The organism is Enterobacter cloacae complex sp. 677-3DZ2D5B (assembly GCF_004136695.1).
Lineage (GTDB): Bacteria > Pseudomonadota > Gammaproteobacteria > Enterobacterales > Enterobacteriaceae > Enterobacter > Enterobacter hormaechei_C.
Genome location: NZ_QFLS01000009.1, coordinates 1 through 457,022, shown reverse-complemented (window position 1 = coordinate 457,022; position 457,022 = coordinate 1). Strand labels below are relative to the sequence as shown.

Here is a 457,022-nt window from a genome sequence, read left to right as displayed (position 1 = left end):
CGCGGACGACGCGTTTATCATTGGCTACCGTTTCTCTCCGGAAGAGCTGGAAGTCCCGGGCATTCGCTTCGAAGATACCCTGTATCTGCTGGAAAAACTGGCCGCGCGCGGGGTGGATTATCTCCACTTTTCCCTTGGCGACGCCCTGCGTCCTTCTATCGTCGATACTCAGGACCCGACGCCACTTATCGAAAAATACTGCGCCATGCGCTCAGACACGCTAGCTCAGGTACCGGTGATGGGCGTTGGCGGCGTGGTGAATGCCACGGATGTGAATGAAGCGCTGGATCACGGTTACGACCTGATTGCCGTTGGTCGTGCCACCATCGCCTATCCGGACTGGACCGATCGCATCGCGGCGGGCGAAAGCCTGGAGCTGTTTATGGACAGTACCCGACGCGAAGAACTGAACATCCCGGAACCGCTGTGGCGCTTCTCGCTGGTGGAAGCGATGATCCGCGACATGAGCATGGGCGAATCTAAATTCAAACCGGGCACCTTTATTGAAAAAGTGCAGGACGATGCTAACGAACTGGTGATTAACGTCAGCCTCGAAACCGATCGTATTGCCGATATCGAACTGGCCTCCGGCCCGAGTGAAGACGTCGAGTTTGTCACCAGCTTCGAAGAGATCCGCTCCCGTATTCTTGATGCCAACACTCCGCACGTGGATGCTATCACCGGCGCGACCAGCCAAAGCGAGGCGGTGAAAAAAGCGGTCTCGAAGGCGATGCTGAAATCCAGCAAAGCGCTGGCAGCGGAAGAGGGCGCTGACCCGAATGAGACTAAAAGCGTGGATGTTGTAGTGGTCGGCAGCGGCGGCGCCGGTCTTGCGGCGGCGATTCAGGCGCATGACGAAGGCGCGAGCGTGCTGATCGTCGAGAAAATGCCAACCATCGGCGGGAACACCATTAAAGCCTCGGCCGGGATGAACGCGGCGGAGACCCGCTTCCAGCGCGTGAAAGGTATTCAGGACAGCAAAGAGCTGTTCTACCAGGAAAGCCTGAAAGGCGGTGGCAACAAGAACAACCCTGAACTGCTGCGTCGCTTTGTCGAGAACGCGCCGCAGGCCATCGAATGGCTGGCAACGCGCGGCATTATGCTGAACGACATCACCACCACCGGCGGGATGAGCATCGACCGTACGCACCGTCCTAAAGACGGTTCCGCAGTGGGCGGGTATCTGATCAGCGGCCTGGTGCGTAACGTCAACAAGCGCAACATCGAGGTGATGCTGGATACCTCCGTGAGCGACATCATCTTCGAAAACGGCGAAGTGACCGGCGTGCGTCTGACCACCGAAGAGAACGAAACCCTCACCGTGGCAACCAAAAGCGTGATTGTCGCAACGGGCGGCTTCAGCGCCAACAGCGAGATGGTGGTGAAATACCGTCCGGATCTGGCAGGGTTCGTTACCACTAACCACAAAGGGGCGACCGGGGGCGGTATCGCGCTGCTGGAGCGTATCGGTGCGGGCACAGTGGATATGGGCGAAATTCAGATCCACCCAACCGTTGAGCAGAAAACGTCGTATCTGATTTCCGAATCCATCCGCGGCGGCGGGGCGATTCTGGTAAACCAGCAGGGCAACCGATTCTTTAACGAAATGGAGACCCGCGATAAAGTCTCGGCGTCAATCATCGCGCTGCCGGAGAAATACGCTTACATCGTCTTTGACGAGCATGTTCGCGTCAAAAATAAAGCCGCGGATGAGTACATCGCGAAAGGGTTTGTTACCAGCGCCAGTTCGCCAAAAGCCCTGGCGGAAGCGCTGGGGATGGATCACCACCAGTTCCTGGCAACGCTGGAACGCTACAACGGCTTTGTGGAGAAACAGCACGATGATGATTTCGGCCGCACCACCGCGCTGCGTGCGCCAATCAACGAAGGGCCGTTCTACGCCATTCAGATTGCCCCAGGGGTTCACCACACCATGGGCGGCGTGACCATCAATACCGATACCTGCGTGCTGGACAGCAACCACAACGTATTGCAGGGAGCGTTTGCTGCGGGTGAGGTGGTCGGGGGCATCCACGGCGGTAACCGCATCGGCGGTAATGCGGTGGCAGATATCATTATTTTTGGTACGCTTGCAGGACATCAGGCGGCTATGCGTTCGAAAACACGGTAAGGCTCCTGTTTCCCCGGCGGCGCGGTGCCTGCCGGGGCTACACCTGAGGACTCATGCAATGCCTGATAGCCATCGCGTTTACAGCTACTCCGCCGTTCTGATGGGCTCGCCCATACTCCTGAAACTCTTTTCCCATGACGAAGCGCTTGCCTCCCGCGTGTTTCGCCTGATCAAACAGTACGAGGATCTGCTCACCGTTAACCGTGCGCACTCCCAGGTAATGGACATCAACCATGCGGCTGGTCAGCATCCGGTTGCCGTCAGTCGTCCGGTGTTTGAGCTGATCCGCTGCGCGAAAGCGGCAAGCCTGCTTAAAGACAGCGCCTTTAACCTGGCGATCGGCCCGCTGGTGAAATGCTGGAAAATTGGCTTTAAGGGGGACGCGGTACCGCCCGCGGACGAGATCGCCGCCTTGTTGGGCATCACGGATCCTGCGGACGTGGTGCTGGATGAAGCCAATAGCAGCGTGTTTCTTACTCGCCAGGGAATGGAGATCGATCTGGGTGCTATTGCTAAAGGCTATATCGCCGACAGGGTGCGGGATCACCTGCATAAAGAGGGCGTTGAACTTGGGCTGATCAACCTTGGCGGCAACGTCCAGACGTTAGGTTCGCCGGAGGGCGGCTGGCGCGTCGGCCTGAAAAAACCGTTCGCCGGTGACGCGCTGATTGGCGCTATGACGGTAGAGAACCGGTCGGTGGTGACGTCAGGCACCTATGAGCGCTATTTCGAGCAGAACGGCAAACGTTATCACCACATACTTGACCCGCGCACTGGCTACCCGCTGGATAACGAACTGGACAGCGTGACGATTATTTCGCCAGACTCTCTCGACGGCGATATCTGGACCACGCTGATCTACGGCATGGGTGTGGAAAAGGGCTGCGCCGCGCTGCGTTCGCGCCCCGATATTGAAGCCATTTTTGTCACCAAAACAAAAGAAGTGGTGATCTCCTCGATGCACCACTTCCGTTTTACCCTTCTGAACGACAGCTACCGAATTACTGGCAGTACTGCTTGAGCAGTCCGACCTGTTCCGGCTGCAAACGGTAGCGATATACCGGTCGGCCGGTAGCGCCGTAATGAATGCTGGTGAACAGGATATTAATTTGCGCCAGCCAGATCAGGTATTTGCGGCAGGAGACGCGGGAAATGTTGACCGCATTCGCCAGATCGTCGGTGGAAAATTCTATCTCCGGATGGCTGTCGATCCACTGGCAAATGGTGCGCAGCGTCTGCGGCGTTAGGCCTTTAGGTAATTTTTTGCTGTCAGCCAGCTCCGGCGCGCCGCCGTGGATCAGCCTGTCGACGTCGGCCTGTTCATAATACTGATGCGATCCCATCAGGCTGCGCTTTGCCTTCCAGCCGTTCAGCGCCTCTTCAAAACGCGGGAACTGGAACGGTTTAATCAGGTAATCCACCACGCCATAGTGCATGGACGTCTGGATTGTTGCGGCGTCGGAGGCCGACGAGATCATGATGACGTCAATCGGGCGACCCGACGCGCGAATGATGGGGAGCAGATCCAGCCCGTTATCCTGCTGCATATAGACATCCAGCAGCACCAGATCGATCGGCTGGCCTGGGTTGGCGATCAACGCCTCGGCCTGGTTGAGCGTGGAAGCGACGCCGCAGCAGCTAAAACCCTCAACGCGGTTAACATACAGACGGTTGAGGTCGGCTACCATGGCGTCATCATCGACAATTAACACATTTATCACGCGATATTCCTCTCGCTATCCCAGGGGATCTGAACAAAAAATTGGGTAAATACGCCAGGTTCAGACTCGACGGTAATATCTCCGCCCAGATTCTGGATCTGCTGACGCGCAAGGAACAGCCCAACGCCGCGGTTTTCACCTTTTGTTGAGTAGCCCTTTGTAAAAATAGCCTCCAGCCGCTCGGGATCAATACCGGGACCGTCATCGCTGACCTCACCGCTCAGCCAGCCGTTCTGATAATGCAGCAGCAGGCCGATCTCGCCTTCCGGCTGGCCTTCCAGCGCATCAAGGGCATTTTCGATTAAATTGCCCAGCACGGTGATCAGCACCGCAACCTGCTCTTCATTGGCGGTGTCAGGAAGCTGACTCTCCTCCGCCAGCGTCAGGGTCACTCCGGCCTCTTTGGCGCGGTTAATTTTACCCAGCAGGAAACCCGCAATGACCGGCGATTTAACTTTGCGCTGTATCGCGCCGATATCCGTCTGATAATTCTGCGCGGTCTGGATGATGTACTCCTCCAGCTTATCGTAGCGCTTCATGTGCAGCAGGCCGAGGATCACGTGCAGCTTGTTCATAAACTCATGCGTATGGGAGCGCAGGGCATCAACATAGTTGACCATGCCATCGATACGCTGCATTAACTGGCTGATTTCGGTCTTATCGCGGAAGGTGCTGATTGCCCCGATCACCTGATTCTGGCTTTTCACGGGGACCATGTTGCACAGCAGTAGCCGTCCGTTACAGCCGATCTCCTGATCCTGGCGAGCAATGCCGGTTTTCGCCACTTCCCGCAGGCTGGCCAGCAGTGGTTCGCCGCTGCTCTCGGAGTGCTCACCCGAGCTCAGGAGCAAAATCTCTCTGGCGGTGTGGTTAATCATCGTCACGCGCCCGTGCATATCCACGGCCATCACGCCTTCGCGCAGGGACTGCAACATGGCCTGGCGCTGCTCAAAGAGGGCTGAGATCTCGTAAGGCTCCAGCCCAAAGAGGATACGTTTCAGAACCCGGACCAGACCCCAGATCGCCACTGAGCTCATCAGAACGCTGAATAAGATGGTCCACACGGCGTTGAGCCGCCCGCGGGCAATCTGATCTTCAACTTTATTCAGCGAAATGCCCACCACCACCACGCCGATCTGGTCGTGCTGGTCGTCATACACGGGGGTAAAGACGCGCAGCGCTTCCGCGAGCGCGCCGCGGTTAACGGAGACATTCTCTTTCCCTTCCAGGGCGGGCGTCAGATCGTCGCCAATAAAATGCAAACCTAACAGCGCTTCGTTTGGATGGGAATAGCGGATCCCACGCAGGTCGGTGACCACGGTAAACAACAGGTCGTTGCGCTTCGTCACCGCCTCGGCTATCGGCTGGATGATGCCAGCCTGCGGCGATTCCATCAGGCCACGCTTGATCTCCGGGCTGTCGGCCAGCGTCCGGGCGATACCCAGCGCGGTATCTTTCACGTCATCGCGCGTGGCGCGGGTGATCTGCACAGAGTAGAGCGCGAAGACCACCAGCAGCACCGAGCCGATAATCGCGCACACCATCAGCGTAACCAGCGTATTCAGCTTCATAGGGCGCTTGCGCGTCGGGGGGAAAGGCTGCAAATCGCTCATTAACACTCCGCGATGAAAAAGAAAGGGCTAATTATCGCTGATGACGGGCGTTTCATAAAGCCATGTAAAGAGAGGCGTTTCGTGAGCCTCCTCTCAGGTGACCTATATAAAACACTTTATAGTGTGTGGGTACTCATAATAAGGAGGCAGTTTATGAGCATTATGCTTACCGGTACGGCCAGGGAAAGACGGCACGCCAGCACGATGAACATCGACAGATTATCGACGCTGGATATGCTTAACGTCATACACCAGGATGACGCGCAAATCTCTTCTGCACTTACCCCACACTTAAGTATGCTGGCCCGCGTGGTGGATAACGCGGCGGCGACGCTTAGCCACGGCGGACGTCTGGTGCTGACCGGCGCGGGCGCGTCCGGACGCGTGGCTGAGCAGGCGGCAGAAGCGTTTGCGCCGGGCAAACACCCCGTCATTGCGATGACAGCAGGCGATAACGCCGGAAGCTACGCGAGCGGCGTTGCCGACCTTCAGACGATAGAATTTGGCGAGCATGACATGATGCTGGCGCTGTCCGTCAGCGGCAAAACCCCATGGGTATGGGGCGCGATGCGTCATGCGTGGTCTCTGGGCTCAACGGTTGCGCTCATTACGGAGGATGCGCAAAGTGAAGCGGCGCAGCTGGCGAGTATGGTCATTGCTCCCGATCTGGGCGCGGATGTGGTGGCCGGGTATACCAACGCTAAAGCAGGCATTGCGCAAAGCATGATCCTGCATATGATCACCACCGGTCTGGCGGTACGGACAGGACGGGTGTACAGCAACCTGCGCGTTGATCTGGAGGCAAGCAACACCAGATGGGCCGAACGACAAATTGCCATTGTGATGGAAGCGGGGGGATGTAGCCGGGCGCAGGCGAAGGCCGCGCTGGAAAGCTGTAACCACCAGTGCAAAACGGCGGTACTGATGGTGCTGACGGGTCTGAATGCCTGGAAAGCGCATGAATTGCTGGCGCAGAATAACGGGTTTGTTCGCCTGGCCTTGCAGGAAGCGCCATAACATTTCAGCGTCAAATAAAAAAGCCCGCGTTGCGGGCTTTGCTATTTATGGGGATCAGAACTGGTAGATCATACCGATGCCAACGATGTCATCGGTAGCAATACCGTTGTCATTGTAGAAGGCATCATCTTCGTCCAGCAGGTTGATTTTATAATCAACGTAGGTGGAGAAGTTCTTGTTGAAGCTGTAGGTCATGCCCACGTCGATATAGTTAACCAGATCCTGGTCAACATAGTCATAACCATTGCCTGGATGATAATCGTTACCACCCAAATCGATGCCTTTAGAATAGACCCACGCCAGGGATGGACGCAGACCGAAGTCAAACTGGTACTGTGCTACGGCTTCAAAGTTCTGGGTTTTGTTGGCGATGCCATCGTTGCCGTACGGAGTCATGTTACGGGTTTCCGCATACATCATGGCCAGATAGACATCATTAGCATCGTATTTAGCGCCGATTGTCCACGCTTCCGCACGTTCACCGCCAGCATATTTGCTGAAGCGGTTATAGGTGCCAGCGCCGTAAGCGACCTGGTCGTTAGTACGGTCAGAGGAAGAATAAGCCGCACCCAGCGTCAGGCCGAAATCGAAGTCATAGGTGGTAGACATACCGAAGCCGTCGCCGTTCTGGAAACGAACATCATCATGACCGTTTTTGGTGCCTTCCTGATTTTCGTTTGCGTTAGCACCTTCGTTAGCACCCTGATATTGCAGCGCAAAGTTCAGGCCGTCGACCAGACCGAAGAAGTCATTATTACGGTAGGTCGCCACACCGTTAGTACGGCCAACCATATAGTTGTCGGTCCAGGTATAGGAGTCGCCACCAAATACCGGCAGCATATCTGTCCAGGCTTCAACGTCATACACGACGCCGTAATTGCGGCCATAATCGAATGAGCCATATTCGCCGTATTTCAGGCCAGCAAAGGCCAGACGGTTAAAAGAGGTGTCGCCTGCGCCTTCGGTATCGTTAGCGTAGGTTTTATATTCCCACTGGCCGTAACCTGTCAGGTCGTTCGTGATCTGCGTTTCGCCTTTGAAACCCACCTGTACATAGGTTTCATCGCCGTCGTCGCCTGGGTTGTCGGAGAAGGTATGACGCGCATCAACCTTACCGTACAGGTCAACTTTGTTGCCGTTTTTGTTATACATTTCCGCTGCATTTGCTGCGCCAGCCATTAATAACGCGGGTACGAGAATTGCCAGAACTTTTCTTTTCATTATATATTCCCTTTAAATATAAATTGTCTGAATATATGTAATTACCCTCCGTAACTACATGGCTGATACTATTCTATGGATTATTATTTAGGTTCAAAAATAAATGTAATTAAACCGGTAAAAATATTACAAGATATTTCTTTTTATCTCTTTATTTTTCATGTGAATTAATTAATTGAAAATATAGCGGGTAATTAGTATTAAGTATTTCGTAATTCTATTTATTAAAGATTTTGATTCGGATGTATTATAATTCACTCTCTTTTGAGCAACAGGATGGGATGATGGAACTTGCGCAGTGGCAGCACCGTTATGAGCGCTGGCTCGACGAAAATCATTTTACTGATGATGCGGCGCACGATATCGCCCATTTTCGCCGCGTCTGGATGACGGCGCAGGGTATTATGGCTGACGAGAATAGCGATCCGCTGGTTGTGTTGACCGCATGCTACTTCCATGACATTGTCAGCCTGCCGAAAAATCACCCGGAACGTAGCCACTCCTCGCGGCTGGCAGCGCGAAAAACGCGCGAGATCCTCAGTCGCGACTTTCCTGATTTTCCGCCGGATCGTTATGCAGCCGTTGTGCATGCTATTGAAGCGCACAGCTTCAGTGCCGGTATCGCGCCGCAAAGCCTGGAGGCCAAAATTGTGCAGGATGCCGACCGGCTGGAGGCGTTAGGCGCTATCGGCCTGGCGCGCGTCTTTGCCGTCTCCGGTGCGCTGGGCGCCGCGCTGTTTGATGCCGACGACCCGTTCGCCGGAACACGAGCGCTGGATGATAAAGCCTTCGCGCTCGACCACTTTCAGACCAAACTCCTGCGCCTGCCGGACACTATGCAAACCGCGCGGGGGCGCAAACTTGCGCGTCACAATGCCGATTTTCTGATCCAGTTTATGGCGAAGCTGAGTGCCGAATTACAGGGCGATTACCTCGGAACCGACAGCCAGATATTGACCCATTTCCGTCGCAGTGTGCGATCCTGAACTGTGGTACTCTGTTTTCTGTCTTTATTGTCCGGTTAAGAGAATGCAGGAAAATCGATCAGTGACTGTGCCCGCGCCTGAGCGGGTTGAGAAATCAACGGCAGCCGTGCAGGCACTCCTGCGTCAGCTGCTGGAAATGTATGATGCTAAAACGCTGGCAAACCAGCTGGTGGCCCATGGCGAGAGTCACTGGAGCCCGGCGATACTCAAGCGGTTGCTGATAAGCGACAGGGCAGGGCACCGCCTGAGCGACGGCGAGTTCCGTTATCTGCGCAACCTGCTGCCGCGTCCTCCTGCTGCGCATCCGAATTATGCCTTTCGCTTTATCGATCTCTTTGCCGGTATCGGCGGCATTCGCCATGGCTTTGAAGCTATTGGCGGGCAGTGTGTGTTCACCAGTGAATGGAATAAACATGCCGTCCGTACCTATAAAGCCAACTGGTATTGCGACCCCGACGCGCACCAGTTCAACGCGGATATTCGTGATGTCACGCTGAGCCACAAAAATGGCGTCAGCGATGAAGAGGCCGCCGAACACATTCGCAATACCATTCCGGCGCACGATGTGCTGCTGGCAGGCTTTCCGTGTCAGCCGTTCTCGCTGGCTGGCGTGTCGAAAAAGAACGCGCTGGGACGCGCACACGGCTTTGCCTGTGATACGCAGGGCACACTGTTTTTTGACGTTGCCCGGATTATTGATGCCCGCCGCCCGGCAATTTTTGTGCTGGAGAACGTCAAGAATTTAAAGAGTCATGACGGCGGCAAAACCTTCCGCATTATCATGCAAACGCTGGATGAACTGGGTTACGACGTGGCGGATGCAGAGGATATGGGGCCGGACGATCCGAAAATTATCGACGGCAAACACTTCCTGCCACAGCACCGCGAACGCATCGTGCTGGTGGGCTTCCGCCGCGATCTCAATCTAAAAGGCGATTTTACGCTGCGTGATTTGCCTTCGCTGTATCCGGCGCGCCGCCCGACGGTGGCCGATCTGCTGGAGCCCGCCGTCGATGCGAAATTCATTCTGACCCCGGTGCTGTGGAAATACCTCTATCGCTATGCCAAAAAGCATCAGGCCAAAGGCAATGGCTTTGGGTTTGGCATGGTCAATCCGCTTAATCCTGACAGCGTGACGCGTACGCTGTCGGCGCGCTATTACAAAGATGGCGCGGAAATTCTTATCGATCGGGGCTGGGATAAGGCGCTGGGCGAAAAAGATTTCGACGATCCACAAAACCAACAGCACCGACCGCGGCGCTTAACGCCGCGCGAGTGCGCTCGCTTAATGGGCTTTGAGACGCCGCAGGGCTACAGTTTTCGCATCCCCGTGTCGGACACCCAGGCCTATCGTCAGTTTGGCAACTCGGTGGTAGTGCCTGCCTTTGCCGCCGTAGCTAAACTGCTGGCCTCACGTATCAGCAAGGCCGTTAAGCTTCGTCAGAGTGAGGCCGTCAATGACGGACGTTCACAATAAGGCCACGCGCAGTAAAAACATGCGTGCCATCGGCACGCGTGATACCGCGATCGAAAAACGGATCGCGGGCCTCCTGACCGCCGTCGGGTTTGAATTCAGGGTTCAGGATGCCACGCTTGCCGGGCGTCCTGATTTCGTCATCGACGCGTACCAGTGCATCATCTTTACCCACGGCTGTTTCTGGCATCATCATGACTGCTATCTGTTTAAAGTCCCGGCGACACGCACCGACTTCTGGCTGGACAAAATTGGCAGGAACGTCGAGCGTGATAAACGCGATGTTTCGCAGCTTTACGCTCAGGGCTGGCGGGTGCTGATTGTCTGGGAGTGCGCGCTGCGCGGAAGAATGAAGCTGAATGACGTGGAACTGACGGAGCGGCTGGAAGAGTGGATCTGCGGCGGCGGTCAGGCCGCGCAGATCGATACCCAGGGCATTCACCCGATCACGGTTTCTCCACCTCACACCTCGTAACAATCGGTTTCGCGGGCAGCAAATATTTACCCAGCGTGACCAGCACCACGGCAAAGACAATCACGCCCAGCGCCAGCCATTCAATCGTCGACAGCACTTCGCCCGCAAAACCGGTACCCAGCAGCACGGCCACCACCGGGTTAACGTAGGCGTAGCTGGTGGCAACCGCCGGTGAGACGTTGCGAATCAGGTACATATAGGCATTGATGGCGATAATGGAGCCAAACAGCGCCAGATACCCGACGGCCAGGAAACCTGAAAGGTCTGGCATCGCCGTCAGTTTTTCACCCGTCAACGCGGAGGCCATCAGCAGCACAATGCCTGCCGCGAGCATCTCAATGGCACCCGCCATCATCCCGGAAGGCAGCTCGATGCGGGAACCGTAGACCGAGCCGAAGGCCCAGCTCATGGAGCCGATCATGATCAGAACGGCAGCCCAGGGGTTCCCGCTCAGGTTACCGCCGCTGTTCAGCAGGATGATACCCACAAGCCCAATCGCGATGCCCAGCCATTCGAGCTTACGGGTGCGGATCCCGAAGAGACGACTAAAGCAGAGCGTAAACAGCGGCACGGTCGCGACGACCACGGCGGCGATGCCCGACGGTACGTTCTGGTGCTCGGCGACGGTTACCGCGCCATTGCCCACCGCCAGCAGCAGCAGGCCAATCAGGGCGGCGTTAAGCAAGGGACGCAGCGGCGGTAGCCTGTGGCCGCGCAGCAATAAAAACGCCATCAGCAGCACGCCGGCCGTAAGGAAACGAATACCGGCCATCATCAGCGGGGGCCAGCTTTCCACGCCTATACGAATGACAAAATAGGTGGATCCCCAGATGATATACAGAGAAAAGAGTGCTCCAATGAGCGGTAATAAATGCCGAAAACGCATAGTCCCTCACGACGAAATAAAAAGTTCGCTCATAGTTAACGCCAAAACTATCGGGCTGGCGAGTGCTTTAATTGTGTAGTTAATGTGAAATTTTTGTTGACGTGAGGTGCCTGTTTCCGGGCGGTGAGTTTTGTTCCATACTATTCACTTAATTAGCAAAAAAAGAAGGATAGAGATTTTGGCAGGAAGTAGCTTATTAACATTGCTGGATGATATCGCCACCTTGCTGGATGACATTTCGGTTATGGGAAAACTGGCGGCGAAAAAAACCGCCGGGGTACTGGGAGATGATTTGTCGTTGAACGCGCAGCAGGTCAGCGGCGTGCGGGCGAACCGTGAGTTGCCGGTGGTGTGGGGCGTAGCGAAAGGATCCTTTATTAACAAGGTGATCCTCGTTCCGCTGGCGTTGCTGATTAGCGCCTTTATACCCTGGGCCATTACGCCCCTGCTGATGATTGGCGGGGCGTTCCTGTGCTTCGAGGGTGCCGAAAAAGTGTTGCATATGTTCGCTGCACGCAAAGAGAAAGACACCCCGGAAATGCGCCAGCAGCGTCTGGAAGCGCTGGCCGCGCAGGATCCAAAAACGTTCGAGCGCGATAAGGTCAAAGGCGCGATCCGTACTGACTTCATCCTCTCGGCCGAAATTGTGGCGATTACGCTGGGGATCGTCTCAGAGGCCCCTCTGATGAACCAGGTGCTGATCCTGTCCGGCATTGCGATCCTCGTGACGATAGGGGTTTATGGTCTGGTCGGGCTGATCGTCAAGCTGGACGATATCGGCTTCTGGCTGGAAAAAAAATCCAGCGCAATTGCGCGCGGCATCGGGAAAAGCCTGCTGGTGGTAGCGCCGTGGCTGATGAAAACCTTATCGGTGGTGGGAACCCTGGCAATGTTCCTGGTCGGCGGTGGAATTATCGTGCACGGTGTTGCTTCGCTGCATCACATGATTGAACATTTTGCGTCAGGCCAGGGAGCGGTAGTCGCTGCGATCCTGCCCACACTGCTTAACCTCGTGCTGGGCTTTATCGTCGGTCTGATTGTGGTAGCCGTTGTTAAGCTGGTTGAAAAAGTACGCGGGAAATCGCATTAATTATTGCTGACCCCGGGTGCAAAAAGACTATTCCTCGTCTAAATTGAAAACGTTTCACCCTGATACAGGAGGCAGGTATGGTCTTTTTGATCAGTGATGAAGTTAAGCCTAAAAATGGTGGTCCAGGCATGATCGTCACCGGGTATTCCAGCGGAATGGTGGAGTGTCGGTGGCATGATGGATACGGCATTAAGCGGGAGGCTTTTCGTGAAGACGAGCTTCAGCCTGCTAATAAAAGGCAAAAACGCGACAAGGCTTAATCACACAACGCCCGGCCTTGCCGGGCGTTTTTACTGGCAGAAGACTTATCATATCGGATGGTGAGCGACAATCAGGGAGTGTGTGTGCAGCACGATACCTTTGTTGTAAAACAATCTTTTTTGCAGTGGCTGCATAAGCGTAGCAATCCCAGTTTGATTGTTAACCTCTGTTTTATCGTTGTCCTGATTTTTTCCACTCTCCTGACCTGGCGCGAAGTTGTGGTACTGGAAGATGCTTATATCTCCAGCCAGCGTAACCATCTGGAAACGGTTGCCAGTGCGCTGGACAGACAGCTTCAGTTCAGCGTCGATAAAATGCTGTTTTTTCGCCACAGCATGCATGATGCGCTGGAAACGCCGCTGGCGTTTGGCGCGCTGCATGATGCGGTAAAGCGTTTTGCGCATTTGCGCACGTCTCCCACCTGGCAAATTGCGGTTGATAAACGGCGCACATTACCGATCAACGGTGTTTCGGATGCCTTCGTTGAAAAGACCACTCTTCTGAACCGTGATGATGAGTACCTTGATAATGAATTGTCCGCGGCGCTTGAAGTGGGGTATTTACTGCGTCTGGCATCCAGCCCTTCCCGCAACGAAGAGCGCGTGATTTATGTCTCTCGCGCCGGATTCTTTCTGGAAACGGATACGCCGGGAAATTCCAGCGATATCGTGCAGCGCTATTATCATCTGGTCACTCAGCCCTGGTTTACCCAACAGTCCGAGCGTGAAAACCGTGCGCGTGCCGTGCGCTGGTTTATCTCGCCGCCTTCCTCTTTTGTGGGCAAAAAGCCGCTGATTACCGCCAGCGTGCCGGTTTATTACCATCACGTCTGGTATGGCGTGGTGGCGATGGATTTCACCTTTGCCACCCTGCGTCGCCTGCTGGTGGAAGCCGTGGGCGATAACCCGGAAGGGGAATACCAGCTGTATGACAGCCGGCTTACCCTGCTTGCGACATCTGAGTCACCTGCTGTGGACGTTAATCATTTTGACGCGCGCGAATTAGCCCAGTTAGCGCACGCGATAGAATCGGATTCCGAAGGCGGCATTCGTCTGGGGAGTCGTTTTGTCAGCTGGGAGCGTCTTGACCATTTTGATGGCGTCATCCTGCGCGTGCACACCCTGGATGAAGGGGTGCGCGGCGATTTCGGTAGCATCAGCATTGTGCTGGCATTGCTTTGGGCGCTGTTCACCGCGATGCTGCTCATCTCATGGCTGGTGATCCGGCGCATGGTCAGTAATATGTATTCGATGCAGAACTCGCTGCAATGGCAGGCCTGGCATGACCCTCTGACCCGGCTGAATAATCGTGGATCGCTGTTTGATCAGGCGAAAATACTGGCGAAGCAGTGTGAACAGCAGTCGCTTCCTTTCTCGGTCATTCAGATCGATCTTGACTGCTTCAAGAGTATCAATGATCGGTTCGGGCATCAGGCGGGTGATAAGGTGTTGTCCCATGCCGCGGGGCTGATTGCCAGCACCCTCCGTGATAAAGATATTGCCGGACGTGTCGGGGGGGAAGAGTTCTGTGTGGTGCTGCCCGGCATGACGCTTGAAGAGGCGGCGGAAGTCGCAGAGCAGATCCGCGAGCGTATCGACAGCAAAGAGATCCTGATTAAGAAAAGTACCACCCTGCGCGTGAGTGCGTCGTTTGGCGTCTCTGGTGCGCAGGAGAAGGGCAATTATCACTTCGAAAATCTGCAATCCACCGCCGATGCGCGTCTGTATGAGGCGAAACAGCGCGGGCGTAACCGGGTCATCTGGCAAGATCACCTCAAAAAGTAATCAAGTCCCTCGCACCAGCCGGTCGGCCCGGTGTGCTGAGTGTGATAAACCCGGGCTGGATCGTTGTTTATAAGGCTGATACCCTCCCGGTTGAAGCCTTTCACCACCACGGCGAAGCCTACGCTGTCCAGCAGCGGGGCATCATTGGGGCCGTCGCCCAGGCCCAGCGTCGTCGGTTCGTAGCCCTCGTGCAGGCGATACTGGTCCACAAGCCAGTGAACCGCCACGTCTTTGCCGCAGCAGGTGTCCAGAATATGCCAGAAGCGTGCACCCTGGACGATCTTCAGCCGCTGCCGGGCGAGTTCGGCGGCAAAGTATCTCATTTGTTCATCACTGTCACGCCAGATCAGCGTCACGGAAGCCTCGTGCTTGCGCGCAAGCACCGAACGGGGACGGCTCAGCCCGGTCCATTCGGCGACTACGTGCTCGTCCACATCATCGAAGGTGGTGAATTTCAGTTGCATCTCCTGGCGTACCCGGGCAATACACTGCCGGATATCGTCATGCTTCTTTTCTGAGATGAACCGTGCGGCGTTTTCCCACCGTACGTCAGGCTGGATCACCGCGCCGTTTTCCGCAATGTAGGGCAGCCCGCCAAGCCCCAGTTCCTGCTGGATGTCATCCATCTCGGACGCGGTTTTGCTGCTGCACAGAATGACCGGTATCTGTTCATCCATTAATTTTTCCAGCCACGGGGCCGCAGGCTGCCAGTCAAGGGTGTGAAAATCCAACAGCGTGCCGTCGAGGTCGGTAAAGACAAGAAGAGTCTCCTCAAGCGAAGGCATAATGTCTCCCGGATGATGATTTTTCCTAAGAAAAATCTTAAAAAAAATAGGCATTGAAGCGCCGTTTAAGTGGAAACGATCCCGACAAACCCACACGCGGCGCAGGTTTATACTCATAACCAAAATTCACATGTATAAAATATAATATTCGCTAAGAGAATATATGCTTGTAAGACAATTCTGTTGGGGATAATGTCTTACCTGCATCAGATTTCCTGGTGTAACGAATTTACAAGTGCTTCTTGCATAAGCAAGTTTGATCCCGGTCATCCCCATGACCGGGATTTTTTTCGTCTTAGCGGTTCGTCTCCGAGACGCTAAAGTCATGGATATCCAGCTCGAATGCTTCAGCCAGTTCACGGTAGGTATGGTAATCCCGACCATTGACCACGACACGGTCTGAATTATCCTCCGCGCGATGAACTTCGGACTCACTAATTTCATTGATGGCGGCAAGCAGGGCATCGACATCCACTTCAACCTCACGCTTAATGGTGTCGCTGTACTCTTTGTCAGTCTTCATGGCGGGCTCCTCATTTAACCGTCTCAACAGCTAAGTATAGACCGCACACAAAAACGCCATTCGCGCCAGGCGGCGATGCCAGGCAATGTAATTTGTTCTACACTGGCTCAAAACCACAGGAGGAATGTATGAAGGTCAACGATCGGGTAACCGTCAAAACGGACGGTGGGCCGCGCCGCCCGGGCGTGGTTCTGGCAATAGAAGAGTTTAATGAAGGCACAATGTATCTGGTGTCGCTGGAAGATTACCCGCTCGGCATCTGGTTCTTCAACGAACTGGGGCACCCGGATGGGATCTTTGTGGAAACGGCGGAATAGGGTGGCGTCGGGGGCGTCTTCTCCCCGGCTCCGGCTGCTTAAAAGCAAAATCTCTGGCCAGGCCAGAGATCAAGGTAGGGTACAACATGGCCGTGCAAATTAGCGCATATTAACGAAAATCCCATTCGTCACATTATCTGTCAGGCGTACTACATGGTATATCACTTGCTTATTATGCGTTTTAATTTTCCTTTTAATATTTCCTTTGTGTGACGATACTGTTTTTGCCTTGATATTCATCTGGTCTGAGATCTGAATTGTCCCTTGTCCAGCCATCCACATTCTTAGCATACTTGATTCAGTTCTGCTTAATGATAGGGTGGGTAAGTTAACCGCCCCTACATTCTTAACTTCTTTATTCAAATAATCGCCCAGAATGTCATCAAGTGACTCTGGTTTAATCGATTTCGAGCTGATTAATAAGTTTTTACGCACCAACAAATACTCATCGAAATGAATATTGGCGATCGCCATAAAAACAATAAACAGGGTCTTAGGATGCTGATTAATGATCTGCTTAATGTGCTGACTGTTAGCGGGGTCGTGAATGAAACAGTCCTCATTAATAAACACCACGCCGGGCTTGTGGGCGTCACAAGCGGCTGCGAGTTCTTCAACGGTGTGTGCATCGTTGATGTCTCTCTTTCTAACCCCTCTGCTTGCTAAGTACCCGGTTAACCCTAGCCGGGTGTAGCTGCATAAATCCATAATGATCGTTGACATGGCATACCCTCACTCAATGCGTAACGATAATTCACCACCTGCCTGAGAGCTCATAAACAGCCATACGGGATGGAAAAAATCTAATAAAACCTGTGAGCATGACAAAGACTTTCAGGCGAACTCACTATCCCGTAAAGTTACGTATAATTTGCCAGGAATCATCTTAAAGTAAAGTAAATATTAAGTATTGTGAGGTGGTTAGAAACATTTAAACCGCGTCAGATATATCCTGGTAGATGTTTTTCGAGATTATTTTTAGGAATATCCTCAGAAAGACATTGCAAACACTGCGGGTTATTATTTGCGTGGAAGTTCGCTAACAATATCCGCTAACAGATTGAATATCTCACTGAATAAATGTTCGCAGAAGGGGGCGATAAGTGGCATCAATAATGACATTAATAAAAGGCCAACCGTCAACGTCACCGGAAAGCCAATGACGAATACCGACAGCTGCGGAGCCATTCGGTTGAGTAAACCTAATGCGAGGTTAACGGTGAGCAGCAGGGTAATGATCGGCAGCGCCAGCATCAGCCCGTTGAGGAAGATCAGCCCGGCAGCCCTCACCAGCGCCAGAAACGCGTTGCTGTTTACCGGGTTGTCGCCAATCGGCAGCGTGTGGAAGGTGTCCACCAGCATCGAGATGAGCCACAGGTGGCCGTTGAACGAGAGAAACAACAGCATCGCCAGCAGGTCGATAATACGCGCCAGCACGGGCATATTCAGGTGGCTGCCCGGGTCAACGAACGTCGCGAAAGACAGGCCCATTTGCAAACCGATAAGTTCACCCGCCGTTCGAACCGCGGCGAAGGCGAGCTGCATCGTGAACCCCACCGCCACGCCAATCATCACCTGTTGCAGGGCAATCCAGATCGCATTCGGGGAAAAGATCGGGATATCCACCGCCGGCAGGGAAGGGGCAACGATAATCGTGATAACCATGCCCAGCCCAATTTTGACGCGTTTAGGCACCGACTTTTCACTGAGTATGGGGGCGGTGGAGATCAGCGCCATGATGCGCAGCATCGGCCAGAAATAGATCCCGAGCCACTGAACAAACTGATCGCTGGTGAAATGCAGCATCGTCCGTCAGCCGATGATGTAAGGCAGATTGGTGAACAGATTGCGCATATAGTCCAGCAGCAAATTGAGCATCCATGGCCCGGCAACGATAATCGCCACGAAGACGGCAATGATCTTCGGGATGAACGACAGGGTCATTTCGTTAATCTGCGTGGCGGCCTGGAGAATACTGATAATCAGACCGGTGACTAGCGCAACTAGCAGCAGGGGCGCGGCGACAGCAATCGCGACTTTCATCGCCTCCGTGCCCATCATCATGACCGACTCAGGCGTCATTGCGCGCTCCTCAACTGTAGAAACTCTGCGCCAGCGAGCTGACCAGCAGCTGCCAGCCGTCGACCAGCACGAACAGCATGATCTTAAAGGGCAGGGCAATGGTCGCGGGCGGAACCATCATCATCCCGAGCGCCATCAGGACGCTGGCGATCACCAGGTCGATAATCAGGAACGGAATGAAAATGGTGAAGCCAATCTGGAACGCGGTTTTCAGCTCGCTGGTGACATACGCTGGCAGCAGGATGCGCATCGGCACCGCTTCCGGTCCCTGTAACTCGCCCGTGTTAGCGAGACGGGCAAACAGGGCCAAATCCGCTTCACGCGTCTGGCGAAGCATAAATTCACGTAATGGCTGAGCCCCCTTTTCCAGGGCAACCTGCATGGAAATTTTATCTTCGCTGAACGGCTGGTACGCCTCGGTGTAAATCTTGTCGATAACCGGCGACATAATGAAAAAGGTCAGGAACAGGGCTAAACCCAGCAGCACCTGATTGGGCGGTGCGGACGGTGTGCCGAGCGCATTTCGCAGCAGACCAAACACAATGATGATGCGGGTGAAGCTGGTCATCATCAGCAGGATCGCCGGGATAAAGGTCAGCGAGGTGATGAACACCAGCGTCTGCACGGACAGGGACCAGCTTTGTCCCCCGTTCGCCAGCGGCGTGGAAACCAGCCCCGGCAGTTGCGCATACACAGAGGGCGCGAACAGGCCCAGGCCTGCCAGCGTAAGGAATAACAAACGGCGCATCAGGATCTCCCGGGACGCTTGAGCAAACTCTTCATAACGGACTGGAAATCCGCAGGGGCCTGGGCGTTAGCCTCCACCGTGGCAGGCGCAGGGGGCAGCGTGTGAAGAACGTTAATGCTGGAGGCGGTCACGCCCAGCACCAGTCGCGCATCTTCCACCTCCACAATGACCACGCGTTCGCGCGGTCCTAGCGGGGTGCTGGCGCTGACCTTCAACCCGCGGGTACCGGCCGTTTTCCCCGCCAGACCGAAACGCTTTGCCAGCCAGGCGGCGATAAGGATAAAGGCAATAATACCGAACAGCGCGCCGCTCACCTGGAGCAGCGGTGAGCCGGGTACGGCGGAGGGCGCGGACAGTGTTGCCTGGGTTTTCATACTTAACGGCTCAGACGACGCATACGTTCGGAAGGGGTAATGATGTCGGTGATACGTACGCCGTATTTATCGGCCACCACCACCACTTCGCCTTGTGCAATCAGGTAGCCGTTGATCAGAATATCCAGCGGCTCACCCGCTAAACCGTCAAGCGCCACCACGGAACCCTGCGTCAGGCGCAGCAGCTCTTTAATGGTCATGCGGGTGCGACCCAGCTCAACGGTGAGCTTGACCGGAATGTCCATAATCAGGTCGATGTCCTGCAACGTGCCGCTGACGTCGCCGCCGCCTAACTGCTGAAAGACCGCGTCTGCCGCGCTTTTCGTCGGCGTCGTTTTCTGCTCGTTTAACGCGTCAGCCCACAGATCGTCCAGTGCTCCGCTGTTTTCATCGGACGGATTGTTCATGTCACTCATTTGGGCTGTTCCTCATTCAGCGAATTCAAAATCGGGTTGATCAAGTGCTCAACGCGTAACGCATACTGGCCGTTAATCGTGCCGTACTGGCTTGTCAGCACGGGTACGCCATCCACATGGGCAATAATGCGGTCGGGTTTATCTATCGGCAAAACGTCGCCGGGTTGTAATTTCAGGATCTGCGATAACCGCATGGAGATGTCGGCAAAGTTGGCTACCAGCTCCAGCTGCGAGTGCTGCACCTGACGCACCAGGTTCTCACGCCAGTTCTGATCTTCGTGACGTGAGTTCTCCAGCGGCGGGTTCACTAGCAGTTCGCGCAGCGGTTCAATCATGCTGAACGGCAGGCAGATGTTGAACTCACCCGTCAGGTTGCCGATCTCGACGTGGAACGGGGTATTCACGACGATGTCATTCGGGGAGGTGGTGATGTTGGTAAATTTCACCTGCATCTCGGAACGCACGTACTCCACTTCCAGCGGGTTAATCGCTTTCCACGCGTCGCTGTAGGATTCCAGCGCCAGCTTCAGCATGCGGTTAATCACGCGCTGTTCGGTATGGGTAAACTCCCGGCCTTCCACTTTGGTCGGGAAACGGCCATCGCCACCGAACAGGTTGTCCACTGCGATGAACACCAGGCTTGGCGAGAACACCACCAGGCCGGTACCGCGCAGCGGTTTCAGATGGATCAGGTTAAGGTTGGTTGGCACCGGCAGGTTGCGGGCAAACTCATGATACGGCTGAATGCGGATGGCACCGACGGTGATATCCGGGCTACGACGCAGCAGGTTAAACAGCCCCATACGGAACTGACGTGCGAAACGTTCGTTGATGATCTCCAGCGCCTGTAAACGCTCGCGCACCACGCGACGCTGGGTATTGGGATCGTAGGGACGAATATTATCGTCGCCGGTCAGACCCGGTTTCGGTTCGTCACTCTTATCGCTGTCGCCGTTGAGCAGCGCATCGATTTCTGCCTGAGAAAGAATACTGTCGCCCATGTCGTTACCGCAGAATGAAGGCTGTATACAGAACGTCAGTGACTTCCTGCTTAGGTTGGCCGTTTACCAGCGGGGTCGCCAGCGTCTGTTTGATGGCATCGACCAGCTTTTGCTTGCCCACATCGGTGGCGAGCGCGGAGGCATCCTGACGAGAAAACAGCAGCAGCAGACGGCTACGCACTTCTGGCAGGTAGTCGTTCAGACGTGCACGGGTCGCTTCATCTTTCAGACGCAGCGTAATACCCACGTAAAGCACGCGATCCGCATCGCCCAGGTTCACGGTGAACGTATCCAGCGGGTAGAAGACCGGCGCCGGTGGAGGCGGCGCTTCAGCTTTGGCGGCCGCGCTGGAGGGTTCCTGCTGCATACGCCAGTAACTGTAGCCTGCGGTGGCGCAGGCCGCGAGGGTAATCAACACCAGCAGCGGGATCCAGATGGAACGCTTGCTTTTTTTGGTGATAGCGGAGTCTGTCATCTGATACGAGCTTCCTGTTTCGGTACAGCTTAATACGGTGATTATCCCGTGTCCGGCTTAGGTCAAAGCGTGGAAAAGACGGGGATAATCACGTTACCTCTGGCGTTTAGGCAAAGATGTCTACGGCACGGCTGCCGCGCGCGGCGGATTGCAGGGCGGCAGGGGCAGGCAATAACTCTTCACTCTCATCGTTAAACCCGCCATGCTTGCCGGAACGCGAAGCGTGCTGTTGCTGCCCGGATGAGGACTGCTGCTGCCCGGCAAAGCCCTCGCTGCTGACGCTGCTTTGGGAAAGCTGAATGCCGTTTTCCGCAAGCTGCGTGCGCAGGATCGGCAGGGCCGCTTCCAGCGCCGCGCGAACGTGGCTGTGGGGCGAAACCATCTGCAACTGTGCCTGGTTGTCATCCAGCTTAAGCGAAATTTGCACCTGACCCAGATCTTCCGGGTGCAGACGCAGCTCTGCGGTCTGCTGTCCCTGTCTGGTGAACAGGGTGATGTGCTGGCTCAGATTCTGCTGCCATTCGTGCGTGCCCAGCGGCTGGCTTAACATCGGCGCTGTCGCAACGGTAGCGGCAGGCTGTGAAGGCGCCAGGTGACTGACGATCGGGGCCAGCGTCGCGGTTGGGCTGGCGGCAGGCGACGCCGCGCTCGCTACGTCCTGCTTCTCCGCGACGGCGGCGACGGCTGGCGTAACGGCTGCCGTGGCGGGCAGCGAGGTGTCGCTGTCCTGAACCGGCATTTTTTCCTGACCCGTTAACGCATGGCTAAGCGGCTGATGCTGGCCGTTATCCGTCTGGGCTAGCGCAGAGGGGAGGGCGGCACGGGGGGCGATCTCCCCGGTGCTCGCAGGCTGCGTCGCTACCGGGGTGGTGGTCTGCTGGTGCGGTAACATCGCCATCAGCGCGCTTAACCCGGCCAGCTCCTCTTCTTCAGTCGTGGTCTCGCTGTTTGTTTTCGCCTCCGGCTGGGTTAGCGCCTTCAGCGCATCCGTATTCGCGGCGGGTTTCAGGCCGGAGACGAGGCTTTGCAGGGAGACGGCGGTATCTTCACCGGTCAGCGTCTCCTGGCGGGAGAGCAGCTCGGCGATTTTGGCCTGGAGCGTGGTATCACCGTTTTTTTCCTGTGCCGCTGTCGACAGCTTGCTTCCCGCCGCTTTTAGATCGGCCAGCGTCAGCGGAGCATCTTTGCCTTTGCCAGTGGTCTCGGTCAGCGCGCCCGCCAGCAGAGAGAGAAAATCTTGCGCGCCCTCAGCGCCTTTCCCGGCAAGCGTGCTGCCGGACGGGTCGCTGTCGGTCATCAGCAGTTGTTGCAGTGTGATCATTCAGGTTTCCTCATTGATGCGCGCTGGGCAAACTCATCCATTTTTTTCTGATCCAGACGGTTTTCCGCCAAGGTCGAGGCTGCAATCTGCCGGTCCTGTAGGGTTTGCCAGGCCTGCAACCGCTGTTTTTTCTCGCGCCAGAAATTCAGCGCGGTATCGACTTTTTGCGTCCACTGGTTAAGCTGCTGGCGATGCTGCTCAATCGCCTTTTCCAGCGTCTGGATAAACTGCTGATAGTTAATCCAGCGCTGGCTACCAATGCCCTGCGTCATGTCGGTGTTAAGGTTGGTGCGATATTCATGCTGATAGTCGATTAACATCTTCAACTGTTCTTCAGCCTGCTGGCACCCGCGTCGCATTGCGCCAAGCTGCAATGCGGCATCATCAACTTCTTTTTCAGCCAGATCTTTCAGCGTTGATAACGCGCTGTTCTGCGCCATGACCTTCGCCCTCCACCTGTGTTACACCTGCGGGAAAATCAGCTCCAGTGCCTGGAGGGAATCTTCCCAGTCGGCGCGTTCAAAAATACCCTGTTGCAGAAATGCCTCCAGCTGCGGCCAGAGGGCAATCGCTTTATCGAGCATCGGGTCGCTGCCTTTGGCGTACGCCCCGACGCTTACCAGATCGCGGTTGCGCTGGAAGCTGGAGAGCAGTTGTTTGAAGTTACGCACGCGGGCGTAGTGTTGCTCGGTGATCAAGGCCGTCATCGCACGGCTGATCGACGCTTCAATATCAATCGCCGGGTAGTGCCCGGCTTCGGCCAGACGGCGCGACAGCACGATATGGCCGTCGAGGATCGCGCGCGCGGAGTCGGCAATCGGGTCCTGCTGGTCATCACCTTCGGTCAGTACCGTATAGAACGCGGTGATGGAGCCGCCGCCGCTGATGCCGTTCCCCGCGCGCTCAACCAACGCCGGGAGCTTGGCGAAGACCGACGGCGGGTAGCCTTTGGTCGCGGGCGGCTCGCCGATGGCCAGCGCAATCTCACGCTGCGCCATCGCGTAGCGGGTCAGGGAGTCCATAATCAGCAGCACGTGCTGGCCCCGGTCGCGGAAATCTTCCGCAATACGCGTGGCGTAGGCGGCACCCTGCATACGCAGCAGCGGCGACACGTCCGCAGGCGCGGCGATCACCACCGAGCGGGCGCGGCCCTCCGTACCCAGAATGTTTTCGATGAAATCTTTGACTTCGCGACCACGCTCACCAATCAGGCCAACGACGATCACGTCAGCCTGGGTATAACGCGCCATCATGCCGAGCAGGACCGATTTACCCACGCCGGAACCGGCAAACAGCCCCATACGCTGGCCGCGTCCCACGGTGAGCAGGGCGTTAATCGGCCGCACGCCGGTATCCAGTACGTGCTCGATTGGCGTGCGTTGCAGCGGGTTGAAGGGTTGGGTGATCAGCGCGCCGGTTTCGGTGGTATCAGGGGAGGGCAGGCCATCGAGCGGTTTGCCGCTTCCGTCCAGGACGCGGCCCAGCAGCGCCGGACCGAGCGGGAGCTGTTTGCCGCTTTGCAGGCCGTCACCGCTAATGTTTTTCGCGTAGACGCGGGCGCCGGGCAAAATCCCTTCCACTTCTTCAAGGGGCATCAGAAACAGGCGCTGACCGTTGAACCCGACCACTTCGCTTTCCACTTCACGCGTCTCCCCCCCGTCCTGCCGCTCAATCACGCAGGTGGCGCCGAGCGGAAGTTGCAGCCCCGTGGCTTCCAGAACCAGACCGGTGGCGCGCGTCAGGCGTCCATAACGACGAACGGATGGCAGCTGCGCCATCTTCGTTTCAAAATTATCAAGCGTGTTAAGCCAGCGCGTAAGGCGAGCGGTCATCAGACGACTCCCGGTGCCGCCAGGCGGCACAGTTCCTGCCAGCGGGTCGCGACGCTGGCATCCAGATCGCCCTCATCCGCAGAGACCTTACAGCCTCCGTGATGAAGTGACGGATCGCCGCGCAGCCGCCAGCCGTGCAGGCTCAGCGTCGCGCCGAGGCTCTCTTCCACGCGCTGCAAATCATCAGGATGAACGCGCAGCTGCGGTTTGCCGCTGAACAGCGGCTCCTGCTGGAGTAGCCCCTGGATCTGCTTAATCAGCGCGGCGTTATCCACTATCGGCGTCTGGCCGATCACCTGACGGGCCGCCTCCAGCGCCATCTGCATCAGGCGCGAAGCAATCACGCTGTCGAGCGCATCCAGCGTATGCTGAAACTCGCTCACCAGCTGCTGCATGCGGGCATGTAGCGGCGCCTGCTGCTGGCGCGCCTGCTCGATGCCCTGCTCTAAACCTTTCGCCAGCCCTTCCTGATAACCCTGTGCGTGCCCGGTCTGACGACCTTCGTTCATCCCTGCATTGAAGCCCTGTTCGTGCGCCTGCATTTGCATCTGGGCCAGCAACTGGGCGCGCTGTTCCTCTTCACTCAGCTCGGGTTCGCCCGCCCCGGCGTCGCCCTCGTCGGACGACACAACGGCAGGGGTGAACTCTGCGCTGGGAGGGGAGAGGTCGTCAGGCGTCCAGCGCTTCCACGACAGTTCATCAGACATAGGTGTCGTCTCCGCTGCCAATCACCATCTCGCCGGTTTCGGCCAGTCGACGAACAATAAGCAGGATCGCTTTCTGTTCGTTTTCCACCTGAGACAGACGTACCGGGCCACGGTTGGCCAGGTCGTCGCGCAGGATATCGGCCGCACGCTGGGACATGTTGCGCAGGAACTTCTCGCGCAGCGGCTGCTCGGCGCCTTTGAGGGCGATAAGCAGCGATTCGGAGTCCACCTCCTGGAGCAGGCGCTGGATGCTGCGGTCGTCCACTTCGACCAGGTTTTCGAACAGGAACATCTCGTCGATAATTTTCTGCGCCAGCTCGCCGTCGAACTCGCGTACTGCCGTAATAACCGCCTCTTCCTGCTGCGTTTTCATCAGGTTGATGATTTCCGCTGCCGTTCTCACGCCGCCCATTTTGCTGCGCTTGAGGTTCTGGCCGTCGAGCAGGTTGTTCAGCACTTCGGTCAGCTCCGCCAGCGCGGCTGGCTGGACGCCGCCGAAGGTGGCGATACGCAGCATCACGTCGTGGCGCAGGCGCTCGTCGAACAGCGCAAGAATATCGGCCGCCTGGCCCCGTTTGAGGTGGACCAGAATGGTGGCGATAATCTGCGGGTGCTCGTCGCGAATAAGATCGGCGGCGCTTTGCGGCTCCATAAAGTTGAGCGTTTCGATCCCACTGGCGGTGTCGCGCGTTTCGAGAATATCTTCCAGCAGGCTGGCGGCGCGCTCTTCGCCCAGCGCCTTAACCAGCACGGAGCGCAGGTATTCGTTGGCGTTGACGTTGAGGGCGGCAAACTGCTCGGCTTCCTGCTCAAACTCCGCCAGCACCTCGGTCAGCTGCTTGTTAGAGATCTGGCGCACGTTGGCCATCGCCGCGCTGAGGATCTGCACTTCTCGCTGGGAGAGGTGTTTAAACACCTCCGCCGCGCGATCTTCCCCAATGGTCATCAGCAGGATGACGCTCTTATCGGTGCCTGTAAGCGTATTACTCATGTTCGTTACCCATCCAACCGCGGATGACCAGCGCGACGACGCGCGGATCGTTATCTGACATTTCGCGAATGCGCTGGCTCATCACCTCTGCGCCCATGCGCTGGTTAGCACGACGCTGCTGCATCTGTTCATCTTTGCTGAGACGAACTTCAACCGCTTCTTCCTCGTCCGGACGCGCGTTCTTCTGTTCCAGCGCGGCTTTCTCGGCTTCAGCACGACGCTGTAGCTGAGGACGAACGCCCTTACGCCACAGCAGCCACGCGACAATCAGCACCAGCAGCCAGCGGCCTGCGGACATCAGCTGATCGAAGAACGCCTGCTGTTGCCAGAACGGCAGTTCGCCACCGGTCTCATCCACCGGGTTGAACGGTGAGTTCACAACGTTGAGGGTATCGCCACGTTTTTCAGAGAAGCCCATCGCTTCGCGGGTCAAATCTTCGATCTGCTTCATCTGCTCCGCCGTGAGCGGCAGCGGTTTACCGTCCGGCAGCGTTTTGTAGTTCACCACCACGGCAACAGAGAGACGCTGAATATCGCCCGTGTTCAGTTTGGTATGGCGGATGGTCCGGTCGACTTCGTAGTTGGTCGTTTCGTTACGGCTGCTGTTACGCGGGCCGGTACTGTTCGCGGTCGAGGTCGTCTGCTGATTCGTTTGCTGACCGTTCTGCGGGTTTGCCGGCGGGGTGGAGATTGGCGCGGCGTTGGCAGGTGCAGGCTGGTTAGAGAGCGCGCCCGGCACACCGCCAGGATACTGGCCGCCGACCTGTTCCGACTCATTGATCTGACGCGAGCGTAACACGGCGCGGGAGGCATCCCCGTTCGGAGCGTACTGCTCTTCGGTTTGTTCTTTATTCGAGAAATCAATCTGCGCGGTGACTTGCGCGTGTACGTTGCTGCTGCCGACCACCGGGCCCAGAATCGCTTCGATGCGACGCTGGAGACGGCCTTCCACATCCGCGGCGTATTTCAGCTGAGCGTCATTGAGATCGCGCCCGGCGGTGTTGGACTGCGTCAGCAGATGACCACTCTGATCCACCAGCGTGACGTTACCTGGCGGCAGACCGGCCACCGCGCTGGAAACCAGGTGCGTAACGGCGCTGATCTGCCCTTCATCCAGCGCACGGCCAGGTTCGAGGTTAACGGTCACAGAGGCAGAAGGGGACTTTTGTTCGCGGACAAACAGGGACGGCTTAGGCATCGCCAGGTGCACACGGGCACTTTTCACCGGGCCTAAGGTTTCAATCGTACGGGCCAGCTCACCTTCCAGCGCGCGTTGGTAGTTAACCTGCTCGCTGAACTGACTGATGCCGAATTTTTCCTGATCCAGCAGCTCAAACCCAACCGCGCCGCCTTTCGGCAGCCCCTGCTGGGCGAGACGCAGGCGAAGCTCGTGCACTTTATCTGCCGGTACTTCAAGTGCACCGCCGTTATCGGCAAAGCGATACGGGATGTTCATCTGGGTCAACTGGGTGACGATGGCACCGCCATCCTGGTCGGAAAGGTTGCTGTAGAGCGTGCGGTAATCGGGGCTTTTTGCCCATAAGACCATCGCGACAACGATCGCAATGGCGGCAGCGCCTGCCACAATCAACGGGATCTTAGGGTTGGCGCGAAGGCGGTTCATCCACTCGAGTGATTTATTCTGTGGCGCTGTCGATGCTGCTGTCGCACTCATTGCGCACCTCTTAAATCCTGGTGGTTTACGTTATTCGTGTAGAGAAACAAAACTGACTCCCGGGTCGGCAAACACGACAAAAGTTCCATACTGATGGCCCTGCCATTATTTGATGATTCGGGATTTTCTATGCGTCAAATAACCTGGTTTTTTAACGCTATTTACCGCCATTATCTTATTGACAAGCTGTTAGTCTTGACCTCGTAAAAAACCATCCAGGGGAGAGTCATGGCTATACAGGGCATTGAAGGGGTACTCAGTCAGTTACAGGCAACGGCGATGACCGCCCGTAATCAGAGCGTGGCTGACCAGCCGCCGGGCGTCAGTTTCGCCGGTCAACTGCATGCGGCGCTGGACCGGATCAGCGACAAGCAAAACGCGGCCCGTACCCAGGCTGAGAGATTTACCCTTGGCGAACCCGGCGTGGCGCTCAACGATGTGATGGCCGATCTGCAAAAAGCGTCGGTGTCATTGCAGATGGGGTTGCAGGTGCGTAACAAGCTGGTGTCGGCATACCAGGAAGTGATGGGGATGCAGGTTTAATCAATACCTATCTTACGCTGGCAGCCTGATGGCTTTAATGCCACAATATTTTTTTCTTCGCATGCAGGAAAGATGATGAAAAAAGTAGCAATTGTGGCTGCGATGCTGACGTTAGCGGGATGTGTTCAGGTTGATAACTATCAGGAAGTGATTAAGCACCCGGTACCTTCGCAACTGGCAGGTTACTGGCAGTCGAAAGGTCCGCAGAGCGCGATGGTGAGCCCGGAAGCGATCGCCACGCTGGTGGTGACGCCAGAAGGGGATACGCTGGATTGCCGTCAGTGGCAGCGCGTTATCGCGGTGCCGGGTAAGATCATGCTGCGTTCAGATGATTATTATAACGTGACGCGTAAGCTGGATGTCTATCCGCTGGAGCGTGATGGGGCGGCGCTGGAGTATGACGGTATGGAACTGTACAAGGTTGACCGTCCAACGGTGGAATGCGCAGATTACCTGAGTAAGAATCCGCTGGAGAGTAAGCTTCCGTAACTTTTAACCCGAAGCAAAAAACTTGTTTGAGAACGACTGAAGGCTTTCAGCGATGCTCTGGTCCGGCTGTAAATCGCTGAGGCGTTTCCTGTAGGCCGGGGCGAGGCGCAGGGATGCGCCGAGAGGGCGGGCTTTACAGGGATGTTACCTCCGCCCGTCCCCGATAAGCCGGAAGGAATAAGCCGAAGGCACCGCGAAGCGGCGATTTTCCGCCGGAAGCCCGGGTCGCCAGGGTGGTGGCGACTGAGCCACCCTGGCACGTTCACCGGCCATGTCGTGACAGAGTAGCAAGGAACATAACGTGAACGGAATGACCACCAGAGCCGTATGTTCCCCCTCACCCCAGCCCTCTCCCTCAAGGGAGAGGGGGCCGTCTGTGCAGACATTATTTTGTGAGGATGGCGTACGCTTCGGGAGCGGGTCCGCAGACCGCACTGTTCCAGCACTACAGCGCGTCCTCAATCACCCAGACGCTGACGCTTCCCCCGTTACAGAAGAACGTCCCTTCGCCATCCGCCGCCGTGGTCACGGTTTCCTCGCGGTTGCCTAAAAAATCACGCCAGGTCTTGTTGCCGTAATTCTCCCCGAGGCAGATCGTCTTCTCGCCGTCATCGCCATTCGACAGCACCACAACACAGCCCGGGTGTTCCTCAGTCCCGCTGCGGCTGAACGCAATACAGTTTGGATGATCGAAAAACAACGTCTGCACGCCGTGGGCAAAACGCTGCCGGGCGAGGATAAGCTCGTGGAGCTGTTCAATCACCGGCATATCGATGTGATACGTCTCGCCATCCCCGCCGGTGTCGTCATAGCTGGCGCCAAAAAGATCCGGGTAGAACACGCTCGGCACGCCGTTTTCACGCAGCAGGATGAGCGCGTAGGCCAGCGGTTTGAACCAGGCTTCAACCGGGGCTTCCAGCGCCTGCAAGGGTTGGGTGTCGTGGTTGGCAACCAGCGTCACGGCATGGAACGGATCGGCTTCCACCAGCGTACCGGTGAAAATCTGGCTCATATCGTAGTCGCGTCCCTGGCGTGAGGCTTCGTGAAATTTCATTTGCAGTGGCGCATCAAACAGCATGGTTTTGCCGTCCACCTGATTGATGTAGTGCTGCAATTTATCCACTTCGTGTGACCAGTATTCCGCCACGATAAACAGCGGCTGCGGGGCCACCTCCTGGACGTGCTCAATCCACTCTTTATAGAACCAGGCCGGGATGTGTTTTACCGCGTCAAGGCGGAAGCCGTCGCAGTGAGTTTGCTCCATCACCCAGCGCGCCCAGTATTTGATCTCCTCCGTTACCGCATGGTTGCGAAAATCAATATTTTCACCCATCAGGTAATCGAAATTGCCCATCTCATCGTCGACCTGATCGTTCCAGCCTTCGCCGGTGTAGTCGTTGACGATTTTGAAGATACCGTCCTCATTGGGGTTTTCAATGTGGTCGATACCGCTAAAGCATTTGTAATCCCAAATGAACTGCGAATACTGGCCGGCCCGAGCGGGGAAGGTGTAGCGCGTCCAGGCTTCGCATTCGATGATCTCATCGCTGATTTGGGTGCGATCCTGCGCATCCACGCGCTGCACGCGGACGGGTTCCTTCTCATCGGCCCCCATTTTGTGGTTGACCACCACGTCCAGAAGCACCGCAATCTGGTTACTTTTTAAGGCGTTGATGGCCTCCAGCAACTGGGCTTTATCGCCGTATTTGGTGGCGACGCTGCCTTTCTGGTCAAACTCACCGAGGTCGAAAAGGTCATAAGAGTCATACCCGACGGAATAGCCGCCGGATGCCCCTTTGTAGGCCGGCGGTAACCAGACCATATTGATGCCGATTTCGTTCAGGTTGGGGGCTAATGCCGTGACTTCTCGCCACAGTTCACCGCCGGTGGGGTAGTACCAGTGAAAACATTGTAAAAGTGTTGGGTTGCGCATGCACCATCTCCATGAGGTCGCGAAACTCAAGTATGGAGCAGGTTTGGCAGAAATGCCTGGCGAACGAAACGGTTAACGTTTGCCCGCCAGTTAAATGGCTAATTGATATCGCTATTACTTTGCGGAACCAGGACATGACCGCCCTGGTTACCGTAGGTGGAGAGAACGGTTTTCTGGATGGAGGATTGACCAACCAGCTTCGCCAGCTCATCCATTCTGGCTTGCAGCAACGTTTTTACCTGGCCTTCGTTGTCCAGGATCACCCGCAGCGTCGGGCGAAGCTGCTCCTGAATCTGCGTCGAAGGTTCACTTTCCTGAGTGAGACGAGCCAGTGAGTGCACCGCATTAACATAGTCGGTTTCACAGATGATCAGATCATCCCATAGTCCCTGCCGGGCCAGTCGCAACATCAACTGGCTCTGCTCAAGGAGTTGCTGATAAAGGGCATAAAGTTGCGGTGCGTTACTCATTAGACGGCGTCCTGCATCAGTTGTGGCGTACCGGCAACCTCCTTCCACCCGTCAGCGATATTGCGCAGCAGGTTTTCCACCTCTTCGATGGCGCTGGCGTCGTTATTCACGTTGGCGTGCAGGAGGCGACGTACCATATAGGCATAAAGGGCAATCAGGTTTTGCGTAAGCTCATCCCCGTTATTTTCCACCAGGCCAACCTTCAGCCCGTTTTCGATAATGTTGATGGCTTTTGAAAGCGCCAGCCCTTTTGCCGGGATATTACCGTCTGCCAGGAACAGACGCGCGCGTACCAGCGCGCTGAGGGCTCCATCAAATAGCATGATAACCAGCTGCTGCTGGCTGGCGCTCATCACCGCGCTTTCAACTTCTATCTTTGCGTAGGCTTGCGTGCCTTTTGCGCCGTACATGTTATCCCCCTCGGGTCTGATTAGCGTTTACTACTTGTTGCTGGACGTATTTTCGAACTGCTGCGTCAGGTAGCTGCTGGTGTTGTTCAGCGAGGTCATCAGTACGTCCAGCTGGGTAAACTGGGCTTTGTACTGCGCCACTCTCGCGTCAATACGTTCGCTCACGGCGTTATATTGATCCGTTAACTTGTTCAGCGTTTTGCTGACGCCATCTTTGGCCGCCTGGATAATACCTTTGCTGGAAAGCCAGTCAGTCAGATGGGTGGCCATGGTGGTGGTGATCCCGGTGGTTTTACCGTCACCCACAACCAAATCTTTCACGGCTGCCGGGTTCTCCGTCAGCGCTTTTTTTAGCTTGTCGCTGTCCAGTTCCAGCTTGCCCGTGCTTGGATCTGAAGTAATGCCGACCTGAGACAGCGTTTTATAGGCGGTTCCGCCGACGGTGTTGCTCAGCATGGTTTTCAGCTGCGTCTGGATAGTACGCAGCGTAGTGTCTCCGAGCAGGGCACCGTTGCTGGTATCTTGTTCATCCTTACCCGGATCTACCGCCGTGTATTTTGTCAGTGAGGCGAAGCTATCTTGCAGGGTGTTGTAGGCATCCACCCAGGCTTTCATCGCCGTTTCCGCTTTCGACGTATCTTTAGTTATCGTCAGCGTCTGGTTACCGGTGGTGACGTCGTTCAGGTTCAGAGTGATATCTTCCAGCGCATCGCTGATGGTGTTGCTGCTGTTTTCGATATCGACGTTATTCACCTTCAGCTTCGCGTTCTGCGCGGTGACGCTTTCCGTCATGCCGTTGCTGGCGTCGGTGCTGGTGCCGTTGTAACCCATAAAGGATTGCAGGGCGCTGTCGCCGCTCACGCTGATGCTGACCGCGTTGTCCGCCCCGGTTTCGGTGGAGGTGATGGACAGACGATACTGACCATTACCGACGTTAATAATACTGGCGGTCACGCCGGCGTCAGCTTTGTTAATCGCATCGCGAATGCCGGTCAGCGAGGAGTTTGCCGCGCTGATATCGACGGTCACCGGATCTTTACCGTTACCGGCGGTAAAGGTGATCTTGCTGTCAGCCGTGGCAATGGCCGTTTTGCTGTCCGGCTGCGCATTTTTGGTCGTCAGGGTTTGCGCCTGCGCCAGCTGCGACACGCTGATGGTGTATTTACCGGCAATCGCGCTGCCGGTGGTGGTGGCGCTGAATGCCGTGGTGCTGCTCGACGTGCTGGTCGCCGTAAACAGATCGGCTTTATTCAGCGCGGTGTTGGCAGTCTGAAAGGCTTCCAGTGAACTCTTCAACGTGCCGTAAGCGCTCAGCTTGGCGGTATAAGATGACTGTTGTTTGGAAATCGGCGTCAGCTGCGCTTTTTCGGCCGTGGTCAGACTATCCAGAATGTCTGCTAACTTAAGACCCGAACCAATCCCCAATGATGAAATACTTGCCATATTTATTCCTTAATCTATCGACACGTAGAACGAATAGTGGGGTTATCGGCCTTTATGGGGGAAAGTTTACGGTTAATTTCTTTTTTTTAATGGCGGGAATAACGCTAATAGAGAAGAGCTTTTCCGTGGCTAAAAAAATTAACGCGATCCTGAAAAAAATTTAAAGGTTGTTTTGGACCAGACGATAACACCTTTGACGGCGATGAAGCCGAAGGGTGGAAACCCAAATCTAACCAAACAGATTTGATGAACAACAGGAATCGAAATCATGGCACAGTACATTAATACCAACAGCCTCTCGCTGATCACTCAGAATAACATCAACAAGAACCAGTCCGCTCTGTCTTCTTCTATCGAGCGTCTGTCTTCTGGTCTGCGTATCAACAGCGCGAAAGATGACGCTGCGGGCCAGGCGATTGCTAACCGCTTCACCTCTAACATCAAAGGCCTGACTCAGGCTGCACGTAACGCTAACGACGGTATCTCTGTTGCTCAGACCACTGAAGGCGCGCTGTCTGAAATCAACAACAACTTGCAGCGTATCCGTGAACTGACCGTTCAGTCTCAGACTGGTACCAACTCTGATTCTGACCTGTCTTCAATCCAGGACGAAATCAAATCCCGTCTGTCTGAAATCGACCGCGTATCCGGTCAGACTCAGTTCAACGGCGTGAACGTACTGGCTAAAGACGGCAAAATGAATATCCAGGTCGGGGCGAATGATGGCGAAACCATCACCATCGATCTGAAGAAAATTGATTCAAAAACTCTTGGCCTGGATAGCTTCAACGTAAATGGTCCTAAAGATGCAAAAGGAACCTTGGGTACAGTCGCTAACGCAGACTTTACCTCTTATTACGGTTCTACCACTAGCGTCACTAAAGCGACTGTAGAAGAAAAAAGCGCAAACGACTTAGCGACCCGTCTTGGTGTAGGTAATGGCAGCGTTGCGTTAACAGCTGACGAAGTTTACAAAGATGACAATGGTAATCTGTTTGCAAAAGTAACGATTACTCCTGCAAATGCTGCGGAAGTTAACAACCTGAAAGCAAACGGTTTTGAAAGCGAATCAGGAAAGCCTAAAGAGTATTTCATCGCTCTGGATCCACAGTCAGCAGATACTAAGACTGCCGCTGACACAGCAGCGTTCACTATCGATACTTCTAGCCTGAGCCTGAAAAATCTGACTACTGGTTCTTCTTCTAACCCACTGGCTAAATTGGACGAAGCTATCGCGTCTGTTGACCAGTTCCGTTCTTCACTGGGTGCGGTTCAGAACCGTCTGAGCTCTGCCGTAACCAACCTGAACAACACCACCACCAACCTGTCTGAAGCGCAGTCCCGTATTCAGGACGCCGACTATGCGACCGAAGTGTCCAACATGTCTAAAGCGCAGATCGTTCAGCAGGCCGGTAACTCCGTGCTGTCCAAAGCTAACCAGGTTCCTCAGCAGGTTCTGTCTCTGCTGCAAGGCTAATCGCCTGATTAAGCTCAAACCCCGCTTCGGCGGGGTTTTTTCTGTCCGTATTTACGCGTAACCCCCCAAATAACCCCTCATTTCACCCACTATTCACCCGATTAAAACCCCTCCAGAATCGGATAATCATGCCGATAACTCAACTAACGCAGGGCTGTTTATCGTGAATTCACTCTATACCGCTGAAGGTGTAATGGATAAACACTCGCTGTGGCAGCGTTATGTTCCGCTGGTGCGTCACGAAGCATTGCGCCTCCAGGTGCGTTTGCCGGCGAGCGTGGAACTGGACGATCTGCTACAGGCGGGCGGTATCGGGTTATTGAATGCAGTTGACCGGTACGACGCTCTGCAAGGAACGGCATTTACGACTTACGCAGTGCAGCGTATTCGTGGTGCGATGCTGGACGAGCTGCGCAGCCGCGACTGGGTGCCGCGCAGCGTTCGCCGCAACGCGCGCGAAGTGGCGCACGCGATGGGGCAGCTGGAACAGGAGCTGGGGCGCAACGCGACGGAAACCGAAGTAGCGGAGCGTCTGGGCATTCCTGTTGAAGAGTATCGCCAGATGTTGCTCGATACCAATAACAGCCAACTCTTCTCTTATGATGAGTGGCGCGAAGAGCATGGCGATAGCATCGAGCTGGTGACGGATGAACATCAGCAAGAAAACCCGTTACACCATTTACTGGAAGGGAATTTACGCCAGCGCGTGATGGAAGCGATTGAAGCTTTACCGGAACGTGAGCAACTGGTGTTAACCCTCTATTACCAGGAAGAGCTCAATCTCAAAGAGATTGGCGCCGTGCTGGAGGTGGGCGAGTCACGGGTGAGCCAGCTGCACAGTCAGGCCATTAAACGCCTGCGCACAAAACTGGGTAAGTTATAGGTGAGTCATTCGCCTTGGAAATGCCGCACAACGTATTGACAACCAGGAGTTATCATGACGGTGCAGCAATCTAAAAGACGGCCTTTAAGCCGCTACCTGAAAGACTTTAAACACAGCCAGACGCATTGCGCCCACTGTAAAAAATTACTCGACCGCATCACGCTGGTTCGTCGCGGTGAAATCGTGAATAAGATTGCGATTTCCCGCCTCGATACGCTGATGGATGAAGCCGCCTGGCTTGAAGAGCAAAAAGAGTGGGTAGCGCTTTGCCGTTTCTGTGGCGATCTCCATTGCAAAGAGCAAAGCGACTTCTTCGATATTATCGGCTTCAAGCAGTTCCTGTTTGAACAAACCGAGATGAGTCACGGCACCGTGCGTGAATACGTGGTTCGCCTGCGCCGCCTGGGTCAGCATTTGACCATGCAAAATATCTCCCGCGATCTGCTGACGACCGGATACCTGGATGAAAATCTGGAGCCCTGGCTGCCCGCCACCAGTACCAACAATTACCGCATCGCGCTGCGAAAGTATGCACAATATAAAGTCCAGATGCCGGGCGTCATAAAGCAGAAAGTCCGCGCCGGAACAACTTCTGATATATATTAAAAAAGAATAAGATGTAGCGCAGCCGCCTTTGACGTTGCAGGCGATTTCTCTACACTACTCAAAAATTCCACTGTATCGGAGTACTTATGAAATTAGCACTTCTGGGTCGTCAGGCGCTGATGGGGATGATGGCCGTTGCGCTGGTCGCGGGGATGAGCGTGAAAACGTTCGCGGCAGAGAATCTGCTCAACAAAGTTAAAGAGCGCGGCACGCTGCTGGTTGGGCTGGAAGGAACCTATCCTCCGTTCAGCTTCCAGGGCGACGACGGTAAACTGACCGGTTTTGAAGTGGAGTTTGCGCAGGAGCTGGCAAAACACCTCGGCGTTAAAGCCTCCCTGAAACCCACCAAATGGGATGGGATGCTGGCGTCACTGGATTCCAAACGTATTGACGTGGTGATTAACCAGGTAACCATTTCTGACGAACGTAAGAAGAAGTATGACTTCTCCACGCCGTACACCGTGTCCGGTATTCAGGCGCTGGTGAAGAAAGGTAACGAAGGCAGCATCAAGTCCGCAGCGGATCTGAAAGGTAAGAAAGTCGGCGTCGGTCTGGGCACCAACTACGAAGAGTGGCTGCGCCAGAACGTGCAGGGCGTGGACATCCGTACCTACGATGATGACCCGACGAAATACCAGGATCTGCGCGTAGGCCGTATCGACGCCATTCTGGTTGACCGCCTGGCAGCGCTGGATCTGGTGAAGAAAACCAACAATACCCTGGCTGTCGCGGGTGATGCGTTCTCCCGTCAGGAGTCCGGCGTGGCGGTGCGTAAGGGTAACGAGGATCTGCTGAAAGCCATCGATGGCGCCATTGCTGAGATGCAGAAAGACGGTAGCCTGAAGGCGCTTTCTGAGAAGTGGTTCGGCGCAGACGTGACGAAATAAGTCTCTGACTGACAAAAAAAGGCGCTTTTAAAAGCGCCTTTTTTATTTCTCGCGCGTCTGCGTGCATAATGAAATAACAATTGTTTGCGTGACCGGAGGAACCATGTCACTACAGAATTTAACGCGCTTTCCCCGTCTGGAATTTATCGGCGCACCCACGCCGCTGGAGTATCTGCCGCGATTTTCTGACTATCTGGGGCGCGATATATTCATTAAGCGTGACGATGTGACGCCCATGGCGATGGGCGGAAATAAGCTGCGCAAGCTGGAATTTCTCGCCGCCGATGCCCTGCGCGAGGGGGCGGATACGCTGATCACCGCCGGGGCAATTCAGTCTAACCACGTTCGCCAGACGGCGGCAGTGGCGGCGAAGCTGGGGCTCCACTGCGTAGCCCTGCTGGAGAACCCGATCGGGACGCAGGCAGAGAATTACCTGACTAACGGTAACCGTCTGCTGCTGGATCTGTTCAACGTGCAGGTTGAAATGGTCGACGCGTTGACCGACCCGGCAGCACAGCTCGACGAGCTGGCGACGCGTCTGGAAGCGCAGGGTTTTCGTCCGTACGTGATCCCGGTTGGCGGCTCGAATGCGCTGGGTGCCCTCGGCTATGTTGAGAGCGCGCTGGAAATCGCTCAGCAGTGCGAAGGCGCGGTAAGTTTATCCTCGGTGGTGGTGGCGTCCGGCAGTGCGGGGACCCATGCCGGTTTAGCGGTCGGGCTTGAGCAGCTGATGCCGGAGGTCGAGCTGATTGGCGTGACGGTTTCCAGAAGCGTTGCGGACCAAAAGCCGAAAGTCGTCACCCTGCAACAGGCGGTGGCTGAACAGCTTGCGCTTCAGGCGAAGGCGGAAATATTGCTGTGGGATGACTATTTCGCGCCGGGCTATGGCACCCCCAATGATGAAGGGATGGAGGCCGTTAAGCTGCTGGCCCGTCTCGAAGGTATTCTGCTTGACCCGGTCTATACCGGTAAGGCAATGGCGGGCCTGATCGACGGCATCGCCCGGAAGCGCTTTAAGGATGAAGGACCTATTTTGTTTGTTCATACTGGCGGAGCGCCTGCGCTGTTTGCCTATCATCCTCATGTCTAAAAATCAGGTAGAAAAATAATAATGCAAGAAAGTATTCAACTGGTCATTGATTCGCTGCCGTTCTTGCTTAAAGGCGCGGTGTTTACTTTACAGCTCAGTATCGGCGGGATGTTCTTCGGGCTGGTGCTCGGGTTTGTGCTGGCACTGATGCGCATGTCCAACATCTGGCCGGTGCGATGGCTGGCGCGGTTTTACATCTCCGTGTTCCGCGGAACGCCGCTTATCGCCCAGCTGTTTATGATTTACTACGGGCTGCCACAGTTCGGTATCGAGCTGGATCCGATCCCGGCGGCGATGATTGGCCTGTCGCTGAATACAGCGGCGTACACCTCTGAAACGCTGCGTGCGGCGATCTCCTCCATCGATAAAGGGCAGTGGGAAGCGGCGGCCAGTATCGGGATGACCCCGTGGCAGACGCTGCGCCGGGCGATCCTGCCCCAGGCGGCGCGCGTGGCGCTGCCGCCGCTGAGCAACAGCTTTATCAGCCTGGTGAAAGACACCTCCCTTGCGGCGACCATTCAGGTGCCGGAGCTGTTCCGTCAGGCGCAGCTGATCACCTCGCGTACGCTGGAAGTGTTTACTATGTATCTGGCGGCCTCGCTGATTTACTGGGTGATGGCGACGGTGCTGTCCGCTCTGCAAAACTATTTTGAAAACCAGCTTAACCGCCAGGAGCGTGATCCAAAATGAGTGCAATTGACGTCAAAAACCTGGTGAAAAAATTCCACGGGCAAACGGTGCTGCATGGCATTGATCTTGAGGTTGAGGAGGGCGAAGTGGTGGCAATTATCGGCCCGAGCGGGTCAGGCAAAACCACGCTGCTGCGCAGCATCAATTTACTGGAGCAGCCCGAAGGCGGGACGATCCGCGTGGGTGATATCACCATTGATACCGGGAAACCTATCAGCCAGCAAAAAGGGCTGATTCGCCGCCTGCGCCAGCATGTCGGCTTCGTGTTCCAGAGCTTTAATCTCTTCCCGCACCGCACGGTGCTGGAAAACATTATTGAAGGGCCGGTCATCGTCAAGGGGGAACCTAAGGAAGACGCCACGGTCCGCGCCCGCGAGCTGCTGGCGAAGGTTGGCCTGGCAGGGAAGGAGACGAGCTATCCGCGTCGCTTATCTGGCGGGCAGCAGCAGCGTGTCGCTATTGCACGCGCGCTGGCGATGCGCCCTGATGTGATCCTGTTTGACGAACCCACATCCGCGCTCGATCCTGAGCTGGTCGGGGAAGTGCTGAACACCATCCGACAGCTGGCGCAGGAGAAACGCACGATGGTGATTGTGACGCATGAAATGAGCTTCGCCCGCGACGTTGCCGATCGGGCTATTTTCATGGATCAGGGGAGAATAGTTGAGCAGGGGCCAGCTAAAGCGCTGTTTGCCAATCCGCAGCAGCCCCGTACCCGTCAGTTCCTTGAAAAATTCTTAATGCAGTAGCATTTTAGCGTTCAATTTGCTCCAGATGCCGCTTCTGGAGCAAATTATCCTCCCTTAAACTCCGTTCTGTTGCTTTTTTATTCCGCCTGAAGTGGATAAGCCATCGCCAAATTAAAGATAATCTGCCTGTGGCCGATATTTTATATAAATAATCATGCTAAATGTGTTAGGTTATATTCACCATAATAATGATTATCTTTATCAGAGGCTTCATTCGGCAAGTATGAGGGATATAGACTTTTTCACCTGGCGACGGGAATGCGTCCTCCGGTTTCAGCAAATGACCTGTGCTGACGAGGTATATCAGGAACTTCAGCGACAAACGCAGGCGCTTGAATTCGACTATTATGCGCTTTGTGTTCGACACCCTGTGCCATTTACCCGCCCGCGAACATCCGTCCATTCCAGTTATCCGCAACAATGGATGGCGCAATATCAGTCCGAGAATTATTTCGCCATTGACCCGGTACTGAAGCCGGAGAATTTCATTCAGGGACATTTGCCCTGGACGGATGAATTATTCACGGATGCCCAGCAATTATGGGACGGCGCGCGGGACCACGGTTTACGCAAGGGAATAACGCAGTGTCTGATGATGCCAAATCATGCGCTCGGTTTCCTTTCCGTGTCATGTACCAGCTTACAGGCACACTCGATATCCAGTGAAGAAGTTGAGCTGCGTTTACAAATGCTGGTCCAGATGGCGCTCACTACGCTGTTGCGCTTTGAACATGAGACGGTGATGCCGCCTGAAATGAAATTCAGCAAGCGTGAACGGGAAATTCTGAAGTGGACCGCAGAAGGGAAGACGTCGGCAGAAATCGCCATCATTCTTTCCATCTCGGAAAATACCGTCAATTTCCACCAGAAGAATATGCAGAAGAAATTCAACGCACCGAATAAGATCCAGATAGCGTGTTATGCCGCGGCGACGGGACTTATCTGACTGATATCACGTTCTGCGTGTCAGACGAGAAAACGGCTGAATGCTTTGCATCCAGCCGTTTTTGTTACTGGCGGTAGGCTTGTTTAATTTGCTTAACCGTATTGGCAAAAACAGCGGATTCCGCCTGGTCTTCCATCTGCGCGATCTGTTTTTCCATTTTAATGATCACACGACCAGCATCAGCCTGGCCCATCGCCTGTAGCATAAGCGTCAGCAGCGACTTCAGGCAGTTTACTTCCTGTGCCAGTTCCTGGTTATTCTCGGCAGTGGCAAATTCAGGTGTGCTCATTTATTTTCCTCATTATAAAACAGCGCATGAGCGCGACGATGAAAGTTAAGGCGGCGGAGTATACCACAAGCTATGGCAAAAAATGCAGTGGTTGTTTTTTATACTTGTCGCGCCGCGATTATTGGTCGACGCGGATTATGAAGGTACTCTGTCCAATATGTTAGCGGCAATTAAATGTTTATCCCCGGTTCGTCATTCGTTAATTGTTGTTACAAAAAATCGCGCGCACTTTTTCGTTTGAGTTAACAACTGTTTTAGTAACTTTTTGAATATCGATGCTAGAAAATAGCGGTAAAAGCCCAGCGGACAAGGGTTTTCTTTCCACTTGCTGTACAGCCTAATTTCCAAAAACGAGACCAGAATCGTATAGCCGATTTTTTAGCGTTTTAATCTTGCATGGAAAACCGTTAATATAAACCCAATTAGCAGTCAGTAGCGTTATCCCTATTCTGGAGACATTTCCTTTGATCAACGTCCTTCTTGTTGATGACCACGAACTGGTGCGCGCAGGGATACGACGCATTCTTGAAGATATAAAGGGTATTAAAGTTGCCGGCGAGGCGTGCTGTGGCGAAGATGCCGTCAAATGGTGTCGCGCTAACTCCGCAGACGTGGTGCTGATGGATATGAACATGCCCGGTATTGGCGGGCTTGAAGCCACGCGCAAAATCGCGCGCATGTTCGTTGATACCAAAGTTATCATGCTGACCGTCCATACCGAAAATCCGCTGCCTGCCAGGGTTATGCAGGCGGGTGCTGCCGGGTATCTCAGTAAAGGCGCCGCGCCGCAGGAAGTTGTCAATGCGATCCGCACCGTATACGCCGGGCAGCGTTACATCGCTTCTGATATTGCTCAACAGATGGCTCTGAGTCAGATTGAACCGGAAAAAACGGAATCTCCGTTTGCCAGTTTGTCTGAGCGCGAATTGCAGATTATGCTGATGATCACTAAAGGTCAGAAGGTGAATGAGATCTCAGAGCAGTTGAATCTCAGCCCGAAAACGGTCAACAGCTATCGCTATCGGATGTTCAGTAAATTGAACATTCACGGTGATGTCGAACTGACTCACCTGGCCATTCGCCATGGTTTGTGCAATGCGGAGTCGTTAATAAGTCAGTGAGTGAAGCGTTCGATTCAAAAGCATTTCTGAAAACCGTCACCAGCCAGCCGGGCGTCTACCGAATGTACGACGCTGGCGGTACGGTTATCTATGTCGGTAAGGCAAAAGATCTGAAAAAACGCCTTTCCAGCTATTTCCGCAGCAACCTTGCCTCCCGTAAAACCGAAGCGCTGGTCGCACTTATACACAACATTGATGTCACCGTAACGCATACGGAAACGGAAGCGCTGCTGCTTGAGCACAACTATATCAAGCTGTATCAGCCGCGCTACAACGTCCTGCTGCGCGATGATAAGTCCTACCCGTTTATCTTCCTGAGCGGTGATACCCATCCTCGCCTGGCGATGCATCGTGGCGCTAAGCATGCGAAGGGTGAATACTTTGGCCCTTTCCCGAACGGTTATGCCGTACGCGAAACGCTGGCGCTGTTGCAAAAAATCTTCCCCGTTCGCCAGTGTGAAAACAGCGTCTACCGCAACCGTTCCCGGCCGTGCCTGCAATATCAGATTGGCCGCTGCCTGGGGCCGTGCGTTGAAGGGCTGGTAAGCGAAGAAGAGTACGCGCAGCAGGTGGAATATGTCCGCCTGTTTTTAGCCGGGAAAGACGATCAGGTGCTGACGCAACTGATTACTCGTATGGAAAAAGCCAGCGCGGCGCTGGAATTTGAAGAGGCCGCACGCATCCGCGACCAGATCCAGGCGGTGCGCAGGGTGACCGAGAAGCAGTTTGTTTCTAATACGGGCGACGACCTCGATGTTATCGGCGTAGCCTTTGACGCCGGTCTGGCCTGTGTTCACGTGCTGTTTATTCGTCAGGGCAAAGTGCTCGGCAGCCGCAGCTACTTCCCGAAGGTGCCGGGCGGCACTGAGCTGGGTGAAGTGGTGGAGACTTTTGTCGGCCAGTTTTATTTGCAGGGCAGCCAGATGCGTACGCTGCCCTCGGAGATCCTTCTGGACTTCACGCTCGACGATAAAACCCTGCTGGCGGAATCGCTTTCAGAGCTGGCAGGCCGCCGGGTGAATGTCCAGACGAAACCGCGGGGCGATCGCGCGCGTTATCTGAAGCTGGCACGAACAAATGCCGCCACGGCGCTGACCACCAAACTGTCCCAGCAGTCGACCGTCAGCCAGCGTTTAACCGCCCTTGCTACGCTGCTCAAGCTGCCGGAAGTGAAACGCATGGAATGCTTCGACATCAGCCATACGATGGGTGAGCAGACCGTGGCGTCGTGTGTGGTCTTTGATGCGAATGGCCCCCTGCGGGCAGAGTATCGTCGCTATAACATCACCGGCATTACGCCCGGTGACGATTATGCCGCCATGAACCAGGTGCTGCGCCGTCGCTATGGTAAAGCGATTGAAGAGAGCAAAATCCCGGACGTTATCCTTATCGACGGCGGGAAAGGGCAGTTGGGGCAGGCGAAGGCGGTATTCGAATCGCTCGACGTAGAGTGGGACAAGAACCATCCGCTGCTGCTAGGGGTAGCGAAGGGGGCAGATCGTAAGGCTGGCCTGGAAACGCTGTTCTTTGAGCCGGAAGGCGAGGGCTTTAGACTGCCGCCGGATTCCCCTGCGCTGCACGTGATCCAGCATATTCGCGATGAGTCGCACGATCATGCCATCAGCGGGCACCGTAAAAAACGGGCGAAAGTGAAAAATACCAGTACCCTTGAGACGATTGAAGGCGTCGGGCCAAAACGTCGCCAGATGCTGTTGAAGTATATGGGCGGATTGCAAGGATTACTCAACGCCAGTATGGAAGAAATTGCAAAAGTGCCGGGTATTTCGCAAGGGCTGGCAGAAAAGATCTACTACTCGTTGAAACATTGAGGGCTCTGTAGCAACATAGAGCTAAATTTTACTGACAACAGACAGTTACCGTCATCATGCGATTTAATATCCCTACGTTGCTCACTCTCTTTCGCGTTGTGCTCATTCCGTTCTTCGTCCTGGCATTTTACCTGCCGGTCGTCTGGGCGCCTTTTGCCTGTGCGCTTATTTTCCTGATCGCTGCCGTGACGGACTGGTTTGACGGTTATCTGGCGCGTCGCTGGAACCAGAGCACCCGCTTTGGCGCCTTCCTCGATCCGGTTGCGGATAAGGTGATGGTAGCAATCGCGATGGTGCTGGTGGCGGAACATTATCATACCTGGTGGGTGACGCTGCCTGCCGCGACCATGATTGGACGTGAGATTATTATCTCTGCCCTGCGCGAGTGGATGGCGGAGCTGGGTAAACGCAGCAGCGTGGCGGTGTCCTGGATTGGGAAAGTTAAAACCACTGCGCAGATGGCGGCGCTGGTGTGGATGCTGTGGCGTCCGAATGCCTGGGTAGAGTGGGCCGGCATTGGTCTGCTGTGGGTTGCGGCGGTGCTGACATTATGGTCAATGCTGCAATATTTGAACGCTGCGCGCGGTGATTTGCTTGAACAGTGATCGTTTCGGCTTAATTTTCAGCAAACGATCCTGAGATGCAAAAAATAACGTTGACTCATAACGTCATATCAGTAGAATGCAACGCATCGAACGGCGGCACAGTTAGCCGGACGATAATGAAATCAAGTGGTTAGGAAGTCGTTAAATAGTTACTTGATGACATGCGGGAATAGCTCAGTTGGTAGAGCACGACCTTGCCAAGGTCGGGGTCGCGAGTTCGAGTCTCGTTTCCCGCTCCAGATTAAAGCATCGGCAGTTTGCGGGTGCAGGTCGAAAGACAACAGATTTAAGGCGCGTTAGCAAAGCGGTTATGTAGCGGATTGCAAATCCGTCTAGTCCGGTTCGACTCCGGAACGCGCCTCCACTTTCTTCCCTGGCCGGATGGTGGAATCGGTAGACACAAGGGATTTAAAATCCCTCGGCGTTCGCGCTGTGTGGGTTCAAGTCCCACTCCGGCTACCATGGGAAAACTAGAATAAAATCAATGATAAGCAGTGTCGTATAAACCACCGAAAGGTGGTTTTTTATTGCCCAATTTTCGCCATTCACCATTCTTTCGCCATTACGTTTCGCCATTCGAGAATTTTTTACGGTGAAGTACCTAAGTACAAGTTAAATTTTACTTCAGGTTATTCGTTCTTGCTCTATGATGGTACTCGTGCAATTTAACGAGAAGCCGAACTCGATATTCATACAAGTAAAATATCTCTCTAAGCATAAAATTTAAGGAGAATTTTAAATGCGTGCCTTTACTTCAGTAGTTTTGTTCCTTTGTTGTATTCTCAATCCAGTCCATGCTGAAGGCTGGTACATCAATAAACGTGGTGAACCAACAGTCATGTCAGATGATGGCTATTGGTATATGCTTCTTTCAAAGTCTATGAAAGGTGATGTGAATGCCTACCTGTTGCCTCGTAACGGTATCGAATGTAAAGCTTCTGGCAGTTCGTCAAGCATGTATGTTAATGGAACTAAATTGCGTTGGTGGCAGAACTGCGACCCATCTATGGGAATGTATTGGTACGCCTATACACAAGCAGGAATAAATCACCTAATTGGTGAATTCATGCGCCGTCAAACAGTCACCATCCGTGACGGTAGCTTAACAATTGTTTTTTCTGCGGTAGGCTTTAATGACAAAGCTCGACAGTTCATCGACGATGTAGCTGATCCTGGTTTATAAGATGTTTCGCATCTTCAAGTTTGAAAAATTCAAGTAAGAGCACCCTTCTTCGATTTTGAAGATGATAACTGAATCTGATTATTCGAATGAGAATGATTATCTGAAGAGTCTTGGTTTTTATGGGTATTTGAGGAGGGCATTACTGCCCCCCGACCACCGGTACTACAGAAATTTTTCGGTTATATCTCGCCGTTTGTGATGCATTTTTATGCCCTGAAATTTCCTGCTTCTCGTGAAGTGTTCCTTTCAGATCGGATATCCCTTTAGCTTTCAGATCATGGAACGTGAAGTTAAACACAAGCTCAGGAAATTTTTCAGCGGCTAACTTTTTAGCTTTCATCCACTGCGCATTAAATGCATCTCGTGTGTAACGAGACCCTGACTGCTGGTGGATAACGTACAGACTCACCATGCCACTATTTAACGGAAGGGAATCGGCCAAGGTAATCGCTTTCGATAGGCGAGCTGTCCAGGCCTTAATCTGACTCACTGCCGTCTTGCTTTGCTGAATTAAAATGCCTTCATCAAGTATCTGACTCTTTTTAAGATCAAGAATGTCACCCTGACGTGCGCAGCATAAATATGCCAACTCCATGGCAATCTTCACTGGTACTGACGAAACGCTGAATAGAGCATCATATTCTTTGTCCGTGACGTACCGTGTGCGCGCCTGCTCCTTAAATTGCTTCACACCATGGCATGGATTCATCTTCACCTTGCCACGCTCATATGCCCACCTGAACACCCTCGACATAAACGCTTTCTCTCGGTTCGCCTGAACCCTGCTTTTAACACCTCTCTTATCCATATACTTCCTGATATGCACAGGCTTAATGTTGTCTGGCTTCATCTTCCCGAAAACAACATTTACTTTTGAACCATATTTTCTGTAGTCCTTTCTGGTTTCGGTGGCCAGTTCATGAAAGTCGCCCGAGTTAAAGAACTCTTCACAAAGTGCGTGGAAGTTGGAACCTGCCCTGATATCGTTGATGAAGTTTTCATAGGCAGCCCAGACCTGAGACTTAGTAAGATCGCGATTGCACAATCTCACAGTTCTGCCGTCTGGCGTTCTGAACTCATAGGCTGATTTGCCCCGGCGAACGCGGGGCGGCATCCAGTTATCTTCCTGGTTTTTGCGGATTCTAGGCATTACATGTCCTTAAAGTTTGGTTCTTCTTCCTCTGGATTGCTCACTACCAGCTTCAAGCCAGCAGGATTAGTCACATGATCCCATGTAGTTCCCGGCCTGCCGTCTTTTCGTGGTACAAAAAATACACCGCTTTCTTTCAGCGCTCTGCACTGAAGGGAGGGGCGGCGATAACCAGTAAGCTGATAGAGGTCATCAGGGGTAAGAAAACGTTGGCTTTGTCCGCTCATCGTATAGTTCTCCACTTAACCGGCTGCACCCGGAAAATTCAATCAGTATTCAAAACGCTGAATGCCATAAATACTTCTAAGGTGTATCTTCTGTAGAATTTTACGAAGCCACAATAAAAAACATATGTCATCAGTAGCATAGTTAAAGTTGATAAAAAATTAAACCAGAGCCCTTCGTTTGTTAGAATATTAATTGATAGTGTGATGAAAGCGACCCAGGAAAATAATAAAAACACCAAGCACACGTTCCTGCAAAATCCATACAGTGCTACATAATTTTGTATTTTAGGTTGATGATTAGAGGAATGTTCATATGAGTAATGGTAAGCTAATCTAAAAAGATCGCCTTGTAAGGCATATTTATTTTTAAGTTTAGATAAATCTACTGAAAATATTTTTTTATAAGACTGTTCTAGCTTGCTCCATAGCGTTGAGGCTAAATCCTTTGGAAGCGCTTTAGAATAAGGGTAATCAAAAAAGATTCTATCAAGAATGAAAAGTGGTAGTAATATTATCTTGGTTATTATACATATAATTGTACTGCGGTGAACTCTATTAGCTTGTTCTTTGAAATCATTATTTAATTTCCCAAAAAGATAGATAGAAGGGTACTGTAATGTATCATTCATGTACTTTTCAACTAGAAAAGCAGAGCATATAGCTATTGCGTGGCCTATTATATATGCAAGTATAATAATTGAAGAATATCCCAATAAACTAAGAGAAGATTTCTGTGCAATTGCAGTTTTCTGAAGTTGGATGATTACGTCCCAATCCAGAGTAATCCCGCAAAAATATAAAAGATATAAAAATAATCCTCCCGGTATCATGTAGCCAAGGAAATCATATATTGAAAATGGATTTTGGTTCATATCTTCTCACTCATAAAATTGTTATATGTAGAAGGCTATATTATATACGCTCTCCCTCACGAAGTTTAACTACTATTTTTCGTTTGGATTGCGTTGCAAGCATTCGATTGATTTATTCATAACCTATTAATGTTCAAGATTCAGGGCTTATCCGTGTTCAAGCGGCTTATTATCCTTAGCTAACGTCGTCACGTTAGTACGGAAATTACGCAGTTCAAAAACCGCTACCTGCACTGCATAAGCGAACATAGCAGCAGGGCGGTCACTCACCTTTTCACTTTCTCGTTGCATGTTGACAGCAATAGTTATCAGTTCTTCCAGCTGTTCGCTGGTCATTGGTTTATTGGCTGTCATGATTTTGCTCCTGCTGCAATTTGTGTTGCTTAACGAAGTGGGCCACAGCCTTTGACTGGCTGGCGACAATGGTTTTGTCATCCATGTCCAGCCAAACGGTTTTACCGCGATACAGTGAGGCCCGACCAATTTCCTTACCATCGAGCATCACATACAGAGATCGTCCGCGAATTTCTGTTGTCGGTACTGGTTGTGACAAGCGATAGAGTTCACGTGCTTCAGCAATGGCTTTATGTTCGTCAATAATCGACAGCGCCTCGGCCAGGGCAGTGCCTTCAAGAGTGAAGACACCTTCATCACTGATCGTGGCCTGCGCCATCAGCTCAACGAAACGGCGTGCGTTCTTTACGCTCAGTTCCGGCGCGATAGAGCTACGGGTTACTTTCGATTTACCTTGGGCAGCCGCTACAGCTTTATCATGTTGGAGAACTTTCCCGGCCTGTTCGCCATACTCCATAACGCGATCAACCGCGACATCGACTGACACAGCGCCGGATTTAACCTCCTGCTGAACGTCATGGTTCGCCGTGCTGAGGAGCAGCAGCTTCTCGACGGTGGCCACAGACTTATTCACCAGCTTTGCTATCTCGCTGGTGGTCTGGTTAAAGGCGTTATGTAGCTCCTGAATAACAGCTGCCTGTTCCATATCGGATAGCGGGAGCTGGTTGTTACTGGTCATGATGCGCGCCAGTCGCTGAACATCGTTACCGTTGAACGGCATGATATGGATGCGGTCTACTGGCTTACCAGCTTCTGCACAGCGCGCATAGCAGCGACGCCGACGATGGCCTTCAACAACCCACACTCCACCTTCATCACGGGCGATAACCTCCAGCGGGGGAACGGAGCCACCGTTCATCAGGTAGTTGAAGAGGTCATCATCTGCCTGGCGGGTTCGTTCATCATCTTCGCGTTTGTTGAAACCTTCCCGCACATGGATTTGGTCAAGGCTGATAAACATCCCGGTATCGGTGCGCTTGATGGTCCCGTCACGGGTCATTTGCTTGAATGAGTTAGCCATCAGAGAGCCACCTCGCTATTTTGGGAAATGACGACGGTAGACAACTCACGTAGCTCTCGCTGGGCTTCCAGTAAATGCATATTGGTTCTGATCTTCGTGTGGCGTTCAACAATGCGGTCACACTCTTTGGCCCAGCTTGCGACATCTTCACGCAGAGTAGCGTTCTGAACAGCCAGTTCTTTACGCTGCGCCATCGCTTCGCAAAGCGCGACGCTTGTATAGTCCAGGCGGTTAGCCAGTTCGGTCATAATTCCGCGATAAGCTGGCGGAAGGAGAGGGGCGGCCTTACGCGCTGCGTCGATCAGCTGCTCCCGGGTCATGCGTGGTTGTAACTCGGTGACGTTCTGTGTGTTCGTCATGGATAGTTTCTCCGTGTTATACGCGCTCTGCACAGCGCTGAATTTTGGTTGCACGAATCCCTCGCCGACTGGCGACAAAAAATAATGGGGTTTCGTTTTAATAAGCACCCAACCAGGGCACTTAGTGAAACGGGCGGCTGCCACCGCCAGTTAGCTTCTCCACAATTGAGAGCGCGTTCTCCTGAGTTGATTTAACGACTACGGCCTCTCAAGTTGAACGCAGAACGCGCTTTCAGTTGTGAAAAGGGGCGGTCGACATTAAGGACATTCAAACTGCCGACCGCCAAGACTACACACAGCAATCAAAACTTTGCCTGTCTTTTCACCACTTCAGGCTCGGTGGTATTCTTGGAGCTCTCACACAACCAAGAATCTGAAAACATGAACAATCCTTTAGCTAAGCTTGCCCTTGATGCGTGGTACAAGGTGCTAATCGCTGTTGGTGCTTTTGTCATCCTGCTCAATGGCGCTGGTCTTCTTGGCAATTATCCGGTTAGGGAAACGTTTATAATTAGCCTTGGTTGCATCGTTTTCGGCGTTGCTGAATGGATGAACCATCCTATGCATGAGGAAGAAATACCAGCTCGCTATGGGATGCCACCACTTAAACGCATCCATACCGGCTGGACTCCTTGCCCCGTCGGCGTGCTTCTTGATATCGCCGGAATCGCTCTTATCTTTTACGGTTTGATTAAACTCATCTAACCGACAACCACAGGCAGGGCATTTGTCATACAGAGGCTTGATCACTACTTCCGACTGGAAGCGGAACATCTTTCTGTTTGCATCAGTTCTCATCCTGCCTACCCACCATTTTTATTGTTGATGTAATAACCACACCGGGAAGGTAACTGTCAGTACCAGTTGTGTGATCTAAATGTACCTTTAGTTACCTAAATGGTCAAGTGGGTAATGTACTTTTTGTTACCTGCGGGGAGGAAAAAATGCCAGAAGGAAATCTGGCATGAGAAATGAGTAACTTAAATGTTTTGGGTTATCTGAACCACCTTCCCAACAATCCGGCAATTACCGTCTATCGGGATGGGTTTAAAGGCAGGATTGAGTGGCATCAGGTATGCAAAAGGGCTATCCCATACCAGTTTTTTAACTGTCGCCTCGGCAGATCCGTCAAGTATTGCCACTACAATTTTTCCGTAGAGGTCATCCAGTTGGCCATAGTGCGGTTCAACAATAACGATTGACCCTTCGGGGATGGATGGGAGCCCATGTGGGTTAGTCATAGATTCCCCACGAACTACCAAGCCGAATACTTCATCAGAAACGTTAGCAGTGGTTTGCGTCCATGAAATCACATCAGAAAGCCTTGAGCATGCATAAGTATCAGTCCACAACCCAGCCTGAACAGCGGAGATAATAGGGACTGCCGTTGGTGGCTTAAGGAACGGAACAACTTTCGTATCGTCCTTTGTTTCCTCACCTCGACCGTAAAGAATCCATTCTGGAGTTGTCTGCAAAGCCATCGCCAACTGATGAAGGTTCTCACCATCAGGTTTAGTAGTGCCGCTCTCCCATTTTGTTACGGAAACACGGCTAACTCCTAAGCGTTTAGCCAGGCTCTGCTGTGTTATGTCGAGCTGGACTCGACGGGATCTTATTCGGTCTTTCATCTCTGTTTTCATGTAACCAATGTTACATAGAATCCTTGTAACTGTTATTTGCTATTTAATGTACCTTTTGTTACCTTTAAGGCGTGAGTTAACTAGGAGGAGCCATGCGTAAATCAGAAGTCATTGAACACTTTGGCGGCGTGTCAAAAACCGCAAGTGTTCTTGGAATTTCCCACCCGGCTGTTTGCCGATGGGGTGAAGTCATCCCTCAAAAGCAAGCCTTCGTCATCGAGCGTATTACGAAAGGCAAGCTTAAGTACGATGCCAGCCTTTACCAAAAGGCTACAGATTCAGCGGCTTGAAAGTAACTACAAAAGGAAAAGCAACATGGTAGAACCAAGCCTGAAAGAAGTAATTAAAGCGATGTGCAAAGCATACCCAGGAGGTCGTGAGGCCATGGCCGGTGCTCTTGGTATGTCAGTAACTCAGTTCAATAACAACCTGTATGAGAAGAATGGTTGCCGGTTCTTCGAAGTGAACGAGCTGGAGGCCATGGAAGACATCTCAAATACGTCCCTCCTGGCAGATTACTTTGCCCGTCGTCGTGGTGCGCTGCTGGTGGACGTTCCTCAACTTGAAGACCTTGACCGTGTCGACCTGTTTGATCGTGCCATGAGAACGTCAGCAGCACGTGGACGTGTTGATACCGTGATCCAGAGAGCTCTCGAAGATGGAGTAATCGAACGTCATGAAGCTGAAGAAATCAATGAATATCACCGCCGTCATCTGGCAGCGCGTGAAGAAGAGATCCGCGCGATTGTCGCGCTGTTTAGCCGTAAGAAAAGCCAAAAAAAGTGACGCCCGCGAGTGTGCAGCTCCGGGCGTCGTGGCGTGTCGTATTCAGTGGAGAAACTAACGCATGAACAGTTTAAACCGATTGAGACCAGCGAAGCAATTCAGATGCCTTCCTCTGGTGGGAAAAGATTCCCCGTTCGGCTATGTGGAGAGATTAAACAACCAGGCGGATCAGAACAACTACCAGCCTGAGAACGCGATGGTAGAGGCATTTGCACTGATGAACGAGAAGGGGCGTGAGGAATGGCTGAAGTTGACCGGCGATTCAGAGACCACAGAGGCATCACCGTCCACGTCATCAGATGGGAGCCCGAGACTCGACGCGTTATATACCTTCGCGAAGGGTACGATCATGAGTGCTTCAGCCCTCTTGAGCAATTCCAGCGTAAATTTACAGAGTTAAAGGACGACCATGAGCACTAAATTAACCGGTTACGTTTGGGACGCTTGCGCTTCTTCAGGCATGAAGCTGTCCAGCGTTGCCATCATGGCGCGTCTGGCAGACTTCAGCAGTGATGAAGGGGTTAGTTGGCCTTCCATTGCTACCATTGCGCGCCAGATTGGTGCTGGTGAGAGCACGGTTCGCACAGCTATATCTCAGCTGGAAAAAGACGGTTGGTTAACCCGCCAGCAGCGTCGTAAAGGCAACCGCAATGCATCGAATGTTTACCAGCTCAATGTTTCGAAATTACAGGCAGCCGCCTTTTCTCACCTGTCAGAATCTGACGCGTCAAAATCTGACGCATCAAAATCCGACCCGTCAAAATTTGATGCGTCGAAAAACAGTAATAATGGCAGTTTTCACCCGTCAGAATCTGGTGGGGATCCGTCAGTAAAATCAACTACTGATCCATCAGATAAAAAACCTAATTGTCAGGTTGCGTCGCAACCCGACACTGCATGTGTCAATCAGGTTGATTTGATAACTGGTCAGGCAGTCTTAATCCTCAACCATCTCAATGACGTTACTGGTAAGACATTCCGCAAGGGGAAAAGCTCCCTGGATAATATTCGCGCCAGACTTCGTGAGAACTTCACACACGATGAGTTGCTGTTGGTTATTGATTACAAGCACGAGCAGTGGAAAGACACGAAATACTACGAACACATGCAGCCTACAACTTTGTTCAGGCCAACGAAGTTCGAAGGATATTTGCAGAACGCGTTGCGCTGGAATAGCAAAGGCCGACCTAAGCGCGAGGACTGGGACGCTGTCCGCAAACAAGATCCATTGAAATTCGGTCAGCCAGACAAAGTCATCCCGGCAGGTTTCAGAGGAGCGAACTCATGAGCCTTCTGAAAGATATTCAAATTTTCATCGCTGAAAACCCTGGGTTAACTAACAAACAGATTGCAGCTTCAATGCCTCAATACCCCCTTCATGCTGTTCAGCGCGGTGTATGCCATCTGGTCAAATTGAATCGCGCAACACGGCAGCATAACGGTAAGTGCTACCAGTATTTTGCCAAAGCGCCGGGTGGTGACGTTAGCGAGGGGCGTTCTGCACTGAAAATTAACCGGGCAGATACACCAGCTGTATCGGAACAGGAAGAAGCGCCGAATCCAGCTGTAACCAGGATGATGGATAAGGCTCAAGGCCTGTTTGAAAAAGGGCTCTACCAGCGTGCGGCCACAGTTCTGATGGATGCCTTCAATCGCTCTAAGAACGAAGAGCAGCGGTTGAAGATACTGATTGAGCGTCAGCGTTGCCTGAGCATGGCGCCGAAAGTTAAAGCACCCTCTGATGCATGGTGTCTTGCTGGCCGAGCGAGGAATGTCTGATGAAATACTCACTGATTTACGCTGACCCAGCTTGGCTCTATGACAACAAAGCCAGTAACGGTGCAGCAGAAGATCACTACGACACGATGAAACTGATCGACATGAAGCGCTTGCCGGTTTGGGACCTGGCTGCCGATGATGCAGTTCTGGCTATGTGGTTTACCGGAACCCATACCCGTGAAGCTATCGAACTGGCTGAAGCGTGGGGCTTTAAGGTCCGCACGATGAAGGGCTTTACCTGGGTAAAGTTCAACCCACTGGCAGAGCAGCATATCAACAAAGCACTTCAGGCAGGCCGTGTGGAGAATTTTTACGACTTCCTCGACCTGCTGAACGCACAGACACGCATGAACGGCGGGAACTACACCCGAGCCAATATCGAAGACCTGTTGATCGCCACCAGGGGAAAAGGACTTGAACGCAAGTGCGCCAGCATCAAGCAGGTTATTTACAGCCCACTCGGTGAGCACAGCCAGAAGCCAGCAGAGGCGCGTTTCCGTCTGGGGAAGCTTTACGGTGACGTCCCACGCATCGAACTATTCAGCCGTTGTGGTGCGCCTGGCTGGGACCACTGGGGAAATCAATCTGAATCACCAGCTGTTGAGCTTATACCGGCAGTTGCCGTTCCCATGAAAAAACAACAGGAGCGCGCCGCATGAAACCTGAATTAACGCCGCGTCAGAATGAAGTGTTTGAAGCTATCAAGGTTCACATCGAAAAGGCTGGCTTTCCACCTACGATGCTGGAGCTTGCAGGATTAATTGGCTGCGCTTCACCGAACGCTGCTGTAGAGCACGTGAAGTCGCTTAAGAAAAAAGGTTACATCACTGTTGCTCCTGGCGCTGCCAGGGGCATTACCGTCGCCAAAACGGAATGGGATGCAGATCCAGTGACGATCATCAAAGACCTGCTATCCGATGGAGATAAGGCCAGAGATAACGCTGTTGAATGGCTGAAAAAACAGGGAGTGACGTTATGAAACTAGTGCTCCCATTCCCACCGAGCGTAAACACATACTGGCGAGCCCCTAACAAGGGGCCATTAAAAGGCCGCCATCTTATCAGCGAGAAGGGCAGGGCATACCAGAGCGCGGCATGTGCAGCGATCATTGAGCAACTGCGTTGCCTTCCAAAACCATCATCATCACCAGCTGCGGTGGAGATCCTTCTCTTTCCGCCAGATGCCCGCCGCCGCGACATCGACAACTACAACAAGGCTCTGTTTGATGCGCTTACGCATGCTGGCATTTGGGAGGATGACAGCCAGGTGCACAGAATGCTGGTGGAGTGGGGGCCTAAAGTGCATGGCGGAAGGGTAGAAATATCGATAACTAGGCATCAACCAACAATAGGGGGAATTGGGTGAGAGCCATACTGACGCCTGAAATTGCGCCGATGTCCGGGGTGGTTCTGTTCCGCCCTGGTACCGAACTGCTCTGGCTATTCCGTCAGGGAAGGGTAGTTATTGAGCCACCATCCGAAGCCATACAGCATCTGCCATCTGGATTAATCCCTGAAGCCCACCAGCCCCTGACTGACGATGCCAACATGCAGGCTATTTTCGTTAACGATAGGGTCATTCAGCGAGCTGGTGGATTGAGTAGCCTTGATGCCTGGCTGGAGAGAAAATTTGAATGTCAGTGGCCTCACACTGACTGGCATGCCAGTGACTTTACGGTTATGCGCCACGCTCCGGGGAGCATTCGTCTTTGTTGGTCATGTGATAACCATTTACGTGAGCAAACCACTGAAAGACTGGCAGGAATTGCCATGCAGAACCTGGTAAAATGGCTTCTGGAAAGGGTGAATATTGATTTAGGTTTCAGCGCTGACCACACTCTTTCCCTTCCTGAGTTCTGCTGGTGGATGGTACGTAATGATCTGGCTGACCTTGTTCCTGAATCAGTGGCGAGTAAAGCACTCAGAATCAAGCCAGAACAGCACAGTTCAGTGATGAGGGAAAGCGACATTATCCCGTCATTACCGGCTACGCAAATCTTTCAGGAGAAGGCAAAAAAGATAGTGGTGGTGAAGGTCGATCCTGAAACGCCGGAATCTTTCATGCTGAGGCCAAAGCGCCGACGCTGGGAAAACGAGAAATACACCCGCTGGGTGAAGTCGCAGCAGTGCAGTTGCTGCAATAAGCCGGCAGACGACCCCCACCACCTGATAGGACACGGGCAGGGTGGAATGGGTACTAAGGCGCATGACCTGTTTGTGATACCGCTGTGCAGAGCGCATCACGACGAGTTACACGCTGATCCCGTGGCATTTGAAGCGAAATACGGCGACCAGTTAACGCTGCTGTTTCGGTTTTTAGATCGTGCGCTGGCAATCGGCGTACTGGCGTAAGTGGAGACGCAAATGATCAATCCTTCAGAAGTAGGTAAATCCGGCGAGTTGGTTCGCCTTCGCACTCTAGAAAGTATCTGGGTACAGGGAAAGCTCCGCATGTGGGGTCGCTGGTCTTATATCGGTGCTGGCTCGGGCGGAAACATGTTCAACCAGTTGCTGGCTTCCGGGAAAATAACCAAATCCGCTATCAACGATGCGCTGCGCCGCATGAAGAAATCCGGCATCACTAAACCCGAGCTGGAAGCATACCTGCGTGAAATCCTCGACAGTAAAAACAAAACGGGCCTAGCGTTCTGCTCAGACGAGGAGGGGCTAAAGATTGACGGCGTTATTGCTGCGGTATTGATGAACGAAGAATACCGTGGGCTGTATAGTGTGATTGTGGATCGTCATCGTCTGCGTAAGAGCAAACTCCAGATGGCAAAAGAGCTTAATTCAAAACACCCCGACTGGACCCTTATTACATGCCGTCGTCGCATTGATACATGGGTAAGTCTTGCAGAATCGATCCTTTACGCACCACTTTGTGAGGCGTTCGACACAAATAGCGATAGATTTAAGTTGCAGAGTGAGCAGGAAAGTGCTTAAATTGTGGTAGGCTCGGGACGTTAAAGCGAACTGAGCAGCAGAACACTAAAAAACCCGCGATTAGCGGGTTTTTTCATTTCTGATTAAAAAAACATTTTTGACATAATCGTTTTGGAAATATGCTGAATCCACTTATCAACGAACAGGTGGATACATGCAGCAGATTAAAAACCATAAAATACCTCTTGATGGCACAAACCCCACAGATTTGAATGCCTTAAAAGATATTATCGAATCTAATTCGTATATGTTCGAAGAGTATCTTCTTACTGATTTTGGTGGAGATGCGAGATACTCGGTCGTTGATGGTTCTTTTGAAATCACGGCGATAGCCGAAGGATTTTTCGAATACACAGCCGAGATAAATTTCTACGCGGGATGCGCAGACATGAACGACACCAGTTCTGTTAACGGGACTATGGAGTTCGAAATCGAAGATGGAAATATCATCATCGAGTTGGATGAAACTGTTTGGGATGTCAGATAAAAAACAATTACCTATCTAAAGAATAAGGCCTCTTCATTAGAGGCCTTTTTTATTTCCCCTCATTACTGAGAGGACCCACGGCAATAAGAGGGGGCTAAATGTCCGCAGAACCGATATCTGCTACGGCAACTGCTGGTGTTGCTGCCGGAACTACCGGAATCACCTTCGCCACGATGTTTCCAGAGGCTACTCCTGCCGTAATGCTTTGTTCTCTTGCAGGGGCCGCTTTATACGTCCTGAGCAGCGAAGACCATAAGCTCTGGAAGCAGATACTGTTTGCGCTTATCTCATTTATCGGTGGGGTTTACTGCGCCGGAACAGCATCTGAAATCATCGCAGCGCTTATCAATGCGGCATTAAGTCACCTTTCTCCGCCAGTTGCCGTGAAAGTATCTCCAGCCATTGGCGCGCTGGCGGCCTCAACGGTTTCTGTCACCGTCCTGCTTCGTGTTCTTAAGCGCTCGAAGACAGGAGACTTACCCGGATTGAAGGGGGAAGAATGACGTGGCAAACACTGATCCTGAACATTAACGCTATTGCATGCATCCTGATAACCATACGCCTGATGTTCTTCAGAAAGCGGAGCCTACGCCGACGCCGTCTGATGGAATTTTTGGCGTATGGGCTGATTCTCGCACCAGCGTTTACTGCTTTCCGAATCTGGCATGGTGATTACGTGCAGGTTGATTACGGAGAGTTGGTCGTCAATCTCGTTGTCTGCATAGCCGTATGGCGAGCGCGCGGCAACATCGCAAGAATCGCAGGGGAAAGCACAACGTGAACCAATCACAATTTCAAAAGGCGGCTGGGCTAAGCGCCGAGTTAGCTGCGCGCTGGTTTCAGCCAATCAGTGATGCGATGGAAGAGTTCGGCATCACCAAGCCGGTAGACCAGGCCATGTTCATTGCTCAGGCTGGGCACGAATCAGCAGGTTTCACTCTGCTGGTGGAGAGCTTCAACTATCGCATTGCAGGACTGGTTAACTTCATCCGTGCGGGACGCCTCACGGCAGACCAGGCTAACGCGCTTGGGCGTCGTCCTGAAGAGCGAACATTACCGATTGAGCGACAACGCGCCATCGCGAACCTGGTATACAGCAAGCGCATGGGTAACAACGATCCCGGCGACGGCTGGTTATACCGTGGACGTGGGCTTATCCAGATTACTGGCCTCAACAACTACCGTGATTGCGGAAACGGCCTGAAGGTTGATTTGGTCAAGCAGCCTGAGCTATTGGCCGATGATGTTTATGCAGCCAGAAGCGCTGCTTGGTTCTTCGCTACTAAGGGATGCCTGAAATACTCCGGAGACCTTATGCAGGTGACGAAGATTATCAACGGCGGCACTAACGGGCTGGAAGATCGTCGCGCTCGCTTCGATCATGCCAAAACGGCTCTGGTGTGAGGTTGATATGGGATTCGAAATGCTTATCGCTATTGCTGCACTTGTTATGGCTGCTATCGCTGGTGCCTTTGGGATTGGTCATTCACGCGGCACAAGCAAAGCCGAAGCCAAAGCCGACCAGCAGCGCACCGAAGATAACGCAGCTGCAACGGTCGCAGCAGCGGAACGCCGGGTAGAGGCAACTAAAGAGGCCAGCAATGTACAGCAGACTGTTAACCATATGCCTGATGACGATGTTGATCGCGAGCTGCGTGACACGTGGAAGCGTCCCGGTGGTGGTTGATACAGCCTGTGACTGGGTAAAGCCAATCTACCTTACTGATCACGACATTGATGTTCTTGACCGCCAGACGAAGCGCGACATCCTGGCGCATAACAAAGCGTGGCAGGCGAACTGCCAGAAAACAAAAGAATCGGGTGCAAAGCGATGAAAGCCAACCAGTGCAGTGAAGGTTTCGACAATCCATCCAGGTTCCGTGAGGAATGGGATAAGCAGACATAAGGGAAATAGCTCAATGGGTACTTTTATCAAGGGCTGGAAAGTAATGCTCCTGACCAAGGAAGGGCATGATTCTGGAAAGGCACCAGAGCAGGTAGGCTGGTAGAGCAGCAATGAGCCAGACATTCGCGATGGGGTGCTGATTATTAAAAATGGCCTGGATACCCATGGCGTACCCCTCAGCATCATTCACGGCTTCAGCATCGAAGCAGTAAAGGCGGAATGACATTACAGAAGCTCTTCACTGAGGGGCTTCGATAATGTGGATGCATGGTATTCCCCCATGATAGATTTTGCGCTATAAAGGAACTAGAAATAGGCGGCGGCTGTCTTTTGAGGTTGGTATTAACCTTCGTTATTGTTGGTGCAAGTGGTGGCGTACTTGTCTTCTTGTCAAACTTCGTTATAGCTGAATTAATTAGTTTTACCTCAACTTACCTCTACGCAAAAGGAGCCTCTATGACTAAAAAATCTATGGATAAATTGTTGAACTGGAAAAAGAACTCATTAGTCAGCCGCCGCTTCAGGGTTACCCTGCTGAAGAGCTTGTGAAATTCAAGCGAAAGCAAATTTCTACTAACCGCCTCCGGGCGGTTTTTTATTGCCATCACCATGGGTAGGCTCATCGTAATGGCAATATTCCCTACAGCGGATAAAGAGGATCTCAATGCCCGACATCTACCAAATCACGCTAACCACCCAAACAGGCGAAACCTTCACGGGCAAGATGTCACGACGTCAGCCTGAGCTGGTGAACGATTTTGTTTAGTTGGCGACCAAAACAGGCCAGTGGTTGTATTTCGCTCCGGCCGAAGTAAAGCGAGTGGAATTCACGCCAGTACCAGCAGAACAGACCGAACAGCCAGCAGAACAAACAACGGAGTAACGAATGAGCAAGCCGGACTTGGAGGCCATCGAGACGGCATTACGCGTTGGAGATGAATCTTGTGAAGCGAATAAAATGCCCAATCCCTACCTAAAAAGGTAGGGTTAAACAGAGCTTGTTATGCTAAGACACTGCGTTCATTTATAGTGTAGTGAGAAAAAATCTGTGACCTCATAAACTTAGGGTTAGTTTAATGAATACTATAACAGGCTTCATCGTTTTTTTAATTATTGCTCTGGTATTCGGATACTTATGCCATATCACGGCGGAGAGAAAGCTCTCAAAGGCAAGAGCTAAGATCAAAGCGGCAGAAGAAAGAGGAAAACCATACCCAGAAGAAGTCGTCAGCTATATGATGGGGAAACCGGGAGTAATTGCAATCTTCTTTGCATTCATCAGCTTCCTTTCTTTGATTGCATCACTTTATAATCTGGTGTATTGGTTTTTTCCTTAAAGATTCTTTTGAGAATTAATACATTCTACGCAGCCACATACGGGTGGCTTTTTAAATGCTGTTATGTTGGAGCGCCTCATGGCTAACGATGAAGCGCGCAGGCCTTATCCGCCAATTAACTTCTTCGACTCCGACAACTGGCAGCCATAGACCAAACTGATCACCGTCAATGAAGTCGATGAGTAGGTATGCAGACGAACAGCAGAAAGGATAAAGGGTACGAACAGGCACATCGTTGATGAAATAGCCATTACAAAGCTCACCCGCTCGTGGGCTTGATAATAGTTATCCCCACAAGTTGATAATATGTGGGGAATTTAATATAGAGGTTAAGTTTGAGGCACTGCGTAGTAGCTAATTAATGACTACTTAAAAGTATTCATTAAAAAATCTGCGATGACAGTTAAGTTTGCACCTTTTTCTATCCAATCGGACAATCCTATTTTGGAAAAAATGGTAGCTTCATCTTGGCTTCCTGTTGCTTCGTTTGCCTTTAGCTCCTCTCGAGCTTGGAGGAGCAACTCTTTGGGTGTCTCTGGATTCAGACCATGGGGAAATAAAAATTCTGTATCATTTTCGGAAACATGGACACCAGAGCGACCGGTGTTACGAATCTCCGTATTTTCAATTTCAACTTTTACCCCTTTTCCACCTATGTAGATGCCATCTTTTGCTGCGTCAGAGATAAAACCGCCAAGGATTCTTACACTAGTCATAAGCTCTCCAATGAGTGCGTTGTTGAGTTTTAATTTGTTTTTGACACATGTTGCCAGCTTGATAACTGAGACATGTATTTAGACGATAATCTAAAATCAGTAACAAACCTAGATCAATAGATGAAAATGGCTCATATAAATAAAGATGATGAAGGTGTTTTTTTATCATAATTTATTATATGAATCTTCACTGATTCTAATTGTCTGTGATGACTTAACAGAGGCATTGGTCAGTAATAATCCGAATATTTGTATGGAGAATCTATGCAGGTCACTATTGATGGTGTCCCGTTTATTCCTGCCTGCGCATCGCCGTCAAGAATCGGAATTGCAATAACCACCCATCAACGCGCAGACATTCTGAAGCGAGCACTCGAACAGCATTTGAAGCACCTGCCAGGCGGTGCGCTGGTGGTGGTAGTAGATGATGGTTCGAAACCTGCCGCCGTAGTACCTGACGGCATGCAGCTGTGTCGCCATGAAAAATCACTTGGCATTGTTGCTTCGAAGAACGCCAGTTTAACAGAGCTGATGGACGCCGGGTGTGAACATCTTTTCCTTTGGGACGATGATGCTTATCCGATTGCTGATAACTGGTACTTGCCATACATCGAATCACCAGAACCTCACCTGGCTTACCAGTTTCTCGATCTGGCAGGAACGAATAAGCTGAAGGATATGGCGGTACTGTACCGGGATGATAAGCACATCGCTTACACCGGGCAGCGCGGCGTGATGCTGTATTACCACCGTAGCGCTATCGAGAAGGTTGGCGGTTTCGATCCGGTTTACGGTCGCGGCATGTACGAACACAGCGACCTCGCCCTGCGGATTCATAACGCTGGCCTCACGACGTGGGCTTACGCTGATGTCGTCGGTTCAGAAAAGCTGATGTACTCTCTCGATGAGCATGAAGCCGTAGAGCGTTCGGTACCGCGTCCCGACCGACAGGCGCTGGTGGAACGTAACGTGAAGATCCACAACGAACGGCGTGATGCTGGGTTTACTGGTTACGTTGAATATCGCCAGCAGCGCGACGCGGTTATCACAACGCTACTCACCAGTCAGCCTGACCCGCAGCGCGGCACGAAAATGATGGCTTCGCCTGACATGCTGAGCAAATGGGCGGCCTCGCTTCGCCAGTGTGGGCGTATAGCGCTGGTGGATGAATTGCTGACGGCCCCGGCAGATGTTGAGCTGTATCTCGTACCTGACGTGAAGATGAATGTCTACTTCCGTCGCTGGCTGCACATCTGGCAGCACCTGCGAGAACACCCTGAATATCGGTTCGTCTGGTGTACAGATGGTACCGATGTCGAAATGCTTCGCGCGCCGTGGGAAGAAATGGAACCCGGGAAGGTGTACGTCGGTTCAGAACCAAAGACCTACGCCGACACATGGGCAAAGCATAATCATCCGGAGCGCATCTATCAGGAGTTTATCGAAGCGCACCGCAACGATGTGATGCTTAACGCTGGGCTGCTGGGTGGTACCCGCGCTGATGTGATGGCGTTCGCTCACGGCATCATCCGTCTTTACTACCGGATCGAAAGTTATCGTTTCTGGAAGAAAGAACAGGCTGGCGCCGCGGTGGGGGATATGTTGGCGTTCGGCATTGTCGCGCAGTCATTCGCTGACAGACTGATCACCGGCCCTCTGGTTCATACAGTATTCAAAACTGATGGTATCGGTAAGGAGGCCGCGTGGTTTCGTCATAAGTAGTTAATAAGTTACTTAGGGCTTTTGAACAGAAGCTGGCAAGTTCTATGTCTTAATCCATCCCTTGCCAGACCTTGTTGCTTTTTTATTTATGCCTAATCAGCGATGCGGAATGTTTTATCAAGATAAGCCATCGCTAGGTCTTTGTACTCTTTCTGATCTTCCGTAGCTTGGCCAACTACGTGCTTAACGATTTTAAGGATTGAATCCTGCTCTGTTTTCGGAAGTTTCGCCAGCAGCATTTTAATCAATAGCGCATGGACAAAATTCTCAATCTCTAACTGAGTACTGCGCTGTTTTTGTATAGCGGAAAATTCAGGACTTTCATCAGTCATTTTAGTTCCTTATATTCATTTTTCATGAGTTGGCGCTTTCTTAGAAGCCCTTTTCCAAGAAGGCTAATCACTTTAGCTGTTGTACTAAACGATTAACATCCTGATATGCAGACAGTAGCCGCCATCGTGCGGCTTTTTTCTTGGAGATTTGCTGGTGGATGAAGAGATTAAGTTTATGGTGGTCGGCCATCATACCCGCTTAGGGCCTGCACAACGTCTTGCTGCGCTGCTGCATGCTCATCTGCTGGTTGATGACGATAACCACGGCGCGAACTGGAATCATCGCCGCGCGCTTGAGTGGGCAGCAGAACAAACCTGCCGGGTAGTGGTGCTCGAAGACGACGCGATACCGGTACCCGGATTCATCGAAAAGGTAACCGACTGGTTAGCGCGCTGCCCAGATGACCTTCTGAGTTTTTACCTCGGAACTGGTCGGCCTCCTCAGTACCAGATGCAAATAGCCGAACGGCTAATCATTGCTGATAAAGCTCGATATGAATTCATTTCGTTTCCTCGTCTGATTCATGGTGTGTGCTACAGCGTACCGCCTCATCGCATCAGCCGTGTGCTATCCCGATGGGACAGTGATAAGCCTGCCGATTACGCTGTGGGTGATGCATGGGGTGGCTCAGTGATTTATCCGTGTTACTCGCTAGTGGACCATGCTGACGGTGAACCGGTTGAGCGGCACCCTGACTCAGCGCCACGAACCGAACGCCGCCGGGCGTGGAGGTTAGCCTGATGCCTGCGTTAATACCGAGAGCATGCCGCAAGCGTGGCTGTCCTGGCACAACCACAGACCGCTCAGGCTATTGTCCCAAGCACCTTAACGAAGGCTGGCAGCAGCATCAGCGAGGACAGAGCAGGCATCAGCGAGGTTATGGCAGCAAGTGGGACAGGCTGCGCCCAATCGTTCTCGACAGAGATAAACACCTTTGTCAGGAATGCCTGCGAAATGGAAGGTATACCCCCGGTGAGACGGTGGACCACATCACCGCCAAAGCAAATGGGGGGACCGATGGCCTGTCCAACCTCGAAAGCCTCTGCAAGCCCTGCCACAGGGCGAAGACAGCGGTCGAGAGACTCAAATGACATCAGTTCTCATTTGAATTTAGCAAGGGGGAGGGCGGGTTGAAAGTTCAGGAACGACGCGCCAAAGGACCGCCGCCTAACCTCTTTTCACATCGCCGCAGGTTAGAAAACTTTTTTATGGGGTCCCCCATTCGATGATTAATAGGAGTTTTCGATTATGTCTGGACCACCGAAAACCCCGACCCATCTACGTTTGGTGAGGGGTAACCCATCAAAACGCCCGATCAATGAGAACGAACCAAAACCCCCTTCAGGGGTACCCCCAACGCCGAAGCATTTCGATAAGCAGGGGAAATACTGGTTTAAACGGATGGCCGACGAGCTTGATGCTATCGGTGTGATGTCTCAGCTGGACGCCAGAGCCCTTGAGCTGCTGGTTGAGGCTTATACCGAATACCGGCATCACTGCGACACGCTTGAAGTTGAGGGCTATACCTACCGGACCGAAACGCAGAGCGGGGATGTACTGATCAAGGCTCACCCGGCCGCCATTATGAAAGCTGATGCCTGGAAACGTCTGCGCGCCATGCTCGGTGAGTTCGGCATGACGCCAGCCAGCCGCTCTAAAGTCAATGCAAAAGGTCCTGAAGCGGTTGACCCGCTGGCCGAGTTTATGAAAGCGAGGGATTAATGGCTAAGGTTGCAGAAGGCATCCGCTACGCCGAGAGGGTAGTGGCGGGGGAAATTATTGCCTGTGAGTATGTGCGCCTTGCCTGTCAGCGTTTTCTTGACGATCTGGCACACGGCGAAGAGCGCGGTATTTTCTTCAGTGAACCGCGCGCGCAGCACATTCTGAATTTCTATAATTTTGTACCTCACGTCAAAGGCGCACTGGCAGGGCAGCCTATTGAGCTGATGGACTGGCACGTTTTCATCCTGATTAATATTTTTGGTTTTGTTATCCCGCTGGTTAACGAAGAAACGGGAGAAACCGTACTGCGTAACGACGGCAGCGGTCGTCCAGTAATGGTTCGGCGCTTCCGTACAGCAGATGTTGAGGTGGCCCGTAAAAATGCCAAATCAACGCTTTGCTCCGGCGTGGGGCTTTATATGGCTGGTGCCGACGGCGAGGGCGGTGCGGAGGTTTATTCCGCTGCAACCACCCGTGACCAGGCACGAATTGTTTTTGAAGACGCGAAGAATATGGTCAAGAAGGCGAAAGCCACTCTTGGGCGGATCTTCGAATTCAATAAGCTCGCTATCTACCAGGAGCAAACGGCCTCCAAATTCGAGCCTTTATCATCAGATGCGAACAACCTCGACGGCCTGAACATACACTGTGCCATAGTCGACGAGCTGCATGCTCACAAAACCCGTGACGTCTGGGACGTTCTGGAGACGGCAACCGGCGCACGTCTGCAATCGCTGCTTTTCGGTATCACCACCGCCGGTTTCAACAAAGAAGGCATCTGCTACGAATTGCGTGATTACGCCATCAAGGTGCTGCGTGGGCTGGTAAAAGACGATACGTTTTTTGCCATCATCTACACCTTAGATGAAGGTGACGATCCCTTTGATGAAAAAGTGTGGCAGAAGGCGAATCCGGGGCTGGGTATCTGTAAGCGCTGGGATGATCTGCGCCGCCTGGCTAAAAAGGCGAAAGAGCAGGTTTCGGCCAGAATTAACTTTTTCACCAAGCACATGAATATCTGGGTTACCGCTGAGTCAGCCTGGATGGACATGATGAAATGGGAGAGATGCGAGTTTATCGCCCCGCAGCACGAACTTAAAACCTATCCCTCCTGGGTGGGCGTTGACCTGTCAAACAAAATTGATATCTGTGCGGCCGCTAAAGTCTGGCGCGCGCCAGATGGCCACGTTCATGCGGATTTCAAATTCTGGCTACCGGAAGGACGCCTTGAGAAATGTTCACGCCAGATGGCAGAGCTCTATCGTAAGTGGGCCGGGATGGACAAGCTGATCCTTACCGACGGGGATGTAATCGACCATGCTCAGATTAAGGAAGAGCTACAGCTGTGGGTTGCTGGCGAGAGCCTGAAAGAAATCGGCTTTGACCCGTGGAGTGCGACGCAGTTCAGCCTTGCGCTGGCAGAAGAAGGGTTGCCGCTGGTGGAAGTGCCGCAGACGGTTCGCAATTTCTCTGAGGCGATGAAAGAGGTCGAAGCGCTGGTATACGGTGGCCGCTTTCATCACAGCGATCACCCAGTGATGAACTGGATGATGTCCAACGTAACCGTCAAACCGGACCGGAACGAGAACATATTCCCGAATAAGTCCACACCTGAGGCCAAGATTGATGGCCCTGCGGCCTTGTTCACAGCAATGAGCCGCGTTCTGGTTAACGGTGGCAACGACCAGCAGGATCTCTCCGGATTCTTCAATAATCCCATCATGGTAGGTTTCTGATGAAAAAAAACAAACGGCCAGGCAGGGTTAAAAGTGCTCTGCTTAACTGGCTTGGTGTGCCTATCAGCCTGACTACCGGCACGTTCTGGGAGGAATGGTTTGGTACCAGCAGCAGCGGAAAAGTGGTAACGGCCGATAAAGCCATCCAGCTATCGGCTGTGTGGGCATGCGTAAGACTGTTAAGCGAGTCTATTTCAACCCTTCCGCTGAAAATATACATTCGACAGCCTGACGGTTCGCGTAAAGCGGCAACCGATCATCCGGCATATTCGATACTGTGCCGCCGACCCAATTCAGAAATGACACCATCACGCTTTATGTTGATGGTGGTCGCCAGTATTTGCCTCCGCGGGAACGCCTTCATTGAGAAGAAATTTATCGCAAACCGCCTGGTTTCGCTGGTGCCTTTGCTGCCGCAGAACATGGTGGTTAAACGTCTCACGACCGGGGTGCTGGAATACAAATACACTGAAAACGGTAATGAGCGCGTCATTCCCGTCAAAAACATCATGCACATTCGCGGGTTCGGTCTTGACGGTGTTTGCGGCATGATGCCGATGAAAACAGGCCGGGATGTGATCGGTTCTGCAATGGCGGTTGAGGAGTCTGCTGCGAAGATATTTGAACAGGGGCTTCAGAGTTCAGGTTTTCTCTCCGCTGAGAATGCGCTATCTGACGAACAACGTGAAAGACTTCGCAGCTACATGGCTGCATTTACGGGTTCAAAAAACGCCGGGAAAATCATGGTGCTTGAAGGCGGATTGAAGTACCAGGGCGTCACCATGAATCCCGAAGACGCCCAGATGCTGGAAAGCCGCTCTTTCAGTATTGAGGAAATCTGTCGCTGGTTTCGCGTTCCGCCTTTCATGGTCGGCCACACAACGAAGCAAAGCAGCTGGGCATCCAGTCTGGAGGGCATGAACCTCCAGTTCCTGACACATACCCTGCGACCCCTGTTGGTGAACATAGAACAGGAAATAGGACGGTGCCTGCTGGACAGCGATGATGAGGTTTTCGCGGAGTTCTCTGTAGAAGGACTGCTGCGCGCCGACAGCGCGGGCCGTGCTGCGTACTATACCAGCGCGCTCCAGAATGGGTGGATGTCCCGCAATGACGTGCGCCGTCTTGAGAATATGCCACCGATTGAAGGGGGGGACATTTACACCGTTCAGCTCAACCTGACGCAACTGAAAAATCTCGAAAGCAGCAATCCTGCTGTTCAGGCTCTGGCCCTGAGAGAACTGCATAACCACATATTCCCTGACATTTCCTTTGAACAATCTCCGCTGAAACAGGCCGCTTAGGAGCACTTTCCTGATGAGCAAAAAACAACTTCCGGTAGCACCGGCGGGTCGCCCCTGCGCGCGGGTCACCTGTGAAACTTTACCCTCCGCCCTGGAACGCTGGGATGGCGGGATCAAAGCTGCGGCTACCGACGACAACAGTATTTCTGTTTTTGATGTGATCGGGCAGGACTACTGGGGTGAAGGCGTAACAGCCAAACGTATCGCCGGTGCGCTACGGGCGATGAATGGTGCCGACGTCACGGTCAATATCAACTCCCCTGGCGGTGACATGTTCGAAGGTCTGGCAATCTACAACCTTCTGCGTGAATACGAAGGCCGTGTGACGGTGAAGGTGCTCGGTATTGCCGCCAGCGCCGCCTCAGTCATTGCGATGGCCGGGGATGATATTCAGATCGGTCGTGGTGCCTTCCTGATGATCCACAACTGCTGGGTCTACGCGATGGGTAACCGCCATGACTTTGCGGAACTGGCACAGTCTCTGGAGCCCTTTGATAATGCTATGGCAGATATCTACGCGGCGCGTTCCGGCCTTGATATGGCAGCTGTTCAGAAACTGATGGATGCCGAGAGTTATATCGGTGGCAGTGACGCTGTGGCGAAGGGACTGGCAGACAGCCTGCTTTCTGCTGATGCGGTCAGTGATGGCGATGAATCACCTGCGGCCGCGCTTCGCAAACTTGATGCGCTGCTGGCTAAAACCAACACCCCGCGCTCTGAGCGCAGAAAACTCATTAAAGCCTTATCCGGTGGCATGCCTGGCGCTGTCACCACCAACGACGGTACGCCGGGCGCTGCCGAAGATATCAAACCTGAAACCCTCAATTCACTTGAAAACGCTCTTGCGGCGTTAGTCAAATAAGGACCATTTATGCCTGAAGTAAACGAAATTCTGAAAAAAGTCACTGCCAGCATTGAAGATGCAACCAGCAAATTCAACGCGAAAGCAGAAGAGGCACTGACCGAAGCGAAAAAGAATGGTCAGCTCTCAGCTCAGACCAAAGATGTTGTAGATAAAATGGCGACAGAGCTCAACGCTCTTAAGGAAGCTGAAAAAACCCTTAAGGCCAGCCTTGGTGAGCTGGAACAGCATGTTGCCCAAATGCCATTAAACAACGCTGCTAAAGTTACCGAAACTGTTGGACAGGTGGTGATTAATAGCGAGGCGCTGAAGGCCTTTGCCGCGAGCGTTGAAGGCAATAAGCGCGTAAGCGTCCCAGTTCACGCGGCCTTGCTTTCTACAGATGTTGCAGATGGCGTGGTTGAACCACAGCGACTGCCTGGCATCGACACTGCACCAAAACAGCGTCTCTTCATTCGTGATCTGATTGCGCCTGGCCGCACATCTTCACCGGCTATTTTCTGGGTGCAGCAAACGGGCTTTACCAATGCAGCGAAAGTCGTTGCAGAGGGGACTGCCAAACCTTACAGCGATATTGAATTCGCAACTAAAATCACGCCGGTGACAACCATCGCGCACATGTTTAAGGCATCCAAGCAGATCCTTGACGATTTCGCTCAACTCCAGTCTACGGTTGACGCTGAGATGCGTTACGGCCTGAAATATGTTGAGGAACAGGAAATCTTGTTCGGCGACGGAACTGGTGTGCACTTGCACGGCATCGTTCCTCAGGCCTCAGCATTCGACCCGGCATTTTCTGTTGAGAGCCAGAACGGGATTGATGATCTGCGCCTGGCAATGCTTCAGGCTCAACTGGCTCGTTTCCCTGCATCTGGCCACGTCCTGCACTTCATCGACTGGGCGAAAATCGAGCTCACGAAAGACAGTCTGGGCCGCTATATCCTGGCTAACCCGGCATCCCTGACTGGCCCTACGCTTTGGGGGCTTCCGGTGGTAGCAACTGAGGCAGCAGCTTTCCAGGGCAAATTTCTGACAGGCGCATTCAATGCCGCAGCTCAACTGTTCGATCGTGAAGATGCCAACGTGGTTATCTCCACCGAAAACGCCGACGACTTCGAGAAAAACATGATCTCCATTCGCTGCGAAGAACGTCTGGCGCTGGCTGTGAAACGCCCTGAGGCGTTTGTGTACGGTTCATTCAGCACCGGCGCGGGTAGCTGATAACTATTGCGGCCTTCGGGCCGCTTTTTTGGGGCAAACAAATGCTTGATCAGAATGTGGTGAAACAGCATTGCCGCATTGATACCGACTTTACAGGTGATGATGCTCTGCTGAAGATTTACACAGGTGCAGCGGCCCGGTACGTCCAGACATGGACACGCCGAACGCTCTATGAAAAGGAAAGCAGCCCTGGGTACGCTGACGACCCGGATCCGATACTGCTCAATGATGATGTCAAGGCAGCCATGCTACTGCTTATCGGTCACTGGTATGCAAACAGGGAAGCGGTAAACATCGGGAACATAACTTCAGCCGTACCTTTTGCTGTGGAAGCGCTATTGCAGCCATACCGCATTTATGGATTGTAGGGGGGGGTATGCAGGCCGGAAGACTGAGAGACATGGTGGTTATTCAGAACATAACAACATCCAGAGATCCTTCTGGTCAGCCTGTCGAAACGTGGCATGACGGCGCCACTACATGGGCAGAAGTTAAAGGTATCAGCGGGCGTGAGCTCGTAGCGGCAGGTGTAGAAACGGCCGTAGCCACTATCAGGGTATGGACTCGATTTCGTAACGATATAACTGCTGCGTCAAGACTCAGGGTTGTGACTGGCCCGTTCAAGGGTGTCATTTTAAATATCATTGGTCCGCCGATACCTGATTCTCGCGGCATTCAGCTCGAAATTCTTTGTAAGCAGGGGATCGAAAAATGATTGAGACGAGCCTCGATTTTTCCGGCCTGAATGACATCGCAAAGGATCTGGAGGCGCTTAGCCGCGCTGAAAACAATAAGGTTCTTCGTGATGCCACGCGCGCCGGCGCGGAAGTGCTTAAGGAAGAAGTGATCGCACGTGCACCGGTACGCACCGGAAAACTGAAAAAAAACGTGGTGGTGGTGACCCAAAAAAGCCGCCGTCGCTGGGAGATTTCTTCCGGCGTCCATATTCGTGGCGTTAATCCGCGCACCGGCAACAGCGATAACACGATGAAGGCGAATAACCCGAGAAACGCCTTTTACTGGCGATTCGTTGAAATGGGAACTGTTAACATGCCGCCACATCCTTTCATTCGTCCCGCGTTTGACGTCCGACAGGAGCAGGCGACAGAGGTCGCGATCAGGCGCATGAACCAGGCCATTGATGAGGCATTAAGCAAATGACGGAAGACGATCTCTATCCTCTGCTGGCAACGCTGGCCGGAGGGCAGGTTTATCCCTACGTTGCGCCGCTCGGCAGTGACGGGAAGCCTTCAGTCTCACCGCCCTGGGTAATTTTCTCGATTATTACCGACGCGGCCGCTGACGTTCTCTGCGGCCAGGCGGAATCCGCCGTTTCGGTGCAAGTCGATGTTTACTCCAGCACTATCACTGAAGCGCGTACGATCCGAAATATGGCACTGGAAGCCCTGCAAACATTGAAACCTGAGAACATTGTCAAAACGCCAGGCTATGAACCTGATCTGCATTATCACCGGGCCACGCTTGAATTTCAGGTGATCGTTTAAGTTCATTCACCATCACAGACCGCTCCGGCGGTCTTTTTTTTTATCTGGAGAAATCATGACCAGTAAATATGAAGTTACAAAGGGGATGACCTTTGCCGTCTCCGACGCACCCGTAACCGCCGAGGATTTTAATGCCTCAGGTTTCCCGGGGGCTGGTGTTACCTGGCTGGAAGCGGCCTGTGCAACAAAGGAGATCACCTTCACGGGCGGTCAAAAAGGGGATATTGACGTAACCACGCTTTGCTCAACTGAACAGGAGCAAACCAACGGCCTCGCCGCGCCTGCTGAAATGAGCATTACCCGTAACTGGGTTGGCGATGAAGCAGCACAGGAGGCACTCCAGACCGCTTACGAAAATGATGAACTGCGTGCGCTGCGCGTGGTATTCCCGTCTGGTAATGGTTTCTACGTGCTGGTGGAGGTTCGTCAGAGCTCATGGTCTGCTGCAACCTCTTCGGTTGTTGGCGCGACTTATTCTCTGCGTGTACGAGGCAAACCTAAACGTATCTATGCGTCTGGTTCCTGAGCGGCTTCGGCCGCTTTTTTAATCCCTTCGACCAAGTAACAAGAGAAAAATGAAATGGCGCAAAAAACATCACAGAATTCACTACGCGACGTGGCGCTTACTGCATCGAAAGCCTATCGCACAAAAGACGGTATCACGGTCCCTGAGTGGGATGGCGCAAAGGTAACGCTGCGTGAACCGTCCGGCGATGCCTGGGTGAAATTCCGGGAAATCGTAAATCCGCAGCTCGCCGAAGGCGAAGAGGCTCCGACGCTGACGGAGGCGGAGAAGTTCCTGCGTAACAAAGAGGCGGATGTGGTTCTGTTTATTGACGTACTGCTGGATGAAAACGGCGAGCGCGTATTCAGTGACGAGGATCAGGAGCTGGTATCCAAAATTTATGGTCCTGTGCATGCGCGCCTGCTGGCTCAGGCTCTTGGCCTCGGAATGAGTCAGGAAGAAGCGGGAAAGCCGTAAAGCAGCCGCTGACCTTCTTCCTGATGTCACTGGCGCTCCGGATGGGGCGCACTCTGCACGAGCTGCGCCAGACCATAACCGCCAGCGAGCTCAAAATGTGGATCGAGTTTGACCGCATAAGTCCTGTTGGGGACTGGCGTTCCGATGCACAGGCGGCGCAGATCTCCGTTGCAATGCTGAACTCTCAGGGCGGGAAATTCACCATACCTGACGTGATGCTGAAATGGGGTGAGCAGGAAGAAGGCTCTGAAGTCTCTGAACTTGAAGAATGGATGTCCAGTCTTTGACGCCCGCGGCTGCGGGCTTTTTTTATGGGTGAAATATGGCAACGCTGCGCGAGCTAATCATCAAAATTTCTGCGAACTCGTCTTCTTTTCAGTCTGAGATCGCCAGAGCGTCCCGTATGGGGACGGATTACTACCGCACTATGGAGCAGGGCGGGAAAAAAGCAGCAGCGGCCACGCGAGAAACTCAGCGGTCTTTGGCTGACCTGAATTCTCAGCTCGCAACAGTACGTTCATCAGCGGCTGGGCTTGCCGGGGCATGGGCTGGCGCATTTGCCACGCATCAACTTGTTCAGTTTGCTGATACCTGGAACCAGCTGAATGGCCGTCTTCGCCTTGCGTCCTCTTCCAGTGAGGATTACGTGCAATCCCAGCGCGTGCTGATGGAGATTAGCCAGCGCACCGGAACATCCCTCGAGGCAAACAGCAACTTATACAGCCGAATTGCGCAGTCCCTGCGTGATGCCGGTTACGCTTCTGCTGACGTCGCAAAAGTTACGGAAACCGTAGCAACCTCGCTGAAGCTGTCTGGCGCCAGTACCGAAGAGGCGAGCTCTGTTATCACCCAGCTTAGCCAGGCGCTTGGCTCAGGTGTTTTGCGAGGCGAAGAATTTAACTCCATCATGGAGAACGGTGGCCGTCTGGCGAAACTGCTGGCTGATGGTCTGGGTACCACTGTTGGTGGCCTGCGAAATATGGCCAACAACGGCGAGCTGACGACCAACAAGATCGTCCCGCTGCTGACAAACGTAGAGATCCTGCGTAAAGAATTCGACACCTTGCCAGCATCCATCAGCGGATCTGCACAGAAAGTGCAAAATGCTTTTCTCGCCTGGGTTGGCGGGGCGAACGATGCCGTCGGCGCATCCTCCACGCTATCCGGCGTGCTGGATGGTCTGGCGAATAACATTGATGATGTGGCAAACACGGCAGGCATTCTGGTTGGCGTGGGTCTGGCTCGCTATTTTGGCAATATGGTCGGCAGCGTCGGCCAGTCAACCCGTGCAGTGCTCGCTAATACGGCCGCCGAGGTTGCGCTGGCTCAGGCTCAGGTCCGTGGCGCTCAGGTTAGCGTTGCTGCTGGCCGCCAGGCGGTTTACCGCGCTCAACAGGCGCGCGCAGCGGCGACAAGTATTGAGGCTCAGATTGTTGCCGAACGTAATCTTGCCGCAGCTCAGGCATCCCTGAACACAGCGCTTGCTGGCAGGGCTTCTGCCGTTAACAACCTCACCAATACAGCCTCGGTGATGTCACGGCTGGGTAGCGGAGTGTTGGGCATTCTCGGTGGCTGGCCTGGCGTTATTATCGGTGCCGGTGCTGCGATGTATGGCCTGTATCAGCATACCCAGCAGGTACACCGTGAGGCTGTGGGCTTTGCCAACAACCTTGACGAGATCAACACCAAACTCCAGCAGATGTCTGTGCTCGGCCTTCGCTCGACCGCCGCAGATGCGCGGACCTCTTTACAGGCGCAAAAGCAAGACCTGGCCGACCTCGACTCTCAGATCGCGAAGGTGAAAGACAGCCTCAAGGCGGTTGACCAAATCCAGCAGGATTATAACCGCCATCCTACGCTGACCTTGATCAATACTTTCATGGACCAGGCCGACATCACGGCCAAAAACATCGAACTTACCGATAAGCTGAACCAGCTGGAGTATCAGCGCGAACAGGCCGCTTCAAAAGTCGAACAAACGCAGAAGCTGGTAAACGATGCCAGCGACCTGGCAACGCAAAAGGCTATCGAACAGGCTGGCGCCGTCTCAATCCTGAAAGGTGCCTATGACCTGCTAAACCGCTCAATGTCAGCAACCGCAGGCGCTAAACCCCCGCAGTATGCCGGGCCAGTGGTCTCAGTGGCTAATGCAACGCCTCAGCAGCAAACAGCACTGGAACGATCACGCCGCGAAAATGAGCTGGCCAGCTTAAGTGGATTAGAGAAACTTCATCAGCAGCACGTTTATGAAGCGGAAGATCTGAAGCTGACTGGAGCACTTTATACCCAGTACATCTACAACAAGGATCAGGCCGCCAAAAAGGATGCAGCAGCAGCCGAGGCAAAAAAAACCTCTACTGCCGCCTCAAGTGCTCAGAGTAAAGCCGAGCGCGCAGCAGCCAGCACCGCTGAGCAATATGCCCGCAAAATGGCCGATCTGAGCGTGGCTATCGATGTGCAACGCGTCAGGGCAACGGAAGGAGAAAAAGCGTCTGAGCTATACGCAGCATCGCATCAGGCAGGCACTAAATGGACAGACGAGCAACGCAAGGCTATCCAGGCATCATCAGCAGAGCTGGCAAAATGGACGCAAAAAGCCGATGAAAACGTACGTAAGCAGCGCGAACAAGCCGATGCTCTGAAGGATTTAACTGAAGCGGCCCGAAAGTTCAGGGATGAGGCGACACTGACAACCGAAACCGCAGGCATGAGTGATCGCCAGCGCAGCCGGTTCGACGAGACGCAACAGATCGAGCGTGTTTTTGCTAAAACGGACGGCGGCACCGAGGCCATCGCACAACGCGCGGCTGCCCTCGATGACCTGGACAAGAAATACAAGGCTATAGCAGCAGCTGAAGCGGACTGGATGGCTGGAGTATCGCGAGGCTATGCCAACTGGTTCGATGAAATCAGCAATGTTTCTGGCACGGTTTCTGACGGGGTGAAAACCACACTCGACAGCGCGTTTAGTAATGTCACCTCAATGCTGGAAGGCAATAAGGTCAGCTGGAAATCCTGGGGTATCTCTGTTTTACAGATTATCGAAAAAGTCGCTCTGCAAATGGCAGTGGTCAGCGCGATGGGGGGTGGGTCTTCCGGTTCTGGCATTTTTGGCTCACTCATCGGCAGCGTAGGCAGCTTCTTCGGGGGCGGTGCGGGAGCATCAGCCAGCACCGGTACTGCGGTTTCCAGTTACGGTTCGAGTTTTCAGTTTAACGCAAAAGGCGGCGTTTATGACTCTCCATCTCTGAGCGCTTTCAGTAATGGGATCGTCAGAAACCCCACCATGTTCGCTTTCGCGAAAGGTGGGGCCGGAATCATGGGCGAGGCTGGGCCGGAGGCAATCATGCCGCTGACCCGCGCACCAGATGGTTCACTCGGTGTTCGTGCGGTCGGCGCTGGTGGTGGTCAGTCTGTATCTTCGGCGCCACAGGTTTATATCACCATCGATGGCAACGGAAATACCTCCACGCAGACTTCACCCGGCCTTGAGCAATTTGGTGCTGATGTCGGTAAATATGTTGATCAGCGATATAAGCAGAACATCATGCGAGATATTCGCCCTGGCGGTGACATCTGGAACGCAATGAAAGGAACCCGATAAAAATGGCTATCGAAACTTTCACCTGGTGCCCACGAATTAACGCTGAGGCAGATATAAATTTCCGCGTCAGGAAAGCACAGTTTGGTGATGGATATGAGCAGGTTTCAGGGGATGGATTGAATACCAGAACCCAGCAGTGGACGCTCAACTTTACTGGCAACGAAACCTACATTTCCGCCATTAAATCTTTTCTCGTCAGGCATGAAGGGACGAAAGCCTTTCAGTGGAAGCCACCGCTCGAACCTTTGGGTTTGTACCGTTGCGAAACATATAAACCCACCGGGCTCGGCGCGGGGAAATTTAATCTTGAAGCAACATTCATCCAGGCATTTAAACCATGAGCTTAAACGCAGACTATCAGAAGCTGGAATCAGGAAACGACGTTCGTCTGATTGAGGTGGACGGTTCTTCTTTTGGACTGATGGATGTTCTCCGGTTTCACAATTACAACATTCCCCACACCGAAGCGGAAATAGTCGCCGCCGGCGGGGATGAGGCCAAGCTCCCGGCGAAACCAATCTGGTGGCAGGGTAATGAATATTCTGCCTGGCCTTATCAGCTGGAAGGGCTGGAGAAATCGACCAGTGGCAGTAATGCGACGCCATCACTGACGGTCGCGAACATCGAAAGCTCTATTTCTGCCCTGTGTCTTGCGTATGACGATTTGCTACAGGCTAAGGTCACTATTCACGACACAAAGGCAAAATATCTCGATGCGAAAAACTTCGCAGGTGGTAACCCTACAGCAGATCCGACTCAGGAGAAACTTCAGGTCTGGTATATCGACGGGAAAACGACCGAGCTTGCTGGCGAAACCATCGAGTTTGTACTGTCCAGCCCTATGGATCTTCAGGGACAAATGATCCCCACGCGGCAGCTTCATTCCCTGTGCACATGGTGCATCCGGAACAAGTACCGAACCGGCGATGGCTGCGACTATGCCGGTACGCGCTATTTCGACAAAAACAACAACCCGGTAAGCGATCCGTCACTGGATGAATGCAACGGAACGCTGACGGCCTGCAAACTTCGGTTCGGTGAAAACAACGAACTCTCGTTTGGTGGGTTCCCGGGTACGTCGCTGATCAGGAGCTGATATGCGTCAGAAAACCATTGATGCGATTATGGCGCATGCCGCCGCTGAATATCCTCGTGAGTGCTGTGGTGTGGTGGCGCAGAAAAGCCGCGTTGAACGTTATTTTCCTTGCCGGAATCTTGCCGCGTCGCCGGAGGACAATTTTGTCCTTTGCCCCGAAGATTACGCAGCCGCTGAGGACTGGGGTACGGTGATCGCCATCGTTCACAGCCACCCTGACGCCACTACGCAGCCGAGCGAACTGGATAAAGCGCAATGCGACGCAACGCTTTTACCCTGGCATATCGTGAGCTGGCCCGAGGGGGATTTACGCACCATTCAGCCGCGTGGAGAGTTGCCACTGCTGGAGCGTCCGTTTGTGCTGGGGCACTTCGACTGCTGGGGGCTGGTAATGAGCTATTTCCGGCATACGCATGGTATCGAACTTCACGATTACCGGGTTGATTATCCCTGGTGGGAAAACGACTACCCGGACAACTTCTATCAGGATTGCTGGTACGAGTGCGGGTTCCGTGAATTCGACGGGCCGCCGAAACCTGGCGATATGGTGATCATGCAGGTACAGGCTGGTAAGTGGAACCACGCGGGTATCCTGCTGGAGGGCAATATGCTGCTGCACCACCTGTACGGTCACCTGAGTCAGCGCGTGCCGTATGGTGGATACTGGCAGGAACGAACGATGAAGATTCTCCGTTACAAATCTCTGTGCTAACCTTTTGCAAAACGAAAAAAGGGGTTAGGGATATGAGGAAATTTCTTTCGATATTAGCATGTAGCCTGATTATTGTTGGTTGCACACCTTCTGAAAAGGATTTTATTGACATGGGGGAGACCTTGGTCAAAGACACCCTTAAAGATCCGGACAGTGCCAAGTTTGAATCATTTTTCCGTGATTTTGGTGAAAATTCTGGATATGTTTGCGGTTATGTGAATGCTAAAAATTCATACGGCGCATATACGGGTAAAAAACCATATTATGTGCGGATTGAGGTCAAAGATGGAAAGGTCAATAATCATGGACCAATCATCATTATTAATGATCAAGACCAGAAGAAAATTGATTCCTATGAGTCAATCTGTCAAAGGGACTGATGTGCCATGAAAAAGATTATCCTCCCAATTTTTATCTTCCTGCTGATGGGATGTTCTGTTTCATCACTAGAAGAACAAAAACCTATCCTATCAGAGCATTCAACAAAAACTGTTGATGAGGTTAATCGTTGCCTTGCTCCTAAATGGGTGGAGCTACGATCTTCAAGCTCAAGCATACCCACTGAATCAGGATACAAAATCACAGCATCAGACGATATATTCGGTGCTCTTTCACTGGTGAATATCGATAAATCAGCGACAGGCGGAAGCGATATAAAGGTTTATGCCGTCGCGAAAGGATGGAACGACCACTGGGCTACGGCCGCCAGATCATGTCTTTGAAAACCCTAAAATAATCTAAGCCACCTTCGGGTGGCTTTTTTTATGGAGAATGAAAATGTCAGAGGTTATGACCAGAATTGAGCTCGGCGGTGTTTTGGGTAAAACCTACGGGAAGGTTCACCATCGTCTAATAAGAACAACCGCAGAAGCGATCAACTCACTTACAAAAACAATAGACGGGCTGGAGAAATTTTTGATAACCAGCAAAGCAAGGGGCCTGACCTACGCCGTCTTTAAAGATAAAAAAAATATCGGTAAAGATGATTTTGGTTTTCCGGTAACAGGTGAAGTTATTCGAATTGTCCCTGTAGTGATCGGAAGTAAAAAAGCTGGAGTTTTACAGACAATTCTTGGAGCTGTTCTTGTCGTTGCGGGGATTGCAGTTGGAATGCTTTCTGGTGGAACACTATCTGCTGTTGGTTACGGAGCCGCGAAGTTTGGTGCAGCTATGATCGCTGGTGGAGTTGTTCAGATGCTTTCGCCTCAACCCGGGGGCCTGGCCAGCAAACAAAGCGCAGATAACCGTGCATCGTATGCGTTCGGCGGGGTGACAAACACCGCCGCGCAGGGTTACCCGGTTCCGCTCCTGTACGGCCGCCGGAGAATCGGCGGGGCAATTATTTCTGCCGGAATTTATGTCGAAGATCAGCAGTAGTTAACAAACCTTTTTACAAGCCACCTTCGGGTGGCTTTTTTTATGGGCGCGATATGGTGAATAAAATTACCGGACGAAAAGGGGGAAGCTCCAGTTCCCGAACTCCTACCGAACAGCCTGATGATCTGCAATCTGTAGCGAAGGCAAAGATCCTCGTTGCGCTTGGGGAAGGGGAGTTTGCTGGACAGCTCACCGGGAAGGATATCTACCTGGACGGAACGGCGCTGGAGAACGCCGACGGCTCCCAAAACTTCAGCGGCGTTACATGGGAATTTCGCTCGGGTACTCAGGCCCAGAAGTACATTCAGGGCATCCCCGGTACCGAAAACGAAATCAGCGTGGGAACCGAGGTAACGAGCGCTACAGCGTGGACACGAACCTTCACCAATACACAGCTTTCGGCGGTTCGTTTACGCCTGAAATGGCCTTCGCTTTTCAAGCAGGAGGACGATGGCGATCTGGTTGGTTACTCGGTTAATTATGCGATTGACTTGCAGATGGACGGCGGGACATGGCAGACAGTCCTTAATACCAGCGTGACCGGGAAAACGACCTCAGGTTACGAGCGTAGCCACCGTATTGATTTACCTCAGGCTGGCAGTACCTGGACAATCAGACTGCGCAAAATTACCGCTGACGCCAACAGTGCGAAGATCGGCGACACGATGACGCTACAGAGCTTCACTGAGGTGATTGATGCGAAATTGCGATACCCGAACACCGCGCTGCTGTACATCGAATTCGACTCCAGCCAGTTTAATGGCTCTATCCCTCAGATCTCCTGTGAACCACGTGGCCGCGTTATTCGCGTTCCTGATACTTACGACCCTGAAACCCGATCATACAGTGGTACATGGACCGGGGCTTTTAAGTGGGCATGGACGGATAACCCTGCGTGGATTTTTTACGATCTGGTTGTTTCTGAACGGTTCGGCCTCGGTCACCGTTTGACTGCCGCAAACATCGATAAGTGGATACTTTATCAGGTCGCCCAGTATTGCGATCAAATGGTACCAGACGGTAAAGGAGGTAATGGAACCGAACCACGGTATATCTGCAATGTGTACATTCAGGACCGGAATGATGCTTACACAGTCCTGCGTGATTTTGCTGCTATTTTCCGTGGCATGACCTACTGGGGCGGCGATCAGATTGTTGCCCTGGCAGACATGCCGCGCGATGTGGATTACAGCTACACGCGCGCTAACGTTGTTGGCGGTCGCTTCACCTATTCAAGCAGCACCACGAAAACCCGCTACACTACAGCGCTGGTTTCATGGTCCGATCCCGGTAACGCCTACGCTGACGCGATGGAACCTGTATTCGAGCAGGCGCTGGTGGCGCGGTACGGCTTCAATCAGCTGGAAATGACAGCCATCGGTTGTACCAGGCAGTCAGAAGCGAACCGAAAGGGGCGCTGGGGTATTCTCACCAACAACAAGGATCGCGTTGTTTCGTTTGATGTCGGGCTGGACGGAAACATACCGCAGCCAGGCTATATCATCGCTGTGGCAGACGAGCTGCTTTCCGGAAAGGTTATGGGCGGTCGCATCAGCGCTGTTAACGGTCGAGTTATCAAACTTGACCGTGTAGCTGATGCAGCAGCAGGTGATCGTCTTATCCTCAACCTTCCCTCCGGAGCGTCACAGAGCAGGACCATTCAGGCGGTTAACGGTGAATCGGTCACAGTCACCACCGCGTACAGTGAGACGCCTCAGGCCGAAGCTGTCTGGGTGGTTGAGTCAAACGAACTCTACGCGCAGCAGTATCGTGTTGTGAGTGTCGCTGATAACGATGATGGCACTTTCACCATTACCGGTGCATGGCACGATCCGGATAAATATGCCCGAATCGATACCGGAGCCATCATTGACCAGCGGCCGGTGAGCGTGATCCCGCCGGGCAACCAGTCGCCGCCTGCGAACATCGTGATCAGCTCGTTTTCGGTGGTGCAGCAAAATATCAGCGTCGAAACGATGCGCGTGAGCTGGGACCAGGCGCAGAACGCTATCGCCTATGAAGCGCAATGGCGCCGCAACGACGGAAACTGGGTTAACGTGCCGCGCAGCTCCACCACGTCCTTCGACGTTCCTGGGATTTATGCCGGACGCTATCTGGTACGTGTACGCGCCATCAATGCCGCAGAAATTTCTTCCGGATGGGGATATTCGGAAGAGAAAACGCTGACGGGTAAAGTGGGCAATCCGCCGAAACCGGTCGGCTTTATCGCTTCCGATAATGTGGTATTCGGTATCGAGCTGAGATGGGGATTCCCGGCGAATACCGACGACACGCTGAAGACGGAAATTCAGTACAGCCCGACCGGGACGGAAGACGATGCGATGCTGCTGGCCGATGTGCCTTACCCGCAGCGCAAATATCAGCAGATGGGCCTTAAGGCTGGGCAAATTTTCTGGTACCGCGCGCAGCTGGTTGACCGAAGCGGAAACGAATCAGGGTATACAGACTTTGTGCGCGGTCAGGCCAGCATTGATGTATCCGATATCACCGATGCAATCCTGGAGGACATGAAAGGCTCCGATACGTTCAAAGACTTGATCGAGAACGCGGTGGACAGCAGCGGAAAACTGGCAGAACTGGCTGATGCAATCAAAGAGAACGCAGACGGCCTTGCTGCTGCGGTTGGCTCGAACAAGCAGACCGCTGAAGCAATCATCGGAAACGCGCTGGCTATTGCCGATGTTGTCGTGCGCCAGACAGCCCAACAAGGCGCTAACTCTGCGACTTTCGAACAGCTCCGGGAGGTGATCGCTACTGAGACGGAGGCACGCGTAACGGATGTTATCCGTCTTGAGGCAAAAACAGCGCAGAACAAAGCGGGAATTACCGAGGTAAGGCATGCTCTGTCAGATGAAGCTCAGGCAAGGGCTACTGCTGTTGATCAGCTCACTGCGAGTACTCAGGTCATTTCTGATAAAGCTGATTCGGCTTCGAGTAAAGCTGACGCTGCATCAGGTAAGGCAGATGCAGCTGAACAAGCCAGCTCACAAAACACTGCTGATATCACCACGTTGCGACAGGTTGTCACCGACACGACTTCATCAATGGCATCCCGTCTGGAGGAGCTGGGAGCAAGAACCGATACTGCCAGCGGCGGCATCCAGAATAACGCTATCGCGCTAATAACGAGTACGCTGGCGCAGGTTGATCAGCGGGTGAGACTCAGCGCGCAGTACGGTGACAGCAAGGCCGGCATCGATCGTATTGATAACGTCATGGCAAGCGACAGGGAGGCAACGGCGCGTTCGCTGCTAAGTTTGCAGACTGACGTGAACGGCAACAAGGCATCCATCAACAGCCTGAACCAGACGTTCTCCGATTATCAGCAGGCCACCGCCACGCAGATAAACGGCATCACGGCGACCATCAACGGGCACACTTCAGCGATCACCACCAACGCGCAGGCCATTGCGAACGTCAACGGCGACCTGAAGGCGATGTACAGCATTAAGGTCGGGTTATCCAGCAATGGTCAGCTTTACGCGGCAGGGATGGGGATCGGCGTTGAGAATACGCCCTCCGGCATGCAGTCGCAGGTTATCTTCCTGGCTGACCGCTTCGCCGTCACTCACCAGGCCGGAGCACAGGTCACACTTCCGTTCGTTATCCAGAATGGACAAACCTTTATCCGGAATACTGTGATCGGTGAAGGGACTATCGACAATACCAAAATCGGCAGCTACATCCAGTCGACAACCTGGGACGGCACCGGGAACGTTGGCTGGCACATCAACAAGTCGGGTTATGCTGTTTTCAATAACGTAACCGTTCGAGGTACTGTTTACGCCACGAACGGAGAGTTTACTGGGAAGATAACAGCAACTAGTGGTTCATTTAAGGGGGCTGTGGAAGCAGAGAGCTTTGTTGGTGACGTAGCTAATATGTATGTGGCAGCTGATACAGACCCAGGGGTTAAGAACGTGACCAGAACGATCACATTCACCGATAGCACAACAGCAGCAAGGTCTAAGTCTATCAGTGTTGACTTTGTTGCAAAGGTTCTGGGAAGCAACTCTTCAGGGTGGGTCGACTTCACAATAGATATTGCCGGAAATTCAAGGCGGTACAGAGTAAGCGGTGCTGATGCGGGGACATCTGCCGTAACATATGTGCCGATAAAACACACACATGCCGGAGTTACAGCCAGAACCGTTACAGCCACCATCACTGTGTCAATTAATGGCATGACTGGTTTTTCAATTTATTCACCAACCATGATCGTTACTCGTGGATCTGGTGCGTGGTCTTCAACTTAACGGCCTCCAGCCCTATTGGGAGAGCACAAGATAAGACCTTTTTTAATCAACCTCGCTCCGGCGGGGTTTTTTATTGCCTGGAGAAAACATGATTTATACTACTGGCACTATAGCCATCAGCGGAAACACCCTTACAGGTACCGGCACAAACTTCACTGCTGCTGGTTCTCTTATTCGTAACGGCTGTACCGTTATTGCAATGACAAGCCCTGTGCAGGTATTTCAGATTACCACCATTGGCAGCGCAACAAGTCTCACCGTAACGCCAGCGGCTAACCCAGCAGTTCCCGCCGGAACCCGATTTGCCATTCTTCTGAGTGACAGTCTGAGCGTGGATGGTCTGGCGCAGGATATCGCTGAAACCTTCACGATGTACCAGCGCTACATGAGCGGGTTCGCTGATGTAATGAACGGGACATCTGATGTCACCATAACTATCAATGGCACTGCCGTTACCGTACCGGGTCAAAAATCGCTGGCGAAGAAAGGTGCAAACAAAGACATTACCAGCCTGAGCGGATTAACAACTGCTCTCAGCATCGATCAGGGCGGTACGGGAGCGAAAACAGCTAATGACGCACTAACAGCACTTGGTGCTCTTAGTCTTAGCGGTGGTACGTTAACAAATGCCCTGAATATCGCCGGTATTGCCGGTAACCCTTACGCTTTCACCGTTGAAGGACTTTCAACTGTTGGTAGTGTATGGGCTCATACAGTGATGGTTAACGGTACTCCTCGCTTCAGGGCAGGTGTTGCAGGCATTGGTGGTGCCGTCTCTTACCAAATCGCAGGAAGAAATAATGGCACCGATGCATTCTCAACAATGCTGTCCGTGAAGCCAGGCTCAGTTGTTTACACTTCTGAAAATACCACTAAAGCCTCCGATGGCACGCTGAAAGCAGCTTCGCCGGTGGCCAGAATCGTGAAATCTCAGAACGAGAATCAGCGCACAGATATTGATGAAAATGATTTTATCTGGTGCGGATGCGGTACGGCTAATGCTGAGGCGGAGGGAATCAAAATTTCCCGGCTAGATGTAGGTATCTATTTGCTGACTGGTTCGGCAGGCCTGGCATCAGAAGGCTGGCAGCTGCTGCCGCCAATGGACCCAGGTGGAATGGGAGAACTGGGTGTCGTTGAAGCTGAGCAAACAGAAAGCGGTGGGCTGACGATTCGGCTTTTTAAGCGGAAATACATACTCAGCGAAGAAGGCGAAATTGTTAAAACGAAAGGGGCTCCTATAGATGTTCCTGCCAATAGCTGGATCGACGTTCGCCTCGATATGCCAGAGGATAGCATCTGGAAAACAAGAGCTTCCGAAGCTTCTCTTGAACTGACAGAGCAGCCTGGGGACATTCAGCCTTAAAAATTAATAGGCGAACCCAAATTGATCTGCATTCCATCTGAAACTACTGTATATAAACACAGTAATAAAGGGAGTGCAAATTATGCCCCGAATTTCAGATATTCAGGCCGCCTTTATTGCGGCCATAGAGCTTAACCCAAAGGGCTACCGCTACCTGAGAACAGACAGCTTTATAGAAAAGTTGCGTGGTTTTAACTGGCACTTCACCCGAGCCGACGCCAATGCATGGATAGAGCGCAATCAGCCAGGCTTCGCTGACAAGACGACAGACGGTAGTGATAACCGGTACTGGATCCTGAGAAACATGGGGAGGGTCCTCTGATGGGATTTGCATCACCTGCTACCGATTACGTCGAACGCCAACTTTCTCCATCCGTTCTGTGCAACATAGGGGCCGAAAGCAGGGTGCTTGAAACAGATGTTGGGTTTGCAGTCATTGAGCCAGCCACGAAAAAAAGGCTAGGAGATGTATTGTTAATTTTGTGCGACGGCCACACGCAGTTTGCAAAACTGATGGGTAAGTCATTGATCACGGATGATGGCGAGGCAATAGAAGGAACCGCTCTGGAAGAGGTGGAAGTGTTGGGCAGAGTGACGTTCTTCATCAATCGTGCATTAGATGATGATTGCCCTGCAATATAGATAAAGTTCCCCATGCTTCACTGATGAATAACCAGCCATAAGCGGCTGGTTTTTTGTGTGGTTTTGGTCGGTACGATAGAATTTTAACCTCCGCTCCACAACACTCCTTTGTCAGTGAACGGATCAAAAAAGTTTCGCCATTATGATTTTTAGTTAACCGTAAGCTTTTGATTCACTTGATCTTAAAATTATGAATTAATGGCGAAAAATTAACGTATGTATCTGATAATTATAGATAACACGCGTGATTTAAAATCCCTCGGCGTTCGCGCTGTGTGGGTTCAAGTCCCACTCCGGCTACCATGGGAAAAAACAGAATAATCAAAGCAATAAGCAGTGTCGTGAAACCACCGAAAGGTGGTTTTTTTGTGCCTGCAATTCCCCCTTCCTGACAACAAATCTTATTTTTCGTGCCTGACCCATGCACAACCATAATTTTTCGATCATTATGCGTTGAGGGCGTTTCCTTATCGCGTAAATTCTTATATCTCCGTTTCATCGATTGCCCTGCGGCAGCTTCGCAGATAACTTCATTTGGATTTTCCTTAGAAAAAGTGGAAGAGCTTGCAAATGGGCTGGGCAAGGGTATCAACAAATGATCAAAACATTGTTCTCCGGCGACAAGCTCTCGAACGTACAGGATATGAACTACGGTTGGCAAGAGGCATCTAAAACCGCAATGGCGCTGGATTTGACCACTGGGAGCATTACGGGATGGCAGATGTACCAGATAGCTAAAGAGAACTGATTATGTCGCAAGAATTAGAATTTTCGCTTCATCCACCCGTTTGGCCTGCCATCGTCTATTTTGTTGTATCTGTTGCAATTTTTTTCTTGCTTTATCTCGGGAAACTAAAAGTTAACAGGCTGCATAAATACCCGCTATTTATCGCATATATGGTGTTTGTAATCGCTGTTGCAGCCGTTCAGATAAACATCTTTGCTAATGGCTACGAGTTTGTCCGCAGCTTTTTGCATATCGATTTTGACCCATATCGATATGACTCGGTATATTGGGGATCATTGTTTTTCTCCATAATTTACTTGCTGGCGTTGCCCCGGAACAAGTTTTAGCATAATGAAATTTTCATTTAAGGGACGTTATGTCTTTACCGCCATTGTATGCACTGCGTGCGTTTGAAGTTGCTGCGCGGTTGAACTCCTTCAGTAAAGCCGCTGAAACGCTCAATATTACGCCGGGTGCGGTCAGCAGACATGTTCGTACCCTTGAACTGTGGTTCGACTGCGAGCTTTTCAAAAGGCAAGGTCCTCGCGTGGAGGTCACTGAAGCCGGGCGAGTGCTTGCCGGACAGCTGAACGAGAGCTTCACGAGCATTGAATGGGCCTGCCGGGCATTTCGCAGTGAAAACCATCTGCTGCGGTTAAAAGCACCCAGCACCCTGACCATGAGATGGCTTCTCGACGTGCTGCGATCTTTTCGCAACAACCATGCAAAACCACAGGTTGAGATTGCCAGCGTCTGGATGGACATTGATACCGTTGATTTCAATCTTGAGCCCTACGACTGCGCCATCCTTCTTGGTAATGGCCGTTTTGGTGACACAACGGAAAGTCAGCTGCTTTTTCATGAATGGCTTATCCCGGTTTGTACTCCATCACTTATCGAACCGGCCCGGCAACGGCTTCCGCAATGCGATTTGATCCATCCTTCACCGGACAGACGTGACTGGCGGCGCTGGCTGCGAAGAACAGGATTGTTCCCGGGGCTCGATATGAGCAGCGGTATGGTGTTCGATACCCTTGAACAGGGAAGTATTGCCGCGATGAACGGGCACGGCATCGCTATCGCCGACCTGCATCTCACGCTTGATGCCCTGAAAAGTGGCCTGCTGGGCCTGCCGTTCAGGGAAGCTATTGCGACGGGGGATGGCTACTACCTCGTCTGGCCAAAAAATTCACTCAAAAGAGAGAGCATTCAGCATCTTCTGGCCTGGCTGCAAAACCATACCCCGGTCGTTCCGGCGCTGGATATCGATTATCTGGAATACGATGACAGTCGGGTTTATTAATACCGTTATGAATAAGATATGTTTGCCATCTTTTTATAACGTTCTGGCAAAGCGCTGTTCAGGCTGAGTACCTTATCCAGAATATAAAATGCTGGCGTGTTTTTCTGTTGCTCAGCGTCAATGATTGCCGCGCGTAATAGCGTGGCGGCAGACGAAATCTTGTGAAAATAGTCCTCAGACTCGGGCGTCTGTAATTCACCTGAAGTGGCGTAACGCACGTCCGGCCAGCCGGAGAAGTCGAGCAGCGGAAGGGGCTTTCCTGCTTCAGGATGACAGGCTGAAATCAGCGCAGCCGCTTGCTTAGGGTCGCGATGGGCAACGGATAGCATGTATACGCGCTGCGCAAACGGTGACAGAGCCTCAGAGTGATGTTTCGTCGCCATAAGCATGGCCATAAAATCCTGTAAATCATCGGCTGAATCGGTGTCAGGTGGTAATACAGTTTTCAATAACTGATATAACGCATCAAGTGTCATATTTGCCCCGGATCCTCTTATCATTATTATTCAGTTTGCGGCTGAACGTTTTATCGACCCGCGCAAAGGCGGGTCGTGAAGATGATATTTGAATGCGGTCGCATCAGAAAAACGATTAATAATGGCAATCACTGTGAGTTTTTCTCACTATAGCCTTTTCGTTTCACACTCCACCCAGGTACGCCTTCCTCACCTCCGGATCCTTCAGCAACGCCTCGCCGCTGCCGCTTAACCGAATCTGGCCGTTAACCATCACATAGCCGCGGTCGGACAACTTCAGCGCGTGGTGCGCATTCTGCTCGACCAGAAAAATCGTCATTCCGTTACGGGCCAGTTCGCGCAGCGTCTGGAAGATCTGTTTAACCACAATTGGCGCGAGGCCGAGGCTGGGTTCATCCAGCAGCAGAAGTTTAGGACGGCTCATCAGCGCGCGGGCGATAGCCAGCATTTGCTGTTCACCGCCTGAAAGCGTCATCGCCCGCTGGTTACGTCGCTCTTTGAGGCGAGGGAAGAGGTCGAACATGCTTTGCATATCTTCCGCTGCATGCTGATTGCCGACGGGGATTGTCCCCATCAGCAGGTTCTCTTCTACAGACATATCCGGGAAAATGCGTCGTCCCTCAGGTGCCTGCGCGATGCCGCCGGTGGCAACATAGTGGGTAGATTTCTGGCTGATATCCTCGCCGCAGAAGAGGATCTGCCCGTTGCGGATCCGGGGCTGACCAAAGACAGACATCAGTAATGTTGACTTCCCCGCGCCGTTAGCGCCAATCAGGGCAACGGTTTCCCCTTTGTTAACCTCAAGCGAAACCTGCTTCAACGCCTGGATCACCCCGTAGAAAACATCCACATCCTGAAACTGAAGCATCGGTTCGCTCACAGATTTACCTCGCTTTCGTCGGTGCCCAGATACGCGGCAATCACTTTTTCATTGTGCTGAATCTCAGCCGATTTACCTCTGGCAATTACATCGCCATGATCGAGCACAATGATGTCATCTGAAATGCCCATCACCATCCCCATATCATGCTCGATCAGCAAAACCGTGATGTCATGGTGGTCGCGCAGGAACCGGATGATCTCACTCAGCTTGTGCGTCTCCACCGGGTTCAGGCCGGCAGCAGGTTCATCGAGACAAATCATCTCCGGGCCGGTACACATGGCGCGGGCGATTTCGAGGCGTCGTTGCTGACCATAGGACATTTCCCCGGCCAGACGGTTCGCGCAATCCACCAGATCCACCACCTCCAGCCAGTAAAACGCCCGGTCCAGCGCATCGTTTTCTGCCCGACGATACGCAGGGGTATTCAGCACACCCGCCAGCAGATTGCGGTTGACGCGCATGTGCTGTGCCACCAGCAGGTTTTCCACAACGGACATCTCGCGGAACAGGCGAATGTTCTGAAACGTGCGCGCAAGACCCGCGCGGTTCACCAGATGCGTGCCGCCAAACATCTTATAGAACAGGCGTTGACCAAGCTGCGCCGGGTTGAGCCAGTCGCCCGGCTGGAATTTCTGGCCGAGCACCTGAATGACATTGGTGGTTTTATTTCGTGCATTGAACAGAATGTTGCCGCCGGAGGCCCGGTAGAAACCGGTCAGGCAGTTAAAGACGGTCGTTTTTCCTGCGCCGTTAGGCCCAATCAGTGCGGTAATGGAGCCGCGCTGCACCTCAAGATTGACGTCGTTTAAGGCCTTGATCCCGCCGAAGTGCATCATCAGATGTTCTACACGTAAAATCGTTGCGTTCATGGCGCCACTCCTTTACGCACGGTAAATCCGCTGCGGTTGATGCGGATCAGACCGCGAGGACGCCAGATCATCATCACCACCATCAGCATGCCAAACAGCAGCACCCGGTATTCCGCAAAGCTGCGCAGCAGTTCCGGCGTGACGGTCAGCACAAAGGCGGCCAGTACGACGCCGACGGTGGAGCCCATCCCGCCCAGGACCACAATGGCGAGGATCAGGGCGGATTCAAAAAAGGTGAAAGAGGTCGGGTTAACAAACCCCTGGTAGGTGGCAAAAAACACCCCGGCGATACCTGCCGTCGATGCGCCCAGGGTGAAGGCCGAGAGTTTGACCAGAACGTGATTCAGCCCCATGGAACGGCAGGCAATCTCATCCTCACGGAGCGCTTCCCACGCCCGTCCAATGGGCATTCGGGTCAGCCGGTGTTTAATGTAGAGCACCAGCATGACTACCAGGAAAAGTACCGCATAGATGAAAATAAACTTCATGTTGGGGTTATAGGTCAGGCCGAAGAACTCGTGGAAGGGGACGCCGCCTTCTTTGGCGCGTCGGCCAAACTCAAGGCCAAAAAAGGTTGGGGCAGGGGCTGAAACGCCGTTAGGCCCTCCGGTGAAGGTAAGCCAGTTGTTCAGCACCAGGCGGATGATCTCGCCAAACCCGAGCGTGACGATGGCGAGATAATCCCCGTGCATGCGCAACACCGGAAAGCCAAGCAGGGCGCCTGCGCCCGCGGCCATTAGCGCCGCCAGCGGCAGCATGCTCCAGAACCCAAGCCCCAGATACTGATACCCGAGCGCCAGCCCGTAAGCGCCGATGGCATAGAAGGCGACATAACCCAGATCCAGCAGCCCTGCCAGGCCAACAACAATGTTCAGCCCAAGACCGAGCAGGACGTAGATCAGTCCGAGAATGGCAACCGTCAGAAGGTATTTCGTTGCTACAAACGGGAAGCAGATCGCCAGCGTGACAATCAGCGGAATGATCCAGCGCATGCGGCTTTTATACGCCGGCGGCCGGACATACACGCCCGCATTGTCGGATTCAAACCGCGTCTGTAAACGTCTTCCGGCCGCCGTAGCTGAAAAGGCGCTCAGCAAAAAACGTCCCACCATCACCGTGCCAACAATCCACGCCAGCCGCTGGCCGCCAAAGGTAAAGCTGTAACCATCCAGTATCACACCCGCAATCGGGCCGAAAATAATCAGGGCGATCATTCCGGAAAAAATTGCGTCCAGAATGCAGCGCTTCAGGGAAAAACCGTCAGAGGTCATCGCGTTGTTCCTTACACTTTAGCCACGACAGGGCGGCCCAGCAGCCCCTGAGGACGGAAGATCAGAATTAAGACCAGCAATCCAAACGAGAACACGTCTTTATAATCCGAGTTCACCATCCCGGAGAATTGCGCTTCTGCGACGCCCAGAATCAGCCCGCCAAGCATCGCACCGGGCAAAGAGCCGATGCCGCCCAGCACCGCCGCCGTAAAGGCCTTGATGCCGATAACAAACCCGACGTAAAAATCAAAGGTGCCGTAATTCATGGTGATCAGCACGCCCGCCAGCCCGGCCATGGCTGCGCCGATAACAAACACCAGCGAAATTATTCTGTCGGTGTTGATACCCAGGATGGAGGCCATCTTACGATCCTGCTGTACCGCACGGCACATGCGTCCTAAGCGGGTACGGTTGATAATCCAGGTCAGCACCAGCATGCCCGCGAACGAGGCGATGAGGATAAAGACTTTGGTATAGGTTATCTGGACAAACCCTTCGCCAAGGTGAAAACGCAGCACGCCATCAAGCATGGTGGGCACGCCCTGCTGGCGCGGGCCCTGGCTGAGCTGGACGTAGTTTTGCAGTATCAACGACATCCCGATGGCCGAAATCAGCGGCGCCAGACGCGTCGAGTTGCGTAGCGGCTTATAGGCGATGCGCTCAATCGTCCAGCCATAAACGCCAGTGACCACGATGGTGAAAACCAGCGTTCCCAGGATCAGCAGCGGAAAGGAGTGGAGTCCAAAAAACGCCAGCAGGGCCAGGCCAATGGCCGAGAGATAGGCGGAGATCATATACACTTCGCCGTGGGCGAAATTGATCATACCGATGATGCCGTACACCATGGTGTAGCCGATGGCGATAAGACCGTAGACCGACCCCAGCGTTAAGCCATTAATTAATTGTTGCAGAAAGAATGTACTCATGGTCGCGCACCTGAATAAGGGTTACGCCGACAGTCAGACCTGCCGGCGCTGAGCAGATTCCGTCCCGTTATGGCACTTCTTTATATTTGCCTTTGTCATCCCACTGGTAGACCACGTAGTCAGAGACTTTGAGGTCACCTTTGCTGTCCCAGGCTTTTTTACCCATCACCGTGTCGACAGGGTTGGCCTTCAGCCACTCGCTGGCTTTTGCGGAATCCGTCCCTTTCGTGGCCTTGAATGCCGCCGCGATAGCCTGCACAGACGCGTAGGCGTAGAGGGTGTACCCTTCAGGTTCAAATTTACCGGTGCGGAATTTCTCGATGACGGCTTTTCCGTCCGGGATCAGGCGCGGATCTTTACCGAAGGTCATGTAAATACCGTTGGTGTACTGTGCCCCACCGGCGGCGGTGACCATCTCTTCATTGACGATACAGTCTCCCGAGAAGAACTTCGCCTGCACGCCCTGTTCACGCATCTGGCGAACCAGCGGGCCCGCTTCCGGGTGACAGCCCCCGAAGAACACCACGTCCGGTTTTTGTGCGCCGATTTTGGTCACCAGCGCGTTAAAGTCTTTCTCCCCGCGGGACAACCCTTCGTACATCACCTCCTTAACGCCGCGTTTCGCAAGCGCCGCTTTAGTGGCATCCGCCAGCCCCTGACCGTAGGTGTCTTTATCGTGGATGATGACCACCCGTTTGGCTTTCAGCTTATCAAGAATAAAATCGCTGGCGACCTGGCCCTGCTGGTCGTCACGTCCGCACATGCGAAATATGTCGCTCATGCCACGTTCGGTAATCAGTGGGTTCGTTGAGCCGGGAGTGATGGAGAGGATCCCGGCATCGCTATAGACCTCGGAGGCGGGCATGGTCGACGAAGAGCAGAAGTGGCCGACGACCGCTTTCACCTTATCCTGATCGACTAAGCGGTTGGCAACGGCGACGGCCTGTTTGGGCTCGCAGGCGTCGTCGCCCTGAACCAGTTTGATTTTCTCACCGTTGATCCCGCCGGCGGCGTTAATGTCTTCCGCCGCCTGCGTAGCGCCATGCCAGTATTGATCGCCGTAGGTTGCGTTCGGGCCTGTGAACGGCCCGGCCACGCCGATGACGATATCGGCCTGCGCGGAAAAGGCCGTCACCAGACAACCGGCCAGCACCAGGGAGAGGGGAGTTTTGGTAAATTTCAGCGACATTATTATGTTCCTTAGCAAAGAGGTTTTTGCACCAGGTATAAACCCGAACGCCTGATGGCATCGTAAATCCAAAAACAAGAGCGAGAACAAAATGCACTTTAGAAGCAATCTCATGCTTAATACGGCGAGGATCCCACGCACCGCGAAGCGCGCAGAACATTAAGCAAAAAGGTTGCCAGAATGGTTAATCCCTTGACCGGGTCACAACACGTTGAGTATAGAGCGCCGTTTTATGCGCCTTTGCGGGATGATATGAATTTACAGCGGAGATCACATCTCCTTAACAACAAAGCCCATAAGTTGTGCAACGGTCACGATTTGCACGTTTTTGCAGCAATAAAGACCTAAACTTCAGATAGGCACGCGCGGCGATATATGTCAGGATCGTTTTTTTTATCAGGAGTATCAGCAATGGCTGAAGGCCCATTAAATGAAAGCGAGATGGCGTGGCTGGAAGAGACATTAATCTCTTACGGTCACGACGATGCATCCGTTATTGACGTGTCCGAACTGGACGGCATGCTTACCGCAGTACTTTCCGGTCCCGTTGTGGTGGAGCCCGACACCTGGCTGGTGGCGGTCTGGGGTGGTGAGAAATATATTCCTCGCTGGAAAAACGATCGTGAGATGAACCGTTTTATCGATCTCTGCTTTAAGCACATGAACGATATTGCCGAGCGTTTGAGCGAATACCCGGATCAGTTTGAACCGCTGTTTGGCTATAACGACGTTGACGGTCAGAGCTATACCGTGGTGGAAGAGTGGTGCTATGGCTACATGCGCGGCGTGGCGCTGACGGACTGGTCATCCCTGCCGGAAGCGCTGGAAGCGGACCTGGCGGTGATTGCCCTGCACGGGACGGAAGAGAACAGCGAGAAGCTGGATGCGCTGACCGAAGAGGAGTATATGGCCAGCATCGAGAGCATTCAGCCTGCGGCGCTGCGCTTGTATAACTACTGGGTGGCTAACCCGCAGCAGCCGGAAGCGAAAAAGCCGATCGTGAACGGGTCGAAGGTGGGGCGTAACGACCCGTGCCCGTGCGGGAGTGGGAAGAAGTTTAAAAGCTGCTGCCTGCATTAAATCATTAATTACTGTGGCCTGAATTGGGCACGGGTGTTGAGTCCCCGCTAAAATCGGCGAACCGGAGACCAGATGACAAGGGCTGGACGCCATGGATGGCGGCCAGAGGCGAATCGAGACAGGATGTCGAGTTGAGCCGACCGCAGGCAGATGGTCGGGAGGTGAGCGCAGTGCGAAGCACCGATTTTCCGCGGGGCCGCGGGGATTGATAAGGGGGCCGCGGCGGCCCCCTTATCCCGTTCACATGCTGTGAAAAAATTATATTCTGTTGATCTTAAGGTGAACGGAACAGTACCTCAGGACCTGTATAAATAAGTTATCCCACTTCCGGCAGCATCCCCGCTGCAATCAAAATCTGCACCAGAATAATCGCCACGCCGCACCCAAACACCACGCACAGCATTGGCGTACCGCCCGCCACGCGATACCCCTGCTGCGGATGTTGCTGGCGGCTCTTCCACGCCAGCAGGGAAGGCAGCAGCAGGGCCAGTACCGATAACGCCACGCCGGCATACCCCAGCGCCATCACAAACCCGCGCGGGTAAAAGAGCGCGAAGGCCAGCGGCGGCAGGAAGGTCATCGCCCCCGTCTGTAAGCGTCCCGCAACGGTATTGCGCCGCTGGAACAGATCCGCCATATAGTCAAACAGGCCAAGCGCCACGCCGAGGAAGGAAGTTGCCAGCGCCAGGTCTGCAAACAGATGTACCGCCAGCTCCACGTGTGAAGAGGCCACCACGTTACGCAGGGCAACCAGGAATCCATTCAGACCAGAATGCTCTGCCATCAGGCCGATAAAAGTATTGGAATCAATACTGCCCAGGGTTACCAGCTGCCAGAACAGGTAAGCAATCAACGGAATGGCGCTGCCGATAACAAAGACGCGGCGTAGCTTGCGAATATCACCGTTCATATAGCTCACGATGCTCGGTACGCTGCCGTGAAAACCGAAGGAGGTGAAAATAACCGGGATGGCCGAAAGCGCCAGACCTTTCTCCAGCGGGAGGGAGAGCAGGTTAATCTTGTGAACATGCGGTGCCAGCAGCACCAGCATCACAACAAGGAAAAGAATTTTGGCGCTGAACAAAAAACGGTTAAACAGATCGACCAGCGATGTGCCCGCACAAACCACGCCGCCACCAATCAGCGTAAAGACAATGGCGCCTGTTTCCGGTGAAAGTGACGCACCGAAGCCGTCATTGATACTTGACGCAATCAACTCTCCGGCGCCGCTGATGTAAGCGGCAGTCAGGGCGTACATCAGGAACATCATGCTGAAACCGGTGATCCACTGCCCGTAGCGTCCAAGATAGCGTGCAGCCAGGGAGCCTAAGCCAGTATCGGCAGGGACATGCTGATAAACCTCCAGCAATAATAGCGCGGTGTAACACATCAGGGCCCACAGACCGCCCAGCAGCACTACGGTAACCCCAAACCCGACGCCAGCGGCAGCCAACGGCATGGCCAACATTCCTGCGCCAATTGTCGTTCCGGCAACGATAAAAATACTTCCCAGAGTTCTGTTCTTCACGCTTTCCTCTACAACGCTTCCATACCGCGACTCATTCTGCGGCGCAGAGTAAGGGAAAAGCCCCGTCTCGTCAAATCACCGTTACATAGGATGTAAAAATTAATTTACAAAAAGAAAAGGGTAACCTGAGCCAGCGCAAAGCGTGCCGTGGAGGGAGCGTTTAGTCTGCTTTTTATTTACGAGAGGTAACCATGTCAATTCACGGACACGACGTGCTGAATATGATGATTGAGTCAGGTGAGCGGTATACGGAGGAGAGTCTGGTTGAGGCGATACATGCCCGCTTTGGCGAAGCGGCGCGTTTCCATACCTGTTCAGCTTCAGAGATGACGGCCGCGGAGCTGGTGGCGTTTCTGGCGGCGCGCGGAAAATTCATTCCGGCAGCAGACGGATTTTCCACTCACGAAAGTAAAATTTGCCGTCATTAAATAAAACGGTGCTGAAAACTCAGCACCGCTTTTCTGTTAATTCTGCGTGTCGAGCGTCGACAGCTCTTTATCAATGAAGTAAAGACCTTCCCCGGATTTACCTGCCAGAGATAATTTATCCAGTACGGATTTAAACAGCTTCTCTTCTTCGTGCTGTTCAGCCACATACCACTGAAGGAAATTAAAGGTTGGATAATCCTGGCTGGTCATGGCGGCATGAGCCAGTTCATTAATTTTCTGGGTGATCAGCTGTTCGTGCTCATAGGTGGCGCGGAACAGTTCATCAAGAGAGCCGTATTCGGCAAAAGGGGATGCCACGTTATCAATACGCGGCAGGCTGCCGGTGTCCGTCAGGTAATCAAACAGACGCTGCATGTGCGTCATCTCTTCCTGGGCATGACGACGCAGGAAGGCGGCCGCTCCTTCAAAGCTGTGATAGCTGCACCAGGCGCTCATCTGCTGATAAAGCAGGGAAGAAAACAGCTCAAGGTTCATTTGCGCATTGAGCTTGTCGATCATTTCAGTTTTTAACATGGTGCAGCTCCGGTTTATTAATTCTGGTTCACGATGAGCGACACTATAATTTGTTATTTAATTATTTGCAAAAAGTAAAATAAATATTTCTTTATTAAAAATACGAATGGGAATAAAACGCATTGCCGCTATTTATATTTATTAATGAGAATTGTTTTAGTTCTTATTAAATAAACTGCCAGCGTGACTGGCAGTAGCGGTTAATACCACGGATTCTGGCTGGAAGAGGTAACAGCATATCCCTGACATTTATACTGAATGGTCACACTTTCGTTCAGACAGAGTGAACCGCTGATCAGGGTGCAGGTTTTAATTGGCTGCCCGTAGGCTGACGCGGTGGCGTAGCCCATATGTTGACAGGCTTTGGTTGCCGTACCGTTATTAACATACTCATCAGACCAGGCGTTTTGCAGCATGGCCTGGCCATAGTCGAGGCGCACAATTCCGTTTGGGGCATCCGTACTGCTGATTTCTGCCTTACGGTTGATGCTGCACCCGGCGAGCAACAGGATCGTTCCGGCTATGATTACACGTTTCATGGTTCACTCTGCGTGACGGGAAATACGCCATTGTAACCAACGCGATGTGACGCAATGGCCGGAATAGCCGGAGGATCTGCCCTCTCACTGTGCAACGAGCCGGGCCACCGCGCGAAATTGTGAGCGCATCTTTGTTTTTTAAAACAAGTTTTCACTTAATTTGAAAGTGTGTTTGTTTGATAGTAAGGTTAAGTGGAAAAAGTATCCACAGCGGGATCGCCCGCCATGCATTCAGGAGAGACAAGATGAAAATTGCACTGATGATGGAAAACAGCCAGGCCGCTAAAAATCCCATCATCCTTAATGAGCTGAAAGCCGTTGCTGATGAGAAAGGTTTCCCGGTCTATAACGTCGGTATGAGTGATGAGAACGATCATCATCTTACTTATATTCACCTGGGCATCATGGCGAGCATTCTGCTTAACGCTAAAGCTGTCGATTTTGTTGTCACCGGCTGCGGTACCGGGCAGGGCGCGTTGATGTCCCTGAACATCCATCCGGGTGTGATTTGCGGTTACTGCATCGATCCTGCGGATGCCTTCCTGTTTGCGCAAATCAACAACGGTAACGCGCTTTCTCTGCCTTTTGCGAAGGGCTTCGGCTGGGGGGCAGAACTGAACGTACGCTTTATCTTTGAGAAAGCGTTTACCGGACGCAATGGCGAAGGTTATCCACCAGAGCGTAAAGAGCCGCAGGTGCGTAACGCCGGGATCCTGAACCAGGTGAAAGCGGCGGTGGTGAAAGAAAACTATCTGGATACCCTGCGAGCAATCGATCCTGAGCTGGTTAAAACCGCCGTCTCAGGCCAGCGCTTCCAGCAGTGCTTCTTCGAGAACTGCCAGGACAAAGAGATCGAAGCCTTCGTGCGCGGTATTGTTGGCTGATTCCGTTTTGCCGGGCGGTGCGTTGCCTGCCCGGCAGATAGCGTTACTTTTTCGATGAGACCGCGCTGCCTGCATCTTTGGTCAGACGCAGCGTGTCAACCATTCCCACCAGGCAGATTAGTGCGATCGCCACAAATGCCAGCCGGAAGCTCATTCCCGGCATGCCGGCAATCCCCATCGCCTCACTGACTTTTTCCCCGATACGAATACCAATCGCCCCGAGCGTGATCCCAAGCCCCACGGCAAGCTGCGTTGCGGTTGAAAACAGAGTATTGGCATAGCTCATCTGCACCGATGGCACATCCGCAAAAGCCAGCGTACTGATAGCTGTAAACTGAATCGAACGGAAAACGCCGCCCAGATAGAGGATCAGCATGACGAGCCACGCGGGCGTCTGCGGCGTCAGAAACGCGCAGGCCAGCAACGCCAGGACATTCAACGCACCGTTAATCAGCAACAGCCGCTTAAACCCCAGGCTGCGGATAAGCGGCGTCGTCGCCGGTTTAATGGTGAGATTGCCAACGAAAACCGCCAGCACCAGCAGGCCCGAATGGAACGCGTCCATGCCAAAGCCGACCTGGAACATCAGCGGTAACAGGAACGGAACCGCGCTGATGGAGGCGCGAAACAGCGATCCGCCGTACAGGGTGACGCGAAACGTCGGCACCTGCATCGCATCGAGTCTGATCATCGGCCAGGTTGCCCGCTTAAAGTGACGCAGTGCCAGACTTAACGCGACGATACCGACGATAAACAGCGTGGCGGTTAATCCTGTCCGCAGTGGCTCTGCGCCCATCAACTCCATCGCATAAACCAGGCTCACCATGGCAAGGGTGGTGACAACAAAACCCGGTAAATCAAACGGTCGGCGCGTATCTTCATGCAGGTCTGGAATGATGCGCAGTGCCAGCAAAATGGCGATTATCCCCAGCGGCACGTTAATAAAGAAGATCCAGCGCCAGTCGGCATAGCTGGTAATGAACCCACCCAGCGGCGGGCCGATGATCGGCGCGACCAGCGCAGGCCACGTCAGGGTGGCGATTGCCGTGATGAGCTGATGTTTTGGCGTGGTGCGTAGCACGGCCAGGCGACCCACGGGCACCATCAGCGCGCCACCCATGCCCTGAAGGACGCGCATCGCGACGAACTGATCGAGCGTGGTGGACAGGCCGCAAAATACCGAGGCCAGCGTGAAGATTGCCAGCGCGAGGGCAAACACTTTTCGCGCACCGAAGCGGTCGGCGATCCAGCCGCTGGCGGGGATCAGCACGGCCAGGGTGATCAGGTAGGCGCTGATGCCGATATTCAGATCCACGGCCTGTACGCCGAAGCTTTTTGCCATGTCCGGCAGCGCGGTGGCAATCACCGTCCCGTCCAGAAATTCCATAAAGAAAGCACCGGCCACCAGCAGCGCCGCAGGCGATAATCCACGGCTCTCTTTGCCGGATACGTTTTCACTCATTCTCTTCCTGCCCGCTCAAAAAATTTTATAAACATTTACTGGAATTTATAAGCCTGTAACGTGCGGATTTATCATGGCTTTTTTTAACAAACCAGCAGCACTGAGGGTTTAATAACCGTGATGTAGGTCACAAAATGGTTGATTTTTGTGATGGTGGTCATATTATAAGCGTATTGACAATAACACCTGCATAACACGTTACTGGAGCAACATAATGAAACTGCGCAAAATCCTGAAAAGCATGTGGGCAAACTACTGCACAACGTTTAAAGACGTCCCACCGGGTGCGATGTTCTGATAAAAAAACCTGCTTCGGCAGGTTTTTTTATGTCTGCGGACGACGAGAGGGAGATGGAAGGGCGTCTGTTTTGCTACTATGGCGGCCTTTGAATAAGGAGAACCCTATGTCACAAAACCTGAGCGCCGATCAGGAACTGGTATCTGACGTCGTCGCCTGCCAGCTGGTTATCAAACAAATCCTTGATGTGATTGACGTTATCGCGCCGGTTGAGGTACGCGAAAAGATGTCGACCCAACTGAAAAACATCGATTTCACCAACCATCCTGCTGCGGCGGACCCGGTTACGCTCCGCGCGATCCAGAAAGCGATTGCGCTGATTGAACTCCGCTTCACACCGCAGGGTGAGTCACACTAAAATAAACCGATGTTTTAAAATTAGAAACCCTTTTCTGCTTTTACGTCGAAGGGCGACAAAGCCTGTCGCCCGCAGAAGGATCAGAAGAACGTCTGCACCAGCAGATAGCTCACCACGCAGGCACAGCTGACGCCAATCAGCCCCGGCAGAATAAAGCTGTGGTTGATGATGAATTTACCGATGCGGGTGGTACCGGAGCGATCGAATCCGATACAGGCCAGATCGCTCGGATAGGTCGGCAGCACAAAGTAGCCGTAGGATGCCGGGAAGAAGGCCACCAGCATTTTCGGATCGATGCCCAGCATCAACCCCATCGGGGCGACCGCGGTCAAGGCCGCAGCCTGGCTGTTGACCAGTTTTGATACCAGGAACAGCACGATGGCATACGTCCAGGGATGACTCTTCACCACCCCCTCCAGCGCCATTTTTAGCTCGTCGAGATGCGCCTGAAAAAAGGTATCGCTCATCCACGCCACGCCAAACACCGAGAAAATCGCGACCATCCCCGCCTTAAATACCGCCCCGTTTGAAATGGCCGACGCATTCACCTTGCAGGTCATCAGCATGATGGCCCCGGCGATCAGCATCATCATTTGAATGACAAGGTTCATCGACAGGGCCGTCATTTTGCCTTTGATCTCAAACGCCGGACGCAGCTCGGGCAGCGCACCCAGCAGGACCACAACGGCAATCCCGGCGAAGAAGATCCACGTTGACCAGTAGGCCTGTTTCGGGAAACGCTGATCCATCAACGTCTCCGTTCCTCCATAGATAAACTCCCGCTGTTTCGGATCTTTCAGCTTTTCCTGAAATTCAGTATCGTCTGCGAGGTTTTTCCCCCGGCGCAGGCTCCACAGTGCCGCAATGGCGACGCCAGACAGTGAGGCCGGTACGGAAACGGCGAGGATTTCGAGGATCCCCCACGCGTGACCGATGCCGTGCTGCGCACCCAGAATCGAGACCAGCGAAACGACGGCCACGGAAACGGGGGAGGCGGTGATCGCCATCTGAGAGGCCACCGAGGCCACCGCCATCGGCCGTTCCGGGCGAATGCCTTTTTTCAGGGCGATATCCGCGATAATGGGAAACATGGTGTAGACGACGTGACCGGTCCCGCAGAGGAAGGTCAACATCCAGGTGGTAAACGGTGCGAGAAGGGTGATGTGTTGGGGATGTTTACGCAGCAGGCGCTCTGCAAACTGCATCATTACATTAAGGCCACCGGCGGTCTGTAGCGTGGCCGCACAGCCGATGACGGCGAGGATTGTGAGCATCACGTCAACGGGCGGTTTACCGGGTTGCAGACCAAAGACAAAACTTAAAATAAACAGGCCGATACCGCTTATCAGCCCCAGGCCCATCCCGCCGAAGCGGGTGCCTATCAGCAGGCAGAGGATAATGACAATAAACTCAATGGTGATCATGATGCTCCCTCGTCAATGAATGTAATTAAACAAATCATTACACGATGTGTGGTTATTCATTGGGAGCAAGATCTGATTTGTTAAATGTCAGCAAAAGCAGGGAGTTGGTACCCACCCCCTGACGGGAGCGGGTGAAGGGACTTAGTGGTGTTGCACGGTAGCTATGTCGAGAAGATGGCGGTCCGTCTGCTCCAGACAAATCCCCGCACGTTTCGCGTTGCGGATTTCATCTGCGAGCGTCTTCAGCAGCATGCCATCCTGCTGCTGCTCTCTGTCCATATCGCGTAAAAACGTGAGGGTAATGATGTCCCGTTGCGCTTTGGCTTCATCAGCCAGTTTGCTCAGCTTCGCACAGCGTTGCTCATACTCTTCGAGCGTTTTCTGGAACAGTTCTTCCAGAGAAGTGTAATTATCTTCAATCGTTTCAAGCTCTTTGACGGTAGGGTTTGCCCCGACAGCTTTCAAAAAGTTAAAGACACGCATCATGTGCGTGACGTTACTTTGCGCCTGAGTACGAAAGAAGGTGGCAGTGCCGTTGAGGCTTTTTCTGGAACACCACGCGCTCAAATGCAGATGCAGATTTGAAGCATAAAACTCCAGGTTCATCTGGGCATTCAGTTTTTGCATCATCGTTTGGGTAGTCATTCTCATATCCTTATTGACTGTGGGACTTGATGTCCGCTACTTAACCTGACCCGGCAGGTATTGACGATTGAATGGCAGAAATAGATTTCTGCAAGGTAAAAACTCGAAAATTCACTTCCTGTGTTCGATTTAAATAAGCATACGCTTCTCTTCGACTTAAGAAAACTCTTAATTGGGCTGTGTTTACCATAGATTACAAATTTAAATATAGCCCAGAATAGAAAGAAGGTTACGAGATTGGTAATTATATAACGTGTTGATTTAAAAGGGTATAAAATCAATTTTGCTCATTTTTATCGTTTCAGGAAATGTTCTTTGGCGGGAAATTCTGTAAAAGTGATAAATCAGAAATAATATTTGCAAATATATCCTGTCGTATCAAATTTGAGCTAAATCAATTTTCACTCAATATACGGTTCTGTGATCGCGGCGCAAGATTGTGATCTGATAACGCGAGAAAATGAAACGATGTTTTACATTGTTTCATTATTTGAGGTTTATGATGGCTAACGTTGCGGTGCTGCTGGCACCTGGTTTTGAAGAAGCAGAAGCGATTATCACTATTGATATTCTGCGGCGTTTACAGATTGAGGTGGAGACGCTGGCCTGCGCGGAGTCCCGTGCGGTAGTGAGTTACCATAATATCCCCATGGTGGCTGACAGTACGTTAACGGAGCGCATTAATAGGCTGTATGACGCGGTCGTGTTGCCCGGTGGGCCGCAGGGGAGCGTCAATCTTGCTGCTAACCAGGAGGTGATCCGCTTTGTTTCCGCGCATGACGAGCACGGCAAACTTATCTGCCCGATCTGCTCTGCGGCCGCGCGGGTGCTGGGCGGTAACGGGCTACTGAAGGGGCGCCGCTACGTCTGTTCCGGCGATCTGTGGCAGAGCGTTGATGATGGAGTATATGTAGATGCGCCGGTCGTGGAGGATAATAACCTCATCAGCGGCAAGGGGCTGGGGCACGCTTTTGACTTTGCGCTGACGCTCTCTGCTCGTTTGTTGGGTGTCGACGCCCCCGTGCGCGATCATGCTGAACACATCTATTACCGCTGGTAAATTTTCTGCCGGACGCTAAGGCGTCCGGCTTACAGGGATTTCTTAGCTGACCTTATGGATAATCCTGCTTAACTCCTTTCCATTTGTAGGACAATTACGTCCTTTTTTATGTCATTTTTCGCTGAATTTATGTACGCAATTACTGTAATTCTGCGGTGTGATGTCGCTCTCTTATGGATGATTAATTTCCCGCTAAAACTATCTCCAGCAATAACGCTTATAACAAGGTAAGCGCTAATGCCTTGTTTTAAGTCCGATTAAATAAGTTGTTCGCCATTATTCCCTACAGATAAGAATGCTTAAGCTGGAGTTTACCATGCACAAATTTACTAAAGCGCTGGCGGCCATCGGCCTGGCTGCCGTTATGTCACAATCCGCTATCGCTGAAAATTTAAAGCTCGGTTTTCTGGTTAAACAGCCTGAAGAACCGTGGTTCCAGACCGAATGGAAATTTGCTGATAAAGCCGGAAAAGATTTGGGATTTGAGGTAATTAAAATCGCTGTACCTGACGGTGAGAAAACGTTGAACGCCATTGATAGCCTGGCGGCCAGCGGTGCGAAAGGTTTCGTTATCTGTACGCCGGATCCAAAACTGGGGTCAGCGATTGCCGCGAAAGCGCGCGGTTACGACATGAAAGTGATTGCGGTGGACGATCAGTTCGTGAATGCCAAAGGCAAACCGATGGATACCGTTCCGCTGGTAATGATGGCGGCCACTAAAATCGGTGAGCGTCAGGGCCAGGAGCTCTATAAAGAGATGCAAAAACGCGGCTGGGATGTCAAAGAGACCGCCGTGATGGCTATTACCGCAGACGAGCTGGACACCGCCCGTCGTCGTACCACCGGGTCCATGGACGCCCTGAAAGCGGCTGGCTTCCCGGAAAAACAGATCTACAAAGTCCCGACCAAATCCAACGATATTCCGGGCGCCTTTGATGCGGCGAACTCCATGCTCGTCCAGCATCCGGAAGTGAAGCACTGGCTGGTGGTGGGGATGAACGACAACACCGTACTGGGCGGCGTGCGTGCAACGGAAGGCCAGGGCTTTAAAGCACCGAACGTGATCGGGATCGGCATTAACGGCGTTGACGCCGTGAGCGAACTGTCTAAAGCGCAGGCGACCGGCTTCTATGGCTCACTGCTGCCAAGCCCGGATGTCCACGGCTATAAATCCAGCGAAATGCTCTACAACTGGGTGACCAAAGGGGCTGAACCGCCGAAATTCACTGAAGTGACCGATGTGGTGCTGATCACCCGCGATAACTTCAAAGAGGAGCTGGCGAAAAAAGGACTGGGCGGTAAGTAATACGCTGTGATTGCGCCCCTCCCTCACCGTGAGGGGCCAGACGTACACACTACAGGAATCACGGAGTCGTTATGCAACAGTCTGATCCGTATCTCTCTTTCCGCGGCATCGGTAAAACGTTCCCCGGTGTAAACGCGCTGACCGATATCAGCTTCGACTGCTATGCCGGCCAGGTTCACGCCCTGATGGGGGAGAATGGCGCGGGAAAATCCACGCTGCTAAAAATTCTCAGCGGCAACTACACGCCCACCACCGGCACGCTGGCTATTCGCGGCGAAGAGGTGGCCTTTGCCGACACCACGGCAGCGTTAAATGCGGGCGTCGCCATCATCTATCAGGAGCTGCATCTCATTCCTGAAATGACCGTGGCGGAGAACATCTATCTGGGCCAGCTTCCGCATAAAAGCGGCGTGGTCAACCGCTCGCTGCTCAATTATGAAGCGGGCTTGCAGCTCAAGCACCTTGGGCTGGATGTCGATCCGCAAACGCCCCTTAAGTATCTCTCCATCGGCCAGTGGCAGATGGTGGAAATTGCCAAAGCGCTGGCGCGTAACGCCAAAATTATCGCCTTCGATGAGCCAACCAGCTCGCTCTCGGCGCGTGAAATAGAAAATCTCTTTCGCGTGATCCGCGAGCTGCGCAAAGAGGGCCGCATCATTCTGTACGTTTCTCACCGTATGGAAGAGATTTTTGCCTTAAGCGATGCCATCACCGTGTTTAAAGATGGACGCTACGTGCGCACCTTCACCGATATGCAGCAGGTTAATCACGATCAGCTGGTGCAGGCGATGGTCGGACGCGATCTGGGGGACATTTACCACTGGAAACCGCGTGAGTATGGCCCGGAGCGTCTGCGTCTGGATAACGTCAAAGCCCCAGGCGTGCGCACGCCCATTTCACTCTCGGTGCGCAGCGGCGAAATCGTCGGGCTGTTTGGCCTTGTGGGGGCAGGGCGCAGCGAGCTGATGAAAGGGCTGTTTGGCGGGACGCGCATAACCCAGGGCCAGGTTTTCGTCGACGGGAAAAAGGTCGATATTCAGAAGCCTGCGCAGGCGATTAACGCGGGGATTATGCTCTGCCCGGAGGATCGAAAGGCGGAGGGCATTATTCCGGTGCACTCGGTGCGCGACAACATCAACATCTCTGCCCGGCGCAAGTTTATCCGCGCGGGATGTCTGATTAACGACGGCTGGGAGGCGAGCAACGCGGATCACCATATCCGTTCGCTGAACATTAAAACCCCCGGCGCTGAACAGCTGATCATGAACCTGTCCGGCGGTAACCAGCAAAAAGCCATTCTGGGGCGCTGGCTATCGGAAGATATGAAGGTCATTTTGCTGGATGAACCAACGCGCGGTATTGACGTGGGAGCGAAACACGAAATCTATAACGTCATCTATGAACTGGCAAAACGTGGTGTGGCGGTCCTGTTCGCCTCCAGCGATCTGCCCGAGGTGCTGGGCGTCGCCGACCGCATTGTAGTGATGCGTGAAGGCGATATTGCCGGTGAATTGCTGCATGAACAGGCGAATGAACAACAGGCGTTGAGTCTCGCCATGCCTAAAGTTAGCCAGGCTGTCGCCTGAGTAAGGAGTCAATGATGTCCTCTGTTACTACATCCGGAGCGCCGAAGTCGGCTTTCAGTTTTGGCCGCATCTGGGACCAGTACGGCATGCTGGTGGTCTTTGCTGCCCTCTTCGTCGCCTGCGCGATTTTTGTGCCGAACTTCGCCACGTTCATCAATATGAAGGGGCTGGGGCTGGCTATCTCCATGTCCGGCATGGTGGCCTGCGGAATGCTGTTCTGCCTGGCCTCCGGTGATTTTGACCTGTCGGTCGCCTCGGTGATTGCCTGTGCAGGCGTCACCACTGCCGTGGTGATCAACATGACCGAAAGCCTGTGGATCGGCGTGCTGGCCGGGCTGCTGCTCGGCGTGTTGAGCGGCCTGGTGAACGGGTTTGTCATTGCGCGCCTGAAGATTAACGCCCTGATTACGACGCTGGCGACCATGCAAATCGTGCGCGGTCTGGCCTATATCATCTCCGACGGGAAAGCCGTGGGGATTGAAGACGAGCGTTTCTTCACGCTGGGCTATGCCAACTGGCTGGGGCTGCCTGCGCCAATCTGGCTGACGGTAGGCTGTTTGATCCTGTTCGGTTTCCTGCTCAACCGCACCACCTTTGGCCGAAATACCCTGGCGATTGGCGGCAATGAAGAGGCGGCGCGTCTGGCGGGTGTCCCGGTCGTACGGACCAAGATCATTATCTTCGTGCTTTCCGGGCTGGTATCGGCGGCGGCGGGGATTATTCTGGCGTCGCGCATGACCAGCGGCCAGCCTATGACCTCCATTGGTTATGAGCTGATCGTCATCTCAGCCTGCGTTTTGGGGGGCGTTTCCCTCAAGGGCGGCATCGGAAAAATCTCATATGTGGTGGCGGGGATCCTGATTCTGGGGACCGTGGAGAACGCCATGAACCTGCTCAATATTTCTCCGTTCTCTCAGTACGTCGTACGCGGCCTGATCCTGCTGGCAGCGGTGATCTTCGACCGTTACAAGCAAAAAGCGAAGCGTACCGTCTGATTTATTTTTAGCCACTAACCTGCTCAACTATTAACCATAGTTGACCCCCTGACCGGCCCGCCAGTTTTGTTGACGGGCCGGTTGCTAAATGGCGAGCACCGTCACACTGTCTATACTTACATGGCTGTTTTGTTCACTGTAAGGAGGATTAGGGTGGCTGACTTGTTAACCGCACCGCCTGTACTGCCCGGAAAATTTGCTTTCTTTTTTGACCTCGACGGGACGCTCGCCGGGATTGAACCGCATCCGGATGACGTTGTTGTACCGGACACGGTGTTAGAGAATTTGCAGCAGCTCTCCCGACAGAACGAGGGGGCACTGGCATTGATTTCAGGGCGCTCAATGGCCGAGCTGGACGTGCTCGCCAGTCCTTATCACTTTCCGCTGGCCGGTGTGCACGGAGCGGAGCGCCGCGATATCCATGATCAACTGCATATAGTTTCACTCCCCGACACGCTGATTCAGGCGCTGCATGCGCAACTCTCTTCGGCTCTGGAAATGCTTCCCGGTACGGAACTGGAAGCCAAAGGCATGGCTTTTGCGCTGCACTACCGTCAGGCGCCCCATCATGAGGCGGCGATATTTTCGATAGCAAGAAGCGTGGCCGAAGCCCATCCGGAGCTGGCGTTACAGCCGGGTAAATGTGTGGTCGAGATTAAACCGGCAGGAATTAACAAAGGCGCTGCCATTGCAGCGTTTATGGCGGAAGCGCCGTTCAAAGGGCGTACGCCAGTCTTTTTTGGGGATGACCTGACCGACGAGGCCGGGTTCAGGGTGGTAAACCAGGCCCAGGGCATGTCTGTCAAGGTTGGATCTGGTGAAACCATTGCCGGATGGCGGCTGGATAATGTCGCCAGCGTCTGGCAGTGGATATCTGACGTCGCTAACCAGCAACAACAACAAATAGCGCAAAACAACGGGAGAAATCATTATGGGTCGCTTAGTCGTCGTCTCTAATCGCATCGCACCGCCGGATGATAAAAAAGCCAGTGCCGGTGGCCTGGCGGTCGGGGTATTAGGTGCCCTCAAAGCCGCGGGTGGTCTCTGGTTTGGCTGGAGCGGGGAAATCAGTAACGAAGAGAAACCGCTAAAAAAGGTGTCACGGGGCAATATCACGTGGGCCTCCTTCGCCCTTAGCGAGAAGGACTATGATGAATATTATTCCGAGTTCTCAAACGCCGTGCTGTGGCCAGCGTTTCACTATCGTCTGGATCTGGTGAAATTCCAGCGTGAATCCTATGAAGGCTACATGCGCGTCAACGCGCTGCTGGCAGATAAACTACTGCCGCTGATCGAAGAAGACGATATCTTATGGATCCACGATTATCATCTGCTGCCCTTCGCCAGGGAGTTGCGGAAACGGGGTGTGAATAACCGAATCGGTTTCTTCCTGCATATTCCGTTCCCGACCCCGGAGATCTTTACGGCGCTGCCGCAGCACGAGGAGATCCTGGAGGCGCTATCAGATTACGACCTGCTCGGTTTCCAGACGGAAAATGACAGGCTGGCCTTCCTCGACAGCGTATCGGGCAAAACCCGGCTGGTCACTCACGGCGGTAAATCTCATACCGCGTGGGGACGAAATTTCCATACCGAAGTCTACCCGATCGGTATTGAGCCAGACGAAATTGCCGAGCAGGCCTCCGGTCCGCTGCCGCCGAAGCTTGCCCAGCTCAAGGACGAACTCAAGCACGTTAAGAATATCTTTTCGGTTGAACGACTGGATTATTCCAAAGGGTTGCCGGAGCGATTCCTCGCCTATGAAACCCTGCTGGATAAATTCCCGCAGCATCATGGCAAGATCCGCTACACCCAGATAGCGCCGACCTCGCGCGGTGAGGTTCAGGCCTACCAGGATATTCGTCACCAGCTTGAGACCGAAGCAGGGCGCATCAACGGGCGCTATGGCCAGCTCGGCTGGACTCCACTTTTCTATCTGAATCAGCATTTTGAGCGCAAAATCCTGATGAAAGTGTTCCGCTATGCGGACGTCGGGCTGGTCACGCCGCTGCGCGACGGGATGAATCTGGTGGCAAAAGAGTATGTAGCAGCACAAGATCCTGCTGACCCGGGCGTGCTGGTGCTGTCCCAATTTGCCGGTGCGGCAAACGAGTTAACCTCAGCGCTGATTGTGAACCCTTACGATCGCGATGACGTGGCAAATGCCCTGAATCGCGCGTTAACCATGCCGCTTGCGGAACGCATTTCACGTCATTCGGAAATGATGGAGACCATCGTCAAGAATGATATCAACCGCTGGCAGGCGCGTTTTATTGACGATTTGCGCGCGATCCAGCCGCAAAGTCAGGAAGGTGATCTGCAAAAAAAGATCGCGACCTTCCCTAAACTCGCCTGATTTCCTTCGGGGGCATTAATTGCCCCCGAGAGGCACCAGCAGGACATCCACCTGGCTTGACGAAACGATGGATTTTGCCGAGCATGCCGCCCGGGAAAAAAAGCTCTGGTTATGATTTCCGCAAATGACCAAATCAATATTCTGTTTGCGACAAATGTCGAGAATATGTTCACTTAATTCCCCGGTGGCTATCACCGTCTGATGGACAGGATAGTTTGCCCGCTCAACCAGCTCGCGCAGAAATTGCTGCGTTTCTTCCTGAAGAACCTCACGAATATCTTCCAGCATAGGCGCTGCCAGTTGGTTATACATTTCGGGTTCAGCTGCCAGGGTGATCAGACTTATGCGGGCGTTGTTCGGGCGGGCAATGGAAACGGCACGGGCGACGAGTTGATGACTTTCTGGGGAAACCGCAACAGAAACAAGAAGATGGGAGTAACTCATCACACACTCCTTTTATGTCAAAATGACACGTTTCTTAAGCTTTACCGCGAATCTGCCGCTTCTGCAAGAGCTACATGCGACAATAGTGTGAACCTTATCATAATTATTCATTAATTATTCTTATAAGAAGAATAACGAAATGGGAGCGCAAAATGAAAGTAATTAACAACTTAACGTAAATCACACATTTAGCCTTCCGTGCTGTTAAATCGCGTTAACCGATCGTCAACGCAAGCGTGATGCTGACCCATGGAAGCTCCTGTCTCGAATTGAAAGCTTAACCTGCTGTTTTTACTTAATTAAATCTGGCTGTTCCCTGACGTTCGCGCCCGTTCAGACGCGGAAGGGCAGCGCTTCTCCGACATAGCAATTTTCATACCCGATCCACTCATCCCTCTGCATGAGTATTCGTTCCATAAGAATATAACCAAGCTTCGGTTGCTCAATAAACAGTCAAATTACAAGTCGCGCTGATGGATTTATGGGTTACATTCGCGTAAATTATGTGACGAAGATCACATTTTTTTAAATTCCAGGGGGGGCTGCATTGTATGTGTCAAAACTGACGAGTAGAGTTTGCGTCGAATTAGGAAAAATCTTAGTTATTTGTAAGAAAAGATAAAATGTGTAACCGACATTTTGGCCATGTTAACCGGTCACGCGCTTTACGACGTACAAACCTAAATTCAACTATGCATTTGGCCTTTTCTTTTTATACCGGGTGATTTCCCGGCGACATCACGGGGTGCGGTCTTTCCGCATAAAAATAATAGTTGGTTATTCGGGATGGGAAAAATGCATACATCCGAGTTGCTAAAACATATTTATGACATCAATTTGTCGTATTTATTGCTCGCGCAGCGTTTGATTAGTCAGGACAAACCGTCAGCGATGTTTCGTCTGGGTGTTAACGAAGAGATGGCAACCATGCTGGGTGGATTAACCCTCCCGCAAATGGTCAAGCTGGCTGAAACCAATCAACTTGTCTGCCAGTTCCGTTTTGATGACCCGCAGACCATTACGCGTCTGACTCAGGAATCTCGCGTGGACGATCTGCAACAAATCCACACCGGTATTCTTCTCTCCACCCGTCTGCTCAACGAAATCAGCCAGCCTGATGACGTAGCCCGGAAGAAAAGGGCTTAACAATGAGCGAAAAAAGCATTGTTCAGGAAGCCCGTGATATCCAGCTGGCAATGGAACTCATCACGCTGGGCGCGCGTTTACAAATGCTGGAAAGCGAGACGCAGTTGAGCCGTGGTCGTCTGATCAAGCTGTACAAAGAACTGCGTGGTAGCCCGCCGCCAAAAGGCATGCTGCCGTTTTCCACTGACTGGTTCATGACCTGGGAGCAGAACATTCATGCTTCCATGTTCTGTAACGCCTGGCAGTACCTGCTTAAAACGGGGTTATGCAGCGGCGTTGATGCCGTGATCAAAGCCTACAAACTTTACCTTGAGCAATGCCCGCAGCAGGAAGAGGGACCTCTGCTGGCGCTGACCCGCGCCTGGACGCTGGTGCGTTTTGTTGAAAGCGGCATGCTTGAATTGTCGCGCTGCAACTGCTGTGACGGCAATTTTATTACCCACGCGCATCAGCCTGCGGGCAGCTTCGCCTGTAGTTTGTGCCAGCCTCCATCCCGAGCCGTAAAAAGACGTAAACTTTCCCGGGATGCTGCCGATATTATTCCACAACTGCTGGATGAACAGATCGAACACGCTGTTTAACCCGAACCTGTGGGCAAGATTCCAGCAGCGGTAAGCGATTACCGCTGCTTTTTTTTACCCTGCGTTCAGGTCTCGCGCTCGAAATGAACGTCCTGCCATAGTCACTAGCGGAAGGATGATGTCGTGCTTATCTTATTAGGTTACCTGGTAGTTCTCGGTACAGTTTTCGGCGGTTATATGATGACCGGCGGGCACCTTGGAGCACTCTATCAACCGGCTGAACTTGTCATCATCGGCGGTGCAGGGGTAGGGGCTTTTATCGTTGGTAACAACGGTAAATCGATCAAGGGCACGCTGAAGGCGATTCCGCTGCTGTTTCGTCGCTCGAAATACACCAAAAGCATGTATATGGATCTGCTGGCGCTGCTCTATCGCCTGATGGCGAAGTCACGTCAGCAGGGGATGTTCTCGCTGGAGCGGGACATCGAAAACCCGAAAGAGAGCGAAATTTTCGCCAGCTACCCGCGTATTCTGGCCGACGCGATGATGCTCGATTTTATCGTCGATTACCTGCGCCTGATCATCAGCGGCAACATGAACACCTTCGAAATTGAAGCCCTGATGGACGAAGAGATTGAAACCCATGAGAGCGAATCCGAAGTGCCGGCCAACAGCCTGGCGCTGGTGGGCGACTCGCTTCCGGCGTTCGGCATCGTGGCGGCGGTAATGGGCGTGGTACATGCTCTGGCCTCGGCGGATCGCCCGGCGGCTGAGCTGGGCGCGCTGATTGCCCACGCGATGGTGGGGACGTTCCTCGGTATTTTACTGGCCTACGGCTTTATCTCCCCGCTGGCGAGCGTGCTGCGCCAGAAGAGCGCCGAAACCACCAAAATGATGCAGTGCGTGAAAATTACGCTGCTCTCAAACCTCAACGGTTATGCCCCGCCGATCGCCGTCGAATTTGGTCGTAAGACGCTCTACTCCAGCGAACGTCCGTCGTTTATCGAACTGGAAGAGCACGTGCGCGCGGTGAAAAACCCCAACCAACAGACGACAACTGAGGACGCATGAAAAACCAGTCCCATCCGATCGTCATCGTAAAAAAGCGCAAGCATAAGGCGCACGGGCACGGTTCTCACGGCTCCTGGAAGATCGCGTACGCCGACTTTATGACCGCCATGATGGCGTTCTTCCTGGTGATGTGGCTGATCTCCATCTCCAGCCCGAAAGAGCTTATCCAGATTGCGGAATATTTCAGGACGCCGCTGGCGACGGCGGTCACCGGCGGGCCGCGCATTTCGAACAGCGACAGCCCGATCCCCGGCGGCGGTGACGATTACACCCAGCAGCAGGGCGAAGTGAAAAAACAGCCTAACATCGACGAGCTGAAAAAACGGATGGAGCAGGCGCGCCTGAAAAAACTGCGCGGTGACCTGGATCAGCTGATTGAAGCGGACCCCAAGCTGCGTGCGCTGCGTCCGCATCTGAAAATTGACCTGGTACAGGAAGGGCTGCGTATTCAGATCATCGACAGCCAGAACCGGCCGATGTTTAAAACCGGCAGCGCCGATGTCGAGCCCTACATGCGCGATATTCTGCGTGCGATTGCACCGGTACTGAACGGTATTCCTAACCGCATTAGCCTGTCCGGACACACGGATGATTTCCCGTACGCCACGGGAGAGAAAGGATACAGCAACTGGGAGCTTTCTGCCGATCGCGCCAACGCCTCGCGTCGCGAGCTGGTGGCGGGTGGGCTTGATGATGGCAAGGTCCTGCGCGTGGTCGGCATGGCTGCAACCATGCGCCTTACCGACCGCGGACCGGATGACGCCATCAACCGTCGTATCAGTCTTTTAGTGCTGAACCAGCAGGCGGAGCAGGCCATCCTGCATGAAAACGCCGAAAGTCAGAATGAGTCACTGGACGATTTAAAACAGCCTGGGGCCGTCCCTTCGGCTGCCGTTCCAACATCGCCACCAGCCAATCCGAGGTGATAGCGTGAGCATGGATATTACCGATTTTTACCAGACATTTTTTGATGAAGCCGACGAATTGTTGGCCGATATGGAGCAACATTTGCTGGATCTGGTGCCCGAGGCGCCGGACTCAGAACAGCTCAATGCCATCTTCCGTGCGGCGCATTCCATTAAAGGCGGAGCCGGAACGTTTGGATTTACCATTTTGCAGGAAACCACCCATTTAATGGAAAACCTGCTGGATGAAGCACGACGCGGTGAGATGCAGCTCAATACCGACATTATCAACCTGTTTTTGGAAACGAAAGATATTATGCAGGAACAGCTCGACGCCTATAAAAGTTCGGCAGAGCCTGATGCCGCCAGCTTTGAATACATCTGCAACGCGCTGCGTCAGTTAGCGCTGGAAGCCAAAGGTGAGGCGTCTGCGCCCGCTCTCCCTGCGGCAAAACTGAGCGTTGTTGACGCCGTGGCCGAACCCGCTACGGCGCCTGACGCGCCCGCAGGAAAACTGCGCGTGGTGCTGTCACGTCTGAAGGAGAACGAGGTCAACCTGCTGGAAGAGGAGCTGGGGAACCTGGCGACGCTCAGCAACGTGGTGAAGGGCAAAGACAGCCTGGCCGCGACGCTTGACGGCGGGATCGGTCAGGATGACATCGTGGCAGTGCTCTGCTTCGTCATTGAAGCGGATCAGATTGCGTTTGAAACCGAGGCGGCGGCCGTTGAAGCGCCAGCTCCGGCAGAGAATACCCCTGCGGTAGTTGCCGCTGCCCCGGCACTGAAAGCCGTGCCAAAAGAGACGGCTGCCCCGGCCCGCGGTGAAAAACCGGCGGCGCGTTCCAGCGAGTCCACGAGCATTCGCGTGGCGGTGGAGAAAGTGGATCAGCTAATCAACCTGGTGGGTGAACTGGTGATCACCCAGTCGATGCTGGCCCAGCGTTCCAACGAGCTGGACCCGGTGACTCACGGCGATCTCATCACCAGCATGGGCCAGTTACAACGTAACGCCCGCGATTTGCAGGAATCGGTGATGTCCATCCGCATGATGCCGATGGAATATGTCTTCAGCCGCTTCCCGCGCCTGGTGCGCGACCTGGCCGGCAAGCTCAACAAACAGATCGAACTCACGCTGATGGGCAGCTCCACCGAGCTGGACAAGAGCCTGATCGAACGCATTATCGACCCGTTAACGCACCTGGTGCGTAACAGCCTCGACCACGGCATCGAGCTGCCGGAAAATCGCGTGGCAGCCGGAAAATCGCCCGTGGGCAACCTGATCCTGTCAGCGGAACATCAGGGCGGCAACATCTGCATCGAAGTGACCGATGACGGCGCGGGCCTGAACCGCGAGCGCATTCTGGCGAAGGCGATCTCGCAGGGAATGGCGGTCAACGAAAACATGACGGACGAAGAAGTGGGCATGCTGATTTTTGCCCCGGGCTTCTCAACCGCAGAGCAGGTCACCGACGTTTCCGGCCGTGGCGTGGGCATGGACGTGGTGAAACGTAACATTCAGGAGATGGGCGGTCACGTTGAGATCCAGTCTAAGCAGGGTGCAGGCACCACGATTCGTATCCTGCTGCCGCTGACGCTGGCCATTCTTGACGGCATGTCCGTTAAAGTGGCGGACGAAGTCTTTATTCTGCCGCTGAACGCGGTGATGGAGTCCCTCCAGCCGCGTGAAGAAGATCTGCATCCGCTGGCGGGCGGGGAGCGCGTGCTCGAAGTACGCGGCGAGTATCTGCCGCTGGTGGAACTGTGGAAAGTGTTCGAAGTGGACGGGGCAAAAACCGAGGCCACGCAGGGTATCGTTGTGATCCTGCAAAGCGCCGGACGCCGCTACGCGCTGCTGGTTGATCAGCTGATTGGTCAGCATCAGGTGGTGGTTAAGAACCTGGAAAGCAACTACCGCAAAGTGCCGGGGATCTCTGCTGCCACCATCCTGGGTGATGGTAGCGTCGCGCTGATCGTCGATGTATCGGCACTTCAGGGATTAAATCGTGAACAACGTGTGGCGAACACAGCCGCCTGATTAAGTAAAAGGTAATAACATGACCGGTATGAGTAACGTAACGAAACTGGCGGGCGAGCCATCGGGGCAGGAATTCCTGGTTTTCACTTTAGGTGATGAAGAGTACGGTATAGACATCCTGAAAGTGCAGGAAATTCGTGGTTACGACCAGGTAACGCGCATTGCGAACACGCCAGCGTTTATCAAGGGTGTGACCAACCTGCGCGGTGTGATTGTGCCTATCGTGGACCTGCGCGTGAAGTTCAGCCAGGGCGATGTGGAGTACAACGATAACACGGTGGTGATCGTCCTGAATCTGGGGCAGCGCGTGGTGGGGATCGTGGTGGATGGCGTGTCTGATGTACTGTCGCTGACCGCAGATCAAATCCGTCCTGCGCCGGAGTTTGCGGTCACGCTGTCGACGGAATACCTGACGGGGTTGGGTGCGCTCGGCGAGCGTATGCTAATTCTGGTGAATATTGAGAAGCTGCTGAACAGTGAAGAGATGGCGCTGCTGGATATTGCGGCGAATCATGTAGCATAAAATGAAGCCGGGTAAGCGTCAGCGCCACCCGGCTCTTTTGTATCCTTACGCCTCCTGCTCCACCAGCTCTGCCTCCGCTTCCCGCGCCCCTTCATTCTGCGACAGCATCGCTGTCGCAATCCCGTTCCCCAGCACGTTAATGGCGGACCGTCCCATATCCAGGAAATGATCAATCCCCATCAGCAGCAGGATCCCGGCCACCGGAATGTTAAAGCTCGGAATGGTTGCCGCCAGCACCACCAGCGACGAGCGCGGTACACCCGCAATGCCTTTCGAGGCCAGCATCAGCGTTAACATCAGCACCGTCACCTCGGTGAAACTCAGGTGAATGTTGTACGCCTGGGCGATAAACATTGAGGCGAACGAGCAGTACACCATGGAGCCGACCAGGTTAAACGAGTAGCCGATCGGCAGGACGAAAGAGGCGATATTCCGTGAACAGCCGAAGCGCGCTAACTGCTCCAGCGTTTTCGGGTATGCCGCTTCAGAGCTGCTGGTGGTAAACGCGACCAGCACCGGATCTTTCAGCATCGCCACCAGACGAAAAATCTCTTTTTTCAGCACCATGTAACCTACCGCCAGCAATACCAGACAGGTCAGAAGGATCGCCACATAGTAACCGCCAATAAACGAGGCATAGTTCAGCAAAATGCCCAGCCCCTGGGTGGCAATGACGGACGAAATTGCGGCAAAAATGGCCAGCGGCGCAACGTACATCACGTAGCCCGTCACCTTCAGCATAATGTGGGAGACCACATCCAGCGCCGCGACCAGCGGGGCGTTGAATTTTTGGCCCAGTGACGCGCCGCCAATGCCGAAGAACATCGAGAAGACCACAATTTGCAGGATCTCATTGTTCGCCATCGCGCCGGCAATGCTGGTTGGAATGGTGTGTGACAGGAAGGCTTTCAGCGACATCCCACTAACGGCCAGGCCGGTATCAACCGTCTCTGTGGGTATGCTCAGGTTCAGACCGCTGCCGGGTTGTTCAAGGGTAACAATAAACAGCCCCACCAGAATGGAAAGCACGGATGAGCTGATAAACCACACCATCGCTTTACCCCCGACGCGCCCAATCGTCGACGTTTCACCCAGCTTCATAATGCCCACCGTCAGGGTGCTGAACACCAGCGGGGCAATCACCATCTTAATCAGCCGCAGGAAAATATCGGTCAGTAGCGTAATGTTCTCCGACCAGGCCTGTATCGCGTCGGACGAAGCATACTCATGGATCGCCGCACCTGAAAGAATACCCGCCAGCATGAAAATCACGATGAAGAGCGTGAGTTTGTTTGCACTTGCCACAAAAAGATCCTCTATGCGCTAAAAGAGTTTCCTGCGTCGATGCATACAAAATTTTTATTTAAGCGCAGGAAAATATTCGAGGCATAAATTGAAGTAAAGCTGCGTGAGTTACAACTTGTTTTTAATTTTTATGAAATTCGTTGTTTTTATCATAACGATATATTGTGATGCAGATCACATTACACGCGATATATCCTCAGATTAAGCAAGAATAATGCCCGTTTTATTTTGCTAACTCTTTGTAATGTTTGTTAATAGTCTGTTAATTGGGGGCGGGTGTCTCACCTTCGTTGAAAGTGGTTGAAGCGTGAACCATAAACTAAATTCTCAGTAACCGCGCCGGGGAATGTTTAAGCGGGGCTAACATACTGAACAGTATGAATAAAATATGGCAAGCGGACCATTATTTCTTCTGGAGGGTGGTAAATGAAAAGAAAACTTCTTTTTATCTGCGCGGGTACACTGCTGACGGCGGCGACTGTCGGTCAGGCGCTGGCAGTCACCAGTAGCGGTACTATCGGGGCGACGCTGACGTTGACGAACGGTTGTTTGATCAACGGCTCGCCAACGCAAAACGGCATTAACTTCGGGACACTCGATTTCGGGACCCATCCTGCGACATTCTCCACCCTGACAACCCAGTTAACCGGGGCCAGCGGCGGTAATACCTTTACCATTCAATGTACCACTGCCAGTTACACGGTGGCGATCACCGGCAACACCAACGCGACCGCACCCGGAACTGTTGTCGGCACCCCCGGCACACCCGCCCGATATCTGGTGAACACCGCCAATGCGGCACAGGGCGTGGCATACAGCCTCTATAGCGACAGCGGGTACAACAACGTGATTGCTAACAACGCCGCGTTGCCCGTAGCTTCCACAGCGGGCGGGGTGAACAGCTATACCCTCTACGGGCGCATAACGGGCGGCGGCAATAGCGTAACGGTTGTACCGGGAACCTATACCGACACGATTAACGTCAGCGTCACCTACTGATTCAGCCATGAAGGCATTGTGTTTATGTCTGCGCGAAAGCGCAGAGGGCGTCGTGCACCCTTTTTTGGCCCTGATCGTCGGGCTGATGATGATCTGCGACGCCAGGGCGGTGACATCCCAGTCCTTCAGGGTGAGCGCGACGGTAGTACCAGGATGCTCGGTGAGTACCGGCACGGGCGGGCGCTTTGGGACGCTGGATTTTGGAACCCGCAATGGCGTGGACAACACGCCGGTCAGCACCAGCTTTGTCGCCGACGGCGCGTTGTCCATCGCCTGCACACCGGGTGTGGCGCTAAGTATGAGCATTAACGGCGGTCAGAATTTTAGCTCTGTGAGGCGGATGACGCGTTCAGGCGGGACAGAGGTGGTCGGTTACCGGCTCTACAGCAGCAGCTCACTGGCCGCTAACAGTGAAATTGGCGTTAACCAGGCCATACCGATTACCTATACCAACAGCAATAACATCGCGCTGCCTCTTTTTGGCGTCGCGCTCCTGACGGGGTTTAGCCTGCCGGGAACATATTCAGATCAACTCACCGTGACCTTGTCATGGTAGGAAAGGGAGAACATCGATGAAGCCATTTTTCAGGCGATCAGGCCTGGTGGGTCTGTTGGGGGCAACGGCTCTGGCAGCGGGCCAGGCGCAGGCAGCGGCAACCATTCTTTTGTGGCCCATCGATCCGTGGCTTTCGGCAGAGGCCAGAGCAACTGAATTGTGGATCCAGAATCAGGGCAACAGCGCCACGACAATGCAGATACGCATTGTGCGCTGGAAACAGGAGGGCGGATATGAGCGTTACACCGCCCAGCAGGATGTGGTCGCCAGCCCGCCGATCGTGACTATCGCTAAAGGCAGTAAACAGCTTATTCGCCTGATCAAGCAGGGGACGATCCCGTCGGGGGTTGAGCAGGCCTACCGCATTATTGTGGATGAAATTCCCCAGCCGGATGCCAAAGCGGAACCGTCCATGGGCCTCAAACTGCAAATGCGCTATTCGATTCCTTTATTTGTTTATGGGCAGGGGATCCCCACCCTCAACGAAGGGGCACACCACGCGCTGGCGAATACCCAACAGCTGAGCTGGCGGGTCGTTCAGGAGGGGGGGAAACCCGCGCTTCAGGTCCGTAATCAGGGGGATGTTCACGTCCGGCTCAGCCAGGTTGCGGTTGAGCAGGGCGGGCAAAAACGCACGGTTGCCGAGGGGCTGCTGGGTTATGTGCTGCCAGGCAGCACCCGAAGCTGGCCGCTTCCGGCAGGGATTTATCAGCCGAACCGGATGAGCGCGCAAATTAATGCCAGGGATACGCAATGGCAATCGACGCCCGTCAACTGAAACCGGCGATGATGATCCTGCTTTGCGTCAGTACCAGCGCCTTTGCCGAAACCGGTGACGACAGTTTACCGCCGCCGCCGGATGCACGGACGATGAACGGCGAAGCAGTATTCCAGCTCGCCCTGGTGCTGAACCACTATGACACGGGTCTGGTGGTGCCGGTGACGCAGCGCGAGGGTGCCTGGTTTATTTCGGGCGCGGATTTGCTCCGCGCCGGGCTGCCGCCCGCGCATGTGCCTGCCGGAGAGGTGAATCTCTCGACGCTTACGTCGGTACGCGCAGAGTACGACAGCACGGCCCAGCGTCTGTTGCTGACGGTCCCCCGGGACTGGGTCGCCGCGCGGATCACGCCGTTCAGCGAACAGAACACGCATAGCAAGCCGCACTATGGCCGCGGCGCGTTGCTCAATTACGACGTTTATACCAACCATTCCGAGCACACGGGCGGCCAGGCGTCGGTCTGGCACGAGTTCCGCTATTTCAATGAGGATTATTCGTTTTCATCGACGGGTTACGCCCGGCAGAATTTCACCGGTAACAGCGGGCAGCAGGAAGGGTACGTGCGCTACGACTCAACGTTTCTGATCACCAACGAGGAAGATGCCACCACCTGGACCGTCGGGGACGTCATCAGCGATGCGCTGAGCTGGAGCACCAGCGTGCGCATGGGCGGGATCAGCTACGGGCGCGACTTCTCCCTGCGTCCTGATCTGGTGACCTGGCCGCTGCCGGCGTTTTCCGGCGAGGCGGCTGTCCCGACCTCGGTCGATCTCTTTATTAATGGCTACCGTTCCGGCTCCACCCGCCTTCAGCCGGGGCCGTTTACCCTCACCAATCTGCCGTATATCAACGGTGCCGGGGATGCGGTGCTGGTTACCACTGATGCGCTGGGTCGTCAGGTGAGTACCACGCTGCCGTTTTATGTCAGCAGCGATCTGCTTAAGCAGGGGTTAAGCGACGGCGCCGTGACGCTGGGCAGCCTGCGGCGTAACTACGGTATTGAGAATTTTGACTATGGCCCGGCGGCGGGCAGCGGATCGTATCGCTACGGGGTGACCGACTGGCTGACGCTGGAGGGGCATGCGGAAGGGGCGGAGTCGCTGGCGCTCGGCGGAGCGGGCACGGTGCTGAAGCTCGGGCGTTTTGGCGTGGTAAATACCTCGTGGACCCAAAGCCGCATGCGCGGCGATAGCGGCGGCCAGATAAACTGGGGCTATCAGTACAACACCAGCGAGTTTAGCGTAGCGACCCAGCATACCCGGCGCGACCGTGGCTTCGGCAACCTCGCCCTGTACGTTCAGCCCACCGTTTATGATGAAAATGATAACCCCGTTGCCAGCCTGAGCCGCAATACCGACCAGTATTCCTTAACTTTTAACCTCGGCGGTTACGGCAATATCGGCGCGGCGTGGATCGGGGTTGAAAGTTTTGACAGCAAAAAAACTGAGCTGCTCAACCTCTCCTGGAGCCGTAATTTGTGGGGCTCAAGCAGTATTTATCTGGCTGCCAGCCGTGACCAGCAGCGGGGCGACTGGACGGTTGCGCTGTCGTTGCAGGTTCCCCTCGGCGAACGTGACAGCGCCGCCGTCACCTTTGAAAACACCCCTGACGCAGGCAGCACTCAACGCATTAACTACAACCACTCGATGCCTTCAGACGGCGGCTTTAGCTGGAACATGGCCTGGGCCAACCAGTCGCGGTCGAGTAACTATCAGCAGGCTACGCTCGGCTGGCGGAATAACAATGTGGAGCTACAGGGCGGCGGCTACGGTGAGAAGGGCATGATGACCTGGTGGGGCGAGGCAATGGGTTCTGTTGTGCTGATGGACGGTGAGCTGTTTGCGGCGAACAAAATCAACGATGCGTTTGTGGTGATCAGCACCGACGGACATCCGGACGTACCCGTCAGCTACGAAAACCAGCCGGTTGGTAAAACCAATAACAAAGGTTATCTGTTGGTCAGCGGCGTTTCCGCCTATTACCCGGCAAGCTACCGCATTGATACCCTGAACTTACCTGCGGATACCCGGCTGAAAGAGACCGAGCGTCGGGTGGCGATTCGTCGGCATAACGGTTATCTGGTGGATTTCCCGATGGAGCAGGAGCGGGTTGCCAGCGTCATTCTGCACGATGCGCAGGGCAATGCGATCCCGGTGGGAAGCCAGGTCAGACGCGCATCCCGCAGCAGCGCGGTTGTCGGCTATGACGGCCTCGCCTGGCTGGAAAACCTCAACGATGTGAATCCGCTTGAGGTCATCACCCCGGAGGGTAAACGCTGTACGGCAACGCTGACCGTTGGCGCAAACCCTGAGCATAAGCTGCAAACCTACGGTCCGCTGACCTGTCGGGAGGCGCCGTGAGACGCCTGTTAATCGCGCTTCTGCTGCTGTGCTCCGGCGGCAGCTGGGCGGCCTGTACCGTCAGTACGGTGAATGCCTCGTTTGGCAGCGTCACCTCGTTCGCACTCAGCGGCACCGGGGAAGTGGAAACGACGGGCACGCTGGTGGTGACCTGCGATACCGTTCTCAACCTGTTAACCAACGACTCGGTGACGCTGACTTACACTTCGGCATCCGTCTTTGCGAATAGCCGGGCGACCATGAAGCGTACGGACAACGCGGCTATTACCGATGTCATTCCTACGCGCCTGTGCGGGGCGTCCGGCTGCGGCGGAAACAGTGAAGTACAAATCAGCAAAGCCTATACCTGGAGTGGAAACACGCTGCTCGGGCTGCTGGGTTCAAGGCGCTACAACATTCCCCTTTATTTCCGGACCGTAATGGGGCAGAACGTCACTGCCGGGCCGTACCAGGTGTTGTTAACGTTCAGCATCAACTACAACGTGTGCGCCGTTGGCGCGGTCGGTGCGTGCCTGACCCCGCAAACCGGCACGGCAACCACCTCCATTCTCGTCAACATGACCGTCACCAACGATTGCAGCACCATGACCACGCCGGACGTGAATTTTAACAGCGCGCCGCTGGTGCAAAATTTTCCCACCGTTTCACAGTCGGTTGCCGTCACCTGTACCAAAGGCAGCACCTACACCATAGGCATTAATAATGGGGCAAATGCCCTGAACAACGTGCGTCGTATGGTCAGCGGCAGCAACTTCATGAGTTACGACATCTACAAAGAGGCGACCAGCAACCGCTGGGGTAGCAGCGGCAGCGAGCGCTGGGCCAGCGCCAGCTCATCGCAGGTCAGTACGGACGGGCTTTTACGTACCTACAACTACACCGCCAAAGTTCTGACCAGCCAGGCCACGCCGCCTGCCGGAACCTACACCGACACGCTGATTGTCGACGTCGCATTCTGACTCCCGCGCTTTTCCCTTTCGCAAATGTAAAGTTCCTGTGGCCTGTGCCGATAACACCGTTAATAAATCTATGAGAAGGTGTTGTATGTTGAACCGTATCCGCGTTGTCACAATGCTTATGATGGTGCTGGTCATTTTCGCACTTCTTCAGCTTACTTCTGGCGGCCTCTTTTTCTCGTCGTTAAAACAGAACCAGGACAGCTTCGCGGCCTCGAACGCTTTGCGAATGCAGCAAAGCGAACTGACCACGACCTGGGATCTGATGTTGCAGACGCGTATCAACCTGAGCCGCTCGTCTGCCCGCATGATGATGGACCCAAATAACCAGCAGAGCAGCGCAAAAACGGAACTGCTGAAGAATGCGCGCGCCACGCTGGCAGACGCGGCGAAACATTACGACGCCTTCAAAAAAATCGCCCCTCAGCCGGCAATGGCGCAGGCGAGCGAGAACATAGATGAAAAATATCAGGCCTACTTCGCCGGCCTCACGGAGCTGGTGCAGTTCCTGGAGAAGGGCAATATGGACGCCTATTTCGCGCAGCCGACCCAGGGAATGCAGAACGCCCTCGGCGCGGCGCTCGGCGAGTACGCTAAAGCCAGCGGCGAGCTTTATCACTCCGCGTTCACGCAAAGCCAGAACGACTACCGTTTCGCGAAATGGCAGATGGCGGTTCTCGCCCTCGCGCTGGTCATAGTGCTGGTGGCCGTGTGGTACGGCATTCGTCATATCCTTCTTAACCCGCTTGGCCGCGTCATTGCCCATATCCGTGATATTGGCCGGGGCGATCTCACGAAAACGCTGTCCGTTTCTGGCCGCAATGAGATCACCGAGCTGGCAACCAGCGTCGACCATATGCAGCGTTCGCTGATTGATACCGTCGCCAACGTGCGCGAGGGGGCGGATGCCATCTATACCGGCACGAGTGAAATCGCGATGGGCAACAACGATCTTTCGTCCCGTACCGAACAGCAGGCGTCCGCTCTGGAAGAGACGGCGGCCAGCATGGAGCAGCTCACCGCGACCGTGAAGCAGAATGCCGACAACGCCCGTCAGGCGTCGCAGCTTGCAGAAAGCGCGTCCGATACCGCCCAGCGCGGGGGTCGGGTGGTCGACGGCGTGGTGAAAACCATGCATGACATTGCCGACAGCTCGAAGAAAATCGCCGACATCATCAGCGTTATCGACGGCATCGCCTTCCAGACCAACATCCTGGCGCTGAACGCGGCCGTTGAAGCGGCGCGTGCGGGCGAGCAGGGCCGCGGGTTTGCCGTAGTCGCCGGCGAAGTGCGTAACCTCGCCAGCCGCAGCGCCAATGCGGCGAAAGAGATCAAAGCTCTGATTGAAGACTCTGTTTCACGCGTGGATACCGGCTCGGTGCTGGTGGAAAGTGCGGGTGAAACCATGAATGACATCGTGAATGCCGTGACGCGCGTGACGGACATCATGGGTGAAATCGCCTCTGCATCGGATGAGCAGAGTCGTGGTATTGACCAGGTCGCCCTGGCGGTATCGGAAATGGATCGTGTGACGCAGCAAAACGCCGCCCTGGTGCAGGAGTCCGCTGCCGCGGCCGCTGCGCTGGAGGACCAGGCGAGCCGCCTGAAAATGGCCGTCTCGGCGTTCCGTCTTACTTCAAAAACAATAAATACGGTCAGCTCGCGGTCGGTGTACGGCGAAGCAGCCCCGGCGCCCGTGACAGCACGTACGCGCGCAGCGGTGACCGGACAAGATGAAAACTGGGAAACATTTTGACTGACAATTAAACCGCGGCTGCTTGCCGCTTGATGGGAGCGTGGATGTTAAATCGTATTCGTATCTCGACCACACTGTTTTTGATTCTGATCCTGTGTGGGGTTTTGCAGGTTGGCAGTAACGGGTTGTCTTTCTGGGCGTTTCGCGATGGCTATCAGAATTTGCAGGAAGTTGAGACGAGTAATCAGCAGCGCTCCGCACTGGCACAAACGCGTGCCGTGCTGTTGCAGGCAAGCACTGCGCTGAACAAAGCAGGGACGTTAACCGCGCTGAGCTATCCGCCGGAGGATATTAAGGCGCTGATGGTTGTGGCCCGCAGCAGCCTGAAGCAGGCCGACGCGCAGTTTAAGGCGTTTACGGCGCAGGAGGCGGTCAGTGAGAAAGAGAAAGCGCTCAAAGTCGCCATGAAAAAGACCTTTGATGTGTGGTACGGCGATCTCGACCATCAGGCGACGTGGCTGGAGAACAACCAGCTTTCTGACTTCCTGACCGCGCCGGTGCAGGCGTCTCAGGCGGCGTTTGACCACAGCTTTAACGCATGGCAGCAGGATATTAACCAGTTTGTGGCGCGTGCCGGTGCGGACAGCCGTACAAGTTACCGCATGTCAGGGGTGATATTCCTGACTATGGTAATCCTGGCGGCCCTGCTGACCGGCGGCTCGCTGTGGTGGTCGCGCAAAATGATCGTCCAGCCGCTGGCCATCGTCAGCAGTCACTTCGACAGTATTGCGAAGGGCGACCTGGCGCGTCCGGTGGCCGTGTATGGCAGGAATGAAATATCAGCGATTTTCGCCAGCCTGAAGGCGATGCAGAGTTCGCTGCGGGAAACGGTAAGCAACGTTCGCCAGGGCAGTTACGCCATGCATACCGGGATCTCCGAGATTGCGGCAGGCAATAACGACCTCTCTTCCCGCACTGAACAGCAGGCGGCATCGCTGGCGCAGACGGCGGCCAGCATGGAGCAGCTGACCGCGACGGTAAGCCAGAACGCCGATAACGCGCGTCAGGCGTCCGACTTGTCAAAACAGGCCGCGATGACGGCGAAACGTGGGGGCGATCAGGCTTCTCACGTTGCCAGCACGATGCAGGAGATTGCCGCCAGCTCGCAGAAAATTGGCGACATTATCAGCGTTATCGACGGTATCGCGTTCCAGACCAATATTCTGGCGCTGAACGCGGCGGTGGAAGCGGCGCGTGCCGGCGAGCAGGGGCGCGGGTTCGCGGTGGTTGCCGGTGAAGTCCGAAACCTCGCCAGCCGCAGCGCCAATGCGGCGAAAGAGATCAAAGGGCTGATAGAAGAGTCGGTCTCCCGCGTTCAGCAGGGCTCCGCGCTGGTGGATACCGCCGCGCAGACCATGCACGAGATAGTCACCTCCGTGACGCGGGTTAACGACATTATGGGCGAGATTGCCTCGGCGTCTGATGAACAACGCCGTGGTATTGAGCAGGTTGCGCAGGCCGTTACACAGATGGATCAGGTTACACAGCAGAACGCCTCACTGGTGGAAGAGGCGGCGGCTGCGACCGATCAGCTGGCAAACCAGGCGGATCACCTTACCGGGTTAGTCGCCGTATTTAATGTGAAAGAGCACGTTGAAGCAGTAACAGAAGTCGGACGGTCACAGGCCGTGCCCGTTGTATCCTGAATGTGATTGAGAAGGCGCTATGACATCACCCATGCCCTCAGGGCAAACGTCATTATTGTTGCAGATGACACAGCGCCTCGCGCTGTCCGACGCGCATTTTCGTCGGATATGTCAGTTAATCTACCAGCGTGCGGGGATCGTGCTTGCGGACCATAAGCGAGACATGGTCTACAACCGGCTGGTGCGGCGCTTGCGCACGCTGGGGCTGGACGATTTTGGCCGCTATCTGAGCATGCTCGAAGCGAACCAGAACAGCGCCGAATGGCAGGCATTTATCAACTCATTAACCACCAACCTGACCGCGTTTTTCCGCGAGGCGCATCACTTCCCGGTGCTGGCGGAACACGCCCGTCGCCGTGGCGGAGAGTATCGCGTCTGGAGCGCGGCGGCCTCTACCGGGGAAGAGCCGTACTCGCTGGCCATCACCCTGGCGGACACCCTGGGCATGGCGCCGGGTCGCTGGAAAGTGTACGCCAGCGACATCGACACGGAAGTGCTGGAAAAAGCCCGTAACGGCGTTTATCGCCAGGATGAGCTGAAAACGCTGTCTCCCCAGCAGCTACAGCGTTACTTCATGCGCGGTACCGGCCCGCATGAAGGACTGGTGCGCGTACGCCAGGAGCTGGCGAACTGCGTGGAATTTGCCCCCGTTAATTTACTGGATAAGCAGTACAACGTGCCGGGGCCATTCGACGCCATTTTTTGCCGTAACGTGATGATCTATTTTGATAAAACGACGCAGCAGGACATTTTGCGTCGCTTTGTTCCGTTGCTCAAGCCTGACGGTTTACTGTTTGCCGGGCACTCGGAAAACTTCAGCAACCTCGTGCGTGAGTTTAGCCTGCGTGGGCAAACGGTATATGCGATGATTAAGGAAAAAGCATGAGTAAAATCAGGGTATTGTCTGTCGATGATTCGGCGCTGATGCGTCAGATCATGACCGAAATCATCAATAGCCACAGCGATATGGAGATGGTGGCGACAGCGCCCGATCCGCTGGTCGCGCGGGATTTAATCAAAAAATATAACCCCGACGTGCTGACGCTGGATGTTGAAATGCCGCGCATGGATGGCATCGATTTCCTGGAAAAATTAATGCGCCTGCGCCCGATGCCGGTGGTGATGGTGTCATCTCTGACCGGTAAGGGTTCAGAAATCACCCTGCGCGCGCTGGAGCTGGGGGCGGTGGATTTTGTCACCAAGCCGCAGCTCGGCATTCGCGAGGGGATGCTGGCGTACAGCGAGATGATCGCCGAGAAGATCCGCACCGCGTCCCGGGCGAAGCTTGCCGCGCATAAACCGACGGCAGCCCCGGCAACCCTGAAGGCGGGGCCGTTACTCAGCTCGGAAAAGTTGCTGGTGATTGGCGCGTCAACCGGAGGAACAGAGGCAATTCGCCATGTACTCCAGCCATTGCCGCTCTCAAGCCCGGGTATTCTGATTACGCAACATATGCCGCCGGGCTTTACCCGCTCGTTCGCGGAGCGCCTGAATAAGCTGTGCCAGATCAGCGTGAAAGAGGCGGAAGACGGCGAGCGCGTGCTGCCGGGTCACGCCTATATCGCCCCGGGTGACAAGCACATGGAGCTGGCGCGCAGCGGGGCGAACTATCAAATCAAAATTCATGACGGGCCGCCGGTTAACCGGCACCGTCCGTCGGTGGATGTGCTGTTTCATTCGGTGGCGAAACATGCGGGGCGCAACGCCGTTGGGGTGATCCTGACGGGGATGGGTAACGACGGCGCCGCCGGAATGCTTGCGATGCACCAGGCTGGCGCCTGGACGATTGCGCAGAATGAAGCAAGTTGTGTGGTGTTCGGCATGCCGCGCGAGGCCATCAATATGGGTGGCGTAAGCGAAGTGGTCGATCTTAGCCAGGTAAGCCAGCAGATGCTGGCGAAAATCAGTGCCGGACAGGCAATACGTATTTGACTCAGGAGTATTATTTTATGGCGGATAAAGAGCTTAAGTTTTTGGTTGTGGATGACTTTTCCACCATGCGTCGCATTGTGCGCAACCTGCTGAAAGAGCTGGGCTTCAACAATGTTGAAGAAGCAGAAGACGGGGTGGATGCGCTGAACAAGCTCCAGGCTGGCGGGTTTGGTTTTGTGATTTCCGACTGGAACATGCCGAACATGGACGGTCTCGAACTGCTGAAAACCATCCGCGCGGATGCAGGTATGGCCTCTCTGCCGGTACTGATGGTGACCGCAGAAGCGAAGAAAGAGAACATTATTGCCGCTGCACAGGCGGGCGCAAGCGGCTACGTGGTGAAGCCATTCACCGCGGCGACTCTGGAAGAGAAGCTCGGGAAGATCTTCGAGAAACTCGGCATGTGAGGTGATGGATATGTTGCAACCTGCTATGAAACCCGTTGAAGAACATTCGCCGAGCGACATTATTGCCCGCATTGGTAGCCTGACCCGCATGCTGCGCGACAGCCTGCGTGAGCTGGGGCTGGACCAGGCGATCGCCGAAGCGGCGGAAGCCATCCCTGACGCGCGCGACCGTCTGGACTACGTCGTGCAGATGACCGCGCAGGCGGCCGAGCGTGCGTTGAACAGCGTTGAAGCCTCGCAGCCGCACCAGGATGCCATGGAGAAGGGTGCGAAAGCGCTGAGCAAACGCTGGGATGAGTGGTTTGAGAACCCTATTGAGCTGGCGGATGCCCGCGAACTGGTAACGGATACCCGTCAGTACCTGGGTGACGTGCCGGGCCACACCAGCTTCACTAACGCCCAGCTGCTGGACATCATGATGGCGCAGGATTTCCAGGACCTTACCGGCCAGGTGATCAAGCGCATGATGGATGTGATTCAGGAGATTGAACGTCAGCTGCTGATGGTGCTGCTGGAGAACATTCCGGAACCGGCTGCCCGTCCGAAACGCGAGAACGAAAGCCTGCTCAATGGTCCACAGCTTGACACCAGCAAAGCGGGCGTGGTGGCAAGCCAGGACCAGGTGGACGATCTGCTGGATAGCCTTGGTTTCTGATTGCCCGTTCTGCCTCAGGTCGTTAACGCGGCCTGAGGCAGCTCAGAACAAAAACAGCGAAAAGAGCCCGAATAAACGGGCTTTTCCCGCCATTGGATTTTCTCTGCGCTGGCATGATACCCGTGAATTAATGGGCTGCGAGCAGGCACAGTGGCAGAAGAGAACGACGACAAAACAGAAGCCCCCACACCCCACCGACTTGAAAAAGCCCGTGAGGATGGGCAGATCCCCCGATCCCGAGAGCTGACATCCCTGCTGATCCTGGTGGTGGGCGTCTGCATAATCTGGTGGGGCGGGGAGATGCTCGCCCGCAGACTGGCGGGAATGCTCTCTGCTGGCTTACGTTTTGATCACAGCATGGTCAATGACCCCAATCTGATCCTCATTCAAATCATCAACCTTGTGAAAAGCGCGATGATCGCCTTGCTGCCGCTGATCGCGGGCGTGGTCATCGTGGCCCTTGTTTCGCCGGTCATGCTCGGTGGCCTGGTGTTCAGCGGTAAATCGCTGCAACCGAAATTCTCCAAGCTCAACCCGCTACCCGGTATTGCGAAAATGTTCTCCGCGCAAACCGGGGCTGAGCTTCTTAAAGCGATCCTGAAATCGCTTCTTATGGGCAGTACAGCCGGGTTTTTTCTGTGGCACCACTGGCCGGAGATGATGCGCCTGATCAGCGAGTCCCCGATGACGGCGATGAAAAATGCCCTGAACCTGGTCGGGTTATGCTCGCTGCTGGTGGTACTGAGCATTATTCCGATGGTGGCGTTCGACGTTATCTTCCAGATCTATTCCCATATCAAAAAGCTGCGAATGTCGCGTCAGGACATCCGCGATGAATATAAACAGATGGAAGGCGACCCCCACGTTAAGGGCCGTATCCGGCAGATGCAGCGTGCCGCCGCGCGTCGGCGCATGATGGAAGATGTGCCGAAAGCCGACGTCATCGTCACCAACCCGACCCACTACTCCGTGGCGCTTCAGTACGACGAAAACAAAATGAGCGCGCCGAAAGTGGTGGCGAAAGGGGCCGGGCTGATTGCGCTGCGCATTCGTGAAATCGCGACGGAAAACCGCGTACCGATCCTGGAAGCACCGCCGCTGGCCCGTGCGCTGTATCGCCACGCGGAAATTGGACAACAGATCCCGGGCCAGCTCTACGCCGCTGTCGCAGAGGTGCTGGCCTGGGTGTGGCAACTGAAACGCTGGCGTTTAGCGGGCGGTCAACGACCTGTAAAACCTGAGAACCTTCCGGTGCCTGAAGCACTGGATTTTTTGAACGAGAAGGACACTGATGGCTAATCTGGTGGCAATGTTGCGCCTGCCCGGCAACCTGAAATCGACGCAATGGCAGATCCTTGCCGGACCGATTCTGATCCTGCTAATTCTGTCGATGATGGTGCTGCCGTTACCGGCATTTATTCTCGACCTGCTTTTCACCTTCAACATTGCGTTGTCCATCATGGTGTTGCTGGTGGCGATGTTCACCCAGCGCACGCTGGAGTTCGCCGCGTTTCCAACGATCCTGCTGTTCACCACGCTGCTGCGTCTGGCGCTGAACGTTGCCTCCACGCGTATCATCCTGATGGAAGGGCACACCGGCGCGGCGGCGGCGGGCAAGGTGGTCGAAGCCTTCGGTCACTTCCTGGTGGGCGGCAACTTCGCCATCGGTATCGTGGTGTTCGTCATTCTGGTGATTATCAACTTCATGGTTATCACTAAAGGTGCGGGGCGTATCGCAGAAGTAGGCGCGCGCTTCGTGCTCGACGGGATGCCGGGTAAGCAGATGGCCATCGACGCCGACCTGAATGCCGGGCTGATCGCGGAAGATGAAGCAAAAAAACGCCGTGCCGAAGTGACCCAGGAGGCAGATTTCTACGGCTCCATGGACGGTGCGAGTAAGTTTGTGCGCGGTGACGCCATCGCGGGCATTCTGATCATGGTGATTAACGTCGTCGGCGGCCTGCTTGTCGGCGTGCTGCAACACGGCATGGACATGGGCCACGCAGCGGAAAGCTATACGCTGCTGACCATTGGTGATGGTCTGGTGGCGCAGATCCCGGCGCTGGTGATCTCCACCGCGGCGGGTGTGATTGTGACCCGCGTCAGCACCGATCAGGATGTAGGCGAGCAGATGGTGGGGCAGTTGTTCAGCAACCCGCGCGTTATGCTGCTCTCCGCGGCGGTACTGGGCCTGCTCGGTATGGTGCCTGGCATGCCAAACCTGGTATTCCTGCTGTTTACTGCCGCGCTGCTGGGCCTTGCCTGGTGGATGCGTGGCCGTGAAACGCAGCCTAAGGCAGAGCCAGCGCCGGTCAAAATGCCTGAGAACACCCAGGCGGTGGAGGCCACCTGGAACGACGTTCAGCTCGAAGATTCGCTGGGGATGGAAGTGGGGTACCGCCTGATCCCGATGGTGGATTTCCAGCAGGATGGTGAACTGCTTGGCCGTATCCGCAGCATTCGTAAAAAATTCGCCCAGGATATGGGCTTCCTGCCGCCGGTGGTCCACATCCGGGACAACATGGATCTCCCGCCCGCGCGCTATCGCATCCTGATGAAAGGGGTAGAAATCGGCAGCGGTGATGCGTACCCCGGCCGCTGGCTGGCAATTAACCCGGGCACGGCCGCAGGCACGTTGCCGGGTGAGCAGACGACCGACCCGGCCTTTGGTCTGGCGGCAATCTGGATTGAGAGCGCTCTGAAAGAGCAGGCGCAGATCCAGGGTTACACGGTTGTTGAGGCCAGTACCGTGGTGGCGACGCACCTCAACCATCTGATTGGCCAGTTCTCTGCGGAACTGTTTGGCCGTCAGGAGGCGCAGCAGCTGCTCGACCGCGTAACGCAGGAGATGCCGAAGCTGACCGAAGATTTAGTGCCGGGCGTGCTGACCTTAACCACCCTGCATAAAGTGCTGCAAAACCTGCTCGACGAGAAGGTGCCCATTCGCGATATGCGTACCATCCTTGAGACGCTGGCCGAACATGCGCCGCTGCAAAGCGATCCGCACGAACTGACGGCGGTGGTACGCGTGGCGCTCGGACGCGCCATTACCCAGCAATGGTTCCCGGGAACCGGCGAAGTGCAGGTCATTGGCCTGGATACACCGCTGGAACGGCTGCTGCTTCAGGCGTTGCAGGGCGGTGGCGGGCTGGAGCCGGGTCTGGCGGACAGATTACTGGCGCAAACCCAGGAGGCGCTGGCGCGTCAGGAGATGCTGGGCGCGCCGCCGGTGCTGCTGGTGAATCATGCGCTGCGTCCGCTGCTGTCGCGCTTCCTGCGCCGGAGCCTGAACCAGCTGGTGGTACTGTCGAATATGGAGCTGTCCGATAACCGCAATATTCGCATGACGGCGACCATAGGAGGGAAATAATGCGGAAGTGGCTGTGGATCTTACTTTTCCCGCTGGCGGCGCAGGCCGCAGGCGAGGGGGCATGGCAGGCCAGCAGTATAGGCTTAACGCTCAACCATCGCGGGGAGTCGATCTCCTCCCGTCCGTTGTCTGCCTCTGAGCCCGTGTCCGGGCAGATGACGCTGGTGGCCTGGAATTACACCCTGACGGGACCCACACCGGCCGGGTTGCGGGTGCGTCTGTGCTCGCTGACCCGCTGCGCGGAAATCGAGGGACAAAGTGGCACCACCCAGGCCTTCAACGGGGTGTCTGCTCAGGAGCCTTTACGCTTTATCTGGGAAGTGCCAGGCGGTGGACGTCTGATCCCGGCGCTGAAAGTTCAGCGCAACGAGGTGCTCGTCAACTACCGCTAACTGCCTGCCTTTTCACCAGCCTTCAGGCATTTCTGAAGGCTGGCTCGCAAAAATGACCTTCCCTTTTGATACAAAAGAAACGCTGTTTTATAAATCAGTGACACGCGTATTGACACTCTTTGCATTTTTGCCATTCACCCCTTTGTGATGGCAGAAACAGAAAGGTATCAACAGGTCGATACTTTTACTGTAGCCGTGTAAAAACTCCCGGACGAGGTTTGCTTACAGGGAGTCTCCCAAAACTGATTAGGGTTGACGGCAATGAAAACACGTAAAATTGGACTCGCAAATTATCTTGCTTACGGGTCAGGGGACTTCCTCGGGGCGGGAACCACCGCCCTGACGGCCGCCTGGCTTTTGTATTTTTATACCACCTTCTGTGGACTCACACCGATTGAAGCAACCTTTATCTTCGCCGCCGCAAGGGTGCTGGATGCGGTTGTCAGCCCGTTAATGGGCTTTTTAACCGATAACTTTGGCACCACCTGGCTGGGCAAGCGTTTCGGCCGTCGTAAGTTCTTCATCCTGCTCGGTATTCCCTGCGTTTTCAGCTACTCGCTGATGTGGGTAGGGGACATGAGTTTCTGGTACTACCTGCTGACCTATCTGATCTTTGATATCGTCTACACCATGATCCTGGTGCCATACGAAACGCTGGTGCCGGAGATGACGGACGATTTCAAACAGAAAACCAAATTCTCCGGGGCGCGTATCTCTATGGCGCAGATGTCCGCTATTCTGGCTTCCTTCCTCCCGGGGATCCTGCTCACGCATTTCGGCAAAGACAATGCGATCTCCTTCTTCTATGCAAGCCTGGTCTTCTCCGTACTCTGCGCACTGATGCTTACATTCGTCTGGTTCTTTACCTGGGAGCGCCCGCGGGAAGAGTGGTCTGAAGCGGCCCTGCGTGCTGAAGAAGAGAAGAAAAAGCTGACTCTTGGGCAGAGCCTGAATCGCCTTTTTGTTGAATTAAGTTCGACGCTGCGTATCAAGATTTTCCGCCAGCATCTGGGGATGTACCTTGGCGGCTACATCGCACAGGACGTCTTTAATGCCGTGTTTACCTATTACGTGGTATTTGTGCTGATGCAGGAGGCGTCAATGGCTTCCAACCTGCTGGGCACGATGGCCATCTTCCAGTTCCTCGCCGTGATCGGCATGATCCCGCTGTGCATTCGCTTCGGGCCTGCGCCGTCTTACCGCATGGTGGTCGTGCTATTTGGTCTGGCTTCGCTCTCTTACGCGGTACTTTATTACGCGGGCCTGAGCGACGTTTACGCTCTGCTGCTGCTGATCTCTGCGGTTGCCGGTCTTGGTCGCGGGGGGATCAACTACGTACCGTGGAATACCTACACCTACATTGCTGACGTGGACGAAGTGATCACCGGTCAGCGTCGCGAAGGGATCTTCGCGGGCATCATGACGCTGACCCGTAAAGCGTCCCAGGCCGGTGCGGTAATGCTGGTGGGGATCGTGATGCAGATGTCTGGCTTTGTCAGCGGGCAAAAAGTGCAGCCTGCGGAAGTGAGCCACACTATCCTGATGATCCTGAGCGTCGGCACCATTCTGGTACTGTTCTGCGGCTTCCTGGTCTCTCTGCGCTTCAAACTCAATTTGCAGACCCACAGCACCCTGCGTGAAGAGACCGCGAAAATGCGCGAGTCCGGCCATGCGATGCCGGAGGCGGCGACCCCGCAGGCCCGCGCCACCGTGGAGATGCTGGCCGGTATGCCGTATGAATCCCTGTGGGGCAACAACAATATCGGTTATCTGAATCGCAATAAGCCGGCGGCCCCTTCGCTGAAGGATCGCGCGGTACTGAATTCGACATACAACAGAGGTTAAGATGATGAAAGTTTGGCCTGTCAAACATAGCCCGTTACTGCGTCAGCCTGAGCGCTTTATCGCCAGGGATGAGCTGAAATCGCTGATTCAAAAGGTGACGCATAACCTGGTCAATATCCACGACAAAACGGGTGAGTTTTTGCTGCGGCTGGACGACGGGCGCGTGATCGACACCAAAGGCTGGGCCGGATGGGAATGGACCCACGGCGTCGGTTTATACGGTATCTGGCAGTATTACTGCCAGACCGGTGACGAAGGCATGCGCGAGATTATCGACAGCTGGTTTACTGACCGTTTCGCTGAAGGCGCAACCACCAAAAACGTGAATACCATGTCGCCGTTCCTGACGCTGGCGTATCGCTACGAAGAGACCAAAAACCCGGCCTGGCTGCCGTGGCTGGAAAGCTGGGCGGAATGGGCGATGAATGAGATGCCGCGCACCGAACATGGTGGCATGCAGCACATCACCCTGGCGGAAGAGAACCATCAGCAAATGTGGGATGACACGCTGATGATGACGGTGCTGCCGCTGGCGAAAATCGGCAAGCTGCTGAACAAGCCGGAGTACGTCGAGGAGGCGATCTATCAGTTCCTGCTCCACGTACAGAACCTGATGGATCGGGAGACGGGGCTGTGGTTCCACGGCTGGAATTACGACGGCAATCACAACTTTGCCCGGGCCCGCTGGGCGCGCGGCAACAGCTGGCTGACCATCGTGATCCCGGATTTCCTCGAGCTGGTGGATCTGCCGGAAAACAACGCCGTTCGTCGCTATCTGGTGCAGGTACTGAACGCGCAGATCGCCGCACTGGCAAAATTTCAGGACGAGAGTGGCTTGTGGCATACGCTGCTGGACGATCCTGAATCTTATCTGGAGGCGTCGGCCACGGCAGGGTTTGCCTACGGCATTCTGAAAGCCGTGCGCAAGCGTTATGTCGGCGCAGAGTACGCAGAGGTGGCGGAGAAAGCGATTCGCGGTATCGTGAAAAACATCTCGCCGGAAGGGGAGCTGCTGCAAACCTCGTTCGGGACCGGGATGGGAAGCGATCTGGCGTTTTACCGCCAGATACCGCTCACGTCGATGCCGTACGGGCAGGCGATGGCGATACTGTGCCTGACGGAGTATTTGCGGAAGTATTTCTGATAATAAAAAACCCGGCGCTTGCCGGGTTTATTTTTTACATACGCTCTACGGTTTCGATACCCAGAGTATCCAGACCGAGCTTCAGGGTCTTCGCCGTCAGCTGCGCGAGCTTCAGGCGGCTGTGGCGCACCGCTTCGCTCTCGGCAGAGAGGATAGGGCAGTGTTCGTAGAAGCCAGAGAACAGACCGGCCAGATCGTACAGGTAAGCACACATAACGTGCGGCGTACCGTCACGCGCGACCACGGAGAGCGTCTCTTCGAACTGAAGCAGGCGGGCAGCCAGCTGTGCTTCACGGTCTTCGGTAATAGACACCGTAGCATTCGCCAGCACGCTTTCGTCGATATTGGCTTTACGGAAGACGGAGAGTACGCGGGTATAAGCGTACTGCATGTATGGCGCCGTGTTGCCTTCAAACGCCAGCATGTTGTCCCAGTCGAAGATATAGTCGGTGGTACGGTTCTTGGAGAGATCCGCGTATTTCACCGCGCCAATTCCCACCGCGTTAGCAAGTTTCTCCAGCTCGTCAGCAGGCATGTCCGGGTTCTTCTCGGCCACCAGGCGACGCGCGCGTTCCAGCGCTTCATCCAGCAGATCGGAAAGCTTCACGGTGCCGCCCGCACGGGTTTTGAACGGCTTACCGTCTTTACCCAGCATCATGCCGAACATGTGATGTTCCAGCGGCACGGAATCCGGCACATAACCCGCTTTACGCACGATAGTCCACGCCTGCATCAGATGCTGATGCTGACGGGAGTCGATGTAATACAGCACGCGGTCCGCATGCAGGGTTTCGTAACGGTATTTCGCACAGGCGATGTCGGTGGTGGTGTAAAGATAGCCGCCATCCTTTTTCTGGACGATCACGCCCATCGGTTCGCCTTCCTTGTTTTTATACTCATCAAGGAACACCACCGTTGCGCCTTCGCTTTCCACCGCCAGATTTTTAGCTTTCAGGTCCGCCACAATGCCTGGCAGCATCGGGTTATACAGGCTTTCACCCATCACGTCGTCACGGGTCAGGGTCACGTTCAGACGATTATAGGTAAGCTGGTTCTGGGACATGGTAATGTCCACCAGCTTGCGCCACATCTCGAGGAAGTACGGGTCGCCACCTTGAAGTTTCACCACGTAGCTGCGCGCGCGCTCGGCGAAGGCTTCGTCTTCGTCATAGTGCTTTTTGGCTTCACGGTAGAAACCTTCCAGGTCTGCCAGCGCCATTTCGCCTGCGTTTTCCTGCTGCTGTTTTTCCAGATACGCGATCAGCATGCCGAACTGCGTGCCCCAGTCGCCTACGTGGTTAGCGCGGATCACCTTGTGACCAAGGAACTCCAGGGTACGCACTGCCGCGTCACCGATGATGGTGGAGCGCAGGTGACCGACGTGCATCTCTTTCGCCACGTTTGGCGCGGAGTAGTCAACCACCACGGTCTGCGCTTCTGGCTGAGCCACGCCCAGACGGTCAGATTTCAGCGCCGCGTCAACGTGGCTTGCCAGGAATGCAGGCTCAAGGAAAATGTTGATAAAGCCTGGACCGGCGATTTCGGTTTTGCTGGCGATGCCGGTGAGATCCAGATGCGTCAGTACCTGCTCAGCGAGCTGTCGCGGCGGCATGCCCAGTTTTTTAGCCACTGCCATCACGCCATTAGCCTGATAGTCGCCAAACTGTACTTTCGCTGACTGACGAACCTGTGGTTCGCAATCCGCAGGCGCACCTGCGGCAATCAGTGCCTGACTGACTTTTTCTGAGAGAAGAGCCTGAATATTCACCTGGATACCTTACGTTTTTGATGCGGGTAAAAAACACCCACGCCAGTTTAAGAATTTAGGGCGGGAGTATACTGCAAATGCCTTCGGGCGTCAGCCCTGCGGGGGGCGAAGATCGCTCAGAATCCAGGCGAAGACGGTATGCATAATCATGCAGTCGAAAAAACCGTGATTCTGCGGTTGGTCGACAGGGGGCAACAGAGTAAATTAGCGGCTTTGCTACACGAAACGAGACTGACCTATGGCGAACTGGCACACCATTGACGAACTGCATGATATTTCCGCAGATTTACCGCGCTTCACCCAGGCGTTCACAGAACTTGCCACCCGTCTCGGGCTGGATATCGCGCCGCTTGAGGCCGATCACATCTCTTTGCGCTGCCACCAGAATGCCACCGCCGAACGCTGGCGGCGTGGCTTTGAACAGTGCGGAGAACTGCTGTCGGAGAATATCATTAACGGTCGCCCGATCTGCCTGTTCAAACTTCATGCGCCGGTAACGGTGGCGCACTGGCAATTCACCGTTGTGGAACTGCCCTGGCCAGGAGAGAAGCGTTATCCGCACGAAGGCTGGGAGCATATCGAAATTGTTCTGCCTGGGGAGCCCGAGACGCTGAACGCCCGTGCGCTGACGCTGCTTTCCGACGAGGGGTTAAGCCAGCCGGGTATTTTCGTCAAAACCAGCTCGCCAAAAGGGGAGCGCGAACGCTTACCGAACCCTACGCTTGCCGTAACGGACGGCAACGTGACGGTGAAATTCCATCCCTGGACTATCGAGCAGATCATCGCCAGCGAAGCGTAAGCATTGTGAGCGTCGATCCAGACACCAATCGGGCAACGTGCCACGATGGTACGTTGAGTGAAATTTAAGGAGGATGACATGGCGCTGCTGGAAATTTGTTGTTACAGCGTGGAGTGTGCCGTCACTGCGCAACGGCACGGGGCCGATCGCATCGAGCTTTGCGCGGCACCGAAAGAAGGAGGATTAACCCCGTCCTCTGGCGTGCTGAAATCAGCCCGTCAGGCCATCACTATTCCGGTGCACCCGATTATTCGCCCGCGCGGCGGTGATTTTTGTTATACGGCGGGTGAGTTCAGTGCCATGCTTGAGGATATCGCCCTCGTCCGTGATTTAGGTTTTCCGGGGCTGGTGATCGGTGTACTGGACGAAGACGGCAACATCGATCTTCCGCGTATGCGTCAGGTCATGCGCGCCGCCCGGGGGATGGCGGTCACTTTTCATCGTGCGTTCGATATGTGTCAGGATCCGATACAAGCCTTTGATACGCTGGCAGAACTGGGCGTGGCGCGCGTTCTGACGTCGGGCCAGCAGTCCTCGGCTGAAAAAGGACTGAAATTAATTACGGAACTAAAAGCACATTCCGGTGTTCCAATAATCATGGCGGGCGCAGGAGTACGCGCCAGCAATCTGGAACTGTTTTTAAACGCAGAGGTGGAAGAGCTGCACAGCTCAGCGGGTAAATGGATACCTTCACCCATGCGTTATCGCAATACAGGGTTGTCAATGTCGACGGATGCTGAAGCGGATGAGTACTCGCGCTACGGTGTGGATGGAGAGTCGGTTGCGGTAATGAAATCGTTGATTGAACGTCATCACGTGTAGCAACGTACCGATTTTTACCGCGCATCATGTCGCCCAATATGATGCTTGCTTGTACCAGGCCCCTGCAAATTACACAGGGGCCTTTTTTTCTCCTTCATATTTCAAGCCGCAGCCGCGTTGGTCGCCTCGCTCACCCCGGTCACTTACTGATGTAAGCTCCCGGGGATTCGCTGCGTTGCCGCCTTGCTGCAACTTGAACTATTTTGGAGAAAACGTGCGACGCGTAGGCCGGGTAAGGCGCAGCCGCCACCCGGCACAAACTACGGCTTCGTCGCAATCAATACCGCACGCATCGGGGCCGGATAGCCTTCGATGGTTTTACTGTGATCGTCCGGGTCGAGGAATTGCTCCAGCGATTCGGTGATCATCCAGTCGGTGCGACGCTGTTCTTCAATCGACGTCACGCACACATCGGCGATGCGTACATCGACAAACCCACATTTCTCCAGCCAGTTCTTCAGCGCCAGCGCGGAAGGGATGAAGTAAACGTTGCGCATCTGCGCATAGCGATCGCCCGGCACCAGAACGGCATGTTCATCGCCTTCGATAACCAACGTTTCGAGCACCAGTTCGCCGCCGCTGACCAGCTGATCTTTCAATTGCCAGAGATGCTCCAGCGGGGAACGACGGTGGTACAGCACGCCCATCGAGAAAACGGTATCAAAGGCTTTCAGGGCCGGGAGTTGCTCGATACCCAGCGGCAACAGGTGCGCACGCTGGTCGTTACCCAACAGCTTACGCACCGCTTCAAACTGGCACAGGAACAGCTGCATCGGATCGATACCGATGACCAGATGCGCGCCTGCGCCGATCATGCGCCACATGTGATAGCCGCTACCGCAGCCCACGTCCAGAATGGTGCGCCCGGTCAGGTCGGATAAATGCGGCAGAACGCGATCCCACTTCCAGTCGGAGCGCCACTCGGTGTTGATGTTTACGCCGTAAAGTGAAAACGGCCCTTTGCGCCACGGCATCAGGTTGCGCATCAGCGTTTCGATGCGGTTGATCTGCCCGGCCGGGAGCGGCTCTTCGCTCTCCGCCGTCACGCTGTGCAGTAAATCCAGACGATGAGGCGTCAGTTCAGGCAGAAACTCCACGGCGTTGGACCACTGCTTCAACAGACCATGCTGCTGATCGCGCTGCCAGGTGGCAATTTGCGCAGGCAGGGTTTCCAGCCAGTGGGAAAGATGGTTTTTGGCAATCAGCTGATAGAAATTACCGAACTCGATCATGCTGCGTCTCCGGCTTTCAGCGCCACCAGAGAACCAAAGTTAAAGCACTGGAACCACAGTTCGCTGTGTTCAAATCCGGCTTTGCGCAGGCGCGCTTTGTGGGTTTCTACGGAATCCGTCAGCATGACGTTTTCAAGCATGCTGCGCTTCTGGCTGATCTCCAGCTCGCTGTAGCCATTTGCACGCTTGAAATCATGGTGCATGTTGAACAGCAGTTCGCCCACGCTGGCATCTTCAAAGCTGAATTTCTCAGATAACACCAGCGCGCCGCCCGGGTTCAGGCCTTGATAAATTTTATCCAGCAACCGCTGACGATCGTCCGGCACCAGGAACTGAAGGGTAAAGTTCAGGACCACCATCGAGGCGTTCTGGATGTCGATATCGCGGATATCGCCTTCTACCACCTCCACAGGCGTAGGGGCTTTATACGCGTCAATGTGGCGACGGCAGCGTTCGACCATGGCCGGTGAGTTATCGACAGCCACAATCTTGCAGCCTTCGTGATGAACGTTACGACGAATGGACAGCGTTGCCGCTCCCAGCGAACAGCCCAGGTCATAGACCTGCGTGCCGGGTTGAACAAAACGCTCCGCCAGCATGCCGATCATGGAGATAATATTGGAATAACCGGGAACAGAGCGCTGGATCATATCCGGGAAGACTTCGGCTACCCGTTCATCAAAGGTCCAGTCGCCCAGGCTGGCGATAGGCGCGGAAAAAAGCGTGTCGCGATCTGACATAACGTAAAAATCCGGGAAAAATAAAGGGGCATATTGTGCGCTAATGGAAGGAGAAAACCAACTCCCACGGCATATACCAAAGGTTAGCCAGCACCATCAGCAAAAGCGAGCACCAGGTCGCGCTCATGCCGGAACGACGCCAGCGGATCAGGCGATGGTGAAAACCATAATAATGCATCAAACGCCCTGCTATCAGCAGCAGCCCGCAGACGTGCACCATCCAGGTTTCAGCGCCATCCATCTCCATTAACAGCAGTAAAATTAACGCGACGGGAATGTACTCGACCGCGTTGCCGTGGATCCGGATTGCGCTTTGCAGCTCAGAAAAGCCCCCGTCACCGTACGAGACGCGGTACTGCATTCTCAGGCGCACAACATCAAATGAAAACTTAATCAGCAGTAATGCACCTAACACCGCATACAGCGCGCTGACCATACTAACTCCCTGTTTTTGGCAGATGGCACGTCTCTATGATAGGGGGTGATTTCAGAAAAGAGAAGATTGTTGTGGGATGGACGGCGCGGGGCCAACCGACGGAACCGCCTGCTGCAAGGCCTGCCAGAGAGCATCGACCAGTTCAGGCGCCTGTGCGATATCCGGCGTATGTAAAAAAAGGTACGGCGTGGTGGTGTGCTCCCATTTCGCCAGCGTTTGCAGCCAGACGGCGAACATCTCCTCATTTTGCTGCATGTTATCGCTGCCGATAAACCGGACCATCGGGTTCTGCGCCGTTACGATCGCATGGACGGGCACTTTCGGTTTTTTGCGCTGGGCATCAACAACGGCTTCGCTGTGCGGGATTGCGCTGTGCACGGGGCGGCTGTCGAGGATCACGCGGTTGACCGATCGTTCATGCAGGCCGCGATTGAGCGCTTTCTCCGCGTCGCCTTTGGCAAAGAATTCCGGATGCCTCACTTCTACGCCGTAGGTGAAATCAAGTGGCAGGGCCTCGAGAAACTGCCAGAGGGCGGGCAGGTCGCGTGGGCCAAACGTGGCGGGAAGCTGGAGCCAGTACTGGCCAATACGGTTGGCCAGAGGCGACATCCGGGTGAAAAACTCGTGGGTTAAATCATCGCAGTTGCGCAGCGCGGCGTTGTGGGAGATGGTCGCCGGGAATTTAAAGCAAAAGCGGAAGTCGTCGGTGGTTTGCTCGCGCCAGCGTTCGACGATCTCCGCGCGGGGCAGAGCGTACAGCGTGGTATTGCCCTCCACGCAGTTAAAGTGTCGGGCATACTCTTCAAGGCTGGTAATACCCAGGCGCACCCATTTCGGGTGCGACCACTGGGGCAGGCCCACGTACATCATAGCGCGCTGAGGATCTCATCCGTGCTGCGCACGCGACCGATACGCGGGAAGATATGGGTCATGCTGCCCTGGTGCTGATCCGCAGAGGCTGCGCTGCACGCATCTTCCGCGATCACCAGGTTAAAGCCCAGCTCCCAGGCGTTACGGGCGGTGGATTCCACACCAATGTTGGTGGAGATCCCGCACAGAATAATCGTGTCGATCCCGCGACGGCGCAGCTGGAGCTCCAGGTCGGTGCCGTAGAATGCGCCCCACTGGCGTTTGGTGACTTCTATATCGCTGTCGCGTTTACCGAGCGAGACAGGATATGTCCACCAGTTGTCCGGCAGCGCCTGCGCCGGGGCCTGAGCATCAACCGGCTGTTTTAACGCTTCGGCGAAATCAGCGGACCAGCCGACGCGCACCATAACAACAGGCGAGCCGCTGGCGCGGCATTTTTCTGCCAGGCGCGCAGCGCGGCTGACCACATCGTCAGCGGTGTGCGGACCACCGGCAAAAGGCAGAATGCCTTCCTGTAAATCAATGACCACAAGGGCGGTTTTGGTGGCATCAAGTGTAAACATCGTCGCTCCCGTCAAATGATTGCTTTTCTACACCTTACGACGTGATGGCCTGTTATCGGTCGGATAATTTTGTTAATTTTTGTGAGAATAGGCAATAAGAGTTCAGCAAACGCGCGTCAGGCCGTGCTTCGCTCTTATCGTGCGGCAGAATTTCCAGTATAATAGCCGCCTTTTTTCATCCAGTTGTGACATACAGAAAGCTGCGACATCGTAGCCTGCGAGACAGGCGACAATCAGCCTGCGGCTAATTAAGGGATATCTCATGCGTACAGAATATTGCGGGCAGCTGCGTCAGTCCCACGTCGGGCAGCAGGTCACCCTGTGTGGTTGGGTCAATCGTCGTCGCGATCTTGGTAGCCTTATCTTTATTGATATGCGTGACCGCGAAGGTATCGTTCAGGTGTTCTTCGATCCGGATCGCGCTGATGCGTTGAAGCTGGCTTCTGAGCTGCGCAATGAGTTCTGCATTCAGGTGACGGGCACCGTGCGTGCGCGTGACGAGAAAAACGTCAACGCCGACATGGCGACCGGCGCTATCGAAGTGCTGGCGTCCGATCTGACGATCATCAACCGCGCGGAAGCGTTGCCGCTGGACTCCAACCACGTCAACACCGAAGAAGCGCGTCTGAAATACCGCTACCTGGATCTGCGTCGTCCGGAAATGGCTCAGCGCCTGAAAACCCGTGCGAAAATCACCAGCCTGGTGCGCCGTTTTATGGATGACCACGGTTTCCTTGATATCGAAACCCCGATGCTGACCAAAGCCACGCCGGAAGGCGCGCGCGATTACCTGGTGCCATCCCGCGTCCATAAAGGCAAATTCTATGCGCTGCCGCAGTCTCCACAGCTGTTCAAACAGCTGCTGATGATGTCTGGCTTCGATCGCTACTATCAGATCGTGAAATGCTTCCGCGACGAAGACCTGCGCGCTGACCGTCAGCCAGAATTTACCCAGATCGATGTGGAAACCTCCTTCATGACCGCTGAGCAGGTGCGTGAAGTGATGGAAGCCCTGGTGCGTAGCCTGTGGAATGACGTGAAAGGCGTTGAGCTGGGCGATTTTCCAATCATGACCTTCGCGGAAGCCGAGCGTCGCTACGGCTCCGACAAACCAGACCTGCGTAACCCGATGGAGCTGGTGGACGTGGCAGACCTGGTGAAAGCCGTTGAGTTCGCGGTCTTTGCTGGCCCGGCTAACGATCCGAAAGGCCGCGTGGCGGCACTGCGCGTGCCGGGCGGTGCTGCCCTGAGCCGTAAGCAGATTGACGACTACGGCAACTTCATCAAGATCTACGGCGCGAAAGGTCTGGCCTATATTAAAGTAACCGAGCGTGCAAAAGGTCTGGAAGGCATCACCAGCCCGGTGGCGAAATTCCTGAATGCGGACATCGTGGAAGCGATCCTTGAGCGCACCGGCGCGCAGGACGGCGACATGATCTTCTTCGGCGCAGACAACAAGAAAGTGGTTGCGGATGCGATGGGCGCACTGCGTCTGAAGCTCGGCAAAGACCTGAACCTGACCGACGAAAGTAAATGGGCGCCGCTGTGGGTGATCGACTTCCCGATGTTTGAAGACGACGGTGAAGGCGGCCTGACCGCGATGCACCACCCGTTCACCTCGCCAAAAGACATGACGGCGGCAGAACTGAAGGCAGCACCGGAAGACGCGGTGGCAAACGCCTACGATATGGTCATCAACGGCTACGAAGTGGGCGGCGGTTCCGTGCGTATTCACAGCGGCGAAATGCAGCAGACCGTGTTTGGCATTCTCGGCATTAACGAACAGGAGCAGCGCGAGAAGTTTGGCTTCCTGCTGGACGCCCTGAAGTACGGTACCCCTCCGCACGCGGGTCTGGCCTTCGGTCTTGACCGTCTGACCATGCTGCTGACCGGCACCGATAACATCCGTGATGTGATCGCCTTCCCGAAAACCACTGCCGCCGCGTGTCTGATGACCGAAGCGCCAAGCTTTGCCAACCCGGCCGCACTGGCTGAGCTGGGCATTGAGGTGGTGAAGAAGGAAGAGAAAAACTGATATGGCATATAAGCGTCCCGTTTCGGTTCTGGTGGTCATTTATGCAGAAGACACGAAGCGGGTGCTGATGTTGCAGCGGCGCGACGATCCGGATTTCTGGCAGTCGGTTACCGGCAGCCTGGAAGAGGGGGAGACCGCACCGCAGGCCGCCGCGCGTGAAGTAAAGGAAGAGGTCGCCATTGATGTTGCTTACGAGCAACTGACCCTGAAGGACTGTCAGCGCACGGTGGAGTTTGAAATTTTTAGCCATTTACGTCATCGCTATGCACCGGGAATTGAGCGCAATACGGAATCATGGTTCTGCCTTGCGCTTCCCCATGAGCGGGAGATCGTGTTCACGGAACACCTGACCTACCGCTGGGTGGATGCGGCGGATGCCGCCGCACTGACCAAGTCGTGGAGCAACCGGCAGGCGATTGAAGAATTTGTAATTAACGCTGCCTGAGAAGGCGCGATTTTTGGAGAACTTTTTATGGCAGGTCATAGTAAGTGGGCCAACACCAAACACCGCAAAGCGGCACAGGATGCCAAACGCGGTAAAATCTTTACCAAAATCATTCGTGAGCTGGTGACAGCGGCGCGTCTGGGCGGCGGCGATCCGGCCTCTAACCCACGTCTGCGCGCAGCGGTGGATAAAGCCCTGTCCAACAACATGACGCGTGACACCCTGAACCGTGCAATCGCACGTGGCGTGGGCGGTGATGAAGACGCGAACATGGAAACCATCATTTATGAAGGTTACGGTCCTGGCGGTACGGCGGTGATGGTTGAGTGTCTGTCCGACAACCGTAACCGTACCGTTGCGGAAGTGCGCCACGCGTTCACCAAAACCGGCGGCAACCTGGGCACTGACGGTTCTGTAGCGTACCTGTTCAGCAAAAAAGGCGTCATCTCCTTCGAGAAAGGCGACGAAGATGCGATCATGGAAGCGGCGCTGGAAGCCGGTGCGGAAGACGTGGTGACCTACGACGACGGCGCTATTGATGTTTACACCGCATGGGAAGAGATGGGTGCCGTGCGCGATGCGCTGGAAGCGGCTGGCCTGAAGGCGGATAACGCTGAAGTCTCCATGATCCCGTCTACCAAAGCGGACATGGATGCGGAAACCGCACCGAAACTGCTGCGTCTGATCGACATGCTCGAAGACTGCGACGACGTACAGGAAGTGTACCACAACGGTGAAATCTCTGATGAGGTTGCAGCGACTCTCTGATGAGAGCGTGTAGATCCGTTACAGGAGACGCGTGATGTCGATTATTCTCGGGATTGACCCAGGCTCACGCGTCACCGGGTATGGCGTTATCCGTCAGGTGGGACGCCAGTTAACCTACCTCGGCAGTGGGTGTATTCGCACCAAAGTGGACGATCTGCCGTCGCGCCTGAAGCTCATCTATGCGGGCGTGTCGGAGATCATCACCCAGTTTCAGCCGGACTATTTCGCCATCGAGCAGGTCTTTATGGCGAAAAATGCTGACTCGGCGTTAAAGCTCGGTCAGGCGCGCGGCGTGGCGATTGTTGCCGCCGTGAACCAGGATCTGCCGGTGTTCGAGTATGCGGCCCGTCAGGTTAAGCAGACGGTGGTGGGCATTGGTAGCGCGGAGAAAAGCCAGGTGCAGCACATGGTGCGTACCCTGCTGAAGCTCCCTGCGAACCCGCAGGCCGACGCCGCGGATGCGCTGGCCATTGCGATTACCCACTGTCACGTCAGCCAGAATGCGATGCAAATGAGCGAGTCGCGGCTCAATCTGGCGCGAGGCAGGTTACGATAATGACAAATCAGGCTGGATGTTTATCCAGCCTTTTTTTATTATGTCGGCAGATAATTTCTTCCAGAACGCAGGAGCGTCACGTGATAGGCAGACTCAGAGGCATCATCATTGAAAAACAACCCCCGTTAGTGCTGCTGGAAGTGGGTGGCGTGGGCTATGAAGTCCATATGCCGATGACCTGCTTCTACGAGCTTCCGGAGGCGGGCAAAGAGGCGGTTGTCTTTACCCAGTTTGTGGTGCGTGAAGACGCTCAGCTGCTGTACGGATTCAATAACAAACAGGAACGCACCCTGTTCCGCGAATTGATCAAAACCAACGGCGTCGGGCCGAAGCTGGCGCTTGCGATTCTGTCCGGTATGTCAGCGCCACAGTTTGTGAACGCCGTTGAGCGTGAAGATCCGGCTGCGTTAATTAAACTTCCGGGCATTGGGAAGAAAACTGCCGAGCGTTTAATTGTCGAGATGAAGGACCGCTTTAAAGGTCTGCATGGCGATCTGTTCACGCCGGCAGCCGATCTGGTGCTGACTTCCCCGGGCGCGCCTGCATCGGATGATGATGCCGAGCAGGAAGCGGTTGCCGCGCTGGTGGCGCTGGGCTATAAACCTCAGGAGGCCAGCCGGATGGTGAGCAAAATTGCTAAACCGGATGCCAGCAGTGAAACCCTGATTCGTGAAGCGCTGCGCGCTGCATTGTGAGGTAAAGGATGATTGAAGCAGACCGCCTGGTATCGGCAGGCACCATTCAGCCAGATGACGTGGTGGATCGCGCGATCCGTCCCAAACTGCTGGATGAGTATATCGGCCAGCCGCAGGTTCGTTCTCAGATGGAGATTTTCATCCAGGCGGCAAAGCTGCGCGGCGATGCGCTCGATCACCTGCTGATTTTTGGTCCGCCGGGGTTAGGTAAAACCACCCTGGCGAATATCGTCGCCAACGAAATGGGCGTTAACCTGCGTACCACTTCCGGCCCGGTACTGGAGAAAGCAGGGGACCTGGCGGCGATGCTGACCAACCTCGAACCGCATGACGTGCTGTTTATCGACGAGATCCATCGCCTGTCGCCGGTGGTGGAGGAAGTGCTCTATCCGGCAATGGAGGATTACCAGCTGGATATCATGATCGGTGAAGGTCCGGCCGCGCGCTCGATCAAAATCGATCTGCCACCGTTTACCCTGATTGGCGCCACGACCCGCGCCGGCTCGCTGACCTCTCCACTGCGTGACCGTTTTGGTATCGTGCAGCGTCTGGAGTTTTATCAGGTGCCCGACCTTCAGCATATTGTGGGGCGCAGCGCGCGCTACATGGGGCTGGATATGAGCGAAGAGGGGGCGTTTGAAGTGGCGAAGCGCTCCCGCGGTACGCCGCGTATCGCCAACCGCCTGCTGCGCCGGGTGCGTGACTTTGCCGAGGTGAAGCACGACGGCACTATATCGGCCGAGATCGCCGCCCAGGCGCTGGATATGCTGAACGTCGATGCTGAAGGTTTTGACTATATGGACCGTAAGCTGCTGCTGGCGGTGCTGGATAAGTTCTTTGGCGGGCCAGTAGGGCTGGATAACCTGGCGGCGGCAATTGGCGAAGAGCGTGAGACTATCGAAGATGTGCTGGAACCGTATCTGATCCAGCAAGGCTTCTTGCAGCGTACCCCGCGCGGTCGTATGGCGACGGTGCGGGCGTGGAATCATTTCGGCATTACGCCGCCCGCGATGCCGTAAGTAGCGATAAATTCTAGCCCCGGTAAGCGAAGCGCCACCGGGGACATGCTGACTAATGCGCGGTCTTTTTCATCATACTGAAAATAAACAACACCGCCGCGCACAATACCACCGACGGCCCTGCTGGCGTGTCATAAAACGCCGAGAAGGTTAACCCGCCCGTCACCGCAATCATTCCGATAATCACCGCGATACCGGCCATTTGCTCCGGCGTACGCGCAAAACGGCGCGCCGTGGCGGCAGGGATTATCAGCAGCGACGTGATGATCAGCGCGCCAACAAACTTCATCGCCACGCCGATGGTTAACGCCGTCACCAGCATCAACAGCAGCTTCACGCGCTGAAGCTTCACGCCGTCGACAAAGGCCAGATCCGGGCTGACGGTCATAGCCAGTAAATTTCGCCACTGCCACAGCAGGATCCCGAGCACCACGGCCACGCCAATGGCAATAGAAATCAGATCTTCGGGCGTGACGGCCAGCAGATCGCCGAACAGATAGGCCATCAGATCTACGCGGATGTTTGACATCAGGCTCACTACCACCAGGCCCAGCGACAGGGCGCTGTGCGCCATAATGCCGAGCAGGGTATCAATTGCCAGATGAGGGCGTTTTTCCAGCCAGACCAGACCGGCAGCCAGCAGCAGCGTGACGACAATCACCGCATAAAACGGGTTCACGTCCAGTAACAAACCAAACGCCACACCCAGCAATGAAGCATGGGCCAGCGTATCGCCGAAATAGGACATTCTGCGCCAGACGACAAACGAGCCGAGTGGACCCGCGGCGCAGGCAAGCATAATCCCGGCCAGCCAGCCGGGCAGTAACAGTTCAATCATGAGTGTCCATTTCCCCGACGCAGGACAATTCGTCCCTGTAAATCATGGCGGTGATTGTGATTATGACGATAGATGCCCAGCTGCTCGGCGCCACGATGGCCAAACATAGAGATAAATTCCGGATGCATTGACACCACTTCCGGCGTGCCGGAACAACAAATGTGATGGTTCAGGCACAGTACTTCGTCGGTTTTGGCCATCACCAGATGCAGATCATGGGAGACCATCAGCACCGCGCAGTTAAGCTCCCGACGGAGCTGGTCAATCAGATCGTACAGCGCAACCTGACCGTTGACGTCAACACCCTGCGTCGGCTCGTCCAGGACCAGCAGCTGAGGGCTGCTGAGCAGGGCACGGGCAAGCAATACGCGCTGGGTTTCACCGCCCGACAGCTTTTGCAAGGGCGCCTCAACAAGATGTCCCGCCTGAACGCGTTTCAGCGCCGGGAGGATGTCCGCTTTACGCGTACCGGGACGGAGGCGCAGGAAGCGGCTCACCGTCAGGGGCAGGGTGGCATCAAGATGTAATTTTTGCGGCACATAGCCGATACGCAATTTGTCTTCGCGGACGATAACACCTGCGTCAGGGGCTACCAGGCCTAATACGACGCGCACCAGCGTCGATTTGCCTGCACCGTTAGGGCCGAGCAGCGTGAGTATTTTGCCGGGCTTCAGATTCAGCGACACGTCAGAAAGGACGCGGCGCTGGCCGAATGAGACCGAAACATTTTCAAGAGAAACTAAAGTCGTCATGTCAATTTAAGCTTGCAGAAGTCATCGAATGTTATAATATCACATTCCACGTATTCATTACGATGATTAGTCGCATTATGTTACAGAAAAATACGCTTCTTTTCGCAGCTTTATCCGCTGCTCTTTGGGGTACAACAGCACAAGATGTTAACGCCGCTGTTGTCGCTTCGCTTAAACCGCTTGGATTTATCGCCTCTGCCATCGCGGACGGGGTCACTGAGACACAGGTTCTGCTGCCTGACGGGGCTTCCGAGCATGATTATTCTCTGCGTCCATCTGATGTAAAACGCTTACAGAACGCGGACTTAGTCGTCTGGATTGGTCCTGAGATGGAAGCGTTCATGCAGAAGTCAGCCAGACAGCTTCCCGCTGAGAAACAGGTGACGATTGCCGGGCTGTCCGGCGTGAAACCGTTACTCATGAAAGGAGCTGAGGACGAGGGTGATGAGCATGACCACGACCATGCTCATGGTGAAAAAGGTGACGACCATCACCATCACGGTGAATACAACATGCATCTCTGGCTCTCCCCAGAGATAGCGCGGCTTACAGCGGTTGCAATCCACGACAAATTAGTGGAACTTATGCCGCAAAGTCGAATCAAACTCGACGCCAACCTGAAGGATTTTGAGGCTCAATTAGCCGCAACCGACAAACAGGTGGGTAACGAGCTCGCACCGCTTAAAGGAAAAGGGTACTTCGTTTTTCATGATGCCTACGGGTATTACGAGAAACATTACGGTCTGACCCCGCTGGGGCATTTTACCGTCAACCCTGAAATTCAGCCTGGTGCGCAGCGTTTACATGAAATCAGAACACAGTTGGTTGAGCAAAAAGCGACATGCGTTTTTGCTGAGCCACAGTTCAGGCCAGCGGTCGTAGAAGCCGTGGCCAGGGGAACATCCGTGCGCATGGGAACCCTTGACCCGCTAGGTACGAACATCCAGTTGAGCAAAGCGAGCTATTCGCAGTTCCTCAGCCAACTGGCGAATCAGTATGCGAGCTGCCTGAAAGGAGATTAACGAGGAAGTGAATACGTGCAACAGATAGCCCGCTCTGTCGCCCTGGCATTTAACAATCTGCCTCGACCCCACCGCGTTATGCTGGGGTCGCTTACAGTTCTCACATTAGCGGTCGCCGTCTGGCGGCCCTATGTTTACCACCCGAGTTCCGCCCCAATCATCAAAACCATCGAACTGGAGAAGAGCGAGATCCGCTCTCTGCTGCCCGAGGCCAGCGAGCCTATCGATCAGGCCGCTCAGGAAGATGAAGCGATTCCCCAGGATGAGCTGGATGACAAGATCCAGAATGAAGCTGGCATTCATGAATATGTTGTATCCACTGGCGATACGCTGAGCAGCGTCCTGAACCAGTACGGTATCGACATGGGCAACATCAGCCAGCTCGCCGCATCCGATAAAGAGCTGCGTAACCTGAAAATTGGTCAGCAACTTTCCTGGACCTTAACGCCCGACGGCGATCTGCAACGTTTGACCTGGGAGATGTCCCGTCGCGAAACCCGCACCTACGATCGCACTGCAAACGGTTTCAAAATGACCAGTGAATTGCAGCAGGGCGACTGGGTTAACAGCGTCATGAAAGGAACCGTCGGCGGCAGCTTTGTTTCCAGCGCACGCGATGCCGGCCTGACCAGCGCTGAAATCAGCTCGGTGATCAAAGCCATGCAGTGGCAGATGGATTTCCGCAAACTGAAAAAAGGCGATCAGTTCTCTGTCCTGATGTCCCGCGAAATGCTGGACGGTAAGCGCGAGCAGAGCCAGCTGGTGGGCGTTCGTCTGCGTTCAGACGGCAAAGACTACTACGCTATTCGCGCGGAAGACGGTAAGTTCTATGACCGCAGCGGTACGGGTCTGGCAAAAGGCTTCCTGCGTTTCCCAACGGCGAAACAGTTCCGCGTCTCCTCCAACTTTAACCCGCGTCGTCTGAACCCGGTAACGGGCCGCGTAGCGCCGCACCGTGGCGTTGACTTCGCTATGCCGCAGGGCACGCCAGTGCTGGCGGTAGGAGATGGTGAAGTGGTCATGGCGAAACGCAGCGGTGCTGCTGGCTATTACGTTGCTATTCGTCACGGTCGTACGTACACCACCCGCTACATGCACCTGCGTAAACTGCTGGTCAAACCGGGCCAGAAGGTGAAACGTGGCGATCGCATCGCGCTGTCCGGTAACACCGGCCGGTCGACGGGGCCGCACCTGCACTATGAAGTGTGGATCAACCAGCAGGCGGTTAACCCGCTGACGGCGAAACTGCCGCGCACCGAAGGGCTGACCGGAAAAGATCGTAAAGATTACCTGGCGCAGGTGAAAGAGGTGATGCCGCAGCTGCGCTTCGACTAAGCTCTCCTGATTTAAAAAGCCGGCGTCAGTATGCGCCGGCTTTTTCTTTTGTGCGCGGGCGGCAGCCTCGCTACACTATCCGCATATATTTTTGCGTCACCAGACCCTGGAACCCGCATGGAAACCAAAAAAAACAATATTGAGTACATTCCTGAGTTTGAAAAATCTTTTCGCCACCCGCGTAACTGGGGCGCCTGGATTGGCGTATACGCGTTTGCTGGCATGGCGTTGCTACCTGCTTCCCTCCGCGATCCGGTGCTCGGTAAAGTGGGGCGCCTGGCAGGGCGCTTGGGTAAAAGCGCGCGCCGACGCGCGCAAATAAACCTGTTGTACTGTTTCCCGGATAAAAGCGACGCCGAACGCGAAGCAATCATTGATGACATGTATACCACTGCGCCGCAGGCGATGGCGATGATGGCGGAACTGGCACTGAAAGGGCCGGAGAAGATCGTCGAACGCGTTGACTGGAAAGGGCTGGAGATCATCGACGAGATGCGTCGCAATGATGAAAAGGTGATTTTCCTGGTGCCGCACGGCTGGGGGGTCGACATTCCGGCGATGTTAATGGCGTCGCAGGGCCAGAAAATGGCGGCGATGTTCCATAATCAGGGAAACAAAATCTACGATTTCGTCTGGAATACCGTGCGCCGTCGCTTTGGCGGACGCTTGCACGCCCGAAACGATGGCATTAAGCCTTTCATTCAGTCGGTACGTCAGGGTTACTGGGGCTACTATCTGCCCGATCAGGACCATGGTCCTGAGCACAGCGAGTTTGTCGATTTCTTCGCAACCTATAAAGCCACGCTACCAGCGATTGGTCGCCTGATGAAAGTCTGCCGCGCCCGCGTGATCCCACTGTTCCCGGCTTATGACGGTAAAACGCATCGCCTGAGCATTGAGGTACGTCCGCCGATGGACGATCTGCTGACCGCAGACGATCACACCATCGCACGCCGCATGAATGAAGAGGTGGAAGTGCTGGTGGGGCCGCATAAGGAGCAATATACGTGGATCCTGAAGCTGCTCAAAACGCGTAAACCTGGCGAAACAGAGCCGTACAAGCGTAAAGAACTTTTCCCGAAGAAATAGGAAACCTTCACCCCTCTCCCCTTAGGGGAGAGGGGATCAGAGCTTACTCTACGGTCAGTACGCGGGTGGTATTGGTTGAGCCGATGGTGCTCATCACGTCACCCTGCGTCACGATAACGATATCACCGGATACCAGATAACCTTTGTCGCGCAGCAGGTTCACGGCATCGTGCGCGGCGGCCACGCCGTCGTTGGTGCTGTCGAAGTATACTGGCGTCACGCCGCGATACAGCGCCGTCAGGTTCAGCGTACGCTCGTGACGGGACATGGCGAAGATCGGCAGACCGGAGCTGATACGGGACGTCATTAGCGCGGTACGGCCAGATTCGGTCATGGTGATGATCGCCGTGACCCCTTTCAGGTGGTTGGCTGCGTACATCGCGGACATCGCAATCGCTTCTTCCACATTGTCGAACTGGATATCCAGGCGGTGCTTGGAGACGTTAATGCTTGGGATCTTCTCTGCACCCAGGCAGACGCGCGCCATGGCGGCCACGGTTTCCGCCGGATACTGGCCCGCCGCGGTTTCCGCTGACAGCATCACCGCGTCAGTACCATCCAGCACGGCGTTCGCCACGTCCATGACTTCTGCACGGGTCGGCATTGGGTTGGTGATCATGGATTCCATCATCTGGGTGGCGGTGATCACCGCGCGGTTCAGCTGACGCGCGCGACGGATCAGCGCTTTCTGGATACCGACCAGTTCAGGGTCGCCAATTTCCACGCCCAGGTCACCACGGGCAACCATCACCACGTCAGACGCCAGGATCACGTCGTCCATCGCGTCCTGATCGCAGACCGCTTCAGCGCGTTCCACTTTTGCAACGATTTTCGCATCGCAGCCTGCATCGCGCGCCAGGCGGCGAGCATAGTTCAGATCTTCACCGCAGCGCGGGAAGGAGACGGCCAGATAATCCACGCCGATCTGCGCTGCGGTCACGATATCCGCTTTGTCTTTATCGGTCAGCGCTTCGGCAGACAGGCCACCGCCGAGTTTGTTGATGCCTTTGTTGTTGGAGAGCGGGCCGCCGACGGTCACTTCGGTGAACACCTTCATACCCTGAACTTCCAGCACTTTCAGCTGTACGCGTCCGTCGTCCAGCAGCAGGATGTCGCCAGGCACAACGTCAGCAGGCAGACCTTTGTAGTCGATACCCACTTTTTCCTTATCGCCTTCGCCTTTGCTCAGGTTGGCGTCCAGCAGGAATTTATCGCCGATGTTGAGGAAGACTTTGCCTTCTTTAAAGGTCGATACGCGGATTTTTGGACCTTGCAGGTCACCGAGGATAGCAACATGGCGGCCCAGTTTAGCTGCGATTTCACGCACTTTGTCGGCACGTAATTTATGGTCTTCTGGCGTACCGTGAGAGAAGTTCATACGCACCACGTTAGCACCCGCGGCGATAATCTTTTCGAGGTTATTATCGCGGTCGGTGGCCGGGCCTAAGGTGGTGACGATCTTGGTTCTGCGAAGCCTTCTGGACATGTAATACTCCGTTGACTGAAACAACTTTGGTGTTGCGTGAACATAGAATCGGCCTTCATCTATCGCAAGGCAGTAGCGAGGGGACCGAATGCCGTAAATCGTACTTCGTCGTTATTAGGGAACATCGCTCTTTATAAGCAATTCTTTATCAAAACGCGATTCTTTCAGGGCTTCCTTGACCCGCTTCAAGTTATCCCGGAATTTTGCGCCCCGGCGTAAGGTAAAACCGGTCGCCAGTACGTCGATGACCGTCAACTGCGCCAGGCGGGAGACCATCGGCATGTACATGTCGGTATCCTCCGGTACGTCCAGGGTAATGGCGAGCGTCGCTTCCCGGGCGAGCGGCGTACCTGCCGTCGTCAGGGCGATGACCATCGCATCGTTGTCACGCGCGAGCTGCGCCAGCTCCACCTGGCTCTTGGTGCGGCCCGTATGAGAGATGAGTACCACGACATCATCTTCGCTACAATTCATACAGCTCATGCGTTGCAGCACAATGTCATCGGAGTAAATCACCGGCACGTTAAAGCGAAAGAACTTATTCATGGCGTCATGCGCCACGGCGGCGGACGAGCCAAGGCCAAAGAAGGCAATCCGTTTGGCCTGCGTGAGAAGATCGACCGCGCGATTTACTGAACTCATGTCCAGAGACTGGCGAACGTGGTCGAGCGTGGCCATTGCCGATTCAAATATTTTTGCGGTGTATGCATCAACGCTGTCGTCTTCATCGACATTGCGATTAACATACGGGGTGCCGTTTGCCAGACTTTGGGCCAGATGCAGTTTAAAATCAGGAAAGCCGCGCGTGTCCAGACTACGACAGAATCGATTGACCGTCGGTTCGCTGACGCCCGATTCCTGTGCCAGAGCGGCGATGCTTGAATGAATCGCCTGAGCGGGCGCGGCGAGAATAACTTCAGCCACTTTGCGCTCGGATTTGCTAAGGTGTTCCAGTTGAAACTGGATTTTTTCCAGCATGTTCATTGTTAACAAGACGCTCATGAGGGCATAAACGATTTCATAAAGAGATGAAACCTTGATTCGATTTAGCCGATATTACCCCCAGGACTCCCGAAAGGGTAATCGTCGACAAGAAATGTTGTTGTTTTTTTTCATTACTTGATCGACGTCGGGTTTTGCTCTGACCCCGTTGCGCAAAGAATCGACGTTTGTTGCGTCATCAGACGGGCGTAATGGCCCAGGCGACGAAAAATCACCGTATCGCACGCGACGTTAAGCGCTAATGGTTTCAGGAAACGCGTAAAAGCAGTACAGTGCATTGTAATAAAATTACAACGATACCTGGCAGAGTACCAGGCGATCTAACTGAGGAGAATGACATGGCGGTAACGCAAACAGCCCAGGCATGTGACCTGGTCATTTTCGGCGCGAAAGGCGATCTTGCACGCCGAAAATTGCTGCCTTCCCTGTATCAGCTCGAAAAAGCGGGCCAGATCCATCCCGACACCCGGATCCTTGGGGTAGGGCGCGCAGACTGGGATAAGGAGGCTTATACCAAAGTCGTGCGTGAGGCGCTCGAAACGTTCATGAAAGAGAAAATCGATGAAAGCCTTTGGGGTAAGCTGAGCGGGCGTCTCGATTTCTGCAACCTGGACGTCAACGATGTAGGCGCCTTTACCCGTCTGGGTGAAATGCTTGACCAGGAAAATCGTGTCACTATTAACTATTTCGCCATGCCGCCAAGCACCTTCGGCGCCATCTGCAAAGGTCTGGGCGAGGCGAAGCTGAACGCCAAACCGGCGCGCGTAGTGATGGAGAAACCGCTGGGTACGTCGCTGGCGACCTCGCGTGAAATCAACGACCAGGTAGGCGAGTTCTTTGAGGAGTGTCAGGTTTACCGTATTGACCACTATCTGGGCAAAGAGACGGTACTGAACCTGCTGGCGCTGCGTTTTGCCAACTCCCTGTTTGTGAACAACTGGGACAACCGCACTATCGACCACGTGGAAATTACCGTGGCGGAAGAGGTGGGCATCGAAGGCCGTTGGGGCTACTTCGACCAGGCCGGCCAGATGCGTGACATGATCCAGAACCACCTGCTGCAAATTCTGTGCATGATTGCCATGTCTCCACCGTCAGATCTGACGGCCGACAGCATTCGTGACGCCAAAGTGAAAGTGCTGAAATCACTGCGCCGTATTGACCGCTCCAACGTGCGTGAGAAAACCGTGCGCGGCCAGTACACCGCAGGTTTTGCCCAGGGGAAAAAAGTTCCTGGCTATCTGGAAGAAGAGGGCGCGAACAAGTCCAGCAACACCGAGACGTTTGTGGCGATCCGCGTGGATATCGACGACTGGCGCTGGGCCGGTGTGCCGTTCTACCTGCGTACCGGGAAACGTCTGCCGGCAAAATGCTCCGAAGTGGTGGTCTACTTCAAAAATCCGGAACTGAACCTGTTCAAAGAATCCTGGCAGGAACTGCCGCAGAATAAACTGACCATCCGTCTGCAACCGGACGAGGGTGTGGATATTCAGATCCTGAACAAAGTGCCGGGTCTTGATCACAAACACAACCTGCAAACCACCAAGCTCGACCTGAGCTACTCTGAAACCTTCAACCAGACGCATCTGGCCGACGCTTACGAGCGTCTGCTGCTGGAAACCATGCGTGGTATCCAGGCGCTGTTCGTCCGCCGCGATGAAGTGGAAGAGGCGTGGAAGTGGGTCGACTCCATCACTGAAGCGTGGGCAGCCGATCAGGACGCGCCAAAACCGTATCAGGCGGGAACATGGGGACCTGTCGCCTCCGTTGCGATGATCACCCGTGATGGCCGCTCCTGGAACGAGTTTGAATAACCACCTTCTCTAGCCCAAAGGTGTTATTTTACCGGTAACATGATCTAACACAGCAAGTGGCATAATTTTTATCTTTTAAGCTCCGCGTGGATTCACCCGCGGAGCTTTTTTTATTACACTCCCTTCAGATATTTTGCCCCTGTGCTCCGGATATCAGGAGTTTCAGCGTTGTTAACAACCGTCAGAAACTGTGTAAACTCCCGAGCCTGGACAGATAAATTAGAGGAGCTTTTATGAATCCGACATTGTTACGCGTAACACAACGCATTGTTGAACGCTCGAAAGAGACCCGTGCTGCCTACCTTGCCCGCATCGAACAGGCGAAGAGTGAAACGGTCCATCGCTCACAGCTGGCCTGCGGGAATCTGGCCCACGGCTTTGCGGCCTGCCAGCCTGGTGATAAAGACGCGCTGAAAAGCATGTTGCGTAACAATATCGCCATCATTACCTCCTATAACGACATGCTTTCAGCCCACCAGCCGTATGAGGTCTACCCGTCTATCATCCGCAATGCGCTGCACAGCGTGAACGCGGTGGGCCAGGTTGCAGGCGGCGTGCCGGCCATGTGTGATGGCGTAACCCAGGGCCAGGACGGTATGGAGCTGTCCCTGCTGAGCCGCGAAGTGATCGCCATGTCAGCGGCAGTGGGCCTGTCTCACAATATGTTTGATGGCGCGCTCTATCTGGGCGTGTGCGACAAAATCGTCCCGGGGCTGGTGATGGCCGCGCTGTCGTTTGGCCACCTGCCAGCGATTTTTGTACCGTCAGGCCCGATGGCAAGCGGTCTGCCAAACAAGGAAAAAGTCCGTATCCGTCAGCTGTATGCCGAAGGAAAAGCGGACCGTCAGGCACTGCTGGAAGCGGAAGCCGCGTCTTATCACGCGCCGGGCACCTGTACATTCTACGGTACGGCCAACACCAACCAGATGGTGGTGGAGTTTATGGGGATGCAGCTACCGGGCTCGTCGTTCATCCAGCCGGATGCGCCACTGCGTAAAGCGCTGACCGAAGCCGCAGCCCGTCAGGTGACGCGCCTGACCGGTAACGGCAACGAGTGGATGCCAATGGGCAAAATGGTGGATGAAAAAGTTATCGTAAACGGGATTGTCGCCCTGCTGGCGACCGGCGGTTCAACCAACCATACCATGCACCTTGTCGCGATGGCGCGCGCGGCGGGCATTCTGATTAACTGGGATGACTTCTCCGATATCTCCTCTGTGGTACCGCTGATGGCGCGTCTGTACCCGAACGGTCCGGCGGACATCAACCACTTCCAGGCCGCGGGCGGCGTGCCGGTGCTGATGCGCGAGCTGCTGAAAGGCGGCCTGCTGCATGAGGATGTCAACACGGTGGCGGGCTTTGGCCTGCATCGCTATACCCTTGAACCCTGGCTGAACAACGGTGAGCTGGACTGGCGCGAAGGAGCGAGCGACTCGCTCGATCCTCATGTTATCGCAACCTTCGAACAGCCGTTCTCTCCTCACGGCGGCACCAAAGTGCTGAGCGGTAACCTTGGACGTGCCGTGATGAAAACCTCTGCCGTGCCGGAAGAGAATCAGGTGATTGAAGCCCCGGCGGTGGTGTTTGAAAGCCAGCACGACGTTTTACCTGCTTTTGACGCGGGTCTGCTTGATAAAGACTGTGTGGTCGTGGTGCGTCATCAGGGACCAAAAGCGAACGGGATGCCAGAATTACATAAACTTATGCCGCCGCTTGGTGTATTATTGGACCGCCGTTTCAAAATTGCACTGGTGACCGATGGACGCCTCTCGGGGGCATCCGGTAAAGTGCCTTCAGCGATTCATGTCACCCCGGAAGCCTACGACGGCGGCCTGCTGGCGAAAGTGCGTGATGGTGACATGATCCGCGTTAACGGTCAGACAGGCGAGTTAACCCTGCTGGTGGACGAAGCAGAGCTGGCGGCGCGTCAGCCACATATTCCTGACCTGAGCGCATCCCGCGTGGGTACCGGACGCGAAATGTTTGGTGCGTTGCGTGAGAAACTCTCCGGTGCGGAGCAGGGCGCAACCTGTATTACGTTTTAAGACGACTTGATTTTAACGATCTGGCGAGAGAAAACTCTGATGAAAAACTGGAAAACAAGTGCAGAAGCAATCCTGACTACTGGCCCTGTCGTGCCGGTTATTGTGGTAAACAAACTTGAGCACGCTGTCCCAATGGCGAAGGCGCTGGTTGCGGGTGGCGTTCGTGTTCTGGAAGTGACCCTGCGTACGGCCTGTGCGATGGATGCGATTCGCGCTATCGCCAAAGAAGTGCCGGAAGCGATCATCGGTGCAGGTACGGTTCTGAATGCGCAGCAGCTGGCGGAAGTGACCGAAGCGGGCGCACAGTTTGCCATCAGCCCGGGGCTGACCGAGCCCCTGCTGAAAGCCGCAACCGAAGGTTCTATTCCGCTGATCCCGGGTATCAGCACCGTTTCTGAACTGATGCTGGGCATGGACTACGGCCTGAAAGAATTCAAATTCTTCCCGGCTGAAGCGAACGGCGGCACCAAAGCGTTGCAGGCGATTGCGGGCCCATTCTCCCAGGTGCGTTTCTGCCCAACGGGCGGCATCTCTCCGGCAAACTACCGTGACTACCTGGCGCTGAAAAGCGTGCTGTGCATCGGTGGCTCCTGGCTGGTTCCGGCGGATGCGCTGGAAGCAGGCGACTGGGATCGCATCACTAAACTGGCTCGCGAAGCGGTAGAAGGCGCGAAACAGTAACAAATGCCCAATGCATAAAGCAGGCCCTCTGGCCTGATGCTGGTCACTTTATGTGACCAGCATGTATAAGTTCTTCTTCTCTACACAACATTTCTAATATCCCTAACCCCAGGCGTATTATTTTTCATTATTAAATAATCCTTCACTTATATATTTGATGAATAAATCATTCTGAATTTATGTGTGATAAAATTGTCTGGTCCTTTTTTATTTATTCTGTGAATAGATTCACTTCCCGTGAATTAATTCAACCTGAAGTTGGGTATTTTAATGGGGGAGCGATGGGTGTATTGTTTTTAATGAACGGAATGTTTGTTAAAAGGATAGCTAATAATGTCAGGGGAATCTGAGGTAGCTCAAAGGCAGGACACGTTAAACAGATATTTATTGTATTTCCCGCGTAGCAAAAATGTTATTTCAGATGTTCATTCTTTTACAGGAAAAGAGATATTAAGCGAGCCTTATCGCTATACCATTCGCTTTACCAGTCCGGATCTAAACATTGCCATTAATGCTGTTCTTAATCAAAGGGCTGAGTTTATTCTGCGTGCACCCAATCTGGAAGCCTCATAGCATGGGCAAACCTCCTGGCTGCCGGTTCGCCAGATTAATGGCACGATCACCCAATTTTCGCGGCTGATGTCTTCAGGTGACGAAGCACTGTATGAATGCGTGCTGGAGCATGAGCTGGCGCTGCTGGATCAAAATTACCGTTCTGCGGTTTATATGAACATGACAGTCCCGGAGCTCGTTACAAAGCTGATGAAGGACAGTGGTCACTTTGACGGCTACAACATTGATTTTGACCAACTGAGCCACAGTTATCCACGACGGGAAATGATCGTTCAGTGGAAAGAAACCGATTTGCGGTTCATCCGTCTGCTGCTGGCAGAGATAGGGATCTGGTTCCGATTTGAGAATCACAACAAAGTGAAAACGGAAACCGTCGTTATTTTTGGGGATTCTGCGCGTCGTTACAACTTCAGCGACAAACAGATGCCTTATGTCCGACATTCAGGCATGACCAGTTATAGCGAATACATTACCGATCTGGAGGAGCAGCACGGCCTGATCCCCAAAAATGTGTTGGTTCGCACCTATAACTACCGTGACCCGCAATCGCCGCAGACGGATAAGACCGTTAAAACGAGCGATATTCCCGAAGGTGTAACGACAGGCCAACACTATCACTATGCCGATCACTATCTGACTGCGGGGGATTTTCACGGTGAAGAGGCGGAAACCGCCGCATTTTACGCTCGTCTGCGTTATGAACGCCTGTTGAACGGACAGAGTCTTCTGGGGGCGACAACCAGCGATCCCGAGCTTCAGCCAGGCATTATGTTTTATCCCTCAGGGCCTGTACCTGACGGGTTTAAGTCCGGGTTTGTGATAACTGCGATGACTATCCGCGGCAGCCGTGCTGAACACTATCGCGCCGTACTTTCTGGGATCCCCTATATCCAGGGCTATAGCTTCCGTCCTGAATACTTATCCCGGCCGGTGATAGCCGGAACGGTGCCCGCCAGAGTGAAGGCTATCGGGGGAGATAAAACCTATGCCGGACTTGATGCGGTTGGGCGCTACAGGGTTAAGTTCGATTTTGACCTTGATGAAAAACGGGTCGGATTCGAAAGCGCCCTGGTACGCCTCGGCAGGCCGTACGCCGGTGACACCTTTGGTATTCACTTTCCGCTACTGGAGGGGACTGAAGTTGCCGTTGGTTTCGAAGGCGGCGACCCGGACAGACCTTATATCGCCCATGTCATGCACGACGGCAGCCACCCGGATTTAGTCACAAACCGTAACGATACCCGAAACGTGATCCGCACAGCCGCGTTGAACAAGATCCGTCTTGAAGATCGTCGCGGGCAGGAACACATCAAAATCTCTACCGAGTACGGCAAAGGGCAAGTGAGTGTGGGCCACCTGGTTGATGCTGAAGGCAAAAAGCGCGGGGAAGGTGTGGAGGCTCGCACCGACGACTGGATGGCGCTGCGTGCTGCCAAAGGCGTGATGATCACCACGGAAGCACAGTCCCGCGCGGGGGGTAAGCAACTGGATATGACAGCGGCTATTACACAACTTGAAAAGGCGTTATCGCTGGCGATGACCCTACAACAAAGTGCGCTTACGGCAGGTGCGAGTAATGTGGAAACCGATCGGCAAAATGCGCTCAGCCAGACGCTGAGTCATCTCGCGGAGCCCGGTATTTTGGCATATGGAAAAAGTGGAATTGCGCTGGTTACGCCGGACAGCCTGCAACTTTCCGCCGGGAAAGACCTGATTGCCACAGCGGGCGGGAATGCCAGCGTGAATGTGGCGAAAAAATTCTCGCTGGCCGTAGGGGAAAAACTGTCGCTGTTTGCCCGCAAACTCGGCATCCAGATGATTGCCGGTGCGGGGGATATTACGACGCAGGCGCAGCGGGGCGAAATGCACATGCTGTCGCAGCAGGATTTCACGCTGACGAGCACCGCCGGGAAAATGAACGGCAGTGCCAGAAAGGGAATGCAGTTTGTCTGCGGGGGCGGCGGGATCCGTATCAGCCCGACCGGACTGGTCACCATTTTCTCGCCGACGGGCATTGAGCTCAAAGCGCCGAGCCTGAAATACGACGGTCCGGAAAGTGTGTCGGTACCGACGCCATCCTTTGAGAAAGGCGCCTTTAAACTTCGCTACAAACTGCACGCCGGCGATGATCCGGAGCAAATTCTGGCAAACAAAAAATTCAGGCTGACCAGTGCATCCGGACAGGTGGTGGAAGGCGTGACGGACAGCTGCGGTCGTTCACCCCTGCTCGATGCTGACGACCTCGACAGCTATAAAATGGAGATAATGGAATGACGGAGGCGAAGACAAAACCCTACGCTCCACGGGTGGTATCAGAAGGCGATATTCCGGTACACAAAACCCTGGGCGAAGTCGCCCAGACGCGCAACATCGGGATACCGCGTCCGATGCCCGGCATTGTGATCCTCGTCCATGGCGTGAACGACGTGGGTGAAGCTTACCAGAATCAGGAGAAAGGTATACTTATCGGGCTGGGTAAGCGACTTAACCGGCAGGATTTTTACGCCCACGAATGGAAAGACTACAGAATTATCACTCCCGGGCGTTCCCCCATCATCCCGTTTTACTGGGGATATAAACCGGTTACGCATGCTGACTACCGGGCGGACCAGAAGCGCTACCGGGAGGAAGTCGGGAAGCTGAGTGACAAAGCGCATCTTCCCTATGATGCGTACCAGGAAGATAACGAGACGAATAAAAAGTCGCTGGGTAATGACGGAAAAGGGCCGTTTCAGTACCAGAACGATAACTTTAAGAACGCACTTGATAAGAGTTTTGCCAAGGGGGGCGGGACCTTTGCCAACGCGACGACGACGATCCCGGATATGCTGGGGCCCGGCGCCGGTGGCTTCGGCGTTGCCGCTGCGGGATTTGCCTCGCTGCACTTCAATGATGGCGATTTTACCCATCCCATTTATGAAAACCCGCACCGCATTTACCAGTTTTTTGCCGCTCAACGGCTGCGGATTTGATTATTCAGGTTCGAAGTGAGCCGATTACGGCGAAAGATGTGATTAACGTTGTGGCCCATAGTCAGGGCACGATTATTACTATGCTGGCAAATATGCTGGTGAAACAGGCCGGGTATGCTCCGGTAAACTGTGTGATTCTTAATCACTCACCGTATTCTCTTGAGTCGCGCGTGGCTGAAAATATTCAGCCGGGTTATCAACAGACCGACGATGCCAGACAGCAGACATTTAAAAATTTCTGTCGCCTGATGCATACGCAATGGAAAGGGGGTGGGAAAATGGCAGAGAGCGAATTACAGGCTCTGGAGGCCTCCTGTACCCTGCGTAAACCTTCCGATAATCCGCTGCGAACGGATGACAGATATTGCCGAAGCAACGACGGTAAAGTGTATAACTACTTTTGCCCGAACGATGGCGTCGTGTCGCTGGAGAATGTGCAGGGGTTTGGCTGGCGGGGCATTCCTCAGAATATTGCCAGTGATATACCGAATCTGTTTCAGCGTGTGTTTTACCAGCATGGTGAAGTAGGAAACATCCCTGACGCTAACCCCTTTGAGCTACCACCGCGAAATGAGGGGGATGCAAAATATGCCTTTCTCACGAACGCCAGTTACAGCGCTCGCGATGTGGTAATAAACGGTGAGGAGTTACCGGAACCTTTTATTTTCAAACTCCAGGGGGAGGATAATCACCCGGATAACGATCCTAAAACCAGTGATAAACCGTATACCTATTATGTCGATCCGGACAGCCCGGACGCCTACATTTCCTATTCCGCCAAAGCCAGCGCCATTAAGCGCACGGTAACGACAACCTTTGCTGTGAACCGCTATCAAAATATTGGCTGGCAGCCTGGTCACGTTTTATCTGCTTCAGAGCTTAAAGAAGAGAGTTTTGAACGCAAGCATGAGGTTATTTATGGTGAGGTGTCAGGTTCGCGTGATTTTCAGTTAGTTACCCTTACCTGGAAGAAAACACCGGAAGAACTGCAAGCGGAATGGCAGAAAATTGACCCGGTAGGCTACAGCCAGCACTCCTCTATTGTGATGAGCGAATTTGCGCCATCGCACGCTATGGCGTTTGATTTGGCTATTGGGCAGTGCAAATCATTCGATTATCAGGCGGGGAAATTTTGGGAAGGGTTGTTACATCGTGCGGACTGGCGCGATCCGCAGAACGGTTATGAACCAGCATTAGAATATTATCGAAGCGGAAAATTACCAGAGACACAAACTAAATTTTATATGAACTGGCCTGATGAGGTACTACCGAAAGGCGACTATGGTGTGAAAAATCATTTTAACAATTCTACAACTATAAAACCGTCCCGAGATCTAACCGCAGGAAATCAGGTAATGACAAATCTGCAATGGGATATGCCTAAACCCAAAAGTGAGAGCCAACTAGTTCAAGGATAGAGCATGAAAACATTATTTATAGGACTGGCGATTACTACCATTGTTCTGGCGACGGGCTGCCAGGCGAAAGAGCCACCGACACAGGTTGTTTACCGGTTCGATGATCACCGTTTTCTCGAATTGAAAGGCTGGGGCTGCGAAGGTGAACTCTGGTATACGGATACTCTTCGGGGTATTCATACCAGGCCCGTCAGTCAATTTTATCGGATTTTCACCAAAAAATTTGTTCATCCTTCTGAACGATATATTGCCATACCCACCTGGGATGACCCAGGAACAATGATTTCAAAAGATTATGGTAAAACATGGTCTCCCCAGTTTTTTTCGGTAGGGCCTAATGAGCCCGATGGTACTAACCAACCATCCTATGAGGATATTATTTCTTTCACCGTCGTCAACGACCAGGGTTTTTTACAGACCAAACACCGGCTGTATATGTCGTCAAAACCGTTTGAAGACCCGCGGATTCTGCCCGGCGGGCCGGGGATTGCCTATACCGTGGATGACGGAATGGGAAATAAAGTAAGCGATACGCTGGACCCCCGTTTCCCTGGCTGGGCCTGGGGAATGGTCTATATGACTAAGCAGGGGCTTAAGCACAGCACGCAGCAATTTAAAGCTAACTGGCAAGATTTACCCGACAGCGTACCCGAAGTGAAGGGGTACACCGGCTGGGATCATATGCGCTGTGATATGGATGCGGGGCGATAACTGATGAAAGGATTATGTACCGTTCTCGCAGCGACGTCCGTTGTGCTGGCGACCAGATGCCAGGCTAAAGAACCGCCCACACAGGTTGTTTACCGGTTCGATGATCACCGTTTTCTCGAATTGAAAGGCTGGGGCTGCGAAGGTGAACTCTGGTTTAGCGATACTAAGAAAGGTATCCATTCACAAATTGCCAGTCACTTTTATCGAATCTTTACCAAAAAATTCGTGCATCCTTCAGAGCACTATCTTGCAATTCCGTGGTGGGGAAATGTTACTGGTGGTTTTTCAGTATCAAAAGACTATGGGAAAACGTGGGAAAGAGGTGGTGCATCTATGTCACCAGGGAGCAATGAACCTGATGGAAGTAACGCTCCTTATTATGATGATGTCATATCTTTCACTGTCGTCAACGATCAGGGCTTTTTACTGACCAAACACCGGCTTTATATGTCATCAAAGCCATTTGAAGACCCGCGCATTCTGCCCGGCGGGCCGGGGATTGCCTATACCGTGGATGACGGAATGGGAAATAAAGTCAGCGGGAAGCTGGACCCCCGTTCCCCTGGCTGGGCGTGGGGAATGGTCTACATGACTAAGCAGGGGCTCGAGGGCAGCACGCAGCAACTTAAGGCTAACTGGCAAGATTTACCCGACAGCGTACCCGACGTGAAAGGCTATACCGGCTGGGAGCACATGCAATGCAACATGGATGCGGGAAAATAGGGAGATAAAGCGATGAAAGGCGTCATTAGGTTAAACGATCCGCTGATAAGCGGAGGAAAAGTCACTAAGGCCTCCGGGGCAGACTTTATGGGGCAGCCCGTGGCCTTAAAAGATGATCTTGCGCAGTGTCCGCTCCATAAAGGGACGTTCGCAATCACTGAATGTCACCCAACCTGGACCATGCATGGCCGTGGGGTTGTGGTAGATGGCTGTCGCGCGGCGTGTGGATGTGAAATCAAAAGTACCTTACCTGTGGCGGGAGCTTCGTAATGCGCGCGTGGTGGTTATACAAACAACAGCCAGACCCGGATTCCACTGTGCCAGTCGTCATGATTGTTTTCCTCTATGTGATAGCCGTCGCAATGGGCCTCGCGATCCGGGCTCTCACCTGGCCTGAACAGGAACACGTTACGGCTCTCTTTTTTGTGCCTTCAGTTATTCTGCCCATCTGTGTTGTATCGTTGCTAGTTTTTACAAGTTTCATATTTCATGACGCCAACATTCATTATGCTGAAACCCGAAAATTCATAGCAAAAGAGCAGGAGATTAATTTAAAGGCGTATGCGCGAAAAAATATCGCTATCGCAGCATGGTCTGCAATCACCCCCCTGGAGGAACCCGCGCTGAATATGTTGAAACTGGAAGGCGAATTTCCGCTGGCACCGAAAACGCCGGTTAATATTCAGCTGGAAGATCGCTTCGACCAGACCAGGAATGAACAGATGTTTTACCGCTTACTGGACCCGATGGCAGAAAAATTGAAGGACTATAACTACCGTATTTTTGAAACCGTTGTCTGGGTTCACGGAGGGAGTGGATCCTGCATTGATGAACTGAGGCGCACTCTGGAGCGGTTGGGTATTGAAACGGCAAGCACGTGTAAAATTGAGTACAGCACAGAATGTCCTGACTACGCGATCGTTAGCCAATGGATGAACTTATCTGATTACAGAGTTGAAAACCGGTTGATTGTTATCGTTGATTTACATGAAGAAAGCGGCGAATCAAAGAGCATGGAAAATGCATGTGCATTCCTGCTGACCAGTCATTATGTCCGGGAGGAGGGCGAAAAACCGGTATATTTATATCAGCCTATGTCTGACGTGACCGATGTAGAGGACAAAATGGCGGTCTTCCTTGAGACGGGTTCGGTACTTACGCCGAAAAATCTCTGGTATACCGGGCTGTCCCGTATTGAAAAATATCCATTAATGCAGGCACTGGATAAAAAAGCGCTCACGGTGGAACGGCTGGATATCGATGCCTCTCTGGGCGCAAAGAGTGCCGGGTATCGGTGGCTGGCTCTGGCATTTGCGGCGGATGCGGTCAAATATGCCCAGGGGGAGCAACTGGCAGCTTATTCAGACAAAAACAAATTTTGTATTACTTCGCTTTCCTCCATGAAGACAGCTATCCCAAAAAAACTTACCTGGTGTAACTGGAGTAATCCCCTTTATCCTGCGGGGATGGCGGCTTTATTCTGCGTGTTATCCCTCATTGCCTATCGTATCAGTTTCCTGGCGCAAAACGATCCGCCAGCAATCTGGGAACTGATTGCGAGCATCATCATTCCCTTCGTTATTTTTATTGGCCTCGGTATTTTTGTTTTCATCTCGAAAACGAATGAAGCCTACGAGGACATGGAATACGAATGGAAGCGATAGAAACGGAACAATGTTAATCATGTAATGTGGCTGGTCGCTTAGTTGACCAGCCTTTAGTTATTTACCCTGTCACTTTTACCGCAGTGGCCGCTATTTTCGCTCTCGCGACGGCTTCGTCCACGTTTTCCCCGGTTGCTAATGCCACGCCCAGACGACGGCTTCCGTCGATCTCCGGTTTGCCGAACAGTCTGACCTGTAAGCCTGCACCAACCGCACCTTCGACGTTATCAAAGGTGACATTCTGGCTGGTCAGCTGCGGCAGGATCACCGCGGAGGCTGCCGGGCCGTATTGACGGATGCCGCCAACCGGCAGGCCGAGGAAAGCGCGCACGTGCAGCGCGAACTCGGAGAGATCCTGTGAAATCAGCGTAACCATCCCGGTATCGTGCGGGCGAGGGGAGACTTCGCTGAAGATCACCTCGTCGCCGCAAACAAACAATTCCACGCCGAACAGGCCGTAGCCGCCCAGCGCCAGCACCGTCTTGCGGGCGATCTCCTGCGCGCGTGCCAGCGCCAGCGCGCTCATCTGCTGCGGCTGCCAGGATTCTCGATAATCGCCGTCTTCCTGACGATGACCAATCGGGTCGCAGAAATAAACGCCGTCCACGGCACTGACGGTAAGCAGGGTAATTTCGAAATCAAACTTCACCACGCCTTCCACGATGACGCGCCCGGCACCGGCACGACCGCCCTGCTGGGCATAGTCCCAGGCCTGGTCCAGCGTGCTGCTGTCGCGGATAAAGCTCTGCCCTTTGCCGGAGGAGCTCATTACCGGCTTAATGATGCACGGGTAGCCAATCTCTTCGACGGCCTGGAGAAACGCAGCTTTATCCCCGGCAAAACGGTAGCTGGAGGTCGGGAGCTGTAATTCTTCTGCCGCCAGGCGACGAATGCCTTCCCGGTTCATGGTCAGTTTTGCCGCAGTGGCGCAAGGCACTACGCGCTGGCCTTCCTGCTCAAGGGCAACCAGCATCTCAGTGGCAATGGCCTCAATTTCAGGCACCACGAAATCCGGTTTTTCCTCGGCAATTAACGCCCGCAGGGCATTGCCGTCAAGCATATCGATGACGTACGAGCGATGCGCAACGTGCATGGCAGGGGCGTTCGCGTAACGGTCCACTGCAATCACCTCCACGCCCAAACGCTGGCATTCAATGGCCACTTCTTTACCCAGTTCACCCGATCCCAACAGCATGACGCGCGTCGCGGCAGGGCGCAGCGCGGTTCCTAAACGAGTCATAAAAATCCCCCTGAAAAAGATGCGGGCAGTATAAACGAAAACGTTTGCGTCTGTCTTGTATGGGGATAACCGGACAAGGGGGAAATTTGCGCTTCTTTAGCACTGACAGACATTTCCTGACACCTGCTCGCTTAGGCTGTGAAGATTACGCACTGTTACGTGAGGAAAAATATGTCAGGCTGGATGAATCAACTGCAATCCCTGTTGGGACAAAAAGGCTCGTCGTCGGGCGAGCAGGGTCTAAGCAAGCTGCTGGTGCCGGGTGCGCTTGGCGGGCTGGCCGGTTTGCTGGTTGCCAATAAATCATCGCGGAAACTGCTTACCAAATACGGTACCGGCGCGCTGCTGGCGGGCGGAGGGGCTATTGCAGGCTCCGTCTTATGGAACAAATACAAAGACAAGGTGCGCAGCGCGCATCAGGATGAACCGCAGTACGGGAAGCAGGTATCGCCGTTAGATTTACGCACCGAGCGCCTGATCCTCGCCCTGGTCTTTGCAGCCAAGAGCGACGGGCATATTGATGCCAGTGAACGTGCCGCAATTGAACAGCAGATGCGGGAAGCGGGCGTTGAGGAGCAGGGCAGGGCGCTGGTGGCGCAGGCCATTGAACAGCCGCTCGATCCGCAGCGTCTGGCGCAAGGCGTGAAAAACGAAGAAGAGGCGCTGGAACTCTATTTTCTGAGCTGTGCCGCCATCGATATCGATCACTTTATGGAGCGCAGCTACCTGAACGCCCTGGGCGATGCGCTGAAGATCCCCCAGGACGTTCGCGAGGGAATTGAGCAGGATATTCAGCAGCAGAAGCAGACTCTCGCGGGCTAGAAGGCCATGTTTCGCTTGCATCATACGCGTGTTTTGCCAACCTTATAGGATGTAAAACGAAAAAGTAAGAATGCCATGCCTCCAAAAGCCCGACGTACTCCTTATGCGATCACCACGCATGGCGATACGCGTATCGATAACTACTACTGGCTGCGGGACGATTCTCGTTCCCGGCCAGAGGTGCTCGACTATCTGCACGAGGAAAACGACTATGGCCGCCAGGTCATGGCCAGCCAGCAGGCGCTTCAGGATCAGCTCCTGAACGAAATGGTGCAGCGTATCCCCCAGCGTGATGTCTCTGCCCCGTGGTGCAAAAACGGTTATCGCTATCGCCATATTTATGAGCCGGGAAACGAATATCCCATCTACCAGCGCCAGTCTGTGCTGAGCGCCGAGTGGGACGAATGGGAGATCTTGCTGGATGCCAACAAACGTGCTGCCCACAGTGAGTTTTATACGCTGGGCGGCATGTCCATTTCCCCCGATAACGCCATTATGGCGCTGGCTGAGGATTACCTCTCCCGCCGCCAGTACGGTTTGCGTTTCCGCAATCTTGAAACGGGAAACTGGTATCCCGAAATGCTGGATAATGTCTCCCCCGATTTCGTCTGGGGTAACGATTCAGAAACGGTCTACTACGTTAAAAAGCATGCCTCAACGCTGCTGCCTTATCAGGTCTGGCGTCATACGGTGGGGACCGATTCCGCCGACGATGAATTAGTCTACGAGGAAAAAGACGAGACGTTCTATGTCAGCCTGCACAAAACGTCGTCTCGCCACTACGTGATCATTTTCCTCTCCAGCGCCACCACTTCAGAAGTGCTGCTGCTGGATGCAGAGCTGCCGGATGCGCAGCCGCTGTGCTTCCTGCCGCGCCGTAAAGATCATGAGTACAGCCTGGATCACTTCCAGCACAGCTTTTACCTGCGTTCGAACCGCGAGGGCAAAAACTTTGGCCTTTATAAAACCAAAGTGCGCGATGAACGCAAATGGGAAGTGTTAATTCCCGCGCGCGATCAGGTGATGCTGGAGGGGTTCACCCTGTTTACCGACTGGCTGGTGGTGGAAGAGCGTCAGCGCGGACTGACCAGTATCCGCCAAATCAACCGCAAAACCCGCGAAGTGGTGGGCATTGCGTTCGATGACCCGGCTTACGTAACGTGGATCGGCTTTAACCCGGAACCGGAATCGTCCCGCCTGCGGTACGGCTATTCGTCGATGACCACCCCGGATACGTTGTTTGAACTGGATATGGACACCGGGCAGCGTCAGGTGATTAAACAGGCTGAGGTCCGGGGTTTTGAGTCGGAAAATTATCGCAGTGAGCACCTGTGGGTGAGCGCACGCGACGGCGTTGAAGTCCCTGTATCGCTCGTCTATCACAAGGCGCACTTCAACAAAGGTAAAAACCCCATCCTCGTCTATGGCTATGGCTCCTATGGATCAAGCATGGACGCCGATTTCAGCAGCAGCAGGCTGAGCCTGCTCGACCGCGGTTTTGTTTATGCGATTGCCCATATTCGCGGGGGCGGCGAACTGGGTCAGCACTGGTATGAAGACGGAAAATTTCTCAAAAAGAAAAATACCTTTAACGACTACCTTGATGTCTGCGATGCGCTGATCGCGCAGGGTTATGGCGATCCGCAGCTCTGCTTTGGCATGGGGGGCAGCGCCGGGGGCATGCTAATGGGCGCCGTGATCAACCAGCGGCCTGAACTGTTTAAAGGCGTTATCGCCCAGGTGCCGTTTGTGGACGTGGTGACGACCATGCTGGATGAGTCCATTCCACTGACCACCGGGGAGTTTGAGGAGTGGGGGAATCCGCAGGATGAAACCTATTATCGCTACATGAAAGAGTACAGCCCGTACGATAACGTCGAGGCGAAAGCCTATCCGCATATGCTGGTGACCACCGGCCTGCACGATTCCCAGGTGCAGTACTGGGAGCCCGCGAAATGGGTGGCGAAGCTGCGTGAGCTGAAAACTGACGATAATCTGCTGCTGCTGTGTACCGATATGGACTCAGGGCACGGAGGGAAATCAGGGCGATTTAAATCATATGAAGGGGTGGCGCTGGAGTACGCCTTTTTGATTGGCCTGGCGCAGGATACGCTGCCAGGCCGGGCGGGGACTCAGGCTTCGCCTAAATAATGCTTCAGCGTCAGGCGCAGTTCCGGGCTCATTCTGTCGAGGTTGTTGTACAGCCAGCGCAGATAGCCCGGATCTTTGTCCGCCACTTCCGATACTGGCTTCCCGCGATATTTACCGAACGTAAAGGTAGTCAGTAGCGCGGGGCGCCCGGTAATGGTCGCCATATCGTCTGGCGTCCAGCCAGAAGTATTCATGATATCAATCAGGAGCGCTGCGGTGATGTAGCAGTCATAGAGGGCACGGTGATGATGCAGCCCTTCCGGCGTCCGCACGCTGAGTTTGCGCGACTTATACAGCGCCATATTGCTGTATTTGATCCCTGGCCACAGACGGCGCGCCAGCTTCATGGTGCAAATCCATTCGCCGGGCATCTCCGGCAGCACGCGGCGGTCAAAGCTGGCGTTATGGGCGACATACCACTGGCTACCGTGGTAAAGAGGGATGATCTCTTCAATCCACGGCTTATCCGCCACCATCGATTCCGTAATGCGATGTATAGCCATCGCCTGCGCACTGATGGGACGATCCGGGCGCACCAGATGGCTCATTGGGTTGACTATCTTTCCGTCAATCACGTCGACAGAAGCGACTTCCACAATTCCACCCTGTAAATCACAGGTTTCGGTATCGATAACGCGCAGCATTGATCGCTCCTGATCCTAAAATGCCTAGCCTAATGGAATGATATCGCCTTGCCAACCCTGTTGGCCTAAAGAACCGGTTAGCAGCAGTTCTCCCTTATCGGCACGTACAATCAGCTGACCTTTTTCATCCCATAACGCGCTACCGCCGCGCGCGTTCGCCATTAATACCGCGATGGCGTACTTGTGCGCGAAGCGTTGTAACGAACCGATCGATTGTCGCCAGCGGTGCTCGCCCACGGCCAGGCTGCTGGTGAACAGCGTTGCCTCCGGGTCCAGTTCCGGGGCGTCAGCCTGGTTATCCACGATGGTTAACCTTTTATCGCCAGGAATAACACCCGCACCGTTGCCCTGCGGATAACGCCGGATGGTCGACAGGTTAGGGGTGAAAAGCGCGAGTCCTTTCTGGCGCTGGCCGTGTTGCTGGAGCGTAATACCAGCAATCACCGTGATGAAACGTGACTGGGCGGCGTGAAGGAGGGGGGCAAGCTGCAAATCGTCAGGAGGTGGGGGTAAGGATGTTCCGCCTGGGCCGGTAAGCGAAAGCTCCGGAAAGACGATCAAATCGCACCCATGCCAGGCAGCTTCGGCAATAAAGTGCAGGTGATGTTTTACGTGCTCATCAACACAGTTGTGCCGCGGGGCATACTGAGCCGCGGCAATATTCCATCGTGACATCGTGACTTCCTTATACACTAAGTCGCTGGGATTTTAAGATTACACCTAAATTTATCAGGGTTTTCTTATCCTGCCACATAACGCGTAAGGAAGTGTAACGAGACGTTAAGCTTATTTAACTTTAGGTTCGTACGGCAGGCGCGAGAGATTGACGGAGGCGAGGCGATGCGCAATGAGACGTTCGCGAAACCAGTCGCGCAGATGTGCGGGTTGTTCACGCTCTACCACTTCAGCTACGACGGGCATGTTGTAACGCTCTTTGAATGCGACACCCGCGGCGGCGAGATCGACATTCACTTTGTCCATCTCGTCCTGAGGAAGGGCGGCCAGGTTAACGTTCATTTCCTTCTCCTTTTTCTGCGGCGGCAACGTTACCGCGATTGTTCAACGATGACAAGGGAGCAAAGGATGTTCCTCGACTCGTTAATTATACAGAGTTATTCTTTAGCATTCAGGCATAACGAAAAGGAATGATTGTGATGCACTTTACCCCTTCCCGCGTCGCGTGCGCGCTGGCATTTCTGCTCTCTTCAGCAACCGCGACCTCAGCTCTGGCCCATGCGCATCTTAAGCAGCAATCCCCGCAGGAAAATACCGTTGCGGTGGCACCAGAGGTCATTACCCTGAACTTCTCGGAAGGCATTGAGCCTGCCTTCAGCGGCGTGGTGGTGACGGACGCGCAGCAGCACAAGATCCAGACCGGCGCGGTGAAGCGTGACGAGAAGGATAACGCAAAGCTGATTGTTCCTCTTGAGAAACCGTTGCCGACCGGCACCTACACGGTGGACTGGCACGTGGTCTCCGTGGACGGCCACAAAACCAAGGGCAGCTATCACTTTAGTGTGAAATAGTATGCTGGCCCTGAGCTACGTCGCGTTACGCTTTATCCATTTTGCTGCGCTGATGCTGCTTTTCGGCAACGCGCTTTACAGCGTCTGGTTTGCACCGTCTTCGTTGCAGCGCCTCATGACCCGGCGTTTCCAGCGGCAGCAGAAACTCGCGGCCTTAATCAGCCTGATGGCGGCTCTGCTGATGTTTGGCCTGCAAAGTGGGTTGATGGGCAACGGCTGGGGCGATGTCATTCGTCCGGCGGTCTGGCGCAGCGTGCTGGGAACGCAATTTGGCGGCGTCTGGTTGTGGCAAATGGTGCTGGCCGCTGCGACGGCGGGCGCTGCATGGCTTACCCCGCAAAAAGGCTCACGGCTGTTACTGCTCGTGATGGGGCAGCTGGTGCTGTTGGCGGGCGTGGGACATGCCGCGATGAACGGTGGCGCACCGGGAGCATTGCATCGTCTCAACCATGCGCTTCATCTGCTCTGCGCCGCGACCTGGGTGGGTGGTTTACTGCCGCTGCTGTTTTGTATGCGTCTGGCGAAAGGCCGCTGGCAGCCAGCCGCTATCTTTACCATGATGCGCTTCTCCCGCGTGGGGCATTACGCCGTGGCAGGCGTGCTGCTGACCGGGATAATCAATACGCTCTTTATTGTTGGCATAAACGTGCCGTGGCATGCGCCTTATGTCCAGCTGTTGTTGTTCAAATGTGCGCTGGTCATGATGATGGTGGCAATTGCGCTGGCGAATCGGTATTTTCTTGTGCCACGCTTTCGCCCGGAGGCCGGGCGGGAACAACAGATTTTTATCAGGATGACACAGGCAGAGGTGGTGCTGGGCGCGCTGGTACTGGCGGCCGTCAGCCTGTTCGCGACCTGGGAACCCTTCTGACAAGGTTAAATAACATATGAAAAAGACACTGCTTTCTCTTTTACTTCTCACCTGTGCCAGCAGTGCGCTGGCCGCGCCGCAGGTCATCACCGTCAGCCGGTTTGAAGTGGGCAAGGACAACTGGGCATTTAATCGTGAAGAGGTCATGCTCACCTGCCGTCCCGGTAACGCGCTGTATGTCATCAATCCCAGTACGCTCGTGCAGTATCCGTTAAATGACGTAGCGGAGCAGCAGGTGGCCAGCGGGAAAAGTAACGGACAGCCTGTCAGCGTGATCCAGGTGGATGACCCGGCAAACCCCGGGCAGAAGAAAAGTCTGGCACCGTTTATTGAGCGCGCTGAAAAGCTCTGCTAGCCGTCAGGTTTCCAGTAAAAAAAAACCGCAGGTGCTTGTAAAAGCTCTGCGGTTTTTCACATTTAGTGATGTTCTGACGCTTTTTTTCAGACCACTTTTACTGTGGACTGGAAAACCTGACGTCGTCATCTATTCTTAAAGGGCAAGGCGATTGAGCCTGCATTAATGCCAACTTTTAGCGCACGGCTCTCTCCCAAGAGCCATTTCCCTGGACCGAATACAGGAATCGTATTCGGTCTCTTTTTATCCGCATGAAAATAAACGATAAAATCCGGTTTTCGTCTCAGCAGAAGGTTCACTTCCTGTGCGCCTGCCTCAAACATACCACAACCCGGCAGGCGTAAGTCCAGTCCTTTTTGGCTGTTTTGTTAAATTTTTGTTTGTATTTTGTCTGAGACGACTGCGGGATCAATGCGCGCCTGTACGGAAGCCGCAATATCATCAAGTAACGCAAAGCGGCGACGGTATTCGGCGCGTTTTTTGCTGGCAATCTCCTCCAGTGCTTTACGCTCCATCTGGAGCGGCAACTGCCAGCAGAAGGGGGAGAGTTTCTTTCCGTTCAGGCCTTCCCAGAACTCGTCGTAGCTGGCGTGAAAATGACGGCCTTTGCTCAGACGGTAGCGCAGCGCGCGGAAAACATGGCCTTCATCGCTGACGGCAAAAATCGCGCTGATGTTCGAGCGTGAGGCAAGCTGGAAGATCACCTCCATCAGCACGCGTTTCGGGAAAAGACCATGGCAGGCACGGGTAGCCTGTTTAATCACCTCCCGTGAAACATGACGACGTGGACCCTGAAGGCCGCCGATCACCAGCACCGTACGGCCGTTACTGCGTGCGACACAGAACGTCAGGCTGGCAAGCAGCGTATTGTCATTGTCGTGCAGCCAAAGCGTGCTTTCGCCTTCGCGTTCGGCCTTACCTGCGGACGAGGCGTGGACGGTATAGATTTCGCCGTTTTTTGCCTCGAACCGGACAACCGGCACCTCTTGCGGGCTGGTCAGCGCGTGGGCGAGGGCGATGTTTTTCAGACTATCAATCCACTGATAGTGGCTGACGATAGCATCGGCCCGGTCGTTTGAGTTCAGGCCGCGCATCAGATACTGGCGGTGAGTTTTGCTCGGCAAGGTAATTTGAGAGGTGAGCAGCCTGTCGAAATCATCGCGCCCGGACAGGGCCTCCAGCATGCGATGGGTGGAGGACCAGAATAAAAGCGAGCGCAGAAGGAACTTTAACCGGTAATCACGTTTGTGCCAGATTGGGCCGGGAACGCGTTTTCCTCTCACCAGTTCAGAAATAATATTTGTACGATGCGGATAAAAAACATCGTTTTGCAGGTGTATGTTTGACACGTGAAAATCCCTCTTTTTATTCCGCTCTATTTTAAAGGCCAGGGAATAAGGGATTAATAGCGCAGCGATCTTTATTTCCGGCTGGTTTATGGTTTGTTTGGATTCGCGAAATCCGACGCCAGTTCATGACATTTTCTGTGGCAGCTATACTTCTTACAGGAGGCGTTATGTATCAGAAAATAGAGGGAGAACACTGGCGTCATATCTGGGTTGCCAGCGATATTCATGGTTGCTATCAGTGGCTTATGGATGAGCTGAAACGACGACATTTTAATCCTGATACGGATCTGCTGATCTCGGTGGGGGATATTATCGACCGCGGGCCTGACAGCGTAAAATGTTTACAGCTGATGCAGGAAAACTGGTTTTATGCGGTACGCGGTAATCACGAGCAAATGGCGTTAGATGCGCTTAAAAATAATGATTTTAGTCTCTGGTCGATAAATGGTGGTAACTGGTTTACCGGGCTTAAGGACGCTCAACAAAAACAGGCGAAGGGTTTACTCGACGCGTGTCGGGACTTACCGCACATTATTGAAATAACCTGCAAAAACGGTCTCAACGTGATTGCTCATGCGGATTATCCCTCCGCCGAATATGGCTGGCATAAGCCGGTGGATGCCCAGCGCGTGCTGTGGGATCGCGACCGGTTAATGGGCTTTATGGTGGGCAAAGGGCAGGGCATTAGCGGCGCGGATCACTTCTGGTTTGGACATACGCCTGTGGACAAACGCTACGATTTTAACAATCTGCACTACATTGATACGGGGGCAGTATTCGGGGGCTTTCTGACGCTGGCGCAGCTTCAGTAATAAATAACCCGCCTTCGGGCGGGTTCTCTTTGGGTCAGGCAAGACGCAAGACCCAGGCATCGGTTTTACTGTCGTAATGCTCACGGTACAGAACGGAATGTTCCCCATCAAGGATTGCCGGGACGCTGGTATCTGCATCCCAGGCGTCCAGCTGCATGCACAAATCCGGATCGGATTTGCAGGGAATACTTAACGTTCGTTCGCCTTGTGATTCGCCGCGCAATTCAGCGTCGTCGATTTCAAAAGCGCCAATGCGTACGCTGGTTTTCGTCATAATGCTCTCCGGTTTGTTGCCCAAAATCTGGTATGACCAGTGCAGTCACCCATTTTTGATCCTAGACAAGGAGAGCGAAATCGCCAGTAAAAAAATGCGCTTTTTTTCAGGCGCTGCGGTTGTTACCGGTAAACAGGCGGCCATCGCGTACCAGTTCGCGCGGATAGCTGTTTTTCAGCCGCGAGCCGACTTTTTTCGCCAGCCCCAGCGGATAGCCCTGATACGTCACGATGACTTCATCCTGTGACGGGCCGTCTTCCGGGTAAACGTCACGACCGCGATACCACTCTTCCGCTTCCTGATGCGTCAAGGCAAAGGTGTTCTCACTGCCGGCCAGCGCAATGACCGCTTCGTGCTGCCAGCGATAGCCTTTGTTGTGGATCTCCGCCAGGCGAATACCGAGGCGGGAGAAACGCACCTTACCAATCAGCGGTTCGATGTTGACCGGGAACAGCCACAGCTCTTTGTCACGCATCCAGAGGCGCAGGCTCTCATCCCAGTGCAGGCCGACTTTGCTCGCAGCCGCTTGCGCCTGTGCCGCCTCACGGCCTTTGACCGGCGCGAACGGGAAGTTGCCGACCTTAAACTTAGGGGCAGGCAAGGGATCGACGGCGCGGGTTTTACGCAGACGGGCAACAAAGAAGCCTTCGCAATCGTAAATCTGCGGGAAGACATGCAGGAAGCCTTCAGGCGTGGCCGCATGGCTGGCCGAGTCGAAGAGGGTGTCCAGCGGCAGAAACTGGACGGCATCCACATAGCGTTGCTTGAGCCACAGGCAGACGTCCTCGTTTTCATCACGATTCAGCGTGCAGGTAGAGTAAACCAGCGTCCCGCCTGGGCGCAGGGCATGAAACGCGCTGTCGATCAGTTCGCGCTGCGTGGCGGCGATCTCCAGGTTGCTTTCAACGGACCAGTTTTTTAACGCATCAGGATCTTTACGCACCACGCCTTCGCCGGAGCAGGGCGCGTCGAGCAGGATGGCATCAAAGGCTTCCGGCAGGGCAGCGCCAAACACGCGACCGTCGAAGTGCGTTAACGCGACGTTGTGGATCCCGCAGCGGCTGATATTGGCATGCAGGACTTTAACGCGGCTGGCGGAAAATTCGTTGGCGAGGATCGCGCCGCGGTTGTTCATCCGGGCGGCAATCTGCGTGGTTTTAGAGCCCGGCGCCGCCGCGACATCCATAACCCGCTCAGGCTGGTTCCCGTCGGCAAACAGCGCAGCAACCGGCAGCATGGAGCTGGCTTCCTGAATATAAAACAGCCCGCTCAGGTGCTCGGCGGTGCTGCCGAGCGGCAGGCTCTCCTCGTCATCCCGTTCGATCCAGAAACCCTCTTCACACCACGGCACTGGCGTTAATTGCCAGCCGTAGGGGGAGACGAGATCCAGAAACGCCCCGACGCTGATTTTCAGCGTATTGACGCGAATACTCCGGCGCAAAGGGCGCTGGCATGCGGCGACGAAATCGTCGAAAGAGAGATGAGCTGGAAGCGCCTCGCGCATCTGTGCGAGGAATTGTTCGGGAAGAAATACGGAGTTTTGAGCCACGGGCACACCACAGGGAAACATTCAGGTGCGCAGTGTAACATAAAGGCTCCGGCGCGTTGACACCGGAGCCTGCGAGATTAACGCGGCAGCGCCGTTCCCCATTCGCGCCACTCTTTCGGTTCACTTTCCAGCAGCAGGAAGTGTTTACCTGCCTGCGCCTTAGGCGCCAGAGGCGTGCCAGGCGGCGTCGCGAAGGCAATGCCGCCGCGAATGAACTGATTAAAGGTCCCCGTTTTGACCACGCCACCGGTCAGGCCGAAGTCCAGCGAGTAGCCTGAAGCGAGCCAGAACACCGAGTTGTTGCGAACCAGATGCTGATAACGCTGGCTGATGCGCAGGCCGACCATCACGCGATCGGACAGATTACCCAGCGTCAGGCTTGTTACTGTCCCCACTTCAATGCCGCGGAACAGGACCGGCGTACCGATGCCCAGCGAACCGGCTTCCGGCACTTCAACCACAATGCTCAGACCGTCCAGATAACGGGAGTCGGTGATGGTTGCCTCCTGCAACTCAAATTCACGACGCGCGTTGCCGCGACCCGGTTCAACGTTTATGTACGGCTGAAGTATGGTGTCGAGATGCTCAACCCCTGCGGCAGAAATTTGCGGCGTAACCACCGAGAAGCGCGAGCCTGCCCGGGCGAACGTCTGCACATATTCCGGATAAAGCACGGCGGTCGCCTGAACTTCGTTGCGCGCGGTGATCAGCGTCAGCTTCTGGACCTGCCCGATATCAATGCCGAGATAGCGGATGGGCATGCCTTCAGCCAGTTTACCGGCATCAAAGGTGTGCAGGGTAATCTGCCCCCCGACCGCACGCGCCGCGGTTTCGGACGGGAAGAGGATCCGCTTGTCACCTTTACGCATGTTGCCGCCCGCGCCGCTCAGGTTATCGAAGCTGATCGCACCGCGCAGGGCACGGGAGAGGGGAGACGCCTGTACGGTCAGCCCGCTGCCGTTGAGCTGCACTTTCGCGCCGCCTTCAGCCCAGAACACGCTGTTTGGCGTGAGCAGCTTGCGGTACTCCGGCTTGATATGCAGTTCGATATCAAACGCGTCCGCACGAGGACGAACGGTGATCACTTCCCCGACTTCAAACTTACGATAAAGCACGACGGAGCCTGCCTGGACGTCCGGCAGCGTTTCAGCGCTTAAGGTCAGCGTGGTGGTCGGCAGGTCGCCAAGGCTGTTTTCAATGGCTTTGTCCAGATTGGCGAACAGCGGATAACTCTCGCGCAGCGCACCTTTGCTGCCCGGCAGAATGCGGATCCCGCCGTTAACCCACTCGCTGGCGCTGGCGCCGAGGAACTCAACGCCGTCCAGACCCACCTTCACGTCGACCCGGCTGTTAACCACAAATTTACTGTCGCCGTGAACCAGATTGCTGTACTGCGGATCGATGGCGGCGGAGAAGGAGACCCCTTTTTCTGTCAGCTTACGTTCGAGGACCTGGCCCACCTGCACACCGTGCAGGATCAGCGGTTGCCCGGCTTCGATACCGTAGCTTTCCGGCGCATTCAGCGTAACCGTCAACACGCCCGGTTTTTGCAGCAGGGCTTTATCCGCCGGGGCGATAACAAAGTTTTTGTTCGGCGCGCCTTCACCGGGGATCAGCTCAAAGGTGCTTCCCGTCAGCAGGGAACTGATGCTGGCGTCGCTGAGGGACAGCTTCGGATTACGCAGTTCAATGCGCGTTTTTTCCCGCAGGAGATCCACCACGCTCGGATCCACCGTCATTTCGCCGGTAACGGAGCCGCCCGCATTGAGGGTTAATTTTGTCAGTTGCCCGACCTCTAAACCCTGGTACATCAACGGGGTCGAACCGGCTTTCAGGCCTTTGGCATCCGGCAGGGTCAGCTTGACGATGACGCCGCGCTGGCTGTGCGCCAGGTCGGCGTACAGGCCAAAGGTATCTTCTGCGGCGGCAGGGCTGGAGTCAGCAGGTGAGTCGAAGGCGATAGCGCCATTCACCAGCGCCGCCAGGCTCTCAAGCTTCACTTTCGCACCGCTTAAGCTCAGGTCGGCATCGACGCCGGAGACGTTCCAGAAGCGGCTGCCTTTTTTCACCAGGTTGGTAAAACGGCGCTCGATGAGTACATCAATGGTCACGCCATCTTTGTTCGGGTTAATGGCGTAGTCGTAAACGCGACCAACCGGAATTTTGCGGAAATAGACCAGAGAACCACTGTTCAGCGAGCCCAAATCCGGCGCGCGGAGGTGGATCATCAAATCGCCGTTATTCAGCCGATATTTCGGCTGGGTGTCCAGCGCAACAAAGTGATCCTGTGGCTCGCCTTTGCCGGGCATCATGCCGATATAGTTACCGCCCACAAGCGCATCCAGCCCGGAAACGCCGGCCAGGGAGGCTTTAGGCGTGACCAGCCAGAACTGCGTTTCGGCGCGCAGGGCATCCTGCATATCAGACTTAATGCTCGCCCGGACCTGAATTTTGTTCAGCCCTTTGCCGAGGGAAATATCCTGCACGGTACCCACTTCCACCCCCTGGAAGCGAACGGGGGTACGTCCGGCGACAATGCCGTCCGCAGACTGGAAATCAATCGTGATGGTACTTCCGCGATCTTCATAGCTCGTCCAGATAAGCCAGCCTGCGATCATCAGCGCGATGACAGGTAGCAACCAGAATGGCGAAATGCGGCGTTTTGTTTTAATTCTCGCTTCAGTCGGCGAAGCGGGCGTTTCCTGACTCATGTGCGTCCCAAAGTAAGCGGCTGTCCAGCCATTCCACTGCAAGAATAGTCAATATCACCGCAGAGCCGAAATAAAAAGCTGCGGGTCCCATGGTAAAAGCAAGTAACTGATCGCGATTGATGAGCGACATCATCAGCGAAATCACGAACAGATCCAACATCGACCAGCGACCAATCCAGGTCACGAATCGCAGAAGCAGGATGCGGGTGCGTAGTCCTTGTTCGCATTTAAAGTGAATGCTGATAAGCAGCGTAAACATCACCACCACTTTGGTAAAGGGCACCAGAATACTGGCGATGAAAACAATGGCGGCGACCCCCACGTTACTGTGCGCCAGAGAGATAATCCCTGAAAGGATAGTATCTTCCTGACGGGCGCCGTTCACATAAATTACGGAGATCGGCAGCATGTTGGCCGGGAACAAAAATACCAGGGAGGCGATAAGCGCCGCCCAGCATTTTTGCAGGCTGTTGTTGCGTCGCAATCTTAACGGAATGTGGCAGCGCGGACATCTCCCGCGTTTATCCGGAAAACCGGTGTAATGGCACCCCAGGCAGACGCGCAGGTTGTCATCAGGCCGGGTCGCGGGACGCTGCGGGTAAAATCGCTCCCAAAGCTGTTCAACATTGAGATGAATCAGGGTCAGAATACTCAGCAGGACCAGTGAAATAAACGCAAAAAGGCCAATGCCAGGTTGTAAAAATGCATAATCCTGCACCTTGATAGACGCCACGCCGACGCCCACCAGATAGATGTCCAGCATCACCCACTCCTTGAGCTTTTCCAGCATGAGCAGGACGGGGCGCAGGTTCATCCCCAGTATGTTGCCAAACCACAGGTAGGCAATTGCCGCGACCAGCACCAACGGCGCGCCGACGACGCAGAACAGCACCATGGCGGCCGTAAGCGGATCGCCCTGGCGCGTCATCTGCCAGATCCCCTGCAACACGTTAGCGTCAATACGCACGCCAAGCAGGTAGAGCTTTAACAGCGGCTCGGTCCAGGCGAAGGGCATCAGCAGTAGCATGGTGACCGCCATTGCCGCCAGACGCGTCAATGACCAGTCCCGGCCATCGCGAATTTTGGCATCGCAGCATGGACAAAAAGCACTTTGGTGCGATTTCATCTTCGGCAACATAAAAAGCGTATCGCACTGGGGACAACGCTGATAATGTGCACGGGGCAGAGCCTGGCTTACCGTACGGACAACGATCTTTCGTGTCGGCGTAATTTGGGGTGTTTTTAGGGCCATCAGTCGCACACAGATTAGTATTGTTGAAAGTTATAATAACTCATGAACGGATTCATCTTGAGCATGAGCGCATTTAATGCTTATTTTAATAGGCTATGCGGTAACTATGTAAGATAACTAAGTGATTGAATAATGAACAAAACAGAATTCTACGCGGATCTGAATCGCGATTTTAAGGCATTAATGGCAGGGGAAACCAGTTTCTTAGCCACTCTGGCAAATACCAGTGCGTTACTGTTCGAACGCCTTTCTGACGTGAACTGGGCGGGCTTTTATCTGCTGGAAGGCGACACGCTGGTACTGGGGCCTTTCCAGGGGAAACTCGCCTGCGTGCGTATCCCGGTAGGTCGCGGCGTGTGCGGTACCGCAGTGGCGACCCGTCAGGTTCAGCGTGTCGAAGATGTTCATGCGTTTGACGGCCACATCGCCTGCGATGCCAGCAGCAATTCTGAAATCGTACTGCCGCTGGTGGTTAAAAATCAGATTATTGGCGTTCTGGATATCGACAGCACGGTCTTCAGTCGCTTTACTGCCGAGGATGAGCAGGGGCTGCGCGCGCTGGCCGCAAACCTGGAAAATGTTCTGGCAGAGACCGATTATCATAAATTCTTTGCGAGCGTCGCAGGATAATCAACGGATAACGTAGCATTTACTGATAGCGTCATTATAATGTCGCCTGTTCATGCCTGCGCTTGTTGGCAACGTCCGTTGTAATCAGGAAATTTCATGGAAAATCAACCTAAGTTGAATAGCAGTAAAGAAGTTATCGCATTTCTGGCCGAGCGTTTCCCGCAGTGCTTCAGCGCTGAAGGTGAAGCGCGTCCTCTGAAAGTCGGTATCTTTCAGGATTTGGTCGCGCGCGTTGAGGGGGAGATGAACCTCAGCAAAACGCAGCTTCGTTCTGCCTTGCGCCTTTATACCTCGAGCTGGCGTTACCTGTACGGTATCAAGCCGGGTGCGACCCGTGTCGACCTTGACGGCAACCCGTGCGGTGAGCTGGACGAGCAGCACGTAGAACATGCGCGTAAGCAGCTTGAAGAAGCCAAAGCTCGCGTGCAGGCACAGCGTGCGGAACAGCAGGCGAAAAAACGCGAAGCCGCAGCGGCAAACGGTCAGGAAGACGCCCCTCGTCGCGAGCGTAAACCGCGCCCGGCACCGCGTCGTACTGAAAATAACGATCGCAAACCGCGTGCTGACAAACCAGCAGCTAAAGCCCCACGTGCGCCGCGCGAAGAGCCGCGCCACACCCCGGTTTCTGACATCAATGCGCTGAGCGTAGGTCAGTCTCTGAAGGTGAAAGCGGGTAACAACGCGATGGACGCCACCGTACTGGAAATCACCAAAGATGGCGTTCGTGTACAGCTGACTTCTGGTATGTCAATGATTGTACGCGCAGAACACTTGTTGTTCTGAAACGGAGGCCGAGCCTGGCATGAACACTTTTTTTAAGCTCACCGCGCTGGCTGGCCTGTTTGCTATAACAGGCCACGCTTTCGCTGTGGACGATATTACGCGTGTTGATCAAATTCCGGTTCTCAAGGAAGAGACTCAGCACGCGACGGTGAGTGAGCGCGTGACGTCGCGCTTTACTCGTTCGCACTATCGTCAGTTCGATCTCGATCAGGCCTTTTCGGCCAAAATCTTTGACCGTTATCTGAACTTGCTGGATTACAGCCATAACGTACTGCTGGCCAGCGATGTCGAACAGTTCGCTAAACGCAAATCCGAAGTGGGTGATGAGCTGCGCTCCGGAAAACTCGATCTGTTCTACGATCTGTACAACTTATCGCAAAAGCGCCGTTTTGAGCGTTATCAATACGCGCTGAAAGTGCTGGAACGTCCTATGGACTTCACCGGCAACGACACCTTTAATCTGGACCGCAGCAAAGCGCCATGGCCGAAAGACGAGGCTGAACTGAATGCGCTGTGGGATGGAAAAGTCAAATATGACGAACTGAGCCTCAAGCTCACAGGCAAAGACGAGAAAGAGATCCGTGAGACGTTAAACCGTCGCTACAAGTTCGCTATTCGCCGTCTGGCGCAGACCAACAGTGAAGATGTTTTCTCGCTGGCGATGACCGCGTTTGCGCACGAAATTGATCCGCACACTAATTATCTCTCTCCACGTAACACCGAACAGTTCAATACCGAAATGAGCCTGTCTCTGGAAGGTATCGGTGCTGTGCTTCAGATGGACGATGACTACACCGTAATCAACTCCATGGTGGCCGGTGGCCCTGCATCGAAAAGCAAAGCGATCAGCGTAGGCGACCGTATTGTCGGTGTGGGCCAAACCGGAAAAAGCATGGTGGACGTGATTGGCTGGCGTCTTGATGACGTAGTTGCGCTGATCAAAGGGCCGAAGGGCAGCAAAGTTCGCCTGGAGATCCTGCCAGCCGGTAAGGGGACCAAAACCCGTATCGTTACTCTGACCCGTGAGCGTATCCGTCTGGAAGATCGCGCGGTGAAAATGTCGGTGAAAACCGTGGGTAAAGAGAAGGTTGGCGTTCTGGATATCCCTGGTTTCTACGTCGGCCTGACCGATGATGTGAAAGTGCAGCTTCAGAAGCTTGAAAAGCAGAATGTCAGCAGCGTGATCATTGACCTGCGCAGCAACGGCGGCGGGGCATTGACCGAGGCCGTCTCGCTTTCCGGGCTGTTTATCCCGTCTGGCCCGGTGGTACAGGTGCGCGATAACAACGGTAAAGTGCGTGAAGATGCGGATACCGATGGTGTGGTCTACTATAAGGGGCCGCTGGTGGTGCTTGTCGATCGCTTCAGCGCCTCTGCATCGGAAATCTTCGCTGCTGCCATGCAGGATTACGGCCGGGCGTTAATCGTCGGCGAACCGACGTTTGGCAAGGGCACCGTTCAGCAGTACCGCTCTCTGAACCGTATTTACGACCAGATGCTGCGCCCTGAATGGCCGGCGCTGGGCTCAGTACAGTACACCATTCAGAAGTTCTACCGCGTCAACGGCGGCAGCACGCAGCGCAAAGGCGTGACGCCGGATATTATGATGCCGACAGGTACCGAAGAGACGGAAACGGGCGAGAAGTTTGAAGATAACGCGCTGCCGTGGGATAGCATTGATGCCGCGACATTCGTGAAATCGGGTGATATGAAACAGTTCGGACCGGAACTGCTGAAAAATCACAACGATCGCATCGGGAAGGATCCGGAATTCCAGTACATCATGAAGGACATCGCGCGTTTCAACGCCCTGAAAGCAAAACGGAACATTGTGTCTCTGAACTACGCTCAGCGTGAGAAAGAGAACAATGAAGATGACGCGACACGTCTGGCGCGTATCAACGATCGCTTCAAACGTGAAGGCAAGCCTCTGCTCAAAAAACTGGACGATCTGCCTAAGGATTACCAGGAGCCCGATCCGTATCTGGACGAGACGGTGCATATCGCGCTTGATCTCGCGAAGCTGGAAAAAGAGAAACCTGCTGTGCAACCTGCTCCGACAAAATAATCCCCCAACAGGCACAAGAAATTGTGCCTGTTTCTTTTTGTTCCTCATCCTTCCGTCAGGCAGATTTCCAATTGTGTAAAGTTGTGTCTTTCTGGTGACTTACGCCGTCTGGATGCTTGAAAATAGCCGTAATACCCATACGATGTGGGTAATCGCATAGTGCGTTTTGTTAAACTGAGGTTAAAAGAATATTATGATGCGAATCGCGCTCTTCCTGCTCACCAACCTGGCGGTGATGGTGGTATTCGGGCTGGTGCTAAGCCTGACGGGAATTCAGTCGAGCAGCGTTCAGGGTCTGTTGATTATGGCGCTGCTGTTTGGTTTCGGTGGCTCTTTCATTTCACTGCTAATGTCGAAGTGGATGGCACTGAAATCCGTGGGCGGTGAAGTTATTGAGCAACCGCGTAACGATATGGAGCAGTGGCTGATGAGCACGGTTGCTCAGCAGTCAAAGCAGGCGGGCATTGCCATGCCGCAGGTAGCCATCTACCACGCGCCGGATATCAACGCGTTTGCTACCGGTGCGCGTCGTGACGCGTCCCTGGTGGCCGTCAGCACCGGTCTGCTGCAAAACATGAGCCGTGACGAAGCGGAAGCGGTTATTGCTCACGAGATCAGCCACATCGCCAACGGCGATATGGTCACCATGACCCTGATCCAGGGCGTGGTGAACACCTTCGTTATCTTTATTTCCCGTATTCTGGCGCAGATTGCTGCCGGGTTTATGGGTGGCAACCGTGATGAGGGTGAAGAGAGCAACGGCAACCCGCTGATCTATTTTGCTGTTTCAATGGTGCTGGAGCTGGTGTTCGGTATCCTGGCAAGCATTATTACCATGTGGTTCTCCCGTCATCGTGAGTTCCATGCGGATGCCGGTTCCGCGAAACTGGTGGGTCGTGAAAAGATGATTGCTGCGCTGCAACGTCTTAAAACCAGCTACGAGCCGCAGGAAGCAAACAGCATGATGGCCTTCTGCATCAACGGCAAGTCAAAGTCGCTGAGCGAGCTGTTTATGTCTCACCCGCCGCTGGATAAACGTATTGAAGCGCTGCGTAGCGGCGAATATCTGAAGTAACGTAATCGGGTTGAAAACAACCGGGCAGGAGTCCTTCTCCGCCCGGTTTTTTTATGCCTGCGCCTTTGGCTGGGTGACACGAAGACCGCTAATGACAGCCGCGAGGGTCGCCAGTGTCCCTGCGGTAATCAGCGCAACGTGTGTCGCATTCTGCCCGGCCAGGTTAAACATCAAGGCTACCAGTGCGGCCCCGGTGCTTTGCCCTAACAGTCTTGCCGTGCCCAGCATCCCGCTGGCGCCACCGCTGCGATGACGTGGGGCAGAGGTGATAATCGTGTGGTTATTAGGGGACTGGAACAGACCAAAACCGGCCCCGCACAGGATCATGCGCCAGATAATATCCAGATCCCCTGGCGAGGCGGGCAGGAGCGCCAGTGCAAACAGTCCCACCGCCATGACAACCAGCCCAATCGCCCCCAGAAGCCCGGCATGAACGCGCTCAATAAGGTAACCGGCCAGCGGGGCCATCACCATGGTTGCCAGAGGCCAGGGCGTGAGCAGCAAGCCTGTTTCCACTTCCGAACGGCCAATCACGCTCTGCAAAAAGAACGGCAGCGCAACCAGCGCCAGCATCTGGGCGCAGAACGAGCAAATGGAGGTACAAATGGATAGCGAAAACAGCGGAATACGCAGCAAATCCACCGGCAGTAACGGCACGGGCAGCGCCAGCTGACGTCGTACGAAGAAAAATCCGATGATAAGCATGGCAACGATTTCTGCGGCAATGAGCGACAGAGACTGCCCCTGAGCAAATCCGCTCAGCGCGGTAATAAGCAGGCCAAAGGTCAGCGCGTTCATCACGGCGCTGGGCAGGTCAAAACGCGGCATGGTGTTTTTCGGACCATTTTCCGGAAGATAGCGCAGGGCGAAGAAGATCGCCACAATACCCAGCGGCACATTAATGGCAAACAGCCACTGCCACGAGGCAACGGACAGAATGGCGGCGGCAATCGTCGGCCCGGCAGCGGACGACACGGCCACAATAAAGGAATTAATGCCCATGCCGCGCCCCAGGTGGCGGTGAGGATAGATAAGCCGTATGAGGGCCGTGTTCACGCTCATTAGCGCCGCGCCGCCAAAGCCCTGCGCGATGCGCGCCAGGGTGAGGGTGTGCAGTGAATCGGAAAGGGCACAGAAGAGCGAGGTGAGGGTAAAGACCACCAGCCCGCACTGGTAAACCCGGCGATAGCCAAACATATCGCCCAGGAAAGAGAGTGACAGGAGGGAAATCACAATTGCTATCTGGCACGCGTTCACAATCCAGATGGAGCTTGCGGGAGAAGCATTAAGGTCTTTTGCAATGGTAGGAAGAGCAACGTTGGCAATCGCACCGTCAAGGACAGCCATCGAAATACCGATGACAATAGTGGCAATTGCCCCGTACCTCTGCGGTAAGGGCAGGCCATCAGAAACGTTTTTTTGCATGGGAAAAGAATGACTCAGCGTGAAATTATTTTCAGAGTAACTATTTTAGCATCGTTATTTCGGTTTTATGTCGCAGATTTGTAACGAAGTAAACCCAGATAGATTGCAGCACGCATCACACGAATTTATAATAAAAACCGGTTCTGATTTTTATAAAACACTCTCCATGAGGTGATAAATGGCAATCGCAGATTTGGATAAGCAGCCAGATTCTGTTTCTTCCGTGCTGAAGGTGTTTGGCATCTTGCAGGCGCTCGGAGAAGAGCGTGAAATTGGTATTACAGAGTTGTCGCAGCGTGTGATGATGTCGAAAAGCACCGTTTATCGCTTTTTGCAGACGATGAAATCATTGGGTTATGTCGCGCAGGAAGGAGAATCAGAAAAATATTCTCTGACGCTGAAACTGTTTGAACTGGGCGCCCGCGCTTTGCAAAACGTGGATCTGATCCGCAGCGCTGACATTCAGATGCGTGAACTTTCACGACTGACGAAAGAGACAATTCACCTCGGTGCGCTGGATGAAGACAGCATTGTTTACATCCACAAAATTGACTCCATGTACAACCTGCGCATGTATTCACGCATCGGTCGTCGTAACCCGCTCTACAGCACCGCAATTGGTAAAGTACTGCTGGCCTGGCGCGATCGCGAAGAGGTGAAGCAGATCCTTGACGGGGTGGAGTACAAACGCAGCACCGACCGCACCATTACCAGTACGGATGAACTGCTGAGCGTGCTGGATAATGTGCGTGAGCAGGGTTACGGGGAAGATAACGAAGAGCAGGAAGAGGGGCTGCGTTGCATCGGTGTGCCGGTATTTGACCGTTTCGGCGTTGTCATTGCGGGCCTGAGCATTTCGTTCCCAACGCTGCGTTTCTCTGAAGAGCGTCTTCATGAATATGTGGCGATCCTGCATACCGCAGCGCGCAAAATTTCAGAGCAGATGGGCTATAACGATTATCCGTTCTGATCGACGCTTTCAATAAAAACGCCGCAACAGTGCGGCGTTCTTGTAAGCGAAATTCAACGCTGATTAACCGTTATCAATCACATCAGATGATTTACGCAGCACAGGACAGTTGGTTAACCCGATGATCCCGCTGTCGGAATGAATGTACTGCGCCGTGCTTACCCCCCGGGCGGTAAGATATTTACACTGGATACCCAGACCCGCGGCATTTTCTTTGCTTCCCATTAATACGCCGTACCCACTTAATAACAGGCCGATCCACACAATGGCCAGTACAATTACTGTACGAATAAGTAAACGCATCGTTGCCTCTTTTTTCTTTGTTGTCATGGAGTAAGCGTAACGGGTTTACGCAGTGAAACAAGTGCACGATTCCGAAAAGCGTCTGTTGAAGGTACAGTTAGCCCCTGTTTAAGATAACCGTGATAACCTGGCTGCATCAGGTCTTAAGACGGAGTGTGGAGTGAAAAAAATACGCTGGGTAATTCTGATTATAGTGTTGATAGCTTGTGTGGTGCTGTGGACGCAGACTATCAATGTGATGTGCGATCAGGATGTACAATTCTTTAGCGGCATTTGTTCAATCAATAAGTTTATCCCCTGGTAGAGGCCATTTTTACGCTGAGTGATGTCCTTACGTGGCGGCAGTGGTAAAATGACTGTTTTTACTGAGGTGGTGAAATGGGTGAGTTACTGAATTCGGGGCTGCTGAGCATTGCATCCCTGGTAATGTCTTTGGTGGTGTTGGTCGTTGGGCTGGTACTGTGGTTCTTCGTTAACCGCGCCAGCTCCCGCACAAACGAGCAGATTGAACTGCTGGAAGCATTGCTCGATCAGCAGAAACGGCAGAATGCGTTGCTGCGTCGTCTGTGCGAAGCCAACGAGCCGGAGGAGAAAGCGGTACCTAAGGACGCTGTTGCTCAACAACAGGACGAGGAAGACTTCATTCGCCTGGTAGCCGAACGATAGTTTGCCCGGAAAGGGAGGTGGCCTGACGTACGGCGTAAATCCCCTCCCTTATCAAATGTGATCCACAACATCCCAACATATAATTAAGCAGCAGTTAACTATTGTTTCAGCATACTGAAAACTGGTGAATATTTATCCTTATTCGATAATTACCGTTTCGTTGAATAAATTGTGTGTTTTATCTTTCCCGAAGTGTTTTATTTTTATCGAAACGTTTTGCTTGCCTTGTTTTGAGGCAGAGTCATAAAAATTTCATTATTTTGGTGCAGAATAACGCTAATTAAATGGTGGATTTTAATACAATTAGCAAAATGTAATTAACATCGTATATTCCCTGACACATGTCGGTGCGTTGCAATGTTTTCAGCATAACTTTTCACAAAATGTTCTAACTCAGTCATTCTTTTAAAGAAAATCAGGGATTGGGATGGACGCTTTGAAATGATTGAGCTATGTTTAAAAAGTCTTTGATTACAGGGCGCGTCAACGCACCCTGCGGGCAGTGAGGTCAGGTAGCGCTTCATTTGACAATTCGCATAACTGTGCAGATTGTTATGGAGTAACACCTGAATTTGTGCGGCGGATCGAGACATGTTTAAAAATGGCTTGCCATATTAAACGTTGTGTGTGATAACACGTTTTGGGTCAAACGAGGTACAGTTCTGTTTATGTGTGGCATTTTCAGTAAAGAAGTCCTGAGTAAACACGTTGTCGTTGAATACCGCTTCTCTGCCGAACCTTATATTAGTGCCTCAAGCAGTAATGTCTCAGTTTTATCTATGTCAAAGCCCGCGGGCTAAGAAAACACTCTAAGGAATTTTGCAAATGGCAAAGATTAAAGGTCAAGTTAAGTGGTTCAACGAGTCTAAAGGTTTTGGTTTCATTACTCCTGCTGACGGCAGCAAAGACGTGTTCGTACACTTCTCTGCAATCCAGGGTAACGGCTTCAAAACTCTGGCTGAAGGCCAGAACGTTGAGTTCGAAATTCAGGATGGCCAGAAAGGCCCAGCTGCGGTTAACGTAACTGCTATCTGATCGAATCACTGCTGACTGAAGCGCTCAGCGCTTCGATCTCAGACATAAGCCTCGCCGATGCGGGGCTTTTTTATTCGCTTATTTTTCAAAATATTACGTAATCCTCCGCTGTTATTATCTTGTTGCAAACCCTCGAGATTATTAGCATTGTTTTCCCGCCTTCTTATCCGCTTTTCCCGTTAAATCAGGGCGTTGATCAACAGCCCTGGGGTTAAGGTGAAAAAAAAGACAATAACGACCACCGGAAACTTTACTCCGGCACGTTTTGCACTTCTGTGTCTCGCTATCTTTTGTAGTCTTGCGTTTCTGCTGGGCCGCGTGGCGTGGCTGCAAATTATCAAACCGGATAATCTGGTTAAGCAGGAGGATATGCGCTCCCTGCGCGAAGTGGCGATAGACGCCCCGCGGGGGATGATTGTGGACCGTGAAGGACGACCCCTTGCGGTGAGCGTACCTGTCCAGGCCGTCTGGGCCGATCCCAAAACAGTGCTGGAAAAAGGGGGGATCGGTTATGATTCGCGCTGGCAGGCCCTGGCAAATGCCTTACACCTTTCTCTGAGCACGCTCGCATCGCGAATCAACAGTAACCCGCACGGGCGATTTATTTACCTTGCCCGTCAGGTTGATCCCTCCCAGGCAAAGTGGATCGATAAGCTGCGTCTTCCGGGTATCAACCTTCGCGATGAGTCCCGCCGCTTTTATCCTGCCGGGCACGTGGCGGCGAACCTGATTGGCTTCACCAATATTGATGGTCAGGGCATTGAGGGTGTCGAGAAAAGCTTCAACACGCAGCTTACCGGGAAGGCAGGCGTGCGGCTGGTCAGGAAAGATCGCTACGGACATGTGGTGGAGAACCTCACGGAGGTGGCTCCCGTACCTGCACATAATATCCAGCTTAGTATCGATGAACGCCTGCAAACTATCACCGAAGACGCGCTGTATAATGCCGTGGCGTGGAACAAAGCTGAGTCAGGCGCGTCGGTGCTAATTAATATCCAGACGGGCGAAATTCTGGCGATGGCGAGCTTCCCCGACTTCAACCCCAACAACCGGGAAGGGGCAACGCTGGATGATTTTCGCAATCGCGCGATCAGCGACACCTTTGAACCTGGCTCGACCGTTAAGCCTCTGGTGCTGATGACGGCGCTACAGCAGGGGCTGGTACAGCCTGACAGCGTCATAGACACGCATCCCTACACCATTGATGGCCATCGTATCCGCGACGTGGGCTACTACCCCGAGCTGACGATGACCGGCATCCTGCAAAAATCCAGTGACACGGGCGTGTCCCGTCTTTCGCTGGCGATGCCTGTGCAACGGTTACTGGATACCTATAAACACTTTGGCTTTGGCGAGAGTACCGGGCTTGGCTTAACGGGAGAAAGCGCAGGTTTACTGCCGCAGCGGAAATTCTGGAGCCAGTTAGACCGGGCGACCTTTGCCTTTGGATATGGCCTGATGGTAACCCCCCTCCAGCTGGCGCATGTGTATGCCACCATCGGCAGCTATGGCATTGAACGGCCTCTGTCCATCACCCGAATCGATCCGCCGGTGATTGGCAAGCGGGTGATGCCCGAGGAAATTGTTCACGAGGTGGAGCACATGATGGAGAGCGTCGCGTTACCCGGCGGTGGTGGAATCAAAGCGGCGGTGCGTAACTATCGCGTGGCGATAAAAACCGGGACGGCCAAAAAAATCGATGAACACGGTAAGTATGTGGATAAATACGTCGCCTATACCGCAGGCGTTGCGCCTGCCAGCGATCCCCGTTTTGCGCTGGTGGTGGTGATTAACGATCCGCAAAACGGTGCCTATTACGGCGGGGCCGTTTCCGCGCCCGTTTTCAGCGAAATCATGGGGAACGTTCTGCGTCTGGAAAACGTAAAGCCTGACGGGCTGCCGGCAGATTCTGAACATCTGATCGTGATGCATCACCCAGCCATTTATAACCCTGGCGAATAGCGGTACACTTCGCCTTTTGGTTTACGCCCTGGAGCTGTCATGTCTTTCAGTTGTCCCCTTTGCCACGCGCCGCTGACGCGCGCGGAGAAAACGTTTATCTGTCCACAGGGACATCAGTTTGACCGGGCGAAAGAGGGCTATGTAAATCTTCTGCCGGTACAGCACAAGCGCTCCCGGGACCCGGGTGACAGCGCGGAGATGATGCAGGCGCGCCGGGCGTTTCTCGATGCCGGGCATTATCAACCGCTCAGGGATGCCGTTGTCGCCTTACTCCGTGAATATCTGACAGAAGGCGCATCCGCCATGCTGGATATCGGCTGCGGCGAAGGTTACTACACCGCCACGTTTGCTGACGTGGCGGCTGAGAAGGGCGCCGAAACGTACGGGCTGGACGTATCTAAAGTGGCTATCCGTGCGGCAGCCAAACGCTACTCAGCGGTAACGTTCTGCGTGGCCTCCAGCCACCGCCTGCCGTTTGAGGAAGCGAGTATGGACGCCGTGGTGCGTATCTATGCGCCGTGCAAGGCTGAGGAGCTGGCGCGCGTCGTTAAGCCCGGTGGCTGGGTTATCACCGTCACGCCAGGGCCGCGTCATCTGCTGGAGCTAAAAGGGCTGATCTATGATGAAGTTCACCTGCATGCGCCTCACTCTGAACAGCTGGCAGGCTTTGCGTTAAAGCAGGCGCAGTCGGTAGCATATGAAATGATGTTGCAGGGAAGTGAAGCGGTGGCGTTACTGCAAATGACGCCGTTTGCGTGGCGGGCAAAACCAGAGGTGTGGGAAACGCTGGCAGCGCAGACAGAATTTCGCTGCCAGACGGATTTCAGCATCCATTGCTGGCAGCGCGAAGGTTAACCCGCGAAGTGTGCCCAAAGGATTTGGGCACCAATCCCGATCAACACGATACCGCCCAGAATTTCGGCGCGTTTGCCTAACAGCGGGCCAATGAACCGACCCACCATCATCCCCAGCGTTGACATGATCAGCGTGGCGCAGCCAATCGCCAGCGCGGTGGCGATAATATTGACCTGCAAAAACGCCAGACCGACACCCACGGCCATTGCATCCAGGCTGGTTGCGATGGCGGTTGTCACCAGAAGCCAGAAGCCGTGGCGTTGCAGCGGCGCATCATTTTCATCGCCGTTGCCACGAAAACCTTCAATCACCATACGTCCGCCGAGGAACACCAGCAGCACGAAAGCAATCCAGTGATTCCACTCCAGCACAAACTGGCTGGCGAGCATCCCCAGTCCCCAGCCGATAAGCGGCGTCAGCGTTTCGATAGCGCCAAAGATGAGACCGGTACGCAGGGCTTCGGAAAATTTAGGTTTATGGAGAGTGGCACCTTTGCCGATAGAGGCGGCAAATGCGTCCATGGACATGCCAAAAGCCAGAAGGATCGTAGCGGAGATATTCATAAGAGCGTCCAGACCGGGGATATCCATATGACACATCACTGCCCCCAGTAAACAGCAGTTGATGTATCTATGGTCTCGCCTGATCGCTTCTGGCACAGAAATGGGCTTAAAAACGATCCGTACGCGCCACGTTTTTCAACGAGTATGTTGACACGTACATTTCCCGCAGGCAGGAAATCGGCTACTCCCCAACGACGGGCGCAACCTTAACATATTTTGAGAATATAAAACAACAACGAAGATGGCTTTATATAGCCACTATGTTGATAACGATTTTCATTTAGATTTATGCGTGAAAATATCGTTAATAAATATAAGTCAATTAACAGAGGAGATATAGCACCGGCTATATTGCTGGTTCAAGAATAATGCAATATATAGCCGATGCTATAATGATAAATCATTGAGTTTTAACAAGTAATTTGTATATCTTTTCCAGGTCATCAATATTTCTGACCCGGATGAGCAGGCGGCGTTGTTCTAATTGCATCACCAGAACCCCGTCTTCGGATAAATTCATCTCTTTAATACGGTTATATTCTATCCAGACATTGGCGAAGAAGAATCCGTGTTTTTTAAAAATGAGTTTTGGCGAGCGGATCCAGAACAGGTAAATCGCCATTAATGCCAGCGCACATAATAACCATGTGGTTAATATTGCGCCGTGGCTGGTCACATTATTGTAAATGAGGATGACTACCAGACCGGCGAAGATAAACGCATCAATACGTCCACGGCGTAAGAGGGGAAGGGTCAGCAGCGTCTCGCCGTGGCGGCGAGGCATAATAAACTCGTCATAGATCGCGTAAGCCAGAAGGGCAACAATAAATAAAACCAGTACGGTGTCCGTGACAGTCATTCATCCTCCAGATAAAAAGACCGGGGGCAAGCCCCCGGTCAGTAACGCATTTTATTACAGACCCAGCAGGCCGACAGCGTAGCCCGCGATACCGATGACGAAGAAGCCAACGATGATCCAAAGCGGGTTCACTTTCTTACGCAGCAGCCACATACAGGCGAAGGTTAACAGCAGCGGTACCAGGCCCGGCATCAGCTGGTCCAGAATGGTCTGCACGGTGGTAACGCGCGTCTGACCATCCTGACCGGTGATCGTTGATACCACCAGCGGGATGTTTACGTGCGTCCACTTGTTAACCAGCGCCCCCATTACAAACAGGCCGAGAATTGACGCCCCCTCAGTCAGTTTTTGCAGGAAGCCGCCGCCCATATCCTTAACGATATCCACACCTTTACGATAGCCGTACGCCACGCCGTAGTAACGGGTCAGCAGACGCACCGCGTTGAACAGGATGAAGAACAGCAGAGGACCGAGCAGGCTGCCGCTCATGGCGATCCCGGCGCCCAGCGCCGCAAAGACCGGACGCACGGTACCCCAGAAAATCGGGTCGCCCACGCCTGCCAGCGGCCCCATCAGACCAACTTTGATACCGTTGATGGCACCATCGTCGATTTCAGCCCCGTTCGCACGCTGCTCTTCCATCGCCAGCGTCACGCCCAGAACCGGCGCCGCAACATAAGGATGGGTGTTGAAGAATTCCAGATGACGCTTAATTGCCTGACGGCGTGCTTCGTTGTTTTCCGGATACAGGCGTTTGATGGCCGGCACCATGGAGAAGCAGAAGCCGAGCGCCTGCATACGTTCGAAGTTCCATGAACCCTGAAACAGGTTAGAACGGATGAACACGCCACGAATATCACCCGGAGTGAGTTTTTTCTCAGTGGTAGTTTTTGTCATATCAACCATTTCGCTCACCTGTTAGTCCAGTTCGTTATCGAGATCGTTGTTACCAGCAGCCTGCGCAGGGGCACCCGCGACACGGTTGTATTTCGGGCTGAGCTGGATATAAAGAATCGCCATCACCGCACCAATCACACCCAGCGCAACCAGGTTGAAGTTGGTGAACGCAGCGGTAACGAAGCCGAGGTAGAAGAATGGCATCAGGTAGCCCGCGCGCATCATGTTGATGACCATCGCATAACCGACCACCACGATCATACCCCCGGCGATATTCAGACCGCTGGTGACCACTTCAGGGATCGCATTCAGCATGCCCTGAACTTCGCTGGTACCGACAGAAATCGCCACGATAACCGCAGGGATCGCGATACGCATCGCTTGCAGGAACAGGGAAGAAACGTGGATCCAGGAGAGCGCGGTGAGGTTGCCGTTTTCGGCCGCCTTATCCGCCGCGTGCTGGAAGGCCACGGTAATAGTACGGACGATAATGGTCAGCACCTGACCCGCTGCGGCCAGCGGGATGGCCAGCGCGATACCGGCACCGATACTCTGATGACCGGCGATAACCAGAACGGTCGAAATAATGGACGCCAGTGCGGCATCAGGCGCAACCGCCGCACCGATGTTCATCCAGCCCAGGGCGATCATTTCCAGGGTACCCCCGATGATGATACCGGTTTTCATGTCACCCAGAACGGCACCAATCAACGTACAGGCCACCAGAGGGCGGTGGAACTGAAATTCATCAAGTACGGACTCCATACCCGCAATACACGCGACGATGAACACCAGCACAATCTGAAGAGTAGTAATCTCCATTGCACTTCTCCTATTACATAAGCTCTATATGAAAAACCGGCCCGGGCTTATTTCCCCACTTTGCCGATCAAATCCATCATTTTCAGTTTCTGATCCGTGGAAACCTTACGGGCTTCCAGCTCGATACCGCGTGCATTCAGCTTGTTGAAGGCCTCGATATCTTTCGCATCCACTGAAATCGCGTTGTTGACCTGCGTTTTGCCCTGACGGAAAGCCATACCGCCAATGTTAACGGAGGTGATTTTCACGCCGCCTTCAACAATGCGTTCAACGTCTGTCGGGTTGGTGAACAGAAGCATCACGCGTTCGCCCGCGTATTTCGGGTTGTTGTAAACGCGGATCATTTTGGCGACATCCACGACGTGCGCGGTGACGCCCGGCGGTGCAACCTGGGTAAGAAGGGTTTTACGGACAGTGTCGGCGGCCACTTCGTCACTGACCACGATGATGCGTTGTACGTTGGTCTCTTTGGTCCAGCGCGTCGCCACCTGGCCGTGGATCAGACGGTCATCAATACGCGCAAGGCCGATAACCATGTAATCGTTCGGACCCATTGGCTTCGCCGGTGCAGCGGCTTTTGGTGCAGCAGGGGCAGGGGCAGGTTTTTCAACCGGCTGCGCTTTCAGCGCCTTCACCCCTTCGCGACCGGTTTCCACCGCCAGCGCCACCAGCTCGTCAAAGCCTGGGTTGTCGTCACGCGCCATGAAGGTTTCCACCAACATCGGGATATTCACCCCGGCGACGACTTCATAATGCTCTTTATCGACGACAATGCGGCTGGCAGCGTTGAACGGGCTGCCGCCCCATGTATCCACGAGAAACAGCACGCCTTTGCTGGTATCCAGCTTCTCAAGCTGAGCAGTGTATTTTTCAATCAGCGTCTCGACATTTTCACCGGGAACGAAATCGATCCAGCCGACGTTTTCCTGCTCGCCCAACAGCATTTCTGCCGTTTTGAGTAACTGCTCCGCAGCCCAACCATGTGTGCCTATGACAATAGCAATGGTCACTTGCTAGCTCCTTTTATTATCATTTATACGTCTGCCAGGCAGGCGTACTGAGAATCGTATTGGCGAACCGAATCGATTCAGATAAGGGTTAGAGTTCAAAAAAACTAAGACTTCCGCGAATTATTTTAGATAGTGAAAAAATAATTTATGTGATGAAGATCCGTAATTTAGCTACGCCTTACAGATTTTTCTCTAAGATAATCCGCGTGTGTTACAGAAGTTTGCAAAGGAACGTAAATCTTTGCTAAAAACCAATTGTCTCTGATATGTTTAGCGTCCGTTTAATTATTCAGGAGTATAGGGCTACAGCCCACTATATGGACCGTCACCGACGTCAGTCATCTTCCAGGCCATTCCGCGCCTTAATCACCGGCGATCTTCGCCACGCATCGACTCTCATTCCCTTTGAAATGCCCGACATTAGCGGGGCACCGTTTTGTCATTCCTTTAGCAGGAGCGTGTCATGGAATTCTTAATGGACCCGTCAATCTGGGTAGGCTTGCTTACGCTGGTCGTGCTGGAGATCGTTCTCGGTATTGATAACCTGGTGTTTATCGCCATCCTCGCAGATAAACTGCCGCCGAAACAGCGTGATAAAGCCCGTCTGATCGGCCTCTCACTGGCGCTGATCATGCGTCTGGGCTTACTGTCTGTTATCTCGTGGATGGTCACCCTGACGAAGCCCCTGTTCACCGTCATGGATTTCACCTTCTCCGGCCGCGATTTAATTATGCTGGTAGGGGGACTGTTCCTGCTGTTCAAAGCCACAACAGAGCTGCATGAACGGCTGGAGAACCGGCAGCACGATGATGGCCACGGTAAGGGTTATGCCAGCTTCTGGGTGGTTGTTCTCCAGATTGTGGTGCTTGATGCGGTCTTCTCACTGGATGCGGTGATTACGGCGGTCGGCATGGTGAACCATCTGCCGGTGATGATGGCGGCGGTGGTGATTGCGATGGCGGTAATGCTGCTGGCGTCGAAACCGCTGACGCGTTTCGTCAACCAGCATCCGACGGTCGTTGTGCTGTGTCTGAGCTTCCTGCTGATGATTGGTCTGAGCCTGGTGGCAGAAGGGTTTGGCTTCCATATTCCGAAAGGCTACCTGTACGCCGCGATTGGCTTCTCGATTCTGATCGAGCTGTTTAACCAGATTGCGCGCCGTAACTTTATTAAGCAGCAGTCGAATCAGCCGCTGCGAGCCCGTACCGCAGATGCGATTCTGCGACTGATGGGCGGGCGTCGTCAGGTGAACGTGCAGGCTGATAACGAGAACCGCAACCCGGTTCCGGTGCCGGAAGGCGCGTTTGTGGAAGAAGAACGCTACATGATCAATGGCGTGCTTTCGCTGGCTTCCCGCTCCCTGCGCGGTATTATGACGCCACGCGGCGAAATCAGCTGGGTGGACGCCAACCTGAGCGTCGACGAAATTCGTCAGCAGCTGCTCTCCTCGCCGCACAGCCTGTTCCCGGTCTGCCGGGGTGAGCTGGATGAGATCATCGGTGTGGTACGCGCGAAAGAGATGCTGGTGGCGCTGGAAGAGGGCGTTAACGTCGAGGCCGTAGCGGCCGCGTCGCCCGCTATCGTGGTGCCTGAAACGCTGGATCCGATCAACCTGCTGGGCGTATTGCGCCGTGCTCGCGGGAGCTTTGTTATCGTCACCAACGAATTTGGTGTGGTACAGGGCCTGGTGACGCCGCTGGATGTGCTGGAAGCCATTGCCGGTGAATTCCCTGATGCGGATGAAACCCCGGAAATCGTTGCCGACGGTGACGGCTGGCTGGTGAAAGGCACCACCGACCTGCACGCGCTCTCGCACACGCTGGGCGTCGAAAACGTGGTCAATGATGATGAAGATATTGCCACCGTGGCGGGGCTGGTGATCTCCGTTAACGGGCAGATCCCGCGTATCGGTGATGTGCTGGAGCTGCCGCCGCTGCAAATTACCATCGTCGAAGCCAACGACTATCGCGTTGATATGGTGCGTATTGTTAAAGAGCACTCTGCGCACGACGAAGAAGAGTAACGTTATCTAGCGTAACGGCAGTAAGGGCACGATGTGTCCGTTGTGACGGGCTGGCGGAGAGTGACTTTCCGCCAGCCATTTCGGAAACTCGCGCAGCGGCATTGGCCGCGCATACAAGTACCCCTGCAAAATATGTACGCTGTGACGGCGCAGGTAGCGTGACTGCTCCTCGGTTTCCACCCCTTCCGCAACCAGTTCAATATTCAGCCGCTGGCCAAGCGCAATAATAATATCTGTTACCGTTGAGTTCACGGCGTCGGTGCCGATCGCGGTGGTGAAGGATTTATCAATTTTCAGCACATCCGGATGCAGTTTTTCTAGCCATGAAAGTGAGCTGTTGCCGGTACCAAAATCATCAATCGCAAGTTTCACCCCTTTGCGGTGCAGCTCCCGCACGATGCGGTAATCCACATCCAGCAACGCATCGCGTTCGGTTAACTCCACGATCAACTGTTGAACAGGGCTGGCGTTAAACCAGATGCGGTTGAGATCCTGGATAAGCGCAGCGCGGCGAAAATGGCTGGCGGCCACGTTAATGCCGATATGGAAATCGCGCGAGGCAGGGAAATAGCCTATCTGCCGCACCGTTTCGCTGATGACGTAGCGGGTAAGCGGAACAATCAGGTTATGTTCTTCGGCCAGAGGGATAAAGACATCGGGCGAAATCCATCCCTGACGCGGGTTGTTCCAGCGCAGGAGGATCTCGACGCCGGCGCATTCCCGGGTGCGGGCATTCACCAGCGGCTGGCAGAAGAGTTCAAACTCCCTGGCCGCAATTCCCATATTGATTTCCCAGGTGAAACTTATGCGCCGCGCCGTGGCGAGCCAGGCGATATAGCCCATCAGTAAGCTGAGCATCAACGCCAGCGGCAGCTGGGTGGGCAGATTTTTTAACGCCATTTCGCCAGGCCCGGGGCCGCTCACCGTGACGCTGAAAGGGTAATGTTGTGACGACTGTTCCAGCAGGGAGGCGTTTTCATCGAAGGTCGGCGTAGTCGTCACCTGTTGCCCGTCGCGGAGGAAGTTATCTCCTACTCTCAGGACAACGTCGGTGATCTGCGGCCGCTGCGGCTCGAGAATCATTTTAGTGATGAGATCGATATTCACCACCTCCATCACCCCGTCGTTGCCGTCGCCCGCAACGGGAGACCACTGAATCAGTACCGGGCTGCCTTTTACCAGCCACCGGTCAGTCGACAGCAGCAGCCTGGATTCACCGACTGGAAGCTCCGGCACAAACTCACTGACGGGCACATTACGGCTGCCAAAGACGCTTGAGCAATACAGTATTCCGTCTTGAATGAGGGCGATGGAGCGTACGGTCTGGAGGATCGCCGCCTGTTTTCGCAGGATTAGATTTGCTTCGGAACAGGGTATGCCAACCAGTGAAAGTAGCGTTTCACGCTGGACCTCTAACGAGAGAAGCACCTTATCAAGCGCACGCACGGTGTGGTGGGTAAAGTCGTGGATCCGATCCTGATTTATGTTGCGCTGTGAAATAAAGCGAATGCCCAGCGTCAGGACGAGCGTAACGAGCGCAACCGTGACACAGACGATAACGCGTTTTCGGCGATAGTCTTTAATGATCGTTTGTGCAGTTTGCATGAACGGTCGCCTGTTAAGCACCGGCCAGAAAAGCCAGACGCAACAGTGACAGTGTAGTGGGGAATACGTGAAGCGACGAGACGAGAGGGGAAAATTCGCCCATCCGTTGCAGATGGGCGAAAGGAAGGCTTAGTCGCACTGCACCTTAATGGCCAGACCGCCGCGCGAGGTCTCACGGTACTTCGCGTTCATGTCCTTGCCGGTTTCGTACATGGTTTCAATAACCTTATCCAGCGACACGCGTGGCTCGCTGGTACGGCGCATCGCCATACGCGAGGCGTTGATCGCTTTGACGGAGGCGATGGCGTTACGCTCAATGCACGGCACCTGCACCTGACCGGCAACCGGGTCACAGGTCAGACCGAGGTTGTGCTCCATACCGATTTCCGCCGCCACGCACACCTGCTCAGGGCTGGCGCCCAACAGTTCCGCCAGACCCGCTGCCGCCATAGAGCAGGCCACGCCCACTTCACCCTGACAGCCTACTTCGGCACCAGAGATGGACGCATTCATTTTGTACAGCGCGCCGATAGCGCCTGCCGCGAGGAAATAACGGATATAGATATCCGGTGTCACGGGCTCAATAAAGTGATCGTAATAGGCCAGCACCGCCGGAACGATACCGCACGCGCCGTTGGTCGGCGCCGTCACCACGCGACCACCCGCTGCGTTCTCTTCGTTAACCGCGAGGGCAAACATGTTCACCCAGTCGACCACGTTCATTGGGTCATTGGAGAACTTGTCGGTGGTGACCAGCATGCGGCGCAGCGCAGAGGCACGACGCGGTACGCGCAGAGGCCCAGGCAGAACACCCTCGGTGTTCATCCCGCGGTCAATACAGGCGCGCATGGTTTGCCACACGTTAGCAAAATAGTCTTCGATCTCTTTCTTGCTGTGCAGCGCCAGTTCGTTCTGCATCACCATGCCGGACAGGGACAGACCGGTCTCTTTGCAGTAGCCCAGCATCTCGGTGGCCGATTTAAACGGATAGGGCACATTGACGTCGCCCGCGCTCTCTTTACCAAAGTGTTCTTCGTCAACGATAAAGCCGCCGCCGATGGAGTAGTAGGTTTTACTGTAGATCTCTTTTTCGCCGCTCCAGGCGTGGATGGTCATGCCGTTTTCATGCAGCGGCAGGTTGTCGCTACGAAAACGCATCCCGTCATCCTGCGGAAAGTCCACTTCGTGCTGACCGTTAGCCAGCAGTAAGCGTCCGCGCGTTTCCACGTCGCGGATAAATGCCGGAATGGCATCAATATCAACAGTGTCCGGCATATTGCCTGCCAGACCCATAATAATGGCGATATCGGTGTGGTGGCCTTTACCCGTTAATGACAGTGAACCGTAAACGTCTACGGCGACACGGGTAACGCTTTCCAGTAATCCTTTTTCGACCAGATCATCGACGAACTGTTTACCGGCCTTCATCGGCCCTACAGTGTGGGAAGAGGAAGGACCAATCCCCACTTTGAACATGTCGAATATACTAATCACTTTCACACTCCTGACAGGGTTACTGGGGTTCCAGTAACGATGTTATAACTGCGCATAGTGTAAGAGGGAACACCAACCTCGGCTTAACTATTCACATGAATTAAACTAATGGTTAACGATGGTTTTGCTAATAGCGCGACGCCGATCGCAAACCTGCCAGAAAAGGGCGGAATGTAAAGTATAGTCAAGGCTTCAGGCCGATTTGCAGGGCCAGCTCACGAATGATGCCTGCCGTCATGCCCCAGACAAAATAATGCTGATACCACGACAGCCAGACCCGATGATCGTGTCCGCGGCGGTGAATATCCAGTGGGTGATAGCGGCCCAGACGAAGGGCCTCTTCCAGCGGCATTTCGAACACCGCTGAAACTTCATCGACGCTGGCGTGATACTGAAGATCGGGCGGAATAATGCCAACGACCGGCGTGACCTGAAAACCGGTTACGCTGTCCACTGGCGGCAGCACGCCGATCACCTCGACTGTCTCCGGGGGGATCGCCACTTCCTCATGCGCTTCACGCAGTGCGGCGGCAATCAGGGATGCATCGGTGCTGTCCACCGCGCCGCCCGGAAACGCAACCTGACCGGCGTGTTTTCGCATATGCGGTGAGCGCTGGGTAAGCAACAGACCCGGCTGCTCACGGCGCACGACCGGGATCAGCACCGCCGCCTGACGTTGATTCAGCGTGGCGCGGCTAACCTGGGGCCGCAGAAGCTGAAAGCGTGACAGAAAATCATCCAGCGTCAGGTTGTCTTTCTTCACCGTGAGTTCTCCAGTTGTTTCAGGATACGATTCACTTTATCAAAGGTTTCCTGATATTCCGCCTCGACCTGGCTATCGGCCACAATGCCACCGCCTGCGGAACAGTACAGGTTACCGTCGCACGCCGTCAGGGTGCGAATAGTGATGCTGGTATCCATGGTGCCGCACAGACTCACATAGCCGATGCTGCCGCACCAGGCGTTGCGGCGATGTGGTTCCAGTTCGTCGATGATCTCCATCGCCCGGACCTTCGGCGCGCCGGTGATGGAGCCGCCCGGAAACGCGGCGCGGAGCAGATCGCAGGCGGTTCGCGAGGCCGGCAGGCGTGCGGTGATGGTGCTGACCAGATGATGCACCGCCGGGAAAGGCTCCACGACGAACAGCTCCGGCACGCGCACGCTGCCCGGCTCGGCGACGCGACCAATATCATTGCGCATCAGATCGACAATCATCAGGTTTTCGGCACGATCTTTGGGAGAGGCCGCCAGCGTCTCCGCCTGCTGGCGGTCGGCGTCGGCGTTGGCAAGGCGCGGCAGTGTGCCCTTTATTGGGCGGGTCTGAATCATACCGTCAGCCAGGTGGATAAAACGCTCAGGCGAAAGGCTGAGTATGGCGCCGTGTTCAAAGCGTAAAAATGCACTGAACGGGGCCTTATTGCTGGCATTGAGGCGGGTAAACGCCTGCCATTCGTCTCCCTTGTACGCCGCCTGGAAACGCTGGGCAAGGTTGACCTGATAACAGTCGCCACTGTGAAGATACGCCTGCACACGGGAGAATTTTTCCGCGTATTCCTCCGCGCTCATGTTCGAGCGCCAGCCGGAGGTCAGCATAAAGTGTTCCGGGGCGGCGGGCCGTTGCGCCTCAAGCCAGGCCAGACGCGCCTGTACGTCCCGGTGGCTCAGCAGAGAAACCGTCTGCTTACGGTGATCCACGATCAGCGCCCAGTCATACAGCCCCACCGCCATATCCGGCAGGGAAATATCCGCCTGCGCATGCTCGGGCAGCTTTTCGAAACGGCGACCCAGATCGTAACCAAACAGGCCCAGCGCGCCCCCCTGGAAAGGCAGATCCGGATCCGGTGTGGCAGTTAAGCCCAGAGCATCGATCTCGTTCTGAAGCCGCATCAGCGGATCGTCCGTTGGCGACAGCGCATCGGTCGTCAGCGTTTTAACCGGGTCGGCCACCAGAATATCAAAGCGGCTGTAGGGGTGATCCGCATGGCCGGAGTGCAGCAGCATGGCAAAAGGAAGGTGGCTCAGACGGGCAAACCAGAACTCCGCGGCGTCAGCACGCCAGGGCAAGGTCATAACAGTGGGGAAGCGCATGTTCATGTATGGCATACTACCGGGCAGCGTGAAATAATTAGCGCGAATAATTTAGCAGGAGTTAACGATGTTTGCAGGTTTACCTTCTCTCAGCCATGACCAACAGCAGAAAGCCGTTGAACGTATTCAGGAGCTGATGTCCCAGGGGATGAGCAGCGGACAGGCAATTTCCCAGGTCGCGGAAGAACTTCGCGCCACCCATACCGGCGAGCGGATCGTGGCGCGCTTTGAGGATGAAGATGAAGAATAACCGGCTTACACTGCCGCGATAATCTTGATCTCAACCTTATATTCCGGTTTCATCAGCGTGGCCTGTACGGTGCAGCGTACAGGCGCGTGACCCGCCACCACCCACGCATCCCATGCTTTATTCATCGCCGCGAAATCGTCTTTATTCGCCAGAAAAATCGTCGCATCCAGAATGCGGGATTTGTCGCTGCCCTGTTTTTCCAGTACGGCGTCGATCTGCGCCAGGGTGTTGGCGGTCTGCTCGAAGGCGTCGGCGTCCAGATTGGCAGGGACGCCGGTGTAGTACAGCGTCTGGTTGTGGATCACCACATCAGACCAGCGGGCTTCGGCATCAATGCGCGTAATTGTCATAAACGTATCCTCGTTATCTTTCGTCGTCAGGCGGCAAGACTGCCATAATGTTCCGCCGTCGTCACTATTTGGGGTGGCACCGGAGAGAAGGGGCTGACATAATCCCTGTGCAAAAATACAGTGAGAGAACACCGTGGCAGACGATTTTTCCCCAGAAGGTCAGTTAGCACAGGCTATTCCCGGCTTTAAACCGCGCGAACCCCAACGTCAGATGGCGCATGCCGTTGCGCACGCTATCGACAAGGCGCAGCCGCTGATCGTGGAGGCCGGTACCGGTACGGGGAAAACGTATGCTTACCTCGCTCCTGCGCTGCGGGCGAAAAAGAAGGTGATCATCTCTACGGGATCAAAAGCGCTCCAGGATCAGCTCTACAGCCGCGATTTACCCACGGTGGCGAAAGCGCTGAAATACAAAGGGCGTCTGGCCTTGCTGAAAGGGCGTTCTAACTACCTGTGTCTGGAGCGTCTTGAACAGCAGGCGCTGGCGGGCGGCGACCTGCCGGTACAAACCCTGAGCGATGTGATCGTCCTGCGCGCCTGGGCCAACCAGACGGAGGAGGGGGACATCAGCACCTGCGCGAGCGTGCCGGAAGACTCCCCGGCCTGGCCGCTGGTGACCAGCACCAATGACAACTGCCTCGGCAGCGACTGCCCGCTGTATAAAGACTGTTTTGTGGTGAAAGCGCGTAAAACCGCGATGGACGCCGACGTGGTGGTGGTGAACCATCACCTGTTTCTTGCGGATATGGTGGTCAAGGACAGTGGTTTCGGCGAGCTGATCCCGGAGGCGGAGGTGATGATCTTCGATGAAGCCCATCAGCTACCGGACATCGCCAGCCAGTATTTTGGGCAGTCGCTTTCCAGTCGTCAGCTTCAGGATCTGGCGAAAGATATTACCATTGCCTATCGCACCGAACTCAAAGATACCCAGCAGTTGCAGAAGTGCGCGGACCGCCTGGCGCAATGCGCACAGGACTTCCGCTTACAGCTTGGCGAGCCGGGCTATCGCGGCAACCTGCGCGAACTGCTCGCAGACAAAAATATCCAGCGCGCGCTGCTGCTGCTCGATGATGCCCTTGAACTCTGTTACGACGTGGCGAAACTGTCCCTCGGACGTTCAGCGCTGCTGGACGCCGCCTTCGAGCGCGCCACGCTTTACCGTGGGCGGCTGAAGCGGCTGAAAGAGATCAACCAGCCGGGCTACAGCTACTGGTACGAATGTACCTCGCGCCACTTCACCCTGGCGCTCACGCCGCTGACCGTTGCTGATAAATTTAAAGAGGTGATGGCGCAAAAGCCCGGCACCTGGGTCTTTACCTCGGCCACGCTGTCGGTCAATGACGATCTGCACCACTTTACCGAGCGCCTCGGCATTGAGCAGGCGGAATCCCTGCTTCTGCCGAGCCCGTTCGACTATGAGAGACAGGCGCTGCTGTGCGTGCCGCGCAATCTGCCGCTGCCTAACCAGCCGGGCGCGGCGCGACATCTGGCGGCCATGCTGAAGCCGATGATCGAGGCCAACAACGGGCGCTGCTTTATGCTCTGCACCTCACACGCCATGATGCGCGATCTGGCCGAGCAGTTCCGCGCCACCATGACGCTACCGGTGCTGTTGCAGGGGGAAACCAGTAAAGGCCAGCTGCTCCAGCAGTTTGTCAGCGCCGGTAATGCCCTGCTGGTGGCGACCAGTAGTTTCTGGGAAGGGGTAGACGTGCGCGGCGACACGCTCTCGCTGGTGATTATCGATAAGCTGCCGTTCACATCGCCGGACGATCCGCTTCTGAAAGCGCGCATGGAGGACTGCCGTCTGCGCGGGGGCGATCCGTTCGACGACGTCCAGCTGCCGGACGCGGTCATCACGCTTAAACAGGGGGTAGGGCGACTGATCCGCGACGTCACCGATCGCGGGGTGCTGGTGATCTGCGACAACCGCCTGGTGATGCGTCCCTACGGCGCGACCTTCCTCGCCAGCCTGCCGCCCGCGCCGCGCACGCGGGATATTAAACGCGCGGTCCGCTTCCTGGCGAACCCGACGGCGGAGTAATTCTTCCCGGAGTGTGTTAAGATGCGCGCCATTTTGTGACTGACCATTGCGAGAGCGCGACGACTGATGCGAATTCTGGCTATTGATACCGCGACAGAGGCCTGTTCCGTTGCCCTGTGGAACGACGGTACGATTTTTGCTCATTTCGAAGAGTGCCCACGGGAACACACCCAACGTATTCTGCCCCTGGTAAAAACCATTTTAACCGAGGGCAACACCGCCCTGACTGACCTCGACGCGCTGGCCTACGGCCGTGGTCCGGGCAGCTTTACGGGCGTACGTATCGGGATTGGCATTGCGCAGGGGCTGGCGCTGGGCGCTGACCTGCCGATGATCGGCGTCTCCACGCTTGCGACCATGGCCCAGGGAGCATGGCGCATGACCGGCGCCACCCGCGTGCTGGCTGCGATTGATGCCCGCATGGGGGAAGTCTACTGGGCGGAGTACACCCGTGACGAAAACGGCGTCTGGCACGGCGAAGAGACGGAAGCGGTGCTTAAACCTGAAGCCGTCACCGGGCGCCTGAAACAGCTCTCCGGTGAGTGGGCGACGGTCGGAACCGGCTGGGCGGCATGGCCTGAGATGGCGAAGGACACCGGCCTTACGCTGGTGGACGGTAACATGCTCCTGCCCGCCGCAGAAGATATGCTGCCGATTGCCTGTCAGCTGTTTGCCGCAGGAAAAACCGTGGCGGTTGAACACGCTGAACCGGTTTATTTACGAAACACCGTCGCGTGGAAGAAACTTCCTGGCCGCGAGTGAATCTCAGTAACAGGAACTGAGAAAAAGGAGTCGCATCATGGCGGTTCAGACTAAAGTTGTACGCTTTTTTATGGCAGGCGCGGTTGCCATAGCACTGAGCGGGTGCGTCACCGTTCCTGATGCGATCAAGGGCACCAGCCCGACGCCACAGCAGGATCTGGTACGCGTGATGAATGCCCCGGAGCTGTATGTCGGGCAGGAAGCGCGGTTTGGCGGCAAGGTGGTTGAAGTGCTAAACCAGCAGGGGAAAACCCGGCTGGAGATTGCCACCGTTCCACTGGACGACGGCGCGCGGCCTGTTCTGGGTGAAGCCTCGCGCGGGCGGATCTACGCTGACGTCAGCGGCTTCCTCGATCCGGTAGATTTCCGCGGGCAGCTGGTGACCGTCGTCGGGCCGATTACCGGTTCGGTGGCGGGGAAAATCGGCAATACGCCATACAAATTTATGACCATGCAGGTGAACGGCTACAAACGCTGGCGTATCGCCCAGCAGGTGGTGATGCCGCCACAGCCAATCGATCCGTGGATGTGGGGACCGCATCCGTATCGTTACGGCTACGGTGGCTGGGGGTGGTACAATCCAGGCCCTGCACAGGTTCAAACAATAGTAACTGAGTAAGTTACTGTTATTGCTAGGAAAGAGACAGCGGCTCAGCCGCTGTCTCTGTTTTTTTACGGATAAAACGAAAAAAAAGAGTGACGCGCTTCGCAACCTGCAATCTGAACAATTAATAAACTGGTACGCTGAGTTAATATAATGTTAACAAACTGTTTATTATCGGGGCTGTGATGACGACGAACACTCATTTCAGAGGTGATGCATTGAAAAAGGTTTGGCTTAACCGTTATCCCGCGGATGTCCCTGCGGAGATCAATCCTGACCGTTATCAATCCCTGATTGAACTATTTGAACACTCGGTACGGCGCTACGCTGACCAGCCCGCGTTTGTGAATATGGGCGAAGTGATGACCTTCCGTAAGCTGGAAGAACGCAGCCGGGCGTTTGCGGCCTATTTACAGGAAGGGTTGGGCTTGCAGAAAGGGGATCGCGTCGCGCTGATGATGCCAAACCTTCTGCAATACCCGGTGGCGCTGTTCGGCATCCTCAGGGCAGGGATGATCGTGGTTAACGTTAACCCGCTCTATACCCCGCGCGAGCTGGAACATCAGTTGAATGACAGCGGCGCGGCGGCGATTGTGATTGTCTCCAACTTTGCCCACACGCTGGAAAAAGTCGTTGAAAAAACTCAGGTTAAGCACGTCATCCTGACGCGCATGGGTGACCAGCTCTCTACCGCGAAAGGTACGCTGGTCAACTTTGTCGTTAAATACGTTAAGCGGCTGGTGCCGAAATACCACCTGCCGGATGCCATCTCCTTCCGCCGCGCCCTGCATGCGGGCTACCGGATGCAATACGTAAAGCCGGAGATCGTGTCCGAGGATCTGGCCTTCCTGCAATACACGGGCGGCACCACCGGCGTGGCGAAAGGGGCGATGCTGACCCACCGTAACATGCTGGCGAACCTTGAGCAGGTTAACGCCACCTACGGGCCGCTGCTGCACCCGGGCAAGGAGCTGGTGATCACCGCGCTTCCGCTGTATCACATTTTTGCGCTGACCATGAACTGCCTGCTGTTTATCGAGCTTGGCGGTCAAAATGTATTGATCACCAACCCGCGCGATATCCCGGGGCTGGTCAAAGAGCTGGCGAAATACCCGTTCACCGCCATGACCGGCGTGAACACCCTGTTTAACGCGCTGCTTAACAATAAAGAGTTCCAGCAGCTCGATTTCTCCACGCTGCACCTCTCCGCGGGCGGCGGGATGCCGGTTCAGCAGGCTGTTGCCGAGCGCTGGGTGAAACTCACCGGGCAGTATCTGCTGGAGGGCTATGGCCTGACGGAGTGCGCCCCGCTGGTCAGCGTTAACCCGCATGACATCGACTACCACAGCGGCAGTATCGGTCTGCCGGTCCCGTCGACGGAAGCAAAACTGGTGGATGATGAGGATAACGAAGTGCCTCATGGTGAGCCAGGGGAGCTATGCGTCAGAGGGCCGCAGGTGATGCTGGGCTACTGGCAACGTCCGGATGCCACGGATGAGATCATCAAAGACGGCTGGCTGCACACGGGCGACATCGCGGTGATGGATGACGAAGGCTTCCTGCGCATCGTCGATCGCAAGAAAGACATGATCCTGGTGTCAGGGTTCAACGTCTATCCGAACGAAATCGAAGACGTGGTGATGCAGCACAGCGGCGTGCTGGAAGTGGCGGCGGTGGGCGTTCCTTCAGGCAGCAGCGGTGAAGCGGTGAAGATATTTGTGGTCAAGAAAGATCCTTCTCTGACCGAGGATGCGCTGATAACGTTCTGTCGCCGTCAGCTGACGGGCTATAAAGTGCCGAAGCTGGTGGAATTCCGGGATGAGCTGCCGAAATCCAACGTCGGGAAGATATTACGACGAGAATTACGTGACGAAGCCCGTGCCAAAGTGGACAATAAGGCCTGAGCTTCACGTTAATCGCCCAGACGCCGGTTAAGCCGGCGTTTTTTATGGGCGCAAACAAAAGAGAGTCCGATTTGAATTACCAGATGATCACTACCAACGACGAGCTGGCTTCGCTGTGCGAGGTGACGCGTGAATTTCCCGCTATCGCCCTGGATACGGAATTTGTCCGCACCCGAACGTACTATCCGCAGCTGGGTCTGATTCAGATGTATGACGGCAAACACGTGTCATTGATTGACCCCCTCGGCATTACCGACTGGGCGCCAATGCGCGAGCTGTTGCTGGATACCGCCGTGACCAAATATCTGCACGCGGGCAGTGAAGATCTGGAAGTCTTTCTCAACACTTTTGGCATCATGCCGCAGCCGCTGATTGATACCCAGATCCTCGCGGCGTTCAGCGGTCGTCCGCTCTCCTGGGGCTTCGCCGCGATGGTGGAAGAGTACACCGGTCTGACGCTGGATAAGAGCGAATCGCGTACCGACTGGCTCGCGCGTCCCCTAACGGCGCGTCAGCTTGAATACGCCGCGGCAGACGTCTTTTACCTTCTTCCAATTGCCGGCCAGCTTATGAAAGAGGCTGAGGCGTCCGGTTGGCTGTCTGCCGCACTGGACGAGTGCCGCATGACGCAGCAGCGTCGTCAGGAAGTGGTTGATCCGAAAGAGGCCTGGCGTGACATCACCAACGCCTGGCAGCTGCGCACCCGCCAGCTGGCCTGTCTGCAACTGCTGGCTGACTGGCGTCTGCGTAAAGCACGTGAGCGCGATCTGGCGGTTAACTTCGTGGTGCGTGAAGAACACCTGTGGGCGGTGGCGCGCTATATGCCGGGTAGCCTTGGCGAACTGGACAGCATTGGCCTTTCCGGGAGTGAGATCCGTTTCCACGGTAAAACGCTGCTCGCGCTGGTAGAGAAAGCTCAGCAGCTGCCGGAGGACGCACTGCCAGAACCACTGCTTAACCTGATGGATATGCCGGGCTACCGCAAGGCATTCAAAGATATCAAAGCGCTGGTGCAGACGGTGGCGGGGGAAAGCAAACTGAGTGCCGAACTGCTGGCTTCACGTCGTCAGATTAACCAGCTGCTGAACTGGCACTGGAAGTTGAAACCGCAAAATGGTTTACCGGAGCTGGTCGCCGGATGGCGGGGGGAACTGATGGCCGAACGCCTGAATACCCTGCTGGAAGGGTATCCGCGCTAAAGAATTGTAGCCCCGGTAAGCGCAGCGCCACCGGGGAAATTGCCGGGTGGCGCGATGCTTGCCCGGCCTACAAAACCACAACCGGATTAACGCGACTCTTCCGCTTCCGGAAGCGTCACGTTCAGCTCCAGAATCGAAATATCCCCGTCTTTTTGCTCCAGCTGAACGGTGACCATTTCTGGGTCAATCTGCACGTATTTGCAGATCACTTCCAGAATGTCTTTGCGCAGCTGCGGCAGGTAGTGCGGTTCGGCGTCGCTACGACGACGTTCCGCAACAATGATTTGCAGACGTTCTTTTGCGATGTTGGCGGTGCTTTTTTTCCGCGAGAGAAAAAAGTCCAGTAATGCCATAACTTATCCTCCGAACAGGCGTTTGAGGAAACCTTTCTTCTCTTCTTCAATGAAGCGGAAAGGACGTTCTTCTCCCAGCAGACGGTCAACGGTATCCGCATACGCTTTACCCGCGTCTGCCTGTGTATCCAGGATCACGGGCTCGCCCTGGTTAGAGGCGCGCAACACGGACTGATCTTCCGGGATCACGCCAACCAGTTTGATGCGCAGGATCTCCAGCACGTCTTCCATGCTCAGCATGTCACCTTTGTTCACCCGGCCCGGGTTGTAGCGGGTCAGCAGCAGGTGCTCTTTGATTGGCTCCTGGCCATTTTCCGCGCGACGGGATTTCGAGGCCAGAATGCCGAGAATACGGTCGGAATCACGTACTGACGAGACCTCCGGGTTGGTGGTGATGATGGCTTCATCCGCGAAGTAGAGCGCCATCAGCGCGCCGGTTTCGATACCGGCCGGGGAGTCGCAGACCACAAAGTCGAACTCCATCTTTTTCAGATCGTCGAGCACCTTTTCCACGCCTTCGCGGGTCAGGGCGTCTTTATCACGGGTCTGGGACGCCGGAAGAATGTAGAGGTTCTCGGTACGCTTATCTTTAATCAGCGCCTGGTTAAGGGTGGCATCGCCCTGAATGACGTTCACGAAGTCATACACCACGCGACGCTCGCAACCCATGATCAGGTCCAGGTTACGCAGACCGATATCGAAGTCGATTACGACGGTTTTCTTTCCCTTCTGGGCCAAACCAGTAGCGATGGCCGCGCTGGAGGTGGTCTTGCCAACGCCTCCTTTACCCGAAGTCACAACAATAATGCGTGCCATAGAAATTCCTTGTTAAAAGGGATCAATTTAACGGTTGAACGGTCAAAGCGTTATCTGCCAGTTGCAGACGGGCCGCTTTGCCATAAAATTCGGCTGGGATTTTATCGCTCAGCCAATATTCACCTGCGATAGACACCAGTTCTGCCGTCAGGTGAGTACAAAAAATTTGTGCTTCTCGATCGCCGCTGGCGCCCGCAAGCGCACGTCCACGCATCATACCGTAAACGTGAATATTGCCATCTGCAATCAGTTCAGCGCCCGCACTGACGTGGCTTGTAACAATCAGATCACAGTTTGGCGCATAAATGCGCTGACCGGAACGAACCGGCAGATCAATCAATCGCGTTTTTGTGACTGGGGCTACATTTTGCGCCGGAGGCGGGGGAGCGGGAACGGTTGCAGGCGTTGCACGTGGGGCTTTTTCTTTGCCCTCGTTTAACAAGGGCAAACCCGCGCGTTCAATTTCGGCTTTTAACTCTGCGTCTTTGCAGCCGCTAATGCCCACGATGCGCAACCCCGTGGAGGCGACGGCCTGCTGGAGCCGCTTCCAGTTAACCGGCCCCTCAAGGTCGCTTACATTGACGACGACAGGAGCATGCTTAAGAAAAGCGGGAGCCTGCGCGATTTTGTCTTCTAACGCCTGACGAATAACCTCGGGTTTTGCATCATGCAAATGAACCACTGATAAGGTGAAGCTACTGCCTTTAAGCTCGATGGGCGTATTTGACATCCTGGCCTTACTCAATTTGCTATTAACCGCAACACATCGCCGCGATATTCCGAAGAGTATCAGGCATGTTATAGTCAGGAGTATATTGAGGCAAGCAACCACCCGTTAATTCAGAGTAAAAACATGTTTTGTGTGATCTACAGAAGTACCAGCCGCGACCAGACCTACCTTTATGTCGAAAAGAAAGACGATTTTTCCCGCGTGCCTGAAGAATTAATGAAAAGCTTTGGCCGACCGCAGCTGGCGATGCTGCTGCCGCTGGACGGCCGTAAGAAGCTGGTGAACGCCGATCTGGAGAAAGTCAAAAAGGCGTTAACCGAGCAGGGCTATTATTTACAGCTTCCGCCGCCACCGGAGAATTTATTAAAACAGCATCTTGAGGTGAGCGGAAAGAAATAAGCCCGGGTCCTTCCGGGAACAACTCATCAACCGATTAGGGGTCGACCATGTATCAACATCATAACTGGCAAGGTGCATTACTGGATTATCCCGTCAGCAAAGTGGTCTGCGTGGGCAGCAACTATGCAAAACATATTCAGGAGATGGGCAGCGCCGTGCCGGAAGAGCCGGTTCTGTTTATTAAGCCAGAAACCGCACTGTGCGATATTCGCCAGCCGCTGGTTCTGCCGCAGGGACTGGGCTCGGTGCATCATGAAGTGGAGCTGGCGGTGCTGATCGGCGCGACGCTGCGCCAGGCGACCGAAGAGCATGTAGAGAAAGCGATTGCGGGTTACGGTGTCGCGCTTGACCTGACGCTGCGTGATGTTCAGGGCAAAATGAAGAAAGCGGGGCAGCCGTGGGAAAAAGCGAAGGGTTTTGATAATTCATGCCCGATTTCCGGTTTCATTCCGGTGAGTGAATTTACCGACGATTCGCAGAACACGCCGCTCAGCCTGAAGGTCAACGGCGAGATCCGCCAGCAGGGAACGACCGCTGACATGATCCATAAGATCGTTCCGCTGATTGCCTACATGAGCCGCTTCTTCACCCTGAAACCTGGCGACGTGATCCTCACCGGCACTCCGGAAGGTGTGGGGCCGCTGCTTAGCGGCGACGAACTGGATGTCAGTTTTAACGGCCTGTCGCTGAAAACCCGCGTGCTGTAAAAGCACCTTGCCGCCTGAAAAGGGCGGCAAAACTTGCATCAACGTGCCAGACTCGTTATAAGGTGCGCTCTATTTTGACGTGTGGACATCCCGATGAACGACATTCCTTTCTGGCAAAGCAAAACTCTCGACGACATGACCGACGCGGAGTGGGAATCGTTGTGTGACGGCTGCGGGCAGTGCTGCCTGCATAAGCTGATGGATGAAGATTCGGACGAGATCTATTTCACCAACGTAGCCTGCAAGCAGTTAAACATCAAAACCTGCCAGTGCCGCAACTATGAGCGCCGTTTCGAATATGAGCCGGACTGCATCAAGTTAACCCGTGAAAATCTACCGACCTTTGAGTGGCTGCCGCATACCTGCGCGTATCGCCTGCTGGCGGAAGGGAAAGATCTGCCCACATGGCATCCGCTGTTGACGGGGTCGAAAGCGGCGATGCACGGTGAACGTATTTCCGTGCGCCACATAGCGGTGAAAGAGTCCGAGGTGCGGGACTGGGAAGACCACATTATGAATCACCCTAATCGGTGACAATAAAAAACCCGCCGAGGCGGGTTTTTTATTGTGCGCAATTTTGTCGAGTGGCGCTGCGCTTACCCGACCTGCAAAACTGACGTTGCCGTTTTGCTTTTACCGTCCAAAAAGATCGCGTTTCTTTGGTTTGAACGGCTGGGCAATCAGCACCAGCAGCGCCACCACAAAGTAGGCGACAAAAATGCCCACCAGCCACTGCGGCATCTCCAGCGTCAGGAATTCCCACTGGCGTACAGAGCAGTCACCGGAGGCCACAAACACCTGCGGCAGCCATTTATCCAGCGGCAGCCAGCTCGGGAAGCGGGCGGCAAAATCGCAGGTCATAAACGGCGACGGGTGAAGCTGCATTTGGGTGTGCTCCCAGGCAAGCGCAATCCCTTTCCCGGCGCTGTACAGCCAGATGGCAATTGCCGCATAGCGTAACGGTGATTTGGGTGCAATCGCACCTACCAGACCCGCGCCCATAATGCCGAACAGCGCACAACGCTCATAAATACACAGTACGCAAGGTTTCAGCCCCATCACATGCTGAAACCACAGCGCGACCATTTCCAGCGCAAAGGCGGTCAGGGCCATCAACAACCACGCTCCGCGACCGCGTGAGCACTGGTTCAAAAATCGCAACATAATCATTTCCCTGGAACATGCTTAGACAGCGCAGTGTAAACGAATTTTAATGCGCCGCAAGTATACCTGCTTGCAATAACCATTGCGTACAGGGAACGAGAGTAATTTTGATGCACAGTAAACCAACCAGGGTAAGCACCAGCGTATACGGCAGCGCCATCCAGACCATTCTTCCATAAGAAAGTCGTATGAGTGGCGCCAGCGCCGAGGTCAGCAGGAAGAGGAATGCCGCCTGACCGTTCGGGGTTGCCACGGAGGGGAGGTTGGTTCCGGTGTTGATCGCCACCGCCAGCAGCTCGAACTGTTCACTGCTGACAATCCCTTGCTCCATCGCGGCTTTGGCCTCATTGATGTATACCGTCCCGACAAAGACGTTATCGGATATAGAGGACAACAGACCGTTAAACAAATAGAACAGCGTTAGCTGCGAATCTGGCGTAGCCTGAAGCACAAACGCGATGATCGGCGCGAACAGATGTTGGTCAATAATCACCGCCACGACGGCAAAAAACACCGCCAGCAGGGCGGTAAACGGCAGCGCTTCGGTAAAGGCTTTTCCAATAGCATGTTCGTCCGTAACGCCGCCCAGGCTGGTTGCAAGGATAATTACCGACAGGCCAATCAGCCCCACCTCGGCAAGGTGGAAGGCCAGCGCAGCGATAAGCCACACGCCGATGAAGCCCTGTGCAATCAGGCGCAGCGTCTCCTGGCGCGTGCGTTGTTTGCGGCTCTGCTCGTCAAACTTATGCAGCTCCTGGCGGACCTGATCGGGCAACGTCGCGCCATACCCAAAGAGGTTGAATTTTTCGACCAGCACACAGGTGGCTAACCCGCAGACCAGCACGGGTACGCTGACCGGCGCCATGCGCAGGAAAAATTCGCCAAAATGCCACTCAGCTGCTTTGGCGATAATCAGGTTTTGCGGCTCCCCGACCATGGTCATCACGCCGCCCAGCGCCGTCCCCACGCCCGCATGCATCATCAGGCTGCGCAGAAATGCGCGGAACTGTTCCAGCACATCGCGGTTGTGCGCCTCAACGTGGCTGTCGTCCTGCAAGTTATCGCCAGGACGAGACGAGGCCACCCGGTGGTAAATCCCGTAAAAGCCGACGGCGACGCTGATCACTACCGCCACGACCGTCAGCGCATCCAGGAAGGCAGAGAGGAAGGCTGCGGCGAGGCAAAACGCCAGCGAGAGCAGCGTTTTCGACGGAATGCTCAGCAGCAAACGGGTGAAGATAAACAGCAGAAGCTGCTTCATAAAGTAGATCCCCGCCACCATGAAGATCAGCAGCAGCAGGACTTCAAGATTCGACGCTATCTCGTTTTTAACATGCTCCGCGCTGGTCATTCCAATGACCACGGCTTCCAGCGCCAGCAGCCCGCCGGGCAACAGCGGATAGCACTTCAGCGCCATCGCCAGGGTAAAGATAAACTCGGCGACCAACATCCACCCGGCAACGAAGGGATCCAGCAAAAAGATAACGGGATTAACGACCAGGAATACCAGTAAAGTGAGTTTGTACCAGTCAGGTGACTGACCTAAAAAGTTGCGCCACAGCGCGCGCCCAAATGAAATTTCCACGACAGACGTCCTTTCCCCGTCAAATAAGACAAGACATCAGTATACGCAAAAATGGCGGCAGAGCGGGGGATTAAGCCATTTGTAAATTTCATAAAAATGAAACGGCGATCCCTCTTTTCTGTCTCTGCTGCGCTATCTGCCTCTGCACGCCTCTGGTATGATGAGTGCAATTTGCTAAAGCTGTGTAATGGAAATCTCACTATGGTCATTAAGGCGCAGAGCCCGGCGGGTTTCGCGGAAGAGTACATCATTGAAAGCATCTGGAATAATCGTTTCCCTGCGGGATCAATTCTACCTGCTGAACGCGAACTCTCTGAACTGATTGGCGTCACCCGTACCACGCTGCGAGAAGTGCTCCAGCGTCTGGCGCGCGATGGCTGGTTGACGATACAGCATGGCAAACCCACTAAAGTGAATAACTTCTGGGAAACGTCCGGGCTGAACATTCTTGAAACGCTGGCGCGTCTCGATCACGAAAGCGTACCGCAGCTGATTGATAATCTGCTTTCCGTGCGCACCAACATCGCCACCATTTTCATCCGCACCGCGTTTCGCCAGCACCCTGAAGATGCGCTGAAGGTACTTGCTACCGCCAATGAGGTGGAAGACCACGCGGATGCCTTTGCGACCCTGGATTACAACGTGTTCCGTGGTCTGGCGTTTGCTTCCGGCAATCCGGTTTACGGTCTGATCCTGAATGGGATGAAAGGGTTATATACGCGCATTGGTCGTCACTACTTTGCTAACCCTGAAGCCCGCAGTCTGGCGCTTGGCTTCTATCATAAACTGAGCAAACTCTGCACCGAAGGGCTGCACGATCAGGTCTATGAAACCGTGCGTCGTTACGGCCACGACTCCGGTGAAATCTGGCACCGGATGCAGAAAACGCTGCCGGGTGATTTAGCGATTCAGGGCCGGTAAAAAAAAAACCTCTCGATTGAGAGGTTTTTTTTCGCCGGGTGGCGGCTTCGCCTGAGCCGGCCTACAGTTCCCGTAGGCCCGGTAAGCGTAGCGCCACCGGGCAAAAAATCCCACTACAGCGTATTCAACCGCGCCGGACACCGCTCCAGCAGCTCCACGCTGCCATCTTCGTTCTGCTGTTCCAGCAAGACGTCAAATCCCCACAGGCGATGCACATGCTTCAGCACTTCCTTACGCCCCTTATCCAGCGGCGCGCGGTTGTGCGGAATATAGCGCAACGTCAGAGAGCGATCGCCGCGCAGATCCACGTTCCAGACCTGAATGTTCGGCTCAAGATTACTCAGGTTGTACTGGGACGACAGGCGCGAGCGGATCTCGCGATAGCCCTCTTCGTTGTGGATCGCGGAGATCTCCAGGAAGTTGTTGCGGTCATCATCCAGTACGGTGAAGAAGCGGAAATCACGCATGATCTTCGGCGACATGAACTGGCTGATAAAGCTCTCATCCTTAAAATCACGCATCGCGAAGTGCAGCGTTTCCAGCCAGTCGGAACCGGCAATATCCGGGAACCAGTATTTGTCCTCTTCGGTGGGCGACTGACAAATACGCTTGATATCCTGGAACATGGCAAAGCCGAGCGCGTACGGGTTAATACCGCTGTACCACGGGCTGTTATATGCCGGCTGGAACACCACGTTGGTGTGGCTGTGCAGGAACTCCATCATAAACCGTTCAGAGACTTTTCCCTCGTCATACAGGTGGTTCAGAATGGTGTAGTGCCAGAAGGTCGCCCAGCCTTCGTTCATGACCTGGGTCTGCTTCTGCGGATAGAAATACTGGCTCACCTTGCGCACGATGCGCAGGATCTCACGCTGCCACGGCTCCAGCAGCGGGGCGTTTTTCTCCATAAAGTAGAGCAGGTTTTCCTGCGGCTCGGAAGGGTAGCGACGCGCCTCGGCGACGGTTTTCTCCTCCTCACGTTTTGGCAGGGTACGCCACAGCATATTCACCTGGCTTTGCAGATACTCCTCGCGGCTCTTCTGCCGGGCTTTCTCCTCCTGCAAGGAGATCTTCTGCGGACGCTTATAGCGGTCAACGCCGTAGTTCATCAGCGCGTGGCAGGAGTCCAGCAGTTTCTCCACTTCGTCCACGCCGTAGCGCTCTTCGCAGTCGGTAATGTAGTTACGGGCGAAGATGAGGTAATCAACGATGGAGCTGGCGTCCGTCCAGCTGCGGAACAGATAGTTATTTTTGAAGAACGAGTTATGTCCATAGCAGGCGTGCGCCATCACCAGCGCCTGCATGGTAATGGTGTTCTCCTCCATCAGATAGGCAATACACGGGTTAGAGTTAATGACGATTTCATACGCCAATCCCTGCTGCCCGTGCTTATACAGCCGCTCTGTCTCAATGAATTTTTTACCAAACGACCAGTGCGGATAGTTAATCGGCATCCCGACGCTGGAGTAAGCGTCCATCATCTGTTCCGAGGTGATGACTTCAATCTGATGGGGGTAGGTATCCAGACGATAGAGTTTGGCCACCCGGTCGATCTCCGCCAGGTAGACATCCAGCAACTCGAAGGTCCAGTCGGGTCCATCGCTCAGACGGGTGCTGTCCCTGGACATGGAATCTAGTGTAGCCATTAGCGCGCCCTCGTTGTTGGTCGCTCTCTCTGACTGGAGAGCCTCCTTTCAAGCATAGATCACCCCATTCAAATACGCGGGGCGCAGAAATTTTTTCTTTGCGATTTCACGTTTTCGATACGGCAAAAAAAGCGGTGCTCACAGAATTTTCTACTGGTTAAAAATAACGCGCAGCAGGAGATCCCAAATAAGCGCTATCCCCTGATACAGCGGGATATGTGAGTTGAGTCACCATAAAAAAGTCATATGTTGAATAATATTTTCAACTAGGTTATCAATCTGTAATTAGATGATTGTTCTTTTGCTCATAATGGAGTGGCTATGCGTGTTGTCATACTGGGAAGTGGTGTCGTTGGCGTAACCAGCGCCTGGTATTTAAGTCAGGCGGGACATGAGGTTACCGTTATCGATCGCGAATCCGGTCCGGCGCTGGAAACCAGTGCGGCGAATGCGGGGCAAATCTCCCCGGGCTACGCTGCGCCGTGGGCGGCCCCGGGCGTTCCGCTGAAGGCGATCAAATGGATGTTTCAGCGACATGCGCCGCTGGCGATCAGCCTCGACGGCACGCAGTTCCAGCTTAAGTGGATGTGGCAGATGCTGCGCAACTGCGACACCCGCCACTATATGGAAAACAAAGGGCGCATGGTGCGTCTGGCGGAATACAGCCGCGACTGCCTGAAGGCGCTGCGTGCCTCAACGGGCATTGAATATGAAGGACGCCAGGGCGGCACGCTTCAGCTGTTCCGTACCGCGCAACAGTACGAAAACGCGACCCGCGATATCGCCGTGCTTGAAGATGCGGGCGTACCGTATCAGCTGCTGGAAGCCAGCCAGCTGGCGCAGGTGGAGCCAGCGCTTGCCGAGGTCGCGCACAAGCTGACGGGCGGTCTGCGTTTACCGAACGATGAAACCGGCGACTGCCAGCTTTTCACCCAGCGTCTGGCGCGCATGTGTGAGCAGGCCGGGGTGAAATTCCGCTTCAATACTTCTGTCGACAAACTGCTGTCGGAAGGGGAGAAGATTTACGGCGTGAAGTGTGGGGAAGAGGTAATCAAAGCCGATGCCTACGTGATGGCGTTTGGCTCCTACTCAACCGCGATGCTGAAAGGGATCCTGGATATCCCGGTCTATCCGCTGAAAGGCTACTCCCTGACCATTCCTGTGAAAGAGGACAGCGGTGCGCCGGTCTCGACCATTCTTGATGAAACCTACAAAATCGCCATCACCCGCTTCGATAACCGGATCCGCGTCGGCGGCATGGCGGAAATCGTGGGCTTTAATACTGAGCTGCTTAAACCGCGTCGTGAAACGCTGGAGATGGTCGTGGGCGATCTCTTCCCGCGCGGCGGTTTCATTGAGCAGGCGACGTTCTGGACCGGCCTGCGCCCAATGACCCCGGACGGCACGCCGATTGTGGGCCGTACGCCATACAAAAATCTGTGGACCAACACCGGCCACGGTACGCTTGGCTGGACCATGGCCTGCGGTTCGGGCCAGCTGCTGAGCGACCTGATCTCCGGGCGGACGCCGGCAATTCCGTTTGACGATTTGAGCGCCGCACGCTATCAATCAGGGTTTACCCCATCGCGTCCACAACACCTGCACGGCGCGCATAATTAAGGAGTCACAATGTCCCGTCCTATTCTGGCCCAGCTGGATTTGCAGGCGCTGAAGGATAACCTGCAAATTGTTCGCCGTGCTGCGCCGGGTTCTCGTGTCTGGTCGGTGGTGAAAGCCAACGCCTACGGTCATGGTATCGACCGTATCTGGAGTGCGCTCGGCGCCACCGATGGTTTTGCCCTGCTGAATCTGGAAGAGGCCATCCTGCTGCGCGAGCGCGGCTGGAAAGGACCGATCCTGCTGCTGGAAGGATTCTTCCATGCGCAGGATCTGCCTCTGCTGGATAAGTACCGCCTGACGACCAGCGTTCATAGTAACTGGCAGATCAAGGCGATTCAGGACGCGAAGCTGCATGCCCCGCTGGATATCTATCTCAAAGTGAACAGCGGGATGAACCGTCTGGGCTTTCAGCCTGAACGGGTGCACACGGTCTGGCAGCAGCTTCGTGCGCTGAAAAACGTCGGTGAGATGACGCTGATGGCGCATTTCGCCGATGCGGAAAAGCCGGACGGAATTGCCGATGCCATAGTCCGCATTGAGCAGGCGGCAGAAGGGCTGGACTGTCCGCGCTCGCTGTCGAACTCAGCGGCAACGCTCTGGCATCCTGAAGCGCACTACAACTGGGTGCGTCCGGGGATCGTTCTGTACGGCGCGTCACCCTCAGGTCAGTGGCAGGATATCGCCAACAGCGGCCTGAAGCCGGTGATGACGTTACGAAGCGAGATTATCGGCGTGCAGACGTTAAAAGCGGGCGATACGGTAGGCTATGGCAGCCGTTATCGGGCAGCGGGCGAACAGCGTATCGGTATCGTGGCGGGGGGCTATGCAGATGGTTATCCGCGCATCGCCCCGAGCGGCACGCCGGTGTGGGTCGATGGCGTGCGCACCGGCACGGTAGGCACCGTCTCAATGGACATGCTGGCCATTGATTTAACGCCGTGTCCCCAGGCGGGGATCGGGTCACCGGTTGAGCTGTGGGGCAACGAAGTTAAAATTGATGATGTGGCCGCTGCGGCGGGCACCGTTGGGTATGAGCTGATGTGCGCGCTGGCACCCAGAGTGCCTGTTGTGACGGTGTAACTTGTGTATGTGCCGGGTGGCGGCTTCGCCTTACCCGGCCTACAAAAGCCCGAAAGTAGGTCGGGTAAGCGTTAGCGCCACCCGGCAAAAAAGCAGCTACTCCGCCTCTTCCTCCATCGGCCTTACGCCGACTTTGCGCACCGCATTATCTTCTTTCTCGGCTACCGTCCAGATCATCCCGGCAAACTCCACCTGGTCACCGACGACCGGCGCAGCCCCTAATAATTGCTGAATAATTTCACCCAGTGTTTGCTGGTTATCGCGATTCTCCAGTCCACCTTCCAGGCCATAAATCAGCGCCACATCCGCAAAGCGGGCGCTGGCTTCGAGGATAAAATCGCCGAAGAAACGCTGATCCAGCGCCACCGGGGGCGACTGGCTGAACAGCTTGCCGAGGGCAGGCAGGTCGCGCTCGCGGCCAATCACGCAGAGAATATCGTTCTCACGCAGCCGCGTGCTGCCGGTCGGGTGAAGCAGGGCGTTATCCCGGAACAGGGCGGCAATGCGCGTTTCAGCGGGCATATGCAGATCGCGCAGGGACGCGCCCACGCACCACTTATCGGCGCTTAGCTGGTAGACAAACTGTTCCCAGGGATTCTCAGGGTGAATATCCAGCCCCACGCGGGAGACCGGCCAGCCAATGGGCGGTACCACCACTTTGGCTTTTTTCGCCGCCCAGCCCAGCGACGTCCCCTGGAACAGCAGCGACACCAGCACCACGAAGAAGGCGACGTTAAAGAACAGGCGGGCGTTGTCCAGCCCGGCCATCATCGGGAACACTGCCAGAATAATCGGCACCGCGCCGCGCAGACCCACCCAACTGATAAATATCCGCTCACGCAGGTTAAATCCGCGGAACGGTAGCAGCCCGGCAAACACCGACAGCGGACGGGCGAAGAAGATCATCCAGGCCGACAAAAGCAGCGCCGGTACGGCGATAGGCAGCAGGTCCGACGGCGTCACCAGCAGGCCCAGCACCAGGAACATGGCAATCTGCGCCAGCCAGGCCAGACCGTCGAAGTTCTGCAAAATGGCGTGACGGTTGCGAATCGGTCGGTTGCCCAACAGGAAACCGCAAAGGTAAACCGCCAGAATACCGCTGCCGTCCAGCGCGGTGGTGACGGCAAAGATCAGGATCCCGCCGCTCAGGGCCAGCAGCGGGTAAAGGCCGGAAGGCAGCGTAATACGGTTGATCGTCTGCTGTAACAGGTAACCGCCGCCGAGACCAATGATAATCCCCAGGCCAAACTGCTGGAGGATGTGCCAGGCGAACATCCAGCTCAGGCCGGTTTCGTGCTGCTGGATCATCTCAATCAGAGTGATGGTCAGGAATACCGCCATCGGATCGTTACTGCCGGATTCAATCTCCAGCGTGGAGCCAACACGTTCGTTCAGCCCCTTGCCGCCGAGCAGCGAGAAAACCGCTGCCGCATCGGTCGAGCCGACGATCGCGCCAATCAGCAGGCCTTCCATTATATCGAGGTTAAACAGCCAGGCCGCCATCATACCGGTCAGGCCGGAGGTGATCAGCACCCCGATGGTCGCCAGAGACAGCGCCGGGCCTAAGGCAACGCGAAACGAACTTGCCTGGGTGCGCATACCGCCGTCCAGCAGGATGACCGCCAGCGCGAGGTTACTCACCATATAGGCGAAAGGGTAATTATCGAAGGGGATACCGCCGATTCCGTCGACTCCCGCCAGCATGCCGATAGCCAGGAAAATGACAAGAATAGGTATGCCAAGGCGCGATGAAAATGAACTTAATAAAATGCTGAAGGTTACCAGGATGGAACCCAGAATGAAAAGACTGATTATCGCTGTGGCACCCAATGTCGTCTTACTCCCACCTCAATGTGAACGCTGTTATTAAAACCCTAACATATTAACAACGGTAACTGCGTATTATTGAGGGGGAATAACGGCTTTTTTATGCCTTTAAGACCGGATGACCGCTGATTGTTAACCGACTGCCTGAATTATCGTGTACAAGGTGCGCCCGGGCGCCCAGCGGCAGCGTAACGGTTTGCTGCTCATGGCCGAAATCCAGGCCAGCGATCACCGGGATATCCAGGCGGGAACGAATGAAATCAATCATCGTCTCCAGGGAATAGCCCGCATCGTAATCGTTGGGGGCTGAACCGCTAAAACTGCCCAGCACAATGGCCGACTGCCGATCCAGGATCCCGGCGTGATACAGCTGCAACAGCATGCGTTCGACACGGAACGGGTGTTCATTGATATCTTCCAGCACCAGTATGCCATCCGTGATCTGCGGCAGCCACGGCGTACCAATTAGCGACACCAGCATCGCGAGGTTGCCGCCCCACAGCTGTCCTTCACATTCCCAGTGCGGTCCATTGCCTTGCCACTCGATGGTGAACGTCGGGTTTTGCAGGGCGCGCCAGAAATGGTCCTGCGTAAACGCATCCAGCTCCGGCGCGCCAAAGTTACCGGCCAGCATCGGGCCGCTAAAGGTAATGACGTTATGCAACGCCAGCAGGCCGAGCTGGATCGCCGTGAAATCGCTGTGTCCGCAGATTAACAGCGGATCCTGCTGCTGGCGCGCGGCCAGCCCGGCCCAGTCGATGCTCTCCAGCAGCCGGCTTGCGCCATAGCCGCCGCGCACGGCCAGCACAATGGTGTTTTCACCTTCCAGCGTCGCCAGGCTGTTGATATCGCTCAGTCTCTGCGCCTCCGTACCGGCAAAACGCTGCATGCGGCGGGGGATAATTGTCTGATTTTCTACCTGATGGCCCATTTCCAGCAGGCGTTGAACGCCCCGCTGTGCCGCCTCCTGATTGATGCAGTAGCCTGACGGTGCGATGAGATGAAACTGAGGCATGGCAATTCCTTGCTGAATGAGAATCTAATTGTCTATATCATGCCGCTTATACGCCGCCTGCTTCAAGGGGCGACGTACCGCGATGACCGGCTATAAGGATAGATGACGTGAAATTGAGATGGTTTGCTTTTTTGATTGTGCTGCTCGCTGGCTGTAGTTCAAAACATGATTATCAAAATCCCCCCTGGAACCCTGAAGTGCCGGTAAAGCGGGCCATGCAGTGGATGCCGATCAGCGAACAAGCCGGGAAGGCCTGGGGCGTGAGCCCGCGTCTGATCACGGCGATCATTGCCGTGGAGTCCGGCGGCAACCCGACGCTGGTGAGTAAATCGAATGCGGTGGGGCTGATGCAGTTAAAAGCCTCGACGGCGGGAAGAGAGGTCTATCGCTACATGGGCTGGAAGGGACAGCCATCCACCAGCGAGCTGAAAAACCCGGAGCGTAATATCTCTATGGGAACCGCTTACCTGAGCATTCTCGAGCATGGCATTCTGAAGGGGATTGACGATCCGGAAGTGATGCAATATGCACTGGTGGTGTCGTACGTTAACGGAGCCGGCGCGCTGCTCCGAACCTTCTCATCCGATCGCAAAGAGGCGATAGAAGAGATTAACGATATGGATAAAGATGAATTCTTCGAGCACGTTGTGAAGAATCATCCGTCAGCACAGGCTCCACGTTATATCTGGAAAGTCCAGAAAGCGATGGACGCTATGTAACGCCTTTGTCGGGCGGCAGCACGCTGCCCGACGCCTTTCAGCGCACTTTGTTCGCGCGTTCCCGCGCTTCACGCTCCAGTGAAAAAATGATGCGCTGTAGTTCGCGCTCGGCGCCTGGCCCGACATTCAGAAAGCGAAAGCTCAGTCGCGGCGTGGTAATGGTTTCGTTTTTGCCGTCCACCACCTTGCGCTCGCTGATGGCAATCAGTTGGGCGTCAAACCAGAAGCGTCCCCATCCGCCCATATCCAGCTCGATCTGACTAAAACGCATACCTTCCACCAGCCCTTCCGGCTTCGGCGTATCCATTAACGCGCCCATGCCGCCCAGCGACAGGTCGAAGAGACGAAAGCGGATCTCTTTTTTGTCCGGCATTTTTGCCTTACAGAAATAGGCCGGGTGAAGCGGAGCGCTGATGCGAAAAAACTCCCGGCGTTGCACGAACCAGAGGTTAGCGGGCAGGGGAGCGATAAACGCAGGCAAACCCTGGTACGCGATCGTGGTCAGACGAGGCAGCACAAACTCGACTTTCGCCCCCTGCGTTTCGGCCATCACCGAGAGATTCTCTGCCTGTAGCGCGGCACGGTTTTCATCGCTCTGGCTACCCAGATCGACGATCAGGTGCTCTGCCGTCACGTCCAGGATCTTGCTGATAAACTGGCTGGTTGACCAGTTGATGCGCAGCGGCACCTCGCCTTTTTTCAGGTCGCGTAACACCCCTAATACAGCCAGCGGATTTTGTTTCAGGAACTGCTCACTGTAGCTACTCACGCCAGATGGCTCCTCGATAGATGACAGACTGTCCCTGGGTTATCGGCACGCGGGCATGAAACTTAATACAAACGATCTGTTTTTCTCCGCTGATATTGATTTGCTAATGGAAATGATAATAATTGCCGTTCCCAATACCATCTAATAACAAGACGACACTATGAGCACTTCACGTTTTGCGTTATGCGCGTTGGCAGGCGCCGTCACGCTGGCATTGCAAACACAGGCTTTCGCAGAAGAATCCACCATCGTGGTGACAGGCACAGAGCAGGGCAGCGCGCTTCCTGCCTGGACCAACAGCGCCACGAAATCAGCCGTCGCGGAAAGTAAAACGCCGCAGGTGATCAACACCATTGCCGCTAAAGAGATTGAGCAGCGGCACGCCAGTTCGGTAAACGAGATCCTGCGCTATGCGCCGGGCGTTTCCACGGAGGTGCGCGGGAGCACCTCTTACATGAGCGAGTACAAAATCCGCGGGTTCAACGTCGATCAGGAGTTCTACAACGGCCTGCAACTTCCCTATAACGTCACCGGGAACACCAAAGCGCGAATCGATCCGCTGCTGATTGAGAGCGTCGATATCCTGAAGGGGCCGTCATCCGTGCTGTATGGCGGCGGCTCACCGGGCGGGCTGGTCAATATTCAGAGTAAAAAGCCGCAGAAAGAGGCGAAAACGGAACTGGGCTTTAATACCGGAAACCGCAATCTGAAAGAGGGATACCTGGACTCCACGGGGCAGATCGCGAACAGCGACTGGAACTATCGCCTGCTGGGCAAAGCGACGGAAAGTGACGAACAGGCGCACACCACGCGCTATGAAAACTATCTGGTGGCCCCCTCCGTGACCTGGCAGCCTGATGACAAAACGCGCCTGACCATTGACGCGCTGGCGCAAAATACGCCGAGCCTGACGCCGTCTGATCCGATGCCGCTAAGCTATCTGCGGTCTAAATACGCCGATCGTCGTGACTATGCCGGGGATGAGTGGAGCGGCTTTAAGCAGCGCCAGTGGATGCTGGGATACAGCTTTGAGCATGAGTTTGACAGTGGCTGGGGCTTTAACCAGAAAGCGCGCTACTTTGACGTGGACACCCACCAGCGCAGCGCCTATTCTACCGGGACGGGCAGCGAGGTCTACCAGTATAACCGCTTCGCCTATACCACGGATGAAGATTTGCAGAGCTTCAATATTGATAACCAGGTCACCCGAACCGTCGCGCTGGGGGACTGGAAACATCATCTGCTGGCGGGCTTTGACTACCAGAAGCTGAACTCTCACTTCCATTATCGTTACGCCTCATCCACCCCGGGTATCGATATGCGTCATCCGGATCACTCGCAGATCGATAACGATGCGCTGGGGCTTGAAACCGCGCAGAAAAACCGACTCAGCTATCAGCAGAATGGCTATTACCTCCAGGATCAGATTGCGTTTGGCGGGCTGAACGTGCTGGCCAGCCTGCGCTATGACGACTACCGTTCCGTCACCACTAACTATCTGCAAAACGGTGACAAAGCCTGGGTATCGCAGGATCGCCTCACCAAACGACTGGGCGCGCTTTATGCCTTCGACAATGGACTCTCGCCGTTTATCAGCTATTCAGAAGGGTTCGCCCCAGTATCGCCGCAGGGCACGCTGACCGCGAAAGACGTTAAGCCCACCACCAGCAAGCAGGTGGAGGGTGGGGTGAAATACCTGCTGGCGGAATACGCAACCACCTTCACCGCCTCGGTGTTTAACATTCGTCAGAAAAATGTGGTGACCAGCGATCCGGGCTACCTCAACTATCGCCAGACCGGGGAAGTGGAATCGAAAGGCGCGGAGCTTTCCGCTATGAGTCGTCCAACGGATAACCTGACGCTGATTGCCAACTATGCCTACACCCACGCCATCAATACCGAAGATGACAAGTACCAGGGCAAACGACCGACGCAGGTCCCTGAGAACGCCTTTAATCTGTGGGGCGATTACACCTTCGACAGCACGCCGCTGAGAGGGGTAACGCTGGGGGGAGGCGCACGCTACACCGGGCCGATGGAGATCTCGCCAGCCAACGACGCAGGCAAGCTGGGCGGTACGACGCAGTACGATCTGGCGGCATCTTACCGCATGGGCGAACTGGCGCCATCGCTGGAGGGGCTGACGCTGAAAGCGAGCGCGCAGAACGTCACCAACAAAGAGACGCTCACCTGCTATGACGCGACCAACTGCTGGATAGGCCGCGACCGCACCTTCCAGGTCGGGGCGAGTTACAGATTCTGAAAAAAGCCCGGTGGCGCTAGCGGGTCACTATATTGCACGGAACCTGACCCTCGCCCCTTTGGGGAGAGGGTCAGGGTGAGGGGCGCTACTGCGCCGCCTGTTTCGCAGGTGCAACATCATCGTTTGCCGCAGGCTGATTCTCCGGTACGGTGTCGCATGGCTTCTCTTTCGGGCAGACCATGTCCAGCATCCTGAGCGTCACGCCGTTACTCCAGCCGAAACCGTCCTGCAACGGATACTCACCGCCGCCACCGCCGGTACCGGTCGAAGAGACATCGTACTTCTCAACCAGTTTCTTCTCGCGATCGTAGGTATGCTGAACGTTTTTCAGGAAACGCCAGGTCACGTCCATCGCCACTTTCTGCTGACCATAGTTCTGCAACCCTTCCACCGCTACCCACTGCAACGGCGCCCAGCCGTTCGGCGCATCCCACTGCTGCCCGCTGTTGATGGTGGTGGTAGAAATACCGCCCGGTTTCAGCAGGCGCGACGATGCGGCTGCGGCCACTTTATCGGCGCGATCCTGTGATGCGGCCTTCACATACAGCGGGAAGAGGGCCGCGGCAGTCAGCTGATTACGCACCTTCCTGGTTTTCAGATCGTAATCCGCATACCAGCCCTCTTTATCGTTCCACAGGTGGCTCTCCATGGCTTTCTGACGTGCGGAGGCCAGCGCGTCATATTTACTTGCGCTGGCGGTATCCCCGTCTTCCTGGCTGGCACGGGCCAGCAGTTTTTCCATCTTAAACATCAGCGCATTCAGATCCACCGGCACGATGCTGGTGGTGCGGATGGTATCCAGCTTCTGAGGATCGTCCATCCAGCGGGAGCTGAAATCCCAGCCCGAGGCCGCGGCAGAGCGCAGATCGCGATAGATCTCGGTGGCCGGACGGTTAGGGTTATTTTTGGCGGTGGTGACGTCATCCAGCCACGACTCAGGGCGCGGCGTGTCCCGATCGTCCCAGTAGCGGTTGAGGATCGCGCCATCATCCAACTTCACCACGCGTTTGTTCGCCTGACCAGGCTGGAGCCCATCAGCCCCCTCCATCCAGTAGGCATACTCTTTTTCCATCTGCGGACGGTATTTCTTTAACGCGTCGCTGTCATGCGTGGCCAGCAATTCCACCATCAGCGAGAAGAACGGCGGCTGAGAGCGGCTCAGGTAGTAGGTGCGGTTACCGTTAGGGATATGGCCCCAGGTATCAAGCTCGTAAGCGAAGTTGTCCACCATGTCGCCGATCTTATCCCAGTGGCCGCTCTCGGCCAGCCCCAGCATGGTGAAATAGCTGTCCCAGTAATAGACTTCGCGGAAGCGTCCTCCCGGCACGACATAGGGTTTTGGCAGAGGCAGGAGGGAGTCCCATTTGTTCGCTTTGTCGGTGGTGCGGGTCAGAACAGGCCACAGATCGTCTATGTGTTCGCGCAGGCTCTGGCCCTCAGGGGGAACATATTTCTCACCCTCCTTCGGCAGGATAAAATTCATCTCCACGAAGTGGCGCAGGTCAAAACCGGACTGGGTATGCTGCATCCGGTAATCCGCCAGGATCATTAGCGGGTCGCTTTTGGGAACGGCATCCGCGAAGGTTTTCTGATCCGGGAACAGTTTGGCGCTCTGTACGTCATTAAAGAGGGGGCCAAGAAGAATATCAGGTGAGCTTTGCTGGCTCGTTGGCTGGTCTTCAGCATAACCAAATGCGGTAACACCGAGTAGTGCGCCTGCCAACGCAAGGGGTAAAAAAGCGGGGCGTCGTGCGCGAGGTCTTATCATCGGTTCGTCTCCTGTCTTCACTGAGCAGCGTGACCGCTGTTGTCAATTACCTGAAAACCTTAGACGAATATCGTTAACTTCGCGTGTTGAATATCCCATTTTTCACATAACCGGATAATTCGGGTGCGCTTTCACAACACCAGGGGTGGATTACTTAATTTTTAACCACATCACGGAATGGCCGGGTAAGCTTCAAGCCACCCGGCTTAAGCCCTACAACCCTTTTTTATCCATAAGCACCGCCAGATCCACCAGACGGTTCGAGAAGCCCCATTCGTTGTCATACCACGACAGGATCTTCACCATATTCCCGCCGATCACCAGCGTTGAAAGCCCGTCGATGATGGATGAGCGCGGGTCGCCCTGATAATCACGGGAGACCAGCGGTTCATCGCTGTAGCCCAGGATGCCTTTCAGCGGCCCGCTGACGGCGGCCTGACGGAACGCGTCATTCACCTCTTCGGCGGTCACGTTGCGGCTCAGCGTCACCGTCAGATCGACAATCGACACCACCGGAACCGGTACGCGCAGGGAATATCCGGTGAGTTTACCGTCAAGTTCGGGGATCACTTTCCCGAGCGCTTTTGCCGCGCCGCTGGAATAAGGCACAATCGATAATGCTGCCGCGCGCGCGCCGCGCAGATCTTTTTCCGGCTGGTCATGCAGCGCCTGGCTGTTGGTGTAGGCATGCGTGGTGTTCATCAGCCCGTGTTCAATGCCAAACTGCTGGTGCAGCACCTGCGCCGCTGGCGCCAGACCATTAGTGGTGCAACTCCCGTTGCTGACCACAAAATGCTGGGCCGGATCGTACAGCGTGTGGTTCACGCCCATTACCACCGTCAGATCATCATTTTTAGCCGGGGCGGAAATAATGACGCGTTTTGCGCCGCCGCTCGTGATATGCACCGCCGCTTTTTCACGTTCGGTGAAGAAGCCGGTGGCTTCGATTACCACCTCAACGCCAGCGTCTTTCCACGCAATGTTTGCCGGGTCGCGTTCACTGAATACGATGATGCGTTGCCCGTCAACCTGTAGCGCGCCGTCCGCCGCTTCAACGGGCACCGGCAGCGTGCCGAGCAGAGAGTCATATTTCAGCAGATGGGCGAGGGTTCTACTGTCCGTCAGATCGTTAATGGCCACAATCTGGAGATCCGGGTTGCCCAGCGCCGCGCGAAGAACATTACGTCCGATACGGCCGAAACCGTTAATACCGACCTTAACCATGATGCACTCCTTATCTGTGTTGTCTGGAGTGACTTTAGGCGTCAGGTCGGATGGCGTAAATGACAAAAAAGGATCAGATTACGCCATTCTGCGGCAGTGGAAGCGCTGGCGATATTCGCCCGGCGTGAGATGAAGCTGCTTTTCAAAAACGCGGCGAAGGTTGATGCTGGTCCCAAACCCGCTTTTTTCGGCAATGACCTCAAGCGGATACGAGGTCTGCTCCAGAAGCTGTCGTGCGGCGGCCAGGCGCGCTTCGGTGACATAACGGGCCGGAGGTACACCGACGTCACGCGTGAACACGCGGGTGAAATTGCGCGGACTCATGGCGACCCGTTCGGCCAGCCTTTCGACGCACAAATCTGCGGTGAGGTTTTGCAGGATCCAGCTTTGCAGTTCGCTAACCGGTCCGGTCGCGCCGGACTGCTCCAGTTTATAGCGGCTGAACTGTAGCTGGCCGCCAGGCCGACGCAGGTACATCACCATATCCTGCGCCACGTTGCGGGCGAGGGTGAAGCCGTAATCATCCTCCACCAGCGCCAGCGTCAGATCAAACCCGGAACTGACGCCGCCGGACGTCCAGACGGGGCCATCCTGAACATAGAGCGGGCCGCCCTCAACGTTGACCGCAGGATAGCGGGTTTTCAGGGTTTCCAGCAGCCGCCAGTGGGTCGTCGCCCGGCGCCCATCGAGCAGTCCGGCCTGTGCCAGCAGCAGGGCCCCGCCGCAGACAGAGGCGACGCGGCGCGCATGCGGCGCGGCCAGGTGCAGCCAGTCCACCACCGCGGTGCTTTCCTGTTCATTCATGCCACGACCGGTAATGATGATCGTATCCAGCGGCTCGCGCGGATCCAGCTCCGGCAGGCGATAGTCCGCCAGCAGGTTTAAGCCGGACTGGCCGTGGATCACCAGGTGAGGCTGGGTGGTGGCGATAATGATGCAGTAGCGGGGCTGCGCCAGGCCGTCCGGGTGCAGCCGGTTGGCCTGCATCAGAATGTCGGCGATACCGGCAGCCTCAAACAACATGCCACCGTCAGGTACGATAATCAGGATCTTCTTCATGTCCTGAAAAGTACCTTTATCACAAAATAAGTCAAGCGGCAGACAAACACCGTCGCAGAGACAAATGAGGCGTGCCGGATGAAAGCGTGGAACGGCAGATGTTGGAAAGAAGTAAAAGAAATATGTAGTAACGGTAAAACTTTTTGCGTTAGGTTTACTGTTACTGCCGCTGAAACCCCCAGTTTATGGGCTGCAATGAAGTGTTCTGAACAATAAGAGAACAAAAAGATGTAGCCATGCTTAATTATTAAGGCTCAAAAAATAACCTCGGAGGATAATTTCGAGTAGGTTATTTCGGATCGCAAAATTAATTCCCTGCCATTTTCTTCACCGTCATTTGTTAATGCGGGATGCACGCACCCAATAAAAGTTATCTTCCAGATGCAACAATGAAAATATCCCAGATATATCCCACAGCGCACAGAAAAAATGAAATTCTACTAATTATGGTAGTGGCGATAATAAGGGGTTACGTTAATGATAGTGGTTCTCTTTTGCCTTTTTAGCCATTAATTTTCATGCAGTTACGCTAGAAATTCGTCTAAGAAAAAGACGATTTCAGCTAAGTGCGCATTTTTTATGAGATTAATCCTATAATGCATTGGGCGTATCATTAAACGCCATTAAGCAGGCAAGAAATATTGAATTGATGACAAGCTCATGTAAACTTGTCTACCGTTTGTCAAAATATGTCAGGAGCATGCTGGGCCCATTTCTGTTGGGTTCGTGCGGTAGCTATGCCTTAAAATAGTTACCTGCTGAAAATATCCCGACTATTTTAACAATAGCACCTAAGTCAAATTTTATCCCCTCTCTTCATCCTCTAAATATCGCTACGGAAAAGCATATGAAACTGCGTGTATTGTTATCACTTCTGTTTGTTATGGCGGTGGCGGGCTGTAAGGCGCCGCAAAAACCAGCGATCACCGATGATACGATTGTGACCAGCCAGGTGAATGGCATCACGCTGACGCACCGTCACGCTGTTACCCCTCCGGCGGAGTTCACTCAAGTGAATGAACCGTATCGTGCCATGTACCCGGCATCCCTGATGAGCCGTCCTGACTACGGTGGAAAAGTGATCCGTACGCTTGAGACCGGCAAAACTTACGTCGTGCTGGGGCAGGTTGAACATTTCTGGATGGCGCTGGCCGATGAAGGGAGTGAACAGCTGATTGGTTATGTGCCGATGCGTGCCGTGATCAAGGCTGACCAGTACGAAGCCACCGTGCGTAAACAGGCACTGCGCCCGAAAGCGCGTAAGAAAACCACCTGTGTCGATGTCGATGGCAACAGCAAAGCCTGCAAAGACAGCGCGAACGGTACCTGGATCCTGAACTAAACGGGTTTCACGAGCATATTTTTATGAATAATAAAAATTTTCATCGGATGTGGTTCCCTTTTTTTGCGTTGATTTTCGCGCTGATCGGTGGTTGTACGTCGTCTTCACACAGCGACCCCTCCCGCTACAATCTTCAGTTTCAGGCTCATCCTCAAATCAATGATTCTGCGCCGCTTAAGGTCAGAGTGTTGCTGCTGAAATCCGATGCGGATTTCATGTCCAGTGACTTCTACTCCTTACAGAACAACGCGTCAGCCACGCTTGGCGCGAATCTGCTGAACAGCGATGTGTTCTTCCTGATGCCGGGCCAGCTTTCGAAAACCCTGAGCGGGCAAAGCTCACCGGAAGCGCGTTATATCGGCGTGATGGCGGAATACCAGGCGCTGGACGGCAAAAAATGGCGCGTCTCACTTCCTTTGCCTGTTCCCGGCGAAAACGCGATTTACCAGTTCTGGAAATGGTCCGCAGATGAACTCCAGGCCAGCGTCTTCCTTGACGTAAATGGTATCCGGGTCATCAGCCAGTAACGCCCTTCATAACAGGAAAGAGATCATCATGACGAAAGCAGAAAAGGTCGTCTGGACCGAGGGCATGTTCCTGCGTCCCCACCATTTTCAGCGGACAGAAAGTTACCTCCTCAACCACGTTCGTGAGTGGGGGGCCTTGCAGCGTTCGTATCTCTGGGGCTTTCTCGACCTTGAGCTGGATGAAGCGATGCTTCGCCAGGGCTGTATTGCCCTCAGCTACTGTAGCGGTTTGCTGCCTGACGGCACCTTTTTCCAGGTGCGCAGCGACCGCAACGGTCCGGCTCCGCTAAAAATCCCCGATAATCTCACCAATGAAAAGGTGGTGCTTGCGCTGCCGGTTCGTCGCGGTGGCCGTGAAGAGGTGATTTTCAGCGAGGAGCAGTCTTCTCTGGCGCGTTTTATTACCTTTGAACAAGAGGTGGAAGACGACAACGCGATGTCGGTCGGGGAGGCGACGGTTCAGTTTGGCCGCCTGCGTCTGACCCTGATGCTGGAGAAAGATCTGACGGCAGAATGGACCGCCATCGGCGTGGCGTACGTCGCTGAAAAGCGTAACGACAACCACGTGCGGCTGGATAACAGCTACATCCCGCCAATGCTGAACGCCAATAACAGCCCGCAGCTGTACGGCATGATCAATGACCTGCACGGCTTGCTGGTGCAGCGTAGCCAGCAGATCGGCGGCCGCCTGCGCCAGCCGGGGCGTTTCAATACGTCTGAGATGGTTGAGTTCACGCTTCTCTCGCTGATCAACCGCCACCTTGGCGATGTCTCACATTTAAAAACGCTGCCGCTGCTTCATCCGGAAGCGCTCTGGCGCAGCTGGCTGCCGTTTGCCACGGAGCTCGCCACCTGGACGCCGCAGCGTACCGCAGAGAGCATACTGCCGGTATACGACCATGACGATCTCGCCGTTTGCTTCAGCAAACTGATGCTGATGCTGCGTCAGGGACTGTCGCTGGTGATGGAAGATCATGCCATCCAGCTGCCGCTGCACGAACGCTCCCACGGTCTGAACATCGCCACCGTGCCGGAGACCAGCATGGTCCGCGAATTTGGCTTCGTGCTGGCGGTAAAAGCCAATGTCCCCGGCGAACACCTGCAAACCCATTTTCCTGCCCAGATGAAGGTTGCGCCAGTCTCGAAAATCCGCGATCTGGTTCAGCTTCAGCTGCCGGGCATCATGCTTCGGGCAATGCCCGTCGCGCCGCCGCAGATCCCGTGGCATGCAGGCTACAGCTATTTCGAACTCGAGAGGGGCAGCGAACTGTGGCACGAGATGGACAAGTCCGGGGCATTCGCGCTGCATCTCGCAGGGGAATTCCCGGGTCTCGATATGGAGTTCTGGGCCATCCGTAGCCCGACAGAATAATAAAGCGAGCGCTTAATATGCAGGAACGACAGGATACCGGCAGTGATGCCGTGTTTACCGGAGCCAGTGGGAACAATCAGCTGGTGGCGGCCGCCAATCCGCTGCTCAATGCGATTCCGCAAATCCGTCATTCGGTTTCCCACGACGATCAGGTCGGGCTGCGCCAGCGCCTGATTGACGAAATTCGCCGTTTCGAGGTGCGATGCCAGCAGGCGGGCTTACCGTATGAAGTGATTGTCGGCGCGCGCTACTGCCTCTGCACGGCGCTGGACGAAGCCGCCGCGCTGACCCCCTGGGGAAGCAGCGGCGTCTGGTCAAGCAATGGTCTGCTGGTGACGTTTCATAACGAAACCTGGGGCGGCGAGAAGTTTTTCCAGCTGCTGGCGCGTCTGTCGCAGAATCCGCGCGAACACATTCTGCTGCTGGAGATGATCAACTACTGTCTGCTGCTCGGCTTTGAAGGCCGCTACCGCGTGCTGGACAATGGCCGGACCCAGCTTGAAACCATCAAACAGCGCCTGTGGCAGATGATCCGTGGCGTGCGCGGCAGCTATCCGCCGCCGCTCTCGCCGCACCCGGAAGATCGCCCCGTTCTGCGCAAGCTCTGGCGGCCGATGATCCCTCTCTGGGCGTGCGTGGCGCTGGTCGGCTTTATCGCCTGCCTGTTTTATATCGTGCTGAACTGGCGTCTGGGTGATAACACCAGCCCGGTGCTGGCGAAAATTTACCAGTCTCAACTGCCGGAAACCACGATCCAGCAGCCTGCGCGTCAGCTGCCGGCGGTGCTGAACCTGCGCGGCTTCCTGAAACCGGAAATTGATGCCGGTCTGGTGGCTGTTAAGGATGAGGCGGATCGCAGCGTGGTGATCCTGAAAGGGGACGGACTCTTTGCCTCGGCCTCAACGGTGGTGCGCGATCGCTATGAGCCGGTCATCGACCGCATCGCCCAGGCGATGAATAACGTCAGCGGCAAGATTCTGGTGGTGGGGTACAGCGACAACGTGCCGATCCGCAGCGCACGCTTCGCCTCTAACTATGAACTCTCGCTTGAGCGCGCCCGTTCGGTGCAAAAACAGCTCCAGGGCAGCCTCTCGCAGCCTGAGCGCGTCAAAGCCGAAGGGCGGGGCGAGATCAACCCGGTAGCGCCAAACACCACGCCTGAAAATCGCGCCCGTAACCGCCGCGTGGAAATAACGCTGCTGGTATCGCCTGACAATACCCAGGCCGAGCTGAACGGATTGCCGCAAGGAAACTAAGGATGCTGACTACTCTACTTTCTATACTGACCAATCGCATTCTGTGGAGCTTCCTGGGCGTAACGGCGCTCGCGGCGGTCATCTGGATGATTGGCCCGCTGTTGTCCATCGTGGATACCCGCCCGCTTGAATCAGAGCAGAACCGCGTCATCAGCATTGCGGTGGTCTACCTGATTTGGGCCCAGAGCCACATTCTGCCGCGGCTGTATAACGCCTGGCTGAACCGTAAGCTGATGGACAAGCTCAACGAAAATACCACCAGCCCGGAGGCGGCCGATCCGCAGAAACGTCTGAACAGCGAGGAGCAGATCCTTGCCGGGCGTTTCGATGAAGCCGCCCAGATGCTGAAAAAAGCCCACTTCAGCAAAGCGGGACATGGCGCACAGTGGACGCAGCGCTTCAGCACGCAATACCTCTATCAGCTGCCGTGGTACGTCATTATTGGCGCGCCGGGTTCCGGTAAAACCACCGCGCTGGCCAACTCCGGGCTGCAATTCCCGCTGGCGGATCGCTTCGGTAAAACCGCGCTGCGCGGCATTGGCGGAACGCGCAACTGTGACTGGTGGTTTACCAACGAGGCGGTTCTGCTAGATACCGCGGGGCGCTACACCACTCAGGAGAGCGAGCAGGTTCAGGACGCCGGGGAGTGGCTGGAATTTATCAACCTGCTGCGCAAATACCGTCGTCGCCAGCCCATCAACGGCGTGATTATTACTATCAGTATTTCCGACCTGCTTTCGCAGTCCGCTGAGGCCTCCCGGCAGCAGGCGGTCAACCTGCGCCAGCGTCTCTCCGAGCTGCATGAACAGCTGGGTATTCGCTTCCCGGTTTATGTGATGGTGACCAAAGCGGACCTGCTTAAAGGCTTCCGCGCCTGGTTTGCGGATTACGACAAAGCCCAGCGCGACCAGATCTGGGGCTTTACGCTGCCGTGGGAGCAGACCAAACACGCCGATTACGATCTTATGGGCAACTTCCAGCAGGAATTTTCCCTGCTGCAACAGCGTCTGGATGCGGGCCTTCCGGAAACCATGCTCAAAGAGCATGACGCCAAAACCCGTGCGGAAGCCTATCTCTTCCCGCAGGAGTTCGCCGCGCTGCGTCCGCTGCTGGCAGACTACCTGAGCACGGTCTTTGCCCGCTCAAACTTCGAAACCGAATTTTCGCCGCGCGGCATCTACTTCGCCAGCGGCACCCAGGAAGGGATGCCGTTTGACCGCGTGATGGGCGAGCTGAACCGCGCGCTCTCCTTACCTGAAGGGGAGGAAAGCACGCGCTGGGATTCGGTGAGCAAAGAGGCGCCGATACCGGGCGCGAAGGGTCAAAGCTTCTTCATTAAGAACCTGCTGCAAAACGTGATTTTCCAGGAAGCGGGTATCGCCGGGGAAAACCGCTGGTGGGAGCTTCGCAACCGCGTCGTGATGTGGTCCGGCTACGCGGCGCTGCTGGCTCTGCTGGTGATCCTGGGTGGCCTGTGGCTGACCAGCTACGCTAAAAATAAAGCCTATCTGGAAGAAGTGGACGCAAAAGTGCCGATGCTGGAGCAGCAGAGCAAGGCGCTGCAAAACCAGCCCCAGCGCGATCTGTTTGCGCTTCTGCCGCTGCTTAACAGCCTGGTGGATCTGCCGAAAAGCGATGCCTTCGACGTTAACGACCCGCCGGTTTCCCGCCGCATGGGGCTTTATCGCGGGGATGACGTCAGCGATGCCTCGCAGTCTCTGTATCAGAAGGCGCTGGATCAGATGCTGCTGCCTGCCGTGGCGATGCACATTACCACCTGGCTGCGCAACGACAACGGCAGCGACGTGGAATACAGCTATGAGGCGCTGAAAGCCTATCAGATGCTCTACCAGCCGAAGCACTATGACGGTAAATTCCTGCACTCGTGGGTAATGCTCAACCTGCAACGCAACCTGCCGCAGAACGTGACGCAGGCGCAGCTTCAGGAGCTGGAATGGCACCTGACCCAGCTGCTGGAGCCAAAAATTCAGGCTTCACCGTATGCGCAGGATGAGGATCTGGTGGCCCGTGAAAGGGCGCTCATCAACCAGCAGCCGCTCTCCACCCGCGTATATGGCCGCCTGAAACGTCTGCTGGAGCATGATGAGAACCTGAAGCCGGTTTCGCTTTCAGATCTCGGCGGCCCGCAGAGCGAGCTGGTGTTTTCCCGTAAGAGCGGCAAGCCGGTGAGTGAGGGCGTGCCGGGGCTCTATACGCCGGACGGCTACTGGAAGAGCTTCAACGACCAGATCGACAGCGTGACCACCGCCCTGCACGAAGATGATGCCTGGGTGCTGGGAGCAACCGCTGCCCAGGAAGATAAACAGCAGATCGATAACGCCGTGCGCCAGCTCTACATGCGCGACTTTATCGTCAACTGGGATCGCTTTCTCGCGGACATACAGCTCAACAACAGCGCCGATCTTTCCCAGCGCATCAACACCGCGCGCCTGCTTTCAGGCACCAACTCGCCGCTGCGCCGTCTGGTACTTAACCTGAGCAAGGTGCTGACCCTGTCGCGCACTGCGCCTGCCCCGGAAGATGCGCAGAAAGCGGAAGACCAAAGCAACCGCGCCACCCGTACGCTGGAAGCGCTGTTCAGCAACGGTGACAATGCCCCGACGCAGGGCGCGGTTGTGACGCAGGCGCCTGAGCAACTGGTGACCGACCACTATGCGCCGATGATTGAGCTGGCGCAGCCGCTGGAGAAGGGCGGTAAGACCATCGTCTTTGATGATTTTCTCAAGCAGGTTGACGAGCTTTATCGCTACCTGACAGCCGTTCAGGATGCAGCAAACAGCGGTATGCCCGCGCCGGGCGGCGATGCCATCAGCCGCCTGCAAGCCAGCGCGGGCCGTCTGCCGGGCGGGCTGCAAACCATGTTCAGTAATATGGCCGTGGGCGCAAGCAGCGATACCCAGCGTCGCGATCTGGAGAACGTGCGTAAGCGCATCAACGTGGAAGTGGGCGGGTTCTGCCGTCAGGCGATTGCCGGGCGTTACCCGCTGGTGCGCAGCGCCAGCACCGAGGTGACGCCGGACGATCTCGCCCGCATGTTCGCGCCGGGCACCGGACTGATGGACACCTTTTTCCGCGACAACCTGACCAACAAGGTGGACACCACCCAGGCGAACTGGCGCTTTATGCCGGGCATCGACGGTAAAACGCTGCCGGGCAGTGAAGGGCTGCTGCGTCCGTTCCAGCAGGCGCAGTCTGTCCGCGATGCCTTCTTTGCCAACGGCGCGACCACGCCATCCTTTAAGGTCACGGTGCGCACCGTGCGGATGGACAACACCATTCTGAACCTGACGCTGGACGTGGACGGCCAGCTGCTGCGCTACAGCCACGGTCCGCAGGCGGTGCAGATCATGAACTGGCCGGGGCCGGGCGGGACGAACCAGGTGCGTATGCAGCTCGGTCTGGCCAATGGCAGCACCGCAACGCTGGTAACTAACGGTTCCTGGGCGCTCAACCGCTTTTTCGACAAGGCGCGCACCAGCCCTGGCGCGGGTAGCCTGAGCCGTCAGGCGACCTTCAACGTCGACGGACATCAGGTCACGCTGGAGTTTGCCCCGAACAGCATCCGCAACCCGTTCCAGCTTCCCCGTTTCTCATGCCCATAACCGCAAGGACAGCCGTATGACGAATACCCCTGCGATGAACCGTTATAGCTGGTATGGCAAATTACCCAGCGCCGGAGATTTTTTGCAGCGTCGCTTTCCGGATACCCTGCAACGCCAGTGGTCGCACTGGTTCCAGGTCGGCCTGCTGGCCTGGCAACAGGAAGAGCAGCGCAGCGGCGAGCGCCCATTTTCAAAAGCCCCGGTGTGGAACTTTGTCGTCCCGCCGATGCTCGGTAGCCAGATGATTCAGATGGGCTGCCTGCTGCCGGGCCGTGACAGCGTAGGCCGCCACTATCCGGTATGCCTGCAACTGAGCTTCACCCCCGCCGAGTGGTCATCCCGCCTGCTCGGGCAGGCTGAGAGCTGGTACCAGCAGCTTGGCCGTCTGGGGCTGCACGCGGTGCGTAACAGCTATTCTGCCTCCCAGCTGGATGAAATGCTGATGACCATCCCGGCGCCCCAGCCGGTTGAGCCGCAAAAGCGCTCCGACATTCTCGACGTGATTGGCTATGACGACGATGGTCAGAGCACGCTGGGCTGGCCGCAGGCGGCGGAGTGTTTTGATCCGCTGCGCCAGACCAGCTACTGGTGGACAAACCGCTGCGACGGTTATCCGCTCTACACCCACGTCCACAGCGGAAACTTTACCGGGCAGCTCTTTACGCTGCTGTTCGATCCGGCAGGCGGCGCCCGTCCGGGCCGCCACGGTCTTTACCCGCCTATGTTTGAATAAGCAGGGATCTTATGAATATCGATGAATTTCTCGCGCCGATAAGCCCCGATAACCCCTGCGGTGAAAACCTGGAGTACGACGCTGATTTCCAGGCCATGGGGCAGGCCAGTCAGGGCAAAGCCGAGCAGCAGTTTGGCGACACCATCATTCCGGCAGAGCCTGCCGACTGGAACACGGTGGAAAAACTCGCCACCAGCCTACTGGGACGCACCAAAGATCTTCGCGTCATGCTGGCGTTAACCCATGCCTGGACACGTCGTCGCGGGCTGGCAGGTTACGCCGACGGGCTACTGCTGGTGCAGGAAGCCCTGTCCCGTTACTGGGAGCAGCTTTACCCGCTGCTGGAAGAGTATGGCGAAACCGATCCGTTCTACCGCATCAACGCCCTCGCCGGGCTGAGTGATAAATCTGACCTGACGGTCGCGGTGCGTAACGCCTCACTGCTCCGCTCAAACGGCGATGAGATTTCGCTCCGTGACGCCCAGGCGCTGCTTGACGGCAGTAAAACCGAGTGTCCGGATTATCCGGGCGGGCGTCCACGACTGATCGATGAGCTGGCCCGGGGCGATCAGCCCGGCACCGAAGCGGTAATCGTGATCAACGAACGCCTGCTGGCCATCCGCGAACTGCTTACCGGCTATCTCGGGGAAAGTGGCGTACCGGAGATGGAACAGCTGCTGAAAACCGTCGGGCTGGTCGCCAGCGCGTGTCAGGTGACCGACATCAGTAAGCTGCTGCCGAACCGTGACGCGCAGGCTGAACAGCACGCTGAGCCGCAGCCTGCGGCAGCGCAGCCCGTTCAGCCGGTCACCGACTGGCGCAGCGTGCAGGTGACCAGCCGCGCCGACGCGCAGCTAATGCTGGAAAAAGCGAAACAGTACTTTGCGCAGTACGAACCCAGCCATCCCGCACCGCTGATGATTGAACGGGTGCAGCGGCTGTCTGAACTCAACTTTATGGACATTATTCGCGACCTGGCGCCAGACGGCGTTAACCAACTGGAAAACATCTTTGGACGCCGCGAATGACGCGTCCTGGCATTATGACGACAGGCATGGAGTCTGCCGTTTCACCTTCACCGCGCATCTTTGATGGAGAACATCATGGCAATGAGTAACAGTGGACAGAAATTCATCGCACGCAACCGTGCTCCCCGCGTGCAGATCGAATACGACGTAGAGATCTACGGTGCAGAACGCAAAATTCAGCTGCCGTTTGTGATGGGCGTTATGGCCGATCTGGTTGGCAAGCCGGTGGAAAACCTGCCAGCCGTCGATGAGCGTAAGTTCCTGGAAATCGACATCGACAACTTCGACGAACGCATGAAGGCGCTGAAGCCGCGCGTGGCGTTCCAGGTGGATAACACCCTGACCGGCGAAGGTAAGCTCAACGTCGATCTGACCTTTGACAGCATGGACGACTTCCTGCCGGACGCGGTGGCCCGTAAAGTAGAGCCGCTGAACAAGCTGCTGGAAGCCCGTACCCAGCTCTCCAACCTGCTGACCTACATGGACGGCAAAAACGGCGCGGAAGAGCTGATTGCAAAAATCCTTCAGGATCCGACGCTGCTCAAATCCCTGAGCCAGATGCCAAAAAATGACGAAAGTGCGAAAGGTAGCGAGGAATAATCGATGAGCAACCAGACTCAACAACACGATCAGCAGGCGGGCCAGGCGTTCAGCCAGGACGAGTTCAGCGCGCTGCTGAATAAAGAGTTCCGTCCTAAAACCGATCAGGCGCGCTCTGCCGTAGAAAGCGCGGTTAAAACCCTGGCGCAGCAGGCGCTGGAAAACACCGTGACCTTCTCAAACGATACCTACCGCACCATTCAGAACCTGATTGCCGGTATTGACGAGCAGCTTTCGCAGCAGGTGAACCAGATCATTCACCACGAGGAGTTCCAGAAGCTGGAAAGCGCCTGGCGCGGCCTGAGCTACCTGGTGAACAATACCGAAACCGACGAGATGCTGAAGATCCGCTTTATGAGCATCTCCAAGCAGGAGCTGGGCCGCACCCTGAAGCGCTACAAGGGCGTGGGCTGGGACCAGAGCCCGATCTTCAAAAAAATCTACGAGCAGGAGTACGGCCAGTTCGGTGGCGAGCCGTTTGGCTGCATCGTAGGCGACTACTACTTCGACCACAGCCCGCAGGACGTTGAGCTGCTGGGCGAGATGGCGCGCATTGGCTCCGCGGCCCACTGTCCGTTCATCACCGGTACCGCACCGGGCGTGATGCAGATGGAGTCCTGGCAGGAACTGGCTAACCCGCGCGATCTGACCAAAATCTTCCAGAACACCGAATACGCCGCCTGGCGTTCACTGCGTGAATCGGAAGATGCCCGCTATCTGGGCCTGGTGATGCCGCGCTTCCTGTCGCGCCTGCCGTACGGCATTCGCACCAACCCGGTCGACAGCTTTGATTTTGAAGAGCAGACCGACGGCGCGAACCACAACAGCTACTCCTGGGCGAACGCGGCCTATGCGATGGCGGCCAACATCAACCGCTCCTTTAAAGAGTACGGCTGGTGCACCTCGATTCGCGGCGTCGAATCCGGCGGGGCGGTGGAAAACCTGCCGTGCCACACCTTCCCGAGCGATGACGGCGGCGTGGACATGAAGTGCCCGACCGAGATCGCCATCAGCGATCGCCGTGAAGCGGAACTGGCGAAAAACGGCTTTATGCCGCTGGTTCACCGCAAAAACTCCGACTTCGCCGCCTTCATCGGCGCGCAGTCCCTGCAAAAACCGGCCGAGTACCACGACCCGGATGCCACCGCTAACGCGCGCCTGGCCTCCCGTCTGCCTTACCTGTTCGCCTGCTGTCGTTTTGCTCACTACCTGAAGTGCATCGTGCGCGACAAAATCGGCTCCTTCCGCGAGCGCGAAGAGATGGAACGCTGGCTGAACGACTGGGTGATGAACTACGTCGACGGTGACCCGGCGAACTCCTCCCAGGAAACCAAGTCCCGTAAACCGCTGGCGGCGGCGGAAGTGCAGGTGCAGGAGATTGAGGACAACCCGGGCTACTACGCCGCGAAGTTCTTCCTGCGTCCACACTACCAGCTGGAAGGTCTGACCGTTTCCCTGCGCCTGGTTTCTAAACTGCCGTCGCTGAAGACGAAAGACGCGTGATAATAATTGCCGGCCCGCAGGGGCCGGCCATTTGTGCGTAAAAGCTTAACTTATTTCTGTCAGTGAATAAGGATATACGGTGAAACATATACTTGTGATCGCGACCAGTTTGCTGGCAGTTTCTACTCTCGCAAGCGCGGACGCCGGAAATTATAAATACCCTCAAGCGGAAGCATTGCCTCAGGATGACACATCAAACTTCCAACGCGATCCGACGCTGTTAACAGGGTACGATTTAAATCTGAGTGCAGAGCGTTTTGCTAAAGCCTGGCTGTCGAAAACGAATGAACGTGAACGCATTAAGGCAAATATGTATCTTCTCGGCGTAGTCGACGCGTCTGAGGGCACTGCATGGTGCAAGGGCAGGCCTTTTTTGCCAAATACAATACATGAGTTTCTCTATTCTCGTTTTGCGAACTTATCGAAACAGCAAGGCGAGGAGCGCGCTTCAAAAATCATCATTGACGGCATGAAAGAATTACGCCCGTGCAAAAAAGGAGAGTGACAAATGAGACCATTATACGAACAACTTAAACGTCAGCATTACTCTTCAAATCACACACGCGCGGGTTTTGCCTCGGGTGAACAGGTTTTTTCAGAAATTGGCTACGATTATTCGACGATTATCAAGCAACAACCGGCATACGAAAATACCTGTGCGGTAAGAATGAGCCTGGCATTGTTAAAATGTAATGTTGAATTTACAGGGCGTTTACCCATAAAGACCGGTCCCTATAAGGGAAAAACAATCGAGCCTGGCGCAAAATTACTTGCCGATCAGCTTTATAAATCCCATGTGTTTGGCAAGGCAGAAATCTTTAAAGACCGCGAGGCTGGTGCACGCTCAATGTTGGGCCGAAAAGGTGTTGTTTTCTTCAATAAAATTGATGGGTATGGCGGTGGTCATATCGACCTTATCGAGCCTCTGAGTAATAATTCGTTTATATGTAACTCCGATTGCTTTCCGTACTGTCAGGAAATCTGGTTTTGGGAATTAAAATAATTATATTCAGGTGTTTAAAGACCGTATTTCTTTTGCTCACTTGCTTATCTTTTTCTGCTCGCGGTGACAACCCTTACGTTGATTTTTATCAGCAGCAAACATACCGGCAGGTGGTTAAAGATTTTGTCCTGGCGCGCTGCCTTGCGCAGGTAGCAGATAAAGGCAGTCAATTTTCTGCTGATGCGGCCCGCAGTGCGAGCGCATTTATTGAATGGATACCGTTTGATGCTGAAAACGGTACTGACAAAGTTAACGCCATTATTGGGAAGTATAAAAACCAAATTAATGGTTTCCACTCGGAGCGCAAACCTGATGTAAAAGGCGTAACCTTAAATTGTCTACGTCTTTATCATAGTGACGAACTGAATAAACTGGTTCCGCAGCTCATCATTGGCGATCCTGATCGTACCTGGATTCAGGATAATCCGCAGTAGTAAAAGACTTCACATTCTTTCCTTTCATTCAGGGGGAATGTAAGACTGTCAAATGACACGGGTCGTTTGATATGAGGCAGAGGTAAAATATGGACGGTTTTATTCAGCCCCATGCTTTCCTGTTTGCCATATAAGGGCTTTTTCGAAAGCAATATTGTTCATCCACGAAGAGTAGATATTATGGCTATTGATATGTTTCTGAAGGTCGAGGGTGTTACGGGCGAATCTAAAGATTCTAACCACACCGGCTGGACTGACATTACCTCCTTCTCCTGGGGCGCGTCCCAGCCAGGTAATATGAGTGTGGGTGGTGGCGGTGGTGCCGGTAAGGTTAACTTTAACGATCTGCACGTTAACGCTCTGATCGACAAATCCACTACAGCAATCCTGAAACACTGCGCAAGCGGTAAACACCTGACCAAAGTTGAACTGTCCGTCTGCAAAGCGGGTGGTCAGCAGGTTGAATACACCCGCATCACCCTGGAAGACGTTCTCGTGACTTCCGTTCAGTACACGGGTGCAGACAACGGCGATACCGTTGGCGTGACCTATGCATTCCAGGCTGCGAAAGTGAAACAGCAGTACTGGGAGCAGACCACTGCCGGTGGTAAAGGTGCTGAAAGCAGCGCTGGCTGGAACATCAAAGAAAACAAAGAAGCGTAATTGCGCGCGTGACCGGGGAGTTTTCCCCGGTCATTATTTACAGAGACTTAATTTCGTTTGCAAAGGGATGTCAATATGAGCGTAAAATCAACGGTTGCTCCTGGTTATTGTGTTGTTCAGCAGGCTGGTACGTTAGATTTCCAGGCAAGACTACTGTTCAATAAACCAGACAGTGAAGCGGCACGTTATTTTATGCAAGTGAACAGGGACACACGGTGGTTAAAACCCGGGCAAATATTGATCCTTAATGCTCCGGGTGCTGAAAATGCGGTTCAGCTAAAACAATTACAAAATGCAAAGCAAAAGGTTAATGGAGCATTGGCAGAACTGAATACAGATGAAGCTAATTTCTTTAACAAGCATTTTAGTACCATCGCAGCATTAACTAATTTTATGGATAAATCTCTCGGGGTGGTTGCTGATGCAGGTGAAAGGTACTTTAGCGAAATAGAAAAGAAATTAAAAGCTATCGAACTGGCTTATCAAAATCAATACAGAACGCAAGGCACATTGATCGGGCAGCAGTTTTTTGTTGAAAGGCAAAAACTTTTTTCTGAGCTGGACGTTTTATTAAATAAGCTGTCCAGACTAACGCTGAAACTGAAACCTTATGAAGAAATCAAGCACGCTTTAGGTTTATCAAGCAGGTCAATTGTCCACGAATGGAGTACTGCGGGTGTTGCCTCGATACGAGGGTATTCAACATATGTAGACAATGCTTCAAAAGCTGCCCGTTTTCTGAAAATGGGAGGATGGCTTGCTATCGGCTTCGCTGGTGCAAACACAACCAATGAAGTTTACGATGCCTGTACAGTAGGTAGAGAGCAGAGTTGTTCCAAAGTCGCCGTTAAGAAGTACAGTCAATTTGGCGCCAGTCTTGCGGGCGGGATTTATGGCGGAAAATATGGCGCCATGGCTGGGGCTGGCGTATGTGTTGCATTGGGCGTGGCAACAGGTGGTGTAGGGTTGCTCGCGTGTTCTGTGGTAGGAGCCGCTGCGGGTGGATACATTGGTGGCGAAGTTGCCGGTGGAGCAACTGAATATGTCATGGATAAGCTATGGTGAATTTAGAAAATATTCTTTTATTTCTGATTGTTGTTTTATTTTTACTTGTCGTAATTATGGACTTCATCAGTTCCCGTTATTTTAAAAAACACGAGGCCGAATATAATCAGCTTCTTTCAGAATATAGGCAAAAAGGCTACGATCTCGATCTGGTGACAAATTACGCATCATTTTTTGGCTCGCTGGCAAACTATCAAAAAATAATCTGGTTTGTTCGTCTTCGCAAAGGCGTGAAGATGAAATTTACCAAAGACAGAAATGTTCAGGACGATGCCTATAAATTCGTTCAGGCATTACCGGAAGAGAGAATCGGCTGGATATTAAAACTGCATCGACGCTATAAAGCTCAGGCCTTTCTTTTCACGCTATGGCTGCTTATTGGCATTATTTTCCTGAATGTAGTCAAATAATTTTAATCAGCCCATAACCCCCAAACCCCGCCGTTTTCACCCCCGAGAGCGGCAGCGTTTGAGCGCTAATCATACCAGCAGGAATACGCCATGCGATTCACGATTATTTCTACGAAACCCGGTCATCAGCCGCCGCAAAGCAGCTGTGATTTTTATGCCCCGGGCGGCACCATTGGGCGCGGTACGGATAACAATCTGGTGCTGCCAGACAATGACCGCACTATCTCGCGTTTGCAGGCCATCGTTCACGTCGACGCCAGTGGCGAATGCCGCGTCACGAACCGCGGCAGCGTTACCCGCGTGGTACTGAATGATATCCCGCTGGAGCGTGGGCGTCAGGTTGAGCTTCAGGATGGGGATATTCTCGGTATTGATGATTATCGCATTGAAGTCAGCGAACTCATTCATGACACCCAGCCCGTAAGCCGCATGGCGGCCAGCATGCAGCAGGCGCGCCCAGCGGCGACACCTGCTCCGGCGCCACAACCGAAACCGGCCAGCGCCGCGCCTCGCGGAAAAGCTGAACCTACGGCCGTGCCGTCGGAAATCTGGGACAGCCTGATGCAGGAGTTTTCCATCTCCGACAGCATCTCCAGCAACCGGGCAAAACCACAGCCCGCGGCATCCCACGATCCGTTCTCTCAGCCTGCGGCCCCGGAGCGGAATGCCGAAGATCCGCTGGCAATGTTTAACGATGCCGAACCGTCGTTTGAACGTAAAAACGTTGACCCGGACACGCTGTTCAGCGATGAAGCGTTGTTTAAAAAAGAGAGCATCTTTGACGATGTCACCCCTTCAACGCTGGTACAGCCGGACGAAAGCAAACCTGCCCAGCCAAAGGAAGAGGCGTCGGACGAACTTGATCCGTTAGCCCTGTTTGGCGGGTCGGCGAGCGCACCTGCCGCGCGTCACGATGACCCCCTCGGCCTGATGGGTGGCGCGCCGTTAACCCATCCGGATGAAATCGTGGCCGATAAGCCGGAGCCAAAGCCTGAACCGCAAGCCGCACAGGAAGAGGATGCGCTGGCCAGCTCACCGCTGTTCGATCCGGAACCGACTGAACCACAGGATGCGCCGCGCGCGGAAGAAGAGCCCGCGCGTCCCGATTACGCTGGCTTCACCATGCCAACGCCGCAGGCCGTGGCGCGCAGCAACGCGCAGGCGCCTAAAGGCCGCCTGCGTATCGACCCGGTTAAAAACGCTGCTTCGCCTGCTGCCTCCGCGCAGACCGGCGAGCGGGGCGAGGTGCTTCAGGGCGAACTGCTGGAGGCGCTGCTGGAGGGCATGGGCCTGAGCGAAATGCAGCCGGTGCCGCAGTTTGACCGGGAAAATATGCGTCAGCTGGGGCAGATCCTGGGCATGTTCTCGCAGGGGACCGTGGCGCTGCTCTCCTCGCGCTCCATCCTCAAGCGTGGGGTGAAAGCCGATATGACCATGGTGCTCGACGATGCGAACAACCCGTTCAAACTGTTGCCGACCGGGAAAACGGTGCTGATCCAGATGTTCGGCACGCCGATGCCGGGCTTTATGCCGCCGACCAAATCGGTGCGTGATGCGCTAATCGATCTCCAGGCGCACCAGCTGGGGATGATCTCCGGTATCCGCGCCATTATCGCCGCCATGCTGCAATCCTTTAATCCGGAACAGCTGGAAGAGCAGGCGAAGCAGAACGGGATGACGTCACGCCTGGCGCTGCCGGGCAGCCGTAAAGCCGCGCTGTGGGATTATTTCGTTCGCAGCTATGGCGAGACGGCGGGCGAGATCGAGGACGACTTCCATACCCTGTTTGGCGAAGCCTTCCTCCATGCCTATGACATGGAGGTCAATCAGTACAAAGACTCACAAAGCGGATCGGAAGAAAAATGAATATCGCAACGGCTTCTCTCTCCCGCCAGGGGACGCGCGCCAGCAACCAGGATCAGACGGGAGAAACCATCGGGGAACGTTCAGCCTGCTTTGTCGTCTGTGACGGCATCGCGGGCCTGCCGGGCGGCGAGGTGGCCGCTGAGCTGGCCCGCAACAGCATTATTTCCCGCTTTGACGGCGACAAGCACCTGAATGCGCAGCATATTCGTGACTACGTCCAAACGGCGAACCGCACCATCCTCAGCGAACAACAGGCCGTGCAGGACTATCGCCGGATGGGCACCACGCTGGTCAGCCTGTTTATCGACAGGGATTACCGTCTGGCTTACTGGGCGCACGCCGGAGACAGCCGCCTGTACCTGTTTCGCCGCGGCTGGCTGTGGCATGTCACCACCGATCACAGCCTCGTCCAGCAGATGAAAGATGCCGGGCATCAGACCGACGATCTCAACAGCAACCTGCTGTATCTGGCGCTGGGTATTGAGAATGGCGGACCGGAAGCGAGCTACAGCGATGTCGTGCAGGTCGAGGACGGTGATGCCTTCCTGCTCTGCACCGACGGTTTCTGGCACGGCGTCAGCGAAGAGCAGATGAAGCAGTCGCTGCACATGGTCAATACGCCACAGGAGTGGCTGACCTTAATGAACCAAATCATTCAAAAGAATGCCGAACAGGAGGGCAATGCTCAGGATAACTATACCGCCGTGGCGGTGTGGATGGGCAACCCTCAGGACACCACTTTGCTGCATACGCTCTCTGACGCAGCACAATTTCTTCCCTGCGGAACTGATTAGACACACAAGGATTGATATGAAACTTTGGCTATCGGGTTTGGCTCTTCTGACGGTGGCGACCACCGCACAGGCTGAAAACTTCCGCATCGTGCAGTCTCCTGCGCAGAAGCTGGATATCTGGATCGACAACATTAAAGACAATACGCCGCAAAGCTGGTGTAAGGCGGACGTGGCGCTGCGTATCGTGGCGAACGGCAAGAAAGAGGTTTCGGTGCTGGAAAACTTCGTGCCGCGCCTTGGCTCGCTGCTGGAGCACCAGTGCAGCAAGCTGAATACCCTGAACTGGACGCTTAACGATCCGGAAGGCACGACGCTTGCCCGGGGCACAGCGGCTAAAGCGCAGGACTGGGCGCTGGTGGTGAAGCAGCAGGAAACGGCGGCGGCAACGACCACCACCTCAGGCGCGCTGCTGCCGCCTGACCAGAATCCGGAGACACACACCGTGGCGGCAGATCGGACGCCATGGCAGGAGTTCACCCTTCAGGACGGTTGCCACCTGCGCACCTTCTGGGAGGGCGGTTCCTCCGCGCCGGCGCTGTTTATTCCGGATTCCGACACCACCCGCTGCGGCAACGGTAGCTGGCTCAGCGGCCACACCGTGGTGACGCAAAATCGTAACGGGACGCAGAAAGCGATTCCGGTCACCTACATTCACGGCTTCCCGGTGATGGGACTGAACAACGCGGTCGATCCTGAAAAGGCGCTGATCACCTCCGTTAACAAAGAGCGCATGGTCTTCAGCACCCCGAACAGCGACCAGAGCTGGATGATCCTGCCGTACGACAGCACTCTGAACGGCTGGAAGAGCAACGGCACGGTGGCGGTGGAAATCACCCGTGAGATCGCCAGCGACGACGCCAGACTCCAGGCGCGTATCGCAGAGGTGAAGAAGATCTGGAGCGCATGGGTTGCACCGGGCGCGGAGCTGAACGTTGTTCTGATTGACACGCTGCGTCCGCAGCTGCGCGATCCGGCAGTGGGCGCCTGGCGCGCGGCGAATTAAGGAGAGGCTATGAATACGCTTTATCAACGTCTGGCGGGTGAGTCGATTAGCGACGCGCTGCTTCGCCTGGAAGCCGAAATCAAAGCTCGTCCGGCGGATGCCGATCTGCGCGCCGCGTTTGTGCAGTTTCTGATCCTCAGCGGCAACTGGGCGCGCGCCCTGACCCAGCTGAAGAGCTGGCTGGCGCTGAAGCCGCAGGCAAAACCAACCGTAACGCTGCTGGAGCAGGCCATTCAGGGTGAACAGCAGCGGGCGCGCGTATTCGCGGGAGAGGCGCGACCGGCAATGCCCGAGGCGCAGTGGCCGTGGCTGTCGACGTTAGCCCAGGCGCTGACCGAACGCGCCGGGCAAGCGCAAACGCTGCGCCTGGAGGCACTCGAACAGGCCCCGGCAAGCCGCGGGCAGGTCACGCTGGAGAATGAAGAGAGCCACACCTTTGAATGGCTGATGGACGGCGATGCCCGTCTGGGGCCGGTGTGTGAAACCCTGGTCAATGGCCGCTATTTCTGGGTGCCGTTCTGCGCCATCGATGCGATCCGTTTTCAGGCTCCGGCCAGCGTGACCGATCTGGTGTGGCGTCATGCGCTGGTCCGCCTCACGGACGGCACCGAGCAGGTGTGTCAGATCCCGGCGCGTTATCCGTTTGCTGACGGGGCGCCAGACAGCGTTAAGCTGGGGCGCACCACCGAATGGCTCCCGCTGGACGATGACGGCGCCCTGTATGAAGGCATGGGACAGAAAGCCTGGCTGAGCGAGCAAAGCGAAAGCCCGCTGCTTACCCTGAGGCTGGTGACATTTACCTCGGATGGTGCGGATGAGTAATACCGCTGGCGAAGGCGATCTGCTGCGCAGCGGCTGGCAGGCCCGCAGCAGGCAGGAGAAAGTGGGGGCGCGCGACAAAATGCAGCCCTCACTGCTGGATCGCCTGACGGATAACGATCCGGAAAAAAAACGCGAGTCCGCCAACAGCAATCTGATTACCCACGCCGCGCTGCGTCGTAACGTCCTGCGGGATTTACAGTGGTTGTTTAATACCATCAACCACGATGCCTCCAGCGATCTGAGCGGGCTGACGCAGGTGAGCCGTTCCGTCGTTAACTTCGGCGTCGCGCCGCTGGCGGGGAAAAGAATGTCTGATATCGAATGGCACGACATTCAGCGCAAGCTCACCGAAGCGATTATTAACTTTGAACCGCGGATCCTGCCCCAGGGGCTTCAGGTTCGCTGCGTGTCCGATACCTCCTCGTTAGATCTGCACAACGTTCTGTCTATCGAAATCAAAGGCCGCCTGTGGTGCGTGCCGTATCCGCTGGAGTTTCTCTTTCGCACCGACGTCGATCTGGAAAACGGCCATTTTGAACTGAAAGATGCGGGGTAATGATGGAAAGCAAACTGCTCGAATATTACAACCGTGAACTGGCCTATCTGCGCGAGATGGGCGCGGAGTTCGCCGAACGCTACCCGAAAGTGGCGGGGCGGCTCGGCATGCGCGGCATCGAAGTGGCGGACCCGTACATTGAGCGCCTGATGGAAGGTTTCGCCTTCCTGACCTCCCGCGTGCAGATGAAAATGGACGCCGAATTCCCGCGCTTTTCACAGCGTATGCTGGAGATGATTGCGCCAAATTATCTGGCGCCTACGCCGTCGATGGCGATCGCTGAAATTCAGCCCGACAGCAGCCGGGGCGACCTGAGCAAAGGCTTTATTGTGCCGCGCGGCACCATGATGGACAGCCTGGCGCTGAAAAAAACCGGCGTTACGTGCAGCTATACCACGGCGCACGAGGTGAACCTGCTGCCGTTAAAAATTGAGCGGATCGAGCTGGGCGGCGTTCCCGCCGATCTGCCGCTGGCCCAGCTCGGCCTGAGTCAGCGGGGGATCAGCAGCGCCTTACGGGTCCGCATTGCCTGCGATGGCCCGCAGCATCTCGGGCACCTGGATTTTGACCGCCTGGAGTTCTTCTTAAGCGGCCCGGACATCGAGGCGCTGAAGCTGCTGGAGCTGGTGATGGAGCACCACGCGGGCATCGTCTGCCAGACGGTCAGCAAGCAGCCCCAGCGCCAGCTGCTGTCGTCTGACGCCCTGCGTCAGGAAGGCTTTGATGCGGACCAGGCCCTGCTCCCGGACGATCTGCGTAACTTCGACGGCTATCGCCTGTTGCAGGAGTACTTCGCGTTCCCGGCGCGTTTTCGTTTCATCAGCCTGAGCGGGCTGGGCAAGTTGATCCAGCGCTGCGAAGACGAAAAAGCGTTTGATATCTTCATTCTGCTCGACAAGAGCGACGATCAGCTGGAGCGCGTGGTGGATGCCAGCCACCTGGCGCTGCACTGCACGCCGGTGATCAACCTGTTCCCGAAAGTGGCGGCCCGGCAGAAGCTGAGCGAAAGCCAGCATGAATACCACCTGGTGGTGGATAACATCCGCCCGCTGGATTATGAAATTTATGCCGTGAAAAAAATCTATGCCAGCGCGGATGGTCAGCGGGACGACCAGACGTTTCGTCCGTTCTGGAGTACCTGGAGCGGGGACGCGGGCAACTACGGCGCCTATTTTTCCCTGCGCCGTGAGCAGCGCGTTCTCTCCGAACACGCGCTGCGCTATGGCACCCGCACGGGCTATATCGGCTCGGAGGTCTTCGTCTCGCTGGTGGATGCGCAGCACGCGCCGTGGCAGGAAAACCTGCGCTATATCTCCGCCGAGGTGCTGTGCACCAGTCGTGACCTGCCGCTGATGCTCCAGCAGGAGCTTGGGCAGTTTATTATGGCCGACTCCATGCCGGTGAAGGCGTTAACCCTGCGCAAAGGCCCGACGCCGCCGCGTCCGGCACTGGCCGAAGGGTTCAGCACCTGGCGGCTCATCAGCCAGCTGCAAATGAACTACCTTAGCCTGATGGACAGCGAAAACGAAGAGGGCGCTGCCGCGCTGCGTCAGCTGTTAGGGCTGTACGCCAACCTCGCCGAGACGCCGGTTGCCCGTCAGGTGGATGGCGTTCGTCACTGCGTGCTGGAGCCGGTGCACCGCCGCGTGCCGGAACCCGGCCCGGTGGTGTTCGCCCGCGGGATCGGCATCACCCTGACGGTGGACGAACGCGCCTTTTCCGGCGCCAGCCCGTGGCTTTTCGGCAGCGTGCTGGAGCGCCTTTTTGCCCGCCTGGTCTCCATCAACAGCTTTACGGAGTTCACGCTCAAGAGCCAGCAGCGCGGCGAAATCGGCTACTGGGCACCGCGTATGGGTAAAAGGGCGCTGGTATGAGTGAAGTTGCCCCTGCAACGCTGCGCGTGCATCGCCTGACGCCGCTGCCCGATGCGTTCTGGCGCGGGGTGCGCGAGACGCCGTGGCGCTACGATCTTTTCCAGCTGTTAAGACGCATTGATGCCCAGGGCGGCGAGCGTTACCCGCTGGGACGCGCGCCGCTGCCTAAATTTGAGCCGCTGCGTATTGGTCAGCAGCCTTCAATGGGCTTTGCGCCGTCAACGGTTGCTGAGGTCCGGCAGCGGGAAGAGAACGGACTGCATGAGGTTTCCATTCTGAGCTTCGGCCTGTTTGGTCCTAACGGCCCACTGCCGGTGCACATGACTGAGTATGTCCGCGAGCGTATTCATCATCATCAGGATCACAGCCTCAGCGCGTTTGCCGACCTCTTTCACCACCGCCTGACGCTGCTGTTCTACCGCGCCTGGGCGGACGCGCAGCCTGCCGTTTCACTGGATCGCGACGACAACAGGCGCTTCGAAGGGTATCTGGCATCGCTGATTGGCATGGGGCAGCCTGCCCAGATGTCGAAAGGCAGCCTGAGCGCGCATGCCCGCTTTACTCACGCCGGGCACCTGACCCGCCACGGGCGGGACCCGGAAGGGCTGGAGAAAATCCTGCGCAACTATTTCAACGTGCCGGTCAGGCTGGTGGCCAACGTCCCGCAGTGGATGCCGCTCTCAACGCGGGAGCAGGCACAGCTGGGTGAGGGGCGTCGCCTGCCGCGCATGGGAGAGTCCGCTTTTCTCGGCATTGCGGTACGCGACGTGCAGCATAAATTCCGGCTCGAGATTGGCCCGTTGAGCGCAGACGACTACAACCGTTTTCTGCCGGGCGAAGGATGGGTCACCGAGCTGCGCGACTGGGTGCGACAGTACGCCGGGGTGGAATTTGAATGGGAAACACGGGTGATCCTGCGCGCCGATGCGGTGCAGGGCGCCACGCTCGGTAGCGCCGGGCGATTAGGGTACAACACCTGGCTCGGCCTTCAGCCTCAGCCTGTTCCGCGTGGCGATCTGGTGTATCGCGCAGAGCGATAATCCTTCCGTATACCGAATCATTGTTAATGGAAACTAACATGTCAGAAATTAGCCGTGCCGTGCTTTTCGGCAAACTGGATACGCTGTTATTTACCTCTCTGGAAAGCGCGACTGCCTTCTGTAAGCTGCGCGGCAACCCGTACGTTGAGCTGGTGCACTGGCTGCATCAGCTGATGCAGCAGCAGGATGGCGATCTGCAACAGGTCATCCGTCACTTCGCCCTTGATGAACAGCAGCTGACGCGCGATATCGTGGAGGCGCTGGATGTCCTGCCGCGTGGCGCGAGTTCCGTGTCTGATCTTTCCGAGCATATCGACAGCGCCGTCGAGCGCGCCTGGGTCTACGGCTCGCTGAAATTTGGCGTCAGCCGCATCCGCGGCGGCCATTTGCTGATCGGCATATTGAAAACGTGGAATCTGGCTAACGTGCTGAAAAGTATTTCGGCGCAGTTCACCCGTCTTAACGTTGAGGTGCTGGTCGAGCAGTTCGACGCCATTTGCGCCAGCAGCAAAGAGAGCCAGCAGGCCGCCGCCGCTGCGGACGCGCCTGCCGGGGCAGTACCGGCTGCGCAGGGCACGCTGGCGCAGTATGGTCAGGATCTGACGGCGCGCGCCCGGGAAGGCAAGATTGACCCGGTGGTGGGGCGCGATGAAGAGATCCGCCAGATGGTCGATATCCTGATGCGTCGTCGCCAGAACAACCCCTTGCTGACCGGGGAAGCCGGCGTCGGGAAAACCGCAGTGGTGGAAGGGCTGGCGCTGCGTATCGCCGACGGCGACGTGCCGGAGCCGCTGCAAAACGTTCAGCTGTGGCTGCTGGATATCGGCATGCTTCAGGCCGGAGCGGGCATGAAAGGGGAATTTGAGGCGCGCCTCCAGGCGCTGATTAACGAGGTGCAGTCCAGCGCCACGCCAATTATTCTGTTTATCGATGAGATCCACACCCTGATTGGCGCAGGCGGACAGCAGGGCACCGGCGATGCCGCTAACCTGCTCAAGCCAGCCCTGGCGCGCGGGCAACTGCGCACCATCGGCGCGACCACCTGGGCGGAATACAAAAAATACATTGAGAAAGATCCTGCGCTGACCCGCCGCTTCCAGACCGTACAGGTTCACGAGCCGGATGAAGCGAAAGCCGTACTGATGCTGCGTAGCACCGTGTCGCCGCTGGAAACCCATCATCAGGTTTTACTCCTCGACGAAGCGGTCAGCGCGGCGGTGAAACTGTCGCATCGCTATATCCCTGCGCGTCAGCTACCGGATAAAGCGGTGGCGCTGCTGGATACCGCCTGCGCGCGCGTGGCCGTCAGCCAGAGCGCGCCGCCTGCTCAGCTGGAAGACTGTCTGCGTCACCTTGCTGCGCTTGACGTGGAAATTGAGATCGCAGAACGCGAAGCGCGCGTGGGGGCCGGTGATGCCGATCGCGTCACGGCATTACGCGCCGAACGCGACGCGTATGAGACAAAACGCGCAGCCCTGGCCGAGCGCTGGGAAGAAGAACGCAGCCTGGTGCAGGAGATTATCCGCCTGCGCGCCGCGCTGTTCGCGGCGGGCGAGGAAGATACCGCTGAGCTGCGCGGCAAGCTGGCGGAACAGCAGCAGGCGCTGAAAGCCTTACAGGGTGACGAGCCGCTGCTGTTTGCCGCGGTGGATGAAAACGTGGTTGCCGCGGTGGTCTCTGACTGGACCGGGATCCCGCTGGGCCGGATGGTGAAAAACGAGATCGACGCGGTTCTGAACCTTGCCGACACGCTGAACCAGCGTGTTATTGGCCAGCGTCACGGTCTGGATCTGATTGCCCGCCGCGTGAAAACCTCGCGGGCGAAGCTTGATGATCCGAACAAGCCGGTGGGCGTCTTTATGCTGTGCGGTCCGTCCGGCGTCGGTAAAACCGAAACCGCGCTGGCGCTCGCCGAATCCCTGTACGGCGGCGAGCAGAACGTCATCACCATCAACATGAGCGAGTTCCAGGAAGCGCACACCGTCTCCACCTTAAAAGGTGCGCCTCCGGGGTACGTAGGGTATGGTGAAGGCGGGGTATTAACCGAGGCCGTCCGCCGCCGTCCATACAGCGTCGTGCTGCTGGACGAAATTGAAAAAGCGCACTCGGACGTGCACGAGATCTTCTTCCAGGTCTTCGACAAGGGCTGGATGGAGGACGGCGAAGGGCGTCACATTGATTTCCGTAACACCATTATTATTCTGACCTCTAACGTCGGCACCGACCTGATCGCAGCCATGTGCGCCGACCCGGAACTGATGCCGGAGCCTGACGCGTTAAGCGGCGCCCTGCGCCAGCCGCTGCTGGAGGTGTTCCCGCCTGCACTGCTGGGCCGCCTGCTGGTGGTGCCGTATTACCCGCTGAGCGACGAGATGCTGGGGCAGATTGTGCGTCTTCAGCTCAGGCGCATTCAGCGTCGTCTGGAAGTGAATCACAACATTATTTCTGAATTTGACGACAGCGTGGTCGAACAGATTGTTCAGCGCTGTACCGAGGTTGAGTCGGGCGGGCGTATGGTGGATGCGATTCTGACCAATACGTTGCTGCCTCAGATGAGCCAGATTTTACTTACCGCCAGCCGCAGCGACCAGCAGTACCGACGTCTGCATGTCACCTGCGAGCAGGGCGAGTTCCACTGTCAGTTTGCCGCGTAATAATCATCAAGAGAACTGTAAAAGATGACGGATAATGATAACAATCGGACTGTCCCAAACGCGCTCCCGGTCGGGTACCGTTTCAATGAGTTTGAGATAAAAGAGGTGATTGGCGGCGGCGGATTCGGCATCGTCTATCGCGCCTGGGATCACCAGCTCGAACGCACTATCGCTATCAAAGAATTTATGCCTTCCTCCCTCGCCGTGCGCGGCGAGGATATGACGCTGGTGCTGCGCAGCGAGCGCTTCGGCAAAGCGTTTTCTGCCGGTCTGAACAGCTTCATCCAGGAAGCCCGCCTGCTGGCGCGCTTTAACCACCCGAACCTGCTGCACGTACTGCGTTTCTGGGTGCAAAACGACACGGCCTATATGGGGACGCTGTTTTACAGCGGTACCACGCTGTCGCGTCTGCGCGAAGAGAAACCGGAGCTGATTAACGAGGCGTGGATCCGCCGCATGCTGCCAATGCTCTTCGGCGCCATCAAAACGATCCACGACGAGGGTTATCTACACCGCGACATCTCGCTGGATAACATTCAGATTCAGGATAACGGCCTGCCGGTGCTGCTCGATTTCGGATCGGCGCGCCGCACCATCGGTAATCTCTCGGATGAGACGGAAACCATGCTGCGTCCGGGCTTCGCGCCTATCGAGCAGTATACCGACGACAATGAAAGCGAGCAGGGGCCGTGGACGGATATCTACGCGCTCGGCGCCGTATTGCGCACCCTCATCGTGGGCTCTCCGCCACCGGTCAGCGTGGTGCGCTCGATTCAGGACACCTGCAAACCGCTGGTGGAGCTGATGCCGCAGGGCTATTCCATCCCGCTGCTACAGGCCATCGACAAGGCGCTGGCGCTGCATATGGAAGACCGTCCGCAATCCATTGAGGAGTTCGCGGCGCTGATCGAGATGCCCGTCGCCGGTATCGACGAGGTGCTGACCGCGAAGAAGACCGGCACGATGCTGGTGCCGGTGGAAGAGGAGGCATCTGCTTCCGCGCTGGACTGGCGACGTTACAAGCTTCCGGGGCTGGTGGCCGCGGGCGTGCTGGTTGGGGTGGTTGCCGGTGCGATGCTGTTCGGCGGCGGCAGTCAGGAAACGCCAGAGCAGACGGCGCAAACCCCTGCCGTGAGCCCTCCGGCTGAGACCTCATCCCAATCGGAAACCAGACCGGCAACGGCAGACGTGAGCGAGCCGGTAGCGCCACCTGCTACGGCGCAGCAGAGTGCGCCGCCTGTCGACGCCAGCCCGGTCGCGCTGGTCTACATCCGCATGCTTGATGGCGAGACGCTGAAGGTGAACGGCGAGTCTAAAGCGCTGCGTCCGGGGAATAACGGTTACGCATCGCTGAAATTGCCTGCGGGCGAGACCCGCATTGAACTGGAAGGCAATGGAAGAACGCGTACCCAGACGCTGGATATTGCGAAGCCAGGCACCTGGCTGGTGAATCCGTAAGCCTGCGGGTAACAGGACGGAGCGAATGTATAACATCAAGTTTGTCTATCTGTTCCACGAGAACGTCTCGCCAGCGCTGTTTGCGAAAATAATCCGCCCGTCCGTTGCCGGACAGTGGATTATGTCGGTTCCCGACCATTCGCTGCGCTCACTCTTCACGCGCTACGATCTGCTGCGCACGATCACCGGTGCGAATCCTTATCAGTCCGGGCGCGATACCCGTACGCTGATCGCGCAGGATTTAGAGATGGGCAGAGTGGTTGCCATTGACGAAAGTTTTCGTGACTGGTCATCAGTAACGGAAATTTTTTATATCAACGCCAAAGGGCAACTCCAGGCTGCCTCGCTGGTCGGCCTGGGCTGGTATCCGGTGAGTACAATTGTTGACCGCTACGAAACTATGGTGAGAACGTACGGATCTCGCCCTGCGCCAACGGTTCTGCCAAAACAGGTGGTGAAATCTAAAACGGCACAGGTGCCGGATGAACCTACTCCGGGCAAGGACGGTAAAACCTATGCCGGGCAGCTTCAGAAGATGACCAAAGCAGAACGCTGGCAGGCGCGTAAAGATCTGATCGCGAAGGGGAGCAATAGCCTTTATCCGGATGCCCAGATCGCCGCGAAACGTCTGGCGGCGAATAATATCGCGGTGGAAAAAGCGAAGCTTGCGGAAAATATTTATAAGACCGTGAACCCGCTGGAAACCACACCGGGCGTGCCGGAGGGATGGACGGATATCAGTAATGACGATGCGCTGTTAGGAAAGTTCGGGCTGAACAAATCCATGCTCTTTGACGATGATACGTCCCCCAATTTTCTGGCGCGCGTCTATCAACCGAAGCCGGAAGTGTTTGGTGCAGATATGAACCCCACGCTGGTATTCAGGGGATCGCGCGAGCCTGGCTTCGCCTCTCTGTCTGAGAATGTCTCCTCTCTACTGACCAAAGGGGAACTGGCGCCGGTGGTAAACGGGGCTGACTGGTCGAATAACTTCTCACAGGGCATGGGTATGGCTTCAGATTATTATAAAAAGGCCGTGAGTATCGGTAAGGAGCTGGCAAGGTCAGGCCAGAATATTGATATTGCCGGTCATTCCCTTGGCGGTGGTCTCGCCTCTGCAACCTCTATAGGCAGCGGGAAAGCGGGGTGGACGTTTAACGCCGCCGGCCTCAATGCCGGAACCGTAGAAAAATACGGCGGTAAGATATTAGGCAGTACGGATAATATCCAGGCGTATCGGGTTGAAGGTGAACTGCTGACGAAGATTCAGGAAGTTAACCCCTGGGAAGATCTGAAAACGATGAAAGGGCATGTCCCTTCGTGGATCCTCAAAGAGGAAATCTCTGCGCTGAGCCCAAATGCTGCCGGAATACCCCATGACCTTCCCGGTGGAACCGGAAGTGCGCTGGACCGCCACGGGATTAATCAGGCGATTGATTGCATAGAGCAACAGAAGGATGAGGATATTTCGATAATCGGGAGTCGATTGTGAAAAAAGGGTTGATGGCTTTTGTCGCGTTATGTTTTTTATTCATGATTCAGGGGTGTAAGCAGGATATGGACCTTAATCCACAGGACTACTTCAGCGGTCAGCAGCTTGAACTGGCGAAAGCGATTGAAGAAGGCGATGTCGACGCGGTGAAGACGCTTGCACCAGACAGCGATCTTAATAAACCGGGAAAGCAGGATATGACCCTGCTTTTTTGGGCCATCGGCAACGCGATTAATGATAAAAAGACATCGCCCCATTTAAAGGTGATTACGTTGCTTGTTAAGGCTGGCGCAGATCCGCTCCAGCCTCGACCGCAGGGAAAAAGCAGTCCTGCCGAATTTGCCCTAAAGGGAGACAGTGCGGACTGGATCGACGCGATACTGGACGGTGGCCTCTCACCCAACGTGAAAGATAAGGTTTTCCACGAACCCATCATCTTCCAGTCGCTAAAAGCGAAAAATACAGAGACGCTGGAAGCCATGCTCGATCGCGGTGCTGACGTCAACTCAACCAACTCACTGGGTAAAACGCTGGTGTTTGATGCGCTGGATAACCAGGCTTACGATCATGTCTTGTTGCTGCTCGATCGTGGAGCGGATCCGTCAATTAAGGCCAAAAATGGCTGGTCGATGAGCAATGCGCTCGCGGACGCGCTTAATGGACTTGAGCGAGGCAGTGAGCAATACGAGAAATTAAACGAAATAAAAGAGAAGCTCATCCAGAAGGGGGGCGAATGGCCACCCGCGCCGGTTAAGTGATTGCTCAACTGTCATGAGCGCCAGAGATAAGGTTTTCGTTTTCTGGGGATGCATGGATGCCCTGGCCGTTGTCTTATATTGTGCCCAGTCCATGCGGCATGACAAGATCCCTTTTATTTCCGATATACACGCCTTCAGTACGGTTGTGAACACGCTGTCTGCTGGTGGGTATAGCGCTCTGGTTATTCTTTTCTTTATTCTCGATTTTTTGTTGTTGCTCTCTTTTATTGCCTCAGCATGGTGCTTCTTCGCCCGGAATTTATATGCGAGCAGACTGGCACTCTACCAGGAAATACTGCGTCTGGTTGGATTTCGCTACTCAGTTTCCCTTTTTCCCCTGGTGTTAAGTTTCACGGGCGTGATGAATGTCTGGCTAAATGGATTTTTATTCATTTTGTCAGAGTTTCTGAAAATCTATTCCCTGTGGATTTATAAATATGAAGGGGAAAGGCCCCCGGTTAAAGAGTAAGACGGCCAATAACCAGAACATTCACGTTTAAAAAAGCCTTGCGTTAAAAATATTCTCAGCATAAACCATTACGGAATAAAGATTATGCTCAACCGAATTACCGTTCAGCTCCCGGTTGAGGGGCTGCTTTTCTGGAAACTCTCCGGCCGCGAGGCGATGTCCGAGTCGTTCGCGCTGACGCTGACCCTGCTTGGTAAGGACGCGCGCATTGACCGCAGCAGGCTGCTCGGTCAGCCGGTCACAGTGACCATCCCCACGCAGAGCCTGCTGACGCCCCGCTATATAAACGGCAAGATTACCCGGGTGGCGGTCAGCGCCGTGGAGCTGACGGGCACCCGCTATGCGGTGTACCAGCTGACGGTGGAGCCGGACCTGTGGCCAATGAAGCGCGACCGCAACCTGCGTATCTTCCAGGGCCAGACGGTGCCGCAGATTGTCAAAACCCTGCTGGGTGAGCATCAGGTCAACGTTGAGGACAAACTCACCGGCAGCTACCGGGTGTGGGACTACTGCGTGCAGTATCAGGAATCGAGCCTGGACTTCATCAGCCGCCTGATGGAGCTGGAGGGGATTGCGTACTACTTCAGCCACGAGGCGGACAAGCATACCCTGGTACTGACCGACGCCGCCACCCAGCACCAGCCGTTCAGCGGCTATGAGGTCATTCCTTACCATCAGACGCCGTCCGGCGGCAGTACGGACGAAGAGGGTATCAGCCAGTGGGCGCTGGAGGACAGCGTCACGCCGGGGATTTACAGCCTCGACGACTACGACTTCCGCAAGCCGAACGCGTGGCTTTTCCAGGCGCAGCAGAACCCGGCGTCACCGAAACCGGGCAGCATCGACGTGTACGACTGGCCGGGTCGCTTTGTGGAGACAGGGCATGCGGAGTTCTACGCCCGCATCCGTCAGGAGCGCTGGCAGGTGGAGCATCAGCAGATTCAGGCGACGGCCACGGCGGCGGGCATTGCGCCGGGCCACATTTTTACCCTCACCAACGCGCCGTTCTTCAGCGATAACGGCGAGTATCTGGTGACGGCGGCGGGCTACCATTTCGAGGAGAACCGCTACGCGAGCGGTGAGGGGGAGACCATTCACCGCACCGATTTCAGCGTCATTCCGGCGTCGGTGTCCTACCGTCCGGCGCAGAGCACGGCGTGGCCGCGGACCTACGGCCCGCAAACGGCGAAAGTCGTGGGACCGCAGGGTGAAAGTATCTGGACGGACAAATACGGCCGCGTGAAGGTGAAGTTCCACTGGGACCGTCTGGCGAAGGGCGATGACACCAGCTCCTGCTGGGTGCGCGTGTCGAGCGCCTGGGCGGGCCAGGGCTACGGCGGGGTGCAAATCCCGCGCGTCGGCGATGAGGTGGTGGTGGACTTTATCAACGGCGACCCGGACCGTCCAATTATCACCGGTCGCGTGTATAACGAGGCAAGCATGCCGCCGTGGGCGCTGCCGGCTGCGGCGACGCAGATGGGCTTTATGAGCCGGACAAAAGACGGTTCCGTGGACAACGCCAACGCCCTGCGCTTTGAGGACAAGGCGGGCGCAGAGCAGGTGTGGATCCAGGCCGAGCGCAACATGGACACCAGCGTTAAAAATGATGAAACGCACACCGTTGGCGGCGCGCGCAGCCATTACGTGAAGAAAAATGAGCTGCATCGCGTGGAGGCTAATCAGATCCAGGCCGTGAAAGGCGGAACCGAGATCCTGACGGGTAAAGGCAAGCTGGATGCAGCGGTGGAGCTGTACGTCATTGCTTCCGGGACGAAGCTGCGGCTGGTCTCGGGCGAGAGTGCTATTGAGCTTAACGCTAACGGCAAAATTAACCTGATCGGCAAAGAGTTTAACTTCTTTGTGGAAGGGGATGGGTATATCACCACAGGCGGTAAGCTGCATCTGAATACGTCGGGCACCAAGCCGGGCACAACGGCGCCGGGATCGGGGCATAAAGGGGATATTGATGCGGCGGTGCAGGAGAAGTTTTCTCCGAATAAAAGTGCTAAGAATCCGGCTCCCGCAGCTTCAGCGCCAGCAGCAACCAGACCAAAACCAACAACAAAATTTGCATCAGCGCCACCATTAAAAGGGAGTTACGTCTATCAAAATAATTCCTACAACTCTGATGTGATGCCCTTCAGTGAAGATGTAGTTAAGGAAATCAATAAGTCACCAACGCTTCAGACACAATTAAAAGATCTAAAAGATAAAGGGTGGGCTATTCAGCCGGGAGCAGCAGGAGGGGGGAGTTACGCTGATACGAATAACAAATTGATTGTCATGGACCCTGAACACATGGAAGATACAGCCACAACGGTGCAAACTCTGGCACATGAGGCAGGGCATGCAACTTATCCTGTTGCGGTAGATTCTTCGAGTAAGGAAAGCTTCATCAACAGCCAGCTTATGGATGAAGGTGGAGCAACGCTGAATAACATTAAAATACAACGCGAGATCCTTGCAAACGGCGGTATTGATATTGATATAGCGGGAAGTGCCGAAAACCTAAAAGCATATAATTCTGCCTATGATAAAATGGTAAGTGGTGAGTTATCTCGCATTGATGCAGCCAAAGCAATAGGAAAAGTGTATGGTAAAGGCGAAATAGCCTCAGGGACTAATCTAAATTATAATGATTACTATGGAGGATTCTATGGAAAGTAGGATGATTAAAGCTACATTCCTCATTGTTCTTCCACTATTTTCAATATTTACCTATGCAGGGCATAATAAAATGAATCAAGATTCGTTGTGGCAAATGATTAAAGAAATGAAATCAGTGTGGGGTAAACAAGTTGAGGATGTCAGTAAACTGTTTAACCAACCGCTGATTAATAATACACAGGAGAAAGAAGACCGTTATACTTCAGCTCCCTTTACGTTAACTGATGGCACACGGATCAGTAATGTGGATGTTCGTTTATGGGGAAATGGTGATAACAGCGTATCTTTGGTTTCTTTCGTAGTTAATCAACCATGTATTACTCTTGATCAAGTCAAATCTCATTTTCCGGATCTGAAATTGTCTAATATCCCTCGCGGAAACACGCCGGGACAATCAGTTGGATATCGCACCCCTACCGATGAACGCGGGCTGGCATGGGCATTTAGCTTTCCAGTTCTGAATCAGGAATGCCTGGGCAGGGTAGTTATGTCACGCTACGAACAATAAGTTGCGAGGCAATTTTACGGGCTGTGAAAGAAGATAATTATCAAACGGCCAATAATATCGCTGCCCCTAAAGTTTTTGCGGAAAAAAAGAAAGTGCTAACGTTCTAATGATCATATTTCTCTGAGTCGCTAAGCAGTAATTAATATTGGCGGTATAAATTTTAGCGCTTTTAATTTTATTTTTCTAATAAATCATCCCGAGTTCACTTATGAAATACACCCTCCAGGAAGGTTCCTTTACCCTTTTTCCTGCCGCCTGGCAGGACAACAGCATGAACATCATTCGCGATGACGAAAGCGGGCTGTCCGTGGTAGTCAGCCGCGGCGTTATCCCGGATGGCAGCGACTACGAACAAGAGTTTCACCGCCAGTGGGACGTGCTGCGTCCTCAGATGGGTGAGATCGCCCAGAGCGAATTTCAGCACGTAAAAGCCGGGCCTGACGGAAAAATTAACGGGCTGGAAGTTGAGACCACCTTTGACCGTAACGGCCAGCGCCTGTGGCAAAAACAGCTGGCCGTGCAGACGCCAGGCAAACCGATACTGATGATTTTTACCCTCTCGGCCTTAAAAGCCTTTACGGAAGAGGACGAGGCGCGCTGGAGCGCACTGAAGCAAAGTCTGACGCTAAACGACAACCGGAATGTGTAAGGCATGAGCGATAACAACGCGGCCCGTAAGGGCGACGAGATTATTCACTCCAGCATTTTTGCTGATATTACCAGCATTGTGGCGGAAGGTGCCGCCTATGCGGTGATTGGCGCGGCGGTGGGCGCAGCAGCGACCGTCGCGGCCCCACTGCTGGGAGCCGGGGCCGCAGCGGCAGGCGTGGCGGCGATTGGATCCAGCTGTCTGTTGAGCGGCATTATCGGCGGGGTTCTGGCGAACGTCGCCGGGATCACCGACGATATCAGCAACGCCGCTGAAGGGCTGGGTAACGCGCTTTTCCCGCCGTCGCCCGCGGGCAAAATCACCACCGGTTCGAGCAACGTTCTGACAAATAAACTTCCCGCTGCACGCGCAGCCGGGACGTTAACGCCTGCCGATACCCCGTCCCCTGAGCCGCAGTCGCCGGGCAGCTTTGCCGACTACGCGGGCATGCTGCTCTCCGCTGCCGGACAGTTCGGCAGCGAGATGTGGCAGCCCAGCGTCGCCTCTGCCGCCGCGGGGACCTCGCCGCTGGAAGAAGACAAGGTGGCGTGTGATAAACACTCCGGGCCGCAGTATCTGGCGGAAGGCTCGAAAAGCGTCTTCATCAACGGACAGCCTGCGGTGCGCGCAAAAGATCGCACCACCTGCGAGGGCACCGTTTCCGACGACGTCTCCCCTAACGTGATCATCGGCGGTGACACGCTCACGGTCCGCGACATCAAAAGCGGCAAAACGCCGGGTCTGGCGCTGGGGATGATTGCGCTCTCCCTGCTGCGCGGGCGTCCGGGCAAGATCCTGAAAAACATGCCCTGCGCGCTGGCTGCTGCCGGTGGCGGGATGCTGGCTGATATGGCCGTCAACGCCGTGTTCGGCTCCTCGCACCCGGTTCACGCTGCTACCGGCGTGAAGGTGCTGAATGACGACGACGAACTCGATTTCTCGCTGCCGGGGCGCTTTCCGCTGCGCTGGCAGCGCAGCTACAACAGCCTGACCACCCGCGAAGGGCTTTTCGGTCTGGGCTGGGCTACCACCTTTGACAGCTATCTGACGCTGGAAGAAAACAATGCCACCTGGTTCGATGAAACCGGGCGCGAGCTGAGCTTTGAACTGCCGCCGGTCGACCGCGCGTTTTACAGCATTAGCGAAGGCATCATTATCCGCCGCAATGAGAGCGGCGACGTGGCGATAGCCGACGATGACGGCGCGGTGTGGCGTCTGTATAAACCGACCCGCGCTAACCCAGCCATCATGCGCCTGGCCTCCCTCAGCGACGAATACGGCAACGCGTTGCTGACGGAATGGGACGAGCACGGCAGGCTGATCGGTCTTCACGACGAGCCGCGAGCGATCGATGTCACCCTGCGCTATGACGATGAACGTTTCCCGCAGCGCGTTACCGCTGCCAGCCATTTTGACGGCAACCAGACATGGCCGCTGATGCATTGGGGGTACGACGCGCGCGGTCAGCTGGCCAGCGCAACGGATGCCTCCGGCGTGGTAACCCGTGAATACCGCTACAACGATCACGGCCTGATGGTCTGGCACCGGATGCCGGGCGGTCTGGAGAGCGAATACCGGTGGCAAAAATTCGACCACTGGCGCGTGGTGGAAAACCGCACCAGCACCGGCGACGGCTGTCGCTTTAGCTATGATTTAGCCGCCGGGCTGACGACCGTCGAACACTACGACGGTCAGACGCGAAAGCATTACTGGAACGCGCAAAACCTCATTGTTCGCTACGTTGACGAGCGCGGTGAGAACTGGCGCTACGAGTGGGATGACAACGAACTCCTCATGCGTCGCATCGATCCGCTGGGTAATGCCGTTACCTTCGTCTATGACGACATGGGCAACCGGGTGCAGGAGATCGACGCCGACGGCAACACCCGCACCACCACCTGGCTGGCGCACCGTGCGCTTCCGGCGTCCATCATCGAAGCTGACGGCAGCGCCACCCGGTTCTGGTACGACGAACATCACGGGCTGAAGCGCGTGGTGGACCCGATGGGGCAGACCACGCTGCTGCGTCGGGACGAGTTTGGTCAGGTTGTGGAAGAAGTCGATGCCGCCGGGAACAGCCGCTACCAGGAGTACAACGAGGCCGGGCAGATTGTGCGTGGGACGGACTGTTCGGGCCGTGTGACACAATACCGTTATCATCCGCTGGGCTGGCTGGTGGCTGAGACAGCCGCCGACGGTGAAGAGACTCGCTACCGCTACGACGCCGCAGGGCGTCCGGTGCAGCTCGATCGCCCGGAAGGCTGGACGGAATCGCTCAAATGGAACGAACGTGGCCTGCCGGTGAAGCATGCGGGCGCCGACGGGAAAGAGAGCGAGTTCAGATACGACGAAGCGGGGCGCTTAACCGCCACCCGAAATACGCAGGGTGAAGAGGTGCGCCGCCGCTGGGACAGCCGCGGGCGTCTGATTGCCCTGGAAAACGAGAACGGCGAAGCGTATCAGTTCCGCTGGGGGCCAGACTCGCTGCTGCTGGAAGAGGTGGGGCTTGATGGCGTGGCCTCGCAGTATCGCTATGACGCCTGCGGGCGCACGATTGCGCGCACCTTTGCCGCCGGTCATCCGGAGGCCATCACCCATGCCTTTGCCTGGAGCGCGAGCGGCCAGCTGGTCGCCTGCACCACGCCGGAAGGGCAGACCCGCTACCATTACACGCCGTCCGGCCTTCTGAGCCGGATTGGGCTTCATCCTGCGCTTTCAGCCGACGTGTGGACCACCGAGGCAGAGCAGGAGCTTGTGTTTGAGTATGACGCGCTCGGCCGCGTTACGCGCGAAGCGGGCGAGCACGGGGAGCTGGCGTGGGAGTATGATGCGCTGGGCAACCGCACCTCCATCACGCTGCCCGATGGCCGCGAGCTGAAGCAGTTCTACTACGGCAGCGGGCATCTGCTCAGCATTGCTCTGGATAAGCTCTCGGTTTCCGATTTTACCCGCGACGAACTCCACCGAGAGACCAGCCGCACGCAGGGGCTGCTGACCACCCGCAGCGAATACGACCGTCTCGGTCGCCTGCATCGGCGGGACGTCTTTACCGGCAACGCCCAGCGCCCGTCGCCGCGCCGCTGGTCCCGCCGCTGGGATTACGACTATCGCAATAACCTGGTCCGCGAAGAGCGGGACGATAATCCGTTCAGCTGGTACCGCTGGCAGTACGACAGCGCAGGTCGGCTGCTGGTTCAGGACGGCACGCTGCCCGGTCAGGAGCAGTGGCGCTGGGATGCTGCCGGTAACCCGCTCGAAGGCTCTGCTGAGAAGGTCACGCACAACCGCCTGACGCAGCTGAACGGCATTCGCTGGCGCTATGACGTCCACGGCCGCACCATGGAGAAAGATAACGGACAGACCCGCTGGCACTACCGCTACGACGGCGAGCACCGCCTGACGGAGGTCATCAGCCAGCCGCGGGACCGCAACAGGCCGCAGACGCTGGTCAGCTTCCGCTACGATCCGCTCGGGCGACGCATCAGCAAAACGCGCCGCCAGATGCTGGGCGGACAGCCAACCGGCAAGCCGGTCACCACCCGGTTTGTCTGGGAAGGGTTCCGGCTGTTGCAGGAGGTGCACGGGGATGTGCCGCTGACCTACGTCTACAGCGATCAGGACAGCTACGATCCGCTGGCACGTATTGACGGCGTTGATGCCCCGGAAATCTTCTGGTTCCACTGTCAGCCCAACGGCACGCCGGAGCGGATGACGGATAGCGAAGGACAGGTGCGCTGGGAAGGTGTGAACAGCGCCTGGGGCAAGCTGCTGCGGGAAAGCGAAACGCAGGTATCAGGATATTCCCAGAACCTGCGCATGCAGGGGCAATACCTGGACCGTGAGACAGGGCTGCACTACAATCTGTTCCGGTATTATGACCCGGACTGCGGAAGGTTTACGCAGCAGGACCCGATAGGGCTGGCGGGGGGGATAAACCTTTACCAGTATGCGCCGAATGCGCTGGGGTGGGTGGATCCGTGGGGGCTATCTAATAGCGGTATATTAGATAAAGCTATGGCTGGTAAAGTTGGTGATAGACTTTCTGCTCACCATGTTATACCCGTTGAGGTGTGGAAAGAGAACCAATCATTCTTCAATAATATTGGTATCGGAAAAGACATGAACTCTGCATTTAATGGTATTCATGTTCCAGGTAGTGCATCAGCGATGAAACAAGATGCAGGGAAAGGTATGGATGTTTTCCATAGTAGTAATCATCATAACTATAGTGACATTGTCCGTCAGCGCATTGCTCGTGTTGAGCAACGATATAATTCTGGAAGATTGGATGCTAAAGGGGCGAGGATAGCTATAAGGCGGATCCAGATTGATATGAAGAATAAAATTTGGATGGGACATGTTCCCACAACAAAATGCAGGAGAATGAATTAATGTCCTATTATGTGATCATGAATGACTTTGAATCATCACTCATGCCAAGAAATTTACAGGGCATGGTTGATGAAAGATTACAGATCAATGAAAACTGGGAAATAGAAGGCTCTGCATTTTCCTTCCCTTATCGAATAACAGACGATGCATGCCCAGACCGTATTTATTTGTTGTGCAATAAAAATGTTGGGGCTTTGAAATTTGACTATTATAAAAAAGACTTTGGACACTTGATGGATAAGTCTTTATTTTCAATTTTTGAAAATTATAAGCACAATGTTTTTTTTGGCCGAGATATAACACCAGTTTCGATTGGGAATGGTCAAGTTCTTCGGGGTGATTTTAAATATGTATATTTTCCAGGCGGCGATGTTATAGATGAGGATAAATCTATTCTCGAAGAGGATAAGTTCGGAGATATCATACCTTTTAAAATTGAATTCAATGATGATGCGCTTGAATATGATATACTTTCGTTGAACGACACATTGTTAGGTGGTTTTATTATTGTTAAACAAGAGGTCAAGGAAGTTATAGAAAGTAAAGGCTTCCGGGGGTTGAAACTTGTTCCACTGGAAAATGCTTTAGACGTTTTCTGTGAAGATTATTTCTACGAAATAGACTCAAATCGTAAAAGAAAGGGCAATAAACTACCTTAATATTGAAGGGTGTCGTGCCATTATTGATTCTTTGTTTTTCTTTTTTAATGGCGCGAAGAAGTTCTTTGGATTATGGGTACATTTTTCAACTATGGGTGATAGTAATTTTAAGAGTAGCCAATAATGTTAACTCTTAAAGAGGAATAATGCATATAAAAAATACTATCCAAGACTTTGTTAACAAATTCAAAATGAATGATTTAAATATGGGAGAGATAGTCTATACAGACGATGAGAATGAAATTTCTTTTCCTGTAAATTTAAATGGTGAAATTCGATTTTTTTATAGCCATTTGATTTTAAATGACCACCCAACATTTGATGGTGCCTTCTTTATACAGATTGTTGAGTCCCAAGAGCTAAAAGAAATGTTATCAGGCTGGAGAGTTCAAAATGATACGGCTTGGCACGATGATTATGTAATCTTTGCTGAAAGAAATGGAGATGTTCTTTTTTGTGATATCAAAAATATAACCTCTCCAGTTTATGGTAGTATCCAAAAAAGAAATTTCATAATTTCCAGTTCCTTAGCTGACTTTTTGGATTCTTTTTGTTCTGCCATTGAGATAGAACAAAGTAAATATGATGGTGATGTTACAGCTGATGATTTTAATTTTAGAGAGGACTTTCTGAAAGATATCGATTTAATGCTAAAAAACAAGCTAAAGGATGTTGAGGCAGAAGGCTTTAAGCAATTCTTTTTTGACTAGGTTAATAATAAAAACTAACACTTTTAGAACCCTCCTTGCTTCTGACAACATTTTTCGCTTAAATCCACTTTTATATAGGCAAGGAGGTCTCTTTTCGATTGATAATGAATAAAAATATGAAAAACGGTTTCGATAAATTTGATGAAAAAGTTACATCTCTTGTACAAAAAGGAAACGAGTTTCACGGCAACCAAAAATACGCCGAGGCTTTAGAGCAATACCAAAAAGCCTGGCAAGCTCTTCCTGAACCAAAGCTCGAATCTGAATTTGCCAACTGGATCTCTGCCTGCATGTACAGCGCATATTTTGATCTCGCGGATTACGCTGAGGCAAAGAAATGGGGAGAGACGACATTACGGACACGTGGATCGGATATAGACACTGCACCCTTAATCGATCTCGGCATGGTCTGTTATGAGTTGAATCAATTCGAGGAAGCGTATAAATATTTTAACGATGCTTATAACTACGGCAAAGAGCGTGCGTTTCAGGATAGACCTAAAAAATATCTAGAGTTCTATCTGCGCAAGAGGGGATAAGTTCGTTACGCAATAAAAAAATCCACGCCAAAGCGTGGATTTTTTTCATTCAAAACAAATCAAACGTTAAACAGGAAGTTCATCACATCGCCATCTTTAACGATGTAATCTTTCCCTTCCGCACGCATCTTGCCTGCTTCTTTCGCGCCTTGCTCACCCTTGTAGGTGATGAAGTCTTCAAACGCGATAGTCTGCGCACGAATAAAGCCTTTCTCGAAGTCGGTGTGGATCTTACCAGCCGCCTGAGGCGCGGTCGCACCCACAGGGATGGTCCACGCACGCACTTCTTTTACGCCAGCGGTGAAGTAGGTTTGCAGGTTCAGCAGCTCATAGCCCGCGCGGATCACGCGGTTCAGGCCCGGCTCTTCCAGACCCAGCTCGGCCATGAACTCTTCACGATCGGCGTCGTCCAGCTCTGCAATATCAGATTCAACGGCAGCGCAAACCGCAACCACTACAGAACCTTCAGCCGCAGCGATTTCACGCACTTTGTCCAGATACGGGTTGTTCTCGAAACCGTCTTCGTTAACGTTGGCGATGTACATGGTTGGCTTCAGGGTCAGGAAGCTCAGGTATTTGATCGCCGCTTTGTCTTCGTCAGTCAGGTTTTTCAGCGCGCGCAGCATGCCCGCGTTTTCCAGCTGTGGCAGACATTTTTCCAGCGCAGCCAGTTCCACTTTCGCGTCTTTGTCGCCGCCTTTGGCTTTCTTTTGCACGCGGTGAATGGCGCGTTCGCAGGTGTCGAGGTCAGAGAGGGCCAGCTCGGTGTTGATGACGTCGATGTCGTCAGCTGGATCCACTTTATTGTTAACGTGGATAATGTTGTCGTTCTCGAAGCAGCGCACAACGTGGCCGATCGCTTCGGTTTCACGGATGTTGGTCAGGAACTGGTTGCCCAGGCCTTCACCTTTGGATGCGCCTTTTACCAGGCCCGCGATGTCCACGAACTCCATGGTGGTTGGCAGAATGCGCTGCGGCTTCACGATTTCCGCGAGCTGGTCCAGACGCGGATCGGGCATAGGAACAACACCGGTGTTCGGCTCGATGGTACAGAACGGGAAGTTCGCCGCTTCAATACCTGCTTTGGTGAGCGCGTTGAACAGGGTGGATTTGCCCACGTTTGGCAGACCGACGATACCGCATTTGAATCCCATTTCTAAATCACCTTAATATCTTGATAATCAATCCGTTAACGATAACCGATTGAAGAAAAGTAAATAACTACGCCTATTATACACGTAACCCGCGCGACGCGCGGTAAAAAAGCCCCGGGGCGCCGATTATTGCGCTTTGAAAGCGTGCAGTCGATTGGTGGCTTTTGTCAGGCCATCCTGAAGCCAAATCTCGGTGCAGCGGGCCGCTTCGTCCACCGCTTCGTCAATCAACTTCTGCTCAGAAACCGGTGGTTTACCCAGTACGAAACCAACAACTTTGTTTTTATCGCCCGGATGGCCGATTCCCACGCGCAAACGGTGGAAATTAGGGTTATTACCCAGTTTGCTGATGATGTCTTTCAGACCATTGTGGCCGCCATGACCGCCGCCCAGTTTGAACTTCGCCACGCCTGGCGGCAGGTCCAGTTCGTCGTGGGCCACCAGGATCTCATCCGGATTGATGCGATAAAACGTTGCCATGGCCGCCACGGCTTTGCCGCTCAGGTTCATAAAGGTGGTTGGCACCAGCAACCGCACGTCAGCACCCGCAAGATTGATGCGTGAGGTATACCCGTAAAACTTGGGTTCTTCACGCAGGGGAGCGCGCAAACGCTCCGCCAGCAGATCAACATACCAGGCACCGGCGTTATGGCGGGTAGCAGCATACTCTGCGCCCGGATTGGCGAGGCCGACAATCAGTTTAATCGTCACGATTTACTTCCTAATGGGTTCCAGATCTGGCGCGTAGTTTACTGTCTGGCGCGCCGCTTGACAAAGTTCTGCCTGCTGTACACCGAAATGCGAATAATTTCTTCTTTGAACAATTAGAATTTCAAGCTGTTCAATGTCTTATTTGTAAATTTTTGTCCGGGAGTTATCAGTAAATGTGATCATTCACGCAACTCATATAAGAGGCGTTGTCTATACTTTACACACAAGGAGAAGGGGCTTTTCCCCTGACAACCCAAAGTTCCGGAGGTGACATATGAAACGCAAAAACGCTTCAATGCTCGGTAACGTGCTAATGGGGTTGGGACTGTTCGTGATGGTCGCCGGTGTCGGTTATTCAATCTTAAACCAATTACCGCAGCTTGACCTCCCACAATACTTTGCGCATGGCGCGGTGCTGAGTATCTTCCTCGGTGCGGTACTGTGGCTCGCCGGGGCGCGCGTGAGCGGACATGAGGAAGTCTGCGATAAATACTGGTGGGTGCGTCATTACGATAAACGATGCCGCCGCGACCAGCGCAAGCATAGCTAGTGCCCCATAAAGAACACCGAAACGACTTCATCTGAAGTCGTTTTTTTTTGCATGACGCATTGACCATCACGTAACGTAAGGCTTCAGAGTAACGACACTGGCAGAACAAAAGGAGCCGTTATGTTGATACAGGTGGGAGAACTGGCGAAACGTGCCGGGATCACCGTGCGGACTTTGCATCACTACGAGCAAACAGGGCTGTTGTTACCTTCTGCCAGAAGCGCGGCAGGCTACCGGCTTTATAACCTGGCGGATGTGCAGCGTCTGCATATGATCCAGACGCTGGCAAAAGCCGGGCTGGAGCTTGCCGAAATCAGGGATTTTCTGAAACAGCGTTCGCTGTCATTAGCCGAATTACTCGACGGGCAAATCACTCTGCTGGACAAGCAACTGCGTAGTATCCATACGCTGCGCAACCGGCTGGTGGAATTGCGTACCGGGCTGACCGACGATGCGACGCCGGATCTGGAATCCTGGCTACAGACTCTGGAGTTAATGAATATGTACGATCGCTGGTTTAGCAAAGAAGAGTTGCAGCAACTGCCGTTTGCGGTAGAGAAAGAGGCGCTGGCGGATATCTGGTCGGGGCTGGTGAGGGAGGTTAAACACTTGCTGGAACAGAACGTCAGCGTCACGGACGCGCGGGCGACCGATTTGGCTTCACGGTGGATGGAACGCCTGGAGCAGGATACCGCAGGCAAACCGGAATTTTTGACCCGCCTGAACGAGATGCACAGCGTGGAGCCGCAGATGCAGGAGCAAACCGGCATTACGCCGGAGATAACTGATTACATCACGCGGGCGTTTGCCGAATCAAAGCTCAGCATCTGGGAGAAATATCTCACTGCCGAAGAGATGGCCTTTACCCGGGCGCACTACTTTGACCGGATGATGGAGTGGCCGCCGCTGGTGGCGAAGCTGCATCAGGCGCAGCGAGATAATCTCAGTCCCGCTTCTGACGATGCGCAAAAGCTGGCAGAAAAGTGGCTGGTTTTATTCCAGTCCTATGCGGGAACAAACCCGCAGACCCAGCAAAAATTTCGCCTCGCCATGCAGCAGGAGCCGCATCTGATGAAAGGCACGTGGATGACGCCTGCCGTGCTTGAATGGCTCCAGCAGGCGATCGGGGTGATGATGCAAAGACGCGTCTCTGCATCAGATGACTCACAGATCCGCTAACGCAGCTTCACGGTTAGGGTAGAAGGACAATCGGCCAGGGATCGGCTGCACGCCTGCGCGCGCCATGGTGCGCAGGGGCTGGAATTCGAGGTTACTTATCCGCAGCTCGCAGCCTTCCGGCAGGCGGGCAACAAAGCGCTGGAAGGCATCCAGACCGCCGGCATCCAGCACCGGGACGGCATCCCACTTCAGCACCACAATCCGTTTGCCCGCGATGCGGGATTCCAGATCGCTGAACAAACCTTCCGCTGCGGCGAAGAACAGCGGACCAATCACGCGCAGCACCAGCACATCGTCAGGCAGCTCAACGTTAACCGGGGAGAGACGCGTCATCTGCGCGATGCGGCGCATAAACAGCAGCGAGGCCAGCACTATGCCGACGCTGATAGCGATAACCATATCGAACAGCACGGTCAGCGACATGCAGATCAGCATCACGATAATGTCGTCTTTCGGCGCGCGGCGCAGCAGGTTAACCACCTTATGCGCCTCACTCATGTTCCAGGCCACCATCAGCAGCAACGCAGCCATGGCAGAGAGCGGAAGCCATGAAAGCAGCGGGGCAAGGATCAGCAGCGCCATGATCACCAGCAGGGAGTGAATGACCGCCGAAACCGGTGATGTCGCGCCCGCACGTACGTTCGCGGCGGAACGGGCAATCGCAGCCGTAGCCGTAATACCGCCGAAGAACGGTGCAACGATGTTCCCTAAGCCCTGGCCGACCAGCTCGCTATTGGCTTTATGCTTAGTGCCGGTCATGCCGTCGAGCACAACGGCGCACAGTAGAGATTCAATCGCGCCCAGCATTGCCATGGAGAATGCAGCGGGCAGCAGAGCGCGAAGGGAATCCCAGCTCAGGGTGAAGCTGGAGCCCGGCATGTCCCACGGCAGAACCAGCTGCGGCAGCAGCTGCGGAATGCCGCTGCCCTGTGAGCCGTCCGCCAGAACATAGTGGAACTGGGAGCCAATGGTGGCGACCTGTCCACCGAGCAGGTTGACGGCGCCCATCACCGCGCAGCCCAGCAGCAGAGCGGGCAGATGGCCCGGGAGACGAATGCCTAAGCGAGGCCAGACGATGAGTGTGCCGAGGGTAACGATGCCAATGGCCGCATCGCCCAGGTTGGCCGTCGGCAACGCCATAAACAGCGCGCCCACTTTCTGTAAATAGTGCTCCGGAACATGGGCCATTTGCAGGCCGAGGAAATCCTTAATCTGCATGGTCCCGATGGTAATCCCAATCCCCGAGGTGAACCCCAGCGTTACGGAAAGGGGAATATATTCAATCAGGCGACCAAAGCGGGCCAGACCAAACAGAATTAAAAAGATGCCGGACATCAGGGTGGCAACCAGCAGGCCTGCCAGACCAAACTGTTGGGAAACCGGGTAGAGGATCACCACAAAGGCGGCCGTCGGGCCGGAGACGCTGAAGCGGGACCCGCCCGTCAGCGCAATCACAATCCCCGCAACGGCCGAGGTGTACAGCCCGTACTGCGGCGCGACGCCGCTACCAATCGCCAGCGCCATCGCCAGCGGGATGGCAATAATCCCGACGGTGATCCCGGCTATCAGGTCACGAACAAAGCGTGACGACGTGTATTTCTCTTTCCAGCAGGCGTCGATGAGGGCGCGAAAGGGCAGAACATGTGAGGAGGTTACTTTTTTCACAATTATCTATCATCCGTGTGCGCATCATCTGTCATATGAATGGCAGGTGAAGGAGGCATAAGTCATACAAATAAATACTATAAACAAAAAAACCCGCCGTAGCGGGTTTTTTGGCCGTGTTCGATCAGTGTTCGAACATTGCAGAGATCGATTCTTCGTTGCTGATACGACGAATCGCTTCGGCCAGCATCCCGGACAGAGTCAACGTACGCACGTTTGGCAGCGCTTTGATCTCGTCGCTCAGTGGAATGGTATCGCACACCACAACTTCGTCAATGACGGAGTTACGGAGGTTGTTTACCGCATTGCCGGAGAAGATCGGGTGAGTGGCGTAAGCGAATACGCGTTTCGCACCACGCTCTTTCAGCGCTTCAGCGGCTTTACACAGCGTACCGCCGGTATCGATCATGTCGTCCACCAACACGCAGTCACGGCCAGCCACGTCACCGATGATGTGCATCACCTGAGAAACGTTAGCGCGCGGACGGCGTTTGTCGATGATCGCCATGTCGGTATCGTTCAGCAGCTTCGCGATAGCACGCGCACGTACCACGCCGCCGATGTCTGGAGAAACCACAATCGGGTTGTCCAGATTCAGTTGCAGCATGTCTTCCAGCAGGATTGGGCTGCCGAATACGTTATCAACCGGCACGTCGAAGAAGCCCTGAATCTGCTCTGCGTGCAGGTCGACCGTCAGTACGCGGTCAACGCCGACGCTGGACAGGAAGTCAGCGACAACTTTAGCGGTGATTGGCACACGCGCGGAACGGACGCGACGGTCCTGACGTGCATAACCAAAGTAAGGAATAACAGCAGTGATACGGCCAGCAGAAGCACGACGCAGCGCGTCGACCATAACAACCAATTCCATCAGGTTGTCATTCGTTGGAGCACAGGTGGACTGGATGATGAAAATATCACCACCGCGTACATTTTCATTAATTTGTACGCTGACTTCGCCGTCGCTAAAGCGACCTACAGCGGCGTCGCCGAGGGAAGTGTACAGGCGGTTGGCAATACGTTGTGCTAGTTCCGGGGTGGCGTTACCAGCAAAAAGCTTCATATCAGGCACGAGAAGAACCTCAGGCATGCGTCCAGTGGTGGATAGCGTTCGCCGCAAACTGCGGGGCCTAAGCAAACGCTATCCAGGCGGTGTATTAAAGAGCGCGATGCAACGTCTGGAACAGGGTGACGTTGTCACCGAAACTCAGTCTGCGCCAGAATGGCCTGCTGTAGGGGGGAGATGTTCATCCCGCGTGCTACAAAACCATGCAGCCAAACCGGCGCTTGCTCAAGCACCTGACGGGCGGCGGTTTCGGTGTCAAATTCAGCAAAGACACAGGCCCCTGTACCGGTCAGGCGCGACGGCGCGTATTCTAACAGCCAGGAAAGCACCGCATCAACCTCGCGAAAACGTTTTCTTGCGATATCCTCGCAATCGTTGCTGAATTCACAATTTAATAACGTTTTTATTGACCGTACCGGGGTATTTCTTTTCAGGTCAGGATCTTTAAAGATGACCGGGGTAGGAATGCTCACGCCAGGGTGAACGATCAGATACCATTTTTCCGGCGGATCGACCGGCGTGAGGATTTCACCGACACCTTCAGCGAACGCCGCGTGGCCGCGCACAAACACCGGTACATCGGCGCCCAGCGTCAATCCTAACGCTGCCAGTTCGTCCGTCGTCAGACCGCAGTACCAGAGGTGGTTAAGCGCCACCAGTACGGTCGCTGCGTTTGATGAACCGCCACCAAGACCGCCGCCCATTGGCAGGCGTTTGTCGATACGGATATCCGCACCGCTTCCCGCTGGCAGACGACCCGACGACGACGCCGTTTTCATCAGAAGGCGAGCAGCGCGCACGATCAGGTTATCCTCATGCGCCACGCCGTCGACCGGCGTCAGCAGGTGAATCTGCCCGTCCTGACGCGGTTCGATGGAGATCGTGTCGCCGTAATCGACAAACTGAAACAGCGTTTGCAGGGTGTGATAGCCGTCAGCGCGCTGCCCGGTAATGTAGAGAAACAGGTTCAGTTTTGCGGGAGAGGGCCAGTGGGTCATCATTTAACGATCCAGTTGTCCATTTTCAGCTTGATACGCTGGCTACCCTGCGTCAGCTCCATATTGGACGGCAGCGACGGTTGAGTCTTGCTGTCATACGCGCTGTACACCACTTTCCAGGTTTTACCGCCCTGGGTGTAGTTTACCTGGCTCAGACGGTATTGATCGTCGAGCGTGTAGTCGGTTGCGTCACCCGGCAAGCCAAGGATCCACTGACGCAGACTATTGAGCGGAATCGGCATCCCGGTCAGCTTGCCAATCATCTCTTCGGCATCTGTCGCGGTGTAGTGCTGGCCTTTGTTATCGGTAATCTGCGCTTCGCCAGGCTTCGCGTTCAGCTCCAGTTCGGTGCTGCCCAGCGGGTTCAGCAGCAGCAGGCGATAGTTGTCCTGACCCGTTTGCTGCCAGAAGAAGCGAGCGTAAACTTTTTGCTCGTCAGAGAGATAAGCAAATGCACCGCGGGTCTGATACTGGCTTAATTTCAGCACGTCCTGCTGGTGCTGGCGCCACTGCGGTGAGTCAGGGCTTTTGCCCGGGCCTTTCGGCTGATGAACGGAACAGGCGGTCAGAACCAGGGCCGCCAGAGGCAGCAGGCGAATCATTCGGGTCATAATGATGACAAATCCTTGAGATACGTTGCAGTTATAACTGTTAATGCTAGCGTTGAAGGGTGCCACCGTCTACGTTCAAATTATCTCAAAGCGTGGCGTAAGCTATTACTCCGAAAGGGGGCAGTCTCTTTTATTGATCTCGCGCATCCTGTATGATGCGTCCTGCTAACCTTATTAACGCTGGTACTACTCCCGCTCAACATGACCCTATTAGCACTCGGTATCAACCACAAAACGGCCCCGGTTTCACTGCGAGAACGCGTTACGTTTTCGCCGGATACGCTCGACCTGGCGCTGGACAGCCTGCTTGCACAGCCGATGGTGCAGGGTGGCGTGGTGCTGTCGACGTGCAACCGTACCGAGCTCTATTTAAGCGTGGAGGAGCAGGACAACCTGCACGAGGCGCTGATCCGCTGGCTATGTGACTACCACAACCTCAACGAAGAAGAGCTGCGCAACAGCCTGTACTGGCATCAGGATAACGATGCGGTCAGCCATCTGATGCGCGTGGCCAGCGGTCTGGATTCGCTGGTGCTGGGCGAGCCGCAGATCCTCGGCCAGGTGAAAAAAGCCTTCGCGGATTCCCAGAAAGGGCATCTGAAAGCCAGCGAACTTGAACGAATGTTCCAGAAGTCATTCTCCGTGGCGAAGCGTGTGCGAACCGAAACCGACATTGGCGCCAGTGCGGTTTCGGTTGCTTTCGCGGCCTGTACCCTTGCCCGTCAAATCTTCGAATCGCTGTCGACCGTCACCGTACTGCTGGTGGGGGCGGGCGAAACCATCGAGCTGGTGGCGCGCCATCTTCGCGAACACAAGGTGAAGAAGATGATCATCGCCAACCGCACCCGCGAACGTGCACAGGTGCTGGCAGATGAAGTGGGCGCTGAGGTGATTGCGTTGAGCGACATCGATGAACGTCTGAAAGAGGCGGACATTATTATCAGCTCTACCGCAAGCCCGCTGCCGATTATCGGGAAAGGGATGGTCGAGCGTGCGCTGAAATCCCGCCGCAATCAGCCGATGCTGCTGGTGGATATCGCCGTTCCGCGTGATGTCGAACCGGAAGTGGGCAAACTGGCGAACGCCTACCTGTACAGCGTGGATGACCTGCAAAGCATCATTTCGCACAACCTTGCCCAGCGTAAGGCGGCGGCTGTGCAGGCGGAAACCATCGTTGAACAGGAAACCAGCGAATTTATGGCCTGGCTGCGCGCGCAAAGCGTCAGCGAGACCATCCGCGAATACCGCGGTCAGGCGGAGCAGGTGCGTGATGACCTGACGGCCAAAGCGTTAGCGGCCCTTGAACAGGGCGGCGACGCGCAGGCGATTATGCAGGATCTGGCCTGGAAACTGACCAACCGCCTGATCCATGCCCCAACCAAATCTCTTCAGCAGGCTGCCCGTGACGGGGACGATGAACGCCTGACAATTCTGCGCAACAGCCTCGGGCTGGAATAGCGCCCTATACCCATTTTCTAAGACAAGGTGCATTTACGCCTATGAAGCCTTCTATCGTCGCTAAACTGGAAGCTCTGCACGAGCGCCATGAAGAAGTCCAGGCGCTGCTCGGCGATGCCGGGACCATTGCCGACCAGGAACGTTTTCGCGCGCTGTCGCGTGAATACGCGCAGTTAAGTGATGTTTCAAAATGCTTTACCGACTGGCGACAGGTCCAGGAAGATATCGAAACCGCGCAGATGATGCTCGACGATCCTGAGATGCGCGAGATGGCGCAGGAAGAGTTACAGGATGCGAAAGCGCGTTCAGAAGAGATGGAGCAGCAGCTTCAGGTGCTTCTGCTGCCGAAAGATCCGGACGATGAGCGTAACGCCTTTGTGGAAGTCCGCGCCGGTACCGGCGGCGACGAAGCGGCGCTGTTCGCCGGGGATCTGTTCCGTATGTACAGCCGTTATGCCGAATCCCGTCGCTGGCGCGTGGAGATCATGAGCGCCAACGAAGGCGAGCATGGCGGCTACAAAGAGGTTATCGCCAAAATCAGCGGTGACGGCGTGTACGGTCGACTGAAATTTGAATCCGGCGGTCACCGCGTGCAGCGCGTGCCTGCGACGGAATCGCAGGGGCGCATTCATACCTCGGCCTGTACGGTGGCGGTGATGCCGGAGCTGCCGGAAGCGGAACTGCCGGATATCAACCCGGCGGATCTGCGCATCGACACCTTCCGCTCTTCAGGGGCAGGTGGTCAGCACGTTAACACCACCGACTCCGCTATCCGTATTACTCACCTGCCCACCGGGATTGTGGTTGAGTGTCAGGATGAACGTTCCCAGCACAAGAACAAAGCTAAGGCGTTATCCGTGCTGGGCGCCCGTATCCACGCGGCGGAAATGGCGAAACGCCAGCAGGCGGAAGCCTCTACCCGCCGTAACCTGCTGGGCAGCGGCGACCGTAGCGATCGTAACCGCACCTATAACTTCCCGCAGGGGCGCGTAACCGACCACCGCATCAACCTGACGCTGTACCGTCTGGATGAGGCAATGGAAGGCAAGCTCGATATGCTGATTGAGCCTATCGTGCAGGAATACCAGGCCGACCAGCTGGCGGCACTGTCCGAGCAGGATTAATGGATTTTCAGCGCTGGTTACGCCATGCCGCCAGTGAGCTTTCTGCAAGTGAAAGCCCGAAGCGCGACGCCGAAATTCTGCTTGAGCATGTGACGGGTAAAGCCCGCACGTATCTGCTGGCTTTCGGCGAAACCGCGCTGACCGCTGAACAGCAATCGCAGCTGGAGACGCTGCTTGCCCGCCGTAAAACCGGCGAGCCGGTGGCGCATCTGGTTGGCGAGCGCGAGTTCTGGTCCCTTCCACTGTACGTCTCAGCGGCCACGCTGATCCCGCGCCCGGACACCGAGTGTCTGGTGGAGCAGGCGCTGGCGCGGTTACCGGTGCAGCCGTGTCAGATCCTCGATCTCGGCACCGGCACCGGGGCGATTGCGCTGGCGCTTGCCAGCGAGCGGCCAGACTGCACCGTGACGGCGGTAGACGTGATGCCTGACGCGGTCGCCCTCGCGCGGCGCAACGTTGAACGGCTGGGGCTGAACAATGTTTCCGTTCTGCAAAGCAGCTGGTTTGCCGCGCTTGAAAGCCGCATGTTTGAAATGATTGTCAGCAATCCGCCTTACATCGACGAAGACGATCCGCATCTCGCGCAGGGGGACGTGCGTTTTGAACCGTTGACCGCGCTGGTCGCTGCGAATCAGGGACTTGCGGATCTCGATCACATTGTGACAACGTCACGACAACATTTGCTTCCCGGTGGCTGGCTGCTGGTGGAACATGGCTGGACGCAGGGAGAGGCGGTGCGAGCGCTGTTTACGCATGCCGGATACGCTGCCGTGGAAACCTGCCGGGATTACGGCGGCAATGAACGTCTGACGCTGGGGCAGCGGTCATGAGCCTGTTTACGCTGCTGATCTCCGTTCACCTGGTTTCCGTTGCCCTGACCATTGGCTTTTTTATTGCCCGCTACTGGTGGCGCTACAACAACAATCCGCTGATTAACGCCCGCTGGGTACGCATCGCCCCGCACTGTATCGACACGGTGCTGTTCCTTTCCGGAGCCGGGTTAATGTGGAAGACCGGCTATCTGCCATTTACTGATAAAGGCGCATGGCTGACTGAAAAGCTGTTTGGCGTTATCATCTACATCGTTTTGGGTTTTATCGCGCTTGGGCGTCATCGTCCGCGCAGCCAGCAGACAGGGTTTATCGCCTTTTTGCTGGGTCTGGTGGTGCTGTACATCATCATTAAACTCGCCACCACAAGAATACCGTTACTGGGGTAAGTCATGAGGTCCTTAGCCGATTTCGAATTTAACAAAGTGCCGCTCTGCGATGGTATGATCCTGATTTCAGAGATGATCCGCGACGATTTTACGTCACAGTACGTTTACGCTGAACTGGAGAATCTGGTCAGCCTGGCGCGCGAAGAGATCAATCAGGCACGTCCGCAGGACTGGCAATTAGAGAAGCTGATTGAGCTTTTCTACGGCGAATGGGGTTTCTGCGACACGCGAGGCGTGTACCGCCTGTCTGACGCACTGTGGCTGGACCAGGTGTTGAAAAATCGTCAGGGCAGCGCCGTCGCGTTGGGCGCCATTTTACTGTGGGTTGCGCACGAGCTGGAGATTCCACTGGTGCCGGTCATTTTCCCGACGCAGATGATTTTGCGGGCGGAGTGGCTGGACGGTGAGATGTGGTTAATCAATCCGTTTAACGGCGACACGCTGGATGAGCATACGCTGGATGTCTGGCTGAAAGGCAACATCAGCCCGATAGCTGAGCTGTTCAATGAAGATCTCGATGAAGCCGATAACGCCGAAGTGATCCGCAAGCTCCTGGATACGCTGAAGTCTGCGCTGATGGAAGAGCGTCAGATGGAGCTGGCCCTGCGCGCAAGCGAAGTGCTGTTGCAGTTCAATCCGGAAGATCCGTACGAAATCCGCGACCGCGGCCTGATTTATGCGCAGCTCGACTGCGAGCACGTGGCGCTGAATGATTTAAATTATTTCGTCGAACAATGTCCGGAAGACCCGATCAGCGAGATGATCCGCGCGCAGATCAACGCGATCGCGCATAAACACATTACACTGCATTAATCTTAATTCCGATTCACACCTGAATAAGGCGATCCTATGAAACAAAAAGTGGTTAGCATTGGTGATATCAACGTGGCAAACGACCTGCCGTTCGTGCTGTTTGGCGGTATGAACGTGCTGGAATCCCGCGATCTCGCTATGCGCATCTGCGAACACTACGTGACCGTGACCCAAAAGCTGGGCATCCCGTACGTGTTTAAAGCCTCTTTTGACAAAGCCAACCGCTCCTCCATTCACTCCTACCGTGGCCCGGGCCTGGAAGAGGGGATGAAGATTTTCCAGGAGCTGAAACAGACGTTTGGCGTGAAAGTGATCACCGACGTGCACGAGGCGTCTCAGGCACAGCCGGTGGCTGATGTGGTAGACGTGATTCAGCTTCCGGCGTTCCTCGCTCGCCAGACTGACCTGGTAGAAGCGATGGCGAAAACCGGTGCCGTGATTAACGTGAAAAAACCGCAGTTCGTGAGCCCAGGCCAGATGGGTAACATCGTCGACAAGTTTATCGAAGGCGGTAACGACCAGGTTATCCTGTGCGACCGTGGTTCAAACTTCGGTTATGACAACCTGGTTGTGGATATGCTGGGCTTCAGCGTGATGAAGAACGTCTCTAACCAGTCTCCGGTGATTTTCGACGTGACCCACTCCCTGCAATGCCGCGACCCGTTTGGCGCCGCGTCTGGCGGGCGTCGTGCGCAGGTGACCGAACTGGCGCGCGCCGGTATGGCAACCGGCCTGGCGGGTCTGTTCATTGAAGCGCACCCGGATCCGGCTAACGCGAAATGCGACGGTCCATCCGCGCTGCCGCTGGATAAGCTGGAGCCGTTCCTGAAACAGATCAAAGCGATTGACGATCTGGTGAAGAGCTTCGACGAGCTGGATACCAGCAACTAATAAAAAAACCCGCTTCGGCGGGTTTTTCTTTGCCCGGCGGCGCTACGCTTGCGCGGGCCTACGGGTTTCGTAGGCCGGGTAAGCGCAGCGCCACCCCGCAAAAAAATTACGCAAATATTGTCATCAGATACGCAATAAACAGCGCCATATGCGCCGCGCCGTTCAGCACATTGGTGCGGCCGGTGGAGAAGGAAATCTGGCACAGCAGCAAGGATGCCACCATCACAATCATCTCTGGCGCACCCAGCGCAAACTGCAATTCATTTCCCGTCATAAAAGCAATCAACGTTACCACCGGAACGGTAAGGGAGATGGTCGCCAGAACAGAGCCAAAGAACAGATTCATCGCACGCTGCACCTGATTATTGAGCACCGCTTTCAGCGCTCCCAGGCCTTCTGGCGACAGGATCAACAGGGCCACCAGGAAACCGGTAAAGGCGACCGGCGCGTTCAGTTCAGTTAACAGCGCCTCCAGCGGGTTCGCATTCATCTTGGTGACCGCAATAACGGCAATCAGATGCACGATCAGCCAAACCGTGTGCCACGCGCTGCTGTGAGCCGACGGCTTACCGTGATGCGGGTCATCGTCGTCACCGTCGTCTTCATGCTCGTAAACAAACAGGCTCTGGTGCGTTTTGGTCTGGATCAGCAGGAACACGCCGTACATCGCCGCGGAAATCAGCGCCACCAGCAGCGCCTGGCCGGTGGTGAAATTTGCACCCGGCAGCGCCATTGGGAATACCAGCACAATAATCGCCAGCGGGAACAGGGCGATCAGGTACTGTTTAATGCCAAAAAGGTTCATGTACTGGGTGGCAAATTTGCGACCACCTAATAAAAGTGAAAAACCGACCAGGCCGCCGGTAACAATCATAATGATGGAATAGAGCGTATCGCGCATTAGCGTTGGCGCGGCGTCGCCGGTGGCCATTAATGCGGAAATGAGACTGACCTCAAGAATCACAACCGAAAGGCTTAAAATTAATGACCCATACGGCTCTCCAAGACGGTGGGCTAAAACATCCGCATGGCGTACCACGCTAAATGCGCTGGTTAAAATACCCACCAGAGCCAGAATATTGATCCCCACAACCACTGGCAATGACTGACTGCTTCCCCAGAAGAGCAGCACAGCCAGTGCCAGAACCGGGAAAATGAGAGAGGTCTCCTTGTGGCGGGTTTTCACCGCCTCGTGTGTTGCTGTCATGTGTTTCTCCAACAATGCAGGTGCTTGTAATTATAGATAGATTTTAAAGGTATTAAACTAACAGAAATCTGTTAAATACCCTGTATTTTTTACTTAGTTTTACCCTTTATTATAATTTTTATGTCTGAGGCTTATAATGGCCTATCTCTGTTAAATATTAATTTAATAACAATGACTTGCATTTTTATATTGTTCATTTCTTTCTGTTGGCTGGCACCCTCGCGTATCGTCGTCCACACTTATCTTTTAGCCAAAAGAGAGGTTAACGATGCCATACAAATCGAAAAGCGAATTACCAGATAACGTGCAAAACGTATTGCCTGCCCACGCCCAGGATATCTACAAAGAAGCCTTTAACAGCGCCTGGGATCAGTACAAAGATAAAGAAGATCGCCGGGACGATGCCAGCCGCGAAGAGACGGCCCATAAGGTGGCCTGGGCCGCCGTAAAAAATGACTATGAGAAAGGGGACGATGATAAATGGCACAAAAAGAAATAGCCGCGAATAATACGCTGCCTCCCTTTTGACATTTCAGGCGGTTGACCTGCCGCTGTATTGCATCTGGCCCGCGAATTGCTTATCGTTGCTCAACTGCTGTTAAAATGAACAGCACAGAATGCCGGGAAGGCGAATTACAGATGTCGCAAGGAAGCATGCAGTGGCGGAGGTGGAATGTGTTAACGCGTGATTTCTTGATGAAGGCAGATTGTAAGACGGCATTTGGTGCTATTGAGGAATCGCTTCTGTGGTCGGCTGAACAACGTGCGGCGTCGCTTGCGGCAACGCTGGCCTGCCGCCCGGATGATGGCCCGGTCTGGATCTTTGGTTACGGCTCGCTGATGTGGAACCCGGCGCTCGAATTTGTTGAATCGGCAACCGGAACGCTGGCTGGCTGGCACCGCGCCTTCTGTTTGCGCCTGACCGCCGGACGCGGCAGCGCGTGTCAGCCAGGACGCATGCTTGCACTAAAAGAGGGCGGGCGCACCACGGGCGTGGCATACCGGCTGCCGGATACCACGCTGGAAGATGAGCTGACGCTGCTGTGGAAGCGCGAGATGATCACCGGCTGCTATATGCCCAGCTGGTGCAAGCTGGAACTGGATGACGGCCGCACCGTCAACGCGCTGGTGTTCATTATGGATCCGCGCCACCCGCTGTATGAAGCCGACACCCGAACCCAGGTGATTGCCCCGCTGATTGCCGCCGCCAGTGGACCGCTGGGTACTAACGCCCAGTACCTTTTCTCGCTCGATCAGGAGCTGACGCGTCTCGGTATGCAGGACGACTGTCTGAGTGAGCTGGTGGTGAAGGTGAAAGCGCTGCTGGAAGGGAACCCGCTCAGCAATACGCTGCGGCCGGGTTTTGCCTGATAATACGCCCGGCTGGCCGGGCGTTTATGGTTATGCCGCCACGTAACTTACGGAATGTTCGAGCGACTGGCTGTGGCTGTCGATCAGCACATCCCAGGTGCCGGTGTAAGGCACCGTCAGCCAGGCCTTATCGTCCTGGACGGTAAGGATATCTGCCTGCGATTGTTTCTGTCCTTTCGAACTTATCAGATGGATGCGGCAACGCTCTGAGCAACGCACCACTACCGTATCTCCGCCAAACAGTTTCAGACTTGTTTTCACTCGTGCCATTTTATACCCCATCGTTTTTGCCCATCCCGAGCGTGATGTTGTTCACAATTTACTCATTGCATAACACCAAAGGGGCAGGGGTGGGATGCTGATTTGGATCAAAAAATGGCGCAACGATTAAACAAAAATGACAAAATCCCTGAAACCTTTCAGCGGACGCACTTTTTCCCTGTTTAACGCGCGTCCGGGAAAAATTATATGCGGAAATGGCCTGCGGTCTCAGCAAGGTCGCCCGCCTGGCTTTGCAGCGCGCTGGCCGCCGCAGCAGACTGTACAACAAGCTCGGCGTTCTGCTGCACCATGCGATCCAGATGAGTCACCGCGTGGTTAATTTCATGGATCCCTTTCATCTGCTCGCGGGTGGCAATAGATATTTCACGCATTATGCCTGACACGCTCCCGACGCTGGCGCGGATCTCATCCATGCTGTCGCCCGCAAGGTGCACAAACCGGGAGCCGGTTGCAACGCTTTCGGTGGTGGAATCAATAAGGGATTTGATCTCTTTCGCCGCCTGAGCGCTGCGGCTGGCCAGGTTACGTACTTCCCCCGCAACGACCGCGAACCCACGGCCTTGTTCCCCGGCACGCGCCGCTTCCACCGAGGCGTTAAGCGCCAGAATATTGGTCTGGAAGGCAATGCCGTCAATGACGCTGGTGATATCGCCGATTTTCGCGGAAGCCAGTTCGATGGACTGCATGGTGCTGATGGCCTGAGCGACGACGTCGCCGCCGCGGGATGCGGCGGCAGAGGCCTTGCTCGCCTGTTCGTTCGCTTCTGCTGCCGACTCGTTTGACTGCGTAACGGAGGCCGTGATCTCTTCCACGGCGCTGGCGGTTTCGCGAAGGCTTGATGCCGCCTGCTCGGTACGCCCGGAAAGATCCTGATTACCCGCCGCAATCTCATGCGCGGCGTTTTTCACTGAGGCGCTCGCATCACGCAGCTGGACCATCACCACAGAAAGCTTATCGCTGAAGGCGTTAAACGCCTGCGCGATTTGCGCCACTTCATCGCCCCCCTTATCCGGCAGACGCTGCGACAGATCGTTAGTACCGTTGGCAATGTTGTTCATCGCGTCACGGATACCAAACAGCCGCTTAAGCAGCCGGGCAATCAGGAGGTGCATGAGGGCTCCGCTCAGCAGGGCGAGGATTGCCAGCGACAGTGCAGATGCTTTAAGCAATGAGCGCATCCCGGCGGTGGCATCGCCGTTATCAAGCGCCACAACCAGCAGCCAGTGCGTCCCCGGCACGGCGGTGGCCAGGAACGTTTTTTCGCGTCCGTTTGACGTTCCGTCAACCAGGTTGCCGCTTTTCAGAGTGGCAAAATCGGTCCCTTTGATCGTTTCAGTAAACGGCTTAAGCGTCAGCGCAGGATCGCTGCCGGCAATTACGGTGCCGTTGCTGTCCAAAAGCAGTCCACTGCTGGCCGGAGTCGGGTGAATACCGCGCACGTTAGCCACCACGCTGTCCATTGCCACATCGCCCGCTACCACCGCTTTCAGGGCGCCTTGCTCTTTAACGGGTACCGCGAACGTCACCACCAGTTTCCCGGTGCCCGCATCCACATAGGGTGCAGTCACTACCGGGCCATCAGCGCTGACGACCTGCTGATACCACGGGCGAAGGGTGGGATCGTAATCAGCGGGCACCCCGGTTGGGTCAGAAAATTTAGCCGTTTTGCTGGCATAACCCACGTAGACGTTGGTAAATCCACCCGCCAGTGCAAGCTGTTTAAACACCGGAACCGGATCGTCGCTGAGCGCGACCGACTGCGCCGAAGTGATGACGGTTATTTTGCTGTTCACCCAGTCGGCAATCGCCATGTTGTGGCTGGCGCTGGTGCTGGTCAGAATATCGCGCTGCGACTGCTGATTATCCTGGCGCGTGACCTGAAAGTTAATAATGGTATTAAGAAGAAGGGCGACGACCAGACAGCCTGTCGTCGCGGCAATGATGCGGGCGCGAATGGATCTGAACATAAGTGTAATACCTGCTGTGTTGTTTCCATGCCTATCGGCAACGGTGCAGGTAAACTTGATGCTGAAACCGCGTCCATAAGAAAATAATATTTTTAGCGGGTTATTATTAAAAAGTTAATACTTTATCGGCGGAAAGCGTCCATTCAGCCAGCTCCACCAGCGTACCAATTTCCACGCCATCAATCAGCGGCAGCCCGGTAATGCCGCGCCCGTCGGTACAGGTTTTGCACAGTTTGACCGGAACGTTTTGCGCGGTCAGGATCTCCAGCATTTGTTGAATGTTGTAGCCCTCTGCGGGTTTTTGCCCCTTCAGCCCGGCCGTGACGGCGTCGGACATCAAAAAGAGGCGCAGCTCCAGCTCACTCTCCTTATCGCGCAGCGCGATTGCCAGGCGCAGGCTGTTAAAAAGGGATTCACTGCCGTAGGCCGCACCGTTGGCGACGATCACAATCTTCTGCATGTTGACTCCTGTTCTTTGAAAAGGCACGAATATTGCTTCTCGTACCGAAGAATACGTATCGGGGAGAGAAACGATGACGATAGTGGCTGGCAGTTCCCCTGGCGCAACCGAATGGTTCCAGCGTGCGAGAATGTTGCGCGAGGAACAGCTCGGCAGACTGGCGCAGCTGGGCGCACTGGTGAACGGCATCAGTCGACTGGTGCATATGCTACAGTGCGAGCGCGGTGCGTCAAATGTCTGGCTCTGCTCGCAGGGCAAATTGTACGCGCCTGAATGCCAGGCCAGCAGGGCCCTGGTGGATGAAAACCTTGCCGCATTGCACCTTCTGTTTAACGAACCGCTCCCGGGCAGCGCCCTCTGCGAACGTATTGCCAGCGCACTGCACGGCCTTGAGACGCTGACGGCGCTGCGTGATGGCGTTACAGGTCAATGCGTCACCGCGCCGCAGGCGATGGAACATTACAGCCGCATACTGCGACATTTGCTCAGTATCGTACCCCAACTCAGCGACAGCATTGACGATCCGCACATCGCGGGCCGATTTGTGGCCCTTTACAGCCTGATGCAGGGCAAAGAACTTGTGGGACAAGAGCGGGCGCTGGGGGCTATTGGTTTCACCCAGGGATTCTTTGACGATGAAACCCGCCAGCGGCTGGTGGATCGCATTGATGGCCAGCAGGCCTGCTTTGAGGTTTTTATCTCCCATTGCACTCCAGACGTGCAGGAGACGTTTATCCTCAACTGCCAGCCGGGTCTGGAGACTGAAAAACTCAGGCGTGAAGCGTGCACCCGCCAGCCTCCGGCAGATAACGGTGATACCGCCCTCAAATGGTTTGCCCTGCAAACCGCGCGCCTTGAGCACCTGCGCACGCTGGAGGAGGTGGCAATTGCCGATCTGATGACGGCAGTTGAGGAGCGCCGCTATAGCGAAAATTTGCACGCAGACGATGAACACGACGATATCCTGGCGCGATTTCCGGATAAACCGCTGCTGCCGCTGGTGCGCCAGCAGGCGCGTGAAATTGAGCAACTCTCCCGTCAGCTTGCTTCCCTGCGCGACACGCTGGAGGAGCGTAAGACCATCGACAAAGCCAAAAGCGTGCTGATGACGCACCAGAACATGAGCGAGGAGCAGGCGTGGACCGCCCTGCGCAAAATGGCGATGGATAAAAACCAACGCATGGTAGATATCGCCCGTGCGCTGCTTACGGTGAAAAATCTGTGGAAGATACCCCCTGGGGAGTAGTTGCACAGTCAGTGGGCAATTGATGCCTGATTGAGATGCGTAATACAGCGCTCTTCTTGCAGAAACCCCGTAACGCCGGGGATGAAAAGCTGGCATTACCTTTGCATTAACAGATTAACCATTTTCGACGATGCGCCAACGGCGGTGCATGCGTCTTCAGGATAAAGGCGTCCAGCGGTGCTTCAGCACCGTCGGGCGCTTTTTTTTGCCTTTTTTCAGGAGCAATTATGGCGGATTTGTCGAGACGGCGGTTATTGCAGGCCAGCATGCTGGCGAGTGGTGCGATGCTGTTGCCGGGTGTCATGCAGGCCGCATGGGCGGCGGGGTCAGATAAGCCGGAGCAGGATACCGTGCGTATCGGGTTTATACCTCTGACCGACTGCGCGCCCGTGGTTATCGCGGCCCTGAAGGGGTTCGATAAAAAACACGGCATTACTATTGTGCCGACCAAAGAGGCGAGCTGGGCGGCGGTGCGCGACAAGCTGGTGGCGGGCGAACTGGACGCCGCGCACATTCTTTACGGCCTGCTGTACGGTCTGGAGCTGGGTATCGCGGGCAAGCCGCAGCAGATGGCGAACCTGATGACCCTCAACCAGAACGGTCAGGCCATTACGCTCTCCAGCGATCTGGCGGAGAAGGGCGTTCGTGACCTCGACGGGCTGAAAAAGCTGATTGCGCAGCAGGCGCCGGGAACCTACACCTTCGCGCATACCTTCCCGACGGGAACGCACGCCATGTGGCTCTACTACTGGCTGGCCAGCGCGGGGATTAACCCGTTTGACGACGTGCGCACCGTGGTGGTGCCGCCGCCGCAGATGGTGATGAACATGCGCATTGGCAACATGGTCGGGTTTTGCGTTGGCGAGCCGTGGAACGCGCGGGCGATTAACGACCGCATCGGGTTTACCGCCGCCACGTCACAGTCCATCTGGGCCGATCACCCGGAAAAGATCCTCGGCACCCGACGCGACTGGGTGGCGAAAAATCCGCACACCGCACGGGCGCTGGTGAGCGCCGTGATGGAAGCCGCGCGCTGGATCGAGGCGTCAGCGGAAAACAAACGCGAAACCGCGCAGATCCTCTCGCGCCGCGCCTGGCTCAACTGCAAGGAACAGTATCTCACCGGACGCATGCTCGGCGAGTACGACAACGGGGTCGGTCAGCGCTGGCAGGATGCGCACCCGATCCGTTTCTTCAACGAGGGTGCCGTGAGCTACCCGTATCTCTCCGACGGCATGTGGTTCTTAACCCAGTTCCGCCGCTGGGGCTTGCTCAACGCCGCGCCGGATTACGCGGGCATTTCACAGCGCATTAACCAGACCGCGGTCTGGCAGGATGCCGCGACCGCCGTGGGCGGCATGTCCACACCGTCATCACCGTATCGCAGCAGCACCCTGATGGACGGCACCGTCTGGAACGGCACCGATCCGGAAGGGTACGCCAACCGCTTCGCCATTTACCGTAAAGGGGCCTGAGTATGCAGCATCTGCAAAATACAAAACCACAAGAGACGTCAGAGAGCGGGGAAGTGATAGTCCTGCCTCCGTTACAGGTTCGCCGTCGTGCGCCCGCGTTTACGCGTCGGATGAATGATTTTTTACAGCGCGTCATCCCGGCGCTGCTCGGTCTCGGCCTGCTGGTGGTGCTCTGGCAGCTGGCGGCGATAAACAGTAAAGGCTTTCCGACGCCGCTCAGCACGCTCGATTCGGCCATGACCCTGTTTGCCGATCCGTTTTATCGCGACGGGCCAAACGATATGGGCATTGGCTGGAACGTGCTGGCGTCGTTGCAGCGCGTCGCCATCGGCTTCGGTCTGGCGGCGCTGGCGGGCATTCCGCTGGGCTTTTTGATTGGCCGCTTCACCTTTTTCTCCCGCATGTTCAACCCGCTGATCGCGCTACTGCGTCCGGTCAGCCCGCTGGCCTGGCTGCCTATCGGCCTGCTGCTGTTCCAGAAAGCGGAGCCTGCATCGAGCTGGACTATTTTTATCTGCTCCATCTGGCCGATGGTCATTAACACCGCCGAAGGGGTGCGCTGTATTCCGCAGGACTACCTCAACGTGGCCCGGGTGCTGCAACTCTCAGAGTGGACCATCATGCGCCGCATTCTTTTCCCGGCCGTGCTGCCTGCGGTGCTGACCGGGGTACGTCTTTCCATTGGCATTGCCTGGCTGGTGATTGTCGCCGCCGAGATGCTCACCGGAGGTTTAGGCATTGGCTTCTGGATCTGGAATGAGTGGAACAACCTCAACGTCGAAAACATTCTCATCGCCATCGTCATCATTGGCGTCGTCGGGTTGCTGCTGGAGCAGGGGCTGATGCTGATCGCCCGTCGCTTTAGCTGGCAGGAAAAATAAGGAGTGAAGATGAAACCGTTAATTCAGGTCCAGGCCGTGAGCCAGCGTTTTTCCACCGCCAGCGGCGAGTTTCTGGCGCTGCAAAACGTCTCTTTTGATATCCACGAGGGCGAAACCGTCAGTCTGATTGGTCACTCCGGCTGCGGCAAGTCGACGCTGTTAAACCTGATCGCCGGGATCACGCTGCCGACGGAAGGCGGGCTGATTTGCGACAACCGCGAAATCGCCGGGCCGGGGCCAGAGCGCGCGGTGGTGTTTCAGAATCATTCGCTGCTGCCGTGGCTGACCTGCTTCGACAACGTGGCGCTGGCGGTAGATCAGGTCTTCCGTCACACCATGAGTAAGGCCGAGCGCAAAGCGTGGATTGAGCACAATCTCGACCGGGTGCAGATGGGCCACGCGCTGCACAAGCATCCCGGGGAGATCTCCGGCGGCATGAAGCAGCGCGTCGGGATTGCCCGCGCGCTGGCGATGAAGCCGAAAGTGCTGCTGATGGATGAGCCGTTTGGCGCGCTCGATGCGCTGACGCGTGCCCATCTTCAGGATTCGGTGATGCAGATCCAGCAGGCGCTGAATACCACCATCGTGCTCATCACCCACGACGTGGACGAGGCGGTACTGCTCTCTGACCGCGTACTGATGATGACCAACGGCCCGGCGGCCACCGTGGGTGAGATCCTGCGCGTCGATCTGCCGCGCCCGCGCAACCGGGTGCAGCTGGCGGACGACAGCCGCTATCACCACATGCGCCAGCAGATCCTCCATTTCCTCTACGAAAAACAGCCGAAAGCGGCGTAATGAGGGGGCACGATGCGACTGGTCATTATCGGTAATGGTATGGCGGCAACCCGGCTGATTGCGTCGCTCACCGGGCGTGTTCCCGGTCGTTTCGCTGTCACCGTCATCGGTGACGAGCCGGAGCAGGCATACAACCGCATCCAGCTTTCGCCAGTGCTGGGTGGCGAAAAGCAGGCGGAGCACATCTGTCTGCACGATGAAGACTGGTACACGGCACGAGGCGTGACGGTGCTGCGAGGAGAAACGGCGCTCGCAGTAGACGTCAACGCGCGTGAAGTGCATACCTCTGCTTGCACGCTGGGCTGGGATGCGCTGGTGTTTGCTACCGGTTCTACCCCTGTTGTGCCGCCGATCCCCGGCGGCGATGCGCCGCATGTGTTCACCTTTCGCACCCTGGCAGAAACCCGCGCCATCCAGAATATCTCCGGGCCGGCGGTAGTGCTGGGCGGCGGCGTACTCGGCGTGGAGGCAGCGGCAGCGCTGGCGCGCAAGGGTGACAACGTCACGCTCGTGCATCGCGGTCCGTGGCTGATGGAACAGCAGCTGGATCAGCAGGCGGGACTGTTGCTGGAAGAGGCGCTGGCGGCGCGGGGCGTTAGCTGTGAACTCGCCTCCGGCATCACCGCCATCGCTGACGATGCCGTGACGTCGCTCGACGGACGCCGCATTGCCGCCACGCGCGTGGTGCTGGCAACCGGCGTGCAGCCCAACGTTGCGCTGGCAAATGCCAGCGGCATTCGCTGCGCGCGCGGCATCGTGGTGGATCAGCAGATGCAAACCTCCGTGCCGGGTATCTACGCCATCGGCGAGTGCTGCGAAATTGACGGCCAGACGTTTGGCCTGGTGGCCCCCTGTCTGGCGCAGGCGGATATTCTTGCCGCGCGGCTGGCCGGGGAGGTCACCGCGCCGTTTACCCTGACCGACAACGGCGTGCGCCTTAAGGTGACCGGCGTGGAGCTGTTCAGCCTCGGGCGCGCGACGGCGCAGGCGGACGATGTGGTCTGGAGTTCATGGGACCCGCTGACCCGTCACTATCGACGTTTACTGATCCATCAGGGGGCGCTGGCTGGCGTGCTGCTGCTGGGTGACTGCCGCAGCGCGGCAACCTTTACCGATTTACTGGCAACGGCTGCGCCCGCCCACGCGGACTGGCTGTTCGATCGTTTCACAACGCAACCGCAGGTTGCAGGACAGAACGCTATGACAAAACCTACTCTGGTGGTGGTTGGGCACGGTATGGTCGGCCATCATTTCCTCGAAGACTGCGTTAACCGCAATTTGCATCAGCAGTATCAGATTATTGTTTTTGGCGAAGAGCGCTATGCCGCCTATGACCGCGTGCATCTGTCGGAATATTTTGGCGGACGCAGCGCGGACTCGCTCTCGCTGGTGGCGGGGGAGTTCTTTGCCGATAACGGCATTGAGCTGCGCCTCTCCCAGCAGATCGTTGCTATCGATCGTGATGCACACGTAGTGCGTACCGCCAGTGGCCATGAGACTCACTGGGACAAGCTGGTGCTGGCGACCGGCTCGTACCCGTTCGTACCACCCGTTCCGGGCAACGATCTGCCGGGGTGTTTTGTCTACCGCACCCTCGACGATCTGGACAACATTGCGGCCCATGCGGCAGGCTCTCGCCGCGGTGTGGTGATTGGCGGCGGCCTGCTGGGTCTGGAGGCGGCGAATGCACTTAAGCAGCTCGGGCTGGAAACTCACGTGGTGGAGTTTGCGCCGAACCTGATGGCGGTGCAGCTCGACAGCGACGGCGCGGCAATGCTGCGCAAGAAAATTGAGGCGCTGGGCGTAGGGGTGCACACCAGTAAATCGACGACGGAGATTGCCACCGCAGACGACGGGCTGGTGCTGCGCTTTGCCGATGGTGAACAGCTGGAAACGGACATGGTGGTCTTCTCTGCCGGTATTCGTCCGCAGGACGCGCTGGCGCGCAGCAGCGGGCTGGTTATCGGCGAGCGCGGCGGTATCTGTATTGACGACGGCTGCCGGACTTCCGATCCGGACGTGCTTGCTATCGGCGAATGCGCGCTGTGGGAGGGAAAAATCTTTGGCCTGGTGGCCCCGGGCTACCAGATGGCGCGCGTGGCCGCCGCTGTGCTGGCGGGTGAGGAGAAGCGCTTCACCGGCGCGGATATGAGTACCAAACTCAAGTTGCTGGGCGTGGATGTGGCGTCGTTTGGCGATGCCCATGGGCGCACGCCGGGCGCGCTGAGCTACCAGTGGACGCACGGGCCGCAGCAAATCTACAAAAAAATTGTGGTCAGCCACGACAGCAAAACCCTGCTGGGTGGCGTGCTGGTGGGCGATGCCAGCGAATACGCCACGCTGGTGCAGATGATGCTCAACGGCATCAGCCTGCCAAAAGAACCGGAAACGCTGATCTTACCCGTATCGTCAGGCAGCGCGCCGAAAGCGCTGGGCGTGGCGGCGCTGCCGGAAAGCGCGCAGATCTGTTCGTGTCATAACGTCAGCAAAGGGGATATCTGCCAGGCGGTAAGCGCGGGCGCAACGGATATCGGCGCCATTAAGCAGTGCACTAAAGCGGCGACCGGCTGCGGAGGCTGTAGCGCGCTGGTGAAGCAGGTGATGGAGTTCCAGCTTGCGGAGCAGGGCGTGGAGGTGAAGAAAGATATCTGCGAACACTTCCCGTACTCGCGTCAGGAGATTTACCACCTGGTGCGCGTCAACCATATCCGCACTTTTGACCAGCTTATCAGCCGCTACGGTCAGGGGCACGGGTGCGAGATCTGTAAGCCGCTGGTGGGATCGGTATTGGCTTCCTGCTGGAACGAGTATCTGCTGAAACCGGCGCATCTGCCGTTGCAGGACACCAACGACCGCTTTTTCGCCAATATTCAGAAGGACGGAACGTACTCCATCGTCCCGCGGATGCCTGCGGGTGAAGTGACCGCCGACGGGCTGATCGCCATCGGCCAGATCGCGAAACGCTATAGCCTTTACAGCAAAATTACCGGCGGGCAGCGTATTGACCTGTTTGGCGCCACGCTCGAACAGTTGCCGGAAATCTGGCAGGCGCTGGTGGAGGCCGGGTTTGAGACCGGACATGCCTACGGGAAATCTCTGCGCACGGTGAAATCCTGCGTCGGGTCGACCTGGTGCCGCTACGGCGTGCAGGATTCCACCGGCCTCGCGGTCAGGCTGGAGCACCGCTACAAGGGCCTGCGCGCGCCGCACAAAATCAAAATGGCGGTCTCCGGCTGTACCCGTGAGTGCGCAGAGGCGCAGAGCAAAGACGTGGGGGTGATTGCCACGGACAAAGGCTGGAACCTCTATCTGTGCGGCAACGGCGGGATGAAGCCGCGCCACGCGGACCTCTTCGCCAGCGATCTGGACGACGAAACGCTGATCCGCACCATTGACCGTTTCCTGATGTTCTACATTCGCACGGCAGATCGTCTGCAACGTACCAGTACCTGGATGGATAACCTGGAAGGCGGCCTCGACTATCTGCGCGAGGTGATCCTCAACGACAGCCTGGGGATCGCCCACGAGCTGGAGCAGGAGATGGCCCGGGTGGTGGAGACCTACCAGTGCGAATGGCAAACCACCCTCAACGATCCTGATCGCCTGGCGCTGTTCCGCACTGCGGTGAACGTCCCCGCCGCGGAGGAGAACAAGCGCTGGCAGGAAATTTGTAATATCGATGAGATCCCGGAGCAGGCGGGCATCGGTGCGCATCTTGGGCGCAAACCGATTGCGCTGTTCCGCTTTGGCAAAAACGTTTATGCCCTCGACGATCGGGAGCCGGGTAGCCGCGCGAACGTGCTTTCACGCGGCATCCTCGGCGATGCGGCGGGGGAACCGGTGGTGATCTCGCCGCTCTACAAGCAACGTATTCGTCTGCGCGACGGCTGTCAGGTGGAGAATGGCGAACCCGTGGTGCGCGCCTGGCCGGTAAAAATTGAAAACGGCAAGGTATGGGTTGGAAATGAAGAGCTGGTGATGCGTGCGGAGGCCTCATGACCGAAACCCGGACAACGTGCCCTTACTGCGGGGTGGGCTGCGGCGTGGTCGCCAGCGCAGACGGTGAAAAGGTGAGCATTCGGGGGGATGAAACTCATCCGGCGAATTTCGGTCGTCTGTGTGTAAAAGGATCTGCCCTCGGGGAAACCACGGGGTTGCAGGGACGCCTGCTGCGCCCGGTGGTCGATGGCCGGGAGGTGGCATGGCCGCAGGCGCTGGGCGAAGCGGGCGAGCGGCTACGGAACATCATCAACGAATGGGGGCCGCAGGCGGTGGCGTTTTATGCCTCCGGCCAGCTGTTGACCGAGGATTACTATGCCGCCAACAAGCTGATGAAAGGCTTTATCGGGGCGGCGAACATTGATACCAACTCGCGGCTGTGCATGTCATCGGCGGTGGTGGGCTACAAACGCGCCTTCGGTGAAGACGTGGTGCCGTGCAGCTACGAGGACGTGGAAAACAGCGATCTGGTGGTACTCGTTGGCTCAAACGCGGCCTGGACGCATCCGGTGCTGTATCAGCGGCTGGTGCAGGCAAAACACAACAATCCGCAGATGAAAGTGGTCGTGATCGATCCGCGTAAAACCGCCACCTGCGATATCGCCGATCTCCACCTCGCGCTCAGACCCGGCAGCGACGCCGGGCTGTTTGTGGGGTTGCTCAATCTGATTCAGGGGCGGGGCGAGTGGCCGATCCCTCGCGTGGCGGCGTTTTGCGATCTGCCTTCAGACGAGATTAGCACCTTCTACGACTGGTTTATCACCGCGCCACGCGCGATCACGCTCTACACCATGGGGATCAACCAGTCCTCCACCGGCAGCGACAAGTGTAACGCCATCATTAACGTGCATCTTGCCAGCGGGAAGTTCAACCGTCCTGGCTGCGGCCCGTTTTCGCTGACCGGACAGCCAAATGCCATGGGCGGGCGGGAAGTGGGCGGGCTGGCGAATCAGCTGGCGGCGCACATGAACTTCGAGCCGGACGATCTTTCGCGCGTGGCGCGTTTCTGGGGAACGGAACGGCTGGCGCAGACCCCGGGCCTGATGGCGGTGGAACTGTTTGACGCTATTGCCCGCGGCGAGGTGAAGGCGGTGTGGATCATGGGCACCAACCCTGCCGTGTCGCTTCCCGACAGCCACGCGGTGTGTCAGGCTCTGGCAGCCTGCCCGCTGGTCATGGTATCTGAGGTGATGCAGGAGACGGACACCAGCCGGTTTGCCCATATCCGTTTTCCCGCCCTGGGCTGGGGCGAGAAAAACGGCACGGTGACCAATTCTGAACGCCGTATCTCCCGCCAGCGTGCCTTTCTGCCTGCGCCGGGCGAGGCCAGACCGGACTGGTGGATAATCGCCCGGATGGCAGACCAGCTCGGTTATGGCGATGCCTTCGCCTGGGAACACCCTCAGGAGATATTTTGTGAACATGCGGCGCTGACGGCGTTTGAAAATAACGGCGAACGGGCGCTAAACCTGCGCGAACTGGCGTCGCTGTCGCGAGAGGCGTGGGACGCGCTGGCGCCTTATCAGTGGCATGCCGGTGATTTCCCGCAAAGAAATCTTGTACCGGTTGATCCTTCCTCGCATGGGGCAGGCGTCGACGAATTGTACCCCTTGATACTGAATACCGGGCGGATCCGCGATCAGTGGCACACCATGACGCGCACGGGGTATGTTCCGCGCCTGATGCAGCATATTGATGAGCCTTTTGTTGAGATGAACGCAACCGATGCGGCGCGCGCTGGGCTGACTGACGGCCAGCTGGCGCGGATAAGCTCCCCGCGCGGGGTGATGGTTGCCAGAGTACGTATCTCCACCGCGCAGCGTGCGGGCGAGCTGTTTGCGCCGATGCACTGGAACGCGCAATTTGCACGGCAGGGGAAGGTCAATGCGTTGGTAGAAGGGCGGATTGATGCTGGTTCCGGCCAGCCGGAGAGTAAACAAACCGCGGTGAGGATCATGCCCTGGCTACCGGCCTGGCAGGGTGAACTGTATGCCCGCGAGCTGCCAGCGCTGCCGCCGTCGGTCTGCTGGTGGCGTAAAGCCTCACGTCTGACGGTGGCGGGGGAGCAGCCGTTGCTGTCGTGGGTCAGGGCGTACGCCAGCGGTCGGGGCTGGCAGTTACAGGTGGCACAGACGGGAGAACGCAGCAGCGTGCTCGCCTGGCATCACGGCGAGCTGATGCTGGGCTACTGGGAGGGCCATACGCTGCCGGCGCTGGCGCATGCGTTTATTGAAGAAGCCTTTGCTGCTGCACCCGTACAACTCGCTGAACGCCATGCGCTGCTGCACGGACAACGGCCGGGCGAAGATGCCGATCCCGGGCGAATTATCTGTAGCTGCTTCAGCGTGGGTGAAAATACGATACGTAAGGCGATAGCCGGAGGCTGTGATTCTGCCGCAGCGCTGGGCGTGAAGCTGCGCTGCGGCACGAACTGCGGCTCCTGCGTGCCGGAGCTGAAAGCGCTGTTGGGATAATAGTGCAAGGGCGTCGGTTGGCGGCTTCGCACCGGTACGAATTTGTAGGTCGGGTAAGGCGAAGCCGCCACCCGACAAATCTTTTCAGGATATTCCTGAAATTTCTGTTAAGACTGGTTTTCAGGGCTTATGGCGTTAACATAATAAGTGTTTGTTCATAAACACAGGTTCTGATTGACGACGTTGAAGGCTGTATCGTCCCGCATCCGTTTTTTGCTGTTACTCCCCCTTTTTACGGCTGGAGCCCTTCACGGTGCGCCGAAATCCTTCGTGCAGCAGGCGCAGAATCCGTTTGATAATAACGGCGATAGCCTGCCGGATCTCGGTATGGCGCAACCGACCACCGAAGGCGAAAAGCATCTGGCTGAAATGGCAAAGGCCTTCGGTGAAGCCAGTATGACCGATAACGGCCTGACGGCCGGGCAGCAGGCGCGACAGTTCGCGTTTGGCAAAGTGCGGGATGCCGTCAGCGGTGAAGTCAACGAGCAGATTGAATCCTGGCTTTCACCCTGGGGAAACGCCAACGTCAATGTACTGGTGGATGACGACGGCAACTTTAACGGCAGCAGCGGTAGCTGGTTTATCCCCTGGAACGACAACACCCGTTATCTGAGCTGGAGCCAGCTTGGCCTGACGCAGCAGACAGATGGGCTGGTGAGCAATGTCGGGATCGGGCAGCGCTGGGTTGCCGGAAACTGGCTGCTGGGCTACAACACCTTTTACGACAACCTGCTGCAAGACAACCTGCAACGTGCCGGGCTGGGCGCAGAGGCGTGGGGTGAAAACCTGCGCCTGTCGGCCAATTACTACCAGCCGTTCGCTGGCTGGCAGCCGCGTTCCGACATCCGCGAGCAGCGCATGGCGCGCGGGTACGACGTAACGGCCAAAGCCTGGCTTCCCTGGTTTCATCACCTGAACACCAGCGTCAGCTTTGAACAGTATTTTGGCGATAACGTCGATCTGTTTAACAGCGGTACGGGGTATCACAATCCGGTTGCGGTCAACCTGGGGCTGAACTATACCCCCGTTCCGCTGGTCACCCTGACGGCTGCCCATAAGCAGGGGGAGAGCGGCGTTAGCCAGAATAACCTCGGGCTGAAGCTCAACTATCGCTTTGGCGTGCCGCTGGCGAAACAGCTTTCCGCCGGAGAAGTGGCGGCGACGCGCTCGCTGCGGGGCAGCCGCTATGATTCACCTGAGCGCGATAATCTGCCCGTGATGGAATTCCGTCAGCGCAAAACCCTCTCGGTATATCTGGCCACGCCGCCGTGGGATCTTAAGCCAGGCGAAACCGTGATGCTGAAGCTGCAAATTCGCAGCAAGCACGGTATCCGGCAGATCCACTGGCTGGGTGATACCCAGGCGCTCAGCCTGACCTCACCGGCAAACGGCAACAGCAGCGATGGCTGGAGTGTGATCATGCCTGCATGGGATGATTCAGAAGGGGCGAAAAACGCATGGCGGCTAACGGCCGTGGTGGAAGATAAGGATGGGCAGCGTGTCTCCTCCAATGAGATCACGCTTTCCGTGGTGCAACCGCTCGTCGCAATGCCTGCCGACGATCCACGGTGGAAGTTGCTGCCGGATGAGTAAGTTAAAAAATGCGCTCCTGATGCACCCAGACGGCGGCTTCGACGCGGGATTTTAACTTCATTTTTTTCAGCATGTGTTTAACATGCACTTTGACCGTGCTTTCGGTGATGTCCAGACGGCGGGCGATCATTTTGTTCGGCAGCCCCTGGGCAATCAGCTTCAGAATGTCACGCTCGCGCGGGGTCAACTGGCTAACGTCGCGGTCAGACGTGGCGCGGTTCGCACGCAGGCTGGCGGCCAGTACCGGCGTTAACGCTTCACTCAGCACCATCTCGCCTGCGGCAGCCTGTTGCAGCGCCTTGAGCAGATCTTCCGGCTCCATATCTTTCAGCAGATAGCCGTCTGCCCCTCGCTTGAGGGCGGTGACCACGTCTTCTTCATGGTTTGAGACGCTGAAGACCACCACCCGGCCAGAGAGGGATTTCTCCCGCAGCTTGTCGAGGGTTTCCAGGCCATTCATGCCCGGCATGTTGAGATCGAGCAAGATCAAATCAGGATCGAGCGATTCGGCAAGTTCAATACCCTGTTCGCCGTTGCTGGCTTCCCCGACGACGGTGATATCTGGCGCCATGCTGACAAGCTGTTTAACGCCAGTGCGCAGCATCGGATGATCGTCAATCAACAGGATAGATGCCGGTTCCTGATTAGTCATGGTTTTCTCCTTGAGCAGTTATGAGGGGCTTTTCGGGTATAAAGGTGACCACTACTTCGGTGCCACCTGACTCTCCCCGGCGAACCTGGCAATCACCGCGCAGGCTTTGCGCGCGGTCTCGCATGATAATTAAACCATAATGGTTCGTTCGTTCGGCATTTTCCGGCACGCCGCGGCCGTTATCCTGAACCCTGAGCTTCACCTGATTATCCTGGCAGCTGACGGTGACCGTAACGGCCGTCGCCTCGGCATGCTTGAGCACGTTGCTCAGGGCTTCACGGGCAATTTGCAGCAAATGGATCGCCTGGTGAGAGGGGACAAAACGCGGTGGCAGCTGGTAATCCAGCTTCACCGGGAAGCCCAGCCGGGCACTAAACTCCTGACAGCTGGACTCCAGCGCAGGGCGCAGCCCCGGCTCGGTGAGCTGCAAACGGAAGGTGGTCAGCAGCTCGCGAAGCTGAACCCACGAGGTGTTAAGCTCGTTGCGGATCTGGCTGAGCAGCTGTTTGCTGCTCTCGGGCATGCCTTCGTCCTGCATTTGCAGGCAGCTCACCTGCATCTTCATGCAGGAGAGGGACTGGGCGATGGAGTCGTGCAGCTCGCGGGCGATGGTGGCACGCTCCTCCATCACGATCAGCTGCTGCTGTTTCTCCTGGTGGCGGTCGAGCGCCAGCGTGGCCGTGAGCTGCTCAACAAGCGTATCGACCAGCTGCTGCTGGTCGTGGCTCAGGTGACGTCCGGCGGGCAGGGTGGCCAGCAAAATACCGTACTGGGTATGGCTGTCCATCAGCCGCCACTTGAGGGTCGTGCCGCTGGTGGTAAGCGGCGGCAAGCCGCGCGGGCACAGATGACACCCTTTATCGTCGCAGGAGATGTCCGACTGACAGGTAAATTCCTGATGGTTTTCCTCATCTTCAACGTCGTAAACCCGAAGCTCAAGATCGCGGAGCAGAGTCAGGTTTTGCAGGCCGTTCAGTACTGGCGAGAGACGTTCGCAAAGCGGTACCTGCATATGCAGGCGACGGTTCGCCTGCCAGAGGAAAGAGAGGATCTCGTTTTTTTGCTCAAGCCCGGCGGTTTTCTCCTGGACGCGTTGTTCCAGTACCGCGTAGCTCTCTGATAGCTCTGCCGACATGGTATTGAGCGCCTCGCCAAGCATCGCCATTTCGTTGCGCCCGCTGATGTGCATGCGCTGGGTAAAATCGCGCTGTGTGACGGCGCGGGCCATCGCCAGGAGCTGTTTCCAGGGGTTAAGCAACCGCGCGCGCAGCCAGATAACCGTGAAAATCAGCAGCAAACCCATAAACAGCGCCATTGCGCGGTGAACCATCACCACACGGTCAATGCGTAACTCTGTGGTGCGATCGAATGAGGAGACAAGATGATCGATGCGTGACACAAACCCGGCGACATCCTGGGCGACCGTTTCCCGGTCTTCCGCCCGCTTTAAGCCGGGCTCCAGCTGGGTATGCCAGTAGCCCTGAAGCGCCTTAAGCTGAGATTGCTGACCGTCACGGATGGCGGCTCTTTCCAGTTCAGGGCTGAATGCGGTACGCTCCATTTCGTCGATAAGCGGTTGGTCAGCCTGCGTCAGCGGCACCGACGCCAGTAGCCGGTAACTCTGCATACGTAGCGAGCCTGCCTCGTTGATGGCATGCGCGTTACCCTGTACACCCTGTACCAGCCAGCCAGAAATAGCCATGCCGGTCACACCGATAGCGGTGGACAGCAGAACAATAAGCGCCAGCTGGTTAACCAGCGTCAGCGGAGATAAACATCTTTTTAACATAGAGTTGCCGGGCTCCTGACGTGACCTGATTGCAGGAATGGCGCTATTCTGGTGCATACCCTGGAGTATACCCATACCAATAAAGGATTACCTCTAAATTGCCAGAGAGGTAACGGTTAGTGGGTGGACGAAGCAGGGATGCCTCAGCACCGTGAAAAACCACACCTTTTTTACGTTTTGCATCTACTCATTAAGAGTGATGGCTTTTTTTTTGCCGCAAAACCTCCCACTTTTCCTTTGATTTATATCAACTTACCGCCGCTCTAAAGCCCTAATGTTTGCAGCATCATTCGAGAATCAGAGGTGTCTATGAGTCACTCTTCCGCTCCCGAAAGGGAAACTGGTGCCGTTATTACAGACTGGCGTCCAGAGGATCCGGCGTTCTGGCAACAGCGCGGCCACCGTGTAGCAAGTCGTAATCTGTGGATTTCCGTTCCATGTCTGTTACTGGCGTTTTGCGTCTGGATGTTGTTCAGTGCGGTTGCGGTTAACCTGCCAAAAGTGGGCTTTACCTTTACCACCGACCAGCTGTTTATGTTGACCGCGTTGCCGTCGCTTTCAGGCGCACTGCTGCGCGTTCCTTATGCGTTTATGGTGCCGGTCTTTGGTGGTCGTCGCTGGACGGCTTTCAGTACCGGGATCATGATCATACCGTGCGTGTGGCTCGGTTTTGCGGTGCAGGATACCTCCACACCGTTTAGCGTGTTCGTGATTATCTCTCTGCTGTGCGGTTTTGCGGGGGCGAACTTTGCGTCCAGTATGGCAAACATCAGCTTCTTCTTCCCGAAAGCGAAGCAGGGTGGCGCGCTGGGCATTAACGGCGGTCTGGGTAACATGGGCGTGAGCGTGATGCAGCTGATTGCCCCGCTGGCGATCTCTGTCTCCATCTTTGCGGCCTTTGGCGGCGGCGGTGTGACGCAGCCCGACGGTTCCGTGCTGTTCCTGCAAAACGCCTCCTGGATTTGGGTACCGTTCCTGGTGGTCTTTACCCTGGCGGCGTGGTTCTTCATGAACGATCTGTCCGCGTCCAAAGCGTCACTGAGCGAGCAGCTGCCGGTTCTGAAGCGTGGCCACCTGTGGGTGATGGCGTTGCTGTATCTGGCGACCTTCGGCTCGTTCATCGGTTTCTCCGCAGGCTTTGCCATGCTGTCTAAAACCCAGTTCCCGGACGTGCAGATCCTTCAGTTTGCCTTCTTCGGTCCGTTTATCGGCGCGCTGGCACGTTCGCTGGGCGGGATGATCTCCGACCGTCTGGGCGGGACGCGCGTTACGCTGGTGAACTTTGTTGTAATGGCCATCTTCTGTGCGCTGCTGTTCCTGACGCTGCCTGCGGGTGGTGAGGGGGGTAACTTCTTTGCCTTCTTCGGCGTCTTCATGGTGCTGTTCCTGACCGCCGGGCTGGGCAGTGCGTCTACTTTCCAGATGATCTCTGTCATCTTCCGCAAGCTGACCATGGACCGCGTGAAAGCGCAGGGTGGGAGCGACGAGCAGGCAATGCGTGAAGCCGCCACCGATACCGCTGCGGCGCTTGGGTTTATCTCTGCGATAGGCGCGATTGGCGGCTTCTTTATTCCAAAAGCGTTCGGTATCTCACTGGATCTGACCGGCTCTCCGGCGGGTGCGATGAAAGTATTCCTCGTCTTCTATATCGCCTGCGTGGTCATCACCTGGCTGGTATATGGCCGTAATACCAAGAAAAACAAGTAAGCTTGATTATCCGTTTGCGCGGCCTGAGTGCCGCGCTTTTTTTAATCGCTGAATAGTTACAACATACTAATGGCGTTACCCGTGCTCACCCGCAGGTAACGATGTGATCGCCATCGCTTAACAGGTGTCTCTACCCCTTAATACCTAAGATGTTAAATTCTGCCTCACATATTGTACGATAAATAAAATATATCTATATAAATCATAAGGTTAAAAAATATTAACAGCTACCGCTTTGGTGGTATTTGATCTAATACCCCCCCTCAGAGTCCCCCTTCGTCTTGATCGTTATCAATTCTCACCATCTTTCATAGCGTTACCTTCGCTGCAAATCAGCAATGTCGATTTAGAGAGCCACAGGCTCCACACAGGAGATACCCGATGAGCAAATTTTTGGACCGGTTTCGCTACTTCAAACAGAAGGGTGAAACTTTTGCCGATGGGCACGGCCAGGTTCTGGATACCAACCGGGACTGGGAAGACGGTTACCGTCAACGCTGGCAGCATGACAAAGTTGTCCGTTCTACCCACGGCGTAAACTGCACTGGCTCATGTAGCTGGAAGATTTTCGTTAAAAACGGTCTGGTGACCTGGGAAATGCAGCAGACCGATTATCCGCGTACCCGTCCGGATATGCCGAACCACGAGCCGCGTGGCTGCCCGCGTGGGGCCAGCTACTCCTGGTATCTCTACAGCGCAAACCGACTGAAATACCCGCTGATGCGTAAACGCCTGATGAAAATGTGGCGTGAAGCGAAAGTGCAGCACAGCGATCCGGTTGATGCCTGGGCCTCCATCATTGAAGATGCCGACAAAGCGAAAAGCTTCAAGCAGGCGCGTGGTCGCGGTGGTTTCGTTCGCTCTTCCTGGAAAGAGGTGAACGAGCTGATTGCGGCTTCCAACGTCTACACCGTGAAAACTTACGGTCCTGACCGTGTGGCAGGCTTCTCGCCAATCCCGGCGATGTCGATGGTCTCTTACGCCTCCGGCGCGCGCTACCTGTCACTCATCGGCGGAACCTGCCTGAGCTTCTACGACTGGTACTGCGACCTGCCGCCAGCGTCGCCACAGACCTGGGGCGAGCAGACCGACGTGCCGGAGTCCGCTGACTGGTACAACTCCAGCTACATCATCGCCTGGGGCTCTAACGTTCCGCAGACCCGTACCCCGGATGCGCACTTCTTTACCGAAGTACGTTACAAAGGGACCAAAACCGTTGCCGTGACCCCGGACTACGCCGAAATCGCCAAGCTGTGCGACCTGTGGCTGGCGCCGAAACAGGGTACCGATGCCGCCATGGCGCTGGCGATGGGCCACGTAATGTTGCGTGAATTCCACCTCGACAAGCCAAGCCAGTATTTCACCGATTACGTGCGTCGCTACACCGACATGCCAATGCTGGTGATGCTCGAAGAGCGTGACGGCTATTACGCCGCAGGCCGTATGCTGCGTGCCGCAGATCTGGTGGACGCGCTGGGTCAGGAAAACAACCCGGAGTGGAAAACGGTCGCCTGCAACAGCAACGGCGAGCTGGTGGCGCCAAACGGCTCTATCGGCTTCCGCTGGGGCGAAAAAGGCAAATGGAACCTGGAGCAGCGTAACGGCACCACGGGTGAAGAGACGGAACTTCGTCTCAGCATGCTGGGCAGCCAGGATGAGATCGCCGATGTCGGCTTCCCGTACTTTGGTAATGAAGGTTCCGAGCACTTCAACAAGGTTGAGCTGCAAAACGTTCTGATGCACAAACTGCCGGTTAAGCGCCTGCAACTGGCGGACGGTTCTACTGCTCTGGTCACTACCGTCTACGATCTGACCATGGCGAACTACGGCCTGGAGCGCGGCCTGAACGATGAAAACTGCGCGACCAGCTATGATGACGTGAAGGCTTATACCCCGGCCTGGGCGGAGCAGATCACCGGCGTGCCACGCGCGCAGATCACCCGTATCGCGCGTGAATTTGCGGAAAACGCCGACAAAACCCACGGTCGCTCCATGATCATCGTCGGTGCCGGTCTGAACCACTGGTATCACCTCGATATGAACTATCGCGGCCTGATCAACATGCTGATCTTCTGCGGCTGCGTCGGGCAGAGCGGCGGCGGCTGGGCGCACTACGTGGGCCAGGAAAAACTGCGTCCGCAGACCGGCTGGCAGCCGCTGGCGTTTGCCCTTGACTGGCAGCGTCCGGCCCGTCACATGAACAGCACCTCCTACTTCTATAACCACTCCAGCCAGTGGCGCTACGAGACGGTTACCGCCCAGGAACTGCTGTCGCCGATGGCGGATAAATCCCGCTACAGCGGCCACCTGATTGACTTCAACGTGCGCGCTGAGCGTATGGGCTGGCTGCCGTCTGCGCCGCAGCTGGGCACGAACCCGCTGCGCATTGCGGAAGCGGCGAAGAAAGCGGGCATGTCACCGGTTGACTACACCGTTAAATCCCTCAAAGACGGCTCAATCCGCTTCGCGGCAGAACAGCCGGAGAACGGTAAAAACCATCCGCGTAACCTGTTCATCTGGCGCTCTAACCTGCTGGGTTCGTCCGGTAAAGGCCATGAATACATGCTGAAATACCTGCTCGGTACCGAAAACGGTATTCAGGGTAAAGATCTCGGCAAGCAGGGCGGCGTGAAGCCAGAAGAAGTTGAATGGAAAGACAACGGTCTGGACGGCAAGCTGGATCTGGTGGTAACGCTGGACTTCCGTCTGTCCAGTACCTGCCTGTACTCCGATATCGTGCTGCCTACCGCCACCTGGTACGAAAAAGACGACATGAATACGTCGGATATGCATCCGTTTATTCATCCGCTGTCTGCGGCCGTTGACCCGGCATGGGAATCAAAAAGCGACTGGGAAATCTACAAAGACATCGCGAAGAAATTCTCCGAAGTCTGTGTAGGGCACCTGGGCAAAGAGACCGACGTGGTGACGCTGCCAATCCAGCACGACTCCGCTGCCGAACTGGCGCAACCGCTGGACGTGAAGGACTGGAAAAAAGGCGAGTGCGACCTGATCCCAGGCGTAACCGCGCCGCACATTATTCCGGTTGAACGTGATTACCCGGCAACGTACGAGCGCTTTACCTCTATCGGCCCGCTGATGGAAAAAATCGGTAACGGCGGGAAAGGGATCGCCTGGAACACCCAGAGTGAAATGGACCTGCTGCGCAAGCTCAATTACACCAAAGCGGACGGCCCGGCGAAAGGCCAGCCGATGCTGAACACGGCGATTGATGCGGCGGAAATGATCCTGACCCTGGCCCCGGAAACCAACGGCCACGTGGCGGTGAAAGCCTGGGCGGCCCTGAGCGAGTTTACCGGTCGTGACCATACGCACCTGGCGAAGAATAAAGAGGAAGAGAAAATCCGCTTCCGCGATATTCAGGCCCAGCCGCGCAAGATTATCTCCAGCCCGACCTGGTCTGGCCTCGAAGATGAACATGTGTCCTATAACGCCGGATACACCAACGTTCACGAGCTGATCCCATGGCGCACGCTTTCTGGCCGTCAGTCTCTGTATCAGGATCACCAGTGGATGCGTGACTTCGGTGAAAGCCTGCTGGTTTACCGTCCGCCAATCGACACCCGCTCCGTGAAAGCGGTGATGGGTGCGAAATCAAACGGTAACCCTGAGAAGGCGCTGAACTTCCTGACGCCGCACCAGAAGTGGGGTATCCACTCCACCTATAGCGACAACCTGCTGATGCTGACCCTGTCGCGCGGGGGGCCAATCGTCTGGATGAGCGAAGCGGACGCCAAAGATCTGGGTATCGAAGATAACGACTGGATTGAAGTGTTCAACAGCAACGGTGCCCTGACGGCACGTGCGGTGGTGAGCCAGCGTGTACCGGCCGGGATGACCATGATGTACCACGCGCAGGAACGTATCGTTAACCTGCCGGGGTCTGAGATCACCGAACAGCGCGGCGGTATTCACAACTCCGTGACCCGTATTACGCCGAAGCCGACCCACATGATCGGTGGTTATGCCCAGCTGGCCTACGGCTTTAACTACTACGGCACCGTAGGATCGAACCGCGATGAGTTCGTGGTGGTACGTAAGATGAAGAATATTAACTGGTTAGATGGCGAAGGTAATGACCAGGTACAGGAGAGCGTAAAATGAAAATTCGTTCACAAGTCGGCATGGTGCTGAATCTGGATAAATGCATCGGCTGTCATACCTGCTCAGTCACCTGTAAAAACGTCTGGACCAGCCGTGAAGGTATGGAGTACGCCTGGTTCAACAACGTGGAAAGTAAGCCGGGCACCGGCTTCCCGACCGACTGGGAAAACCAGGAGAAGTGGAAGGGCGGCTGGATCCGTAAAATCAACGGCAAACTGCAACCGCGCATGGGTAACCGTGCCATGCTGCTGGGTAAAATCTTCGCTAACCCGCATCTGCCGGGCATCGATGATTACTACGAGCCGTTTGATTACGACTATCAGAACCTGCACAACGCGCCGGAAAGCAAACACCAGCCGATCGCCCGTCCTCGCTCGCTGATCACCGGCCAGCGCATGGACAAAATTACCAGCGGTCCAAACTGGGAAGAGATTCTGGGCGGCGAGTTCGAAAAACGCGCCAAAGACCAGAACTTCGAGAACATGCAGAAGGCGATGTACGGCCAGTTCGAAAACACCTTCATGATGTACCTGCCGCGCCTGTGCGAACACTGCCTTAACCCGGCGTGCGTGGCGACCTGCCCAAGCGGCGCCATCTACAAGCGTGAAGAAGATGGCATTGTGCTGATCGACCAGGACAAGTGCCGCGGCTGGCGTATGTGCATCACCGGCTGCCCGTACAAAAAAATCTACTTCAACTGGAAGAGCGGTAAGTCTGAGAAGTGCATCTTCTGCTACCCGCGTATCGAAGCCGGTATGCCGACCGTCTGCTCAGAGAGCTGCGTAGGTCGTATCCGCTACCTCGGCGTGCTGCTGTACGACGCGGACGCGATTGAAAATGCCGCAAGCACCGAGAACGAGAAAGATCTGTATCAGCGTCAGCTGGATGTCTTCCTCGATCCGAACGATCCGAAGGTCATTGAGCAGGCGCTGAAAGACGGTATTCCGCAGAGCGTGATTGACGCCGCACAGCAGTCTCCGGTGTACAAAATGGCGATGGACTGGAAGCTGGCCCTGCCGCTGCACCCGGAATACCGCACGCTGCCGATGGTCTGGTATGTGCCGCCGCTGTCTCCGATTCAGTCTGCGGCGGATGCGGGTGAACTGGGCAGCAACGGCATTCTGCCGGACGTGGAAAGCCTGCGTATCCCGGTTCAGTATCTGGCCAACCTGCTCACCGCCGGGGATACCCAGCCGGTACTGCTGGCGCTGAAACGTATGCTGGCGATGCGTCACTTCAAACGTGCGGAAACTGTTGACGGCGTGAACGATACCCGCGCGCTGAAAGAGGTTGGTCTGACCGAAGCGCAGGCGCAGGAGATGTACCGCTATCTGGCAATCGCTAACTACGAAGATCGTTTCGTGGTGCCGAGCAGCCACCGTGAACTGGCTCGCGAGGCCTTCCCTGAGAAAAGTGGGTGTGGCTTTACCTTTGGCGACGGTTGCCACGGGTCAGACAGCAAATTCAATCTGTTCAACAGCCGCCGCATCGACGCGATGGATGTGACCAGCAAAACGGAGCCGCACCAATGATTGAACTCGTCATTGTTTCGCGTCTGCTCGAGTACCCTGATGCTGCGCTTGTGCAGCATCAACAGGAACTCTTTGATGCACTCGCGTCATCTGAAAACCTGGATAAAGAGGATGCCCAGAAGCTGGGCGTTTTCCTCCGCGATCTGCTGGCGCGCGATCTTCTTGATGCGCAGGCGGACTACAGCCAGCTGTTTGACCGGGGTCGTGCCACGTCTCTGCTGTTGTTCGAACACGTTCACGGTGAATCCCGCGACCGTGGTCAGGCGATGGTGGATCTGATGGCCCAGTACGAGCAGCACGGTTTGCAACTCGACAGCCGCGAGCTGCCGGATCACCTGCCGCTGTATCTGGAATATCTGGCGCAGTTGCCGAAAGAGAAAGCGCTGGGCGGGTTGCAGGACATAGCTCCCATTCTGGCGTTGCTCGGCGCGCGTCTCCAGCAACGTGAGAGCAGCTATGCAGTCCTGTTTGATCTGCTGGTGAAACTGGCTAACGCCTCGGTTGACAGTCAAAAAGTGGCGGAAAAAATCGCGGATGAAGCCCGGGACGATACCCCACAAGCACTGGATGCCGTCTGGGAAGAAGAGCAGGTGAAATTCTTTGCTGACCAGAGCTGTGGCGAATCTGAAATCTCCGCGCATCAGCGTCGTTTTGCCGGAGCGGTGGCTCCGCAATATTTGAATATCTCTAACGGAGGACAGCACTAATGCACTTCCTGAATATGTTCTTCTTTGACATTTACCCGTATATCGCGGGCACCGTATTCCTGGTGGGAAGCTGGCTGCGTTATGACTATGGCCAGTACACCTGGCGTGCTGCCTCCAGCCAGATGCTGGATCGTAAAGGGATGAACCTGGCGTCAAACCTGTTCCACATCGGGATTTTGGGGATTTTCGCCGGTCACTTCCTGGGGATGCTGACCCCGCACTGGATGTACGAAGCGTGGCTGCCGATTGACGTGAAGCAGAAGATGGCGATGCTCGCCGGTGGCGCCTGCGGCGTGATGACCCTGGTGGGTGGTCTGTTGCTGCTGAAACGCCGTCTGTTCAGCCCACGCGTGCGGGCTACCACGACCGGAGCGGACATCCTGATCCTCTCCCTGCTGATGGTGCAGTGTGCGCTTGGTCTGCTGACCATTCCATTCTCTGCGCAGCATATGGACGGCAGCGAGATGATGAAGCTGGTGGGATGGGCGCAGTCTGTCGTGACCTTCCGCGGGGGCGCCTCTGAGCATCTGGACGGCGTGGCGTTCATCTTCCGCGTTCACCTGGTGTTGGGTATGACCCTGTTTGTGCTGTTCCCGTTCTCTCGCCTGGTGCACATCTGGAGTGCGCCGGTGGAGTACCTGACGCGCAAATATCAGGTTGTGCGTGCTCGTCGCTGATTCGCTGTATTAATACAACCCCGCATATGCGGGGTTTTTTTTGTCCCCGATCCAGGGTTTCGTGCGGATGCCGGGTGGCGGTTGCGCCTTACCCGGCCTACAGACCCTATTTGTAGCTCCGGTAAGCGAAGCGCCACCGGGGAAAACAGGCAGGGAAGGATTACTCCCGGCATCGAGAAATATGATGCATTGTGCTTGAATGAGTGCTTAAGAATCTGGAAGTGATGGTGGTGGGGGAAGGATTCGAACCTTCGAAGTCGATGACGGCAGATTTACAGTCTGCTCCCTTTGGCCGCTCGGGAACCCCACCAGGGGTAATTCATATTTTGAGGTAAAGCTGGAGATGGTGGTGGGGGAAGGATTCGAACCTTCGAAGTCGATGACGGCAGATTTACAGTCTGCTCCCTTTGGCCGCTCGGGAACCCCACCACGGGGTAATGCTTTTAACTGGCCTGCTTCGTGTTGGAAGCGGGGCGCATCATATCAAATGAGACGCCCCTGTAAAGCATTCCTTTAGGAAAATGAAGCTGTTTGCCTGCTTTTTATCCGCAAAGGCGTAAAGCTAATCAATTCATTTTCCGAGGGATTAAAGAATAATCGTTCTGTTGCCGTACACAAAGACGCGCTGGGCAAGTACCTGATACAGCGCACGGCTTAGTACGTTCTTCTCAACGTCACGGCCGGCACGCATCATATCTTCTGCCGTGTAGGTGTGATCCACGTGAATCACGTCCTGCATGATGATTGGGCCTTCATCCAGATTATCATTCACGTAGTGCGCGGTTGCGCCAATGATTTTCACCCCACGCTCGTATGCCTGGTGATACGGACGCGCGCCAATAAAGGCTGGCAGGAAGGAGTGGTGGATGTTGATAATCTTGTTCGGGAAGCGCGCCACGAAGGATGGCGTCAGCACGCGCATATATTTCGCCAGCACCACGTAGTCCGGGTTATGCGCTTCAATCGCAGCAGCCATCAGGTTGTCGTGCTCTTCACGGGTATGGCCTTCGTGACTGACCAGCTCAAACGGAATGTCGAAACGTTCTACCAGCGTACGCAGCGTCTCGTGGTTGCCAATGACGGCGGCAATTTCGACGTCCAGGCCACCGTAGTTGGCTTTCATCAGCAGATCGCCCAGGCAGTGCGCCTCTTTGGTGACCAGAATGACAATACGGCGACGGCCCGCCGGGTTCAGCTCGCGCACCGAGCCTTCCGGCAGGGCGCTGTCCAGATCGGCAAGCAGGGTTGTGTCGTTGAAAATGCCTTCCAGTTCGGTACGCATAAAGAAGCGACCGGTACGGTGGTCAACGAACTCGTTGTTCTGCACGATATTCAGTTCATGCTTGTAGCAAATGTTGGTAATTCGTGCGATCAGCCCTTTTTGATCGGGACAGATAGTGCGCAGAACTTTACGTTGTAATGATTGCATCGCCGGGAAATCCTGTTTATGTATTTGCGAAGTCTGAGTTGTCAGGCATTACTGCCGCAACACTTTTTAAATTTTTTTCCTGAACCACAGGGGCAGGGATCGTTACGACCGAATTGCGGACGTGTGCCGTCAATATAATACCATTGCCCGCTGTCCTTTAAGAACCGTGAGCGTTCAATGATGGCGCCGGGTTTGTTTTGTTCGCTAAAGCGGGCGACAAAACTGACATAGCCCTCGTTGGCATCGCGGCCGGGAGCGGCTTCAAAGACGGTGAGGCCCTGCCAGACGGTGTTGGCAAATCCGGCTTCAATCTCTTGGCGAAAATCGGCAGCATGGCAGGACGGATGCCAGGTTTTAATCAGGTAGTCTGCGTTTTTGATCACAAAAGCAGTATACCGCGAGCGCATAAGGTGTGACGGGTCTGGTGCAACCTGCTTGCCAGAAAGATATCGCTGGCAACATAGGCTATACTCCAGAGCGCTACCACAGGGGCAGAGTTGAGACACGATTCTCTTCCTGGAACAAAAAATAAGGCGTTAAACGCTTAAGGTAGCAATATGTTAACTGAGCAGGTGCGTTGACGCTATGTCGGGAATCCAGGGGAAGTAAAACAGGGCTAATGAGAAAGGTAAAAATTGGACTGGCGTTGGGCTCAGGTGCAGCCCGGGGTTGGTCACATATTGGCGTTATCAATACCTTAAACCAGATGGGGATTGACGTTGATATTGTCGCAGGATGTTCTATCGGGTCGCTGGTCGGATCCGCGTACGCCTGCGGTAAGCTCCCGGAGCTTGAAAGCTGGGTGCGCTCCTTCAGTTACTGGGATGTGCTGCGCCTGATGGATCTCTCCTGGCAGCGTGGCGGCCTGTTGCGCGGCGAACGCGTTTTCAATCAGTTTCGCAAGATAATGCCCCTCGCTGACTTCAGCCACTGCCAAATGCCTTTCGGGGCCGTTGCAACCAACCTCAGTACGGGCAGGGAGTTATGGCTCACCGAAGGGGATATTCATCTCGCCGTTCGTGCATCCTGTAGTATGCCTGGATTAATGGCGCCTGTGCCTCACAATGGCTACTGGCTCGTTGACGGTGGCGTAGTGAATCCTGTCCCTGTCTCTCTGACGCGCGCCATGGGGGCGGATATCGTCATTGCCGTGGATTTACAGCACGACGCTCACCTTATGCAGCAGGATTTGATGCCGGTTAATCTTCAGAGCGATGACACGGAAGAGGAGAAACTTGCCTGGCATGCTCGATTACGCGGCAGAATAGGGCGCCTGGCTGCCCGTCGCGCGGTGACCGCACCGAACGCCATTGAAATCATGACGACCTCTATTCAAATTCTTGAGAATCGCCTGAAGCGAAACCGTATGGCTGGCGATCCTCCGGATATTCTTATTCAACCCTATTGTCCACAAATCTCTACCCTTGATTTCCACCGGGCTGAGGCCGCCATAGCAGCGGGCTCGTTAGCCGTCGAAAAGAAAATAGATGAACTGTTGCCTTTTGTGCGTACAGCACGTTGAGCACTTTTTTGATTACTTCAGCAAAATCTGACAGGCGATAGTACCAATAGCATGCCACTATTGAGTAACTGTCAGCCAGGGGAGGAACCATGACACAGCCATTGGCCGGAAAACATATTTTGATAGTAGAAGACGAGCCCGTTTTCCGATCGCTACTGGATTCGTGGTTATCCTCACTGGGTGCAACCACGTCCCTTGCCGAAGATGGCGTCGAGGCACTGGAAAAAATGGCCAGCATGGCGCCGGATCTGATGATCTGCGATCTTGAGATGCCGCGCATGGACGGATTAATGCTTGTAGAAAACCTGCGTAATGAAGGTTATCAGACACCGATACTGGTGATCTCGGCCACCGAAAATATGGCGGATATTGCTAAGGCGTTGCGTTTAGGAGTGCAGGATATCCTGCTCAAACCGGTTAAAGATTTGAACCGTCTGCGCGAAACGGTGTTGGCCTGCCTGTATCCCAATATGTTCAATTCCCGGGTGGAAGAAGAAGAACGTCTTTTCCAGGACTGGGATGCTTTAGTCAGTAATCCGCTCGCGGCCGCGAAGCTGCTTCAGGAACTTCAGCCGCCGGTGCAGCAAAATATCTCTCATTGCAGAGTAAATTATCGCCAGCTGGTAGCGGCTGACCAGCCTGGACTGGTGCTGGATATTGCGCCGCTCTCGGATTCCGACCTCGCTTTTTATTGCCTGGATGTTACCCGAGCGGGAGATAACGGCGTTCTGGCGGCCTTATTACTCCGGGCGCTGTTTAATGGATTGCTACAGGAACAATTATCCCATCAGGGGCAACGACTTCCTGAGTTAGGCAGTTTACTAAAACAGGTCAACCAACTTTTTCGCCAAGCCAATTTACCGGGGCAGTTCCCGCTTCTGGTTGGCTATTATCACAGCGGGTTGAATAACCTTATTCTGGTGTCTGCGGGATTAAATGCCACACTGAATACTGGCGAACACCATATTCAGGTGAGTAACGGCGTGCCGTTGGGTACGCTGGGAAATACTTACCTTAATCAAATTAGCCATCGCTGCACCTCCTGGCAGTGCCAAATTTGGGGTGCCGGAGGGCGGTTACGCTTAATGTTGTCCACGGAGTAAGCAGTCAGATTTTATTTTTCAGATTGCTTTACCTGTGTTTTTGCTGGCAGTGCTACTATCGCTGCAAGTTTCATGCGTATTTGTCTTAATTGATCGGCAACGCGTTCTTTTCAGACCCGTATTAGTGGCTGAGACTGTATACTCAAAGCGTTATTCAATGCATAAAAGTTCAAAACTTGAACAGTTCAGGAGAATTTCAATGGCTGCCCTAAATTCGAAAGTCAGAAAGGCCGTTATCCCGGTGGCGGGATTGGGTACCAGGATGTTGCCAGCGACGAAGGCAATCCCAAAAGAGATGCTGCCTCTGGTTGATAAGCCATTAATCCAGTATGTCGTGAATGAATGTATTGCAGCAGGTATCACCGAAATTGTGCTGGTGACGCATTCATCTAAAAACTCTATCGAAAACCATTTCGATACCAGTTTCGAACTCGAAGCAATGCTGGAAAAACGTGTTAAGCGCCAGCTGCTGGAGGAAGTGCAGTCTATTTGTCCTCCACACGTTACCATTATGCAGGTTCGTCAGGGCCTGGCGAAAGGCCTGGGACACGCAGTATTATGTGCACACCCGGTAGTGGGTGATGAGCCGGTCGCGGTTATTCTGCCTGATGTGATCCTTGATGAGTACGAGTCCGATCTTTCCCAGGAAAACCTGGCGGAAATGATTAAACGCTTCGACGAAACCGGCAGCAGCCAGATTATGGTTGAGCCAGTCGACGACGTGACCGCTTACGGCGTGGTTGACTGCAAAGGCGTTGACCTGCAACCTGGCGAAAGCGTACCGATGGTTGGCGTTGTTGAAAAACCTAAAGCGGACGTCGCGCCGTCTAACCTTGCTGTCGTTGGTCGTTACGTACTGAGCGCTGAAATTTGGGCGCTGCTGGCGAAAACGCCTCCGGGTGCGGGCGATGAAATCCAGCTGACGGATGCTATCGATATGCTGATCGAGAAAGAGACCGTGGAAGCCTACCATATGAAAGGTAAGAGCCATGACTGCGGGAATAAGCTCGGTTATATGCAGGCATTCGTCGAATATGGTATTCGCCATAACAGCCTGGGTGAAGAATTTAAAGCCTGGCTCAAAGGTAGCGTGGGTATTAAGTAATAAACTCACCAGCCTGTGAACAAGACCGGTGTGGCGTCGCCCACCGGTTTTTTTATGCCTGTCACTCTGTAATTGACGGGGGATTGTCAAGGACGTTAAATACGGAGCCTCACAATATGACAGAATGTAAGGAGATGTTCGGGCGGATATTACAGGCATAAAAAATCCCGCATTAAGCGGGATTTTTCAGAATCTTTCCAGATTAATCCTTGATCAGGAAGTCATCCAGTTGTTTACCTTGTTCGTCCATTGCTTTCTTGATTACAGCAGGAGTACGGCCCTGGCCGGTCCAGGTTTTCTCTTCGCCGTTCTCATCGATGTAGCTATATTTAGCAGGACGTGCCGCGCGTTTTGCTTTGGTACCGGTTTTAGCCGCAGCCATGCTGTTCAGCAATTCGTTTGGATCGATACCATCGGCAATCAGCATTTCGCGATACTGTTGCAGTTTACGTGTACGTTCTTCGATTTCAGCCGCAGCTGCGCTTTCTTCTTCACGACGTTCGTTAACTACAACTTCTAATTTTTCGAGCATTTCTTCAAGCGTCTCAAGGGTACATTCTCTTGCCTGCGCACGAAGAGTACGGATGTTGTTCAGAATTTTAAGTGCTTCGCTCATTGTAGTAATCTCAAACTTATAATGGGGGTGGGTTTGTTGTCCTAATAATAGAGCCTTAATTTCACTTGTGCAATAGGTGGGAATGTAAGGAATTCAAAAAATACAAAATAAACGACGCTATTATTAATTACGCTAACTTAAATTTCATTGTTTGTTGGGGCTGCGAGATATCGTTTCAAACGGCAAAAGCGCGTCATTTGCATGTTTGTTTTGTGACTTTTACCTCAGGAATTATAGTTGCGGTTGATAAATATCAGCCTTTTGTATTACCCCGTGTAAACGCAGCGAAGCCAGGAATAGTTAATAAATAGTGAATTTTAATGAACGAAGAAGACACTATAAAAAGAAGTGTTATCTCTGGTTGCGGTCTCACCTTATTGTCAGTGTTTAATGCCTTTACTGCCTGTTTTAACGCATTATTTTGCGCTACTCGCGAAGGATTTACGGGTGCATGGCAGGCTGGAGTGTGCTGCTCGCCGCTGATGACGGTACAAAATATGGTACAATGATCCATCGGGAATATTTCACATTGATTAGGGTTCTTCGGCCAATGGCACAACTTTATTTCTACTATTCGGCAATGAATGCAGGGAAATCGACGGCGTTACTGCAATCCTCATACAATTATCAGGAGCGGGGGATGCGTACCGTTGTTTATACCGCCGAAATCGACGATCGCTTTGGGGCAGGGAAGGTAAGCTCAAGAATAGGGCTTTCATCGCCTGCAAGGCTGTTTAACCCTGAAACGGACCTGCTGGAGGACATTCGTGCCGAGCATGCCTCTAAGCCTGTCCATTGCGTGCTGGTAGATGAAAGCCAGTTCCTGACCCGTGAGCAGGTCCATGCGCTTTCAGAGGTCGTTGATGAGCTGGATATTCCCGTTCTTTGCTATGGATTACGTACCGATTTTCGTGGGGAGTTATTTGCCGGCAGCCAGTATCTGCTCGCCTGGTCGGATAAGCTGGTTGAGCTGAAAACAATCTGCTTTTGTGGCCGCAAGGCAAGTATGGTTCTTCGCCTGGACCAGTCGGGTAAACCCTATGCTGATGGCGAGCAGGTGGTGATAGGAGGCAATGAACGTTATGTCTCGGTCTGCCGCAAGCATTATAAAGAGGCGCTGGCTGTAGGCTCGCTGACGGCGTTACAGGGCGAGAATCGAAAATAACAAGAATGTTTTACCGATCCTCAGATATAAAAAAACCCGCCGCTGGCGGGTTTTTTATCACACTGTCAACTAAGCGTTTTTCTTCGCTTTCTTGTCAGCCTTTACGACTGCGGGGATTTCAACTTTTACGGCTGCGACATCGCTTTCAGTGAAGTTACGACCGTAATAAGTATCCAGCAGGATCTGTTTCAGTTCGGAAATCAGTGGGTAGCGCGGGTTAGCACCAGTACACTGGTCATCGAATGCATCTTCAGACAGCTTATCTACGTGAGCGAGGAAGTCAGCTTCCTGAACGCCTGCTTCGCGGATAGATTTAGGAATACCCAGTTCCGCCTTCAGACTTTCCAGCCATGCCAGCAGTTTTTCGATCTTCGCGGCAGTACGGTCGCCCGGTGCGCTCAGACCCAGGTGATCGGCGATTTCAGCATAACGACGGCGCGCCTGTGGACGGTCATACTGGCTGAATGCAGTCTGCTTGGTTGGGTTGTCGTTGGCGTTATAGCGGATAACGTTGCTGATCAACAGGGCGTTCGCCAGACCGTGAGGAATGTGGAACTGTGAACCTAGCTTGTGCGCCATGGAGTGACAGACACCCAGGAAGGCGTTAGCAAACGCAATGCCCGCGATGGTGGCCGCACTGTGTACACGTTCACGCGCAACAGGGTTTTTCGAACCTTCGTTGTAAGAAGCTGGCAGGTTTTCTTTCAGCAGTTTCAGCGCCTGCAACGCCTGACCGTCAGAGAACTCAGAAGCCAGTACGGACACGTAAGCTTCCAGAGCGTGAGTGACCGCATCCAGACCACCGAACGCACACAGTGATTTCGGCATTTCCATGACCAGGTTGGCGTCAACGATAGCCATATCTGGCGTCAGTGCGTAGTCAGCCAGCGGGTATTTCTGACCGGTTGCGTCATCAGTCACAACGGCAAATGGCGTCACTTCTGAACCAGTACCGGAAGTGGTGGTGACGGCGATCATTTTCGCTTTCACGCCCATTTTCGGGAACTTGTAGATACGTTTACGGATATCCATAAAGCGCAGCGCCAGTTCTTCGAAGTGAGTTTCCGGATGCTCGTACATCACCCACATAATTTTCGCAGCGTCCATTGGGGAACCGCCACCCAGTGCGATGATCACATCAGGTTTGAAGGAGTTCGCCAGTTCAGCGCCTTTACGTACAACGCTCAGGGTTGGGTCAGCTTCAACTTCAAAGAAGACTTCAGTTTCGACGCCAGCCGCTTTCAGAACAGAGGTGATCTGGTCTGCATAGCCATTGTTGAACAGGAAACGGTCAGTCACGATGAGCGCACGTTTGTGGCCATCAGTAATCACTTCATCCAGCGCGATTGGCAGAGAGCCGCGGCGGAAGTAGATAGATTTCGGAAGTTTGTGCCACAACATGTTTTCAGCTCGCTTAGCAACGGTTTTCTTGTTGATCAGGTGTTTTGGACCAACGTTTTCAGAGATGGAGTTACCACCCCAGGAACCACAACCCAGAGTCAGGGAAGGTGCGAGTTTGAAGTTGTACAGATCACCGATACCACCCTGAGAAGCAGGGGTGTTGATCAGGATACGTGCCGTCTTCATCTTCTGACCGAAGTAAGCAACACGCTCAGGCTGGTTATCCTGATCGGTGTACAGGCAAGAGGTGTGGCCGATACCGCCCATTGCCACCAGTTTCTCTGCTTTTTCTACCGCGTCATCAAAATCTTTCGCACGGTACATTGCCAGCGTTGGGGAGAGTTTCTCGTGAGCAAACGGCTCACTTTCATCAACGACTTTCACTTCACCAATCAGAATCTTGGTGGTAGCAGGGACGCTAAAGCCAGCGAGTTCAGCAATTTTATACGCTGGCTGACCTACGATAGCTGCGTTCAGCGCGCCATTTTTCAGGATCACGTCCTGAACGGCTTTCAGTTCTTTACCTTGCAACAGGTAGCCGCCGTGGCTGGCGAAACGTTCACGAACGGCGTCGTATACCGAATCAACCACGACAACAGACTGTTCAGATGCACAGATAACGCCGTTATCGAAGGTTTTAGACATCAGCACAGAAGCAACAGCACGCTTGATATCTGCCGTTTCGTCGATCACAACAGGGGTATTACCTGCGCCTACGCCGATGGCTGGTTTACCGGAGCTGTATGCTGCTTTAACCATACCAGGACCACCGGTCGCCAGAATCAGGTTAATGTCCGGGTGATGCATCAGAGCGTTGGACAGTTCAACAGAAGGTTGGTCGATCCAGCCGATGAGATCTTTTGGCGCACCCGCAGCAATGGCTGCCTGAAGCACGATATCTGCTGCTTTGTTGGTGGCGTCCTTCGCACGTGGATGCGGAGAGAAAATGATTGCGTTACGAGTCTTCAGACTGATGAGAGATTTGAAGATGGCGGTAGAGGTTGGGTTAGTGGTTGGAACGATACCGCAAATGATGCCGATCGGTTCTGCGATGGTGATGGTGCCGAAAGTATCGTCTTCTGACAGCACACCGCAGGTTTTCTCATCTTTATAGGCGTTGTAGATATACTCTGAAGCAAAGTGGTTTTTGATCACTTTATCTTCAACGATACCCATGCCGGATTCGGCAACGGCCATTTTAGCGAGAGGGATTCGAGCATCAGCAGCAGCCAGAGCGGCCGCGCGGAAGATTTTATCAACCTGTTCTTGGGTGAAATTGGCATATTCACGCTGGGCTTTTTTTACGCGCTCGACGAGGGCGTTCAGTTCAGCGATATTGGTAACAGCCATAATGCTCTCCTGATAATGTTTAAACTCTTTTAGTAAACCAGCGCTCGATACGTCTGACAGTATAGTCAGAGCCGATCCCACTTGCGTAACACACAGTAAAACAAAGGATTACTCACTGCTCCAGCTCACTAATTTACTAAAAGAGCCTTACCTTAGCATCATACCTTTTTGATAGGTGATCTCCCTGGCGGCGTAACCAAGATTACTCACTTCTGAGTACGAAAATTATGATCAAGATCAATTTTGTCCTAAGCTGATACCTTTCAGCAGGGTTATTTTGTGCTAATTATTCTACTGTTAAATAATTAAGTAACTATTGGAAGCGGCAATATCATTGATTACACAAATGTTTAACATCATGAATTGATAACGTTTAAGAACAGATTTCTGGTGAAGTGTGCGGCTAAAAAGCGTATCTTCAGCGCGGATTTATCATGACACGCAGTTTCTCCCTGGACATGCTCAATTGCGGAGCTTAATGTGATTCAAACGCTCTTTGATTTCCCTACATATTTCAAGTTTTTTATCGGCTTGTTTGCTCTGGTTAACCCGGTAGGGATCATCCCTGTCTTCATCAGTATGACCAGCTATCAGACGGCTGCGGCACGAAATAAAACCAACCTGACGGCAAACCTGTCGGTGGCGATCATCCTACTTACGTCTCTTTATCTCGGGGACGCCATTCTTCAGGTCTTCGGCATCTCGATTGATTCGTTCCGTATAGCAGGCGGGATCCTGGTGGTGACGATTGCCATGTCGATGATCAGCGGCAAGCTGGGGGAGGATAAACAGAACAAACAGGAAAAATCAGAGACAGCTATCCGCGAGAGCATTGGGGTTGTGCCACTGGCACTGCCGCTGATGGCGGGCCCGGGGGCGATCAGTTCCACCATTGTCTGGGGTACGCGCTACCACAGCCTGATGCACCTGATTGGCTTTTCCGTCGCCATTGCGCTGTTCGCGCTGTGCTGCTGGGGCGTATTTCGTATGGCGCCATGGCTGGTTCGCTTGCTGGGACAAACGGGCATCAACGTGATTACCCGTATCATGGGTCTGTTGTTAATGGCGTTGGGCATCGAATTTATCGTTACCGGTATAAAAAGTATTTTCCCCGGGTTAGTACACTGACTTTCATTTGAAAGAGCGGAGCCAGCGGCTCCGTTTTTTTACGTGATTATCTGCAAATCATATAAATAAAGTTGAAATAGGCGCCAGCCATAATAAGTTCTACTAATAACTCTCTTTTGTTGTTTTTCAAGAGGTTGTTTATTTTCATTTCCCCTTGCCGCGCATAAATCCCTCAAACCCTCTGTTATTTTACTCACATGATACTCTGGGGCTTGCTGACAGATAACCGAAATGATATTAGTAATTTCGATGCTGACTCAGACGAATGTGCTAAATAATAATCAATTGTTAAATTATCGTGAAAAGTCGTTCAACTAATCCATGTCGTCGCGTTTGTAGCAACAAAATTTCTTATCTGTATGAATTATATCTCTTTTTGTTGATTTCGGCGTAAGTCAGGGTTAGCGCCTTAGTTATGCCAGCCATCGTAAAAGAGAAATGCTTAACAAATTTGCAAAATGTATTGGCGAGAGTTGGCACCATTTGGTACTTTCCGGCCTTATATTTTGCAGCATTAAACAAGTTAATGAGAACTATTTTCATATAGCCCTCACGTAAGATATCCAACGCATCTCTCTGACAGGGGAAAGGTGTAAAGAATCGACGCAAGACCGCCGTTCGAGCGGTCAGTAATAATGAAGTCGGTGATAGCAAGAAGTAAAAAAGAACCTGACAGTAGCAAAAAAAACTCCTGCGCTGTACAGGCCCCAACAGGGGATTACACAACTGGCGAAGGCCAGTCATTATAATGAGTGGAGTATCAACACAATGTCCATCATCACAAAAAAAAGTCTGGTAGCGGCGGGGATTTTAACTGCGCTAATCGCGGGCAACGCTGCAATGGCTGCGGACGTTCCTGCTGGTGTTCAGCTGGCTGAGAAGCAAACGCTGGTACGTAATAACGGTGCGGAAGTGCAGTCTCTTGATCCGCACAAAATTGAAGGTGTTCCAGAGTCTAACGTTAACCGCGATCTGTTTGAAGGTCTGCTGGTGACTGACGTAGACGGCCACCCGGCTCCGGGCGTGGCGGAAAAATGGGACAACAAAGATTTTAAAGTCTGGACCTTCCATCTGCGTAAAGATGCCAAATGGTCCGACGGTACGCCGGTTACCGCCGAAGATTTCGTCTATAGCTGGCAGCGTCTGGCGGATCCAAATACCGCCTCCCCGTATGCGAGTTACCTCCAGTATGGCCATATTGCCAATATCGATGACATCATCACGGGTAAAAAGCCAGTAACCGACCTGGGCGTAAAAGCCATCGATGCCAATACCTTTGAAGTGACGTTGAGCGAACCTGTTCCGTACTTCTATAAGCTGCTGGTTCACCCGTCCGTCTCCCCGGTACCAAAATCCGCGGTAGAAAAATTTGGTGAAAAATGGACGCAGCCTGCGAATATCGTGACCAACGGTGCATATAAGCTGAAGGACTGGGTCGTTAACGAACGTATGGTGCTGGAGCGCAACCCGCAGTATTGGGATAATGCGAAGACCGTTATCAATCAGGTCACCTACCTGCCAATCTCTTCTGAAGTGACGGACGTAAACCGCTACCGCAGTGGTGAAATCGACATGACCTATAACAACATGCCGATTGAACTGTTCCAGAAGCTGAAAAAAGAGATCCCGAAAGAAGTTCACGTCGATCCGTATCTGTGCACCTACTATTACGAAATTAACAACCAGAAAGCACCGTTCACCGACGTACGTGTTCGTACCGCACTGAAGCTGGCTCTGGATCGCGACATTATCGTGAATAAAGTGAAGAATCAGGGCGACCTGCCGGCTTACAGCTACACCCCGCCTTACACCGACGGTATGAAGCTGGTTGAACCTGAATGGTTCAAATGGTCCCAGGAAAAACGTAACGAAGAAGCGAAAAAACTGCTGGCTGAAGCTGGCTATACCGCCGACAAGCCGCTGACCTTTAGCCTGCTGTACAACACCTCTGATCTGCATAAAAAACTGGCTATTGCCGTCGCGTCTATCTGGAAGAAAAACCTCGGCGTGAATGTGAAGCTGGAAAACCAGGAATGGAAGACCTTCCTCGATACGCGCCACCAGGGAACCTTTGACGTGGCACGTGCAGGATGGTGTGCGGACTATAACGAACCGACCTCATTCCTGAACACCATGCTGAGCGACAGTTCGAACAACACCGCACACTATAAGAGCCCGGCGTTTGATAAGCTTATTGGCGAAACCCTGAAGGTGGCAGATGACGCCCAGCGCGCCGATCTGTACGCCAAATCAGAACAACAGCTCGATAAAGACTCTGCGATCGTTCCGGTTTACTACTACGTTAACGCCCGCCTGGTGAAACCATGGGTAGGGGGTTATACCGGTAAAGACCCGTTGGATAATATTTCCGTTAAGAATCTTTATATTATCAAGCATTAATGGCAATACGTGGGGCGAGCGAGCTTGCCCCACTGTGTCTATTTTGTAACATTCATCAGGCACACGCCAGAAGGTACGGGCAATGTTGAAATTTATCCTGCGTCGCTGTCTTGAAGCGATTCCAACGTTATTTATTCTAATTACAATTTCCTTCTTCATGATGCGTCTTGCACCGGGCAGTCCTTTTACCGGTGAACGCACGCTTCCGCCAGAGGTTATGGCCAACATCGAAGCGAAATACCATTTAAACGATCCTATCACCACGCAGTACTTCAACTATCTGAAGCAACTTGCACACGGTGATTTTGGTCCGTCATTTAAATATAAAGACTATTCCGTTAACGACCTGGTGGCGTCCAGTTTCCCGGTATCGGCTAAATTAGGAGCTGCTGCATTTATCCTGGCCGTTGTTCTCGGTGTCACTGCGGGCGTTATCGCTGCGCTAAAACAAAATACCCGATGGGATTACGCCGTAATGGGGGTCGCAATGACCGGGGTGGTTATCCCCAGCTTCGTTGTTGCGCCGTTGCTGGTCATGATATTCGCCATAACCCTGAAATGGCTTCCCGGAGGCGGCTGGAACGGCGGGGCGCTGAAGTTCATGATATTGCCGATGGTGGCATTATCTCTGGCCTACATCGCCAGTATCGCCCGTATTACCCGCGGTTCAATGATTGAAGTCCTGCATTCGAACTTCATCCGTACCGCCCGTGCGAAAGGGCTGCCGATGCGCCGGATTATTTTCCGTCATGCCCTCAAGCCTGCACTGTTACCGGTACTCTCCTATATGGGGCCTGCTTTCGTCGGCATTATCACCGGTTCAATGGTGATTGAAACCATTTATGGCCTGCCGGGCATCGGGCAGCTGTTTGTTAACGGGGCGCTTAACCGTGACTATTCGCTGGTGCTGAGCCTGACGATCCTCGTGGGCGCGCTGACCATTCTGTTTAATGCCGTTGTCGATGTGCTGTATGCCGTTATCGACCCGAAAATCCGTTACTAACTGGAGCACGCCATGATGTTGAGTAAGAAAAACAGCGAGGCGCTGGAAAACTTCAGTGAAAAGCTGGAGGTTGAAGGTCGTAGCCTTTGGCAGGACGCCCGCCGTCGTTTTATGCATAACCGTGCCGCCGTTGCCAGCCTGGTCGTGCTGGTGCTTATTGCGCTGTTTGTCACCCTGGCGCCAATGCTCTCTCAGTTCACCTATTTCGATACGGACTGGGGCATGATGTCCAGCGCGCCGGAAATGGAATCCGGGCACTATTTCGGTACCGACTCTTCCGGGCGTGATTTGCTGGTGCGAGTGGCGATTGGCGGCCGTATCTCCCTGATGGTTGGCATCGCGGCGGCGCTGGTGGCGGTGATCGTCGGCACGCTTTACGGTTCGCTTTCCGGATACCTCGGCGGGAAAGTGGACTCCGTGATGATGCGTCTGCTAGAAATCCTGAACTCCTTCCCGTTCATGTTCTTCGTCATTCTGCTGGTGACCTTCTTTGGTCAAAATATCCTGCTGATCTTCGTGGCGATCGGGATGGTGTCCTGGCTGGATATGGCGCGTATTGTGCGCGGCCAGACGCTGAGCCTCAAACGTAAGGAGTTTATCGAAGCCGCACAGGTTGGTGGTGTTTCTACCGCCAATATTGTGGTGCGTCATATCGTTCCTAACGTGCTGGGCGTGGTGGTGGTATACGCCTCCCTGTTGGTGCCAAGTATGATCCTGTTTGAATCTTTCCTGAGCTTCCTGGGATTAGGTACGCAAGAGCCGCTGAGTAGCTGGGGCGCTCTGTTAAGTGATGGCGCAAACTCCATGGAAGTGTCACCGTGGTTACTCCTGTATCCGGCGGGCTTCCTGGTCGTCACCCTGTTCTGTTTCAACTTTATCGGCGATGGCCTGCGTGATGCCCTCGACCCGAAAGACCGTTAAGGAGCGCCGTCATGACTATTATTGAAACGGCAACCGCGCCACAGGCGCAACAGCGGACCAGCGCACTGCTGGACGTTAAAGACCTCCGCGTGACGTTTAAAACCCCCGACGGTGATGTTACTGCCGTTAACGATCTCAACTTCGACCTGCGTGCCGGTGAAACGCTGGGCATTGTGGGCGAATCCGGTTCCGGTAAATCCCAGACCGCATTCGCGCTGATGGGCCTGCTGGCATCAAACGGCGTGATCGGTGGTTCGGCGACGTTTAACGGAAAAGAGATCCTGAATTTGCCGGAACATGAGCTGAATAAGCTGCGCGCCGAGCAGATTTCAATGATTTTCCAGGATCCGATGACGTCCCTGAACCCCTATATGCGTGTGGGCGAACAGCTGATGGAAGTGCTGATGCTCCACAAAGGGCTGGGTAAAGCCGAAGCGTTTGAAGAGTCCGTCAAAATGCTGGATGCGGTGAAAATGCCTGAGGCACGTAAGCGCATGCGCATGTATCCGCACGAATTCTCCGGCGGTATGCGCCAGCGCGTCATGATCGCGATGGCATTGCTTTGTCGGCCAAAACTGCTGATCGCTGATGAACCGACCACCGCTCTGGACGTAACCGTCCAGGCGCAGATCATGACGTTGCTGAACGAGCTGAAGCGCGAGTTCAACACCGCCATCATCATGATCACCCACGATTTAGGCGTCGTTGCCGGGATCTGCGACAAAGTGTTAGTCATGTATGCAGGCCGCACGATGGAATACGGTAATGCCCGCGATGTGTTCTACCAGCCAGCCCATCCGTACTCTATCGGGTTGCTGAATGCCGTACCGCGCCTTGATGCGGAAGGGGAGTCGCTGCTGACTATCCCGGGTAACCCGCCAAACCTGCTGCGTCTGCCAAAAGGCTGTCCGTTCCAGCCGCGTTGTCTGCATGCGATGGAAATCTGTAACAGCGCACCGCCGCTGGAAGCGTTTGTCCCAGGCCGTCTGCGCGCCTGCTTTAAGCCGCTGGAGGAGCTGGTATGAACGCAATCGACGAAAAAAGAAATGTGCTGCTCGAAATCGCTGACCTGAAGGTCCATTTCGATATCAAAGACGGTAAACAGTGGTTCTGGCAGCCTGCCAAAACCCTGAAAGCGGTGGATGGCGTCACGCTACGCCTGTACGAAGGGGAGACCCTGGGCGTGGTGGGTGAATCTGGCTGCGGCAAATCGACATTTGCGCGTGCGATCATCGGCCTGGTGAAAGCCACCGACGGGAAAGTGGCCTGGCTTGGCAAAGATCTGCTGGGGATGAAGCCGGATGAATGGCGCGACGTGCGCAGCGACATCCAGATGATTTTCCAGGATCCGCTGGCGTCCCTGAACCCGCGTATGACCATTGGCGAAATCATTGCCGAGCCGCTGCGCACCTATCATCCGAAGATGCCGCGCCAGGAAGTTCGCGATCGGGTGAAAGCGATGATGCTCAAGGTGGGTCTGTTGCCTAACCTCATTAACCGCTACCCACACGAGTTTTCCGGCGGTCAGTGCCAACGTATCGGTATCGCACGCGCGTTGATCCTTGAACCAAAACTGATTATCTGTGATGAGCCGGTTTCGGCGCTGGACGTCTCCATCCAGGCCCAGGTGGTTAACCTGCTACAGAAACTGCAACGGGAAATGGGGCTGTCGCTGATCTTCATCGCCCACGATCTGGCGGTGGTAAAACACATTTCGGACCGTGTGCTGGTCATGTATCTGGGCCACGCCGTGGAGCTGGGTACGTATGATGAGGTGTACCACAATCCGCTGCACCCTTATACCAAAGCGCTGATGTCTGCGGTTCCCGTTCCGGATCCCGATCTGGAAAAAAATAAAACCATTCAGCTTCTGGAAGGTGAACTGCCTTCGCCAATCAACCCGCCTTCAGGCTGCGTATTCCGTACGCGATGCCCAATAGCCGGGCCGGAATGTGCAAAAACACGGCCGGTTCTGGAGGGCAGTTTCCGACATGCGGTTTCCTGCCTGAAAGTAGACCCGTTATAATCGCAAGGGCTGACATGATGTCAGCCCTTATTTTTCGAGGTTAATGTGTCGCGATTATTCACGTCGGCCCGTCAGCGGCTGTATCACCTTTTATTTGATCCTGAGACGGTTTCCGGTCGCCGTTTCGAAGGCCTGTGTGGTTTATTTGCCCTGATTAGCGTCATTATTATCTTTATCGAATCCGGCGCCGGAACGCAGTACCATATGACGTATGAGGAGTGGCACGTTTTCGTCTGGCTGGAATTGATTGTCACGCTGGTGTTTACCGCGGAATATGTGCTGAGGGTCATTAGCTGGCCAAATCCGGCGAAATACGTTTTCAGCTTCTGGGGATTTATTGATTTAGCCACCATCCTGCCGCTGTATGTCATGTGGCTGTGGCCTGAGATCAGTCTGAATTATGTGTTTGCCTGGCGCGCAATGCGGGCGATTCGCGTGTTACGAATTCTCAAACTGCTGCGCTTTATGCCGTCGCTGCGGGTTTTTTGGGTCGCCATTGTTAGCGCCCGCCACCAGCTGATTCTCTTCTATTCGTTTATTGCTATCGTGATGATCGTTTTTGGCTCCCTGATGTATTTAATCGAAGGGCCAAAATACGGGTTTACCACGCTTAATGCGTCTGTTTACTGGGCTATCGTCACGGTGACCACCGTGGGCTATGGCGATATTACCCCGCATACGCCGCTCGGACGTATTGTGGCATCGGTTCTTATCCTGATCGGCTATTCAGTTATAGCGATACCAACGGGGCTAATTACCACCCATATGAGCAGCGCCTTCCAGAACAGCAAGCAGCAACGCAAATGTCCGAATTGTCAGCAGGGGAATCATGAACCCGGCGCGCGGTTTTGTCACCGCTGTGGAAATGCCTTACCGGATTAAATAAAAAAGGCTGCGCGGGCAGCCTTTTTTATTATTCGCGCCAGAGAATATGGCACAGTTTGTGATCTTTCTCGCGGCACAGCAGGACGCGGGCAAAGATGTCGTTAATTTCTCCGCCGTCTTCATCTGCCAGGCCAATCACCACCTCTGCGAAGAAGTCCGGGTTGAGGTCAAAATCGACGTGTTCGGCCCAGTCTTCAGCCGGATCGAACAGCTCAGCACCGCCACGCTCTTCAAATTGCAGGTTGAAAAGAATGACGTCAGCAGGGTCGAGATTATCGACCGCCAGCTCGAGAAAAATATCGTAGGCCTGTTCGAGCGTTTCGTCTTCGGTCAGGCGATTGTTCAGATCCATTTCCATGATGACTACCTGTTAAACATCGTTGGGCACGTTTTACAGCAACGGGCTAAAGAAGTAAAACAGTCGTTCGGCAATTCGCTGCCACAGCGGACGTTTCGCCCACAGTCTGGCGTCCAGCAGGCGTGAGCGGGAGATATAATCGTCCTGAACCGCTGCCAGATCGCCACCGAACCCGGCGTCATCAATGACCAGCGTAATTTCAAAATTCAGCCATAGACTGCGCATATCGAGGTTAACGGTGCCCACCAGGCTCAGCTCTCCGTCCACCAGCACGCTCTTGGTATGTAACAGCCCGCCTTCGAACTGATAAATTTTAACGCCTGCGGCCAGCAGCTCACTAAAGAACGCGCGGCTTGCCCATCCCACCAGCAGCGAATCGTTCTTGCGCGGCATAATAATGCTCACATCCACTCCGCGCTGTGCCGCTGTACAGATGGCATGCAGAAGGTCGTCGCTGGGAACGAAATAGGGCGTGGTCATGATCAGATATTCCCGCGCGGAGTAGGCGGCGGTCAGCAGTGCCTGATGGATCAGATCTTCCGGGAAGCCAGGACCGGATGCAATAGTGTGGATAGTGTGCCCGCTGGCTTCCTCAAACGGCATGATATTGCCATCCGGGGGTGGGGGAAGTATGCGTTTACCGGTTTCAATTTCCCAGTCGCAGGAGTAGACGATACCCATTGAGGTCGCGATCGGTCCCTCCATCCGCGCCATCAGATCGATCCATTGCCCCACGCCGGAATCCTGCTTGAAGAAGCGGGGGTCAACCATGTTCATGCTGCCGGTGTAGGCGATATAGTTATCGATCAGAACCATTTTCCGGTGCTGGCGGAGATCCATGCGGCGCAGAAAGACGCGGAAAAGATTCACTTTCAGCGCCTCGACCACCTCGATACCGGCGTTGCGCATCATGCCTGCCCACGGGCTACGGAAAAAGGCCACGCTGCCGGCGGAGTCCAGCATCAGGCGGCAGTGGATACCGCGACGTGCAGCGGCCATTAGCGATTCGGCGACCTGGTCCGCCATGCCGCCCGGCTGCCAGATATAAAACACCATCTCGATATTATGCCGTGCGAGCTGGATATCACGGATCAGCGCCTGCATCACATCATCGGAAGAGGTCATCAGTTGCAGTTGATTACCTTTTACCCCAGCAATCCCCTGGCGGCGTTCGCACAGCTTGAACAGAGATGCGGCCACGCTGCTGTTCTCTTCAGCGAAGATATGCTTGCAGGCTTTAAGGTCGGCAAGCCATTTCGCCGTGGAGGGCCACATGGCGCGGGCGCGTTCGGCGCGGCGTTTACCCAGATGAAGTTCACCGAAAGAGAGATAGGCGATGATGCCCACCAGCGGCAGAATATAGATAATCAGAAGCCAGGCCATGGCGGAAGGTACCGCTCTGCGTTTCATCAGAATGCGCAACGTCACCCCGGCAATTAACAGCCAGTATCCTAAAATGACCAGCCAACTCACCACGGTGTAGAAGGTTGTCATAAATAAAAAATCCTTTTGAAAGCGTATTGTTATGAGTTTACGCATCAAGATTCATCTGGCAAATAAAAACGGCAGATAAAAGCGCTGGTTTGCCGTCTGCTTAGGCATATAATGGCATCTCTGTTAGAGAAAGAGTTGTAGACATGAAGCGCAGTAGAACTGAAGTTGGGCGCTGGCGCATGTTGCGACAGGTGAGTCGTCGTAAGGCTCGTTGGCTGGAAGCACAATCCCGCCGCAATATGCGTATCCACGCCATCAGAAAATGTGGCCTGAACAGACACCGTAACGCGCTGTTGTTCGCGGTCCAGGACATCTGAAAAGCATGAAGGGCACCGTAAAGGTGCCCATTAAACATCCAGACTATCAATTTTTGCAGTCTCTTCCCATCTGCTTTCCGCGATATACTGAGTCCCCTTAACGTCATGATATTAAAAGATGAATCCTTATCTCTGGATTTTTATTGTACTTTTGGCGCTGGATGCGCTCAGGGAAGATTTAGGACTTTCGTCATTTTCCTCATTGGCAGATTATGTTTTCGCATGCGGAATACATTGGCTTTATTAAAGGAACAAAGGATGAACGGAAAAGTAATGGCAGCACTCTTTGGGATTGCGATATTAAGCGGTTGTGCCAGCAGCAAAACCTCACCCGAACGGCACGCGTTTTATTTCGTGTCGCATCAGTCCAGCTTTACTGGCGGCAATTACACCTCCAGCGTGCAGAAAAATTATCAGCTGAACGTGGCGCAGTTCCGCGAGCTTTATGCCCGCGGCAAAGCTGACCGCGCGGAAGGGCGGACTCAGGTTGAAGCCAGTGAATACGCACAAAGCATTCGCGATCAGCTAAAAGAAAATGCGAAGTCGCAGGAATTGTTCGCAGGCAACACGAAGGATAAATGGTCATCGGACATGGACAGTAAAGACGCCATATTATTTGGCAACGAACTGGCCGCGACTTATCTTGATGGCTATAACGGCGTACAATAGCGCAACTGATTCAGGGGATACCGTAATTACCGGTATCCCCGCTGTTTTTGAGCGAAAGGAGTGAGACGTGTTTGCGGAGTTTGGTGTACTGAATTTCTGGACCTATGTTGTCGGCGCATTTTTTATCGTGCTGGTTCCAGGACCGAACACCTTGTTTGTGCTGAAAACAGGGATTGGCCACGGCGTTAAGAAAGGCTATCTGGCAGCCACCGGTGTGTTTATTGGTGATGCCGTGCTGATGTTTCTGGCCTGGGCGGGCGTCGCCGCGTTGATTCAGACCACTCCGGTATTATTTAATATTGTCCGCTATCTGGGCGCGTTTTATCTGCTGTGGCTGGGCGGGAAAATGCTCTGGTCCGTTATGACGCGTCAAAAAAATGCGCACGAAAGTAGCGCCGAACCGGCAAGCGCAATCCTTAAGCGTTCGCTGGTGCTGAGCCTGACGAACCCGAAAGCGATTCTCTTTTACGTGTCGTTCTTCGTGCAGTTCATTGATGTCAATGCGAAGAATACCGGCACGTCGTTCCTGATCCTCGCCACAACGCTTGAGCTGATCAGCTTCATGTACATGAGCTTCCTGATTTTCTCAGGCGCGTTTGTCACGCGTTACCTGAAAACCAAAAAGAAACTGGCGAAGCTGGGGAACGGGCTGATAGGCCTGCTGTTTGTCGGATTTGCGGCGAGGCTGGCGTCGCTGCACTGAATAAAGAAAAGGCTCCTGAGGGAGCCTTTTTAATGTCTGGCGTAGCTGGAAAGCCGCGCCAGACAAGGCTTCACGTTTTACTACTAGCAGTCAAAAGCCATAAAAAGCGGCTAGGGTGTGGACACATTGTGGACACTCTGACCACCATTTGCACCCTTCAACGGGTTAAGCGAAATCGCGTCCTGCAGGTACTGAGGAGCGAAGTGCGCATAGACCATCGTTTGCGCAATTTTCGTATGACCTAAGATCCTCTGAAGTGTAATGATGTTGCCCCCGTTAATCATAAAGTGCGTGGCGAAAGAGTGTCGTAGCGCATGTGTTGCTTGTCCGGCCGGTAAATCGGGCTTAACCTTTTTGAGGGTTCGCCTAAAGTCAGCATAACTGGCCTCAGGAAACAGAAAGCCTCGTGTTTTGCCGACTACGTAAGCCGCAACGTCATCAGAGATCGGGACCGTGCGCGGTGTGTTGGTTTTCGTCTTAACGAAAGACACCCGGTTATGAATCACGTTCTCCGCCTTTAACCGTGCCGCTTCTCCCCATCTTGCCCCGGTGCTCAAACATAAAACCGCAATTTTACGATTATCACCTGTGAGCGCAGCTAGTAAGGCGTCAATTTCCTCCAGAGTGAGATAGCCCGTTTCGGCTGTCTGCTCTTTCAGTTTTTTGAATCCCCTGAATGGATGTTCACCGTTATAGAGCTCTGACTCAATCAGGGTAGTGAACATCCCACCCAGTGTGATCAGGTCGCGGTTGATGGTTGTTGGCTTAATACCTTCACCCCGCCGTTGAGCACAATATTGCGTTATCAGGCTCTTGGTAATCTGGAAAGCGCACGGGTTTCCGGTCATCGTTTCGAAACGCTCAATTTTCCTGAGATACGATTGACCGTGCTCCTCATGTTTACCTTTCAGCTTCCACCATAACTCTTTCAGTTCCGACAATTGGCGTTTGTCCGTTGGTTTTGAAAGCCATTCCTTTGAGTGATGGTTATATTGAGTATGCTTTTCAAAAGCCATCGCCTCGCTTTTCTTGTCGAACTTCCGACGGATGCGTTTTCCGTTACGCCCGGTCGGTCTAATGTCCACTTCATATCGACCATCATCGAGCTTTTTAACAGACATAAAGCCTCCCGATGATGTTACTGCGTACTTCAATTTCCTGATTTAAATAGCAAAAACTCACTGTGCATTTACTGCACAAATAAGCGCCATAAATAGTTAGCCAGTTTTCTGGTCTGAGTGGGATGACGTTGTTGTCTGCTGCCCAAAGTGCGCGAGAGCCGGTGCAATCTGCCCAGCTTCAGGTGATATCGTCTCTGTCATGAACCACATAGTGTATTTTTTGAACTGAGGATGATTCAAAATCTTCATCACCGCCTGTATGCCCATATCTTTTACACCCTTCTCGTAACTCGAAAGAGAGCTGTATGGAACGCCTGTTAAGTCACTGAATTCTTTCCTATTCATACGTTCTGACTCACGCATGATCGCTAGCTTTTCATTTACGGGTATCATCGTAATTAACACTCCACTATTGATAGAAAAACGATAACGGAGTAATCTTCAATTCGTTATCGCAAACTAATGGCTCCAATATGGCAATTAATAGCCATTAGGAGCAATTAAAACACTAACGAGGAATACTCACAAATGAATAGGGTCATTGATAGTGTGAGCGACGCCGTTCCATACCAGGAATTCGCGCGCCTTATTGGTAAAACACCTGCAGCCGTTAAAGGCATGATTGAAAAGGGGAAGCTTCCTGTAGCCGAGATGACTGATCCGCAGTCAACGAGTGGGCGCGCAGGGGAATATTGGGTTTATCTGCCTGCCTGGAACAAGGGGATGAAGATGGCATATGACAGCCGCCCGAAGGAAATTCGTGATGGTTGGCTGATGTGGCTCGGATTAGGGGAGCCAGTATGAATAGTGAACCTCGCTGTATTGCACAGTTGCTTCGAAGAGAAAGCCCTAATCCGATTAACTTCACTATCACTCACGGTCGCGGACGCAAGGGCATCATCATCCGAACCCGTAGGACGGGTGTTATCGAGAAGCTTCGTCGCTTGGTCAAAAAGAGAGGACTGTGGTTATGACGGTAATGACACTTGATGTGATCCAGAAACAACCAACAGCACTTCGCGGTCTGGTCTGCAAGTATCTGGCTCAGCCTCGCTGGCAGGACACTTGCGATTTTTACAATCAGATGATGGAGCGGGAGCGTCTTACGGTTTGTTTCCACGCACAATTAAAACAGCGTCACTCTGTCATGCGCTTAGAGGAAATGACCGAAGCCGATCGTGAGCGTCTTGTTTGTGCGCTTGATGAATTGAGAACTGCATTTGCCCGGCGCCGACAATTTGGCGAGTCAAAAGCAATTTTCATCAGTCGCCTAACCGTTAGTCAAAGGCGCTCACTGTATCTTCATGCGGGACTGACAGAGCAGGAGTTTATGATGCCGCACTGGCATTTGAATGAAGAGGACTGTTACTGGCGTGACAAACTTTTCCGCGCTCTACGAGAGCTGTTCAGCCTTTTTGAGTACGCACCAACTATTTTAACCTCGGTAAAACCTGAGCAGTATTTACATTAATTAATCTGGATTCGTTTTATTACGCGCCTTACAGCGTGGGGACTCGTTTTGTCTGGAGATAGGCAAATGCAAAAACAAAATACAGCGCAGCGGGGGATGTATTCGGCACATCTTGCACAGGCAGTAAGCGAGGCACAGCGCGACTTGGCGACCCGTTACTCTTCTCAGTTTGATGGGCTTATCGCATACATCAGTAAGTCAGAACTTAATCGCACCGAGATTATCGAGTTATTAGGCCAGGAGTCGGAAAAGTTACACAACTCAATTTTCGGTAGAGCTGGTTAACCACTGTTAACAGGAAGCAAAAATGAGCATACGCATCGAGATTAATAACCAATACGTCATCACCAGTGACCGCTATCAATTCATTTTGCAGGAAAAAAAGACCGCTACATCCGGGAAGAATGAAGGTAAGGAATGGTTGGACGTTGTGGGTTACTACCCAACTATCCCTAAGCTTATCTCAGGCTTGGTTTTGCATGATCTTTTGACCAGCGATCTTACCGGCTTCTCAGCTTTGGAAGCTCGGATTGAACGCATGGGGAAGCAATGTCTGGACGCTTTTAAATAATATGTCCAACGAACCTCGGGGGCGTGTTGCCCCCTCGCCACCACCACCATTTTTGAAGGGCACCAGTGATTCATTCGTTGGTGCTTATCCCTGGAATAACGTCAACAAAGAGGCTATAGGCCGCGACAGACCCCTTACACGTGGCGAATACCGTCAGGTGCAAGGTGTTTTAGGTAAAGTTAATCGCCTGCCATATGTCTTAAAAACGTTGTTTAACTCGCGGTATGACTTCATCCGTCGTACTAAAAGCCCACTTCATGGTTTCTATTTCCTCAAGAACACCGTTGAGCAAAGGGTGGGGCCGCGTCTTGAGCGGGTTAATCAGTTAAATGGAATGAACGAGACTGCATCGCTTCTCTTTCTGAGCGAGCGCGAAAGCTATTCACGATTAGCGGGTATGAGTGACAAAGCGCTCAAAAAATTTGCTGCTCGTATTGCTTCGCAGCTCTATGTTGCTTATGAGGAACTTAGCGATGCATGGGCAGATGCTCATGGCGGTAAAGAAACCCTTTTCACCGATGAAGCGCAGGCGCACTTATATGGTCACGTTGCCGGTGCAGCTCGTGCATTCAACATCACCCCAATGTTCTGGAAGAAATACCGCAAAGGGCAAATCACGATCCGCCAGGCATTTTCCGCTATCGCTCGTCTGATTAACGATGAATGGTGGATTAGCCAGTTTAAGGCGCAGCGTATGCGCTGGCACGAGGCTTTGCTGATTGCCGCCGGTGAGGTGAATAAAGACCGCTCCCCATACGCCAGCAAAACGGCGATCCGTGATGTACATTCTCGCCGTCAGGCTAATTTCGAATACTTGAAGTCGTGTGACTTGGAAAACAAAGTCACCGGTGAGCGCATCGATCTCATCAGCAAAGTTATGGGAAGTATTTCAAACCCCGAAATCCGTCGTATGGAACTGATGAATACTATCGCAGGGATTGAACGCTATGCGGCCGGTCAGGGTGACGTCGGGATGTTTATCACTATCACCACTCCGTCGAAGTATCATCCGACACGTCAGGTTGGAAAGGGCGACAAAAAGACGGTGCAGCTTAACCACGGATGGAATGAAACCGCCTTTACGCCCAAGGATGGACAGCGGTATTTGTGCCGCATCTGGAGCCTGATGCGTACAGCTTTTAAAGATAACGGTCTGCAGGTCTACGGGATGCGTGTTGTTGAGCCGCATCATGACGGGACTCCGCACTGGCATATGATGCTTTTTTGCAAACCAGAGCAACGCAAACACATCACCGAAATCATGCGCCGTTATGCATTAAAAGAAGATGGCGATGAAAAAGGCGCTGTAGCACAGCGCTTTGAAGCGAAGCACCTCAATCAAGGTGGCGCAGCCGGTTACATTGCAAAATACATCGCGAAGAATATCGATGGTTACGCGCTCGATGGTCAGGTCGATCACGACACCGGCAAGCCTCTAACCGATACCGCAGCAGCTGTAACCGCATGGGCGTCAACATGGCGTATCCCGCAATTCAAATCAATTGGCCTGCCGACGATGGGCGCATACCGCGAACTGCGCAAACTGCCTCGCGGGGTAAGTATTGCTGATGAATTTGATGAGCGTGTCGAGGCGGCCAGAGCTGCAGCTGATGAAGGTGAATTTGACCGGTATATCGCAGCGCAGGGTGGGGCGAATGTTCCACGCAATAGCCAGACCGTCCGTGTGGCTCGTAACGTGACTGATGAGGTCAACGCCTACGAAGAGGATATAGAGAGAGTTGTGGGCATCTACGCCCCGCACTTGGGCTATGAGTTGCTACGTGTTACCCGGACAGCCGAATGGCGCATTGTTCCAAAGCTTTTGGCCGTTGAGCCTTTGACTTTAAAAAGCGGCATTGCCGCGCCTCGGAGTCCTGTCAATAACTGTGGAAAGCTTATCAGTGGTGATGATCCAGTTATGACGACTACACCGTGTGAGCATGTCGCAGTGGTGCTAAAACTTGTTGATGACGGGGTTACTGCACGGGATGATCCGGAAGTTGTGACAGTGCTCAGGGAAGCACTAAAACATGATACGGCACAGCAAAGCCGTCGATGAGCCATTAAGGCGGCATCAAATAGCACCTTCAGTGCAAATATTCGCTTCGAACCTGCGCAAAGAGGTATTGTACTACAGTTCTGGGAGCTTGACGTTCTGGAACGAGTATCTATGGTAACAAGATTTCTGAGCACAAGTTTGCTTACGATTGGACGGGTTTCTAAAGCCGCGTAGTATTTGAATCAAGGTATGCGATATGCAAGCATGATCGCATTCAAGTATTTGGATTATATTAATGCCAGCACCAATGAATGCTGGCATTCCACATTGTTTATCGGAATTTTCGCGTATAAGAATCAATTATATCTGAAGCGCGTAATTTACATGAAATAAGTCGTTCTCTTATGAATATATCATCGTGGAGTTTGTCACTTGTACAAATTGCAGTAATAAAACTGAGAATAGATGATTTAAAATTATCAAGATCTCTTATTGTCATTATTCGCGAGCCTTCGTTTAGCGTTGCAGCATATTCTGGCATGTTAGAGTGATGTATCATTACAGGGCTAAAAGTGGCTGTTTGGTCATACATGCTTCTGAACCATGCACTTGAGCCGTTTAACTGATTACAGTCATGTTTGCTTATTCTTTCTGCTGTTGCACCATTTTTACATTCAATTACTAGGTAATTATTTTCACCCATTGCCCATAGATTGTCAGGTCCTTTACCTGTATCATTTTCTGGTCGTTGACTACGGAATCCGATCAAGTTTGCCACTTTATCGATAGCATCTTCAAAGGGGTTTGATGTTCCTTCTGAGAAAATGAGATTCTCTAATATTGAATTAGTATACACAACGACCTGATTCGCTGTCTTAAAATTACTTCTTAGATAGGTGCTGCATTCTCTAGCTTGTTCTAATGCAGCGCCATTGAGTCTATTGTATGTTACACCTATTAGTGGTTTCAATACTCGATAGTTATCACTAGATGCAGACTGTAGTACTACTTGTGCTTCAGACTTATCGTAGAGGTTAACATATTCTGCGGCATGTTCCTTTAGATAGCCTCTATAAACTTTATCAGCTGTGTTGCTATCATGTATTAATATGGAGGCTGCTTGTTGCATCATATTTCGCGATGCTAAGTCGTATGCCAATCTTTTGTTTATTATATGCTGATCGATTTGCGTGTTTTCGAGTGTTAAGCCAGCTAGTACACCCTTGCTCATGGATGCCCATTCCGGCTTTCGTAATAGACAATAATCAAGAGCACCTTTGATGGAATCAATGGTAGTATCAGGTAGTATCGATACTAATTGCTGAGAAAATTGAATCTGTGCTTTTGTTGCTGGAGAGAATTTTTCTAAAGAGGAGCCAAGGAATACGGCACCATTTAATGTCTTTCCAAGTAGGACTACACCACAGAAGTCGTCACTTGAACGCACTCCACGCCCCATTCCCTGCTCAATTTTCTGAATAATCTCATCTTTAGTTTTTTCACTTCCGAGTAATAAACTCTGCGTGACTTTATCTACAAGTCTACGAACGTCAGGAAGTCCGTCTATTACTAATAGGCGGCATGCAGTATTAGGTAAATCGATACCATCATATCTATTAACGAGGACTACTAAGCCAACATGTTGTGTTCTCAGTTCTTGTACGCCGTGATAAATTGTGTTCTTATCTAGTATTCTATCTGCAACGTCTTGCCAAAATCCGGCTCTGTAATCGGAGGGGACAATTACAACAACATTATGTTTGGTAGAGATATCCTTACACATAGCTTTGATGTCACCATCGGTGAGACTGGGATTTATAACTTGAGGCATTAGAATCATCCTGTCACCAATATCACCAATGGTTTTTGGTGTTATTGGATTGGATAGTGATTCATCTGTTATCCCGAAGTGACTTGCGAGAATAGATTCATCGACCAGAGTAGCAGTCATGAAGATTTTTCTTCTCGCGTTTGAGAGGCTTGGTATCATTTGGATAGGTATGCAATGAGGTGATATTTCTATTTTAGAAGCACTTACAACACATTTTGATAATGTTAGATTCTCTTTTATTAATGGCCACTTGAAACTTAAGTCGTCATGATTTTTATTTTCTAGTAATATTGTAGTTATTTCATTAATGCTTTCTTGCCATTTCCAAAAAGGAACTCTTACGTATGCGTTTTTATCTCCAGATTTTATCTCGAGTGTCTTTGCACTAGCTTGTGTCATCAAGGAATTTTCAAATATTCTGAAAAGCCTATCATAGGCAGGATTATTTCTCTGTATATTGATGGAGAATTGATCTTCGATTGATGAAAGGCAGGCGTGGGCATCATCAATTATAATGGAACCTATTGGGATTTTTGGGGCTTCATCTCCAACACCAAATACTGAACGCCCATTAACAAGTTTGAAAATATTTGTAACTAATATTTCTTTACCTGCAATGAATTTAGGGGATCTTTCATCCTGAGTTACTGGAATTCCCAGTTGATTAGCTTCTAAGACAACTTGCTCAACAAGATAATTGTCAGGAACTACATATACAGCAGGTCCTTCTCCTTCATTTATACAGCTTTTAAGTATAATTAGCCCAACAGACGTCTTACCGCTTCCGGTATTCATTTTTATTACATTGGTTTGGTTTTTTCTCGAATCATACCATTTTTCCCAAACCTCTGATTGCACATCTCGTGGATATTGAAACTTAGTATCTTTGCTCGGCAGAGCTGTGAATATATCTCGTGGTGGAATCGCTGTGTCGCTATTCATACCAGGTGAAAGCTTGTTTAAGTCAAGGAAAAAACCAGACATTTTCAATCTCCTTATTGCGCATTAACTTAGTTGTTAGAGTCGAAAGATCATTATCACAACTTGCATTAGGTTGCATTAAATCGCATTCATAAATGTTAGTTGGGTACGAAGTTTGATGATTGATGGACCGTGGCTTTTCTTGAATGCAATATTGCATTAAAACCCCCCTCTCAAGCGGGCAGGCGAGGCGGGGATAGCACTGCGCGCCAGACGTGGTGACAGGATTTATTTTGCGCGTCTATGCGCGTCGTGGCGGCGCGCTGATGGATGCGGTCGGCTAATGAGGTGTTGGGGCAGTTGCGCCGCGTGTGCGGCGTCTGGCTTGCTCTGAGGGGATGCCGCCCGGAGGCGGCATTTTGGGCGGGTTTAGTCGGTATCGATGCCGTAATCCTTAAAGCGGATCACCTCCATCCCTAACCAATCATTAATCTCTTTGAAACGCTCCTGCAGCGGCGTCAGCTCGTTACGCACAAAGACCCGCGCCACCTTCTCGATATCGCCCATTGAGCCGATATTCTCGGGCTTGCCGCCCATGAGCTGGAACGGTACGCGGTGCGCATCGAGCAGGTCAGCGGCGCTCACCTTCTTGATGTTAAAAAAATCATCCTTCGTAGCGACTTCACTCAACGGCACGATCTTAATGCCGTCCGGTTTCCCGTTCGGAGCGTAGAAAAACAGGTTTTTGAAATTCCCGAGTCCTTTCGAGTCGCGCATCGCGGAGCGCAGCGCCTCGACGTCAGTGCTGCTTTGCGCCGCGTCGGTCACGTACATGATGTAACCCGCGTGCGCGCCGTTCTGATAATACTTGCGACGAAACAGCGTGGCGGATTCATTCAGCCAGGCTGAATTGAGCGCGCTAAGGTATTCAGGCATCCCGTAGAGCTCCTGATTGATATCGGGCTCCAGCAAATGGCACACCGAGCCGGGCGCGAACTGGTGCGGGTGAGTGAAGTCCGACACGTACCAGTAAACGCCATCCTCCACGCCACGGCGGGTATATTTGGCCGGGGAGGTTTCCAGCTTAAATAGCTGGCCGGTGACGCTCATGCGCTTCTCAAGATAGCCGTTAGCAAAGACCAGATAATCGAGCACAAGGCGGCTGAAATCCTGACGTGAAAGCAACGGATGCGGGATGTAGGTACTCGTCAGAATGTTGCGCTTCACGTAAATCGGGGAGCTGTGGTGCACGGCGGCGCGCAGGCTTTTCGCCAGCCCGGAGAAGTTGACCGGCGGCTCGTACCATTTGCCGTTATTGATGCACTCGACATAGTCGAGAATGTCGCGGCGATCCAGAACGGGTGACGGCTCGCCAAAGGTGAATGCCTCCATTTTTTGCGGTGCGCTGGCAGTCATGTTGGTCTGTTTTGGCTGTTTATTTTGGCGTTTTTTCATCTTAGTTAATGTCCAGAATTGAGCTTGATTGCATACCGCTACCTGCGGAAAGCGGCTCGTTTAACAGGGCGTGCATTGTCGCCCACGCGATATCTGCGTGGCTGGCTTCCTCACTGCGGCTGGCTTCATAGGTGGCGCTGCGGCCACTGCTGGTCATGGTTTTGCGGATAGCCATGAATGACTGAGTGATGTCGGTCGCACCGGCGTCATATTCCAGACACCCGCGTCGAATGGTGTCTTTTGCTTTCAGCACCATCGCCGTTTTCATTTCCGGCGTGTAACGGATGGCGCGTGCCGCCGGGAAGAATGAGCGCACGAGCTGGTAAACACCCTGGCCGATGCCGGTCGCATCGATGCCGATATAGTCGACGTTGTATTTTTCGGTCAGCGCCCGGATGGCCTCGGCCTGCGCGGCAAAATCCATGCCTTTCCACTGGTGACGCTCAAGAATGCGGAACTTGCCACCGGCAACCAGCGGCGGAGCCAGCACCGCACAGCCTGCGCTGTCGCCGGTGTGTGACGGGTCATAACCAATCCAGACAGGGCGCCAGTTAAACGGACGGTCGGCAAAGGGTTCGAAGTCCTCCCATTCTTCCATCGCATCGACCATGCAGCGCTGCAGCTCCTCGAACGGGAATACCGACGCTTTATCGTCGACGAACTCGCACATAAACAGGTTACGGAAGTCATCCGCGCTGTTTTCCTGCTTAAGCTGGTCGAGGTTAAACAGGGTGCACCCCCCGGCGAGCGCGTCCTCAATGGTGACAATCTGCCGCCACTGGCCGTCACCGCACAGCACTCCACCGGCAAGCGCCTGATGACTGATATCGATGTCGACACGTTCGTCGCGGTTGCTGCGGCCACGGTTAAACAGCTCGCCTGACCAGAACGGGTAAGCGCCGTGCGCCAGCGTCGACGGGGTCGAAAAATAGGTGGTGCGCAGGTGCGACTGCGAGGCCATGCCCGAGGCGACTTTGCGCAGCTTCTGGAAATTGGGTATCCAGAAAATTTCATCGACGTACAAATCCCCGTTGTGACTCTGCGCAGTGTTGGAATTGGTCCCGAGAAAAATCAGCTCAGCGCCATTGTTGCCGATGACGATCGGGTCGCCTGACAGATCGACATCAACCAGACGGGCAAAGGCGATGATGTACTTACGGAACACGTAAGCCTGCGTTTTACTGGCCGACAAAAATATCTGGTTTTGCCCGGTCTTAAGCGCGCGCAGGAGTGACTCACGCGCAAAGTAGAACGTCGCGCCAATCTGGCGGGATTTCAGGATGTGGCGGATGCGGTGCTCTAACCCCGCTTTATGCCAGCGGAGCTGATAGTCAAACGACTGGTCGAAGAAAATCTCTTCCAGCTTTTCAATCGCTCCATCACTGAAGAAATTGCGTTTCGGCTTTTTGCGATCCCCTTTGTTACGGCTGGCGATATTGGGGTTTAAATCCACCTCGTTTCCGGTCTGGCCGTAGCGGTTAATGCGCGCGAGCCGCTCCATCTGGCGCGACAAAAAATCCGCGACTTTGAAGTCATGCGCGGTCAGGTCTGGCTTAGCGTAGAGCTGGATAAGCCGCGCCTCTAATGTCGATTCCACGCGGTTAATCGGCGCGGTTTCTTCCCATCCATCCCGCTGTTTCCAGCTCTGCACGGTCGGGCGCTTGAGCTGCAGCATGTCGCAGATTTGCGGCACGGCGAACCCCTGCCAGTACAACAGCCGCGCCTGTCGTCGCGGGTCATTTAACACAGAAAGGTCAGTTGAAATGGTCATGCTTGCCTCGTTTTTGGTGTGACGTGGCAAGGCTAAGGAAATAGGGGGTTATTCGCGCTAAGTGACTGTTGTATCAGATCTAACAGGAGCGCAAACGGTGGCTGATGCGGGAAGGAGTCGGGAAACTAATCCCGACCCGAAAACCTAACATCAGGACACCTGAACAATGGCAAAGAAAGTTTCTAAATGGTTTCGCATCGGCGTCGAGGGTGACACCTGCGATGGCCGTGTCATCAGCGGCGATGATATTCAGGATATGGCTGACACGTTCGACCCGCGCGTCTACGGCTGCCGCATCAACCTCGAACATATCCGGGGGCTGATGCCTGACAGCCAGTTTAAACGTTATGGCGATGTGACCGAGCTTAAGGCGGAGATTATCAGCGATGGTTCTGCGCTCGATGGCAAAAAAGCGCTGTTTGGCAAAATCGCCCCGCTCGACGAGCTGGTCAGCATGGTGAAGGCCGGACAGAAGGTTTACACCTCCATGGAGATCCGCCCGAACTTTGCCAACAGCGGTAAATGTTACCTCGTTGGCCTTGCCGTCACCGATGACCCGGCAAGTCTCGGCACCGAATACCTCGAATTCTGCAGCCGCGCCGCGCAGAACCCGCTCGCCGGTAAAAAAGACCAGCCGGGCGATCTCTTCTCTGTGGCCTCACTGGCTGCGCTGGAATTTGAGGACGTTCCCGACACCATGCTCAACAGCCTAACCGATAAGGTCAGAGCCATTTTTGGCCGTAAGCAGGCCAGCGATGACGCCCGTTTCGCCGATGTGCATGAGGCGGTAACCACCGTTACCGAGCAGGTGCAAACCAATCTCAACGTCACCGACCAGCGCATCACCGAGCTGGAGACAGCTTTTGCTCAGCTTAAGCAGGACGTGACCAGCAAAGTCGATGAAAACGCGCAGGCGTTTACCTCACTGAAAAGCTCCCTCGACAGCACTGAAAGCCAGCGCCAGCCGCGCCGTGAGCTTTCAAAAGGCGGTACTGGCGACGAGCTGCTGACCAACTGCTGATAACCCGCCGGGCGTGCAGCCCGGCCTGATACCTAATACCCGAACAGGAATAACCATGCGTAAAGATACCCGCTTCAAATTTAATGCCTACCTGTCCCGCGTTGCGGAGCTGAACGGCGTTTCCACCGATGACGTGGCGAAGAAATTCACCGTCGAGCCGTCGGTCACGCAAACCCTGATGACCACGCTGCAGATGTCATCCGCGTTTCTGACCAAAATCAACATCGTGCCGGTCGACGAGCTGAAAGGCGAAAAGGTCGGGGTCGGCGTTAACGGTACGATTGCGAGCACCGCCGACACCGCCGGTGATAATGAGCGTAAGACCGCAGACTTTACCGCGCTGGAGTCCAATAAATACGAGTGCGCGCAGATTAACTTTGACTTCCATATCCGCTACAAACAGCTCGACCTGTGGGCGCGATTCCAGGACTTCCAGACCCGTATCCGCGACGCGATTATCAAGCGTCAGTCGCTCGATTTCATCATGGCGGGATTCAACGGCATCGAGCGCGCGGCGACGTCCGACCGCAAAAAGAATCCGATGCTGCAGGACGTGGCGACCGGCTGGCTGCAGAAGTACCGCAATGAAGCGCCAGCGCGCGTGATGTCAAAAATTACCGACGAGGAAGGGGCGGTGATTTCTGAAGTGATCCGCGTGGGTAAAAACGGCGACTATGCGAACCTCGACGCGCTGGTCATGGATGCCACCGGCAATCTGATTGACGAGATTTATCAGGACGACCCGGAGCTGGTTGTTATCACCGGGCGTAAGCTGATGGCTGATAAATATTTCCCTATCGTTAACAAAGAGCAGGCAAACACCGAGTCGCTGGCCGCTGACATCATCATCAGCCAGAAGCGCATCGGCAACCTGCCAGCCGTGCGCGTGCCGTACTTCCCGGCTAATGCCCTGATGGTGACGCGTCTCGATAACCTGTCGATTTACTTCATGGATGACGCACACCGCCGCGCCATCATCGAAGAGCCGAAAAAAGACCGCGTCGAAAATTACGAGTCAATGAATATCGACTATGTGGTCGAGGCTTACGCCGCCGGGTGCCTGATTGAAAACATCACGCTCGGTGACTTCACCGCACCTGCTGCACCGAAAGGCGGGGAGTAAGCCATGACGAGTCCCGCAGCGCGTCACATGATGCGGGTCTCGGCCTCTGAAACTGCGCAGCGGGCTGCAGTCCCGCTGCGTAATGCAACTGCCTATGAGCAGATGCTCGTTAAGCTGGCCGCAGACAACCGCACGCTAAAACAAATCAGTTCAAAAGAGCGCAAAGCCGCGAAAAAACGCGAGCTGCTGCCGTTCTATCTGCCGTGGGTGGCTGGCGTTCTCGAAAGTGGTAAAGGGGCGCAGGATGACATCGTCATGACGGTCATGCTGTGGCGTCTCGATGCTGACGATATCGCCGGGGCGCTGGAAATAGCCCGTTACGCCATGACCTACGGCCTCACCATGCCGGTCGGTCGCCGTCCGACGCCGTGCCTGCTGGCCGAAGAGGCCACGCTCGCCGCGCAGCGCCTGCTCGCAGCAAAACAGCCGGTCGAACTGGCGAACCTGCTCGACACCCTCGCGCTGACGGAGCGAGCGGATATGCCCGATATCGTGCGTGCGAAGCTGCACAAAATCACCGGCTACGTGCTGCGTGATGCGAAGCAACTGCCCGAGGCGCTGGCGCACCTGCAGCGTGCGATACAGCTAGAAAGCACTATCGGGGTGAAAAAAGATATCGAGCAGTTAGCGCGGCAGCTCAGGCCAAAACCTGAACCCGCCCCGAAAACCAAAACGACTCAACCGCGCACGCGCAAACCTGCTGCTAAACCGGCGGCACGGCGCGGGCGTCCACCAAAGGCGGCAAAAGCCGCAGGTTAACCGAGCGCTCCCCGAGCCGGGCGGCACGCCGGTCAATGCGGGTATTCATTGCCCTGACTGCGACCGGCGTCCACCGCCCACCCATTACCCGAGGTTGTCATGACGACGCTGATTATTGAGCCAAAAAAAGAGCCGCAGGATGTGCCGGGCGTGGTGATACCGCCGCCGGGCGTGAGCGAGCCGGTAATCAAAAACACCCCGTTTTTTCCTGACGTGGATCCGAAGCGCGTGCGGGAAGAAATGCGACTGGAGCAGACCGTTTCCCCCGTGCGCCTGCGCCGGGCGATTAAGACCGCCATTGCGGAGACTAACGCGGAGCTGAGCGACTGGCGCGAAAGTCAGCTCGAAGCCGGTCACGCCACGCTGGCTGATGTCCCGACCGATGAGCTCGATGGCGAGAGCGTGCGCATTTTTCACTACTTCAACGCCGTGTGCTCGATGACGACGGCCACGCTTTATGAGCGTTTTCGCGGCGTGGATGCGACCGCCAAAGGGGACAAAAAAGCCGACAGCATCGACAGCACTATCGATGAGATGTGGCGGGATATGCGCTGGTCTGTGGCGCGCATCCAGGAAAAAGCGCGCTGCATTGTGGGGCAAATCTGATGAAAGCGTATGCGCTGCAGGGCGACACCCTCGACGCGATTTGCGCCCGGTACTACGGGCGCACTGAGGGCGTGGTCGAAACCGTTTTAGAGGCTAATCCCGGCCTGTCCGAGCTCGGCGTGATCCTGCCACACGGCACGGCAATAGAGCTGCCCGAGACCGAGAGCGCGGCCAGAGCCGAAACGGTGAATCTATGGGACTGAGTATGGAAAAAATCACCACGTTTATCGCCTACTGGCTGGCCGTTGCACTGGCGTACCTCGGTGCAATATCGCCCGAAAAGATGGCGTTATACGTGGGCGGCGGATGCGCCATTTTTACCGCGCTGACGAACTACTGGTTTAAGCGCAAGACGTACCTCTACCTGACATCGCTCGGACTCGATAAAGGGGCTATTCGTGAAATCAATCGTTAAAAAATGCAGTGTGGCCGCCGTGCTGGCGCTGGCAGCGCTGATGCCTGACTTTCGTCTGCTTAACACCTCGCCCGGGGGGCTGGCGCTGATTGCCGACCTCGAAGGTTGTCGCCTGACGCCTTACCAGTGCAGCGCGGGAGTGTGGACGTCGGGCATCGGCCACACTGCAGGCGTCGTGCCAAAGGGCGAAATCTCCGAGCGGCAGGCGGCGGAGAACCTCGTCGCGGATGTGATGAACGTCGAGAAACGTCTGGCTGTATGCGCGCCGGTGAAAATGCCGCAGCACGTTTACGACGCGCTGGTCAGCTTCTCATTCAACGTGGGAACCGGAGTGGCCTGCCGGTCGACGCTGGTCTCGTTTATCAAACGCCAGCAATGGCTGCAGGCGTGCGACCAGCTCACCCGCTGGGTGTATGTAAATGGCGAAGTTAACAAAGGGCTGGAGAACCGCCGCGCGCGCGAGCGTGCTTACTGCCTGAGGGGGATTCAATGAAACTGATGTTGTTTTTACTGGTCGCGCTGATGGCGATTGTGCTCTGGCAGCGTCATGAAAACGGCAACCTGACGCGCTCGTTTGAACGGGCGAACAGGATCGCCACCGAACAAAAAAACGTGATCGGGATGCTGGAAAATCAGCTTTCCGTTTCTCAGGGAATTGCCAGGCGAAATGAAACCGCGCAGGTCAGTTTACGCGGCGAGCTGCTGGCCGCCGGTGCGATGGCCGTGCGGCGTGAAGAAACCATTACGAGGCTGATAAATGAGAATGAAACGTTACGCCGCTGGTATAGCGACAAGTTGCCTGATGTTGTGCGCAGGCTGCACACCCGCACCGGTTGCGCCTCCGCCGGTCATTGTTTACAGCGCCTGCCCGAAGGTGAGCTATTGCCCGATGCCGGGCAGCGACCCGGCCACTAATGGCGACCTGAGCGCCGATATTCGCAGGCTTGAGCACGCGCTCGCGGCCTGCGCGCTGCAGGTTGAAACCGTCAAAGACTGTCAGGATAAACTCGATGAAGAAAGCACGCAGCCTGCGCGAAGCGCTGATTAAAGCCGTTCCGCAGCTTGAAACAAACCCCGAGATGATGCGCATTTTTGCCGACGAGGGGAATATCGATGCGCGGCTCGCGGCCTCGCTGTCCCACGAGAAAATTTACACCCTGAATGTGATTGTGTGTGATTTTGTGGGCGACCCTGATCTGATTTTCGTGCCGGTGGCCGCATGGCTCAGGGAAAACCAGCCGGATATCTGTACGCTCGATGAGGGACGCAAAAAGGGCTACGGCTTCCAGTTGGATTTGAACAATGAGGATAGTGTCGATATCAGCATCAGCCTGCAGCTCACCGAGCGCACCATCATCAAGGAGGAAAACGGCGCGCTGCATGTTAGCTATGCCCCGGAGCCGCCACTGCCTGAGCCCGTCACTCGGCCGAAAGAGCTCTATATTAACGGCGAACTGGTGAGCAAATGGGATGAGTGACTTTAAGCCTTTTGACAACCAGCTCGCCGGGCTGCTTGCTGCCCTGTCACCCGCAGGGCGTCGCAAGCTTGCCGGTGACATTGCAAAGGAGCTGCGCAAGTCGCAACAGCAACGGATTAAACAGCAAAAAGCACCGGACGGCTCACCGTATCAGGCGCGAAAGCGTCAGCCTCTCAGGGCTAAGACCGGGCGGATTAAACGGGCGATGTTTCAGAAGCTGCGCACGAGCCGATACATGAAAGCCAGTGGTCGTGAAAACGGTGCTGTGGTGGAGTTTACCAGTAATGTGCAACGCATCGCGCGCGTCCATCAGCACGGCCTTAAAGACCGGCCAAACGCTCATGTTCATCTTGTTAAGTACCCTGAACGCCAATTACTTGGTTTGGGCGTGGAAGAAAAAAAACTTATTGAAGTGCTTGTGATTAGATATATTAGTAAACATTAGAGGGTTTAACTTATAAATCCTGTGTTTTAAGTATTCGTTAAGGAAGGGGCTTTTGGATGATGCATTCAGTAACTTGCTGGCTTGTTGATGGTTTATGAATGTTTTGATTTTAAGGTGATATGTTGGTTTTAAATTAACGTTGGGTTTATTTGGAGATTGAAAGTGACATTTTGGAATGATAGTTATCAAATTGAATTTGACATGATTAATAATTACATTCGTTCAGAGTGTGGTGATGTCGAAAAGATCCCTAATGATTTGGAAATGGTATCGGATGAGTATCTTGTTGATGCTGTTATTGCTCTTTCATGGACGTATTTTGGGAGGTTGTACGTTAACAGAAGGGATGAGCTTAACAAATGCACGCAATTTAATCAAAGACATCTCGAGGATAGAGCAAGGCCAAGTTTTGAGGAGATTAAATTAAATAAAATGTACTTTTTAAGCAACCTGTTGAGAGTTGTTTATGAGTATTACTTTTGGAATCAAGATTCGTACCGCACACCTTCTTTCATATCAACAAGAGTTTTAGAACGATTAGATAAATTAACTCCTTCCTCAGAATATAATGTTCAGTTCATATGGATTGAACGATCTCTTCCTTCAGCAATGATAATGGGGTTGCTAAAATCCAAAGATTTCGATGACATGAAAAAAATGGCTAATGATGTAAGCGGATATGAAGAGAAGTTTACTGCTCAAATTAACAGGGGGATCGAGATTGGAGGCGTGAAAATTGAACAATATAAAACAGATATTGGCATCCTAATAAATGAGGCTGAGAGTTCAAAGGATGATTTACAAGGTTATTGTGATAAATTAACAGAATACAAAGGTGATTTTAATTTTGTTTTACTTAGCAAGGCATTTTCAAATTTACTAAGCGCCAAAAAAAATGAATTCAAAGAAAATTCGCGTGTGACAAGATATTTTATTTTTGTTTTAATATTGATTCCGGCCTTGGTTTTTTTGAATCATGTGTTTAATTTGTATGAAGTTAAGATTGACGTTACTGCAATTGCATATTACTTGCCGATATTTTCACTCGAGTTGTTGATTTTTTATTTTATGCGGTTGTATTACATTGAAGGTAAAGCGATTAAAACGCAAATGCTGCAAGTTGAGCAGAGGTTGAGTTTATGTGAATTTATACATGATTACGTAGAAACAAAAAATAAAAGCAGCGCCGATAAGGAATCATGGGTGCTATTTGAGAAGTTAATTTTTAGTCCTATTCAGCTTTCCTCTGAGAATATACCTTCTTTATTAGACGGGGCTGCAACGGTTGCGGAGTTGGCTGGCAAAGTTATTCCGAAAGAAGGAAAGTAAACCTACTTTGTAGATGTTCTAAGTAAATTTTACTAAGGCTGGATTCAACTTATTAGCTAGGCTGTTGTTTCATACATCACAAAACCCCCCTCGATTGCCGCTGGCCTTGCCCGGCGGCATCCTTTCTCCATGAATAATCTAAATTCTCTGCAGGAAATCGCACGCGCGATCCGCAACCTTATCCGCACCGGCATCGTGACCGACGTCGACCACTACGAGGGGCTTTGTCGTGTCCAGACCGGCGGCATGGAAACTACCTGGCTGAACTGGCTTACCAGTCGCGCCGGTCGCTCGCGGGTGTGGTGGGCTCCATCCGTTGGCGAGCAAGTGCTTTTGCTGGCGATCGGCGGCGAACTCGATACGGCATTTGTGCTGCCCGGCATTTTCTCGGATGACCATCCCGCGCCGTCAGCCTCCCCTGATGCGCTTCACGTTTCCTTTCCTGACGGGGCGGTTATTGAGTACGAGCCCGAAAACGGCGCGCTCACTGTGTCAGGCATCAAAACCGCAGACGTCACCGCGTCTGAGTCCATAGCGGTCACCGTGCCGGTGGTGCTGGTGAAAGCGGAAACCCGTATCACGCTCGATACGCCCGAGGTGGTATGCACCAACAAGCTGACGACCGGCACGCTCGAAGTGCAGAAAGGCGGGAAGATGTCCGGGAACATTGAGCACACCGGCGGGACATTTACCTCAAACGGCGTGCAGGTGGATAACCACGACCACGGCGGCGTCGAACGGGGCGGAAGCTGGACGGAGGGAACTAAATGATAGTGCGTTATCTGGGAATGAACAGCCAGACCGGCCTCAGTATCTCTGAGGTCGAGCACATCAGGCAAAGCGTGCGCGACATTCTGGTTACGCCGGTTGGCTCGCGCGTCATGCGCCGTGAATACGGCTCGCTCCTGTCAGCACTGATTGACCAGCCGCAGACCCCGGCGCTGCGCCTGCAGATTATGGCCGCGTGTTATTCCGCGATCCAGAAATGGGAGCCGCGCGTCAGCCTGACGAGCATCACCTTTGAGCGGTCGGAGGATGACGGCGGGCTGTATGTCGACATCACCGGCACGCGCTCGGCCAGCGGCCAGCTCTTTTCCCTCACCATTCCACTGAGTTAAACGCTATGGCAATTGTTGACCTGAACCAGCTCGCCGCGCCCGATGTCGTGGAAATGCTGGACTATGAGACCATTCTCGCAGAGCGTAAGGCGACGCTCGTCTCGTTATATCCCGAGGAACAGCAGGAGGCCGTCGCGCGCACGCTGACACTCGAATCAGAGCCGATTGTGAAGCTGCTGCAGGAAAACGCCTACAGGGAAGTTATCTGGCGACAGCGCGTCAACGAGGCCGCGCGTGCGGTCATGCTGGCGTATGCAGAAGATGCCGACCTTGATCAGATAGGCGGAAATTATAACGTCGAGCGCCTTGTCATCACGCCTGCAGACGACACGACGTTTCCGCCCACGCCAGCTGTGATGGAGTCGAATACCGACTACCGCCTGCGCATTCAACAGGCTTTTGAGGGGCTGAGTACCGCAGGCTCAACCGGCTCATACCAGTTTCATGGCCGCAGCGCTGACGGGCGTGTCGCAGATATTTCCGTCATCAGTCCCGCGCCTGCGTGTGTGACCGTGTCTGTGCTGTCGCGTGAAAATAACGGCGTCGCCTCTGACGAGCTGCTCGCCATCGTGCGCACTGCGCTTAACGACGAGGACGTCCGGCCGGTTGCCGACCGCGTGACAGTGCAGTCAGCAAAAATTGTCGACTATAAAATCACCGCGTCGCTTTACCTTTACCCAGGTCCCGAAAGCGAGCCGGTGCTCAGTGCGGCAAAAACAAAGCTGCAGGCATATATCAGCGCGCAGCACCGCCTCGGGCGTGACATCCGTAAATCTGCCATCTATGCAGCGCTACACGTCGAGGGCGTGCAGCGCGTCGAGCTGGCCGCGCCGGTGGCCGACATCGTGCTCGATGACACGCAGGCGTCATGGTGCAGCGAGTACAGCGTCACCATAGGGGGCAACGATGAATGACACCCGCCTGTTGCCGGTGGGCTCGTCACCGCTTGAGATCGCGGCGGCGCGCACCTGCGCTGAAATCGAAAACACCCCCGTTCCCCTGCGCCGTCTCTGGAGCCCTGACGACTGCCCGGCAAACCTGCTGCCGTGGCTGGCGTGGGCGTTTTCCGTCGACCGGTGGGATGAGAGCTGGCCGGAGGACACAAAGCGGGAAGTGATCCGCGCGGCTTGGTTTATCCATGCGCACAAGGGGACGATTGGCGCAGTGCGCCGCGTGGTGGAGCCGCTCGGCTACCTGATTAACGTCTCTGAATGGTGGGAGACAAAGGACCCGCCCGGCACGTTTCGCCTCGATATCGGCGTGCTGGAGACCGGCATCACCGAGGAAATGTACTACGAAATGGAGCGGCTTATCGCCGATGCAAAGCCCGCCAGCCGCCATTTAATTGGCCTCAATATTATTCAGGACATCCCCGGCTACCTCTACACCGGCGCTCTGTCCTATGACGGCGACATCATCACGGTTTACCCCGGATAAGTGAGAGCACAGTGAGAGTGAAATACAAAACGGTCATCACCAAAGCCGGTGCAATCAAGCTGGCTGCAGCGACCCTCCCGAACGGGAAAAAGGTGAACCTGACGGCGATGGCCGTGGGTGACGGTGGCGGCACGCTGCCGGTGCCTGACCCGAACCAGACAAAACTCGTCAAAGAGGTCTGGCGTCACGCGCTGAACAAAATCAGCCAGGACAAAAAGAATAAAAATTACGTTGTGGCGGAACTGCTTATCCCGCCGGAGACCGGCGGTTTCTGGATGCGCGAGCTCGGGCTCTATGATGACACCGGCACGCTGATTGCGGTCGGCAACATGGCCGAAAGCTACAAGCCTGCGCTGGCGGAGGGGTCAGGCCGCGCGCAGACCGTGCGTATGGTTATCATGGTGAGCGACATCGAGTCAGTGGAACTGACGATTGATACCTCAACGGTGATGGCAACGCAGGACTACGTCGACGACAAAATTGCTGAGCATGAGCAGTCCCGCCGCCATCCTGACGCCACGCTAACCGCAAAGGGCTTCACTCAGCTCAGCAGCGCGACCGACAGCGTGTCTGAGAGCGTCGCAGCGACACCGAAAGCGGTTAAGACGGCGTATGACCTTGCGAAAGGTAAATATACGGCTCAGGACGCCACCACGGCGCAAAAGGGTATCGTCCAGCTCAGCAGCGCGACCGACAGCACGTCTGAGAGCGTCGCAGCGACGCCGAAAGCGGTTAAGGCAGCGTATGACCTTGCGAAAGGTAAGTACACGGCTCAGGACGCCACAACGGCGCAAAAGGGTATCGTCCAGCTCAGCAGCGCGACCGACAGCACGTCTGAGGTGCTGGCAGCGACACCGAAAGCAGTTAAGGCTGCGTTTGATGCCGCTAAGTCTGCAAATGAAAATGCTGAAGGGCGCGTGCCAAAAGGGGCTGGCCTGAATACCTATGCTGAATCATTTGCCGATGTTGCTGTTGATTTAAGAACACGAAGCGGCTTTTTTAACGGCTCCTCTGTAAAAAATGGCATGCCCGGGGGGCATGCATGGAAGCAATACATCAACTCCGCACACTCTAATACTCAGGGCTATAACACCGTCATTGGGATTGATTTTGATGGCAATGTCATTGGTTTTGCAGCTGTCACGGCAGGCGTTTTTAAGGGCTGGAAACTCATTCATCATGACGGATATAACAACTACCCGGTAGGTGCGCCGATTCCATGGCCGTCTGATACGGTGCCATCCGGTTACGCCATTATGGCAGGGCAATCCTTTGATAAAGCAGCATATCCACGTCTGGCGGTAGCCTATCCGTCTGGTGTCATCCCGGATATGCGCAGCTGGACGATTAAGGGGAAACCTGCAAGCGGACGCGCAGTGCTGTCACAGGAGATGGACGGCGTTAAGTCGCACGCCCACGGTGCATCGGCTTCATCAACCGATCTCGGCACTAAAACAACCAGCGCATTCGATTACGGGACGAAAACGACCAGCGTCTTTGACTACGGAACAAAGTCATCAAACAGCACAGGCGCACACACGCACAGTATTTCCGGTACAGCAGCAAGCGCGGGGGCTCATAACCACTCCGTCCCTGTGTGGGTTGGCAGCGGGGGGGCTGGTGCTGGCCGATATGTGGATCGTAATGAGTTTAATAACGCACAGAATAACAACCCAAATGGTCCGCCAACAACGAGTGCGGGTGCGCATACGCATACCATTTCAGGCACGGCGGCCAGCGCTGGCGCGCATGCGCATACGGTAGCCGTAGGGGCTCACACGCATACGGTGGCCGTAGGTTCGCACACTCACTCGGTGGTTATGGGGTCACACACCCACACCATCACCGTTTCCGCCACCGGTAACGCAGAGAACACCGTCAAAAACATGGCTTATAACTACATCGTGAGGCTCGCATAATGGCTTTTAAATTCTCAGAAAAAGACCGCACTATCCGAATTTATAACCTCCGCGCAGACACCCGGGAGTTTATTGGCGCGGGTGATGCCTATATACCGGCTAATACGGGTCTCCCGGCAGATTGCACCAATATTGCGCCGCCTGACGTGCCGGAGGGACAGGTCGCTGTATTCAACGGAACAACGTGGGCGCTGGTCGAGGACTACCGAAACCAAACGCTCTACAGCAAAGAAACAGGCGAGCGCGTTTATATCGCCGCGCCCGGTGCTTTACCTGCTGAGGTGACGACCATTGCCCCTGACGGTAACTATATGCGCTGGGGTGGCGAAAGCTGGGAGAAAGACACGGAGGCAGAACGCGCCGCAGCGGTGTCATTTGCGGAAGGTGAAAAAAAACGGCTGATGCAGGAAGCTACGCTCACGATTGAAACATTACAGGATGCTGTCGATTTGGGGGAGGCGAGCGAGAACGAGGTCAGCATGTTGACGGTGTGGAAAAAGTACCGTGTTTATCTTAGCCGGGTTTCCCCTGATGCCGCGCCGGATATCGAATGGCCTGAACTCCCGGTGTGAAAGGTTTCTGACAGATATAAAAAACCCCGCGTTAAGCGGGTTTAGTCATAGGGGCATTCTTCATAGTCATTTTCTGTTTCATCAACGGCAAACAGTTTGAGCCAGCAAAAGCCAAAGAGACACCATGCAGTCAGACCACCAACAATCCAGAGTAAAATCGTCATTTTCGCTCCCTCGTTAATGGCGCAACGATAGCGACAATATCCCTTCATTGATAATGGTTATCGGCGATCAATTTCCCCTGATTGATCGCTGAAAACGATCAATCATATTTCCCACACGCCCCGACCGCTCGCTGCCCGTTGTGCTGTCACTCCTCCAACGGCATTACGTTTCGCACACCTCGTGCACAACAGAAAATAGTCGCACCCCTTAACCACGGAGTTAAACAGATGGGCGACTATCACCACGGCGTCGAGGTCATCGAGATTAACGATGGCACGCGCACCATTTCCACCGTTTCTACAGCCATCATCGGCATGGTCTGCACGGCCAGCGATGCTGATGATTCAACATTCCCGCTTAATGAGCCGGTGCTGATTACCAGCGTGCAAAACGCTATCGCTAAAGCCGGAACAAAAGGCACATTATCAAAATCCCTGCAGGCTATTGCCGACCAGTGCAAGCCGGTCGTTGTGGTTGTGCGCGTTGCCGAAGGTATAGACGACCCGGATGACCCGGAAGCGGCGCAGAAAGAAACCATTTCCAACATCATCGGCACGACCGACGAGAACGGCAAATACACCGGCCTGAAAGCGCTGCTGACTGCAAAGACCGTCACCGGCGTCAAGCCGCGCATTCTCGGCGTGCCGGGTCTGGATTCTCTGGAAGTGGCGACCGCACTTGCGTCGACCTGCCAGAGCCTGCGCGCCTTTGGTTACATCAGCGCGTGGGGCTGCAAGACCATTTCCGACGCCATCGCCTACCGTGAGAACTTCAGCCAGCGCGAGCTGATGGTCATTCACCCTGATTTTCTGGCATGGGACACCACGGCGAACAAAACCGATATTGCATGGGCGACCGCCCGCGCGCTCGGCCTGCGTGCCAAAATCGACCAGGAGACCGGCTGGCACAAAACGCTGTCTAACGTCGGTGTGAATGGCGCCACCGGCGTAAGCGCCTCGGTGTCATGGGATTTGCAGGAGAAAGCCACCGACGCAAACCTGCTTAATCAGGCCGGTGTCACCACGCTTATTCGTAACGACGGCTTTAAATTCTGGGGCAACCGCACCTGCTCAGATGACCCGCTTTTCCTGTTTGAAAACTACACCCGCACGGCGCAGGTGCTTGCCGACACGATGGCGGAGGCGCACGCGTGGGCGATTGATAAACCCGTCACCGCAACGCTCATCCGCGACATCGTCGCCGGTATGAATGCGAAATTCCGCGAGCTGAAAAACAACGGCTATATCGTTGACGGCTCCTGCTGGTACGACCCGGAGTCAAACAGCGTGGAAACGCTCAAGGCGGGGAAACTGTATATCGATTACGACTACACCCCCGTCCCGCCGCTGGAAAACCTGACCCTGCGCCAGCGCATCACCGATACCTATCTGGCGAACCTGTCAGATTCGGTCAACAGCTAAGGAGCTCAGAGCATGGCGTTACCACGCAAACTGAAATACCTGAACATGTTTAACGACGGTCTCAGCTATATGGGCGTCGTTGAATCCGTCACCCTGCCAAAGCTGACCCGTAAGCTTGAGAAATACCGTGGCGGCGGGATGCCGGGCTCGGTGTCGATTGATCTCGGCCTCGATGATGACGCGCTGTCGCTTGAGTGGACACTCGGCGGTCTGCCTGATATCGAACTGTGGGCGCAGTACGCGTCACCGGGAGCGGACAGTGTACCGCTGCGTTTTACCGGCTCGTACCAGCGCGATGACACCGGCGCTATCTCTGCCGTTGAGGTGGTCATGCGTGGTCGTCACAAAGAGTACGACGGCGGCGAAAACAAACAGGGCGAAAGCGGCACGACCAAAATGTCGACCGAGTGCGCGTACTACCAGCTCACGATTGACGGCAAAGAGGTCATCGAGATTGACGTCATCAACATGGTGATGAAAGTCGACGGCGTCGACCGTCTGGTGGAGCACCGTAAGGCCATCGGCCTGTAACCCCTTAACCGGTCAGTCAGGCTGGCCGGTCACTTAACTTTGACGAGACCAACATCATGGAAAACATCAACGAAACCGAAAACTCAAACATTGTGATCCTCGATAACCCTGTCATGCGCGGTGAGCAGAAAATCGAACAGGTGACCGTTACAAAACCCAACGCGGGAACCCTGCGCGGTGTGAGTCTGGCCTCTCTGGCAAACTCTGACGTCGATGCGCTGATTAAGGTGCTGCCGCGCATGACGTACCCGGCGCTCACCGAGCATGAGGTCATGCGTCTGGAAGCGTCAGACCTGATTTTGTTCGCCGGTAAGGTGGTCGGTTTTTTGTCGCCATCTTCGGCTCGCTGACGTTCCCCGATAACCTTTCGGTCGATGACCTGATGGCGGATATCGCGGTGATTTTTCACTGGCCGCCATCAGAGCTGAATTCCCTGAGCGTGACCGAGCTCATCACATGGCGCGATAAGGCGCTGCAGCGAAGCGGAAACCACCATGAGCAATAACGTCAGACTTGAGGTGCTGCTTAACGCAGTAGACCGGGCAAGCCGACCGCTCAAAGCTATCCAGAATGCCAGTAAATCCCTTGCTGGCGATATCCGCACTTCTCAAAACACCCTGCGCGATCTGAATGCGCAGGCGTCCCGAATTGACGGATTCAGGAAAGCGAGCGCACAGCTTGCCGTGACCGGCCAGTCGCTTAACAAGGCTAAACAGGAAGCCGCAGCGCTGGCCGTCCAGTTTAAAAACACGCAGAACCCTACAACCGCGCAGGCGCGCGCGATGGAGGCGGCAAAGAAATCCGCCGCTGACCTGCAGCTCAAATACAACAGCCTCAGGCAGTCGGTACAGCGACAGCGCACCGAGCTCGCGCAGGCCGGTATTAATACCCGCACCCTTTCGGCGGATGAGCGCCGCCTGAAAACCAGTATCAGTGAGACGACCGCGCAGCTTAACCGGCAACGTGATGCGCTGGCGCGCGTCAGCCAGCAACAGGCCAGACTCAGCGCGGTAAAAAGCCGCTATGAATCCGGGCAACAGCTCGCAGCTGGTGCGCGTAATGCCGGGATGGTGGGCGTTGGTGTGGCGACCGCCGGGCTTTATGGTGCGTCACGCTTTATTGCACCGGGTATCGGTTTTGACAAGCAGATGTCAGGCACGCAGGCGATCCTCGGGCTCGATAAGGGGGATGAAAAACTCGCGGTCATCCGACAGCAGGCGCGTGATATCGGTGCGACAACCGCCTTCTCGCCGGGTGATGTAGCGCGCACGCAGACCACGCTCGCACGCTCGGGCTATAACGCCGATGACGTGCTGGCTGCGACCGGTTCGACCGTAAACCTGAGCCTCGCGGCCGACGTGGATATCGCAGAAGCCGCCGACATTATCACTAACATGCAGTCGGCATTTAACTTGCCGACCACCGAGATTGAGCGTGTCGCGGATGTGATGACGAAAGGCTTTACGTCATCAAACACCGGCCTCGTCGAGCTGGGCGAGGCGATGAAATATGTTGCGCCAATTGCCGAGGCTGCAGGGGCGAGCATCGAAGACACGACCGCCATGCTCGGCATTCTGGCTGATAACGGGATTAAAGGCTCGATGGCCGGTACGGGAGCGAGTGCCATTTTCAACCGTCTGCAGGCTCCTATGGGTAAGGCCGTTGAGGCCATTTCAGAATTAGGCGTGAAAACCCGCGACGGCAAAGGGAACATGCTGCCGGTCGAGAAAATCCTCAAAGCGATTCACAAATCCTTTGAGAAAAACAAGCTCGGCACCGCAGAGCAGGGCGAATATCTGAAAGTGATTTTCGGCGAGGAAGCCATGAAGGGTGCGATCAAGCTGGTCGCCGCCGCCGGTGATGGCTCACTCGATAAGAAACGCCAGACAATCCGTGATTCTAAAGGCACGACCGAGCTCATTGCGAAAATACAGACGGACAACCTCGACGGCGATCTGAAAAACCTGCAGTCAGCATGGGAAGACCTGCAGATTGAGGTATTCGACAAAGAAAACTCAGCGCTACGACGCCTGACGGTTTCCGCGACCAACTGGCTCGGCAATGTGGCTGCGTGGGCTAAAGCAAATCCAGAACTGACGCAAACCCTGTTTAACCTTGTCGCCGGTGGGCTGGCGTTAATTGGGGTGCTCGGCGGGATTGGCCTGATTGCATGGCCAGTTATCGCAGGGATAAACGCGATTATCGCTGCTGCTGGCGTACTGAGTGTCGTATTCACTACTGCAGGAAGTGCCATTGTGACGGCAATAGGGGCAATCAGCCTGCCGGTGGTCGCGGTGGTCGCTGCTGTGGTGGCCGGTGCGCTCCTGATTCGCAAATACTGGGAGCCCATCAGCGCATTTTTCTCAGGTGTGGTGGAGGAGCTTAAAACGGCCTTTGCGCCGGTAGCTGACATTTTTGCCCCCCTCGCGCCGGTGTTTGATTCTTTCATGGATAAATTGCGCGGGGTCTGGCAGTGGTTTAAAGACCTGATCGCGCCGGTTAAGGCCACGCAGGATACTCTCGACAGTTGCAAAAATGCGGGTGTGATGTTCGGTAAACTGCTGGCCGACGCACTGATGTTACCGCTCAAAAGTTTCAATAAATTGCGCAGCGGCGTTGACTGGTTACTGGAAAAGCTCGGGGTTATCAATAAAGAGTCGAGCGACCTTGACCAGACTGCAGCGAAAGCCAGTGCCGCTGCCGGTACGCAAACCGGGTCTTACATTCCGGCGACCTCTGCCTATGGTGGCTATCAGGGTTATCAGCCGGTGACGGCTCCTGCTGGCCGTTCTTACATCGACCAGAGCAAGCGGGAATACAATATTAATCTGCCGGGTGGCGTTGCGCCGGGAACTGACCTCGATCGACAGCTGCGTGAAGCGGTCGAAAAACTCGACCGGGAAGAAAGAGCGCGCCAGCGCTCAAGTATGCGCCATGACGGATGAGGGCTAAAGCATGTTAATGGTACTGGGTTTATTTGTTTTTGAGCGCCGCACGCTGCCGCATCAGTCAATGCAGTATTCGAAGGACTACCGCTGGGCGTCAAATGACCGCATCGGCAAACCACCGGCCTATCAGTTTCTCGGGGAGGGGGAAACCTCGCGCACGCTTTCGGGTGTGCTGTACCCCGAAATCACCGGCGGTCGCCTCTCACTGACCGCCATCGAGCTGATGGCCGACGAGGGCAGGGCATGGCCGCTGATTGACGGAACGGGCATGATCCACGGCATGTATGTCATCGATAAAGTGACTCACACGCACAGCGAATTATTCAATGACGGCGCGGCCAGAAAAATCGAGTTTAGCCTCTCGCTGAAACGGGTCGATGAGTCGCTCGCGGCGATTTACGGCGACCTGAAAACGCAGGCCGACAATCTGGTGACGTCTGCCGGTAACTGGCTGGGAGGGCTGGCGGGATGATTACGGGTATGAATATTCAGGCCGGGGCGCAGATTGCTCCGGCGTTTATGATCACGCTCGATGGCGATGATATCACGCAGAATTTCAGCGACCGGCTAATCAGCCTGACCATGACGGACAACCGCGGGTTCGAAGCCGACCAGCTCGACATCGAGCTCGATGACAGCGACGGGCTTGTCGAGTTGCCGCAGCGCGGTGCAAAGCTGACGCTGTGGTTAGGCTGGGAGGGATCCGCCTTACTGAATAAAGGGAGTTTCACGGTCGATGAAATCGAGCACCGGGGCGCGCCTGATACGCTCACCATCCGGGGGCGCAGCGCTGATTTTCGCGGGTCGCTTAATTCACGCCGGGAACAGTCATGGCATGACACCACGCTCGGGGTCATTGTGGAGACAATTGCGGCACGCAACAAGCTCACGGCCAGCGTGGCGGATACGCTGAAAGCGATCCCCGTGCCTCACATTGACCAGACGCAGGAATCTGACGCGGTATTTCTGGCGAGGCTGGCGGAGCGCAACGGCGCATCTGTCGCGGTGAAGTTTGGGAAACTGTTATTCCTGAAAGCCGGTAGCGCGGTGACGGCCAGTGGTAAGCCTATTCCGCAAATGACCGTAGAGCGCGGCGACGGCGACCGGCATCAGTTCGCCATCGCTGACCGGGAAGCCTACACCGGCGTAACGGCAAAATGGCTGCACACCAAAGACCCGAAGCCGCAAAAGCAAAAGGTGAAGCTCAAACGCAAACCAAAGGTACAGCACCTGCGCGCGCTGCAGCATCCGAAAGCGACCAAAACCACGGCAAAGGCAAAAGCCAAAAAAGAGCAGGAAGCGCGTGAGGGTGAGTATATGGCCGGTGAGTCTGACAACGTTCTGGAGCTCACGACCATCTATGCAACAAAGGCGCAGGCCATGCGCGCGGCTCAGGCAAAGTGGGACAAGCTGCAGCGCGGTGTCGCTGAGTTTTCAATCTCGCTGGCTATTGGCAGGGCTGATTTATTTCCTGAAACGCCGGTGGCGGTGAAAGGCTTTAAGCGCGTTATAGACGAGCAGGCTTGGATAATCAGCCGGGTGGTGCATAACCTTAACGGGAACGGCTACACGACGGGCTTAGAGCTTGAGGTTAAGGTTTCGGATGTGGAGTATGAAAGCGAAGAATTAATGCAGTAATATTTCCTTAACTGTTTGTTATGTAATGACAAATTGAGTAAAATTAGTGCATCGAAAATTAAATGAGGTGCTCGCCATGTTTCACTGTCCAAAATGCCATTTTGCCGCTCACGCCCGCACAAGTCGCTATTTTACTGACACGACCAAAGAGCGTTATCACCAGTGCACAAACATCAATTGCAGCGCGACGTTTGTGACCACTGAGACGGTCGAGCGCTTTATCGTATCTCCGGGGGTAGTAGTACCAGCGGCACCGCACCCAACGCAATCAGGCCAGCAACAGATTCAGTGGATGTAATAAAGGTCCGTAGATATATTACAAGTAGTTCTCAATATTTTTAAAGGAATTCGTCTAGTCATCGTATGGGAAAAGCTTACCGCTTAAAAGAGGAATCCACTGGAACCATTACTTAAAGTAGTGATAAAAATTTTGGCTACGAAACTGAAAAATCATTTTAAAAATAACTAGTGTGCAGTATTATCTAAAAACCTTTTAGCCACCTTAGAGCATGTCGATTTGGATGTCATGTTGATACGATTAGAAGGTAGTGATGTATGATGTCTGCAATCAACACAGTTTCTGTTCATTAAAATTGTTAGGTTACTATGGCAAAAATATTTATCTCATATGCAAGAGAAGATAGCCCAATTGCTCAAAGGCTGGCAGGGGAGCTATTAAAAAATAATCATGATGTTTTTTTGGACCAGCAATCTATCAGACTTGGTTCTCATTGGCAGGAGGATATACTACATCATTTAAAAGATGCTGGAGTATTTCTCGCGCTAGTTACAAAAAATAGCGACAAATCCTATTATTTCAATGCTGAAGTTACTTCAGCCATCTCCTACGTAGCCCACAGTAATCGGGATAAACTAATTCTGCCTGTAGTATTGGATCAAATGTCATTAGAGGATAGTGACCTTGGTTCATTTCAAGCATTATTTGGTAGAGCGGATGATATAAGTTATCTTGCTGATGAAATTGAAGATGCTATTAGTCGATTTGAGGGGTATCGACTAGCACAAGAAGAAATCAAAGCTCTTCGCGGCCAAACTCTTAAGGATGAGTCAGAAGATTACATTAGTGAGACTATCGAAGACCTTAAGTCAAGAGAAGAAATTGGCAGAACTTATGCCTCTCGATGGCATATTGCTGGGTATGTTGCTCTAATCATTTCAGTCATTTTCGTGTTTGTCATTTGGGGATTAGCAGAACGTAATTTCTCTCAGGCAGTCGTTCAAACAAATAAATTGTTATTCGATGCAGTAAAAGGTGTAACGATAGTTGCATTGTTGCTTGGGCTCGCTAGATATTCATTCCTTATGGCAAAAACTCACCACGCTGAAGCTTTGAAAAATGCTGATCGTTTGCATGCAATTTCTTTTGGCAAATTTTACATGCGTGTTTTTTCGAATCAAATATCACAGTCCGAAATAAAAGAAGTTTTTCAACATTGGAATACTTCAGGTTCATCTGATCTTACACACCTTGACGTGGATAAAATTGATTCTCGCTTTGCTGAAGTTTTCAGCAAGATCGCTGATAAGCTTGAAAGCAAAACCAAATCTTAAATTCATACAATTGATTTCTACATAGCGTTGCGTGTGAGCTGTTACGATGTTGATGGGCGTTCTTTTTAACATACTTACTGTCGTTTTGTTGGCGATTAGACGCTCCAAAATGTCCGAGAAATATTCAGAAGCCGCGCATTCGCGAGGCTTCTGATAACGATGTGGTCAACTTGTGGACGTTGCCTGAAATAAATCCTTTTATTTCATTACGTTGCGGCGCTTCTAAAGGCTCCTGAGGGAGCCTTTCGTTTCAGAATACTTTTTTATACGGACGAACCGTGACTTTCTCGTACACGCCGGCTGCGACGTACGGGTCTGCTTCTGCCCAGGCCTGCGCGGCTTCAAGAGATTCAAACTCGGCAATCACCGTGGAGCCGGTAAAACCCGCCGCGCCCGGATCGTTGCTGTCAACGGCAGGCATCGGGCCTGCGGTCAGCAACCGACCTTCATCCTGTAGCAACTGTAAACGCGCCAGATGGGCAGGGCGAACGGAAAGACGTTTTTCCAGAGAATCAGGTACATCTTCAGCGTAAATCACGTAAAGCACGGCAAAGCTCCTTAACCGGTAAAAGTGACAATTACGTTATGTGAAAGCACAAATGACTGCAATGTAAAGATAATAACAATGTTAAAACCCTGATCTGGATGCCCCTTTTTTGCCCTCATGTACGCTTAAATTGCGCCAGGACAAAGTGTCTTATTGAATATGATTGCTATTTGCATTTAAAATCGAGGTTCGGTTTTTTAACGTTGATGATTATGACTTCGATGACCCTTGATTTACCTCGCCGCTTTCCATGGCCGACGCTGCTTTCCGTCGTTATTCACGGTGCTGTCGTGGCGGGTCTGCTCTATACCTCGGTTCATCAGGTTATTGAAATGCCGGCGCCAGCGCAGCCAATTTCTGTGACCATGGTATCGCCTGCGGATCTTGAGCCGCCGCAGGTTGCGCCGCCGCCGCCACAGCCCGTTGTTGAACCCGAGCCGGAGCCAGAGCCCGAGCCGGTTCCTGAACCGCCGAAAGAAGCGCCGGTGGTGATCCATAAGCCGGAGCCGAAACCTAAGCCGAAGCCAAAACCCAAGCCGGTCAAAAAGGTTGAAGAACGTCCGAAACGCGAAGTGCGTCCGGTTGAGCCACGCGCCACGCAGCCGGTTGAAAATGCCGCCCCGTCACGTCCGCTGATGAATAACACCACGACCGCGACAAAACCGACGGTAACGGCGCCAGCAGGCCCGCGCGCGCTGAGCCGTAACCAGCCGCAGTACCCGGCACGTGCTCAGGCGTTACGTATTGAAGGGCGTGTACGGGTGAAATTCGACGTTACGGCCGATGGACGTGTGGATAACGTGGAAATCCTGTCCGCACAGCCGGCGAATATGTTTGAACGTGAAGTTAAATCGGCCATGCGCAGGTGGCGCTATGAAGCCGGTAAACCCGGCAATGGGTTGATTGTGAACATTGTCTTCCGCCTGAACGGCGGGGCACAGATGGAATAAAAGAAGCCTCCGCAAGGAGGCTTTTTTTTACCTGAGGATCAGCTCCGTGGAAGCTGGCGGGGCTTACCGTCGCTATCCACCGCCACATAGATGAACAATGCCTCCGTCGCCTTATAGCGCTGACCAATCGGTTCAGAAGAGACTTTTTTCACCCATACTTCAATGTTGATGGAGACAGACGTATTGCCGCGTTTTACGCAGCGTGCATAACAGCACACCACGTCCCCCACCGCGACAGGGCGCAGGAAGGTCATGCCATCGACCCGGACTGTCACCACGCGTCCGTGTGCAATCTCTTTTGCCAGGATTGCACCGCCCATATCCATCTGCGACATCAACCAGCCGCCAAAAATATCGCCATTGGCATTCGTATCCGCAGGCATTGCCAGTGTGCGTAAAACCAGTTCGCCCTGTGGGGCGTCATTTGTTGTCATTGTTTTTAAACTCGTAACTGAAGACTTCAGGCGGGATGCTACTATGATTTCTGGCTGGAGAGAATAGGGTTAGCGCCCGCAGAGCAGGCGCCTTAGGGTCAGAAGGACAGGGTCACGCCTGCGTAATACGCACGGCCTGGTTCGTTATAGGTCGATGCACCGTCATTTTCTCGGTAAATCTGCTTATCAAAGAGGTTGCTGATCCCGGCATTCAGGCGGAGATCTTTTGTCAGCTGATAATTGCTGCCGATCCCAACGATGGAATAGGCGCCAATCTCTTTATCAGACATCGCATTCTGCTCTTTGCGGATTTCAGCATTTTCTCTTGGCTTCTGGCGGCCATACATCGTCCAGCTAAGGTTCGCTGAAAGTGTGCTGCTAACCTGCCAGTCGAGCATCGTGTTGACGGTATATTTTGGAATAATCGACAGAGGGTTGCCGGTGTCTTTACTTTCAGACTGAATCATATACGTCGCATTGGTACGCCAGGTTAGCGTGTCGCGGATAACCGGGACGGTGAGGTTGCCTTCCAGTCCCTCAACAACAGCCTTTCCTCCGTTCTGCCACTGAAGGATATTTGCGCCGCTGCTTGTCTGGCCCAGCACATCCGTTCCTGAAACGATCTTGTTTTTGTAATCGTTGCGGAACCAGGTTATGCCCGCCTCGTAGCCTTCCAGCGCAAAGGCCAGGCCAATCTCTTTGTTCACGCTGATTTCAGGGTCCAGATCCGGGTTACCTAACAGGTAACAGCTTCCTTCGGAAACGTTGTTCGGGCAACCATTACCCCGGGTGGAAAGCAGATAGCCTTCGCTGGATTGATACAGGTTTGGCGCTTTAAATACCCGAGCGATACCCGCTTTAACCTTGAACATGTCACCCAAATCCTGAGAGACGTTCAGGCTCGGGCTCCAGTTGCTGCCAAACTGATTGTGATAATCAAAGCGGAGCCCCGGGATCAGGTTGGTGCCCTGACGCGCTTCAATATTGTCCTCAAGATAGATGCCGGTGAGGTCAGCGCTGTTTTTGCTGTTGCGCTCAGAAGCCGTGCCGGGAACGCCGTTAATCACTTCTCCCGACACATTTGTCGCCTGCATTGAGGCCGGATCGTTCAGTTCATCACGATTCCATTCTGCACCCACGGTTAGCGTCTGTTCGACCAGCCAGAAGAAAGGAATGTTCAGTTCACCCGTTGAACGGTATGACTCCAGCCGGCTGGTATCGTATTTATCGCTATTGATCATCCCCTCAACTTTGCCCGTAGAGCCTTCTTCCAGGCGGGTGTTGTTGGTCTTTTCATAATAGACACCGAACTTTGACTGACCCCAGTCCCAGATGCCGTTGTGCGTAATGCCATAAGACTGGCGGTACATTCGGTTGGTTTCGTGTCCATACAGGGACGACACCAGACCGTCAGGGCTGACGTTGCTGTTGCTGTATTGAGTATCACCCGCGTAGATATTGCCCTGGCGGCTGTAGCTGTAGTCGAAATCGATAATCTGCTGTGGCGTGAGTTTCCAGGAGAGCAGGGCATTGATGTCCTTGTTGCGCACGCCTTCACGTCCGGCGGCGTAAGAGCCGTTTTGCGCGGTGTTGATGTCCTGAGCATCTGCGTCGGTTTTGTTGATATTCCCGTACAGGCGCATCGTTAACGCATCGCCCGCAAGAGGGCCGCTCAGATCAAAATTAGCGCGTTTTGTCGCCCCCTCTTTATCATTTTCAGGCTGGTTAGTGTACAGGGAGAGTGAGCCGTGCCAGTCGTTGGTCGGGCGTTTGGTAATGATGTTGACGACGCCGCCGGCCGCCCCCGAACCATAGCGGGCGGCAGCAGGTCCCCGGAGCACTTCAATGCGCTCAACCATCTCTGGCGGAACCCAGTTAGTATCCCCGCGGGTGTCGCGCTCCCCGCGCCAGCTGTAGCGCACCGAGTTACGTGACGTCACCGGCACACCGTCAATCAGAATCAGCGTGTTCTCCGGCCCCATACCGCGGATGTCGATCTGGCGGTTGTTACCGCGGCTGCCTGTCGCGCTGTTTCCGGTGAGGTTAACCCCGGGCATTTTGCGAATAATTTCTGAAAGATCGTTAACCGGTGGATCCTTTTCTATGTCCTTTGCCGTGATGATGGAAACCCCCGGCTGTTGCTTCAGCGCCTCTTCAGCGGTGGCCTGAACAACCATTGTTTCACCATCGGTGAGAGTCTCTTCCGCTGCGTGTGCGCTCTGGTATAGCGTTGAAAAAATGGCGAGCGTAAGTGTAGCCGGGGCAAATCTTATTATGTTATTCATCAACTCATTTCCATTTGTTAAAAATGCGATGACGAATATTAATGATAGTCATTCTCATTACAATAAAGTGACAGCGATCTCCATAAAATCTTCATAATTCAGACATTTTCGCAGGAAGGATGTAGAGAAAAGAGAAGGCGGGAAAAGAGGCCAGACCGCGTGACGATCTGGCCAGAAGGATCAGTGCTTGTCATCCTGCGGCATGTGGCGATAAATATAAACGCCGCTGAGCAGGGTGAAGATAAGAGTCAGCGCCGTCAGGCCAAACACCTTGAAGTTGACCCAGATATTCTGCGGCAGCCAGAATGCGATATAGATATTCGCCAGACCACACAGAATAAAAAATAGCGCCCAGGCGATGTTCAGACGTCCCCACACAGCCTGCGGCAGGGTCAGTTCTTTCCCCAGCATGCGCTGGATCAGTGGCTTCTTCATCACCCACTGGCTGATGAGGAGTGCGCCCGCAAACAGGCCGTAAATCACCGTGACCTTCCATTTGATAAATTCATCATTGTGGAAGAACAATGTCAGACCACCAAACACCGCCACCATCAGGAAGGTGATGAGCGCCATCTTTTCAACTTTGCGATAGCGAACCCAGCTGTAAATCAGTACCACAGCCGTTGCCACAATCAGCGCCAGCGTGCCGGCATAAATGTCGTACAGCTTATAAAAAGCGAAAAATACGATCAGCGGTAAAAAATCAAGAAACTGCTTCATTCTGCGATCCCAGTTACTGACGAATTAACATGTACAGGCGGAACAAATAGACCAGCAGCACGGCTGAAATCAGATTGCTCAGCGTATTGGCGACAACCGCTCCGACATTTGGCGTTAACACCGCAAAATTCGGCGCAAACAGCAACAGCAGAGTCTTGGCCAGCAGCCAGCTGATAACGGCCGGGGCGACCAGTCGCATATTGGCCCATGCGAGCCTGATGCTGCTGCGCATGGCGGTGAAAATGCCCAGTTTGTCCTGCACAACCATTACTGGCGCGAATGAAAGCACGATAGCCAGCAGCACGCCCGGCACGACCACCAACATGATCCCCATCTGGACCAGCAGCGTGGTCAGGAAGATGAGGATAAACAGCTTTGGCAGCACCGGAGCACTGGCCCCGATTGCACGTAACGCGCTGACGCGTTGGCCGGCAGATACCAGTTGGATCATCAGCAACACGCCACCCGCCAGAATGGCGTTGCCAATCAGACCCGAGAAGGTAGATGCCGCAGATGCGCGCAGCAAGATTTGCTGTTGCTCTGGCGTCATATTCTGCACAAGGTCAAACAACCCTGCGCTGCCTGTAAGATGATCCCCCTGGCTCAGCGTGGCAATCTGTTCATCACTGGGTGAGAACGCATGACCCAGCACCACCGTAATAAAGGCGCACAACAACGCGATCAGTAAAAAGGTAATGAACTGATTGCGGAAAAAATTTCCCGTGTCACGGTAGACAGACTTCGCCGTGATAGACATGCACTCTCCTTGAGTATTGCAGGTGTTAATTAGCCGGCAATTGTACACCGGATAACACGCTGGTGGCAGCATCAAGGCTTGTATGGAAAAGCATATCTTTGTAAAGCGGCGGTAATCCATAGCGGGCGCGGGCGCGATTGCATGCCTCATTGACCTGCCCATCCTCTCCCGACATCGCGAAAGTGCGACACGGGCTGGGGCGATCCGCGTAAATGGAGCAGCGGGTGGGTACCCCAGGTTCACCTTCCAGTGCCACACAGCGGCTCTGTTTTTGATTGGTGCCGCGCATACAGCGCAGAAAAGGGGTTAAGGGTTCAGTGAGATCGACCGGAACGGTGCCGCCGCCATCGCTGGCTTCAGCCCAATAGAAAGAGACTCGAAAATACGCACAACAGGCTCCGCACGTCATGCACGGGTTATGATCACTCATGGCACACCTGCAAAAGTAGAACGCATCAAATCACATTGTGAGAGCGATAAATTATCCAGCCGCTACAGGAAGCGCAAGAGAGGGAAAACAGAAAATTTTGTAACCATGAAATGCCAAAAATTGACGCGGTAACAACTTATTGCTTTATGAGGCGTCACCAAAAATTAACCTAGATCAATGAATGTTAACTTACTGGTTTTATTGTGATCTGTGTTAGATCACTTATTACTCATTTGTGAGTATATTCTCCTCCGCAATTAAAACCACAACGATGGAGCGGATATGAAAAAATTAGCGGTGGCAGCCCTTATCTTAAGCAGTCTCTCTGGCGGCGCTTACGCGCATGAAGCAGGTGAATTCTTTATTCGTGCCGGTTCGGCAACGGTACGTCCAACGGAAGGGTCCGACAATGTGCTGGGTATGGGCGGGTTTAACGTTAGCAATAACACCCAGTTAGGCCTGACGTTTACGTATATGGCAACGGATAACATTGGCGTCGAGCTTTTAGCCGCCACGCCATTCCGTCACCGCGTCGGTTTAGGACCGACCGGGGACATTGCCACGGTGCACCATTTGCCACCAACGCTGATGGCGCAGTGGTACTTCGGCGATTCCAGCAGCAAGGTGCGCCCTTATATTGGTGCAGGCGTTAACTACACCACCTTCTTTGATGAGAAATTTAACGATACCGGTAAAGAGGCCGGGCTCTCCGATCTCAGCCTGAAAGACTCGTGGGGCATGGCGGGACAGGTTGGTCTGGATTATCTGATTAATCGTGACTGGCTGATCAACGCCTCTGTCTGGTATATGGACATTGATACGGACGTGCGCTTTAAAGCTGGCGGGCAGCAGCAAAGTATCAATACCCGTCTGGATCCGTGGGTATTTATGTTCTCAGCAGGCTATCGTTTCTGACAGAAGATATATCCCCTGTCAGCCGGTGATTGCTGTATGGTGGTTGTTCCACACACCTGTCTGGAGGGGATATCCCCAACATCAAATTTGAGTGTCCGGTTTGTGCAGGTAAACAGTTTCAGTTCACGACGTTCAGCCCAGCACATAGCCTACCTCACGGTGCTATCTGTTCCGTTTGCGGAACACGTCTCACCATTCATTCATGCCTGCCGAAGCTCAGACGACGACGGTGGCCAAAGCCAGTAAACTAGAAAAGGCCTCTGAGAGGCCTTTTTCGATCGTGAAATCACTTCTGAATTAAATAACGAATGGTTGGTCCGTCCTGCTGGATATCCAGCACGGTATAGCCGTGATTTTTGGCATCAAGCGGAATGTTATTGATCGACTGGGGGCAATCGCTCACCACTTCCAGAATTTCACCTTTCTTTAGCTGCGGTAGCGCTTCAAGCGTGGCGACGGCCGGGTAAGGGCAAGGTTCACCCACCATATCGAGACGATAATCAGGCACGATCTCTTTCATGCGGCATTCTCCTGAGTTTCAGTTTTGGCGGTGGCGCGTCGGAAGAAGCGCTTCTCATGTGCAACAACCAGTAAGAAGGCGATGAGCAGCAGGGCATAGGTCACCAGGAGCCCCCCGAGTGGACCAAAGGTTTTCAGCAGGTTGACCTTGTCCCAGTTTGTTGCCAGCACCGGAGAGACGTCATCCCAGTAGCAGGCCAGAAGGGTAGAGCCAATCACGTTACCCAGACCCACCCACCAGTAATGCACCTGGCCTTCCACAGCGCGATACATCCAGCCGGTTTCACACCCGCCCGCCAGCACGATGCCAAAGCCAAACAGCAGCCCGCCAATCACGGCATTTGGGCCCGCCCACATAATTTTTGGCTCCACGCCGAGCTGAACATAGCTGAAGATGCCAATTGCGCTCACGGCCATGCCGGCAATGATCGCCTTCGCCATCATGGTGCGTCCGGTGATCCACATATCGCGAAACGCGGAGGTAAAGCAGATCTGCGCGCGTTCAATCAGCAGACCAAAGCCGACGCCGAACAGCATGGCCAGACCGAGTTTGGGCTGATTCATTGCCGTGCAAATCGCCCAGGCAACCATAGCAAAAAAGACCAGCATACCGAGGCGGAAACGACGACGCGCCTGATCGGGTTTTTGCGTTAACGGAGAGGCAGCGCTAACTTTCGTCATTTTCACCGGAATGCGGAACAGCGGCAGCAGGGTGAATTTAGCACCGAAGTAGGAGCCGATGGCGGTGGCGACGGCAAAGAACCAGGCATGCAGCGAGAACTGCGGAATGCCGGTAAAGAACGCGGCCAGATTACAGCCCATCGCCAGACGAGCGCCAAACCCGGCAATGATGCCGCCGACCACGGCCTGCATAATGCGGATGCGGCTTTTCGGCATGCGCAACTTAACGTTGTTGGCCCACAGCGCGGCCGCAAAACAGCCGCCGAACATGCCAATGATCATCATTCCGTCGATGCGGGTCAGCGGTGTGCCCTCAAGATGGATCAGTTTGAAGTAGCCCCACTCTTCGGCATGGACGCCTGCCAGCTGTAATAGCTGCCCACCCCAGCGGGTAAACTCGCCCGTAACAGCCCAGAAGGTGCCGGTAATACCGAAATAATAGGTAGAGAGAATGCCTGCCGCGATAACGGCCGGAACAGGTGACCAGAACTTAACCAGGTAAGTCTGTTTGAAGGAATACCATGACATGAATAACCTCTGAACTCAGAAGGGTAACGCTAAAAAGAGCCCAGATCATACGCTTACGCGAAAGTTTGGAAAGTCATTCACACCGAAAATATCGACAGGATCAATTTTGACCTGCTTCTTTCAGGAAGAGAGGAGGGAAAACCGCCTGACGCCGGGGCCAGACGGTGTTAACGGTTACGCCTTGCGCGTGGCCGCTTTCATGGATGTGACGAATGCGTGTAATTCAGCCAGCATCTGCTGTGGCTTATCCACGTTCTTCTCGATAATTTTCACGATAGCCGAACCCGAAATGGCCCCGGCGGCTTTCGCGTCAATCGCCGCAGTAACCTGATCCGGTGAGGAAATGCCAAAGCCCTGAAGCGGCGGTGCAGCATGGTATTCTGCAAGCTTCTCCACCAGATGATGCAGCGGCAGCGCGGCTTTGTTTTCCGCACCGGTGACGCCCGCACGGGAGAGCAGGTAGGTGTAACCTCGTCCGTAAGAGGCAATCTGGCGCAACAGATCGTCATCGGCATTCGGTGGACAGATGAAAATCGGCGCGACGTTGTGGCGCATTGCCGCCTGACGGAATGGCGCAGACTCTTCAACGGGCACGTCAGCCACCAGCACGGAGTCAACGCCCACGCGGGCGCACTCTGCGTAAAACGCATCAATGCCGCGGCTGAACACCAGGTTGGCGTACATCAGCAGGCCGATCGGAATGGTCGGGTGCTTCTGACGGATCGCCGCCAGCATTTCAAAGCACTGGCTCGGCGTCACGCCCGCGGCAAACGCGCGTAGCGTTGCGTTCTGAATGGTCGGGCCATCCGCCAGCGGATCGGAGAACGGAATACCGAGCTCCAGCGCGTCGGCACCGGCATCAATCAGGGTGTCGATAATCTTCAGCGACTGCTCCGGGCCGGGGTCGCCCAGCGTCACGAAGGGAACGAACGCGCCTTCCTGGCGGGCTTTCAGTTGTGCAAATGCGTTGTCGTAGCGTTCCATCAGATTTCCCCTCGTGCTTTCAGAATATCGTGAACGGTGAAGATATCTTTGTCACCGCGACCGGAAAGGTTTACCACCAGCAGCTGCTCTTTTTCCGGGTTTTCCTTCATCATTTTCAGCGCGTGCGCCAGCGCGTGGGAAGACTCCAGCGCCGGGATGATCCCTTCATTGCGGCACAGCGTTTTGAAGGCCTCCAGCGCTTCGTCATCGGTGATGGAGACATAATCCGCGCGGCCGGTGCTGTTCAGGAACGCGTGCTGCGGCCCTACGGACGGGAAATCCAGCCCGGCAGAGATCGAGTAAGACTCCTCAATCTGCCCTTCATCGGTCTGCATCATCGGGGCCTTCATGCCGAAGTAGATCCCCACGCGGCCATGCTTCAGCGGCGCACCATGCTCGCCCGTTTCAATGCCGTGGCCGGCAGGCTCAACGCCAATCAGCCCAACGCTGGTTTCGTCGATAAAATCGGCAAACATGCCGATGGCGTTAGATCCGCCGCCAACGCAGGCGATCACCGCATCCGGCAGGCGACCCTCTTTTTCGAGGATCTGCGCTTTAGTCTCTTCGCCGATCATGCGCTGGAATTCACGCACGATGGTCGGGAACGGGTGCGGGCCCGCGGCGGTACCGAGCATGTAGTGGGCGGTTTCGTAGCTGCCAGACCAGTCGCGCAGCGCTTCATTACAGGCATCTTTCAGCGTGGCAGAACCGCTGTGCACCGGGATCACTTCCGCCCCCATCAGACGCATACGGAACACGTTTGGCGACTGGCGCTCAACGTCCTTCGCCCCCATGTAAATGCGGCATTTCAGGCCGAGCAGGGCGCTGGCGAGCGCTGAGGCCACACCGTGCTGCCCCGCGCCGGTTTCGGCGATGATTTCGGTTTTACCCATCCGCTTCGCGAGCAGCGCCTGGCCCAGCACCTGGTTAGTTTTATGCGCGCCACCGTGCAGCAGATCTTCACGCTTAAGATACAGCGTAGTTTTAGTGCCTTCGGTCAGGTTGCGGCACTTTGTCAGCGCCGTCGGACGACCGGCGTAGTTTTTCAGCAGGTCAGTAAACTCCGCCTGAAACGCCGGATCTTTCTGTGCGCTCACGAACGCTTCTTCCAGCTGGCGCAGCGCGGGCATCAGGATTTGTGGGACATACATCCCACCGAACTCACCAAAATACGGGTTAAGTAATGTCGTCATCTTCTCTTCCTTAATATGCACGCAGAGTTTTAAATACCGATGCCAGCTTGCTGGCGTCTTTAATGCCCGGTTGGGACTCTACGCCTGAATTGAAATCGAGGCCGGCGCAGCCGGTTTTGGCCGCTTCCACACAGTTATCGGGGCTTAATCCCCCCGCCAGCAGGACATTGTCCAGCACTTCGCCACGCAGCAGTGACCAGTCGAAACGCTGCCCCGTGCCGCCCTGGCCGTTGTCGAGCACGTATTTATCAACATGCTTCAGGTTACGCGCGGGCAGGGTGGCGCCAACGCTTTGCGCTTTCCAGATCTGAACCTGAGGCGCCAGAGCATGTCGCAGAGCATCAATGTACGCCTGATCTTCATCGCCATGCAGCTGAACCGCGCTCAGGGATAACGCGTCCGCTTTAGCCGCAACGTCGTTAATATCCGCATCGCGGAACACGCCCACGTAGTTCAGTGGCGCAGCCGCCATCACCTTGCGCGCCTGTTCCTCATTAACGGCGCGAGGAGAGGACTCAACAAAGATCAGACCACCATAGATTGCGCCCGCTTCATATGCGGCCTGCGCATCCTGTTCACGGGTCAGGCCGCAGACTTTGTTCTCACCCAACAGCACGCGGCGCACGGCCGCATTAAGATCGTCGTGTTCCATCATCGCGGAGCCGATCAGGAAACCGTTGGCAAAGTGGCTAAGTTCGCGCACCTGAGCGTAGCTGTTTATCCCGGATTCGCTGATCACCGTGACGCCCGCGCCCAGACGCGGCGCAAGCTGGCGCGTACGGTTGAGGTCAATCGACAGGTCGCGCAGGTCGCGGTTGTTAATGCCGACCACTTTTGCTTCCAGCGTGATGGCGCGCTCCAACTCCTCTTCGTTGCTCACTTCGGTCAGCACGCCCATATTCAGGCTGTGCGCGACGGCGGAGAGCTGGCGATACTGCTCGTCATCCAGCACGGAGAGCATCAGCAGGCAGGCATCGGCCTGGTAAAAGCGCGCCAGCCAGATCTGATACGGGTCGATAATAAAGTCTTTGCACAGAATCGGCTGCGGCGCGATGCCGCTGACTACGGGCAGAAAATCGAAGCTGCCCTGGAAATATTTCTCATCCGTCAGCACAGAAATGGCAGACGCATGATGCTTGTAAATACCGGCAATACGCGCCGGGTCGAAATCGTCGCGGATCACGCCTTTGGACGGAGACGCTTTTTTACACTCCAGAATAAACGCGGTACGCGCGCCCTGGAGCGCATCATAAAAACGACGGCTGCTCGGAACGACGTCATTCTGAAAACTGGCGAGCGGCTGCTGTTGCTTGCGGGCTTCCACCCAGATGGCCTTATCGGCGACGATTTTCGCTAAAACGGTCTGCATTATTTACCCTCTTGCCGCAAGTGCGGTAACGCGATCGTAAGCTGCACCGGAGCGCAGTACGTCCAGAACTTTTTGGGCGTTGGCTTTTAGATCTTCCTCGCCATGTAAACGCATCAGCATGGCTACGTTGGCCGCCACGGCGGCCTCATGGGCGGCCTCACCTTTACCTTGTAATAAGCGCGTGAGAATGTCACGGTTTTCTTCCGGCGTGCCGCCCGCCAGGGCGTCCTGATGGTACGGGGTCAACCCGAAGTCAGCGGCCTCAAGCTGATAGTTCAGCACTTCGCCGTGATTCAGTTCCGCCACCAGCGTGGGCGCATGCAGGGAAACTTCATCCATCCCGCCGCTGTGTACCACGGCGGCGCGTTGGTAACCGAGGACGCGCAGCGTCTCTGCAATCGGCAGGACCAGCTCCGGGCTGTAAACGCCAATCAGCGCCAGCGGCGGATGCGCCGGGTTAATGAGTGGACCGAGCACGTTAAACAGCGTGCGGGTTTTAAGCTGCTGGCGAACCGGCATCGCGTGGCGGAAACCGGTGTGATACTTCGGCGCAAACAGGAAACAGACGCCCAGGTCATCCAGCGCTTCACGGGAACGCTCGGCGTTCATGTCCAGGTTGATACCGAAAGCCGCCAGCAGGTCGGACGATCCGGAACGGCTGGACACGCTGCGGTTGCCGTGTTTCGCCACTTTCAGACCGCATGCCGCGGCCACAAAGGCGCTGGCGGTGGAAATATTGATACTGTTACTGCCGTCGCCACCGGTCCCAACGATATCGGCAAACGGATAGTCCGGGCGCGGGAACGGGGCGGCATTTTCCAGCAGCGCGGTTGCCGCCCCGGCGATCTCCTGAGGGCTTTCGCCGCGCACTTTCATGCTCACCAGCGCAGCGGCCAGCTGCTCAGGCTTCAGCTCGCCGCGCACGACGGCGGAGAACAGCTGGTGGCTCTCCTGCTGGCTCAGGGTCTGGGCCTGATAGAGTTTTTCCAGAATCGGTTGCAGGGTGTTGGTCTGCTCCAGCTTTTGCAGCGCCCAGTCGAGCGTTTGCTCCAGCAGGCGCGCGCCGTTGGACGTCAGGATAGATTCCGGGTGGAACTGCATCCCGCAGACGCGATCCGCATCATGACGCACCGCCATCACCATCCCTTCAAACGAGGCGTTAATGGTCAGCCCGGCCGGAATGTTGCTGCCAACCAGCGAGTGGTAACGCGCTACCGGAAGCGGGTTCGGCAGCCCGGCAAACATCGCCTGACCGTCATGTTCAATACTTGACGCTTTGCCATGCAGGATCTCCCCCGCCTGACCCACGTAACCGCCGTAGGCTTCGACAATCGCCTGATGGCCAAGGCAGATGCCGATAATCGGCAGCTTGCCGCGCATACGGGTCAACAGCTCAGGCATACAGCCTGCTTCGCTCGGTGCGCCTGGGCCCGGGGAGAGCATCAGCACCGGGTTTTGCATGGTCGCCAGACGGTCAATCAGCGTCTGGGCCGGAACGTGGTTGCGATAGATAACGACATTGTGACCATTCGCACGCAGCTGATCTGCCAGGTTGTAGGTAAAGGAGTCGATATTATCGAGCAGCAGAATGTCAGCCATCAGAAAATCTCCTGTGCATGGTGTGCGGTAGCAATGGCGCGCAGTACCGCGCGCGCTTTACTGCGGGTTTCGTCGGCTTCCGACTGCGGAACAGAATCCAGCACAATTCCGGCCCCGGCCTGGACGGTGGCAATGCCGTCCTCAACGTAGGCGGAGCGGATCACGATGCAGGTATCGAGGTCACCGTGAGCGGTGAAATAGCCCACGGCACCACCGTAGCTGCCGCGACGGCGTCCTTCCGCTTCGGCGATCAGCTGCATAGCGCGGACTTTCGGCGCGCCGCTCAACGTGCCCATGTTCATGCAGGCGCGGTAGGCGTGCAGGACGTCGAGGTCGTGGCGCAGCTCACCCACCACGCGGGAGACCAGGTGCATGACGAAGGAGTAGCGGTCGACTTTGGTCAGGTCCGCCACGTAGCGGCTGCCAGGCGTGCAAATGCGTGCCAGATCGTTACGCGCCAGGTCAACCAGCATCAGGTGTTCGGAGAGCTCCTTATGGTCGGTACGCATTTCCAGTTCAATGCGGCTGTCGAGATCGCGGTCCAGGGAGCCATCGGCACGACGGCCGCGTGGGCGGGTTCCCGCTATCGGGTAGATCTCAATCTGGCGGCTGGTGGCGTCGTACTTGAGGGAGCTTTCCGGCGACGCGCCAAACAGGGTGAAATCATTGTCCTGCATAAAGAACATGTAAGGGCTTGGGTTGCTCTTTTTAAGCACATCGTAAGCCGCCAGCGGCGACGGGCAGGGCAGTGAGAAGCGACGGGACGGCACCACCTGGAATATCTCCCCGGCACGAATCGCTTTTTGCATCTGACGCACCACCGCGCCGTACTGATCGTCGGTCTGACTCACCTCGCAGGTCATCTTTTCAACACGCTGCACCGGGAGTGCGGGCGGTGCTTCCGACATCTGCTGTTGCAGTTGGGCGATGCGCTGCGCGAGGCGATTTTTCTCAGACGCAGACGGCGTGTACAGGCTGGCCTGGATGCGGGTGTATTTTCTCTGATGGTCGATCACCAGCAGGGTTTCGGCCAGGTAGAAGCAGTAGTCCGGGCAGCGGTTACCCTGCTCGGTTTGGGGTAAATCTTCAAAGCCAGCAACCAGGTCGTAAGCAAACAGCCCGCCAAAGAACATTGCTTCGCGCTCATCTTCCGGTACGGCCACCAAATTTTGCAGCAGACGGAAGGCGTCAAAAACGGAGAGCGAGCAGAGGCGGGCATCCTCATCCAGCAGCTGGCTTACCGGTGGGAAATGCAGAATTCGCAGGTCCGGATGACGCTCATTTTCAATACCTGAAGGCAGAGCCGCATCCAGCAGCGGCAGCAGCGACGCGCCATTCTCAGATAACGCCTTAATGGTGACGGTGTCACCCGACGCGGTAATGCGCAGCGCGCTGTCAACCAGCAGCAGGCTTTTAAGATCGTCCTTGCTGTCAATGTCAGCAGATTCCAGCAGCAGCGTCGCGGGACGTGCGCCGCACACCTGATGAAACAGCGCGGTAGGGTTATGGCGATAGGCCGCCTCGCAGGTCAGCAGTTCGAGATGAGGTTTGGCTGTTTGCATGTTGTTGTTCTCATATTCTGTTCAAAAAAAAGCCCGCTGGGTAGCGGGCCGGGTATCTGTTTGCATTTCGCAGACGCGTGACACTGCCCGAAGATCAGGAAGTACGCCACCAACCATGCAGAGCGAAATGTGCTGTCATTTTCAGATACCTTTCTCGTGTGAACTTGCGTACTAGTTAACTAGTTCGATGGCGTGTTGTCAACCCCTGATTTCAGTATTTCACGGTTAGTCGGTATCATAGGGGCTTCGGATGTCTCCAACCTGTTATGGGAAGTGCTTTGAGCGATACCACCTACGCCGTAATTTATGATTTACACAGCCATACGCAGGCTTCAGATGGCCTGCTGACACCCGAAGCCCTGGTCCATCGCGCCGTTGAAATGCGTGTCGGCACGCTGGCAATAACCGATCACGATACCACTGACGGCATTCCCGCCGCGCGCGCCGAGATTGTCCGCAGCGGACTGGCGCTGGATCTGGTGGCCGGGGTTGAGATCTCGACGGTCTGGGAAAACCACGAAATTCATATCGTTGGCCTGAACATCGATACAGAACATCCGGCCATGCGTGCTTTTTTGCAAGAACAAAAAACACGCCGCAATCAACGCGCGGAGATGATTGGCGAACGTCTGGAAAAAGCGCATATTCCCGGTGCGCTGGAAGGCGCGCGAAAGCTGGCGAACGGTGGGGCGGTGACGCGCGGCCATTTCGCCCGTTTTCTGGTGGACGCTGGTAAGGCGACGACCATGGCGAATGTCTTTAAAAAGTATCTGGCGCGCGGGAAAACCGGATACGTTCCCCCACAGTGGTGTACAATAAAACAAGCTATTGATGTGATTCATCATTCTGGCGGTAAGGCCGTGCTGGCCCATCCGGGGCGGTATAATCTTTCTGCTAAATGGCTGAAAAGACTGCTGGCACACTTTGCCGAATGCGGCGGTGAGGCGATGGAAGTTGCCCAGTGTCAGCAGGCACCCAATGAACGTTCGCAGCTCGCGACCTACGCCCGTCAGTTTGGCCTGCTTGGCTCACAGGGTTCAGATTTCCATCAGCCCTGCGCGTGGATTGAACTGGGGCGCAAGCTCTGGTTACCCGCGGGCGTTGAGCCTGTCTGGCAGCTCTGGGAACAGCCACAGCAAATTGAAGAGAGGGAAGTATGAGTCAGTTTTTCTATATCCATCCGGATAACCCCCAGCCACGTCTGATTAATCAGGCCGTGGAGATCGTCCGCAAAGGCGGCGTTATTGTCTACCCAACCGATTCTGGCTACGCGCTGGGCTGTAAAATTGAGGACAAAGGGGCGATGGAGCGCATCTGTCGCATCCGCCAGCTGCCGGACGGCCACAACTTCACCCTGATGTGTCGCGATCTCTCTGAACTGTCGACCTACGCTTATGTTGATAACGTGGCCTTTCGCCTGATTAAGAACAACACGCCCGGTAACTACACCTTCATTCTGAAAGGGACAAAAGAGGTGCCGCGTCGTCTGTTGCAGGAAAAACGTAAAACCATCGGCATGCGCGTGCCGTCGAACCCGATTGCCCAGGCGCTGCTGGAAACCCTCGGCGAGCCGATGCTCTCCACATCGCTGATGCTGCCGGGCAGTGAGTTTACCGAGTCCGACCCGGAAGAGATCAAAGATCGTCTGGAGAAGGTGGTGGAGCTGATTATCCATGGCGGCTATCTTGGCCAGCAGCCGACCACCGTGGTGGATCTCACCGAAGACGCGCCAGAAGTCATTCGTGAAGGCGTGGGCGATGTTAAGCCTTTCTTGTAAGGGTGTAAGCAGATATACTACGCGGCCATCAAAGCAGGGCGCCGCCCTGTTTTTGACCTGATTCGACGCCTGTGAAGGCGACACCTGAGGAAGCTCAATGAGCGAGAAGTTACAGAAAGTGCTGGCGCGTGCCGGCCACGGTTCGCGCCGTGAAATCGAAGCCATTATTGAAGCAGGCCGCGTGAGTGTGGACGGTAAAATCGCCACGCTCGGTGACCGCGTTGAAATCGTACCGGGGCTGAAGATCCGCATTGACGGCCATCTTATCTCCGTGAAAGAGTCTGCTGAACAGATCTGCCGCGTACTGGCTTACTACAAGCCGGAAGGCGAACTGTGTACCCGCAACGATCCGGAAGGCCGCCCGACGGTGTTTGACCGTCTGCCAAAACTGCGTGGCGCCCGCTGGATTGCCGTAGGGCGTCTGGACGTGAATACCTGCGGCCTGCTGCTGTTCACCACCGATGGTGAACTGGCAAATCGTCTGATGCACCCGAGTCGTGAAGTGGAACGTGAATACGCCGTTCGTGTTTTCGGCCAGGTTGATGAGAACAAACTGCGCGACCTGTCGCGTGGCGTTCAACTGGAGGACGGCCCAGCGGCGTTCAAAACCATCAAGTTTACCGGTGGTGAAGGCATTAACCAGTGGTACAACGTTACCCTGACAGAGGGACGTAACCGCGAGGTGCGTCGTCTGTGGGAAGCGGTCGGTGTCCAGGTGAGCCGTTTGATTCGCGTCCGCTATGGCGACATTCTGCTGCCGAAAGGCCTGCCACGTGGCGGCTATACCGAGCTGGATCTGACGCAAACCAACTACCTGCGCGATCTGGTTGGCCTGACGCCAGAAACCACGTCGAAAGTGGCGGTAGAGAAAGATCGTCGTCGCATGAAGGCGAATCAGATCCGCCGTGCGGTGAAGCGTCACAGCCAGGTTAGCAGCAATCGCCGCTCTGGCAGCCGTAATAACAACGGTTAATCGAAAAGCCCGGTGAATATACCGGGCTTTTTTTCTTCAGTAATCAATCCCCATTTGCGCTTTGATACCCGCATCGAACGCATGCTTAACCGGACGCAGCTCGCTGACGGTATCGGCCAGCTCCAGAATATCCCGATGACACCCGCGCCCCGTGACGATAACCGTCTGATGCGCTGGGCGGTTTTTCAGGGCAGCCAGCACGGCCTCCAGAGGCAGGTAGTCATAAGCCACCATATAGGTGATCTCATCCAGCAACACCATGTTCAGCGACGGGTCTGAAAGCATTCTTTTGGCATGCTCCCAGACGGCGAGGCAGGCTGCGGTATCGGTTTCCCGGTTCTGGGTATCCCAGGTAAAACCGGTCGCCATCACCTGAAACTCAACGCCATGCGGCTCGAGCAGATTACGCTCGCCGTTGGGCCATTCACCCTTGATAAACTGGATCACGCCCACTTTCTGCCCATGTCCGACTGCGCGGGTGGCGGTACCAAATGCGGCGGTGGTTTTTCCTTTACCGTTGCCGGTGAACACGATGAGGATCCCGCGCTCGTCCTGAGCGGCCGCCACGCGTGCATCAACCTGTTCTTTCAGACGCTGCTGGCGCTGCTGATGCCGATCTTCACTCATTGCGATATCCCCGGTTTGCGGCCTGGCTGGGCATCGAATGTCATTCCGGTTTTACGACGGCTGTCGTCACCCATCAGCCACAGGTAAAGAGGCATAATATCGGCCGGGGTTTTAAGCTTTTGCGGATCTTCTGTCGGGAAGGCGCTGGCACGCATTTTGGTGCGCGTACCGCCCGGGTTAATACAGTTAACCCGCAGGTGGCGGCTTTGGTACTCTTCGGCCAGCACCTGCATCATTCCTTCGGTGGCAAATTTTGAGACGGCGTAAGCCCCCCAGTTCGCACGCCCCTGACGCCCCACGCTGGAGGAGGTAAAGACCAGCGAGCCGGAATCGGAGTTGAGTAATAAAGGAAGCAAGGCCTGGGTCAGGAAGAACGTCCCGTTGACGTTAACCTGCATCACCTGCTGCCAAATCTCCGGATCCTGTTCATCCATCGGGCGCACTTCGCCCAGTAACCCCGCGTTGTGCAGTACGCCATCCAGACGCGGATAATGCGTGCTGATACGCTGGGCAAGGGCCTGACATGACGCTGGCGTACAGGTCAACAGATCGAGCGTATACCAGGGCGTGGGGGTACCGCCGGCGTTTTCGATTTCACGGGCGACGGCCTTGAGCTTTTCTTCATTACGTCCCAGCAGAATAAGGCTCGCACCGTATTCAGAATAGGTCAGCGCCGCTTCGCGACCAATCCCGTCGCTGGCACCGGTAACCAGAATGATGCGGTTCTGTAGAAGGTTTTTTTGTGGCTGATAATGCACGGTGGCTCCTCAGGCGCATTGGGCGTGACTTGCACCTTTATTTATGACTTTTCGGCTTTATGCCCGAAACAGCGTCAGAATTCAATCAGTCTACAGGACAGATCGCTGGGAAATTAACAATTTGCAAAGATTTAAACCAGAAACGGGGGATTCCTGAAGCCGCCTCGCAGAGGTAATGTCCAGAGCGAGACGCCTGCGCAGGGCTGTTGTACACTGGCGTGAAAGATTCGTGGTTAAATCAAGGTGGAACGCGTGGAATTACTTTCTCAGTATGGGTTGTTTTTGGCCAAAATCGCGACGGTGGTTATAGCTGTCGCGGTGATTGCCGTCCTGGTTGTCAACCTGACGCAGCGTAAGCGTCAGCGTGGTGAGTTACGCATTACCCGCCTGAGCGAACAGTATAAAGAGATGCAGGAGGAGATGTCTCTGGCGCTGCTTGACGATCATCAACAGAAGCTGTGGCTAAAAGCCCAGAAGAAAAAACATAAGCAGGACGCCAAAGCTGCGAAGGCGAAAGCAAAACTCGCCACGCCACAGGCTGACGCAAAACCGCGCGTCTATGTGCTCGATTTTAAAGGTAGCATGGATGCGCATGAAGTCTCCTCACTGCGTGAAGAAGTGACGGCGGTGCTGGCCGTGGCGACAGCCCAGGATCAGGTGGTGGTACGCCTTGAAAGCCCGGGTGGCGTAGTGCATGGGTATGGACTGGCGGCTTCGCAGTTACAACGTCTGCGGGATAAACAGATCCCGCTCACCGTGGCGGTAGATAAGGTCGCGGCGAGTGGCGGCTATATGATGGCGTGCGTGGCGGATAAAATCGTCGCGGCACCGTTCTCCATTATCGGCTCGATTGGGGTAGTCGCGCAGATCCCTAACTTCAATCGTTTCCTGAAAAATAAAGAGATCGACATTGAACTGCATACGGCGGGCCAGTACAAACGTACGCTGACGCTGCTCGGCGAAAATACCGAAGAGGGACGGCAGAAATTCCGGGAAGATCTGAACGAAACCCACCATCTGTTCAAAGATTTCGTGCACCGCATGCGCCCAACGCTGGACATTGAGCAGGTGGCTACGGGCGAACACTGGTACGGCACGCAGGCGCAGGTGAAAGGGCTGGTGGATGAAGTGGGTACCAGCGACGACCTCCTGCTCAACCTGATGGAAGGCCGTGAGCTGGTGGGGGTGCGCTTCACCCGACGTAAGCGCCTGCTCGACCGTTTTACCAATAGCGCGGCAGAAAGCGCGGATCGCCTGCTGCTACGCTGGTTGCAGCGCGGACAAAAGCCGCTGCTGTAAAGAAAAACGCGAGGCAGATGCCTCGCGTTTTTAGTTTTAATCGACCAGGTGGTACTTCTCTGAGAGGGTATGCGCCAGGTATTTAAACATGTTAAATACGGCGGTGCTTTTTGGGGTGGGTAATCCTTGTTCATCAAGGAAGTATTCACCGCTGAACACCAGCACGCCATTACGTTGTTCCACGCCAGTCGCTTCAATCCCCGCCAGGGTGTCTTCATGGTCGCGAATGAGTTTGTTTGCTTCGATAAGCAGTGAAGCTCGGTCAATGGGTTGGGTCGTATTCTGCATATTCCACTCCTTAAACAGTGACAATAGTCTACGCCTGGGTCGCTTCGGGGGCAAATTTTCCCTGTTATCCGAGGGGATAAGGAACAGGGGCTGGCTGGCGGGATTTGCTTTTGCATGCTAATAAAGTTGCGTAACGAATTTTATCAGGTACAGTGTGCGCTTTCGTCATTCTGGCAACAGAATTGCTTGACATTCGACCGGGAATTCGTCACGAATGAACTTTGATGTGAGAAAAATACCCGAAAACTCAATGACCTGGATGTCGCCATTCTGACGTTCGGTAACACATAGGGGTTGATATCCCCTGACGACGTCGCAATATCAATGGCTCGTCGTCAGCGGAAGGGAAATCAACGTGCGGCGTATTCCTGGAAGAATTAAATTAGGTAAAGGTGAATATGGGTAAAGCTCTCGTCATCGTTGAGTCCCCGGCAAAAGCCAAAACGATCAATAAATATCTGGGCAATGACTACGTGGTTAAGTCCAGCGTTGGTCACATTCGCGACTTGCCGACCAGTGGCTCAGCCAGCAAAAAGAGCGCAGACTCTACCTCCACCAAAGGGGCTAAAAAGCCTAAAAAGGATGAACGTAGCGCGCTTGTCAACCGCATGGGTGTTAACCCATGGCACAACTGGGATGCACATTACGAAGTGCTGCCAGGCAAAGAAAAAGTCGTTAACGAGCTGAAACAGCTTGCTGAAAAAGCAGACCACATTTATCTCGCAACCGACCTTGACCGCGAAGGGGAGGCCATCGCATGGCACCTGCGGGAAGTGATCGGGGGTGATGACAAACGCTACAGCCGTGTAGTGTTCAACGAAATTACAAAGAATGCGATTCGTCAGGCGTTTGAAAAGCCGGGTGAACTGAATATCGACCGTGTTAACGCTCAGCAGGCGCGTCGCTTTATGGACCGCGTTGTAGGCTACATGGTCTCGCCGTTGCTGTGGAAAAAGGTCGCTCGCGGCCTGTCTGCGGGGCGTGTGCAGTCTGTTGCTGTTCGTCTTGTTGTTGAGCGTGAACGCGAGATCAAAGCGTTCGTCCCGGAAGAGTTCTGGGAAGTGGATGCGAATGTCACCACGCCGGGCGGCGATGCGCTGCCGTTGCAGGTGAGCCACCACAACGACAAACCGTTCCGTCCTGAAAATCGCGATCAGACCATGGCCGCCGTGGCGCTGCTGGAAAAAGCGCGTTATCAGGTTCTGGATCGTGAAGACAAACCGACCAGCAGCAAGCCTGGCGCACCGTTTATCACGTCAACGCTTCAGCAGGCGGCGAGTACGCGTCTGGGTTACGGCGTGAAGAAAACCATGATGATGGCCCAGCGTTTGTATGAAGCGGGTTACATCACCTACATGCGTACTGACTCCACCAACCTGAGCCAGGATGCTGTCAACATGGTGCGCGGCTATATCGAGGACAACTTCGGTAAGAAATACCTGCCGGACAGTCCTAATCAGTACGCCAGCAAAGAGAATTCTCATGAAGCGCACGAAGCGATTCGACCTTCTGACGTTTCCGTTCTGGCAGAATCGCTGAAAGATATGGAAGCGGACGCCCAGAAGCTGTATCAGCTGATCTGGCGCCAGTTCGTAGCCTGCCAGATGACGCCAGCGAAATACGACTCCACCACGCTGACCGTCGGCGCGGGTGATTTCCGCCTGAAAGCGCGCGGCCGTATTCTGCGCTTCGACGGCTGGACAAAAGTGATGCCTGCGCTGCGTAAAGGTGATGAAGACAGAACGCTGCCTTCAGTCAACAAAGGTGACGAGCTGTCGCTGGTTGATCTGGTCCCGGCTCAGCACTTCACCAAGCCACCTGCGCGCTTTAGCGAAGCATCGCTGGTGAAAGAGCTGGAAAAACGCGGAATCGGTCGCCCGTCCACCTATGCGTCAATCATTTCGACCATTCAGGATCGTGGATACGTTCGCGTTGAGAACCGTCGTTTCTATGCTGAAAAAATGGGGGAGATTGTCACCGACCGTCTGGAAGCGAACTTCCGCGAGTTGATGAACTATGACTTCACCGCGCAGATGGAAGACAGCCTCGATGAGGTTGCCAGCCATAAGGCAGAGTGGAAGAAAGTTCTCGACAGCTTCTTCAGCGATTTTACCAATCAGCTTGAGAAAGCCGAGAAAGATCCTGAAGAAGGCGGCATGCTGCCTAACCAGATGGTACTGACCAGCATCGACTGCCCAACCTGTGGCCGTAAAATGGGGATCCGTACCGCGACCACGGGCGTGTTCCTCGGTTGCTCTGGTTATGCGCTGTCACCGAAAGAGCGTTGCAAAACCACCATCAACCTCGTGCCGGAGAACGAAGTTCTCAACGTGCTGGAAGGTGACGATGCGGAGACCAACGCACTGCGCGCCAAACGCCGCTGTAAGAAATGCGGCACGGCGATGGACAGCTACCTGATCGATCCAAAACGCAAACTGCACGTTTGTGGCAATAACCCGACCTGCGATGGTTATGAGATCGAAGAAGGTGAGTTCCGCATTAAGGGCTATGACGGTCCGATCGTTGAGTGTGAGAAATGTGGTTCCGAAATGCACCTGAAAATGGGACGTTTCGGTAAGTACATGGCATGCACCAACGACGACTGTAAAAACACGCGTAAGATCCTGCGTAACGGTGAAGTTGCGCCGCCGAAGGAAGATCCGGTTCCGCTTCCTGAGCTGCCGTGTGAGAAGTCAGACGCGTATTTCGTGCTACGTGACGGCGCTGCCGGTGTATTCCTGGCGGCCAACACCTTCCCGAAATCGCGCGAAACCCGTGCGCCGCTGGTAGAAGAGTTGTACCGCTTCCGTGACCGTCTGCCGGAAAAACTGCGTTACCTGGCCGATGCGCCACAGCAGGATCCGGAAGGCAACAAAACCGTGGTGCGCTTCAGCCGTAAAACGAAGCAGCAGTACGTGGCGGCAGAGAAAGAGGGCAAAGCGACCGGATGGTCAGCCTTCTTCGTCGACGGGAAATGGGTTGAAGGCAAGAAATAATCTTCCCTTACCGTAACTTACCTGTGAAAGGGCCGGACTTCCGGCCCTTTTTTATTACGTAGTTATTATTTTTTGTTCCGTACTATACAGCCTGGCTATAAATGATATAGTGGTTATAGTTAACCCGTTTCTTATTATCAAATCGTCTTAAGCGATTGACGCATGCGCTAAATCGGATGGTCTGGCATGAAATTACAGCAGCTTCGCTATATCGTTGAGGTCGTCAATCATAACCTCAATGTCTCTTCCACCGCAGAGGGTCTTTATACCTCGCAGCCCGGCATCAGCAAGCAGGTGCGTATGCTGGAGGATGAGTTAGGTATTCAGATCTTTGCCCGCAGCGGTAAGCACCTGACTCAGGTCACGCCGGCTGGACAGGAAATCATACGCATCGCACGGGAAGTGCTCTCCAAAGTCGACGCCATTAAATCCGTCGCTGGGGAACATACCTGGCCGGATAAAGGCTCTCTGTATATTGCCACCACGCACACCCAGGCGCGTTATGCGCTTCCCGGGGTGATCAAAGGTTTCATCGAACGCTATCCCCGCGTTTCCCTGCATATGCATCAGGGCTCACCGACGCAAATCGCAGAGGCCGTATCTAAAGGCAATGCAGACTTCGCTATCGCGACGGAAGCCCTCCATCTGTACGATGATCTGGTCATGCTCCCGTGCTACCACTGGAACCGCTCTATTGTCGTGACCCCGGATCACCCGCTGGCGGGGAAGGGCGAAGTGACAATCGAAGAACTGGCGCAATACCCGCTGGTGACCTATACGTTCGGCTTTACGGGCCGTTCTGAACTGGACACCGCGTTTAACCGCGCCGGATTAACGCCACGGATTGTCTTTACGGCGACGGATGCGGACGTCATAAAAACATATGTGCGTCTGGGCCTGGGCGTTGGGGTTATTGCCAGCATGGCGGTAGATCCTGTCTCAGACCCGGATCTGGTGCGTCTGGATGCGCATGATATTTTCAGCCACAGCACCACCAAGATAGGTTTTCGTCGCAGCACGTTCCTGCGCAGCTATATGTATGATTTTATTCAACGCTTCGCGCCACATTTAACGCGCGACGTGGTGGATACAGCTGTAGCGTTACGCTCCAATGAAGACATCGAAGAGATGTTTAAAGACATTAAACTTCCCGCCAAATAATCACACCCGGTATCTTTCTGGTACGGAAAGATACCGTCATTCCCCTTTAAACCTGAATTAGAATTATCATCATCTACGTCCACTGTCATATATCGTCATAACCCATTAAATGACTATGGTTTTACTGTCGCAAATTTGCGACAAAAGTAGAAACTAATTTACAGGTGTGCAAATTATTCTTTTCAATTATTTATTTCGGGTCAAAAGATTGAATTTTCCCAGGCCCAGATACGTAAATTCACTGGCTTTTCGGCTAAAGTTTCTTTAGGATTTATCTCATCAGATGATTACTTGTGCCAATTGTTTGGTCTCTAAATGATAAGCGATGTCGATTGTATGAGGTTAGCAATGCCGTCAGGAAGTGAAGAACCGCAAAGGGATCCCGCGCTTAAGCGTAAAGCCTGGCTGGCGGTCTTTCTTGGCTCTGCCCTGTTCTGGGTGGTGGTTGCTCTTCTTGTCTGGAATTACTGGGGTTGATTATGGTCATGACGGTGCGTACAGAAGCGAGAAAAGAGATGTGTCAGCTTCGTGACAATGCTCACAAAGCCCGTAAGGCGCCAGCAACCAGCGTGCCAGCTTCCTGGAAACTGACGCCACAGCAGCAGGCCTTTATTGATGTGTTCGCGGAAGACGAACCCAAAAAACAATAATTTTGAATTTTGCGTAATGATGCAAATAGTCTGAATAAAGACTGTGCGCTTTTGTACTCCTTAATAAATACACATCAGCAATATAGAACGAGGGCAGACCTCGCAACCTTAAATAATTAAAGTCTGGTGTCCCTATGATGAATAACATGACAACCGTAAAATACTGGTCATGGCTCGGCGTATTCTCAGCGTCGATCCTCTTCTGGTGTCAGCTCCTCTGGCTGGCCTTGCACTAAATCGTAAAACCTCGCCACGGCGGGGTTTTTTGTTTTATCCCTCGTGTTGGACCATTCCTAAATTTATCAATTTGGGTTGTTATCAAAACGTTACGACATCTTTGTGTTATCTTTAATTACAGCCCTGATGATTGTCAGGACATCCCTGTTTTTAAGGAGGAGCTTATGTCGTTAACCCTACGCGAAGCCAGTAAGGACACATTACAGGCGGAAAATAAAACCTGGCGCTACTATAGCTTACCGCTGGCTGCCAGAACGCTTGGGGACATTTCGCGGTTACCCAAGTCGTTGAAAGTCTTACTGGAAAACCTCTTGCGCTGGCAGGATGGCGACTCGGTTACCGAGGAGGATATCCAGGCTCTGGCAGGGTGGCTGAAGAATGCACATGCAGACAGAGAAATTGCCTATCGCCCGGCCAGGGTGCTTATGCAGGATTTCACCGGCGTACCAGCGGTTGTGGATTTGGCTGCCATGCGTGAAGCCGTTAAGCGTCTCGGGGGCGATACTGCTAAGGTTAACCCCCTGTCCCCGGTAGACCTCGTCATTGACCACTCCGTCACCGTCGATCACTTTGGTGACGACGATGCTTTCGGCGAAAACGTCCGTCTGGAGATGGAACGTAACCATGAACGCTACGTATTTCTGAAATGGGGTCAGCAGGCGTTCAGCCGCTTCAGCGTTGTTCCACCAGGCACCGGCATTTGTCACCAGGTCAACCTGGAATATCTCGGCAAAGCCGTCTGGAGTGAATTGCAGGATAAAGAGTGGGTGGCTTACCCGGATACGCTGGTGGGCACCGATTCACACACAACCATGATTAACGGCCTTGGCGTTCTGGGTTGGGGCGTCGGTGGTATTGAAGCGGAAGCGGCCATGCTCGGCCAGCCGGTATCAATGCTCATTCCCGATGTGGTGGGCTTTAAGCTGACCGGTAAATTGTCCGAAGGCATCACCGCCACGGATCTGGTTCTGACGGTCACCCAGATGCTGCGTAAGCATGGTGTGGTGGGTAAATTCGTTGAATTTTATGGCGATGGTCTGGATTCCTTGCCGCTGGCGGACCGGGCCACCATCGCCAACATGGCGCCGGAATATGGCGCGACCTGCGGCTTTTTCCCGATTGATAGCGTTACGCTGGAGTATATGCGCCTCAGTGGTCGCAGCGAGGAGCAGGTGGCCCTCGTTGAGGCCTATACTAAAGCGCAGGGCATGTGGCGTAACCCGGGTGACGAGCCGGTATTTACCAGTACGCTGGAACTGGATATGGGCACCGTTGAGGCAAGCCTCGCAGGGCCAAAACGTCCGCAGGACCGCGTCGCCCTGAGCAACGTTCCCAAAGCCTTTGCCGCCAGCAATGAGCTGGAGGTTAACGCCGCGCAAAAAGATCACCGTCCGGTGGACTATGTTCTGAACGGGCATCAGTATCAGCTTCCTGACGGCGCCGTGGTGATCGCCGCTATCACTTCCTGTACCAACACGTCCAACCCGAGTGTGTTAATGGCTGCCGGGCTGCTGGCAAAAAAAGCGGTAGAACTGGGGCTCAAGCCACAGCCATGGGTTAAAGCCTCTCTGGCGCCTGGTTCGAAAGTGGTTTCCGATTATCTGGCGCAGGCCAGACTCACGCCTTACCTCGACGAGCTGGGCTTCAACCTGGTGGGCTACGGCTGTACGACCTGTATCGGTAACTCTGGTCCACTGCCTGAGCCTATTGAAGTGGCGATCAGGCAGGGTGATTTGACCGTTGGCGCGGTACTTTCTGGTAACCGAAACTTTGAAGGGCGTATTCATCCGCTGGTGAAAACCAACTGGCTGGCCTCGCCGCCGCTGGTTGTAGCCTATGCGCTGGCCGGAAACATGAACATTAACCTGGCGACCGATCCGATTGGTCACGATCGCAAAAATGAACCGGTCTATCTGAAAGACATCTGGCCATCATCGCGTGAAATTGCGCGCGCGGTAGAGAAAGTTTCCACCGAGATGTTCCGCAAAGAGTATGCGGAAGTGTTCGAAGGCACAGCGGAATGGAAAGCGATCGACGTGGTGGGTTCCGATACCTATGACTGGCAGGATGATTCCACCTATATTCGCCTGTCGCCATTCTTCGACGAAATGCTGGCGGAGCCTGCACCGCTGAAAGATATTCACGGCGCGCGGATCCTGGCGATGCTGGGCGATTCCGTCACCACCGACCATATCTCTCCGGCGGGGAGCATCAAGGCGGACAGTCCGGCAGGTCGGTATCTGCAAAGCCGTGGCGTGGAACGTCGCGATTTCAACTCCTACGGTTCGCGCCGTGGTAACCACGAAGTGATGATGCGCGGGACCTTTGCCAACATCCGCATTCGCAATGAAATGGTTCCGGGCGTGGAAGGGGGCATGACGCGCCACCTGCCGGATACAGAGGTCATTTCAATTTATGACGCAGCCATGAAGTATCAGCAGGAGGGGACGCCGCTGGCCGTTATTGCCGGTAAAGAGTACGGCTCCGGTTCCAGTCGCGACTGGGCGGCAAAAGGTCCGCGTCTGCTCGGGGTTCGCGTGGTGATTGCCGAATCCTTTGAACGTATCCACCGCTCAAACCTGATCGGCATGGGGATCTTGCCGCTGGAGTTCCCGCAGGGCGTGACGCGTAAAACGCTGGGTCTGACCGGGGAAGAGCAGATTGATATCAGCGGTCTGCAAAATCTGCAACCGGGTAAAACCGTTCCGGTGAAATTAACGCGCGCAGATGGTACGACAGAAGTGCTGGATTGCCGGTGTCGTATTGATACGGCAACAGAGCTGACCTATTACCAGAACGACGGCATTTTACATTATGTAATTCGTAAGATGCTGGACTGATAAAATCGCCCGGCACATGTGCCGGGCGTTTTGCGTTTACTCGCTCAGCAGATGCCCCATTTTGGCGGCTTTAGTATCGAGGTAGTGCGCGTTTTTCGGGTTGCGGCCGACAATCAGCGGCACGCGTTCCACGATATTGATGCCCGCTTCAGTGAGGATTTCCACTTTCTTCGGGTTATTGGTCAACAGACGCACTTCGTCCACGCCCAGCAGCTTGAACATATCTGCGCACAGGGTGAAATCGCGCTCGTCAGCAGCAAAGCCGAGCTGATGGTTCGCTTCGACGGTATCGTAGCCCTGATCCTGCAACGCGTAGGCGCGGATTTTATTCAGCAGGCCAATATTGCGTCCTTCCTGACGGTGATACAGCAGAACGCCACGTCCTTCCTCTGCGATATGAGAAAGGGCGGCTTCAAGCTGGAAACCGCAGTCGCACCGCAGGCTGAACAGCGCGTCACCGGTCAGACACTCTGAATGAACGCGGGACAGCACCGGCGTTTGCCCCGAAATGTCGCCGAATACCAGGGCGACGTGATCTTGCCCGGTTGCCAGTTCTTCAAAACCCACCATCAGGAAATCGCCCCATGGGGTTGGCAGTTTGGCTTCTGCCACACGTTTAAGCTGCATGTGATTCTCCAGACCAGGCTGACACGTTTCGTGCCTTTGCCCCATTATGCTTTCTGTATTGGACTATTTTGCCACAAGCCCGGCAACTTCACCTAATCACCACCACGCTTTACAAACGTTAAACGCACAATCCGACATATCCACCTGAATGAAGAAATTCAGTTATGATTGTGGTGCTTAGTGAAAAAGGAGAGGACATGCTTTCGATTGCCAGACGAACGGCCGCAGGTGCCGCCGTATTGCTCGTTATACCCCTGGTCGTTTGGTTCTCCGGCTGGATGTGGCAGCCCGGACAAAACGAGACGTGGCTGAAAGCCCTATACTGGATAACCGAGACGGTCACCCAGCCGTGGGGGATTATTACACACGTGCTGCTCTGTGGCTGGTTCCTGTGGTGCCTGCGCTTTCGCCTTCGTGCGGCGCTGGTACTGTTTGCCATTCTCGGCGGGGCCATACTCATCGGGCAGGGGGTGAAGTCGTGGGTGAAAGATCGCGTGCAGGAACCCCGTCCTTTCGTCGTCTGGCTGGAAAAAACGCACCATGTTCCGGTGGATGAGTTCTACAATTTAAAGCGTAAAGATCGCGGTGCGCTGGTAAAGGAGCAACTTGCGGAACAGCAGGATATCCCGACCTTTTTACGCAAACACTGGCAAAAAGAGACCGGCTTTGCGTTTCCTTCCGGGCATACGATGTTTGCTGCCAGCTGGGCGCTACTTGGCGTAGGACTGCTGTGGCCGCGTCGGCGTACCCTCACGATTGCGATTTTGCTGGTCTGGGCGACAGGCGTAATGGGCAGCCGGATGCTGCTGGGGATGCACTGGCCGCGTGATTTGGTGGTGGCAACGCTGATCTCGTGGGTACTGGTGACGCTGGCGACCTGGCTTGCACAACGTTTTTGTGGACCCCTGACGCCGCCGCCGGAAGAGAAGGAAGAAATAGCCGAAAGGGAGTCTGGCGGAACCTGAAGGTTGATATTCCGCATTTTGACCATAAATCCATGTAGGGCGCATTACTTTTTCCATTTCGCGCCCGCCACTAAAATGGTAGCTTATAAGGCTGATTGCAGTGAGTTGAACACGCTTTATACGCTCGAACCACATAACGGGAAGTCATGTGAAATATTTACTCATTTTCTTACTGGTGTTGGCGATTTTTGTCATTTCAGTCACATTGGGCGCGCAAAACGATCAACAGGTAAGTTTCAACTATCTGCTGGCGCAGGGCGAGTACCGGGTGTCGAGCCTGCTGGCTGTGTTATTCGCGGCGGGGTTTGTCATCGGCTGGCTTGTATGCGGCCTGTTCTGGCTTAAGGTTCGTGTTTCTCTTGTTCGCGCTGAACGTAAAATTAAACGACTTGAACATCAACTTACGCCTGCGTCTGACATTCCGGCGAGCTCTGGTGTGCCGGTAGTCAAGGAATAATCGAATATGCTGGAGTTGTTGTTTCTGCTTTTGCCTGTCGCCGCAGCCTATGGCTGGTATATGGGCCGCAGAAGCGCGCAACAAACAAAACAGGATGAAGCAAACCGACTCTCCCGTGACTACGTAGCGGGGGTGAACTTCCTGCTGAGCAATCAGCAGGATAAAGCGGTGGATCTGTTCCTCGATATGCTTAAAGAGGATACCGGCACCGTTGAGGCGCATCTCACCCTGGGAAACCTGTTCCGCTCGCGCGGAGAGGTTGACCGTGCCATTCGTATCCACCAGACCTTGATGGAAAGCGCTTCGTTGACCTATGAGCAACGGTTGCTGGCCGTGCAGCAGCTTGGGCGGGATTACATGGCCGCGGGGCTTTACGATCGCGCCGAGGATATGTTCTCTCAGCTGGTGGATGAGACGGACTTCCGTATCGGTGCGCTTCAGCAGCTTCTGCAAATCTATCAGGCCACCAGCGACTGGCAAAAAGCGATTGATACCGCTGAACGGCTGGTCAAACTCGGCAAAGACAAACAGCGCGTCGAAATTGCCCACTTCTATTGCGAGCTGGCTCTCCAGCAGATGGGTAGCGATGACATGGATAAAGCCATGGCACTGTTAAAGAAAGGCGCAGCGGCCGATCGCAACAGCGCGCGCATCTCGATCATGATGGGGCGGGTCTTTATGGCTAACGGTGATTACGCCAAAGCCGTGGAGAGCCTGCTTCGCGTTATCGATCAGGACAAAGAGCTGGTCAGCGAAACGTTGGAAATGCTGCAAACCTGCTATCAGCAGCTCGGTAAGCAGGACGAGTGGGTTGCGTTTCTGCGTCGCTGTGTTGAAGAGAATACAGGTGCCACAGCCGAGCTGATGCTGTCAGATGTCGTCGAAGAGCATGAAGGGAGCGATACCGCCCAGGTATACATTACCCGTCAGTTGCAGCGTCATCCTACCATGCGTGTCTTCCATAAGCTGATGGATTACCACCTTAATGACGCAGAAGAAGGGCGCGCTAAAGAGAGCCTGATGGTGCTGCGAGACATGGTGGGTGAACAGGTGCGCAGCAAACCGCGCTATCGCTGCCAGAAATGCGGCTTCACCGCCTATTCGCTCTACTGGCATTGCCCTTCCTGCCGGGCGTGGTCCACCATTAAGCCAATCCGAGGTCTGGACGGACAGTAATTTTTTAAAACGCCGCACTTTAGTTACAACATACTAATGGTTACAGTAATTCCATCAGCACCGTGCGGTCTGGGGTTCAGCAGGAAAAGCATTCGATTCTGTTCATTTACCCCGAGGGCAGGTAGAATGCACGCCGTTTATCTGTTCCGCGCCGCTGCGCGCCCATAGACGAAAAGGGCTGGTCATGACGTCTGTTACATCCTCCACTTCCCGCGTAGTTACCGATTCTCCCGTAGTTGTTGCTCTGGATTACAATAACCGTGACGCCGCACTGGCCTTTGTTGATGGCATTGATCCCCGCGATTGCCGTCTGAAAGTAGGCAAAGAGATGTTTACGCTGTTCGGCCCACAAATCGTCCGCGATCTGCATCAGCGTGGTTTCGACGTTTTCCTCGACCTGAAATTCCACGACATTCCAAATACCACTGCGCACGCCGTTGCTGCGGCAGCTGAACTCGGCGTGTGGATGGTTAACGTACATGCATCGGGCGGGGCACGCATGATGACGGCTGCGCGCGAAGCGCTGGTGCCGTTTGGTAATGACGCTCCGCTTCTGATCGCCGTCACCGTGCTGACCAGTATGGATGAACCCGACCTGCGCGACCTGGGTGTGACGTTGTCACCTGCCGAACATGCAGAGCGTCTGGCGCGCCTCACGCAACAGTGTGGTCTCGATGGCGTGGTCTGTTCGGCTCAGGAGGCGGTTCGCTTCAAATCTGAGTTAGGCCGCGATTTTAAACTGGTGACGCCAGGTATTCGTCCAGCAGGCAGCGAGTCAGGGGATCAGCGACGTATCATGACGCCTGAGCAGGCGCTGAGCGCGGGTGTAGACTATATGGTGATTGGTCGCCCGGTGACGCAATCCGCTCATCCGGCAGAGACCCTGAAAGCGATTAATGCATCACTGAAAAAGGGGGCATAATGCGTGACGCCAACAGTCGTCTGGTCTATTCAACGGATACCGGGCGCATTGAAGAGCCAAAAGAGAAAGCTGAACGTCCAAAAGGCGATGGTATCGTGCGAATTCAGCGCCAGACCAGCGGCAGAAAAGGGAAAGGCGTTTGCCTTGTCACCGGCATTGACCTGGATGATGCAGACCTGGTAAAGCTCGCCGCTGAGCTTAAAAAGAAGTGCGGATGCGGTGGGGCAGTAAAAGACGGCATTATTGAGATTCAGGGCGATAAACGAGATTTAATTAAAACGCTGCTGGAAGCCAAAGGAATGAAAGTCAAACTGGCGGGCGGCTAAAATAAATGAGCCACGGACATTGCCGTGGCTCTTTTTTTTACGTGCGTAAGTCAGACCTGAAAATACTTAATATATTATTATGTCGGTGAGAGCCGTTATGGTGATTATTTGCCCACCTGGTGACCGATAATACCACCTACGGCAGCACCACCTAATGTACCCAGCGTACTACCATCCGTTAAGACTGCACCACCAAGCGCACCAGCACCGGCACCAATCGCGGTGTTACGGTCACGTTTAGACCAGTTAGAGCAAGCGCTCAGGGACATTGCTACAGTGATTGCCAGAACAGCGGCGGCTAATTTTTTGCTGGTAAAGGTCATAATACTTTCTCCTGAATTATCGATTCACGGAAAGGAATGCACTTTAAGTATAGACAATATCCATACTTAAATTCTGTTCCCGTGAAAGCTGGTCGCGCAGGCGTTTCATCATCACGCAGGTGATAGTCACTTCCTGTTATATCGCTAATATTAATTTTACGTGTTTAGTACGGTTTCAACAGGTAAAAACTCTTAAAGGAAGGGTCGGAATACTCTCAGAGAAAGGTTTAAGTGCGCCCATTATTCGGGCGCAGCAGGATAATCAGGCCGTTTTTTTTACAATATCGACAGTCAGACCGTCTTGTTCTAATTGCTGGCGATATTCATCACGCAAACGCTCATCCGTGATTACACGGCTGAAGCGCGAGGCCGGCCCCATCGTATAAGGGTGTACGGCGCCAAACTTAGAGCTGTCGGTCAGCACAATCGCTTCACACTCTTTGGCGAGTACGGCGTTAACCACGTCTGAACGCATCATGTCGCGGCCGGTAAAGCCGGTGTCGGGCTGCCAGCCATCAATACCTATGAATGCCTTACTGAAGTGAACCTGCTGAACATATTGGCGCGTTAATGGCCCCACCATGCTTTCGCTTTTCTTCTGGTAAATGCCGCCCAGCAGAATCACCTCGCAGCGAGTTTCCTTCAACAGATGGGCAATATAGCTGCTTACGGTGATGATGGTAACGTCTTTTTGATCGGCAAGCGTGCGCGCCAGAAGGGCGTTACTGCTGCCATTTTCAATAAAGACGGTCTCACCGTTATTCACCAGGGATGCAGCAAACTCCGCCAGCTCCCGCTTGAGCGCATAATTGTTCATCATGCGGGTTTCAACGTCGTCGCTGTCCAGTGGAACGGCATATCCGTGCGCACGCCGCAGGTAGCTCTGTTTTTCCAGAAGATTCAGATCCTGACGAATGGTGACTTCAGAAACGCCGGTGGCTTTAGCGAGATCGACCACGCTTACGCGCCCCTGATCGATCACCATCTGCAAAATGATTTGTTGTCGGGAGTTCATAGCATCCATTTAAAAGGCAAGGTCGGAAACGACGTGGTTACACTTCCCACGGGGCTTTAGGTTGAGTGGATTCTGGAGCGTTATCAGCGCCGTTCTCAGCCAGCAGTTCAGACTTGAGGATCTCAAGATTACGGATAGCAGAGTGATAATCGCCTGCGACAAGAATATCCAGCACAGTATCAATACGCTGCGCCACGGCTGTTGCATCAATGTTAGACATAAGCTCACCCTGAAGCGAAAAGTTAATATTATCAATGATGCAGAAAATTGATTCAAAAGAGAAGGTAAAAAATGCAATAACCAAAGTCCATAAATGAAAGTGATAAATTTAACCCCCGTCTGCTGCGGGTTGTAGGGGTGGATTAGTCTAAAACTGCGCGCAACGCGCTTTTTTATAAGAGGAATTCGACTATGACAGTTATCAACCAGACAACCTGCACATTGTTTACTGATGCTGAACGATTCACTCAACTGGCGGCTTATTATGAGGCCGAACGGCGTACGGTGTGGATGATGTTACGCGCCACGCCACGGCCTTGCTTCAACCATGCGCTGATCGAGGAGATCATGAATCTCTCCTGGCTGGTTCGACAGTCCGGATTTGTCGTTGATTTTTGGGTCACCGGATCGCTGGTCCCCGACATCTACAATACCGGCGGTGATTTACAGTTCTTCGTTGAGTGCATCAAAAACAACCGACGCGAAGCGTTACGCGCCTATGCCCGGGCCTGTGTGGACTGCGTTCATGCCGCCTCGCGAGGGTTTTATACCGGCGCTGTCACGCTGGCTATGGTGGAAGGAAGCGCTTTAGGGGGCGGGTTTGAAGCCGCGCTGGCGCATCATTTCATTCTGGCCCAGCGCGATGCCCGATTAGGCTTTCCGGAAATCGCGTTCAATCTGTTCCCGGGCATGGGCGGCTATTCACTGGTGGCGCGTCGTGCCGGTATGAAAATGGCGGAGGCGCTGATCTACAAAGGTGAGACGCATACGGCGGAATGGTATGAGCAGCATGGTCTTGTGGATCTCTTATTTGAGCCGTTACAGAGCAATGTTTCGGTGCGGACGTTTATCGACACGCTACAGCCGAAGCTGAACGGCGTAAGGGCCATGCTGCGTGCACGTACGCGCGTGCTGCCACTTCCGCGAAGCGAGTTGATGGACATTACTGAGGATTGGGTTGATGCCGCCTTCTGCCTTGAACCGAAGGATATCGCCTACATGGAGCGGCTGGTTATGCTGCAAAATCGCCATCAGGCGACGGGCTTACGCAAAGCCAGCTAACGGACATTCCTGGCCTGATAACGTTTTAGCCATCGCTCGAATGCGGCAGCGGGCATGGGCTTAGCAAAAAGATAACCCTGCCGTTCGTTGACGCCATTCTTCGTCAGAAAGGCGTCTTCTTTTGCACTTTCCACCCCTTCAGCAATGACCTGCAAATTTAACGCCTGGGCCACGGCGACTATCGCACGCACCAGCGACTGTGAAATGGACTGCTTATGGATATCCCGCACGAAAGACTGGTCAAGCTTAATGGCATCGATAGGGAAGCGCGCCAGTTGCGACAGGGAAGAGTACCCCGTACCAAAGTCATCCAGATGAATTTGCGCTCCCAGGCGGCTAAATTGCTGGATCACTGACAGGGCCAGTTCTTCATTTTCAATGAGACAGCTTTCGGTTAATTCCACGTCAATCGGGCAGTATTCAAAATTCAGGTCTTTCAGCGCCTGCTTCAGGTCACTGAAGATGGTCTGGTCCGCCAGCTGACGGGCGGAGACGTTGACCGCGACGCGCATGTTGATCCCCTTGTCGCGCCATTTTGCTACCTGGCGCACCACATCAAGCATAACCCAGCGGCCCAGAGGCACAATCAGCCCTGATTCCTCTGCATAGGAGATAAACTCCATCGGCGGGATCAGGCCACGCTCTGGCGACTGCCAGCGCACCAGCGCCTCCAGACTTCTGACTTCGCCGCGCCAGGTCATTTTGGGCTGGTAGTGGATTAACAGCTGATCGTTATCCAGCGCTTTACGCAGGTTGGTATCCAGCCACAGGTATTCAAATACGCGCTGGTTCATCTCTGGCGAGAAGACGCAGAATTTGCCCCGGCCATTTTCTTTGGCGGTGTACATGGCGGTGTCGGCATTGCGAATGACGCTTTCGCGATCGTTACCGTGCTGGGGCGCAAGCGCGATGCCCAGCGAGCAGCCGGTGTAAACCTCAATCAGTCCGATGCGGAAAGGTTGACGCAGTCGGGTCAGTATTCGCGACGCCATCGCTTCCAGCGCGCCCTGCGAGGTATCGGTGGCCATCACGATAAACTCATCCCCACCCAGGCGCGCCAGGGTTTGTCCTTCGTCCAGGCAGCTCAGGATCGCCAGCGCAACGGCCTGTAGCAGCTGGTCGCCAAACATATGCCCATAGGCATCGTTCACTTTTTTAAAATTATCCAGATCGAGATAAACTACGCCAACCTGCGTGTCACCCCGAGCGGTGATGGCATCAGAGATCAGCTCATGGATGGCATTTCGGTTAGGCAAACCGGTAATCGTATCCGTATTGGCGAGAACGCGCAGGCGCTCCTGGGCCCGACGCTCCTCGGTTATGTCGGTACCTGAACAGATGAGGAAAATTTCATTTTTTCCGCTGCCGCTGTGAACAAATTTATTTCTGAAGAGAAACAGGCGCTGCCCCTTGCGGGTCTTGATCCAGCGTTCAACTTCATACGAGCTGCCGTTACGAAAAAAACCGGTGATGTTGCGTTTGGAGGCCGCGGCTTCGCTGCGGCTCATAAACAGTTTGAACACGTTTTGCCCGATAACTTCCTGTTCCTTCAGGCCCGTATATTCTTCACTTAAACGGTTGAAGCGCTGAATATTCCCGTTCTGGTCGAGGATCACAATCACGGAGTTAGCCTCGGAAACTACCTGTTCGGCGAAGGAGAGCCCCTGCGCCAGGTCGCGCGCAACGGAAGGGGTATCGTTCCAGGCTGATGCCGTTCCTGCCCACTCATTTTTGTTAATTTTACGGCCGACAAGATGAACGGGAACGTCCACACCGTACAAAGGCAGGGTCATGGCAATGCTGGAGGTGATTACGGTGAGCTGGCGGATCAGCGCGGCCTGTTCATCATCCAGCGCAACCACCTGAATGATGTCAGCGCTTTCACTGGCAGCAAGATGCAGAGCATTGCTGTCTGCTGTCAGTCGCCACCAGGGGCTATGCGTACCCATGTAACGAAACAGCAAATTCTGCTCCAGATCGTCCATCACGTTTTCTCCCGCGGCTGCTGAGTAGCGCACAAATTATTCATTTGCAGTCGACAATGACGGCTCTCTTTTACTGTAGATAATTCTGGAGAAATGTGGCGTTGGGAAACAGAAAAGTGTGAGAAAAAACGATGATTTTGCGGGAGATAATTCAGGAGAGAACTCCCGGCCATCCCTTAACGGAACGGCCGGAAGTTTACGCGGTTATCAGGCGACAGGGCGCGCGATAATACTGCGGGTTTCCATGCGCACTTCAGCGATGGTGACATCAATCACGTCAGTGACCTTGTAAACCGTTTCGCCTTTAATTTGCACGGTCCCGTTTTCCTGGCTACAAACCAGTTCGTCGCGGACGGCATGCAGGAACGGGGCAGGAATAAAGGCAACGGCGCCATTATCCACCAGGCGAACGCGCATACCGCCGCGGCTGATGTCAATGATTTCAGCCGGGAAACGGGTATCAGTCCCTGCCTTATCATTCAGGAAGCGCGCGTACAACCAGTCGCCGACATCACGCTCCGCCATACGGTTGAGACGGCGACGTTCTGCCATCTGCAATGTCGTATCATCCTGTGGGCGGGCAACAGATTCCCCTTTGATGATCGCTTTCAGCAGACGATGGTTAACCATGTCGCCGTACTTACGGATCGGGGAGGTCCAGGTCGCGTAAGCCTCAAGGCCAAGGCCGAAGTGTGGGCCAGGCTCGGTGCTGATTTCCGCAAAGGACTGGAAGCGGCGAATACGGCTGTCGAGGAACCCTGACGGCTGTGCGTCCAGCTCGCGGCGCAGTTTGCAGAAACCTTGCAGGGTCAGCACTTCCTCAGGATCGACGTGTACGTCATGGGTTTTCAGCAGGGCAGCCAGCGCTTCGGTGTTCGCCGGATCAAACCCGGTGTGCACGTTGTAAATGCCAAAGCCTAATTTGTCGCGCAGCACGCGTGCAGCACAAATGTTGGCGGAAATCATCGCTTCTTCAACGATGCGGTTGGCAATACGGCGCGGCTCAGCGACGATATTCAGCACTTCACCTTTTTCACCCAGCACAAAACGGTAGTCCGGACGATCTTTGAAGACCAGCGCGTGAGTTTGACGCCATTCGCTGCGGCTCAGGCAGACGCGGTGCAACAGACGAATTTGTGCGGCAATGTTGTCCGACTCGGGTTTCCAGTTGCCCGTGTTCTCCAGCCAGTCGGACACGTCGTCATAGGCCAGCTTGGCTTTGGATTCGATGGTGGCGGCGAAGAATTCAATATCTTCTTCAATGGTACCGTCAGCCGCAATGGTCATCCGACATGCCAGCACCGGACGTACTTCATGCGCACGCAGCGAACAAAGATCGTCGGAGAGTTCACGAGGCAACATCGGAATGTTAAAGCCCGGCAGGTAGTTGGTGAACGAGCGCACTTTGGCCATCTCGTCCAGCTTGCTGCCTTCGACAATCCATGCGGTAGGGTCGGCGATGGCGACGGTCAGATGCAGTTTGCCATCGGCTGTCTCTTCGGCATACAGCGCATCGTCCATATCCTCGGTGCTGGCGCTGTCAATGGTGACAAAGTCCAGCGCCGTCAGATCGCGACGTTCCAGACCTTCGTCCTGCATTTCAGTCGCCACGCCATCAGGCGCTTCTTTTTCGAGGTTGTGGCGCGCCAGCGTCACCCACCATGGGACGAAATGGTCGTCGCCGAAGGTAATGTATTGGGTAAGCTCGGCGTAGAAACCGCGATCGCCTTTTAAAGGATGACGGCGCATCTCTGCAACCGCCCAGTCACCCTCAACAAAATCATGCTCAACGCCACGCGCTGCGCGGCACGGAATAGCATCTTTCAGGAGAGGATGGTCCGGCACGACGGAAAGACGATCGTCTTTTTTATGCACTTTACCGACAAAGCGGGTCAGGAAAGGTTCGATCAGTGCTTCCGGCTCGGCAGACTCTCGTTCCTTTTCGGTATGAATAACGGCCGAAATGCGGTCGCCATGCATCACTTTCTTCATCTGAGGAGGCGGAATGAAGTAGCTCTTCTGCCCGTCAACTTCAAGAAAGCCAAAGCCCTTTTCCGTGGCTTTTACGACCCCTTCTGCACGCGGCGTCTGGGAATGCAGTTGCTGTTTAAGCTGCGCTAGCAGCGGGTTGTCCTGAAACATAATGTTCTATTTTCGTAGCCATTGAGCGGCTGACAGTTTTACGCGAATCTCACTGCTACAGCAAGCGCTCTTTAGGTAAAGAGTATGGTTATTCCTCTTTGCCGAGCGCCACGCGCAGACGGTCCAGCCAGCCATGAAATGCATCTCGGGTTAGCAGATTGATGGCCTTCTCTGGCGAGAGACCTGACCCGGTCAGGGGCGTTAACTGAGCGGCGCTAAAGCGATCCGGAGAGGCGACGAGCAGCGCACGAGCGGCTGAGATCATCGAAGACGCGGGACCTTCACTTAGCGGATAGTTAAGCAGAATTTCGCCCGTCAGATTAAGCAGCATCGGCTCATGACACAGCACAGGGGTGAGCGCTTCAAGCGCCGGTTCCGCCTGCCAGCGTGAGAGCGCCTCAAGCTGAAGCGCACTGGCATATTTTAGCTCAACCGCGGGTAGCGTGGCGGTCCATCTGCTGAAGCTGACCGGCAGCGTATGGGGCTGAATGTGGTGCCCGGGCAACCAGCGTACCGGATGGCCAAGCAATGCCTGAAATACCGCGACCACTCGCGCCTGAAAACCGACAAAGCCGATGATCTGGTTGATAAGCACAATGTCATACGTTGTGAGTCCAACCTCATCAAGCTGGTTTTGGGCTTTGTCATCGATCACATCGGGTGAGCTTGCTAACTGGCGGGCATACTGGGTAATTTCTGCAAGGCGTCGATTGCTTTCCCGGGAGGAGTCCGGCCCCGGAAGAGGGGCGAGCAGGGCAGCGTAGTGGTTACAGAGCCGCTGAACACCACACGCCTGGGCAACCGTTAATGCCGTGCTCAGCCTGTCGTAGGCGCTGAGCGTATGCAGACGGCTCACGGGAGTATCAAGCGGGAACAAAAGATGACACAGGGTTCGGGCAGGCGCAAGCCAACCAGCACAGCTTGCGAGAATGTCATCGGGCAGGGCTAAATCGAGCAAAAAACGGTCGTCGACGTTAGCGGCTTCGGGCACCAGCGGCAGAACGTCCGTCTGCGAATGATTCGACTGGGTTTCATGATACCAGTGGCCTTTGCCGGAAAAACGGCGTTGTTCCATGGGCGTTCCTTGATCTCAAAATGGCGATCAATATCCTGGCGTAAGGCGGATGAGGGGAAAAATATTGTTAGGTGATAACAAATAGCAGAACGGAATAACGAGGAGCGGGGCGGGGAGAAACTCTCTTCCCTGGCGGGAAGAGAGTGACAAGCTTATTTGATTTCCAGCTCGTTCATTGCAGCGATGTTGAAGCCGCCGTCAACGTGAACCACTTCGCCGGAGATACCTGCGGAAAGGTCAGAGCACAGGAATGCCGCAGAGTTACCCACATCTTCGATGGTAACGGTACGACGAATCGGGGTAACCGCTTCGCAGTGTGCCAGCATTTTACGGAAATCTTTGATACCGGAAGCGGCCAGGGTACGGATTGGACCCGCAGAAATAGCGTTAACACGCACGCCTTCAGGACCCATCGCGTTCGCCATGTAGCGCACGTTGGCTTCCAGAGACGCTTTCGCCAGACCCATAACGTTGTAGTTAGGGATAGCACGTTCTGCGCCGAGGTAGGACAGGGTCAGCAGGGCTGCGCCCGGGTTCAGCATCGCGCGGCAGGATTTTGCCATTGCAACGAAGCTGTAGGAGCTGATGTCGTGGGCGATTTTGAAGCCATCACGGGTAACCGCGTTCACATAGTCGCCGTCCAGCTGGTCGCCAGGAGCGAAGCCGATGGAGTGAACAAAACCGTCGAATTTCGGCCATGCTTTTGCCAGTTCAGCAAACATGCCATCAATGCTTTCGTCTTGTGCAACGTCACATTCCAGAACAATGCTGGAACCCAGCTGCGCGGCAAATTCTTCAACACGGCCTTTCAGCTTGTCGTTCTGGTAGGTGAACGCCAGCTCAGCGCCTTCGCGATGCATTGCCTGTGCGATGCCGTATGCGATGGACAGTTTGCTGGCAACGCCAGTCACCAGAATGCGCTTACCGGAAAGAAAACCCATAGCTTTAATCCTTATATTCATTGCTTATTTTGCCTTGTAATTCATAGCGTTACAGGCAGTATTTCAAAATCATTCGAAATTAGCTCGAAATTATAGCCCACTCACAGCCCCATGTGTCACGATATTTCTCGCTCCTGCGCCGTGAATGGGCTCACGGAAGAGGTTGAACTGACTCTTCATCAGGCCGTTTCGTGTGTATCCCAGCAGTATATCACCGCACGCGGGGTTCGCCTCATCCAACCAGCGGGCACCGTGACGCCGCCCTCATGCTGATGTGTCCAGCGCCTTTTGCGCAAAATGATCCGTTTAGCCCTTTAAACGCTTTAAAATTGCGCGAGGGTCGATAACGGCTATGCCATTTTGAGTCTTTATCTGTGTGCGGTAAGAAGGAAGATGAAAAATATAACGTTGGCCGAAAAACTGATCATGCTGTCAGGTGCGGCGCTTTTTGCGCTTATGATCGCGGTGAACTCCTTTTGCGTGAATGATAATCCTGGTTTCAGGGTGCCTATGACCACCTATTTGATCGTCATGATTGCGCTGTTCTTTCTGGATACCATTATCTTTATTTTTATCCAGATGCTGTATGCCTCCGACCGATCGCGTTTTTCCTTATTCATTCTGAGCCTGGCATTTCTTAGTGGGCTGGTTTATTTCATTGAGACGATCATTGTCATTCAGCTTCCGGAGCATGCTGGTTTTACCCAGGCGGCAAAAACCAACGATACGGCGGTATTCTATTTTTTTCGGCAGCTGAGCTTTATCGTATTACTGGCGCTGGCGGTCCGTGTGGAAAAAATCACGATACGATCCACGCTCAGATTCCGAAATAAGATCAGCATGACGTTAGCATTAATGATGACACTGGTTATGTTTCCGATGCTGGCCCATTATCTAAGCAGCTACCATCCGGCCTGGACATTAACGATTGCAGCATACGAAGATGAACATCATTATCCTGTCTGGGATATCAGGTACGTAAACGTTCTGATCCTGCTCTGGTCGGCTTTACTTTGTTATATGATCTCTGTGACACGCCTGGCGTCCGGGATCTGGAACAGTATTATTGTGGTTTGCCTTTCCGCCATCGTTTACAATTTTTTCCTCTTAATGCTTGATACCTACAATCTGTCGCTCTGGTATATCAGCCGGGCAGTAGAGGTCCTCAGCAAATTATTTGTGATTTGTACCTTAATATTCCATGTCTTTAACCTGTTGAAAATTTTCGGCGATCGGGTTGATCGCGATCCGCTTACTCAGATCTACAACCGTAAATATTTTTATGAGGCACTTCCGCGGGTCCGCTCGCTCAGGACAGAAAAGGGGACCAGCATTATGATGCTGGACATCGACAACTTTAAGTCGATTAACGATAACTGGGGGCATCTTGTGGGGGATCGCGTGATTCTGGCGGTCGTGGATATTATCAAAGACAGCATTCGCGATAACGACATCTTTGCCCGACTGGGAGGCGAGGAATTTGGTCTGCTGCTGCCGGATACCGACGGTAAGCAGGCTATGGCCGTCGCGGAGCGTATTCGCCAGAACGTTCAACAGCGCACCGGGCCGGGCTATCATTATGCTCTCCCTGTAAAGGTCACATTAAGTATCGGCGTGTGCTCAGCCATTCAGAATAACGTCAACGGCAATGATATTATGCGTGACGTGGACGAGGCGTTGTATGAGGCTAAGCACAACGGTAAAAACAGAATTGTTACCAGACAGGCTGAATGAAGCTGAGGTTACAGGATGGGGATGAAAACATCAAAATCGACAGACTCGTCGCTGTACCCATTAATTTTCATCAGGTAAATACCGTCGCGCAACGTCAGGCGTTGATTTACCATCGCCTTAACGAAGGCAATCTTGTTAAACGCGCTGTAGATTTCCCAGCTACCGCTAAAGGGCATTCTTGCGTATCTCCCACGCACAATGCAGGATTTTTTATTTGTCACCGTGTCGCTTTGTAACGCGTACGATATTAATACCTCGACCAGATACGATCGGCTTTTGCCTAACTCGGGGCGGCGGGGCATCAGAATAATTTTATCGATATCATGGCGGTTTTCTGTCAGGAGCTTTTTGATTTTTTTAGTAATATCATGCACTGAGGTATCAAAAAGATGATCGTGTTCGATAATTTCATGCGTATAGATAAACGTTTCATCCAGATAGCAGACCTCGAGCTCAGGCGTTTCATGTTCGCTTAATAAAAAAGAGGGCTGTAAGATGTCAAAATTCCACCCTCTGGCACATCTGTACTCAGAGGGTGTCAGCCCCATCATTTTTTTAAAGGCTCTGGAAAATCCTTGACTGCTCTGGTAATGGAATAAATACGCAATATCCGTCACCGGAATCGACGTCATTCTCAGCATAATGGCGGCACGGCTTAACCTCCGTCGGAGAATATATTCACCTAAAGAGAGCCGATACTTCTCTTTAAACCATGTTTCGATGGTTCTTCTGCTGTATCCAATATCTGCAACCAAATCACCAATGTGTAAAATAGTAAAGTTATTTTCTTCTACCCAGGAGAGAATATAGTTGCTGATGCTGTCTTTCATTTGTGCGTCAGTGATAGCTTAACGGTAAATCAGTTTGCTGCCAGATGTTAATTCGCGGGCGTAGGGATCCTGGCGATAACCTTAATTTCGAAATCAAAACCCGCAAGCCAGTTAACGCCTATTGCTGTCCAGTTTGGGTAAGGGGGGTGCGGAAACGCCAGTTTTTTCGCCTCCATGATGGCGGGGAACTGGTTTTCAGGATCGGTATGAAACGTCGTGACATCAATCAGATCGTCAAAAGTACACCCTGCGGCTGCCAGAGTCGCCCGTAAATTATCGAACGCCAGCTGCACCTGAGCGGGGAAGTCGGGTTCAGGTGTGCCATCGCTGCGGCTGCCAACCTGACCGGAAACAAATAACAGATCGCCAGAGCGGATTGCTGCTGAATAGCCATGCTCTTCATAGAGGGCATGTCGATTAGCCGGAAAGACGGGGTCACGTGGATGCATGGCTTTTCCTTTTCTGTCAGAGGTATTGTTGTGCTTACGCAGTAGAAGTAACATACGCGATGTATGTCAAAAATGTAATCCACATACGCCGCGTATGTCAAATTATAATTACCGCTTAATGAAGGAAGTCCCATGGCTACAAAACGTCGTGCTGAAACGGCCCAGGAAAATCGCGAGAAAATGATTCAGGCGGCGCGGAAGGCATTTGCTGAAAAAGGCTATGCCGCAGCGTCAATGGATGAACTCACGGCAAGCGTGGGGTTAACACGCGGCGCGCTATATCATAATTTCAACGACAAGAAGGGATTACTGGCGGCGGTGGTCGCGCAGATAGACAGCGAAATGGCAGCAAACGCGAAAGCGATTGCCGCCGCCGCCGAAGATGACTGGGAGCGACTGCTGGCGGAGGGCATCGCCTATATCAAAATGGCGCTCGTTCCGGAAGTTCAGCGTATCGTCCTTCTTGACGGCCCGGCTGTTCTGGGTGACCCGGCGCAATGGCCCAGCCAGAACAACTGCCTTGAGTCGACCCGTCAGACCATCGAAAAAATGATGGAGTGCAACGTAATCAAAAAGATGGATGCCAGAGTCGCAGCCCATCTGCTGAACGGCGCTGCGCTGAATGCGGCTCTGCTGATTGCCGCGAGTGATGAACCGCAGAAGACCCTTCCGCATGCTATAGAGGTGTTTACTCTGCTGGCAAGCGGGTTACGCAACGGCTAACGATCTTTACGCCACGCGTCCGCCGTCAATGCTTCACCAAAGTGTCCGGCAATCAGGCGTTTTGTCAGGTCATGGAGCGGGGAGGCCAGTACGTCAGCGGTACTGCCGCGCTCGACCACTTCTCCCTGGTGCATCACCAGCACCTGGTCGCTGATGTGTTTCATCATGCCCAGGTGCTGAGTCACGTAAATATACGAGATCCCCTGCTTTTCCTGTAACTCCAGCATCAGGTTAATGAGCTGCGAACGCATCGACATATCCAGCGACGCCAGCGCTTCGTCGGCGATAATAACTTTCGGGCGCAGGATCAGCGCGCGGGCCAGACCGAGACGCTGTTTTTGGCCCGGGGCCAGCATGTGCGGGTAATAGCTGACATGGTCGGGCAGGAGGCCTACCAGACGCAGGGTTTCGACAATCCGTTTGCGACGCGCTTCCGGCTCCAGGTCGGTATTCAACCGCAGCGGGAAATCCAGGATCTGGGAAATACGCTGGCGCGGGTTCAGGGACGTCGACGGATCCTGAAAAATCATCCGGATGCGCTGACTGCGAAAAGAATAGTCCCCAAATTCCAGAGGATGATCGTCAATCAGTATTTCACCGCCGCTTGGCTCGACCATGCCCGCGAGCATTTTTGCCAGGGTCGATTTGCCCGAGCCGTTTTCACCGATAATCGCCAGCGTCTGCTTTTCGCGCAGCGTAAAGCTCAGCGGTTTAACCGCCTCGACGGTCTGACGGTGAAACAGGCCGGTGCGATAGCGAAAGGTCTTACTCAGGTTACGTACTTCCAGTAAGGTTTCGACCATTTCACTCTCTCTCCATGTTCAGCGGGAAATGACAGGCAAACAGATGGTTTTTCGGCCCTGTCAGGCGCGGTGTTTCAATGCATTTACGCTGAGCATACGGGCAACGTGGTCCCAGACGGCAGCCAATGGGCAGCGATTCCAGCAGCGGTATCGCGCCAGGCAGCGTATTCAGACGGCTTTTGTGCGGCATCGCGCTGCCAAAGTCCGGGATCGCCCTGATCAGCGCCTGCGTGTAGGGATGATGTGGCGTCGTCACCAGGTCTTCACTTGGCGCGGTTTCTACCGTCTGGCCGCAATACATTACATCAATTTTATCCGCCCACTTGCTCAGCATTTGCAGGTCGTGACTGATCAGCAAAATGGTGGTGTTGTTATTCTGGTTCAGACGCGTGAGCAGGCGGAAAATCTGCGCCTGGGTGGTTGGCTCCATCGCGTTCGTTGGTTCGTCCGCAATCAGCAGACGCGGCTGATTCGCCAGGGCGATGGCAATCATCACTTTCTGGCATTCACCGTCGGTCAGTTCGTAGGGGAAACTGCGCATCGCGTCTTTATGGTCTTTGATCCCGACACGGTGCAACAGCTCAATGGCACGGCGTTTACGCCAGCCGAAACGCTGCCACCAGCGGCCTTTATAGGTCCAGCCGGGGATGTTCTGCATCAGCTGTTTCCCGACGCGCTCGGACGGATCGAGACAGGATTGCGGCTCCTGGAAAATCATCGAGACGTTATGGCCCACCAGTTTACGGCGTTCGCGCGGGGAGAGACGCAACAGATCGATGTCGTCGAAGCGCATACGATCGGCGGTCACCCGCCAGTTGTCTTTCGCCACGCCGCAAATGGCCTTGGCGATCAGACTTTTCCCCGAACCCGATTCGCCCACCAGCCCGCGGATTTCGCCCTCTGCGAGCGTAATGCTGATGCGATCCACGGCCTTGACCCAGCCTTCGCCCGTTTTAATTTCTATCGTGAGGTTGCGGATATCGAGTAACGGCATTATTGCACCCCCGCATTGATTGCGCGGCGGATCCCGTCGCCCAGCAGGTTAACGAGCAGCACGCTCACCATGATGGCCGCGCCCGGCAGCATGACCGTCCACGGCGCAACGTAAATCAGCTCCAGCGCATCGCCGAGCATGGCGCCCCATTCCGGGGAGGGAAGCTGCGCGCCAAGGTCCAGGAAGCCCAGCGCTGCGATATCCAGAATCGCCATCGACAGGGCGCGGGTGATCTCCGTCACCAGCCCGGCGGCAATGTTAGGCAGCACGGCAAACCACAAAATATTAAACGTGGTGGCGCCATCCAGACGGGCGGCGACGACATACTCTTTTTCCAGCTCGTCGTGAACCAGGCTGTAAACCGAACGCACCATGCGCGGCAGAATGGCCAGCCAGACGGCGAACATCGCATGGGTGAGGTGCGGCCCCGCGAAGGCCACGACGATAATCGCCAGCAGCAGTGAAGGAATAGAGAGCAGGGTATCAAGAATATGGTTAAGCACGGCCGACCGCAGCCCGTGGGTTGAGCCGGCAAAAATGCCCAGCGCCAGGCCGCAGATCGCGGCAGCCAGGGTGACCACGAACGCGCCGCCTACCGTAGGTGCGGCGCCGCTCAGTAAACGACTTAGCACGTCACGTCCGAGATCGTCAGTCCCCAGGAAGAACGAAACCTCCCCGTAACGCGACCACGACGGCGGTAAAAGCTGATAACCAAGGAACTGCTGATCGATGCCATACGGTGCAAACCACGAACCCAAAACGCACAGCAACACGAGGCCAATGCAGCCGTAAAAGCCGATCATCGCCGTGGTGTCGCCGTAAAAATTACGCCACACGGTACGTAGCGCACCGGGCGTGCGCTTTTCGCTGTAGACGTTATCGTAAGGCATACCATTCCTTATGCTTCAATGGGTTGGCCATGGCACCCAAAATATCGGAAACAACGTTAACAATAATGACCAGGGAGCCAATCACCATCACGCCGGCAGAGATCGCCGCGTAATCCTGCTGGCGAATGGCGTTGATCATCCAGCGTCCAAGGCCCGGCCAGCTGAAAACCATCTCGGTGATCATCGCCAGCGTCAGCATGGTTGAAAATTGCAGCCCAAGACGTGGGATTACGGGTGGCAACGCATTGTGCAGCACATGGCGACGGAGAATCGTCAGGCGAGACAGTCCGCGCGTGGCGGCGGCCTTCACATAGTTTTGATCGAAGACGTCGATAGTGCTGATACGCATCAGGCGAATTACTTCGGTCGTCGGCGCGACGGCCAGCGTGAGCACCGGCAGCACCATGTGGCGCAGCGCGCTCACGATCATTTCGTCGCGCCAGACTGAATCAGAAAGCCAGGCGTCAACGATGGCGAAGCCGCTCACCGTTTGCACGTTATACAGCAGATCAAAACGGCCAGATACCGGCAGCCAGCCTAACGTCAGTGAGAAGAAGAGGGTAAGCAGTAGCGCCAGCCAGAAAACAGGGATGGAAAAGCCAATTAAGGCAAGCGCGCTGATGAATTTATCCTGCCACTTATTACGATAAATGCCCGCCAGCATCCCCACCGGGATCCCCACCATGAGGGCAAAGCCAAAGGCGAGTACACACAGCTCCATGGTGGCCGGGAAAACCACTTTCAGCTGCTCGGAGATGAGCTGTCCGTTAATGCTGGACACGCCAAAATCCCAGTGTAGCAGGCCATTAAACCAGAACAGCCAGGCGTCCCAGAGGGATGAGCCCTGAAGCGGGGCGTGCGGCGTAAAGTAGCTCAGGCTAAAGCCGACAAAGGTCAGGAAGAACAGGGTGACCAGTAGTAACAGCAGCCGACGCAAGGTAAATATAATCATGGTTTCTTCACCTCTTGTTCTTTCTCACGGGTGACGCCCGCGAAGGAGGCGTTACCAAACGGGCTGAGTACCAGCCCTTTAATATCGTAACGGTAGGCCTGGAGGCGCAGGGAAGAGGCAAGCGGCAACACGGGAAGTTCTCTGGCCAGAATATTTTGCGCTTCATCATAGGCCTCAATGCGTGAGGCAAGCTGTTGAGACGCCAACGCTTTTTGCAGCACGGCATCAAATTCCCGGTTACACCAGTGGGCGTAGTTGGTCTGGGAGTTGATTGCCGCACAGCTCAGCAGAGGACGGAAGAAGCTGTCCGGGTCGTTACTGTCGGTGGACCAGCCAGCCAGCGTTAAGTCGTGATTCATGTCCATCAGACGCGCCTCCTGGAAACGGCCTTCGACAGGCACGATGATCACCTTAACGCCCACCTGCGCCATATCAGCCTGCAACAGCTCAGCCGTTTTAAGCGGACTGGGGTTCCACGCCTGAGAGCTGGTGGGCACCCACAGCTGTAGCGTCAGGTTTTCTGCCCCCAGCGCTTTAAGCTGTTCGCGCGCTTTCGCCGGATTATATTCGGTAATCTTCGCCTCGCCGTCATAGGCCCAGGAGGCGCGCGGAAGAATAGAGGCGGCGGTTTCCGCGGTCCCGTAGTAAATCGACTGCATCAGACGCTGATTGTTGATTGCTAACGCCAGCGCATGGCGCACGGCCGGATTATTCAGCGGCGGCTTATCGGTGTTAAACGCCAGATAAGCGATGTTCATTCCCGGGCGCAGTGTCAGGCGCAGGCGTGGGTCGTCGCGCAAAATGGTCAACTGGCTGGCCGCAGGCCAGGCAAGCACGTCGCACTCGCCGGTCAGCAGTTTGGAGAGTCGGCCTGTTCCACCTGAACCCAGATCGACAATGACCTGCGGCATCAGCGGTTTGCCGCGCCAGAAACGATCGTGGCGTTGCAGGCGAATGTATTGTCCGGCGCGGTACTCTGCTAACTGGAACGGACCTGTGCCCACAGGCTCACGATCGAGACGTTCCTGACGATCCTTTTTCGTCAGCTGATCTGCGTATTCGGCTGACATGACCGAGGCGTAGTGCGTCGCCAGATGCCAGAGGAAGGAGGCGTCCGGGCGAGTCAGGCGAAACTCAACCGTGCGGTTATCCAGCTTACGAACGCTTTTGACCGAGTCCGCGAATTGCAGACTGTCGAAATAGGGGAAGTTCCCGCCATTAACGTTATGCCACGGATGATTGCGGTTGAATATGCGCTGGAAGGTGAAAACCACGTCATCCGCGTTGAGTTTACGGGTTGGCGTAAACCACGGAGTGTGCTGAAAGGCGACATCATCGCGTAGACGAAAGCGGTATGTGGCGCCGTTATCAAGCACTTCCCAACTTTCAGCAAGCTCCGGAACCAGCCGATAGGTATAAGGATCGACGTCGAGCAGGCGATCGTAGAGCTGTGCGGCCAGCGTATCAACAATCAGGCCGCTCCCCGCTTTTTGTGGGTTAAAGGTATCAACTTGCCCGCTGACGCAATAGACGAAACCACTCTCTCGGATATCAGGGGGCACAGCGCGATCGGGCGCAGCAAAGGCCAGATTGCTGAACAGACCGAGTGCAAACAGGGACGATAAAACCAGGCGCATAGTTTTTAAGGTTTTTAGATTCGATCTGCAAAGTGTATCGCACTTACGCCTGCTTCGTAAAAATGTCTGGGGGTAAGTGCTGATAATGTCAGCGCATTTGATGTTTTTTGAGCAATGCCCTTAACTGATGGTAGGTCAGGCCCAGCAGTTCAGCCGCCCGTTTCTGATTATATTTCGCCTCTTTCAGGCTCTGCTCGAGCAAGTTTTGTTCCTGCTGATGCTGGAACTGGCGTAAATCGAGCGGCAACGCCGGATCCTGCTGGCGCGTCGCCGGAACCGGGGGCTGTTTATCCTCGCGACGAAACGGATCGAGAATAATGTTGTCCAGTTCGGTTTCGCTGCTGCCATGCCGGTAAACGGACCGTTCCACCACGTTTTTCAGTTCACGAATATTGCCCGGCCAGTGGTAACCGAGCAGGGTCTCAGTGGCCTGTTCGCTAAAGCCCGGAAAGAGCGGCAGGCCCAGTTCCCGACACATCTGAATGGCAAACTGATCGGCCAGCAGCATGATATCGCTACGTCGCTCCCGCAGCGGCGGCAGCTGAACGACATCGAAAGCCAGCCTGTCCAGCAGGTCGGCGCGGAATTTGTCCTCTGCCACCATCGCGGGCAGATCGGCGTTAGTGGCGCACACCAGGCGAACGTTGACCTGGAGCGGCTGACTGCCGCCAACGCGTTCCAGTTCGCCATACTCAATGACGCGCAGCAGCTTTTCCTGCACCAGCATCGGCGCGGTCGCCAGCTCGTCGAGAAAAAGCGTTCCGCCATCGGCGCGCTCAAAGCGTCCGGGATGGCGTTTTTGTGCGCCGGTAAAGGCGCCAGCTTCATGACCAAACAGCTCGGTGTCGAGCAGATTTTCATTCAACGCCGCGCAGTTAAGGGAAATAAAAGGGCCGTCCCAGCGGCCAGACAGAAAGTGCAGGCGGTTAGCGATAAGTTCTTTACCCGTTCCGCGCTCACCGATAATCAGCACCGGTTTATTCAGCGGCGCGAGGCGCGAAACCTGTTCAAGCACTTCCAGGAAGCTGTTGGCTTCGCCAAGCAAATTATCCTTATAGTCAGCCATGATGAAATTAACCACTCCTTAGTGATATTCACCAGGTGAGAATAGCCGCTGGATGGATAAATATCAATCACATTGAGTAAAATCAATAAGATAAAAAGTTGGCATGGGATTTGTATTATCTGTTCAGCAGGGCATCGCCCGATAACAGAACTATGAGGATTGAATTATGGGTATTTTTTCTCGTTTTGCCGACATCGTGAACGCCAACATCAACTCGCTGCTGGAGAAAGCGGAAGATCCGCAGAAGCTGGTGCGCCTGATGATTCAGGAGATGGAAGACACGCTGGTTGAAGTACGCTCCACCTCCGCCCGCGCGCTGGCAGAGAAAAAGCAGTTAACACGTCGTATCGAGCAGGCGACTGCCCAGCTTAACGAGTGGCAGGAAAAAGCGGAACTGGCGCTGCGTAAAGATAAAGAAGATCTGGCCCGCGCTGCGCTGATTGAGAAGCAGAAGCTGACCGACATGGTTGCCACGCTGGAACATGAAGTGACGCTGGTGGATGATACTCTGACGCGTATGAAGAAAGAGATTGGTGAGCTTGAAAACAAACTCAGCGAAACCCGTGCACGTCAACAGGCGCTGGCGCTGCGCCACCAGGCTGCAAGCTCGTCCCGCGACGTGCGTCGCCAGCTGGACAGCGGCAAACTGGATGAAGCAATGGCGCGTTTCGAATCGTTTGAACGTCGTATCGACCACATGGAAGCGGAAGCCGAAAGCCACAGCATCGGTAAGCAGAAAACCCTGGATCAGCAGTTTGCTGACCTGAAGGCCGATGATGAAATTAGCGAGCAACTGGCTGCGCTGAAAGCCAAAATGAAACAAGACAACCAATAATAATTCCTGCGGCACCTGAGCGTGCCGCATCGTTAGACAAGGAGTACACATGAGCGCGCTTTTTCTGGCTATACCCCTGACCATTTTCGTGCTGTTTGTTCTGCCCATCTGGTTATGGCTGCACTACAGCAACCGCTCTTCACGCGGTGAGCTGTCGCAGAGTGAACAACAGCGGCTGGCGCAGCTCTCTGCCGAGGCAAATAAAATGCGCGAACGTATTCAGGCGCTGGAAGCCATCCTGGACGCGGAACACCCAAACTGGAGGGAACGGTAATGGCTGGACTGAATCTGAATAAAAAACTGTGGCGGATCCCACAGCAGGGCATGGTTCGGGGCGTTTGCGCCGGGCTGGCGCACTATCTGGATGTCCCGGTAAAACTGGTGCGTGTGGTCACCGTATTGTCGATTTTCTTCGGTCTGGCCTTTATTACACTGGTGGCATACATCATTCTGTCGTTTGTACTCGATCCTATGCCGGAAGGTGAGCTGAATGCTGAGAACACGCCAACCAGCAGCGATCTCCTGAACGCGGTGGATGAACAGCTGAGCGCAGGGGAGAAGCGATTGCGCGAGATGGAACGTTATGTCACCTCCGATACCTTTACGCTGAGAAGTCGTTTTCGTCAGCTTTAAGAGAGAACTTACATGAAACAAAACTGGCAACAGGCCGGTCAGAAGGTAAAACCCGGCCTGAAAATCGCAGGTAAACTGGTTCTGATGACGGCGTTACGTTATGGCCCGGCCGGTGTGGCGGGTTGGGCGATCAAGTCTGTTGCCCGCAAGCCGGTCAGAATGATGCTGGCGGTCGCTCTGGAGCCGCTGTTACAGAAACTGGCAAAACGCGTTTCCCGGCGCTACCTGTCACGCTAGTTCCTCCCGCATAAGCCCTTTCTCCCCCAGAGAAGGGGCATGACTTTCCTTTCTGCGTTTCTTCTGCTTTTCTGCTTTCTTTGCGGCAGCTCACAATAATGCGTTGCGCTGCGCTGAGAATGCTGCTTTCTGCCCCCGGGTCCGTTGACAGTTATTTTTCATGGGAGTAGATTGCCACTCCGTGGGACCGCTACCATGGAAAATAATGTGAACGCAAAAATTAAAAAACTCATCAATCATATCTACGGTGAATCATTTTCAGATGCACACCTTAACGTGTTATTAACTAAGCTTGAAAAAGCGGCGACTAATATTACGGAAAAGCGTAAGTCAGGCTGGGATGAAAAAGACGTTGTGCTGATTACCTATGCCGATCAGTTCTCCACAAAAGGGGAGCAAGCGTTGCCGGTATTTACCCGGTTCTATAATGAATGGCTTTCTCGTACGTTTTCCCATGTCCATCTGTTACCTTTTTATCCGTGGTCTTCGGATGATGGATTTTCCGTCATTGATTATCACGAGGTTGCTCCTGAAACAGGAACCTGGCGAGATGTCGCGGAATTAAAACAGTCAGCCAGCTTAATGTTTGACTTCGTTTGCAATCATATGTCAGCGAAAAGCGAATGGTTTGCTAATTATCTTGCGCAGAAGCCGGGCTACGAAGATTTCTTTATTTCTGTCGACCCCGAAACCGATTTATCCGCGGTGACGCGTCCACGCGCATTACCGCTGCTGACGCCGTTCACGCTTCATGATGACAGCGTTCGTCATCTGTGGACCACATTCAGCGATGACCAGATCGATCTCAATTTCGCCTCGCCGCAGGTGCTGATTGCCATGGTTGACGTTCTGCTCCATTACCTCATGGAAGGGGCGCGTTATATCCGTCTGGATGCGGTCGGGTTTATGTGGAAGATCCCGGGAACCACCTGTATCCATCTGGAACAAACCCATTGCCTTATCCAGCTGTTCCGCGCCATTACGGACGCTGTGGCGCCTGGAACGGTGATCATCACTGAGACAAATGTTCCCCACAAAGACAATGTCTCTTACTTCGGTGATGGTGAAAATGAAGCCCAGATGGTCTATCAGTTTTCCTTACCTCCGCTGGTGCTGCATGCTGTTCATCGTCAGGATGTTAAAGCCCTATGCCAGTGGGCGGGGTCACTGGCGCTGCCTTCAACTCATACCACCTGGTTTAATTTCCTGGCCTCGCATGATGGTATCGGTTTGAACCCGTTACGCGGCATCCTTCCGGAATCAGAGATCCTCTCGCTGGTTGAAAAGCTTCAGCAGGAAGGCGCGCTGGTCAACTGGAAAAATAATCCTGACGGTACGCGAAGCCCCTATGAAATTAATGTCACCTATCTTGATGCGTTGAGTTTGCGAGACAGCTCAGATGATGAGCGCATTGCGCGGTTCATCCTGGCGCATGCTGTGTTGTTAAGTTTTCCTGGCGTACCGGCTGTATATATTCAAAGCATTCTCGGTTCGCGTAACGATTATGAAGGTGTCGAACGTCTTGGATATAACCGCGCAATAAACAGGAAGAAATACACCGCAGGTCAGGTTGATCTGGAACTCAATAATAAGAAGAGTATTCGTTATCAAATTTATTCTCGTTTGAGTGAGCTTATTGCTATTCGTCGCGGCGAGAGTGCGTTCCATCCGGATAGCCAGGCTATTTTTGACGCAATCGGCGAACATATTCTTAAAATTGTTCGTGTTGCTGAAAATGGCGAGCGAATGACAGCATTATTTAATTTTAGCAATAAAATGCAGACCATTTATGGACAAACGCTCTTTGGTAGAGAATTACTATCAGGACACGATATTAGCGGTACGGAACTGAACCTCAATCCATGGCAGGTAATGTGGATTAAAGAAAACTAAAAAGGACCCTAAAATGAAAATGCCCAAAATTGTGCTGTTATCAGCACTGGTTTCGTGCGCCCTGTTATCAGGCTGTAAGGACGATAAAGCATCTCAGGTCACCATTGAGTTTATGCACTCGTCGGTAGAACAGGAGCGTCAGCAGTTATTACGAAACTGATCGAAAAATTCGAGAAAGAGAACCCGACTATTACGGTGAAACAGGTACCCGTTGAGGAAGATGCCTATAACACCAAGGTCATTACGTTGGCCCGTACCGGCGCGCTGCCGGAAGTGATTGAAGTCAGCCATGACTACGCCAAAGTCATGGATAAAGAGCAACTGCTGGACCGTGACGCGATCGGCAACGCGATTAAAGCCGTCGGTGAAGATACCTTTTATGACGGCATTTTACGCGTTGTTCGCACTGAAGACGGCAAGGCATGGACGGGGGTGCCGGTTAGCGCCTGGCTGTCCGGCGTCTGGTATCACAAAGATGCGCTCGCGGCAGCAGGAATCGAAGAACCGCACAACTGGGAGCAACTGCTGAAGGCCAGTCAGGCGCTCAACGATCCGGCGAAAAAACATTACGGTATCGCGCTGCCAACCGCAGAAAGCGTTATGACCGAGCAGGCTTTCTCGCAGTTTGCGTTGTCAGGCGGAGCCAACGTCTTTGATGCAAACGGCAACGTGAAAATCGATACCCCTGAAATGTCGAAAGCGCTGGCGTTTTATCGGGCACTGGCCGCGAACACCATGCCGGGCTCGAATGATGTTATGGAGATCAAAGACGCCTTCATGAACGGCTCTGCGCCGATGGCCGTTTATTCCACCTATATCCTGCCCGCGGTCTACAAAGATGGCAATCCGGCCAACCTGGGGTTCGTGGTCCCGACGGAAAAATCATCAGCCGTGTACGGCATGATCACCTCGTTGACTATCACGACCGGCCAGACCGAAGAGGAAACGCAGGCGGCAGAAAAATTTGTGACCTGGATGGAGCAGGCTCAAAACGCGTCTGACTGGGTGATGATGTCCCCTGGTGCGGCGCTGCCGGTGAACAAACTCGTGGTGGGCACTGAGAGCTGGAAAAACAACGACGTGATCAAAGCCTTTGGTCAACTGCCTTACGAGCTGATTGCGCAGTTCCCGAACGTCCAGGTATTTGGCGCCGTAGGCGACAAAAACTTTACCCGCATGGGAGATGTTACCGGGTCCGGCATTATCAGTTCCATGGTGCATAACGTAACGGTGGGACAAAAAGATCTCAATGCGACGTTAAGCAACAGCCAGAAGAAACTGACTGACCTGATCTCACAACGATAGGAGCGCTTTGCGAAGGGAATTATGAAGACGTTGTTTTCTGGTCGTTCAGATATGCCTTTCGCCATGCTGCTGTTGGCCCCCAGCCTGATTTTGCTGGGGGGCCTGGTGGCCTGGCCAATGATTTCCAACATTGAAATCAGTTTTTTACGTTTACCGCTGAACCCGCGTATTGATGCGGTGTTCGTCGGCCTGGATAACTACATTCGCATTCTGGGCGATGCTGCGTTCTGGCACTCCCTGTGGATGACGTTCTGGTATACGGCCCTGGTCGTGCTCGGCAGCACCGGGTTGGGACTGGCCGTAGCGATCTTCTTTAACCGTGAATTCCGCATGCGGAAAACGGCACGTTCACTGGTGATTCTGTCCTACGTGACGCCGTCTATTTCACTGGTATTTGCCTGGAAATACATGTTCAACAACGGCTACGGGATTGTGAACTACCTGGGCGTTGATCTGCTGCATCTCTACGATCAGGCGCCGCTGTGGTTCGATAATCCTGGCAGCAGTTTTGTCCTGGTTGTGCTGTTCGCCATCTGGCGTTACTTCCCGTACGCCTTTATCTCGTTCCTCGCAATTTTGCAGACCATTGATAAATCATTGTACGAAGCGGCAGAGATGGACGGGGCGAATGCCTGGCAGCGTTTTCGTATCGTGACGTTGCCCGCCATCATGCCGGTGCTGGCCACGGTGGTCACGCTGCGAACCATCTGGATGTTCTACATGTTTGCGGATGTGTATCTGCTCACCACCAAGGTCGACATTCTGGGCGTATATCTCTACAAAACCGCCTTTGCGTTCAATGACCTGGGTAAAGCAGCCGCCATTTCCGTTGTGCTGTTTGTGATCATCTTCGCGGTCATTCTGCTGACCAGAAAAAGGGTAAACCTCAATGGCAACAAATAAACGCGTTCTGGGCCGTATCGGTTTTTATCTGGGACTGGCGCTATTCCTGATTATCACGCTGTTTCCGTTTTTTGTGATGTTGATGACGTCATTCAAAAGCGCGAAAGAGGCGATCTCGCTGCACCCGACCATTCTGCCGCAGGAGTGGACGCTACAGCACTACATCGACATCTTTAACCCGCTGATTTTCCCGTTTGTGGATTACTTCCGTAACAGCATGGTGGTGTCGCTGACCTCCTCGGTCATTGCGGTGTTTCTCGGCACGCTGGGCGCGTATGCGTTATCCAAACTGCGCTTTAAAGGACGCACGACGATCAATGCGAGCTTCTACACCGTCTATATGTTCTCCGGGATCCTGCTGGTGGTGCCGCTGTTCAAAATCATCACCGCGCTCGGCATTTATGACACCGAACTGGCGCTGATCATCACCATGGTGACGCAGACGTTGCCTACCGCGGTCTTTATGCTGCGCAGCTATTTCGACACCATCCCGGACGAAATCGAAGAAGCCGCGATGATGGACGGCCTGAACCGCCTGCAAATCATCTTCCGCATCACCGTGCCGCTGGCGATCTCGGGTCTGGTGTCGGTCTTTGTCTACTGCTTCATGGTGGCGTGGAATGACTATCTGTTCGCCTCCATTTTCCTGTCCAGCGCCAGCAACTTCACGTTGCCGGTGGGGCTGAACACGCTCTTCAGTACGCCAGATTACATCTGGGGTCGCATGATGGCGGCATCGCTGGTAACGGCACTTCCGGTCGTCATTATGTATGCCCTGTCTGAACGTTTCATTAAAAGTGGTTTGACCGCCGGCGGCGTGAAGGGCTGAGGCGGCCGATATTAACAAGGAGTCAGTCATGAAAAAATTAGTTGCGACAGCGCCTCGTGTAGCGGCGCTGGTGGAATACGAAGATCGTCCTGTTGCAGCACATGAGGTGAAGATTCGTGCCCGTTATGGTGCCCCGAAACACGGCACCGAAGTCGTGGATTTCCGCGCGGCAAGCCCGTTCATCGATGAAGAGTTCAACGCTGAGTGGCAGATGTTTACCCCGCGTGAAAAAGGTGCAGCGCGCGGCATCGAATTTGGTAAATTCCAGCTGGGGAACATGATCGTCGGCGACATCATCGAATGTGGTGCGGACGTGACGGAATACCAGATCGGCGACAGCGTCTGCTGCTACGGCCCGTTGCAGGAAACGGTCATCGTAAACGCGGTGAACAACTATAAGCTGCGCAAAATGCCGCAGGGCGCATCCTGGAAAAACGCCGTTTGCTACGATCCGGCGCAGTTCGCCATGAGCGGCGTGCGTGATGCTAACGTCCGCGTAGGGGATTTCGTCGTGGTTGTGGGGCTGGGCGCGATTGGCCAGATTGCGATTCAGCTGGCGAAAAAAGCCGGCGCGTCAGTGGTTATTGGTGTCGATCCTATCGAACATCGCTGTGAGATCGCCCGCCGTCACGGTGCAGACCACTGCCTGAACCCAATCGGTACCGATGTCGGTCTGGAAATTAAGAAACTGACCGGCAAGCAGGGCGCCGATGTGATCATCGAAACCAGCGGATTTGCAGATGCGCTGCAATCTGCGCTGCGCGGTCTCGCCTACGGTGGAACGATCTCCTACGTGGCTTTCGCCAAGCCGTTTGCGGCAGGCTTCAACCTTGGTCGCGAAGCACACTTCAATAACGCCAAAATTGTCTTCTCCCGCGCATGCAGTGAACCCAACCCGGATTATCCGCGCTGGAGCCGCAAGCGTATTGAAGAGACCTGCTGGGAATTGCTGATGAACGGTTATCTCAATTGCGAAGATCTGATCGACCCGGTCGTCACCTTCACCACCAGCCCGGAAAGCTATATGAAGTATGTCGATCAGCACCCGGAACTCAGTATCAAAATGGGCGTCACTTTTTAAGCTAAGGACAGCAATCATGAAAATCGCAACACAAAACCAGGCCTTTTTCCCGACCGCTATCATGGAAAAATTCGAATACATCAAAGCGATGGGATTTGATGGCTACGAAATTGATGGCCGACTGCTGGTGGAAAACCTCGACGAAGTAAAAGCGGCTATCAAAGCCACCGGCCTGCCGGTCACGACGGCCTGTGGCGGATACGATGGCTGGATCGGGGATTTCATTGAAGAACGCCGCCTGAACGGTCTACAGCAGATTGAACGCATTCTGGAAGCGCTGGCAGAAGTGGGCGGAAAAGGGATTATCGTTCCGGCTGCCTGGGGGATGTTTACCTTCCGTCTGCCGCCAATGACTTCGCCACGTAGTCTGGACGGCGATCGCAAAGCGGTCAGCGCTTCCCTGCGCTGGCTGGATGAGGTGGCAGCGCGCACCGGTACTACCGTCTACCTGGAGCCGCTGAACCGCTATCAGGATCATATGATCAACACTCTGGCCGACGCGCGTCGTTATATCGAAGAGAACGGCCTGAAGCACGTGCAGATCATCGGTGATTTCTACCACATGAATATTGAAGAAGACTCCCTGACGGAAGCGCTGCATCAGAACCGCGACCTGCTGGGTCATGTGCACATTGCTGATAACCACCGCTATCAGCCGGGCAGCGGCAGCCTCGATTTCGCCAGCCTGTTCGATCAGCTGCGTGCCGATAATTATCAGGGTTACGTCGTGTACGAGTGCCGGGTGCGTGCCGACGATCCGGCTCAGGCCTATAAGGACTCTCTCACTTACTTGCGTGAATGCTAAGGATGACGAGCGTGATGAGTGCTTCTACACCTTTGCCTCTGCGCGTCGCCATCATTGGCGCCGGGCAGGTTGCAGACAAAGTGCATGCCTCGTATTACGCCACGCGCAGTGATGTTCAAATGGTGGCTGTCATGGACAGCCGCCTTGAGCAGGCACAGGCGTTCGCGGAACGTTATGCTATTCCATCGGCATGGCAGGACGCTCACGAGATGTTGCAGGAAGTAAAACCGGATGTGGTGAGCGTCTGTTCGCCTAACCGGTTCCATTTTGAACATGTGATGGCGGCTCTCGAAGCAGGTTGTCATGTGATGTGTGAAAAGCCGCCGGCGATGACGCCGCACCAGGCGGATGAGATGCGTCAGGCGGCGCGCAAGGCCGGAAAAGTCCTCGCGTACGATTTTCACCATCGCTTTGCGCTGGATACCCAGCTCCTGCGCGATGCGGTAATGAACGGAACGCTCGGTGAAATTTACTTCACCTCCGCGCAGGCGCTGCGTCGTTGCGGTGTGCCGGGGTGGGGCGTTTTCACCAATAAATCGCTCCAGGGCGGCGGGCCGCTGATCGATATCGGCATTCATATGCTGGACGCCGCGATGTACGTGCTGGGTTTCCCGCCCGTGAAGCGGGTAACCGCGCACAGCTTCCAGAGACTGGGGAACCGGAAACACACCGGCCAGTTTGGCGAATGGGATCCTGCGCAGTTTACCGTGGAAGATGCCCTGTTTGGCACGATTGAGTTCTGCAACGGTGGCATTCTGCGTCTGGACACCTCTTTTGCGCTTAATATCCGCGAGCAGTCGATCATGAACGTCTCTTTCTGCGGTGAGAAGGCGGGTGCAACGCTGTTCCCGGCACACATTTATAACGACGAAGCCGGTGTTTTACAGACGCTGACCCAGCGGGAAGAAGCTGACGATCGCCGACATCTGCGCAGTATGGACGCGTTTGTTCGCCACGTATTGGGCGAGCCGGTCATGATTGCCGATGCGGAGCAGGGGCTGGTGATCCAGCAATTAGTCGCGGCGTTATATGAAGCCGCGGAAACAGGGGAAAGCGTGACGTTATGCTGAACCAGTCTGTATTAACCGATCCGGGCTTTTGCCCGCATAGCCTGAATAAGTACGCGTCCATTATGGCCTGCGGCAATGGCTACATGGGCATTCGCGCCACGCATGAAGAAGATTACACCCAGCAGACCAGAGGCATGTATCTCGCGGGGCTGTATCATCGCGCGGGACGCAACGAAACCACAGAGCTGATCAATCTGCCGGATGTCACCGGAGTTGAAGTTGAGCTGGACGGCGTCAATTTCACGCTCCTTTCAGGCGAAATTCTTGAGTGGCAACGCGAGCTGGCCTTTGCTAACGGCGAACTGCATCGTAACGTTGTCTGGCGTTCGCCGGACGGAAAACGCTATCGCCTCGAGAGCCGTCGTTTTGTTTCGCTGGACCAGTTACCCTTAGTGGCAATGCAGCTCTCAATTACACCGCTTGACGGCGCCGCACAGGCCGTGCTGAAAACCGGCATAGATGCGACACAGACGAACAGCGGCAGGCAGCATCTGGATGAAATCTCGGTCAGGGTTTTTGACCAGCACTACATGCAGGGTGTGTATGAAACGCTGGACCGGGCGTCTGAAGTTGTTGTTTCGGCGTTTTGTCAGCTCTCCGCTAAGAGCGACAGCTGTTTCACCGCCAAAAATCGTCGCCTCAGCGTTCATCATTCTCTGACTATCTCGAAAGGTGACACCGTCACGCTTGAGAAAATCATCTGGCTGACGCATCGCAGCGATAAAGCGCTCTCGCAGGAGTCTTTCGCCCGCAACGCGCTGGCCGATCTCAAAGTCTGCGCGGCAAGAGGCTACGATGCGTTGCTTGAAAGCTCAGCGTATGCCTGGAAAGCGGTATGGCGTGACGCTCGGGTGGAAGTGACTTGTGCAGAACAGCAGGATCAGCTTGCGCTGGATTATGCCGTCTGGCACCTGACGACAATGACGCCAGCCCATAGCGAAAGAAGCAGCATTGCCGCGAAAGGGTTGACGGGGGAAGGGTACAAAGGGCACGTCTTCTGGGATACCGAAATTTTCCTGTTGCCGTTCCATCTGTTTACCCGTCCACAGATTGCCCGCAGCCTGCTGCGCTATCGCTGGCTGAATCTTTCTGGCGCGCGTGAAAAAGCACGCCGTAACGGTTGGCCGGGCGCGTTGTTCCCGTGGGAAAGCGCCGCCAGCGGAGAGGAAGAGACGCCAGAATTCGCAGCCATTAACATCCGCACCGGGGTTCGCCAGAAGGTCGCCTCCGCACTCGCTGAACACCACATCGTGGCTGATATTGCCTGGGCCGTTGTCGCTTACTGGCAGGCAACACACGACGATGCCTTTATGCGCAATGAGGGTCTGACGCTGCTGATGGAAACCGCTTCGTTCTGGATGGGACGCGCGACGGAAATTAATGGTCGTCTTGAGATCCATGACGTGATCGGACCGGATGAATACACCGAGCATGTCAACAACAACGCTTACACCAACTATCTGGCCTGGCACAACGTGGCCTGCGCGCGTCAGTTTATGGCGAAATTTGGGCGTGAAGATGCGCGTTTTACGGAGAATGCCGGTAAGTTCCTGGCGCGCCTGTGGCTGCCAGAGGCCGACGCAGAGGGTGTGATCCCGCAGGATGATACCTTCATGGCAAAACCTGCCATCGATCTGAGCCGCTATAAAGCCAAAGCGGGTAAGCAAACCATTCTGCTTGATTACTCTCGCGCGGAAGTGAACGAGATGCAGATCCTGAAGCAGGCCGACGTGGTGATGCTTAACTACCTGCTGCCGGAACGGTTTACGCCGCAGCAATGTGCCGCCAATCTGGCGTTCTACGAGCCACGCACGATCCATGATTCATCCCTGAGTAAAGCCATTCACGGCATTGTGCTCGCACGTTGCGGTGACACCGAGGGGGCGTATGCCTTCTGGCGCGATGGGATTGCCATCGACCTGGGGGACGACCCGCACAGCAGTGATGACGGTATTCATGCCGCCGCCACCGGTGCGATCTGGTTGGGCGCCATTCAGGGATTTGCTGGCCTGCACATTAGCGAAGGGGAGCTGCATCTTGCGCCGAAGCTGCCTGCTCACTGGCAGAAACTCGCCTTCCCACTGCGGTGGCGGGGCGCAACAATGCACATTACCTGTGAAGATGACCTGTTAACCATTGAAACCACCGCACCTGTCACGTTGACGCTGTGGGGTAAAACGCTGCATGTATCAGGGCGGAAGGTCTGTGAACGTAAGGACTTTCTTGTACCTGTTAATGGGACCGCTACCACGGAGGGGCGCCATGATGCTTAACGCTGTTGTATTCGATCTGGACGGGGTGATCACCGATACCGCGCATCTTCACTTTCTGGCCTGGCGCGCCGTGGCGGAGGAGATTGGTATCACCTTCGATGAAGTATTTAACGAACAGCTGAAGGGAATAAGCCGTATGGACTCCCTCCAGCGCATTTTGATACATGGCGGGAAAGAGGGGATGTTCAGTGACGAGCAGCGCCTGGCGCTGGCGAGGAAAAAAAACGCGCTTTACGTCCAGTCGCTGTCATCACTGACGCAGGATTCGCTGCTGCCGGGTATTCGCGACGTGCTGGCGGATATTCGCGCCGCGAAGGTCAAAATTGGCCTGGCATCCGTATCGCTTAATGCTCCTGGGATTTTGCACGCGTTGGGTATTCATCAGGCTTTCGATTTTTGCGCCGATGCTTCGCGTATTAGCCGCTCAAAGCCGGACCCGGAAATCTTCCTTGCGGCCTGTAAAGGACTGAACGTGCGTCCTGAAGAGGCCATTGGTATCGAAGATGCCGCCGCAGGGGTAGATGCGATCAACGCCGCAGGAATGCTGTCGGTCGGGATTGGGCCTGGCCTGAACCATGCGGGATTACAACTTCATTCAACGCAGGAACTGACCTGGGAACGCCTGACGGCGTTCTGGGCATCCCGGGCGTATTGATAAGGAATTAATAATGGCTCAACTGTCTCTGAAACACATTCAGAAAATTTATGATAACCAGGTCCACGTGGTGAAGGATTTCAACCTCGAAATTGAAGACAAAGAATTTATCGTCTTCGTCGGTCCATCGGGTTGTGGGAAATCCACGACGCTGCGAATGATTGCCGGCCTCGAGGAGATCAGCGCGGGTGAACTGATTATTGACGGGGTTTGCATGAATGATGTTCCCGCCAAGTCCCGTGATATCGCGATGGTCTTCCAGAACTATGCGCTCTATCCGCATATGACGGTCTACGACAACATGGCGTTTGGCCTGAAAATGCAAAAAATTGCGCCCTCCGTCATTGAAGAACGCGTTACCTGGGCGGCACAGATCCTGGGCTTGCGCGATTACCTCCAGCGTAAACCTGGCGCGTTGTCCGGCGGTCAGCGTCAGCGCGTGGCGTTAGGCAGGGCGATAGTGCGCGAAGCGGGGGTGTTCCTGATGGATGAGCCCTTATCCAACCTCGATGCCAAACTTCGTGTGCAGATGCGCGCTGAAATTAGCAAGCTGCATCAGAAGCTTAATACCACCATGATTTACGTGACGCACGATCAGACGGAAGCCATGACGATGGCGACCCGCATCGTGATTTTAAAGGACGGCATCATTCAGCAGGTGGGCGCGCCGAAGCAGGTCTACAACGAGCCGGCGAATATGTTCGTTGCAGGATTTATTGGCTCACCGGCGATGAACTTCATTCGTGGCGCAATCGACGACCGCTATTTTGTGACGGAAACGCTGCGTCTGGAGATCCCGGAGGACAAGCTGTCCGTACTGAATGCGCAAGGTTACCAGCGTAAAGCGGTTGTCTTTGGGATCCGTCCGGAAGATATTCTCACCGTACAGCGAAGCGGCGAAAACATCACGGCGAAGATCAGCGTTGCTGAGCTGACCGGGGCTGAATTTATGCTTTATGCCACCGTGGGTGGGCATGAACTGGTTGTCCGTGCGGGAGCGGCGGATGATTACGTTGCCGGAGATAATATCGGCATCCAGTTCGATATGAATAAGTGCCATTTCTTCGATGCTGATACTGAAACAGCTATTAGATAAGAAAGGTGTTCGCCGGAAATGAAAGTTTCCGGTTTTTTGTATGTTAATTATAAAGGAATATTTTAATGAGTACTCTACTAAGAAGTGCTGCGCTCGTCCTGTGCGCAGGGGTGAGCTGCGCGCAAGCAACTGAATCAGCCAAACAGTGGGAATTTAATATTGGCGCCATGTATGAAATTGAAAACGTCGAAGGTCAGGCCGACGATAAAGATGGATTATATGAACCCTCCGTGTGGTTTAATGCCACTTGGGATGCATGGACCATTTCGCTGGCTATGTATCAGGAAGGGCCGGTTGATTACAGTAGCATGACGCGCGGCACCTATTTCGATCGTCCCGAAGTAGAATTACGCTATCGTATTATTGGTACCGATGATTTCACGCTGGGACTGACGGGTGGTTTCCGTAATTACAGCTATCATTTCAAAGATGAGGATGGCGCGAAAGCGGGCAGCGCAAATATGCAGCGCTATAAAATTCAACCGGACTGGGATGTAAAATTAACCGATGACTGGCGTTTTGGCGGATGGTTTGCCATGTACCAGTTTGCGAATGACCTGGCAAAAACCGGTTATTCTGACAGCCGTGTTGAAACGGAAACCGGTTTTACCTGGACAATTAACGAAACCGTCTCTGCAAAAGTTAATTACTATTTAGAGCGGGGTTTCAATATGGACAGTTCACGTAATAACGGTGAATTCTCCACTCAGGAAATCCGTGCGTATATGCCTGTTTCATTAGGACAGACAACCCTGACGCCGTATACTCGTCTTGGGCTTGACCGCTGGACAAACTGGGACTGGCAGGACGATCCGACACGTGAAGGGCATGATTTCAATCGTCTGGGATTGCTCTATGCTTATGACTTTGCGAATGGCCTTTCCATGACGCTGGAATATGCCTACGAATGGGAAAACCATGACGAAGGCGAAAACGATCGCTTCCACTATGCGGGGATCGGCGTGAATTACGCGTTCTGACAGGACGTTACCAGGGGCGTTTGCCCCTGGTTTTTAGCGTAATGAAGCCGCATCTGAAAAATGCGTTTCAACCAATACCTTATGCGGGGCAGGTTTACCCGCAATGCACCTGAACAACAAATCGCAGCTCTCTTCGCCCAGCTTTCTCGTGGGGATATCAAAACCGCCTGGTGCAGGGGTTAAAATGAGAGATAGCATCGGGTCGCTGTATCCTGCCATTGCGACCTGTTCCGGGATCGTCAGATTTAGCTCATCCGCGGCACGATAAAGACTCAGCAATTTCATGCTGTCCGTCGCAAAAACCGCATCAGGCGGGTTGTCTGATGAGAGTAGCTGACAGGCCGCCTGAAGCGCGCTTTCATGGGTATATCCGCCATCAATAACCCAGTCCGGATTAATCGCAATACCGTGCTTCTCAAGGCTCGATTTATAGCCCGCCAGGCGATCGATAGAAACGTGATAATCGAGCGGGGCATGCAGGCAGGCAATTTTAGTGCGACCATGTTTGATAAATGAGTCGGTTAATATGGCGCTGTCGTGGAAATTATCCGTGTCGACAGAATAGATATTCTGGTAATTGCCTTCCACTTTACCAATAACGACCACGGGCACACCGTATTCGTCCAGCGTCGCGAAAAAAGACTCGTTCGCCGGCGAGCTTAGCATGATGATCCCTTTGATCATCTTCTGCTTTATTTTACCCACGCATTTTTGCAGATCATCTTCGCTGCTTTTGGACGTTTGTAAAATAACATCAAAACCTTCTTCTTCTGCTTTTGCCGTTATGGCATGCAGTACATCAGAGAAAAACGGATTCCCTGCGGTGGTTTTGGTTGAACGGGTCGAAATAACCATAATGGCGTCGAAGCCAGAAGAGGTGAGTGCGCGGGCAAGTTTATTCGGTTGATAATTTAATTCTTCTATCGCCTTCAACACCTTTTCGCGCGCTTCAGGAGAAATATTCGTTTGTTTATTCAGAACGCGCGACACGGTTGATTTCGAAACGCCAGCAACGCGGGCAATATCATAGATGGTGGGTGACATACACCTTACTCACTCCAGACGGACAGCAATTGCGCCCATCTTACTGGAGAGAAAACGGCAATAGCAATAATTAAGAATTGATAATCAACGATCTGCCCCAATTTACTGTATTCTGAAGTGACTTTTTTCAGGGTTCCAGGCAATGAAGGACGGCGATGAAGCGACTTAAAAACGAATTCAATTCTCTGGTGAACCGTGGCGTTGATCGCCATTTGCGTCTTGCCGTGACGGGGCTGAGCCGCAGCGGTAAGACAGCATTCATTACGGCGATGGTCAATCAGCTGTTGAACCTGCATGCAGGGGCGCGCCTGCCACTGCTTAGCGCAGTGCGCGAGGAGCGGTTGCTGGGGGTGAAACGCGTACCGCAACGTGATTTTGGCATCCCCCGTTTCACCTATGATGAAGGTCTGGCGCAGTTATACGGGGAACCTCCCGCCTGGCCCACCCCGACGCGTGGCGTGAGCGAAATCCGGCTTGCGCTTCGTTTCCGCTCGAATGAATCCCTGATGCGTCACTTCAAAGAAACGTCCACGCTCTATCTCGAAATTGTGGATTATCCGGGAGAATGGCTGCTCGATTTACCGATGCTGGCGCAGGATTACCTGAACTGGTCCCGACAGATGACCGGTTTGTTGCAGGGGCAGCGGGCAGAGTGGTCGACCCAATGGCGCCAGCTTTGCGAAGGGCTGGACCCGCTGGCGCCGGCGGATGAAAACCGTCTGGCCGTCATAGCCGAAGCCTGGACGGATTACCTGCATCAGTGCAAGCAGGAGGGGTTGCATTTCATTCAGCCGGGCCGCTTCGTTCTGCCGGGTGATTTAGCCGGTGCTCCCGCGCTACAGTTTTTCCCGTGGCCGGACGTTGACAGCATCGGCGAATCGAAACTGGCGCAGGCGGACAAGACCACTAACGCCGGTATGCTCCGCGAGCGATACAATTATTACTGTGAGAAGGTGGTTAAGGGCTTTTATAAAAATCACTTTTTACGCTTTGACCGCCAGATCGTGCTGGTGGACTGCCTGCAACCGCTCAACAGCGGGCCGCAAGCGTTCAATGATATGCGGCTGGCGCTGACGCAGCTGATGCAAAGCTTTCATTATGGCCAGCGTACGCTGTTTCGCCGTTTGTTCTCGCCGGTCATCGACAAGCTGCTGTTTGCCGCCACAAAAGCTGACCATGTGACGGTCGATCAGCACGCCAACATGGTATCCCTGCTGCAACAGCTGGTGCAGGATGCCTGGCAGAATGCGGCCTTCGAAGGGATCAGCATGGACTGTCTGGGGCTGGCGTCCGTACAGGCAACGCAGAGTGGGTTGATTGACCTGAATGGCGAGAAAATTCCGGCCCTGCGGGGCAACCGTCTCAGCGACGGTGAGCCGCTCACGGTCTATCCGGGGGAAGTTCCGGCGCGTCTGCCGGGCCAGGCTTTCTGGCAAAGCCAGGGTTTTCAGTTCGAAGCCTTCCGTCCGCAGAGCATGAACGTTGATCAGCCATTGCCGCACATCCGTCTGGATGCTGCGCTGGAGTTTTTAATCGGAGATAAATTGCGATGACGGAACCGTTAAAACCTCGCATTGATTTTACCGGCCAGCTTGAGCAGACGCCCCATGAGGCGTTCAAAACGGCGCAAACCTTCAGCGGCCCGCAGGCTGACAACTTTGCTCCCGTGCTGGCAGACGAGCCGATGGTTGAAGAGGGGCAGGCGGAAGCGGTGGTTGATGCGGCACTGCGCCCGAAACGCAGCCTGTGGCGTAAGATGGTGACCGCCGGGTTAGCCCTTTTTGGTGTGAGCGTAATCGGCCAGGGCGTGCAGTGGGGCGTCAATGCCTGGCAAACGCAGGACTGGGTGGCGCTGGGGGGATGCGCCGCCGGGGCGTTGATTGTTGGTGCGGGCGTTGGCTCAGTCGTCAGCGAGTGGCGTCGCCTCTGGCGTTTGCGTCAGCGTGCCCACGAACGCGATGAAGCGCGGGATCTGCTGCACAGTCACGGCACAGGAAAAGGGCGTGCTTTTTGTGAAAAGCTTGCGGCTCAGGCCGGGATAGATCACTCTCACCCGGCGCTTCAGCGCTGGTATGCGGCGATCCACGAAACCCAGAATGACCAGGAAGTGGTCACGCTCTATGCGCACATTGTTCAGCCGGTACTGGATGCGCAGGCTCGTCGTGAGATCAGCCGTTCGGCGGCGGAATCTACCCTGATGATCGCCGTCAGTCCGCTGGCAATGGTGGACATGGCCTTTATCGCCTGGCGCAACCTGCGTCTGATCAACCGCATCGCCAGGCTGTACGGCATTGAGCTTGGCTATTACAGCCGACTGCGCCTGTTCAAACTGGTGTTGCTGAATATCGCCTTCGCCGGGGCAAGCGAACTGGTACGGGAGGTCGGGATGGACTGGATGTCGCAGGATCTTGCGGCGCGTCTCTCTGCCCGGGCGGCGCAGGGGATTGGTGCCGGTCTGCTGACGGCACGCCTGGGTATCAAAGCGATGGAGGTTTGTCGTCCACTCCCCTGGATCGATGGCGATAAGCCGCGGCTGGGGGATTTCCGTCGCGAATTGATTGGCCAGCTTAAAGAGACGCTCAATAAAAAACCTGCTCAGTGAGGTTTTGTTTACTAATCGTGCGGGCTGTCAATATTTGTTGACAGCCACCTTCCCGAACACCGTGATCTGACATATCATTTTACTGTTATTGGCTTAAACGGTGAATTTCCCATGCGTCTGGAAGTCTTTTGTGAGGACCGTCTCGGTCTGACCCGCGAGTTACTCGATCTTCTTGTTTTACGTAGCATTGATTTACGTGGCATAGAGATCGACCCTGTCGGGCGAATTTACCTCATTTTTGCCGAAATTGAATTTAATACCTTCAGTAGCCTGATGGCGGAAATCCGCCGTATCGCTGGCGTTACGGATGTACGCACCATCCCCTGGATGCCGTCCGAGCGGGAACATCTTGCGCTGAGCGCGCTGCTGGAAGCAATGCCGGAGCCGTTTCTCTCTCTCGATCTGAAAAATAAAGTCGAGCGCGTTAACCAGGCCAGCTGCCAGCTGTTTGCGCAGACTCAGGAAAAACTTATCGGGCACCACGCCACGCAACTGATCACCGGTTTTAATTTCCAGCGCTGGCTGGACAGCAACCCGCAAAATACCCATAGCGAGCATGTCGTCATCAACGGACAGAATTTCCTGATGGAGATCACGCCGGTCTACCTGAAAGGGGAAAATGCCGCGCGGGTGCTGACCGGCGCAGTGATCATGCTGCGCTCCACGGTGCGAATGGGGCGTCAGTTACAGAACCTTTCCAGCCAGGACGTCGGCGCATTCAGCCATATTATTGCGGTGAGCCCGAAGATGCGTCATGTGATCGACCAGGCGCGCAAGCTGGCAAATCTTACGGCGCCGCTGCTGATTACCGGGGATACCGGTACGGGGAAAGATCTGCTGGCGCATGCTGTGCACATGGCCAGCCCGCGTGCGGCAAAACCGTATCTGGCGCTGAACTGCGCCTCTATTCCTGAAGATGCCGTTGAAAGTGAGCTGTTCGGGCATGCGCCGGAAGGTAAAAAAGGCTTCTTTGAACAGGCGAATGGCGGCTCGGTGCTGCTGGACGAGATTGGCGAAATGTCGCCACGCATGCAGGCGAAACTGCTGCGTTTCCTCAATGACGGCACGTTCCGCCGCGTGGGGGAAGATCATGAAGTTCACGTGGACGTGCGCGTCATCTGCGCCACCCAGAAAAACCTGGTGGAGCTGGTGCAGAAAGGGGTATTCCGCGAAGATCTCTACTATCGTCTCAACGTTCTGACGCTCAATATTCCGCCGCTGCGCGATTGCCCACAGGACATCATGCCGTTGACAGAACTGTTCGTGGCCCGTTTTGCCGATGAGCAGGGCGTGCCGCGTCCGAAGCTCTCTGCCGACCTGGGCACCGTGCTGACGCGATACGGCTGGCCGGGCAATATTCGTCAGCTTAAAAATGCGGTCTATCGCGCATTAACTCAGCTTGAAGGGTATGAACTGCGCCCTCAGGATATTCTATTGCCGGATTACGATGCCGGGACGGTCTCGGTAGGCGAAGAGGCAATGGAAGGCTCGCTGGATGACATCACCAGCCGTTTCGAGCGTTCGGTGTTAACGCAGCTATATCGCAGCTATCCGAGCACGCGCAAGCTGGCTAAACGTCTTGGGGTGTCACATACCGCGATTGCGAATAAGTTGCGCGAGTATGGGTTAAATCAGAAGAAGGGTGACGAATAAATAAAAAAGCCTCTTTGCAGAGGCTTTTTTACGTTTAGGCTTTAAGCGCCTCAAGTGCAGCGGTGTAATCCGGTTCGGTAGTGATTTCGTTGACCAGCTCACTGAAAACAACGTTGTCGTTTTCGTCGATCACCAGCACCGCTCGAGCAGCCAGACCCTTCAGCGCGCCTTCGGAAATGGCAACACCGTATTTCTCCAGGAAATCCGGGCTGCGCAGAGTGGAAAGGGTGATGACGTTGCTCAGGCCTTCAGCGCCGCAGAAGCGGGACTGGGCAAACGGCAGGTCAGCAGAAATGCACAGCACTACGGTGTTGTCCATTTCGGTCGCCAGCTGGTTGAATTTACGCACTGATGCAGCGCAAACGCCAGTATCGATGCTTGGGAAAATGTTCAGGACTTTACGTTTGCCAGCAAACTGGCTCAGCGTGACGTCAGACAGATCTTTAGCCACCAGAGTAAAAGGCTGCGCTTTGCTGCCAGACTGTGGGATGGAACCTGCAACAGCAACCGGGTTGCCCTGGAAATGAACGAGTTGTGACATAGATATCTTCCTGTTTACAAATAGTTAACGTCGTGGCTAGTGTATGTCATCCGCAGTTAGCACGGCAAACCAATTTTCTGCCTTTCCGGCCTGCAAGGAGTCAGTGATGAGAAGCGTTAAGGTCTATGAAGAAGCCTGGCCATTGCACACCCCGTTTGTGATCTCGCGCGGCAGCCGTAATGAGGCCTGCGTGGTCGTGGTTGAATGTGAAGAGAACGGCGTAAAAGGCGTCGGAGAATGCACCCCTTATCCACGTTACGGAGAAAGCCTGGCGTCAGTCATGGCGCAAATTATGACGGTAGTGCCCGAGTTGCAGGCGGGTCTGACGCGTGAGGCTCTTCAGTTTCGGTTGCCGGCCGGCGCGGCACGCAACGCGATTGACTGCGCACTCTGGAGTCTGGAAGCGGCGAAACAACAAAAACCGCTGCCTGCGCTGCTGGACGTTGCGCTGCCGCAATCGATCGTCACCGCGCAAACGGTGGTCATCGGTGAACCAGAGCAAATGGCCGCCAGCGCTCAGGCGTTGTATGCCACCGGTGCAACATTATTAAAGGTGAAGCTCGACGATCGTCTGATTAGCGAACGCATGGTCGCCATTCGTGCGGCGGTGCCTGATGCCACTCTTATCGTCGATGCGAACGAATCATGGCACAGCGAAGGGCTGGCAGCCCGTTGTCAGCTGCTTGCCGATCTGGGCGTTGCCATGCTGGAGCAACCCCTCCCGGCAGAAGACGATGCCGCGCTGGCGAATTTTATTCATCCGCTTCCCGTCTGTGCAGACGAAAGCTGTCATACCCGTGAGAGCCTGTCAGCCCTCAAGGGACGTTACGAAATGGTGAACATTAAGCTGGATAAAACAGGTGGATTAACCGAGGCTCTGGCTCTGGCACAAGATGCGCAGGCGCAAGGCTTTGCTCTGATGCTGGGCTGTATGTTGTGTACGTCCAGAGCGATCGGCGCTGCGCTCCCGCTGGTGAACAGCGTGCGCTTTGCCGATCTGGACGGCCCAACCTGGCTGGCGGTTGACGTCTCACCCACGCTGAATTTTACCTCCGGCGTACTTCATCTTTGAGGCTGCCAGCGCAGGAGATCTGTCATCGCCCGCAGGTATTTTTCGCTCGCTTCATCCGAGGAGATGGGCGGAAACTCTGCGGTGATACAGTGAAGGCTGAGGTCTGCGCACCAGCTGCCAAACGACCCGGGTGTTTCATAGCCAACGCTGCTCACCAGAGGTAGAGCAAACGCATCCGCCAGCCACTGCCCGAGCGCCGTATGACGAGGATCTTCAATACAGGCGAGGGGATCGTGGAAAGAGACAACCCAGGCCGGGTGGATCTTATGAATAAGCTGGCACAGCGCCTGAGTCTCCGGTTCGGAACCGGGTTTGTCTCCCGTGAGCAGGACCACATCTCGCTCCTGCGCCGAACTGTTCCAGCGATACACCGTTTCACCGGCGCGCCAGTTTGCCGCCGGGAAGTTCCTGTTCAGGTCAACGCCGCGTGCATTCGCCCGTAATCCAAGCTGACAACCGTCCGGGTTGACGGTCAAAATCACATGATGACGTCGTAAATCGGGGGCCAGCGTACGTAGCGCGCACGAGAGCGTCACGACAGACGAGTTTTCATCGCCATGCGTGCCTGCAATGATTAAGCCGCTATTGCGATCGGCCTTGGGGGCCGGAAACCAGATCAGCGGCGCGCCTAAAAATGAGCGTCCATAATGTTCAGTTCCTGGCGGGAAGGCACCGCGTTCCGTTCTTGGTCGGGTAGTTGCCATAGTAAACCCTGATGATAAAGTCACTTCTGGCAGTGTTGTGCAAAAGCCGCGCTTAATCAAATAGTTTCCGTGTGTGTGGAAAATTGCCTGACATCAACTTTCCAGAGGAAGCATTTGCATTTCTCCGTTTCGAAACAAATAATTACGCATCTGCCTGTTACCTGACATCATTAAGGGGATCGTATGAAGCATCCTGTTTCGCTTCTTTGTACTGCGCTGTGGCTGTGCGGGCTTTCTTCACTTTCATATGCCGCGGAGGTTCCCGAAGGAACGGTTCTGGCGCAAAAGCAGGACCTGGTTCGACATATCAAAGATGAGCCCGCTTCGCTCGATCCGGCAAAAGCGGTGGGATTGCCCGAGATACAGGTGATTCGCGACCTCTATGAAGGGCTGGTAAATCAGAACGAAAAAGGGGAGTTAGTTCCCGGCGTGGCGACGCGCTGGCAGAGCAATGACAACCGCGTCTGGACGTTCACGCTGCGGGATAACGCTAAGTGGTCTGACGGTACCCCAGTGACGGCACAAGATTTTGTCTATAGCTGGCGTCGTCTGGTTGATCCTAAAACAACGTCACCTTTCGCCTGGTTTGCGGCGCTGGCGGGCATTAACAATGCCCAGTCCATCATCGACGGCAAAGCTGCTCCGGATACGCTCGGCGTGACGGCGGTCGATGCTAAAACGCTGCGCGTGCAGCTGGACAAACCGCTACCCTGGTTCAGTAATCTGACGGCTAACTTCGCGTTTTATCCTGTTCAAAAGGCCAATGTGGAGAGCGGTAAGGAATGGACGCGCCCTGGCGCGCTCATTGGCAACGGTGCTTATGTGCTGAAAGATCGCGTGGTGAATGAAAAACTGGTGGTTGAGCCGAATTCACATTACTGGGATAACGCCAGGACGGTGCTTAAAAAAGTCACCTTTGTGCCGATCAACCAGGAGTCCTCGGCGACCAAACGCTATCTGGCGGGCGATATCGATATTACAGAATCGTTTCCGAAAAACATGTACCAGAAGCTGCTTAAAGATATTCCGGGACAGGTTTATACACCGCCACAGCTTGGGACCTATTACTACGCGTTTAACACGCAAAAAGGCCCAACCGCGGATGCCCGCGTACGTCTCGCGCTCAGCATGACTATAGACAGACGTATTATGGCGGAAAAAGTCCTGGGGACCGGTGAGAAACCGGCCTGGCATTTTACTCCCGATGTCACTGCGGGCTTTACGCCGGAAACCTCGCCATTTGAGCAGATGTCGCAGCAAGAGCTGAATGCGCAGGCGAAAACATTGTTGCAGGCGGCAGGCTATGGCCCTCAGCGTCCGCTAAAATTAACGCTGCTGTATAACACGTCTGAAAACCACCAGAAAATCGCGATTGCCGTCGCATCCATGTGGAAGAAAAATCTGGGTGTTGACGTTAAGTTGCAGAATCAGGAGTGGAAAACCTACATCGACAGCCGCAATACCGGGAATTTTGACGTCATCCGTGCATCGTGGGTAGGGGACTACAACGAGCCGTCGACATTCCTGTCGCTGCTGACCTCCTCCCATAGCGGGAATATCTCACGATTCAACGATCCTGCTTACGATAAGATTATTCATCAGGCGACGCTCGAAACCACTGAAAAAGCGCGTAATGCCGACTACAACATGGCCGAGAAGATCCTTACCGAGAAAGCACCGATTGCCCCTATTTATCAGTACACCAATGGACGTCTCATCAAGCCATGGGTTAAAGGTTATCCGATAAATAACCCAGAGGATGTTGCGTACAGCCGTACAATGTATATTGAAAAGCATTAAAAAGAGGTCAGGGCGCTACGTGATTATGGTAAACATCCATTAACTGCATAAGCGCCCGCTCTCAGGGGGCATGATTTTACAGCCTGGTTATTACCGAATATCCCCTTCATATCAGCCCATCACTCATTGTCATGATGAATATCTTCAGAGAGATTCTTTCTCCCGTTTATCGAAAAACGCGTAGTCATTTATTCGCCATTCCTGTAGCAGTATAGTCATTACTGTTTTTAAGATTAAATTTGTCCGATACAGGATTTTTTCATATTCAGGCTATTTATTGAATTAAAACCTTATTTCTCTGCGCTGTTACGAGTTGTGTTAATAAATGCATTGATGTAAATCAATTATTCAACCTCATGGAATAATAAGTTCAATATTTCCAAACTAAGCAGTCATTCCTGCCAAATTAATGTGAATAAATAGTTAATTTTTACTGTATGTCATGTATCTATGGCATTTATGAGTACAATAATTTAGTGGAATATTCTTAAGAAAAGTCCAATAGTAGATCTTTGATCTGAGAAGTTGATTTTAAATGGGCTTTTGCTCTAATATGGTTTTGTAAAGAAACGTCACTCACTTAACATTTATTTCTTTTAAAGAAAGGGACTGCTATGGCCGATTCATTCCAGAATGAGGTGCCCAAGGCACGCATAAACTTAAAGCTGGCTCTGCATACAGGTGGCGCGCAGAAGAAAATCGAACTGCCGCTTAAACTCCTCACCGTCGGTGATTTCAGTAATGGAAAAGAGAATCGCCCATTATCGGAAAGGGAGAAAATTAACGTCAATAAAAATAACTTCAACAGCGTACTTTCGGAATTTAACCCGGAAGTGAATCTGACGGTTCCTAACACAATGGCCGGGGATGGTTCGGAAGAAAGCATAAAACTGAATTTCTCCGATATTAAGGATTTCGAACCTGAACAGGTTGCCCGCCAGATCCCCCAGCTCCGCGCCATGCTGGCCATGCGTAATTTATTACGCGACCTCAAATCCAATCTCCTTGATAACGCCACTTTCAGAAAAGAACTCGAGAAAATTCTTAAAGACCCGGCGCTGTCTCAGGAATTACGCGACGAAATGAGTGCACTGGCCCCGAAATAAGCGGCATGTGTAATTTAATGGATTAACCGGGAATATGCTGATGTCTGTAAATACTGAAACCGCCTCCGCGCAGGGGCAGACCACCGTACTGGAAAAAGAGGGCGTTTACGCCTCCCTGTTTGAAAAAATCAACCTGACCCCGGCCTCCAGCCTGGGGGATATCAATGCGTTTCTGGATGACGCCGCGCTTTCTGACGCTCCGGCGGGTGAACGCCTGACGGCGGCGATGCAGGTGTTTATGGACTGCATCCGCAAATCCGGTCAGCCGGTGGAGAAGCTCGACAAAACGCTGATTGACCGCCATATCGCCGAACTGGATTTCCAGATTAGCCGTCAGCTGGATGCCGTAATGCATCACCAGGAGTTCCAGAAGGTGGAGTCCCTGTGGCGCGGCCTGAAGCAGCTGGTGGACAGCACCGACTACCGCCAGAACGTGAAAACCGAAATTCTGGATGTGTCGAAAGAAGATCTGCGTCAGGACTTTGAAGACGCGCCGGAACTTATCCAGAGCGGCCTCTACTGGCACACCTATACCGCCGAATACGACACCCCGGGCGGCGAGCCGATTGGCTCCGTGATTTCATCCTATGAATTTGACGCCAGCCCGCAGGATGTGGCGCTACTGCGCAACATCTCTAAAGTGTCAGCTGCCGCACATATGCCGTTTATTGGCTCTGTCGGTCCGAAATTCTTCCTGAAAGACTCCATGGAAGAGGTGGCTGCAATTAAGGATATCGGCAACTACTTCGACCGCGCGGAGTACATCAAGTGGAAATCCTTCCGCGACACCGACGAAGCCCTGTTATCGGCATGCACCACTAACCACGAAGCGCAGTTGCGCCTTACTGAAAGCGCCTCCGGCACCCTGTCCCTCTGGGAGAACTGGTTAAAACCGATCCGCCCTGGGGAGGAAACGGGTGACGATCCGGCCTGTGACGATGATTTCCAACTGATGCGTGAAGAAATCAACAAACTTTCGGGCACCGATCCGGAGTTGCTCTGCACGCTGGCGGAAAAAATACTGTGTGAATGCGCCAAAGATATCCGTGTTGTTACCTGGTATACCCAGGCCCGGCTGAGCCGTGACGGCGAGAAAGGCCTGGCGGAAGGGATACTGCTGCTGGTCGCGATGTTGTCCCGCTATGGCAGACACTGTCATCCGCTGCGCCCGAATGCCCGGAAAGCCGCGCTGGAGTGGCTCAACAGTACAAAAGTACTTGATACGCTCTCGCGCTGGCCGGAAGTCGAACGGGATGATGCCGGCCTGACGGCCGGAGCGGTCACTCTGCTGAGTAAGGTGGTCTCAGACTGGCCTGAAAATGAAAAACCCGCATTCGCTGGCCTTTGTAGCGCGCTGGAAAACCGTCTGGCGCGTTCTGGCGGGGTGACAGCGCTAATCCCCCAGAACAGCAGCACTCAGGATACCGGGCATGACGCTGTCTTTTCTCCGTCGCCACTGCTGACGGACGTGAAGTCGGGGCGCGATTTGCTGGATCAGGCAAAGGTACTCTCCCGCTGGCTCGGAGAACAACCCCAGGGGTGGCTGGCCTCTCACCGGCTGATGAAAACCGTTCGCTGGGATACCGTCGATCAAATTCCACCGCTGGACAGCAGTGGTCGTACCCGGCTGATTCCGCCTAAACCAGAGTACCGGGCGCAGCTGAAGCGTCTGTACCTGCAAAAAAGCTGGGCTGAGCTGGTGGAGCAGGCCGGCCAGATGTACTGCGAAGGGGTGAATCATTTCTGGCTCGATCTCCAGTGGTACCTCTGGCAGGGACTCAGCCATGCGGGACAGCCCTGGGAGAACCTGGCGGAGTCAGTCCTGCTGGATCTTCGGTTCCTCCTCAGGCGTCTGCCCGGGCTTGAAAGCCTGGCCTGGAATGACGGTACCCCGTTTGCCGATGAGGTGACAACGGGATGGATTGCGGAAAAGGTGAATGAGGAAGGGCTGTCATTCGGTAGCGAGCCGGTCACGACGGCAACCGGATACGGGGACGAGGTGCTGTCACTTGAGGCCGAGGCGATGGAGAAGGGTGACAGTGAGGGGCCCGAAGCGGCTCTGACGTGGCTCCAGACCCGCCCCGGACTGGACTCTCCGCGAAATCGCTGGCTGATACGCCTGCTGATGGCCCGTGTTGCGGAACAATACGGGCGTAACGACATGGCGCTTCATCTGTTGGCCGAGCTGACATCCGGTGCGGCGCAGTTGACGATGGGGGACTGGGAGCCGGGCCTGATGTTCGAAGTTCAGGCCCGCCGTCTGAAACTGTTGCGCATGAAAGCCGGTCGCAGCGAGTCCGATAAAATCCGGCTGATGCCTGAGATGGATGCCCTGCTGGCGGGGCTGATTACCATCGATCCTGCCCGTGCCATGGTGCTGTGTGGCTGAATTTTGTCTGTTAACTATCAGGAATACCGAGCATGGATGATTTAACCCTGCGCTATTTTGAAGCCGAAATGCGCTATCTGCGCGAGGCAGGAAAAGAATTTGCCCGGGCACATCCGGACCGGGCGGCAATGCTCAATCTCGATAAGCCCGGAGCCCGGGACCCGTATGTGGAACGCCTGTTTGAAGGCTTTGCCTTCCTGATGGGCCGTCTGCGAGAAAAGCTGGATGATGATCTGCCGGAACTGACTGAAGGACTGGTGAGTCTGCTGTGGCCGCACTATATGCGGACTATCCCGTCGCTGGCCATCGTTGAGTTTTCGCCTGACTGGCGTGGTCTGCGTCAGGCCGAAATGCTGGTTGAAGGCTTCTCCGTTCTGTCACGTCCTGTCGGGCCGCATAAAACCGCCTGTCAGTACCGGACGACCCGCGATGTGCCGCTACAACCGCTGCACCTTGCAGATGCCCGCCTGCATACTGAAAACGATGGACGCTCTGCTATCCGTCTGCGTTTCGAATGCCCTGAAAAAGTGGACTGGAGTAAAGCCGGGATCGACAAGGTCGCCATATTCCTTAACGCAGAGAGTCCTGTGAGTTCTGCGCTGCATCTGGCAATGACCCGGCGTGTACATACCATGTATGCGCGTCATGCCGGGACGCATACTGAACGTCATCAGTTTGATGGCTGGTGCAAACCCATGGGCTTCGATGACAATGACGGCCTGTGGAAAAAAGCCGATACGGCCTTCAGTGGTTACCAGCTGCTGCTGGAGTATTTCAGCTTCCGTCCAAAGTTTATGTTTGTGGAGCTGCGCGGTCTCGACACTATCGGGCTCAATGCGGCCAGCACCTGGTTTGAAATCGACATTGTACTCAGTGAAGCCTGGTCATCCGATCTGCCCTTTGAGACGGAAGACTTCCGGCTGCACTGTGCGCCGGTTATCAACCTTTTTACCCTGGAAGCCGACCCGCTGACGCTAAATCCTCTGGAGAACGAATACCTGCTCAGGCCATTGCGTCTTCAGGATGGTCACACCGAGATTTACAGCGTCGATAATATTCACGGCGCGGTCAAGAATGGCAAACATCCTTATGTACCGTTCACCAGCTTCCGACACCGGGGCGGTATGATGCGCCACGATGCCCCTGAACGTTATTACCACACCCGCGTGAAACGCGGTCCCTCTGGCCTGTATGACACCTGGTTAATTCTCGGTGGCCGCTCGTTTGAACTGGAGCAGTTGTCCGAAAAACCGGAGTCACTCTCGATGCGAATAACCGGGACCAACGGTCAGCTTCCGCGTAAGGCACTGGAAAGTACTTTGCTGGACAGGGTGGTCAAATCCGGCAAGGTGCCCGTCAGGGTCCTCAACCTCACAGCACCGACGATGCCGCTGTATCCCCCTGCAAACGACCGCTTTCACTGGCGAGTGATGAGCCACCTCGGCTCAAACTTCCTCAGCATGATGGACAATCCTGAGGTCCTGCGGGGCACGCTGGCGCTGTACGACTGGACCGACGATGAAATGAACCGCCGTCGGCTTGAAGCAATCGTCGCCGTGAAGCACACTCTGATCCGCCGTTTTGAGAAGGGCTTTATGCTGCGGGGAGTGGACATTGAGGTCACGCTGAATATGGACAATTTTGCAGGCGAGGGCGATGTGAATCTCTTCGGCGAGATGCTGCACCGGTTCTTCGCGCTCTATGCCGATATTCACCTCTTTAACCAGCTCACGCTGGTACTGCAACCGACAGGGAAACGACTGAGATGGCGCGAGAATCACAGCCAGCACGTACCGGGCTGACGTTAGCTCTTGATAAAGAAATCTGGCGGGTCAATTTCTATCGTTTCTGCCAGTTGCTGGAGCAGGAAAATCCGGACGCGCCAAAACTGGGCACCACCAGCCATCCGGGCAACGACCCGGTACGTTTCAGACCCTGGCCGGGAATGGGTTTCCCGGTCAGCACCCTGAAAGCGGTGGAGACCGACGAAGACCATCCGACATTGCCTCCAACGGTCCGCACGACATTTCTGGGGATGTATGGCGTGGACTCCCCTCTGCCGACGTCTTATCTGGATGACATTGCACAGCGCCGGGAAGGCTATGAGGCGGTCACCTCGTTTCTGGATATCTTCAGCCACCGCATCACCACGCAGTATTACCGGATCTGGCGAAAATACGCGTATCCGGCCACCTTTGAGGCGGGGGGGCGCGATGCCACATCGCAATGTCTGCTGGGTCTGGTGGGACTCGGTATACCGGGCACGGCTGATCAGGTGGCAACACCGGTTTCCCGTTTCCTGGCCTTGCTGGGTACCATGCGATTGCCCACCCGCAATGCTGAAGGCATCCAGGCTCTGGTGAGCCTGCTGGCACCGAATACCCGGGTATTTATCACCGAACCGGATCCGGTAAAGGTCCATATCGATAATCGCAGTGGGTTGGGTACCGGAAACCGCGTTCATCTTTCACAGCGGGCCACGCTGGGTAAAACGGGCAGGGAAGCCTGTAGCAGAGTGCTGGTGACACTGGCCACGGAAGATCCCGGCGAAGCCGAAGGCTGGTTACCCGGTGGCATCCTCCATACCGATTTGCTGGTCCTGATGCGCGTCTATCTTGGTTACCGCAGCAATGCCCGACTGCGCCTCACTGTACCCGTGTGGTTGTTGCCTGAGCCGCGCCTTGGCAAAGGCAGGCGTATTCAGCTCGGGCGTACCGGCCTGCTCGGACTGAAGGACGGCAGACTCAGCGATAACCGGGAAACACTGACCGTCAGTCTGGGCTGCTATGAAGGACTCCGGTGTTCAGTGTTCCCTCCCGCTGAAGACGGGCATTACCGCTTCGACTAAATACGTATTCACATTCTCAATAAAGGAACTTTTGAATGGCAACAGTAACCCGCTGGTGGGCGCTGACGCTTATTGCCTGTGGTCTGCTCACAGGCTGCGGTCTGACACAGACCGTCACGGACGGTACGGTTAGCATCACGAAATCCATCTTCTACAAGAAAATTAAAACGCTGCATCTGGATTTTACCCCGCGCACGGCCATAAATGCCGATGGCGCACAGACGCCGCTGGCGACGATGGTGCGGGTCTACCAGCTTAAAGACCGTAAGAATATTGATGCAGCAGACTACCAGACGCTGCTGCGTAAGGCCGATACGGTCCTGAAAGAGGACGAGCTGGCGTCAAAAGAGCTGCTGGTGATGCCCGGGGGCAGCGTGACGCTTAATATGCCCATGGATGAAGACGCTGAGTTCGTGGCGGTGGTGGGGCTGTTTAACCGTCCCGACATGCAGGACAACCGCTGGCGGCTGGTACTGACCCGTGACGACCTCGACCCGGACAAACCCCGTAAGATTGAACTGGGTGATGGCTGGCTCAGCCTCGTTCCGGTAAAGGAGTGATGTAATGGATAACTGGCTGGCGCTTTTTGACGGACAGACGCGTTATTTTCTGGATATTAATGACAGTACCGTGACGGCGGATGTTTTACGCTTCCGCGGCAGGGAAGCCCTGAGCGAGCCCTTCCGGTGGGACATCGAGTTCACCTCCGGGCAGGCGAATATTCCCCCGGAACAGGTGCTGATGAAATATGCCTCCTTCCGGATGCGGAGCGGTAAAAATGTGCACGGCATAGTGACCCGTCTTGAATGGCTGTCCACATCAAAAGACCAGTCTCACTACCGGCTCACGCTCAGTTCCCGGCTGGCGCTGCTGGGATACACCCGGCAGTGCGCCGTATTTCAGAACCAGTCCGTGCCGGAGGTGGTGGAGCAGGTTCTGCGCAGACACGGGCTGGAGGGGCCTGATTTTGAATTCCGGCTGGAGCGCAGCTACCCGCCGCGTGAAATTATTACCCAGTGGCGGGAGACGGATTTGCAGTTCATTCAGCGCATTCTGTCTGAGGTGGGGATTTACTGGCGTACGGAGATGGATGATGTGTGCGGTCTGGATACGTACATTTTTGCCGACAGCCAGCTTAACTACCGGTTTGACGTGCGCCTGCCGTACCGCGAACCATCGGGTCTGTTTGACGGTGCGGCAGAATCGGTCTGGGATGTGCGGACCTGGCACAGGATTGTCACCGGCACCGTCGCCACGCGGGATTACAACTACCGGACAGCCACCACGCCGATGGATGCGACGGTCAGCGTACGCAGTGATGCGGTGACGACGGGCGAGCACTACCGCTACGCCGCGCCGTACCGGGAAGCAGGCGACGACAGCGACCCGGAGCCG

452 protein-coding genes, 5 tRNA genes, 10 pseudogenes and 1 other annotated feature (1 of these 468 running past the window's edge) are annotated in these 457,022 nt (G+C 54.5%); of the genes and pseudogenes, 312 read left to right on the top strand and 155 right to left on the bottom strand.

Features of this window, described 5'->3' with window-relative positions; all coding sequences use genetic code 11:
- A protein-coding gene (locus DD597_RS15710; RefSeq protein ID WP_129256384.1) for a flavocytochrome c crosses the window boundary here: on the top strand, positions 1-2,131 show its 3' portion. It extends 650 nt beyond the left edge of the window; 2,131 of the gene's 2,781 nt are visible here — the last part of the coding sequence; its start codon lies off the left edge, out of view; its stop codon occupies positions 2,129-2,131.
- A gap of 58 nt (positions 2,132-2,189) precedes the next feature.
- Complete coding sequence (locus DD597_RS15705; protein ID WP_129256383.1) at positions 2,190-3,152, top strand: FAD:protein FMN transferase; 963 nt, start codon at positions 2,190-2,192, stop codon at positions 3,150-3,152.
- On the opposite strand, the gene dcuR is transcribed toward DD597_RS15705, so the two are convergent.
- Together dcuR and DD597_RS15695 are read right to left on the bottom strand one after the other, a co-directional pair.
- On the bottom strand, positions 3,133-3,852 hold the full coding sequence (dcuR, locus tag DD597_RS15700) for a two-component system response regulator DcuR (protein WP_003859556.1): 720 nt from the start codon (positions 3,850-3,852) through the stop codon (positions 3,133-3,135). The two genes, DD597_RS15705 and dcuR, sit on opposite strands and share 20 nt — an antisense overlap.
- Positions 3,849-5,465, bottom strand: a complete 1,617-nt coding sequence (locus DD597_RS15695; protein ID WP_129256382.1) for a sensor histidine kinase — start codon at positions 5,463-5,465, stop codon at positions 3,849-3,851. The genes dcuR and DD597_RS15695 overlap by 4 nt, the downstream gene beginning before the upstream one ends.
- Positions 5,466-5,618: 153 nt before the next feature.
- On the opposite strand from DD597_RS15695, the gene DD597_RS15690 reads away from it, so the two are divergent.
- Complete coding sequence (locus DD597_RS15690) at positions 5,619-6,482, top strand: N-acetylmuramic acid 6-phosphate etherase (RefSeq protein WP_003859560.1); 864 nt, start codon at positions 5,619-5,621, stop codon at positions 6,480-6,482.
- A gap of 54 nt (positions 6,483-6,536) precedes the next feature.
- Here the strand turns inward: DD597_RS15690 and ompC are convergent, their stop codons facing one another.
- Complete coding sequence (gene ompC, locus DD597_RS15685; protein WP_032659241.1) at positions 6,537-7,703, bottom strand: porin OmpC; 1,167 nt, start codon at positions 7,701-7,703, stop codon at positions 6,537-6,539.
- A 284-nt stretch (positions 7,704-7,987) separates the two neighbouring features.
- On the opposite strand from ompC, the gene DD597_RS15680 reads away from it, so the two are divergent.
- Genes DD597_RS15680 through DD597_RS15670 form a run of 3 tightly spaced genes read left to right on the top strand, consistent with a single transcriptional unit; the run spans position 7,988 to position 10,638 of the window.
- Entirely contained in the window at positions 7,988-8,689 is a 702-nt protein-coding gene (locus tag DD597_RS15680) for a phosphohydrolase (protein WP_059294323.1), read from the top strand.
- A gap of 43 nt (positions 8,690-8,732) precedes the next feature.
- On the top strand, positions 8,733-10,166 hold the full coding sequence (locus tag DD597_RS15675) for a DNA cytosine methyltransferase (protein ID WP_129256381.1): 1,434 nt from the start codon (positions 8,733-8,735) through the stop codon (positions 10,164-10,166).
- Positions 10,147-10,638, top strand: coding sequence for a very short patch repair endonuclease (locus DD597_RS15670; protein ID WP_129256380.1), 492 nt, complete (start codon positions 10,147-10,149; stop codon positions 10,636-10,638). Before DD597_RS15675 ends, DD597_RS15670 begins: the two co-directional genes overlap by 20 nt.
- Here the strand turns inward: DD597_RS15670 and yedA are convergent.
- Entirely contained in the window at positions 10,610-11,524 is a 915-nt protein-coding gene (yedA, locus tag DD597_RS15665; protein WP_023303927.1) for a drug/metabolite exporter YedA, read from the bottom strand. The two genes, DD597_RS15670 and yedA, sit on opposite strands and share 29 nt — an antisense overlap.
- A gap of 178 nt (positions 11,525-11,702) precedes the next feature.
- Between yedA and DD597_RS15660 the strand changes: the two genes are divergently transcribed.
- From DD597_RS15660 to dgcQ, 3 genes are all read left to right on the top strand, one after another.
- A complete protein-coding gene (locus DD597_RS15660; RefSeq protein WP_003859571.1) occupies positions 11,703-12,614 on the top strand; it encodes a DUF808 domain-containing protein in 912 nt (303 codons plus the stop codon).
- Between the two features lie 77 nt (positions 12,615-12,691).
- Positions 12,692-12,874: a YodC family protein gene (locus DD597_RS15655; RefSeq protein WP_003859574.1), complete on the top strand. Its 183-nt coding sequence runs from the start codon at positions 12,692-12,694 to the stop codon at positions 12,872-12,874.
- A gap of 84 nt (positions 12,875-12,958) precedes the next feature.
- Positions 12,959-14,659 (top strand): cellulose biosynthesis regulator diguanylate cyclase DgcQ, encoded by a 1,701-nt coding sequence (dgcQ, locus tag DD597_RS15650; protein ID WP_063158941.1) that lies wholly within the window; start codon positions 12,959-12,961, stop codon positions 14,657-14,659.
- Here dgcQ and DD597_RS15645 read toward each other — a convergent pair.
- Positions 14,644-15,444, bottom strand: coding sequence for a mannosyl-3-phosphoglycerate phosphatase-related protein (locus tag DD597_RS15645; protein WP_129256379.1), 801 nt, complete (start codon positions 15,442-15,444; stop codon positions 14,644-14,646). The genes dgcQ and DD597_RS15645 overlap by 16 nt on opposite strands.
- Before the next feature lie 295 nt (positions 15,445-15,739).
- On the bottom strand, positions 15,740-15,967 hold the full coding sequence (gene yodD / locus DD597_RS15640) for a YodD family peroxide/acid resistance protein (protein WP_017383339.1): 228 nt from the start codon (positions 15,965-15,967) through the stop codon (positions 15,740-15,742).
- 128 nt (positions 15,968-16,095) lie between these two features.
- Here yodD and dsrB point away from each other — a divergent pair, with 128 nt between their 5' ends.
- Positions 16,096-16,284 carry a protein DsrB gene (dsrB, locus tag DD597_RS15635; protein ID WP_003859583.1) on the top strand — a complete coding sequence of 63 codons (189 nt, stop codon included), beginning with the start codon at positions 16,096-16,098 and terminating at the stop codon, positions 16,282-16,284.
- A gap of 99 nt (positions 16,285-16,383) precedes the next feature.
- Here dsrB and rcsA read toward each other — a convergent pair whose 3' ends face one another.
- The 14 genes and pseudogenes from rcsA to fliF all read right to left on the bottom strand — a co-directional run bounded on the left by rcsA (position 16,384) and on the right by fliF (position 27,906).
- The gene (gene rcsA, locus DD597_RS15630) at positions 16,384-17,007 is read right to left on the bottom strand and encodes a transcriptional regulator RcsA (RefSeq protein WP_017383340.1); all 624 of its coding nucleotides are present in this window, start codon (positions 17,005-17,007) and stop codon (positions 16,384-16,386) included.
- Positions 17,008-17,297: 290 nt separating this feature from the next.
- Positions 17,298-18,090: pseudogene (fliR, locus tag DD597_RS15625) on the bottom strand (flagellar biosynthetic protein FliR); the annotation flags it as partial.
- A gap of 6 nt (positions 18,091-18,096) precedes the next feature.
- Positions 18,097-18,366 (bottom strand): flagellar biosynthesis protein FliQ, encoded by a 270-nt coding sequence (gene fliQ, locus DD597_RS15620; protein WP_003859587.1) that lies wholly within the window; start codon positions 18,364-18,366, stop codon positions 18,097-18,099.
- Positions 18,367-18,376: 10 nt separating this feature from the next.
- Positions 18,377-19,114, bottom strand: coding sequence for a flagellar type III secretion system pore protein FliP (gene fliP / locus DD597_RS15615; protein WP_003859589.1), 738 nt, complete (start codon positions 19,112-19,114; stop codon positions 18,377-18,379).
- Positions 19,114-19,488, bottom strand: coding sequence for a flagellar biosynthetic protein FliO (gene fliO / locus DD597_RS15610; protein WP_003859591.1), 375 nt, complete (start codon positions 19,486-19,488; stop codon positions 19,114-19,116). Before fliO ends, fliP begins: the two co-directional genes overlap by 1 nt.
- Before the next feature lie 2 nt (positions 19,489-19,490).
- Entirely contained in the window at positions 19,491-19,904 is a 414-nt protein-coding gene (gene fliN / locus DD597_RS15605; RefSeq protein WP_003859592.1) for a flagellar motor switch protein FliN, read from the bottom strand.
- On the bottom strand, positions 19,901-20,905 hold the full coding sequence (gene fliM, locus DD597_RS15600) for a flagellar motor switch protein FliM (RefSeq protein WP_003859594.1): 1,005 nt from the start codon (positions 20,903-20,905) through the stop codon (positions 19,901-19,903). The genes fliN and fliM overlap by 4 nt, the downstream gene beginning before the upstream one ends.
- 4 nt (positions 20,906-20,909) lie before the next feature.
- Positions 20,910-21,380: a flagellar basal body-associated protein FliL gene (fliL, locus tag DD597_RS15595; RefSeq protein WP_003859598.1), complete on the bottom strand. Its 471-nt coding sequence runs from the start codon at positions 21,378-21,380 to the stop codon at positions 20,910-20,912.
- A gap of 106 nt (positions 21,381-21,486) precedes the next feature.
- Complete coding sequence (gene fliK, locus DD597_RS15590) at positions 21,487-22,701, bottom strand: flagellar hook length control protein FliK (protein WP_129256378.1); 1,215 nt, start codon at positions 22,699-22,701, stop codon at positions 21,487-21,489.
- Positions 22,698-23,141: a flagellar export protein FliJ gene (gene fliJ, locus DD597_RS15585; RefSeq protein ID WP_006811155.1), complete on the bottom strand. Its 444-nt coding sequence runs from the start codon at positions 23,139-23,141 to the stop codon at positions 22,698-22,700. Before fliJ ends, fliK begins: the two co-directional genes overlap by 4 nt.
- A gap of 21 nt (positions 23,142-23,162) precedes the next feature.
- Entirely contained in the window at positions 23,163-24,533 is a 1,371-nt protein-coding gene (gene fliI, locus DD597_RS15580; protein ID WP_045330340.1) for a flagellar protein export ATPase FliI, read from the bottom strand.
- Positions 24,533-25,240, bottom strand: a complete 708-nt coding sequence (gene fliH, locus DD597_RS15575) for a flagellar assembly protein FliH (RefSeq protein ID WP_045346618.1) — start codon at positions 25,238-25,240, stop codon at positions 24,533-24,535. Before fliH ends, fliI begins: the two co-directional genes overlap by 1 nt.
- Complete coding sequence (fliG, locus tag DD597_RS15570) at positions 25,233-26,231, bottom strand: flagellar motor switch protein FliG (protein WP_003859608.1); 999 nt, start codon at positions 26,229-26,231, stop codon at positions 25,233-25,235. Before fliG ends, fliH begins: the two co-directional genes overlap by 8 nt.
- Entirely contained in the window at positions 26,224-27,906 is a 1,683-nt protein-coding gene (gene fliF / locus DD597_RS15565; protein ID WP_045617692.1) for a flagellar basal-body MS-ring/collar protein FliF, read from the bottom strand. The genes fliG and fliF overlap by 8 nt, the downstream gene beginning before the upstream one ends.
- 228 nt (positions 27,907-28,134) lie before the next feature.
- On the opposite strand from fliF, the gene fliE reads away from it, so the two are divergent.
- The gene (fliE, locus tag DD597_RS15560) at positions 28,135-28,449 is read left to right on the top strand and encodes a flagellar hook-basal body complex protein FliE (RefSeq protein WP_003859612.1); all 315 of its coding nucleotides are present in this window, start codon (positions 28,135-28,137) and stop codon (positions 28,447-28,449) included.
- A gap of 75 nt (positions 28,450-28,524) precedes the next feature.
- Positions 28,525-28,938, top strand: a complete 414-nt coding sequence (yedD, locus tag DD597_RS15555) for a lipoprotein YedD (protein WP_003859613.1) — start codon at positions 28,525-28,527, stop codon at positions 28,936-28,938.
- A 445-nt stretch (positions 28,939-29,383) separates the two neighbouring features.
- Here yedD and amyA read toward each other — a convergent pair whose 3' ends face one another.
- From amyA to fliD, 4 genes are all read right to left on the bottom strand, one after another.
- The gene (gene amyA / locus DD597_RS15550) at positions 29,384-30,871 is read right to left on the bottom strand and encodes an alpha-amylase (RefSeq protein WP_045329940.1); all 1,488 of its coding nucleotides are present in this window, start codon (positions 30,869-30,871) and stop codon (positions 29,384-29,386) included.
- 98 nt (positions 30,872-30,969) lie between these two features.
- Entirely contained in the window at positions 30,970-31,341 is a 372-nt protein-coding gene (gene fliT, locus DD597_RS15545; RefSeq protein ID WP_003859615.1) for a flagella biosynthesis regulatory protein FliT, read from the bottom strand.
- The gene (fliS, locus tag DD597_RS15540) at positions 31,341-31,751 is read right to left on the bottom strand and encodes a flagellar export chaperone FliS (RefSeq protein WP_003859616.1); all 411 of its coding nucleotides are present in this window, start codon (positions 31,749-31,751) and stop codon (positions 31,341-31,343) included. The genes fliT and fliS overlap by 1 nt, the downstream gene beginning before the upstream one ends.
- A 30-nt stretch (positions 31,752-31,781) precedes the next feature.
- Positions 31,782-33,194, bottom strand: coding sequence for a flagellar filament capping protein FliD (fliD, locus tag DD597_RS15535; RefSeq protein WP_003859617.1), 1,413 nt, complete (start codon positions 33,192-33,194; stop codon positions 31,782-31,784).
- A 268-nt stretch (positions 33,195-33,462) separates the two neighbouring features.
- Between fliD and DD597_RS15530 the strand changes: the two genes are divergently transcribed.
- The 8 genes from DD597_RS15530 to sdiA all read left to right on the top strand — a co-directional run bounded on the left by DD597_RS15530 (position 33,463) and on the right by sdiA (position 40,522).
- Positions 33,463-34,671 carry a FliC/FljB family flagellin gene (locus tag DD597_RS15530; protein WP_003859621.1) on the top strand — a complete coding sequence of 403 codons (1,209 nt, stop codon included), beginning with the start codon at positions 33,463-33,465 and terminating at the stop codon, positions 34,669-34,671.
- Between the two features lie 163 nt (positions 34,672-34,834).
- The gene (locus DD597_RS15525; protein ID WP_003859623.1) at positions 34,835-35,554 is read left to right on the top strand and encodes an RNA polymerase sigma factor FliA; all 720 of its coding nucleotides are present in this window, start codon (positions 34,835-34,837) and stop codon (positions 35,552-35,554) included.
- Positions 35,555-35,608: 54 nt separating this feature from the next.
- Positions 35,609-36,160, top strand: a complete 552-nt coding sequence (gene fliZ / locus DD597_RS15520; protein WP_015570235.1) for a flagella biosynthesis regulatory protein FliZ — start codon at positions 35,609-35,611, stop codon at positions 36,158-36,160.
- A gap of 86 nt (positions 36,161-36,246) precedes the next feature.
- The gene (tcyJ, locus tag DD597_RS15515; protein WP_003859627.1) at positions 36,247-37,047 is read left to right on the top strand and encodes a cystine ABC transporter substrate-binding protein; all 801 of its coding nucleotides are present in this window, start codon (positions 36,247-36,249) and stop codon (positions 37,045-37,047) included.
- Between the two features lie 103 nt (positions 37,048-37,150).
- Positions 37,151-38,137 (top strand): D-cysteine desulfhydrase, encoded by a 987-nt coding sequence (gene dcyD / locus DD597_RS15510; RefSeq protein WP_017693220.1) that lies wholly within the window; start codon positions 37,151-37,153, stop codon positions 38,135-38,137.
- A 21-nt stretch (positions 38,138-38,158) separates the two neighbouring features.
- Positions 38,159-38,827, top strand: a complete 669-nt coding sequence (tcyL, locus tag DD597_RS15505; protein ID WP_003859632.1) for a cystine ABC transporter permease — start codon at positions 38,159-38,161, stop codon at positions 38,825-38,827.
- Positions 38,824-39,576, top strand: a complete 753-nt coding sequence (gene tcyN, locus DD597_RS15500; protein ID WP_059294696.1) for an L-cystine ABC transporter ATP-binding protein TcyN — start codon at positions 38,824-38,826, stop codon at positions 39,574-39,576. The genes tcyL and tcyN overlap by 4 nt, the downstream gene beginning before the upstream one ends.
- A 223-nt stretch (positions 39,577-39,799) precedes the next feature.
- Complete coding sequence (sdiA, locus tag DD597_RS15495) at positions 39,800-40,522, top strand: transcriptional regulator SdiA (protein ID WP_003859639.1); 723 nt, start codon at positions 39,800-39,802, stop codon at positions 40,520-40,522.
- Between the two features lie 64 nt (positions 40,523-40,586).
- Here the strand turns inward: sdiA and DD597_RS15490 are convergent, their stop codons facing one another.
- The gene (locus tag DD597_RS15490; protein WP_003859644.1) at positions 40,587-40,811 is read right to left on the bottom strand and encodes a DUF2594 family protein; all 225 of its coding nucleotides are present in this window, start codon (positions 40,809-40,811) and stop codon (positions 40,587-40,589) included.
- Between the two features lie 464 nt (positions 40,812-41,275).
- Between DD597_RS15490 and uvrY the strand changes: the two genes are divergently transcribed.
- The 7 genes from uvrY to DD597_RS15455 all read left to right on the top strand — a co-directional run bounded on the left by uvrY (position 41,276) and on the right by DD597_RS15455 (position 45,549).
- A complete protein-coding gene (gene uvrY, locus DD597_RS15485; protein ID WP_003859647.1) occupies positions 41,276-41,932 on the top strand; it encodes a UvrY/SirA/GacA family response regulator transcription factor in 657 nt (218 codons plus the stop codon).
- Positions 41,929-43,761 carry an excinuclease ABC subunit UvrC gene (gene uvrC, locus DD597_RS15480; protein ID WP_063855807.1) on the top strand — a complete coding sequence of 611 codons (1,833 nt, stop codon included), beginning with the start codon at positions 41,929-41,931 and terminating at the stop codon, positions 43,759-43,761. Before uvrY ends, uvrC begins: the two co-directional genes overlap by 4 nt.
- A gap of 56 nt (positions 43,762-43,817) precedes the next feature.
- Positions 43,818-44,366, top strand: a complete 549-nt coding sequence (gene pgsA, locus DD597_RS15475) for a CDP-diacylglycerol--glycerol-3-phosphate 3-phosphatidyltransferase (protein ID WP_003859652.1) — start codon at positions 43,818-43,820, stop codon at positions 44,364-44,366.
- Positions 44,367-44,529: 163 nt separating this feature from the next.
- Positions 44,530-44,605 (top strand) — tRNA-Gly (locus tag DD597_RS15470).
- 51 nt (positions 44,606-44,656) lie between these two features.
- Positions 44,657-44,730, top strand: a tRNA-Cys gene (locus DD597_RS15465).
- An 11-nt stretch (positions 44,731-44,741) separates the two neighbouring features.
- Positions 44,742-44,828 (top strand) — tRNA-Leu (locus DD597_RS15460).
- 277 nt (positions 44,829-45,105) lie between these two features.
- Positions 45,106-45,549: a hypothetical protein gene (locus DD597_RS15455; RefSeq protein WP_032634721.1), complete on the top strand. Its 444-nt coding sequence runs from the start codon at positions 45,106-45,108 to the stop codon at positions 45,547-45,549.
- A gap of 139 nt (positions 45,550-45,688) precedes the next feature.
- On the opposite strand, the gene DD597_RS15450 is transcribed toward DD597_RS15455, so the two are convergent.
- The 6 genes from DD597_RS15450 to DD597_RS15425 all read right to left on the bottom strand — a co-directional run bounded on the left by DD597_RS15450 (position 45,689) and on the right by DD597_RS15425 (position 49,532).
- Entirely contained in the window at positions 45,689-46,699 is a 1,011-nt protein-coding gene (locus DD597_RS15450; protein WP_129256377.1) for a tyrosine-type recombinase/integrase, read from the bottom strand.
- Complete coding sequence (locus tag DD597_RS15445) at positions 46,699-46,926, bottom strand: DUF4224 domain-containing protein (protein ID WP_072047915.1); 228 nt, start codon at positions 46,924-46,926, stop codon at positions 46,699-46,701. Before DD597_RS15445 ends, DD597_RS15450 begins: the two co-directional genes overlap by 1 nt.
- A gap of 38 nt (positions 46,927-46,964) precedes the next feature.
- Entirely contained in the window at positions 46,965-47,798 is an 834-nt protein-coding gene (locus DD597_RS15440; protein WP_129256376.1) for a hypothetical protein, read from the bottom strand.
- Positions 47,799-47,945: 147 nt separating this feature from the next.
- Complete coding sequence (locus DD597_RS15435; RefSeq protein WP_129256375.1) at positions 47,946-48,152, bottom strand: hypothetical protein; 207 nt, start codon at positions 48,150-48,152, stop codon at positions 47,946-47,948.
- Positions 48,139-49,173 (bottom strand): chromosome partitioning protein ParB, encoded by a 1,035-nt coding sequence (locus DD597_RS15430; protein ID WP_181014324.1) that lies wholly within the window; start codon positions 49,171-49,173, stop codon positions 48,139-48,141. Before DD597_RS15430 ends, DD597_RS15435 begins: the two co-directional genes overlap by 14 nt.
- Positions 49,173-49,532, bottom strand: coding sequence for a hypothetical protein (locus DD597_RS15425; RefSeq protein ID WP_255571182.1), 360 nt, complete (start codon positions 49,530-49,532; stop codon positions 49,173-49,175). The genes DD597_RS15430 and DD597_RS15425 overlap by 1 nt, the downstream gene beginning before the upstream one ends.
- A 381-nt stretch (positions 49,533-49,913) precedes the next feature.
- Here DD597_RS15425 and DD597_RS15420 point away from each other — a divergent pair, with 381 nt between their 5' ends.
- The gene (locus DD597_RS15420; RefSeq protein WP_165298130.1) at positions 49,914-50,237 is read left to right on the top strand and encodes a hypothetical protein; all 324 of its coding nucleotides are present in this window, start codon (positions 49,914-49,916) and stop codon (positions 50,235-50,237) included.
- A 275-nt stretch (positions 50,238-50,512) separates the two neighbouring features.
- On the opposite strand, the gene DD597_RS15415 is transcribed toward DD597_RS15420, so the two are convergent.
- A complete protein-coding gene (locus DD597_RS15415; protein WP_181014326.1) occupies positions 50,513-51,172 on the bottom strand; it encodes a LexA family transcriptional regulator in 660 nt (219 codons plus the stop codon).
- Between the two features lie 92 nt (positions 51,173-51,264).
- Here DD597_RS15415 and DD597_RS15410 point away from each other — a divergent pair, with 92 nt between their 5' ends.
- The 16 genes from DD597_RS15410 to DD597_RS25190 all read left to right on the top strand — a co-directional run bounded on the left by DD597_RS15410 (position 51,265) and on the right by DD597_RS25190 (position 59,001).
- Positions 51,265-51,462 carry a Cro/CI family transcriptional regulator gene (locus DD597_RS15410; protein WP_016530206.1) on the top strand — a complete coding sequence of 66 codons (198 nt, stop codon included), beginning with the start codon at positions 51,265-51,267 and terminating at the stop codon, positions 51,460-51,462.
- A gap of 25 nt (positions 51,463-51,487) precedes the next feature.
- Complete coding sequence (locus DD597_RS15405; RefSeq protein ID WP_063866408.1) at positions 51,488-51,958, top strand: YmfL family putative regulatory protein; 471 nt, start codon at positions 51,488-51,490, stop codon at positions 51,956-51,958.
- Between the two features lie 240 nt (positions 51,959-52,198).
- The gene (locus DD597_RS15400; protein WP_063945205.1) at positions 52,199-52,378 is read left to right on the top strand and encodes a DUF4222 domain-containing protein; all 180 of its coding nucleotides are present in this window, start codon (positions 52,199-52,201) and stop codon (positions 52,376-52,378) included.
- Positions 52,368-53,246, top strand: a complete 879-nt coding sequence (locus DD597_RS15395; protein ID WP_045338880.1) for a conserved phage C-terminal domain-containing protein — start codon at positions 52,368-52,370, stop codon at positions 53,244-53,246. Before DD597_RS15400 ends, DD597_RS15395 begins: the two co-directional genes overlap by 11 nt.
- Positions 53,243-53,737, top strand: a complete 495-nt coding sequence (locus DD597_RS15390; protein WP_129256373.1) for a hypothetical protein — start codon at positions 53,243-53,245, stop codon at positions 53,735-53,737. The genes DD597_RS15395 and DD597_RS15390 overlap by 4 nt, the downstream gene beginning before the upstream one ends.
- Positions 53,737-54,396: an MT-A70 family methyltransferase gene (locus DD597_RS15385; protein WP_129256372.1), complete on the top strand. Its 660-nt coding sequence runs from the start codon at positions 53,737-53,739 to the stop codon at positions 54,394-54,396. The genes DD597_RS15390 and DD597_RS15385 overlap by 1 nt, the downstream gene beginning before the upstream one ends.
- Positions 54,393-54,716: a LexA family transcriptional regulator gene (locus DD597_RS15380; RefSeq protein WP_129256371.1), complete on the top strand. Its 324-nt coding sequence runs from the start codon at positions 54,393-54,395 to the stop codon at positions 54,714-54,716. Before DD597_RS15385 ends, DD597_RS15380 begins: the two co-directional genes overlap by 4 nt.
- On the top strand, positions 54,713-55,102 hold the full coding sequence (locus tag DD597_RS15375; protein ID WP_023315876.1) for a RusA family crossover junction endodeoxyribonuclease: 390 nt from the start codon (positions 54,713-54,715) through the stop codon (positions 55,100-55,102). The genes DD597_RS15380 and DD597_RS15375 overlap by 4 nt, the downstream gene beginning before the upstream one ends.
- Positions 55,099-56,088 carry a DUF968 domain-containing protein gene (locus tag DD597_RS15370; RefSeq protein ID WP_129256370.1) on the top strand — a complete coding sequence of 330 codons (990 nt, stop codon included), beginning with the start codon at positions 55,099-55,101 and terminating at the stop codon, positions 56,086-56,088. The genes DD597_RS15375 and DD597_RS15370 overlap by 4 nt, the downstream gene beginning before the upstream one ends.
- A gap of 12 nt (positions 56,089-56,100) precedes the next feature.
- Positions 56,101-56,679, top strand: coding sequence for a DUF1133 family protein (locus DD597_RS15365; protein ID WP_129256369.1), 579 nt, complete (start codon positions 56,101-56,103; stop codon positions 56,677-56,679).
- A 154-nt stretch (positions 56,680-56,833) separates the two neighbouring features.
- The gene (locus tag DD597_RS15360; RefSeq protein ID WP_129256368.1) at positions 56,834-57,166 is read left to right on the top strand and encodes a hypothetical protein; all 333 of its coding nucleotides are present in this window, start codon (positions 56,834-56,836) and stop codon (positions 57,164-57,166) included.
- A gap of 98 nt (positions 57,167-57,264) precedes the next feature.
- Positions 57,265-57,669 (top strand): putative holin, encoded by a 405-nt coding sequence (locus DD597_RS15355; protein WP_006809173.1) that lies wholly within the window; start codon positions 57,265-57,267, stop codon positions 57,667-57,669.
- Complete coding sequence (locus DD597_RS15350; RefSeq protein ID WP_023338478.1) at positions 57,666-57,947, top strand: phage holin family protein; 282 nt, start codon at positions 57,666-57,668, stop codon at positions 57,945-57,947. Before DD597_RS15355 ends, DD597_RS15350 begins: the two co-directional genes overlap by 4 nt.
- Complete coding sequence (locus tag DD597_RS15345) at positions 57,944-58,570, top strand: glycoside hydrolase family 19 protein (RefSeq protein WP_129256367.1); 627 nt, start codon at positions 57,944-57,946, stop codon at positions 58,568-58,570. The genes DD597_RS15350 and DD597_RS15345 overlap by 4 nt, the downstream gene beginning before the upstream one ends.
- Before the next feature lie 7 nt (positions 58,571-58,577).
- On the top strand, positions 58,578-58,853 hold the full coding sequence (locus tag DD597_RS15340; protein WP_129256366.1) for a hypothetical protein: 276 nt from the start codon (positions 58,578-58,580) through the stop codon (positions 58,851-58,853).
- The gene (locus DD597_RS25190; protein ID WP_129256395.1) at positions 58,804-59,001 is read left to right on the top strand and encodes a hypothetical protein; all 198 of its coding nucleotides are present in this window, start codon (positions 58,804-58,806) and stop codon (positions 58,999-59,001) included. The genes DD597_RS15340 and DD597_RS25190 overlap by 50 nt, the downstream gene beginning before the upstream one ends.
- Before the next feature lie 81 nt (positions 59,002-59,082).
- Here DD597_RS25190 and DD597_RS24875 read toward each other — a convergent pair whose 3' ends face one another.
- On the bottom strand, positions 59,083-59,298 hold the full coding sequence (locus DD597_RS24875; protein ID WP_165298128.1) for a hypothetical protein: 216 nt from the start codon (positions 59,296-59,298) through the stop codon (positions 59,083-59,085).
- A gap of 438 nt (positions 59,299-59,736) precedes the next feature.
- Here DD597_RS24875 and DD597_RS15325 point away from each other — a divergent pair.
- Both DD597_RS15325 and DD597_RS15320 read left to right on the top strand, forming a co-directional pair.
- Positions 59,737-59,955 (top strand): annotated as a pseudogene (locus DD597_RS15325) (hypothetical protein).
- Positions 59,956-60,148: 193 nt separating this feature from the next.
- Positions 60,149-60,409: a hypothetical protein gene (locus DD597_RS15320; protein ID WP_129256365.1), complete on the top strand. Its 261-nt coding sequence runs from the start codon at positions 60,149-60,151 to the stop codon at positions 60,407-60,409.
- Between the two features lie 365 nt (positions 60,410-60,774).
- Here the strand turns inward: DD597_RS15320 and DD597_RS15315 are convergent, their stop codons facing one another.
- Complete coding sequence (locus DD597_RS15315) at positions 60,775-61,125, bottom strand: hypothetical protein (RefSeq protein WP_129256364.1); 351 nt, start codon at positions 61,123-61,125, stop codon at positions 60,775-60,777.
- Between the two features lie 264 nt (positions 61,126-61,389).
- Between DD597_RS15315 and DD597_RS15310 the strand changes: the two genes are divergently transcribed.
- Positions 61,390-62,847 carry a glycosyltransferase family 2 protein gene (locus tag DD597_RS15310; RefSeq protein WP_129256363.1) on the top strand — a complete coding sequence of 486 codons (1,458 nt, stop codon included), beginning with the start codon at positions 61,390-61,392 and terminating at the stop codon, positions 62,845-62,847.
- Between the two features lie 92 nt (positions 62,848-62,939).
- On the opposite strand, the gene DD597_RS15305 is transcribed toward DD597_RS15310, so the two are convergent.
- Positions 62,940-63,179 carry a hypothetical protein gene (locus DD597_RS15305; protein WP_129256362.1) on the bottom strand — a complete coding sequence of 80 codons (240 nt, stop codon included), beginning with the start codon at positions 63,177-63,179 and terminating at the stop codon, positions 62,940-62,942.
- Between the two features lie 151 nt (positions 63,180-63,330).
- Between DD597_RS15305 and DD597_RS15300 the strand changes: the two genes are divergently transcribed.
- The 28 genes from DD597_RS15300 to DD597_RS15165 all read left to right on the top strand — a co-directional run bounded on the left by DD597_RS15300 (position 63,331) and on the right by DD597_RS15165 (position 87,616).
- Positions 63,331-63,921, top strand: a complete 591-nt coding sequence (locus DD597_RS15300; protein ID WP_129256394.1) for a hypothetical protein — start codon at positions 63,331-63,333, stop codon at positions 63,919-63,921.
- Entirely contained in the window at positions 63,921-64,271 is a 351-nt protein-coding gene (locus DD597_RS15295) for an HNH endonuclease (protein ID WP_129256361.1), read from the top strand. Before DD597_RS15300 ends, DD597_RS15295 begins: the two co-directional genes overlap by 1 nt.
- Positions 64,272-64,428: 157 nt before the next feature.
- Positions 64,429-64,902 (top strand): phage terminase small subunit P27 family, encoded by a 474-nt coding sequence (locus tag DD597_RS15290; protein WP_022650844.1) that lies wholly within the window; start codon positions 64,429-64,431, stop codon positions 64,900-64,902.
- Positions 64,902-66,638, top strand: a complete 1,737-nt coding sequence (locus DD597_RS15285) for a terminase large subunit (RefSeq protein ID WP_059453202.1) — start codon at positions 64,902-64,904, stop codon at positions 66,636-66,638. Before DD597_RS15290 ends, DD597_RS15285 begins: the two co-directional genes overlap by 1 nt.
- Positions 66,638-67,942, top strand: a complete 1,305-nt coding sequence (locus DD597_RS15280) for a phage portal protein (RefSeq protein ID WP_047720026.1) — start codon at positions 66,638-66,640, stop codon at positions 67,940-67,942. Before DD597_RS15285 ends, DD597_RS15280 begins: the two co-directional genes overlap by 1 nt.
- 13 nt (positions 67,943-67,955) lie before the next feature.
- Positions 67,956-68,804, top strand: coding sequence for a head maturation protease, ClpP-related (locus DD597_RS15275; protein ID WP_047720024.1), 849 nt, complete (start codon positions 67,956-67,958; stop codon positions 68,802-68,804).
- Positions 68,805-68,813: 9 nt separating this feature from the next.
- Positions 68,814-70,025 carry a phage major capsid protein gene (locus DD597_RS15270; protein ID WP_129256360.1) on the top strand — a complete coding sequence of 404 codons (1,212 nt, stop codon included), beginning with the start codon at positions 68,814-68,816 and terminating at the stop codon, positions 70,023-70,025.
- Positions 70,026-70,066: 41 nt separating this feature from the next.
- A complete protein-coding gene (locus tag DD597_RS15265; RefSeq protein WP_022648889.1) occupies positions 70,067-70,393 on the top strand; it encodes a head-tail connector protein in 327 nt (108 codons plus the stop codon).
- A gap of 8 nt (positions 70,394-70,401) precedes the next feature.
- Positions 70,402-70,740, top strand: coding sequence for a phage head closure protein (locus tag DD597_RS15260; RefSeq protein WP_058687771.1), 339 nt, complete (start codon positions 70,402-70,404; stop codon positions 70,738-70,740).
- The gene (locus tag DD597_RS15255; RefSeq protein WP_129256359.1) at positions 70,737-71,186 is read left to right on the top strand and encodes an HK97-gp10 family putative phage morphogenesis protein; all 450 of its coding nucleotides are present in this window, start codon (positions 70,737-70,739) and stop codon (positions 71,184-71,186) included. The genes DD597_RS15260 and DD597_RS15255 overlap by 4 nt, the downstream gene beginning before the upstream one ends.
- Positions 71,183-71,530: a DUF3168 domain-containing protein gene (locus DD597_RS15250; RefSeq protein ID WP_129256358.1), complete on the top strand. Its 348-nt coding sequence runs from the start codon at positions 71,183-71,185 to the stop codon at positions 71,528-71,530. The genes DD597_RS15255 and DD597_RS15250 overlap by 4 nt, the downstream gene beginning before the upstream one ends.
- Before the next feature lie 55 nt (positions 71,531-71,585).
- Positions 71,586-72,056 carry a phage tail tube protein gene (locus tag DD597_RS15245; protein WP_000202242.1) on the top strand — a complete coding sequence of 157 codons (471 nt, stop codon included), beginning with the start codon at positions 71,586-71,588 and terminating at the stop codon, positions 72,054-72,056.
- Between the two features lie 54 nt (positions 72,057-72,110).
- Positions 72,111-72,512 (top strand): phage tail assembly chaperone, encoded by a 402-nt coding sequence (locus DD597_RS15240; protein WP_032622503.1) that lies wholly within the window; start codon positions 72,111-72,113, stop codon positions 72,510-72,512.
- A gap of 23 nt (positions 72,513-72,535) precedes the next feature.
- On the top strand, positions 72,536-72,799 hold the full coding sequence (locus DD597_RS15235; RefSeq protein WP_032622502.1) for a DUF4035 domain-containing protein: 264 nt from the start codon (positions 72,536-72,538) through the stop codon (positions 72,797-72,799).
- Positions 72,800-72,834: 35 nt separating this feature from the next.
- Positions 72,835-76,116, top strand: a complete 3,282-nt coding sequence (locus DD597_RS15230) for a phage tail tape measure protein (RefSeq protein ID WP_129256357.1) — start codon at positions 72,835-72,837, stop codon at positions 76,114-76,116.
- Between the two features lie 2 nt (positions 76,117-76,118).
- Complete coding sequence (locus tag DD597_RS15225) at positions 76,119-76,457, top strand: phage tail protein (protein WP_129256356.1); 339 nt, start codon at positions 76,119-76,121, stop codon at positions 76,455-76,457.
- A complete protein-coding gene (locus DD597_RS15220) occupies positions 76,454-77,212 on the top strand; it encodes a phage minor tail protein L (protein WP_126511369.1) in 759 nt (252 codons plus the stop codon). Before DD597_RS15225 ends, DD597_RS15220 begins: the two co-directional genes overlap by 4 nt.
- 1 nt (position 77,213) lies before the next feature.
- Positions 77,214-77,924: a C40 family peptidase gene (locus DD597_RS15215; RefSeq protein WP_129256355.1), complete on the top strand. Its 711-nt coding sequence runs from the start codon at positions 77,214-77,216 to the stop codon at positions 77,922-77,924.
- A 32-nt stretch (positions 77,925-77,956) separates the two neighbouring features.
- A complete protein-coding gene (locus DD597_RS15210; RefSeq protein ID WP_116326021.1) occupies positions 77,957-78,304 on the top strand; it encodes a hypothetical protein in 348 nt (115 codons plus the stop codon).
- Between the two features lie 6 nt (positions 78,305-78,310).
- Entirely contained in the window at positions 78,311-78,646 is a 336-nt protein-coding gene (locus DD597_RS15205) for a hypothetical protein (RefSeq protein ID WP_129256354.1), read from the top strand.
- A gap of 55 nt (positions 78,647-78,701) precedes the next feature.
- A complete protein-coding gene (locus DD597_RS15200) occupies positions 78,702-79,301 on the top strand; it encodes a tail assembly protein (protein WP_047720006.1) in 600 nt (199 codons plus the stop codon).
- 53 nt (positions 79,302-79,354) lie between these two features.
- Positions 79,355-83,578, top strand: coding sequence for a phage tail protein (locus DD597_RS15195; protein WP_255571171.1), 4,224 nt, complete (start codon positions 79,355-79,357; stop codon positions 83,576-83,578).
- 88 nt (positions 83,579-83,666) lie between these two features.
- On the top strand, positions 83,667-84,944 hold the full coding sequence (locus DD597_RS15190) for a phage tail protein (protein ID WP_129256353.1): 1,278 nt from the start codon (positions 83,667-83,669) through the stop codon (positions 84,942-84,944).
- Positions 84,945-85,026: 82 nt separating this feature from the next.
- Positions 85,027-85,266 (top strand): hypothetical protein, encoded by a 240-nt coding sequence (locus DD597_RS25185; protein WP_022650864.1) that lies wholly within the window; start codon positions 85,027-85,029, stop codon positions 85,264-85,266.
- Positions 85,266-85,586 (top strand): hypothetical protein, encoded by a 321-nt coding sequence (locus tag DD597_RS15180; RefSeq protein ID WP_129256352.1) that lies wholly within the window; start codon positions 85,266-85,268, stop codon positions 85,584-85,586. The genes DD597_RS25185 and DD597_RS15180 overlap by 1 nt, the downstream gene beginning before the upstream one ends.
- Positions 85,587-86,181: 595 nt before the next feature.
- Positions 86,182-86,334 (top strand): hypothetical protein, encoded by a 153-nt coding sequence (locus tag DD597_RS24865; RefSeq protein WP_154816366.1) that lies wholly within the window; start codon positions 86,182-86,184, stop codon positions 86,332-86,334.
- Between the two features lie 2 nt (positions 86,335-86,336).
- Positions 86,337-86,660, top strand: coding sequence for a hypothetical protein (locus DD597_RS15170; RefSeq protein ID WP_003859653.1), 324 nt, complete (start codon positions 86,337-86,339; stop codon positions 86,658-86,660).
- 29 nt (positions 86,661-86,689) lie between these two features.
- On the top strand, positions 86,690-87,616 hold the full coding sequence (locus tag DD597_RS15165) for a LysR substrate-binding domain-containing protein (protein WP_022651459.1): 927 nt from the start codon (positions 86,690-86,692) through the stop codon (positions 87,614-87,616).
- A 5-nt stretch (positions 87,617-87,621) separates the two neighbouring features.
- On the opposite strand, the gene DD597_RS15160 is transcribed toward DD597_RS15165, so the two are convergent.
- The 6 genes from DD597_RS15160 to DD597_RS15135 all read right to left on the bottom strand — a co-directional run bounded on the left by DD597_RS15160 (position 87,622) and on the right by DD597_RS15135 (position 93,230).
- Positions 87,622-88,092, bottom strand: coding sequence for a hypothetical protein (locus DD597_RS15160; protein ID WP_032659207.1), 471 nt, complete (start codon positions 88,090-88,092; stop codon positions 87,622-87,624).
- A 163-nt stretch (positions 88,093-88,255) separates the two neighbouring features.
- Positions 88,256-88,972 carry an ABC transporter ATP-binding protein gene (locus DD597_RS15155; RefSeq protein WP_045348815.1) on the bottom strand — a complete coding sequence of 239 codons (717 nt, stop codon included), beginning with the start codon at positions 88,970-88,972 and terminating at the stop codon, positions 88,256-88,258.
- A complete protein-coding gene (locus DD597_RS15150) occupies positions 88,969-89,844 on the bottom strand; it encodes an ATP-binding cassette domain-containing protein (RefSeq protein ID WP_129256351.1) in 876 nt (291 codons plus the stop codon). Before DD597_RS15150 ends, DD597_RS15155 begins: the two co-directional genes overlap by 4 nt.
- Positions 89,841-91,115, bottom strand: coding sequence for a high-affinity branched-chain amino acid ABC transporter permease LivM (gene livM / locus DD597_RS15145; RefSeq protein ID WP_050871216.1), 1,275 nt, complete (start codon positions 91,113-91,115; stop codon positions 89,841-89,843). Before livM ends, DD597_RS15150 begins: the two co-directional genes overlap by 4 nt.
- Before the next feature lie 11 nt (positions 91,116-91,126).
- Positions 91,127-92,041 carry a branched-chain amino acid ABC transporter permease gene (locus DD597_RS15140; protein WP_003859667.1) on the bottom strand — a complete coding sequence of 305 codons (915 nt, stop codon included), beginning with the start codon at positions 92,039-92,041 and terminating at the stop codon, positions 91,127-91,129.
- A 67-nt stretch (positions 92,042-92,108) separates the two neighbouring features.
- Positions 92,109-93,230 (bottom strand): branched-chain amino acid ABC transporter substrate-binding protein, encoded by a 1,122-nt coding sequence (locus tag DD597_RS15135; RefSeq protein ID WP_003859669.1) that lies wholly within the window; start codon positions 93,228-93,230, stop codon positions 92,109-92,111.
- Between the two features lie 411 nt (positions 93,231-93,641).
- Here DD597_RS15135 and DD597_RS15130 point away from each other — a divergent pair, with 411 nt between their 5' ends.
- Positions 93,642-94,310 carry a YecA family protein gene (locus DD597_RS15130; protein WP_003859671.1) on the top strand — a complete coding sequence of 223 codons (669 nt, stop codon included), beginning with the start codon at positions 93,642-93,644 and terminating at the stop codon, positions 94,308-94,310.
- A 316-nt stretch (positions 94,311-94,626) separates the two neighbouring features.
- Here the strand turns inward: DD597_RS15130 and tyrP are convergent, their stop codons facing one another.
- Positions 94,627-95,838 carry a tyrosine transporter TyrP gene (gene tyrP / locus DD597_RS15125; RefSeq protein ID WP_032628311.1) on the bottom strand — a complete coding sequence of 404 codons (1,212 nt, stop codon included), beginning with the start codon at positions 95,836-95,838 and terminating at the stop codon, positions 94,627-94,629.
- Positions 95,839-96,029: 191 nt separating this feature from the next.
- Between tyrP and DD597_RS15120 the strand changes: the two genes are divergently transcribed.
- Positions 96,030-96,266, top strand: coding sequence for a YecH family metal-binding protein (locus tag DD597_RS15120; RefSeq protein WP_003859673.1), 237 nt, complete (start codon positions 96,030-96,032; stop codon positions 96,264-96,266).
- Positions 96,267-96,302: 36 nt separating this feature from the next.
- Here DD597_RS15120 and ftnA read toward each other — a convergent pair whose 3' ends face one another.
- Both ftnA and yecR read right to left on the bottom strand, forming a co-directional pair.
- Positions 96,303-96,800, bottom strand: a complete 498-nt coding sequence (gene ftnA / locus DD597_RS15115; RefSeq protein ID WP_003859676.1) for a non-heme ferritin — start codon at positions 96,798-96,800, stop codon at positions 96,303-96,305.
- 200 nt (positions 96,801-97,000) lie between these two features.
- Entirely contained in the window at positions 97,001-97,339 is a 339-nt protein-coding gene (yecR, locus tag DD597_RS15110) for a YecR family lipoprotein (RefSeq protein WP_129256350.1), read from the bottom strand.
- Between the two features lie 245 nt (positions 97,340-97,584).
- Between yecR and DD597_RS15105 the strand changes: the two genes are divergently transcribed.
- Entirely contained in the window at positions 97,585-98,223 is a 639-nt protein-coding gene (locus DD597_RS15105; RefSeq protein WP_003859680.1) for an RpiB/LacA/LacB family sugar-phosphate isomerase, read from the top strand.
- Between the two features lie 43 nt (positions 98,224-98,266).
- On the opposite strand, the gene DD597_RS15100 is transcribed toward DD597_RS15105, so the two are convergent.
- The gene (locus DD597_RS15100; RefSeq protein ID WP_032609552.1) at positions 98,267-99,685 is read right to left on the bottom strand and encodes an MFS transporter; all 1,419 of its coding nucleotides are present in this window, start codon (positions 99,683-99,685) and stop codon (positions 98,267-98,269) included.
- Positions 99,686-99,899: 214 nt separating this feature from the next.
- On the opposite strand from DD597_RS15100, the gene azuC reads away from it, so the two are divergent.
- Both azuC and DD597_RS15090 read left to right on the top strand, forming a co-directional pair.
- Positions 99,900-99,983, top strand: a complete 84-nt coding sequence (gene azuC, locus DD597_RS15095) for a stress response protein AzuC (RefSeq protein WP_003859682.1) — start codon at positions 99,900-99,902, stop codon at positions 99,981-99,983.
- Between the two features lie 106 nt (positions 99,984-100,089).
- The gene (locus tag DD597_RS15090) at positions 100,090-100,341 is read left to right on the top strand and encodes a DUF2766 family protein (RefSeq protein ID WP_003859683.1); all 252 of its coding nucleotides are present in this window, start codon (positions 100,090-100,092) and stop codon (positions 100,339-100,341) included.
- Between the two features lie 80 nt (positions 100,342-100,421).
- Here the strand turns inward: DD597_RS15090 and DD597_RS15085 are convergent, their stop codons facing one another.
- Entirely contained in the window at positions 100,422-101,765 is a 1,344-nt protein-coding gene (locus tag DD597_RS15085; RefSeq protein ID WP_003859684.1) for an anaerobic C4-dicarboxylate transporter, read from the bottom strand.
- Between the two features lie 141 nt (positions 101,766-101,906).
- Positions 101,907-102,410: a non-heme ferritin-like protein gene (locus tag DD597_RS15080; protein ID WP_032609548.1), complete on the bottom strand. Its 504-nt coding sequence runs from the start codon at positions 102,408-102,410 to the stop codon at positions 101,907-101,909.
- 502 nt (positions 102,411-102,912) lie between these two features.
- Between DD597_RS15080 and DD597_RS15075 the strand changes: the two genes are divergently transcribed.
- From DD597_RS15075 to otsA, 6 genes are all read left to right on the top strand, one after another.
- Complete coding sequence (locus DD597_RS15075; RefSeq protein WP_023314363.1) at positions 102,913-103,470, top strand: DJ-1/PfpI family protein; 558 nt, start codon at positions 102,913-102,915, stop codon at positions 103,468-103,470.
- A gap of 316 nt (positions 103,471-103,786) precedes the next feature.
- A complete protein-coding gene (gene araF, locus DD597_RS15070; protein WP_129256349.1) occupies positions 103,787-104,776 on the top strand; it encodes an arabinose ABC transporter substrate-binding protein AraF in 990 nt (329 codons plus the stop codon).
- Between the two features lie 71 nt (positions 104,777-104,847).
- Complete coding sequence (araG, locus tag DD597_RS15065; RefSeq protein WP_129256348.1) at positions 104,848-106,362, top strand: L-arabinose ABC transporter ATP-binding protein AraG; 1,515 nt, start codon at positions 104,848-104,850, stop codon at positions 106,360-106,362.
- Positions 106,363-106,376: 14 nt separating this feature from the next.
- Entirely contained in the window at positions 106,377-107,357 is a 981-nt protein-coding gene (gene araH, locus DD597_RS15060) for an arabinose ABC transporter permease AraH (protein ID WP_003859689.1), read from the top strand.
- A gap of 153 nt (positions 107,358-107,510) precedes the next feature.
- Complete coding sequence (otsB, locus tag DD597_RS15055; RefSeq protein WP_003859690.1) at positions 107,511-108,314, top strand: trehalose-phosphatase; 804 nt, start codon at positions 107,511-107,513, stop codon at positions 108,312-108,314.
- Positions 108,289-109,713, top strand: coding sequence for an alpha,alpha-trehalose-phosphate synthase (gene otsA / locus DD597_RS15050; protein WP_003859691.1), 1,425 nt, complete (start codon positions 108,289-108,291; stop codon positions 109,711-109,713). Before otsB ends, otsA begins: the two co-directional genes overlap by 26 nt.
- Before the next feature lie 15 nt (positions 109,714-109,728).
- Here the strand turns inward: otsA and uspC are convergent, their stop codons facing one another.
- Positions 109,729-110,157, bottom strand: coding sequence for a universal stress protein UspC (uspC, locus tag DD597_RS15045; protein WP_003859692.1), 429 nt, complete (start codon positions 110,155-110,157; stop codon positions 109,729-109,731).
- Between the two features lie 795 nt (positions 110,158-110,952).
- Here uspC and flhD point away from each other — a divergent pair.
- From flhD to cheW, 6 genes are all read left to right on the top strand, one after another.
- Positions 110,953-111,303 carry a flagellar transcriptional regulator FlhD gene (flhD, locus tag DD597_RS15040; protein ID WP_210911807.1) on the top strand — a complete coding sequence of 117 codons (351 nt, stop codon included), beginning with the start codon at positions 110,953-110,955 and terminating at the stop codon, positions 111,301-111,303.
- 2 nt (positions 111,304-111,305) lie between these two features.
- A complete protein-coding gene (flhC, locus tag DD597_RS15035; protein ID WP_003859695.1) occupies positions 111,306-111,884 on the top strand; it encodes a flagellar transcriptional regulator FlhC in 579 nt (192 codons plus the stop codon).
- Between the two features lie 123 nt (positions 111,885-112,007).
- Positions 112,008-112,895: a flagellar motor stator protein MotA gene (gene motA, locus DD597_RS15030; RefSeq protein WP_003859696.1), complete on the top strand. Its 888-nt coding sequence runs from the start codon at positions 112,008-112,010 to the stop codon at positions 112,893-112,895.
- Positions 112,892-113,821 carry a flagellar motor protein MotB gene (gene motB / locus DD597_RS15025; RefSeq protein ID WP_045337563.1) on the top strand — a complete coding sequence of 310 codons (930 nt, stop codon included), beginning with the start codon at positions 112,892-112,894 and terminating at the stop codon, positions 113,819-113,821. The genes motA and motB overlap by 4 nt, the downstream gene beginning before the upstream one ends.
- 4 nt (positions 113,822-113,825) lie before the next feature.
- Positions 113,826-115,835: a chemotaxis protein CheA gene (gene cheA, locus DD597_RS15020; RefSeq protein ID WP_129256346.1), complete on the top strand. Its 2,010-nt coding sequence runs from the start codon at positions 113,826-113,828 to the stop codon at positions 115,833-115,835.
- Between the two features lie 19 nt (positions 115,836-115,854).
- Positions 115,855-116,358, top strand: a complete 504-nt coding sequence (cheW, locus tag DD597_RS15015) for a chemotaxis protein CheW (protein WP_003859699.1) — start codon at positions 115,855-115,857, stop codon at positions 116,356-116,358.
- A gap of 45 nt (positions 116,359-116,403) precedes the next feature.
- Here cheW and DD597_RS15010 read toward each other — a convergent pair whose 3' ends face one another.
- Positions 116,404-117,663 carry a dicarboxylate/amino acid:cation symporter gene (locus tag DD597_RS15010; protein WP_003859700.1) on the bottom strand — a complete coding sequence of 420 codons (1,260 nt, stop codon included), beginning with the start codon at positions 117,661-117,663 and terminating at the stop codon, positions 116,404-116,406.
- Positions 117,664-118,089: 426 nt separating this feature from the next.
- Here DD597_RS15010 and DD597_RS15005 point away from each other — a divergent pair, with 426 nt between their 5' ends.
- From DD597_RS15005 to DD597_RS14930, 16 genes are all read left to right on the top strand, one after another.
- Entirely contained in the window at positions 118,090-118,662 is a 573-nt protein-coding gene (locus DD597_RS15005; protein WP_003859701.1) for a spore coat protein U domain-containing protein, read from the top strand.
- A 7-nt stretch (positions 118,663-118,669) separates the two neighbouring features.
- Entirely contained in the window at positions 118,670-119,218 is a 549-nt protein-coding gene (locus DD597_RS15000; RefSeq protein WP_032659181.1) for a spore coat U domain-containing protein, read from the top strand.
- Between the two features lie 16 nt (positions 119,219-119,234).
- Positions 119,235-119,996 carry a molecular chaperone gene (locus DD597_RS14995; protein WP_022651454.1) on the top strand — a complete coding sequence of 254 codons (762 nt, stop codon included), beginning with the start codon at positions 119,235-119,237 and terminating at the stop codon, positions 119,994-119,996.
- Positions 119,972-122,356: a fimbria/pilus outer membrane usher protein gene (locus DD597_RS14990; RefSeq protein ID WP_129256345.1), complete on the top strand. Its 2,385-nt coding sequence runs from the start codon at positions 119,972-119,974 to the stop codon at positions 122,354-122,356. Before DD597_RS14995 ends, DD597_RS14990 begins: the two co-directional genes overlap by 25 nt.
- Positions 122,353-123,315 (top strand): spore coat U domain-containing protein, encoded by a 963-nt coding sequence (locus DD597_RS14985; protein ID WP_045896077.1) that lies wholly within the window; start codon positions 122,353-122,355, stop codon positions 123,313-123,315. Before DD597_RS14990 ends, DD597_RS14985 begins: the two co-directional genes overlap by 4 nt.
- An 85-nt stretch (positions 123,316-123,400) precedes the next feature.
- Positions 123,401-125,068: a methyl-accepting chemotaxis protein II gene (gene tar, locus DD597_RS14980; protein WP_129256344.1), complete on the top strand. Its 1,668-nt coding sequence runs from the start codon at positions 123,401-123,403 to the stop codon at positions 125,066-125,068.
- 44 nt (positions 125,069-125,112) lie between these two features.
- Positions 125,113-126,714 (top strand): methyl-accepting chemotaxis protein IV, encoded by a 1,602-nt coding sequence (tap, locus tag DD597_RS14975; RefSeq protein WP_129256343.1) that lies wholly within the window; start codon positions 125,113-125,115, stop codon positions 126,712-126,714.
- A 19-nt stretch (positions 126,715-126,733) separates the two neighbouring features.
- On the top strand, positions 126,734-127,600 hold the full coding sequence (gene cheR, locus DD597_RS14970; protein WP_129256342.1) for a protein-glutamate O-methyltransferase CheR: 867 nt from the start codon (positions 126,734-126,736) through the stop codon (positions 127,598-127,600).
- Positions 127,597-128,646 (top strand): chemotaxis response regulator protein-glutamate methylesterase, encoded by a 1,050-nt coding sequence (locus DD597_RS14965; RefSeq protein WP_003859716.1) that lies wholly within the window; start codon positions 127,597-127,599, stop codon positions 128,644-128,646. The genes cheR and DD597_RS14965 overlap by 4 nt, the downstream gene beginning before the upstream one ends.
- 17 nt (positions 128,647-128,663) lie before the next feature.
- Positions 128,664-129,053 carry a chemotaxis response regulator CheY gene (cheY, locus tag DD597_RS14960; protein WP_000763862.1) on the top strand — a complete coding sequence of 130 codons (390 nt, stop codon included), beginning with the start codon at positions 128,664-128,666 and terminating at the stop codon, positions 129,051-129,053.
- A gap of 10 nt (positions 129,054-129,063) precedes the next feature.
- Positions 129,064-129,708, top strand: coding sequence for a protein phosphatase CheZ (gene cheZ / locus DD597_RS14955; protein ID WP_003859718.1), 645 nt, complete (start codon positions 129,064-129,066; stop codon positions 129,706-129,708).
- Positions 129,709-129,858: 150 nt separating this feature from the next.
- Positions 129,859-131,007, top strand: a complete 1,149-nt coding sequence (gene flhB / locus DD597_RS14950; protein ID WP_003859720.1) for a flagellar biosynthesis protein FlhB — start codon at positions 129,859-129,861, stop codon at positions 131,005-131,007.
- Positions 131,000-133,078 carry a flagellar biosynthesis protein FlhA gene (gene flhA, locus DD597_RS14945; protein ID WP_003859723.1) on the top strand — a complete coding sequence of 693 codons (2,079 nt, stop codon included), beginning with the start codon at positions 131,000-131,002 and terminating at the stop codon, positions 133,076-133,078. Before flhB ends, flhA begins: the two co-directional genes overlap by 8 nt.
- Positions 133,078-133,470 carry a flagellar protein FlhE gene (locus DD597_RS14940; protein ID WP_003859725.1) on the top strand — a complete coding sequence of 131 codons (393 nt, stop codon included), beginning with the start codon at positions 133,078-133,080 and terminating at the stop codon, positions 133,468-133,470. The genes flhA and DD597_RS14940 overlap by 1 nt, the downstream gene beginning before the upstream one ends.
- A 261-nt stretch (positions 133,471-133,731) precedes the next feature.
- Positions 133,732-135,315: an MFS transporter gene (locus DD597_RS14935; protein ID WP_022648498.1), complete on the top strand. Its 1,584-nt coding sequence runs from the start codon at positions 133,732-133,734 to the stop codon at positions 135,313-135,315.
- A gap of 4 nt (positions 135,316-135,319) precedes the next feature.
- The gene (locus tag DD597_RS14930; RefSeq protein ID WP_127675476.1) at positions 135,320-136,459 is read left to right on the top strand and encodes a glycoside hydrolase family 105 protein; all 1,140 of its coding nucleotides are present in this window, start codon (positions 135,320-135,322) and stop codon (positions 136,457-136,459) included.
- A 34-nt stretch (positions 136,460-136,493) separates the two neighbouring features.
- On the opposite strand, the gene argS is transcribed toward DD597_RS14930, so the two are convergent.
- Entirely contained in the window at positions 136,494-138,227 is a 1,734-nt protein-coding gene (argS, locus tag DD597_RS14925) for an arginine--tRNA ligase (RefSeq protein WP_032609527.1), read from the bottom strand.
- A 238-nt stretch (positions 138,228-138,465) separates the two neighbouring features.
- On the opposite strand from argS, the gene DD597_RS14920 reads away from it, so the two are divergent.
- Positions 138,466-139,026, top strand: a complete 561-nt coding sequence (locus DD597_RS14920) for a VOC family protein (RefSeq protein ID WP_045896070.1) — start codon at positions 138,466-138,468, stop codon at positions 139,024-139,026.
- Between the two features lie 78 nt (positions 139,027-139,104).
- Entirely contained in the window at positions 139,105-139,848 is a 744-nt protein-coding gene (cutC, locus tag DD597_RS14915; protein ID WP_047653733.1) for a copper homeostasis protein CutC, read from the top strand.
- 260 nt (positions 139,849-140,108) lie between these two features.
- Here cutC and cmoB read toward each other — a convergent pair whose 3' ends face one another.
- The 5 genes from cmoB to DD597_RS14890 are packed head-to-tail and all read right to left on the bottom strand — an operon-like array spanning position 140,109 to position 143,689.
- Positions 140,109-141,080, bottom strand: a complete 972-nt coding sequence (gene cmoB / locus DD597_RS14910; RefSeq protein WP_022651447.1) for a tRNA 5-methoxyuridine(34)/uridine 5-oxyacetic acid(34) synthase CmoB — start codon at positions 141,078-141,080, stop codon at positions 140,109-140,111.
- On the bottom strand, positions 141,077-141,820 hold the full coding sequence (gene cmoA, locus DD597_RS14905) for a carboxy-S-adenosyl-L-methionine synthase CmoA (protein ID WP_003859735.1): 744 nt from the start codon (positions 141,818-141,820) through the stop codon (positions 141,077-141,079). The genes cmoB and cmoA overlap by 4 nt, the downstream gene beginning before the upstream one ends.
- 40 nt (positions 141,821-141,860) lie before the next feature.
- The gene (locus DD597_RS14900) at positions 141,861-142,256 is read right to left on the bottom strand and encodes an MAPEG family protein (protein WP_003859737.1); all 396 of its coding nucleotides are present in this window, start codon (positions 142,254-142,256) and stop codon (positions 141,861-141,863) included.
- Positions 142,257-142,307: 51 nt separating this feature from the next.
- Complete coding sequence (locus DD597_RS14895; protein WP_003859739.1) at positions 142,308-143,126, bottom strand: DUF72 domain-containing protein; 819 nt, start codon at positions 143,124-143,126, stop codon at positions 142,308-142,310.
- A complete protein-coding gene (locus DD597_RS14890) occupies positions 143,123-143,689 on the bottom strand; it encodes a hydrolase (RefSeq protein WP_017384353.1) in 567 nt (188 codons plus the stop codon). The genes DD597_RS14895 and DD597_RS14890 overlap by 4 nt, the downstream gene beginning before the upstream one ends.
- Before the next feature lie 262 nt (positions 143,690-143,951).
- Here DD597_RS14890 and aspS point away from each other — a divergent pair, with 262 nt between their 5' ends.
- The 6 genes from aspS to ruvB all read left to right on the top strand — a co-directional run bounded on the left by aspS (position 143,952) and on the right by ruvB (position 149,207).
- On the top strand, positions 143,952-145,724 hold the full coding sequence (gene aspS, locus DD597_RS14885; RefSeq protein WP_048210293.1) for an aspartate--tRNA ligase: 1,773 nt from the start codon (positions 143,952-143,954) through the stop codon (positions 145,722-145,724).
- A gap of 1 nt (position 145,725) precedes the next feature.
- A complete protein-coding gene (nudB, locus tag DD597_RS14880) occupies positions 145,726-146,169 on the top strand; it encodes a dihydroneopterin triphosphate diphosphatase (protein ID WP_003859745.1) in 444 nt (147 codons plus the stop codon).
- Positions 146,170-146,196: 27 nt separating this feature from the next.
- A complete protein-coding gene (locus DD597_RS14875) occupies positions 146,197-146,937 on the top strand; it encodes a YebC/PmpR family DNA-binding transcriptional regulator (protein ID WP_003859747.1) in 741 nt (246 codons plus the stop codon).
- 34 nt (positions 146,938-146,971) lie between these two features.
- Positions 146,972-147,493 carry a crossover junction endodeoxyribonuclease RuvC gene (ruvC, locus tag DD597_RS14870; protein WP_003859749.1) on the top strand — a complete coding sequence of 174 codons (522 nt, stop codon included), beginning with the start codon at positions 146,972-146,974 and terminating at the stop codon, positions 147,491-147,493.
- A gap of 80 nt (positions 147,494-147,573) precedes the next feature.
- Complete coding sequence (gene ruvA, locus DD597_RS14865) at positions 147,574-148,188, top strand: Holliday junction branch migration protein RuvA (RefSeq protein WP_003859751.1); 615 nt, start codon at positions 147,574-147,576, stop codon at positions 148,186-148,188.
- Between the two features lie 8 nt (positions 148,189-148,196).
- Positions 148,197-149,207, top strand: coding sequence for a Holliday junction branch migration DNA helicase RuvB (gene ruvB, locus DD597_RS14860; protein ID WP_003859753.1), 1,011 nt, complete (start codon positions 148,197-148,199; stop codon positions 149,205-149,207).
- 52 nt (positions 149,208-149,259) lie between these two features.
- Here the strand turns inward: ruvB and znuB are convergent, their stop codons facing one another.
- Together znuB and znuC are read right to left on the bottom strand one after the other, a co-directional pair.
- The gene (znuB, locus tag DD597_RS14855) at positions 149,260-150,045 is read right to left on the bottom strand and encodes a zinc ABC transporter permease subunit ZnuB (protein WP_045337554.1); all 786 of its coding nucleotides are present in this window, start codon (positions 150,043-150,045) and stop codon (positions 149,260-149,262) included.
- Positions 150,042-150,797 (bottom strand): zinc ABC transporter ATP-binding protein ZnuC, encoded by a 756-nt coding sequence (znuC, locus tag DD597_RS14850; protein WP_003859757.1) that lies wholly within the window; start codon positions 150,795-150,797, stop codon positions 150,042-150,044. The genes znuB and znuC overlap by 4 nt, the downstream gene beginning before the upstream one ends.
- A gap of 77 nt (positions 150,798-150,874) precedes the next feature.
- On the opposite strand from znuC, the gene znuA reads away from it, so the two are divergent.
- The 3 genes from znuA (at position 150,875) to lpxM (ending at position 154,243) form a co-directional block, all read left to right on the top strand.
- Positions 150,875-151,819 carry a zinc ABC transporter substrate-binding protein ZnuA gene (znuA, locus tag DD597_RS14845; RefSeq protein WP_003859760.1) on the top strand — a complete coding sequence of 315 codons (945 nt, stop codon included), beginning with the start codon at positions 150,875-150,877 and terminating at the stop codon, positions 151,817-151,819.
- A gap of 15 nt (positions 151,820-151,834) precedes the next feature.
- Positions 151,835-153,154, top strand: coding sequence for a murein DD-endopeptidase MepM (mepM, locus tag DD597_RS14840; RefSeq protein ID WP_003859762.1), 1,320 nt, complete (start codon positions 151,835-151,837; stop codon positions 153,152-153,154).
- Positions 153,155-153,271: 117 nt separating this feature from the next.
- Positions 153,272-154,243, top strand: a complete 972-nt coding sequence (gene lpxM / locus DD597_RS14835) for a lauroyl-Kdo(2)-lipid IV(A) myristoyltransferase (RefSeq protein WP_022651444.1) — start codon at positions 153,272-153,274, stop codon at positions 154,241-154,243.
- 43 nt (positions 154,244-154,286) lie between these two features.
- On the opposite strand, the gene pyk is transcribed toward lpxM, so the two are convergent.
- Both pyk and DD597_RS14825 read right to left on the bottom strand, forming a co-directional pair.
- Positions 154,287-155,729, bottom strand: a complete 1,443-nt coding sequence (gene pyk / locus DD597_RS14830) for a pyruvate kinase (RefSeq protein ID WP_003859767.1) — start codon at positions 155,727-155,729, stop codon at positions 154,287-154,289.
- 114 nt (positions 155,730-155,843) lie between these two features.
- Entirely contained in the window at positions 155,844-156,713 is an 870-nt protein-coding gene (locus tag DD597_RS14825; protein ID WP_003859769.1) for a MurR/RpiR family transcriptional regulator, read from the bottom strand.
- A gap of 356 nt (positions 156,714-157,069) precedes the next feature.
- Here DD597_RS14825 and zwf point away from each other — a divergent pair, with 356 nt between their 5' ends.
- The 10 genes and pseudogenes from zwf to DD597_RS14780 all read left to right on the top strand — a co-directional run bounded on the left by zwf (position 157,070) and on the right by DD597_RS14780 (position 169,332).
- On the top strand, positions 157,070-158,545 hold the full coding sequence (gene zwf, locus DD597_RS14820; RefSeq protein WP_022651443.1) for a glucose-6-phosphate dehydrogenase: 1,476 nt from the start codon (positions 157,070-157,072) through the stop codon (positions 158,543-158,545).
- A 233-nt stretch (positions 158,546-158,778) separates the two neighbouring features.
- Positions 158,779-160,590 carry a phosphogluconate dehydratase gene (gene edd, locus DD597_RS14815; protein ID WP_129256341.1) on the top strand — a complete coding sequence of 604 codons (1,812 nt, stop codon included), beginning with the start codon at positions 158,779-158,781 and terminating at the stop codon, positions 160,588-160,590.
- A gap of 39 nt (positions 160,591-160,629) precedes the next feature.
- Positions 160,630-161,271 (top strand): bifunctional 4-hydroxy-2-oxoglutarate aldolase/2-dehydro-3-deoxy-phosphogluconate aldolase, encoded by a 642-nt coding sequence (kdgA, locus tag DD597_RS14810; RefSeq protein ID WP_003859774.1) that lies wholly within the window; start codon positions 160,630-160,632, stop codon positions 161,269-161,271.
- 333 nt (positions 161,272-161,604) lie between these two features.
- Positions 161,605-161,844 (top strand): hypothetical protein, encoded by a 240-nt coding sequence (locus DD597_RS25180; protein ID WP_232969518.1) that lies wholly within the window; start codon positions 161,605-161,607, stop codon positions 161,842-161,844.
- A gap of 18 nt (positions 161,845-161,862) precedes the next feature.
- Complete coding sequence (locus tag DD597_RS14805; RefSeq protein ID WP_370326422.1) at positions 161,863-164,118, top strand: DUF2345 domain-containing protein; 2,256 nt, start codon at positions 161,863-161,865, stop codon at positions 164,116-164,118.
- Positions 164,115-166,234: pseudogene (locus tag DD597_RS14800) on the top strand (DUF3274 domain-containing protein). The gene DD597_RS14805 and the pseudogene DD597_RS14800 overlap by 4 nt, the downstream one beginning before the upstream one ends.
- 3 nt (positions 166,235-166,237) lie before the next feature.
- The gene (locus tag DD597_RS14795) at positions 166,238-166,945 is read left to right on the top strand and encodes a hypothetical protein (protein WP_045897911.1); all 708 of its coding nucleotides are present in this window, start codon (positions 166,238-166,240) and stop codon (positions 166,943-166,945) included.
- A gap of 3 nt (positions 166,946-166,948) precedes the next feature.
- Positions 166,949-167,668: a hypothetical protein gene (locus DD597_RS14790; protein WP_129256340.1), complete on the top strand. Its 720-nt coding sequence runs from the start codon at positions 166,949-166,951 to the stop codon at positions 167,666-167,668.
- Between the two features lie 12 nt (positions 167,669-167,680).
- Positions 167,681-167,938 carry a PAAR domain-containing protein gene (locus tag DD597_RS14785; protein ID WP_023324870.1) on the top strand — a complete coding sequence of 86 codons (258 nt, stop codon included), beginning with the start codon at positions 167,681-167,683 and terminating at the stop codon, positions 167,936-167,938.
- Complete coding sequence (locus DD597_RS14780; protein ID WP_023324869.1) at positions 167,938-169,332, top strand: hypothetical protein; 1,395 nt, start codon at positions 167,938-167,940, stop codon at positions 169,330-169,332. Before DD597_RS14785 ends, DD597_RS14780 begins: the two co-directional genes overlap by 1 nt.
- Positions 169,333-169,393: 61 nt before the next feature.
- Here the strand turns inward: DD597_RS14780 and purT are convergent, their stop codons facing one another.
- Positions 169,394-170,572, bottom strand: coding sequence for a formate-dependent phosphoribosylglycinamide formyltransferase (gene purT, locus DD597_RS14775; RefSeq protein WP_023314341.1), 1,179 nt, complete (start codon positions 170,570-170,572; stop codon positions 169,394-169,396).
- A gap of 171 nt (positions 170,573-170,743) precedes the next feature.
- On the opposite strand from purT, the gene DD597_RS14770 reads away from it, so the two are divergent.
- Complete coding sequence (locus DD597_RS14770; protein ID WP_032609515.1) at positions 170,744-171,394, top strand: tellurite resistance TerB family protein; 651 nt, start codon at positions 170,744-170,746, stop codon at positions 171,392-171,394.
- A 75-nt stretch (positions 171,395-171,469) separates the two neighbouring features.
- Entirely contained in the window at positions 171,470-173,545 is a 2,076-nt protein-coding gene (gene ptrB, locus DD597_RS14765) for an oligopeptidase B (RefSeq protein ID WP_023314339.1), read from the top strand.
- Here ptrB and exoX read toward each other — a convergent pair.
- From exoX to DD597_RS14750, 3 genes are all read right to left on the bottom strand, one after another.
- Positions 173,527-174,189: an exodeoxyribonuclease X gene (gene exoX / locus DD597_RS14760; RefSeq protein ID WP_015570288.1), complete on the bottom strand. Its 663-nt coding sequence runs from the start codon at positions 174,187-174,189 to the stop codon at positions 173,527-173,529. The genes ptrB and exoX overlap by 19 nt on opposite strands.
- Positions 174,190-174,213: 24 nt before the next feature.
- Positions 174,214-174,864, bottom strand: coding sequence for a carbon-nitrogen hydrolase family protein (locus DD597_RS14755; protein ID WP_003859783.1), 651 nt, complete (start codon positions 174,862-174,864; stop codon positions 174,214-174,216).
- A 111-nt stretch (positions 174,865-174,975) separates the two neighbouring features.
- On the bottom strand, positions 174,976-175,206 hold the full coding sequence (locus DD597_RS14750) for a DNA polymerase III subunit theta (RefSeq protein ID WP_003859784.1): 231 nt from the start codon (positions 175,204-175,206) through the stop codon (positions 174,976-174,978).
- Between the two features lie 137 nt (positions 175,207-175,343).
- On the opposite strand from DD597_RS14750, the gene yobA reads away from it, so the two are divergent.
- The 3 genes from yobA to DD597_RS14735 are packed head-to-tail and all read left to right on the top strand — an operon-like array spanning position 175,344 to position 176,941.
- The gene (yobA, locus tag DD597_RS14745; RefSeq protein ID WP_045329847.1) at positions 175,344-175,715 is read left to right on the top strand and encodes a CopC domain-containing protein YobA; all 372 of its coding nucleotides are present in this window, start codon (positions 175,344-175,346) and stop codon (positions 175,713-175,715) included.
- 1 nt (position 175,716) lies between these two features.
- Positions 175,717-176,586, top strand: coding sequence for a copper homeostasis membrane protein CopD (gene copD, locus DD597_RS14740; RefSeq protein ID WP_045341063.1), 870 nt, complete (start codon positions 175,717-175,719; stop codon positions 176,584-176,586).
- Between the two features lie 16 nt (positions 176,587-176,602).
- Positions 176,603-176,941 carry a YebY family protein gene (locus tag DD597_RS14735; RefSeq protein ID WP_003859787.1) on the top strand — a complete coding sequence of 113 codons (339 nt, stop codon included), beginning with the start codon at positions 176,603-176,605 and terminating at the stop codon, positions 176,939-176,941.
- A 125-nt stretch (positions 176,942-177,066) separates the two neighbouring features.
- On the opposite strand, the gene DD597_RS14730 is transcribed toward DD597_RS14735, so the two are convergent.
- Entirely contained in the window at positions 177,067-177,264 is a 198-nt protein-coding gene (locus tag DD597_RS14730) for a hypothetical protein (RefSeq protein WP_032609507.1), read from the bottom strand.
- Positions 177,265-177,309: 45 nt separating this feature from the next.
- On the bottom strand, positions 177,310-178,290 hold the full coding sequence (locus tag DD597_RS14725; protein WP_129256339.1) for a VirK/YbjX family protein: 981 nt from the start codon (positions 178,288-178,290) through the stop codon (positions 177,310-177,312).
- Positions 178,291-178,457: 167 nt separating this feature from the next.
- On the opposite strand from DD597_RS14725, the gene pphA reads away from it, so the two are divergent.
- On the top strand, positions 178,458-179,102 hold the full coding sequence (pphA, locus tag DD597_RS14720; RefSeq protein WP_003859884.1) for a protein-serine/threonine phosphatase: 645 nt from the start codon (positions 178,458-178,460) through the stop codon (positions 179,100-179,102).
- Between the two features lie 34 nt (positions 179,103-179,136).
- On the opposite strand, the gene DD597_RS14715 is transcribed toward pphA, so the two are convergent.
- From DD597_RS14715 to yebS, 4 genes are all read right to left on the bottom strand, one after another.
- Positions 179,137-179,376, bottom strand: a complete 240-nt coding sequence (locus DD597_RS14715) for a YebV family protein (RefSeq protein ID WP_003859885.1) — start codon at positions 179,374-179,376, stop codon at positions 179,137-179,139.
- A gap of 106 nt (positions 179,377-179,482) precedes the next feature.
- Positions 179,483-180,946 (bottom strand): 16S rRNA (cytosine(1407)-C(5))-methyltransferase RsmF, encoded by a 1,464-nt coding sequence (rsmF, locus tag DD597_RS14710; RefSeq protein ID WP_116290929.1) that lies wholly within the window; start codon positions 180,944-180,946, stop codon positions 179,483-179,485.
- 56 nt (positions 180,947-181,002) lie between these two features.
- Complete coding sequence (locus tag DD597_RS14705; protein WP_003859888.1) at positions 181,003-183,636, bottom strand: PqiB family protein; 2,634 nt, start codon at positions 183,634-183,636, stop codon at positions 181,003-181,005.
- Positions 183,605-184,888 (bottom strand): membrane integrity lipid transport subunit YebS, encoded by a 1,284-nt coding sequence (yebS, locus tag DD597_RS14700; RefSeq protein ID WP_003859890.1) that lies wholly within the window; start codon positions 184,886-184,888, stop codon positions 183,605-183,607. Before yebS ends, DD597_RS14705 begins: the two co-directional genes overlap by 32 nt.
- Positions 184,889-185,020: 132 nt before the next feature.
- On the opposite strand from yebS, the gene DD597_RS14695 reads away from it, so the two are divergent.
- The 4 genes from DD597_RS14695 to htpX all read left to right on the top strand — a co-directional run bounded on the left by DD597_RS14695 (position 185,021) and on the right by htpX (position 189,444).
- Complete coding sequence (locus DD597_RS14695) at positions 185,021-185,518, top strand: GAF domain-containing protein (RefSeq protein WP_006811006.1); 498 nt, start codon at positions 185,021-185,023, stop codon at positions 185,516-185,518.
- A 96-nt stretch (positions 185,519-185,614) separates the two neighbouring features.
- Positions 185,615-186,301 carry an RNA chaperone ProQ gene (gene proQ / locus DD597_RS14690; protein WP_003859895.1) on the top strand — a complete coding sequence of 229 codons (687 nt, stop codon included), beginning with the start codon at positions 185,615-185,617 and terminating at the stop codon, positions 186,299-186,301.
- A gap of 19 nt (positions 186,302-186,320) precedes the next feature.
- Positions 186,321-188,369: a carboxy terminal-processing peptidase gene (gene prc, locus DD597_RS14685; protein WP_003859896.1), complete on the top strand. Its 2,049-nt coding sequence runs from the start codon at positions 186,321-186,323 to the stop codon at positions 188,367-188,369.
- A 193-nt stretch (positions 188,370-188,562) separates the two neighbouring features.
- Entirely contained in the window at positions 188,563-189,444 is an 882-nt protein-coding gene (gene htpX / locus DD597_RS14680) for a protease HtpX (RefSeq protein ID WP_003859899.1), read from the top strand.
- A 51-nt stretch (positions 189,445-189,495) separates the two neighbouring features.
- Here the strand turns inward: htpX and DD597_RS14675 are convergent, their stop codons facing one another.
- Positions 189,496-190,869 (bottom strand): MFS transporter, encoded by a 1,374-nt coding sequence (locus DD597_RS14675; protein ID WP_129256338.1) that lies wholly within the window; start codon positions 190,867-190,869, stop codon positions 189,496-189,498.
- A 178-nt stretch (positions 190,870-191,047) separates the two neighbouring features.
- Between DD597_RS14675 and kdgR the strand changes: the two genes are divergently transcribed.
- A complete protein-coding gene (gene kdgR / locus DD597_RS14670) occupies positions 191,048-191,839 on the top strand; it encodes a DNA-binding transcriptional regulator KdgR (protein WP_003859903.1) in 792 nt (263 codons plus the stop codon).
- 63 nt (positions 191,840-191,902) lie between these two features.
- On the opposite strand, the gene DD597_RS14665 is transcribed toward kdgR, so the two are convergent.
- Positions 191,903-192,142 carry a YobH family protein gene (locus tag DD597_RS14665; protein ID WP_003859905.1) on the bottom strand — a complete coding sequence of 80 codons (240 nt, stop codon included), beginning with the start codon at positions 192,140-192,142 and terminating at the stop codon, positions 191,903-191,905.
- A gap of 160 nt (positions 192,143-192,302) precedes the next feature.
- Here DD597_RS14665 and mgrB point away from each other — a divergent pair, with 160 nt between their 5' ends.
- The 6 genes and pseudogenes from mgrB (at position 192,303) to rlmA (ending at position 196,660) form a co-directional block, all read left to right on the top strand.
- Positions 192,303-192,446, top strand: a complete 144-nt coding sequence (gene mgrB, locus DD597_RS14660; RefSeq protein WP_003859906.1) for a PhoP/PhoQ regulator MgrB — start codon at positions 192,303-192,305, stop codon at positions 192,444-192,446.
- Between the two features lie 74 nt (positions 192,447-192,520).
- Positions 192,521-192,808, top strand: coding sequence for a YebO family protein (locus DD597_RS14655; protein WP_003859907.1), 288 nt, complete (start codon positions 192,521-192,523; stop codon positions 192,806-192,808).
- 668 nt (positions 192,809-193,476) lie between these two features.
- Positions 193,477-193,621: pseudogene (locus DD597_RS14650) on the top strand (DUF2627 domain-containing protein).
- Between the two features lie 12 nt (positions 193,622-193,633).
- On the top strand, positions 193,634-193,843 hold the full coding sequence (gene cspE / locus DD597_RS14645; protein ID WP_001062678.1) for a transcription antiterminator/RNA stability regulator CspE: 210 nt from the start codon (positions 193,634-193,636) through the stop codon (positions 193,841-193,843).
- A 216-nt stretch (positions 193,844-194,059) separates the two neighbouring features.
- Positions 194,060-195,805 carry a peptidoglycan glycosyltransferase FtsI gene (gene ftsI / locus DD597_RS14640; protein ID WP_129256337.1) on the top strand — a complete coding sequence of 582 codons (1,746 nt, stop codon included), beginning with the start codon at positions 194,060-194,062 and terminating at the stop codon, positions 195,803-195,805.
- Positions 195,806-195,844: 39 nt separating this feature from the next.
- Entirely contained in the window at positions 195,845-196,660 is an 816-nt protein-coding gene (gene rlmA / locus DD597_RS14635; protein WP_045329821.1) for a 23S rRNA (guanine(745)-N(1))-methyltransferase, read from the top strand.
- Here the strand turns inward: rlmA and mntP are convergent.
- The 5 genes from mntP to manX form a co-directional block, all read right to left on the bottom strand.
- Positions 196,657-197,223 (bottom strand): manganese efflux pump MntP, encoded by a 567-nt coding sequence (mntP, locus tag DD597_RS14630; protein WP_022651435.1) that lies wholly within the window; start codon positions 197,221-197,223, stop codon positions 196,657-196,659. The genes rlmA and mntP overlap by 4 nt on opposite strands.
- Before the next feature lie 400 nt (positions 197,224-197,623).
- Positions 197,624-198,082, bottom strand: coding sequence for a DUF986 family protein (locus DD597_RS14625; RefSeq protein ID WP_003859912.1), 459 nt, complete (start codon positions 198,080-198,082; stop codon positions 197,624-197,626).
- A gap of 54 nt (positions 198,083-198,136) precedes the next feature.
- Entirely contained in the window at positions 198,137-198,988 is an 852-nt protein-coding gene (locus tag DD597_RS14620) for a PTS mannose transporter subunit IID (RefSeq protein WP_006810994.1), read from the bottom strand.
- A 12-nt stretch (positions 198,989-199,000) separates the two neighbouring features.
- Positions 199,001-199,801, bottom strand: a complete 801-nt coding sequence (gene manY, locus DD597_RS14615; RefSeq protein WP_003859914.1) for a PTS mannose transporter subunit IIC — start codon at positions 199,799-199,801, stop codon at positions 199,001-199,003.
- Between the two features lie 47 nt (positions 199,802-199,848).
- Positions 199,849-200,811, bottom strand: a complete 963-nt coding sequence (gene manX, locus DD597_RS14610; RefSeq protein ID WP_129256336.1) for a PTS mannose transporter subunit IIAB — start codon at positions 200,809-200,811, stop codon at positions 199,849-199,851.
- 463 nt (positions 200,812-201,274) lie between these two features.
- Between manX and yoaE the strand changes: the two genes are divergently transcribed.
- Entirely contained in the window at positions 201,275-202,834 is a 1,560-nt protein-coding gene (gene yoaE / locus DD597_RS14605) for a CNNM family cation transport protein YoaE (protein WP_003859916.1), read from the top strand.
- A gap of 6 nt (positions 202,835-202,840) precedes the next feature.
- Here the strand turns inward: yoaE and DD597_RS14600 are convergent, their stop codons facing one another.
- The 4 genes from DD597_RS14600 to pabB form a co-directional block, all read right to left on the bottom strand.
- Positions 202,841-204,439, bottom strand: coding sequence for an EAL domain-containing protein (locus DD597_RS14600; protein WP_129256335.1), 1,599 nt, complete (start codon positions 204,437-204,439; stop codon positions 202,841-202,843).
- A 129-nt stretch (positions 204,440-204,568) separates the two neighbouring features.
- Positions 204,569-205,933: an L-serine ammonia-lyase gene (gene sdaA, locus DD597_RS14595; RefSeq protein ID WP_003859920.1), complete on the bottom strand. Its 1,365-nt coding sequence runs from the start codon at positions 205,931-205,933 to the stop codon at positions 204,569-204,571.
- Positions 205,934-206,117: 184 nt separating this feature from the next.
- The gene (locus DD597_RS14590; protein WP_003859921.1) at positions 206,118-206,696 is read right to left on the bottom strand and encodes a CoA pyrophosphatase; all 579 of its coding nucleotides are present in this window, start codon (positions 206,694-206,696) and stop codon (positions 206,118-206,120) included.
- Positions 206,693-208,027, bottom strand: a complete 1,335-nt coding sequence (gene pabB / locus DD597_RS14585; protein WP_003859923.1) for an aminodeoxychorismate synthase component 1 — start codon at positions 208,025-208,027, stop codon at positions 206,693-206,695. The genes DD597_RS14590 and pabB overlap by 4 nt, the downstream gene beginning before the upstream one ends.
- 61 nt (positions 208,028-208,088) lie before the next feature.
- On the opposite strand from pabB, the gene DD597_RS14580 reads away from it, so the two are divergent.
- Positions 208,089-208,271, top strand: coding sequence for a YoaH family protein (locus tag DD597_RS14580; protein WP_003859925.1), 183 nt, complete (start codon positions 208,089-208,091; stop codon positions 208,269-208,271).
- 5 nt (positions 208,272-208,276) lie between these two features.
- On the opposite strand, the gene DD597_RS14575 is transcribed toward DD597_RS14580, so the two are convergent.
- Positions 208,277-208,621 (bottom strand): RidA family protein, encoded by a 345-nt coding sequence (locus DD597_RS14575; RefSeq protein WP_003859927.1) that lies wholly within the window; start codon positions 208,619-208,621, stop codon positions 208,277-208,279.
- Positions 208,622-208,754: 133 nt separating this feature from the next.
- Between DD597_RS14575 and DD597_RS14570 the strand changes: the two genes are divergently transcribed.
- The 5 genes from DD597_RS14570 to rnd all read left to right on the top strand — a co-directional run bounded on the left by DD597_RS14570 (position 208,755) and on the right by rnd (position 215,134).
- Entirely contained in the window at positions 208,755-210,665 is a 1,911-nt protein-coding gene (locus DD597_RS14570; protein WP_129256334.1) for an ATP-dependent DNA helicase, read from the top strand.
- Between the two features lie 66 nt (positions 210,666-210,731).
- Positions 210,732-211,427: a tRNA (adenosine(37)-N6)-threonylcarbamoyltransferase complex dimerization subunit type 1 TsaB gene (gene tsaB / locus DD597_RS14565; RefSeq protein ID WP_032658967.1), complete on the top strand. Its 696-nt coding sequence runs from the start codon at positions 210,732-210,734 to the stop codon at positions 211,425-211,427.
- 37 nt (positions 211,428-211,464) lie between these two features.
- Positions 211,465-212,046, top strand: a complete 582-nt coding sequence (locus DD597_RS14560; protein WP_003859931.1) for a Slp family lipoprotein — start codon at positions 211,465-211,467, stop codon at positions 212,044-212,046.
- Between the two features lie 203 nt (positions 212,047-212,249).
- Positions 212,250-213,935 (top strand): long-chain-fatty-acid--CoA ligase FadD, encoded by a 1,686-nt coding sequence (fadD, locus tag DD597_RS14555; RefSeq protein WP_003859933.1) that lies wholly within the window; start codon positions 212,250-212,252, stop codon positions 213,933-213,935.
- An 83-nt stretch (positions 213,936-214,018) separates the two neighbouring features.
- Entirely contained in the window at positions 214,019-215,134 is a 1,116-nt protein-coding gene (gene rnd / locus DD597_RS14550) for a ribonuclease D (RefSeq protein ID WP_122959317.1), read from the top strand.
- An 86-nt stretch (positions 215,135-215,220) separates the two neighbouring features.
- Here rnd and minE read toward each other — a convergent pair whose 3' ends face one another.
- From minE to minC, 3 genes are read right to left on the bottom strand one after another with little or no spacing between them, the layout of a single operon-like run.
- Positions 215,221-215,487 (bottom strand): cell division topological specificity factor MinE, encoded by a 267-nt coding sequence (minE, locus tag DD597_RS14545; RefSeq protein ID WP_003859937.1) that lies wholly within the window; start codon positions 215,485-215,487, stop codon positions 215,221-215,223.
- A gap of 3 nt (positions 215,488-215,490) precedes the next feature.
- The gene (minD, locus tag DD597_RS14540) at positions 215,491-216,303 is read right to left on the bottom strand and encodes a septum site-determining protein MinD (protein ID WP_003859938.1); all 813 of its coding nucleotides are present in this window, start codon (positions 216,301-216,303) and stop codon (positions 215,491-215,493) included.
- Between the two features lie 22 nt (positions 216,304-216,325).
- Positions 216,326-217,033 (bottom strand): septum site-determining protein MinC, encoded by a 708-nt coding sequence (minC, locus tag DD597_RS14535; RefSeq protein WP_017384318.1) that lies wholly within the window; start codon positions 217,031-217,033, stop codon positions 216,326-216,328.
- A gap of 123 nt (positions 217,034-217,156) precedes the next feature.
- Between minC and DD597_RS14530 the strand changes: the two genes are divergently transcribed.
- The 3 genes from DD597_RS14530 (at position 217,157) to DD597_RS14520 (ending at position 218,673) form a co-directional block, all read left to right on the top strand.
- Positions 217,157-217,432 (top strand): YcgL domain-containing protein, encoded by a 276-nt coding sequence (locus DD597_RS14530; protein WP_006810982.1) that lies wholly within the window; start codon positions 217,157-217,159, stop codon positions 217,430-217,432.
- A gap of 47 nt (positions 217,433-217,479) precedes the next feature.
- Positions 217,480-218,139 carry a fumarylacetoacetate hydrolase family protein gene (locus DD597_RS14525; RefSeq protein ID WP_129256333.1) on the top strand — a complete coding sequence of 220 codons (660 nt, stop codon included), beginning with the start codon at positions 217,480-217,482 and terminating at the stop codon, positions 218,137-218,139.
- 93 nt (positions 218,140-218,232) lie between these two features.
- The gene (locus DD597_RS14520; RefSeq protein ID WP_015570314.1) at positions 218,233-218,673 is read left to right on the top strand and encodes a YcgN family cysteine cluster protein; all 441 of its coding nucleotides are present in this window, start codon (positions 218,233-218,235) and stop codon (positions 218,671-218,673) included.
- Positions 218,674-218,772: 99 nt separating this feature from the next.
- Here DD597_RS14520 and dsbB read toward each other — a convergent pair whose 3' ends face one another.
- Positions 218,773-219,303 (bottom strand): disulfide bond formation protein DsbB, encoded by a 531-nt coding sequence (gene dsbB / locus DD597_RS14515; RefSeq protein ID WP_017693268.1) that lies wholly within the window; start codon positions 219,301-219,303, stop codon positions 218,773-218,775.
- 46 nt (positions 219,304-219,349) lie between these two features.
- On the bottom strand, positions 219,350-220,888 hold the full coding sequence (gene nhaB, locus DD597_RS14510) for a Na(+)/H(+) antiporter NhaB (RefSeq protein WP_023314322.1): 1,539 nt from the start codon (positions 220,886-220,888) through the stop codon (positions 219,350-219,352).
- Positions 220,889-221,089: 201 nt separating this feature from the next.
- Here nhaB and fadR point away from each other — a divergent pair, with 201 nt between their 5' ends.
- Entirely contained in the window at positions 221,090-221,809 is a 720-nt protein-coding gene (fadR, locus tag DD597_RS14505; protein WP_003859951.1) for a fatty acid metabolism transcriptional regulator FadR, read from the top strand.
- Positions 221,810-221,922: 113 nt separating this feature from the next.
- Here fadR and DD597_RS14495 read toward each other — a convergent pair whose 3' ends face one another.
- Positions 221,923-223,455, bottom strand: a complete 1,533-nt coding sequence (locus DD597_RS14495) for a SpoVR family protein (protein WP_022651425.1) — start codon at positions 223,453-223,455, stop codon at positions 221,923-221,925.
- 321 nt (positions 223,456-223,776) lie between these two features.
- On the opposite strand from DD597_RS14495, the gene DD597_RS14490 reads away from it, so the two are divergent.
- The 3 genes and pseudogenes from DD597_RS14490 to DD597_RS25170 all read left to right on the top strand — a co-directional run.
- Positions 223,777-225,075: a D-amino acid dehydrogenase gene (locus DD597_RS14490; RefSeq protein ID WP_015570317.1), complete on the top strand. Its 1,299-nt coding sequence runs from the start codon at positions 223,777-223,779 to the stop codon at positions 225,073-225,075.
- 9 nt (positions 225,076-225,084) lie between these two features.
- The gene (gene dadX, locus DD597_RS14485) at positions 225,085-226,155 is read left to right on the top strand and encodes a catabolic alanine racemase DadX (RefSeq protein WP_032658963.1); all 1,071 of its coding nucleotides are present in this window, start codon (positions 225,085-225,087) and stop codon (positions 226,153-226,155) included.
- Between the two features lie 105 nt (positions 226,156-226,260).
- Positions 226,261-226,365, top strand: a pseudogene (locus DD597_RS25170) (hypothetical protein); the annotation flags it as partial.
- Here DD597_RS25170 and DD597_RS14480 read toward each other — a convergent pair.
- Both DD597_RS14480 and ldcA read right to left on the bottom strand, forming a co-directional pair.
- Positions 226,318-227,985, bottom strand: a pseudogene (locus DD597_RS14480) (potassium/proton antiporter); the annotation flags it as partial. The pseudogenes DD597_RS25170 and DD597_RS14480 overlap by 48 nt on opposite strands.
- Positions 227,986-228,082: 97 nt before the next feature.
- A complete protein-coding gene (gene ldcA / locus DD597_RS14475; protein WP_023324854.1) occupies positions 228,083-228,997 on the bottom strand; it encodes a muramoyltetrapeptide carboxypeptidase in 915 nt (304 codons plus the stop codon).
- A 107-nt stretch (positions 228,998-229,104) separates the two neighbouring features.
- Between ldcA and emtA the strand changes: the two genes are divergently transcribed.
- Positions 229,105-229,716: a membrane-bound lytic murein transglycosylase EmtA gene (gene emtA / locus DD597_RS14470; RefSeq protein WP_017384310.1), complete on the top strand. Its 612-nt coding sequence runs from the start codon at positions 229,105-229,107 to the stop codon at positions 229,714-229,716.
- A gap of 37 nt (positions 229,717-229,753) precedes the next feature.
- Here the strand turns inward: emtA and DD597_RS14465 are convergent, their stop codons facing one another.
- Entirely contained in the window at positions 229,754-230,485 is a 732-nt protein-coding gene (locus DD597_RS14465) for a flagellar brake protein (RefSeq protein ID WP_023314318.1), read from the bottom strand.
- Positions 230,486-230,645: 160 nt separating this feature from the next.
- Between DD597_RS14465 and DD597_RS14460 the strand changes: the two genes are divergently transcribed.
- Positions 230,646-232,748 carry a TonB-dependent siderophore receptor gene (locus DD597_RS14460; RefSeq protein ID WP_129256332.1) on the top strand — a complete coding sequence of 701 codons (2,103 nt, stop codon included), beginning with the start codon at positions 230,646-230,648 and terminating at the stop codon, positions 232,746-232,748.
- Positions 232,749-232,833: 85 nt separating this feature from the next.
- Here DD597_RS14460 and DD597_RS14455 read toward each other — a convergent pair whose 3' ends face one another.
- The 3 genes from DD597_RS14455 to DD597_RS14445 form a co-directional block, all read right to left on the bottom strand.
- Positions 232,834-234,516 carry an alpha,alpha-trehalase gene (locus DD597_RS14455; protein WP_022651419.1) on the bottom strand — a complete coding sequence of 561 codons (1,683 nt, stop codon included), beginning with the start codon at positions 234,514-234,516 and terminating at the stop codon, positions 232,834-232,836.
- Between the two features lie 213 nt (positions 234,517-234,729).
- A complete protein-coding gene (gap, locus tag DD597_RS14450) occupies positions 234,730-235,740 on the bottom strand; it encodes a type I glyceraldehyde-3-phosphate dehydrogenase (protein WP_032609486.1) in 1,011 nt (336 codons plus the stop codon).
- Positions 235,741-235,818: 78 nt separating this feature from the next.
- Positions 235,819-236,799 carry a GlxA family transcriptional regulator gene (locus tag DD597_RS14445; RefSeq protein ID WP_023314314.1) on the bottom strand — a complete coding sequence of 327 codons (981 nt, stop codon included), beginning with the start codon at positions 236,797-236,799 and terminating at the stop codon, positions 235,819-235,821.
- An 847-nt stretch (positions 236,800-237,646) separates the two neighbouring features.
- Here DD597_RS14445 and DD597_RS14440 point away from each other — a divergent pair.
- The 34 genes from DD597_RS14440 (at position 237,647) to DD597_RS14275 (ending at position 277,268) form a co-directional block, all read left to right on the top strand.
- The gene (locus tag DD597_RS14440) at positions 237,647-238,141 is read left to right on the top strand and encodes a hypothetical protein (RefSeq protein WP_006810964.1); all 495 of its coding nucleotides are present in this window, start codon (positions 237,647-237,649) and stop codon (positions 238,139-238,141) included.
- A 23-nt stretch (positions 238,142-238,164) separates the two neighbouring features.
- Complete coding sequence (gene tssJ / locus DD597_RS14435; RefSeq protein ID WP_015570327.1) at positions 238,165-238,668, top strand: type VI secretion system lipoprotein TssJ; 504 nt, start codon at positions 238,165-238,167, stop codon at positions 238,666-238,668.
- Between the two features lie 28 nt (positions 238,669-238,696).
- Complete coding sequence (gene tssK, locus DD597_RS14430) at positions 238,697-240,040, top strand: type VI secretion system baseplate subunit TssK (protein WP_022651416.1); 1,344 nt, start codon at positions 238,697-238,699, stop codon at positions 240,038-240,040.
- Between the two features lie 17 nt (positions 240,041-240,057).
- A complete protein-coding gene (locus tag DD597_RS14425; RefSeq protein WP_003859963.1) occupies positions 240,058-241,296 on the top strand; it encodes a DotU family type VI secretion system protein in 1,239 nt (412 codons plus the stop codon).
- 2 nt (positions 241,297-241,298) lie between these two features.
- Positions 241,299-244,919: a type VI secretion system membrane subunit TssM gene (gene tssM, locus DD597_RS14420; RefSeq protein WP_129256331.1), complete on the top strand. Its 3,621-nt coding sequence runs from the start codon at positions 241,299-241,301 to the stop codon at positions 244,917-244,919.
- 16 nt (positions 244,920-244,935) lie between these two features.
- Entirely contained in the window at positions 244,936-245,652 is a 717-nt protein-coding gene (gene tagF / locus DD597_RS14415; protein ID WP_015570330.1) for a type VI secretion system-associated protein TagF, read from the top strand.
- Between the two features lie 11 nt (positions 245,653-245,663).
- Positions 245,664-246,680 carry a type VI secretion system protein TssA gene (gene tssA / locus DD597_RS14410; RefSeq protein ID WP_003859964.1) on the top strand — a complete coding sequence of 339 codons (1,017 nt, stop codon included), beginning with the start codon at positions 245,664-245,666 and terminating at the stop codon, positions 246,678-246,680.
- Positions 246,681-246,755: 75 nt separating this feature from the next.
- Entirely contained in the window at positions 246,756-247,280 is a 525-nt protein-coding gene (gene tssB, locus DD597_RS14405) for a type VI secretion system contractile sheath small subunit (protein WP_022648413.1), read from the top strand.
- Positions 247,281-247,283: 3 nt separating this feature from the next.
- On the top strand, positions 247,284-248,783 hold the full coding sequence (gene tssC, locus DD597_RS14400) for a type VI secretion system contractile sheath large subunit (protein WP_006810956.1): 1,500 nt from the start codon (positions 247,284-247,286) through the stop codon (positions 248,781-248,783).
- Positions 248,784-248,862: 79 nt separating this feature from the next.
- A complete protein-coding gene (locus DD597_RS14395; protein ID WP_022651414.1) occupies positions 248,863-249,288 on the top strand; it encodes a Rap1a/Tai family immunity protein in 426 nt (141 codons plus the stop codon).
- A gap of 3 nt (positions 249,289-249,291) precedes the next feature.
- A complete protein-coding gene (locus tag DD597_RS14390) occupies positions 249,292-249,786 on the top strand; it encodes a T6SS effector amidase Tae4 family protein (protein WP_022648411.1) in 495 nt (164 codons plus the stop codon).
- The gene (locus DD597_RS14385; RefSeq protein ID WP_022651413.1) at positions 249,771-250,220 is read left to right on the top strand and encodes a T6SS amidase immunity protein Tai4 family protein; all 450 of its coding nucleotides are present in this window, start codon (positions 249,771-249,773) and stop codon (positions 250,218-250,220) included. The genes DD597_RS14390 and DD597_RS14385 overlap by 16 nt, the downstream gene beginning before the upstream one ends.
- Positions 250,221-250,400: 180 nt before the next feature.
- Positions 250,401-250,883 (top strand): type VI secretion system tube protein Hcp, encoded by a 483-nt coding sequence (locus tag DD597_RS14380; protein ID WP_014884229.1) that lies wholly within the window; start codon positions 250,401-250,403, stop codon positions 250,881-250,883.
- A gap of 75 nt (positions 250,884-250,958) precedes the next feature.
- Positions 250,959-251,948 (top strand): hypothetical protein, encoded by a 990-nt coding sequence (locus tag DD597_RS14375; RefSeq protein ID WP_015570333.1) that lies wholly within the window; start codon positions 250,959-250,961, stop codon positions 251,946-251,948.
- Positions 251,942-252,358: a hypothetical protein gene (locus tag DD597_RS14370; protein ID WP_045896022.1), complete on the top strand. Its 417-nt coding sequence runs from the start codon at positions 251,942-251,944 to the stop codon at positions 252,356-252,358. The genes DD597_RS14375 and DD597_RS14370 overlap by 7 nt, the downstream gene beginning before the upstream one ends.
- A gap of 90 nt (positions 252,359-252,448) precedes the next feature.
- Complete coding sequence (tagH, locus tag DD597_RS14365; RefSeq protein WP_045350783.1) at positions 252,449-254,224, top strand: type VI secretion system-associated FHA domain protein TagH; 1,776 nt, start codon at positions 252,449-252,451, stop codon at positions 254,222-254,224.
- Positions 254,221-255,018 carry a PP2C family serine/threonine-protein phosphatase gene (locus DD597_RS14360; protein WP_003859969.1) on the top strand — a complete coding sequence of 266 codons (798 nt, stop codon included), beginning with the start codon at positions 254,221-254,223 and terminating at the stop codon, positions 255,016-255,018. The genes tagH and DD597_RS14360 overlap by 4 nt, the downstream gene beginning before the upstream one ends.
- 16 nt (positions 255,019-255,034) lie before the next feature.
- Positions 255,035-256,021, top strand: a complete 987-nt coding sequence (locus DD597_RS14355) for a hypothetical protein (RefSeq protein WP_022651409.1) — start codon at positions 255,035-255,037, stop codon at positions 256,019-256,021.
- A 9-nt stretch (positions 256,022-256,030) separates the two neighbouring features.
- Entirely contained in the window at positions 256,031-256,843 is an 813-nt protein-coding gene (locus DD597_RS14350; protein WP_032658930.1) for a type VI secretion system accessory protein TagJ, read from the top strand.
- Complete coding sequence (gene tssE, locus DD597_RS14345) at positions 256,836-257,399, top strand: type VI secretion system baseplate subunit TssE (RefSeq protein WP_003859970.1); 564 nt, start codon at positions 256,836-256,838, stop codon at positions 257,397-257,399. The genes DD597_RS14350 and tssE overlap by 8 nt, the downstream gene beginning before the upstream one ends.
- A 2-nt stretch (positions 257,400-257,401) precedes the next feature.
- On the top strand, positions 257,402-259,273 hold the full coding sequence (gene tssF, locus DD597_RS14340; protein ID WP_032628408.1) for a type VI secretion system baseplate subunit TssF: 1,872 nt from the start codon (positions 257,402-257,404) through the stop codon (positions 259,271-259,273).
- Positions 259,270-260,313, top strand: coding sequence for a type VI secretion system baseplate subunit TssG (gene tssG, locus DD597_RS14335; RefSeq protein WP_116290921.1), 1,044 nt, complete (start codon positions 259,270-259,272; stop codon positions 260,311-260,313). Before tssF (DD597_RS14340) ends, tssG (DD597_RS14335) begins: the two co-directional genes overlap by 4 nt.
- 38 nt (positions 260,314-260,351) lie before the next feature.
- Entirely contained in the window at positions 260,352-262,967 is a 2,616-nt protein-coding gene (gene tssH, locus DD597_RS14330; RefSeq protein WP_129256330.1) for a type VI secretion system ATPase TssH, read from the top strand.
- Between the two features lie 24 nt (positions 262,968-262,991).
- On the top strand, positions 262,992-264,425 hold the full coding sequence (locus DD597_RS14325) for a serine/threonine-protein kinase (protein WP_022651404.1): 1,434 nt from the start codon (positions 262,992-262,994) through the stop codon (positions 264,423-264,425).
- A 25-nt stretch (positions 264,426-264,450) separates the two neighbouring features.
- Complete coding sequence (locus DD597_RS14320) at positions 264,451-265,917, top strand: phospholipase (RefSeq protein WP_129256329.1); 1,467 nt, start codon at positions 264,451-264,453, stop codon at positions 265,915-265,917.
- Positions 265,918-265,928: 11 nt separating this feature from the next.
- Positions 265,929-266,675, top strand: a complete 747-nt coding sequence (locus tag DD597_RS14315; RefSeq protein WP_063855720.1) for an ankyrin repeat domain-containing protein — start codon at positions 265,929-265,931, stop codon at positions 266,673-266,675.
- A gap of 52 nt (positions 266,676-266,727) precedes the next feature.
- Complete coding sequence (locus tag DD597_RS14310) at positions 266,728-267,144, top strand: hypothetical protein (RefSeq protein WP_023314301.1); 417 nt, start codon at positions 266,728-266,730, stop codon at positions 267,142-267,144.
- 84 nt (positions 267,145-267,228) lie between these two features.
- Complete coding sequence (locus tag DD597_RS14305; RefSeq protein WP_129256328.1) at positions 267,229-269,811, top strand: type VI secretion system Vgr family protein; 2,583 nt, start codon at positions 267,229-267,231, stop codon at positions 269,809-269,811.
- A 1-nt stretch (position 269,812) separates the two neighbouring features.
- Positions 269,813-270,319: a hypothetical protein gene (locus DD597_RS14300; RefSeq protein ID WP_223831766.1), complete on the top strand. Its 507-nt coding sequence runs from the start codon at positions 269,813-269,815 to the stop codon at positions 270,317-270,319.
- 208 nt (positions 270,320-270,527) lie between these two features.
- Entirely contained in the window at positions 270,528-270,968 is a 441-nt protein-coding gene (locus DD597_RS14295) for a DcrB-related protein (protein ID WP_129256327.1), read from the top strand.
- 3 nt (positions 270,969-270,971) lie between these two features.
- Positions 270,972-275,360, top strand: a complete 4,389-nt coding sequence (locus DD597_RS14290; protein WP_129256326.1) for an RHS repeat-associated core domain-containing protein — start codon at positions 270,972-270,974, stop codon at positions 275,358-275,360.
- Positions 275,360-276,019, top strand: coding sequence for an Imm43 family immunity protein (locus DD597_RS14285; RefSeq protein WP_045336435.1), 660 nt, complete (start codon positions 275,360-275,362; stop codon positions 276,017-276,019). The genes DD597_RS14290 and DD597_RS14285 overlap by 1 nt, the downstream gene beginning before the upstream one ends.
- Before the next feature lie 146 nt (positions 276,020-276,165).
- Complete coding sequence (locus DD597_RS14280) at positions 276,166-276,729, top strand: hypothetical protein (RefSeq protein WP_045336437.1); 564 nt, start codon at positions 276,166-276,168, stop codon at positions 276,727-276,729.
- A 116-nt stretch (positions 276,730-276,845) separates the two neighbouring features.
- Positions 276,846-277,268, top strand: a complete 423-nt coding sequence (locus DD597_RS14275; protein WP_008499501.1) for a hypothetical protein — start codon at positions 276,846-276,848, stop codon at positions 277,266-277,268.
- A 59-nt stretch (positions 277,269-277,327) separates the two neighbouring features.
- Here the strand turns inward: DD597_RS14275 and ychF are convergent, their stop codons facing one another.
- Positions 277,328-278,422, bottom strand: coding sequence for a redox-regulated ATPase YchF (gene ychF / locus DD597_RS14270; protein ID WP_045336439.1), 1,095 nt, complete (start codon positions 278,420-278,422; stop codon positions 277,328-277,330).
- A gap of 126 nt (positions 278,423-278,548) precedes the next feature.
- Positions 278,549-279,133, bottom strand: coding sequence for an aminoacyl-tRNA hydrolase (pth, locus tag DD597_RS14265; protein ID WP_006810922.1), 585 nt, complete (start codon positions 279,131-279,133; stop codon positions 278,549-278,551).
- Between the two features lie 274 nt (positions 279,134-279,407).
- Between pth and ychH the strand changes: the two genes are divergently transcribed.
- A complete protein-coding gene (gene ychH / locus DD597_RS14260; protein WP_003856655.1) occupies positions 279,408-279,683 on the top strand; it encodes a stress-induced protein YchH in 276 nt (91 codons plus the stop codon).
- 120 nt (positions 279,684-279,803) lie between these two features.
- A complete protein-coding gene (locus tag DD597_RS14255) occupies positions 279,804-280,862 on the top strand; it encodes a MerR family transcriptional regulator (RefSeq protein ID WP_022651374.1) in 1,059 nt (352 codons plus the stop codon).
- On the opposite strand, the gene dauA is transcribed toward DD597_RS14255, so the two are convergent.
- The 4 genes from dauA to lolB form a co-directional block, all read right to left on the bottom strand.
- Positions 280,848-282,527, bottom strand: coding sequence for a C4-dicarboxylic acid transporter DauA (dauA, locus tag DD597_RS14250; RefSeq protein WP_129256325.1), 1,680 nt, complete (start codon positions 282,525-282,527; stop codon positions 280,848-280,850). The genes DD597_RS14255 and dauA overlap by 15 nt on opposite strands.
- Positions 282,528-282,651: 124 nt before the next feature.
- Positions 282,652-283,599 carry a ribose-phosphate diphosphokinase gene (gene prs / locus DD597_RS14245; protein ID WP_003856663.1) on the bottom strand — a complete coding sequence of 316 codons (948 nt, stop codon included), beginning with the start codon at positions 283,597-283,599 and terminating at the stop codon, positions 282,652-282,654.
- A gap of 125 nt (positions 283,600-283,724) precedes the next feature.
- The gene (ispE, locus tag DD597_RS14240) at positions 283,725-284,594 is read right to left on the bottom strand and encodes a 4-(cytidine 5'-diphospho)-2-C-methyl-D-erythritol kinase (RefSeq protein WP_045336440.1); all 870 of its coding nucleotides are present in this window, start codon (positions 284,592-284,594) and stop codon (positions 283,725-283,727) included.
- On the bottom strand, positions 284,591-285,202 hold the full coding sequence (lolB, locus tag DD597_RS14235; RefSeq protein WP_003856665.1) for a lipoprotein insertase outer membrane protein LolB: 612 nt from the start codon (positions 285,200-285,202) through the stop codon (positions 284,591-284,593). The genes ispE and lolB overlap by 4 nt, the downstream gene beginning before the upstream one ends.
- A gap of 201 nt (positions 285,203-285,403) precedes the next feature.
- On the opposite strand from lolB, the gene hemA reads away from it, so the two are divergent.
- The 6 genes from hemA to kdsA are packed head-to-tail and all read left to right on the top strand — an operon-like array spanning position 285,404 to position 290,707.
- Complete coding sequence (hemA, locus tag DD597_RS14230) at positions 285,404-286,660, top strand: glutamyl-tRNA reductase (RefSeq protein ID WP_003856666.1); 1,257 nt, start codon at positions 285,404-285,406, stop codon at positions 286,658-286,660.
- A gap of 41 nt (positions 286,661-286,701) precedes the next feature.
- Positions 286,702-287,784 carry a peptide chain release factor 1 gene (gene prfA / locus DD597_RS14225; RefSeq protein ID WP_003856667.1) on the top strand — a complete coding sequence of 361 codons (1,083 nt, stop codon included), beginning with the start codon at positions 286,702-286,704 and terminating at the stop codon, positions 287,782-287,784.
- The gene (gene prmC, locus DD597_RS14220) at positions 287,784-288,614 is read left to right on the top strand and encodes a peptide chain release factor N(5)-glutamine methyltransferase (protein WP_129256324.1); all 831 of its coding nucleotides are present in this window, start codon (positions 287,784-287,786) and stop codon (positions 288,612-288,614) included. Before prfA ends, prmC begins: the two co-directional genes overlap by 1 nt.
- Positions 288,611-289,003 (top strand): invasion regulator SirB2, encoded by a 393-nt coding sequence (sirB2, locus tag DD597_RS14215; RefSeq protein ID WP_003856669.1) that lies wholly within the window; start codon positions 288,611-288,613, stop codon positions 289,001-289,003. The genes prmC and sirB2 overlap by 4 nt, the downstream gene beginning before the upstream one ends.
- Positions 289,004-289,006: 3 nt before the next feature.
- Positions 289,007-289,816, top strand: a complete 810-nt coding sequence (gene sirB1 / locus DD597_RS14210; protein WP_003856670.1) for an invasion regulator SirB1 — start codon at positions 289,007-289,009, stop codon at positions 289,814-289,816.
- A 36-nt stretch (positions 289,817-289,852) separates the two neighbouring features.
- On the top strand, positions 289,853-290,707 hold the full coding sequence (kdsA, locus tag DD597_RS14205; RefSeq protein WP_003856671.1) for a 3-deoxy-8-phosphooctulonate synthase: 855 nt from the start codon (positions 289,853-289,855) through the stop codon (positions 290,705-290,707).
- A 106-nt stretch (positions 290,708-290,813) separates the two neighbouring features.
- Here kdsA and chaA read toward each other — a convergent pair whose 3' ends face one another.
- A complete protein-coding gene (gene chaA, locus DD597_RS14200) occupies positions 290,814-291,914 on the bottom strand; it encodes a sodium-potassium/proton antiporter ChaA (protein WP_003856672.1) in 1,101 nt (366 codons plus the stop codon).
- Positions 291,915-292,182: 268 nt separating this feature from the next.
- Here chaA and chaB point away from each other — a divergent pair, with 268 nt between their 5' ends.
- Positions 292,183-292,413: a putative cation transport regulator ChaB gene (chaB, locus tag DD597_RS14195; RefSeq protein ID WP_003856674.1), complete on the top strand. Its 231-nt coding sequence runs from the start codon at positions 292,183-292,185 to the stop codon at positions 292,411-292,413.
- Positions 292,414-292,589: 176 nt separating this feature from the next.
- The gene (locus tag DD597_RS14190) at positions 292,590-293,285 is read left to right on the top strand and encodes a gamma-glutamylcyclotransferase (RefSeq protein ID WP_129256393.1); all 696 of its coding nucleotides are present in this window, start codon (positions 292,590-292,592) and stop codon (positions 293,283-293,285) included.
- A 30-nt stretch (positions 293,286-293,315) separates the two neighbouring features.
- On the opposite strand, the gene DD597_RS14185 is transcribed toward DD597_RS14190, so the two are convergent.
- From DD597_RS14185 to DD597_RS14175, 3 genes are all read right to left on the bottom strand, one after another.
- Positions 293,316-293,555, bottom strand: coding sequence for a hypothetical protein (locus DD597_RS14185; protein WP_003856678.1), 240 nt, complete (start codon positions 293,553-293,555; stop codon positions 293,316-293,318).
- A gap of 194 nt (positions 293,556-293,749) precedes the next feature.
- A complete protein-coding gene (locus tag DD597_RS14180; RefSeq protein WP_045351013.1) occupies positions 293,750-295,534 on the bottom strand; it encodes a methyl-accepting chemotaxis protein in 1,785 nt (594 codons plus the stop codon).
- A 106-nt stretch (positions 295,535-295,640) separates the two neighbouring features.
- A complete protein-coding gene (locus tag DD597_RS14175) occupies positions 295,641-295,994 on the bottom strand; it encodes a DsrE/DsrF/TusD sulfur relay family protein (protein WP_015570354.1) in 354 nt (117 codons plus the stop codon).
- 73 nt (positions 295,995-296,067) lie between these two features.
- Between DD597_RS14175 and nasR the strand changes: the two genes are divergently transcribed.
- From nasR to DD597_RS14140, 7 genes are all read left to right on the top strand, one after another.
- On the top strand, positions 296,068-297,240 hold the full coding sequence (gene nasR, locus DD597_RS14170) for a nitrate regulatory protein NasR (protein ID WP_129256323.1): 1,173 nt from the start codon (positions 296,068-296,070) through the stop codon (positions 297,238-297,240).
- A 227-nt stretch (positions 297,241-297,467) separates the two neighbouring features.
- Complete coding sequence (locus DD597_RS14165) at positions 297,468-298,715, top strand: CmpA/NrtA family ABC transporter substrate-binding protein (protein ID WP_129256322.1); 1,248 nt, start codon at positions 297,468-297,470, stop codon at positions 298,713-298,715.
- Positions 298,716-298,717: 2 nt separating this feature from the next.
- Positions 298,718-299,596, top strand: a complete 879-nt coding sequence (gene ntrB, locus DD597_RS14160) for a nitrate ABC transporter permease (protein ID WP_003856687.1) — start codon at positions 298,718-298,720, stop codon at positions 299,594-299,596.
- Between the two features lie 9 nt (positions 299,597-299,605).
- A complete protein-coding gene (locus DD597_RS14155; protein ID WP_045336446.1) occupies positions 299,606-300,394 on the top strand; it encodes an ABC transporter ATP-binding protein in 789 nt (262 codons plus the stop codon).
- A 12-nt stretch (positions 300,395-300,406) separates the two neighbouring features.
- On the top strand, positions 300,407-304,393 hold the full coding sequence (nirB, locus tag DD597_RS14150; RefSeq protein WP_129256321.1) for a nitrite reductase large subunit NirB: 3,987 nt from the start codon (positions 300,407-300,409) through the stop codon (positions 304,391-304,393).
- Complete coding sequence (locus DD597_RS14145) at positions 304,390-306,867, top strand: nitrate reductase (protein ID WP_032609435.1); 2,478 nt, start codon at positions 304,390-304,392, stop codon at positions 306,865-306,867. The genes nirB and DD597_RS14145 overlap by 4 nt, the downstream gene beginning before the upstream one ends.
- A 174-nt stretch (positions 306,868-307,041) precedes the next feature.
- Positions 307,042-308,460: a YchO/YchP family invasin gene (locus tag DD597_RS14140; protein WP_129256320.1), complete on the top strand. Its 1,419-nt coding sequence runs from the start codon at positions 307,042-307,044 to the stop codon at positions 308,458-308,460.
- A gap of 1 nt (position 308,461) precedes the next feature.
- Here DD597_RS14140 and narL read toward each other — a convergent pair whose 3' ends face one another.
- Positions 308,462-309,112 carry a two-component system response regulator NarL gene (gene narL, locus DD597_RS14135; RefSeq protein WP_003856701.1) on the bottom strand — a complete coding sequence of 217 codons (651 nt, stop codon included), beginning with the start codon at positions 309,110-309,112 and terminating at the stop codon, positions 308,462-308,464.
- Positions 309,105-310,901 carry a nitrate/nitrite two-component system sensor histidine kinase NarX gene (gene narX / locus DD597_RS14130; protein WP_129256319.1) on the bottom strand — a complete coding sequence of 599 codons (1,797 nt, stop codon included), beginning with the start codon at positions 310,899-310,901 and terminating at the stop codon, positions 309,105-309,107. The genes narL and narX overlap by 8 nt, the downstream gene beginning before the upstream one ends.
- Positions 310,902-311,210: 309 nt before the next feature.
- Between narX and DD597_RS14125 the strand changes: the two genes are divergently transcribed.
- The 5 genes from DD597_RS14125 to narI all read left to right on the top strand — a co-directional run bounded on the left by DD597_RS14125 (position 311,211) and on the right by narI (position 319,649).
- Positions 311,211-312,608 (top strand): NarK family nitrate/nitrite MFS transporter, encoded by a 1,398-nt coding sequence (locus DD597_RS14125; protein WP_003856705.1) that lies wholly within the window; start codon positions 311,211-311,213, stop codon positions 312,606-312,608.
- Between the two features lie 381 nt (positions 312,609-312,989).
- Positions 312,990-316,733, top strand: coding sequence for a nitrate reductase subunit alpha (locus DD597_RS14120; protein ID WP_022651367.1), 3,744 nt, complete (start codon positions 312,990-312,992; stop codon positions 316,731-316,733).
- A complete protein-coding gene (narH, locus tag DD597_RS14115; RefSeq protein WP_059370594.1) occupies positions 316,730-318,265 on the top strand; it encodes a nitrate reductase subunit beta in 1,536 nt (511 codons plus the stop codon). The genes DD597_RS14120 and narH overlap by 4 nt, the downstream gene beginning before the upstream one ends.
- Complete coding sequence (gene narJ, locus DD597_RS14110; RefSeq protein ID WP_058648252.1) at positions 318,262-318,972, top strand: nitrate reductase molybdenum cofactor assembly chaperone; 711 nt, start codon at positions 318,262-318,264, stop codon at positions 318,970-318,972. The genes narH and narJ overlap by 4 nt, the downstream gene beginning before the upstream one ends.
- Complete coding sequence (narI, locus tag DD597_RS14105; protein ID WP_003856712.1) at positions 318,972-319,649, top strand: respiratory nitrate reductase subunit gamma; 678 nt, start codon at positions 318,972-318,974, stop codon at positions 319,647-319,649. Before narJ ends, narI begins: the two co-directional genes overlap by 1 nt.
- A 225-nt stretch (positions 319,650-319,874) precedes the next feature.
- Here the strand turns inward: narI and DD597_RS14100 are convergent.
- The 4 genes from DD597_RS14100 to DD597_RS14085 form a co-directional block, all read right to left on the bottom strand.
- A tRNA-Tyr gene (locus tag DD597_RS14100) sits at positions 319,875-319,959 on the bottom strand.
- A 34-nt stretch (positions 319,960-319,993) separates the two neighbouring features.
- Positions 319,994-320,078: transfer RNA gene (locus DD597_RS14095), tRNA-Tyr, on the bottom strand.
- 157 nt (positions 320,079-320,235) lie between these two features.
- Positions 320,236-321,078: a formyltetrahydrofolate deformylase gene (purU, locus tag DD597_RS14090; protein WP_003856715.1), complete on the bottom strand. Its 843-nt coding sequence runs from the start codon at positions 321,076-321,078 to the stop codon at positions 320,236-320,238.
- Between the two features lie 41 nt (positions 321,079-321,119).
- Positions 321,120-321,584: a YchJ family protein gene (locus DD597_RS14085; protein ID WP_045333133.1), complete on the bottom strand. Its 465-nt coding sequence runs from the start codon at positions 321,582-321,584 to the stop codon at positions 321,120-321,122.
- A gap of 113 nt (positions 321,585-321,697) precedes the next feature.
- Between DD597_RS14085 and rssA the strand changes: the two genes are divergently transcribed.
- The 3 genes from rssA (at position 321,698) to galU (ending at position 324,808) form a co-directional block, all read left to right on the top strand.
- Complete coding sequence (gene rssA, locus DD597_RS14080) at positions 321,698-322,600, top strand: patatin-like phospholipase RssA (protein ID WP_045333132.1); 903 nt, start codon at positions 321,698-321,700, stop codon at positions 322,598-322,600.
- 89 nt (positions 322,601-322,689) lie between these two features.
- Positions 322,690-323,703, top strand: a complete 1,014-nt coding sequence (rssB, locus tag DD597_RS14075) for a two-component system response regulator RssB (RefSeq protein ID WP_003856721.1) — start codon at positions 322,690-322,692, stop codon at positions 323,701-323,703.
- 199 nt (positions 323,704-323,902) lie between these two features.
- The gene (galU, locus tag DD597_RS14070; RefSeq protein ID WP_003856723.1) at positions 323,903-324,808 is read left to right on the top strand and encodes a UTP--glucose-1-phosphate uridylyltransferase GalU; all 906 of its coding nucleotides are present in this window, start codon (positions 323,903-323,905) and stop codon (positions 324,806-324,808) included.
- 202 nt (positions 324,809-325,010) lie between these two features.
- Here the strand turns inward: galU and hns are convergent, their stop codons facing one another.
- Positions 325,011-325,424, bottom strand: coding sequence for a histone-like nucleoid-structuring protein H-NS (gene hns, locus DD597_RS14065; RefSeq protein WP_003856724.1), 414 nt, complete (start codon positions 325,422-325,424; stop codon positions 325,011-325,013).
- A 550-nt stretch (positions 325,425-325,974) separates the two neighbouring features.
- Here hns and tdk point away from each other — a divergent pair.
- The gene (gene tdk, locus DD597_RS14060; RefSeq protein WP_129256392.1) at positions 325,975-326,589 is read left to right on the top strand and encodes a thymidine kinase; all 615 of its coding nucleotides are present in this window, start codon (positions 325,975-325,977) and stop codon (positions 326,587-326,589) included.
- A 69-nt stretch (positions 326,590-326,658) separates the two neighbouring features.
- Here tdk and adhE read toward each other — a convergent pair whose 3' ends face one another.
- On the bottom strand, positions 326,659-329,340 hold the full coding sequence (adhE, locus tag DD597_RS14055; protein WP_003856730.1) for a bifunctional acetaldehyde-CoA/alcohol dehydrogenase: 2,682 nt from the start codon (positions 329,338-329,340) through the stop codon (positions 326,659-326,661).
- 480 nt (positions 329,341-329,820) lie between these two features.
- On the opposite strand from adhE, the gene DD597_RS14050 reads away from it, so the two are divergent.
- The 7 genes and pseudogenes from DD597_RS14050 to DD597_RS14015 all read left to right on the top strand — a co-directional run bounded on the left by DD597_RS14050 (position 329,821) and on the right by DD597_RS14015 (position 337,700).
- Complete coding sequence (locus DD597_RS14050) at positions 329,821-330,468, top strand: YchE family NAAT transporter (RefSeq protein WP_017384236.1); 648 nt, start codon at positions 329,821-329,823, stop codon at positions 330,466-330,468.
- Positions 330,469-331,236: 768 nt separating this feature from the next.
- On the top strand, positions 331,237-332,868 hold the full coding sequence (oppA, locus tag DD597_RS14040) for an oligopeptide ABC transporter substrate-binding protein OppA (RefSeq protein WP_003856736.1): 1,632 nt from the start codon (positions 331,237-331,239) through the stop codon (positions 332,866-332,868).
- A gap of 82 nt (positions 332,869-332,950) precedes the next feature.
- Positions 332,951-333,871 (top strand): oligopeptide ABC transporter permease OppB, encoded by a 921-nt coding sequence (gene oppB, locus DD597_RS14035; RefSeq protein WP_003856738.1) that lies wholly within the window; start codon positions 332,951-332,953, stop codon positions 333,869-333,871.
- A 12-nt stretch (positions 333,872-333,883) separates the two neighbouring features.
- Positions 333,884-334,792: an oligopeptide ABC transporter permease OppC gene (gene oppC, locus DD597_RS14030; RefSeq protein WP_129256318.1), complete on the top strand. Its 909-nt coding sequence runs from the start codon at positions 333,884-333,886 to the stop codon at positions 334,790-334,792.
- Between the two features lie 11 nt (positions 334,793-334,803).
- On the top strand, positions 334,804-335,817 hold the full coding sequence (locus DD597_RS14025) for an ABC transporter ATP-binding protein (protein ID WP_129256317.1): 1,014 nt from the start codon (positions 334,804-334,806) through the stop codon (positions 335,815-335,817).
- The gene (oppF, locus tag DD597_RS14020; RefSeq protein ID WP_003856743.1) at positions 335,814-336,818 is read left to right on the top strand and encodes a murein tripeptide/oligopeptide ABC transporter ATP-binding protein OppF; all 1,005 of its coding nucleotides are present in this window, start codon (positions 335,814-335,816) and stop codon (positions 336,816-336,818) included. Before DD597_RS14025 ends, oppF begins: the two co-directional genes overlap by 4 nt.
- Positions 336,819-336,832: 14 nt before the next feature.
- Positions 336,833-337,700: pseudogene (locus DD597_RS14015) on the top strand (ion transporter).
- A 31-nt stretch (positions 337,701-337,731) separates the two neighbouring features.
- Here the strand turns inward: DD597_RS14015 and DD597_RS14010 are convergent.
- On the bottom strand, positions 337,732-338,061 hold the full coding sequence (locus tag DD597_RS14010) for an HI1450 family dsDNA-mimic protein (RefSeq protein ID WP_003856748.1): 330 nt from the start codon (positions 338,059-338,061) through the stop codon (positions 337,732-337,734).
- Positions 338,062-338,094: 33 nt separating this feature from the next.
- On the bottom strand, positions 338,095-339,555 hold the full coding sequence (gene cls, locus DD597_RS14005) for a cardiolipin synthase (protein WP_003856750.1): 1,461 nt from the start codon (positions 339,553-339,555) through the stop codon (positions 338,095-338,097).
- 143 nt (positions 339,556-339,698) lie between these two features.
- Between cls and DD597_RS14000 the strand changes: the two genes are divergently transcribed.
- The 4 genes from DD597_RS14000 (at position 339,699) to leuE (ending at position 341,244) form a co-directional block, all read left to right on the top strand.
- Complete coding sequence (locus DD597_RS14000) at positions 339,699-339,872, top strand: YciY family protein (RefSeq protein ID WP_017384232.1); 174 nt, start codon at positions 339,699-339,701, stop codon at positions 339,870-339,872.
- A gap of 118 nt (positions 339,873-339,990) precedes the next feature.
- Positions 339,991-340,119 carry a KPN_01571 family protein gene (locus DD597_RS25335; RefSeq protein WP_210911827.1) on the top strand — a complete coding sequence of 43 codons (129 nt, stop codon included), beginning with the start codon at positions 339,991-339,993 and terminating at the stop codon, positions 340,117-340,119.
- An 11-nt stretch (positions 340,120-340,130) separates the two neighbouring features.
- On the top strand, positions 340,131-340,541 hold the full coding sequence (locus tag DD597_RS13995; protein WP_045336469.1) for an Exc2 family lipoprotein: 411 nt from the start codon (positions 340,131-340,133) through the stop codon (positions 340,539-340,541).
- A 67-nt stretch (positions 340,542-340,608) separates the two neighbouring features.
- Positions 340,609-341,244 (top strand): leucine efflux protein LeuE, encoded by a 636-nt coding sequence (gene leuE / locus DD597_RS13990; protein ID WP_006810877.1) that lies wholly within the window; start codon positions 340,609-340,611, stop codon positions 341,242-341,244.
- Between the two features lie 110 nt (positions 341,245-341,354).
- On the opposite strand, the gene DD597_RS13985 is transcribed toward leuE, so the two are convergent.
- Positions 341,355-342,365: a tyrosine-type recombinase/integrase gene (locus DD597_RS13985; RefSeq protein WP_129256316.1), complete on the bottom strand. Its 1,011-nt coding sequence runs from the start codon at positions 342,363-342,365 to the stop codon at positions 341,355-341,357.
- Between the two features lie 96 nt (positions 342,366-342,461).
- Positions 342,462-342,758, bottom strand: a complete 297-nt coding sequence (locus DD597_RS13980; protein WP_032658822.1) for a helix-turn-helix transcriptional regulator — start codon at positions 342,756-342,758, stop codon at positions 342,462-342,464.
- A 135-nt stretch (positions 342,759-342,893) separates the two neighbouring features.
- Here DD597_RS13980 and DD597_RS13975 point away from each other — a divergent pair, with 135 nt between their 5' ends.
- From DD597_RS13975 to DD597_RS13955, 5 genes and pseudogenes are all read left to right on the top strand, one after another.
- Complete coding sequence (locus tag DD597_RS13975; protein WP_129256315.1) at positions 342,894-343,169, top strand: regulatory phage cox family protein; 276 nt, start codon at positions 342,894-342,896, stop codon at positions 343,167-343,169.
- Between the two features lie 166 nt (positions 343,170-343,335).
- Positions 343,336-343,836, top strand: coding sequence for a replication protein B (locus tag DD597_RS13970; protein WP_129256314.1), 501 nt, complete (start codon positions 343,336-343,338; stop codon positions 343,834-343,836).
- 66 nt (positions 343,837-343,902) lie between these two features.
- Entirely contained in the window at positions 343,903-344,121 is a 219-nt protein-coding gene (locus DD597_RS13965; protein WP_050736840.1) for a DUF2732 family protein, read from the top strand.
- 22 nt (positions 344,122-344,143) lie between these two features.
- On the top strand, positions 344,144-344,407 hold the full coding sequence (locus DD597_RS13960) for a DUF5405 family protein (protein ID WP_029883439.1): 264 nt from the start codon (positions 344,144-344,146) through the stop codon (positions 344,405-344,407).
- Position 344,408: 1 nt separating this feature from the next.
- A pseudogene (locus tag DD597_RS13955) lies at positions 344,409-346,640 on the top strand (replication endonuclease).
- A gap of 97 nt (positions 346,641-346,737) precedes the next feature.
- Here DD597_RS13955 and DD597_RS13950 read toward each other — a convergent pair.
- From DD597_RS13950 to DD597_RS13940, 3 genes are all read right to left on the bottom strand, one after another.
- The gene (locus DD597_RS13950) at positions 346,738-349,221 is read right to left on the bottom strand and encodes a DEAD/DEAH box helicase family protein (RefSeq protein ID WP_129256313.1); all 2,484 of its coding nucleotides are present in this window, start codon (positions 349,219-349,221) and stop codon (positions 346,738-346,740) included.
- A gap of 366 nt (positions 349,222-349,587) precedes the next feature.
- Positions 349,588-350,613: a phage portal protein gene (locus DD597_RS13945; protein WP_069596665.1), complete on the bottom strand. Its 1,026-nt coding sequence runs from the start codon at positions 350,611-350,613 to the stop codon at positions 349,588-349,590.
- 1 nt (position 350,614) lies between these two features.
- Complete coding sequence (locus DD597_RS13940) at positions 350,615-352,384, bottom strand: terminase ATPase subunit family protein (protein ID WP_129256312.1); 1,770 nt, start codon at positions 352,382-352,384, stop codon at positions 350,615-350,617.
- A gap of 166 nt (positions 352,385-352,550) precedes the next feature.
- Between DD597_RS13940 and DD597_RS13935 the strand changes: the two genes are divergently transcribed.
- The 18 genes from DD597_RS13935 (at position 352,551) to DD597_RS13850 (ending at position 364,606) form a co-directional block, all read left to right on the top strand.
- The gene (locus tag DD597_RS13935) at positions 352,551-353,405 is read left to right on the top strand and encodes a GPO family capsid scaffolding protein (protein WP_069596663.1); all 855 of its coding nucleotides are present in this window, start codon (positions 352,551-352,553) and stop codon (positions 353,403-353,405) included.
- A 55-nt stretch (positions 353,406-353,460) separates the two neighbouring features.
- Positions 353,461-354,528 (top strand): phage major capsid protein, P2 family, encoded by a 1,068-nt coding sequence (locus DD597_RS13930; RefSeq protein ID WP_129256311.1) that lies wholly within the window; start codon positions 353,461-353,463, stop codon positions 354,526-354,528.
- A gap of 3 nt (positions 354,529-354,531) precedes the next feature.
- Positions 354,532-355,287, top strand: a complete 756-nt coding sequence (locus tag DD597_RS13925; RefSeq protein WP_129256310.1) for a terminase endonuclease subunit — start codon at positions 354,532-354,534, stop codon at positions 355,285-355,287.
- A gap of 99 nt (positions 355,288-355,386) precedes the next feature.
- Positions 355,387-355,893, top strand: coding sequence for a head completion/stabilization protein (locus DD597_RS13920; protein WP_129256309.1), 507 nt, complete (start codon positions 355,387-355,389; stop codon positions 355,891-355,893).
- Complete coding sequence (locus tag DD597_RS13915) at positions 355,893-356,096, top strand: tail protein X (protein ID WP_129256308.1); 204 nt, start codon at positions 355,893-355,895, stop codon at positions 356,094-356,096. Before DD597_RS13920 ends, DD597_RS13915 begins: the two co-directional genes overlap by 1 nt.
- Positions 356,087-356,308: a hypothetical protein gene (locus DD597_RS13910; protein ID WP_014170137.1), complete on the top strand. Its 222-nt coding sequence runs from the start codon at positions 356,087-356,089 to the stop codon at positions 356,306-356,308. The genes DD597_RS13915 and DD597_RS13910 overlap by 10 nt, the downstream gene beginning before the upstream one ends.
- Complete coding sequence (locus tag DD597_RS13905; RefSeq protein WP_129256307.1) at positions 356,292-356,801, top strand: lysozyme; 510 nt, start codon at positions 356,292-356,294, stop codon at positions 356,799-356,801. Before DD597_RS13910 ends, DD597_RS13905 begins: the two co-directional genes overlap by 17 nt.
- Positions 356,798-357,223: an Rz-like lysis system protein LysB gene (gene lysB / locus DD597_RS25165; protein ID WP_069596660.1), complete on the top strand. Its 426-nt coding sequence runs from the start codon at positions 356,798-356,800 to the stop codon at positions 357,221-357,223. Before DD597_RS13905 ends, lysB begins: the two co-directional genes overlap by 4 nt.
- Positions 357,111-357,356, top strand: a complete 246-nt coding sequence (lysC, locus tag DD597_RS25035) for an Rz1-like lysis system protein LysC (protein WP_074166796.1) — start codon at positions 357,111-357,113, stop codon at positions 357,354-357,356. Before lysB ends, lysC begins: the two co-directional genes overlap by 113 nt.
- Positions 357,319-357,786: a phage tail protein gene (locus DD597_RS13890; RefSeq protein WP_069596659.1), complete on the top strand. Its 468-nt coding sequence runs from the start codon at positions 357,319-357,321 to the stop codon at positions 357,784-357,786. Before lysC ends, DD597_RS13890 begins: the two co-directional genes overlap by 38 nt.
- Positions 357,779-358,231 (top strand): phage virion morphogenesis protein, encoded by a 453-nt coding sequence (locus tag DD597_RS13885; protein WP_129256306.1) that lies wholly within the window; start codon positions 357,779-357,781, stop codon positions 358,229-358,231. Before DD597_RS13890 ends, DD597_RS13885 begins: the two co-directional genes overlap by 8 nt.
- A 162-nt stretch (positions 358,232-358,393) precedes the next feature.
- Positions 358,394-359,560 (top strand): hypothetical protein, encoded by a 1,167-nt coding sequence (locus DD597_RS13880; protein ID WP_129256305.1) that lies wholly within the window; start codon positions 358,394-358,396, stop codon positions 359,558-359,560.
- Between the two features lie 129 nt (positions 359,561-359,689).
- Positions 359,690-360,331, top strand: a complete 642-nt coding sequence (locus DD597_RS13875) for a phage baseplate assembly protein V (RefSeq protein WP_069596656.1) — start codon at positions 359,690-359,692, stop codon at positions 360,329-360,331.
- A complete protein-coding gene (locus DD597_RS13870) occupies positions 360,328-360,678 on the top strand; it encodes a GPW/gp25 family protein (RefSeq protein ID WP_069596655.1) in 351 nt (116 codons plus the stop codon). Before DD597_RS13875 ends, DD597_RS13870 begins: the two co-directional genes overlap by 4 nt.
- A 5-nt stretch (positions 360,679-360,683) precedes the next feature.
- The gene (locus tag DD597_RS13865; RefSeq protein ID WP_069596654.1) at positions 360,684-361,592 is read left to right on the top strand and encodes a baseplate assembly protein; all 909 of its coding nucleotides are present in this window, start codon (positions 360,684-360,686) and stop codon (positions 361,590-361,592) included.
- Positions 361,585-362,115, top strand: a complete 531-nt coding sequence (locus DD597_RS13860) for a phage tail protein I (protein WP_129256304.1) — start codon at positions 361,585-361,587, stop codon at positions 362,113-362,115. The genes DD597_RS13865 and DD597_RS13860 overlap by 8 nt, the downstream gene beginning before the upstream one ends.
- Positions 362,116-362,126: 11 nt before the next feature.
- Positions 362,127-364,034, top strand: a complete 1,908-nt coding sequence (locus DD597_RS13855) for a phage tail protein (protein ID WP_129256303.1) — start codon at positions 362,127-362,129, stop codon at positions 364,032-364,034.
- A complete protein-coding gene (locus DD597_RS13850) occupies positions 364,034-364,606 on the top strand; it encodes a tail fiber assembly protein (RefSeq protein ID WP_129256302.1) in 573 nt (190 codons plus the stop codon). Before DD597_RS13855 ends, DD597_RS13850 begins: the two co-directional genes overlap by 1 nt.
- 41 nt (positions 364,607-364,647) lie before the next feature.
- On the opposite strand, the gene DD597_RS25160 is transcribed toward DD597_RS13850, so the two are convergent.
- On the bottom strand, positions 364,648-364,770 hold the full coding sequence (locus tag DD597_RS25160; RefSeq protein WP_255571163.1) for a hypothetical protein: 123 nt from the start codon (positions 364,768-364,770) through the stop codon (positions 364,648-364,650).
- 228 nt (positions 364,771-364,998) lie between these two features.
- On the opposite strand from DD597_RS25160, the gene DD597_RS13845 reads away from it, so the two are divergent.
- From DD597_RS13845 to DD597_RS13805, 9 genes are all read left to right on the top strand, one after another.
- Positions 364,999-366,192 carry a phage tail sheath protein gene (locus tag DD597_RS13845; RefSeq protein ID WP_129256301.1) on the top strand — a complete coding sequence of 398 codons (1,194 nt, stop codon included), beginning with the start codon at positions 364,999-365,001 and terminating at the stop codon, positions 366,190-366,192.
- A gap of 12 nt (positions 366,193-366,204) precedes the next feature.
- Complete coding sequence (locus DD597_RS13840) at positions 366,205-366,723, top strand: phage major tail tube protein (RefSeq protein WP_129256300.1); 519 nt, start codon at positions 366,205-366,207, stop codon at positions 366,721-366,723.
- 56 nt (positions 366,724-366,779) lie between these two features.
- Positions 366,780-367,073, top strand: a complete 294-nt coding sequence (locus tag DD597_RS13835; RefSeq protein ID WP_047723188.1) for a phage tail assembly protein — start codon at positions 366,780-366,782, stop codon at positions 367,071-367,073.
- A gap of 32 nt (positions 367,074-367,105) precedes the next feature.
- On the top strand, positions 367,106-367,228 hold the full coding sequence (locus DD597_RS13830; RefSeq protein ID WP_032658721.1) for a GpE family phage tail protein: 123 nt from the start codon (positions 367,106-367,108) through the stop codon (positions 367,226-367,228).
- A complete protein-coding gene (locus DD597_RS13825) occupies positions 367,218-369,668 on the top strand; it encodes a phage tail tape measure protein (RefSeq protein WP_129256299.1) in 2,451 nt (816 codons plus the stop codon). Before DD597_RS13830 ends, DD597_RS13825 begins: the two co-directional genes overlap by 11 nt.
- A gap of 10 nt (positions 369,669-369,678) precedes the next feature.
- The gene (locus tag DD597_RS13820) at positions 369,679-370,143 is read left to right on the top strand and encodes a phage tail protein (protein WP_129256298.1); all 465 of its coding nucleotides are present in this window, start codon (positions 369,679-369,681) and stop codon (positions 370,141-370,143) included.
- Positions 370,140-371,309, top strand: a complete 1,170-nt coding sequence (locus DD597_RS13815; protein ID WP_129256297.1) for a phage late control D family protein — start codon at positions 370,140-370,142, stop codon at positions 371,307-371,309. Before DD597_RS13820 ends, DD597_RS13815 begins: the two co-directional genes overlap by 4 nt.
- A 76-nt stretch (positions 371,310-371,385) precedes the next feature.
- Positions 371,386-371,607 carry a DNA-binding transcriptional regulator gene (locus tag DD597_RS13810; RefSeq protein WP_129256296.1) on the top strand — a complete coding sequence of 74 codons (222 nt, stop codon included), beginning with the start codon at positions 371,386-371,388 and terminating at the stop codon, positions 371,605-371,607.
- Between the two features lie 308 nt (positions 371,608-371,915).
- Positions 371,916-372,881: a toll/interleukin-1 receptor domain-containing protein gene (locus DD597_RS13805; protein ID WP_129256295.1), complete on the top strand. Its 966-nt coding sequence runs from the start codon at positions 371,916-371,918 to the stop codon at positions 372,879-372,881.
- A gap of 250 nt (positions 372,882-373,131) precedes the next feature.
- Here DD597_RS13805 and DD597_RS13800 read toward each other — a convergent pair whose 3' ends face one another.
- Positions 373,132-373,428: a YciI family protein gene (locus DD597_RS13800; RefSeq protein WP_003856755.1), complete on the bottom strand. Its 297-nt coding sequence runs from the start codon at positions 373,426-373,428 to the stop codon at positions 373,132-373,134.
- Between the two features lie 221 nt (positions 373,429-373,649).
- Between DD597_RS13800 and tonB the strand changes: the two genes are divergently transcribed.
- The gene (gene tonB / locus DD597_RS13795) at positions 373,650-374,378 is read left to right on the top strand and encodes a TonB system transport protein TonB (protein ID WP_017384230.1); all 729 of its coding nucleotides are present in this window, start codon (positions 373,650-373,652) and stop codon (positions 374,376-374,378) included.
- 38 nt (positions 374,379-374,416) lie between these two features.
- On the opposite strand, the gene yciA is transcribed toward tonB, so the two are convergent.
- From yciA to DD597_RS13770, 5 genes are all read right to left on the bottom strand, one after another.
- The gene (yciA, locus tag DD597_RS13790; RefSeq protein WP_003856759.1) at positions 374,417-374,812 is read right to left on the bottom strand and encodes an acyl-CoA thioester hydrolase YciA; all 396 of its coding nucleotides are present in this window, start codon (positions 374,810-374,812) and stop codon (positions 374,417-374,419) included.
- Positions 374,813-374,910: 98 nt separating this feature from the next.
- Positions 374,911-377,097, bottom strand: coding sequence for a TonB-dependent siderophore receptor (locus tag DD597_RS13785; protein WP_109948570.1), 2,187 nt, complete (start codon positions 377,095-377,097; stop codon positions 374,911-374,913).
- Positions 377,098-377,277: 180 nt separating this feature from the next.
- Positions 377,278-377,817, bottom strand: coding sequence for a septation protein A (locus tag DD597_RS13780; protein WP_003856762.1), 540 nt, complete (start codon positions 377,815-377,817; stop codon positions 377,278-377,280).
- Positions 377,818-377,830: 13 nt separating this feature from the next.
- Complete coding sequence (locus tag DD597_RS13775; protein WP_109948569.1) at positions 377,831-378,574, bottom strand: YciC family protein; 744 nt, start codon at positions 378,572-378,574, stop codon at positions 377,831-377,833.
- A 25-nt stretch (positions 378,575-378,599) separates the two neighbouring features.
- Positions 378,600-379,004: a YkgJ family cysteine cluster protein gene (locus DD597_RS13770; RefSeq protein ID WP_129256294.1), complete on the bottom strand. Its 405-nt coding sequence runs from the start codon at positions 379,002-379,004 to the stop codon at positions 378,600-378,602.
- A 282-nt stretch (positions 379,005-379,286) separates the two neighbouring features.
- On the opposite strand from DD597_RS13770, the gene ompW reads away from it, so the two are divergent.
- Positions 379,287-379,919: an outer membrane protein OmpW gene (gene ompW, locus DD597_RS13765; RefSeq protein WP_003856769.1), complete on the top strand. Its 633-nt coding sequence runs from the start codon at positions 379,287-379,289 to the stop codon at positions 379,917-379,919.
- 286 nt (positions 379,920-380,205) lie between these two features.
- On the opposite strand, the gene yedF is transcribed toward ompW, so the two are convergent.
- The 8 genes from yedF to trpL all read right to left on the bottom strand — a co-directional run bounded on the left by yedF (position 380,206) and on the right by trpL (position 388,493).
- Positions 380,206-380,439, bottom strand: coding sequence for a sulfurtransferase-like selenium metabolism protein YedF (gene yedF, locus DD597_RS13760; protein ID WP_003856774.1), 234 nt, complete (start codon positions 380,437-380,439; stop codon positions 380,206-380,208).
- Positions 380,436-381,647, bottom strand: a complete 1,212-nt coding sequence (yedE, locus tag DD597_RS13755; protein WP_032609358.1) for a selenium metabolism membrane protein YedE/FdhT — start codon at positions 381,645-381,647, stop codon at positions 380,436-380,438. Before yedE ends, yedF begins: the two co-directional genes overlap by 4 nt.
- A gap of 174 nt (positions 381,648-381,821) precedes the next feature.
- Positions 381,822-382,631: a tryptophan synthase subunit alpha gene (gene trpA, locus DD597_RS13750; RefSeq protein WP_032609356.1), complete on the bottom strand. Its 810-nt coding sequence runs from the start codon at positions 382,629-382,631 to the stop codon at positions 381,822-381,824.
- Positions 382,631-383,824: a tryptophan synthase subunit beta gene (trpB, locus tag DD597_RS13745; RefSeq protein WP_003856780.1), complete on the bottom strand. Its 1,194-nt coding sequence runs from the start codon at positions 383,822-383,824 to the stop codon at positions 382,631-382,633. The genes trpA and trpB overlap by 1 nt, the downstream gene beginning before the upstream one ends.
- Before the next feature lie 10 nt (positions 383,825-383,834).
- Positions 383,835-385,193 carry a bifunctional indole-3-glycerol-phosphate synthase TrpC/phosphoribosylanthranilate isomerase TrpF gene (gene trpCF / locus DD597_RS13740; protein ID WP_050870698.1) on the bottom strand — a complete coding sequence of 453 codons (1,359 nt, stop codon included), beginning with the start codon at positions 385,191-385,193 and terminating at the stop codon, positions 383,835-383,837.
- A gap of 3 nt (positions 385,194-385,196) precedes the next feature.
- A complete protein-coding gene (gene trpD / locus DD597_RS13735) occupies positions 385,197-386,792 on the bottom strand; it encodes a bifunctional anthranilate synthase glutamate amidotransferase component TrpG/anthranilate phosphoribosyltransferase TrpD (RefSeq protein WP_032609354.1) in 1,596 nt (531 codons plus the stop codon).
- The gene (locus tag DD597_RS13730; protein WP_003856784.1) at positions 386,792-388,354 is read right to left on the bottom strand and encodes an anthranilate synthase component 1; all 1,563 of its coding nucleotides are present in this window, start codon (positions 388,352-388,354) and stop codon (positions 386,792-386,794) included. Before DD597_RS13730 ends, trpD begins: the two co-directional genes overlap by 1 nt.
- A gap of 23 nt (positions 388,355-388,377) precedes the next feature.
- Positions 388,378-388,472: a sequence feature (Trp leader region), on the bottom strand.
- Positions 388,449-388,493 carry a trp operon leader peptide gene (gene trpL / locus DD597_RS13725; RefSeq protein WP_071524153.1) on the bottom strand — a complete coding sequence of 15 codons (45 nt, stop codon included), beginning with the start codon at positions 388,491-388,493 and terminating at the stop codon, positions 388,449-388,451. (Overlaps the previous feature by 24 nt.)
- Before the next feature lie 127 nt (positions 388,494-388,620).
- Here trpL and rnm point away from each other — a divergent pair, with 127 nt between their 5' ends.
- From rnm to rluB, 3 genes are all read left to right on the top strand, one after another.
- Positions 388,621-389,514, top strand: coding sequence for an RNase AM (rnm, locus tag DD597_RS13720; protein WP_023314252.1), 894 nt, complete (start codon positions 388,621-388,623; stop codon positions 389,512-389,514).
- Complete coding sequence (locus tag DD597_RS13715) at positions 389,511-390,131, top strand: L-threonylcarbamoyladenylate synthase (RefSeq protein WP_003856793.1); 621 nt, start codon at positions 389,511-389,513, stop codon at positions 390,129-390,131. The genes rnm and DD597_RS13715 overlap by 4 nt, the downstream gene beginning before the upstream one ends.
- 97 nt (positions 390,132-390,228) lie before the next feature.
- Positions 390,229-391,104 carry a 23S rRNA pseudouridine(2605) synthase RluB gene (gene rluB / locus DD597_RS13710; RefSeq protein ID WP_003856794.1) on the top strand — a complete coding sequence of 292 codons (876 nt, stop codon included), beginning with the start codon at positions 390,229-390,231 and terminating at the stop codon, positions 391,102-391,104.
- 36 nt (positions 391,105-391,140) lie between these two features.
- On the opposite strand, the gene cobO is transcribed toward rluB, so the two are convergent.
- On the bottom strand, positions 391,141-391,731 hold the full coding sequence (gene cobO / locus DD597_RS13705; protein ID WP_023314251.1) for a cob(I)yrinic acid a,c-diamide adenosyltransferase: 591 nt from the start codon (positions 391,729-391,731) through the stop codon (positions 391,141-391,143).
- Complete coding sequence (locus DD597_RS13700) at positions 391,728-392,489, bottom strand: YciK family oxidoreductase (RefSeq protein WP_017384219.1); 762 nt, start codon at positions 392,487-392,489, stop codon at positions 391,728-391,730. Before DD597_RS13700 ends, cobO begins: the two co-directional genes overlap by 4 nt.
- Positions 392,490-392,741: 252 nt before the next feature.
- Between DD597_RS13700 and sohB the strand changes: the two genes are divergently transcribed.
- A complete protein-coding gene (gene sohB / locus DD597_RS13695) occupies positions 392,742-393,788 on the top strand; it encodes a protease SohB (RefSeq protein WP_129256293.1) in 1,047 nt (348 codons plus the stop codon).
- A 36-nt stretch (positions 393,789-393,824) separates the two neighbouring features.
- Here the strand turns inward: sohB and DD597_RS13690 are convergent, their stop codons facing one another.
- On the bottom strand, positions 393,825-394,076 hold the full coding sequence (locus DD597_RS13690; protein WP_003856804.1) for a YciN family protein: 252 nt from the start codon (positions 394,074-394,076) through the stop codon (positions 393,825-393,827).
- A 398-nt stretch (positions 394,077-394,474) separates the two neighbouring features.
- On the opposite strand from DD597_RS13690, the gene topA reads away from it, so the two are divergent.
- From topA to acnA, 6 genes are all read left to right on the top strand, one after another.
- On the top strand, positions 394,475-397,072 hold the full coding sequence (gene topA / locus DD597_RS13685; protein ID WP_129256292.1) for a type I DNA topoisomerase: 2,598 nt from the start codon (positions 394,475-394,477) through the stop codon (positions 397,070-397,072).
- 186 nt (positions 397,073-397,258) lie between these two features.
- Positions 397,259-398,233, top strand: a complete 975-nt coding sequence (gene cysB / locus DD597_RS13680; RefSeq protein ID WP_006810844.1) for an HTH-type transcriptional regulator CysB — start codon at positions 397,259-397,261, stop codon at positions 398,231-398,233.
- Positions 398,234-398,569: 336 nt separating this feature from the next.
- Entirely contained in the window at positions 398,570-398,710 is a 141-nt protein-coding gene (locus DD597_RS13675; RefSeq protein ID WP_213083754.1) for a YmiA family putative membrane protein, read from the top strand.
- 8 nt (positions 398,711-398,718) lie between these two features.
- The gene (locus DD597_RS24860) at positions 398,719-398,883 is read left to right on the top strand and encodes a hypothetical protein (RefSeq protein WP_162183706.1); all 165 of its coding nucleotides are present in this window, start codon (positions 398,719-398,721) and stop codon (positions 398,881-398,883) included.
- A 137-nt stretch (positions 398,884-399,020) separates the two neighbouring features.
- A complete protein-coding gene (gene ymiC / locus DD597_RS25155) occupies positions 399,021-399,119 on the top strand; it encodes a small membrane protein YmiC (protein ID WP_032103392.1) in 99 nt (32 codons plus the stop codon).
- A gap of 165 nt (positions 399,120-399,284) precedes the next feature.
- The gene (acnA, locus tag DD597_RS13670) at positions 399,285-401,960 is read left to right on the top strand and encodes an aconitate hydratase AcnA (protein ID WP_022651350.1); all 2,676 of its coding nucleotides are present in this window, start codon (positions 399,285-399,287) and stop codon (positions 401,958-401,960) included.
- Positions 401,961-401,996: 36 nt separating this feature from the next.
- On the opposite strand, the gene ribA is transcribed toward acnA, so the two are convergent.
- A complete protein-coding gene (gene ribA, locus DD597_RS13665) occupies positions 401,997-402,587 on the bottom strand; it encodes a GTP cyclohydrolase II (RefSeq protein WP_003856813.1) in 591 nt (196 codons plus the stop codon).
- Between the two features lie 197 nt (positions 402,588-402,784).
- Between ribA and pgpB the strand changes: the two genes are divergently transcribed.
- From pgpB to yciH, 5 genes are all read left to right on the top strand, one after another.
- The gene (gene pgpB / locus DD597_RS13660; protein WP_003856815.1) at positions 402,785-403,552 is read left to right on the top strand and encodes a phosphatidylglycerophosphatase B; all 768 of its coding nucleotides are present in this window, start codon (positions 402,785-402,787) and stop codon (positions 403,550-403,552) included.
- 148 nt (positions 403,553-403,700) lie between these two features.
- A complete protein-coding gene (locus DD597_RS13655; RefSeq protein WP_003856817.1) occupies positions 403,701-404,009 on the top strand; it encodes a LapA family protein in 309 nt (102 codons plus the stop codon).
- 6 nt (positions 404,010-404,015) lie between these two features.
- Positions 404,016-405,185 (top strand): lipopolysaccharide assembly protein LapB, encoded by a 1,170-nt coding sequence (lapB, locus tag DD597_RS13650; protein WP_003856819.1) that lies wholly within the window; start codon positions 404,016-404,018, stop codon positions 405,183-405,185.
- Between the two features lie 184 nt (positions 405,186-405,369).
- Entirely contained in the window at positions 405,370-406,107 is a 738-nt protein-coding gene (gene pyrF / locus DD597_RS13645) for an orotidine-5'-phosphate decarboxylase (protein ID WP_129256291.1), read from the top strand.
- Positions 406,107-406,433 (top strand): stress response translation initiation inhibitor YciH, encoded by a 327-nt coding sequence (yciH, locus tag DD597_RS13640; protein WP_003856822.1) that lies wholly within the window; start codon positions 406,107-406,109, stop codon positions 406,431-406,433. The genes pyrF and yciH overlap by 1 nt, the downstream gene beginning before the upstream one ends.
- 104 nt (positions 406,434-406,537) lie before the next feature.
- On the opposite strand, the gene osmB is transcribed toward yciH, so the two are convergent.
- The 3 genes from osmB to DD597_RS13625 all read right to left on the bottom strand — a co-directional run bounded on the left by osmB (position 406,538) and on the right by DD597_RS13625 (position 407,991).
- Positions 406,538-406,756, bottom strand: a complete 219-nt coding sequence (gene osmB / locus DD597_RS13635) for an osmotically-inducible lipoprotein OsmB (protein ID WP_003856823.1) — start codon at positions 406,754-406,756, stop codon at positions 406,538-406,540.
- A 262-nt stretch (positions 406,757-407,018) separates the two neighbouring features.
- The gene (locus DD597_RS13630) at positions 407,019-407,771 is read right to left on the bottom strand and encodes a DNA-binding transcriptional regulator YciT (protein ID WP_003856824.1); all 753 of its coding nucleotides are present in this window, start codon (positions 407,769-407,771) and stop codon (positions 407,019-407,021) included.
- A 37-nt stretch (positions 407,772-407,808) separates the two neighbouring features.
- Positions 407,809-407,991: a hypothetical protein gene (locus DD597_RS13625; RefSeq protein ID WP_003856825.1), complete on the bottom strand. Its 183-nt coding sequence runs from the start codon at positions 407,989-407,991 to the stop codon at positions 407,809-407,811.
- 191 nt (positions 407,992-408,182) lie between these two features.
- On the opposite strand from DD597_RS13625, the gene DD597_RS13620 reads away from it, so the two are divergent.
- Positions 408,183-409,052, top strand: coding sequence for a crotonase/enoyl-CoA hydratase family protein (locus DD597_RS13620; RefSeq protein ID WP_129256290.1), 870 nt, complete (start codon positions 408,183-408,185; stop codon positions 409,050-409,052).
- Here the strand turns inward: DD597_RS13620 and pdeR are convergent.
- The 4 genes from pdeR to fabI all read right to left on the bottom strand — a co-directional run bounded on the left by pdeR (position 409,049) and on the right by fabI (position 415,195).
- Positions 409,049-411,040, bottom strand: a complete 1,992-nt coding sequence (gene pdeR / locus DD597_RS13615) for a cyclic di-GMP phosphodiesterase (RefSeq protein ID WP_003856827.1) — start codon at positions 411,038-411,040, stop codon at positions 409,049-409,051. The genes DD597_RS13620 and pdeR overlap by 4 nt on opposite strands.
- Positions 411,041-411,244: 204 nt before the next feature.
- Complete coding sequence (locus DD597_RS13610) at positions 411,245-413,179, bottom strand: exoribonuclease II (RefSeq protein WP_022651348.1); 1,935 nt, start codon at positions 413,177-413,179, stop codon at positions 411,245-411,247.
- A gap of 88 nt (positions 413,180-413,267) precedes the next feature.
- The gene (locus tag DD597_RS13605; protein WP_123060463.1) at positions 413,268-414,254 is read right to left on the bottom strand and encodes a CMD domain-containing protein; all 987 of its coding nucleotides are present in this window, start codon (positions 414,252-414,254) and stop codon (positions 413,268-413,270) included.
- A gap of 152 nt (positions 414,255-414,406) precedes the next feature.
- Positions 414,407-415,195, bottom strand: coding sequence for an enoyl-ACP reductase FabI (gene fabI, locus DD597_RS13600; protein ID WP_003856831.1), 789 nt, complete (start codon positions 415,193-415,195; stop codon positions 414,407-414,409).
- Between the two features lie 393 nt (positions 415,196-415,588).
- Between fabI and DD597_RS13595 the strand changes: the two genes are divergently transcribed.
- Positions 415,589-416,929, top strand: a complete 1,341-nt coding sequence (locus DD597_RS13595) for a GGDEF domain-containing protein (RefSeq protein ID WP_123060464.1) — start codon at positions 415,589-415,591, stop codon at positions 416,927-416,929.
- Between the two features lie 8 nt (positions 416,930-416,937).
- On the opposite strand, the gene DD597_RS13590 is transcribed toward DD597_RS13595, so the two are convergent.
- On the bottom strand, positions 416,938-417,759 hold the full coding sequence (locus DD597_RS13590; protein ID WP_045894822.1) for a helix-turn-helix transcriptional regulator: 822 nt from the start codon (positions 417,757-417,759) through the stop codon (positions 416,938-416,940).
- Positions 417,760-417,806: 47 nt separating this feature from the next.
- Positions 417,807-418,208, bottom strand: coding sequence for a RidA family protein (locus DD597_RS13585; RefSeq protein WP_003856835.1), 402 nt, complete (start codon positions 418,206-418,208; stop codon positions 417,807-417,809).
- A 132-nt stretch (positions 418,209-418,340) separates the two neighbouring features.
- Here DD597_RS13585 and DD597_RS13580 point away from each other — a divergent pair, with 132 nt between their 5' ends.
- Positions 418,341-418,931 (top strand): TetR/AcrR family transcriptional regulator, encoded by a 591-nt coding sequence (locus DD597_RS13580; RefSeq protein WP_063978881.1) that lies wholly within the window; start codon positions 418,341-418,343, stop codon positions 418,929-418,931.
- Here the strand turns inward: DD597_RS13580 and sapF are convergent.
- From sapF to pspF, 6 genes are all read right to left on the bottom strand, one after another.
- Positions 418,928-419,734: a putrescine export ABC transporter ATP-binding protein SapF gene (sapF, locus tag DD597_RS13575; RefSeq protein WP_003856838.1), complete on the bottom strand. Its 807-nt coding sequence runs from the start codon at positions 419,732-419,734 to the stop codon at positions 418,928-418,930. The genes DD597_RS13580 and sapF overlap by 4 nt on opposite strands.
- 1 nt (position 419,735) lies before the next feature.
- Positions 419,736-420,728, bottom strand: a complete 993-nt coding sequence (sapD, locus tag DD597_RS13570) for a putrescine export ABC transporter ATP-binding protein SapD (protein WP_003856840.1) — start codon at positions 420,726-420,728, stop codon at positions 419,736-419,738.
- Positions 420,728-421,618 (bottom strand): putrescine export ABC transporter permease SapC, encoded by an 891-nt coding sequence (gene sapC, locus DD597_RS13565; RefSeq protein ID WP_003856843.1) that lies wholly within the window; start codon positions 421,616-421,618, stop codon positions 420,728-420,730. Before sapC ends, sapD begins: the two co-directional genes overlap by 1 nt.
- Positions 421,605-422,570, bottom strand: coding sequence for a putrescine export ABC transporter permease SapB (gene sapB / locus DD597_RS13560; protein ID WP_003856845.1), 966 nt, complete (start codon positions 422,568-422,570; stop codon positions 421,605-421,607). The genes sapC and sapB overlap by 14 nt, the downstream gene beginning before the upstream one ends.
- The gene (sapA, locus tag DD597_RS13555) at positions 422,567-424,207 is read right to left on the bottom strand and encodes an ABC transporter substrate-binding protein SapA (protein WP_003856847.1); all 1,641 of its coding nucleotides are present in this window, start codon (positions 424,205-424,207) and stop codon (positions 422,567-422,569) included. Before sapA ends, sapB begins: the two co-directional genes overlap by 4 nt.
- 88 nt (positions 424,208-424,295) lie before the next feature.
- Positions 424,296-425,288 (bottom strand): phage shock protein operon transcriptional activator, encoded by a 993-nt coding sequence (gene pspF / locus DD597_RS13550; RefSeq protein WP_164846577.1) that lies wholly within the window; start codon positions 425,286-425,288, stop codon positions 424,296-424,298.
- 151 nt (positions 425,289-425,439) lie between these two features.
- Here pspF and pspA point away from each other — a divergent pair, with 151 nt between their 5' ends.
- From pspA to DD597_RS13475, 15 genes and pseudogenes are all read left to right on the top strand, one after another.
- Complete coding sequence (gene pspA / locus DD597_RS13545) at positions 425,440-426,108, top strand: phage shock protein PspA (RefSeq protein ID WP_022651342.1); 669 nt, start codon at positions 425,440-425,442, stop codon at positions 426,106-426,108.
- A 49-nt stretch (positions 426,109-426,157) separates the two neighbouring features.
- Positions 426,158-426,382, top strand: coding sequence for an envelope stress response membrane protein PspB (gene pspB / locus DD597_RS13540; protein ID WP_003856853.1), 225 nt, complete (start codon positions 426,158-426,160; stop codon positions 426,380-426,382).
- A complete protein-coding gene (gene pspC, locus DD597_RS13535; RefSeq protein WP_003856855.1) occupies positions 426,382-426,741 on the top strand; it encodes an envelope stress response membrane protein PspC in 360 nt (119 codons plus the stop codon). The genes pspB and pspC overlap by 1 nt, the downstream gene beginning before the upstream one ends.
- A 12-nt stretch (positions 426,742-426,753) precedes the next feature.
- Positions 426,754-426,978: a phage shock protein PspD gene (gene pspD / locus DD597_RS13530; RefSeq protein WP_003856857.1), complete on the top strand. Its 225-nt coding sequence runs from the start codon at positions 426,754-426,756 to the stop codon at positions 426,976-426,978.
- Between the two features lie 195 nt (positions 426,979-427,173).
- Positions 427,174-428,871, top strand: a complete 1,698-nt coding sequence (locus DD597_RS13525; protein WP_129256289.1) for a sugar phosphorylase — start codon at positions 427,174-427,176, stop codon at positions 428,869-428,871.
- A gap of 13 nt (positions 428,872-428,884) precedes the next feature.
- A pseudogene (locus DD597_RS13520) lies at positions 428,885-430,176 on the top strand (ABC transporter substrate-binding protein).
- A 21-nt stretch (positions 430,177-430,197) separates the two neighbouring features.
- The gene (locus DD597_RS13515) at positions 430,198-431,079 is read left to right on the top strand and encodes a carbohydrate ABC transporter permease (RefSeq protein ID WP_003856862.1); all 882 of its coding nucleotides are present in this window, start codon (positions 430,198-430,200) and stop codon (positions 431,077-431,079) included.
- Positions 431,066-431,908: a carbohydrate ABC transporter permease gene (locus DD597_RS13510; RefSeq protein WP_015570402.1), complete on the top strand. Its 843-nt coding sequence runs from the start codon at positions 431,066-431,068 to the stop codon at positions 431,906-431,908. Before DD597_RS13515 ends, DD597_RS13510 begins: the two co-directional genes overlap by 14 nt.
- Before the next feature lie 28 nt (positions 431,909-431,936).
- Positions 431,937-432,989 carry a zinc-binding alcohol dehydrogenase gene (locus tag DD597_RS13505; RefSeq protein WP_003856866.1) on the top strand — a complete coding sequence of 351 codons (1,053 nt, stop codon included), beginning with the start codon at positions 431,937-431,939 and terminating at the stop codon, positions 432,987-432,989.
- A gap of 16 nt (positions 432,990-433,005) precedes the next feature.
- Entirely contained in the window at positions 433,006-433,794 is a 789-nt protein-coding gene (locus DD597_RS13500) for a sugar phosphate isomerase/epimerase (protein ID WP_003856868.1), read from the top strand.
- 11 nt (positions 433,795-433,805) lie between these two features.
- The gene (locus DD597_RS13495; protein ID WP_129256288.1) at positions 433,806-434,864 is read left to right on the top strand and encodes a Gfo/Idh/MocA family protein; all 1,059 of its coding nucleotides are present in this window, start codon (positions 433,806-433,808) and stop codon (positions 434,862-434,864) included.
- Positions 434,858-437,137 (top strand): glycoside hydrolase family 65 protein, encoded by a 2,280-nt coding sequence (locus DD597_RS13490; RefSeq protein ID WP_129256287.1) that lies wholly within the window; start codon positions 434,858-434,860, stop codon positions 437,135-437,137. The genes DD597_RS13495 and DD597_RS13490 overlap by 7 nt, the downstream gene beginning before the upstream one ends.
- Entirely contained in the window at positions 437,127-437,792 is a 666-nt protein-coding gene (pgmB, locus tag DD597_RS13485; protein WP_129256286.1) for a beta-phosphoglucomutase, read from the top strand. Before DD597_RS13490 ends, pgmB begins: the two co-directional genes overlap by 11 nt.
- A gap of 13 nt (positions 437,793-437,805) precedes the next feature.
- Positions 437,806-438,888 (top strand): ABC transporter ATP-binding protein, encoded by a 1,083-nt coding sequence (locus DD597_RS13480; protein ID WP_123060469.1) that lies wholly within the window; start codon positions 437,806-437,808, stop codon positions 438,886-438,888.
- A gap of 65 nt (positions 438,889-438,953) precedes the next feature.
- Positions 438,954-439,868 (top strand): OmpG family monomeric porin, encoded by a 915-nt coding sequence (locus DD597_RS13475; RefSeq protein ID WP_032609320.1) that lies wholly within the window; start codon positions 438,954-438,956, stop codon positions 439,866-439,868.
- Positions 439,869-439,901: 33 nt separating this feature from the next.
- Here the strand turns inward: DD597_RS13475 and DD597_RS13470 are convergent, their stop codons facing one another.
- On the bottom strand, positions 439,902-440,912 hold the full coding sequence (locus DD597_RS13470) for a LacI family DNA-binding transcriptional regulator (protein ID WP_003856881.1): 1,011 nt from the start codon (positions 440,910-440,912) through the stop codon (positions 439,902-439,904).
- A gap of 155 nt (positions 440,913-441,067) precedes the next feature.
- On the opposite strand from DD597_RS13470, the gene DD597_RS13465 reads away from it, so the two are divergent.
- The 3 genes from DD597_RS13465 (at position 441,068) to tyrR (ending at position 445,167) form a co-directional block, all read left to right on the top strand.
- Positions 441,068-442,465 (top strand): YcjX family protein, encoded by a 1,398-nt coding sequence (locus tag DD597_RS13465; RefSeq protein ID WP_032658603.1) that lies wholly within the window; start codon positions 441,068-441,070, stop codon positions 442,463-442,465.
- Positions 442,462-443,514, top strand: coding sequence for a YcjF family protein (locus DD597_RS13460; RefSeq protein ID WP_032609317.1), 1,053 nt, complete (start codon positions 442,462-442,464; stop codon positions 443,512-443,514). Before DD597_RS13465 ends, DD597_RS13460 begins: the two co-directional genes overlap by 4 nt.
- 111 nt (positions 443,515-443,625) lie before the next feature.
- Positions 443,626-445,167, top strand: coding sequence for a transcriptional regulator TyrR (gene tyrR / locus DD597_RS13455; RefSeq protein WP_129256285.1), 1,542 nt, complete (start codon positions 443,626-443,628; stop codon positions 445,165-445,167).
- 34 nt (positions 445,168-445,201) lie between these two features.
- Here the strand turns inward: tyrR and tpx are convergent, their stop codons facing one another.
- Positions 445,202-445,708: a thiol peroxidase gene (tpx, locus tag DD597_RS13450; protein WP_003856889.1), complete on the bottom strand. Its 507-nt coding sequence runs from the start codon at positions 445,706-445,708 to the stop codon at positions 445,202-445,204.
- 106 nt (positions 445,709-445,814) lie between these two features.
- On the opposite strand from tpx, the gene ycjG reads away from it, so the two are divergent.
- Positions 445,815-446,780, top strand: a complete 966-nt coding sequence (ycjG, locus tag DD597_RS13445; protein WP_129256284.1) for an L-Ala-D/L-Glu epimerase — start codon at positions 445,815-445,817, stop codon at positions 446,778-446,780.
- Here the strand turns inward: ycjG and mpaA are convergent.
- Complete coding sequence (gene mpaA / locus DD597_RS13440; RefSeq protein WP_063944977.1) at positions 446,771-447,484, bottom strand: murein tripeptide amidase MpaA; 714 nt, start codon at positions 447,482-447,484, stop codon at positions 446,771-446,773. The genes ycjG and mpaA overlap by 10 nt on opposite strands.
- Positions 447,485-447,667: 183 nt before the next feature.
- On the opposite strand from mpaA, the gene DD597_RS13435 reads away from it, so the two are divergent.
- The 8 genes and pseudogenes from DD597_RS13435 to DD597_RS13405 all read left to right on the top strand — a co-directional run.
- Positions 447,668-449,284 carry an ABC transporter substrate-binding protein gene (locus DD597_RS13435; protein WP_063944976.1) on the top strand — a complete coding sequence of 539 codons (1,617 nt, stop codon included), beginning with the start codon at positions 447,668-447,670 and terminating at the stop codon, positions 449,282-449,284.
- Between the two features lie 614 nt (positions 449,285-449,898).
- Positions 449,899-450,390 carry a type VI secretion system contractile sheath small subunit gene (gene tssB, locus DD597_RS13430; RefSeq protein ID WP_003856899.1) on the top strand — a complete coding sequence of 164 codons (492 nt, stop codon included), beginning with the start codon at positions 449,899-449,901 and terminating at the stop codon, positions 450,388-450,390.
- Positions 450,391-450,424: 34 nt separating this feature from the next.
- A pseudogene (locus DD597_RS25150) lies at positions 450,425-451,177 on the top strand (type VI secretion system contractile sheath domain-containing protein); the annotation flags it as partial.
- A 12-nt stretch (positions 451,178-451,189) separates the two neighbouring features.
- Positions 451,190-452,779: a type VI secretion system protein TssA gene (gene tssA / locus DD597_RS13425; RefSeq protein WP_370326414.1), complete on the top strand. Its 1,590-nt coding sequence runs from the start codon at positions 451,190-451,192 to the stop codon at positions 452,777-452,779.
- Between the two features lie 32 nt (positions 452,780-452,811).
- On the top strand, positions 452,812-454,581 hold the full coding sequence (tssF, locus tag DD597_RS13420; protein WP_129256283.1) for a type VI secretion system baseplate subunit TssF: 1,770 nt from the start codon (positions 452,812-452,814) through the stop codon (positions 454,579-454,581).
- Positions 454,545-455,627 (top strand): type VI secretion system baseplate subunit TssG, encoded by a 1,083-nt coding sequence (gene tssG, locus DD597_RS13415; RefSeq protein WP_129256282.1) that lies wholly within the window; start codon positions 454,545-454,547, stop codon positions 455,625-455,627. Before tssF (DD597_RS13420) ends, tssG (DD597_RS13415) begins: the two co-directional genes overlap by 37 nt.
- Positions 455,628-455,662: 35 nt before the next feature.
- Positions 455,663-456,187 carry a type VI secretion system lipoprotein TssJ gene (gene tssJ, locus DD597_RS13410; RefSeq protein WP_045895806.1) on the top strand — a complete coding sequence of 175 codons (525 nt, stop codon included), beginning with the start codon at positions 455,663-455,665 and terminating at the stop codon, positions 456,185-456,187.
- A 4-nt stretch (positions 456,188-456,191) separates the two neighbouring features.
- The coding region (locus DD597_RS13405) for a type VI secretion system Vgr family protein (protein ID WP_129256281.1) at positions 456,192-457,022 on the top strand (831 nt) is incomplete at its 3' end.

What these genes read in the sequence shown, in the direction of transcription:
- DD597_RS14750 (WP_003859784.1), bottom strand. Translation starts at nt 175,206, where the DNA reads ATGAACGTTAACCTGGCCGCCCTTCCTCAGGACGAGATGGACAAAGTG.
- dadX (WP_032658963.1), top strand. Translation starts at nt 225,085, where the DNA reads ATGTCCCGTCCTATTCTGGCCCAGCTGGATTTGCAGGCGCTGAAGGAT.
- cheR (WP_129256342.1), top strand. Translation starts at nt 126,734, where the DNA reads ATGACATCACCCATGCCCTCAGGGCAAACGTCATTATTGTTGCAGATG.
- DD597_RS13835 (WP_047723188.1), top strand. Translation starts at nt 366,780, where the DNA reads ATGGAAAACATCAACGAAACCGAAAACTCAAACATTGTGATCCTCGAT.
- tssE (WP_003859970.1), top strand. Translation starts at nt 256,836, where the DNA reads ATGAGTAATACCGCTGGCGAAGGCGATCTGCTGCGCAGCGGCTGGCAG.
- DD597_RS14165 (WP_129256322.1), top strand. Translation starts at nt 297,468, where the DNA reads ATGGCGGATTTGTCGAGACGGCGGTTATTGCAGGCCAGCATGCTGGCG.
- tssH (WP_129256330.1), top strand. Translation starts at nt 260,352, where the DNA reads ATGTCAGAAATTAGCCGTGCCGTGCTTTTCGGCAAACTGGATACGCTG.
- cmoB (WP_022651447.1), bottom strand. Translation starts at nt 141,080, where the DNA reads ATGATCGAGTTCGGTAATTTCTATCAGCTGATTGCCAAAAACCATCTT.
- DD597_RS14935 (WP_022648498.1), top strand. Translation starts at nt 133,732, where the DNA reads ATGAAAACACGTAAAATTGGACTCGCAAATTATCTTGCTTACGGGTCA.
- oppB (WP_003856738.1), top strand. Translation starts at nt 332,951, where the DNA reads ATGTTGAAATTTATCCTGCGTCGCTGTCTTGAAGCGATTCCAACGTTA.
- DD597_RS14325 (WP_022651404.1), top strand. Translation starts at nt 262,992, where the DNA reads ATGACGGATAATGATAACAATCGGACTGTCCCAAACGCGCTCCCGGTC.
- DD597_RS15165 (WP_022651459.1), top strand. Translation starts at nt 86,690, where the DNA reads ATGTCTTTACCGCCATTGTATGCACTGCGTGCGTTTGAAGTTGCTGCG.
- fliP (WP_003859589.1), bottom strand. Translation starts at nt 19,114, where the DNA reads ATGCGCCGTTTGTTATTCCTTACGCTGGCAGGCCTGGGCCTGTTCGCG.
- purU (WP_003856715.1), bottom strand. Translation starts at nt 321,078, where the DNA reads ATGCAATCATTACAACGTAAAGTTCTGCGCACTATCTGTCCCGATCAA.
- DD597_RS14675 (WP_129256338.1), bottom strand. Translation starts at nt 190,869, where the DNA reads ATGCAAAAAAACGTTTCTGATGGCCTGCCCTTACCGCAGAGGTACGGG.
- DD597_RS14180 (WP_045351013.1), bottom strand. Translation starts at nt 295,534, where the DNA reads ATGTTCAGATCCATTCGCGCCCGCATCATTGCCGCGACGACAGGCTGT.
- DD597_RS14890 (WP_017384353.1), bottom strand. Translation starts at nt 143,689, where the DNA reads ATGTTTACACTTGATGCCACCAAAACCGCCCTTGTGGTCATTGATTTA.
- DD597_RS14445 (WP_023314314.1), bottom strand. Translation starts at nt 236,799, where the DNA reads ATGAAGAAGATCCTGATTATCGTACCTGACGGTGGCATGTTGTTTGAG.
- trpA (WP_032609356.1), bottom strand. Translation starts at nt 382,631, where the DNA reads ATGGAACGCTACGACAACGCATTTGCACAACTGAAAGCCCGCCAGGAA.
- edd (WP_129256341.1), top strand. Translation starts at nt 158,779, where the DNA reads ATGAATCCGACATTGTTACGCGTAACACAACGCATTGTTGAACGCTCG.
- yodD (WP_017383339.1), bottom strand. Translation starts at nt 15,967, where the DNA reads ATGAAGACTGACAAAGAGTACAGCGACACCATTAAGCGTGAGGTTGAA.
- pabB (WP_003859923.1), bottom strand. Translation starts at nt 208,027, where the DNA reads ATGAACATGCGCTTCCCCACTGTTATGACCTTGCCCTGGCGTGCTGAC.
- pspB (WP_003856853.1), top strand. Translation starts at nt 426,158, where the DNA reads ATGAGCGCGCTTTTTCTGGCTATACCCCTGACCATTTTCGTGCTGTTT.
- pyrF (WP_129256291.1), top strand. Translation starts at nt 405,370, where the DNA reads ATGACGTCTGTTACATCCTCCACTTCCCGCGTAGTTACCGATTCTCCC.
- DD597_RS13715 (WP_003856793.1), top strand. Translation starts at nt 389,511, where the DNA reads ATGAGTCAGTTTTTCTATATCCATCCGGATAACCCCCAGCCACGTCTG.
- htpX (WP_003859899.1), top strand. Translation starts at nt 188,563, where the DNA reads ATGATGCGAATCGCGCTCTTCCTGCTCACCAACCTGGCGGTGATGGTG.
- yedD (WP_003859613.1), top strand. Translation starts at nt 28,525, where the DNA reads ATGAAAAAAGTAGCAATTGTGGCTGCGATGCTGACGTTAGCGGGATGT.
- DD597_RS15375 (WP_023315876.1), top strand. Translation starts at nt 54,713, where the DNA reads ATGAAACTAGTGCTCCCATTCCCACCGAGCGTAAACACATACTGGCGA.
- tap (WP_129256343.1), top strand. Translation starts at nt 125,113, where the DNA reads ATGTTAAATCGTATTCGTATCTCGACCACACTGTTTTTGATTCTGATC.
- prc (WP_003859896.1), top strand. Translation starts at nt 186,321, where the DNA reads ATGAACACTTTTTTTAAGCTCACCGCGCTGGCTGGCCTGTTTGCTATA.
- ompC (WP_032659241.1), bottom strand. Translation starts at nt 7,703, where the DNA reads ATGAAAAGAAAAGTTCTGGCAATTCTCGTACCCGCGTTATTAATGGCT.
- DD597_RS13505 (WP_003856866.1), top strand. Translation starts at nt 431,937, where the DNA reads ATGAAAAAATTAGTTGCGACAGCGCCTCGTGTAGCGGCGCTGGTGGAA.
- fliK (WP_129256378.1), bottom strand. Translation starts at nt 22,701, where the DNA reads ATGATCACACTGCAACAACTGCTGATGACCGACAGCGACCCGTCCGGC.
- DD597_RS13890 (WP_069596659.1), top strand. Translation starts at nt 357,319, where the DNA reads ATGAAGAAAGCACGCAGCCTGCGCGAAGCGCTGATTAAAGCCGTTCCG.
- DD597_RS13620 (WP_129256290.1), top strand. Translation starts at nt 408,183, where the DNA reads ATGACAGTTATCAACCAGACAACCTGCACATTGTTTACTGATGCTGAA.
- rlmA (WP_045329821.1), top strand. Translation starts at nt 195,845, where the DNA reads ATGTCTTTCAGTTGTCCCCTTTGCCACGCGCCGCTGACGCGCGCGGAG.
- acnA (WP_022651350.1), top strand. Translation starts at nt 399,285, where the DNA reads ATGTCGTTAACCCTACGCGAAGCCAGTAAGGACACATTACAGGCGGAA.
- DD597_RS15160 (WP_032659207.1), bottom strand. Translation starts at nt 88,092, where the DNA reads ATGACACTTGATGCGTTATATCAGTTATTGAAAACTGTATTACCACCT.
- DD597_RS13500 (WP_003856868.1), top strand. Translation starts at nt 433,006, where the DNA reads ATGAAAATCGCAACACAAAACCAGGCCTTTTTCCCGACCGCTATCATG.
- yobA (WP_045329847.1), top strand. Translation starts at nt 175,344, where the DNA reads ATGCACTTTACCCCTTCCCGCGTCGCGTGCGCGCTGGCATTTCTGCTC.
- adhE (WP_003856730.1), bottom strand. Translation starts at nt 329,340, where the DNA reads ATGGCTGTTACCAATATCGCTGAACTGAACGCCCTCGTCGAGCGCGTA.
- DD597_RS14320 (WP_129256329.1), top strand. Translation starts at nt 264,451, where the DNA reads ATGTATAACATCAAGTTTGTCTATCTGTTCCACGAGAACGTCTCGCCA.
- znuB (WP_045337554.1), bottom strand. Translation starts at nt 150,045, where the DNA reads ATGATTGAACTGTTACTGCCCGGCTGGCTGGCCGGGATTATGCTTGCC.
- DD597_RS15690 (WP_003859560.1), top strand. Translation starts at nt 5,619, where the DNA reads ATGAGCATTATGCTTACCGGTACGGCCAGGGAAAGACGGCACGCCAGC.
- DD597_RS15365 (WP_129256369.1), top strand. Translation starts at nt 56,101, where the DNA reads ATGATCAATCCTTCAGAAGTAGGTAAATCCGGCGAGTTGGTTCGCCTT.
- rnd (WP_122959317.1), top strand. Translation starts at nt 214,019, where the DNA reads ATGATCACTACCAACGACGAGCTGGCTTCGCTGTGCGAGGTGACGCGT.
- DD597_RS13585 (WP_003856835.1), bottom strand. Translation starts at nt 418,208, where the DNA reads ATGCATCCACGTGACCCCGTCTTTCCGGCTAATCGACATGCCCTCTAT.
- DD597_RS14255 (WP_022651374.1), top strand. Translation starts at nt 279,804, where the DNA reads ATGTTGATACAGGTGGGAGAACTGGCGAAACGTGCCGGGATCACCGTG.
- mpaA (WP_063944977.1), bottom strand. Translation starts at nt 447,484, where the DNA reads ATGGCAACTACCCGACCAAGAACGGAACGCGGTGCCTTCCCGCCAGGA.
- DD597_RS13970 (WP_129256314.1), top strand. Translation starts at nt 343,336, where the DNA reads ATGACGGTAATGACACTTGATGTGATCCAGAAACAACCAACAGCACTT.
- DD597_RS15260 (WP_058687771.1), top strand. Translation starts at nt 70,402, where the DNA reads ATGCAGGCCGGAAGACTGAGAGACATGGTGGTTATTCAGAACATAACA.
- DD597_RS13510 (WP_015570402.1), top strand. Translation starts at nt 431,066, where the DNA reads ATGGCAACAAATAAACGCGTTCTGGGCCGTATCGGTTTTTATCTGGGA.
- livM (WP_050871216.1), bottom strand. Translation starts at nt 91,115, where the DNA reads ATGACCTCTGACGGTTTTTCCCTGAAGCGCTGCATTCTGGACGCAATT.
- DD597_RS15390 (WP_129256373.1), top strand. Translation starts at nt 53,243, where the DNA reads ATGAGCCTTCTGAAAGATATTCAAATTTTCATCGCTGAAAACCCTGGG.
- prfA (WP_003856667.1), top strand. Translation starts at nt 286,702, where the DNA reads ATGAAGCCTTCTATCGTCGCTAAACTGGAAGCTCTGCACGAGCGCCAT.
- gap (WP_032609486.1), bottom strand. Translation starts at nt 235,740, where the DNA reads ATGGTTAAGGTCGGTATTAACGGTTTCGGCCGTATCGGACGTAATGTT.
- araF (WP_129256349.1), top strand. Translation starts at nt 103,787, where the DNA reads ATGCACAAATTTACTAAAGCGCTGGCGGCCATCGGCCTGGCTGCCGTT.
- kdsA (WP_003856671.1), top strand. Translation starts at nt 289,853, where the DNA reads ATGAAACAAAAAGTGGTTAGCATTGGTGATATCAACGTGGCAAACGAC.
- DD597_RS15100 (WP_032609552.1), bottom strand. Translation starts at nt 99,685, where the DNA reads ATGAGTGAAAACGTATCCGGCAAAGAGAGCCGTGGATTATCGCCTGCG.
- DD597_RS15255 (WP_129256359.1), top strand. Translation starts at nt 70,737, where the DNA reads ATGATTGAGACGAGCCTCGATTTTTCCGGCCTGAATGACATCGCAAAG.
- DD597_RS15240 (WP_032622503.1), top strand. Translation starts at nt 72,111, where the DNA reads ATGGCGCAAAAAACATCACAGAATTCACTACGCGACGTGGCGCTTACT.
- DD597_RS13850 (WP_129256302.1), top strand. Translation starts at nt 364,034, where the DNA reads ATGGCTTTTAAATTCTCAGAAAAAGACCGCACTATCCGAATTTATAAC.
- tyrR (WP_129256285.1), top strand. Translation starts at nt 443,626, where the DNA reads ATGCGTCTGGAAGTCTTTTGTGAGGACCGTCTCGGTCTGACCCGCGAG.
- rssA (WP_045333132.1), top strand. Translation starts at nt 321,698, where the DNA reads ATGAGAAAGGTAAAAATTGGACTGGCGTTGGGCTCAGGTGCAGCCCGG.
- yciA (WP_003856759.1), bottom strand. Translation starts at nt 374,812, where the DNA reads ATGACAACAAATGACGCCCCACAGGGCGAACTGGTTTTACGCACACTG.
- DD597_RS13595 (WP_123060464.1), top strand. Translation starts at nt 415,589, where the DNA reads ATGAAAAATATAACGTTGGCCGAAAAACTGATCATGCTGTCAGGTGCG.
- DD597_RS15170 (WP_003859653.1), top strand. Translation starts at nt 86,337, where the DNA reads ATGTCGCAAGAATTAGAATTTTCGCTTCATCCACCCGTTTGGCCTGCC.
- purT (WP_023314341.1), bottom strand. Translation starts at nt 170,572, where the DNA reads ATGACTCGTTTAGGAACCGCGCTGCGCCCTGCCGCGACGCGCGTCATG.
- DD597_RS14755 (WP_003859783.1), bottom strand. Translation starts at nt 174,864, where the DNA reads ATGTCACGATGGAATATTGCCGCGGCTCAGTATGCCCCGCGGCACAAC.
- tssC (WP_006810956.1), top strand. Translation starts at nt 247,284, where the DNA reads ATGAGCAACCAGACTCAACAACACGATCAGCAGGCGGGCCAGGCGTTC.
- DD597_RS15265 (WP_022648889.1), top strand. Translation starts at nt 70,067, where the DNA reads ATGCTTGATCAGAATGTGGTGAAACAGCATTGCCGCATTGATACCGAC.
- DD597_RS13945 (WP_069596665.1), bottom strand. Translation starts at nt 350,613, where the DNA reads ATGAAAAAACGCCAAAATAAACAGCCAAAACAGACCAACATGACTGCC.
- DD597_RS15225 (WP_129256356.1), top strand. Translation starts at nt 76,119, where the DNA reads ATGGCTATCGAAACTTTCACCTGGTGCCCACGAATTAACGCTGAGGCA.
- sapC (WP_003856843.1), bottom strand. Translation starts at nt 421,618, where the DNA reads ATGCCTTACGATAACGTCTACAGCGAAAAGCGCACGCCCGGTGCGCTA.
- DD597_RS15090 (WP_003859683.1), top strand. Translation starts at nt 100,090, where the DNA reads ATGTCACAAAACCTGAGCGCCGATCAGGAACTGGTATCTGACGTCGTC.
- ychH (WP_003856655.1), top strand. Translation starts at nt 279,408, where the DNA reads ATGAAACGCAAAAACGCTTCAATGCTCGGTAACGTGCTAATGGGGTTG.
- ychF (WP_045336439.1), bottom strand. Translation starts at nt 278,422, where the DNA reads ATGGGATTCAAATGCGGTATCGTCGGTCTGCCAAACGTGGGCAAATCC.
- DD597_RS15430 (WP_181014324.1), bottom strand. Translation starts at nt 49,173, where the DNA reads ATGGCTAACTCATTCAAGCAAATGACCCGTGACGGGACCATCAAGCGC.
- sdiA (WP_003859639.1), top strand. Translation starts at nt 39,800, where the DNA reads ATGAGGGATATAGACTTTTTCACCTGGCGACGGGAATGCGTCCTCCGG.
- DD597_RS13625 (WP_003856825.1), bottom strand. Translation starts at nt 407,991, where the DNA reads ATGTCTAACATTGATGCAACAGCCGTGGCGCAGCGTATTGATACTGTG.
- DD597_RS24865 (WP_154816366.1), top strand. Translation starts at nt 86,182, where the DNA reads ATGATCAAAACATTGTTCTCCGGCGACAAGCTCTCGAACGTACAGGAT.
- dcyD (WP_017693220.1), top strand. Translation starts at nt 37,151, where the DNA reads ATGTCACTACAGAATTTAACGCGCTTTCCCCGTCTGGAATTTATCGGC.
- DD597_RS13975 (WP_129256315.1), top strand. Translation starts at nt 342,894, where the DNA reads ATGAATAGGGTCATTGATAGTGTGAGCGACGCCGTTCCATACCAGGAA.
- oppA (WP_003856736.1), top strand. Translation starts at nt 331,237, where the DNA reads ATGTCCATCATCACAAAAAAAAGTCTGGTAGCGGCGGGGATTTTAACT.
- araH (WP_003859689.1), top strand. Translation starts at nt 106,377, where the DNA reads ATGTCCTCTGTTACTACATCCGGAGCGCCGAAGTCGGCTTTCAGTTTT.
- DD597_RS14010 (WP_003856748.1), bottom strand. Translation starts at nt 338,061, where the DNA reads ATGGAAATGGATCTGAACAATCGCCTGACCGAAGACGAAACGCTCGAA.
- DD597_RS14185 (WP_003856678.1), bottom strand. Translation starts at nt 293,555, where the DNA reads ATGGCACGAGTGAAAACAAGTCTGAAACTGTTTGGCGGAGATACGGTA.
- DD597_RS13915 (WP_129256308.1), top strand. Translation starts at nt 355,893, where the DNA reads ATGAAAGCGTATGCGCTGCAGGGCGACACCCTCGACGCGATTTGCGCC.
- DD597_RS15180 (WP_129256352.1), top strand. Translation starts at nt 85,266, where the DNA reads ATGGGATTTGCATCACCTGCTACCGATTACGTCGAACGCCAACTTTCT.
- sapB (WP_003856845.1), bottom strand. Translation starts at nt 422,570, where the DNA reads ATGATTATATTTACCTTGCGTCGGCTGCTGTTACTACTGGTCACCCTG.
- hemA (WP_003856666.1), top strand. Translation starts at nt 285,404, where the DNA reads ATGACCCTATTAGCACTCGGTATCAACCACAAAACGGCCCCGGTTTCA.
- cspE (WP_001062678.1), top strand. Translation starts at nt 193,634, where the DNA reads ATGGCAAAGATTAAAGGTCAAGTTAAGTGGTTCAACGAGTCTAAAGGT.
- DD597_RS15400 (WP_063945205.1), top strand. Translation starts at nt 52,199, where the DNA reads ATGGCTGAAGTTGACCGGCGATTCAGAGACCACAGAGGCATCACCGTC.
- DD597_RS14525 (WP_129256333.1), top strand. Translation starts at nt 217,480, where the DNA reads ATGTATCAACATCATAACTGGCAAGGTGCATTACTGGATTATCCCGTC.
- DD597_RS15235 (WP_032622502.1), top strand. Translation starts at nt 72,536, where the DNA reads ATGTCACTGGCGCTCCGGATGGGGCGCACTCTGCACGAGCTGCGCCAG.
- DD597_RS14770 (WP_032609515.1), top strand. Translation starts at nt 170,744, where the DNA reads ATGTCAGGCTGGATGAATCAACTGCAATCCCTGTTGGGACAAAAAGGC.
- lapB (WP_003856819.1), top strand. Translation starts at nt 404,016, where the DNA reads ATGCTGGAGTTGTTGTTTCTGCTTTTGCCTGTCGCCGCAGCCTATGGC.
- DD597_RS15315 (WP_129256364.1), bottom strand. Translation starts at nt 61,125, where the DNA reads ATGACTAGTGTAAGAATCCTTGGCGGTTTTATCTCTGACGCAGCAAAA.
- DD597_RS13980 (WP_032658822.1), bottom strand. Translation starts at nt 342,758, where the DNA reads ATGATACCCGTAAATGAAAAGCTAGCGATCATGCGTGAGTCAGAACGT.
- znuC (WP_003859757.1), bottom strand. Translation starts at nt 150,797, where the DNA reads ATGACGACTTTAGTTTCTCTTGAAAATGTTTCGGTCTCATTCGGCCAG.
- DD597_RS13465 (WP_032658603.1), top strand. Translation starts at nt 441,068, where the DNA reads ATGAAGCGACTTAAAAACGAATTCAATTCTCTGGTGAACCGTGGCGTT.
- chaB (WP_003856674.1), top strand. Translation starts at nt 292,183, where the DNA reads ATGCCATACAAATCGAAAAGCGAATTACCAGATAACGTGCAAAACGTA.
- cheY (WP_000763862.1), top strand. Translation starts at nt 128,664, where the DNA reads ATGGCGGATAAAGAGCTTAAGTTTTTGGTTGTGGATGACTTTTCCACC.
- DD597_RS15295 (WP_129256361.1), top strand. Translation starts at nt 63,921, where the DNA reads ATGCCTGCGTTAATACCGAGAGCATGCCGCAAGCGTGGCTGTCCTGGC.
- pgmB (WP_129256286.1), top strand. Translation starts at nt 437,127, where the DNA reads ATGATGCTTAACGCTGTTGTATTCGATCTGGACGGGGTGATCACCGAT.
- fabI (WP_003856831.1), bottom strand. Translation starts at nt 415,195, where the DNA reads ATGGGTTTTCTTTCCGGTAAGCGCATTCTGGTGACTGGCGTTGCCAGC.
- DD597_RS14025 (WP_129256317.1), top strand. Translation starts at nt 334,804, where the DNA reads ATGACTATTATTGAAACGGCAACCGCGCCACAGGCGCAACAGCGGACC.
- ftnA (WP_003859676.1), bottom strand. Translation starts at nt 96,800, where the DNA reads ATGTTAAAAACTGAAATGATCGACAAGCTCAATGCGCAAATGAACCTT.
- DD597_RS15410 (WP_016530206.1), top strand. Translation starts at nt 51,265, where the DNA reads ATGCGTAAATCAGAAGTCATTGAACACTTTGGCGGCGTGTCAAAAACC.
- fliN (WP_003859592.1), bottom strand. Translation starts at nt 19,904, where the DNA reads ATGAGTGACATGAACAATCCGTCCGATGAAAACAGCGGAGCACTGGAC.
- fliG (WP_003859608.1), bottom strand. Translation starts at nt 26,231, where the DNA reads ATGAGTAATACGCTTACAGGCACCGATAAGAGCGTCATCCTGCTGATG.
- tcyN (WP_059294696.1), top strand. Translation starts at nt 38,824, where the DNA reads ATGAGTGCAATTGACGTCAAAAACCTGGTGAAAAAATTCCACGGGCAA.
- DD597_RS15395 (WP_045338880.1), top strand. Translation starts at nt 52,368, where the DNA reads ATGAGCACTAAATTAACCGGTTACGTTTGGGACGCTTGCGCTTCTTCA.
- minC (WP_017384318.1), bottom strand. Translation starts at nt 217,033, where the DNA reads ATGTCAAATACGCCCATCGAGCTTAAAGGCAGTAGCTTCACCTTATCA.
- fliQ (WP_003859587.1), bottom strand. Translation starts at nt 18,366, where the DNA reads ATGACGCCTGAGTCGGTCATGATGATGGGCACGGAGGCGATGAAAGTC.
- DD597_RS13770 (WP_129256294.1), bottom strand. Translation starts at nt 379,004, where the DNA reads ATGAGTGATCATAACCCGTGCATGACGTGCGGAGCCTGTTGTGCGTAT.
- DD597_RS15355 (WP_006809173.1), top strand. Translation starts at nt 57,265, where the DNA reads ATGTCCGCAGAACCGATATCTGCTACGGCAACTGCTGGTGTTGCTGCC.
- DD597_RS13845 (WP_129256301.1), top strand. Translation starts at nt 364,999, where the DNA reads ATGGGCGACTATCACCACGGCGTCGAGGTCATCGAGATTAACGATGGC.
- DD597_RS13480 (WP_123060469.1), top strand. Translation starts at nt 437,806, where the DNA reads ATGGCTCAACTGTCTCTGAAACACATTCAGAAAATTTATGATAACCAG.
- DD597_RS15405 (WP_063866408.1), top strand. Translation starts at nt 51,488, where the DNA reads ATGGTAGAACCAAGCCTGAAAGAAGTAATTAAAGCGATGTGCAAAGCA.
- DD597_RS15135 (WP_003859669.1), bottom strand. Translation starts at nt 93,230, where the DNA reads ATGTCGCTGAAATTTACCAAAACTCCCCTCTCCCTGGTGCTGGCCGGT.
- araG (WP_129256348.1), top strand. Translation starts at nt 104,848, where the DNA reads ATGCAACAGTCTGATCCGTATCTCTCTTTCCGCGGCATCGGTAAAACG.
- cheZ (WP_003859718.1), top strand. Translation starts at nt 129,064, where the DNA reads ATGTTGCAACCTGCTATGAAACCCGTTGAAGAACATTCGCCGAGCGAC.
- uspC (WP_003859692.1), bottom strand. Translation starts at nt 110,157, where the DNA reads ATGAGTTACTCCCATCTTCTTGTTTCTGTTGCGGTTTCCCCAGAAAGT.
- DD597_RS14275 (WP_008499501.1), top strand. Translation starts at nt 276,846, where the DNA reads ATGAAAAACGGTTTCGATAAATTTGATGAAAAAGTTACATCTCTTGTA.
- DD597_RS15440 (WP_129256376.1), bottom strand. Translation starts at nt 47,798, where the DNA reads ATGAACCAAAATCCATTTTCAATATATGATTTCCTTGGCTACATGATA.
- dsbB (WP_017693268.1), bottom strand. Translation starts at nt 219,303, where the DNA reads ATGTTGCGATTTTTGAACCAGTGCTCACGCGGTCGCGGAGCGTGGTTG.
- pspA (WP_022651342.1), top strand. Translation starts at nt 425,440, where the DNA reads ATGGGTATTTTTTCTCGTTTTGCCGACATCGTGAACGCCAACATCAAC.
- DD597_RS13690 (WP_003856804.1), bottom strand. Translation starts at nt 394,076, where the DNA reads ATGCAGAATACGACCCAACCCATTGACCGAGCTTCACTGCTTATCGAA.
- DD597_RS15080 (WP_032609548.1), bottom strand. Translation starts at nt 102,410, where the DNA reads ATGACTACCCAAACGATGATGCAAAAACTGAATGCCCAGATGAACCTG.
- ntrB (WP_003856687.1), top strand. Translation starts at nt 298,718, where the DNA reads ATGCAGCATCTGCAAAATACAAAACCACAAGAGACGTCAGAGAGCGGG.
- DD597_RS14285 (WP_045336435.1), top strand. Translation starts at nt 275,360, where the DNA reads ATGTCCTATTATGTGATCATGAATGACTTTGAATCATCACTCATGCCA.
- galU (WP_003856723.1), top strand. Translation starts at nt 323,903, where the DNA reads ATGGCTGCCCTAAATTCGAAAGTCAGAAAGGCCGTTATCCCGGTGGCG.
- minD (WP_003859938.1), bottom strand. Translation starts at nt 216,303, where the DNA reads ATGGCACGCATTATTGTTGTGACTTCGGGTAAAGGAGGCGTTGGCAAG.
- DD597_RS14375 (WP_015570333.1), top strand. Translation starts at nt 250,959, where the DNA reads ATGAGCGTAAAATCAACGGTTGCTCCTGGTTATTGTGTTGTTCAGCAG.
- flhA (WP_003859723.1), top strand. Translation starts at nt 131,000, where the DNA reads ATGGCTAATCTGGTGGCAATGTTGCGCCTGCCCGGCAACCTGAAATCG.
- DD597_RS13935 (WP_069596663.1), top strand. Translation starts at nt 352,551, where the DNA reads ATGGCAAAGAAAGTTTCTAAATGGTTTCGCATCGGCGTCGAGGGTGAC.
- yoaE (WP_003859916.1), top strand. Translation starts at nt 201,275, where the DNA reads ATGGAATTCTTAATGGACCCGTCAATCTGGGTAGGCTTGCTTACGCTG.
- DD597_RS14580 (WP_003859925.1), top strand. Translation starts at nt 208,089, where the DNA reads ATGTTTGCAGGTTTACCTTCTCTCAGCCATGACCAACAGCAGAAAGCC.
- DD597_RS14355 (WP_022651409.1), top strand. Translation starts at nt 255,035, where the DNA reads ATGAAACTTTGGCTATCGGGTTTGGCTCTTCTGACGGTGGCGACCACC.
- DD597_RS24860 (WP_162183706.1), top strand. Translation starts at nt 398,719, where the DNA reads ATGACGGTGCGTACAGAAGCGAGAAAAGAGATGTGTCAGCTTCGTGAC.
- DD597_RS14370 (WP_045896022.1), top strand. Translation starts at nt 251,942, where the DNA reads ATGGTGAATTTAGAAAATATTCTTTTATTTCTGATTGTTGTTTTATTT.
- DD597_RS14900 (WP_003859737.1), bottom strand. Translation starts at nt 142,256, where the DNA reads ATGGTCAGCGCGCTGTATGCGGTGTTAGGTGCATTACTGCTGATTAAG.
- cls (WP_003856750.1), bottom strand. Translation starts at nt 339,555, where the DNA reads ATGACAACCTTCTACACCGTGGTGAGTTGGCTGGTCATTTTAGGATAC.
- DD597_RS13950 (WP_129256313.1), bottom strand. Translation starts at nt 349,221, where the DNA reads ATGTCTGGTTTTTTCCTTGACTTAAACAAGCTTTCACCTGGTATGAAT.
- DD597_RS14380 (WP_014884229.1), top strand. Translation starts at nt 250,401, where the DNA reads ATGGCTATTGATATGTTTCTGAAGGTCGAGGGTGTTACGGGCGAATCT.
- znuA (WP_003859760.1), top strand. Translation starts at nt 150,875, where the DNA reads ATGTTACAGAAAAATACGCTTCTTTTCGCAGCTTTATCCGCTGCTCTT.
- DD597_RS13870 (WP_069596655.1), top strand. Translation starts at nt 360,328, where the DNA reads ATGATAGTGCGTTATCTGGGAATGAACAGCCAGACCGGCCTCAGTATC.
- DD597_RS14825 (WP_003859769.1), bottom strand. Translation starts at nt 156,713, where the DNA reads ATGAACATGCTGGAAAAAATCCAGTTTCAACTGGAACACCTTAGCAAA.
- narJ (WP_058648252.1), top strand. Translation starts at nt 318,262, where the DNA reads ATGATTGAACTCGTCATTGTTTCGCGTCTGCTCGAGTACCCTGATGCT.
- ycjG (WP_129256284.1), top strand. Translation starts at nt 445,815, where the DNA reads ATGAGAAGCGTTAAGGTCTATGAAGAAGCCTGGCCATTGCACACCCCG.
- DD597_RS13860 (WP_129256304.1), top strand. Translation starts at nt 361,585, where the DNA reads ATGAATGACACCCGCCTGTTGCCGGTGGGCTCGTCACCGCTTGAGATC.
- yedE (WP_032609358.1), bottom strand. Translation starts at nt 381,647, where the DNA reads ATGTCATGGTATTCCTTCAAACAGACTTACCTGGTTAAGTTCTGGTCA.
- DD597_RS15210 (WP_116326021.1), top strand. Translation starts at nt 77,957, where the DNA reads ATGAGGAAATTTCTTTCGATATTAGCATGTAGCCTGATTATTGTTGGT.
- DD597_RS25185 (WP_022650864.1), top strand. Translation starts at nt 85,027, where the DNA reads ATGCCCCGAATTTCAGATATTCAGGCCGCCTTTATTGCGGCCATAGAG.
- DD597_RS15250 (WP_129256358.1), top strand. Translation starts at nt 71,183, where the DNA reads ATGACGGAAGACGATCTCTATCCTCTGCTGGCAACGCTGGCCGGAGGG.
- DD597_RS14705 (WP_003859888.1), bottom strand. Translation starts at nt 183,636, where the DNA reads ATGAGTCAGGAAACGCCCGCTTCGCCGACTGAAGCGAGAATTAAAACA.
- cmoA (WP_003859735.1), bottom strand. Translation starts at nt 141,820, where the DNA reads ATGTCAGATCGCGACACGCTTTTTTCCGCGCCTATCGCCAGCCTGGGC.
- tar (WP_129256344.1), top strand. Translation starts at nt 123,401, where the DNA reads ATGTTGAACCGTATCCGCGTTGTCACAATGCTTATGATGGTGCTGGTC.
- DD597_RS15140 (WP_003859667.1), bottom strand. Translation starts at nt 92,041, where the DNA reads ATGAGTACATTCTTTCTGCAACAATTAATTAATGGCTTAACGCTGGGG.
- DD597_RS13460 (WP_032609317.1), top strand. Translation starts at nt 442,462, where the DNA reads ATGACGGAACCGTTAAAACCTCGCATTGATTTTACCGGCCAGCTTGAG.
- DD597_RS14295 (WP_129256327.1), top strand. Translation starts at nt 270,528, where the DNA reads ATGAAATACACCCTCCAGGAAGGTTCCTTTACCCTTTTTCCTGCCGCC.
- mntP (WP_022651435.1), bottom strand. Translation starts at nt 197,223, where the DNA reads ATGAATATCTCCGCTACGATCCTTCTGGCTTTTGGCATGTCCATGGAC.
- tssG (WP_116290921.1), top strand. Translation starts at nt 259,270, where the DNA reads ATGAGTGAAGTTGCCCCTGCAACGCTGCGCGTGCATCGCCTGACGCCG.
- DD597_RS14290 (WP_129256326.1), top strand. Translation starts at nt 270,972, where the DNA reads ATGAGCGATAACAACGCGGCCCGTAAGGGCGACGAGATTATTCACTCC.
- DD597_RS14715 (WP_003859885.1), bottom strand. Translation starts at nt 179,376, where the DNA reads ATGACGAAAACCAGCGTACGCATTGGCGCTTTTGAAATCGACGACGCT.
- tsaB (WP_032658967.1), top strand. Translation starts at nt 210,732, where the DNA reads ATGCGAATTCTGGCTATTGATACCGCGACAGAGGCCTGTTCCGTTGCC.
- DD597_RS15190 (WP_129256353.1), top strand. Translation starts at nt 83,667, where the DNA reads ATGATTTATACTACTGGCACTATAGCCATCAGCGGAAACACCCTTACA.
- lolB (WP_003856665.1), bottom strand. Translation starts at nt 285,202, where the DNA reads ATGACCCGAATGATTCGCCTGCTGCCTCTGGCGGCCCTGGTTCTGACC.
- minE (WP_003859937.1), bottom strand. Translation starts at nt 215,487, where the DNA reads ATGGCATTACTGGACTTTTTTCTCTCGCGGAAAAAAAGCACCGCCAAC.
- sapA (WP_003856847.1), bottom strand. Translation starts at nt 424,207, where the DNA reads ATGCGCCTGGTTTTATCGTCCCTGTTTGCACTCGGTCTGTTCAGCAAT.
- DD597_RS15215 (WP_129256355.1), top strand. Translation starts at nt 77,214, where the DNA reads ATGCGTCAGAAAACCATTGATGCGATTATGGCGCATGCCGCCGCTGAA.
- tcyJ (WP_003859627.1), top strand. Translation starts at nt 36,247, where the DNA reads ATGAAATTAGCACTTCTGGGTCGTCAGGCGCTGATGGGGATGATGGCC.
- DD597_RS14655 (WP_003859907.1), top strand. Translation starts at nt 192,521, where the DNA reads ATGGGTGAGTTACTGAATTCGGGGCTGCTGAGCATTGCATCCCTGGTA.
- DD597_RS15385 (WP_129256372.1), top strand. Translation starts at nt 53,737, where the DNA reads ATGAAATACTCACTGATTTACGCTGACCCAGCTTGGCTCTATGACAAC.
- DD597_RS13825 (WP_129256299.1), top strand. Translation starts at nt 367,218, where the DNA reads ATGAGCAATAACGTCAGACTTGAGGTGCTGCTTAACGCAGTAGACCGG.
- fliF (WP_045617692.1), bottom strand. Translation starts at nt 27,906, where the DNA reads ATGAGTGCGACAGCAGCATCGACAGCGCCACAGAATAAATCACTCGAG.
- tssF (WP_032628408.1), top strand. Translation starts at nt 257,402, where the DNA reads ATGGAAAGCAAACTGCTCGAATATTACAACCGTGAACTGGCCTATCTG.
- DD597_RS15530 (WP_003859621.1), top strand. Translation starts at nt 33,463, where the DNA reads ATGGCACAGTACATTAATACCAACAGCCTCTCGCTGATCACTCAGAAT.
- DD597_RS15200 (WP_047720006.1), top strand. Translation starts at nt 78,702, where the DNA reads ATGTCAGAGGTTATGACCAGAATTGAGCTCGGCGGTGTTTTGGGTAAA.
- DD597_RS15195 (WP_255571171.1), top strand. Translation starts at nt 79,355, where the DNA reads ATGGTGAATAAAATTACCGGACGAAAAGGGGGAAGCTCCAGTTCCCGA.
- DD597_RS15310 (WP_129256363.1), top strand. Translation starts at nt 61,390, where the DNA reads ATGCAGGTCACTATTGATGGTGTCCCGTTTATTCCTGCCTGCGCATCG.
- DD597_RS13675 (WP_213083754.1), top strand. Translation starts at nt 398,570, where the DNA reads ATGAGGTTAGCAATGCCGTCAGGAAGTGAAGAACCGCAAAGGGATCCC.
- oppC (WP_129256318.1), top strand. Translation starts at nt 333,884, where the DNA reads ATGATGTTGAGTAAGAAAAACAGCGAGGCGCTGGAAAACTTCAGTGAA.
- DD597_RS13940 (WP_129256312.1), bottom strand. Translation starts at nt 352,384, where the DNA reads ATGACCATTTCAACTGACCTTTCTGTGTTAAATGACCCGCGACGACAG.
- DD597_RS15490 (WP_003859644.1), bottom strand. Translation starts at nt 40,811, where the DNA reads ATGAGCACACCTGAATTTGCCACTGCCGAGAATAACCAGGAACTGGCA.
- DD597_RS14455 (WP_022651419.1), bottom strand. Translation starts at nt 234,516, where the DNA reads ATGATAAGACCTCGCGCACGACGCCCCGCTTTTTTACCCCTTGCGTTG.
- lysB (WP_069596660.1), top strand. Translation starts at nt 356,798, where the DNA reads ATGAAACTGATGTTGTTTTTACTGGTCGCGCTGATGGCGATTGTGCTC.
- DD597_RS14280 (WP_045336437.1), top strand. Translation starts at nt 276,166, where the DNA reads ATGCATATAAAAAATACTATCCAAGACTTTGTTAACAAATTCAAAATG.
- DD597_RS15130 (WP_003859671.1), top strand. Translation starts at nt 93,642, where the DNA reads ATGGCTGAAGGCCCATTAAATGAAAGCGAGATGGCGTGGCTGGAAGAG.
- tcyL (WP_003859632.1), top strand. Translation starts at nt 38,159, where the DNA reads ATGCAAGAAAGTATTCAACTGGTCATTGATTCGCTGCCGTTCTTGCTT.
- amyA (WP_045329940.1), bottom strand. Translation starts at nt 30,871, where the DNA reads ATGCGCAACCCAACACTTTTACAATGTTTTCACTGGTACTACCCCACC.
- topA (WP_129256292.1), top strand. Translation starts at nt 394,475, where the DNA reads ATGGGTAAAGCTCTCGTCATCGTTGAGTCCCCGGCAAAAGCCAAAACG.
- DD597_RS24875 (WP_165298128.1), bottom strand. Translation starts at nt 59,298, where the DNA reads ATGTCATTCCGCCTTTACTGCTTCGATGCTGAAGCCGTGAATGATGCT.
- fliE (WP_003859612.1), top strand. Translation starts at nt 28,135, where the DNA reads ATGGCTATACAGGGCATTGAAGGGGTACTCAGTCAGTTACAGGCAACG.
- DD597_RS13630 (WP_003856824.1), bottom strand. Translation starts at nt 407,771, where the DNA reads ATGAACTCCCGACAACAAATCATTTTGCAGATGGTGATCGATCAGGGG.
- DD597_RS14310 (WP_023314301.1), top strand. Translation starts at nt 266,728, where the DNA reads ATGGATGCCCTGGCCGTTGTCTTATATTGTGCCCAGTCCATGCGGCAT.
- DD597_RS13885 (WP_129256306.1), top strand. Translation starts at nt 357,779, where the DNA reads ATGAGTGACTTTAAGCCTTTTGACAACCAGCTCGCCGGGCTGCTTGCT.
- DD597_RS14990 (WP_129256345.1), top strand. Translation starts at nt 119,972, where the DNA reads ATGGCAATCGACGCCCGTCAACTGAAACCGGCGATGATGATCCTGCTT.
- DD597_RS15275 (WP_047720024.1), top strand. Translation starts at nt 67,956, where the DNA reads ATGAGCAAAAAACAACTTCCGGTAGCACCGGCGGGTCGCCCCTGCGCG.
- cobO (WP_023314251.1), bottom strand. Translation starts at nt 391,731, where the DNA reads ATGAGTGAAGATCGGCATCAGCAGCGCCAGCAGCGTCTGAAAGAACAG.
- DD597_RS13590 (WP_045894822.1), bottom strand. Translation starts at nt 417,759, where the DNA reads ATGAAAGACAGCATCAGCAACTATATTCTCTCCTGGGTAGAAGAAAAT.
- DD597_RS14795 (WP_045897911.1), top strand. Translation starts at nt 166,238, where the DNA reads ATGAAAACATTATTTATAGGACTGGCGATTACTACCATTGTTCTGGCG.
- DD597_RS14625 (WP_003859912.1), bottom strand. Translation starts at nt 198,082, where the DNA reads ATGACTGTCACGGACACCGTACTGGTTTTATTTATTGTTGCCCTTCTG.
- yedA (WP_023303927.1), bottom strand. Translation starts at nt 11,524, where the DNA reads ATGCGTTTTCGGCATTTATTACCGCTCATTGGAGCACTCTTTTCTCTG.
- nudB (WP_003859745.1), top strand. Translation starts at nt 145,726, where the DNA reads ATGGCATATAAGCGTCCCGTTTCGGTTCTGGTGGTCATTTATGCAGAA.
- rcsA (WP_017383340.1), bottom strand. Translation starts at nt 17,007, where the DNA reads ATGTCAACGATCATTATGGATTTATGCAGCTACACCCGGCTAGGGTTA.
- tssG (WP_129256282.1), top strand. Translation starts at nt 454,545, where the DNA reads ATGGCGCGAGAATCACAGCCAGCACGTACCGGGCTGACGTTAGCTCTT.
- DD597_RS15290 (WP_022650844.1), top strand. Translation starts at nt 64,429, where the DNA reads ATGTCTGGACCACCGAAAACCCCGACCCATCTACGTTTGGTGAGGGGT.
- DD597_RS13865 (WP_069596654.1), top strand. Translation starts at nt 360,684, where the DNA reads ATGGCAATTGTTGACCTGAACCAGCTCGCCGCGCCCGATGTCGTGGAA.
- DD597_RS15085 (WP_003859684.1), bottom strand. Translation starts at nt 101,765, where the DNA reads ATGATCACCATTGAGTTTATTGTCATTATCCTCTGCCTGCTGATAGGC.
- DD597_RS13995 (WP_045336469.1), top strand. Translation starts at nt 340,131, where the DNA reads ATGAACGGAAAAGTAATGGCAGCACTCTTTGGGATTGCGATATTAAGC.
- sapD (WP_003856840.1), bottom strand. Translation starts at nt 420,728, where the DNA reads ATGCCGTTACTCGATATCCGCAACCTCACGATAGAAATTAAAACGGGC.
- DD597_RS13470 (WP_003856881.1), bottom strand. Translation starts at nt 440,912, where the DNA reads ATGTCACCCACCATCTATGATATTGCCCGCGTTGCTGGCGTTTCGAAA.
- DD597_RS13730 (WP_003856784.1), bottom strand. Translation starts at nt 388,354, where the DNA reads ATGCAAACAGCCAAACCTCATCTCGAACTGCTGACCTGCGAGGCGGCC.
- DD597_RS15670 (WP_129256380.1), top strand. Translation starts at nt 10,147, where the DNA reads ATGACGGACGTTCACAATAAGGCCACGCGCAGTAAAAACATGCGTGCC.
- DD597_RS15340 (WP_129256366.1), top strand. Translation starts at nt 58,578, where the DNA reads ATGGGATTCGAAATGCTTATCGCTATTGCTGCACTTGTTATGGCTGCT.
- DD597_RS13515 (WP_003856862.1), top strand. Translation starts at nt 430,198, where the DNA reads ATGAAGACGTTGTTTTCTGGTCGTTCAGATATGCCTTTCGCCATGCTG.
- DD597_RS15420 (WP_165298130.1), top strand. Translation starts at nt 49,914, where the DNA reads ATGAACAATCCTTTAGCTAAGCTTGCCCTTGATGCGTGGTACAAGGTG.
- tssB (WP_022648413.1), top strand. Translation starts at nt 246,756, where the DNA reads ATGGCAATGAGTAACAGTGGACAGAAATTCATCGCACGCAACCGTGCT.
- DD597_RS13805 (WP_129256295.1), top strand. Translation starts at nt 371,916, where the DNA reads ATGGCAAAAATATTTATCTCATATGCAAGAGAAGATAGCCCAATTGCT.
- trpB (WP_003856780.1), bottom strand. Translation starts at nt 383,824, where the DNA reads ATGACGACATTACTTAACCCGTATTTTGGTGAGTTCGGTGGGATGTAT.
- DD597_RS15435 (WP_129256375.1), bottom strand. Translation starts at nt 48,152, where the DNA reads ATGACAGCCAATAAACCAATGACCAGCGAACAGCTGGAAGAACTGATA.
- aspS (WP_048210293.1), top strand. Translation starts at nt 143,952, where the DNA reads ATGCGTACAGAATATTGCGGGCAGCTGCGTCAGTCCCACGTCGGGCAG.
- manY (WP_003859914.1), bottom strand. Translation starts at nt 199,801, where the DNA reads ATGGAGATTACTACTCTTCAGATTGTGCTGGTGTTCATCGTCGCGTGT.
- yebS (WP_003859890.1), bottom strand. Translation starts at nt 184,888, where the DNA reads ATGGCCCTAAAAACACCCCAAATTACGCCGACACGAAAGATCGTTGTC.
- DD597_RS14425 (WP_003859963.1), top strand. Translation starts at nt 240,058, where the DNA reads ATGCAGGAACGACAGGATACCGGCAGTGATGCCGTGTTTACCGGAGCC.
- fliD (WP_003859617.1), bottom strand. Translation starts at nt 33,194, where the DNA reads ATGGCAAGTATTTCATCATTGGGGATTGGTTCGGGTCTTAAGTTAGCA.
- DD597_RS14920 (WP_045896070.1), top strand. Translation starts at nt 138,466, where the DNA reads ATGGCGAACTGGCACACCATTGACGAACTGCATGATATTTCCGCAGAT.
- DD597_RS14940 (WP_003859725.1), top strand. Translation starts at nt 133,078, where the DNA reads ATGCGGAAGTGGCTGTGGATCTTACTTTTCCCGCTGGCGGCGCAGGCC.
- tonB (WP_017384230.1), top strand. Translation starts at nt 373,650, where the DNA reads ATGACCCTTGATTTACCTCGCCGCTTTCCATGGCCGACGCTGCTTTCC.
- DD597_RS13920 (WP_129256309.1), top strand. Translation starts at nt 355,387, where the DNA reads ATGACGACGCTGATTATTGAGCCAAAAAAAGAGCCGCAGGATGTGCCG.
- DD597_RS14790 (WP_129256340.1), top strand. Translation starts at nt 166,949, where the DNA reads ATGAAAGGATTATGTACCGTTCTCGCAGCGACGTCCGTTGTGCTGGCG.
- sirB2 (WP_003856669.1), top strand. Translation starts at nt 288,611, where the DNA reads ATGAGCCTGTTTACGCTGCTGATCTCCGTTCACCTGGTTTCCGTTGCC.
- DD597_RS25180 (WP_232969518.1), top strand. Translation starts at nt 161,605, where the DNA reads ATGTCAGGGGAATCTGAGGTAGCTCAAAGGCAGGACACGTTAAACAGA.
- tdk (WP_129256392.1), top strand. Translation starts at nt 325,975, where the DNA reads ATGGCACAACTTTATTTCTACTATTCGGCAATGAATGCAGGGAAATCG.
- DD597_RS13810 (WP_129256296.1), top strand. Translation starts at nt 371,386, where the DNA reads ATGTTTCACTGTCCAAAATGCCATTTTGCCGCTCACGCCCGCACAAGT.
- DD597_RS13580 (WP_063978881.1), top strand. Translation starts at nt 418,341, where the DNA reads ATGGCTACAAAACGTCGTGCTGAAACGGCCCAGGAAAATCGCGAGAAA.
- DD597_RS14575 (WP_003859927.1), bottom strand. Translation starts at nt 208,621, where the DNA reads ATGACAATTACGCGCATTGATGCCGAAGCCCGCTGGTCTGATGTGGTG.
- DD597_RS14360 (WP_003859969.1), top strand. Translation starts at nt 254,221, where the DNA reads ATGAATATCGCAACGGCTTCTCTCTCCCGCCAGGGGACGCGCGCCAGC.
- DD597_RS13910 (WP_014170137.1), top strand. Translation starts at nt 356,087, where the DNA reads ATGGGACTGAGTATGGAAAAAATCACCACGTTTATCGCCTACTGGCTG.
- osmB (WP_003856823.1), bottom strand. Translation starts at nt 406,756, where the DNA reads ATGACCTTTACCAGCAAAAAATTAGCCGCCGCTGTTCTGGCAATCACT.
- azuC (WP_003859682.1), top strand. Translation starts at nt 99,900, where the DNA reads ATGAAACTGCGCAAAATCCTGAAAAGCATGTGGGCAAACTACTGCACA.
- DD597_RS14440 (WP_006810964.1), top strand. Translation starts at nt 237,647, where the DNA reads ATGAAACTGCGTGTATTGTTATCACTTCTGTTTGTTATGGCGGTGGCG.
- cheW (WP_003859699.1), top strand. Translation starts at nt 115,855, where the DNA reads ATGACCGGTATGAGTAACGTAACGAAACTGGCGGGCGAGCCATCGGGG.
- DD597_RS15360 (WP_129256368.1), top strand. Translation starts at nt 56,834, where the DNA reads ATGCAGCAGATTAAAAACCATAAAATACCTCTTGATGGCACAAACCCC.
- DD597_RS15205 (WP_129256354.1), top strand. Translation starts at nt 78,311, where the DNA reads ATGAAAAAGATTATCCTCCCAATTTTTATCTTCCTGCTGATGGGATGT.
- DD597_RS13610 (WP_022651348.1), bottom strand. Translation starts at nt 413,179, where the DNA reads ATGTTTCAGGACAACCCGCTGCTAGCGCAGCTTAAACAGCAACTGCAT.
- DD597_RS15285 (WP_059453202.1), top strand. Translation starts at nt 64,902, where the DNA reads ATGGCTAAGGTTGCAGAAGGCATCCGCTACGCCGAGAGGGTAGTGGCG.
- DD597_RS15425 (WP_255571182.1), bottom strand. Translation starts at nt 49,532, where the DNA reads ATGACGAACACACAGAACGTCACCGAGTTACAACCACGCATGACCCGG.
- pspD (WP_003856857.1), top strand. Translation starts at nt 426,754, where the DNA reads ATGAAACAAAACTGGCAACAGGCCGGTCAGAAGGTAAAACCCGGCCTG.
- DD597_RS14560 (WP_003859931.1), top strand. Translation starts at nt 211,465, where the DNA reads ATGGCGGTTCAGACTAAAGTTGTACGCTTTTTTATGGCAGGCGCGGTT.
- DD597_RS14995 (WP_022651454.1), top strand. Translation starts at nt 119,235, where the DNA reads ATGAAGCCATTTTTCAGGCGATCAGGCCTGGTGGGTCTGTTGGGGGCA.
- DD597_RS13820 (WP_129256298.1), top strand. Translation starts at nt 369,679, where the DNA reads ATGTTAATGGTACTGGGTTTATTTGTTTTTGAGCGCCGCACGCTGCCG.
- oppF (WP_003856743.1), top strand. Translation starts at nt 335,814, where the DNA reads ATGAACGCAATCGACGAAAAAAGAAATGTGCTGCTCGAAATCGCTGAC.
- pphA (WP_003859884.1), top strand. Translation starts at nt 178,458, where the DNA reads ATGTATCAGAAAATAGAGGGAGAACACTGGCGTCATATCTGGGTTGCC.
- DD597_RS15645 (WP_129256379.1), bottom strand. Translation starts at nt 15,444, where the DNA reads ATGCCTTCGCTTGAGGAGACTCTTCTTGTCTTTACCGACCTCGACGGC.
- DD597_RS15075 (WP_023314363.1), top strand. Translation starts at nt 102,913, where the DNA reads ATGGCTAACGTTGCGGTGCTGCTGGCACCTGGTTTTGAAGAAGCAGAA.
- DD597_RS15350 (WP_023338478.1), top strand. Translation starts at nt 57,666, where the DNA reads ATGACGTGGCAAACACTGATCCTGAACATTAACGCTATTGCATGCATC.
- DD597_RS15305 (WP_129256362.1), bottom strand. Translation starts at nt 63,179, where the DNA reads ATGACTGATGAAAGTCCTGAATTTTCCGCTATACAAAAACAGCGCAGT.
- DD597_RS14490 (WP_015570317.1), top strand. Translation starts at nt 223,777, where the DNA reads ATGCGTGTTGTCATACTGGGAAGTGGTGTCGTTGGCGTAACCAGCGCC.
- DD597_RS14390 (WP_022648411.1), top strand. Translation starts at nt 249,292, where the DNA reads ATGAGACCATTATACGAACAACTTAAACGTCAGCATTACTCTTCAAAT.
- ompW (WP_003856769.1), top strand. Translation starts at nt 379,287, where the DNA reads ATGAAAAAATTAGCGGTGGCAGCCCTTATCTTAAGCAGTCTCTCTGGC.
- DD597_RS14145 (WP_032609435.1), top strand. Translation starts at nt 304,390, where the DNA reads ATGACCGAAACCCGGACAACGTGCCCTTACTGCGGGGTGGGCTGCGGC.
- prmC (WP_129256324.1), top strand. Translation starts at nt 287,784, where the DNA reads ATGGATTTTCAGCGCTGGTTACGCCATGCCGCCAGTGAGCTTTCTGCA.
- fliM (WP_003859594.1), bottom strand. Translation starts at nt 20,905, where the DNA reads ATGGGCGACAGTATTCTTTCTCAGGCAGAAATCGATGCGCTGCTCAAC.
- otsA (WP_003859691.1), top strand. Translation starts at nt 108,289, where the DNA reads ATGGGTCGCTTAGTCGTCGTCTCTAATCGCATCGCACCGCCGGATGAT.
- DD597_RS13815 (WP_129256297.1), top strand. Translation starts at nt 370,140, where the DNA reads ATGATTACGGGTATGAATATTCAGGCCGGGGCGCAGATTGCTCCGGCG.
- proQ (WP_003859895.1), top strand. Translation starts at nt 185,615, where the DNA reads ATGGAAAATCAACCTAAGTTGAATAGCAGTAAAGAAGTTATCGCATTT.
- DD597_RS15655 (WP_003859574.1), top strand. Translation starts at nt 12,692, where the DNA reads ATGGTCTTTTTGATCAGTGATGAAGTTAAGCCTAAAAATGGTGGTCCA.
- DD597_RS14520 (WP_015570314.1), top strand. Translation starts at nt 218,233, where the DNA reads ATGAACGACATTCCTTTCTGGCAAAGCAAAACTCTCGACGACATGACC.
- fliJ (WP_006811155.1), bottom strand. Translation starts at nt 23,141, where the DNA reads ATGGCGCAGAACAGCGCGTTATCAACGCTGAAAGATCTGGCTGAAAAA.
- chaA (WP_003856672.1), bottom strand. Translation starts at nt 291,914, where the DNA reads ATGACAGCAACACACGAGGCGGTGAAAACCCGCCACAAGGAGACCTCT.
- DD597_RS15005 (WP_003859701.1), top strand. Translation starts at nt 118,090, where the DNA reads ATGAAAAGAAAACTTCTTTTTATCTGCGCGGGTACACTGCTGACGGCG.
- DD597_RS14530 (WP_006810982.1), top strand. Translation starts at nt 217,157, where the DNA reads ATGTTTTGTGTGATCTACAGAAGTACCAGCCGCGACCAGACCTACCTT.
- DD597_RS15415 (WP_181014326.1), bottom strand. Translation starts at nt 51,172, where the DNA reads ATGAAAACAGAGATGAAAGACCGAATAAGATCCCGTCGAGTCCAGCTC.
- DD597_RS15445 (WP_072047915.1), bottom strand. Translation starts at nt 46,926, where the DNA reads ATGAGCGGACAAAGCCAACGTTTTCTTACCCCTGATGACCTCTATCAG.
- ldcA (WP_023324854.1), bottom strand. Translation starts at nt 228,997, where the DNA reads ATGCCTCAGTTTCATCTCATCGCACCGTCAGGCTACTGCATCAATCAG.
- exoX (WP_015570288.1), bottom strand. Translation starts at nt 174,189, where the DNA reads ATGCTGCGCGTTATCGATACCGAAACCTGTGATTTACAGGGTGGAATT.
- pyk (WP_003859767.1), bottom strand. Translation starts at nt 155,729, where the DNA reads ATGTCCAGAAGGCTTCGCAGAACCAAGATCGTCACCACCTTAGGCCCG.
- DD597_RS15705 (WP_129256383.1), top strand. Translation starts at nt 2,190, where the DNA reads ATGCCTGATAGCCATCGCGTTTACAGCTACTCCGCCGTTCTGATGGGC.
- DD597_RS14620 (WP_006810994.1), bottom strand. Translation starts at nt 198,988, where the DNA reads ATGGTTGATATGACAAAAACTACCACTGAGAAAAAACTCACTCCGGGT.
- fliO (WP_003859591.1), bottom strand. Translation starts at nt 19,488, where the DNA reads ATGAAAACCCAGGCAACACTGTCCGCGCCCTCCGCCGTACCCGGCTCA.
- tssK (WP_022651416.1), top strand. Translation starts at nt 238,697, where the DNA reads ATGACGAAAGCAGAAAAGGTCGTCTGGACCGAGGGCATGTTCCTGCGT.
- DD597_RS15380 (WP_129256371.1), top strand. Translation starts at nt 54,393, where the DNA reads ATGAAACCTGAATTAACGCCGCGTCAGAATGAAGTGTTTGAAGCTATC.
- sirB1 (WP_003856670.1), top strand. Translation starts at nt 289,007, where the DNA reads ATGAGGTCCTTAGCCGATTTCGAATTTAACAAAGTGCCGCTCTGCGAT.
- DD597_RS15105 (WP_003859680.1), top strand. Translation starts at nt 97,585, where the DNA reads ATGAAAATTGCACTGATGATGGAAAACAGCCAGGCCGCTAAAAATCCC.
- lysC (WP_074166796.1), top strand. Translation starts at nt 357,111, where the DNA reads ATGTTGTGCGCAGGCTGCACACCCGCACCGGTTGCGCCTCCGCCGGTC.
- DD597_RS15230 (WP_129256357.1), top strand. Translation starts at nt 72,835, where the DNA reads ATGGCAACGCTGCGCGAGCTAATCATCAAAATTTCTGCGAACTCGTCT.
- fliT (WP_003859615.1), bottom strand. Translation starts at nt 31,341, where the DNA reads ATGAGTAACGCACCGCAACTTTATGCCCTTTATCAGCAACTCCTTGAG.
- DD597_RS14780 (WP_023324869.1), top strand. Translation starts at nt 167,938, where the DNA reads ATGCGCGCGTGGTGGTTATACAAACAACAGCCAGACCCGGATTCCACT.
- DD597_RS15280 (WP_047720026.1), top strand. Translation starts at nt 66,638, where the DNA reads ATGAAAAAAAACAAACGGCCAGGCAGGGTTAAAAGTGCTCTGCTTAAC.
- ruvC (WP_003859749.1), top strand. Translation starts at nt 146,972, where the DNA reads ATGTCGATTATTCTCGGGATTGACCCAGGCTCACGCGTCACCGGGTAT.
- DD597_RS14120 (WP_022651367.1), top strand. Translation starts at nt 312,990, where the DNA reads ATGAGCAAATTTTTGGACCGGTTTCGCTACTTCAAACAGAAGGGTGAA.
- DD597_RS15695 (WP_129256382.1), bottom strand. Translation starts at nt 5,465, where the DNA reads ATGAGCGATTTGCAGCCTTTCCCCCCGACGCGCAAGCGCCCTATGAAG.
- dsrB (WP_003859583.1), top strand. Translation starts at nt 16,096, where the DNA reads ATGAAGGTCAACGATCGGGTAACCGTCAAAACGGACGGTGGGCCGCGC.
- tssJ (WP_045895806.1), top strand. Translation starts at nt 455,663, where the DNA reads ATGGCAACAGTAACCCGCTGGTGGGCGCTGACGCTTATTGCCTGTGGT.
- kdgA (WP_003859774.1), top strand. Translation starts at nt 160,630, where the DNA reads ATGAAAAACTGGAAAACAAGTGCAGAAGCAATCCTGACTACTGGCCCT.
- flhD (WP_210911807.1), top strand. Translation starts at nt 110,953, where the DNA reads ATGCATACATCCGAGTTGCTAAAACATATTTATGACATCAATTTGTCG.
- copD (WP_045341063.1), top strand. Translation starts at nt 175,717, where the DNA reads ATGCTGGCCCTGAGCTACGTCGCGTTACGCTTTATCCATTTTGCTGCG.
- tssB (WP_003856899.1), top strand. Translation starts at nt 449,899, where the DNA reads ATGGCCGATTCATTCCAGAATGAGGTGCCCAAGGCACGCATAAACTTA.
- narI (WP_003856712.1), top strand. Translation starts at nt 318,972, where the DNA reads ATGCACTTCCTGAATATGTTCTTCTTTGACATTTACCCGTATATCGCG.
- DD597_RS14875 (WP_003859747.1), top strand. Translation starts at nt 146,197, where the DNA reads ATGGCAGGTCATAGTAAGTGGGCCAACACCAAACACCGCAAAGCGGCA.
- DD597_RS13830 (WP_032658721.1), top strand. Translation starts at nt 367,106, where the DNA reads ATGGCGGATATCGCGGTGATTTTTCACTGGCCGCCATCAGAGCTGAAT.
- fliZ (WP_015570235.1), top strand. Translation starts at nt 35,609, where the DNA reads ATGACGGTGCAGCAATCTAAAAGACGGCCTTTAAGCCGCTACCTGAAA.
- DD597_RS13785 (WP_109948570.1), bottom strand. Translation starts at nt 377,097, where the DNA reads ATGAATAACATAATAAGATTTGCCCCGGCTACACTTACGCTCGCCATT.
- fadR (WP_003859951.1), top strand. Translation starts at nt 221,090, where the DNA reads ATGGTCATTAAGGCGCAGAGCCCGGCGGGTTTCGCGGAAGAGTACATC.
- fliI (WP_045330340.1), bottom strand. Translation starts at nt 24,533, where the DNA reads ATGACCGCTCGCCTTACGCGCTGGCTTAACACGCTTGATAATTTTGAA.
- tagF (WP_015570330.1), top strand. Translation starts at nt 244,936, where the DNA reads ATGACGAATACCCCTGCGATGAACCGTTATAGCTGGTATGGCAAATTA.
- narX (WP_129256319.1), bottom strand. Translation starts at nt 310,901, where the DNA reads ATGTTAAAAAGATGTTTATCTCCGCTGACGCTGGTTAACCAGCTGGCG.
- DD597_RS15245 (WP_000202242.1), top strand. Translation starts at nt 71,586, where the DNA reads ATGACCAGTAAATATGAAGTTACAAAGGGGATGACCTTTGCCGTCTCC.
- DD597_RS15000 (WP_032659181.1), top strand. Translation starts at nt 118,670, where the DNA reads ATGAAGGCATTGTGTTTATGTCTGCGCGAAAGCGCAGAGGGCGTCGTG.
- tagH (WP_045350783.1), top strand. Translation starts at nt 252,449, where the DNA reads ATGCGATTCACGATTATTTCTACGAAACCCGGTCATCAGCCGCCGCAA.
- DD597_RS15150 (WP_129256351.1), bottom strand. Translation starts at nt 89,844, where the DNA reads ATGAACGCAACGATTTTACGTGTAGAACATCTGATGATGCACTTCGGC.
- DD597_RS25160 (WP_255571163.1), bottom strand. Translation starts at nt 364,770, where the DNA reads ATGACGATTTTACTCTGGATTGTTGGTGGTCTGACTGCATGGTGTCTC.
- tssA (WP_003859964.1), top strand. Translation starts at nt 245,664, where the DNA reads ATGAATATCGATGAATTTCTCGCGCCGATAAGCCCCGATAACCCCTGC.
- DD597_RS13490 (WP_129256287.1), top strand. Translation starts at nt 434,858, where the DNA reads ATGCTGAACCAGTCTGTATTAACCGATCCGGGCTTTTGCCCGCATAGC.
- DD597_RS13475 (WP_032609320.1), top strand. Translation starts at nt 438,954, where the DNA reads ATGAGTACTCTACTAAGAAGTGCTGCGCTCGTCCTGTGCGCAGGGGTG.
- DD597_RS15220 (WP_126511369.1), top strand. Translation starts at nt 76,454, where the DNA reads ATGAGCTTAAACGCAGACTATCAGAAGCTGGAATCAGGAAACGACGTT.
- DD597_RS13780 (WP_003856762.1), bottom strand. Translation starts at nt 377,817, where the DNA reads ATGAAGCAGTTTCTTGATTTTTTACCGCTGATCGTATTTTTCGCTTTT.
- flhC (WP_003859695.1), top strand. Translation starts at nt 111,306, where the DNA reads ATGAGCGAAAAAAGCATTGTTCAGGAAGCCCGTGATATCCAGCTGGCA.
- cutC (WP_047653733.1), top strand. Translation starts at nt 139,105, where the DNA reads ATGGCGCTGCTGGAAATTTGTTGTTACAGCGTGGAGTGTGCCGTCACT.
- hns (WP_003856724.1), bottom strand. Translation starts at nt 325,424, where the DNA reads ATGAGCGAAGCACTTAAAATTCTGAACAACATCCGTACTCTTCGTGCG.
- DD597_RS13930 (WP_129256311.1), top strand. Translation starts at nt 353,461, where the DNA reads ATGCGTAAAGATACCCGCTTCAAATTTAATGCCTACCTGTCCCGCGTT.
- fliL (WP_003859598.1), bottom strand. Translation starts at nt 21,380, where the DNA reads ATGACAGACTCCGCTATCACCAAAAAAAGCAAGCGTTCCATCTGGATC.
- DD597_RS25190 (WP_129256395.1), top strand. Translation starts at nt 58,804, where the DNA reads ATGTTGATCGCGAGCTGCGTGACACGTGGAAGCGTCCCGGTGGTGGTT.
- DD597_RS15680 (WP_059294323.1), top strand. Translation starts at nt 7,988, where the DNA reads ATGGAACTTGCGCAGTGGCAGCACCGTTATGAGCGCTGGCTCGACGAA.
- DD597_RS14305 (WP_129256328.1), top strand. Translation starts at nt 267,229, where the DNA reads ATGCTCAACCGAATTACCGTTCAGCTCCCGGTTGAGGGGCTGCTTTTC.
- DD597_RS13775 (WP_109948569.1), bottom strand. Translation starts at nt 378,574, where the DNA reads ATGTCTATCACGGCGAAGTCTGTCTACCGTGACACGGGAAATTTTTTC.
- tssF (WP_129256283.1), top strand. Translation starts at nt 452,812, where the DNA reads ATGGATGATTTAACCCTGCGCTATTTTGAAGCCGAAATGCGCTATCTG.
- DD597_RS14600 (WP_129256335.1), bottom strand. Translation starts at nt 204,439, where the DNA reads ATGCAAACTGCACAAACGATCATTAAAGACTATCGCCGAAAACGCGTT.
- tssJ (WP_015570327.1), top strand. Translation starts at nt 238,165, where the DNA reads ATGAATAATAAAAATTTTCATCGGATGTGGTTCCCTTTTTTTGCGTTG.
- narH (WP_059370594.1), top strand. Translation starts at nt 316,730, where the DNA reads ATGAAAATTCGTTCACAAGTCGGCATGGTGCTGAATCTGGATAAATGC.
- ispE (WP_045336440.1), bottom strand. Translation starts at nt 284,594, where the DNA reads ATGATGACCCACTGGCCCTCTCCCGCAAAACTGAACCTGTTTCTCTAC.
- DD597_RS25335 (WP_210911827.1), top strand. Translation starts at nt 339,991, where the DNA reads ATGAATCCTTATCTCTGGATTTTTATTGTACTTTTGGCGCTGGATGCG.
- yciH (WP_003856822.1), top strand. Translation starts at nt 406,107, where the DNA reads ATGCGTGACGCCAACAGTCGTCTGGTCTATTCAACGGATACCGGGCGC.
- trpD (WP_032609354.1), bottom strand. Translation starts at nt 386,792, where the DNA reads ATGGCTGACATTCTGCTGCTCGATAATATCGACTCCTTTACCTACAAC.
- DD597_RS13960 (WP_029883439.1), top strand. Translation starts at nt 344,144, where the DNA reads ATGAGCATACGCATCGAGATTAATAACCAATACGTCATCACCAGTGAC.
- zwf (WP_022651443.1), top strand. Translation starts at nt 157,070, where the DNA reads ATGGCGGTAACGCAAACAGCCCAGGCATGTGACCTGGTCATTTTCGGC.
- fliH (WP_045346618.1), bottom strand. Translation starts at nt 25,240, where the DNA reads ATGTCTGATGAACTGTCGTGGAAGCGCTGGACGCCTGACGACCTCTCC.
- DD597_RS14315 (WP_063855720.1), top strand. Translation starts at nt 265,929, where the DNA reads ATGGCTTTTGTCGCGTTATGTTTTTTATTCATGATTCAGGGGTGTAAG.
- nasR (WP_129256323.1), top strand. Translation starts at nt 296,068, where the DNA reads ATGACGATAGTGGCTGGCAGTTCCCCTGGCGCAACCGAATGGTTCCAG.
- rssB (WP_003856721.1), top strand. Translation starts at nt 322,690, where the DNA reads ATGACACAGCCATTGGCCGGAAAACATATTTTGATAGTAGAAGACGAG.
- DD597_RS13875 (WP_069596656.1), top strand. Translation starts at nt 359,690, where the DNA reads ATGAATAATCTAAATTCTCTGCAGGAAATCGCACGCGCGATCCGCAAC.
- rsmF (WP_116290929.1), bottom strand. Translation starts at nt 180,946, where the DNA reads ATGTTTCCCTGTGGTGTGCCCGTGGCTCAAAACTCCGTATTTCTTCCC.
- DD597_RS14350 (WP_032658930.1), top strand. Translation starts at nt 256,031, where the DNA reads ATGAATACGCTTTATCAACGTCTGGCGGGTGAGTCGATTAGCGACGCG.
- DD597_RS14895 (WP_003859739.1), bottom strand. Translation starts at nt 143,126, where the DNA reads ATGATGTACGTGGGCCTGCCCCAGTGGTCGCACCCGAAATGGGTGCGC.
- tpx (WP_003856889.1), bottom strand. Translation starts at nt 445,708, where the DNA reads ATGTCACAACTCGTTCATTTCCAGGGCAACCCGGTTGCTGTTGCAGGT.
- DD597_RS13605 (WP_123060463.1), bottom strand. Translation starts at nt 414,254, where the DNA reads ATGGAACAACGCCGTTTTTCCGGCAAAGGCCACTGGTATCATGAAACC.
- ptrB (WP_023314339.1), top strand. Translation starts at nt 171,470, where the DNA reads ATGCCTCCAAAAGCCCGACGTACTCCTTATGCGATCACCACGCATGGC.
- DD597_RS13985 (WP_129256316.1), bottom strand. Translation starts at nt 342,365, where the DNA reads ATGTCTGTTAAAAAGCTCGATGATGGTCGATATGAAGTGGACATTAGA.
- sapF (WP_003856838.1), bottom strand. Translation starts at nt 419,734, where the DNA reads ATGGTCGAAACCTTACTGGAAGTACGTAACCTGAGTAAGACCTTTCGC.
- DD597_RS15450 (WP_129256377.1), bottom strand. Translation starts at nt 46,699, where the DNA reads ATGCCTAGAATCCGCAAAAACCAGGAAGATAACTGGATGCCGCCCCGC.
- narL (WP_003856701.1), bottom strand. Translation starts at nt 309,112, where the DNA reads ATGACTAATCAGGAACCGGCATCTATCCTGTTGATTGACGATCATCCG.
- DD597_RS15455 (WP_032634721.1), top strand. Translation starts at nt 45,106, where the DNA reads ATGCGTGCCTTTACTTCAGTAGTTTTGTTCCTTTGTTGTATTCTCAAT.
- motB (WP_045337563.1), top strand. Translation starts at nt 112,892, where the DNA reads ATGAAAAACCAGTCCCATCCGATCGTCATCGTAAAAAAGCGCAAGCAT.
- DD597_RS14735 (WP_003859787.1), top strand. Translation starts at nt 176,603, where the DNA reads ATGAAAAAGACACTGCTTTCTCTTTTACTTCTCACCTGTGCCAGCAGT.
- DD597_RS14930 (WP_127675476.1), top strand. Translation starts at nt 135,320, where the DNA reads ATGAAAGTTTGGCCTGTCAAACATAGCCCGTTACTGCGTCAGCCTGAG.
- DD597_RS13925 (WP_129256310.1), top strand. Translation starts at nt 354,532, where the DNA reads ATGACGAGTCCCGCAGCGCGTCACATGATGCGGGTCTCGGCCTCTGAA.
- kdgR (WP_003859903.1), top strand. Translation starts at nt 191,048, where the DNA reads ATGGCAATCGCAGATTTGGATAAGCAGCCAGATTCTGTTTCTTCCGTG.
- pgpB (WP_003856815.1), top strand. Translation starts at nt 402,785, where the DNA reads ATGCTTTCGATTGCCAGACGAACGGCCGCAGGTGCCGCCGTATTGCTC.
- DD597_RS13435 (WP_063944976.1), top strand. Translation starts at nt 447,668, where the DNA reads ATGAAGCATCCTGTTTCGCTTCTTTGTACTGCGCTGTGGCTGTGCGGG.
- rnm (WP_023314252.1), top strand. Translation starts at nt 388,621, where the DNA reads ATGGGAAGTGCTTTGAGCGATACCACCTACGCCGTAATTTATGATTTA.
- DD597_RS15675 (WP_129256381.1), top strand. Translation starts at nt 8,733, where the DNA reads ATGCAGGAAAATCGATCAGTGACTGTGCCCGCGCCTGAGCGGGTTGAG.
- lpxM (WP_022651444.1), top strand. Translation starts at nt 153,272, where the DNA reads ATGGAAACCAAAAAAAACAATATTGAGTACATTCCTGAGTTTGAAAAA.
- nirB (WP_129256321.1), top strand. Translation starts at nt 300,407, where the DNA reads ATGCGACTGGTCATTATCGGTAATGGTATGGCGGCAACCCGGCTGATT.
- DD597_RS15270 (WP_129256360.1), top strand. Translation starts at nt 68,814, where the DNA reads ATGCCTGAAGTAAACGAAATTCTGAAAAAAGTCACTGCCAGCATTGAA.
- DD597_RS15320 (WP_129256365.1), top strand. Translation starts at nt 60,149, where the DNA reads ATGAATACTATAACAGGCTTCATCGTTTTTTTAATTATTGCTCTGGTA.
- DD597_RS13840 (WP_129256300.1), top strand. Translation starts at nt 366,205, where the DNA reads ATGGCGTTACCACGCAAACTGAAATACCTGAACATGTTTAACGACGGT.
- cysB (WP_006810844.1), top strand. Translation starts at nt 397,259, where the DNA reads ATGAAATTACAGCAGCTTCGCTATATCGTTGAGGTCGTCAATCATAAC.
- DD597_RS14785 (WP_023324870.1), top strand. Translation starts at nt 167,681, where the DNA reads ATGAAAGGCGTCATTAGGTTAAACGATCCGCTGATAAGCGGAGGAAAA.
- tssM (WP_129256331.1), top strand. Translation starts at nt 241,299, where the DNA reads ATGCTGACTACTCTACTTTCTATACTGACCAATCGCATTCTGTGGAGC.
- yecR (WP_129256350.1), bottom strand. Translation starts at nt 97,339, where the DNA reads ATGAAACGTGTAATCATAGCCGGAACGATCCTGTTGCTCGCCGGGTGC.
- DD597_RS14695 (WP_006811006.1), top strand. Translation starts at nt 185,021, where the DNA reads ATGAACAAAACAGAATTCTACGCGGATCTGAATCGCGATTTTAAGGCA.
- DD597_RS15120 (WP_003859673.1), top strand. Translation starts at nt 96,030, where the DNA reads ATGTCAATTCACGGACACGACGTGCTGAATATGATGATTGAGTCAGGT.
- yedF (WP_003856774.1), bottom strand. Translation starts at nt 380,439, where the DNA reads ATGAAAGAGATCGTGCCTGATTATCGTCTCGATATGGTGGGTGAACCT.
- DD597_RS14495 (WP_022651425.1), bottom strand. Translation starts at nt 223,455, where the DNA reads ATGGCTACACTAGATTCCATGTCCAGGGACAGCACCCGTCTGAGCGAT.
- rluB (WP_003856794.1), top strand. Translation starts at nt 390,229, where the DNA reads ATGAGCGAGAAGTTACAGAAAGTGCTGGCGCGTGCCGGCCACGGTTCG.
- DD597_RS14175 (WP_015570354.1), bottom strand. Translation starts at nt 295,994, where the DNA reads ATGCAGAAGATTGTGATCGTCGCCAACGGTGCGGCCTACGGCAGTGAA.
- DD597_RS14965 (WP_003859716.1), top strand. Translation starts at nt 127,597, where the DNA reads ATGAGTAAAATCAGGGTATTGTCTGTCGATGATTCGGCGCTGATGCGT.
- DD597_RS14155 (WP_045336446.1), top strand. Translation starts at nt 299,606, where the DNA reads ATGAAACCGTTAATTCAGGTCCAGGCCGTGAGCCAGCGTTTTTCCACC.
- DD597_RS14730 (WP_032609507.1), bottom strand. Translation starts at nt 177,264, where the DNA reads ATGTTTGAGGCAGGCGCACAGGAAGTGAACCTTCTGCTGAGACGAAAA.
- DD597_RS14000 (WP_017384232.1), top strand. Translation starts at nt 339,699, where the DNA reads ATGAAGCGCAGTAGAACTGAAGTTGGGCGCTGGCGCATGTTGCGACAG.
- DD597_RS14460 (WP_129256332.1), top strand. Translation starts at nt 230,646, where the DNA reads ATGAGCACTTCACGTTTTGCGTTATGCGCGTTGGCAGGCGCCGTCACG.
- DD597_RS14665 (WP_003859905.1), bottom strand. Translation starts at nt 192,142, where the DNA reads ATGCGTTTACTTATTCGTACAGTAATTGTACTGGCCATTGTGTGGATC.
- DD597_RS13965 (WP_050736840.1), top strand. Translation starts at nt 343,903, where the DNA reads ATGCAAAAACAAAATACAGCGCAGCGGGGGATGTATTCGGCACATCTT.
- DD597_RS13525 (WP_129256289.1), top strand. Translation starts at nt 427,174, where the DNA reads ATGGAAAATAATGTGAACGCAAAAATTAAAAAACTCATCAATCATATC.
- DD597_RS14125 (WP_003856705.1), top strand. Translation starts at nt 311,211, where the DNA reads ATGAGTCACTCTTCCGCTCCCGAAAGGGAAACTGGTGCCGTTATTACA.
- ymiC (WP_032103392.1), top strand. Translation starts at nt 399,021, where the DNA reads ATGAATAACATGACAACCGTAAAATACTGGTCATGGCTCGGCGTATTC.
- pgsA (WP_003859652.1), top strand. Translation starts at nt 43,818, where the DNA reads ATGCGATTTAATATCCCTACGTTGCTCACTCTCTTTCGCGTTGTGCTC.
- trpCF (WP_050870698.1), bottom strand. Translation starts at nt 385,193, where the DNA reads ATGCAGACCGTTTTAGCGAAAATCGTCGCCGATAAGGCCATCTGGGTG.
- ribA (WP_003856813.1), bottom strand. Translation starts at nt 402,587, where the DNA reads ATGCAGCTTAAACGTGTGGCAGAAGCCAAACTGCCAACCCCATGGGGC.
- DD597_RS14300 (WP_223831766.1), top strand. Translation starts at nt 269,813, where the DNA reads ATGATTAAAGCTACATTCCTCATTGTTCTTCCACTATTTTCAATATTT.
- pspC (WP_003856855.1), top strand. Translation starts at nt 426,382, where the DNA reads ATGGCTGGACTGAATCTGAATAAAAAACTGTGGCGGATCCCACAGCAG.
- ruvB (WP_003859753.1), top strand. Translation starts at nt 148,197, where the DNA reads ATGATTGAAGCAGACCGCCTGGTATCGGCAGGCACCATTCAGCCAGAT.
- fliS (WP_003859616.1), bottom strand. Translation starts at nt 31,751, where the DNA reads ATGTACGGCGCAAAAGGCACGCAAGCCTACGCAAAGATAGAAGTTGAA.